Origin of the sequence: uncultured Serinicoccus sp., assembly GCF_947500995.1 — a bacterium.
In the GTDB taxonomy this organism is placed as follows: Bacteria; Actinomycetota; Actinomycetes; order Actinomycetales; family Dermatophilaceae; genus Ornithinicoccus.
This window is the reverse complement of record NZ_CANMUA010000004.1, coordinates 1-324,280: the sequence shown is the minus strand read 5'-3', so window position 1 is coordinate 324,280 and position 324,280 is coordinate 1. Positions and strand designations below refer to the sequence as shown.

The 324,280-nt window shown below is 73.1% G+C and carries 308 protein-coding genes, 3 tRNA genes, 2 rRNA genes, 1 pseudogene and 1 riboswitch; of the genes and pseudogenes, 124 read left to right on the top strand and 190 right to left on the bottom strand.

Annotated elements, in window-relative coordinates:
* Positions 1-163 precede the first annotated feature (163 nt).
* Positions 164-601, top strand: a complete 438-nt coding sequence (locus Q0967_RS17405; RefSeq protein WP_363322008.1) for a PH domain-containing protein — start codon at positions 164-166, stop codon at positions 599-601.
* Between the two features lie 53 nt (positions 602-654).
* Here Q0967_RS17405 and Q0967_RS08630 read toward each other — a convergent pair whose 3' ends face one another.
* The 3 genes from Q0967_RS08630 to Q0967_RS08620 all read right to left on the bottom strand — a co-directional run bounded on the left by Q0967_RS08630 (position 655) and on the right by Q0967_RS08620 (position 2,393).
* Positions 655-1,161, bottom strand: coding sequence for a DinB family protein (locus Q0967_RS08630; RefSeq protein ID WP_298753183.1), 507 nt, complete (start codon positions 1,159-1,161; stop codon positions 655-657).
* Between the two features lie 101 nt (positions 1,162-1,262).
* Positions 1,263-1,436, bottom strand: coding sequence for a hypothetical protein (locus Q0967_RS08625; RefSeq protein ID WP_298753181.1), 174 nt, complete (start codon positions 1,434-1,436; stop codon positions 1,263-1,265).
* A 186-nt stretch (positions 1,437-1,622) separates the two neighbouring features.
* Positions 1,623-2,393, bottom strand: a complete 771-nt coding sequence (locus Q0967_RS08620; RefSeq protein WP_298753179.1) for a hypothetical protein — start codon at positions 2,391-2,393, stop codon at positions 1,623-1,625.
* 879 nt (positions 2,394-3,272) lie between these two features.
* On the opposite strand from Q0967_RS08620, the gene Q0967_RS08615 reads away from it, so the two are divergent.
* The 5 genes from Q0967_RS08615 (at position 3,273) to Q0967_RS08595 (ending at position 7,799) form a co-directional block, all read left to right on the top strand.
* The gene (locus Q0967_RS08615) at positions 3,273-4,523 is read left to right on the top strand and encodes an ATP-dependent endonuclease (RefSeq protein WP_298749114.1); all 1,251 of its coding nucleotides are present in this window, start codon (positions 3,273-3,275) and stop codon (positions 4,521-4,523) included.
* A 637-nt stretch (positions 4,524-5,160) separates the two neighbouring features.
* A complete protein-coding gene (locus tag Q0967_RS08610; RefSeq protein ID WP_298749115.1) occupies positions 5,161-6,378 on the top strand; it encodes a peptidase C39 family protein in 1,218 nt (405 codons plus the stop codon).
* Between the two features lie 94 nt (positions 6,379-6,472).
* On the top strand, positions 6,473-6,712 hold the full coding sequence (locus tag Q0967_RS08605) for a hypothetical protein (RefSeq protein ID WP_298749116.1): 240 nt from the start codon (positions 6,473-6,475) through the stop codon (positions 6,710-6,712).
* Complete coding sequence (locus tag Q0967_RS08600; protein WP_298749117.1) at positions 6,709-7,221, top strand: metallophosphoesterase; 513 nt, start codon at positions 6,709-6,711, stop codon at positions 7,219-7,221. The genes Q0967_RS08605 and Q0967_RS08600 overlap by 4 nt, the downstream gene beginning before the upstream one ends.
* A gap of 38 nt (positions 7,222-7,259) precedes the next feature.
* Complete coding sequence (locus tag Q0967_RS08595; protein WP_298749118.1) at positions 7,260-7,799, top strand: DUF1697 domain-containing protein; 540 nt, start codon at positions 7,260-7,262, stop codon at positions 7,797-7,799.
* Positions 7,800-7,853: 54 nt separating this feature from the next.
* On the opposite strand, the gene Q0967_RS08590 is transcribed toward Q0967_RS08595, so the two are convergent.
* The 9 genes from Q0967_RS08590 to Q0967_RS08550 all read right to left on the bottom strand — a co-directional run bounded on the left by Q0967_RS08590 (position 7,854) and on the right by Q0967_RS08550 (position 14,324).
* A complete protein-coding gene (locus Q0967_RS08590) occupies positions 7,854-8,444 on the bottom strand; it encodes a vitamin K epoxide reductase family protein (protein WP_298749120.1) in 591 nt (196 codons plus the stop codon).
* Positions 8,441-9,121, bottom strand: coding sequence for a thioredoxin domain-containing protein (locus Q0967_RS08585; RefSeq protein ID WP_298749121.1), 681 nt, complete (start codon positions 9,119-9,121; stop codon positions 8,441-8,443). Before Q0967_RS08585 ends, Q0967_RS08590 begins: the two co-directional genes overlap by 4 nt.
* A 41-nt stretch (positions 9,122-9,162) precedes the next feature.
* Positions 9,163-10,467, bottom strand: a complete 1,305-nt coding sequence (locus Q0967_RS08580; protein WP_298749122.1) for a Dyp-type peroxidase — start codon at positions 10,465-10,467, stop codon at positions 9,163-9,165.
* On the bottom strand, positions 10,464-11,042 hold the full coding sequence (locus Q0967_RS08575; protein ID WP_298749123.1) for a copper chaperone PCu(A)C: 579 nt from the start codon (positions 11,040-11,042) through the stop codon (positions 10,464-10,466). The genes Q0967_RS08580 and Q0967_RS08575 overlap by 4 nt, the downstream gene beginning before the upstream one ends.
* A gap of 46 nt (positions 11,043-11,088) precedes the next feature.
* On the bottom strand, positions 11,089-11,691 hold the full coding sequence (locus Q0967_RS08570) for a copper resistance CopC family protein (RefSeq protein WP_298749124.1): 603 nt from the start codon (positions 11,689-11,691) through the stop codon (positions 11,089-11,091).
* Between the two features lie 106 nt (positions 11,692-11,797).
* Positions 11,798-12,385, bottom strand: a complete 588-nt coding sequence (locus tag Q0967_RS08565) for a hypothetical protein (protein ID WP_298749125.1) — start codon at positions 12,383-12,385, stop codon at positions 11,798-11,800.
* A 120-nt stretch (positions 12,386-12,505) separates the two neighbouring features.
* A complete protein-coding gene (locus Q0967_RS08560) occupies positions 12,506-13,048 on the bottom strand; it encodes a hypothetical protein (RefSeq protein WP_298749126.1) in 543 nt (180 codons plus the stop codon).
* 47 nt (positions 13,049-13,095) lie between these two features.
* The gene (locus Q0967_RS08555) at positions 13,096-13,596 is read right to left on the bottom strand and encodes an NUDIX hydrolase (protein WP_298749127.1); all 501 of its coding nucleotides are present in this window, start codon (positions 13,594-13,596) and stop codon (positions 13,096-13,098) included.
* 53 nt (positions 13,597-13,649) lie between these two features.
* Positions 13,650-14,324, bottom strand: coding sequence for a GntR family transcriptional regulator (locus Q0967_RS08550; RefSeq protein ID WP_298749128.1), 675 nt, complete (start codon positions 14,322-14,324; stop codon positions 13,650-13,652).
* Positions 14,325-14,412: 88 nt separating this feature from the next.
* Between Q0967_RS08550 and Q0967_RS08545 the strand changes: the two genes are divergently transcribed.
* The 6 genes from Q0967_RS08545 (at position 14,413) to Q0967_RS08520 (ending at position 21,624) form a co-directional block, all read left to right on the top strand.
* The gene (locus Q0967_RS08545; protein ID WP_299449590.1) at positions 14,413-15,174 is read left to right on the top strand and encodes an HpcH/HpaI aldolase/citrate lyase family protein; all 762 of its coding nucleotides are present in this window, start codon (positions 14,413-14,415) and stop codon (positions 15,172-15,174) included.
* Complete coding sequence (locus tag Q0967_RS08540; RefSeq protein WP_298749131.1) at positions 15,171-15,974, top strand: carbon-nitrogen hydrolase family protein; 804 nt, start codon at positions 15,171-15,173, stop codon at positions 15,972-15,974. Before Q0967_RS08545 ends, Q0967_RS08540 begins: the two co-directional genes overlap by 4 nt.
* The gene (gene dctP, locus Q0967_RS08535; protein ID WP_299449589.1) at positions 15,971-17,542 is read left to right on the top strand and encodes a TRAP transporter substrate-binding protein DctP; all 1,572 of its coding nucleotides are present in this window, start codon (positions 15,971-15,973) and stop codon (positions 17,540-17,542) included. The genes Q0967_RS08540 and dctP overlap by 4 nt, the downstream gene beginning before the upstream one ends.
* 69 nt (positions 17,543-17,611) lie before the next feature.
* Positions 17,612-18,913, top strand: coding sequence for a TRAP transporter large permease (locus tag Q0967_RS08530; RefSeq protein ID WP_367181612.1), 1,302 nt, complete (start codon positions 17,612-17,614; stop codon positions 18,911-18,913).
* Between the two features lie 125 nt (positions 18,914-19,038).
* Positions 19,039-21,024: a threonine--tRNA ligase gene (gene thrS, locus Q0967_RS08525; RefSeq protein WP_298749134.1), complete on the top strand. Its 1,986-nt coding sequence runs from the start codon at positions 19,039-19,041 to the stop codon at positions 21,022-21,024.
* Between the two features lie 111 nt (positions 21,025-21,135).
* On the top strand, positions 21,136-21,624 hold the full coding sequence (locus Q0967_RS08520; RefSeq protein ID WP_298749135.1) for a hypothetical protein: 489 nt from the start codon (positions 21,136-21,138) through the stop codon (positions 21,622-21,624).
* On the opposite strand, the gene Q0967_RS08515 is transcribed toward Q0967_RS08520, so the two are convergent.
* Together Q0967_RS08515 and Q0967_RS08510 are read right to left on the bottom strand one after the other, a co-directional pair.
* A complete protein-coding gene (locus tag Q0967_RS08515; protein WP_298749137.1) occupies positions 21,621-22,103 on the bottom strand; it encodes a nitroreductase family deazaflavin-dependent oxidoreductase in 483 nt (160 codons plus the stop codon). The two genes, Q0967_RS08520 and Q0967_RS08515, sit on opposite strands and share 4 nt — an antisense overlap.
* A 20-nt stretch (positions 22,104-22,123) precedes the next feature.
* Positions 22,124-22,273: a hypothetical protein gene (locus Q0967_RS08510; protein WP_298749138.1), complete on the bottom strand. Its 150-nt coding sequence runs from the start codon at positions 22,271-22,273 to the stop codon at positions 22,124-22,126.
* 187 nt (positions 22,274-22,460) lie between these two features.
* Between Q0967_RS08510 and Q0967_RS08505 the strand changes: the two genes are divergently transcribed.
* From Q0967_RS08505 to pdxT, 4 genes are all read left to right on the top strand, one after another.
* Positions 22,461-22,796 (top strand): hypothetical protein, encoded by a 336-nt coding sequence (locus Q0967_RS08505; RefSeq protein ID WP_299449588.1) that lies wholly within the window; start codon positions 22,461-22,463, stop codon positions 22,794-22,796.
* Positions 22,797-22,829: 33 nt separating this feature from the next.
* Positions 22,830-23,378: an HIT domain-containing protein gene (locus Q0967_RS08500; protein ID WP_298749139.1), complete on the top strand. Its 549-nt coding sequence runs from the start codon at positions 22,830-22,832 to the stop codon at positions 23,376-23,378.
* 118 nt (positions 23,379-23,496) lie between these two features.
* Entirely contained in the window at positions 23,497-24,396 is a 900-nt protein-coding gene (gene pdxS / locus Q0967_RS08495) for a pyridoxal 5'-phosphate synthase lyase subunit PdxS (RefSeq protein ID WP_298749140.1), read from the top strand.
* A gap of 107 nt (positions 24,397-24,503) precedes the next feature.
* On the top strand, positions 24,504-25,052 hold the full coding sequence (gene pdxT / locus Q0967_RS08490) for a pyridoxal 5'-phosphate synthase glutaminase subunit PdxT (RefSeq protein WP_298749700.1): 549 nt from the start codon (positions 24,504-24,506) through the stop codon (positions 25,050-25,052).
* On the opposite strand, the gene Q0967_RS08485 is transcribed toward pdxT, so the two are convergent.
* Both Q0967_RS08485 and Q0967_RS08480 read right to left on the bottom strand, forming a co-directional pair.
* Complete coding sequence (locus tag Q0967_RS08485) at positions 25,044-25,577, bottom strand: GNAT family N-acetyltransferase (protein ID WP_298749141.1); 534 nt, start codon at positions 25,575-25,577, stop codon at positions 25,044-25,046. The two genes, pdxT and Q0967_RS08485, sit on opposite strands and share 9 nt — an antisense overlap.
* Positions 25,578-25,630: 53 nt before the next feature.
* Positions 25,631-27,961 (bottom strand): cell wall-binding repeat-containing protein, encoded by a 2,331-nt coding sequence (locus Q0967_RS08480; protein WP_298749142.1) that lies wholly within the window; start codon positions 27,959-27,961, stop codon positions 25,631-25,633.
* Between the two features lie 262 nt (positions 27,962-28,223).
* On the opposite strand from Q0967_RS08480, the gene Q0967_RS08475 reads away from it, so the two are divergent.
* The 9 genes from Q0967_RS08475 to Q0967_RS08435 all read left to right on the top strand — a co-directional run bounded on the left by Q0967_RS08475 (position 28,224) and on the right by Q0967_RS08435 (position 38,298).
* Positions 28,224-28,994 (top strand): YebC/PmpR family DNA-binding transcriptional regulator, encoded by a 771-nt coding sequence (locus Q0967_RS08475; RefSeq protein ID WP_298749143.1) that lies wholly within the window; start codon positions 28,224-28,226, stop codon positions 28,992-28,994.
* A 97-nt stretch (positions 28,995-29,091) separates the two neighbouring features.
* On the top strand, positions 29,092-29,760 hold the full coding sequence (gene ruvC / locus Q0967_RS08470; protein WP_298749145.1) for a crossover junction endodeoxyribonuclease RuvC: 669 nt from the start codon (positions 29,092-29,094) through the stop codon (positions 29,758-29,760).
* Positions 29,757-30,374, top strand: a complete 618-nt coding sequence (gene ruvA, locus Q0967_RS08465; RefSeq protein ID WP_298749146.1) for a Holliday junction branch migration protein RuvA — start codon at positions 29,757-29,759, stop codon at positions 30,372-30,374. The genes ruvC and ruvA overlap by 4 nt, the downstream gene beginning before the upstream one ends.
* Before the next feature lie 44 nt (positions 30,375-30,418).
* Positions 30,419-31,522 carry a Holliday junction branch migration DNA helicase RuvB gene (gene ruvB, locus Q0967_RS08460; RefSeq protein ID WP_298749702.1) on the top strand — a complete coding sequence of 368 codons (1,104 nt, stop codon included), beginning with the start codon at positions 30,419-30,421 and terminating at the stop codon, positions 31,520-31,522.
* Between the two features lie 210 nt (positions 31,523-31,732).
* Positions 31,733-32,110, top strand: coding sequence for a preprotein translocase subunit YajC (gene yajC / locus Q0967_RS08455; protein ID WP_298749147.1), 378 nt, complete (start codon positions 31,733-31,735; stop codon positions 32,108-32,110).
* Positions 32,107-34,155: a protein translocase subunit SecD gene (gene secD / locus Q0967_RS08450; RefSeq protein ID WP_298749148.1), complete on the top strand. Its 2,049-nt coding sequence runs from the start codon at positions 32,107-32,109 to the stop codon at positions 34,153-34,155. Before yajC ends, secD begins: the two co-directional genes overlap by 4 nt.
* Positions 34,155-35,363, top strand: a complete 1,209-nt coding sequence (secF, locus tag Q0967_RS08445; protein WP_298749149.1) for a protein translocase subunit SecF — start codon at positions 34,155-34,157, stop codon at positions 35,361-35,363. The genes secD and secF overlap by 1 nt, the downstream gene beginning before the upstream one ends.
* Positions 35,353-35,916: an adenine phosphoribosyltransferase gene (locus Q0967_RS08440; protein WP_298749150.1), complete on the top strand. Its 564-nt coding sequence runs from the start codon at positions 35,353-35,355 to the stop codon at positions 35,914-35,916. Before secF ends, Q0967_RS08440 begins: the two co-directional genes overlap by 11 nt.
* 63 nt (positions 35,917-35,979) lie before the next feature.
* A complete protein-coding gene (locus tag Q0967_RS08435; RefSeq protein WP_298749151.1) occupies positions 35,980-38,298 on the top strand; it encodes a bifunctional (p)ppGpp synthetase/guanosine-3',5'-bis(diphosphate) 3'-pyrophosphohydrolase in 2,319 nt (772 codons plus the stop codon).
* Positions 38,299-38,438: 140 nt separating this feature from the next.
* Here the strand turns inward: Q0967_RS08435 and Q0967_RS08430 are convergent, their stop codons facing one another.
* Both Q0967_RS08430 and Q0967_RS08425 read right to left on the bottom strand, forming a co-directional pair.
* Complete coding sequence (locus tag Q0967_RS08430; RefSeq protein ID WP_298749152.1) at positions 38,439-39,779, bottom strand: M18 family aminopeptidase; 1,341 nt, start codon at positions 39,777-39,779, stop codon at positions 38,439-38,441.
* Positions 39,776-41,488, bottom strand: coding sequence for a DUF349 domain-containing protein (locus tag Q0967_RS08425; protein WP_298749156.1), 1,713 nt, complete (start codon positions 41,486-41,488; stop codon positions 39,776-39,778). Before Q0967_RS08425 ends, Q0967_RS08430 begins: the two co-directional genes overlap by 4 nt.
* Before the next feature lie 139 nt (positions 41,489-41,627).
* On the opposite strand from Q0967_RS08425, the gene Q0967_RS08420 reads away from it, so the two are divergent.
* Entirely contained in the window at positions 41,628-42,344 is a 717-nt protein-coding gene (locus tag Q0967_RS08420; RefSeq protein WP_298749158.1) for an MBL fold metallo-hydrolase, read from the top strand.
* Here Q0967_RS08420 and Q0967_RS08415 read toward each other — a convergent pair.
* Positions 42,341-43,039, bottom strand: coding sequence for a GTP pyrophosphokinase family protein (locus tag Q0967_RS08415; protein ID WP_298749160.1), 699 nt, complete (start codon positions 43,037-43,039; stop codon positions 42,341-42,343). The two genes, Q0967_RS08420 and Q0967_RS08415, sit on opposite strands and share 4 nt — an antisense overlap.
* A 94-nt stretch (positions 43,040-43,133) precedes the next feature.
* On the opposite strand from Q0967_RS08415, the gene hisS reads away from it, so the two are divergent.
* On the top strand, positions 43,134-44,531 hold the full coding sequence (gene hisS / locus Q0967_RS08410; protein WP_298749162.1) for a histidine--tRNA ligase: 1,398 nt from the start codon (positions 43,134-43,136) through the stop codon (positions 44,529-44,531).
* Positions 44,532-44,664: 133 nt separating this feature from the next.
* On the opposite strand, the gene Q0967_RS08405 is transcribed toward hisS, so the two are convergent.
* The gene (locus tag Q0967_RS08405) at positions 44,665-45,252 is read right to left on the bottom strand and encodes a peptidylprolyl isomerase (RefSeq protein WP_298749164.1); all 588 of its coding nucleotides are present in this window, start codon (positions 45,250-45,252) and stop codon (positions 44,665-44,667) included.
* Between the two features lie 79 nt (positions 45,253-45,331).
* On the opposite strand from Q0967_RS08405, the gene Q0967_RS08400 reads away from it, so the two are divergent.
* From Q0967_RS08400 to hisIE, 9 genes are all read left to right on the top strand, one after another.
* Positions 45,332-45,667 carry a YerC/YecD family TrpR-related protein gene (locus Q0967_RS08400; RefSeq protein ID WP_298749166.1) on the top strand — a complete coding sequence of 112 codons (336 nt, stop codon included), beginning with the start codon at positions 45,332-45,334 and terminating at the stop codon, positions 45,665-45,667.
* A gap of 89 nt (positions 45,668-45,756) precedes the next feature.
* Positions 45,757-46,665 carry an ATP phosphoribosyltransferase gene (gene hisG / locus Q0967_RS08395; protein ID WP_139721303.1) on the top strand — a complete coding sequence of 303 codons (909 nt, stop codon included), beginning with the start codon at positions 45,757-45,759 and terminating at the stop codon, positions 46,663-46,665.
* Complete coding sequence (hisD, locus tag Q0967_RS08390; protein ID WP_298749178.1) at positions 46,662-47,975, top strand: histidinol dehydrogenase; 1,314 nt, start codon at positions 46,662-46,664, stop codon at positions 47,973-47,975. The genes hisG and hisD overlap by 4 nt, the downstream gene beginning before the upstream one ends.
* Positions 47,972-49,117 carry a histidinol-phosphate transaminase gene (gene hisC / locus Q0967_RS08385; RefSeq protein WP_298749180.1) on the top strand — a complete coding sequence of 382 codons (1,146 nt, stop codon included), beginning with the start codon at positions 47,972-47,974 and terminating at the stop codon, positions 49,115-49,117. The genes hisD and hisC overlap by 4 nt, the downstream gene beginning before the upstream one ends.
* Entirely contained in the window at positions 49,114-50,184 is a 1,071-nt protein-coding gene (gene hisB, locus Q0967_RS08380; RefSeq protein ID WP_298749182.1) for a bifunctional histidinol-phosphatase/imidazoleglycerol-phosphate dehydratase HisB, read from the top strand. Before hisC ends, hisB begins: the two co-directional genes overlap by 4 nt.
* The gene (hisH, locus tag Q0967_RS08375) at positions 50,181-50,783 is read left to right on the top strand and encodes an imidazole glycerol phosphate synthase subunit HisH (protein ID WP_298749184.1); all 603 of its coding nucleotides are present in this window, start codon (positions 50,181-50,183) and stop codon (positions 50,781-50,783) included. Before hisB ends, hisH begins: the two co-directional genes overlap by 4 nt.
* 8 nt (positions 50,784-50,791) lie before the next feature.
* Positions 50,792-51,580, top strand: a complete 789-nt coding sequence (gene hisA, locus Q0967_RS08370; protein ID WP_298749186.1) for a 1-(5-phosphoribosyl)-5-[(5-phosphoribosylamino)methylideneamino]imidazole-4-carboxamide isomerase — start codon at positions 50,792-50,794, stop codon at positions 51,578-51,580.
* A complete protein-coding gene (hisF, locus tag Q0967_RS08365) occupies positions 51,577-52,386 on the top strand; it encodes an imidazole glycerol phosphate synthase subunit HisF (protein WP_298749188.1) in 810 nt (269 codons plus the stop codon). Before hisA ends, hisF begins: the two co-directional genes overlap by 4 nt.
* The gene (hisIE, locus tag Q0967_RS08360; RefSeq protein ID WP_298749190.1) at positions 52,383-53,054 is read left to right on the top strand and encodes a bifunctional phosphoribosyl-AMP cyclohydrolase/phosphoribosyl-ATP diphosphatase HisIE; all 672 of its coding nucleotides are present in this window, start codon (positions 52,383-52,385) and stop codon (positions 53,052-53,054) included. Before hisF ends, hisIE begins: the two co-directional genes overlap by 4 nt.
* A 65-nt stretch (positions 53,055-53,119) precedes the next feature.
* On the opposite strand, the gene Q0967_RS08355 is transcribed toward hisIE, so the two are convergent.
* A complete protein-coding gene (locus Q0967_RS08355) occupies positions 53,120-53,734 on the bottom strand; it encodes a hypothetical protein (RefSeq protein ID WP_299449587.1) in 615 nt (204 codons plus the stop codon).
* A gap of 164 nt (positions 53,735-53,898) precedes the next feature.
* Between Q0967_RS08355 and xerD the strand changes: the two genes are divergently transcribed.
* The 12 genes from xerD (at position 53,899) to Q0967_RS08295 (ending at position 65,953) form a co-directional block, all read left to right on the top strand.
* On the top strand, positions 53,899-54,882 hold the full coding sequence (gene xerD, locus Q0967_RS08350) for a site-specific tyrosine recombinase XerD (RefSeq protein WP_298749194.1): 984 nt from the start codon (positions 53,899-53,901) through the stop codon (positions 54,880-54,882).
* A 134-nt stretch (positions 54,883-55,016) separates the two neighbouring features.
* Complete coding sequence (locus tag Q0967_RS08345) at positions 55,017-55,901, top strand: ParA family protein (protein ID WP_298749196.1); 885 nt, start codon at positions 55,017-55,019, stop codon at positions 55,899-55,901.
* Positions 55,902-55,957: 56 nt separating this feature from the next.
* Positions 55,958-56,779 carry a ScpA family protein gene (locus Q0967_RS08340; protein ID WP_298749704.1) on the top strand — a complete coding sequence of 274 codons (822 nt, stop codon included), beginning with the start codon at positions 55,958-55,960 and terminating at the stop codon, positions 56,777-56,779.
* Positions 56,763-57,365, top strand: a complete 603-nt coding sequence (scpB, locus tag Q0967_RS08335) for an SMC-Scp complex subunit ScpB (protein WP_298749198.1) — start codon at positions 56,763-56,765, stop codon at positions 57,363-57,365. Before Q0967_RS08340 ends, scpB begins: the two co-directional genes overlap by 17 nt.
* 125 nt (positions 57,366-57,490) lie before the next feature.
* Positions 57,491-58,327 (top strand): pseudouridine synthase, encoded by an 837-nt coding sequence (locus Q0967_RS08330; protein ID WP_363321984.1) that lies wholly within the window; start codon positions 57,491-57,493, stop codon positions 58,325-58,327.
* Between the two features lie 105 nt (positions 58,328-58,432).
* A complete protein-coding gene (cmk, locus tag Q0967_RS08325) occupies positions 58,433-59,167 on the top strand; it encodes a (d)CMP kinase (RefSeq protein WP_298749202.1) in 735 nt (244 codons plus the stop codon).
* A gap of 9 nt (positions 59,168-59,176) precedes the next feature.
* Positions 59,177-60,040, top strand: a complete 864-nt coding sequence (locus tag Q0967_RS08320; protein WP_298749204.1) for a sulfurtransferase — start codon at positions 59,177-59,179, stop codon at positions 60,038-60,040.
* 3 nt (positions 60,041-60,043) lie between these two features.
* Positions 60,044-60,532, top strand: coding sequence for a SufE family protein (locus Q0967_RS08315; protein WP_298749207.1), 489 nt, complete (start codon positions 60,044-60,046; stop codon positions 60,530-60,532).
* Positions 60,529-62,058: a ribosome biogenesis GTPase Der gene (gene der / locus Q0967_RS08310; RefSeq protein ID WP_298749209.1), complete on the top strand. Its 1,530-nt coding sequence runs from the start codon at positions 60,529-60,531 to the stop codon at positions 62,056-62,058. Before Q0967_RS08315 ends, der begins: the two co-directional genes overlap by 4 nt.
* A 76-nt stretch (positions 62,059-62,134) precedes the next feature.
* A tRNA-Pro gene (locus tag Q0967_RS08305) sits at positions 62,135-62,208 on the top strand.
* Between the two features lie 184 nt (positions 62,209-62,392).
* Positions 62,393-63,808, top strand: coding sequence for a glutamate decarboxylase (locus Q0967_RS08300; RefSeq protein WP_298749210.1), 1,416 nt, complete (start codon positions 62,393-62,395; stop codon positions 63,806-63,808).
* A 132-nt stretch (positions 63,809-63,940) separates the two neighbouring features.
* A complete protein-coding gene (locus Q0967_RS08295; protein ID WP_298749213.1) occupies positions 63,941-65,953 on the top strand; it encodes a BCCT family transporter in 2,013 nt (670 codons plus the stop codon).
* Between the two features lie 38 nt (positions 65,954-65,991).
* Here Q0967_RS08295 and Q0967_RS08290 read toward each other — a convergent pair.
* Positions 65,992-66,678: pseudogene (locus Q0967_RS08290) on the bottom strand (SUMF1/EgtB/PvdO family nonheme iron enzyme); the annotation flags it as partial.
* Between the two features lie 206 nt (positions 66,679-66,884).
* On the opposite strand from Q0967_RS08290, the gene betC reads away from it, so the two are divergent.
* Entirely contained in the window at positions 66,885-68,435 is a 1,551-nt protein-coding gene (betC, locus tag Q0967_RS08285) for a choline-sulfatase (RefSeq protein WP_298749215.1), read from the top strand.
* A gap of 154 nt (positions 68,436-68,589) precedes the next feature.
* Positions 68,590-70,311, top strand: coding sequence for a BCCT family transporter (locus tag Q0967_RS08280; protein WP_299449586.1), 1,722 nt, complete (start codon positions 68,590-68,592; stop codon positions 70,309-70,311).
* Positions 70,312-70,477: 166 nt separating this feature from the next.
* On the opposite strand, the gene Q0967_RS08275 is transcribed toward Q0967_RS08280, so the two are convergent.
* Positions 70,478-71,728: an aspartate aminotransferase family protein gene (locus tag Q0967_RS08275; RefSeq protein WP_298749219.1), complete on the bottom strand. Its 1,251-nt coding sequence runs from the start codon at positions 71,726-71,728 to the stop codon at positions 70,478-70,480.
* A gap of 65 nt (positions 71,729-71,793) precedes the next feature.
* Between Q0967_RS08275 and Q0967_RS08270 the strand changes: the two genes are divergently transcribed.
* Positions 71,794-73,314: an NAD-dependent succinate-semialdehyde dehydrogenase gene (locus Q0967_RS08270; RefSeq protein ID WP_298749222.1), complete on the top strand. Its 1,521-nt coding sequence runs from the start codon at positions 71,794-71,796 to the stop codon at positions 73,312-73,314.
* On the opposite strand, the gene Q0967_RS08265 is transcribed toward Q0967_RS08270, so the two are convergent.
* Positions 73,302-74,024, bottom strand: coding sequence for a GntR family transcriptional regulator (locus tag Q0967_RS08265; protein ID WP_298749224.1), 723 nt, complete (start codon positions 74,022-74,024; stop codon positions 73,302-73,304). The two genes, Q0967_RS08270 and Q0967_RS08265, sit on opposite strands and share 13 nt — an antisense overlap.
* Positions 74,021-74,782, bottom strand: a complete 762-nt coding sequence (locus tag Q0967_RS08260) for a maleate cis-trans isomerase (protein WP_298749226.1) — start codon at positions 74,780-74,782, stop codon at positions 74,021-74,023. Before Q0967_RS08260 ends, Q0967_RS08265 begins: the two co-directional genes overlap by 4 nt.
* A 77-nt stretch (positions 74,783-74,859) precedes the next feature.
* Here Q0967_RS08260 and Q0967_RS08255 point away from each other — a divergent pair, with 77 nt between their 5' ends.
* A complete protein-coding gene (locus tag Q0967_RS08255; protein ID WP_298749228.1) occupies positions 74,860-77,772 on the top strand; it encodes an FAD-binding and (Fe-S)-binding domain-containing protein in 2,913 nt (970 codons plus the stop codon).
* Positions 77,773-77,980: 208 nt separating this feature from the next.
* Here Q0967_RS08255 and Q0967_RS08250 read toward each other — a convergent pair whose 3' ends face one another.
* The 4 genes from Q0967_RS08250 to Q0967_RS08235 are packed head-to-tail and all read right to left on the bottom strand — an operon-like array spanning position 77,981 to position 82,387.
* Positions 77,981-79,192, bottom strand: a complete 1,212-nt coding sequence (locus tag Q0967_RS08250; RefSeq protein ID WP_298749230.1) for a M20 family metallopeptidase — start codon at positions 79,190-79,192, stop codon at positions 77,981-77,983.
* A complete protein-coding gene (locus Q0967_RS08245; protein WP_298749232.1) occupies positions 79,189-80,400 on the bottom strand; it encodes a PLP-dependent aminotransferase family protein in 1,212 nt (403 codons plus the stop codon). The genes Q0967_RS08250 and Q0967_RS08245 overlap by 4 nt, the downstream gene beginning before the upstream one ends.
* The gene (locus tag Q0967_RS08240) at positions 80,397-81,617 is read right to left on the bottom strand and encodes a M24 family metallopeptidase (RefSeq protein WP_298749234.1); all 1,221 of its coding nucleotides are present in this window, start codon (positions 81,615-81,617) and stop codon (positions 80,397-80,399) included. The genes Q0967_RS08245 and Q0967_RS08240 overlap by 4 nt, the downstream gene beginning before the upstream one ends.
* The gene (locus Q0967_RS08235) at positions 81,614-82,387 is read right to left on the bottom strand and encodes an Asp/Glu racemase (protein WP_298749236.1); all 774 of its coding nucleotides are present in this window, start codon (positions 82,385-82,387) and stop codon (positions 81,614-81,616) included. The genes Q0967_RS08240 and Q0967_RS08235 overlap by 4 nt, the downstream gene beginning before the upstream one ends.
* 65 nt (positions 82,388-82,452) lie before the next feature.
* Here Q0967_RS08235 and Q0967_RS08230 point away from each other — a divergent pair, with 65 nt between their 5' ends.
* The 3 genes from Q0967_RS08230 to Q0967_RS08220 are packed head-to-tail and all read left to right on the top strand — an operon-like array spanning position 82,453 to position 85,423.
* A complete protein-coding gene (locus Q0967_RS08230) occupies positions 82,453-83,451 on the top strand; it encodes a D-2-hydroxyacid dehydrogenase (protein ID WP_298749239.1) in 999 nt (332 codons plus the stop codon).
* On the top strand, positions 83,448-84,920 hold the full coding sequence (locus Q0967_RS08225) for an amidase (protein WP_298749241.1): 1,473 nt from the start codon (positions 83,448-83,450) through the stop codon (positions 84,918-84,920). Before Q0967_RS08230 ends, Q0967_RS08225 begins: the two co-directional genes overlap by 4 nt.
* Positions 84,917-85,423, top strand: coding sequence for a DUF3830 family protein (locus tag Q0967_RS08220; protein WP_298749243.1), 507 nt, complete (start codon positions 84,917-84,919; stop codon positions 85,421-85,423). The genes Q0967_RS08225 and Q0967_RS08220 overlap by 4 nt, the downstream gene beginning before the upstream one ends.
* Positions 85,424-85,469: 46 nt before the next feature.
* Here Q0967_RS08220 and Q0967_RS08215 read toward each other — a convergent pair whose 3' ends face one another.
* Positions 85,470-85,952, bottom strand: a complete 483-nt coding sequence (locus Q0967_RS08215) for a VOC family protein (protein ID WP_298749245.1) — start codon at positions 85,950-85,952, stop codon at positions 85,470-85,472.
* Between the two features lie 130 nt (positions 85,953-86,082).
* Between Q0967_RS08215 and Q0967_RS08210 the strand changes: the two genes are divergently transcribed.
* The 12 genes from Q0967_RS08210 to Q0967_RS08155 all read left to right on the top strand — a co-directional run bounded on the left by Q0967_RS08210 (position 86,083) and on the right by Q0967_RS08155 (position 97,092).
* Positions 86,083-86,532 carry a hypothetical protein gene (locus Q0967_RS08210; protein WP_298749247.1) on the top strand — a complete coding sequence of 150 codons (450 nt, stop codon included), beginning with the start codon at positions 86,083-86,085 and terminating at the stop codon, positions 86,530-86,532.
* Between the two features lie 52 nt (positions 86,533-86,584).
* Positions 86,585-87,217: a CDP-alcohol phosphatidyltransferase family protein gene (locus Q0967_RS08205; protein WP_298749249.1), complete on the top strand. Its 633-nt coding sequence runs from the start codon at positions 86,585-86,587 to the stop codon at positions 87,215-87,217.
* Positions 87,217-88,146, top strand: a complete 930-nt coding sequence (locus tag Q0967_RS08200; RefSeq protein WP_298749251.1) for a DUF881 domain-containing protein — start codon at positions 87,217-87,219, stop codon at positions 88,144-88,146. The genes Q0967_RS08205 and Q0967_RS08200 overlap by 1 nt, the downstream gene beginning before the upstream one ends.
* Positions 88,143-88,475, top strand: coding sequence for a small basic family protein (locus Q0967_RS08195; protein WP_298749253.1), 333 nt, complete (start codon positions 88,143-88,145; stop codon positions 88,473-88,475). Before Q0967_RS08200 ends, Q0967_RS08195 begins: the two co-directional genes overlap by 4 nt.
* A complete protein-coding gene (locus Q0967_RS08190; protein WP_298749255.1) occupies positions 88,476-89,303 on the top strand; it encodes a DUF881 domain-containing protein in 828 nt (275 codons plus the stop codon). It abuts the gene before it with no gap.
* Positions 89,304-89,367: 64 nt separating this feature from the next.
* The gene (gene gcvH, locus Q0967_RS08185) at positions 89,368-89,757 is read left to right on the top strand and encodes a glycine cleavage system protein GcvH (protein ID WP_298749257.1); all 390 of its coding nucleotides are present in this window, start codon (positions 89,368-89,370) and stop codon (positions 89,755-89,757) included.
* A gap of 92 nt (positions 89,758-89,849) precedes the next feature.
* The gene (locus Q0967_RS08180) at positions 89,850-90,311 is read left to right on the top strand and encodes an FHA domain-containing protein (protein WP_298749259.1); all 462 of its coding nucleotides are present in this window, start codon (positions 89,850-89,852) and stop codon (positions 90,309-90,311) included.
* The gene (locus Q0967_RS08175; RefSeq protein WP_298749262.1) at positions 90,308-91,087 is read left to right on the top strand and encodes a MerR family transcriptional regulator; all 780 of its coding nucleotides are present in this window, start codon (positions 90,308-90,310) and stop codon (positions 91,085-91,087) included. Before Q0967_RS08180 ends, Q0967_RS08175 begins: the two co-directional genes overlap by 4 nt.
* A 64-nt stretch (positions 91,088-91,151) precedes the next feature.
* On the top strand, positions 91,152-91,649 hold the full coding sequence (locus Q0967_RS08170; RefSeq protein ID WP_298749266.1) for a bifunctional nuclease family protein: 498 nt from the start codon (positions 91,152-91,154) through the stop codon (positions 91,647-91,649).
* A 148-nt stretch (positions 91,650-91,797) separates the two neighbouring features.
* Entirely contained in the window at positions 91,798-92,346 is a 549-nt protein-coding gene (locus tag Q0967_RS08165; protein WP_298749706.1) for a MerR family transcriptional regulator, read from the top strand.
* 57 nt (positions 92,347-92,403) lie between these two features.
* Positions 92,404-92,500: riboswitch (glycine riboswitch) on the top strand.
* Between the two features lie 82 nt (positions 92,501-92,582).
* Positions 92,583-95,489: an aminomethyl-transferring glycine dehydrogenase gene (gcvP, locus tag Q0967_RS08160; RefSeq protein ID WP_299449585.1), complete on the top strand. Its 2,907-nt coding sequence runs from the start codon at positions 92,583-92,585 to the stop codon at positions 95,487-95,489.
* Positions 95,490-95,547: 58 nt separating this feature from the next.
* Positions 95,548-97,092 (top strand): glutamate--cysteine ligase, encoded by a 1,545-nt coding sequence (locus Q0967_RS08155; RefSeq protein WP_298749270.1) that lies wholly within the window; start codon positions 95,548-95,550, stop codon positions 97,090-97,092.
* Here the strand turns inward: Q0967_RS08155 and Q0967_RS08150 are convergent.
* Positions 97,089-97,712 (bottom strand): histidine phosphatase family protein, encoded by a 624-nt coding sequence (locus Q0967_RS08150; protein ID WP_298749272.1) that lies wholly within the window; start codon positions 97,710-97,712, stop codon positions 97,089-97,091. The genes Q0967_RS08155 and Q0967_RS08150 overlap by 4 nt on opposite strands.
* A gap of 18 nt (positions 97,713-97,730) precedes the next feature.
* On the opposite strand from Q0967_RS08150, the gene Q0967_RS08145 reads away from it, so the two are divergent.
* Entirely contained in the window at positions 97,731-98,162 is a 432-nt protein-coding gene (locus tag Q0967_RS08145) for an OsmC family protein (protein ID WP_298749274.1), read from the top strand.
* A 17-nt stretch (positions 98,163-98,179) separates the two neighbouring features.
* Positions 98,180-99,460, top strand: a complete 1,281-nt coding sequence (locus Q0967_RS08140; RefSeq protein WP_298749277.1) for an APC family permease — start codon at positions 98,180-98,182, stop codon at positions 99,458-99,460.
* Here the strand turns inward: Q0967_RS08140 and Q0967_RS08135 are convergent.
* Positions 99,368-100,087 (bottom strand): DUF421 domain-containing protein, encoded by a 720-nt coding sequence (locus tag Q0967_RS08135; protein WP_298749279.1) that lies wholly within the window; start codon positions 100,085-100,087, stop codon positions 99,368-99,370. The genes Q0967_RS08140 and Q0967_RS08135 overlap by 93 nt on opposite strands.
* Positions 100,088-100,158: 71 nt before the next feature.
* Here Q0967_RS08135 and Q0967_RS08130 point away from each other — a divergent pair, with 71 nt between their 5' ends.
* From Q0967_RS08130 to Q0967_RS08120, 3 genes are all read left to right on the top strand, one after another.
* A complete protein-coding gene (locus Q0967_RS08130; protein WP_298749281.1) occupies positions 100,159-101,148 on the top strand; it encodes a GNAT family N-acetyltransferase in 990 nt (329 codons plus the stop codon).
* A 9-nt stretch (positions 101,149-101,157) separates the two neighbouring features.
* Entirely contained in the window at positions 101,158-101,970 is an 813-nt protein-coding gene (locus tag Q0967_RS08125) for an alpha/beta fold hydrolase (RefSeq protein WP_298749283.1), read from the top strand.
* Between the two features lie 65 nt (positions 101,971-102,035).
* Positions 102,036-102,656: an L-threonylcarbamoyladenylate synthase gene (locus Q0967_RS08120; RefSeq protein WP_298749285.1), complete on the top strand. Its 621-nt coding sequence runs from the start codon at positions 102,036-102,038 to the stop codon at positions 102,654-102,656.
* 52 nt (positions 102,657-102,708) lie between these two features.
* On the opposite strand, the gene Q0967_RS08115 is transcribed toward Q0967_RS08120, so the two are convergent.
* Positions 102,709-102,966, bottom strand: coding sequence for a metal-sensitive transcriptional regulator (locus tag Q0967_RS08115; protein WP_298749287.1), 258 nt, complete (start codon positions 102,964-102,966; stop codon positions 102,709-102,711).
* 104 nt (positions 102,967-103,070) lie between these two features.
* Between Q0967_RS08115 and Q0967_RS08110 the strand changes: the two genes are divergently transcribed.
* The 3 genes from Q0967_RS08110 to Q0967_RS08100 all read left to right on the top strand — a co-directional run bounded on the left by Q0967_RS08110 (position 103,071) and on the right by Q0967_RS08100 (position 105,301).
* Positions 103,071-104,432: an MBL fold metallo-hydrolase gene (locus Q0967_RS08110; protein WP_298749289.1), complete on the top strand. Its 1,362-nt coding sequence runs from the start codon at positions 103,071-103,073 to the stop codon at positions 104,430-104,432.
* Between the two features lie 135 nt (positions 104,433-104,567).
* On the top strand, positions 104,568-105,170 hold the full coding sequence (locus Q0967_RS08105) for a rhodanese-like domain-containing protein (RefSeq protein WP_298749291.1): 603 nt from the start codon (positions 104,568-104,570) through the stop codon (positions 105,168-105,170).
* Entirely contained in the window at positions 105,167-105,301 is a 135-nt protein-coding gene (locus tag Q0967_RS08100) for a hypothetical protein (protein ID WP_298749294.1), read from the top strand. Before Q0967_RS08105 ends, Q0967_RS08100 begins: the two co-directional genes overlap by 4 nt.
* Before the next feature lie 105 nt (positions 105,302-105,406).
* Here Q0967_RS08100 and Q0967_RS08095 read toward each other — a convergent pair whose 3' ends face one another.
* The 4 genes from Q0967_RS08095 to Q0967_RS08080 all read right to left on the bottom strand — a co-directional run bounded on the left by Q0967_RS08095 (position 105,407) and on the right by Q0967_RS08080 (position 107,926).
* Entirely contained in the window at positions 105,407-105,733 is a 327-nt protein-coding gene (locus Q0967_RS08095; RefSeq protein WP_298749296.1) for a hypothetical protein, read from the bottom strand.
* An 85-nt stretch (positions 105,734-105,818) separates the two neighbouring features.
* Complete coding sequence (locus tag Q0967_RS08090; RefSeq protein ID WP_298749298.1) at positions 105,819-106,979, bottom strand: methyltransferase domain-containing protein; 1,161 nt, start codon at positions 106,977-106,979, stop codon at positions 105,819-105,821.
* Positions 106,980-107,021: 42 nt separating this feature from the next.
* Positions 107,022-107,531 carry a DoxX family protein gene (locus Q0967_RS08085; protein WP_298749299.1) on the bottom strand — a complete coding sequence of 170 codons (510 nt, stop codon included), beginning with the start codon at positions 107,529-107,531 and terminating at the stop codon, positions 107,022-107,024.
* On the bottom strand, positions 107,528-107,926 hold the full coding sequence (locus Q0967_RS08080; protein ID WP_298749301.1) for an HIT family protein: 399 nt from the start codon (positions 107,924-107,926) through the stop codon (positions 107,528-107,530). The genes Q0967_RS08085 and Q0967_RS08080 overlap by 4 nt, the downstream gene beginning before the upstream one ends.
* Before the next feature lie 58 nt (positions 107,927-107,984).
* Here Q0967_RS08080 and Q0967_RS08075 point away from each other — a divergent pair, with 58 nt between their 5' ends.
* Both Q0967_RS08075 and Q0967_RS08070 read left to right on the top strand, forming a co-directional pair.
* The gene (locus Q0967_RS08075; RefSeq protein ID WP_298749304.1) at positions 107,985-108,695 is read left to right on the top strand and encodes an alpha/beta fold hydrolase; all 711 of its coding nucleotides are present in this window, start codon (positions 107,985-107,987) and stop codon (positions 108,693-108,695) included.
* Positions 108,692-109,615 (top strand): hypothetical protein, encoded by a 924-nt coding sequence (locus tag Q0967_RS08070; protein WP_298749306.1) that lies wholly within the window; start codon positions 108,692-108,694, stop codon positions 109,613-109,615. Before Q0967_RS08075 ends, Q0967_RS08070 begins: the two co-directional genes overlap by 4 nt.
* A gap of 89 nt (positions 109,616-109,704) precedes the next feature.
* Here the strand turns inward: Q0967_RS08070 and Q0967_RS08065 are convergent, their stop codons facing one another.
* Together Q0967_RS08065 and Q0967_RS08060 are read right to left on the bottom strand one after the other, a co-directional pair.
* Positions 109,705-110,160: a hypothetical protein gene (locus tag Q0967_RS08065; protein ID WP_298749308.1), complete on the bottom strand. Its 456-nt coding sequence runs from the start codon at positions 110,158-110,160 to the stop codon at positions 109,705-109,707.
* A gap of 101 nt (positions 110,161-110,261) precedes the next feature.
* Entirely contained in the window at positions 110,262-110,672 is a 411-nt protein-coding gene (locus Q0967_RS08060; RefSeq protein WP_298749310.1) for a cupin domain-containing protein, read from the bottom strand.
* A 147-nt stretch (positions 110,673-110,819) separates the two neighbouring features.
* Here Q0967_RS08060 and Q0967_RS08055 point away from each other — a divergent pair, with 147 nt between their 5' ends.
* The 4 genes from Q0967_RS08055 (at position 110,820) to Q0967_RS08040 (ending at position 114,741) form a co-directional block, all read left to right on the top strand.
* Complete coding sequence (locus tag Q0967_RS08055) at positions 110,820-111,911, top strand: YihY/virulence factor BrkB family protein (RefSeq protein ID WP_298749311.1); 1,092 nt, start codon at positions 110,820-110,822, stop codon at positions 111,909-111,911.
* A 9-nt stretch (positions 111,912-111,920) separates the two neighbouring features.
* A complete protein-coding gene (locus tag Q0967_RS08050; protein WP_298749313.1) occupies positions 111,921-113,390 on the top strand; it encodes a phospholipase D-like domain-containing protein in 1,470 nt (489 codons plus the stop codon).
* 62 nt (positions 113,391-113,452) lie between these two features.
* Positions 113,453-114,277: an aldo/keto reductase gene (locus Q0967_RS08045; protein WP_298749315.1), complete on the top strand. Its 825-nt coding sequence runs from the start codon at positions 113,453-113,455 to the stop codon at positions 114,275-114,277.
* Between the two features lie 107 nt (positions 114,278-114,384).
* On the top strand, positions 114,385-114,741 hold the full coding sequence (locus tag Q0967_RS08040) for a single-stranded DNA-binding protein (protein WP_298749317.1): 357 nt from the start codon (positions 114,385-114,387) through the stop codon (positions 114,739-114,741).
* Position 114,742: 1 nt separating this feature from the next.
* Here Q0967_RS08040 and Q0967_RS08035 read toward each other — a convergent pair whose 3' ends face one another.
* Positions 114,743-115,801 (bottom strand): acyltransferase, encoded by a 1,059-nt coding sequence (locus tag Q0967_RS08035; protein ID WP_298749319.1) that lies wholly within the window; start codon positions 115,799-115,801, stop codon positions 114,743-114,745.
* 79 nt (positions 115,802-115,880) lie between these two features.
* Here Q0967_RS08035 and Q0967_RS08030 point away from each other — a divergent pair, with 79 nt between their 5' ends.
* Positions 115,881-116,756, top strand: a complete 876-nt coding sequence (locus Q0967_RS08030) for a D-hexose-6-phosphate mutarotase (RefSeq protein ID WP_298749320.1) — start codon at positions 115,881-115,883, stop codon at positions 116,754-116,756.
* A complete protein-coding gene (locus tag Q0967_RS08025) occupies positions 116,753-118,237 on the top strand; it encodes an AI-2E family transporter (protein ID WP_298749321.1) in 1,485 nt (494 codons plus the stop codon). Before Q0967_RS08030 ends, Q0967_RS08025 begins: the two co-directional genes overlap by 4 nt.
* A gap of 65 nt (positions 118,238-118,302) precedes the next feature.
* Here Q0967_RS08025 and Q0967_RS08020 read toward each other — a convergent pair whose 3' ends face one another.
* Positions 118,303-118,485 carry a CsbD family protein gene (locus Q0967_RS08020; protein WP_298749323.1) on the bottom strand — a complete coding sequence of 61 codons (183 nt, stop codon included), beginning with the start codon at positions 118,483-118,485 and terminating at the stop codon, positions 118,303-118,305.
* A gap of 117 nt (positions 118,486-118,602) precedes the next feature.
* Here Q0967_RS08020 and Q0967_RS08015 point away from each other — a divergent pair, with 117 nt between their 5' ends.
* Complete coding sequence (locus tag Q0967_RS08015) at positions 118,603-119,991, top strand: MFS transporter (RefSeq protein ID WP_298749324.1); 1,389 nt, start codon at positions 118,603-118,605, stop codon at positions 119,989-119,991.
* 71 nt (positions 119,992-120,062) lie between these two features.
* Here Q0967_RS08015 and Q0967_RS08010 read toward each other — a convergent pair whose 3' ends face one another.
* The 4 genes from Q0967_RS08010 to lnt form a co-directional block, all read right to left on the bottom strand.
* Positions 120,063-120,422 carry an RNA polymerase-binding protein RbpA gene (locus tag Q0967_RS08010; RefSeq protein WP_058891117.1) on the bottom strand — a complete coding sequence of 120 codons (360 nt, stop codon included), beginning with the start codon at positions 120,420-120,422 and terminating at the stop codon, positions 120,063-120,065.
* A 231-nt stretch (positions 120,423-120,653) separates the two neighbouring features.
* The gene (locus Q0967_RS08005) at positions 120,654-121,202 is read right to left on the bottom strand and encodes an FxsA family protein (protein ID WP_298749331.1); all 549 of its coding nucleotides are present in this window, start codon (positions 121,200-121,202) and stop codon (positions 120,654-120,656) included.
* Positions 121,199-121,999, bottom strand: a complete 801-nt coding sequence (locus tag Q0967_RS08000) for a polyprenol monophosphomannose synthase (protein WP_298749333.1) — start codon at positions 121,997-121,999, stop codon at positions 121,199-121,201. Before Q0967_RS08000 ends, Q0967_RS08005 begins: the two co-directional genes overlap by 4 nt.
* Before the next feature lie 9 nt (positions 122,000-122,008).
* A complete protein-coding gene (lnt, locus tag Q0967_RS07995) occupies positions 122,009-123,529 on the bottom strand; it encodes an apolipoprotein N-acyltransferase (RefSeq protein WP_298749336.1) in 1,521 nt (506 codons plus the stop codon).
* 442 nt (positions 123,530-123,971) lie between these two features.
* Between lnt and Q0967_RS07990 the strand changes: the two genes are divergently transcribed.
* Both Q0967_RS07990 and ybaK read left to right on the top strand, forming a co-directional pair.
* Positions 123,972-125,444 carry a KamA family radical SAM protein gene (locus Q0967_RS07990; protein ID WP_298749338.1) on the top strand — a complete coding sequence of 491 codons (1,473 nt, stop codon included), beginning with the start codon at positions 123,972-123,974 and terminating at the stop codon, positions 125,442-125,444.
* Between the two features lie 90 nt (positions 125,445-125,534).
* On the top strand, positions 125,535-126,032 hold the full coding sequence (ybaK, locus tag Q0967_RS07985; RefSeq protein WP_298749340.1) for a Cys-tRNA(Pro) deacylase: 498 nt from the start codon (positions 125,535-125,537) through the stop codon (positions 126,030-126,032).
* Between the two features lie 45 nt (positions 126,033-126,077).
* On the opposite strand, the gene Q0967_RS07980 is transcribed toward ybaK, so the two are convergent.
* Together Q0967_RS07980 and Q0967_RS07975 are read right to left on the bottom strand one after the other, a co-directional pair.
* Positions 126,078-126,542 (bottom strand): Lrp/AsnC family transcriptional regulator, encoded by a 465-nt coding sequence (locus Q0967_RS07980; RefSeq protein ID WP_058891111.1) that lies wholly within the window; start codon positions 126,540-126,542, stop codon positions 126,078-126,080.
* A 10-nt stretch (positions 126,543-126,552) separates the two neighbouring features.
* Entirely contained in the window at positions 126,553-126,798 is a 246-nt protein-coding gene (locus Q0967_RS07975) for a hypothetical protein (protein ID WP_298749343.1), read from the bottom strand.
* Between the two features lie 35 nt (positions 126,799-126,833).
* Here Q0967_RS07975 and Q0967_RS07970 point away from each other — a divergent pair, with 35 nt between their 5' ends.
* Positions 126,834-127,802: a 5'-3' exonuclease gene (locus tag Q0967_RS07970; protein ID WP_298749345.1), complete on the top strand. Its 969-nt coding sequence runs from the start codon at positions 126,834-126,836 to the stop codon at positions 127,800-127,802.
* A 75-nt stretch (positions 127,803-127,877) separates the two neighbouring features.
* Positions 127,878-128,516, top strand: coding sequence for a phosphatase PAP2 family protein (locus tag Q0967_RS07965; protein ID WP_298749347.1), 639 nt, complete (start codon positions 127,878-127,880; stop codon positions 128,514-128,516).
* A 35-nt stretch (positions 128,517-128,551) separates the two neighbouring features.
* Here Q0967_RS07965 and Q0967_RS07960 read toward each other — a convergent pair whose 3' ends face one another.
* The 7 genes from Q0967_RS07960 to Q0967_RS07930 all read right to left on the bottom strand — a co-directional run bounded on the left by Q0967_RS07960 (position 128,552) and on the right by Q0967_RS07930 (position 136,903).
* Positions 128,552-129,757: an acetyl-CoA C-acetyltransferase gene (locus tag Q0967_RS07960; RefSeq protein ID WP_298749349.1), complete on the bottom strand. Its 1,206-nt coding sequence runs from the start codon at positions 129,755-129,757 to the stop codon at positions 128,552-128,554.
* 106 nt (positions 129,758-129,863) lie between these two features.
* Positions 129,864-132,800 (bottom strand): RNA helicase, encoded by a 2,937-nt coding sequence (locus Q0967_RS07955; protein ID WP_298749351.1) that lies wholly within the window; start codon positions 132,798-132,800, stop codon positions 129,864-129,866.
* 15 nt (positions 132,801-132,815) lie between these two features.
* Positions 132,816-133,703 carry a diacylglycerol kinase family protein gene (locus tag Q0967_RS07950; RefSeq protein WP_298749352.1) on the bottom strand — a complete coding sequence of 296 codons (888 nt, stop codon included), beginning with the start codon at positions 133,701-133,703 and terminating at the stop codon, positions 132,816-132,818.
* A complete protein-coding gene (tatC, locus tag Q0967_RS07945; protein ID WP_298749354.1) occupies positions 133,700-134,524 on the bottom strand; it encodes a twin-arginine translocase subunit TatC in 825 nt (274 codons plus the stop codon). Before tatC ends, Q0967_RS07950 begins: the two co-directional genes overlap by 4 nt.
* A gap of 30 nt (positions 134,525-134,554) precedes the next feature.
* The gene (gene tatA, locus Q0967_RS07940) at positions 134,555-134,842 is read right to left on the bottom strand and encodes a Sec-independent protein translocase subunit TatA (protein WP_298749355.1); all 288 of its coding nucleotides are present in this window, start codon (positions 134,840-134,842) and stop codon (positions 134,555-134,557) included.
* 61 nt (positions 134,843-134,903) lie between these two features.
* A complete protein-coding gene (locus Q0967_RS07935; protein WP_298749356.1) occupies positions 134,904-135,887 on the bottom strand; it encodes a YafY family protein in 984 nt (327 codons plus the stop codon).
* The gene (locus tag Q0967_RS07930) at positions 135,887-136,903 is read right to left on the bottom strand and encodes a YafY family protein (RefSeq protein WP_298749357.1); all 1,017 of its coding nucleotides are present in this window, start codon (positions 136,901-136,903) and stop codon (positions 135,887-135,889) included. Before Q0967_RS07930 ends, Q0967_RS07935 begins: the two co-directional genes overlap by 1 nt.
* A 57-nt stretch (positions 136,904-136,960) precedes the next feature.
* Here Q0967_RS07930 and Q0967_RS07925 point away from each other — a divergent pair, with 57 nt between their 5' ends.
* A complete protein-coding gene (locus Q0967_RS07925) occupies positions 136,961-138,199 on the top strand; it encodes a DUF3866 family protein (RefSeq protein WP_298749358.1) in 1,239 nt (412 codons plus the stop codon).
* 306 nt (positions 138,200-138,505) lie between these two features.
* The gene (locus Q0967_RS07920) at positions 138,506-139,858 is read left to right on the top strand and encodes a sodium:proton antiporter (RefSeq protein ID WP_298749359.1); all 1,353 of its coding nucleotides are present in this window, start codon (positions 138,506-138,508) and stop codon (positions 139,856-139,858) included.
* 187 nt (positions 139,859-140,045) lie between these two features.
* On the opposite strand, the gene Q0967_RS07915 is transcribed toward Q0967_RS07920, so the two are convergent.
* The 10 genes from Q0967_RS07915 to Q0967_RS07870 form a co-directional block, all read right to left on the bottom strand.
* Complete coding sequence (locus Q0967_RS07915) at positions 140,046-140,444, bottom strand: FKBP-type peptidyl-prolyl cis-trans isomerase (protein WP_298749361.1); 399 nt, start codon at positions 140,442-140,444, stop codon at positions 140,046-140,048.
* 233 nt (positions 140,445-140,677) lie between these two features.
* Positions 140,678-141,721 carry an FKBP-type peptidyl-prolyl cis-trans isomerase gene (locus Q0967_RS07910; protein WP_298749363.1) on the bottom strand — a complete coding sequence of 348 codons (1,044 nt, stop codon included), beginning with the start codon at positions 141,719-141,721 and terminating at the stop codon, positions 140,678-140,680.
* 40 nt (positions 141,722-141,761) lie between these two features.
* Positions 141,762-143,168, bottom strand: a complete 1,407-nt coding sequence (gene pafA / locus Q0967_RS07905) for a Pup--protein ligase (RefSeq protein ID WP_298749365.1) — start codon at positions 143,166-143,168, stop codon at positions 141,762-141,764.
* 10 nt (positions 143,169-143,178) lie between these two features.
* On the bottom strand, positions 143,179-143,385 hold the full coding sequence (locus Q0967_RS07900; protein ID WP_139721453.1) for a ubiquitin-like protein Pup: 207 nt from the start codon (positions 143,383-143,385) through the stop codon (positions 143,179-143,181).
* Between the two features lie 145 nt (positions 143,386-143,530).
* Positions 143,531-145,084 carry a depupylase/deamidase Dop gene (dop, locus tag Q0967_RS07895; RefSeq protein WP_298749370.1) on the bottom strand — a complete coding sequence of 518 codons (1,554 nt, stop codon included), beginning with the start codon at positions 145,082-145,084 and terminating at the stop codon, positions 143,531-143,533.
* A gap of 11 nt (positions 145,085-145,095) precedes the next feature.
* Positions 145,096-147,123 (bottom strand): MFS transporter, encoded by a 2,028-nt coding sequence (locus tag Q0967_RS07890; RefSeq protein WP_298749372.1) that lies wholly within the window; start codon positions 147,121-147,123, stop codon positions 145,096-145,098.
* A gap of 3 nt (positions 147,124-147,126) precedes the next feature.
* On the bottom strand, positions 147,127-147,468 hold the full coding sequence (locus Q0967_RS07885; RefSeq protein WP_298749374.1) for a DUF3054 domain-containing protein: 342 nt from the start codon (positions 147,466-147,468) through the stop codon (positions 147,127-147,129).
* A gap of 5 nt (positions 147,469-147,473) precedes the next feature.
* Positions 147,474-149,114, bottom strand: coding sequence for a proteasome ATPase (arc, locus tag Q0967_RS07880; RefSeq protein ID WP_298749376.1), 1,641 nt, complete (start codon positions 149,112-149,114; stop codon positions 147,474-147,476).
* Positions 149,111-150,133 carry a tRNA (adenine-N1)-methyltransferase gene (locus tag Q0967_RS07875; RefSeq protein ID WP_298749378.1) on the bottom strand — a complete coding sequence of 341 codons (1,023 nt, stop codon included), beginning with the start codon at positions 150,131-150,133 and terminating at the stop codon, positions 149,111-149,113. The genes arc and Q0967_RS07875 overlap by 4 nt, the downstream gene beginning before the upstream one ends.
* Positions 150,134-150,142: 9 nt before the next feature.
* A complete protein-coding gene (locus Q0967_RS07870) occupies positions 150,143-151,243 on the bottom strand; it encodes a site-2 protease family protein (protein WP_298749380.1) in 1,101 nt (366 codons plus the stop codon).
* Positions 151,244-151,266: 23 nt separating this feature from the next.
* Between Q0967_RS07870 and Q0967_RS07865 the strand changes: the two genes are divergently transcribed.
* Positions 151,267-152,091: a PD-(D/E)XK nuclease family protein gene (locus Q0967_RS07865; RefSeq protein WP_298749382.1), complete on the top strand. Its 825-nt coding sequence runs from the start codon at positions 151,267-151,269 to the stop codon at positions 152,089-152,091.
* Here Q0967_RS07865 and Q0967_RS07860 read toward each other — a convergent pair.
* A complete protein-coding gene (locus Q0967_RS07860; RefSeq protein ID WP_298749384.1) occupies positions 152,077-152,934 on the bottom strand; it encodes a PAC2 family protein in 858 nt (285 codons plus the stop codon). The two genes, Q0967_RS07865 and Q0967_RS07860, sit on opposite strands and share 15 nt — an antisense overlap.
* A gap of 88 nt (positions 152,935-153,022) precedes the next feature.
* On the opposite strand from Q0967_RS07860, the gene Q0967_RS07855 reads away from it, so the two are divergent.
* Positions 153,023-153,763 (top strand): HAD family phosphatase, encoded by a 741-nt coding sequence (locus Q0967_RS07855; RefSeq protein ID WP_298749386.1) that lies wholly within the window; start codon positions 153,023-153,025, stop codon positions 153,761-153,763.
* Here Q0967_RS07855 and mshC read toward each other — a convergent pair.
* The 6 genes from mshC to Q0967_RS07825 form a co-directional block, all read right to left on the bottom strand.
* The gene (mshC, locus tag Q0967_RS07850) at positions 153,713-154,990 is read right to left on the bottom strand and encodes a cysteine--1-D-myo-inosityl 2-amino-2-deoxy-alpha-D-glucopyranoside ligase (protein WP_298749388.1); all 1,278 of its coding nucleotides are present in this window, start codon (positions 154,988-154,990) and stop codon (positions 153,713-153,715) included. The genes Q0967_RS07855 and mshC overlap by 51 nt on opposite strands.
* 62 nt (positions 154,991-155,052) lie before the next feature.
* On the bottom strand, positions 155,053-155,877 hold the full coding sequence (locus Q0967_RS07845) for an SCO1664 family protein (RefSeq protein ID WP_298749390.1): 825 nt from the start codon (positions 155,875-155,877) through the stop codon (positions 155,053-155,055).
* A 1-nt stretch (position 155,878) separates the two neighbouring features.
* Positions 155,879-156,439: a DUF3090 family protein gene (locus tag Q0967_RS07840; protein WP_298749391.1), complete on the bottom strand. Its 561-nt coding sequence runs from the start codon at positions 156,437-156,439 to the stop codon at positions 155,879-155,881.
* 5 nt (positions 156,440-156,444) lie between these two features.
* Complete coding sequence (locus Q0967_RS07835) at positions 156,445-157,182, bottom strand: MSMEG_4193 family putative phosphomutase (protein ID WP_298749392.1); 738 nt, start codon at positions 157,180-157,182, stop codon at positions 156,445-156,447.
* Positions 157,182-158,231, bottom strand: a complete 1,050-nt coding sequence (locus tag Q0967_RS07830; RefSeq protein ID WP_298749393.1) for an LLM class F420-dependent oxidoreductase — start codon at positions 158,229-158,231, stop codon at positions 157,182-157,184. The genes Q0967_RS07835 and Q0967_RS07830 overlap by 1 nt, the downstream gene beginning before the upstream one ends.
* Positions 158,232-158,234: 3 nt before the next feature.
* Positions 158,235-158,633 (bottom strand): hypothetical protein, encoded by a 399-nt coding sequence (locus Q0967_RS07825; protein WP_298749394.1) that lies wholly within the window; start codon positions 158,631-158,633, stop codon positions 158,235-158,237.
* A gap of 78 nt (positions 158,634-158,711) precedes the next feature.
* On the opposite strand from Q0967_RS07825, the gene Q0967_RS07820 reads away from it, so the two are divergent.
* Positions 158,712-158,897, top strand: a complete 186-nt coding sequence (locus Q0967_RS07820) for a DUF5703 family protein (protein WP_298749396.1) — start codon at positions 158,712-158,714, stop codon at positions 158,895-158,897.
* A 26-nt stretch (positions 158,898-158,923) separates the two neighbouring features.
* Here the strand turns inward: Q0967_RS07820 and Q0967_RS07815 are convergent, their stop codons facing one another.
* From Q0967_RS07815 to Q0967_RS07775, 9 genes are all read right to left on the bottom strand, one after another.
* On the bottom strand, positions 158,924-160,276 hold the full coding sequence (locus tag Q0967_RS07815) for a M20/M25/M40 family metallo-hydrolase (protein ID WP_298749397.1): 1,353 nt from the start codon (positions 160,274-160,276) through the stop codon (positions 158,924-158,926).
* A 69-nt stretch (positions 160,277-160,345) separates the two neighbouring features.
* Complete coding sequence (locus Q0967_RS07810; RefSeq protein WP_298749400.1) at positions 160,346-160,663, bottom strand: hypothetical protein; 318 nt, start codon at positions 160,661-160,663, stop codon at positions 160,346-160,348.
* 7 nt (positions 160,664-160,670) lie between these two features.
* The gene (locus Q0967_RS07805; protein WP_298749402.1) at positions 160,671-161,120 is read right to left on the bottom strand and encodes an SRPBCC family protein; all 450 of its coding nucleotides are present in this window, start codon (positions 161,118-161,120) and stop codon (positions 160,671-160,673) included.
* A gap of 4 nt (positions 161,121-161,124) precedes the next feature.
* Entirely contained in the window at positions 161,125-161,979 is an 855-nt protein-coding gene (locus Q0967_RS07800; protein WP_298749404.1) for a xanthine dehydrogenase family protein subunit M, read from the bottom strand.
* Entirely contained in the window at positions 161,976-164,492 is a 2,517-nt protein-coding gene (locus Q0967_RS07795; RefSeq protein ID WP_298749406.1) for a xanthine dehydrogenase family protein molybdopterin-binding subunit, read from the bottom strand. The genes Q0967_RS07800 and Q0967_RS07795 overlap by 4 nt, the downstream gene beginning before the upstream one ends.
* Entirely contained in the window at positions 164,489-164,971 is a 483-nt protein-coding gene (locus tag Q0967_RS07790; RefSeq protein ID WP_298749408.1) for a (2Fe-2S)-binding protein, read from the bottom strand. The genes Q0967_RS07795 and Q0967_RS07790 overlap by 4 nt, the downstream gene beginning before the upstream one ends.
* A gap of 113 nt (positions 164,972-165,084) precedes the next feature.
* Complete coding sequence (locus Q0967_RS07785; RefSeq protein ID WP_298749410.1) at positions 165,085-166,221, bottom strand: XdhC/CoxI family protein; 1,137 nt, start codon at positions 166,219-166,221, stop codon at positions 165,085-165,087.
* 135 nt (positions 166,222-166,356) lie between these two features.
* Positions 166,357-167,502, bottom strand: coding sequence for a VWA domain-containing protein (locus Q0967_RS07780; RefSeq protein WP_298749412.1), 1,146 nt, complete (start codon positions 167,500-167,502; stop codon positions 166,357-166,359).
* Between the two features lie 10 nt (positions 167,503-167,512).
* Positions 167,513-168,409 (bottom strand): MoxR family ATPase, encoded by an 897-nt coding sequence (locus Q0967_RS07775; RefSeq protein WP_298749415.1) that lies wholly within the window; start codon positions 168,407-168,409, stop codon positions 167,513-167,515.
* A gap of 69 nt (positions 168,410-168,478) precedes the next feature.
* On the opposite strand from Q0967_RS07775, the gene Q0967_RS07770 reads away from it, so the two are divergent.
* The gene (locus tag Q0967_RS07770; protein WP_298749417.1) at positions 168,479-168,832 is read left to right on the top strand and encodes a GntR family transcriptional regulator; all 354 of its coding nucleotides are present in this window, start codon (positions 168,479-168,481) and stop codon (positions 168,830-168,832) included.
* A 64-nt stretch (positions 168,833-168,896) separates the two neighbouring features.
* On the opposite strand, the gene Q0967_RS07765 is transcribed toward Q0967_RS07770, so the two are convergent.
* On the bottom strand, positions 168,897-169,505 hold the full coding sequence (locus Q0967_RS07765) for a nucleotidyltransferase family protein (protein WP_298749419.1): 609 nt from the start codon (positions 169,503-169,505) through the stop codon (positions 168,897-168,899).
* Between the two features lie 39 nt (positions 169,506-169,544).
* Between Q0967_RS07765 and Q0967_RS07760 the strand changes: the two genes are divergently transcribed.
* The 3 genes from Q0967_RS07760 (at position 169,545) to Q0967_RS07750 (ending at position 171,366) form a co-directional block, all read left to right on the top strand.
* The gene (locus tag Q0967_RS07760) at positions 169,545-169,913 is read left to right on the top strand and encodes a hypothetical protein (protein ID WP_298749421.1); all 369 of its coding nucleotides are present in this window, start codon (positions 169,545-169,547) and stop codon (positions 169,911-169,913) included.
* Positions 169,910-170,515, top strand: a complete 606-nt coding sequence (locus Q0967_RS07755) for a pentapeptide repeat-containing protein (RefSeq protein WP_298749423.1) — start codon at positions 169,910-169,912, stop codon at positions 170,513-170,515. The genes Q0967_RS07760 and Q0967_RS07755 overlap by 4 nt, the downstream gene beginning before the upstream one ends.
* A gap of 68 nt (positions 170,516-170,583) precedes the next feature.
* Complete coding sequence (locus Q0967_RS07750) at positions 170,584-171,366, top strand: alpha/beta hydrolase family protein (protein WP_298749425.1); 783 nt, start codon at positions 170,584-170,586, stop codon at positions 171,364-171,366.
* 76 nt (positions 171,367-171,442) lie between these two features.
* On the opposite strand, the gene Q0967_RS07745 is transcribed toward Q0967_RS07750, so the two are convergent.
* From Q0967_RS07745 to Q0967_RS07735, 3 genes are all read right to left on the bottom strand, one after another.
* Positions 171,443-173,146: an AarF/ABC1/UbiB kinase family protein gene (locus Q0967_RS07745; RefSeq protein ID WP_298749427.1), complete on the bottom strand. Its 1,704-nt coding sequence runs from the start codon at positions 173,144-173,146 to the stop codon at positions 171,443-171,445.
* A gap of 176 nt (positions 173,147-173,322) precedes the next feature.
* Positions 173,323-173,409: transfer RNA gene (locus tag Q0967_RS07740), tRNA-Leu, on the bottom strand.
* 139 nt (positions 173,410-173,548) lie between these two features.
* A complete protein-coding gene (locus Q0967_RS07735; protein ID WP_298749429.1) occupies positions 173,549-175,003 on the bottom strand; it encodes a DNA polymerase IV in 1,455 nt (484 codons plus the stop codon).
* Positions 175,004-175,091: 88 nt separating this feature from the next.
* Here Q0967_RS07735 and Q0967_RS07730 point away from each other — a divergent pair, with 88 nt between their 5' ends.
* The 3 genes from Q0967_RS07730 (at position 175,092) to Q0967_RS07720 (ending at position 177,292) form a co-directional block, all read left to right on the top strand.
* Entirely contained in the window at positions 175,092-175,622 is a 531-nt protein-coding gene (locus tag Q0967_RS07730) for a YbhB/YbcL family Raf kinase inhibitor-like protein (RefSeq protein ID WP_298749431.1), read from the top strand.
* Positions 175,619-176,167, top strand: coding sequence for a YbaK/EbsC family protein (locus Q0967_RS07725; RefSeq protein WP_298749434.1), 549 nt, complete (start codon positions 175,619-175,621; stop codon positions 176,165-176,167). Before Q0967_RS07730 ends, Q0967_RS07725 begins: the two co-directional genes overlap by 4 nt.
* Positions 176,168-176,323: 156 nt before the next feature.
* Positions 176,324-177,292 (top strand): bile acid:sodium symporter family protein, encoded by a 969-nt coding sequence (locus tag Q0967_RS07720; RefSeq protein WP_298749435.1) that lies wholly within the window; start codon positions 176,324-176,326, stop codon positions 177,290-177,292.
* Between the two features lie 280 nt (positions 177,293-177,572).
* Here the strand turns inward: Q0967_RS07720 and Q0967_RS07715 are convergent, their stop codons facing one another.
* The 3 genes from Q0967_RS07715 to Q0967_RS07705 are packed head-to-tail and all read right to left on the bottom strand — an operon-like array spanning position 177,573 to position 180,021.
* Positions 177,573-178,412 (bottom strand): RNA methyltransferase, encoded by an 840-nt coding sequence (locus tag Q0967_RS07715; protein ID WP_298749437.1) that lies wholly within the window; start codon positions 178,410-178,412, stop codon positions 177,573-177,575.
* Positions 178,409-179,173, bottom strand: a complete 765-nt coding sequence (locus Q0967_RS07710) for a sulfite exporter TauE/SafE family protein (protein ID WP_298749438.1) — start codon at positions 179,171-179,173, stop codon at positions 178,409-178,411. The genes Q0967_RS07715 and Q0967_RS07710 overlap by 4 nt, the downstream gene beginning before the upstream one ends.
* Positions 179,170-180,021: an ABC transporter ATP-binding protein gene (locus Q0967_RS07705; RefSeq protein WP_298749439.1), complete on the bottom strand. Its 852-nt coding sequence runs from the start codon at positions 180,019-180,021 to the stop codon at positions 179,170-179,172. Before Q0967_RS07705 ends, Q0967_RS07710 begins: the two co-directional genes overlap by 4 nt.
* Positions 180,022-180,065: 44 nt before the next feature.
* Between Q0967_RS07705 and Q0967_RS07700 the strand changes: the two genes are divergently transcribed.
* Positions 180,066-180,830, top strand: coding sequence for a hypothetical protein (locus Q0967_RS07700; RefSeq protein WP_298749440.1), 765 nt, complete (start codon positions 180,066-180,068; stop codon positions 180,828-180,830).
* 6 nt (positions 180,831-180,836) lie between these two features.
* On the opposite strand, the gene glgA is transcribed toward Q0967_RS07700, so the two are convergent.
* Complete coding sequence (gene glgA, locus Q0967_RS07695; protein WP_298749442.1) at positions 180,837-182,084, bottom strand: glycogen synthase; 1,248 nt, start codon at positions 182,082-182,084, stop codon at positions 180,837-180,839.
* 64 nt (positions 182,085-182,148) lie between these two features.
* Here glgA and glgC point away from each other — a divergent pair, with 64 nt between their 5' ends.
* Positions 182,149-183,405 (top strand): glucose-1-phosphate adenylyltransferase, encoded by a 1,257-nt coding sequence (gene glgC, locus Q0967_RS07690; protein ID WP_298749444.1) that lies wholly within the window; start codon positions 182,149-182,151, stop codon positions 183,403-183,405.
* Positions 183,406-183,449: 44 nt separating this feature from the next.
* Here the strand turns inward: glgC and fabI are convergent, their stop codons facing one another.
* The gene (fabI, locus tag Q0967_RS07685; protein ID WP_298749447.1) at positions 183,450-184,205 is read right to left on the bottom strand and encodes an enoyl-ACP reductase FabI; all 756 of its coding nucleotides are present in this window, start codon (positions 184,203-184,205) and stop codon (positions 183,450-183,452) included.
* 65 nt (positions 184,206-184,270) lie between these two features.
* Positions 184,271-185,002 carry a beta-ketoacyl-ACP reductase gene (gene fabG / locus Q0967_RS07680; protein WP_298749450.1) on the bottom strand — a complete coding sequence of 244 codons (732 nt, stop codon included), beginning with the start codon at positions 185,000-185,002 and terminating at the stop codon, positions 184,271-184,273.
* Positions 185,003-185,030: 28 nt separating this feature from the next.
* On the opposite strand from fabG, the gene Q0967_RS07675 reads away from it, so the two are divergent.
* The 3 genes from Q0967_RS07675 to Q0967_RS07665 are packed head-to-tail and all read left to right on the top strand — an operon-like array spanning position 185,031 to position 186,509.
* On the top strand, positions 185,031-185,444 hold the full coding sequence (locus tag Q0967_RS07675) for a DUF3099 domain-containing protein (RefSeq protein WP_298749452.1): 414 nt from the start codon (positions 185,031-185,033) through the stop codon (positions 185,442-185,444).
* Positions 185,441-185,662: a hypothetical protein gene (locus Q0967_RS07670; protein ID WP_298749454.1), complete on the top strand. Its 222-nt coding sequence runs from the start codon at positions 185,441-185,443 to the stop codon at positions 185,660-185,662. The genes Q0967_RS07675 and Q0967_RS07670 overlap by 4 nt, the downstream gene beginning before the upstream one ends.
* 1 nt (position 185,663) lies before the next feature.
* Positions 185,664-186,509, top strand: coding sequence for an SURF1 family protein (locus tag Q0967_RS07665; RefSeq protein ID WP_298749456.1), 846 nt, complete (start codon positions 185,664-185,666; stop codon positions 186,507-186,509).
* 16 nt (positions 186,510-186,525) lie between these two features.
* On the opposite strand, the gene Q0967_RS07660 is transcribed toward Q0967_RS07665, so the two are convergent.
* Complete coding sequence (locus Q0967_RS07660) at positions 186,526-188,373, bottom strand: ABC transporter ATP-binding protein (protein ID WP_298749460.1); 1,848 nt, start codon at positions 188,371-188,373, stop codon at positions 186,526-186,528.
* A gap of 33 nt (positions 188,374-188,406) precedes the next feature.
* Positions 188,407-190,005 (bottom strand): ABC-F family ATP-binding cassette domain-containing protein, encoded by a 1,599-nt coding sequence (locus tag Q0967_RS07655; RefSeq protein WP_298749462.1) that lies wholly within the window; start codon positions 190,003-190,005, stop codon positions 188,407-188,409.
* 171 nt (positions 190,006-190,176) lie between these two features.
* Here Q0967_RS07655 and Q0967_RS07650 point away from each other — a divergent pair, with 171 nt between their 5' ends.
* Both Q0967_RS07650 and Q0967_RS07645 read left to right on the top strand, forming a co-directional pair.
* The gene (locus Q0967_RS07650) at positions 190,177-191,055 is read left to right on the top strand and encodes a neutral zinc metallopeptidase (RefSeq protein WP_298749464.1); all 879 of its coding nucleotides are present in this window, start codon (positions 190,177-190,179) and stop codon (positions 191,053-191,055) included.
* Positions 191,056-191,149: 94 nt separating this feature from the next.
* Positions 191,150-192,505 (top strand): dicarboxylate/amino acid:cation symporter, encoded by a 1,356-nt coding sequence (locus Q0967_RS07645; RefSeq protein WP_298749466.1) that lies wholly within the window; start codon positions 191,150-191,152, stop codon positions 192,503-192,505.
* A 107-nt stretch (positions 192,506-192,612) separates the two neighbouring features.
* Here the strand turns inward: Q0967_RS07645 and Q0967_RS07640 are convergent, their stop codons facing one another.
* The 13 genes from Q0967_RS07640 to Q0967_RS07580 all read right to left on the bottom strand — a co-directional run bounded on the left by Q0967_RS07640 (position 192,613) and on the right by Q0967_RS07580 (position 203,709).
* Complete coding sequence (locus Q0967_RS07640) at positions 192,613-193,269, bottom strand: acVLRF1 family peptidyl-tRNA hydrolase (RefSeq protein WP_298749468.1); 657 nt, start codon at positions 193,267-193,269, stop codon at positions 192,613-192,615.
* A gap of 16 nt (positions 193,270-193,285) precedes the next feature.
* Positions 193,286-193,609, bottom strand: a complete 324-nt coding sequence (locus tag Q0967_RS07635) for a metal-sulfur cluster assembly factor (protein ID WP_010148516.1) — start codon at positions 193,607-193,609, stop codon at positions 193,286-193,288.
* Positions 193,610-193,647: 38 nt separating this feature from the next.
* Entirely contained in the window at positions 193,648-194,136 is a 489-nt protein-coding gene (gene sufU / locus Q0967_RS07630) for a Fe-S cluster assembly sulfur transfer protein SufU (protein WP_298749473.1), read from the bottom strand.
* Positions 194,137-194,152: 16 nt separating this feature from the next.
* Positions 194,153-195,490: a SufS family cysteine desulfurase gene (locus Q0967_RS07625; RefSeq protein WP_298749474.1), complete on the bottom strand. Its 1,338-nt coding sequence runs from the start codon at positions 195,488-195,490 to the stop codon at positions 194,153-194,155.
* Positions 195,491-195,509: 19 nt separating this feature from the next.
* Complete coding sequence (sufC, locus tag Q0967_RS07620) at positions 195,510-196,268, bottom strand: Fe-S cluster assembly ATPase SufC (RefSeq protein WP_298749477.1); 759 nt, start codon at positions 196,266-196,268, stop codon at positions 195,510-195,512.
* A 49-nt stretch (positions 196,269-196,317) separates the two neighbouring features.
* Positions 196,318-196,656 (bottom strand): non-heme iron oxygenase ferredoxin subunit, encoded by a 339-nt coding sequence (locus Q0967_RS07615; protein WP_058891048.1) that lies wholly within the window; start codon positions 196,654-196,656, stop codon positions 196,318-196,320.
* Positions 196,653-197,873 (bottom strand): Fe-S cluster assembly protein SufD, encoded by a 1,221-nt coding sequence (gene sufD, locus Q0967_RS07610; protein WP_298749483.1) that lies wholly within the window; start codon positions 197,871-197,873, stop codon positions 196,653-196,655. The genes Q0967_RS07615 and sufD overlap by 4 nt, the downstream gene beginning before the upstream one ends.
* A complete protein-coding gene (sufB, locus tag Q0967_RS07605) occupies positions 197,873-199,294 on the bottom strand; it encodes a Fe-S cluster assembly protein SufB (RefSeq protein WP_298749486.1) in 1,422 nt (473 codons plus the stop codon). Before sufB ends, sufD begins: the two co-directional genes overlap by 1 nt.
* A 1-nt stretch (position 199,295) precedes the next feature.
* On the bottom strand, positions 199,296-200,117 hold the full coding sequence (locus tag Q0967_RS07600) for a metalloregulator ArsR/SmtB family transcription factor (RefSeq protein WP_298749489.1): 822 nt from the start codon (positions 200,115-200,117) through the stop codon (positions 199,296-199,298).
* A 67-nt stretch (positions 200,118-200,184) separates the two neighbouring features.
* Positions 200,185-200,964, bottom strand: a complete 780-nt coding sequence (locus Q0967_RS07595; RefSeq protein ID WP_298749491.1) for an ABC transporter permease — start codon at positions 200,962-200,964, stop codon at positions 200,185-200,187.
* On the bottom strand, positions 200,961-201,698 hold the full coding sequence (locus tag Q0967_RS07590) for an ABC transporter ATP-binding protein (protein ID WP_298749493.1): 738 nt from the start codon (positions 201,696-201,698) through the stop codon (positions 200,961-200,963). The genes Q0967_RS07595 and Q0967_RS07590 overlap by 4 nt, the downstream gene beginning before the upstream one ends.
* Positions 201,695-202,738 (bottom strand): heme A synthase, encoded by a 1,044-nt coding sequence (locus Q0967_RS07585; RefSeq protein WP_298749495.1) that lies wholly within the window; start codon positions 202,736-202,738, stop codon positions 201,695-201,697. The genes Q0967_RS07590 and Q0967_RS07585 overlap by 4 nt, the downstream gene beginning before the upstream one ends.
* Positions 202,735-203,709 (bottom strand): heme o synthase, encoded by a 975-nt coding sequence (locus tag Q0967_RS07580; RefSeq protein ID WP_298749497.1) that lies wholly within the window; start codon positions 203,707-203,709, stop codon positions 202,735-202,737. Before Q0967_RS07580 ends, Q0967_RS07585 begins: the two co-directional genes overlap by 4 nt.
* Positions 203,710-203,929: 220 nt before the next feature.
* On the opposite strand from Q0967_RS07580, the gene tkt reads away from it, so the two are divergent.
* The 5 genes from tkt to Q0967_RS07555 are packed head-to-tail and all read left to right on the top strand — an operon-like array spanning position 203,930 to position 211,635.
* Positions 203,930-206,131, top strand: coding sequence for a transketolase (gene tkt / locus Q0967_RS07575; RefSeq protein WP_298749500.1), 2,202 nt, complete (start codon positions 203,930-203,932; stop codon positions 206,129-206,131).
* Positions 206,132-206,172: 41 nt separating this feature from the next.
* Positions 206,173-207,324, top strand: a complete 1,152-nt coding sequence (gene tal, locus Q0967_RS07570) for a transaldolase (protein WP_298749502.1) — start codon at positions 206,173-206,175, stop codon at positions 207,322-207,324.
* Positions 207,321-208,955 carry a glucose-6-phosphate isomerase gene (locus Q0967_RS07565; RefSeq protein ID WP_298749503.1) on the top strand — a complete coding sequence of 545 codons (1,635 nt, stop codon included), beginning with the start codon at positions 207,321-207,323 and terminating at the stop codon, positions 208,953-208,955. Before tal ends, Q0967_RS07565 begins: the two co-directional genes overlap by 4 nt.
* A complete protein-coding gene (gene zwf / locus Q0967_RS07560) occupies positions 208,952-210,508 on the top strand; it encodes a glucose-6-phosphate dehydrogenase (RefSeq protein ID WP_298749505.1) in 1,557 nt (518 codons plus the stop codon). The genes Q0967_RS07565 and zwf overlap by 4 nt, the downstream gene beginning before the upstream one ends.
* Positions 210,505-211,635: a glucose-6-phosphate dehydrogenase assembly protein OpcA gene (locus tag Q0967_RS07555; protein ID WP_298749508.1), complete on the top strand. Its 1,131-nt coding sequence runs from the start codon at positions 210,505-210,507 to the stop codon at positions 211,633-211,635. The genes zwf and Q0967_RS07555 overlap by 4 nt, the downstream gene beginning before the upstream one ends.
* Positions 211,636-211,643: 8 nt before the next feature.
* On the opposite strand, the gene Q0967_RS07550 is transcribed toward Q0967_RS07555, so the two are convergent.
* The 11 genes from Q0967_RS07550 to uvrA all read right to left on the bottom strand — a co-directional run bounded on the left by Q0967_RS07550 (position 211,644) and on the right by uvrA (position 224,000).
* A complete protein-coding gene (locus Q0967_RS07550) occupies positions 211,644-212,006 on the bottom strand; it encodes an RNA polymerase-binding protein RbpA (RefSeq protein WP_298749510.1) in 363 nt (120 codons plus the stop codon).
* A 124-nt stretch (positions 212,007-212,130) separates the two neighbouring features.
* Positions 212,131-212,373 carry a preprotein translocase subunit SecG gene (secG, locus tag Q0967_RS07545; RefSeq protein WP_066635270.1) on the bottom strand — a complete coding sequence of 81 codons (243 nt, stop codon included), beginning with the start codon at positions 212,371-212,373 and terminating at the stop codon, positions 212,131-212,133.
* A gap of 114 nt (positions 212,374-212,487) precedes the next feature.
* Positions 212,488-213,300 (bottom strand): triose-phosphate isomerase, encoded by an 813-nt coding sequence (tpiA, locus tag Q0967_RS07540; protein WP_298749521.1) that lies wholly within the window; start codon positions 213,298-213,300, stop codon positions 212,488-212,490.
* Complete coding sequence (pgk, locus tag Q0967_RS07535) at positions 213,300-214,523, bottom strand: phosphoglycerate kinase (protein WP_298749523.1); 1,224 nt, start codon at positions 214,521-214,523, stop codon at positions 213,300-213,302. The genes tpiA and pgk overlap by 1 nt, the downstream gene beginning before the upstream one ends.
* Positions 214,523-215,527 carry a type I glyceraldehyde-3-phosphate dehydrogenase gene (gene gap, locus Q0967_RS07530; protein ID WP_298749525.1) on the bottom strand — a complete coding sequence of 335 codons (1,005 nt, stop codon included), beginning with the start codon at positions 215,525-215,527 and terminating at the stop codon, positions 214,523-214,525. The genes pgk and gap overlap by 1 nt, the downstream gene beginning before the upstream one ends.
* 128 nt (positions 215,528-215,655) lie before the next feature.
* A complete protein-coding gene (whiA, locus tag Q0967_RS07525) occupies positions 215,656-216,636 on the bottom strand; it encodes a DNA-binding protein WhiA (protein ID WP_058891032.1) in 981 nt (326 codons plus the stop codon).
* 92 nt (positions 216,637-216,728) lie between these two features.
* Positions 216,729-217,691 (bottom strand): uridine diphosphate-N-acetylglucosamine-binding protein YvcK, encoded by a 963-nt coding sequence (gene yvcK, locus Q0967_RS07520; RefSeq protein WP_298749528.1) that lies wholly within the window; start codon positions 217,689-217,691, stop codon positions 216,729-216,731.
* Positions 217,688-218,611, bottom strand: a complete 924-nt coding sequence (gene rapZ / locus Q0967_RS07515; protein ID WP_298749530.1) for an RNase adapter RapZ — start codon at positions 218,609-218,611, stop codon at positions 217,688-217,690. The genes yvcK and rapZ overlap by 4 nt, the downstream gene beginning before the upstream one ends.
* Positions 218,612-218,663: 52 nt before the next feature.
* Positions 218,664-220,577, bottom strand: coding sequence for an excinuclease ABC subunit UvrC (uvrC, locus tag Q0967_RS07510; RefSeq protein WP_298749532.1), 1,914 nt, complete (start codon positions 220,575-220,577; stop codon positions 218,664-218,666).
* On the bottom strand, positions 220,570-221,052 hold the full coding sequence (locus tag Q0967_RS07505) for a Rieske (2Fe-2S) protein (RefSeq protein ID WP_298749534.1): 483 nt from the start codon (positions 221,050-221,052) through the stop codon (positions 220,570-220,572). Before Q0967_RS07505 ends, uvrC begins: the two co-directional genes overlap by 8 nt.
* The gene (gene uvrA, locus Q0967_RS07500; protein WP_298749536.1) at positions 221,049-224,000 is read right to left on the bottom strand and encodes an excinuclease ABC subunit UvrA; all 2,952 of its coding nucleotides are present in this window, start codon (positions 223,998-224,000) and stop codon (positions 221,049-221,051) included. Before uvrA ends, Q0967_RS07505 begins: the two co-directional genes overlap by 4 nt.
* Before the next feature lie 205 nt (positions 224,001-224,205).
* Between uvrA and gltB the strand changes: the two genes are divergently transcribed.
* From gltB to Q0967_RS07480, 4 genes are read left to right on the top strand one after another with little or no spacing between them, the layout of a single operon-like run.
* Positions 224,206-228,792 carry a glutamate synthase large subunit gene (gltB, locus tag Q0967_RS07495; protein WP_298749538.1) on the top strand — a complete coding sequence of 1,529 codons (4,587 nt, stop codon included), beginning with the start codon at positions 224,206-224,208 and terminating at the stop codon, positions 228,790-228,792.
* On the top strand, positions 228,785-230,245 hold the full coding sequence (locus tag Q0967_RS07490) for a glutamate synthase subunit beta (protein WP_298749540.1): 1,461 nt from the start codon (positions 228,785-228,787) through the stop codon (positions 230,243-230,245). Before gltB ends, Q0967_RS07490 begins: the two co-directional genes overlap by 8 nt.
* 23 nt (positions 230,246-230,268) lie before the next feature.
* Entirely contained in the window at positions 230,269-230,955 is a 687-nt protein-coding gene (locus Q0967_RS07485; protein ID WP_298749542.1) for an MBL fold metallo-hydrolase, read from the top strand.
* Positions 230,949-231,848, top strand: coding sequence for a DMT family transporter (locus tag Q0967_RS07480; RefSeq protein WP_298749545.1), 900 nt, complete (start codon positions 230,949-230,951; stop codon positions 231,846-231,848). Before Q0967_RS07485 ends, Q0967_RS07480 begins: the two co-directional genes overlap by 7 nt.
* Here Q0967_RS07480 and Q0967_RS07475 read toward each other — a convergent pair.
* The 4 genes from Q0967_RS07475 to rpsA all read right to left on the bottom strand — a co-directional run bounded on the left by Q0967_RS07475 (position 231,812) and on the right by rpsA (position 238,565).
* Positions 231,812-232,858, bottom strand: a complete 1,047-nt coding sequence (locus tag Q0967_RS07475; RefSeq protein WP_298749546.1) for a TerC family protein — start codon at positions 232,856-232,858, stop codon at positions 231,812-231,814. The two genes, Q0967_RS07480 and Q0967_RS07475, sit on opposite strands and share 37 nt — an antisense overlap.
* 85 nt (positions 232,859-232,943) lie before the next feature.
* Entirely contained in the window at positions 232,944-235,055 is a 2,112-nt protein-coding gene (gene uvrB, locus Q0967_RS07470; protein ID WP_298749548.1) for an excinuclease ABC subunit UvrB, read from the bottom strand.
* A 102-nt stretch (positions 235,056-235,157) separates the two neighbouring features.
* Complete coding sequence (locus Q0967_RS07465; RefSeq protein ID WP_299449559.1) at positions 235,158-236,948, bottom strand: BCCT family transporter; 1,791 nt, start codon at positions 236,946-236,948, stop codon at positions 235,158-235,160.
* A 153-nt stretch (positions 236,949-237,101) separates the two neighbouring features.
* Positions 237,102-238,565 (bottom strand): 30S ribosomal protein S1, encoded by a 1,464-nt coding sequence (rpsA, locus tag Q0967_RS07460; protein ID WP_298749553.1) that lies wholly within the window; start codon positions 238,563-238,565, stop codon positions 237,102-237,104.
* Positions 238,566-238,736: 171 nt separating this feature from the next.
* Between rpsA and Q0967_RS07455 the strand changes: the two genes are divergently transcribed.
* Both Q0967_RS07455 and Q0967_RS07450 read left to right on the top strand, forming a co-directional pair.
* On the top strand, positions 238,737-239,606 hold the full coding sequence (locus Q0967_RS07455; RefSeq protein ID WP_298749555.1) for a class I SAM-dependent methyltransferase: 870 nt from the start codon (positions 238,737-238,739) through the stop codon (positions 239,604-239,606).
* A gap of 106 nt (positions 239,607-239,712) precedes the next feature.
* On the top strand, positions 239,713-241,065 hold the full coding sequence (locus tag Q0967_RS07450) for an ABC transporter substrate-binding protein (RefSeq protein WP_298749557.1): 1,353 nt from the start codon (positions 239,713-239,715) through the stop codon (positions 241,063-241,065).
* Positions 241,066-241,146: 81 nt separating this feature from the next.
* On the opposite strand, the gene Q0967_RS07445 is transcribed toward Q0967_RS07450, so the two are convergent.
* From Q0967_RS07445 to polA, 5 genes are all read right to left on the bottom strand, one after another.
* Positions 241,147-241,863, bottom strand: coding sequence for an ABC transporter ATP-binding protein (locus Q0967_RS07445; protein WP_298749708.1), 717 nt, complete (start codon positions 241,861-241,863; stop codon positions 241,147-241,149).
* Between the two features lie 92 nt (positions 241,864-241,955).
* Complete coding sequence (locus Q0967_RS07440; protein ID WP_298749559.1) at positions 241,956-242,885, bottom strand: ABC transporter ATP-binding protein; 930 nt, start codon at positions 242,883-242,885, stop codon at positions 241,956-241,958.
* Positions 242,875-243,864, bottom strand: a complete 990-nt coding sequence (locus Q0967_RS07435; protein WP_298749561.1) for a branched-chain amino acid ABC transporter permease — start codon at positions 243,862-243,864, stop codon at positions 242,875-242,877. Before Q0967_RS07435 ends, Q0967_RS07440 begins: the two co-directional genes overlap by 11 nt.
* Positions 243,865-243,875: 11 nt before the next feature.
* On the bottom strand, positions 243,876-245,195 hold the full coding sequence (locus tag Q0967_RS07430; RefSeq protein WP_298749563.1) for a branched-chain amino acid ABC transporter permease: 1,320 nt from the start codon (positions 245,193-245,195) through the stop codon (positions 243,876-243,878).
* Positions 245,196-245,305: 110 nt separating this feature from the next.
* The gene (gene polA / locus Q0967_RS07425; protein WP_298749565.1) at positions 245,306-248,026 is read right to left on the bottom strand and encodes a DNA polymerase I; all 2,721 of its coding nucleotides are present in this window, start codon (positions 248,024-248,026) and stop codon (positions 245,306-245,308) included.
* Positions 248,027-248,044: 18 nt separating this feature from the next.
* On the opposite strand from polA, the gene Q0967_RS07420 reads away from it, so the two are divergent.
* Complete coding sequence (locus tag Q0967_RS07420) at positions 248,045-248,479, top strand: hotdog fold thioesterase (RefSeq protein WP_298749567.1); 435 nt, start codon at positions 248,045-248,047, stop codon at positions 248,477-248,479.
* Positions 248,480-248,488: 9 nt separating this feature from the next.
* Here the strand turns inward: Q0967_RS07420 and Q0967_RS07415 are convergent, their stop codons facing one another.
* From Q0967_RS07415 to Q0967_RS07360, 12 genes are all read right to left on the bottom strand, one after another.
* Entirely contained in the window at positions 248,489-249,214 is a 726-nt protein-coding gene (locus Q0967_RS07415; protein ID WP_299449556.1) for an ANTAR domain-containing response regulator, read from the bottom strand.
* A 53-nt stretch (positions 249,215-249,267) separates the two neighbouring features.
* Positions 249,268-249,353 (bottom strand) — tRNA-Leu (locus Q0967_RS07410).
* Between the two features lie 67 nt (positions 249,354-249,420).
* A complete protein-coding gene (pyk, locus tag Q0967_RS07405; RefSeq protein WP_298749569.1) occupies positions 249,421-250,881 on the bottom strand; it encodes a pyruvate kinase in 1,461 nt (486 codons plus the stop codon).
* Between the two features lie 53 nt (positions 250,882-250,934).
* Positions 250,935-251,663, bottom strand: a complete 729-nt coding sequence (locus tag Q0967_RS07400) for a thioredoxin domain-containing protein (protein ID WP_298749571.1) — start codon at positions 251,661-251,663, stop codon at positions 250,935-250,937.
* Between the two features lies 1 nt (position 251,664).
* Positions 251,665-252,171 carry a MauE/DoxX family redox-associated membrane protein gene (locus Q0967_RS07395; RefSeq protein WP_298749573.1) on the bottom strand — a complete coding sequence of 169 codons (507 nt, stop codon included), beginning with the start codon at positions 252,169-252,171 and terminating at the stop codon, positions 251,665-251,667.
* The gene (gene trpA, locus Q0967_RS07390; RefSeq protein WP_298749575.1) at positions 252,168-252,953 is read right to left on the bottom strand and encodes a tryptophan synthase subunit alpha; all 786 of its coding nucleotides are present in this window, start codon (positions 252,951-252,953) and stop codon (positions 252,168-252,170) included. Before trpA ends, Q0967_RS07395 begins: the two co-directional genes overlap by 4 nt.
* Entirely contained in the window at positions 252,950-254,206 is a 1,257-nt protein-coding gene (gene trpB, locus Q0967_RS07385) for a tryptophan synthase subunit beta (RefSeq protein WP_298749577.1), read from the bottom strand. The genes trpA and trpB overlap by 4 nt, the downstream gene beginning before the upstream one ends.
* Complete coding sequence (gene trpC, locus Q0967_RS07380; protein ID WP_298749579.1) at positions 254,203-255,036, bottom strand: indole-3-glycerol phosphate synthase TrpC; 834 nt, start codon at positions 255,034-255,036, stop codon at positions 254,203-254,205. Before trpC ends, trpB begins: the two co-directional genes overlap by 4 nt.
* A gap of 73 nt (positions 255,037-255,109) precedes the next feature.
* Positions 255,110-255,322, bottom strand: a complete 213-nt coding sequence (locus Q0967_RS07375) for an HGxxPAAW family protein (RefSeq protein WP_298749582.1) — start codon at positions 255,320-255,322, stop codon at positions 255,110-255,112.
* A gap of 18 nt (positions 255,323-255,340) precedes the next feature.
* Positions 255,341-255,997 carry a hypothetical protein gene (locus tag Q0967_RS07370; RefSeq protein WP_298749584.1) on the bottom strand — a complete coding sequence of 219 codons (657 nt, stop codon included), beginning with the start codon at positions 255,995-255,997 and terminating at the stop codon, positions 255,341-255,343.
* Positions 255,994-257,799 (bottom strand): ABC transporter ATP-binding protein, encoded by a 1,806-nt coding sequence (locus Q0967_RS07365; RefSeq protein ID WP_298749586.1) that lies wholly within the window; start codon positions 257,797-257,799, stop codon positions 255,994-255,996. The genes Q0967_RS07370 and Q0967_RS07365 overlap by 4 nt, the downstream gene beginning before the upstream one ends.
* The gene (locus tag Q0967_RS07360) at positions 257,796-259,631 is read right to left on the bottom strand and encodes an ABC transporter ATP-binding protein (RefSeq protein ID WP_298749587.1); all 1,836 of its coding nucleotides are present in this window, start codon (positions 259,629-259,631) and stop codon (positions 257,796-257,798) included. The genes Q0967_RS07365 and Q0967_RS07360 overlap by 4 nt, the downstream gene beginning before the upstream one ends.
* A gap of 95 nt (positions 259,632-259,726) precedes the next feature.
* Here Q0967_RS07360 and Q0967_RS07355 point away from each other — a divergent pair, with 95 nt between their 5' ends.
* Both Q0967_RS07355 and Q0967_RS07350 read left to right on the top strand, forming a co-directional pair.
* The gene (locus Q0967_RS07355; protein ID WP_298749589.1) at positions 259,727-260,374 is read left to right on the top strand and encodes a TIGR03085 family metal-binding protein; all 648 of its coding nucleotides are present in this window, start codon (positions 259,727-259,729) and stop codon (positions 260,372-260,374) included.
* Positions 260,375-260,423: 49 nt separating this feature from the next.
* Positions 260,424-261,581 carry an aromatic acid exporter family protein gene (locus tag Q0967_RS07350; RefSeq protein ID WP_298749592.1) on the top strand — a complete coding sequence of 386 codons (1,158 nt, stop codon included), beginning with the start codon at positions 260,424-260,426 and terminating at the stop codon, positions 261,579-261,581.
* Between the two features lie 30 nt (positions 261,582-261,611).
* On the opposite strand, the gene Q0967_RS07345 is transcribed toward Q0967_RS07350, so the two are convergent.
* From Q0967_RS07345 to Q0967_RS07170, 36 genes are all read right to left on the bottom strand, one after another.
* On the bottom strand, positions 261,612-262,061 hold the full coding sequence (locus Q0967_RS07345) for a PH domain-containing protein (protein ID WP_298749594.1): 450 nt from the start codon (positions 262,059-262,061) through the stop codon (positions 261,612-261,614).
* Positions 262,058-262,810 carry a nicotinamide riboside transporter PnuC gene (pnuC, locus tag Q0967_RS07340; RefSeq protein ID WP_298749596.1) on the bottom strand — a complete coding sequence of 251 codons (753 nt, stop codon included), beginning with the start codon at positions 262,808-262,810 and terminating at the stop codon, positions 262,058-262,060. Before pnuC ends, Q0967_RS07345 begins: the two co-directional genes overlap by 4 nt.
* 18 nt (positions 262,811-262,828) lie before the next feature.
* Positions 262,829-263,518 (bottom strand): ribulose-phosphate 3-epimerase, encoded by a 690-nt coding sequence (gene rpe / locus Q0967_RS07335; RefSeq protein ID WP_298749597.1) that lies wholly within the window; start codon positions 263,516-263,518, stop codon positions 262,829-262,831.
* A gap of 4 nt (positions 263,519-263,522) precedes the next feature.
* Entirely contained in the window at positions 263,523-265,049 is a 1,527-nt protein-coding gene (locus Q0967_RS07330; RefSeq protein WP_298749599.1) for an RsmB/NOP family class I SAM-dependent RNA methyltransferase, read from the bottom strand.
* Complete coding sequence (fmt, locus tag Q0967_RS07325) at positions 265,042-265,983, bottom strand: methionyl-tRNA formyltransferase (protein ID WP_298749601.1); 942 nt, start codon at positions 265,981-265,983, stop codon at positions 265,042-265,044. The genes Q0967_RS07330 and fmt overlap by 8 nt, the downstream gene beginning before the upstream one ends.
* A gap of 6 nt (positions 265,984-265,989) precedes the next feature.
* Positions 265,990-267,855, bottom strand: coding sequence for an ABC transporter ATP-binding protein (locus Q0967_RS07320; protein WP_298749603.1), 1,866 nt, complete (start codon positions 267,853-267,855; stop codon positions 265,990-265,992).
* The gene (locus tag Q0967_RS07315) at positions 267,855-268,847 is read right to left on the bottom strand and encodes an ABC transporter permease (RefSeq protein WP_298749605.1); all 993 of its coding nucleotides are present in this window, start codon (positions 268,845-268,847) and stop codon (positions 267,855-267,857) included. The genes Q0967_RS07320 and Q0967_RS07315 overlap by 1 nt, the downstream gene beginning before the upstream one ends.
* 64 nt (positions 268,848-268,911) lie before the next feature.
* Positions 268,912-270,444, bottom strand: coding sequence for an ABC transporter permease (locus tag Q0967_RS07310; protein WP_298749607.1), 1,533 nt, complete (start codon positions 270,442-270,444; stop codon positions 268,912-268,914).
* 245 nt (positions 270,445-270,689) lie between these two features.
* On the bottom strand, positions 270,690-272,546 hold the full coding sequence (locus Q0967_RS07305; protein WP_298749609.1) for an ABC transporter substrate-binding protein: 1,857 nt from the start codon (positions 272,544-272,546) through the stop codon (positions 270,690-270,692).
* Between the two features lie 241 nt (positions 272,547-272,787).
* Complete coding sequence (locus Q0967_RS07300; protein WP_298749611.1) at positions 272,788-274,887, bottom strand: primosome assembly protein PriA; 2,100 nt, start codon at positions 274,885-274,887, stop codon at positions 272,788-272,790.
* Positions 274,888-274,902: 15 nt separating this feature from the next.
* Positions 274,903-276,117 (bottom strand): methionine adenosyltransferase, encoded by a 1,215-nt coding sequence (gene metK / locus Q0967_RS07295; RefSeq protein WP_298749613.1) that lies wholly within the window; start codon positions 276,115-276,117, stop codon positions 274,903-274,905.
* 45 nt (positions 276,118-276,162) lie between these two features.
* Positions 276,163-277,026 carry a cytochrome c oxidase assembly protein gene (locus tag Q0967_RS07290; RefSeq protein WP_298749615.1) on the bottom strand — a complete coding sequence of 288 codons (864 nt, stop codon included), beginning with the start codon at positions 277,024-277,026 and terminating at the stop codon, positions 276,163-276,165.
* A 9-nt stretch (positions 277,027-277,035) separates the two neighbouring features.
* On the bottom strand, positions 277,036-277,506 hold the full coding sequence (locus tag Q0967_RS07285; protein WP_298749617.1) for a DUF2243 domain-containing protein: 471 nt from the start codon (positions 277,504-277,506) through the stop codon (positions 277,036-277,038).
* Positions 277,507-277,603: 97 nt separating this feature from the next.
* The gene (coaBC, locus tag Q0967_RS07280; protein ID WP_298749619.1) at positions 277,604-278,842 is read right to left on the bottom strand and encodes a bifunctional phosphopantothenoylcysteine decarboxylase/phosphopantothenate--cysteine ligase CoaBC; all 1,239 of its coding nucleotides are present in this window, start codon (positions 278,840-278,842) and stop codon (positions 277,604-277,606) included.
* Between the two features lie 35 nt (positions 278,843-278,877).
* Positions 278,878-279,147, bottom strand: a complete 270-nt coding sequence (rpoZ, locus tag Q0967_RS07275; RefSeq protein ID WP_058890998.1) for a DNA-directed RNA polymerase subunit omega — start codon at positions 279,145-279,147, stop codon at positions 278,878-278,880.
* Between the two features lie 7 nt (positions 279,148-279,154).
* Positions 279,155-279,706, bottom strand: coding sequence for a guanylate kinase (gene gmk, locus Q0967_RS07270; RefSeq protein ID WP_299449550.1), 552 nt, complete (start codon positions 279,704-279,706; stop codon positions 279,155-279,157).
* 47 nt (positions 279,707-279,753) lie between these two features.
* Complete coding sequence (mihF, locus tag Q0967_RS07265) at positions 279,754-280,071, bottom strand: integration host factor, actinobacterial type (RefSeq protein ID WP_058890996.1); 318 nt, start codon at positions 280,069-280,071, stop codon at positions 279,754-279,756.
* 138 nt (positions 280,072-280,209) lie between these two features.
* Positions 280,210-281,079 (bottom strand): orotidine-5'-phosphate decarboxylase, encoded by an 870-nt coding sequence (gene pyrF / locus Q0967_RS07260; protein WP_298749624.1) that lies wholly within the window; start codon positions 281,077-281,079, stop codon positions 280,210-280,212.
* Positions 281,076-281,927: a hypothetical protein gene (locus tag Q0967_RS07255; RefSeq protein ID WP_298749626.1), complete on the bottom strand. Its 852-nt coding sequence runs from the start codon at positions 281,925-281,927 to the stop codon at positions 281,076-281,078. The genes pyrF and Q0967_RS07255 overlap by 4 nt, the downstream gene beginning before the upstream one ends.
* Positions 281,914-282,708, bottom strand: a complete 795-nt coding sequence (locus Q0967_RS07250) for a hypothetical protein (protein WP_298749628.1) — start codon at positions 282,706-282,708, stop codon at positions 281,914-281,916. The genes Q0967_RS07255 and Q0967_RS07250 overlap by 14 nt, the downstream gene beginning before the upstream one ends.
* A 10-nt stretch (positions 282,709-282,718) precedes the next feature.
* On the bottom strand, positions 282,719-286,060 hold the full coding sequence (gene carB / locus Q0967_RS07245) for a carbamoyl-phosphate synthase large subunit (protein ID WP_298749630.1): 3,342 nt from the start codon (positions 286,058-286,060) through the stop codon (positions 282,719-282,721).
* Positions 286,061-286,062: 2 nt separating this feature from the next.
* Positions 286,063-287,277 (bottom strand): glutamine-hydrolyzing carbamoyl-phosphate synthase small subunit, encoded by a 1,215-nt coding sequence (gene carA, locus Q0967_RS07240; protein ID WP_298749631.1) that lies wholly within the window; start codon positions 287,275-287,277, stop codon positions 286,063-286,065.
* Entirely contained in the window at positions 287,274-288,593 is a 1,320-nt protein-coding gene (locus Q0967_RS07235; RefSeq protein WP_298749633.1) for a dihydroorotase, read from the bottom strand. Before Q0967_RS07235 ends, carA begins: the two co-directional genes overlap by 4 nt.
* The gene (locus tag Q0967_RS07230; RefSeq protein ID WP_298749635.1) at positions 288,590-289,522 is read right to left on the bottom strand and encodes an aspartate carbamoyltransferase catalytic subunit; all 933 of its coding nucleotides are present in this window, start codon (positions 289,520-289,522) and stop codon (positions 288,590-288,592) included. Before Q0967_RS07230 ends, Q0967_RS07235 begins: the two co-directional genes overlap by 4 nt.
* Positions 289,519-290,100 carry a bifunctional pyr operon transcriptional regulator/uracil phosphoribosyltransferase PyrR gene (gene pyrR / locus Q0967_RS07225; protein ID WP_298749637.1) on the bottom strand — a complete coding sequence of 194 codons (582 nt, stop codon included), beginning with the start codon at positions 290,098-290,100 and terminating at the stop codon, positions 289,519-289,521. The genes Q0967_RS07230 and pyrR overlap by 4 nt, the downstream gene beginning before the upstream one ends.
* Before the next feature lie 87 nt (positions 290,101-290,187).
* Positions 290,188-290,601, bottom strand: a complete 414-nt coding sequence (gene nusB / locus Q0967_RS07220; protein WP_298749639.1) for a transcription antitermination factor NusB — start codon at positions 290,599-290,601, stop codon at positions 290,188-290,190.
* A 3-nt stretch (positions 290,602-290,604) separates the two neighbouring features.
* Positions 290,605-291,165, bottom strand: coding sequence for an elongation factor P (gene efp, locus Q0967_RS07215; RefSeq protein WP_298749641.1), 561 nt, complete (start codon positions 291,163-291,165; stop codon positions 290,605-290,607).
* Between the two features lie 57 nt (positions 291,166-291,222).
* Positions 291,223-292,302 (bottom strand): 3-dehydroquinate synthase, encoded by a 1,080-nt coding sequence (aroB, locus tag Q0967_RS07210; RefSeq protein ID WP_298749643.1) that lies wholly within the window; start codon positions 292,300-292,302, stop codon positions 291,223-291,225.
* Positions 292,299-292,808: a shikimate kinase gene (locus Q0967_RS07205; RefSeq protein WP_298749645.1), complete on the bottom strand. Its 510-nt coding sequence runs from the start codon at positions 292,806-292,808 to the stop codon at positions 292,299-292,301. Before Q0967_RS07205 ends, aroB begins: the two co-directional genes overlap by 4 nt.
* Positions 292,805-294,067 (bottom strand): chorismate synthase, encoded by a 1,263-nt coding sequence (gene aroC, locus Q0967_RS07200; RefSeq protein WP_298749647.1) that lies wholly within the window; start codon positions 294,065-294,067, stop codon positions 292,805-292,807. The genes Q0967_RS07205 and aroC overlap by 4 nt, the downstream gene beginning before the upstream one ends.
* A 58-nt stretch (positions 294,068-294,125) precedes the next feature.
* Positions 294,126-294,845 carry an A24 family peptidase gene (locus Q0967_RS07195; protein ID WP_298749649.1) on the bottom strand — a complete coding sequence of 240 codons (720 nt, stop codon included), beginning with the start codon at positions 294,843-294,845 and terminating at the stop codon, positions 294,126-294,128.
* Complete coding sequence (locus Q0967_RS07190) at positions 294,842-295,690, bottom strand: shikimate dehydrogenase (protein WP_298749651.1); 849 nt, start codon at positions 295,688-295,690, stop codon at positions 294,842-294,844. Before Q0967_RS07190 ends, Q0967_RS07195 begins: the two co-directional genes overlap by 4 nt.
* Positions 295,684-296,973 (bottom strand): endolytic transglycosylase MltG, encoded by a 1,290-nt coding sequence (gene mltG / locus Q0967_RS07185; protein ID WP_298749653.1) that lies wholly within the window; start codon positions 296,971-296,973, stop codon positions 295,684-295,686. The genes Q0967_RS07190 and mltG overlap by 7 nt, the downstream gene beginning before the upstream one ends.
* Positions 296,970-297,506, bottom strand: coding sequence for a Holliday junction resolvase RuvX (gene ruvX, locus Q0967_RS07180; protein WP_298749655.1), 537 nt, complete (start codon positions 297,504-297,506; stop codon positions 296,970-296,972). Before ruvX ends, mltG begins: the two co-directional genes overlap by 4 nt.
* On the bottom strand, positions 297,503-300,196 hold the full coding sequence (gene alaS, locus Q0967_RS07175; RefSeq protein WP_298749657.1) for an alanine--tRNA ligase: 2,694 nt from the start codon (positions 300,194-300,196) through the stop codon (positions 297,503-297,505). Before alaS ends, ruvX begins: the two co-directional genes overlap by 4 nt.
* Before the next feature lie 110 nt (positions 300,197-300,306).
* Positions 300,307-301,671 (bottom strand): replication-associated recombination protein A, encoded by a 1,365-nt coding sequence (locus Q0967_RS07170; RefSeq protein WP_298749715.1) that lies wholly within the window; start codon positions 301,669-301,671, stop codon positions 300,307-300,309.
* A 42-nt stretch (positions 301,672-301,713) separates the two neighbouring features.
* Here Q0967_RS07170 and Q0967_RS07165 point away from each other — a divergent pair, with 42 nt between their 5' ends.
* Together Q0967_RS07165 and Q0967_RS07160 are read left to right on the top strand one after the other, a co-directional pair.
* Complete coding sequence (locus tag Q0967_RS07165; RefSeq protein ID WP_298749659.1) at positions 301,714-302,478, top strand: GNAT family N-acetyltransferase; 765 nt, start codon at positions 301,714-301,716, stop codon at positions 302,476-302,478.
* 176 nt (positions 302,479-302,654) lie between these two features.
* Positions 302,655-304,205, top strand: a complete 1,551-nt coding sequence (locus tag Q0967_RS07160; protein ID WP_298749662.1) for an HNH endonuclease signature motif containing protein — start codon at positions 302,655-302,657, stop codon at positions 304,203-304,205.
* A gap of 111 nt (positions 304,206-304,316) precedes the next feature.
* Here Q0967_RS07160 and aspS read toward each other — a convergent pair whose 3' ends face one another.
* The gene (aspS, locus tag Q0967_RS07155; protein WP_298749664.1) at positions 304,317-306,110 is read right to left on the bottom strand and encodes an aspartate--tRNA ligase; all 1,794 of its coding nucleotides are present in this window, start codon (positions 306,108-306,110) and stop codon (positions 304,317-304,319) included.
* A 411-nt stretch (positions 306,111-306,521) separates the two neighbouring features.
* Here aspS and Q0967_RS07150 point away from each other — a divergent pair, with 411 nt between their 5' ends.
* Positions 306,522-307,298: a hypothetical protein gene (locus Q0967_RS07150; protein WP_298749666.1), complete on the top strand. Its 777-nt coding sequence runs from the start codon at positions 306,522-306,524 to the stop codon at positions 307,296-307,298.
* 71 nt (positions 307,299-307,369) lie between these two features.
* Here the strand turns inward: Q0967_RS07150 and Q0967_RS07145 are convergent, their stop codons facing one another.
* The 16 genes from Q0967_RS07145 to Q0967_RS07070 form a co-directional block, all read right to left on the bottom strand.
* A complete protein-coding gene (locus Q0967_RS07145; RefSeq protein WP_298749668.1) occupies positions 307,370-308,749 on the bottom strand; it encodes a sugar porter family MFS transporter in 1,380 nt (459 codons plus the stop codon).
* 101 nt (positions 308,750-308,850) lie between these two features.
* Positions 308,851-309,462, bottom strand: a complete 612-nt coding sequence (locus tag Q0967_RS07140) for an NUDIX hydrolase (protein ID WP_298749671.1) — start codon at positions 309,460-309,462, stop codon at positions 308,851-308,853.
* Complete coding sequence (locus tag Q0967_RS07135) at positions 309,462-311,156, bottom strand: CTP synthase (RefSeq protein ID WP_298749673.1); 1,695 nt, start codon at positions 311,154-311,156, stop codon at positions 309,462-309,464. Before Q0967_RS07135 ends, Q0967_RS07140 begins: the two co-directional genes overlap by 1 nt.
* A gap of 92 nt (positions 311,157-311,248) precedes the next feature.
* Positions 311,249-313,282: an alpha/beta hydrolase fold domain-containing protein gene (locus Q0967_RS07130; protein WP_298749675.1), complete on the bottom strand. Its 2,034-nt coding sequence runs from the start codon at positions 313,280-313,282 to the stop codon at positions 311,249-311,251.
* Positions 313,279-314,976, bottom strand: coding sequence for a lipid II flippase MurJ (locus tag Q0967_RS07125; RefSeq protein WP_298749678.1), 1,698 nt, complete (start codon positions 314,974-314,976; stop codon positions 313,279-313,281). Before Q0967_RS07125 ends, Q0967_RS07130 begins: the two co-directional genes overlap by 4 nt.
* The gene (locus Q0967_RS07120) at positions 314,973-315,830 is read right to left on the bottom strand and encodes a hypothetical protein (RefSeq protein WP_298749680.1); all 858 of its coding nucleotides are present in this window, start codon (positions 315,828-315,830) and stop codon (positions 314,973-314,975) included. The genes Q0967_RS07125 and Q0967_RS07120 overlap by 4 nt, the downstream gene beginning before the upstream one ends.
* Before the next feature lie 26 nt (positions 315,831-315,856).
* Entirely contained in the window at positions 315,857-316,921 is a 1,065-nt protein-coding gene (locus tag Q0967_RS07115) for a copper transporter (RefSeq protein WP_298749682.1), read from the bottom strand.
* Positions 316,918-318,096 carry a putative cytokinetic ring protein SteA gene (gene steA / locus Q0967_RS07110; RefSeq protein ID WP_298749684.1) on the bottom strand — a complete coding sequence of 393 codons (1,179 nt, stop codon included), beginning with the start codon at positions 318,094-318,096 and terminating at the stop codon, positions 316,918-316,920. The genes Q0967_RS07115 and steA overlap by 4 nt, the downstream gene beginning before the upstream one ends.
* A complete protein-coding gene (gene recN / locus Q0967_RS07105; RefSeq protein ID WP_298749686.1) occupies positions 318,093-319,880 on the bottom strand; it encodes a DNA repair protein RecN in 1,788 nt (595 codons plus the stop codon). Before recN ends, steA begins: the two co-directional genes overlap by 4 nt.
* On the bottom strand, positions 319,877-320,806 hold the full coding sequence (locus tag Q0967_RS07100) for an NAD kinase (RefSeq protein WP_298749688.1): 930 nt from the start codon (positions 320,804-320,806) through the stop codon (positions 319,877-319,879). Before Q0967_RS07100 ends, recN begins: the two co-directional genes overlap by 4 nt.
* Positions 320,803-321,672 carry a TlyA family RNA methyltransferase gene (locus tag Q0967_RS07095; protein ID WP_298749690.1) on the bottom strand — a complete coding sequence of 290 codons (870 nt, stop codon included), beginning with the start codon at positions 321,670-321,672 and terminating at the stop codon, positions 320,803-320,805. The genes Q0967_RS07100 and Q0967_RS07095 overlap by 4 nt, the downstream gene beginning before the upstream one ends.
* A complete protein-coding gene (locus Q0967_RS07090) occupies positions 321,669-321,956 on the bottom strand; it encodes a hypothetical protein (RefSeq protein WP_298749692.1) in 288 nt (95 codons plus the stop codon). The genes Q0967_RS07095 and Q0967_RS07090 overlap by 4 nt, the downstream gene beginning before the upstream one ends.
* Positions 321,953-322,783, bottom strand: coding sequence for an HAD-IIA family hydrolase (locus Q0967_RS07085; RefSeq protein WP_298749694.1), 831 nt, complete (start codon positions 322,781-322,783; stop codon positions 321,953-321,955). Before Q0967_RS07085 ends, Q0967_RS07090 begins: the two co-directional genes overlap by 4 nt.
* On the bottom strand, positions 322,780-323,769 hold the full coding sequence (locus tag Q0967_RS07080) for a lipopolysaccharide assembly protein LapB (RefSeq protein ID WP_298749696.1): 990 nt from the start codon (positions 323,767-323,769) through the stop codon (positions 322,780-322,782). Before Q0967_RS07080 ends, Q0967_RS07085 begins: the two co-directional genes overlap by 4 nt.
* Positions 323,770-323,884: 115 nt before the next feature.
* Positions 323,885-324,001: ribosomal RNA gene (gene rrf / locus Q0967_RS07075) — 5S ribosomal RNA — on the bottom strand.
* Between the two features lie 96 nt (positions 324,002-324,097).
* A 23S ribosomal RNA gene (locus Q0967_RS07070) occupies positions 324,098-324,280 on the bottom strand; the annotation flags it as partial.

Here is a 324,280-nt window from a genome sequence, read left to right as displayed (position 1 = left end):
CAAGCCACTTCCCGGACCCGCCACCACAAAGCCTAGAACGACCCTGCCAGCGGCGTCTTGACACAGAGGGGTGCCAGTAGCGTGCGGCCACGCTCAGTGCGGCAGAAGCGTGCGCCGAAGAATCCGCGTAGGGTGGCGCCCACCGTCTCTCTGGGAGTGCTCAATGACCCAAGATCCGCGTGAGCGAAGCGTCTGGCGCCAACAGGGCCGGTGGTGGCGCGTCTTCGCTCGCATTTGGCTACCGTTCACCACCCTTTTCCTGATCGGAACTCTCTTCCGCGACGACGTCCACTGGGGCACGCAAGTATCTGCTGTGTGCAACTTCGTTGCGGGTCTCGGCTTCATGGGCATGGCGCGAATTGGGTCCTCAGCGGACTATCAGGGCATCCAGGTCACACAGCTCAGAACGAGGCGTCTGCCTTGGTCCACTGTTGAGGGGTTGGAAGTAGGTCCTGTCAACGGGAGGGCGACAGCCGTGCGAGCCAAACTCAAGGATGGGACAACAGTACCTCTGCCGGGCGTTCCCGCGGCTGACGCGCCTCTATTGCAGGAGCTTCGTGCCGGACAGCCAGGTCCCCCTCGTGTGATCGGACGAGCGTAGTTATTCACAGCGCGGCATGAGAGTGAAGTCGATGCGGGGCGTTTGGCCCTGTGCTACGAGTCGAGGTTGGCTCGCCGCATCTTCACCTGGTTGATCTCGGTGAGGTTCTTCGTCAGTTCGATATTGACCCAGGAGGCGATGAACCACAGGGGCTGAGGATCCGGCATCAGCCAATCGACTGGGGTGTCCAGGTCGGCGGTGGCCAGGAGTTCGTCCCACTGCTGCTTGGCCGCTGCAATCCCGGTCGTGCCTCCGGTCCAGCGGTGATCCGCAGGCGCGATGGGAGGCCCGCTCTTTACGCGCGAGACGGTGTCGCTCCACCACCACTCGATGTGCCACAGGAGCCAAGCGATGGTCGCCTCCGGCAAAGGCAGGTTGTCCCCGTCCGGCCAGTCCGCCACCCACCCGCCCTCCCGTGGGTGGACGGTACAAACGTTCACCGATGGCTTCCATAGCGCGAGACCCTCGTCGATCTCGCCCAAGACGAACTCCTCGGCGAAGCGCCACATGATGCTGAGCTGGCGCTGGAGAAGGACTCTGCGATCTGCATCGTCTTGCATGCACCCATCCAACCCGATGGCATGCCGCAGGTCGCGCCACCTGCGGCAGATCCGGATGCTGTTCCGGGGCGCGGAGGGAGCCCTCCTGCGACGATGGAGACCTACTTGCTGGGAGGGTCAGAGTCACCCGCCGCAGGGCGGGAGTGCGTGGACTGTGGCTCTCCGTAGAACTCACGCAGGGCGCTGAGGACGGCCTTGCGCACCGCGTAGTAGATGACGTATGCGGTCACTCCGAACATGAGGATCGAGAGCACCGCAGCACTGAGCGGATCCACGTTGTCCTCCTCCTCATTGGCGACTGTCCCGTACTTGGTTGTCAGCGCGAACAGGTTACGCAATGGTGAGTTGCGGCCCGTTGAGGCCGACCCTGCACGATCACCTGCACCTCCGCTAGTGCGGTGCGCTCACCAGCATGATTGAACGCCTTCTCCGCGGCATGAGCGTGCACTGGTTCCGAACAGCTAGCGGTCGTTTGCAGGGAAGTTCAACCAATTCCAGGTGGCGCCCCGCCAAGCTAAGACCTGATGCCAGAAGTTCGACCATATCCAAAGACCATCGAGGCCTTCGAAGCCGTTGGGCGAGCGGCCGGGCGCTGGGAAGTCATTGGTGAAGAATCGAGCGGGCAGCACCTCATCGACAGGCACGAGGAACAAGTGCCTCTCGTCGACCTCGGGTGCAGACCTTGTCTTCTCGACGTGCGCGGGCATGTGTGACAGCGCCAGCCACTGTTCCAAGAGGAGCACGAAATCCGGGGACGCCGCCTCGACGAACTCGCTGCGCACTGCTGGGAGTATTGCCACTCCTGGTGACAAGCGGGTTCTACGAAGGTCACCGACCTCGTTGAGTGTCGCCACGTCGGGCTGTTCCTCAAGAACATGGCCCGGGAGATCCGCAGGAGTTTCCACGCCCCATTCGTCGCAGGTAGCGACAGCTTGGAGCACGGCGGCTCTGGTGCGGCGGTACGGCATGTCGGCCTCGGCCAAGCGAAATTGCCAGCTTGACGACGCTGGCCAGCGCCAGGACTCCTTGCCGGCCAGCCCTTGCCATCGGGCCGTGCCGGGCTCCGTAATGAGAGTGACCTCAAGAGCTCCCCGTCTCCCGTTGGGCCACTCGAGCATGAAGTCGACCGCGGCCTGACGGCCATCCACGTCGTACTCGCGTGTCGTCGCGCCCAGGGCGTGCCCGACAAGGTGGGCAGCGATCGCTTCGGCGCGACGCGCAAGTTGGCTCACGCGTACATCCTGCCCCGACTAGGCTGCCGATCCATCGCAGCACACGCGCAGAACTTCCAGCAAGGCTCGGCCAGCGATCTGCGGCAGGAGCCGGCGCTACCGCGTCCGCAGTGCGGCTACTACGACCGTCAGCCCTGCTGATACGTGCGAGTGTGTGCAGCACTTCCCCCTCCGCCGCGCGCAGCTTTGACGTGAGTACCCTCGTCGCCAGAAGGTCTCTTGAACGTCCTCTCAGCTCTCCGGCGCGAGAAGACCCTGGGGCCAACCGTCCTCGCTCGGCGTCACAATTGGGGGAACCTGGTGGCCGAACTTCGCTGCTCGCTGCAAGGTGTGCGGGTTGAGAGACTCAGGGGTTTCAGGAACGTCAGCCTGAACCTCGCTCAGCCGCACCGATTCCTCGTCGGTCCCAACAACGCCGGAAAATCTTCGCTTTTGCGCATGATTGATTGGGCGATGAACAGGGCAGACGAAGCCTTACTAAGTGGCTCGCGCAGTCTTGGTGAAGCGGAGCGAGAACTCTTAGTTCCAGCGGCCGACACGAGTGGCCGAGCGAGGAGGATAACGCTCTACGTAGCCATTCCTGATGGGCGCCGACACAAGAGGTTTTCGGCGAGCGGAGGCGTTGTGCAACTGCGGCTCAAGGTGCGATGGGACCGCGTTTCCGTGCACCTGGGACCGCCAAGGCGCGGCGAATCAGATGCCTCAGACCCTAAGGCTTTGGAGCTCTTACGAGCGTTGCGCAGCCAGTACAGGTTTGTGTATGTTCCCAACTCGCGGGACGCGGCGTCCTCACGGTTTCGCGACGCATTCGCTGGCCAGGCACGGTCTCTCTTGGTCGAGGCTTTGACTAAACCTGCAAACGGTCGTCCGGGTAACCTCGTGACCTCGACGCAATCGTCAATATCTAAGCTATCTTCAAATGCCGAAAAGGCGGTACATACCTTGCTGGAGGAGTTGACCGCGCAAGCAAGGGGACTCTTCGATGATGCAATGATCAACGTTGACCTCGACGCAGAAGCAGTCGTGGGATTGTTGGCTGAAGGAACGCAACTCCGGCTTACCACGGGTGAACACGATATCAACATGGTACCAGCGCACGAGGTTGGTTCTGGTCTACAATCGCTGCTCTTTGTGGGCCTCATGCGTTCGGCGGCCCAGATCGCCGAAGCCGAGGTAGTTCTCCTCTTAGAGGAGCCTGAAACCTTCCTGCATCCGGCCGCGCAGCGGGAACTCGCACAGGCGCTCCTTGACTCACCAGACCTTCGCTTCGTTGCCTCGACGCACAGCGCGGCCATGCTGGACGAAGCACGAGCTACTGATGTCGCCCTATTGCGAGATCATCGTGTCTTTGAGCCGTCAGCCTTGGACCCTGAGCGCGGCGACATCGATTCGGCGTTCATGTCAGGGCAGGGCGCCGAGGCACTATTCGCACGATCGGTGCTTCTCGTGGAAGGACCGGGAGACCTAGCCGTCTTCGAGCAACTACGCCGGCGACTTGCTCGTCTGTCCAACATGAGTCGGATCGCCAGCAGGCTAGCGGTGGTTCAGGTTGGGGGTTGTGAACGGTTCGCGCCGTGGATTCGACTCCTCCGCGGATATGTCGACCAGACGGGAAGCGAGGCAATCTCCTGGTTTGCGTTGGCTGACGGCGACGCAGGTCCTAGGCTGAGGGCAGGACTCAGGGAAGCACGTGTAACCGTTCCGGAAGTCGTCAGCCAAGCCATTGACGAGAGTCGGGAAGCTTTTGGCAACCATGACGTCGAACGCCATGTGGCAGCGGCGTCCTCAGTCAATTCTTTAGCCAGATCATCGGGGCTCCGCGCCGGGCTTCTGCCGTTCGACCTCGAGTACGCCCTTCTTGCACGCGCCCCAATCGCTGGCGTGACGAACTATGCAACGCGATTCGGTGAGCCCGCTGAATCGGGGCTAGAATTGGCTCATAAGCTCGGTTCTACTTATCTCGAGACGCGTCGGAAGAACCCACCGAAGGCGGATTGGATGAGAGGCTTCATTGCCGAAAGGGCGGCCTTCGGTGACCTTGATCCACAGGTGCTTCACACTCTCCGTGAGTGGATACGGCCGGCCTTGGGCGGCGCCGAGTTTCCCGCTGAGCTTGGCAGCGCGGTGTGACGTAGCTGCGGGTTGGGGCGAGAATCCCGACGACGGATCCCGTCCTGTCTTCGGCATGAGGGTGATGTCACGACTGCGCAGGTCGACATCGACTCAACGGCCACCTTTTCGGCAGGGGCATCCGGCGACCGCTCACGGCGGCTGCGGGCGGGGGAGCCACCCATACGGTGCCTCGAGCACGGCATCCGGCAAGCCTGCGTCGTGGCCGCTGGCGGTCAACCTCGGCGGTGGGGGGGGGGCACATCACAGGGCCTGATCAGCGTCGTCCCGTGTCACCAGCGAGAGTCGATCGTGTGGAGACCTGCGACGACGTGCGGGCCGGCGGTCGAATGCTTCGGGGGAAGTCACGAGGCCTGCATGCACGGCCGACGGCGTACCCGGTGACCGATGCAGAATCGACGGTCCAGAATCCAAGGTCTGCCAACGGTGAAACGATCCTCCGAAGGACGCACGGGGGATCTTGTGAGCTCAAGAAGGGTGAGACGCCCCGCCTTCACGACGCGCCAGGCGACGGGCATCTGAAAGGGCGCTCTGCTCAGCGAGAAAGCCACGATCTGTCGTACGATCTCCCACGATCCGCTGGCCGGCATATCGGTCAGCGGTGGTGCCGGCCGTCCCGGCAAAGGGGAGAAATCTCATGGTCGCTACCCGCCGGGCTTTTCTGCAGGCCGCGTCACTCGTCCCGCCGGTCATGGCGATCTCGGCGGCACCTGCCCTCGCTGCCACCGTGCAGCCCTACGTCAGCCTCCGCCGCCACTACACCGCCGCTCACTTCGAGAGCGCCTCTCGCGCCGCGGTCGTGGTGGAGAGCCGATCTGGCCGAGCCCACATACGGCTCGCGTCCAGCGGCCTGCAGTCGGGGCGGAACGCCGCGCTCTACGGCACGTCCGTCACCTATTACTACGGGCGCCTGACCTCACCCACGATCACCCCGACCCAGCGGTTCGACAGGCTCATCGCGTCCTGGAACGCCTCCACCCCGACCGGGACATGGGTGCAGGTCGAGGTGCGCGCCTACCGGGCCGCCGCCTCGCGATGGACGAAGTACTACACCATGGGCATCTGGGCGCGGGACAACTCGACGATCAAGCGACGCAGCGTGGCAGGTCAGGGGAATGCGGATGGCACCGTGGACACGGACCTGCTCAAGCTTGCGGGGGGAGCGGCCTACAGCCGCTTCCAGTACCGGCTGACGCTGTTCACCACGGACCGGACCCGGACCCCGGCAGTGAGCTCCGTGGCGGTCATGGCGTCGAACTCGGCCAAGGAGGCGGCCGGGCTCCCCGTCTACTCGGACAGGCAGGCGTGGGGGCGTGACCTGGACGTCCCCCGGCGCTCCCAGATGATCTACCCGGACGGCGGCGAGGTGTGGTGCTCGCCGACGTCGACGTCCATGGTGCTCGCCTACTGGGGCGCGAGCGTGACGGTCCCCCGTGCGGCGGCACGGACCTACGACTACACCTACCGGGGTCACGGCAACTGGCCCTTCAACACCGCCTGGGCCTCCACGCACGGCCTGGACGCCTACGTCACCCGGATGGGCTCGCTCGCGCAGCTCGAGGAGTGGATCAGCGCCGGGGTGCCCGTCGTCATCAGCATCGCCTGGAAGCGGGGAGAGCTGAGGGGCGCGCCCATACCCTCCAGCAACGGGCACGTCATCGTCGTCCGTGGGTTCGACCGCAACGGCGACGTCATCGTCAACGACCCCGCGGCCTCGACCGATGCCCGGGTGCGCCTCGTCTACCGGCGCGCCGAGCTCTTCACGGTGTGGCTCAAGTACTCCGGGGGCACGGCATACCTCATCCACCCTCGCACCCACCCGGTGCCGACCGACAAGCGTCACGGGAGCTGGTAGTCGGGTCCTCCGCGAGGAGTGATGCGGCGTCGGCGATCGCGAGACGGGACCCGTCGGAGGGGCGGCCCGGCTCGCCAGTGGCTACGGTGGCGGCATGACTGAGCAGCAGAGCAGCAACGCCGGGTCCGAGGAGTCCGAGGCGCGGCAGGAGGCCGCGGAGCACGTCGTCGAGCGCGTGGAGAGCTGGGACGAGGGTGCCCAGCCCGAGACGATCCGGGAGGACCTCGAGGAGGGGATGGGGCAGGCCCAGGTGGAGGTCGACGACGGCGACCTGGAGCAGATGGCCCACGAGATCCACGACGAGGGCAGCACCGACACCCCCGAGGTCGGGTGAGTCAGGGCCTGCGCCTCCTTCTCCTCGCCGACACCCACCTGCCGAAGCGCGCGAAGGCTCTGCCGGCCCAGGTGTGGGAGCAGGTGGCCGCCGCCGACGTCGTGGTCCACGCCGGGGACTGGGTCACCCCGGACCTGCTGGACGAGCTGGAGCAGCGCGCTGCCCGGCTCGTCGCCGTGTGGGGCAACAACGACGGCCCGGAGCTGCGCCGCCGCCTGCCCGAGGTGGCCCGGGTGGAGCTGGAGGGTATGCGGTGGGGCGTTGTGCACGAGACCGGCGCCAAGCAGCGGCGCGAGGAACGGATGCGCGCCTCATACCCCGACCTGGACGTCCTCGTCTTCGGCCACAGTCACATCCCCTGGGACACCGAGCACGAGGGGCTGCGCCTGCTCAACCCGGGATCGCCCACCGACCGGAGGCGTCAGCCGTACTGCACCTACCTGACCTGCACCGTCGCCGAGGGTGCGCTGAGCGAGGTGGAGCTCCACCGCGTCGAGGCACGCGGCTGAGGCGGCACCGACACCGGCCGGGGAGGTACGTTCAGGGCGTGGAGCGACGGGTGGTCCTGGTGCGTGCGGTCAACGTCGGCGGCACCGCGAAGCTGCCGATGGCGGTGTGGCGCGAGCTGGCCGCCTCGCTCGGGGCGTCCGACGTCGTCACCTACATCGCCTCGGGCAACATGGCGTGCACCGTCCCGGGGGAGGCCCACGCCTTCGACCGCGGCCTCGAGCAGGCGGTCGAGCAGCGCTGCGGGTTCTTCCGCGAGGTCATCAGCCGGACCCCGCAGGAGGTCGCCGCCGCCCTCGAGCAGCACCCCTTCGAGGTCGTCGACCCCGCCTTCTCCTACGTCTGCTTCCTCGGTGCAGAACCCACCGAGGACGCGGTCGCCGCGGCTCGGGAGCTCCCGACGGGCGAGGACCGGTGGGAGGTCATCGGCCGCGAGATGCACCTGAGGTATGCCCGTGGCGCCGGCCGGCCCCAGATGAGCGACGCGGCCATCGGGCGGGCGCTCGGGGTGTCCGGCACCGCGCGCAACCTCCGGACGGTGCGCAGGCTCATCGAGCTCGCGGGACCGGACCCCCGCTGAGGGCCAGTCTGTCCTCGGCGTCCGGACCGCCGCGTCCCCGCCGCCCTGCCCGGCTCAGCCGGCCAGCTGGGCGGCGACCACGGCCACCAGCAGGGTGAGCACGGCCAGCCAGACCCCGAGCACCCACGGCCACCAGCGGTCCAGGGTGGCCCGTGTCCGCCCCAGCGGTCCGCCGCCCGGGTCGGACAGCGCGCGTGGGGCGTGGACGAGCAGCACGCTGACGCACACCCAGACCACGACGCAGTAGGGGCAGACGGCCTGGATGACGAACAGGCTCTGGGACATGAGCCACAGCACGAAGCCGAATCCGGCCAGCGTCCCGAGGCTGAGGCCGGCCCAGCACCAGTGCGGCAGCGCGGTGCCACCGACGACGAGGACGCCGAGCGTGACCACCACCGGGAAGGCCAGCAACCCCAGGTAGGGGTTGGGGAAGCCGAGCACCGCCCCCTGCCACGAGCTCATCACGTCGCGGCAGCTCACCGCTGCCCCGAGGTCGCAGCTGGGCGCGTAGAACGGGTTCGTCAGCAGCAGGTACCTCTCGACGGCCAGGACGAGGGAGGCCAGCGTCCCGCCCAGGCCGGTGACGAGCACGACCCAGCCGAGGTATGCCGGTGGCCGGGCGTCGGTGGGGGTGGCGGTCGTCACGACCCCACGGCCTCGCGCAGCGCCTCGCTGAGGTCGGCGTAGGACTCGGGGTCGAGGACCTCGCCGTCGAGCACGAAGGACGGGGTCGAGGTCAGCCCCAGGTCCAGGGCGGCCTGACGGTCGGCCTCGATCCGGTCGAGGGTGGCCTGGTCCTCGTAGTCCTCGTCGAACTGCGCGAGGTCGAGGCCGAGCGTCTCGGCATACCCCTGGAAGACCGGCCGGGGGTCCTGCAGCGAGGCCCACTCCGTCTGCCCGGCGAAGAGCAGGTCGTACATCCCCTCGAACTCGCCCTGGGCGTCCGCGGCCAGCGCCGCCTGCGCCGAGGGCACCGCGTTGGGGTGGACGTCCAACGGGAACATCCGCACGACGAAGGTCGCGTCGCCCTCGAACTCGGCCCGGGCCTCGTCGATGGCCGGCTTGACGGCCGCGCAGGCGGGGCACTGGAAGTCGAGGAACTCGACGAAGGTGGCGTCGGGGGAACCGTCAGGACCCAGCTGCAGGGGTGTCTCGCCGACGGCCTGGTCCTGGCTGACCGACGCCGGGGAGGTGTCGTCGGACCACGGCCGCCACAGCGCGAGGACGACGAGCACGGCGACGACCGCGACGCCGGCGACGACCAGCGGGCGGAGGGCGCGGTGGCGTGGGGTGGGCGCGACGGGGACGGGTGGGCGAGGCATCGGGGCTCCTTGCTGAGAGGTGGGAGGGGAGGTGCCGGCGCTCAGGCCAGCAGGGACGCACCGAGGTAGGACCGGGGGGTGCAGCCCGGGAGGACCGCGAAGACCGCCGACCCGATCGGGGTGGTCCACTGGTTGAGCAGGTCCAGCTCGTCGAGGCGTCGTTGGATGGGCAGGAACTGCGCGTCCACGTCGGTCTGGAAGGTGATGAAGACCAGCCCGGAGTTCGACGTCCGGCCCGGCTCGGGCGCCTCGTCGAAGTTGTAGGGGCGACGCAGGAAGCGCTGCCTCCCGTCGTCGGACCGGGCACGCCGGATGTGCGCGAAGGTCTCGATGACCGGGAAGCCGAGCTCGGTGACGGCGGTCAGGTCCGGTTCGTCGTGCTCCTGCTCCCCGGTGAGCGGGGCGCCGTTGTCCAGGCGCCGCCCGATCGTGGACTCGCGGGCCGGCCGGTCGACCTCGTCCCAGGTGTCCAGCTCCATCCGGATCCGGCGGACCACCATGGCGCTGCCGTCGACGGCCCAGGCGGGCGCCGGGCCGAACCACTCCTGCGACTGCGCGCCGATCCAGACCAGCGCGTCGTCGCCCGGCATCACCAGGTTGCGGGTGCCGTCGACCTGACCCATGAGGTTGCGCACCGATCCACCACCGACCTCGGCGGCCTGCTCCGGTGCCTGCTCGCGCCGGCGGAAACCGCGCTGCGTCCAGCGGACCGAGGCGAAGGTGCGCACCTCGCGGGACAGGATGCGGGCGGCGTGGGCCGTGGTGATCGGGTCGTCGGCGCAGATCTGCAGCACCACGTCGCCGCCGCTCCACCTGTCCTCGAGCTCGTCCACCGTGAAGGCCGGCAGGGGCCGCAGCCAGGCGGGGCGACGGTCGGCGAGGTCGGCCGCGTCGAAGAAGCCCGGCCCCACACCGACCGTGACGGTGAGGTGGGCGGGGGAGAGGGCGAGCTCGGGCTCGGTGTCGGTGAGCGCGGGCTCGCCCGCCGTGAGCCGGGAGATGTCGTCGGTGAGGATGCGCATCATCCGGACCAGGGCGCCGCGGTCGACGCCCTCGGACAGGTCCAGCGCCACGAGGGTCAGGTGGTCCTGGGGCACCGTGGTGATCCCGGCCTGCCGGGCTCCGTGGAACGGCACGACCGCCGACTCCTGCTCCGGGGCCGGGGCCGGGGCCGGGCCGGGCTCCGTCGCCGACGCGCGTCCGGCGACCACCCCGACGGTGACGCCCGAGAGCCCGACGGCGGAGGCACCGAGCAGGTCCCGTCGCGAGACCCCGCCCCGCCGGGCCGGAGCGTGCTGCTCCGGCCCGGCGGTCCGGTCGTCCGACCGAGGGTGCTCGGCCGTCATGGAGCGTCGGTCTCCGTGCCGGAGTCGTCCATCTCCATGTCGTCCATGTCCTCCATGTCGCCCATGTACTCCTCCTCGGCGCCGTCGAAGCTGCGGACGGGCGCGTCGAAGGAGAAGCGTGACCCGTCCTCCATGGTGAGCGTGATGCTGATGTCCTGCCCGGGCTCCAGCGGCTCGGTGAGGTCCATGAGCATGAGGTGGTCACCTCCGGGATTGAGCTCCGCCTGACCCCCTGCGGGGACGACGATGCCACCCTCCTTCTCGGTCATGACCATCTCGCCGGAGTCACCGGTGGCCATCTCGTGCAGCTCCATCATCGTGGAGACGCCGGTGTCGGCCGCCGTCACGACGACGTCCTCCTCACCCGGGTTGGTGATGGTCCCGAAGGCCGCCGTCATGCCCTCGTCGGCGGCCTTGACCCAGGGGTCGGTGATGCTCACCTGCGCCTCGCCGTCGGTGGAGACGCTCCCGGCGGGGGAGTCCTCCTCCGTCGTGCCGCAGGCGGCGAGCGCCAGCAGGCCCGTGAGGGCGGCGGCCAGGGCAGGGGTCGTCGAACGTGCGTGTGTCGTCCTCATGTGTGGTTCCTTCTGCGGCCTCCGGGCCGCGGCAGTGTGGTGAGCGTCAGCCCCGGCGGCGTCGCAGGACGACCCCGCCGACGCCGAGCAGCGCCAGCGCGACCGCGCCGGCGCCCATCGCGATGTGTTCCCCGTGCCCACCCAGCACGCCGTGGTCCTCCGACCCGTGCGAGGTGGTCTCCGCGCCCTGGTCGGGCCCCGACTCCGGCTCGACGGCGTCGGTCTCCGCCGGTGCGGCGTCACCGATGCTGAAGGAGAGGCGTCCGGCGATCGGGTGCCCGTCGGAGGAGACCACGCGCCAGGTGACGTCGTAGGCCCCCTCCGTCAGGTCGGCCTCCACGGGTGCCGTCACGACGGTCCCGTCCACGACGGGCTCGATGCTCGCGACCTGCACACCCTCGGCGTCGCTGATGATCAGCTGGGGGGAGATGTCCTGGATCTCACCGGTGAAGGTGAGCTCGATCTCGTCCGGCGCCGACGGCAGCGCGTCGCCGTCCCCGGGTGTCGAGGACACCAGGGCGTCGTGCGCGGAGGCCGGAGCGGCACCCAGTGCCGCCAGGACGATCGCGACGACGAGGGCCACGAGCGGGGCCTGCGTCCGGGTGGTCCCGGACCGCGAGGGCCCGGCGGCGTGGATGAGGGAGGACATGGCTGACTCGACTCCGTGCGCGAGGAGAGGCGGACCCGACCGGGTCCAGGGGGGAAGATGCCGCCACCGGGGTGGACGGCGCTGACCGACCCCCGGTGCGCGGTGATCAGGGCACGGGTGTCGGGGACGGGAGCAGCTGAGGCGTGAAGGGCGGCCCGCGGTCCGGGTGTCGTCGCTGGCGGTGTCCCGTCAGGACGGGCGCGACGGTGGCGCCGATCGCCGGTCGAGGGTATGTCGTGGGCACCCGTGGGGTGCCCAGCGTCGGCAGCAGGACGTCGAGGAGGGTCCGGAGCAGGTCGGCGATCGCGTGCACCGCGGCGTCGGCCTGCCGCACGAGGACCACGGTGACGAGCGTGGCCAGCCCGTGCGCGAGGGCCATGGAGGCCCCGGTGTGGTGGGCGGCGTGCATCGAGCCGGCGGCGGCCCCGCCGGTGGCCAGCAGCACGTGCAGCAGCCCCTGGGCGAGGCCGAGGACCACCAGCAGCTCCAGCGTCCCCCAGCGCCGGTCGCTCCACCACCAGCTCAACGGGGTGACGGCAGCGGCGACGACCAGCAGCGGCCACCAGGAGCCCGTGGCTCCGCCGGCCAGCACGTGCGCGACGACCGCGACGAGGACGGTGAGGAGGGAGACGAGGACGGCGCGGGCCCAGCGCATACCGCGCCCCGAGACCGTGGCTCCCCGCGTGCCCTCCATGGCGTGCACGCTACACATCGAGTCTGGACGGGCGCCGACGCCCCGGTGGACGGACCGGACCCGACCACGCGCGACAGCCCCGGTGGGGGACCGGGGCTGTCGGGATGGCTGCGGCGCTGGTCAGCGCAGAGCCGGGGGAGCGGTCCGCGCCCACCAGTCGCCGAGACCCAGGGTGCTCCACGCGGCCGGGATGGCGGCGACGGTGAGCAGCACCAGGGCGCCGGTGAGGTGGTCGTCGAGGAACGGGTTGTTGACGGTCGGGATGGCCGCGCCGTACATGAAGAGGTACATCAGCGCTCCTGCCAGGGCTCCCACGCGGGCTCCGGCGCCGGTGATGAGCGTGACGCCGATGCCCAGCAGACCGAGCATGAAGAGCCAGTCGATGACGACCATGCCGGCCATGCTGTTGTAGAAGCCGGCCAGCGGACCCTCGACACCGCTGAGGTAGCCGGTGGTGGGGCTGCCGCCGTTGACCCAGGCGCGCTCGCCGGGGGTCGCGTACCCCAGGCCGAAGGTCTTGTCCAGGAACGCCCACAGGAAGTAGAAGCCGAAGGCGATGCGGGTGATGGCCAGCATCCAGGCACCGGCCACGGGCAGGACCGCGTGGTCCTGTGCCGTGAGGCGGGTGGCCGTGGTGCTGGCCGAAGCTGTGGCGGAGCTCATGATGCCTACTTTCGACGTGTCCGACTTGGTACTACAAAGTGTAGCAGTCACACTATGACGGCGTGTAGTGCCTTGGCTGCCCACGCCGACACCTCGGCGGTCAGGGGTGTGCCGGCCATCCCCGGGGCGTCCAGCCACGTCATCCCGTAGGTGTCGGACACCCGCGGCAGGCCGCCCGCGCCAGGCTCCCAGCCGGGCCGCGGGACGGCGAAGTAGATGAGGTCGATGTGCTGGTGCGGCGGGTCCTGCGAGATGTCCTCCACCTGGATGCCCTCCGGACGCACCAGCTGCCGGGGCGAGCCCGGCGCGTCGTGAGGTATGCCGGGGGAGCCGACGAGGTCCACGGTCAGGCCCGTCTCCTCGAGGGTCTCGCGCCGCGCCGCGTCGTCCGGCAGCTCGTGCGGCTCGATGTGCCCGCCCGGCGGCAGCCACAGACCGACCTTGGGGTGCGGGTGCAGCAGGACGTGCCCGGCGTGGACGACGAAGACGGCCACGGTGAAGTGCTTGGTGATGCCGTCCGGTGGCTCCCGGTCCTCGACTGCGCCCACGACCAGCACCCTAGGTGCTCCGGCCCGGGACCCCGGGGAGGGGCCGGCACGCCTCAGTGCGAGAAGGCGCGGACCAGCTCCGGCACGGCGCGCAGGTGGGCGCGCAACGTGGTGATGGCCGTCTCGGCGTCGTGCTCGTCGAGCGCGCGCACGATGTTGCGGTGCTCGGACTGGATCAGCGGGAAGCGCTCCGGTGCCGTCGAGATCGTCCGGGCACCGACGTGGACCTGCCGGGAGCGCAGGGCGTCGTACATGTGCGTCAGCACGGTGTTGCCGTGCTGACGCACGAGGGCGAGGTGGAAGGCCTGGTCGAGCTGCGCCGACCGGTTCCAGGCCCGCTCCCGGCCGGCCTGCTCCATCTGGTCCAGCAGCTCCAAGGCCTCCGGCGGGGCGCCCGCCCGCCGGTCGCAGATGCCCTGCACCGCATGGGTCTCGATGAGCAGGCGGGCCTCGTAGACCTCCCGCATCTCGTCCGCGGTGATGGTCCGCACCTGCGCGCCCCGGCGGGGGGCGATGTCGATGAAGCGCTCGGCGTGCAGCCGGCGCAGCGCCTCCCGGACGGGGGTGCGGGACGTGCCCACGGCCGCAGAGAGGGCCACCTCGTCGAGGAAGTCCCCCTCGGCGAAGGACCCCTCGAGGATGGCCGACCGGATCCAGGCATACGCGCGGTCGCTGGCCGAGGCAGCACCACCTGCTGCGGGAGGGACGGTCTCCGTCGGCTCGGCCATGACCTCAGCCTAGCCCTTGCCAGGACTGCACACCTCTTGTATACAAGACGTACACAAGCCCGTGCACCGCCGCACCATCGGAGGAACAGTGACCCCGGACCACCCCACCCGCCACGCGGTCTGGCTGACCGAGCCGTCCAGCGCCGCCATCGAGATGGCCTCCCTGGCCGGCTACGACACCGTGGTGCTGGACGTCGAGCACGGCCTGTTCGACCTCGCAGCACTCGACTGGGTCGTCCCCCTCATCCGCGCCAACGGCATGCAGGCGGTCGTCAAGGTCCTCGGCCCCGAGCGCGGCCCGATCCAGCAGGCCCTCGACTTCGGCGCGGACGCGGTCGCCGTGCCGCACATCGAGTCCGCCGAGCACGCCCGCGTGGTCTGCGGCTTCGCCAAGTTCCCGCCGCTCGGCGACCGGTCCTTCGCCGGCGGGCGCACCTCGTCCTACCGCGGCTTCAGCGACGCGTGGGTCGCCGAGCAGGACGCCCGCACCCGCTGCTACCCGATGATCGAGGACGCCTCGGCCTTTGCCGACATCGAGCGCATCCTGGCGCTGCCCGTCGTCGACGGGATCTTCGTCGGCCCCTCCGACCTCTCGCTGCGCCGCGAGCGGGGTGCCTACAGCGCCGGGGAGGAGGACCTCGCGGACATCCGCCTCCTCGCCCGTGCGGCCCGTGCGGCGGGCAAGGAGTGGGTCCTCCCCGCCTGGAGCCCGGCCGAGCAGCGGCTGGCCCTGGAGGAGGATGCCGACGTCATCGTCACGACCATGCAGTACGGCGCCCTGCTGGGCGGCTTCACCGCCGCCCTGAGCGCTCTCACCGACATCCGCGACGACCTGAGGAGGTCCGCATGAGCATCACCGTGGCCGCCCTGCAGCTGGCCCCCACCGAGGACACGGAGGCCAACCTCGACCTCATCGAGCAGATGGTCCGTGGCGCCGTCGACCAGGGAGCGCGCCTGGTCGTGCTCCCCGAGTACGCCGTCTTCACGGCCCCGGCGATGGACGACCGCTTCGTCGACTCCGCCCAGCCCCTGGACGGCCCCACGGTCACCCGCCTGGTCGCGCTGTCCGAACGCCTGGGTGTCGCCATGGTCGTCGGCGTCAACGAGAGCGCGGGGGAGGGACGCATCCACAACACCCTTCTGGCCCTCGACGGCGGGCAGGTGCGGGCCACCTACCGCAAGGTCCACCTCTACGACGCCTTCGGCTACACCGAGTCCGACCGGGTGGAGGCCGCGGAGCCGGACCTGCCCGAGACCTTCGAGGTCGACGGCCTGCGGATCGGGATGCAGACCTGCTACGACCTGCGCTTCCCGGAGACCACGCGCATGCTCATGGACGCCGGCGTCGACGTCGTGGCGCTCCCGGCCGAGTGGGTCCCGGGCCCGCTCAAGGAGGACCACTGGCGCACCCTGGTGCGCGCCCGGGCCATCGAGAACACCGTGCACGTCGTCGCCGCCGGCCAGTGCGCCCCGACCGGTGCCGGCAACACCATGGTGGTCGACCCCATGGGCGTCGTGCTCGCGAGCCTCGGCGAGGCGCCGGGCACCGCCCTCGCGCAGGTCGACCCGCAGCGCACCGCGCAGGTGCGCCTGACCAACCCGGCGCTGTCGCTGCGCCGCTACCACGTCCTCCCGGGAGCACCCCGGTGAGCGTCACCGGTCGACGGGTCCTGCTGGCCGCGGGCCTGGGGGCGACGTGCCTGGGCGCGGCCGCGTGCTCGGGTCCGGGGCAGGAGTCCTACGTGCTGGAGTACTCGACCTACTCGACGGCCACGTCCGACCAGTCCCGCACCGTGCAGGCCTGGGCGCAGGAGGTCGAGCAGCTCACCGACGGAGGCGTCACCGTGCGCTTCCACTACTCCCAGAGCCTCGTCGGCGCCGACGAGGCCATCCAGGCCTCGCTGGACGGACGCACCGACCTGGCCCAGGTGGGCTCGCTCTACGCCGCCTCCGACCTCGCGATGTACACCGTCATCGAGCTGCCCTTCGAGACGACCAACCCCGAGGTCCAGATGAGGGCGATCGAGCGGCTCTACGAGGAGAACGACACCTACCGCGAGGACTTCGACCGTCAGGGGATCCGGCTGCTCTACCCGCTGCCCCTGGGCAGCGCGCTGGTCGGTCTCAACGACCCGGTCGAGCGCCCGGACGACCTCGCGGGGCTGAGCATCCGCTCCGGCGGTCTCACCTCCGAGGCCCTGCTCACCGTCGGTGCCAACCCGGTCGCCATGACCGCGACGGACGTCTACGAGTCCATGGAGCGCGGGGTCATCGACGGCTACACCTCGCTCGCCCTGGCGAACCTGCCCACCTTCGGGCTCTCCGACTCCACCCCCTACCTGCTGGAGCCGGGCATCGGCGTCTACGCCTCCTCGATCGTCGTCATCAACGAGGACCTCTTCGACTCCATGCCCCCGGACTACCAGGACGCTCTGCTGGAGGCCTCCGGATCGGCCATCGAGACCGGCCTGGAGGAGATGGACGCCCTCGGGCGCGAGGCCTGCCAGGAGGTCACCGCCGCCGGCACCGAGTTCTCCAGCTTCACCCGACGAGCAGGTGCAGGACTGGAAGCAGCGCAGCGGTCTCGCCGAGGCCTGGGTGGCCCGCAACGGCGAGCGCGGCTACGACGCCCAGGGCGTGCTCGACGACTACCGCCGCATCATCACCGAGGAGAGCCCCGTGTCGACCTACGCCGACCCGCTGGTGGCCTGCATGGAGCAGGCGTCGTGAGCGTCCCCGGGGTGCCCCGCCCCCTGCGGGTGCTCGCCGGCGGTATGCACGTCGTCGCCGGAGTGCTGCTGCTCGTCATCGCCGTGCTCACCGTCGCCGACGTCCTCAGCCGCACGCTGCGGGACACCTCGATCCTCGGCACCGCCGAGATCTCGGCGCAGCTGCTCGTGGCCGTCGCCTTCCTCGGGCTCGCCTCGGCCGAGCTGCACGGCCGCCACGTCACGGTCGGACTGCTGACCGACCGCCTCGGGCCGAAGGGGTCGGCCGTCGCCGCCGGCATCCGCACCGTCGTGCTGGTGCTCGTCGGGGCCGTCCTCCTGTGGGGCCTGGTGCAGGTCCTGATCAGCAGCGTCGACCGTGGCGAGACCACGAACGGCATCCTGCGGCTCGCGACCTGGCCCGCCAAGACGACCCTGCTGCTGTCCTTCGCCCTGTTCTTCGTCGTGGCGATCGGCCGGTCGGTCGCCGAGTGGAAGGTGACCCGATGAGCACCACCGCCCTCCTGGCCCTGCTCGTCGTCCTGCTGGTCTTCGGCGCGCTGCTGGCGCTGCGCCTGCATCGGGCTGGCGCTCGTGGCCGCGGGCTTCACCGGCGTGGTCCTGCTCCGCAGCACCGACGCCGCCGTGAGCACCGTCTCCAACCAGCCGTACTCGTCGGCCGCCGACTACTCCCTGACGATCGTGCCCCTGTTCATCCTCATGGGGGTGCTCGCGGTCCGGGCCGGACTGGCGCAGGCCGGCTTCGACCTCGCCTCCCGGGTGCTGCGCCGCCTTCCCGGAGGCCCGGCGCTCGCCTCGCTCGCCGGCTCCGGCATGTTCGCCGCGGTCACCGGCTCCTCGGTCGCGACCGTGGCGACGATGGCCCGGGTCTCCACCCAGGCGATCGTGCGCGCCGGCCTCAGCATCCGCCTCGCTGCGGGCGTGGTGTGCGCCGGCGGCACGCTCGGGGTGCTCATCCCACCCTCGATCGTGCTGGTGCTCTACGGCGTCGTCACCGAGGAGAGCATCGGGCACCTGCTGCTCGCCGGCATCGGGCCCGGCCTGCTCACGATCCTGGCCTACGCGGTGACCGTGGTGCTCCTCGTCGTGTGGAGCCGGCGGTCAGGGCGTCCGGCGGAGACCGACGAGACCGCCCTGCTCGGCGACGACGACCAGGACGGCGCGTCGGCCGACGGGCTGCGCGTCCGACCCGGGCAGCTCGACCCGGTCGGCTTCGCCTACCTCGTCGTCATCTTCGCCGTCTCCATCGGCACCATCTACCTGGGCATCGCCACGCCCACGGAGGCCGCGTCGTTCGGCGCGCTCACGGCGCTCGTCGTGCTGCGGCTGCGCGTGCGACCCCCGCGCTGGCTGCGGGCCCTCCGCGACGCGCTGGGCGAGGCCGTCGGCCTCACGGCGATGACGTTCCTGCTCATCACCGGGGCCGGCGTGTTCACCTACTTCCTCGCCCTCTCGGGAGCCAGCTCGGCCCTCGTCGGTGCGGTCGTCGGCGCGGAGCTGTCCCCCTACCTGGTGCTCGTCCTGTGCCTGCTCCTGCTGCTGCCGCTCGGGATGTTCCTCGACGGCATCTCGATGATCCTCATCGCGGCGCCGTTGCTGCACCCCATCCTCACGGAGTACGGCTTCGACGGGATCTGGATCGGCGTCCTCGTCGTCAAGGTCGCCGAGATGGCGCTCATCACCCCGCCGGTCGGCATGAACGCCTTCGTCTACAGCGGGGCGGTGCCCCAGGCCGGGCTCGGCCGGGTGTTCCGCGGGATCGTGCCGTTCATCGTCGCGGACCTCGTCGTCGTCGCGGTGCTCATCGCGGTCCCCGAGATCGTCACCTGGCTGCCCTACCTGTCCAGCGCCCAGGGCTGAGCCCGTCGGCGCGCCGTGCGCGACCCGATATCCGGTGCCTGCACCCCCGGCCCGGCGGGTAGGGTTGGGCGACCGACGGGCGCGCGCGGCGCACGTCATACCCCCCACCTCCGAGGAGCACCAGCGTGTCCACCCAGATCACCGTCAGTGTCGCAGGCAGCGAGCGAGCGGTCGACCAGGGCACGACCGCGGGCGACCTCTTCGCTGACGACCGGCAGGTGGTGGTCGCGCGCATCGGCGGCGAGCTGCGCGACCTGCGCCACGAGCTGGCCGACGGCGACGTCGTCGAGCCGGTGCTCGTCACCGAGCCGGACGGGCTGGACGTGCTGCGCCACTCCTGCGCGCACGTGCTCGCGCAGGCCGTCCAGCAGACCTGGCCCGAGGCCCGTCTCGGCATCGGGCCGCCGGTGCGCGACGGCTTCTACTACGACTTCGACGTCGCCGAGCCGTTCACCCCCGACGACCTCAAGCGCCTCGAGAAGACGATGCAGCGCATCATCAACACCGGGCAGACCTTCGCCCGCCGCGAGGTCGACGACGAGGCCGCCCGCGAGGAGCTGGCGGCCGAGCCCTACAAGCTCGAGCTCATCGGGCTCAAGGGCGGCGCCTCCGAGGACGCCGCGGAGGGCGCGAGTGTCGAGGTCGGCGGCTCCCAGCTCACCATCTACGACAACCTCGACCGCACCGGCGAGAAGGTCTGGGGCGACCTGTGCCGCGGCCCGCACCTGCCGAGCACGAAGATCATCGGCAACGCCTTCAAGCTCATGCGCAGCGCCGCGGCCTACTGGCGGGGCAGCGAGAAGAACCCGCAGCTGCAGCGGATCTACGGCACCGCCTGGCCGTCCAAGGACGAGCTCAAGGCCTACCTCGACCGTCTCGCCGAGGCCGAGAAGCGCGACCACCGCCGCCTGGGCGCCGAGATGGACCTCTACTCCTTCCCCGAGGAGCTGGGCGCAGGGCTTCCGGTGTTCCACCCCAAGGGCGGCGTGCTCAAGCGGGTCATGGAGGACTACCTGCGCCAGCGGCACATCGAGGAGGGCTTCGAGTACGTCGGGACCCCGCACGTGGCCAAGGAGGGGCTGTTCCACACCTCCGGCCACCTACCGTACTACGAGGACACCATGTTCCCGCCGATGGAGGAGGACGGGCAGCGCTACTTCCTCAAGGCGATGAACTGCCCCATGCACAACCTCATCTACCGGAGCCAGCAGCGGTCCTACCGCGACCTGCCGCTGCGGCTGTTCGAGTTCGGGCACGTCTACCGCTACGAGAAGTCCGGCGTCGTCCACGGCCTGACCCGGGTGCGCGGCCTGGAGATGGACGACTCGCACTCCTACGTCACCCGTGAGCAGGCGCCGGGCGAGATCCGGCACCTGCTGACCTTCGTCCTGGGGGTCCTGCGCGACTTCGGCCTGGACGACTTCTACCTCGAGCTGTCCACCCGTGACGAGGTGGGGGAGAAGAGGGACAAGTTCATCGGGACCGACGAGCAGTGGGCCGAGGCGACGGCCGTGCTGGAGGAGGTCGCCCGCGACTCCGGCCTCGAGCTCGTGCCCGACCCCGGTGGTGCCGCCTTCTACGGTCCGAAGATCTCGGTACAAGCCCGGGACGCCATCGGCCGGACCTGGCAGATGTCGACCGTGCAGTACGACTTCAACCAGCCGGAGCGCTTCGGGCTGGAGTACTCCGCCCCGGACGGGACCCGGCAGCAGCCGGTGATGATCCACTCGGCCAAGCTCGGCTCGGTCGAGCGCTTCATGGGGGTGCTCATCGAGCACTACGCCGGACAGCTGCCCCCGTGGCTGGCGCCGGTCCAGGTCGTCGGCGTGCCGGTGGCCGAGGAGTTCGAGGGCTACCTCGACGAGGTGGCCGGGCGGCTGCGCGAGCACGGCATCCGGGTCGAGGTGGACCGCGGCGACGACCGCTTCCCCAAGAAGATCCGCAACGCCAGCCGGTCCAAGGCACCGTTCATCCTCATCGCCGGCGGCGAGGACCGCGACGCCGGCGCGGTGAGCTTCCGCTTCCGCGACGGCTCGCAGGAGAACGCCGTCCCGGTGGACCAGGCGGTGGAGCGGATCGCCGCCGCCGTCCGGGACCGCGTCCAGGTCTGACCCCCCGGCGCCCCTTCTCCTGACCCCACCCCGCCTGACCTGGGGCGGACGCCGACCTGCGCCGTCAGGGATGGCTAGGATCACGCATACCCGAGGGATCAGGAGAGCGGTATGCCGACGCTGGGCGAGCTGGCCGACGCCGTCCGGGTGCGCGTCGTCAACGACGACGAGGCACTGCTCCTGGGCGCGCTGCACAAGCAGGTCCTGCTGCGCGCCGGGACCGACCCCGACCCCGACCGGCCGCAGCACGTGCGCGCCTTCGCCACCGCCTGGCACCCGCGTGCGGCGGACCTGCCGGCCTGGGTCGCCGAGCACGACGGCCAGCACGTGGGGATGGCGCTCGTGCGCCGCACCATGCTGCCGCACCTGCCCAGCGCCGCCCCGCGGCTGCTGGTGCTCTCCGCCCTGGGTCCGGCCACCGGCGCGAGCGAGGAGGCGGTGTGCCTCGCGCTCGTCCGCCAGGTCGTCGGCTGGGCCCGGCAGCGGGACGCGGACCGGGTCGAGGTCGCCGACGACGTCACGCTGCCCGCCCCGGTCCTGGACGCGGCGCGGGCGAGCGTGCGGCAGCTGCGCTCGGTCTCGCTGCCGACGCAGCCCTAGGAGAGCTGCTCGAGGACGAAGACCGGGATGAGCCGGTCCGCCTTCTCCTGGTAGTCGGCGTAGCTCGGGAACGCCGCCACGGCCCGCTCCCACCACGCGTCCCGCTCGGGGCCGTCCGCCAGCTCGCGCGCCCGCAGCGCCCGCTGGCTCGTGCCGTCCTGGACCAGGACGTCCGGGTTCTTGGCGAGGTTGTGGTACCACGCCGGGTGCTCCGGCGCCCCGCCCTTGCTGGCCACCGCGAGGTAGGCCCCGTCGTGCTCCACGCGCATCAGCGGCACGCGGCGCAGCAGGCCGCTGCGGGCGCCGCGCATGGTGATGACCATGACCGGCCGGCCCTGGATGGTGGCGGCCGCGGTGTCGCCCGCCGCGTCGATGTCGCGCAGCTGGCTGGCCACCCACTCGCTCTTCTCCGGCAGGTATGCCGTGGGGTCACCGATCGCGGCGTCGCGCAGGTCGTGCTGGGGCTGGGTGTCGTCCATGCTGGGGCAACTCGCAGTGGTCACCGGCTTGTTCCCACCCGGTCAGCGACGAGGTCGGCCAGGGCCTGCGGAGCCCCGGGCACCCCGCGGTAGCCGGGGAAGGCGTTGACGTCGACGAGCACCGGCCCGTCCGGCCCGAGCACCACGTCGAAGGGCCGGCCGGTCCCCACGTGCCCGTTCGTCAGCGGGGACGGCTTGAGGAGGCCGGGAACGCGGTCCGCGACGACGGGAAGCTTGCGGTCCAGGCCGTCGTTCGGGACGAACGACTGGGTGACGTAGGACCTCGGCCCAGGTCGGCAGGGGGCGCGAGGGTGGCACCGGGAGCCCGGCGCGGGCCAGTCGCTCCTCCAGCCGCTGGTGCCGCCGCAGCAGCCGGACGGCGGGCACCGGGTCGACGGCGGGCACGCCGGCGGCCACCAGGTCCTCGACGACCCCCAGGGCGGCCGGCCGCAGACCCCGGTGGACCACGAGGGACACCTGCTCGGGAGGTGGGGGTGCCTGCGCGTCGTGCGGCAGGCATACCTCCACCCGCACCCCGCGGTGCTCCAGCAGGGCGAACACCTCCGGGAACATGCTCGAGGACGACGGCGGCTTGCCCAGCACGAAGAGGACGAGCGGCCCGTGGTCGGTGCGGGCGTGGGCCATACGTCCTCCTCGGGCGACGGTCGGGTCCAGCCTCGCGGACGCACGTGAGGGCGCGATGAGAGCGGCCCTAGACTGCGTGCCATGACGGGCCAGCCGCAGCCGGAGGACGCGACCTCTTTCGCCGGGTCGCAGGACGGGTTCGAGCGGCTCTGGACGCCGCACCGGATGGCCTACGTCCGCGGCGAGCGCCCGAGCGCCGACGCGGGGGACGGGTGCCCGTTCTGCGCGGCGACCTCGGGTGCGGGCGGGGACGACCTCGTCGTGCACCGCGGGGAGCACTGCTACGTCATCCTCAACCTCTTCCCCTACAACCCCGGCCACCTGCTGATCTGCCCCTACCGGCACGTCCCGCTCTACCTCGACCTCACCGACGAGGAGACGGCCGAGTTCACCGCGCTGACCAAGGCGGCCCTGCGCGCGATCCAGGCGGCGAGCAACCCGGCGGGCTTCAACCTGGGGATGAACCAGGGAGAGGTCGCCGGGGCCGGCGTCGCGGCCCACCTGCACCAGCACGTCGTCCCGCGCTGGATGGGCGACGCCAACTTCCTGCCGATCGTCGGGCAGACCAAGGCGCTGCCGCAGCTCCTCGCCGACGTCCGGGAGCAGCTCGCCGCCGCCTGGCCGGCCTGAGCGCCCGCCGGCGGTCCGTAGACTAGGCGGGTGCGGCGCCCCACCGCACCGCACGCCGACGCCACTGCACCGCACTCCGCATCCACCCACCCGACCGAGCACGAGAGGCCCCCCAGGCATGTCCGAGCCCACCCAGCCCACCACCGGCACCACCCGCGTCAAGCGCGGCATGGCCGACATGCTCAAGGGCGGCGTCATCATGGACGTCGTTACCCCCGAGCAGGCCAAGATCGCCGAGGACGCGGGAGCCGTCGCCGTCATGGCGCTGGAGCGGGTGCCGGCCGACATCCGGGCGCAGGGCGGGGTCTCCCGGATGAGCGACCCCGACATGATCGACGGCATCATCGAGGCCGTCTCGATCCCGGTCATGGCCAAGGCCCGGATCGGCCACTTCGTCGAGGCGCAGGTGCTGCAGAGCCTCGGGGTCGACTACGTCGACGAGTCCGAGGTGCTCACCCCGGCGGACTACGCCCACCACATCGACAAGTGGGCCTTCACCGTGCCCTTCGTCTGCGGCGCGACCAACCTCGGAGAGGCCCTCCGCCGGATCACCGAGGGTGCGGCGATGATCCGCTCCAAGGGCGAGGCCGGCACCGGCGACGTCTCCAACGCCACGACCCACATGCGCTCGATCCGCGGCGAGATCAACCGGTTGTCCTCGCTGGCCGACGACGAGCTCTACGTCGCGGCCAAGGAGCTCCAGGCGCCCTACGAGCTCGTCAAGGAGGTCGCGCGGGCCGGGAAGCTGCCGGTGGTGCTCTTCACCGCGGGCGGCATCGCCACCCCGGCCGACGCCGCGATGATGATGCAGCTGGGGGCCGAGGGCGTCTTCGTCGGCTCGGGCATCTTCAAGGCGGGCAACCCCGCGCAGCGGGCCGCGGCCATCGTCAAGGCCACCACCTTCCACGACGACCCCGACACCCTCGCCGAGGTCTCCCGCGGCCTCGGTGAGGCCATGGTCGGCATCAACGTCGACGACATCCCGCAGCCGCACCGGCTCGCCGAGCGCGGCTGGTGAGCGAGGCCGGCCAGGAGCAGGCGGGCGGAGCGCCCGGCCAGCGGACCAGCGGCGAGCAGACCAGCACCCGGCGCCCCGTCGTCGGCGTCCTCGCGGTCCAGGGGGACGTGCGCGAGCACGTCGCCGCGCTGGACGCCTGCGGGGCCGACCCCCGGCTGGTCCGCCGCCCGCGCGAGCTGGCGGGCCTGGACGGCCTCGTCATCCCTGGCGGGGAGTCCACGACCATCGACCGGCTGTGCCGCATCTTCGGGCTGCACGAGCCCATCCGGCGCCTCGTCGCCAAGGGGCTGCCGGTCTACGGCTCGTGCGCCGGGATGATCCAGCTCGCCGACGAGATCCTCGACGGGCACCCCGAGCAGCAGACCTTCGGCGGCATCGACATGACCGTGCGGCGCAACGCCTTCGGGCGCCAGGTCGACAGCTTCGAGACCGACCTACAGATTGCCGGGCTGCCCGACCCCGACCGGCCGTTCCCCGCCGTGTTCATCCGCGCGCCGTGGGTGGAGCGGCTCGGCGAGACGGTCGAGGTCCTCGCCGCGGTGGAGGGCCACCCCGTCGCCGTCCGGCAGGGCCACCTGCTGGCCACGAGCTTCCACCCCGAGGTCACCGGCGACCACCGGGTGCACGCGCTCTTCGTGCAGCTCTGCTCAGGCTGAGTCCGGGAGGACCATGAGGACCAGGTCGTCCGCGTGGTCGGGCACCCAGCCCGGCCGCAGCGTGGCGACGTCCCGCCAGCCCCGGCGCAGGTAGAGCGCCCGCGCGGCCGCGTGGCCGGGGAAGACGTCGAGCACCGGCAGCAACCCGTGCAGCCGGGCCCAGCCCACGGCGGTCCCGAGCAGCCGGCCGCCCAGGCCGAGCCCCGCCCGACCCGGCCCGACGAAGAGCGTGGAGACCGACCCGAGGCGGGCGAGCGGCATACCCGTGGCGGCGGCGAAGGCCCGGCCGATCTCACCGTCCTCGACCCGGTCGACCGCGACGTGCCCGGCGAGCACCCCGTCGACCTCCACCACCCAGGCCGCCAGGTCGCGGGGACGGGCGACGAACTGCTCGCCCGGCACCGGCAGCGGGTTGCGCATGGGGTAGCCGGTCGTCGGCTGCTGGGCGAGGAGCAGCCGGGCGAGCTCGGGGACGTCCTCGTCCGCTCGCGGGCGGAGCAGGACGCCGTCGGGGGAGGAGGGCACCACCCGAGCCTAGGCGTGGTGCCGAGGGTATGCCGTGGCGCCGGCCGGCGACGTCAGCGCAGGTAGCGCCCCAGGGCGGTCATCGTGGTGTCGGTGATCCCCGAGTCGCCGCCGAGGACGGCCATCGAGCCCGGCCGCAGGTGGGTGAGCGCCAGGTCGGCGCCGCGCACCACCCGGTCGCCGCGGGTCAGCACGAGCGGGGCGTCGTGCCGCCCTGCCAGAGCGGCCGCGACGAGGGCGTCCGGGAAGTCGGTGCCGAGCGCGACGAAGGAGGGGTCGGTGCTCCGGGGGAAGGTCGCCGCGATCTTGGCAGCCGTGCGGTAGCGGTCCGTCCCGGCCCAGCGCTGGGCACCGGCCGAGGCGTACCGGCCAGCCTCGCGCATGACCGACGCCGAGACCGCGCCGTCGCCGCCCAGGACGACCACCTCGCGGGGGCGCAGCCGTTCCAGGGCGCGGCGGGTGCTGGGGTGCAGCTCGTCCGCCCGGGTCAGGAGCAGCGGGACCTGCTGGCCGTTCGCGACCGCGGCCCCGGCCAGCGCGTCGGGGAAGGCCTGCCCGCTGGCGAGCAGCACCCGGTCGACGCGGGAGGGGTAGTAGTCCGAGAGCGCGGCCGCGGTGGCGTAGCGGTCGGTGCCGGCCACGCGGTCCACCCGGCCGGTGCGGGCGTAGGAGCGCAGCTGGGTGAGGACCGTGCCGCTCACCGCCTCGGTGCCCCCGAGCACGACGAGCCGGTCCGGGCGCAGCCGGGTGAGGGCGCGCCGCGTGGCGCCGGGCAGGTCGTCCGCCCGGCTCAGCAGGATCGGGGCGTCGTAGACCCCGGCCCGGGCCGAGGCGGCCAGGGCGTCGGGGTAGTCCTGGCCGGACACGACGTAGACGACCTCGAGGCCCGGCGACCACTGCTCGGCCACGGTCGCGGCGGTGCCGTAGCGGTCGGTGCCCCCGAGCCGGACCGGCCCGGTCGGTGCCGGGGCGGGCGAGGCGAAGGTGAAGTAGTCCGAGGACAGGCCGTCGGACCACGTCGGCCAGTAGCGGGCGAGCATGAGGCCGGTGCCCGTGGCGTGCGCCCAGGTGTACTGCCCGCCGGACGTGAAGCCCTCGACCCGGGCGGTGAGGACCCGGCCGCCCCACGCGCCCACCCCGTCGCGGGTGAGCACCTGGATGCGCTCCACCCGGTGGATGCCGTAGCGCTGCTGCAGCGCGGTGCGGGGCAGCGAAGCGCTCCAGCGGTGCCGCGGGTTGGCCGCCACCGCGTCGTAGGGGTCGCGCTGGGCGGTGAGGTAGTCGTGGCCGTTGCCCGAGGCGATCGTCTGACCGCCCGTGGAGGCGGAGTACATCGTCGTCGCCAGCCGCCGCCCGTTGGGGAAGGCGAAGGTGAGCACCTGCCCGGCCGTGGCGTCCACGGCGCTGGTGTTGGCGGAGTACTCGTAGGAGCTGATGCTGCCGTCGCCGCGGCGCACCCCCCGGCCCCGGTATGCCTGGCACGCGGTGGTGTCGCAGATGTCGTAGTAGCTGGTGCTGGCGCTGCGCTCGGCGTAGGTCCGGGCGGCGACCGACTGGGCCTGCAGCGCCTCGGGGTGGAAGGACGGGCCCATCTCGGCGGCGACCACCGAGCGCAGGTAGTGCTCCAGGGGCAGGTGGTTGACGGTGGCCAGGGCGGTGCTGCCCCGGTGGGTGGCCGTGACGGCGCCGCGGTAGATGCGCCGGGAGCCGTCCGGCAGGACGAGGTCGACCGTCTTCTCGGAGGGGGAGCTGAAGGTCACCGGGCAGCGGCGGGACATGCCCGAGGGCCACCAGGCCGACCAGGAGGAACCGTCATACCCCTGCAGGACGCAGGACGTCGCCGAGCCGCCGGTGGCGCGGACCCGCCACTGGCTGCGCCCGGAGGGCAGGGCGTAGGTCGTGCCGCCCGCCGCCGCGCCGACCCGCAGCCCGCTGCGGTGCGCCACCTGGGTCACCCCGTCGTGGTCGATGGTGATGCCCACGGAGATGTCCGAGGGCGCCCAGGTCTCCAGGCGGGTGCCGGGGTAGTAGAAGGAGAGGATCCGCTCGTGCGACAGGCCCTGCAGGCCGGCGCCGTGCGCCCCCCACTGGGACATGCCGATCCGGTGCCCGAAGCCGCCGCCGGTGATGTCGTAGCTGCCGTCGGCCGGCACCGGGTAGACCTCCGAGCCGGGCACGGGGGCCGGAAGCACCGAGCTGTCCGTGACCACCGTGGTCTCCCCGAGCTCCTCGGGGGTCTGCACGGGCTCGGCCGACTCGGCCTGCTGGGCGTAGGGGAGGGCGTCCCGCGCCGCGTCCTGCTCCTCCGGGGCGGCCGTGGCCGGCGCACCGGTGAGGGAGAGGACGAGAGCGAGGGTGAGGCCGACGAGGGACGGTCGTCGCACGATGACTCCAGGAGGGATGGGAGGGGTGCCTGAGCAGGGACGTTGCTCCGGCGTTCATTACTATGCGGTACGCGATGTGCCTGGGGCAAGAGTGGCGGGTGATCCCGTCACCGGCCTCCCGCCGGCTGCCGGGCGCTCCCGCCGGGTCGGTCGGGTCCGTCGGCCCGGCCCCGCCCGGCAGGTAACCTGAGGAGCTGGTGCCGCGCCCACCGGGGCGGGCACGGCATACCCGACCCGCACGTCGACAGATCGAGGAGCAACGATGAGTGGCCACTCCAAGTGGGCGACGACCAAGCACAAGAAGGCCGCGATCGACGCCAAGCGGGCCAACCTCTTCGCCAAGCTCATCAAGAACATCGAGGTCGCGGCCCGGATGGGCGGGGGAGACCCGACCGGCAACCCGACCCTCTACGACGCCATCCAGAAGGCCAAGAAGAGCTCGGTGCCCAACGACAACATCGACCGCGCCGTCAAGCGCGGCTCGGGCGCGGAGGCTGGCGGCGCGAGCTACGAGGCCCTGGTCTACGAGGGGTATGCCCCGGGGGGCGTCGCGCTCTACATCGAGTGCCTCACCGACAACAAGAACCGCGCGGTGATGGAGGTGCGCACCGCCCTCACCCGCAACGGCGGGTCGATGGCCGACAGCGGCTCGGTGGCCTACCTCTTCGAGCGCAAGGGCCAGGTCGTCGTGCCCAAGGAGCAGGAGAGCGGGGAGGCCAGCGAGGACTCGCTGCTCGAGATCGTGCTCGAGTCGGGAGCCGAGGAGGTCGAGGACGTGGGCGAGTCCTTCGAGGTCATCTCCGAGGCCGGCGACGTCGTGGCCGTGCGGACGGCGCTGCAGGAGGCCGGCATGGACTACGACTCGGCCGAGGTGACCTTCGTCCCCAGCATGCAGGTGCCCCTGGACGCCGACGGCGCCAAGAAGGTCATCCGGGTCATCGACGCCCTGGAGGACTGCGACGACGTCCAGAACGTCTACTCCAACGCCGACATCCCCGACGAGGTCCTCGCCGAGCTCGACGCCGAGGACTGACCCCTCCCTCCGGTGGGTGTGTCGTGCGCGGGCTCGGTCGCCCCGGACTTGTAGCGTGGTGTCCGAACATCTGTCCACACCAGCGAACGGGAGCGGTATGCGCGTGCTCGGCGTCGACCCCGGCCTCACCCGCTGCGGTCTCGGGGTCGTCGAGGGGCTCCCGGGACGCTCGCTGCGGCTCGTGGAGGTGGGCGTGGTCCGGACCCCGCCGGGGGACGAGCCGGCCGAGCGCCTGCTCACCCTGCAGACCGAGATCGACGAGTGGCTGGCGCGCACGCGTCCCGACGCGGTGGCGGTGGAGCGGGTCTTCGCCAGCACCCGCAACAGCAGCATCATGGGCGTGGCGCAGGCGTCGGCCGTGCCGATGCTGGCCGCGGCCCGGCTCGGTCTGCCCCTGGTGCTGCACACGCCCTCGGAGGTCAAGGCCGCCGTCACCGGCAACGGTCGCGCGGACAAGGCCCAGGTCACCCACATGGTGACGCGCATCCTCACCCTCGAGCAGGCCCCCCGGCCCGCCGACGCCGCCGACGCGCTGGCGCTGGCGATCTGCCACCTGTGGCGGGGGGCGGCACATGCCCGGGCCGAGGGCGCCGCCGGGGACCGCAACCGCCTCCAGGACGCCGAGGAGCAGGCCTCCCGGGCGGCTCCCAACCGGCTCGCCCAGCTGCACGTCGAGCACCGCACCGCCGCCCGCTCGGCCAGCGCCCGCGCCTCGGCGCGCGCGGGCGGTCGTGCCACCACCGTCAGCAGGAGGAACCCCCGGTGATCGCCTCGGTCCGCGGACCCGTCCGCCACGTCGGCCTCGACCACCTCGTCGTCGAGGTCGGGGGGGTCGGCCTGCTCGTGCACACGACCCCGGAGACCGCCGCGGGCTGCCGGACCGGGCAGGAGCTGACCCTGGAGACCACCCTCGTGGTCCGGGAAGAGTCGCTCACGCTCTACGGCTTCGCCGGTGCCGACGCCAAGGCCCTCTTCGAGCAGGTGCAGACGGTGAGCGGCGTCGGTCCCCGGCTGGCGCTGGCCATGCTCTCCGTGCACTCGCCCGGGGACGTCCGGGCCGCGCTGGCCCAGGGGGACCTCGTGGCCCTCACCAAGGTGCCGGGCATCGGCCGCAAGTCGGCCGAGCGGCTGGTCCTGGAGCTCAAGGACAAGATCCTGGCGACGGGCGTCGAGCCCGGGCTGGCCGCCGGGGCGGGCGCGGCACCGGGCGGTGGGGCCGGCGAGGACGCGGTGCACGCCCAGGTGCGGGAGGCCCTGCAGGGGCTGGGGTGGACCGCCCGGCAGGCGGACGGTGCCCTCACCGCCGTGACGAAGGGTGACGACGCGCCCACCGACGTGGCCGCCCTGCTGCGCGCGACCCTGCGGGAGCTCGGCCGGTGACCGCCGCCGAGGAGGGCACGACCGACGGGTCCTACGAGGTCGACGTGCCGGAGGCATACCCCGACGGCGGTCGTGTCGTCGACCCCTCCGGCACCGACGAGGAACGCCGCATCGAGGCGGCCCTGCGCCCGCGACGACTCGCCGAGTTCCCCGGCCAGCGGCGGGTGCGCGACCAGCTCGGTCTCGTCCTCGAGGCGGCCCGGCGGCGGGGCAGCCCGCCCGACCACGTCCTGCTCTCCGGCCCGCCCGGGCTGGGCAAGACCACGCTGGCGATGATCATCGCCGGTGAGCTGGAGCAGCCCATCCGCATCACCAGCGGTCCCGCCATCCAGCACGCCGGCGACCTGGCCGCCGTGCTGTCCTCGCTGGTGGAGGGCGAGGTGCTCTTCCTCGACGAGATCCACCGCATGTCCCGGCCGGCCGAGGAGATGCTCTACCTCGCGATGGAGGACTTCCGGGTCGACGTCATCGTCGGGAAGGGCCCGGGCGCCACCGCCATCCCGCTGGAGCTGCCGCCGTTCACCGTCGTCGGGGCCACGACCCGCGCGGGGCTGCTGCCCGCACCGCTGCGCGACCGCTTCGGCTTCACCGGGCACCTCGACTACTACGCCACCGAGGACCTCGTGACGATCCTGCACCGCAACGCCGCGCTGCTGGAGATCGAGGCCGACGAGCCGGGCATCACCCAGATCGCCTCCCGGTCGCGGGGCACCCCCCGCATCGCCAACCGGCTGCTGCGCCGGGTGCGTGACTGGGCGCAGGTCCACGGGCAGCACGTCGTGGACGAGGCGGCCGCCCACGAGGCGCTGGCGCTCTTCGACGTCGACGAGCTGGGGCTGGACCGGCTCGACCGGGCGGTGCTGGAGGCGCTGTGCACCCGCTTCCGCGGCGGCCCGGTGGGGTTGTCGACGCTCGCGGTGGCCGTGGGGGAGGAGCCCGACACCGTGGAGACCGTCGCCGAGCCCTACCTCGTCCGCGAGGGCTTCATGGTCCGCACCCCCCGCGGCCGCGCCGCCAGCCCCGCCGCGTGGCAGCACCTCGGCCTCACCGCGCCGCCGGAGGCGGGAGGGCCGGTGCCGGGGCACGGCGCGCCGGGCCGCTTCGGCGGTGAGGACCCCGACGCCGGCACGCTCCCGTTCGGGGGGTGACCGTGGTTCTGCTGCCGGGGCGATGCTCTCCCGGTCGGGCGGACGGCGGCGCGAGGCACCGGGAGGCGGACACGGCATACCGGCCTCTTTGGCCGCCCCAGAAGACTCACCTAGACTGCCCCGGGTGCCTGCCGCGCGCGTCAGCGTGCGCAGCGGGACGACGGCGTCGCACCGGCGCCCCACGAGACACGCTTTCTGAAGGGTCACTCCATGACACTGGCGACCGGCGCCGCTGCGGGCACGGGAGGCTCCGGCCTCACGCTGCTCATCCTGGCACTGCCGATCCTCTTCCTGCTGTTCCTCATGTTCAGCCAGCGTCGGCGGGCCAGGGCCGTCACCGACGCGCAGGGGCAGCTGCAGCCGGGCCAGGAGGTCATGACGACCTCCGGGATGTATGGCGTCGTGCGCGCCATCGAGGATGACGTGGTCCACCTCGAGGCCGGCGGCACGGTGTTCCGCTTCCAGCGCCGGGCGATCCTGCCGATCTCCATGGTGGGTGGCGGTGGCCCGGCCCGGGGTGCCGCGCCCGAGTCGGCTCCCGAGCCGGCGCCCCGCGACGGCGACGGCGACGAGGAGCCGCGCCGATGACGACGTCCACCCCGGCCCCGCGCCGGGACGAGGACCTCGCCGGCGACGCGGACGGCCGCGGACGTCGGCAGCGGGGCGGCTCGGGCGGCTCCGGTCGCGGGCGCACCCCCCGCCGCCGCAACGCCCGGTTGCGCGGTCCGTTCCGGACCCTCATGAGCCTGCTGCTCATCACGCTGCTGCTCTTCGCCAGCATCGGCGGCGCCCGCCTGTGGGCCGAACCGGCCGCCTCGCTCACCCCGCAGCTGGGTCTGGACCTCGCCGGTGGCCGCCAGATCGTCATGGAGCCGCTGACCGAGGAGGGCGCGTCGGTCTCGGCCGACCAGCTCGAGCAGGCCATCGACATCATCCGCCGCCGCATCGACGGTGGAGGCGTGGCGGAGGCGGAGGTGACCCGCAGCGGTCAGAACGTCTCCGTGGCCATCCCCGGCAACCCCTCGGCCGACCAGGTCGAGGCGCTCAGCCGGTCCTCCCAGCTGCAGTTCCGCCCGGTGCTGGTCGCGCAGCCGACCGGCCCGCAGGCCGAGGTGCCCCCGCAGCGCACCCTCCCGCTCCCGCCGAGCCTGCTCCAGGAGCAGCTCGAGGAGGCCGAGCAGGAGGCCGAGCAGCTCGAGGGCGGCGAGGACAGCGTCGACGAGGGGTCCGAGGGCGGCTCGGGCGACGAGGCCGAGCAGACCGAGGGCAACCGTGGCGGCACCCGGCTCGACGGTGCGAACCGTGACAGCGCGGCGGACGACCCCCTCGCGGGCCAGCCGGTCGCCGCCGGGGACTTCGAGGGCGCGGCCACGCAGGCGCCCGGGGTGCCGGCCGGTGACGACGCCGACAGCACGGCGCCGCCCGCGGACGAGACCGCCCCGCCCGCCGACCCCTCCAGCCTGGAGCAGATCACGCCTGAGCTGTCCGAGGAGTTCACCGCGCTCGACTGCTCCGCCCCCGGCGTCGCCGGCGAGGTCGCGGCGGCCCCGGCCGACGAGCCGACGGTCGCCTGCTCCGCCGAGGGGGACGAGAAGTTCATCCTCGGCCCGGTCGAGCTCACCGGCAGCAGCGTCACCGACGCCAACGCCGGCCCCGAGACCGTCCAGGGCGGGGCGGTGACCGGCCGCTGGCAGGTCAACCTCACCTTCGACGGGGAGGGCGGCCAGACCTTCGCCGAGATCACCTCCCGGCTCTACGGCTACCCGCAGGGCCAGGCGCAGAACCGCTTCGCGACGATCCTCGACGGCGAGGTCATCACCGCCCCGACGGTCAACGGCGTCATCTCCGGCGGCACCGCGACGATCTCGGGGGACTTCACCCCCGAGGAGTCGCAGGCGCTGGCCAACCAGCTCGAGTTCGGCGCCCTGCCGCTGAGCTTCGAGGTCCAGACCTCCGAGCAGATCAGCCCCACCCTGGGTGGCGAGCAGCTGCGCTGGGGCGTGGTCGCCGGGATCATCGGCCTGCTGCTGGTCTTCGCCTACATGCTGGTGCAGTACCACGCGCTGGGCCTGGTGGCCATCGGCTCGCTGATCATCGCGGCGCTGCTCGCCTACGGCTCGGTCACCCTGCTCGGGTGGGCCAACAACTTCCGGCTGACCATGGCTGGGGTCACCGGCCTCATCGTCGCCATCGGCATCACGGCGGACAGCTTCATCGTCTACTTCGAACGCATCCGCGACGAGGTCCGGGCCGGCCGTCCGCTGCGGTATGCCGTGGACACCGGGTGGGAGCGCGCCCGCCGGACGCTCATCATCTCCGACGTCGTCAACCTGCTGGCCGCGGCGGTGCTCTACCTGCTGTCCGAGTCCGGCGTGCGGGCGTTCGCCTTCGCGCTGGGGCTGACCACCGTCATCGACCTGCTGGTCGTGTTCATGTTCACCCACCCGCTCGTGAGCATCCTGGCCAACACCCGCTTCTTCGGAGAGGGCCGCAAGTGGTCCGGCATGGAGCCCGAGCGCCTCGGCGCCAAGCGCTCGGCCTACCTCGGCCGCGGCCGGGTGCGTGAGCCGGACGTCATCGCCCCCGGGCGCAGACGGCATACCCGCGAAGAGCTGGAAGGTGGTGTGGTCTGATGTCGCGCTTCTCCCGGATGGGCAACGACCTCTACTCGGGCGCCCGGTCCTTCGACATCGTCGGTCGTCGCCGCTTCTGGTACTCCCTGTCGGCCGTGCTCATGATCATCTCGCTCGTCGGCCTGGTCGGCCGCGGGCTGAACTTCGGCATCGAGTTCAGCGGCGGCTCCGAGCTGCGGGTGAGCGGGGTCAGCAGCACCCAGATGGAGGACTACGAGCAGACCGCCGACGACGCCCTCGAGGCCGTCGACCCCGGCGGCACCACCACGATCACCCGCATCGGCGACGACACCGTCCGGGTGCAGACCGGCGAGCTGGACAACACCGAGGCCGAGACGGCCCGGGCCGACCTCGCCGAGGCCTTCGGCGTCGACACGTCCGCCGTGACGAGCTCGTTCGTCGGCCCGTCGTGGGGGGAGACGGTCACCCAGCGGGCGGCCATCGCCCTGGCGGTCTTCCTCGCCCTCGTCACGCTGGTCCTGACGTTCTACTTCCACACCTGGAAGATGGCCGTCGCCGCCCTCGTCGCGCTGGTCCACGACGTGCTCTTCACGGTGGGGATCTACGCCCTCGTGGGCATCGAGGTCTCCCCGGCCTCGGTCATCGGGTTCCTCACCATCCTCGGTTACTCGATCTACGACACCATCGTCGTCTTCGACAAGGTCCGGGAGAACACCGACCACGCCTTCGACACCAAGCGGCAGACGTATGCCGAGGCCGCCAACCAGGCGGTGAACCAGACGCTCGTCCGCTCCATCAACACCTCGGTCGTCGCGCTGCTGCCGGTGGCCGTCATCCTCGTCGTCGGCGTCACCCTCATCGGGCCCGGAACGCTGGTGGACCTGTCGTGGGCGCTGTTCATCGGCATCGCGGTCGGCACCTTCTCCTCGATCTTCATCGCCACCCCGCTGCTCGTGCAGCTGCGTGAGGGCGAGCTGGTCGTGCGCCGGCACGACGCGCAGGTGACCCGCCGGCGCGAGCGTCGCGAGGAGCGCGCGTCGGCGCACGCCGACGACGAGCTGCTGGACGGCGAGGACGCGGAGGGTGCCCTGGTCGGCGCCCCCGCGGGTGCGCAGGAGGACGCGACGCCCTCCGGCGCAACCACGCCGACGGCCGCGCGAGGGGAGCAGGCGCAGGGGCGCCAGCTGCACCCCTACGCCCAGCGCGGGCCGCGCAACCAGCCGAAGCGCAAGCGCCGTGGACGCTGAGACCGTGGCCGGTCAGGTGGTGCCCCCGGACACGCAGCTGGCGAGGGACGTCCTCGCCGGGATGCGGGACATCCCCGACTTCCCGGAGGAAGGCGTGGTCTTCAAGGACTTCACGCCGGTGCTGCTCGACCGCGCGCTGCGCGACCGCATCGTCACCGACACGGTGGACCGGCGACGGGGCCAGGTCGACGTCGTCGCCGGCATCGAGGCCCGCGGGTTCATCCTCGGCTCGATGGTGGCCCACGCCCTCGGCGTGGGCTTCGTGCCGGTGCGCAAGGGCGGCAAGCTCCCGGCGGCGGTGCACAGCCAGTCCTACACGCTGGAGTACGGCACGGCTACCCTCGAGATCCACCAGGACGCCGTGTCCCACCACGAGCGCGTGCTGGTCGTCGACGACGTGCTCGCCACGGGCGGCACCCTGGCCGCGACCTGCGAGCTCATCGAGCGGTGCGGGGCCAGCGTGGCGGCCATCGAGCTGGTGCTGGAGATCGAGGCGCTGGGCGGCCGGGGTCGCCTGGGTGGTTACGACCTGCACTGCCTCACCAGCGTCTGAGCACGCGACGCACGCGCCTCACCGGGATGCTGGTGCGCTCCGGCCAGCGCCTATGATCTGTGCATGAGCGAGCCCGCCGCGACCACACCTCCCGCCAGGGTGGGTGGTGGCCTGCGGCCCCGGTGGGCCAGGCTGGGCGGGACCCGCACCACGGCCAACCCCGCGCTGGAGCCGCTGCTGCGCTCGGTGCGGGCCACCCACCCCAAGGCCGACCTCGCCCTCATCGAGCGGGCCTACGCGGTCGCCGAGGAGATGCACAAGGGCCAGCTGCGCAAGAGCGGCGACGCCTACATCACCCACCCCCTGGCGGTGGCGACGATCCTCGCCGAGCTGGGGATGACGCCCTCGACCATCGCTGCGGCGCTGCTCCACGACACGGTGGAGGACACGCCATACTCCCTGCCGCAGTTGCGCCGCGACTTCGGTGACGAGATCGCCATGATGGTGGACGGGGTCACCAAGCTAGACAAGGTGACCTACGGCGACGCGGCGCAGGCGGAGACCGTCCGCAAGATGGTCGTCGCGATGGCGCGCGACATCCGGGTCCTCGTCATCAAGCTCGCCGACCGGCTGCACAACGCCCGCACCTGGCGCTACGTCTCGGCCGAGAGCGCGGCCCGCAAGGCCTCCGAGACGCTGGAGATCTACGCACCGCTGGCGCACCGGCTGGGGATGAACACCATCAAGTGGGAGCTGGAGGACCTGTCCTTCGCCCAGCTCTACCCCAAGGTCTACGACGAGATCGTGCGGATGGTCGCGGACCGGGCCCCCGCCCGCGAGGAGATGCTCTCGCGGATCCGCGGGGAGATCTCCGAGGAGCTGCGCACCGCCAAGATCCGGGCCACGGTCACCGGCCGGCCCAAGCACTACTACTCCGTCTACCAGAAGATGATCGTCCGGGGTCACGACTTCGAGAAGATCTACGACCTCGTCGGTGTGCGCGTGCTCGTCGAGTCGATCCAGGACTGCTACGCGGTGCTCGGCGCGCTGCACAACCGCTGGAACCCGGTGGCGGGGCGGTTCAAGGACTACATCGCGATGCCGAAGTTCAACATGTACCAGTCGCTGCACACGACGGTCATCGGCCCCGGCGGCAAGCCGGTCGAGATCCAGATCCGCACCTTCCAGATGCACCGGCGCGCGGAGTACGGCGTGGCGGCGCACTGGAAGTACAAGGAGCAGGGTCCGGACGGCTCCCGCGCGACCGCCGGCGCGGACGGCGGACCGGGCGCCCTGGAGGGTATGCAGTGGCTGCGCCAGCTCATCGACTGGCAGCAGGAGACCTCCGACCCCGGCGAGTTCCTGGACTCGCTGCGCTTCGAGATGGGTGCGGCCGAGGTCTACGTCTTCACCCCGGACGGGGACGTCATGGCGCTGCCGGCGGGCGCGACCCCGGTCGACTTCGCCTACGCCGTCCACACCGAGGTGGGGCACCGCTGCGTGGGCGGCCGGGTCAACGGCAAGCTGGTGTCGCTGGACTCCGAGCTCAACAACGGTGATGTCTGCGAGATCATCACCAGCAAGGCGCAGGACGCGGGGCCGAGCCGGGACTGGCTCAGCTTCGTCAAGAGCGCCCGCGCCCGCAACAAGATCCGGCAGTGGTTCACCCGCGAGCGGCGCGAGGAGATGGTCGACTCCGGCAGGGACGAGATCGCCAAGGTGCTGCGCAAGCAGAACGCCCCGCTGCAGCGGCTCATGAGCCACGACACGCTCACCGCGGTGGCGCAGGGGCTCAACTACAAGGACATCGACGGGCTCTTCGCGGCGGTGGGCGAGGGCCACGTGTCGGCCCAGCACGTCGTCAAGCAGCTGACCTCCACCCTGGGCGGCGAGGACGGCACCGAGGAGGACCTCGCCGAGGCGACCCGCCCGCGGCGCGGTCGGGTGGCCCACGCCGACCCCGGGGTCACCGTCGTGGGGGCGGACGACGTCTGGGTCAAGATCGCCAAGTGCTGCACGCCGGTGCCGGGCGACCCGATCCTCGGCTTCGTCACCCACGGCAAGGGGGTCTCGGTCCACCGGACCGACTGCACCAACGCCGCCGACCTGCAGGAGAAGTCGGCCGAGCGCATCATCCGCGTCGCCTGGGCCCCGACCGCCAGCAGCCTGTTCCTCGTCAACATGCAGGTGGAGGCCCTGGACCGCTCGGCGCTGCTCTCGGACATCACCCGGGTGCTCTCCGAGCAGCACGTCAACATCCTGTCCGCCTCGGTGCAGACGAGCCGGGACCGGGTCGCCCTGTCGAAGTTCACCTTCGAGATGGCCGACCCGTCCCACCTCGAGTCCGTCCTGCGGGCGGTGCGCCGCATCCCCGCCGTGCTCGACGCCTACCGGGTCACGGGCACCACCAGCACCGACCCGCACCGCCGCAGCCACGCCTGAGCCCCGCCCGCACCACTTCTGGACCTACGTTCCTGAGCCTCGCACCCGCCCGTTCTGGACATACGTTCCTGGGGGACGGGTCCCAGTTTCCTATGTCCAGAACGGGCGCCCCCCACGGCCTCACGGCCTGCCGACTGCGCTCAGGCGGGGGTGAGGAAGGCGGCCAGGCCCGCGGCGTACCCGGCCTGGTCGAGGGTGCCGCAGATCTCGCGGGTGGAGTGCATCGATAGGACCGGGGCCCCGAAGTCGACCGTGGTGGCGCCGGTCAGCGCCGACGTCGTCGGCCCGACCGTGGAGCCGCACGGCAGGTCCGAGCGGGTGACGAAGGTCTGCATCGGCACCCCCGCCCGCTCGCAGGCGAGGGCGAAGGCGGCGGCGCCGGGGGAGTCGGTGGCGTAGCGCAGGTTGGTGTTGACCTTGAGCACCGGCCCGCCGTTCATGAGGATCGGGTGCTCGGGCTCGTGCCGCTCGGGGTAGTTGGGGTGCGTGGCGTGCGCCATGTCGCCGGAGGCCACGACCGTGCCCGCGAGCGCGCGCCAGTAGTCCTCCCGGGTGCCGCCGGCGGCCAGGACGATCCGCTCGAGCCAGGAGGGCAGGAAGGTGGACTGGGCGCCCCGCTCGGAGGTGCTGCCGACCTCCTCGTGATCGAAGAGCACGACGACCGGCACGGTGGGCGTCGCCGCCTCGGCCGGCTCGGCGACCGCCTGCAGCAGCGCCCGGACGGCCGCGTAGGACGTGGCCAGGTTGTCCAGGCGCGCCGAGGCGATGAGCTCCCCGTCGCCGCCGATGCGCCGTGCCGCGGTGAGGTCGTGGGTCATCGCGTCGAAGCCCAGCAGGTCCTCGGGGCCGACCCCGACCTGCGCGGCCAGCCAGTCGCGGAACGCTCCCGTGCTGTCGCCCCCGGGGCTCCAGTGCGGCGCCAGGTGCTGCTGGTCGTTGAGCCTCAGCCCCTCGGTGCGCACCGTCCGGTCCAGGTGGATGGCCAGCTGGGAGACGCGCAGCAGCGGGTCGTCGCAGCGCCAGAGGTGCTGGCGGACGCCACCGGGGGCGGCGGCGTCCCGCACGGCGACCCGCCCGGAGAGCCCGAGGTCGCGGTCCAGCCAGGAGTTGGTCAGCGCCCCGCCGTAGACCTCGACGCCCAGCATCCGCCACCCGGCCCGGGTCCAGTCCGGGTGCGGCTTGACGCGCAGGTTCGGGGAGTCGGTGTGGGCGCCCACGACCCGGTATGCCGTGTGCGCCGGCCGGTCGGCCGGCAGGTGGGCCGTCGACCAGGCGATGAGCGACCCGCCGCGGCGGACCACGTAGTGCCCCGGCGCCGTGGGGGTCTGGTCGACCTCGTCGACCTCGGTGAACCCGGCGGCGGTCAGCAGCCCGGCTGCGGTCTGCACGGCGTGGAACGGTGAGGGCGAGGCGTCGAGGTAGGCGCACAGGCCGTCGGCGACCTCGGCGACCTCTGTCGCCAGGCGGGTGAGGGAGCTCACCGGCTCAGACCCCCACGGGCCGAGTCCAGCCAGAGCTGCTTGGTCGCCAGCTCGGACTCCAGGGCCGTGACCCTGCGGTCGTCCCCGGCCGCCCGGGCGGCCTCGAGGTCGGACTCCAGACCCTGCACGGCCCGCTCGAGCTGGTCCACCATCGACCTGGCCCGGGCGTCGAGCTCGGGGTCGCTGCGCCGCCACTGCGAGTCCTCGATGTCACGGACCTTCTGCTCGACCGCGCGCAGCCTGTTCTCCACCCGCTTGATGTCGCCGCGCGGCACCTTGCCTGCCGCGTCCCAGCGGTCCTGGACCCGGCGCAGCTCGGCCTTGGCCTGGTCGAGGTGGGCCTCGTCGACGGTGATGGCCTCGGCCTCGACCAGCAGGGCCTCCTTGACCTTGAGGTTCTCTGAGAACTCCGCCTCCTCGGCGGCCACCACCTCGTCCTTGGCGTCGAAGAAGGCGTCCTGGGCGGCCTTGAACCGCACCCACAGCGCGTCGTCGTCGGCGCGGGAGGCCCGGCCGGCCCGCTTCCAGTCCTGCATGAGCCGCTTGAAGGCTCCGGCGGTCGCCCCCCAGTCCTTGCTGGTCGACAGCGCCTCGGCCTCGCGGACCAGCCGCTCCTTGGTGGCCTTGGCCTGACCGTGCTCCTCGTCCAGCTGGGCGAACCAGGTCTTGCGCATCTTGTCGAAGGCCGACCGGGCGTGGCTGAACCGCTGCCAGAGGGCGTTCTCGGCCTCCTTGTCCAGGCGGGGGCCGGAGCGCTGGTGGGCCTTCCACTCGTCCAGCAGCTCCCGGATGCGGGCACTGCTCTGCTTCCACTGGATGCGGCCGGGGTCGGTCGCCGCGAGCTGCTCGGCCTCGGCCACGAGCTCCTCCCGCTCCTGCGCGGCCTGGGCCTTGGCCTTCAGCCGCTCCTCCTGCTCGGTGCGCGAGCGGGTCTTCACCTCCGCCTCGAGCTCCTTGACGACGGCCTCGAGGGCGGCGAGGTCCCCGACGACGTGCGCCTCGCCGATCTGCTCCTTGAGGTGGGCCAGGGACTGGCGCGCGTCGTGCGCCGACACCTCGGTGCCCGCGAGCCGGGCCTTGAGCAGGTCCGCGGAGGCGAGCATCTCGTCGTACTTCCGGGCGAAGTAGGCCAACGCCTCCTGCGCGCTGGCACCGGGGTAGGAGCCGACCTCGCGCTCCGTGCCGTCGGCGAGGGTGACGAAGACCGTGCCGTCCTCGGCCACCCGGCCGTGCTTCATGGACTCGGTGGGGTCCGGGTGGGGCTCCGGCGACGCGGCTGCAGCGCTGCCGGCCGGGCGCGGGGCGGCCGGCCTCCGCGCGGCGAACATGGCGGGCGAGGGCGCCGCCGGCCGCGGCGGCGCAGCAGCGGGCTCGGCGGGTGCCTCGGGTACCTCGGGCTCGGCCGGCTCGGCGGGCTCGGCGGGTGCCTCGGGCTCGGCGGGCTCGGCCGGCTCGGCGGGTGCCTCGGGCTCTGCGGGCTCGGCGGGTGCCTCGGGCTCGGCGGGTGCCTCGGGCTCGGCGGGCTCGGCGGCTGCCTCAGGCTCGGGCTCGGCCGGGGTGACCGGCTCGGCGGGTACCTCGGGCTCGACCGCCGTCTCAGGCTGCTCGGTGTCCGGCGCGCCGGTCGGCTCGACGTCCTGGGTCGCCGCCACCTCGGGCTCGGCGCCCTGGTCGTCGGGCTCGGTGGGGGAGGGCGTCTGCTCGGACACGGTGGTGGCCTCTCGGATAGGGACCGCGAGCACGGCCATCGGGGCCGCCTCGACATGGCGTTGACCCCTCGACCCTACCCAACGCCTCGGTCGGCGACCGGGACGAGGTCGGGTGGTGACGGTGCGTAGGGTCGGTCCCATGTTCGTCCGCAGCATCGTCGCCGACGCCTTCGGCACCAACTGCTACGTCGTGGCCCCCGCCGAGGGGGAGGAGTGCGTCGTCGTCGACCCCGGGATCGGGGTCGAGCGACGGGTGCAGGACCTCCTCGCCGAGCACCGGCTGCGTCCGGCCGCCGTCCTGCTCACGCACGGGCACCTCGACCACGTGTATGCCGTGACCCCGGTCTGCGCGGGCACCACCGCCGTCAGCCCCTACATCCACGCGGACGACCGCTACCGCCTCCGGGACCCGCTGTCCTCCCTTGGTCCGGAGCTGGTCCTGGCCATGGAGCAGCAGTTCGGGCGCCGCGCGACGTGGACCGAGCCCGAGGAGGTGGTCGAGCTGGCCGACGCGCAGGACCTCGAGATCGCCGGTCTGCGCATCGGGGTGGTCCACGCGCCGGGGCACACCGAGGGCTCGGTGCTGTTCACCACCGCGGGGGTGCCCGACGGCATACCGGCGCAGGAGCTGGACCGGACGGTGATCTCGGGGGACGTCCTCTTCGCCGGCTCGATCGGTCGGACCGACCTGCCGGGCGGGGACGGGGCGGCGATGCGGCGCAGCCTGCGCGACGTCGTGCTGCCGCTGGCCGACTCCTCGCTCGTCCTCCCCGGCCACGGGCCGGCGACGACGATCGCGCGGGAGCGGGCCACCAACCCCTACCTCAGCGGGCTCTCGCCCACGGCTGGCGCCTAGGCGCGCGTGTGCGGGCTGCCCCCGTGCAGCTCGCGGTGCAGCCGTTGCATCCGGGCGTCCAGCTCGGCGGCGCTGGTCGCGGCGTCCTTGAGCTCGGTCAGCAGCCCCTCCGGCACATTGCCGTCGTACTTGTAGTGGATCTTGTGCTCGGTGCTGGCCCAGAAGTCCATGGCGATCGTGCGCAGCTGCACCTCCACGGGCACGTCGACCCGGCCGGTGGACAGGAAGACCGGGATCTCGACGATCGCGTGCAGGCTCGCGTAGCCGTTCTCCTTCGGCTCGGCGATGTAGTCCGACACCCGCCGGATCGTCAGGTCGTCCTGCTGGGTCAGCAGGTCGAAGATGCGGTAGGCGTCGGTGACGAAGCTGCACGACACCCGGATGCCCGCGATGTCGGTGATCTCGCGCCGGATGGTCTCGAGGTCGAGGTTCAACCCGCGCCGCAGCACCTTCTCGCGCAGGCTGTCCGGTGACTTCACCCGGCTGGAGACGTGCTCGATGGGGTTGTAGTCGTGCATGTGCGCGAACTCGTCGCGCAGGATCTCGATCTTGGTCTCGACCTCGCGCAGCCCGAACTCGTACTCCAGCAGGAAGCGCTGGAGCTGGCCGCCCACCTCCCGCAGCTGGGCGGGGGTGATGCCACCCTCCGTGGCCAGGGCGAGGGAGGGTGGCTCGGCGGCGGCAGCGGTGCTCATGTCCTCCACTATGCCTCGGGTCGGCCCGATGCGCCCGTGCCCGTGCCGTGCCCGGGGCGGCGGGGCACGGCATACCGCTCGATAGACTCCTGCGGTGATCTCCCCGCGCACGCCCTCCGGTGTCCTCGAGCTGCTGCCACCCGAGCAGGTCGCCTTCCAGAGGATGCTGGACGCGATCCGCTCCGGCTACGAGCGGTTCGGCTTCCTGCCCATCGAGACACCGGTCTTCGAACGCTCCGACGTGCTGCTCACCAAGACCGGCGGGGAGACCGAGCGGCAGGTCTACTTCGTGCAGTCCACCGGGGCGCTGGAGAAGGCGCGGGCCGAGGACGGCGAGGAGGGGCTGCCGGACCTGGCGCTGCGCTTCGACCTCACCGTGCCGCTCGCGCGTTACGTCGCCGAGCACGAGCACCAGCTGACCTTCCCGTTCCGGCGCTACCAGATGCAGCGCGTCTACCGTGGTGAGCGGCCGCAGCGGGGGCGGTTCCGCGAGTTCTACCAGTGCGACGTCGACATCATCGGCTCCGGCGAGCTGTCGGTCCGCCACGACGCCGAGGCACCCGCGATCATCAACGCGATCTTCACCGACCTGGCGATCGGCACCTTCACCATCCAGGTCAACAACCGCCGCCTGCTGCGCGGGTTCTACGAGGACCTCGGCATCACCGACGGCGACGTCCAGGCGGCGGTCCTGCGCGAGGTCGACAAGCTCGACAAGCGCGGCGCCGACTACCTGAGGACCACCCTCACGGGCGAGGGCTTCGGGCTCGCCGAGCCGGTCGTGGAGCGGATCCTGTCCTTCGTGCAGACCCGCTCGACGGGGCACGAGGACGCCCTGGCCCGGCTGGCGGAGGTCGAGGCGGGGTCCGCCGGCAGCAGCGCGCTGGCCGAGGGGGTCGCCGAGCTGCGTGAGGTGCTCGCGCTGGTCCGCGCGCTCGGCGTGCCGGAGAGCAACTACTGCCTCAACTTCTCCATCGCGCGCGGGCTCGACTACTACACCGGGACCGTCTACGAGACGACGCTCGACGAGCACCCCGAGCTGGGGTCGATCTGCTCCGGCGGGCGCTACGACGACCTGGCCGGGCAGTACACCAGGTCCCGGCTGCCCGGGGTCGGCATCTCCATCGGGCTGTCCCGGCTGTTCTGGCAGCTGCGCGAGGCGGGCCTCATCGACGCCTCGGCGGGGGAGTCGACCGTGCAGGTCCTCGTGCCGCAGGTCGACCCCGAGCTCCTCGACGACCAGCTCGCGCTCGCCTCCCAGCTGCGGCACGGCGGCATCAACACCGAGGCGGTCCTCGACGGCGGCAAGCTCGGCAAGCAGCTGCGGTATGCCGACCGCGCCGGGATCCGCTTCGTCGCCCTGCTGGGGGCGCAGGAGGTCGCCGACGGCACGGTGACCCTCAAGGACCTGCGCCGCCAGGACCAGTTCACCGTGCCCCGGGACGAGGTGGTCAGCGCGCTGCGGGTCGAGCTGGCCCAACCGCTGGTCTGAGGCGCGCTGGGCGCGCGTCCGGTGCGTACGGACGACGCGTCCTGTGCGCGCGGACTAAGTGTTCTGTGTGTGCGGACCACGCGTCCTGTGCGGGGGAGGGGGCGGTCAGCCGTCGGGGGTCAGCCGTGGGCGGTCAGCCGTTGACGGTGACGGACAGGATGCTGATCGGCTGGGCGGGGGCACCGTCGCCGCCACCGGTGTCGGTGCCCTCGGCGGCGATCGCCTCGACGATGTCCAGTCCCTCGGTGACCTGCCCGAAGATGCTGTAGCCGCCGCCCTCGACCGGCAGCTGTGTCTCCTCGTAGACGACGAAGAACTGGCCGCCGTTGCTGTTCGGGTCCTGGGTGCGGGCCATCGCCCGGGTGCCGGGCGGGTACATCCCGGTCTCCGGGGCGTTCTCGATGCCGTAGCCGTAGCCGGGGTTGCCCTGGCCGCTGCCCGTCGGGTCGCCGCACTGCAGCACGTAGATGCCCTCCGTCGTGAGCCGGTGGCACGGGCTGTCCTGCCAGTAGCCCTCCTCCGCGAGGAAGGCGAAGGACGCGACCGTCTGCGGCGCCTGCTCGGCGTACAGCTCCAGCTGCACGTCACCGCACGTGGTCTCCACGGTCGCGGTGACCGGCTCCGTCCCGCTCAGCGGGGCGGGGAGGTCCTGCGGGCCGTAGGTCGTGACGTCCGAAGGAGGCTCCGGAGCCTCCTCGCACGACGCTTTGGGACAGCCCATCGGTGCGTGCTAGCGTGATAACACGTTGATACACCAGAGGCGGGTCGGACCCGTCAGGTCGAACTCGGAAAGGACGTGCATGAAGCAGCGGGACACCCACGGCTCCGCCGTCGCCACCCGCGCCCGGGTGCGGGCGGACCTCGCCGACGTCCTCGCCGCTCTGCGCGACCCCGCGTCCGTGGACGCCTTCCTGGACGACCTGTGCACCCCGGCCGAGATCGAGGCCCTGGCCGACCGCTGGTCGGTCGTCCCCCTGCTCGCCGAGGGTATGTCGTACCGCCAGATCCACGAGGTCACCGGCGTGAGCGTGACGACGGTCGGGCGCATCGCCCGCTGCGTGGAGGGCGGCGCCGGGGGCTACCGTGCCGCCCTGGAGCATCGTCGCGCGCAGCCGGCGTCCGCCCCTCCCGCCTGAGGCGCCCGACGGCGTGCGCCGCCCCACCCCCAGCCCCACCCCCGAGCACCGTGACGGTGCGAGAACCCTGATCCTCCGGAAAGGCCCCGATGACCCCGCCTGCCCAGCCCCGCGAGCGCCTGCGCGTGGCGATCCAGAAGTCCGGCCGCCTGGGCGACCCGGCCCGCGAGCTGCTCGCCTCCTGCGGGCTGACCTGGCGGGAGAGCCGGGACCGGCTGTTCTGCTACGGCGAGAGCCTGCCGGTCGACCTGCTGCTGGTCCGTGACGACGACATCCCCGGGCTCATCGCCGACGGCGTGTGCGACCTCGGGATCGTCGGGCGCAACGTGCTCGTCGAGCACGGCCTGGCCCGGGAGGCCCAGGGGCGCGGGGTGGAGCTCACCGAGTGGCGCCAGCTGGGGTGGGGCACCTGCCGCCTCGACATCGCCATCGACGAGGAGCAGGAGTGGACCGGGCCCGAGCAGCTGGCCGGCCTGCGGATCGCCACGTCCTACCCGCACACCCTCGGCCGCTGGCTGGCCGAGCAGGGCGTGCAGGCCGACCCGGTCGTGCTCAACGGCTCGGTCGAGATCGCCCCGCGGCTGGGCCAGGCCGACGTCGTGTGCGACCTCGTCTCCACCGGCGGCACCCTCCGGGCCAACCAGCTCACCCCGGTGACGACGATCCTGCACAGCGAGGCCGTCATCGCCGGGCCGGGGCGGACCCTGGACGACGGGCGCCAGGAGATCGCCGACCTGCTGCTGCGCCGGCTCGACGGGGCCGTGCAGCTCAAGGAGTCCCGGCTGCTCATGCTGCGCACCGCGCGCAGCGGTCTCGACACCGTCCTCGGGCTGCTGCCCGAGGGCCACGAGCCGACGGTCATGGCCGTCGAGGGGCGCGACGAGGTGGCGCTGCAGATGCTCGTGCACGGCCCGGTCTCGTGGGCGCGGCTGGAGGACCTCAAGCGCTCCGGTGCGCACAACCTCATGGTGCTGCCGGTGGAGGGGATGCTGGCATGAACATCCTCACCTGGACCGAGCTCGACGAGACCGAGCGGCGCGAGGCGCTGCGGCGCGGGACCGCGGCCGCCGGGCCGGAGGTCACCGCCGGCGTCGCGCAGATCCTGCAGCAGGTGCGCGAGGGCGGCGACGAGGCGCTGGTGGAGCTCACGGCGCGGTTCGACGGCGCCCGGCCGTCCGCCATCCGGGTCCCGGTGGCCGACCGGGACGCCGCGGTCGCCTCCCTGGAGCCGGAGCTGCGCGCCGCGATCGCCGAGGCCGCCGGACGCATCCGCGCCTTCCACGAGGCCGGCGTGCAGCAGGGGTATGCCGTGGAGACGGCTCCCGGCGTCGTCTGCCGGCGGGTGGTCCGCCCGATCCGGCGGGTCGGCCTCTACGTCCCGGCGGGGTCGGCCCCGCTGCCCAGCACCGCGCTCATGCTGGGCGTGCCGGCCCAGCTCGCCGGCTGCCCCGAGGTCGTGCTCTGCACGCCGCCGCGGCCGGACGGCACCGCCGACCCGGCCGTGCTGGCGGCCGCGGCCGAGTGCGGCATCGAGGACGTCTTCGTCGTCGGGGGAGCCCAGGCGGTCGCCGCGATGGCCTACGGCACCGAGTCGGTCCCGGCCTGCGACAAGCTTTTCGGGCCGGGCAACGCCTGGGTGACCGAGGCCAAGCGGCAGGTGAGCACCGCCGAGGGGGGCCCCGGCATCGACATGCCGGCCGGTCCCTCGGAGGTCCTGGTCATCGCCGACGCGGGGGCCGACCCCGAGTTCGTCGCGGCCGACCTGCTCTCGCAGGCCGAGCACGGCCCGGACAGCCAGGTCGTCCTCCTCACCGACAGCCCGCAGCTCGCGTCCGCCGTCGCCGCCCAGGTCGCCGAGCAGGTCGAGTCGCTGCCGCGGGCCGAGATCGCCCGCAAGGCGCTGGCGTCCTCCCGGCTCGTCGTCACCGCCGACCTCGACCAGGCGGTGGAGGTCTCCAACGACTACGCCCCCGAGCACCTCATCCTGGCCCTGCGCGACGCCGAGGACTGGGTGGACCGCATCGACCGGGCCGGGTCGGTCTTCCTCGGGGACCACACGCCGGAGACGCTGGGCGACTACTGCTCGGGCACCAACCACGTGCTCCCGACGGCCGGCGCCGCGCGCTTCACCGGTGGGGTCAACGTCTCGGCCTTCCAGATCGCCATGACCGTCCAGCAGGCCACGCCGCAGGGGCTGGCGGCCGTGGGACCGTGCGCGGTGACCCTCTCCGAGGCCGAGGCGCTGCACGCCCACCAGCGCGCGGTGACCCGTCGTCTCGACCGCCTGCGCGCGGGAGCGGCGACGTGAGCCCGGCGCGCGAGGAGCTCGCCTTCCCCGTCGACCTCCTGCGGCCCGACCTGCGGGGCTTCGCCGGCTACTCCTCGGCCCGCACCAGCACGCCCACCGGCACGACGGACCGCATCTGGCTCAACGCCAACGAGTCCGGGGTGGCCAACCCCGCCGACGCCTCGGGCGCCTCCCGTCGCTACCCGGACCCGCAGCCCGCCGAGCTCGTCGAGGCGTTCGCCGACCTGTGGGCGACGACGCCCGACCGGGTCGTCGTCGGCCGCGGCAGCGACGAGGCCATCGAGCTGCTCGTGCGCAGCCTGTGCCGCCCGGGCGGGGACGGTGTCGTGGTCACCTCCCCGACCTTCGGGATGTATGCCGTGTCCGCCCGCCTGCACGGCGTGCCCGTGGTCGACGTGCCGCAGGTGGACGACGGGCTGCGCTGGCACGTCGACATCGCCGCCGTCGCCCGGGCCGCCCGGGAGCACGGCGCCCGCGTGGTCTTCCTCGCCTCGCCGGGCAACCCCACCGGGTCGGTCGTCCCGCTGCGCGACGTGGCCCGGCTCGCCGAGGAGCTCGCCGACCAGGCCGTCGTCGTCGTCGACGAGGCCTACGGCGAGTTCGCGGCCCAGCGCTCGGCCGTGACGCTCCTGGAGGAGCACCCCACCCTGGTCGTGCTGCGCACCCTCTCCAAGGCGCACGCCCTGGCCGGCGCCCGGGTCGGCATCGCGCTGGCCCACCCCGACCTCACGGCCGTGCTGCGCCGGGTGCAGGCGCCCTACCCGCTGCCGGAGCCGGTGACCGCGCTCGCCCTGCGGGCCCTGGCCCCCGAGGCCCGGCAGGCGACCGGGGAGCACGTCGGTGACGTCCTGCGCCTGCGGGACGAGGTCGGGCGGTGGCTGCGCGACCTGGACGAGGTCCGCACCGTCTACGCCAGCGAGGCCAACTTCTTCCTGGTGCGGTGCGACGACCCGGACGCGCTGCTGCATACCCTGGAGGCCGCCGGCATCGTCGTCCGCGACATGCGCCACCTCCCCGGCCTGGACGACGCGCTGCGCATCACCATCGGCACCGGCCCGGAGATGACCGCCCTGCGCAGCGCCCTGGCCCACCCCACCACCCCTACCCCGACCCCGACCCCGACCGAGGAGACCCCCGCATGAGCCCCCGCCCGATCTGCTTCGTCGACCGCGACGGCACGATCATCACCGAGCCGCACGACCAGCAGGTGGACGCGCTCGAGAAGGTGGCCTTCGTCGACGGGGTCATCCCCGCGCTGCTGCGGATCCAGGCTGCCGGCTTCGACCTCGTCATGGTGAGCAACCAGGACGGCCTGGGCACCGAGTCCTTCCCGCAGGCCGACTTCGACCCCGCGCACGGCCTGGTCATGCAGGTCCTCACCAGCCAGGGCGTGACCTTCAGGGACGTCCACATCGACCCCCACCACGCGGGGCCGGACGCGCCGTGGACCCGCAAGCCCGGCATCGGCATGGTCGTGCACCTGCTCAAGGACCGCGGTGTCGACTGGGACCGCTCGGTCATGGTGGGCGACCGGACGACCGACCGCGAGTTCGGCGACCACCTCGGCATCCGCACCTACCTGCTGCCCGAGGTCGACTGGGCGCAGATCGCGCACGAGCTCGCCGACGCCCCGCGCACCGCCCGGGTCGAGCGGGCCACCTCCGAGACCAGCATCACGGTCGAGGTCGACCTCGACGCCACCGGTGGCAGCGAGATCTCCACCGGGATCGGCTTCTACGACCACATGCTCGACCAGCTGGCCAAGCACGGCGGCTTCCGGATGCGGGTCGCCTGCGCGGGTGACCTGCACATCGACGACCACCACACGGTGGAGGACGTCGCGCTCGCGGTCGGCGAGGCGATCCGGACGGCCCTCGGGGACAAGCGGGGCATCGGCCGCTACGGCTTCACCCTGCCGATGGACGAGGCGCAGGCCACCGCGGCGATCGACCTGTCCGGGCGGCCCTACTTCGCCTACGAGGGCAGCTTCGACCGCGAGAGCGTCGGCGACTTCTCCACCGAGATGGTCGAGCACTTCTGGCGCTCCTTCGCCGACGCCATGCGCTGCACCCTGCACCTGTCGGTCACCGGCGGCAACACCCACCACAAGATCGAGGTCGGCTTCAAGGCGGTCGCCCGCGCGCTGCGGATGGGCATCGCCCGGCAGGGGGACTCGGCCGAGCTGCCCTCGACCAAGGGCGTCCTGTGAGGGTCGCGCTCGTCGACGGCGGCGGCACCAACATCGGCTCGGTGAGCTACGCCCTCGAACGGCTCGGTGCCACGAGCCGGCTCACCGCCGACCCCGGCGACATCCTGGCCGCGGACCGGGTCATCCTCCCTGGCGTGGGCGCCGCCGGGGCGGGCATGCGCCGGCTGCGCGAGCTCGGGCTCGTCGACGTGCTCCACCAGGTGCAGGCGCCGCTGCTCGGCGTGTGCCTGGGGATGCAGCTGCTCTTCGAGCGCTCCGCCGAGGACGGCGGGGTCGAGACCCTCGGCCTCGTCCCGGGCGAGGTGCGCGGCATACCACCGCGTCCTGGCGTCCGCGTGCCGCACATGGGCTGGAACTCCCTCGTCGACCTCGTCGAGGACCCGCTGCTGACCGGCATCGAGGAGGGGGACCGGGCCTACTTCGTCCACTCCTACGCCGCCCCGTCGGGGGCGCACACGCTGGCCGCGACCGAGCACGGGGGCCGCTGGAGCGCGGTCGTGCGCTCGGGCCTGAGGTGGGGCGCGCAGTTCCACCCGGAGCGTTCCTCCGCGCTCGGGGCGAGGTTTCTGCGAAACTTCCTCCACGAGGTCGAACGATGACACCACGCATGGCCCCCGAAGCCGACACCGGAGAGATCCACGTGACCCACACCGGACCGTTCACCGTCTACCCCGCGATCGACGTGCGCGGCGGGGCCGTGGTCCGCCTCCTGCGGGGCGACTACGACCAGGAGACCCGCTACACCGACAACCCGGTGGCGGTCGCCGAGAACTACGCCCGCTCCGGCGCCGCCTGGCTGCACCTCGTCGACCTCGACGCCGCGCGGGCCGGGGGCTACACCCTCGGCGAGACGCTGACCACCATCGTGGAGACCACCGGGCTGCGGGTGCAGACCGGGGGAGGGGTGCGCAGCCTGGACGACGTGCAGCAGCTCCTGGACGCCGGCGCCGAGCGGGTCGTCGTCGGCTCGCTGGCCGTCCGCGAGCCGGAGACGGTCGCGGGCTGGCTGGACCGCGTCGGCCCGGACCGCATCACCGTCGCCCTCGACACGAGGATCGGCGAGGACGGGCGCTGGGTGCTGCCCACCTCCGGCTGGACCTCGGTCGGCGAGCAGGACCTCACGACCACCCTGCACCACTACCAGGGGTCGGGTCTGCGGCACGTGCTGTGCACCGACATCGGCCGCGACGGCACCCTCTCGGGGCCCAACTTCCACCTCTACACGATGCTCACGCGGTCCAACCCGGCGCTGGAGGTCCAGGCCTCGGGCGGGGCGCGGTCCGTGGACGACGTCCGCGCGGCCAAGAAGCACGGGTGCTCGGGCATCATCCTCGGCAAGGCGCTGCTCGAGGGCCGGCTCACCGTCGGCGACGCGGTCCAGGAGGAGCAGGTATGACGCTGGCCCGCCGCATCATCCCCTGCCTGGACGTCCGCGAGGGCCGGGTGGTCAAGGGCACCCGCTTCCGCGACCACCGGGACATGGGCGACATCGTCGAGCTCGCGCAGCGGTACGCCGCCTCGGGCGCCGACGAGCTCGTGTTCTACGACATCACCGCCAGCCCCGAGGGGCGGGGCGTGGACGTCGCCTGGGTGGAGCGGGTCGCCCGCAGCATCGACATCCCCTTCTGCGTCGCGGGCGGGATCCGCTCGGTGGGCACGGCCCGGGCCGTCCTGCACGCCGGGGCCGACAAGGTGTCCGTCAACACCCCCGCCACGCAGCGCCCCGAGCTGGTCGGTGAGCTCGCCGAGGCCTTCGGGGTGCAGTGCGTCGTCGTCGGCGTCGACAGCCTGCGGGACGAGGACGGGCACTGGCGGATCCGCCAGCTCACCGGCAGCCCGGACGCCACGCGGGCGCTGGAGGTGACGACCCTGGACTGGGTGCGCCGCGTCGTGGACCTGGGGGCGGGCGAGGTGGTCCTCAACTGCATGGGCTCCGACGGCGTCCGGGACGGCTACGACCTCGAGCAGCTGGCGGCCGTGCGCGAGGTGTGCCCGGTGCCCCTCGTCGCCAGCGGCGGTGCGGGGGCGCCCCAGCACTTCGTCGACGTCTTCCGCGAGGCCGACGTGGACGGCGCCCTGGCGGCTACCGTCTTCCACGACGGGTCCATCCCCATCCCCGCCCTCAAGCAGACCCTGGCGCAGGCGGGCGTCGAGGTGCGCCTGGAGGCGTCCCCCACCACCCCCACACGGGAGGCCTCATGACCGACTCCCCACGCACCCCCGGGGATGCCGGGGCCTCCGAGACCGACCGGGCGCCGCACATGGTGGGCTTCCAGGTCACGGACGTGGACTTCGCCAAGGCCGACGGCCTGGTGCCCGGCGTGGTCCAGCACGCCCGCACCGGTCAGGTGCTCATGGTCGGCTTCCTCGACGAGGAGGCGCTCAGGGTGACCCTCGACACCGGCCTCGCGACCTTCCACAGCCGTAGCCGGGGGGCGCTCTGGACGAAGGGGGAGTCCAGCGGCAACGTGCTGCACGTCGAGGCGGTCGAGCTCGACTGCGACCGGGACACCCTGCTGCTGCACGCCATACCCTCCGGTCCGACGTGTCACACGGGGGAGCGGACGTGCTTCGACCCGGGCGCGCGCCCGGGGTCGTTCGTGCACGAGCTCGACGAGGTCGTGCGGGGGCGGCAGCTGGAGCTGCCCGAGGGGTCCTACACCACCACGCTGTTCACCGGCGGCGTGCGCCGGATCGCGCAGAAGGTGGGTGAGGAGGGGGTCGAGACGGCGCTCGCCGCGGTCGCCCAGGACGACGAGGCGCTGCTCGGTGAGTCGGCCGACCTCGTCTACCACCTGCTGGTGCTGCTGCGCTCGCGGGACCTGGGGCTGGCCGACGTCGAGCGGGTGCTGCGGCGCCGGCACGGCTGAGGCTGCGGCGTCCCGTCGCTCCCGGGCCGGCTCGTCGGCACGCCCGGTGCGCGTCGTCCGGGCCGCTACTCCGGGCGGGGGTCGCCCCGCAGCCCGACCTCGGCGAGCTCGAGGTCGGCCAGGGTGCGCAGTGCCACGGGGTCGCCCGATCGCCACGCGGCGACCGGGTCGTCCAGGACCTCCTGCAGGCGGCGCGGGCGCTGGTGCACGAGGGCCCGCAGGGCGAGCAGCTCCTGGGACCGCGGGTCGAGGAGGTCCCGGCCGAGGGACCTGGCGCGGCGCACCCAGGAGAGGCGGAGCACCAGCCAGAGCAGCAGCACGATGAGGACGGGCGTCACGGTCGAGAGCACGCTGACCAGCCACGCGACCGTGCGCACTCCCGACTCCAGCCGCTCGGCGGCGCTGACCAGGTCGGTCCCCACCCCGGCGGCTCCGATGAAGGGCGTGTCCAGCTCGTCGCCGACCAGGGGGATCTCGGTCACCCGACCCGCCACCTCCTCCATCCGGGTCTCGAGCCCGGTCCCCGCCGCGCGCAGCGGGACCGCCGGCGCGGCCAGGGTCATGACGAGGTCGAAGACGAGGCGGCCGACGAGCACCCAGGCGACCACCCAGCCGAGGACGAGCAGGTCGGCGACGACCTGACGGGAGCGGCGGGCGGGAGCATCGGCATACCAGCGCATGAGGGCAGTCTCCACCCACCCGCGCCGGACGTGCGGCAGATCCGCACCGGACGCGCGGTCGTGACCCACCGGACGCGCGGTCGCGACCCACCGGACGCGCGGTCGCGACCCACCGGACGCGCGCCCGGGGGCCTCGGTATGCCGCACCTGAGAGGATCGCGTCCATGACCACGTCCGCGGCCGAGAGCACCCAGCGCACCCCGCTGACGCGTGCGGCCGGGGACTGGCTGGACCACCTCAGGGTGGAGCGCGGCCGGTCCGAGCACACGCTGCGCGCCTACCGGCGTGACCTGGACCGCTACCTGCACTACCTGGACGGGCTGGGCGTGCGGACGCCGAGCGAGGTGAGCGAGCAGCACGTGACCGGCTTCCTGGCCCACCTGCGTGCCGGTGACGACGAGCACCAGCCCCTCGCGGCGACGTCTGCGGCGCGGGCCGTCGTGGCGGTGCGCGGCCTGCACACCTTCCTCGCCGTGGAGGGGGAGGCCATCGCCGACCCCGCCCGCGAGGTCACCCCGCCGACGCCACCACGCCGGCTGCCCACGGCACTGACCGTGGACGACGTCGAGCGGCTGCTGCACGCGGCCGCTGTGGGGGACACCCCCGCCGCGCTGCGGGACCGGGCGCTGCTGGAGGTGCTCTACGGGTGCGGCGCACGGGTGAGCGAGGCGATCGCCCTCGACGTGGACGACCTGGAGCTCGGCCGGGGGGACGAGGGCAGCGGCGGGGTGGTGCGGCTGTTCGGCAAGGGCCGCAAGGAGCGGGTCGTGCCGATGGGCCGCTACGCGCGGGACGCCCTCGACGCCTGGCTGGTCCGGGGCAGGCCCGCGCTGGCCGGGCGGGGCGGGGGCACGCCGGCGGTCTTCGTCAACGCCCGTGGCGGGCGGCTCTCCCGGCAGTCGGCGTGGACCGCGATCAAGGCCGCCGCCGAGCGGGCGGACCTGCGCGCCGAGATCTCGCCGCACACCCTGCGTCACTCCTTCGCCACCCACCTGCTGGACGGTGGCGCGGACGTGCGCGTCGTGCAGGAGCTCCTCGGCCACGCCTCGGTCGCGACGACCCAGATCTACACGCACGTCTCGACGCAGCACCTGCGCGAGGTGTATGCCCAGTCCCACCCCCGCGCCCGGGGTGCCGGTCCGGGCTGAGCGACGCCTCTGCTCCGGTAAAGTCTCAACCTCAGGTCGAGGTGTAGGCAGATGGCCCTCACCTGGAGCCGTGGATTAGGGTCGGAGCGATCGGCGGGACGCCGACCACGACCACCACGCACTGGAGACACCACGTGACCCACGACCGGCTGCCCGGTACCGAGACCTCGGGCGTGGGGCAGGAAGGCCCCACCGGCCGCCCGTTGCCCGACTTCGCCGCACCCCCGCCGCTGGCCAGCCACGGCCCGGCCCGCGTCATCGCGATGTGCAACCAGAAGGGCGGCGTCGGCAAGACGACCACGACCATCAACCTGGGGGCCGCGCTGGCGGAGTACGGCCGCAAGGTGCTCATGGTCGACTTCGACCCTCAGGGCGCGCTCTCGGTCGGCTTCGGGGTCCGCGCCCACGACCTCGACGTCACCATCTACAACCTGCTCGTCGAGCGTGGCCACGACGTCCGGGACGTCATCCAGCCCACCCGTTTCCCCGGCATCGACATCCTGCCGACCAACATCGACCTGTCGGCCGCCGAGGTCCAGCTCGTCGGCGAGGTGGCCCGCGAGCAGGTCCTGGCCCGCGTCCTGCGCCCGGTGCTCGACGACTACGACGTCGTGTTCATCGACTGCCAGCCCTCGTTGGGGCTGCTGACCGTCAACGCCCTCACCGCCGCGCACGGTGTCGTCATCCCGCTGGAGACCGAGTTCTTCGCCATGCGCGGCGTGGCCCTGCTCATCGAGACGATCGAGAAGATCACCGACCGGCTCAACCCGCGCCTGGAGATCGACGGCATCCTCGCGACGATGTACGACGGGCGCACCCTCCACTCGCGCGAGGTCGTCCGCAGCGTGGTCGACCACTTCGGCGACACCGTCTTCCACACCGTCATCAGCCGCACGGTGAAGTTCCCGGACGCCACGCTCGCCGCGGAGCCGATCACGACCTACGCCAGCACGCACGCGGGCGCGGAGGCCTACCGCCAGCTCGCGCGCGAGCTCGTCTCCCGCGGCGGCGCACCCTGAGCGAGGTGGGTACGCCCTCCGCCGCCAGCACGAGGCCCGAGACGCCGGGCGGGGTCCTGGTGTCGGGGAGGGCCGGGTTCGAGGTGCACCTCGACGTCTTCTCCGGGCCGTTCGAGCTGCTCCTGGGCCTCATCGCCAAGCACAAGCTGGACGTCACCGAGATCGCCCTGGCCCGGGTCACCGACGAGTTCGTCGCCTACCTCCGGGCGGCGCAGGAGGGGGAGGGGGAGTGGGACCTGTCGCAGGCGAGCGAGTTCGTGCTCATCGCCGCGACCCTGCTCGACCTCAAGGCGTCCCGGCTGCTGCCCAGCGCCCGCGAGGACGACGAGGAGGACCTCGCCCTCATCGAGGCCCGCGACCTGCTCTTCGCCCGGCTGCTGCAGTACCGCGCCTTCAAACAGGTCGCTGACGAGCTGCGGCTCCAGATGGAGGGCAAGGGCCGCATCTTCGCCCGGGACGTCGGGGTCGAGGAGCGCTTCGCCTCGCTGCTGCCCGAGCTCGTGCTGACGATCACCCCGGAGCAGCTGGCGATGATCGCGGGCCGCGCCATGATCCCGAAGCCACCGCCCACCGTCGGTGTGGAGCACCTGCACGCCGCCCAGGTCTCGGTGCGCGAGCAGGCCTCCATCGTCGTGTCCCGGCTGCGCGCACGCGGCAGCGCGAGCTTCCGCGAGCTGGTCGCCGACGCCGACTCGACGCTGGTGATCGTGGCCCGCTTCCTCTCCCTCCTGGAGCTCTTCCGCGACACCGTGGTGGCGCTGGAGCAGGACGAGGCGCTGGGGGAGCTGACCGTGCGCTGGACCGGTCCGGAGGGCGGCGACGTCGCCCCGGTGGGGGCGGAGTTCGACGAGGAGGTGGCCGATGAGCCGACCCGATGAGCAGGAGCAGCCCGGCATCGACGTGCGTAGCCTCCCCGGCGGCGCCCGGTCGGCCATCGAGGCCGTCCTCATGGTCGTCGACGAGCCGGTCACCGAGGAGGCCCTGGCCGGCGCCCTCGAGCTGCCGCTGGAGGAGGTCGGTGCGGCGCTCGACGCGCTCGCCCAGGAGTATGCCGAGGGTCAGCGTGGGTTCATGCTGCGCCGGCTCGGTAGGGGCTGGCGGATCTACAGCCGCCCGGAATACGCACCGGTGGTGGAGCAGTTCCTCCTGGGAGGCCAGCAGGCGCGGCTGACCCAGGCCGCCCTGGAGACCCTGGCGGTCATCGCCTACCGGCAACCCATCAGCCGGGCCCGGATCGGTGCCATCCGCGGGGTCAACGTGGACGGCGTCGTGCGGACCCTGCTGGCCCGGGGCATGGTGACCGAGGCCGGGCAGGACCCGACCGCTGGCGCGGTGCTCTACGGCACGACGGACCTGTTCCTGCAGCGGATGGGCCTGGACAGCCTGGACGACCTGCCGGCCCTGGCCCCCTATCTCCCCTCGGCCGAGGTGCTCGAGGAGCTCGCATCGGAAGGACTCGCATGAGCAACGGCAAGCAGCAGCGACCCGGATCCCGCGGTGGTGGCAAGAGCCACGGCGCGGGCGGATCCCGAGGGGGTGGCCGCTCCGGCGGTGGGCGCTCCGGAGGCGGCCGCGGCGGTGGCCCCGGCGTGCCCGCCCAGGGGGGCGGCGCCGGCCCCCGCCGTGCCGGGGGCAGCCGCCCTCCGCGCCGCCGCCGGCCCAGCACCCCGCCGGACCCGGCGTCCCGCGACGTCCACAGCCCGGAGGGCGTGCGCCTGCAGAAGCTGCTGGCAGGCGCCGGCTTCGGCAGCCGACGGGCCTGCGAGAAGCTCATCGAGGAGGGCCGCGTCGAGGTCGACGGGCAGGTCGTGGTCGAGCTGGGGGTGCGCGTCGACCCGTCCAGGCAGACCGTGCACGTCGACGGCGACCGCGTCGTCGTGGACACCGACAAGGTCTATCTCGCCTTCAACAAGCCGGCCGGGGTCGTCTCCACCATGGAGGACGACGAGGGCCGCCCCTGCCTGACCGACTACGTCGGCCACCTGTCCCAGCGGCTCTTCCACGTCGGCCGCCTGGACGTCGACACCGAGGGACTCCTGCTGCTCACCAACGACGGGGACCTCGCGCACAAGCTGCAGCACCCGGCCTACGGTGTCCCCAAGACCTACGTCGCGCAGGTGCACGGCGTCGTCGGACCCGGCGTCGGCAAGCAGCTGCGGGACGGTGTCCAGCTCGAGGACGGGCTGGCGAAGGCCGACAGCTTCCGCCTCGTCGACGACATCCCGGGCCACTCCATCATCGAGGTCGTGCTGCACGAGGGCCGCAAGCACATCGTGCGGCGGATGATGGAAGAGGTCGGCTACCCCGTCGAGGCGCTCTCCCGGGTCCAGATCGGGCCGATCCGGCTCGCGGAGCTGCGTCCGGGCAAGTACCGCGCGCTCTCCGCCGAGGAGGTCGCCCAGCTCTACCGCTCGGCGGGGGAGTAAGGCGCGAGGGTCCCGTGGGACTCGGTCATACCCCCGATCTCCACGGGACCGTCGTCGGCGGGGGAGCAGGCGGGCCGGGGGTCCCCCGGCGGGTAGGGTGGCGGCGTGTCCGCACCGCCTCTCACCGTCGCCATCGACGGGCCCTCCGGGTCCGGCAAGTCCTCCGTCTCCCGGGCGGTCGCCCGCGAGCTGGGCCTGGCCTACCTGGACACCGGGGCGATGTACCGCGCGTTGGCGTGGCACTGCCTCGAGCAGGGCCTGGACCTGGAGGATCGTGAGGCCGTGGCCCAGGCCGCGCGCGACCTGCCGCTCGAGGTGCCGACCGACCCCGACCGCCAGAGCGTCACCGTGGCCGGCACCGACGTCACCGGCGCCATCCGCGAGCAGCGGGTCACCGAGCAGGTGTCCGCCGTCGCGACCAACCTCGACGTGCGCGCCGAGCTGCGCCGCCGGCAGCGGGAGGTCATCGGAGCCCAGCGCGAGGCGCGCGGCGGCATCGTCGCCGAGGGTCGGGACATCACCACCGTCGTCGCCCCGGACGCCGAGCACCGCGTGCTGCTGACGGCCTCGGAGGAGGCCCGGCTGGCGCGGCGGTCCACCGAGCTGCACGGCGGCGCGGACGCCGACCAGGTGGCGGCCACCCGTGACCAGATCGTCCGTCGCGACGAGCAGGACTCCACCGTGAGCGCCTTCATGGAAGCCGCGGACGGGGTCGTGACGTTGGACACCTCAGACCTGACCTTCGACGAGGTCGTCGCGGCGGTGCTCGCCCTGGTCCGGGGCGAGGTCACGCCGCAGACCGAGCCGCAGGCACCGCACACCACCGACCCCGACGCCTGAGGAGCACCCATGAGCACGAGCACGAGCGAGAAGATCCAGGCCTACGCCCACCCCGAGCGCCTGGTCACCACCGCGTGGCTGGCCGAGCACCTCGACGACGAGGGCGTGGTCGTCCTCGAGTCCGACGAGGACGTCCTGCTCTACGACACCGGGCACGTCCCCGGCGCGCGCAAGCTGGACTGGCACACCGACCTCAACGACCCCCTCACCCGGGACTACGTCGACGGCGAGCGCTTCGCCCAGGTGATGTCCGAGCGTGGCGTCGCCCGCGACACCACGGTCGTCATCTACGGCGACAAGTCCAACTGGTGGGCCGCGTACGCGCTCTGGGTGATGACCCTCTTCGGCCACGACGACGTGCGGCTGCTGGACGGCGGCCGGGCGAAGTGGGTCGAGGAGGGCCGCGAGCTCACCACCGACGTGCCCGAGGTGACCCCCGCCGACTACCCGGTCGTGGACCGCGACGACAGCGCCGTGCGGGCGTTCAAGGCCGACGTGCTCGACCACCTCGGCCGGCCGCTGGTCGACGTGCGCTCACCGGGTGAGTACTCCGGCGAGCTGCTGCACATGCCGGACTACCCGCAGGAGGGCGCCATGCGGGGTGGGCACATCCCGGGCGCGAAGTCCGTGCCGTGGGCCCGCGCGGCCAACGAGGACGGCACCTTCCGCTCCCGCGAGGAGCTCGAGGCCCTCTACCTCGAGGAGCAGGGTCTGTCCACGTCCGACGACGTGGTCGCCTACTGCCGGATCGGCGAGCGCTCCAGCCACACGTGGTTCGTCCTCACCCACCTGCTGGGCTTCGAGAAGGTGCGCAACTACGACGGCAGCTGGACCGAGTGGGGCAACTCCGTCGGCGTGCCCGTGGAGCGGTGAGGTATGCCTGAGGACAGCGAGCGGACCGATCTGCCCGAGGCGATGGCCGAGCTCGCCGAGGACTTCCACGCGGTGAGCCAGCCCGAGCGGCTGCAGCTGCTGCTGGAGCTCTCGCGCGAGCTGCCGGCCCTGCCCGCGCGCTTCGACGGCAGCCTGGACACGATGGAGCGGGTCGACGAGTGCCAGTCTCCCCTCTTCCTCGCGGTCGAGGTCGAGGACGATCCGGAGCACACCGTCCGGCTGTTCTTCGACGCCCCGCCCGAGGCGCCCACCACCCGCGGCTTCGCGGGGATCCTCCACGAGAGCCTGGACGGGCTGCCGGCCCGGACGGTGCTGGACGTCCCCGACGACGCCCCCTACCGGTTCGGCCTGGCCGAGGCGGTCTCCCCGCTGCGGATGCGGGGCATGGTCGGCATGCTGAGCCGGATCAAGCGACAGGTGCGGCTGCGCGACGACGCCCGCACCGCCGAGGCCGGGCAGGAGAGCGCATGAGCGGGCCCCAGGACGACGGGGACGTCGAGGTCGAGTGGACCGGCGGTGACCCCGACGCGCTCCCCGACCTCGAGCCCAGCGAGCAGGACGAGGCGCTGGAGCAGGCCCTGCGGGCGGGGCTCGTCGACTTCGAGCTCTCCGAGGAGGACCAGGCGCTGGTCGAGCGCGGCGAGCTCCCGGAGGACGAGGAGGGCGCCGCGGGCGGCCGCCCGGTCGTCGCGATCGTCGGCCGCCCCAACGTCGGCAAGTCCAGCCTGGTCAACCGGATCCTGGGACGCCGCGAGGCGGTCGTCGAGGACGTGCCCGGCGTCACCCGTGACCGGGTCGCCTACGACGCCGAGTGGTCCGGTCGCCGGTTCACCGTCGTGGACACCGGCGGCTGGGAGGTCGACGCCCGGGGCATCCACCTGCGGGTCGCCGAGCAGGCCGAGGTGGCCGTGGAGCTGGCCGACGCGGTGATGTTCGTCGTCGACGCGACGGTCGGGGCCACCGACACCGACGAGCAGGTGGTCCGGCTGCTGCGGCGCTCGGGCAAGCCGGTCGTCCTGGTCGCCAACAAGGTCGACGACCAGCGCTTCGAGGCCGACGCGGCGATGCTGTGGAGCCTGGGCCTGGGTCAGCCGTGGCCGGTGTCCGCCCTGCACGGACGCGGCTCGGGCGACGTCCTCGACGCGCTGCTCGACGTGCTGCCGGACACCTCGGCGGTCGCCGGGGTCGGCGAGCGCGGGGGACCGCGGCGGGTCGCCCTCGTCGGGCGCCCCAACGTCGGCAAGTCCTCCCTGCTCAACAAGCTCGCCGGGACCGACCGGGTCGTCGTCGACGACGTGGCCGGGACCACCCGCGACCCGGTCGACGAGCTCATCGAGCTCGGCGACGACGGGAGGGTATGGCGGTTCGTCGACACCGCGGGCATCCGCCGGCGGGTGCACCAGACGCGGGGAGCCGACTTCTACGCCTCGCTGCGCACGCAGGCCGCGCTGGAGAAGGCCGAGGTCGCCGTCGTCCTGGTGGACGTCTCCGAGCCCATCGCCGAGCAGGACATCCGGGTGATCCAGCAGGTCGTGGATGCCGGGCGGGCGCTGGTCGTGGCCTACAACAAGTGGGACACCCTCGACGAGGAGCGGCGCTACTACCTCGAGCGCGAGATCGAGCGCGAGCTGGTCCAGATCACCTGGGCCCCGCGGGTCAACATCTCCGCGGCCACCGGGCGCAACGTCGCCAAGCTGGTGCCCGCTCTGGACACCGCGCTGGCCTCCTGGGACCGCCGGATCCCCACGGCCCGGCTCAACGCCTTCCTCGGGGAGGTCGTGGCCGGCCACCCGCACCCGGTGCGCAGCGGCAAGCAGCCGAGGGTGCTCTTCGCGACGCAGGCCGACACCCGCCCGCCGAAGTTCGTCATCTTCGCCTCGGGCTTCGTCGAGGCGGGCTACCGACGGTTCCTGGAGCGTCGGCTGCGCGAGCAGTTCGGCTTCGCCGGCACCCCGATCGAGATCTCGGTGCGGGTGCGGGAGAAGCGCCGCCGCTGACCCACCCGGGGATTGGGTCAGCCGGGCACCGATGGGCTAACCTGATCCTCGCCCAGCCGGGCGGACAACAGAACAACGGGATGTGGCGCAGCTTGGTAGCGCACTTGACTGGGGGTCAAGGGGTCGCAGGTTCAAATCCTGTCATCCCGACGAAAAGCCCTGGTGAGAGGTTTCCTCTCGCCAGGGCTTCGTCGTGTCCGGGGGCCGTGCGACGCGCGCGCCACGGCTGACCGGGCTGCCGGCCGACGTCGGGTGGTCGACGTCGGGGACTCGGGGTAGGAAGAGGCCTGGAGGCGTCCTCCCGCCGACGCCCGACCTCGAGACCAGGAGCGCCATGGACGCGAAGCACACCAACAGGACCCACGCCCGCCAGTCGACCAACGTCGACGACACGCTCTCCCTGAACCCGGTGTTCGTCCGCCCGGGCGAGGCGACCGAGCTGCCGAAGTTCCGCCTCCCGGACGGTCCGTCCCTGCCGGAGACGGCCTACCAGATCGTGCACGACGAGGCGATGCTCGACGGGAACTCCCGGCTCAACCTCGCGACCTTCGTCACGACCTGGATGGACGACGAGGCGAGGACGCTCTACGCCGAGGCCGCCGACAAGAACATGGTCGACAAGGACGAGTACCCGGCGACGGCCGCGATCGAGGACCGGTGCTGGCGCATCCTCGCGGACCTGTGGAACGCGCCCGACCCGTCCGACACGATCGGCACCTCGGCGATCGGTTCCTCGGAGGCGTGCATGCTCGGCGGGCTCGCCCTCAAGCGGCTCTGGCAGCAGCGCCGCCGGGCCGAGGGGACGTCGACCGAGTCGCCCAACCTGGTGATGTCCTCGGCGGTGCAGGTCGTCTGGGAGAAGTTCTGCAACTACTGGGACGTCGAGGCGCGCTACATCCCCGTCAACGAGGACCACCTCGTCCTGGACGGGCACGACCTGGCGCAGTACGTCGACGAGAACACGATCGGGGTGGTCGCGATCCTCGGCCAGACCTTCACCGGTCTGTACGACCCCGTCGAGGACATCGCCCGGGCGCTCGACGAGATCCAGGCGTCGACGGGCCTGGACGTGCGGATCCACGTCGACGGTGCGTCCGGTGCCATGGTGGCGCCGTTCTGCCAGCCGGACCTCGTCTGGGACTTCCAGGTCGAGCGGGTGAACTCCATCAGCACCTCGGGGCACAAGTACGGTCTGGTCTACCCCGGGGTGGGATGGGTCGTCTGGCGCAGCACCTCGGTGCTGCCGGAGAGCCTGGTCTTCCACGTCAGCTACCTCGGTGGCGACATGCCGACGCTCGCGCTGAACTTCTCCCGTCCCGGCGCCCAGGTGCTGCTGCAGTACTACCAGTTCCTCCGCCTGGGGCGTGAGGGGTACCGCCAGGTGCAGCAGAACTCGCTGGACGTCGCGCAGTACCTGTCAGACGGCATCGCGGAGATGGGCCCCTTCGACCTGGTCAGCCGCGGCGACACCATCCCGGTGTTCGCCTGGGTCCTCAAGGACGCCGAGACCCGGATGTGGAGCCTCTACGACCTCGCCGACCGGCTGCGGATGAAGGGGTGGCTGGTGCCGGCCTACCCGATGGCGGACGACCTGTCCGACGTCGTCCTGCAGCGCATCGTGGTCAAGGTGGGCCTGAGCCGGGACCTGGCCTCCTCCCTGCTCGCCGACATCCGTGGCGAGGTGCAGTTCCTCGAGTCGCTGACGACGCCGCTGCCGCGCGAGGCCGGGGGATCGCACTTCCACCACTGACCGACCGCGTCCGTCGACGGGTGACAGCCCCGTGGACCGCTGTTATGGTTCGCCACACCTCGCGCGACCCGGCCCCGCCTGCTCCTCGGCGTGACCGCCACAGCACCCGAGCCCAGAGAAGGTCAGGCCACCATGTCCGAGGACCGCCGCCCGCCCCGCACGAAGCTCGCCGACGACGCCCGCCGCGCGGGACGCCGCGCCGGTGCCTCCCTCGGCAAGCTGGACTACCAGCGCCCGACGTACCCGCACGACATCCACCCCGCCCTCGTGCCGGGGATCTCGGTGGACGAGCAGCGTCGCCGCTACAGCCTGAGCAAGACCGTCTTCGCGTTGGCCGGCGTGCTCACCGTCGCCTTCGTCATCTGGGGCGTGGCGGACTCCGAGGGGGTCGCGCGGGTCTCCGCGGCGGCCTTCGCCTGGGCGACGACCAACCTGGGGTGGCTCTTCAACAGCGTGGCCATCGTCATCCTCGTGGCGCTGCTCATCATCGCCTTCTCGCCCTACGGCAGGATCCCGCTGGGCAAGGACGGCGAGACACCGGAGTTCAGCACCTTCGCGTGGGTGGCGATGCTCTTCGCCGCCGGCATCGGCATCGGCGTGCTGTTCTTCGGGCCCTCCGAGCCGCTCACCTACTTCGTCACGCCGCCGCCGCTGACCAACCAGGCGGAGTCGACCGAGGCACTGCACCGGGCGATGGCGCAGACCTACTTCCACTGGGGCTTCCACGCCTGGGCGATGTACGCCCTGGTCGGCGGAGCGGTGGCGTACGCGGCATACCGGCGCGGGCGCAGCCTGCTCATGTCCTCGATCTTCCGCAGCCTGTTCGGCGCCCGGCACACCGACGGCTTCGCCGGCAAGCTGGTCGACATCTTCGCGATCATCGCCACCCTCTTCGGCACCGCCGCCGCGCTCGGCATCGCGGCCATGCAGATCGGGGCCGGGGTGAGCATCGTCTCCGGCGTGGACGAGCTGACCAACACGGTGCTCGTCGTCATCATCCTCGTGCTCACGGTCGGGTTCATCTTCTCCGCGGTGTCCGGCGTCGCCCGAGGCATCCGCTACCTGTCCAGCATCAACATCGTGCTGACCGTGGGCATCGTGGGGATCGTGCTCTTCCTGGGCCCGACCCTCTTCCTCATGAACCTGCTGCCCTCGGCGATGATGGAGTACCTCGGCTCCATGTTCGACATGATGGGTCGGTCGTTGTCGTGGGGCGAGGAGACCGCGGCCTACCAGTCCGCCTGGACCGTCTACTACTGGGCCTGGTGGATCTCGTGGTCGCCCTTCGTCGGGATCTTCATCGCCCGGATCTCGCGGGGGCGGACCATCCGCCAGTTCCTCCTCGGGACCATCCTCATCCCGTCCTCCCTGCTCTTCGTCGCCTACGGCGTCATGGGCGGGACCTCGATCTGGATGTACCGCGAAGGGCTGCCCGGCATGAGCGCCGACCTCGCGCCCGCCGAGGTGTTCTTCGCGGTGCTGGACAACCTGCCCTACGTCGGGTGGCTGCCCTTCGTCGTCATCGTGGTGCTCTCGATCTTCTTCATCACCTCGGCCGACTCCGCCTCGGTGGTCATGGGGATGCTCGCCAGCAACGGCGACCAGAACCCGCGGCGGTGGGTGGTGGTGTTCTGGGGCCTGGTCATGTCCGGGATCGCCGTGGTGATGCTCTCGCTCGGTGACGCGACCGCGCTCGAGGGCCTGCAGCAGCTGGTGATCGTCACCGCGGTGCCGTTCGCCCTGGTGATGCTGCTCATCATCGTCGCCTGGTTCGGGGACCTGCGCACCGACCCGCTGACGCTGCGCCACCTGTATGCCGAGAACGCCGTGCGCAATGCCGTGGTCGAGGGCGTGGACCAGTACGGCGACGACTTCGCGCTCGAGGTGGTGCACGCCCGGCCCGGCGGTGGTGCCGGCGCGGAGGTCGACTCCCAGCACGAGAACTACACCGAGTGGTACCGCCGGACCGACGAGAACGGCGACCCGGTCGACTACGACTACGAGACCGGCGAGTGGGGCGACGGGTGGACCGCCGAGGGCACGGGGGAGGGGGCCCCCGGGCCGGAGGAGGCAGCCGAGCCGGAGGAAGGCCCGGCTGCCGAGGGCTCCAGCCGCGACGACGCCGCCAACCGGAACCCGGTGTGAGCCAGCGAGCTGTCCGCGGTCGCGCCGGTGCGGGCGGAGGTGCGGTAGCGGCGGCAGTAGGACACGTGGCAGAGGTAGGAGCCACCCCGCAGGACGGGGTCGGAGCTGCCCGCGCCGAAGGCGCTGGAGGTCCACTCCCACACGTTCCCGGTCATCTGGTGCAGGCCGTACCCGTTCGCCGGGTAGGCGTCCACGGCCACCGTGCCCACCGGTGCATCGGGGCTGTCCGGGAAGGTGCCGGAGAAGGTGTTCATCAGGGGCCGGCCGCCCGGCTCACGGACCGCGCCCCAGGGGTAGGGCTGCTGGTCCAGGCCGCCACGCGCCGCGAGCTCCCACTCCGCCTCGGTCGGCAGCCGGGCGCCCACCCACCGGGCGTAGGCCAGCGCATCCGTCTGCGAGACGTGGGTGACGGGATGGTCGGGACGGTCCTCGGCACTGGACCCGGGCCCCTCGGGGGCCCACCACGTCGCTCCGGCCACCTGGCGCCACCACGGGGCGGCACGTACGGCGGGGGCGGACTCCCGGTGCTCCGGGGCAAGCAGACCGACGAACACGAAGGAGCTGCCGTGCCGCTCGGCGTCCGTGCGGTGCCCCGTCTCCTGCACGAAGGCCGCGAACGCCGCCACGGTGACGGTGGTGGGGGAGAGGGCGAACGGGTCGACGTGCACCGTCCGCACCGGACCCTCGCCGTCCTCGGGATAGGCCAGGGCGTCCTCGCTGCCCATCCGGAAGGTCCCGCCGCGCAGCCCGACGAGGGTGAGCCGGGACGGGGCCCGGTGGGCCAGCCGGGCGACCACGGTCGGGTCCGCCCTCGCGGGCGACGACGTCGCCGGCCGGGGGGACGGCATACCCGGGTCCGGGCGGGCGGGACCGCAGCAGGCGCCCACCGAACCACCTCCCAGGACGGACGACCGACAGGAACGACGCACCGATGACCGCACCGAACATCGTCGTCATCCAGGCCGACCAGCTCGCGCCGCAGGCGCTGGGCGCCTACGGTGACGAGGCCGCGCTGACCCCGCACATGGACTCCCTGGCCAAGCAGGGCGCGGTCTTCGACCGGGCCTACTGTACGACCCCGCTCTGCGCGCCCTCCCGGGCCTCGATGATGACCGGGCTCCTGCCCTCCGAGCTGGGCTGCTTCGACAACGGGGACGACTTCCCGGCCTCGGTGCCGACCTTCGCCCACCTGCTGAGGTCGGCCGGCTACCACACGGCGCTCGTGGGGCGCATGCACTTCATCGGGCCGGACCAGCACCACGGGTTCGAGCAGCGACTGACCACGGACGTCTACCCGGCGGACCTCGACATGGTCCCCGACTGGGAGCGGCCGCTGGACCAGCGGCTGCAGTGGTACCACGCCGCCGACCCGGTCTTCACCGCCGGCGCCGCGACGGCCACCGTGCAGCAGGACTTCGACGACGAGGTGCTGTTCCGCAGCCTGCGGCACCTGGACGACCGGGCGCGGGCCGACCAGGCGCAGCGACGGGCCGGGCGCCGGCCCCAACCGTTCCTCATGGTCACCTCCTTCATCCACCCGCACGACCCCTACGAGCCGCCGCGGGAGCACTGGGAGCGCTTCGCGGGGGTGTCCCTCCCCGACCCGGCCCACCCGCAGGTGCCGGACGTCGCCCAGGACCCGCACACGCACCGGCTGCGGACGATGAGCGGCTTCGACCGTCAGGACCCCGACCGCGGGTCGGTGGCGCGGGCCCGTCGCGCCTACTACGCCGCCGTCAGCTACGTCGACGACATGGTCGGGCGTCTCCTCCAGCGGCTGGACGTCCTGGGGCTGAGCGAGAGCACCGTGGTCGTGCTCACCAGCGACCACGGTGACATGCTGGGCGAGCGCGGCCTCTGGTACAAGATGTCGCCCTACGAGCGCTCGAGCCGGGTGCCCCTCGTCCTGCGCGGTCCGGCCGACCTCATTCGACCGGGGCGCTACGCCAACCCGGTGAGCCTGCTCGACCTGCTGCCCACGCTGGTCGAGCTCTCGTGCGCGGACGGCCCGCAGGCCGGCGGCGCCGGGGCCGGCGTCTCCCTGCTGGAGAGCGTCCGGCGGGAGGTGGCCGGCGCCTCACCGCGGGACCGGGGCGTCGTCGTCGAGTACCTCGCGGAGGGGACGCACCACCCCCAGGTCACCCTGGTCCGCGGACCGCTCAAGCTGGTGCGCTGCCCCGGCGACCCGGACCAGCTCTACGACCTCGAGGCCGACCCGCACGAGCTGCACAACGTCGTCGCCGAGCAGGGGTATGCCGACGACGCGGAGGCGATGCGGACCGAGCTGGAGAGCCGCTACGACCTCGCAGCCCTGGAGGCCGAGGTCCTGGCCAGCCAGCGGCGGCGGACCCTCGTCGCCCACGCCCTGCTCCAGGGCCGCACCCGCCCCTGGGACCTGGTCGTCCAGGAGGAGGAGCGCTACGTGCGCGGTGACTTCTGGGCGACGTTCCGCTACGCCAAGCTGGCCGACGACGACGCCTGACCCGGTGGCCGCGGGCGCACATCGTTGCGCATTCGTTGCCGTGACGCCCGGCGAGCAGGTAGCCAGGGCGTGACCTTCTCGCTAAGGTCGCATTGTCGACAACTAGACAATCAGCATACTGCGCTGTCCCGTGCGCGACCCCAAGGAGACGACCGTGGACGACCTCGCACGCCGGTTGGGCCTGAAGACCAACCCTCAGATCTTCTTCACCTCAGCCGGGTTGATGGTCCTCATCCTGGCCCTGCTGCTCATCTTCCCCGCCAGTATCGGTGACGGCTTCGCCGCGGCCCGGACGTGGGTGACGACCAACCTCGGATGGTTCTTCATCTTCGGGGTCACCGTCTGGCTCATCTTCCTCATCTGGATCGCCAGCAGCAAGTACGGCGACCTGAAGCTCGGCAAGGGCGACGAGGTCCCGGCCTACACCCGGGTCTCCTGGTTCACCATGCTCTTCGCCGGCGGCATCGGCACCATCCTCATGTTCTGGGGAGTGGCCGAGCCCATCTCCCACTTCACCACCCCGCCCTTCCCGGGGGTGGAGCCCTACAGCGCGCAGGCCGCGGAGGACGCGATGAACGTCGCGCTCTACCACCTCGGTCTGCACACGTGGGCCATCTTCACCCTGCCCGGTCTGGCCTTCGGCTTCTTCATCTACCGCTACGACCTCCCGATGCGGGTGAGCTCGGTCTTCTACCCCTTCCTCAAGGAGCGGATCCACGGCCCGATCGGCAAGACCATCGACGTCTTCGCCGTGCTCGGCACCCTCTTCGGGCTCGCGGTCAGCCTGGGCCTGGGCACCTCGCAGATCAGCGCCGGACTGTCCGAGCTGACCGGGGTCGGGGACAGCGTCCTCGTCCGGGTCCTCGTCATCACGGTGCTCACCGCCGTCGCGACCGCGTCGGTGGCCGTCGGGCTCGACAAGGGCATCAAGCGGCTGTCCAACCTCAACATCGGTATGGCGGTGGGCATGATGCTCTTCGTCCTCTTCACCGGTGGCGCGACCGTCTTCCTGCTGCGCTCGCTCATCGAGAGCACGGGCAACTACCTCGCCGCGCTGCCCTCGCTGGCCTTCTGGAACGACGCGCTGGCCAACGCCACCCAGGCCGACGGCTGGGGTTGGCAGGCCGGGTGGACGGTGTTCTACTGGGCCTGGACGGTCACCTGGGCGCCCTTCATGGGCGTGTTCCTGGCCCGCATCTCCCGCGGGCGCACGGTCCGGGAGTTCGTGGCCGGGGTGCTCGTGGCCCCCACCCTGTTCACCATCGTGTGGTTCGTCATCTTCGGGTGGTCGGCCATGGACATCGACGGCATCGGCGGGGACGGCGGGCCGATCTCGGCCGCGGTCGCCGAGAGCGTGCCGCTCGCGATGTTCACCTTCTTCGAGAACTTCCCGCTGACCACGCTCCTGCAGGGTCTGGTCATCGTCATCGTCGCACTCTTCTTCGCCACGTCCGCCGACTCCGCCGCCCTGGTCATCGACATGCTGTGCAGCGGGGAGAACGACGAGGGGCCGGTCGGGCAGCGGGTCTTCTGGGCGGTCTGCCTCGGAGCCCTGGCGGCGCTGCTCATCGTCCTGGGCGGGGACGAGGCGATCCCGGCGCTGCAGGAGGTCATCACCGTCGTCGGGCTGCCGATCTTCATCCTCGTCTTCGCGATGATCCCGGCCCTCTTCGCCGGCCTGCGGGCCGAGAAGAAGCGGGTCGAGCGCGGCGACCCGACGGTCACCCCGCAGGAACAGATCGAGATTGTCGAGGAGGAGGACGAGCGCCAGCGGGCGGAGGCCGCCCGGCAGCGCGAGGAGGCCGAGAACGGCGTCCCGGCGGCGCAGGAGGACGACGCCGAGGACCAGAGCAAGCAGCTCACGGCCGGGTCCTGACCACGAGCGGAGCCCGTGACCACCCTGAGGTGGTCACGGGCTCCGGTCGTCCCGACCCGACCTGTCGGTGCGCGACTGCACCGGTTAGGTCGCCCGGCGGGGCGGGTGAACGACATACCCGGTGCAGTCGCGTGCTTCCGCTCTCCCCGGCCGGGGACGGAGGGGGTCAGAGGGCCGTGGCCAGCGCCTTCTGCCACAGGTCGCCGGCCTCGTCGACCTGCTCCTGCGTGACCACGAGGGCGGGGATGAAGCGCACCACCTGGCCCCAGGCGCCGCAGGTGAGCAGCAGCAGGCCGTGCTCGGCGGCGGCCTGCTGGGCCCGGGTCGCCGTGGCGCCGTCGGGCTGGCCGTCCGCGGTGCGGAACTCGGAGCCGAGCATGAGGCCGAGCCCGCGCACGTCGGTGATCGCGGCGTGCTCCTGCGCGGCGGCGGTGAGCCGCCCGCGCAGCTGCTCACCGCGCGCGGCGGCGTTGCCCACGAGGTCCTCGCGCTGCATGACGTCCAGGGTCGCCAGCGCCGCGGCGCAGGCCACCGCGTTGGCGCCGTAGGTGCCGCCCTGGGAGCCGGGCCAGGCCCGGCTCATGAGCTCCTGCGACGCGGCGATCCCGGAGAGCGGGAAGCCCGAGGCGATCCCCTTGGCGGTGACGAGCACGTCGGGCGTGACGCCGAAGTGGTCGTGCCCCCAGAAGCGGCCGGTGCGGCCCCAACCGGTCTGCACCTCGTCGACGACCAGCAGGATGCCGTGCCGGTCGGCCCGCTCGCGCAGCCCGGCGAGGAACTCCGCCGAGGCGGGGACGTAGCCGCCCTCGCCGAGGACCGGCTCGACGAGGAAGGCCGCGGTGTCCTGCGGCGCGGTGACCGTCTGCAGCAGGTGGTCCAGCTCGCGCAGCGCGAAGTCGGTGGCCTGCTCCTGGCTCCAGCCGTAGTGCGTCGGGTTGGGGAACGGGGAGATGACGACGCCCGGCATGAGCGGGGCGAAGCCGGAGCGGAACTTCGTGCCCGACGTCGTCAGCGAGGCGGCGGCCACGGTGCGCCCGTGGAAGCCGCCGTGGAAGGCCACGACGTTCGGCCGGCCGGTGGCCTGCCGGGCCAGGCGCAGCGCCGCCTCCACCGCCTCGGAGCCGCTGTTGGCGAAGAACATGGAGTCCAGACCCTCGGGGAGGACCTCGGACATGCGCTCGACCAGGTCGAGCAGCGGGCGGTGCATGACCGTGGTGTACTGCGCGTGGATGATCTTGGCGACCTGCTCCTGCGCGGCAGCCACCACGTCGGGGTGGGCGTGACCGGTGCTGGTCACGCCGATGCCGGCGGTGAAGTCCAGGTACCGGCGGTCCTGCTCGTCGAAGATCACGGCCCCCTCGCCGCGGTCGGCGATGACGGGAGTGGCTTGCTTGAGCATCGGGCTGAGGTGCGCCACGGTCGACTCCTGCGGATTGGTAGATTGTTGACAATCTGAACGTACCGCATCACCAGGAGGTCGTCGTGAGCGCCGAAGGATCACCCGCCGAGCAGACGTCGCAGGACAGGCAGGATCGCGACCCCGCCCTGGACCGCGTGCCGACCGACCTCTTCATCGGGGGGCGGTGGGAGCCGGCGGCGTCGGGGGAGCGTTTCGACGTGGTCGACCCGGCGACCGGTCGCACCCTCACCAGCGTGGCCGACGCCGGCCCGCAGGACGGTATGCGCGCGCTCGAGGCCGCCGCGCAGGCCCAGGCCGAGCTCGCCGCCAGCTCGCCGCGGCAGCGGGCGGACTGGCTGACCGCGGCATACCAGGCCGTCATGGACCGTGCCGACGAGCTGGCCCTCGTCATGACGCTGGAGATGGGCAAGCCGTTGGCCGAGGCGAAGGGCGAGGTGACCTACGCCGCGGAGTTCCTGCGTCACTTCGCCGGGGAGGCGCTGCGCATCGAGGGGGGCTACCAGAGGTCGCCCGCGGGGGACGGGAGGTTCCTGCTGCTGCGTCAGCCGGTCGGGCCCTCGCTGCTCATCACGCCGTGGAACTTCCCCATGGCGATGGGCACCCGCAAGATCGCGCCGGCCATCGCCGCCGGGTGCACCAGCGTCATCAAGCCGGCCCAGCAGACCCCGCTGTCGATGCTCGCCCTCGTCGACATCCTGGCCGAGGTCAGGGTGCCCTCCGGGGCCGTCAACGCCGTCGCCACCACGCACGCCGGTGAGGTCATGGAGCCGATGATCCGCTCCGGCCTCGCCCGCAAGCTCTCCTTCACCGGGTCGACGAAGGTCGGCAAGGTCCTGCTCGAGCAGTCCGCCGAGCGGGTCCTGCGCACCTCGATGGAGCTGGGCGGCAACGCCCCGTTCATCGTGTTCGAGGACGCCGACCTCGACGACGCCGTCGCCGGCGCGATGGCGGCCAAGATGCGAAACATGGGCGAGGCCTGCACGGCCGCCAACCGCATCTACGTCCAGGAGTCGGTGGCCGAGGCCTTCGGCGAGCGGCTCGCCGAGGAGATGTCGCGGCGCACGATGGGCCCGGGCACCCAGGAGGGCGTGACCGTGGGGCCGCTCATCGACCAGGCGGCCCTGGACAAGGTGCGCGAGCTGGTGCAGGACGCGGTCGAGCGCGGCGCGCAGGTGCTCACCGGCGGCGAGGCCCCGGACGGGGACGGCTGGTTCTACCCGCCGACCGTGCTGACCGGGGTCTCCCCGGAGGCCCGGATGGGCAGCGAGGAGATCTTCGGCCCGGTCGCACCGCTCACCCCGTTCACGACCGAGGACGAGGTCGTCCGGCTGGCCAACGACACCCCCTTCGGGCTGGTGTCCTACGTCTACACCCGCGACCTGGACCGGGCGCTGCGCATGGCCGAGTCCCTCGAGTCCGGCATGGTGGGACTCAACCAGGGCGTCGTGTCCAACCCGGCTGCGCCCTTCGGGGGCATCAAGGAGTCCGGGCTGGGCCGCGAGGGCGGTGCGGTCGGCATCGAGGAGTTCCTCGAGCTCAAGTACGTCGGCATCGCCGGTCCGCGGTCGGCTCAGGAGGGCTGAGCCCCCGCCACCGGGGGACCCAGGCTGCCGCGGGGCGAGCCGGTGAGCCGGTGCATGGCGTCGCGCATGTGCCGCACGAGCAGCGCGTCGGTGCGCCGCCCGCCTCCCCGGGCGAAGGCCCGGGCGATCTCGCGGTGCTCGCCGACCCGCTCCTCGTCCACCGCGTAGGTCGGCTCGAGGAGGTGGATGCACATCCGCGTCTCGGTGAGGAGGGTGGCGTGGAAGCGGGACAGCTGCGGGCTGTGCGCCTGGTCGACGAGCACCTGGTGGAAGCGGATGTCGGCCGTGCTCACGTCCCGCACGTCGCCGGAGGCCGCGGCGTCGGCCATGTCCTCCACGACCTCGAGCAGGGCCTGGCTCGCCTGGTCGGGGTCGGTCTGATGGATGCGGTCGCCCGCGGCCCGTTCGACCGCGGCCCGGGCGAGGTAGAGGTCGCGGACCCGCTCGTCGGTCATCTCGACGACGAACAGGCCGCGGTTGCGGTGCGCCACCAGCAGCCCCTCCTGGGTGAGCCGCTGCAGGCCCTCGCGCAGGGGGCCCCGGCTCACGCCGAGCTGGGCGGCGTACTCCACCTCGCCCAGCTGGCTGCCCGGGGGGATGTCCCCGCTCGCGATGGCCTCGCGGATCCGTGCCGCGACGATGCTGGGGGTCGACTCCCGGGGGACCGGCCGCAGGGGCGGCACGGCGACCGGGCGCCAAGGACCGGTCATCGGGGCGTCCCGGCCGTGCGGGCGCCCTCGTGGGCGGTCGCGAAGAGCCGTCCCAGGCCCGCCACCGGCGGCACCTCGCCCAGCAGGGCCAGCCCGTCGTGCAGGCTCACCTGGTTGGCGGTGAGCACCACCGTCCCCAGCCCGGCCTCCAGGTCCTCCAGCCAGGGCAGGGTGTGCAGGGCGGTGTCGGGGACGAGCACCGCCTGCGCCCCGGTGCGGTCGACCCCACCGGCGAGGGCGAGCACCTCCTCGCGGCCCAGGGTGCCGACCTCGGCGGCCGTGAGGATGTCGTGGCTGCCCAGGGCGGTCACCTCGATGCCGGCCCGCCCGAGGAAGGTCACGAAGGCCGCGGCGACGTCGTGCGGGTAGGACGCCGCCACCGCCACCCGCCTCAGGCCCAGCCGCTGCGCGGCCCGGACGAACGCCAGCGACGTCGAGGTGGTCGGCAGGCCCGTGCGCTCCGCCAGCCCCGCCACCTGCTCGTGCGCCCCCTCCCACCCGAAGACGAAGCTGCCCGACGTGCACGCCCACACCAGCGCGTCGCAGGGAGCGCCGGCCGTCACCCGGTCGGCCCCCTCCGCCAGGCGTGCCGCGCCGCCCAGGTCGAGGAGCGCGTCGACGCGGTGCGCGTCCTCGCCCACGCTGGTGTGCACCACCGGCAGGCGCACGGCATACCCCGCCTCGTGCAGGACCCCCTCCACCCACGGGTAGTCGTCCTCGGCGCTGTGCCCCGGGTAGAGGATCCCGATCGTGCTCACGCTGACCCCTTCGACGGCGGCCGTCGTCCTCGGCCGGCTGGTGCGTAGATTGTAGACAATCATCCCCAGGAGGACAGATGGAGTATGACGTCGCCCGGCTCACCCGGGTCCTCGACGCCCAGGTGCGGGGGTCGGTCGGCGCGGACGCGCTCTCCCGGGCGCTCTACGCCACCGACGCCTCCAACTACCGCGTCGTGCCCGACGTCGTGGTCGTGCCGCGGGACGAGGAGGACCTCGTGACGGCGCTGGCCCTGGCCCGGGAGGCGGGGGCGCCGTGCGCGCTGCGCGGGGGCGGCACGTCGATGGCCGGCAACGCGCTCGGAGGTGTGGTCGTCGACGTCTCGCGCCACCTGAACCGCGTGCTCGACATCGACCCCGGAGCCCGGACGGCCACCGTCCAGCCCGGGGTCGTGCTCGGCCACCTCACCGCGGCGACGAGGCGCCACGGCCTGACCTTCGGCGCCGACCCGTCGTCGGCGAGCCGGTGCACGCTCGGCGGGATGATCGCCAACAACGCCTGCGGTGCCCACTCGGTCGCCTGGGGCACGACGGCCGACAACGTGCGGAGCCTGCGGGTGCTCACCGCGGCGGGGGAGCAGGCCCGCGTGGACTCCCTCGGCCCGGGCGGTGCCGGGTCCGGCAGCCCGCCCGACCCGGCCCTCGCCGGTGCCCACGCCGAGCTCGTCCGCCTCGGGCAGGACCACGCGACGCTCATCGGGCGCCGCTTCGGGACCTTCTCCCGGCAGATCTCGGGGTACGCCCTCCAGCACCTGCACCCCGACCACGGCGTCGACCTGGCGCGGCTCCTGTGCGGCAGCGAGGGCACCCTGGCCACCACGCTGGAGGCGACGGTCGCACTCGCCGAGCCACCCCCGGCGGTGGTCCTGCTCACGCTGGGCTTCCCGGACGCGGTCTCGGCCGCGCGCAGCGTGCCCACCGTCCTGCCGCACGACCCGCTGACGATGGAGTCGATCAACGCCACCCTCGTCGAGCGGCTGCCCGACGACACCCGCCGGGCCGCCCGGCGCGCCGGCCTGCCGGAGGGGCGCATGTGGCTGCTCGTCGAGATCGGCGGCGCGGACCAGGCCGAGGCGCGTGCCCGGGCGGGTGACGTGGCCGAGGCGGTGCGCGACGGCATACCGGGGAGCACCGCGGCGGTCGTGACCGACCCCGGCGCGCAGGCGGTGCTGTGGCGCTGCCGGCGCGACGGCACCGGGCTGGCGACGCGGCGCGCCGACGGCGCCGAGGCGTGGGCGGGGTGGGAGGACGCGGCCGTCCCGCCGCAGCGGCTCGGTGACTACCTCACCGCGCTGGACGACCTCATGGCGCGCTACGGCTACTCGGGGGCGTCCTACGGCCACTTCGGCGAGGGCTGCATGCACATGCGCATCGACTTCGACCTCGTGACGGATGCCGGGGTGCGCGACTACCGCGCCTTCGTGGAGCAGGCCACCGACCTGGTGGTCTCCCTGGGCGGGTCGGTGTCGGGGGAGCACGGCGACGGGCGGGCGCGCGGCGGCCTGCTGGAGCGGATGTACGGCTCGGACGCGACCGCGCTGTTCGCGCAGGTCAAGCGCGCGTGGGACCCGCTGGGCCGGCTCAACCCCGGCGTCATCGTGGACCCGCCACCGGTCGACGCGGCGCTGCGCCAGCACGGCCACGCCCAGGGCTTCCCGCAGCGCACCACCCTGGCCTTCGCGGACGACGGCGGGAGCTTCGCCCAGGCGCAGCGACGCTGCGTCGGGGTGGGCAAGTGCGTGCAGACCTCCGGCGGGGTGATGTGCCCGAGCTACCAGGTGACGCGGGAGGAGAAGGACTCCACGCGGGGCCGGGCGCGCGTGCTCTTCGAGATGATGGAGGGCGACGTCATCACCGACGGGTGGCGGGCCCAGGAGGTCCACGACGCGCTCGACCTGTGCCTGTCGTGCAAGGGGTGCGTGGGCGACTGCCCGGTCAACGTCGACATGGCGACCTACAAGGCCGAGTTCACCCACCAGTTCTACCGGGGACGGCCCTGGGCACGGCCGCGCTCGCACTGGTCGATGGGGTGGCTGCCGGCGCTCGCGCGAGGTGCGGCGCTGGCCCCTGCGGCGACGAACGCGCTGACCGGCTCCCGCCTGGCCGGTCTGGTGCGGCGCGCCGGTGGCGTCGCCGCCGACCGGGAGCTGCCGACCTTCGCCGCCCGCAGCTTCACGTCCTGGTTCGCCAGGGAGCACACGCCGGCGCGGGGGGAGGGTCGCACCCCGGTCCTGCTCTGGCCGGACACCTTCACCACCTACCTCGCCCCGGAGGTGGGCCGGGCCGCGGTGGCCGTCCTCGAGGACGCCGGGATGGAGGTGCACCTGCCGCGCGGGCCGGTGTGCTGCGGCCTCACCTGGGTCTCGACCGGCCAGCTCGGGGTGGCCCAGCGGGTCCTGCGGCGGTCCCTGGCGACCATCGGCCCGGCCCTGCGGGCGGGGGCCGTGGTCGTCGGGCTCGAGCCCAGCTGCACGGCGCTCTTCCGGCACGAGGCGGTCGACCTGCTGCCCGACGACGAGCTGGCGCGGCTCGCGAGGGGCCAGGTGCGCACGCTGGCCGAGACGCTCGCCGAGGTGGCCCCCGCGTGGGAACCGCCCCGGGTCGACCGGGAGGCGCTCGTCCAGGTCCACTGCCACCAGCACGCCGTGCTGGGCTTCGACGCCGACCGGGCGCTCATGGAGCGTGCCGGGATCCGGGCGCGGGTGCCCGACTCGGGGTGCTGCGGGCTCGCCGGGAACTTCGGCTTCGAGGACGGGCACGCGGACCTCTCCCGGCAGATCGGGGAGCGGGTGCTGGCGCCCGAGGTCCGGGCGGCGGACGCCTCCACCGAGGTCCTCGCCGACGGCTTCTCCTGCCGCACCCAGATCGCCGACCTCACGCCACGCCGTGGCCGTCACCTGGCCGAGCTGCTGGCCGACGGCATACCCCGCACCCAGGCGGCGGGCGCCGGGTCCGCGCCGGGCCCGCGGTAGGCATACACAGGACGCGCCGTAGGCGCGCTCCGGACGGGCGCTCGCGATACACAGGACGCATGTTCGCGATTCAAAGGACGCGTCTTCCGACAGACGAGTCGTGTCTGTGCCCGGCGCACGTCCTGAGGGTGCCGACGACGTGTTCGGTGTGCGCTGGTGACGTGTTCTGTGTGCGCTGGTGACGTGTTCTGTGGGTGGCTCACGCGCGTCAGGTGCGAGCAGGTGAGAGCAGGTGCAGGATGATGCGGGCGTAGCCGCGGGCGGCGACGAGGAGCTCCTCGACCGCGACCGACTCGTCGGGCCGGTGGGCCTGCTCGTTGACCGAGCCGGGACCCTGCACCACGACGGGGATGCCCCACTCGCGCGCCACGAAGCCGCCGTCGCAGGCAGCCGTCCACCCCTGCAGCGGCACCGGGCCGCGCCCGGCACCCTCCATCGCGGCGTCGACCACCCGCACGACCTCCTCCGACGGTGCCGTCTCGAAACCGGGCATGTCCATGGGCGAGCTCAGCGACCAGGTCAGCCCGCGCGCCTCCAGGTCGAGGGCGCGGAGCCGTCCGCGGACGGTCTCGACCACCGCCTCCATCGACTCCCCGGGCAGCAGGCGGCGGTCCACCTCGACCCGGCACAGGTCGGGCACCGCCGACCCCGACGTGCCCCCCTGGATGACGCCGACGTTGACGGTGGCCGGACCGACCAGGGCGTGCGCGGTCGCCGCCAGCTCCTCGTGCCACCGGTCCAGGTCCGCGACGACCAGCGCCGCGCCGCTGATGGCGTTGCGCCCGTCCGCGGGCCGCCCCGCGTGGGCGGCGACCCCGCGCACCTCGATGTGCAGGTATGACGCACCGCGCGCGGCCACGACCGTCGCCAGGTCCGTGGGCTCGGCCACGACGCACCCCAGCAGCGGCGGCGCCGGCTGCTGCACGTAGCGGTGGATGCCGATGCCGTTCTGCTCCTCGTCGCACACCGCGTCCAGCCGGACCGGGCCGGTCAGCTCAACCCCGCTCTCGCGGACGGCCGCCATCGCGACCAGGACCGCCGCCAGCCCGCCCTTCATGTCCGCGCTGCCGCGGCCGACGATCCGGCCGTCGGCGAGGGTCGCGGCGTAGGGGTCGACGCCCCAGTCCTCCACGGGCCCGGGCGGGACCACGTCGGTGTGCCCGAGGAAGAGCAGCCCGGGACCGTCGGCGCCGTCGAGGCGCACGCCGACGTTCGGCCGGCCCGGCTCGACCTCCTCCAGCACGGCCTCCAGCCCCAGCCCGTCGGCGAGCCGGGCCAGCGTCTGCGCCGTCGCGGCCTCCTCACCCGGAGGGTTGGCGCCGGGGGCCATGACGAGCTGCTGCGCCAGCGGCACCAGGCGGTCGGCGGTGATGCGGTCGAGCACCTCCTGCTCGCGGCCGGCGGGCGGGGCGCCCGTCATCGGCCGGCGGCGACGTCCACCGCCCGCGCCAGCCTCGCCACCCCCTCGTGGATGCGGTCCGTCGGGGTCGAGGCGAAGCACAGCCGCAGGTCGTGCGGGAAGCGGCGGGCGGGCGAGAAGGCGTTGCCCGGGATGTAGGCGACCCCCTCCGCCAAGGCGGTCTCGAAGAGCGCCTCGGTGTCCACCTCCCCGTCGAAGGACACCCAGAGGAAGAAGCCGCCCTCGGGGTCGGTCCACGTCGCCCGACCGGAGAAGTGCTCGGTGAGCGCCTTCTGCATGGCGTCCTTGCGCCGTCGGTACTCCTCCCGCTGCACGGCCAGGTGCTCCTCCAGCCGCCCCGAGCGCAGGAACGCGGCGACCAGCCGCTGCGCGGGCAGGTTGGTGCAGGTGTCCATGGACTGCTTGGCGTGGATGAGGAGCTGGGACAGCGAGGGATCGGCGTCCACCCAGCCCACCCGCAGCCCCGGGGCGATGATCTTGGAGAAGGTGCGCACCGAGAAGACCAGGGGGTCGCCGTCGGCGAGCTCGTGCAGGCTCGGCACCGGGTCCCCGGCGAAGCGCAGCATGCCGTAGGGGTCGTCGTCGAGGACGACGCTGCCCCAGGACCGGGCCAGCTCCAGCAGCTCGCGGCGACGGTCCAGCGACATCGAGGTGCCGGACGGGTTCTGGAAGGTCGGCACGGTGTAGATGACCTTGGGCGACCGGCCGGCGCGGTCCACGGCGGCGCGCAGGGCGTCGATGGACATCCCGTCCTCGTCGACCTCGATCTCGGCGAGCTCGGCCTGGTAGGCCAGGGCCGTCGCGCTGCCGTTGGTGTAGGTCGGCGACTCCACGGTGACGAGGTCGCCCGGGTCGATGAAGAGCTTGGCGGCCAGGTCGAGCCCCTGCATGCCGCCGGCGGTGATGGTGAGGCGGTCGTCCGTGGTGGCGTCGGTGGTGCCCGCCAGCATCTCCAGGAGGGCCGCGCGCAGCCCCGGGTCGCCCTCGGTGGCGGCGTAGTCGAAGGACGCCGGCGTGCCGAGCTCGGTCCGGGCCGCCTCGGCGAGCGCCTCGGTGGGGATCGCCTCGGCGGCCGGGCTGCCCATGGCGAAGCGGACGATGTCGTGGGTCTGCCGGGCCAGCAGCGAGGTGCTGGAGTCGATGACCGAGCCGACCAGCAGGTCGGTCCGGGCAGCCAGCGGGAGGCGGGTCGTGGCGGCGGAGGTCATGGGTGGGTCACCAGTCCTTGGTCGAGGGGGGCGAGCAGTTCGGGCGGGCCGTCGGTGACGAGCACCGACTCGGAGGTCTCATATCCCCAGCTGTCCATCCACATCCCGAGGATGACGTGGAAGCACATGCCGGGGGTCAGCACGGTGTGGTCCTCGGCGCGCAGGCTGACCGTGCGCTCGCCCCAGTCGGGCGGGTAGCCGATCCCGATGGAGTAGCCGATGCGCGACTCCTTGGACAGGCCGTACCGGGAGATCGTGCGGGTGAACGCGGCGTGCACGTCGGCGGTGGTGCTCCCGGGCCGCATCGCCGCGAGCGCCTGCTCCAGCCCGAGGCCGGTGGCCTCCGCGGTCTCCGCCAGCCGGGCCGGGGGAGGCCCCAGGCTCACCGTGCGTGCCAGCGGCACGTGGTAGCGGCGGTGCACGCCGGCCAGCTCGACCGTCGTGGCTTCGCCGTGGCGCAGCGGTTCCTCCACCCAGGTCAGGTGCGGGGTGCCGGCGGTCTCGCCGCTGGGCAGCATCGGGACGATGGCGGGGTAGTCGCCGCCGAGCGCCTCGGTGCCGTGGGCCTGCGCCTGCTGGATCTGCGCGACCACGTCGCACTGGCGGGCGCCCGCGCGCAGGCTGTCGACGGCGACGGTCATGGCCCGCACCGTCACCTCCCCGGCCGCCCGCATCAGCGCGATCTCGGTGTCCGACTTGACCACCCGGAGCCAGTTGACGAGCTCGAGGCTGTCGACCAGCTGCGCCTGCGGCAGGCACGCACCGAGGGCGAGGTAGGCGCGCGGGCTGAAGAAGTGGGCGTCCAGCTCCAGGGCCACGACGGCCGGTCCGCTGGGCAGCGCGCCGACCTCGCGCCCACATCGGGCGATCCACTCCCAGGGGTGGATGTCGTGCCGGTGGACGTAGTGCTCGGGGTAGCCGTGGATCCGCTCGGGCGGCAGGGTGGCGGTGTGGTGCCCGCCCTTGGCGTCCATGGCCCGGAGCACGAGGTGGGCCTCGCCGCGCACCGGGACCAGCAGGGCCTGGGGCATGTAGAACGACCAGGCGTTGTAGCCGGTGAGGTAGTAGAGGTTCGCCGGGTCGGTCACGACGAGCGCGTCCTGGCCGCGGCCGGCCAGCACCTCCTGCACCCGGGCCAGCCGCTGCCCGTGCTCGGCCCGCAACGTGTGCGGGTGGGCCGTCTGCTCGGCCGTCGTGATCTCGGTCAGCTCGCTCACGATGCTCCCTGCCAGGTCTCGGTGGTGCTGAGGATGCTGCCGTCCCCGAGGTCGGGGCGGTGGTCGAGCAGCGCCTGCCCGGGGCCGACGGCCGCGCGGCCCAGCACCGCGAGGGCGAGCCACAGGGTGACCTGGTTGGCGCTGAGGACGGGTATGCCGAGCTCGGCCTCGAGGTCGGCGAGCAGGTCGTAGGTCCGCAGGTTGGTGCAGGAGACGAAGACGGCCCCGGCGTCCGGGGTCACCGTGCGCCGCACGAGGTCGGCGGTGACCTCCTCGGGGACCGTCCAGATCTCCCCGGACAGCCCCAGGTGCCCGGTGGAGACCACCTCGGTGCCGGCGGCGGTGAGGAAGCGTCCCAGGCTGTCGGTGACCGCCTCGTCGTAGGGAGTGACGACGCTGACCCGGTCGACGCCGAGCGCGCGCAGGGCCCCGACCGCGGCGCCGCTGGTCGTCACGGCCGCGGGGACACCGGCCTCGAGGACGGTCTCGCGCAGCGCCCGCTCGCCCTGGGCCCCGGCGACGAAGCTGCCCGACGTGCAGGCATACGCCACGACGCCCGGCAGCACGGCCGACAGGTCGTGCGTCGCCTGGTGGACCGCCCCGGGCGCCCGGACCGCCCGCGCCTGGGCCATGCTCACCGGCAGCGGCAGGTGGGGCGTGCGGGTCAGGTGGAGGGTGGCGCCCACCGGGCACCACCGCCACAGCTCACGGTCCAGGGCGAAGTCGTAGGGCACGATCACGCCGATCCCGTCCTCGCGGATCTCACGCACCTGCCCCACCCTGCCTGACGACGAGGATTGTTGACAATCCGACACGGCCTTCCTACGGTCACGGTGTGACGGGATCTCGCGCACGAGCCGTGGTGCTGACGGCGCCGGGTCTGGACCCGCCGCCCCAGCTCGCCGACCTGGAGGACGACCTCGAGCTCGACGTCGTGGACGCTGAGGGCCTCGCGCCGGCGCTCGGCGGGGCGAGGGTCCTCTTCCTCTGGGACTTCTTCTCGCCGGCCGTCGCGCAGGCCTGGGACGCCGCCGACGCCCTGGAGTGGATCCACGTCGCGGCGGCCGGCGTCGACAGCCTGCTCTTCCCCGCGCTCGTGCGCTCGCCGGTCACGGTCACCAACGCGCAGGGAGTCTTCGACCGGCCCATCGCCGAGTTCGTCCTGGCCAGCGTGCTCGCGCACGCCAAGCGGCTCCACGAGAGCCGGGACCTGCAGCGCCAGCACCGGTGGCAGCACCGGGAGACGACGCTGCTCCAGGGCCAGCGGGTGATGGTCATCGGCACCGGCGGCATCGGTCGGGCGACCGTCCACCTGCTGCGCGCGGTGGGGTGCGAGGTCCGGGCGGTGGGCCGACGGGCCGTCGCGGACGACCCCGAGCTGGGGGAGGTCGTGGCGAGCAGCGAGCTGGCCGAGCACGTCGGCTGGGCCGACCACGTCGTCAACGCCGCACCCCTCACCCCCGCCACGACCGGTCTCCTCGACGCCGCGGTGTTCGCGGCGATGCGCCCGGGCGCGCACGTCGTCAACATCGGCCGCGGGGCGAGCGTCGTGCAGGAGGACCTCCTCGCCGCGCTGCGTGAGGGGCACCTGGGTGGCGCCTCCCTGGACGTGCTGGAGGAGGAGCCCCCGCCGCCCGGGTCCCCGGTCTGGGACACGCCCGGTCTGGTGCTGTCGGCCCACCTGTCCGGGGACGTCGTCGGCTGGCGGGACACCCTCGCCGAGCAGTTCGTCGCCAACGCGCGGCGCTTCCTGGCCGGCGAGCCGCTGACCGGGGTCGTCGACAAGGAGCTGGGCTACGTGCCCCGCCCCCGGGCCGGGCGGGGGACGGGATGACGTCCACCTCCTGGGACGCGTCCGGTCCCCGCCACCCGTCCCGCCCGACCGCCCTGGAGCTGTCGGCCGGCTACGCGGCCGGCACCACCACGCCGGAGCGGGCCACCGAGGCGGCGCTGGCGGCGATCGAGGCCCTCGACCCGCTCGTGCGGGCGATGGTGCTGGTCGACGCCGAGGGGGCGAGGCGCGCCGCGAGGGAGTCGACCCGCCGCTGGGAGAGCGGCCGCCCCCTCGGTCCGGCGGACGGCATACCCACGACCATCAAGGACATCCTGCTCACCCGGGGGTGGCCGACGCTGCGGGGGAGCCGGCTCATCCACCCCGGGTCCGCCGCGGACTGGCCCGAGGACGCCCCCGCGGTCGCCCGGCTGCGCGCGGCCGGCTGCGTGCTGCTCGGCAAGAACGCCACGCCCGAGTTCGCCTGGAAGGGCACCACCGACTCGCTGCGCCACGGCGCGACGGGCAACCCGTGGGACCCGGCGCTGACCGCCGGCGGGTCCAGCGGGGGAGCCGCCGCGGCGGTCGGCCTGGGGATGGGCGCCTGGTCGGTCGGCACGGACGGTGGGGGGTCGGTGCGGATCCCGGCCGCCTTCACCGGGACCGTGGCGATCAAGCCCACCTACGGCCGCGTGCCGCTGCACCCGGCCAGCCCCTACGGCACCCTCGCCCACGCCGGTCCGATGACCACCTCGGTGGCCGACGCCGCCCTCATGCTCGATCTCATCGGCGTGCCGGACCCCCGGGACTGGTCCGCGCTACCGGAGCCGCCGCGCTCCTTCCTCGACGGTCTCGAGGACGGGGTCGAGGGGCTGCGGGTCGCGGTGTCGCCGCAGCTGGGGCTCGGGGGGGACGTCGTCAACCACCCGGCGGTCGACCAGGCCGTGCGCGAGGCCGCGGAGGTGCTGGCGGCAGCCGGGGCCAGGGTCGAGGAGGTCGACCCGGAGCTGGCGGGCACCGGGTGCCTGGAGGCCTTCCACACACTGTGGTTCGCCGGCGCCGACAAGGTCGTGCAGGCCTACGGCGAGGGCGCTCTCGAGCAGGTCGACCCGGGCCTCCGGCGGGCGATCCGCCGCTACGGCCAGGGGGTGAGCGCCGCGGAGTACCTCGACGCCACCGCCGTGCGGATGGAGCTGGGGCGACGGATGGGCCGGTTCCACGAGCAGCACGACGTGCTCCTCACGCCGACCGTGCCCGGCCCCGCCTTCGACCTCACCCGCCAGGGGCCCGACGCCCCTGACCAGCTGTGGACGTCGTGGACGCCCTACACCTACCCCTTCAACATGACCCAGCAGCCGGCGCTGTCGGTGCCCGCCGGGCTGACCGACGACGGCCGGCCCGTCGGGGTGCAGCTGGTGACCGCCCGGCACGCCGACGCCCTCGCCCTCCGGGTGGGGCGCACGCTGGAGGAGCGCATCCGCTGGCGCGACGTCATACCCCCGCTGCTGGACCGGACCGAGGAGCACCCATGAGCCGCTTCATCACCATCACGCTGGACACCCGCGGCGTCACCTGCCGGGCGCGGCTGCTGGAGGACGAGGCGCCCCGGACCTGCGCCGCGGTCTGGGACGCCCTGCCCCTCACCGCCCCGGTGTTCCACGGCAAGTACGCCCGCAACGAGATCTACACCCTCGTGCCGCGCCTCGGAGACGACCCCGGCAAGGAGAACACCACGATCACCCCCATCCCCGGTGACGTGTGCTGGTTCACCTTCGACGGCGCCGACCTCGGCAACCCCGCCTACGGCTACGAGACCGAGCGCGAGCACCGCGCGGCGGGGGAGGGCGGCATCGTCGACCTCGCCGTGTTCTACGGGCGCAACAACCTGCTCATCAACGGCGACCAGGGGTGGGTGCCCGGCAACGTGTTCGGCGAGATCGTCGAGGGCCTGCCGGAGATGGCGCGCGCCTGCCAGGACGTCTGGATGGGCGGCGCCCGGGGCGAGACCTTGACGCTGGCCCGCGCCGAGGGCTGAGCCGCGCCGGTCAGGCGCCGGGCATCGACGCGGCGCCGGCCGGTCCTCACCCGCCGAGCGCGGCATCCCGGATCGGGCCCATCTCGATCTTGCGCTGGGTGAGCATGACCTCGGTCGCCCGGCGGGCGACCTCGGGGTCCTCGTGGGTGGTGAGCTCGTCCAGCTCGGTCGGGTAGACCTGCCAGGAGACGCCGTAGCGGTCCCTGAGCCAGCCGCACTGGCTCTCCTGCCCGCCGCCCTCCAGCAGGGCCGCCCAGTAGTGGTCGGTCTCCTCCTGGGTGTCCGTCCGGAGCACGATGGAGAAGGCCTCGTCAGGGGTGAAGTGCGGCCCGCCGTTGAGGCCGGTGTAGCGCACGCCGGCGAGCTCGAACTCGACCGTCAGCACCGAGCCGACCGGCTTGTCCGAGGGTGTCTCCGCGGTGTATCGGCTCACCTCCAGGACGCGCGAGCCCGGCACGACGGAGCAGTAGAACTCGGCCGCCTCCTGCGCCTGGTCGTCGAACCACAGGCAGTGCCCGAGGTGGATCATGGGGGTCTCCCTCCGCTCTGGCGCGCCGGTGCGACACGCTGGTGGTGGTAGGACCGTGGCCGTCGCGCGGACTCATCGCCGCGCGTGGGGGCCGGGGGAGTCCTAGGGTGGGGTGATGCGAAGGGTATGGGTGTGGGTCGGCGTTATCCTGGTGCTGGGGTTCCTGCTGAGCCTGCCCTCGGTGGCTCTCTGGCGGCCCACGCCGTCCACCCCGCTGCGGCAGGGCGCGTTCGCCGTGGCCGGGTTCACCTTCCTGCTCTCCTCGCTGCTGCTGGGGCTGGGCGCCGTCCTGGCGGCTCTGGCTCTCGCCGTGCGCTGGGACCTGCTCCGGCTGCCGACGGGTCCACCGGCGGGCCGCGCGGCGGGCATCGGCGCCGTGCTGCTCGTGGCGGCCATCGCCCTGCAGGTGCTCCAGGGGTACGTCGGCCAGCTCGGCCTGCCGATGATGGTCGTGGTCAGCGTCGCCGGCGTGCTCCACGGTGTCGGTGTCGCGCTGATCGGGGTCTGGCTCCTCGGCACTCTGGCGCCGCCGTCACGGGACGCGCCGCCGCTGGTGTCAGACCAGTCACACCCCCGCTGACGGGCGGGTCGCGCCTCGGGTGGGCGGTCCCCCAGCGCCTACACTCGACGCCATGACCGACGTCCAGGGGGACAGCTCCGGAGGGGCCGACCGGCAGCGCGTGCTGCCGGTCACCGACCGGCTGTGGACGGTGCCCAACCTCCTCTCCATGGTCCGGCTGGCGCTGGTCCCCGTCTTCATCTGGGCGCTGGCCGAGCGCGAGCTGGGGTGGGCGGCGCTGGTGCTCGTGGTGGCCGGCGTGTCCGACTTCGCCGACGGCAAGATCGCCCGGCACTACGGGCTGACGAGCCGGCTGGGGCAGGTCCTCGACCCGATCGCCGACCGGCTCTACATCGCGGCGACGCTGCTCGGGCTCGCCGCCGTCGCGGTCATCCCCTGGTGGCTCGTCGCGGTGCTCTTCGCCCGCGAGCTGTTCATCGTGCTCATGTATCCCGTGGTCCGTCACCACCAGCTCCCGATCCCCGAGGTGACCTTCATCGGCAAGGCCGCCACCTTCAACCTCCTCGGGGGCTTCCCCCTCGTGCTGCTGGGTCACGTGCCGGGCTGGTGGAGCGTGCTGAGCCTGGCCTCCGGGTGGGCCCTCGTGTGGTGGGGCACCGTGCTCTACTGGGTGACCGGGCTGGTCTACGGCTGGCAGGTCGCGGTGATGGTGCGCGAGCGCCGCCGGGCCCGGGTGGCCGGCTGATGCGCCGGCCCGAGCCCGGAGCCCCGGGAGACCCGCCGACCGAGCGCGACCCCGCGGCCTCGATGGCGCTCCTGGAGCAGGTCCTCGACCCGCCGGTCGGCCCTGGCTACTCCTCGGCGGCGCAGGACCGGCTCGCCCAGGGGCTGACCCCCTCCTCGGGCACGCGGACGTGGCTGATGTTCGGGACGGCCGTGGCGCTGGGTCTGCTCTTCACCGTGACGGCTGCCACCCTCCGCACGCCGGACCCGGCCGAGGCGGCCGGCCGCGACCAGCTCATCGAGCGGATCGACGCGGCGCAGGCCCTGGGCGACGAGCGCAGCGAGCAGGTCGCGGACCTGCGGGCCGACATACGGGGCATCGAGCAGGCGCAGCTGCAGACCACCGGCAGCGGTGCCCGGCTGGCCGCCGCGGAGCTGCGCGCCGGAGGAGTCGCCCTCCAGGGGCCGGGGGTCGAGGTCACCCTGCGGGACGCCGAGCGGGCGACCGACGCCGCACCGGGGGACGAGGGCGAGCTGGAGCGGGTCACCTCGCGCGACCTGCAGCTCGTGGTCAACGGTCTGTGGGGCGCGGGCGCCGAGGCCATCGCCATCAACGAGCACCGGCTGACCAGCACGTCCGCGATCCGCTTCGCCGGGCAGGCCATCATCGTCGACTTCCGTGGCCTCACGCCTCCCTACGTCGTCCGGGCGATCGGCGACCCGGCGGCCCTGCAGGAGGAGCTGACGTCCGGGATGACCGGTGCCTACCTCACCGAGCTGGACCGGCAGTTCGGGCTCCGCTCCGAGGTCGTGCCCCAGGAGCAGTTCGTCGTCGGGGCCGGAGCGCGGCTCAGCACCCGCGAGGGCCGCATCCCGACCGAGCTGGCGCCCCAGACCCCGGAGCAGGACGACCTGCCGAGCTCGACCCCGACCCGTGAGGAGCCCCGGTGATCCCCGTCCTCGGCCTGATGGTCGGCATCGTCCTGGGGCTGGTCGTCAGCCCTGAGGTCCCGGGCTGGCTGCAGCCCTACCTCCCCATCGCCGTCATCGCCGCGCTCGACGCGGTCTTCGGCGCGGCCCGGGCCTCGCTGGAGGGCATCTTCAACGACCGCATCTTCGTCATCTCCTTCCTCTCCAACGTCGTCGTGGCGGCGCTCATCGTCTTCCTCGGCAACCAGCTGGGGGTGGGGGCACAGCTGTCCACCGGTGTGGTGGTGGTGCTGGGCCTGCGGATCTTCTCCAACGTCGCCGCCATCCGTCGGCACCTCCTGGGGGCCTGAGTGGCCGACGGAACCGACCCCCCGCCCCCGGACCAGAGCCCTCCGGCGGACCGGCCGGGGCGCCGGACCCCCCGGCTGCGCCGACGACCGCTGCCCAGCCGCGAGGAGGCGCGACGACGGCTGCGCGCCTTCAGCCGGTTCCACCCCACGCGCGGCCAGCTCGTCGCGGCCCTGCTCACCGCCTCGCTCGGCGTCGCGCTCGTCGCCCAGGCCCGGGTCACCGAGGAGGCGGGCCTGCAGCAGCTGCGGGAGACCGAGCTGGTGGCGCTGCTCGACGACGTCACCACGCGGGCGCAGGAGCTGGGCGTGGAGGTGGCCCAGCTGGAGGACGACCGATCCCGGCTGCTGGGCTCGGAGGGCGACGAGGCGGCCCGCGAGGCGGCCCGGCAGCGGTTGCAGTCCTACCAGATCCTGGCCGGCACCGTCCCGGTCGAGGGACCGGGGATCACCGTGCTCGTCGAGGACGAGGGCGGCGTCATCACGCAGACGATGCTGCTGGACGGCATCCAGGAGCTGCGCGACGCGGGCGCCGAGGCCATCCAGGTCGGCACGGTGCGGGTGGTCGCCTCCTCCTACGTCGGGACCGGCGACCAGGGCGAGGTGCTGCTGGACGGCCAGGCGCTCAGCACCCCCTACACCATCACCGCGGTGGGGGACGCGCATACCCTCGCCGGAGCCATGGCCATCCCCGGAGGCTTCTCCGACTCCCTGCGCGGGGCCGGCGCGGGCGTGACCGTGGTGGAGGCGGACACGGTGCTCATCGATGCGTTGCACGAGCCGAGCGAGCCTCGTTACGCTCAGCCTGTGCCGCCGACCCAGGCCCCCTAGGTCGCGGCAGGCCACTGCCGTCCGAGACACGCACGGCGACCGGTACGTCCGTCCGAGGAGAGCGATGAGCACCTTGCAGTACCCCGATGACCTGCGTTACACGACCGACCACGAGTGGGTCCGCGACGTGGGGGACGGGGTGGTGCGGGTCGGCATCACCGCCTACGCCCAGGACGCGCTCGGCGACGTCGTCTACGTCTCGCTGCCCTCCGTGGGTGACGACGTGGCTCCCGGGGACTCCTGCGGGGAGGTGGAGTCGACCAAGTCGGTCAGCGACATCTACGCCCCCCTCGCGGGCGAGATCACGGCGGTCAACGACCTCCTGGACGCCACCCCCGAGCTGGTCAACACCGACAGCTACGGCGAGGGCTGGATGTACGAGCTCAAGCTCGCCGACCCCTCCGTCCTGGACGGGCTCATGGACGCCGAGGCCTACGAGAGCCAGCTCGACTGAGGTGTCCGGGGCCTGACGTAGAGTTGGGTCACCACCGTCGACCGCCGGTCGACGGTCAGCACGCCCACCCCACCGACGAGGAGGTCCGCACCATGAGTGGCGACGATCGTGACCGCGAGCACCACGACCTGGGTGCCGACCCGACGACGGCCCGCCTGCCCGGCGGCGTGGACCTCCCCGCGGCCGAGTACTCCTTCGACGACGAGGCCCCCCGGCTCTCCGCCGACGACCAGCGCACGGTGGACGCGCTGCGGCCGGGCACGGCCCTGCTCATCGTGCTGCGCGGGCCCAACTCCGGGGCCCGGTTCCTGCTCGACGCCGACGAGGTGAGCTCCGGGCGCCACCCGCACAGCGACATCTTCCTCGACGACGTCACCGTCTCCCGCCGGCACGCCCTGTTCGTCAAGGAGCAGGACGGGTATGCCGTGCGCGACGTCGGGTCGCTCAACGGCACCTACGTCAACCGGCAGCGGATCGAGGAGATGCCGCTCAGCCAGGGCGACGAGGTGCAGATCGGCAAGTTCCGGCTGGTCTACTACCTCGGTCGGTCGTGAGCTCGGCGGCCCACGACGACGTTCCCGCCGGACCGGCGAGGGGGGTCTCGATCGGTGCTGTGCTCAAGCAGCTGCACGGCGACTTCCCGGATCTCACCGACTCCAAGATCCGCTACCTCGAGCAGGAGGGGCTCATCAGCCCCGAGCGCCGCGCCTCCGGCTACCGCCACTTCACCGAGGCCGACATCGCCCGGCTCCGCTTCGTCCTCACCGCCCAGCGCGACCGGTTCTGGCCGCTCAAGGTCATCAAGGACGCGCTCGACCGGCTGGACCGCGGACTGGACGTGCCGGGCCTGACCACCCCCGCACCCGCCGCGACCCCGGCCACCCCGGCGCCGGCCCCGCCCGCCGAGGTCTCGACCGGCGTGCCGGTGGCCGACCTGAGCCCCGGCGCGCTGCGGCGACGCCGGGCGGTCCGCCTGTCCCCGCCGGAGCTGCGCGAGCGCACCGGCCTCGACTCCGCGGCCTACGCCCAGCTCAAGGCCTTCGGTCTGCTGCGCACCGACGCGGGGGGCAAGCACCAGGCCGACGACGTCGATGTGGCCGAGGCCGCGGTGGCGCTGTCCCGTTACGGGCTGGAGGCCCGGCACCTGCGGCTCTTCCGGGTGGCGGCGGACCGCGAGATCGGGCTGACCCAGCAGCTGCTCGAGCCGCTGCGTCGCCGGCGCGCCCGGGGCGCCTCCGGCCCGGACCCGGCCGACCGCGAAGCCGAGCTGCTGGCGCACACGCTGTCCCTGCACGTCGCCCTCGTGCGCTCCGGGCTCGCCCAGCGCTGAGCGCTCGGACCCGCCGGTCACCTCCGGCCCCGCGCTCGGCGGCCGGGAGCGGTACCGTGGCAGGGTGAGAGAGCTCGACGTGCTCGGTGTCCGGGTCGAGATGCCGAACAACAGCCCGATCGTCCTGCTGCGCGAACGCGACGGGCAGCGGTACGTCCCCATCTGGATCGGCGCCCCGGAGGCCACCGCGATCGCCTACGCCCAGCAGGGCGTCGAGCCACCGCGGCCCCTCACCCACGACCTCATGGTCACGATGATCGGGGCGCTCGGGCGGACGCTGGAGGAGGTGCGCATCACCGGTCTCCAGGACGGCATCTTCCACGCCGAGCTGCACTTCGACGGCGAGACCGTCCTGTCGGCCCGGCCCTCCGACGCCATCGCGCTCGCGCTGCGCTCGGCCACCCCGATCCGCACCACGGAGGAGCTGCTCGACGACGTCGGCGTGACGATGGCGGTCGAGGAGGAGGACGAGGTCGAGCGCTTCCGGGAGTTCCTCGACGAGGTGTCGGCGGAGGACTTCGAGTCGCCCGGGGAGCCCGGCACCGACGAGGACCGGGGCTGATGTCCCGGCGTGGCGTCGTTGACCAGGGGTGCCGCTGCGCATACCGTCGACCCGTGCCCATGCGGCACCTCAGCCACACGAGTCACAACTGCGAGGAGGACCGGTGAACGCTGGAGCAGACGCGCCGGGCGGGTCGAGCGAACGCCCGGTGGACCAGCCGGCCGCCTCGCAGGGGCTGCTGTTCACCGAGGACACCGCTGCGCTGGACGACGGGATCGGCTACCGCGGCCCCACGGTCTGCGGCGCCGCCGGCGTCACCTACCGCCAGCTCGACTACTGGGCCCGCACCGGCCTGCTGGAGCCCTCGGTGCGCAACCCCTCCGGCTCGGGCACGCAGCGGCTCTACAGCTTCCGCGACATCCTCGTGCTCAAGATCATCAAGCGGCTGCTCGACACCGGGGTCTCGCTGCAGCAGATCCGGGTGGCGGTGACGGCCCTGCGCGAGCGCGGCGTCCAGGACCTGGCGCACATCACCCTCATGAGCGACGGGGCGAGCGTCTACGAGTGCACCAGCGACGACGAGGTCATCGACCTGGTGCGCGGGGGCCAGGGCGTCTTCGGCATCGCGGTCGGCAGCGTCTGGCGCGAGGTCGAGGGCCAGCTCGCCCAGCTGCCCAGCGAGCGCGCCGACGCCCCGGTCGGCGAGCACCCGGGCGACGAGCTGTCCGCTCGCCGACGGGCCCGCAAGACCTCCTGACCGGCAGGCCCGCCGGGGTCGACCTGGGCCAGACCGGTGCTAGATTGGTCACGCCGACGACGTCGCGTGGGAGAGTCCTCACCCTGCAGCGGTGAGGCGCCGAAGGGGCATACTCCCCACCAAGCTCTCAGGCGCCCGGGACCACGCGAAGCAGGCAACTCTGGAACGTCCCGTGCGCGGGACCGGCAGAGGGGGAGGTGCCAGCGCAGGCCCGAGCCCGAAGGAGCCCTCCGTCCATGAGCCACCACGCACCCGACTTCGTCGCGCGTCACGTCGGTCCCCGCCCCGAGGACGTCGAGCGCATGCTCGAGGTCGTCGGCTACGACAGCCTCGAGGCCCTGGTCGAGGCGGCCACCCCCGAGGGGATCCGCGGCGCGGCGCCGCTGGCGATCGAGGCCGCGCCCAGCGAGCAGGCGGTCATCGCCGAGCTGCGCGAGCTCGCCGGCCGCAACACCGTCGTCACCCCCATGATCGGCCTGGGCTACTACGGCACCCAGACGCCGCCGGTGGTCCTGCGCAACATCCTCGAGAACCCGGCCTGGTACACCGCCTACACCCCCTACCAGCCGGAGATCTCCCAGGGCCGCCTCGAGGCGTTGCTCAACTTCCAGACGGTCGTCACCGACCTCAACGGCCTGGCCGTCGCCGGCGCGTCCATGCTGGACGAGGGCACGGCGGCCGCCGAGGCCATGGCGCTGATGCGCCGCTCCAGCAAGGTCACCCAGGACGCGGTGCTGCTGCTCGACGAGCACGTCTTCCCGCAGACCGAGGCGGTCGTGCGGGCGCGGGCGGAGGCCATCGGCTGGCAGGTCGTGACGGCGGACGTCAGCGGGGTGGCCGACACGGAGGGCCTGCGGGCCGCGGCGGGGGACCGTGAGGTCTTCGGCGTCCTGGTGCAGTACCCCGGCGCCGACGGCCAGGTCCGCGACTTCGCCGACCTGAGCAGCGCCGCGCACGAGGCCGGCGCCCTCGTCACGGCCGCCGCGGACCTGCTGGCGCTCACCCTGCTCGCCCCGCCCTCCCGCTGGGGCGCCGACGTCGCCGTCGGCAGCACCCAGCGCCTCGGGGTGCCGCTCGGCTTCGGCGGCCCGCACGCGGGCTACCTCGCGGTGCGCGACGGCCTGGAGCGCACCCTGCCGGGCCGCCTCGTCGGGGTCTCCAAGGACGTCGACGGCAAGCAGGCCTACCGCCTGGCGCTGCAGACCCGCGAGCAGCACATCCGGCGGGAGAAGGCCACGTCCAACATCTGCACGGCGCAGGTCCTGCTCGCCGTCATGGCCTCGATGTATGCCGTGTGGCACGGCCCGGAGGGGCTGCGCCGGATCGCGCGGCGGGTGCACGACCAGGCGTCCGCCCTCGCCGAGGTGCTCACCGCCGCCGGGCTCGAGCTCGCCGGCGACCGCTTCTTCGACACCCTGCAGGTGCGGGTCCCCGGTCGGGCCGACGAGGTGCTCGCCGCGGCGCTCGAGCGCGGGATCAACCTGTGGCGGGTCGACGAGGACACCGTGCTGCTGTCGGTCGACGAGCTGACGACGACGGCCGACCTGCGCGCCGTCGCGGAGGCGTTCGGGGCCGACCCCGACGGGCTGCCCGCCGGCGACGGGCCGGGGGAGCCGGCCCCCGGGGAGGACCTCCCGGCCGTGTTCGGCGACCTCTCCCGCGCCGGGGACGAGGCATACCTCACCCACCCGGTGTTCTCCAGCCACCGCAGCGAGACCGCGATGCTGCGCTACCTGCGTGCACTCTCGGACAAGGACTACGCCCTGGACCGGGGCATGATCCCGCTGGGGTCGTGCACCATGAAGCTCAACCCGACCACGGCGATGGAGTCGGTGACCTGGCCGGAGTTCGGGTCGATCCACCCGTTCGCGCCGGCCGACCAGAGCGCCGGCTACCGCGAGCTCATCGACCAGCTGTGCGGCTGGCTGGAGGAGATCACCGGCTACGACCGGGTGTCGCTGCAGCCCAACGCCGGCGCCCAGGGGGAGTTCGCCGGGCTGCTCGCCATCCGGAAGTACCACCTGGCCCACGGCGACGACCAGCGGACCGTCTGCCTCATCCCCGCCAGCGCGCACGGCACCAACGCCGCGAGCGCGGTGATGGCCGGTCTCAAGGTCGTCGTGGTCAAGAGCACCGGCACCGGGGAGGTCGACCTCGAGGACCTGCGCGCCAAGATCGACACCCACCGCGAGCAGCTCGCGGCGATCATGGTGACCTACCCGTCGACGCACGGCGTCTACGAGGACACCATCACCGAGCTCTGCGAGCTGGTGCACGACGCCGGCGGCCAGGTCTACGTCGACGGCGCCAACCTCAACGCCCTGCTCGGGATCGCCAAGCCCGGGGAGTTCGGCGGCGACGTCAGCCACCTCAACCTGCACAAGACCTTCACCATCCCGCACGGCGGCGGCGGCCCCGGCGTCGGTCCGGTCGCGGTGCGCGAGCACCTCGCGCCCTACCTGCCGAACCACCCCTTCGACGAGCAGGCCGGCCCGAGCAGCGGCCCCGGACCGATCTCGGCAGCCCCCTTCGGCTCGGCCGGCATCCTGCAGATCCCGTGGGCCTACATCCGGCTCATGGGCGGGGAGGGGCTCACCCGCTCCGGGCAGGTCGCCGTCCTGTCGGCCAACTACGTCGCCCGCCGTCTGCACGAGCACTTCCCGGTGCTCTACACCGGGGACCACGGGCTGGTGGCGCACGAGTGCATCCTCGACCTGCGCGGCCTGACCAAGGCCACCGGGGTGAGCGTCGACGACGTGGCCAAGCGGCTCATCGACTACGGCTTCCACGCCCCGACCATGTCCTTCCCGGTGGCGGGGACCCTCATGGTCGAGCCCACCGAGTCCGAGGACCTCGCCGAGATCGACCGCTTCATCGACGCCATGATCGCCATCCGCGGCGAGATGGACGAGGCCGCGCAGGCCGAGGGCGGCGTCGAGGCGAGCGCGCTGCGCGGGGCGCCGCACACCGCGCTGTCGCTGGCGGGGGAGTGGGACGCGTCCTACGACCGGATGAGCGCGGCATACCCCCAGGGTGTCGACCCCGACCGCAAGTACTGGCCGCCGGTGCGCCGGATCGACGGCGTCTACGGCGACCGGAACCTCGTCTGCTCCTGCCCCCCGCCGGAGGACTTCGAGTCCTGAGCGCGCCGCTCGTCGGTGGTGGTGGTCATGCAGCCCCCAGTGTGTGAGGATTCAGCGCATGGGCCAAGAGGTGAGTCACAGCGAGTTCACGCGGGAGCAGCGGATGGCGTTCCGCGCCAAGGTCCGCGACGACCTCGACTGCTTCGAGCAGATGCTCGAGGGGAGCCGGTTCGACTTCACCCGACCGCAGATGGGCCTGGAGATCGAGCTCAACCTCGTGGACGAGGAGACGCTGGACCCGGCGCTGCGCAACCGCGAGGTGCTGGCCGACATCGGCGACGGCGACTTCCAGACCGAGGTCGGGCGCTACAACATCGAGCTCAACGTGCCCCCGCGGCCGATGGCCGGCGACCAGGCCGTACGGCTGGAGCGCTGGCTGTCCCAGTCGCTGCGGCGCGCCGGTGACGCGGCCCGCGGCCACGACTGCCGGGTCGCCTCGGTGGGGGTCGTCCCCACCCTGCAGGCCGAGCTCTTCGACCAGCCGTGGCTGTCCGACGGGGTGCGCTACACCGCGCTCAACGACTCCCTCATCCGGGAGCGCGGCGAGGGGCTGGAGCTGGAGATCGAGGGGCCGACGGGGGAGCGGGTCGAGAGCTACCACGACACCATCGGGCCGCTGTCGGGGTGCACCTCGGTCCAGCTGCACCAGCAGGTCACGCCGCTGGACTTCCCGGTCTACTGGAACGCCGCGACGGTCATCTCCAGCCTGCAGATCGCCGTCGGCGCCAACTCGCCCTACCTCTTCGGCAAGCGGCTGTGGGCCGAGACCCGCATCCCGCTGTTCACGCAGATGACGGACACCCGCTCGATCGAGCTCAAGCACCAGGGCGTCCGCCCCCGCGCCTACTTCGGGCGCACGTGGATCACCTCGATCTTCGACCTCTTCGAGGAGAACGTCCGGTCCTTCCCGGCGCTGCTGCCGGAGAGCTCGGACGAGGACGCCAAGGCGGTGCTCGCGGCCGGCGGGGTGCCCCACCTGCTCGACCTCAAGCTGCACAACGGCACGGTATGGCGCTGGAACCGTCCGATCTACGACACGACCCAGGGCGTCCCGCACCTGCGGGTGGAGAACCGCGTGCTGCCCGCGGGTCCCACCGCCGTCGACACGGTCGCCAACGCCTGCTTCTACTACGGGCTGCTGGAGTCCTTCACGACCAGCGGTCGCCCCATCTGGACCAAGATGTCCTTCGCGGACGCCGACCGCAACTTCCGGGAGGCGGCCAAGCACGGCATCGCGGCGACCCAGGTCTGGCCCGGTGTCGGCACCCTGCCGGCCGTCGACCTGGTGGCCGACCACCTGCTGTCGGTCGCCGACGACGGCCTGGCTGCCCTGGGGCTGCGGCGTGAGGTCCGCAGCCACTACCTGTCCGTCATCGAGGGCCGCTGCCGGGCGCGGACCAACGGGGCGAGCTGGCAGGTGGCGGTCACCGAGGCCTACGAGGCCGCCGGCTGGTCCCGACCGGAGGCGCTGCGCGCCATGTTCGGGCACTACCTCGACCACTCCGAGGAGAACACCCCGGTGCACCTGTGGGACGTGCCGGACGTCCAGGCCGAGCACCCTGTGACCGGGGACCGGCAGGACGTCGCGGAGCGCTCGGCCTAGCGGTGGTTCCAGGCCTCCACCGTGGGCTGCTCGCGGTGGTGGCCCAGGATGGCCACGGAGCCGACCTCGAAGGTCAGGTGCTGGCCGAACCGCGGGGCCTGCCTCAGGTAGACGCTGGTGAGGATGCGCAGCGCGTGCCCGTGGCCGACGAGGGCCACGTCCCCCTCGAAGAGATGGGGCCACACCCGCTCGAGCACGACGCTGGCGCGCCCGGAGACCTGCTCCACGGTCTCGCCCGGGGTGTCGCCGGGGACGACCCCGTGGTGGAAGACGTTCCACCGGTAGCCCAGCTCCCGGCGGATGTCCGGGGTGCTGCGCCCCTCGTAGCCGCCGTAGTCCCACTCCTTGAGGTCCTCGTCGATCTCGTCGACCCGCAGGCCCGCGAGCTGCGCGGTGTGCCGGGCGCGCTGCAGCGGCGAGCAGCGGACGTGGGCGAAGGTCCGCCCCTCGAGCACCTTCTGCAGCCCGCTGGCCGCCTCCTCGCCCTCGGGCAGCAGCGGCAGGTCGGTGAGGCCGGTGTGCTGGCCGGAGCGCGACCACTCGGTCTCGCCGTGCCGGATCAGCACGAGGCGGTGCGGGGGGATGGCAGGGCCGGGGATCTCGCTGGTGGGGTCGTCCATTCCTGGCACACTACCCACATGCCTGATGACAGCTACCGCTCCGTGTCCCTGACCCGCACCGGGCCCGGCCAGTTCGAGGCGGTCAACGCGCGTGGCGGGTCGATCCCGGTGGGTATGGGCGCCGGGGAGGACGGGACGGCGTTCTCGCCGGTCGAGCTCCTGCTCGTGGCGGTGGCCGGCTGCTCCGGCATCGACATCGACCTGCTCACCTCGCGCAAGGCCGAGCCGTCGTCCTTCGAGATCTCGGCCGGGGCCGAGAAGCTGCGGGACGCCGACGGCAACCACCTCGGGCCGGTCACGGTCACCGTGCAGGTGAACTTCCCGGAGGGACCGGGCGGTCAGAAGGCGCGCGACCGGCTGCCCGACGCCGTCGCCAAGTCCCGCGACCGGCTGTGCACCGTCTCCCGGACGGTCGCCCTGCCGACGCCGGTCGACTTCGAGATCCGCTGAGCCGAGCCGGTCGCGGTATGCCGTCGCCCGGTCCCTCCCCGGGTGGCGCGGGTGGCGTGGGGGAGGGTCTGCTGCGCACCCTCACCCTGCGCGACGCCGTGGGGGTCGGGCTGGGGGCCATGCTGGGGGCCGGGGTGTTCGCGGTCTGGGGACCGGCCACGCAGGCCGCCGGCGTGTCGGTCCTCGTCGCGGTGCTCCTCGCCGGGGCGGTCGCCACGTGCAACGCGCTGTCCTCCGCGGCGCTCGCGGCACGCCACCCCGCCGCCGGCGGTGCCTACGTCTACGGCCGCGAGCGGCTCGGCCCGCTCTGGGGATACCTCGCCGGGTGGACCTTCGTCGTCGGCAAGACGGCCTCGTGCGCCGCCATGGCCATGACGGCCGCCGCCTACCTGGCACCGGGCCGGGAGAGGACCGCGGCCGTCGTCACCGTGGTCGCGGTGACGGCGCTCAACCTCGCGGGGGTGCAGCGCTCCGCCGGCGTCACCCGGGTGGTCGTCGGGGTCGTCCTCGCCACCCTCCTGGGGGTCCTCGTCGCGGCCGGCCTGCCTGGCACCCCGGCGCCCGGGACCGTCCCGGTGACGCTCGGCGACGACGTCCTCGGCCTGCTGCAGGGTGCGGGCCTGTTCTTCTTCGCCTTCGCCGGCTACGCCCGCATCGCCACCCTCGGCGAGGAGGTCCGGGACCCGCGGCGGACGATCCCCCGCGCGGTGGGCATCTCGCTGACGGTGGTCCTCGTGGTCTACCTGCTCCTCGCGGTGGGCCTGCTGCGCGGTCTGGGGGTGGAGGCCCTCGCGGGCTCCTCGGCCCCCGTGGCCGCCCTGGCGGCGGTGGCCCTCCCCGGACCGGGGGAGGGGGTGGTCCGGGTGGTGGCCGGGCTCGCGGCCCTCGGTGCCCTGCTCAACCTGCTGCTCGGCATCTCGCGGACGACCGTCGCCATGGCCCGGGACGGGCACCTGCCGCGGGCGTGGGCCACCCTCTCCGGGCCGCGCCGGGTGCCCCGGACGGCCGAGCTGGTGGTCGGCGCGGTGCTGCTCGTGGTGGTCCTCCTCGCGGACCTGCGCGGGGCCATCGCCTTCTCCAGCTTCGGGGTGCTGCTCTACTACGCGGTCGCCAACGCCAGCGCCCTCACGCTGCGGGGGCAGTGGCGCGGGGCTCCCTGGGTGCCCGGGCTCGGCCTGGCCGGGTGCCTGACGCTGGCCCTCGCCCTACCGGGGTCCGCCGTCGCCGGAGGTCTGGCCGTCCTCGCCCTGGGGCTGGTCGGCTACGCCCTGACCCGGGGCCGGGACGCTGCGCGGTGAGGAGCCGGACGTCGGCTCCGAGGGGTGGGCGGCCCGGGGCTGCTCGGCGTGGCCGGTGTGCAGGTGGCCCGCGCCGCGCAGGTGCTCCTGCACCCGGTGCGCCCCCTTGACCCCGAGCAGGGCCCGTGGGTGGATCGGCTGCCCCGCCCGGACCACCGAGATCTGGCCGTTCGGCTCCAGGACCACCAGGGCCACCTGGGCGAGGTGGCTGACGCCCGCCTGACGCAGGGCGCTCCACAGCATGGGCGTCGTCAGCCCGTAGGTCCGCATGGTGTCGGTCTGCACCTTGCCCGCCACCACGAGCACGGCGGCGCGGGCGCGCGACTGCTCGTCCAGCTGGGGCAGCGGCAGCCGGCGCAGGTTGCGGAAGAGCACCTCCAGGGTGGCCAGGGTGCCCAGCGCGATGAGCCCCCCGGTCAGGGTCGGCACGTGGCCCATCGTGGACCGGCCGACGATGGCGCCCAGCACGGTGACGATGGCGAGGTCGAGGCTGCGCGGGCTGGAGTAGAGGCGCTGGCCCCACAGCCGCAGCACCGCGCCGAAGACGAAGTAGATGGTGACCGTGCTGAGCACCACGGCGATCGCCCCGGCCGGGGTGATCCCGATGTAGTGCCACAGGTCACGCATGGCCCCATGGTGGCAGACGGCCCCCGACAAACCGGTGGAGGTCCGTCGGTGCCGTCGGGCAGGCTAGGAGCATGGACGAGGACATGGCGCCGGGCACGGCATACCGTTGGAGCAGGCTGGGGGACGAGCACGTCTCGGCGTGGGCCGAGCTGGTCAACCACCTGGCGGTCGTCGACGGGACGGAGGAGTTCCTGTCCGCCGAGGACCTCGCGGAGGAGCTGCGCACCCCCGGGCACGACCCGAGCCAGGACTCCTGGGCGGTCTGGGCGGGCGACGCCATGGTCGGCTACGGCCTCGCCTTCGCCCCGCCGTCGACGGACCACGAGGGTCAGGCCCGGGGTTACCTCGGCGGCGGCGTGCACGCCGACCACCGGGGGCGCGGCCTGGGCACCGAGCTGCTGGACCGGCTCGAGCCGCGGGCCACCCAGCTCGTGGCGCAGCGCCACCCCGGGGTCCCGGGCTACCTGTCCGCCGGTGGCGGGAGGCAGGACTCCTCGGCGCAGCAGCTGCTCACCGAGCGCGGGTATGCCGTGGCGCGCTGGTTCAACCTGCTGACCCGTCCGGTGACCGACGCCCCGGTGGTCGGGCCGGTCGAGGGTGTGGAGCTGCGCGCGCCCCGGGAGGAGGACGAGGAGGCCGTGCGTCTGGCCCACAACGCCGCCTTCCGCGACCACTGGGGATCCGGGCAGCAGTCACCCGAGCACTGGCACGAGCACTGGGCCTCGCGCAGCTCCCGGCCCGGGCTGTCCACCCTGGCCTGCGGGCTCGACGGGGAGCTGGCCGGACAGGTCCTGGCCTACGTCATGGTCGGCCAGTGGGTCGACCGGGAGGCCTACGTCACCATCCTCGGCACGATCCCGGAGGCGCGGGGGCGCGGGATCGCGGCGGCCGCCCTGGCCCGGACCATCGAGGAGGCCGGGCGCAGCGGCGACGTCGACGTCATCGAGCTGGACGTGGACTCCGCCAGCCTCACCGGGGCGACCCGGCTCTACGAGCGCCTCGGGTTCGCGCACAAGCACGCCACGTCGGCCATGCGTCGGCCGCTCCCTCCGTCGTCCTAGGCTGGTCGGGTGACCTCCGCACCCGACGCCCCGACCGGCCCGCTCGCCCAGACCGTCATCGGTGACGACGGACCCACGGTGGTCTTCTGCCACGGCCTGCTGGGCCGGGGCCGCAACTTCACCGGCATCGCCAAGGCCCTGCAGCCGGACCTGCGGTGCGTCCTGCTCGACATGCCCGACCACGGCGGGTCCCCGTGGACCGAGCGCATCGACTACTCGACCGCCGCAGGGCTGCTCGTCGAGCAGCTGCGGGTCCTCGCGGCCGACGGACCCGTGCACCTCGTCGGACACTCGATGGGCGGCAAGACCGCCATGACCGCCGCCCTCACGGCACCGGAGCTCGTCGACCGGCTGGTCGTGGTCGACGTCAGCCCCACGGGGGCTGGGCAGGTGGGGGAGTTCGAGCACCTCATCTCCGCGATGCTCGCGATCGACCTCGAGGCGATCAGCTCGCACGGCCAGGCCGACGCCGAGCTGGCCGCTGCCGTGGACTCGCGCATGCTGCGCGGCTTCCTGCTGCAGAACCTGCGTCGCGACCCCGAGACGCACACCTTCGGCTGGCAGCCGAACCTCGAGGTGCTGCTGCGCGACCTCGGCACCATCACCGGGGACGTCCCGCACGGCGGCCGGACCTTCGAGGGGCCGGTCCTGTGGGTCGGTGGGAGCGAGTCGGACTACATCACGCCCGAGCAGGAGGGCCCGATGCGGGCGCTCTTCCCCCGCACCGTCCAGGTCACCATCAAGGGTGCCGGGCACTGGGTGCACTCCGAGCAGCCGGAGGCGTTCACGGCGACGCTGCGCCACTTCCTGCCGGCCGGCTGACCGCAGCCCGGCGGCCGACCGTCCTGCCCCTGTTCCGGGCCTCGCCGGATGGCTAGAGTCGGACGATGGCACGCTTCCTCGACATCCACCCGGTCGACCCCCAGCCCCGGCTCGTCCGGCAGGTGGCGCAGGTCCTCGGCGAGGGCGGGCTGGTGGCCTTCCCCACCGACGCCTGCTACAGCCTGGGTGCGCGGCTGGACGACCCGGACGCCAAGGCGCGGATCCTTTCCATCCGCCAGCTCGACGAACGGCACCACTTCACCCTCATGTGCGCCGACTTCTCCCAGCTCGGCCAGTTCGTGCAGCTCGACACCGCGGTCTTCCGGACGGTCAAGGCGGCCACCCCCGGCTGCTACACCTTCATCCTCCCGGCGACCAAGGAGGTGCCCCGGCGCCTCCTGCACCCGAAGAAGAAGACGGTGGGGGTCCGCATCCCCCAGGCACCGATCTGCCGCCAGCTGCTCTCGGAGATGGGCGAGCCGCTGCTGACCAGCACGCTGCTCATGCCCGGCGAGGACGAGCCGCTGGGCTACGGCTGGGAGGTCAAGGAGCGCCTGGACCACCTCGTGGACGTCGTCGTCGACGGGGACCAGACGGGCTGCGAGCCCACGACCGTGGTCGACCTCTCGCAGGGGTACGCCGAGGTGCTGCGGGTGGGCTCGGGCGATCCCTCGCCCTTCCAGTGACGGGTCCGGTGCCGTGGCGCCGGGCCAGGGGAGCGGCCGGGGGCGACGGGCCTCAGGCGAGGGAGAGGAAGAGCTTCTCCATCTTCTGGGTGTCGACCTCGCCGTCCTCCTCCATGAGGCACTGGCGCAGACCGCTGGCGATGATGGTGTAGCCGGCGCGGTCCAGGGCCTTGCTCACCGCGGCGAGCTGGGTGACCACGTCCTCGCAGTCCCGACCCTCCTCCAGCATGCGGATGACGGCCGCCAGCTGCCCGTGGGCGCGGCGCAGTCGGGTGATCGAGGGCTTGACGGTCTCCGGCGCGAGTTCCACCCCACCAGGGTACCCCGGGGGGCATGCAGCCGTCACGTGATATACCCTAGGGGGTATCCGGCGAGGCCGGAGGAGAGACCGCGACCCCCCAGCAAGGAGCACCGATGACCACCCCCACGGTTCTGCCGATCGAGACCGCCTCCCTCGGTGACCGCAGTTACCTCGTGCACGACGGCGAGGTGGCCTTCGTGGTGGACCCGCAGCGCGACATCGACCGCGTCCTGACCCTCGCCGAGCGGGAAGGGGTCCGGATCACCCACGTCTTCGAGACCCACATCCACAACGACTACGTCACCGGCGGCTACCAGCTGGCCCGGCGGACGGGCGCCGACTACCACGTCAACGCGGACGACCCGGTCGGCTTCGAGCGCGCGGCGATCAGCGACGGCGACCTGGTCGAGGTCTCCCCGTCCCTGCGGGTCCGGGCCATCCACACCCCTGGGCACACCTTCACCCACCTGTCCTACGCCCTGGAGGGTGAGGACCCCTACGTCTTCACCGGCGGGTCGCTGCTGTTCGGCTCCACCGGGCGACCGGACCTGCTGGGGGAGGACCACGCCGAGACCCTGGCGCGGCACCAGCACGCCTCCGCCCACCGCCTGGCCCAGGAGCTGCCCGAGCAGGCCCAGGTCATGCCCACGCACGGCTTCGGGTCCTTCTGCTCGGCCACCCAGACCGAGGGCGATGCGTCCACGATCGGCCAGGAGCTGACCCAGAACCCCGTGCTGCGCCAGGACGTGGAGGACTACGTGCGCGAGGTCCTCGACGGCCTCGACCTCTTCCCCGCCTACTACGCGCACATGGGCCCGGCCAACGCCAAGGGCCCCGAGGAGGTCAGCCTCGAGCTGCCCGAGCGGGCCGACAAGGACGTGCTCCGTCAGCGCCTCGAGGCGGGGGAGTGGGTCGTCGACCTGCGCCACCGCCGGGCCTTCTCCGCCGGCCACGTCCCCGGGACGCTCAACATCGGCCTCGACGGGCAGTTCTCCACCTGGCTCGGGTGGATGATCCCCTGGGGCACCCCGCTCACCCTGCTCGGCGAGGACCCGGAGCAGGTGAGCCAGGCCCAGCGTGAGCTGGTCCGGATCGGCATCGACGAGCTGGCCGGGCAGAGCACCGGGGCACCCGGCGACTGGACCGACGCCCCGCTCGCCACCCTGCGGCAGGCGACTTTCGCCGACCTCGCCCAGGTGCGCCACCACCGCCCGGTCTGCGTCCTCGACGTCCGCAACCCCCACGAGTACGCCGCCGGGCACGTCGAGGGAGCCCTCAACATCCCCCTCGGCCAGCTCGCCCGGAGGGTCGCGGAGGTGCCGGAGGGCGAGGTCTGGGTGCACTGCGCCGGTGGGTACCGTGCTTCCGTGGGCGCCTCCGTGGTCTCCGCCTCGGGCCGGACCGCGGTGGCGGTCGACGACAGCTTCGACCAGGCCCGGTCCTGCGGGCTGCCGGTCGTCGCGGACGACGTCTGAGCCCTCCACCGGCCCCACATCCCTGATCCCTCCCCACCCGTCCGGGTCCCGTCCCCACCTGTCCCCGTCCGTCCCTGCCGTCGCACCGTGCGCCGGTCCGGAACCCGCCCCACCCTCACGAGGAGTCCCTCCAGCATGAGCACTGCCCCCACGCGTACCACCGCCCACCCCGTCGAGGTCAGCGCCGGCGAGCTGCGCACGTGGCTGGCCGGCGATGCCGCCCCCCGCGTCCTCGACGTGCGCACGCCCGGCGAGTTCGCCGCCGGGCACGTGCCCGGGTCCTACAACATCCCCCTGGCCACGCTGACCGAGCACGCGCGCTCGGTCGCCGACCACCTCGATCAGGACGTCGTGCTCGTGTGCCGGTCCGGGGCCCGGGCCGCCGCTGCCGCCCAGGCATTGGCGGGCACCGGCGGCACCGGGATGCACGTGCTCTCCGGGGGGATCCAGGCCTGGTCCGGCACCGGCGGCGAGGTCCGCGAGACCGCGGGGCCCTGGGAGCTGGAACGACAGGTCCGCCTGGTCGCCGGAGGCATCGTCCTCACGTCGGTCCTGGCGAGCACCGTGGTGCCGGGCGCCAAGTGGGTGGCCGCCGGGATCGGCGGCGGGCTGACCTTCGCGGCGCTCAGCAACACCTGCGCCATGGGGCAGGCCCTCATGCGGATGCCCTGGAACCGCGGTGGCCGACGTCAGCTGCAGGACGCGCTCAGCGGACTGGCGGGTCGTCCCCAGCGGTGAGCGGGCCGGGGCCGGCGGACGGGGAAGCCCCGCCGTGGCCCGGCAGGGTGCCGGGCCGGGTCGACCACGGGGACCTCACCGCCGCGCTCTACCTGCAGGGGCACGCCGAGGACGGGTTCGACCGCCCCTGAGGCTTCTGGACATCGCCTTCTGGGGCCCGCTCCCCAGAAACGTCTGTCCAGAAGCTCAGGGTCGGTCCTGGTAACGCGCCACGCCGTCGAGGTGGCGCCTGAGGCTCAGTCGCGTTCCCAGGTGAGGCTGTCGGCCCCGTCGCCGAGCTCGTTCTCGACCTCGCCCTCGATGTAGGTCCGCCGCTCCTCGGTGGGGGCGTCGACCTCGAACAGCAGCCCGGCCGACTCCGCCTCCTCCTCGCGCACCGTGATGCGGACCTGCCCGCCGTCACGGAAGGGGACGGTGTAGCCGTCCTGCTCCCGCAGCGAGCCGCGGTGCATCTGCGAGCGCTCCATGTAGTCCTCGAGCCGCTGCTCGGGCTGCTCCACCGCCAGGAAGGCCGTGCTGCGCTCGTGGCCGGCGGAGGGGACGGCCTCAAAGGTGTTCGGCATCGGTCTGGCACTTCCTCGTCGTCGGGGATGTCGCGGGGCCTCCATCATGGCAGAGCCCGGCGCGGCGACCGCGACCGCGGCGCCCTCAGGCGCGCCGGTCGAGCAGCAGCGCGACCTCGTGATGACCCGTCTGCGGGAACATGTCGAACAGTCGCGCGTGCCGGACCGCATAGGACGGCATCCGGGCGAGGTCGCGTGCCAGGCTGCTCGCGGCGCAGCTGGAGTACACCACGTGCGGCACGCCGGAGGTCTCCACCCAGTCGGCCAGCTCGGCGCCGACGCCCCGCCGCGGCGGGTTGACCACGAGCACGTCGGGCCGGTCGGCCGGGCGGGCGCTGCGGGCGTAGGCGGTCGCGTCACCGGCCACGAAGGTGGTGCCGGCGGTGCGACCCCGCAGGGCAGGGTCCTCCCGGCTGCGGAGCGCGCTGCGGACGGCCTCCGCGGAGCGCTCGACCCCGACGACCTCGCGGCCCGGCGCCGAGGTGTGCAGCGCGAACCCGCCGACGCCGCAGTAGAGGTCCCACAGACGCCCTGGGTCGAGCTCGTCGACCCAGGCGGCTACCTGCCGGTAGAGCTCGGCGGCGACGCTCGTGTTGGTCTGGAAGAAGCTGCGGGTGCCGAGGTGCAGGGTGAGACCGGCGACCTGCACCGGGAGCGTCCGCTGGGGTGTCAGCACCTCCTCCGCCTCGCCCTCGAGCACGGCCTTGTGCTCCGGCTGCAGGTTGAGGCTCGCCACCCGGACCTGCGGACCCGCCCCGCCGGCGCCGGCGCGCAGGTCGTCGACGAGCTCGACGACCCGGCGGCGCTGACCGGGGGAGCGCAGCACGAAGCGGGCCATGAGCTCGCCGGCGGGGGAGTGGGTCAGCAGGACGTGCTTGAGCTCGCCCTGGCGGGTGGGCACGTCGTAGGGGGTCAGGCCGGAGGCCGGCAGCCGCTCGGCCAGGTCCAGGACGGCGGTGCGCAGGCCCGGCTCGTAGAGGCCGCACCCGCGCAGGTCCACGCCCCGACCCGCCCGGTCCAGGATGCCGACGGTGGGGGTGCCCCTGCGGCCCGCGACGACCAGCTTGGCCTTGTTGCGGAACCCGGACTCGGGGCTCGGGGCCGGCGCGGACCACGCGCCGGGGGAGACCCAGGGCACCAGGGTGGTGGCCACCGAGGACTGCTTCGCGGCCAGCTGGGCCGGGTAGGGCTCGCCCATGAGCGTGCAGGAGCGGCAGACCCCCGCGTCGAAGTAGTCGCACTGCACGGGCGTCAGCCTACGGGCGGCCGCTGGACGGGGGAGGCCCGCTCAGGGACGTCCCGCGGTGCGCAGGCTGTCCACCGACAGCCGACCTGCCCCCGTGAAGGCCAGCGGAAGGGTGATCCCCAGCAGCAGCAGGGCGCTCTGGGTGGTGAGCCCGCCGGCGCCGACGAGCAGCGTGTCGCCCTCACCGAGGAAGACGGCCACCGACCAGACGGAGGCCATGAGCGCCGCCAGCAGGAAGCCGGCCGGGCGGGTGAACAGGCCGACCGCGACGAGGACCGGCAGCGCGACGAGGCCGACCATGACCCCCCAGGCGACGACGTCGGGTGCCGCCGAGCCGAGCGTCGTCCCCGACACCTGGGCGGTGAAGGCCGACATGTCGGTCGCCGCTCGGGCACCCTGGACGACGAGGGGCAGGACCGCCAGCCGCAGCAGCAGCAGACCGAAGTCCAGTCCCCGCCCGTGCGCCTCCACCGGACCGGTGAAGGCATACTCCTCGTCCCAGGGGTCGTCCACCTCACGGTGGAAGTCCCCGCCGTCCTCGGGCTGTGTCACCGGCGGGCCAGCGCCTCGCGGAGCGCCGCCGCGTCGGCGGCCAGGTCGTCCTGGTCCCGTGGGCCCTTGCGGCCCAGGTCGAAGTCGGCGGGGTCGGAGGTGGGGAAGACGTGCACGTGGGCGTGCGGGACCTCGAAACCCTGGACGATGACCCCCACCCGGGCGGCCCGGAAGACCGTGAGCTGGGCGCGGCCGACCCGGGCCGCGACCTGCATGAGGTGGGCGGTGGTGTCCTCCGGCAGGTCGACCCAGTGGTCGACCTCCGCCCGGGGCACGACGAGCGCGTGCCCGGGCGTGAGCGGCTCGATGTCGAGGAAGACGGCGCAGACCTCGTCGGTCCACACGACGTGCCCGGGGATCTCGCCCTCGATGATCCTGGTGAAGATCGTGCTCATGGCACCACCCTAGGGTCGCGGACGGCCGATGTCCGGGGGGCGCGGCATACTCGGTGCCATGAGGACACAGATCGTGCTGGTGCCGGGGTTCTGGTTGGGGGAGTGGGCGTGGGAGGAGGTCGCCCGCTCGCTCGCGCCGCGGGGGTATGCCGTGGACGCGCTCACCCTGCCCGGGCAGGGACCCGACGACCCGAACCGCGCGGTGGTGACCCCGCAGGACCAGGCCGACGCCGTCGTCGCGGCGCTCGACCCGTCGGCGGACCGGCGGGTGCTCGCCGTGCACAGCGGCGCGGCCATCCCCGGCACGCTGGTCCTGGACCAGCGGCCCGACCTCGTCGACCACATGGTCTGGGTGGACACGGCACCGTCTGCGGACGGCACGGCCATGGACGCCGACTTCTCCGCCGACGTGCTCCTCCTGGACGACCGCTGGGAGGACGAGCTCGCCGGCGGGTCGATGCGAGACCTCACCGACGAGCAGCTCGCGACCTTCCGGGAGCGGGCCGTGCCCGAGCCCGGCCTCGTGGTGAGCACGCCGGTGCGGCTGACCGACGACGCCCGCCACGACGTCCCCGGGACGGTCGTCTGCACGTCCTTCCCGGCCAGCGACTTCCGGTCCTACGCCGAGCAGGGCGTGAGCTTCCTCAAGGCGCTGCCGGACTACCGTGCGCTGACCTACGTCGACCTGCCCACCGGCCACTGGCCCATGTGGTCACGGCCGGCCGAGCTCGCGGACCTGCTGGACGAGGCCGCTCGCGCCGACCGGTGACCCGGCGCGGGGGCCACGCCGGGCGCCGGGGTCGGGGGAGCGGCCGGGTCCGCCCGGCGGCTCTGCTGCGGGCCCTCGCCGCGTGGTTCCTGCTCGTCCTGCTCCTGGGCACGGCCGGGCTGGCGGTCGGTGCGGCGCTTCCGTGCGAGGGCGGGCTGGAGTGCCTGGGCCCCCCTCTGGGCGGGGCCCTGCTGGGCGGGCTCGTCGGGGCCCTGGCGGCGGCCGTGCTGTGCCGGCGCACCATGCGCTGGTGGTGGCTGCCCACGACGCTGGTCCTCGTCGGGGTCGCGGCGCTGGCCGGGACGCTCGCGCAGCCGCTCGGCCTCGCGCTGGCCGTCCTGGCGCCGGTCCTGGCCGGTCTGACGGCGGTCCGTCCCGGGCCGCCGGCGGCCGCGGCCCTCACCGCCGGGGGTTGGTCCTGGGTGCGGGGCGTGGTGGTCCTGGGGCTGGCGCTCGCCCTGCTGGCCGGCTCCTGGTGGTCGCTCGAGGGACGCGAGCGCGCCCAGGAGATCGCCGGGCTGGAGGCGGTGGGCGTGACCCTCGTCGCGCCACCGGACACCGAGGACGTGCGCCTGGCCACGCTGACGGCCTCCGGCGGGACGGTGCGCTACACGCTGGCCCGGGTCGAGCCGGACGGGGCCGGGTGCCTCGACGTCGGCATCCGTCCCGGGGGCGGCGCGTGCGCAGCCCTCGACCTGCGGCCGTGCGTCGACCTCGGGGACGGCATCGGCGTCTACCGGCAGCCGGACGGCGACCACTGGGTCGTGGTGCGTGACCTGGGTGACAGTCACCTGCGGGTCAGCGACCAGACCCGGCCGGTCCACGAGCCCTGGACCGAGGACGCGGCGCTGCGCGTCGTCCGGGGGATGGGCGAGGTCGACGCCGCCGAGCTCGTCGACCGGCACCGCCGGGAGGGGTGAGGGCCCTGTCGGGCGACGGGCCGTGACTGTTACTTGACATAATGTGCCTTATCGGCGTGATCCGATCCCGTCAGCGCCCCGCTCGCGATTCAACGTCGGGTGCCGGCCGTCGTCCCTGGCAGGTAGGGCGGCTCCGCTCGTGGACGTTGCCGGGCGATCTGCCTGTCCGGGTCCGGCACACCGATCTCTCGGGCCTCCGGCGAGCTCGCGAACCCTCGGAATCCGGGTGACGCCGAGATCAGACCCGCGACCACATCGGCCACCGCTGCCGTGGCGGAGCGCCCCAGCGCCTTCCGCGCCTCGTCCCGACCCGTGACCATCTCCACCAGGGCCTCCGCGGTCAGCGGCTCGACGGCCAGCCCCTGCTCGTACAGACCGGCACGCCACTCCTCGCGGACCTCGGGCCTGAGGGTGCCGAGTACATCCACGACGACTTGGCTGAGCAAGGGTTCCTTGGCCGTCCGCAGCAGGTACTGGGTGCGGGCCAGCTCCAGCTCCGCCGGTGTCGGCCCGGACTCCTCGTTCGAACGTCGTCCAAAGATCATCAGCTCACGCTCGCTCTCTGCGCTGTGCTCGCTCGCGCCTTCACCTGATCCTAACGAGACCGTCCTCGGGTCGCAGGTCCAGTCGGATCGGGTTCTCGGTCTCAGTCCGCGGCGGTGGCCGGGCCGTCCACGTTGACCGTGGGCGCACCGCTGCCGCAGCGCACGATCACCGCCCGGGAGCTCTCGTCCCCGGGGTTGGACTCCCGGTGCACGGCGCCGGCCGGCACCCGCACGAAGTCTCCGGGACCGGCCTCGACGACGTCGCCGCCACCAGGCCCGGACTCCAGCCGGAACCTGCCGGAGACGATGTAGAGGGTCGTCTCGTGCTCGCCGTGGTGGTGCCAGCCGGTCACCGCCCCCGGCTCGGTGTCGACGGTCCCGGTCCACATGCCGCCCGCGTGCTCGGCCACCCGCCGGCTCATCCCGGGCGTGGGGTCGGCCGCCTGCAGCGAGCCGTCCTCGATGCGCCGGCACGGCTCGGCCGCCCGCTGGTCAGGTGCCGCTGCGTCCATGCCCCCATTCGACCCCCGGCGTCACGCGCTGTCCACCACGACGCGCCCGCGGTGCCCGACGCGGACCGGAACGGGCGCGGCGCCGCCCGCGGTGCGGTATACCGTGTGGTGCCGCAGGTGCGGTCGCTCAGCGAAGGAGGACGACGGGTGGCGGAGGTCCAGGAGGACGGGGTCGAGCGCAACCTCTTCTGGCGCGCCATCCACCGGGTGGACACCTCGCGACCGGTGCGGGCCTTCGTGCGCTACCTGCTGGTGCGCGGCAACCTGTCGGCCGGGGGTGTCACCATCTCGGCCCTGGTCTCCCTCGTCGCGCTCATGACGATCGGGGTCAACGGGTTCCGCGCGGTCCTGGGCCGCCAACCCGAGCTCTTCGACCGGGTGGTCCGCGCGATCAACACCGCCTTCCCGGGGCTGGTGGACGACGGCAGCAACGGCGGCATCGTCGACCCCGACCTACTCGTCCTCGAGCGCTCGCTCACCCTGGCCACGCTCGTGTCGATCCCGGTCCTGCTGTGGACGGCCACGAACGTCATGACCGGGCTGCGCAACAGCATCCGGTCGATGTTCGGGCTCACCGGGGCGCCGATGCGCCCCTTCCGGGGCAAGGGCTGGGACGCCGTCGGCATCCTGCTGCTCAGCCTCGCGGTGCTGCTCTCCTCGGCGCTGCTCAGCGGGTCCAACGTGCTGGCCCGGGCGGTGCTCGGCGAGCTCGAGGTGAGCCGGGGCACCAGCGGCCTGCTCATCCGGCTGGCGGCCGTCGTCGCCGCCTTCATCGTGGACGCGGTCGTCTTCTACCTGCTCTTCCGGGTCACGGCCAAGGTGCGGATGCCCTCCCCCGACTGGTGGAAGGGCGCGCTGCTCGGGGCCGCCGGGTGGGGGCTGCTGCGGCTGGCCGGCACGCAGGTCATCGGTGCCTGGGACAACCCGGTCTTCGCCTCCTTCGCGGTCCTGGTCACGCTCATCGTGTGGATCAACCTGGGCCTGCGGTGGGTGATGTTCACCGCGGCCTGGACCGCCAACCCCCCGCACACCAACCTGCCGGTCGTCCCCACCGAGGTGCATGCGCGGGAGACCCCGAACTACGTGACCCAGACGGTGCCGTACACCCTGGACTGGCCGCACCACGAGGTCACCGGCACGCTCATCCCCCACAACGGCGTCGCCGGCGACGCGGCCGAGGTGGGAGCCCCCGCGGACCCGCCGAGCACGCAGCAGCGCGAGGACCCCGCCGCACCCTAGACTCCGGCCATGGACGGGCGGACCGCGACGATCTACGCCCTGCTGCTCGTCGTCGAGTACGGGCTGAAGATCTGGGCCATCGGCACGGTGCCGGAGAACCGGCGACCCGGTTCGTCCTCGGCGTGGCTGCTGCTCATCCTCTTCATCCCGGTGCTGGGCTTCCCGCTCTACTTCCTCATCGGCAGCAAGTTCGTCTCCGGGCGCCGGCACGAGATCCAGAGCCGGGCCAACGAGCTGCTCGCCGCGCACGCCGACACCCTGCCCGACCTGCCGCAGATCCAGCCCGATGACGACCTCGCCTCCGTCCTGCGGATGAACCGGCGGCTCACCGGCCTCTCCTGCGTGAGCGGTTCGTGCGAGGGCGTCTACCCGGACACCGCCGACTTCTTCGCGGCGATGGCGGCCGCGGTCGACGAGGCCGAGGACTTCGTCGTCGTCGAGTTCTACATCGTCGCGTGGGACGAGAGCACCGACATCTTCTTCTCCGCCCTGGAGCGCGCTGCGGGTCGCGGGGTCGAGGTCCGGTTGCTGCTGGACCACCTGGGCTCGCGCAAGTACCCCGGCCGCAAGGAGCTGGGTCCGCGGATGAGCGCCGCCGGCATCGTCTGGCACCTCATGATGCCCCTGCGGCCGCTGCAGGGGCAGTGGCAGCGACCGGACCTGCGCAACCACCGCAAGCTGCTGGTGGTCGACGGCCGGGTCGCGTTCGTCGGCTCGCACAACCTCATCGACCCGGCGTACGGCAGCGAGAAGAACGCCCGGATGGGCCGCGCCTGGAGCGACGTGTCGGTCCAGGTCAGCGGGGACATCGTGGCGCAGGTGATGGCGGTCTTCGCGACCGACTGGTTCACCGAGACCTCGGAGAACCTCACCCTCGACCGGGAGCGCTACCTGCCGGGCCAGCCGGACGTCGTGCCGGGCGGCGCGGCCCACGCCATGCAGCTGGTGCCCTCCGGGCCGGGCTTCCCCACCGAGCCCAACTGGCGGCAGTTCGTGGCCCTGGTCCACCTGGCCCGTGAGCGCATCGCCATCACCAGCCCGTACTTCGTGCCGGACGAGGCCCTGCTGGCGGCGATCACCAGTGCGGTCTACCGCGGGGTGCGGGTGGAGCTCTTCGTGGGCGAGCAGGCCGACCAGTTCCTCGTGGGCCACGCCCAGCGCTCCTACTACCAGGTGCTGCTCGAGGCCGGTGTCGTCATCCACCTCTACCCGGCCCCCACGGTCCTGCACGGCAAGTACCTCACGATCGACGACCGGGTCGCGCTCATCGGCTCCAGCAACATGGACTCCCGCTCCTTCGCGCTGACCTACGAGATCATGCTGCTCGCCTTCGGTGGCGACCTGGTCGCCCGGCTGCAGGAGAACGACGAGGCCTACCGGCAGGCGTCCCGGGTGCTGACGCTGCAGGAGTGGCAGGGCCGGCCCTGGCGCCAGCGCTACGTCGACAACGTCTGCCGGCTCACCGCTGCCCTCATGTGACCTGCCGGCCCGAGGTGGGCCCAGCGGCTGCGGTCCGGCGGCCCGCGTCCTAGCGTGAGGACATGCATACCCTTCCTGACGGCACCACGCTCCCCCACGTCGGCTTCGGCACCTACCCCCTGCGCGGCGAGGAGGGGGTGCAGGCGATCGTGTCCGCCCTCGAGGCTGGTTACCGCTACCTCGACACGGCGGTCAACTACGAGAACGAGCGCGAGGTCGGTGAGGCGCTGCGCCGCAGCGGGGTGCCCCGCGCCGAGGTGCTGGTGGCCACCAAGATCCCCGGGCGCGCGCACGCGCGCGGGGCCGCCATCGAGACCCTGGAGCAGTCGGTGGAGCGGCTCGGGCTGGAGCAGGTGGACGTCGCCCTGGTGCACTGGCCCAACCCTTCGCAGGGCCGCTACGTCGAGGCCGTCCAGGCCCTGCTGGAGTGCCGGGACCGGGGGCTGGTGCGCTGGGTCGGCACGAGCAACTACACCCGCACCCACCTGCAGGAGGTCGTCGACGCGACCGGTGAGGCGCCGGTCCTCAACCAGGTGGAGTGCCACCCCCTCTTCCCGCAGGCGGACCTGCTGGAGGCGCACCAGGGGCTCGGCGTCCTCACCCAGGCGTGGAGCCCGCTGGGCAAGCGGCAGGCGCAGTACGACGCCGAGGCGGTGGCCGGCCCCGCCGAGCGCCTCGGCGTCTCCCCCGCCCAGGTCATCCTGCGCTGGCACCTCCAGCGCGGGGTGATGCCGCTGCCGAAGTCGGCGACGCCGGAACGCCAGCGCGCCAACCTCGACGTGCTCGACCTGGAGCTCACCGACCAGGAGGTCGCGGCCATCACCGCCCTCGGCCGGCCGGACGGTCGGCTCTTCGGCGGGGACCCGGAGACCCACGAGGAGATGTGAGCCGCGGGCCCCGTGGCCCATCCACACCCTCACCACCAGGTGGCCGTCCGTCCACAGATCGGCCGCAGCCCTCCCCCACGGCCCCGCCCACCGGCCATCGTGGACCCATGACGACCACAGCGGCGGCACCGGCCAACGAGGTGCACCTGCGCGGCCGGGTCAGCGGCGCCCCGACGCAGCGGGAGCTGCCCAGCGGCGACGTCCTCGTCCAGCTGCGGGTCGTCGTGCCCCGGCCGCAGCGCCGGGGCCGCGCGGCGTCCGGGTCGGCCCAGCGCGTGGACACCATCGACGTGTCGTGCTGGACCGCCCGGGCGAGGGCGGCCGCGCTGCGGCTGGAGGACGGCGGCGGCGTGGAGGTGACCGGCGCCCTGCGTCGACGCTTCTTCCGGACCGGCGCCGGGGCTGCCTCGCGCTACGACGTCGAGGCGACCTCGCTGCGCGCGGTGCCGCTGCCGGTGCCGTGACTCACAGCACCCGCCGCACCCCCGGGACCCGCCGTCCCAGGAGGACCAGGCCCGTCGTCACCGCCGCGACCAGGACGAAGCGGGCCAGCAGGACGGGCCACGGCGCCACCGGGGCGCCGAGCACACCGGTGTCCGTCCCGACCAGCAGGACGAGGAAGTGCATGGCGAAGATGCCCAGGGTGGCCCGCCCCACCGGGTCCACCACGGCCATCACCCGGTCCGACGTCATGACCGACTGGGCGCCTCCGGGCTCGAGCAGGGCCTGGGCCAGCAGGTAGACCGCGACGGACAGCACCGCGACCGTGGGCGAGTAGTAGTGGGCACCTGCCCAGTCCTGCAGCCAGGTGGGCGCGGCCGGGTTGGACCACTGCCAGGTCAGCAGGACCGACAGCGCGACGACGACGAGCACCAGGACGGGGAGCAGGCGGTCGGGCACCCGCACCCCGCGCAGCGCCCAGCCGGTCAGGTACGCGCCGAGGTAGGGCAGCCACCACGTCCATGCGGCGTGCGTCACGCCGACGGGCTCCCCGCCCGGCCCCAGCGGCCACAGGGACAGGACCGGGACGGCATACGCCCCCGCGGCGGCCACCAGCCAGGCGCGGCGTCCGGTCCGGGCCAGCCACGGCAGGAGCAGCGGGGTCAGCAGGGACAGCCCCAGGACGATCCACAGGAAGTACAGGTGCGGGGCGACCTCACCGACCAGGACGCGCTGCACGGCCTCGGCCGGTCCTGCCCACCACCCGGGACGGGTCAGCGAGAGGTAGACCACGTAGACGAGGTTCCAGACCACCACGGCGGGCACCAGCCGCCAGACGCGTCGCCGCAGGAACTCCCCCGCCCCGGGGTAGCGCGCCGGGTCGAGGGCCAACGCGCCCGAGACCATGACGAAGACCGGGACGACCCACAGCAGCGGGAGGTCCAGCGCCCGGGCCACCCACCCGTCCACTGGGTCCGTCTCCCCCTGCGCCCCCGCGGTCGCGGTCGCCCCGACCGTGTGGATGAGGACCACGCCGTAGACAGCGAGGCAGCGCAGCCAGCTGATCCACGCGGTGCCTCGCATGGGGTCAGCCTCTCACCGGTCCGGCGGCCCCGACGGATCCTCGGGCAGGGCTGCGCCGACGCGCCGTAGCCTGTGCCGTATGCCTTCCGCCACGCCGCCGACCCCGCGCACCGCCGTGCGCGGCTCCTCACGTCTCGTCGCCTACGACTTCGGGGCCCACCTGAGCACCTGGGAGCTGGACGGCCGTCCCGTGGTCTGGTGCAGCGAGGCGGCCGTCCTGGACGGCAGCAAGGCCATCCGGGGCGGGGTGCCCGTCTGCTTCCCCTGGTTCGCGGCCGGCCCCGACGGCGACCTCTCCCCCAGCCACGGCGTGGCCCGCACGGCGAGCTGGCACCGTGCCGAGGCCCGGGACCCGGAGCTATGGGCCTGGACGCTCACCGACGAGGACGTCGCCGGCTCGGCCGGCGTGGAGCATCTGCCCGGCCCGTTCCGGCTGCGGTACGCCGTCTCGGTGCCGACCCCGGCCGAGCACCCGTCCCTGCGACTGGACCTGGAGGTCACGAACCCGGGTGCCGCGGTGCTGCCGGTCGAGGCCGCGCTGCACACCTACCTGGCGGTGCACGACGTGCGGCGGACCGAGGTCCTCGGCCTGAGGGGAGCCGGCTACCTCGACAAGACCACCGGCCGGCGCGGCCACCTGTCGGGACCGCTGCGCATCGAGGGCCCGACCGACGCCGTGGTCGACTCCCCCGGCCTCCCCCACGTCGAGGTGGTCGACCGGGACCGTCGGCTCGTCCTGGAGACCCACGGCAGCACGCAGACGGTCGTGTGGAACCCCGGGGCCGAGCAGGCCGCCGAGATGAGCGACCTGCAGGACGACGCCTGGCGCGGGTTCCTCTGCGTGGAGACCGCGGCCACCGGTGACCACGGCCTGCTGGTCCCGCCCGGCGGGACGCACACCCTGGGGTGCACGATCACCGTCCACGACCGGAGCGCGGACCGGAGGAGACGATGAGCGCCCAGGACCAGCCCGGGCCGGACCAGGACGAGGACGCGCCCTCCCTCGACCCGGACCCCGACCCCGACCTGCAGCCGCACCAGGCCGAGCCCGGCGCACCGTCCCCGCAGGACCAGCCGGCCGAGGGGCCCGCCGAGGACGCGCGCGCGGTGCCGCCGACCGTCGACCGCGGCGACCTCATCCTGCAGGGGCTGCGCAGCGCGGCCGCCTGGTCGTGGCGCTTCCTGCTCGTCGTCGCCGCGGTCGCCGTCGTGCTCTACCTGCTCGGGCGGGTCTGGGTCGGGGTGCTGCCGATCATCCTCGCCCTCATCGTCAGCTCCGTGCTGTGGCCCGTCGTGCGCTGGCTCCGTCGGCACCGCTGGCCGGCCGGGCTCGCCGCCGCCACCGTGATGGTGACGGCGCTCGCCATCTTCGGCGGCATCGTCGCCGCCATCGCCCCGGGGGTGGGCAGCCAGCTGCGCCAGGTCGCCGACAACGTCACCGAGGGGGCCGACATCGTCCTGGAGTGGCTCTCCGGTCCCCCGGTGAACCTCCAGAGCGAGCAGCTCGACGACTACGTCGACCGGGCCACCGAGTGGCTGGAGTCGCGGGCCAGCGTCCTGGCCGAGGGGGCACTGTCGACGCTGTCCACCGTCGGCTCCATCCTGGTGACCACCGTCCTCGTGCTCGTGCTGACCTTCTTCTTCCTCAAGGACGGGCACCGCTTCCTGCCCTGGCTGCGCACGTCCGTCGGGCGTACCGCCGGTCTGTACCTCACCGAGGCGCTGGCGCGGGTGTGGGTGACGCTCGGCGGCTTCCTGCGGGCGCAGGCCGTCGTCGCCGCCGTCGACTCGGTCTTCATCGGCCTCGGGCTGGTCCTGCTGCAGGTGCCGCTGGCCTTCGCCCTCGCCGTCATCACCTTCTTCCTGGCCTTCATCCCCATCGTCGGTGCCTTCGTCGCCGGTGGCCTCGCGGTGCTCGTCGCGCTGGTGTCGCAGGGCTGGGTCACCGCGCTGTGGGTGCTCGTCATCGTCGTGGTGGTCCAGCAGGCGGAGAGCACCTTCGTGGCTCCCCTCATGCACAGCCGCGTCATGTCGATGCACCCGGTCGTGGTGATCCTGGGGGTCGCGGCCGGCGGCACCCTGTGGGGCGTGCTCGGCGCCTTCCTCGCCGTCCCTGTGCTCGCCTCGGCGCTCACCCTCATCAGGTTCGGCAGCGAGCACCTGGACCTGCGCACCGGCGAGCTGCACACCGACGACCTGCGCAACATCACCGACGAGGGGCGCCGGGCCGCGCAGCGGGCCGAGAGCGCCGCCCCCATCTTCCAGCTGCGGGCTCGCCGGGCCTACCTCCAGGCGCAGGGGGAGCAGGGGGCGGCCCGCGTCGCCCTGCTGGACCGGACCAGCGAGATCGCCGCCTCCCTGCGCGACCGGCTGCTGCCGCCGATCCTGCGTCGGGACCGGGATGACGGGGACCAGGACCACCCGCCCCGGGCATGACGGACGCCCCCGGCCATCGGGCCGGGGGCGTCGTCAGGTCGGCGCTGCGCGCCGGACACGGATGACTACCGGGTGGCGTCCTTCCAGGCGTCCTTGGCGTTCTCGCCGGCCTGCTTGACGTTGGCGCCGGTCTGGTCGGCCTGGCCCTCCGCCTGCATCTGCTCGTTGTCGGTGGCGTCGCCGACGCCCTCCTTGGCCTTGCCCTTCAGCTCTTCGGCCTTGTTCGAGATCTTGTCTCCGAGACCCATGGTCTGCTCCTTTCCTCGGCAACCCCCTCAGCCTCACCCCGTGACGGGGGCGGCGCAAGCCGAACCGCCCCCTCGAGCCTCCTCGCTCCGGGCCGTGGTGTCCCTACGATGGGCGCCATGACAGCTCCCCCCGTGCCCCGGGCCGATCCCGCGTCCGAGCGCACCCGCGCCCACCAGCGGGCCTTCGGGTGGTACGACTGGGCCAACTCGGCCTATGTCACGACCACCGGCACGGTCCTCATCGCGCCCTACCTCACCGCCCTGGCCCGGGCCGACGCCTGCCCGGACCTGGCCGAGGGCCAGACCTGTGAGCAGATGCTGTCCGTGCTCGGGGTCCCGGTGGCCGTCGGGTCGGTCGCGCCCTACACCATCACCGTGGCGACGCTGGTGTCGGCGGTGGTGCTGCTCTTCGTCGGTGCCGTCGCGGACCGCCACCCCCGCCCGACGTGGCTCCTCGGCGGCCTGGCCTGGGTCGGCGCCGCCGCGGCCGCCTCGATGTTCTTCCTCGACGGCAGCAACTGGGAGCTGGGGGTGCTGCTGATCGTCGTGGCCAACCTGTGCCTGGGGGCCTCGACCGTCGTCTACGACGCCCTGCTCGTGCGGGTGGCCTCCCCCGACGACCGCGACCGGGTGTCGTCGAGAGCCTGGGCGTTGGGCTACCTGGGCGGCGGCATCCTGCTGGCCCTCAACCTCGGCCTCATGACCGTCCACGAGTCCCTCGGCATCTCCTACACGATGGCCGTGCGCCTCAACCTGCTGTCGGCCGGCCTGTGGTGGGCGGTCTTCACGCTCATCCCGGTCATCGGGCTGCGCCGCATCCGGGGCACCACGGCCACCCCCGTGGAGCGCTCGGCCGGGGTGCTCGGCGGCACGGTCACCCAGCTGCGCGACACCTTCGGCGACCTGCGCGGCTACCCGCACACCCTGCTCTTCCTGCTGGCCTATCTCTTCTTCAACGACGGCATCCAGACGGTCATCTCCTCGGCCAGCCTCTACGGCAGCGAGGCCCTCGGCTTCGACACCAGCCAGCTCATCATCACGATCCTGCTCGTCCAGTTCGTCGCCTTCGGCGGGGCCCTGGTCTTCGGGGTGATCGCCGGCCGGGTCGGAGCCAAGCGCACGGTGCTGGCCGGCCTGGTCATGTGGACGCTGGTGGTGGCCTTCGCCTACTTCGTCCCCACCGGCGCGTTCACGATCTGGCTCGTCTGCGCGGTCTTCATCGGCACCGTCATGGGAGGGACCCAGGCGTTGTCCCGATCGCTCTACTCCCAGCTCGTCCCCGCGGGCAAGGAGTCGGAGTACTTCAGCTTCTACCAGGCCATGGAGCGGGGGACGAGCTGGTTCGGGACCCTCGCCTTCGGCCTGACCTACCAGCTCACCGGGTCCTACCGCCCGGCGATCCTGGTCACCATCGCCTTCTTCGTCGTGGGGGGTCTCATCCTCACCCGTGTCGACATGCGCAAGGGCATCGCCATGGCCGGCAACGAGCAGCCGCGCAAGGTCTGAGGCCGGGAGACGCGACGAGGGCGTGACCCGCGACCGCGGGCCACGCCCTCACCGGACGGGTATGTCGTGCCTCAGGCGCTGCGCTTGCGCCGGGGCTTCTCGCCGCGCATCTCGCGCAGCAGGGCCAGCCGCTCCTCCAGGAGCTCCTCGAGCTCAGGGACCGAGCGCCGCTCGAGCAGCATGTCCCAGTGGGTGCGCTGCGGCTTGGTCGCCTTCAGCTCGGGCTCGGGGCCGTTCTCCAGCTTGGCGTCGAGACCGCAACGGCACTCCCAGATCGGCGGGATCTCCGCCTCCACCGAGAACGGCAGCTCGCTGACGTGCCCGTCCGGGCAGACGTAGCGGCTGATCTCTCGGTCGCTGAAGGTGACGCCCTCGTCGCTCTCGAAGGAGAGCCAGCTGAGGTTGGTGCCGCGCAGGGACCTCTCTGCCATGTGTTCCACTCCCATCGTGTCATCGGACACGCGTGATCGTTCGCTGTCGCGTTCGGTGGACGGCCGCCAGACCTGGACCTGTGACCGCCCTGCTGACTGGTGTCAACGTCGACCGACCGCCCCGTGTTCCCCTTCCGTCCGCCGTCCCGGACGCAGCGTGGTGCGGCGGTCGGTGTGCGGGGGGAACATCTCATGATAGCGCTCCCGGTGCGGCGCTGACCAGTCAGCGGGTCACCGACCGAGGGGCGGACGCGTGTCGTCCTCCCACGGTGGCGGGTGCTCGTCCACGATCTCGCCGTCGATGACCGTGCCGGCCCCGGGTGGGCGGCCGGGGCGGCGACCTCCGGGTCCGACAGGACCCCCGACCACCGTCAGGGCCCGGCTGGCCACCAGGGCCTGCAGCAGGCGTCGTGCCGCGGGTCGGGTGAAGGGCAGCACGAGGATGAGCGCCAGGACGTCGCTGACGAACCCCGGCAGGAGCAGCAGGAGCCCGCCGACCGTGAGCAGGATCGCGTCGGTCACCTCGTCGGCCGGCATCCGGCCCGAGCTCAGCGCCTGCTGCAGCGCACGGTAGGTGCGGCTGCTCTCGCGCCGGGCCAGCCAGGTCCCGAGGACGGCCACCGCCACGACGAGGAAGAGGGTCCACCACAGGCCGATGCTGCGTCCGACCGCCACGAGGACGGCGATCTCCACGAGCGGCAGCAGGACCAGGGCGAGCAGGACCCACCTCAGCACCGGACGGCGCCGGGCGCTGCTGCCGGATGGTGCGGTCGTGCTCACGTGACCTCCTCGAGGTGGTGCCAACGAGAACGGTCGCGCCCGGCGAGGTGTTCCCTGAGCTGACGCGTCCGGCGCTGCCACGCCCACACGCCCACCAGGACCACGGCCTCCCGGACGATGTCGCCGGTCATCTTGGAGGACCCCTCGACGCGCTCGACGAAGGCGATCGGCACCTCCACGACCCGCAGACCCGCCTCCACGGCGCGTCGGGTGAGGTCCACCTGGAAGCAGTAGCCCTGGGAGGCCACGGGTCCGGCGACCAGCTCGGTCAGCTGCGGCAACCGGTAGACCCGGAAGCCGGCCGTGGCGTCGTGGACGTGCAGACCCAGCGCGAGACGGGTGTAGGTGTTGGCGCCGACCGAGAGCAGCCGGCGGTGCCAGGGCCAGCGGTGCACCGAGCCTCCCTCGACCCATCGCGAGCCGATGACCACGTCGGCGCCCGGTCCGTGCTCGGCCGCGGCGAGCAGGGCGGGGAGCTCCTCCGGCTGGTGCGAGCCGTCCGCGTCCATCTCCACCACGGCGTCGACGCCTCGCCGTGCGGCCCAGTCGAAGGCGGCCAGGTAGGCCGGCCCCAGGCCCTCCTTGCCGGGTCGGTGCAGGACGTGGACCCGGGGGTCGGCGGCGGCGATCCGGTCGGCCAGCTCCCCGGTGCCGTCCGGGCTCGCGTCGTCCACGACCAGGACCTCGGCGTCGGGGACGGCCTGACGGACCCGGCGCAGCACCTCGGGGAGAGACGCGCGCTCCTGGTAGGTCGGGATGCACACGCAGACGCGGTGCAGCGGGCCACGGGAGGTCATCCGACCAGCCTAATCGGCGCGGTGACGGCGCCCGACCAGCAGTCCGAGCGCCACGATGACGGCGGCGGCGGGCACCACCCAGGGGCCGGTGGTGAACGCCGGGGTGCGTGCGGAGCGCAGCGGGAGCTCGTCGCGGAGCACCGCCTGGGTGAAGAGCTCGGTCGGCTCGTGGACCACCCCGTCCGGGCTGATGAGCCCGGATATCCCGACGTTGCTGATGTGGACCACGGAGCGGCCGTACTCGACCGCGCGGACGCGGGAGGTCGCGATGTGCTGGGCGGACTGGTCACCCTCCCCGAACCACGCGTTGCTCGTGGGGACCACGAGCAGCTCGGCCCCCCCGGCGACCACGTCGCGCACCGCGGGGTCCACGACCACCTCGAAGCAGATGCCCAGCCCCAGCCGGACGGTCCGGCCGTCGGCGAGCTCGACGTCCATGAGCCCCGGCTCGGTGCCCGCCTCCCAGTCCGGGATGCGGTCGACCCACTCGGAGAGGTACCGCACGAGCGGGCGCAGCGGCATCCGCTCGCCGAACGGCGCGAGGTAGACCTTCTGGTAGGTGTCATCCACGCCCTCGCCCGGCTGCAGCTCGAGGACCATGTTCCGCGGCGCCTCCCCCGTGCCGTAGGACACCGCCCCGAGCACCACCGGGGCTCCCAGGGCGTCGACGCCGGTCATCATCCGCTCCACCGCGACGTCCCCCTCGCTCGGGGAGAAGGGGTCGAGGTCGCTCGCGCCCTCGGGCCACAGCACGAGGTCGGGTGGGCCACCCGCCCCGGTGGAGACCTCGGCGGCCAGGTCCTCGGTCATCGACGTGTAGCGCTCGAGCATCGTGCCGCGCTCGGCGCTCAACGTCCGGGTGAAGTCGGGCGGCAGGTCCCCTTGCACGGCCGCCACGTCCAGCGGCTCCCCGGCGGTGGGCCGCGGCAGCGCGGCCGGGGCCACGGCCAGCGCCACCGCGGCGACCGCGAGCAGCCCCGCGCGTGCCAGGCGCCGGGGTGCTCCCGAGCCGACCGCCAGCTGGACCGCGCGGGCCAGCAGGGCGCCGACGAGGGCCACGAGGAAGCCGAGGCCGGTGACGGCGACCAGGCTCGCGGCCCCCAGCAGGGGGCTGTCCGCCTGGCTGAACCCGAGCCGTGCCCAGGGGAACCCGCCGAACGGCGTGACCGAGCGGGCATACTCCATGAGCACCCAGGCCGCCGCCCCCACGACCGGCCGGACGCCTCCGGAGCGCTGCAGCAGCGCGAGCAGACCGCCCAGCGCGGCCGGGTAGAGCGCGGAGGCGACGCTCATGGCCACCCAGGGCATGATGCCCGCGTAGGTGCTGGCCCAGACGAACATCGGGGTGTACCACGTCATGCCGAGCAGGAACCCCGCCACCAGACCGGTCCGCACCCGGGCTCCGGCCGTGGCGGCCGCCAGGGCCCCGACGCCCACCATGGCCAGCGGCCAGAGGTCGTGGTCGGGGAAGGCGAGCCACAGGGCGACGCCGCCCAGGAGCGCGAGCAGGAGTCGGAGCGGCCAGGGCACGCCTCCAGCGTACGGACCCCTCCGGACATAGCCGGACCCCGGCACCTTTGGGGCCGGTCCGTACGCGGCTGGCGGCCGGCACGGTCCCGTTGTCTACTCGGTGCTCGGGGCCCTGGCTCCCCCGACGGGCGCGTCGACGCCCGAGGGACAGCACTAGAACGTAGGTGGCCGCGCGACAAGTGTCAACATCGCTGTGACCTGCGACGATACGAGAGTTCGCAGGTCAGTCGGCCGGGGTCCGAGGACGGGTTTGGGGAGATCTTTACCCCATCGCGGCGTGTCGCCGACGACACGCCGCCGCGAACGTGTTCTCGACGGCGCGGTCGACCCCGGTCGGCGCGTCCGGGTGAAGACCATCACATCATCCGGTCGATCGGCGATTTGGCAAGAAATCCTCCTGTGGGTCCTCGCATATGCCGGACATCATCCGTAGCATGGCGTCATGAGCGCACAGATCGAGCAGCCGTACGTCTACCGTCGCCGCGAGCTGGTGGAGCCGGACTGGACCCGCTTCCCCGGATGGTCGGACGTCACGCCGCAGCAGTGGGCCGACGTGCAGTGGCAACGGGTCAACTGCGTCAAGAACATCGGGCAGCTGCGCACGGTCATGGGACCGCTGCTCTCCGAGGAGTTCTACGCCGACCTTCAGCGCGACCAGGAGCAGCGCGCGACGATGTCCATGCTGCTGCCCCCGCAGATGCTCAACACCATGGTGAGCGAGCAGACCTGGGCCGACGGGCGCATGCCGGCCGCGGGGGCCGACTTCACCGCCGCGTTCCTGGCCGACCCGGTGCGCCGCTACATGATGCCGGTCTTCTCCGACCGCCGCACCGAGTGGTCCAGCCACCCCTACGCCACCCGGGACAGCCTGCACGAGCACGACATGTGGGTCGCCGAGGGCCTGACCCACCGCTACCCCACCAAGGTGCTCGCGGAGATGCTCCCCACCTGCCCGCAGTACTGCGGGCACTGCACCCGGATGGACCTGGTGGGCAACTCGACCCCGACGGTCACCAAGCTCAAGCTGGCCGGGAAGCCGGTGGACCGGCATACCGCGATCCTGGACTACCTGCGCGCCACCCCGGGGGTGCGCGACGTGGTCGTCTCCGGCGGTGACGTCGCGAACATGCCGTGGAAGAACCTCGAGTCCTGGCTCGACCAGCTGCTCGACATCGACTCCATCCGCGACGTCCGGCTCGCGACCAAGGCGCTCATGGGTATGCCGCAGCACTGGCTGGCCCCGGACACCGTCGAGGGCGTCGGCCGGGTCGCCCGCAAGGCCCGCGAGCGGGGCGTGGGACTCGCGATCCACACCCACATCAACTCCGCCCAGTCGGTGACGCCCCTGGTGGCCGAGGCGAGCAAGGCGATGCTGGAGGCGGGGATCCGCGACGTCCGCAACCAGGGCGTGCTCATGCGCGGGGTCAACGACACGTCCGCGCAGCTGCTGGACCTGTGCTTCGCCATGTCCGACGAGGCGATGATCACGCCGTACTACTTCTACATGTGCGACATGATCCCGTTCAGCGAGCACTGGCGGGTCTCCCTCGCACACGCCCAGCACCTGCAGCACTCGATGCTGGGCTACCTCCCCGGCTTCGCCACCCCGCGCATCGTCTGCGACGTGCCGTTCGTCGGGAAGCGCTGGGTCCACCAGGTCGACACCTACGACACCGAGCGCGGCATCTCCTACTGGCGCAAGAACTACCGCACCTCCATCGAGGGCGAGGACGTCGACGTCACCAGCGCCGAGTACGTCTACTACGACCCCATCGACACCCTGCCCGCCAGCGGCCAGGACTGGTGGCGGCGTGAGGCCGCCGAGGTGCACGGCACCGACGAGGCCGGCCAGCAGGAGAAGGCGCAGGAGGCCGCCGCGGCCTCCCGCCGGGCCTCGGTGGACCAGCTCGCCTGATCCGACCGGGCACCGCGGACGGGTGTCCCCTGGGCGACCGGACGTCGCGCTGGTCGTCCCCCGGCCGGCGCGACGGCATACCCTCGACCCGTGGCCAGGAAGAAGGCGGGTGGCGGCACCCCCGCGACCCTCGTGCTCGACCGGTCCGGGGTGGCCTACGCGGTGCGGACCTACGAGCACGACCCCGCGGCGGAGTCGTACGGGTTGGAGGCGGCCCAGGCGCTGGGCGTGGAGCCGGAGCGCGTGCTCAAGACGCTGCTGGTCGAGGGCGAGTCCGGGCTGGGCGTCGGCATCGTCCCCGTGGTGGCCCAGCTCGACCTCAAGGCCGTGGCCGCCGCGCTCGCGATGAAGAAGGTGTCGATGGCCGACCCCCGGGTCGCCGAGCGCACGACCGGCTACGTCGTCGGCGGGATCAGCCCGCTGGGTCAGAAGAAGCGGCTGCCGACGGTCCTCGACGTGTCGGCGCTGGGGTATGCCGCGGTGCTGGTGAGCGGCGGCAAGCGCGGCCTGGACCTGGAGCTCTCGCCGGAGGACCTCGTCGCGGCGACCGACGCCCGGGTCGCGGCGATCGCGCGGGCGCAGCGCTGACGCGGGCGCACCGCTGGACGGGAGCGGAGCCCGGCCCGACCGGTGTCAGGGGGTCGTGGGCAGCTCGTGCGGGAGGGCGCCGAGGCGGTCCTCCCACGGGGTGGAGAGCACGATCGTGGTGTTGGTCGAGCAGGAGCCCTCCTGACGGATCCGGCCGAGCAGCTCCTCGAGGTCCTGGGGGCGGGGCACCCGGATGAGCAGGACGTAGTTCTCGTCGCCGGCGACCGACCAGCACGCCACGATCTCCTCGATGTGGGCCAGCCGCTCGGGGATGTCGTCGTCGTCGGAGGGGTCGAAGGGGGTGACCGACATGAGGGCCGTGAGGGGCAGCCCGACCGAGGCGTAGTCGACGACGGCGCGGTAGCCGGTGATGATGCCGCGCTCCTCGAGCCGCTTGACGCGCTGGTGCACGGCCGACGTGGACAGACCCACCTGCCGACCGAGGTCGGCGAAGCTGATACGACCGTCCTGGGCCAGGACGGTGACGATGTGGCGATCCAGCGGCTCCATGGGGGCAACCCTAGTGCCGGGCGCCCCGCCCCCGGCTGTCGCCGCCCTCGCCGCGCGAGGTCACGAGCAGGGCCAGCACCGCCGCGGCGAGCACCAGGGTGGGCAGGCTGAGCCGTAGGACCACCGCGTAGTCAGGCCCGGGCGGGCGCGTGAGCGGGTTGTCGCCGGACGCCGTCTCCCACCACGGCCCGAAGAGCAGGAGCGCCGAGGCCAGCAGCATCCCGGCGAGGAGCAGCAGCGGGCGGCGGCGAGGCATACCTCACGCTAACCCACCCCACTAGGGTGAGGCCCATGACGACCTCCTCCGAGGCGACCGCGGACGTCGATGTCGCACCGCCGCAGCTGCTGCTCCTCGACACCGCCTCGCTCTACTTCCGGGCGTTCTACGGGATGAAGGACCTGCGCGAGGCGCCCGACGGGACCCCGACCAACGCGGTGCGCGGGCTGCTCGACATGGTCGCCACCCTGGTGGGTCGCTTCTCCCCCACCCACCTGGCCTGCTGCTGGGACGACGACTGGCGTCCGGACTTCCGCGTCCAGGCCATCCCCTCCTACAAGTCTCATCGTCTGGTCGAGGGTTCGGGTGACAAGGAGGAGGCTCCACCTGAGCTCGAGGTACAGGTGCCCGTCCTGCGACGGGTCCTCGAGGCGGTCGGCATCCCGGTCCTCGGGGCGCCGGGCTACGAGGCGGACGACGTCATCGGCACGCTCACCGCCCGGCACCACGGCCGCCTACCGGTGGGCGTCGTCACCGGGGACCGCGACCTCTTCCAGCTCGTCGACGACGGGGCCGGCGTCACGGTGGTCTACACCGCCAAGCAGGGCGTGCGGGACGCCGAGGAGATCCACCAGGCCGACCTGCAGCGCCGGTATGCCGTGCCGACCGGGCGCGCGTACGCCGAGATGTCGATGCTGCGCGGGGACACCTCCGACGGGCTCCCCGGCGTCAAGGGGATCGGCGAGAAGACCGCGGCTGCGCTCATCGAGCAGTACGGCACCCTCGCCGCGCTGCGCGAGGCGGTCGACTCCGGCGACCCGGCCATCAAGGGGGCGCGACGGACCAACCTCGAGGCGGGCGCGGCCTACCTCGACGCCGCTCCCCGGGTGGTCCTCGTCGCCCACGACGCCCCCGTGGCCGACGTGCCGCTCACCCTGCCGCGGGAGCTGGCCGACCCCGGGACGTTGCACCAGCTCGTCGAGACCTACGACCTGGGCAACCCGGTGGCGCGCCTGCTGGCCGCGCTGAGCATCGCCCCCTGAGCATCGCCCCCTGAACCCCGCCGGACCCCGCCCGGACCCCAGGAGCCGCCCAGGGACGCGCCCTACCGTGGTCGGGTGACGACCAGCACGAGGCCCGACCCGGCGCCCCTGCCCCGCCTGGCCGACGACCCCAGCCCGGTCGGGTGGCCGGCAGGGCTCATGCTGCTCGGCGGTCTCGGCTTCGTGTCCGTCTACGTCCTGGCGGTGCTCAGCACCCGGGGTCAGAGCATCGACACCGGGGTCATGGACGCCGTGACGGTGACCGGCTCGCGGCACGACCTGCTCAGCGGCCTCCTGCCCAACCCCTACCTGCTGCTCGGCCTCGCGCTCGGGCTCGGTGCGCTCGCACTGCTGCGCCACCTGCGGACCGGTCTCGCCGTGCTCGTGACGGTGCCGCTGCTGGTGGCCTCCACCCAGGTGCTCAAGGACGTGCTGCCGCGGCCGCAGCTCGCCGACCCGTGGGTCATGGCCAACTCCCTGCCCAGCGGCCACACCGGTGCGGCCCTCGCGCTGGCGCTCGCGCTGCTGCTCCTCAGCCCGCGCCGCCTGCTGCCCGCGGCGGCGCTGGTCGGCGCGGGACTCAGCCTCTGGATGGGTGCGCTGGTCGTGCTCCTGGGCTACCACCGGCCCAGCGACGTGCTGGCCTCGGCGCTCCTCGCGGTGGGCGCGGGCGGGCTGGGCCTGCTGGTCCGGGGCGTGCGCCCGGTGCGCTGACCGGGCGCGACCGGGTCAGCGGACGACGCGTCCGCTCAGCCGACCCGCTCGACGACGGCGGCCAGACCCTGGCCACCGCCGATGCACATCGTCTCCAGGGCGTAGCGGCCCTCACGGCGCCCCAGCTCGTGCGCCAGGGTGGCGAGGATCCGCGCGCCGGTCGCGCCGACCGGGTGGCCCAGCGAGATGCCCGACCCGTTGACATTGAGCCGGTCCCAGCCGGTCGGGTTCTCCATGCCCCAGGCCTTCAGCACGGCGAGCGCCTGCGCGGCGAACGCCTCATTGAGCTCGATGAGGTCCAGGTCGGCCAGGGTGAGGCCGGCCCGCTCGAGCGCCGCGGCGCTGGCCGGGACCGGACCGATGCCCATCGTCTCGGGCGCGACACCGGCGACGGCCCACGACCTCAGGGCCAGCATGGGGGCCAGCCCCAGCTCGTCGGCCCGCTCGCGGGTGGTGACGACGCACAGCGCGGCGGCGTCGTTCTGCCCGCTGGCGTTCCCGGCGGTCACCGTGGCCTCCGGGTCCTGGCGGCCCATGATCGGGCGCAGTCCGGCGAGGGCGTCGAGCGTGGTGTCGGGGCGGATGTGCTCGTCGGTGTCGACGATCGTGCTGCCCCTGCGGCCGGGGACCTCCACCGGCACGAGCTCGTCGGCGAACCGGCCCTCGCGCTGCGCCGTGGCGGCCACCTGGTGGGAGCGCTGCGCCAGCTCGTCCTGGGCCTCCCGGGAGATGCCGTGCTCGAGCCGCAGGTTCTCGGCCGTCTCGATCATCCCGCCAGGGATGGGGTGGCGCTCCCCGCCGGCCGTAGCCCGGGCCCGGGCCAGCCGGTCGGCGAGCTGGACGTCCGCGCGCACCCCCTGCCGCAGCAGCGCGTAGTGCTCCACCTGGCTCATCGACTCCGCTCCCCCGGCGATGACGAGCCGGCTCCCGCCGCTGGCCACCTGCGCCGCTGCGGTGAGGACCGCCTGCAGGCCGGAACCGCAGCGCCGGTCGAGCTGCATACCCGGTGCGGAGTCGAGCCCGGTGTTGAGCGCGAGGATGCGCCCGAGCGCGGGGATCTCCCCGGAGGGGTTGGCGTTGCCGACGATCACGTCGTCGACCTGGCCGTCCTGCAGACCGGTCCGCTCGAGCAGGGCGGTCAGGAGCTGGGTGCCGAGGTCGGCGGCGGACAGCGGGGCGAGGCTGCCGAGGAAGCCCCCGACGGGGGTGCGCAGGGGTGAGCAGATGACGATCTCGGGCATGGCCGCACTCTAACCGCGCGTCCGGTGCGGTCGGACGGGGCGTCCGATGCGGTCGGACGGCGCGTCCGGTGCGGTCGGGGAGGGGGCGGTGGTGTCGGCTCGCGCTTCAGTCGAGGCGGTCGGCGGCCACGACGCCGCGCAGCATCGCGGCGGAGGCACGGCGGGCGGTGCTGGCGACGTCCTCGTCGGCCGCGTGGGTGATCTGGCCGAGCAGGTCGACGACCTGCTTGGCCCGGCGGACGAAGTCACCGGCCGACAGGTCGCCCGAGCGCAGCACCTCCTCCAGGCCGCGGCCGGAGGCCCACCGGTGGACCATCCAGGTGATCCCGGGATCGAGCTCGCGGTCGCCGGTGAGGTTGTGCGCCAGCTTGCCGGCCTGCACCTCGGTCCAGATCGAGCCCATCTCGCCCAGCGCCTCGGCCACCTCCACGCTCGGCGTCGGCGGGTCACCAGGCTCGTCGCCGCGCGACTCGTGCACGAGCGCGGAGACGACCGAGGCGAGGTCGGCCGGGGTGAGCCGTCGCCACGTCCCGCGCCGCAGCGCCTCGGCGGCGACGAGGTCGAGCTCGGTGTAGATCCGGCGCAGCCGCTGGCCCTCCGCGGTCACCTCCTGCCCGTCCTCGCTGAGGTACCCCATGGCGGACAGCAGGTCGCAGATCCGCTCGAAGGTCGCCGCCAGGGTGTTCGTGCGGTGCGTCACCCGCCGCTGCAGGTCGTCGGTCTCCTTGCGCAGCGTCCACCACCGCGCCGCCCACCGCGCGTGGTCCTCGCGCTCGGGGCAGCTGTGGCAGGGGTGCGCGGCGAGCGCGGCGCGCAGCTCGTCGACCTGTGCCGCCGCCCCCTCCGGTATGCCGTCCCGCCCGCGCCCTGACGACGTCCGTCCGGGCATCGGCTCGTGGACGGTGGAGCGCAGCGCCGCGGCGAGGTCCTTGCGCGCCTTGGGGCTGCGCTCGTTGAAGTGCTTGGGCACCGTGAGGGTGCCGATGACCTCGGGGACGTCCCGGAAGCCCGGGATGGTCAGCCGCTGCACCCGACCGCTGGACGTGACGACCGTCGGCTCCGGGCCGGCGCCGCGGGCGCCCCGGACGACCACCGCCATCGTGCCGTGCCGCCCGCCGTCGAGCTGGATGACCTGGCCCCGCTCGAGCTCTTCCAGCGCCTGGCCGATGTCGCTGCGTCGCTGGGCCTGGCGCGTCCGGGCGGCCTTCCTCTCGACCTCGGAGAGCTGGTGGCGCAGCCGGCCGTACTCCCGGAAGTCGCCACGGTCGCAGGCCATGGACTCGGCATACCCCTCCAGCGCCTCGGTGTTGTAGCGGATCTGGGTGGTGAGCCCGACGACGGACCGGTCGGCCTGGAACTGCGCGAAGCTCGCCTGGAGCAGCTCGTGGGCGCGGTCGCGGCCGTACTGCGCGACGAGGTTGACGGCCATGTTGGAGCTGGGCCGGAAGGAGCTGCGCAGCGGGTAGGTCCGGGTCGAGGCGAGCCCGGCGACGTCCATCGGGTCGGTGCCGCGCCGCCACAGCACCACGGCGTGGCCCTCGACGTCGATGCCCCGGCGGCCGGCCCGGCCGGTGAGCTGGGTGTACTCCGCCGGGGTGACCGGCGCGTGCTCCTCGCCGTTGAACTTCACCAGCTTCTCCAGCACCACGGTGCGGGCCGGCATGTTGATGCCGAGCGCGAGCGTCTCGGTCGCGAAGACCGAGCGCACCTGCCCGGCGGTGAAGAGCTCCTCGACGATCTCGCGGAAGAGCGGCAGCATCCCGGCGTGGTGCGCGGCGTAGCCGCGGGAGAGCCCCTCCACGAAGTCGTGGTACCCCAGCACCCCGAGGTCGGCCGGGTCGACCTCGGCGACCCGCTCGGCGACCAGGGCCCGGATCGTCTGGCCCTGCTCCTCGGGGATGAGCCGGGTGCCGCGGCCCAGCAGCTGCTGGACGGCGCCGTCGCACCCGGCCCGGCTGAAGATGAAGGTGATGGCCGGCAGCAGCCCGTCGCGGTCGAGCCGGTCGATGACCTGCGCCCGGCTCGCCACGCCCCCGGGCAGCGACCCGCGGGAGAAGCCCGCCTCTCCCCCGGCGCCGGTGCCCCCGCCGCCGACGCCCCGGGCGTCGTCGTAGCGACGGGACCGCCCGGTATGCCGTGACCCCCGCTGGTCCCGACGGTCGCCACCGCGCCCGCCGCCCGAGCGACCCCGGCCCCGTGGCTCGCCCCGTCGACCCCGCGGGCCGCCGGCGTCGTCGCGCCGCCAGCCGCCCTCGGCCCGCGCCGAGCGCTCGGCCGCCGAGATGCCCTGCAGCAGCTCGGGGTTGACCCGGGTGGTCCCGTCGACCCCGGGCGCCGCCCGCAGCCCGTCGGTGACGAAGAGGTCGTAGAGCCGCTGGCCGACCATCATGTGCTGCCACAGCGGCACCGGGCGGTGCTCGGAGACGATGACCCGCAGCGAGTCGGCGTCACCCCGCCCCCGCACCTGGCGCAGCCAGTCGCCGAACTCCTCGGCGTTGCTGACCGTCGCCGACAGCGAGATGACCTGCACCGACTCGGGCAGGTGGATGATGACCTCCTCCCAGACCGCGCCGCGCCACCGGTCGGCGAGGTAGTGCACCTCGTCCATGATGACGAACCCGAGGCCGGTCAGGGTCGGGGACGCGGCATACATCATGTTGCGCAGCACCTCGGTGGTCATGACGACCACCGGTGCCTCGCCGTTGATCGAGGCGTCCCCGGTGAGCAGCCCGACGTTGGCGGACCCGTGCCGCGCGACGAGGTCGTGGTACTTCTGGTTCGACAGCGCCTTGATCGGGGTCGTGTAGAACGCCTTGCGGCCGGTCTCCAGGGCGAGGGCGACCGCGAACTCCCCGACGACGGTCTTGCCGGCGCCGGTCGGGGCCGCGACGAGGACCCCGGCGCCGTCCTGGACGGCGTCGATGGCCTCGCGCTGGAAGTCGTCGAGCTCCAGGCCGAGGGTCTGCGTGAACCGCCCCGCGGGGGTGGCGGCACGCGCGGCCCGGGCGCGCGAGGCGGCGTAGCGTTCGGCGGGGCTGGGCATGCCACCCAGGCTACGTCAGCCCGGGACGACCACCCGCAGGCTGGCGGCGTCGACCCGCACGGTGAGCGGCAGGCTCCCGAGCGGCTCGCCGTCACCGTGGGCGACGACGTCGTCCGGTCCCTCGACCGTCACCTCGCGCGCCCGGTGCACCTCCACCGCCGGGTGCCCGGTATGCCGTCCCGCCCGCAGCGCCCGCAGCACCCCCAGGGCGGCACCCGGGATGACGGGGTGGACGAGCACGAGGTCCAGCGCGCCGTCGGCGGGGTCCGCCTCCGGGGCGATGGGCAGGCCCCCGCCGAAGAACGGCATCGACGCGGCCACCACGACCAGCGCCTCCAGCTCACGGGGCCGGCCGTCGACCGTCAGCCGGTAGCGCAGCGGCGGCTGGCGGCGCAGCAGCGCGATCTCCACCAGCGCCGAGAGGGTGTAGGAGGCAGCCCCCAGCCGGCGCGGCAGCCGGTTGGCGCGGGCGTTGATCCGGGCCTCCAGGGCTGTGCACACCGAGCCCAGCACCCGCCGCTCCAGGTCCGGCAGGAGCAGCGTGTCCACGGTGCGGGTCCGCCCCTCGAGGAGCACCTCGACGCACCGGGCCGGGTCCGTCGGCAGCCCCAGGCTGCGGGCGTTGTCGTTGCCGGTCCCGGCCGGCAGGATGCCGAGCGTCGTCCCCGTCCCCGCGCAGACGTCGGCACCCAGGCTGACCAGCCCGTCCCCTCCGGCGACGACCAGCACGTCGACCCCGTCGGCCACCAGAGCGGCGCTCGCGGCGCGGGCCTGCTCCATTGTGCCCGCGGTCACCTGGACGACGTCGTGCCCGGCCGCGCGCAGCGCGCCGGTCGCGGCCTCCCCCACCGCGGCCGCCCCGCCACGGCCGGAGCGGCGGCCGTGCACGAGGGCGTACCTCATGTCAGCGGGGTCGCCTCGTCCGGCGACAGGCCGGCATACCGGCCGGGGTTCTTCTTCCCCCGGCGCCGCTCCATGAGGAAGGCGACACCGACCGCGCACCAGTAGAGCGCGAAGACCGGGCTAGCCATCGCCAGCATCGTCCAGGCGCTGGGGTCCGGCGTCATGAAGGCGGAGAAGACGAGGATGCCGAAGAGGACGACCCGCCAGCTGCGCAGCATGAGCCGCGCGGAGAGGATGCCGATCTGGTTGAGCGCCACGAGCACCACCGGCAGCAGGAACGCCAGGCCGAAGGCGAGCATGAAGTAGAGCCACAGGGTGAGGAACTCACTCGCCCCGGGCAGGTTGGCGATGCCGTCCGGGGTGAAGCCCAGCAAGATCGCGACGAGGCGCGGGAAGGTGAAGGCGGCGAGCGCCGCGCCGGCGAAGAACAGCGGGATGGAGATGAAGAAGTAGGACAGCGCGATCTTCTTCTCCGACCGGGTGAGCCCGGGGAGCAGGAAGCCCCAGATGTTCCACAGCCAGATCGGGCTGGCGAGCAGGATGCCGCTGAAGATGGCCACCCGCAGCTGCATCGCGAACGGCTCGGTGATGTTCTGGAACCGCAGCGAGACGGCCTCGTCCCCGCGCTCGGCGGCGACGGCGTCGATGGGGGCGGTGACGACCGCGATGATCTCGTCGTACCAGTACCACCCGACGACCGAGAGCACCCCGATCGCGAGGACACTGATCGTCAGCCGGTTGCGCAGCTCACGGAAGTGGTCCCCGAGGGACATCCGTCCCTCGGGGTCCTTCGCGCGCCGGGCGCGGGCCGCTCGGGTCACCGTCGGGTATGCCGTGTCGCGCGTTGTCGGTCAGGCGCCGGTGGTGCCGGTGCCGGCCCCGCCCTCGCGCCGCTTCATCGCGTCGTACTCCTCGCGGGCGGTGTCGACGTCGTGGCCCTTGCGGTCGTCCAGCGCGGGGCGCTCGGCGTCCTTCTCGGTCTTGCGCGCCTCGCCCTCGTCCTTCATCTGGTCGACCTCGGACTTGAAGACCCGCATGGACTCGCCCATGGACCGAGCCATGTTGGGCAGGTTCTTCCACCCGAAGAGCAGGAGGAAGGCGACGACGAGGACGACGATGTGCCAGGCCTGGAGACGCATGGTGGGCTCACTCGCTCTCGGTAGAGGTGTCGCCGCCGTGGCGGCGCACCGGGGTGCGTGGTCAGTCTAACGCCGGGCCCGACGACAGGTTCCCCGACAGGGCCGTCCGCGCGGCCTCCTGCACGGCGTCCACGAGCGCGGCCGGCTCGACGACCCGCACTCCCCCGCCCTCGCGCAGCACGAGCCGGATGAGCCAGCGGGGGTCGGCGACCCGCAGCACCATGCGGACCGAGCCGTCAGCACGCGGCTCGACCTCCTCGGCCGGGACCTGCTCGGCGACCCACGCCGAGCCGGGGGCCAGGTCGAGGGTGACGACGCGGTCCTCGGGGTCCGGGCGGTAGACCCCGCTGCCGACGGCCCGCTCGGGCAGGTCCTCCGGCGGCGTGGCCGGAACGTCCAGCACCTCGGCCGTCTCGATCCGGTCGAGCCGGAAGAGGCGCACACCCCCGGCGCGGTGGCACCAGCCCTCGAGGTACCACCGGCCGTCCACCGACAGCGCGCGCAACGGGTCGACGTCGCGCTCGGTGGTCTCGTCCCGGCTGCCGGAGGTGTAGCGCAGGTGCAGTCGGCGCCGCTCGGTCAGCCCGGCGCGGACGGCGGCGGCGATGTCGTCGTCGGCCGGCTGCTCGAGGTCGACACGCACGGCGGCCGCCGCCCGCGCGGTCTCCCCGGCAGCCGACTCCAGCTTGGCCAGCGCCCGGTCGATGGCGTCCCGCTCGGCCAGGCCGGGGGTGTCGGCGAGCGCCCGCAGGGCCACGATGAGCGCCAGGGCCTCGTCCCGGCCGAGGCGCAGGGGGCGGGCGATGGTGTCGGCGTTGCCGACGAAGACGCGCCCACCCTCCCAGGAGGCCTCGATGAGGTCGTCGGGGTAGTGACCGGGCAGCCCGCACAGGAAGAGGATCTGCAGGTCCTCGACCACCTGGTTCTCGCTCACCCCGAGCTCGGCCGCCGCCGTCGCGAGGTCGATGCCCTGCCGGTGCAGCAGCCACGGCACCATCGTCAGCATCCGGGCCACCCGCGAGGTGGCGCTCTCGTAGGTCGCCATCAGGCCGCTCCTCCCCCGTGCGCGGCGAGGACCGCGCGCAGCCGTCCGGCGACCTGCTCGGCCAGCTCGGCCGGTGCCTCCACGTGCACGTGCGGCCCGGCCGCGGTGACCTCGCGCGCCAGCGGCGTCAGGGACCTCACGTCCAGCTCCAGCCGCGACCACCCCTCGGGCACGTCACCGCCTGCCGTGCTCTCCCGCCCCCGGCGCCGCAGCGAGGCGGCCGCCCCGTCGCGCACCAGCAGGCGGACCGTCGTCGACCGCTCTCCGTCCTCGCCCGCGCTGCGCCGGATCATGGCGAGCGCGTCGAGGTCGTCGGGCACGGCATACCCCCCGGGCCGGCCGGAGCGCTCGGGGATGCCGACGACGCGGTCCAGGCGGAACACCCGGGGCGCGTCGCGGTCGAGGTCGTGGGCGGTGAGGTACCAGCGGCCGTGCCAGCTCGTCAGCCCCCACGGCTGCACCCGGCGGCGCGCGAGGTCGCCGGTGCCGCCGCGGTAGTCGAAGCTGATCGCGCACCGCTCCAGCACGGCGTCGCGGACCGGCTCGAAGGCGGGGTCGGGGGTGTGCAGCAGCGGCTCGATCCCGGCGACCGAGGACTCGTCGCGGACCACCCCGGCGGCGTCCAGCTTGCGCAGCGCCTGCGCCGCCGGGCCGGCGAGGCTCGCCTGGCCCCAGGCGCGCGCCGCGAGCCCGAGCACCGCGAGCTCGTCGGGGGCGAAGTCGATCTCGGGCAGGGCGTACTCGCGCTGGTCGATGCGGTAGCCCGGCTCGTCGTCGAAGAACGCGTCGATCGGCTCGGTCCGCAGCGGGATGCCCAGGGCGCGCAGCTCGTCCTTGTCCCTCTCGAACATCCGCTCGAACGCCTCGGGGGTGCTCCGCGCGTAGTCCGGCACCGCCTGGCGCAGCTTGGCCCGGGACAGCGGCTGCCGGGTGTGCAGCAGGGCGATGACGAGGTTGAGCAGCCGCTCGGTCTTGGCCGCGGCCGGGCTGGGGCCGGTGCTCGTGCTCTTCGCCATGCCTCGCAGGCTACCGTCCGACCTCACGCGACCCGGTCATCGATAGGCTCGGCTGTCGTGATCACGTGGCGCGAGGGCGAGGTGCGCGAGCTGCTGCCGGGGTGGGCCGGCGTGCAGGTGCTCGGCGTCGACGTCGGGGACGAGCGGGTGCGGGCGCTGGGCTACCCCGACCTCGTCGGCAGCGCCGTGGTGGGCGACCGGGTCCTGCTCAACGTCACCGCTCTGGAGCGCGGGCTCGGCACGGGAGGGTATGCCCTCGTCGTCGCCCTCCCCGACCGCCCGGACGCCTGGCCGGGCCGCGCGGCCGGTGAGCCCGGTCACCTGGTCAAGGGCCGCTACGCCCCGCTGCAGCCGATGGTGCTGGGGGTGGACGACCCCGAGGGCGAGCACCACGCCACGCTCGCGCACGCGGACGACCTCGAGGGTATGCCGGTGCTCGCCACCGACCTGCACTCGGCGCTCCCCGCGGTGCTCGCCGGGGTCCGGGCGCAGCGGCCCCGGGCCCGGGTCGCCTACGTCATGACCGACGGGGCGGCGTTGCCCCTGGCCTGGTCGCGGACCGTCGCCGGCCTGCGCGAGGCGGGGTGGCTGCAGAGCACCATCACCGCCGGGCAGGCGTTCGGCGGCGACCTGGAGGCGGTGACGGTGCACACCGCGCTGCTGGCGGCCCGGCACGTGGTCGGGGCCGACCTGGCCGTGGTGATCCAGGGCCCGGGCAACCTCGGCACCGACACCCGGTGGGGATTCTCCGGGGTGGCCGCGGGCGAGGCGCTCAACGCGGCGGCCGTGCTCGGCGGACGCCCGGTGGCGTGCCTGCGGGTGTCCCAGGCCGACGCCCGCGAGCGGCACCGGGGCCTGTCCCACCACAGCGCCACCTCCTTCGGCCGGGTCCTCGCCCACCCCGCCGACCTCCCCGTCCCCGTGCTCGGGTCCGACACCCCACCTGCTGACGGGGCCGACCTGCCCTCGTCCCGCAGCGGGCGCACGCCACACACCCCCTCCCCCCGCACTGGACATGCACCGGACGCGCCCTCCGGGCACACCGGACGCGTGGGAGACAGCGTCGCGCTGCGCGAGTGCCTGGCACTCGTCTACCGGCAGGCGCGGGACCTCGTCCAGGCCGCGCCGCACCTCGAGCTGGTCAAGGTGGCCACCGAGGGCCTCCCGGAGGCTCTGGCACAGGTACCGGTCCCCCTGTCCACGATGGGCCGCGGCCTCGGGGACGACCCCGCCGCGTTCCTCACCGCCGCGGCCGCCGGCCGCCACGCCGCCCGGCTCGTGGTCGACCCGTCGTAGGCCCGCCCGCCACATCAGCACCACGGCTCCCACACTGCGGGGAAAGACCCGGCAGACACGGAGATATCCCCGGCCCGGGTGCACGTCCCCGCAGGCGGTGACTCATGGGGCCAGAGGGAGCGCCGCTCGCGCGCCGGTCACCTAGGCTGAGCGCATGACCCCGCCCGCGCCCACGGCATACCTCGACGCCACGGCGCATCCTCCCCGCGACACCCGCTGCGGCCCGCGCGACGCACCCCGGCGACCGAGCGCCCCCACCCCGTGCCGGCCCGCGGCACCGCGCCCCGGGCCGGCTGAGACACCGGCATGACCTCCGACCTGGTCTTCCTCCTGGGCGGCGGGGTGCTGCTCCTCGCGGTCGCGCTGCCCAGCCTGCTCACCCGCGCCTGGTTGTCCGCGCCGGTCATCCTCATCCTGGTGGGCATGCTCGTCGGGCTGCTCCCGTTCGGCTCCACCTTCGCCTTCGACCCCACCGACCAGCGGGACACCATCGAGCACGTCACCGAGATCACCGTCCTGGTGGCCCTCATGGGGGTCGGGCTGGCCCTGGACCGGCCGCTGTCCTGGCGCAACCGCAACTCGTGGCGCACCTGGTCGGCGACCTGGCGGCTGCTCGCCATCGCCATGCCGCTCACCATCGCCGGTGTCTTCCTGCTCGGGTGGTGGGGTCTCGGACTCGGCGCCGCACCGGCCCTGCTGCTCGGCGCCGTGCTCGCCCCGACCGACCCGGTCCTGGCCGGGGACGTCCAGGTCGGCGGCCCGGTCATCACGAAGCGCGAGGCGGACGGCGATGAGTCGATGGCCGAGCAGCTGCACGACGACGAGATCAGTGACGACGACGAGGTCCGGTTCGCACTGACCTCCGAGGCCGGGCTCAACGACGCCCTGGCCTTCCCGTTCGTCTACGCGGCGATCTTCCTCATGACCATGGGGTCGGCTGCGGACTGGGGGCTGCGCTGGCTGGCGTGGGAGCTGGTCGGCAAGATCATCATCGGCGTGCTCGTCGGGGTCGCCGTGGGCTGGGTGCTGGCCTACCTCGCGTTCCGCACCCGGCAGCAGGCGCTGCGGCTGGCCGAGCAGGGTGAGTCGCTGCTGGCCCTGGCCGCGATGCTGCTGGCCTACGGCGTGGCCGAGGTCGCCCAGGGTTACGGCTTCCTCGCCGTCTTCGTCTGCGCCATGACGATGCGGACCCGGGCGCGCCGGCACGAGTTCCACGAGCACATGCACGGCGTCGTGGAGCGGCTGGAGCGGCTGCTCACGCTCCTCGTGCTGCTCTTCGTCGGGATCGCGCTCACCGACGGCGCGCTGGAGTCCCTCGACTGGCGCGGCGTCCTCGTGGGGGTCGCCCTGGTGCTGGTCATCCGGCCGCTGGCCGGGTGGGTCGCGCTGCGCCCCGGCCGCTGGCGCATGTGCGACGAGAGGCTGCGCCCCCTGGCCCGACGTGAACAGCTCATCACGGCGTTCTTCGGCATCCGCGGCGTGGGCACGTTGTTCTACATCGCCTACGCCCTGTCCGAGACCACGTGGACCGGGGAGCGCTGGCTGTGGGCCACCTGCGTCTTCACGATCGTCTTCTCGGTCGTCCTGCACGGGGTGCTGGTGACCCCGGTCATGACGAAGCTGGAACGGGACCGGGAGCGCCTCCTCCGCTCGACGTGAGGTGTGGGGCGCCGGCGCCCGTCCCCGGGCGCCACGTGAGGTGTGGCCGACGACACGCCCGTCCCGATCGGCTCAGCCGCGCACATGAACGCCTGGGCCGACGACACGCCGACGCACCTCGCCCCAGGCGTTCACCAGAACGCCTGGGCCGAGGTCGAGGCGCCGGAGCGGCGCGTGCGGGCTCGGGTCAGCGCACGTCCATGAGGTCGACGACGAAGATGAGCGTCTCGCCACCCTTGATGGCGCCGCCGGCGCCGCGGTCGCCATACCCCAGGTGCGGCGGGATGACGATCCTGCGGCGACCGCCGACCTTCATCCCGAGCAGGCCCTGGTCCCAGCCCTGGATGACCTGACCGACGCCGGCCGTGAAGGTGAGCGGCTCGCCGCGGTTCCACGAGGCGTCGAACTCGTCGCCGGTCGACCAGGACACGCCCACGTAGTGCGCGGAGATGGTCGAGCCGGCCGTGGCCTCGGCGCCCCTGCCGACCTCGAGGTCCTCGACCTGCAGGTCGGCGGGCGGCTCGTCGCCGGGGAAGTCGATCTCGGGCTTGGCCTTCTGGACGCGGCCGAAAGCGGACTCGGTCATGATGTGCTCCTTCTCGTTCGAGGTCAGGTATGCCGTGCGCCGGCCACCATGCGCGGCGCCCGGTGGGTCGTCAGCCCACCATGTGCGGCGCCCGGTGGGTCGTCAGCCCACCATGTGCGGCGCCCGGTGGGCCCTCAGCCCACCACTCGCGGCGCCCGGTGGGTGAGGGGGTCGCGGTGGGTGAGGGGGTCGCGGTGGGTGAGGGGTGAGGCGGTGCGGGGGTAGCGGTCGGGTCAGGAGGCGCCGAGGATGTCGACGACGAAGACGAGGTCCTCGCCGGCCAGCTCGTTGCCGGGGGCCGCGGTCTGGCCCTCCGTCTCCTCCGGAGCCTCGCCGTAGGCCTCCTCGGCCGGGATCACGAGCAGCACCCGGGAGCCGACGGTCTGGCCGACGAGCCCCTCGTCCCAGCCGACGATGACCTGGCCCACCCCGATGGGGAACTCGGTGGGCTCGCCGCGCTCCCACGAGCTGTCGAAGACCTCGCCGTCGGAGAGCTTGACCCCGGTGTAGTGGACCCGGATGGTCTGCCCGGCCACGACCTCGGGGCCCTCACCGCGGATGAGCGGCTGGGTGATGAGCTGGTCGGGTGCCTCGACGCCCTCGACGTCGATCTCCGGCCCGGCGTCACCCATGGTGACGGTGGGCAGGCCCTCCTCGGGCTCGACCTCCTCGCCCTGCGCCTCGGTGAGCGGCTCGCCGGTGTCCTCGACGACCATGTAGAAGAGCATCGTGTCGGTCGGGCCCACGCCGAGCTGCTCGTTGCCGGCCTCGCCGAAGGCGTCGGCCGCCGGGATCGCCAGGAGCAGCTCGTCGCCGACCATGGTGCCGGGCAGCTGGTCGCGGAAGGCCGGGAAGAGGGTCTCGTCGGTGAGGTCGAGGGTGACCGCCTCGTCGTTCTCGAAGGTCGACACCAGCTGCTCGCCGGTGGTGCCGTTGACGGTGAGGTACCGCACCCGCACCTCGTGGGTGTCGGCGACCTCCTCGCCGTCGCCCTCGGTGAGGGTGCGGGACTCGGTCGAGGCGGCCACGAAGGGCAGGTCACCCTCGGCGAAGGGCTCGCCGTCCCAGGTCAGCGCGGGGGCCTCGCCCTCGGTGTCGACGTCGACGTCGGCGAGGTCGCCGTTGGGTGCGGCCGAGGTCGCGGCGGCGTCGTCGCCGGGTGCGCTGCTCGTCGCGGCGTCGTCCGCCCCCTCGTCGGTCGACTCGGGGCTGCAGCCGGCCAGGAAGATCAGGGGTGCGGCGGCGGCCGCGAGGTAGCGCAGGCGGGAAGAGCGCACAGGTGCGTCCTTTGCAGATCGGGGAAGCGTCCGGACCAGCCTAACCCGGTGACCCTGAACCTTTCGTGGGAGCACCGCTGGTGGCGCGGATGTGCTCGAGCAGGGCGTCGACCCGCTCGTCCTGCGCGGCGAACGGGTCCTTGCAGATCACCGTCCGCTGCGCGGCGTCGTTGAGCTTGAGGTGCACCCAGTCCACGGTGAAGTCCCGGCGGTGCTCGGCGGCGGTCCGGACGAAGTCCCCCCGCAGCCGCGCCCGGGTGTCCGGGGGCACGGTCGTGGCGGCCCGGATCCGCTCCTCGTCGACCACGGTCCGCGCGGCGCCCGAGCGCTCGAGGATGCGGGCCAGCCCGCGTCTCGGGTGGATGTCGTGCCAGGCCAGGTCGAGCTGCTGCAGCCGCGGGTCCCACGGCTCGAGGTCGTGGCGCTGCGCGTAGGAGTCGAGCAGCTTCTTCTTCATGACCCACTCGATCTCGGTGTCGACGAGGTCCAGCCGGTCGGTCTCGATCGCCTCGAGCCCGCGCTCCCACAGCTGCAGGACGTCGCGGTGCACCGGGTGCTCATGCAGGCCGGCACCCCGGGCATACCCGGTCGTGAGGTCGAGCAGCTCGCGCTGCAGCTCCAGCGCGGTGATCGTGCCGCCGCGGCGCAGCGCCAGCGGGGTCCGCCCGGTCCGGTCGCGGCTGACCTCGCGGATCGCCTGCATGGGGTTGGCGAGGACGAGGTCGGGCACGACGGTGCCGGCCTCCAGCATCTTGAGCACGAGGTCGGTCGTGCCCAGCCGCAGCATCGTCGTGGTCTGGCTCATCGTGGAGTCGCCGACGATGACGTGCAGGCGCCGGTGCTTCTCCGGGTCGGCGTGCGGCTCGTCGCGGGTGTTGATGATGGGCCGGGAGCGGGTCGTCGCCGAGGACAGGTCCTCCCACATGTGGTCGGCGCGCTGGGAGACGAGGTAGGTCGCCCGCTGCTCCACGACGTGCAGCCGCCCGGCACCGGTGACGAGCTGGCGGGTCACGAGGAACGGGACGAGGGTGTCGGTGAGGCGCTCCATGCGGGTGCGCCGCTCGATGAGGTAGTTCTCGTGCGAGCCGTAGGAGTTGCCGCGGGAGTCCACGTTGTTCTTGAGCACGTAGACGGTCGCGTCCAGGCCCTCGGCCGCGATCCGCTGCTCGGCGTCCTCCGCGAGGTCCTGGACCACGAGCTCGCCCGCCCGGTCGTGGGCGACGAGGTCGAGCAGGTCGGTGCACTCCGCGGTGGCGTACTCCGGGTGGGAGCCGACGTCGAGGTAGAGCCGGGAGCCGTTGCCGAGGAAGACGTTCGACGACCGCCCCCAGGCGACGACCTTGCGGAAGAGGTAGCGGGAGACCTCCTCCGGGGAGAGCCGGGAGGGGCCGGTGAAGGTCGCGTTGACGCCGAACTCGGTCTCGACGCCCATGATGCGGCTCAGCACGGCGGCACCGTCACTGGCCGCCCTTCTGCACGAAGCCGTGCACGAACTCGGTCGCGTTGGTCTCCAGCACCCCGTCGATCTCGTCGAGCAGGGAGTCCAGGGCCGCGTCCCGCTCGGCGCTCTGCGCCGCCGGTGCGGCAGGGGGCGGGGTGGCGTCCGGCTCGGGGCCGTCCCCGGCGCCGCTGTCCCGTCGGCGGTCGAACTGCTGCTGCGACATACCCCGATCCTAGGGCAGAGCACCACCCCCTGCTCCTGGCCGCGCCGCGTCCCGGCGACACGCCCGGAGCCGTCGGCTCAGCCGCGCAGGTGCGTGGCTGAGCCGATCCGGACCGGCGTGTCGCCGGCCCGGGGGCGGTCGCGGCTCAGACGTCCTCGCTGACGAGCTCGGAGAGCAGCCCGGCGGCGTCGGTATGCCGGTCCAGCAGGTCGGCGACCCGGTCCCGGCGCCCGCCGGTGGGCTCCTCGATCCGCACCCGGCGCAGCCGGCCCCGCTCGTCGGCGAGCACGACCGAGTCCCAGGAGGCGGCCCGCACTCCCCCGCCCGCGCCGTAGCGCCGGACCACCTCGCCGCGGAACCACGCCCGGGTGTCCTCGGGCGGGTGGGTGACGGCGTGCGCGACCTCCTCGTCGCCGACGAGGCGCTCCAGCCGGCCGGCCGCCCGCAGCTTGCGGGCCAGGCCGCGCTCGGGGTCGAGGTCGTGCCACTGGATGTCCATGGCCGCGAGCCGGGGGTCCTCCCAGCCCATTCCGGCGCGCTCGGCGAACCGCTCGAGCAGCTGCTGCTTGGCGACCCACTCGACCTGCCCCGCCGCCCCGGCCGGGTCGCGCCGCAGGGTCTCCAGGACCTCCCGCCACCGGCGCAGCAGCGGCCCGGTGTGCGCCTCCCCCGACTCCGCCCAGGCCTCGTGACCGGACGCCGCGGCCTCCTCGGCGGCTCCGAGGTGCGCCTCGAGCAGGTCCAGCCCGGTGAGGTGTCGGCCGTCGGCCAGCTCGACCGTCGTCCGCAGCGTCGGGTCGTGGCTGACCTGCTGGGCCGCGGCCACGGGGTGCGCCAGGGCCAGCCCGTCGAGCAGGTGCGGGTGGGTCTCGATCACCCGCAGGACCGCCGAGAGGGACCCGAGCGCGAGGTAGGTGGTGACGTCGGCCATCGTCGCGTCGCCGACGATGACGTGCAGCCGCCGGTGCAGGTGCGGGGTGGCGTGCGGCTCGTCGCGGGTGTTGACGATGGGCCGGCGCAACGTCGTCTCCAGGCCGATCTCCGCCTCGAGGTAGTCGGCGCGCTGGGAGAGCTGGAAGCCCGGCCGCTCGCTGGCCTGCCCGAGCCCCACGCGGCCCGCCCCGGCGATCACCGGCCGGGCCACGAGGAAGGGGATGAGCCGGGCGGCCAGCCGGTCGAAGGGCACCGCCCGGGGCACGAGGTAGTTCTCGTGGGTGCCGTAGGACGCGCCCTTGCCGTCCACGTTGTTCTTGTAGAGCCGCACGTCCAGGCCCTCCTGCGCGAGGGTGCGGACCGCCGCGAGGGCCACCTCCTCCCCCGCCCGGTCCCAGCGGACGGCCGCGAGCGGGCCGGTGACCTCCGGGCTGGAGTACTCCGGGTGGGCGTGGTCGACGTAGAACCGGGCCCCGTTGGACAGCACCGAGGTGGCGATGGTCGGGTCCTCGACATCGGTCAGCTGCGAGCGGTGCGCCAGCGCGCGTGCCATCTCGAAGCCGCGCGCGTCGCGCAGCGGCGTCTCGTCGGCGTAGTCCCACCCCGCCGCCGAGGGCAGTGCCGCGCCGGCGGGTGCGCCCGCGGCATACGCGCGCACCACCTGGCCCGAGAGGACCATCGGGGTCACCGGCTGCCCGGCGGCGTCCCGCTGCGTGCTGGTGATGCCGAGCTCGGTCTCGATGCCCATGACCCTGCCGACGCCCATGCCGCAGCCTCTCAGGCGTCGATCCGCGGACGCGGGACGCCGGTGACGATGTCGAGGTCGAGGGTCGTGGAGGTGGCCAGGACCGTGAGCGCCCGGGACCGGGTGCGGCCGGCGTCGTGGTCGACGGCGGTGAGGACGTAGCGGCCGGGGGGCGGCAGCCCGATCTCGTAGGAGCCGTCGGCGTCGGTGTGGGCGGTGGCGACGTACTCCCCGGAGTGCTTGATGAGCGAGACGAGCACCCCGCCCAGCGGGCGCCCGTCGTCGAGCACGTGCCCGGAGAGCAGCAGCCGCCGCGTCATCGTCACGTCCTCCTCGTGCCCGACGGCGAGGTCCACCAGGCACGACTGCGGGGCCCAGCCGTCCGCGGACACGACGAGCAGGTAGGCCCCCGGCTCGGGCAGCGCCAGGGTGTAGCGCCCGTCGTTGTCGGTGCGGCCCCAGTCGATGTGGGTGCCGTCGGGGCGCAGCACCGTGGTGACCGCCTGGCGCAGCGGGCCGCCCCGTGGGCCCACGACCCGCCCCCGCACGAGCAGCTCGGGCAGGTCGCCCATCCCGGCGTGCTTGACCTCGGTGCGCTCCCCCGTCGGGGCCGCCACCGCGCCCGGCTCCTCGACGCTCACCCGTTGCGGGCGCCGGATGAAGGCCGCGATGAGCCCGCCGCCGAGGGAGGCGGCGGCGCCGGCCCAGAAGATGAGCTGGTATGCCGCGAACGAGGGCGCCGGCACGCCGCTGGCGGTGGCGGTCATGGTGGCGGCGAAGACGGCGGCCACGAGCGCGGAGGCCGAGGACGTGCCGATGGAGCGCAGCAGGGTGTTGAGCCCGTTGGCCGAGGCGGTCTCGGTGATGGGGACGGCGCGCATGATGAGCGTGGGCATGGCCGCGAAGGCCAGGGCGGTGCCGAGCGAGGCGATGCTGGAGGTGATGACCACCTCGAGCACGCTGCGGTGCAGCAGCGAGCGGCCGATGAAGCCCACGGCGATGGTCACCGCCCCGGCGATGAGGACCGCCCGGGCGCCGTGGCGGCGGATGAGCCCGGCGGACACCGGCGACATCGCCACCATGAGCAGCCCGCTGGGCAGCAGCACCAGGCCCGTGGACACCGCGGACAGCCCGAAGCCGTAGCCGGTGTCGGCCGGCATCTGCACCTGCTGGGCCGAGGTGAGGAAGTTGGCGAACATCGCGAAGCCGATGAGGACCGAGGCGGCGTTGGTGAGCAGCACCGTGCGGCGCATCGAGGTGCGGATGTCCACCAGCGGCTGGCCGGTCCGCAGCTCCCACGGCACCCACGCCGCCAGCACCAGCCCGGCGGCGGCGAGGAGGCTGAGGGTCAGCGGCGAGGCCCAGCCCCAGGTGCCGGCCTTGCTCACCGCCAGCAGGAAGCAGGTCAGCGCCACCGACAGCAGCACCGCACCCACGTAGTCGAACCGGCCCCGGGTCTTGACCGTCGACTCCGGCACGACGAGGTAGACCGCGACGAGCATGACGACGGCGAACCCGCCGGAGACGTAGAACAGCGCGTGCCAGTCGAGGTTGTCGTAGATGACGCCGGCCAGCGGCATCCCGATCGCGCCACCGATGCCCAGCGTCGCCGACATGAGCGCCACGCCCGAGCCGACCCGGTCGGCCGGCAGGTGGTCGCGCATGATGCTGATGCCCACGGGCACCAGGCAGGCACCGAGCCCGCTGAGCCCGCGGCCGAGCACGACGAGCGCGAGCTCGGAGCTGAGGGCCGAGACGACCGACCCGGCGATGACCGCCCACATGCAGACGATGAGCAGCAGCCGCTTGCCGAACATGTCGGCCAGCCGCGAGACGATCGGGGTGCCGACCGCCGCAGTGAGCAGCGTGACGGTGACCAGCCAGGACGCGTTGTCGCTGGTCGTGCCCAGGATCTCCGGGAACACCGGCAGCAGCGGCAGGACCAGCGTCTGCTGCAGCGAGACGAGGGTGCCGCACAGCGACAGGACGACGATGATCGCCGTGGTGGGGGTGGTGGGTGCGGAGGCCGTCGTGGTCGTCTCGTCCGCACCCGCCGTCATGCCTCAGACCCTACGCCTGCGCACCGACAGCGCTTGCACGACGGCCCGCCAGCCCAGCGCACCCCCCACGAGCACCACGGCGGCGACGATCACGAAGGCCGGCGCGGTCCCCGCCCCGGTGACGACCCGCAGCAGCATCCCGACGGCCAGCGCCATCCCGCCGACCGCCAGACCCTCCACCCACCAGCGTCGCGCGCGCCAGGTCAGCATCCACCCGACGGCCGTGCCGACCGCGAAGGGCCACGCGGTCGCGAGCACCCCGAGCGCGGTCAGGCCGAGCTCGTGGCTGGACCGCCCGGCGACGGCGAAGACGAGGAGCAGCAGCAGGTCCCCGAGGCGGTGCACGGTGCTCAGCGCTCGCCGAGGTCGACCGAGCGGCCGGGCTGGGTGCCGGAGGCGTCCCCGACGAGGGTGCGGATGTAGGTGATCCGCTCGCCCTTCTTGCCCGACACGCGCGCCCAGTCGTCCGGGTTGGTGGTGTTGGGCAGGTCCTCGTTCTCCTTGAACTCGTCGAGGTAGGCCTGCTCCAGGTGCCGCTCGCGCAGCCCCCGCTCCCCGAGCGTGAGGGAGTCCTTGATCGCGAGCTTCTTGGCCCGGTCGACGATGTTGTGCACCATCGCACCGGAGGCGAAGTCGCGGAAGTAGAGCACCTCCCGGTCACCCCCGGCGTAGGTGACCTCGAGGAAGGCGTTGGCCGGGGACACGGCATACATCCGGTCGACGACGCCGTCGATGAGCGCGGCGACCGTCGCCTCCCGGTCCCCGCCGTGCGCCTGCAGCGCCGTGTCGTGCAGCGGTATGCCGGGGGTGAGGTACTTGGAGAAGATGTCGCGGGCGCCCTGGGCGTCCGGGCGCTCGATCTTGATCTTCACGTCGAGGCGGCCGGGCCGCAGGATGGCCGGGTCGATCATGTCCTCGCGGTTGGAGGCGCCGATGACGATGACGTTGTCCAGCCGCTCCACCCCGTCGATCTCGGCGAGCAACTGCGGCACGATCGTCGTCTCCACGTCGGAGGACACCCCGGAGCCGCGGGTGCGGAACAGCGACTCCATCTCGTCGAAGAACACCACCACCGGGTCGCCCTCGGCCGACTTCTCCCTGGCTCGCTGGAAGATGAGCCGGATGTGCCGCTCGGTCTCCCCGACGTACTTGTTGAGGAGCTCGGGGCCCTTGATGTTGAGGAAGTAGCTGCGGGCGCTCCCGGGCGCCAGGCCCCGCTGCTCGGCCGCCTGCCGGGCGAGCGAGGCCGCCACCGCCTTGGCGATGAGCGTCTTGCCGCACCCGGGCGGGCCGTAGAGCAGCACCCCCTTCGGCGGCCGCAGGTCGTGGGCGGCGTAGAGGTCGGCGTGCAGGAACGGCAGCTCGACGGCGTCGCGGATCTGCTCGATCTGCCCCGCGAGACCGCCGATGTCGGCGTAGGAGATGTCCGGCACCTCCTCGAGCATGAGCTCGGTGACCTCGGGCCGCTCGATCCGCTCGGTGACGAAGCCGCTGCGCGGGTCCAGCAGCAGCGCGTCCCCCACCCGGACCGTCGCCTCGGCGAGCGAGCCGGCGCGCCGGGCGATCCGCTCGTCCTCGCCGCGGACGAGCACGCTGAGGCGCCCGTCCTCGAGCACCTCCTTGCAGGTGACGACGTCGCCGGCCCGCTCGTAGTCGGCCACCCCGACGATGGCCTGCGCCTCGTTGAGCAGCACCTCCCGGCCGGGCCGCAGGTCACCGGTGTCGACCTCGGAGGAGATCTGGGTGCGGATGCGCCGCCCGGACAGCGAGACGTCCGCGGTGCCGTCGCCGACGAGCCGCAGCACCTGGCCCATCGCGAGCGGCGGGGAGGCGAGGGCGTCGAGGTCCTCGCGCAGCCCGACGATCTGCTGCTTGGCGCTCTTCAACGTGGTCGTGAGCGCGTCGTTCTGCCCCTTGAGCTCGCTGACCCGGCTGCTGAGGGAGTGCACCTGCTGCTCGAGGTGACGCTCCCGCGAGGATGCCTCGGTCATCCCTCCTCCTCCCCCTCGGTCGCCCCGCCGGTCACCCGGTCGGCGGTGCTCTGCGCGTCGCGGCGGGTGCGCCGCAGCTTCTTGTCCGAGACCGGGCGCTCGCCGAGGTCGGCGGCGCTCCACTCGCCGGCGGCGGGCACGTAGTCCTCCCCGTAGGCGCCGGGGGCGGGGCGGCTGCGACGCGCGTGGGCGTCGGTGTCCGGCGCGAGCCGGCGCAACGTCACGAGGAAGCCGGTATGCCCGTGCATCCGGTGCTCGGGGCGCACGGCCAGCCCCTCCAGGTGCCAGCCGCGGTTCATCGACTCCCAGGCCTGCGGCGGCGTCCAGCCGCCGGCCGCCTTGGCCGCCTCGGCCACCCGCGACAGCTGCGTGGTGGTGGCGACGTAGCAGATGAGGACGCCGCCGGGGGCGAGCGCGTCGGCGACCACCCCGAGGCAGTCCCAGGGGGCCAGCATGTCGAGCACGACCCGGTCCACGGTGCCGGGGTCCACCGCCCGCGGCAGCTCGTCCACGAGGTCGCCGACGGTGACCGTCCAGGCGGGGTGGTCCAGGCCGAAGAACGCCCGGGCGTTGGCACGGGCGATGTCGGCGAAGTCCTCGCGCCGCTCGAAGCTCAGCAGCCGGCCCGCCTCCCCCACCGCCCGCAGCAGGGAGAGCGACAGCGCGCCGGACCCGACGCCCGCCTCGACGACGGTGGCGCCGGGGAAGATGTCGGCATACGTGACGATCTGGCCGGCGTCCTTGGGGTAGACGACCTGCGCGCCCCGGGGCATGGACAGGACGAAGTCGGACAGCAGCGGCCGCAGCGCGAGGTAGTCGGCGCCCGAGGTGTGCCGGACCACCGTGCCGTCCGGAGCGCCGATGACGTCGTCGTGGCGCAGGTGGCCGCGGTGGGTGTGGAACTCCTTGCCGGGCTCCAGGGTGATGGTGTGCAGGCGGCCCTTGGGGTCGGTCAGCTGCACGCGGTCGCCCGCCCGGAAGGGTCCGCGCCGCATGTCGGCGCCCGTCGGCCTGCTCATCGGGTCAGTCTACGAGCGGCTGCCGGTGACGTCGTGCGTGCTCACCACGCCCCACGGCCGCCCCTGGTCGTCGAGCAGGGCGACCACCCCGGAGCCGGAGCGGCGCATCACCTCGATGACGGCGTCCAGCCGGGCCTCCGGAGGCAGGGGCACCGCCCAGCCGGCGGGGAGGCGGACGGCGACGGCGGCGGCGGGCGTGCTCGGCCACGCCTCCCGGGGCACCTGCTGCAGCGCCGGCGGGTCGACGAGGCCGTCCGGGCGGCCCTCGCCGTCGACGACCACCCAGAGCGGGTGCTCGGCCCACGGCACCGTGTGCAGCGGCGCGTCGGCCGCCACGACGCCCGGCCGGTGCGCGGTGTCGGCGAGGGTGCGCCGCGAGGCGCGCATCCCCTGCCGGCCGAGCCGGATCGCCTGGCTCGCGCCCTGCCACAGGAACACCCCGATGAGCGCCACCCAGGCGACCCGGGTCCAGGGCAGCCGGTCGCCGGCCAGCAGCGGCGGCACCAGCAGCACGACCGCCACCAGGACGACGACGAGCCGGCCGGACCACCCGGCCACCACGGTGCCGAGATGACGGTTGCCGGTGACGCCCCAGACCAGCGCCTCCAGCAGGAAGCCGCCGTCCAGGGGCAGACCCGGGACGAGGTTGAAGACGGCCACGAACGAGTTGGCCCAGGTGAAGGCATACGCCAGCAGCAACGGGACACCCGTGGTGTCGAGGACCCCCATGGCCCACCAGCCGAGCAGCGCCAGCAGCCCGTTGGCCACGGGCCCGACGACCGCCACCGCCGCGCTCCGGGCGGGGGTGCCACCGGCCCCGTCGTGGGCGGTGTGCCCGCCCCAGAAGTCCGCCACGATGCGGGAGACGCCGAAACCGACGCCCTGGGCGACGAGCGCGTGCGCGGCCTCGTGCACCAGCACCGACACCAGCAGCAGCACGACGAAGGCGAACGCCACCGCGTAGCTCCAGACGCCCAGACCGGGCAGCGTGCGCTCCACCGTGGGGCCGAAGAGCGCGACCATGAGCACCGCCACCAGCACCCAGCTGCGGCCGAGGTAGATCGGGATGCCGGACAGGGTTCCGACACGCCAGCCGGGTGCTCGCTCCATCCCCCGAGCGTAGAGTGCCGACCATGGAGGCGGTCACCGAGCACCACGCCCGGGCCCTGTCCCCCTCGCGCGCCGCCGACTTCATGCAGTGCCCGCTGCTCTACCGTTTCCGGGTCGTCGACCGGCTCCCGGAACCGCCGAGCGCCGCCGCCGCACGCGGCAGCCTGGTGCACGCCGTGCTGGACCGCCTCTTCGACCTGCCGCCCGGGCACCGCACCCTCGAGGCGGCCACCGACCTGGTGCCCGGTGAGTGGGAGCGGCTGCTGCTGGCCGACCCGGTGCTGGCCGAGCTGGCCGAGGACGCCCGCGGCGGGACGGAGGAGCTGCTGCGCAGCTGGTTCGTCCTCGAGGACCCCACGCGCCTGCAGCCGGCCGAGCGCGAGCTCTACGTCGAGGCCGACCTCGACGGCCTCGTCATCCGTGGCTACGTCGACCGGCTCGACGAGGCGCCGGACGGGCGGCTGCGGGTGGTGGACTACAAGACCGGGCGCTCCCCCTCCGAGACCTTCGAGGGCCGGGCGCTGTTCCAGCTCAAGTTCTACGCGCTGGCGCTGTGGCGCAGCCGCGGGGTCCTGCCGAGCCGCCTCCAGCTCGTCTACCTGCGCGACCGCACGGTGCTGTGGATCGACCCCAGCGAGGCGGACCTGCTCGCCACCGAGCGCAAGGTCCGGGCGCTCTGGGCCGCGATCGAGCAGGTGGCGAGGACGGGTGACTGGCGGGCCCGACCGGGACGGCCCTGCTCCTGGTGCGCGCACCGCGCGATCTGCCCCGCGTGGGGTGGCACGCCCCCGCCGCTGCCGGCGGACGCGACGGCCCTGGCGCTGGACCCGCGGTCAGCCGCGGGGTGAGCCGTCGTCGCGTCGCCGCAGGTAGCGCTCGAACTCCTTGGCGATCGCGTCGCCGGACGCCTCCGGGAGCTCGGCGGTGTCCTGGGCCTCCTCCAGCTGGCGCACGTAGTCGGCCACCTCGTCGTCGGTCGAGGCCAGGTCGTCCACCCCTCGCTCCCAGGCCCGGGCGGCCTCGGCGAGCGCGGTGTCGTCGATGACGCAGTCGAGCAGCTCCTCCAGCTGGCCCAGCAGCGCCAGCGACGCCTTGGGAGAGGGCGGACCACCGGCGTAGTGCGGCACGGCCGCCCAGCAGGACAGCGCCGGCAGGTCCTGCTGGCGCCCCTCGTCGACCAGGACCCCCACGATGCCCGTCGGGCCCTCGTAGGTGCTGCGCTCGATCTCCTCGCTGCCCTCGAGCAGCTCGTCGTCCTCGGAGCTGAGGCTCACCGGGATGGGGCGGGTGTGGGGCACGTCGGCGAGCAGCCCGCCCAGGACGACGAGCAGCTGGACGTCCCGGGCCAGGAGGTAGTCGAGCAGGTCTGCGGCGAAGGTGCGCCACCGCACGGACGGCTCGATGCCGAGGACCAGCAGGACGTCGCGACCCAACGGGGTGTTGCGCGCCAGCAGGACCCGGGTGGTCGGCCAGCGGATCATCCGCCGCCCGTCGACGGTGAGGACCTGAGGCCGGTTGACCTGGAAGTCGTAGTAGTCCTCCGGGTCGACGGCGGCCACCACCTCGGCCTCCCAGACCTGCGCGAGGTGCTCCACCACGCTGGAGGCGCTCTCGCCGGCGTCGTTCCACCCCTCGAAGGCGGCGATGACGATCGGGTCACGCAGCTCACCGGTGTCGTGCAGCTCGATCACGGGCCTCACCCTCTCGCTCGGAAGCATCGCGCCCTCGCTCGGAAGCGCCGTTGGTCCACCCTAGTCCGCCTCGACTAGCGTGGTGGGGGTGACGCGCCACCCCACCCGCCCGAGCCGATCCGAGGACCTGCCCGCCGCCGTGCTGTGGGACATGGACGGCACCATCGTCGACACCGAGCCGTCCTGGATCGCCGAGGAGTACGTCCTCGTCGAGGAAGCCGGCGGTACGTGGACCGACGCCGACGCCCACGACCTCGTGGGCCAGGACCTGCTCACCTCGGCAGCCATCATCCTCGACCGGACGCCGGTCCGCGGCGAGCCCGAGCAGGTGGTGCGCCGCCTGCTCGACGGCGTGGTGCAGCGCACCCGTGCCCACGTGCCCTGGCGGCCCGGCGCCCGGGAGCTGCTGGCCTCCCTGCGGGAGAGGGGGGTGCCCTGCGCCCTCGTCACCATGTCCTGGACCGAGCTGGCGGACGTGCTCGTGGAGCAGCTGCCGGCCGGGACCTTCGACGCCGTGGTCACCGGGGACCAGGTGAGCCGGGGCAAGCCGCACCCGGAGGCCTACCTCGAGGCGCTGGCCCGCCTGGGGGTGGCCCCGGAGCTCGCCCTCGCGGTCGAGGACTCCCCCACCGGCGCCACGGCCTCGACGGCCGCAGGCGTGCCCACCCTCGTGGTCCCGCACACCGTCGCCGTGCCGCCCCTGCCGGGAGCCGTGCAGAGGGGCAGCCTGGAGGGCCTCAGCCCCGCCGACCTCGGCGGGCTGGCGCGCTCGCTGCGCTCAGAGCTGCACCCCGATCAGCGCGTCGACCGCGTCCACGACCAGGCGTGAGACGGGCTCGCCCGCGACCACGGTCGTGGCCCAGTCGTCGACGGCGTCCAGGGCTCCCGGTGTGTCGAGGTCGTCGGCCAGCCGCTCGCGCAGGCGGCGCACGGTCGTGACCCCGAGCTCGGTGACCGACTCGTGGGCGGCCATGTCGCCGGCCCGGCGCCACAGGTCGAGGCGCTCGCCCGCCTCCCGGAGGATCTGGTCGGTCCACCCCCACTCGGTCCGGTAGTGCTGGCCGAGCAGCGCCAGCCGGATCGCCATCGGGTCGACGCCGGAGGCGCGCAGCGCGGAGACCAGGACGAGGTTGCCTCGGCTCTTGCTCATCTTCTCGCCGTCGAGGCCGACCATGGCCTGGTGCACGTAGGCGCGGGCGAAGCAGTCGTCGCCGCACAGGGCGGCCGCCTGGACCGCGCTCATCTCGTGGTGCGGGAAGACGAGGTCGGTGCCGCCGCCCTGCACGTCGAAGCCGGGACCCAGGTAGCGCTGGGCGATGGTGGAGCACTCGATGTGCCAGCCCGGGCGACCCCGGCCGAGCGAGGCGCCGTCCCAGTGCGGCTCGCCCTGCCGGCCCGAGCGCCACAGCAGGGGGTCGAGCGGGTCGCGCTTGCCGGCGCGGTCCGGGTCGCCCCCGCGGTCGGCGAAGACCTCCATCATCTGCTCGCGGGACCATCCGGAGACGGCGCCGAAGCTGGGCTGGGTGGACAGGTCGAGGTAGACGTCGGACCCGGCGGCCCCCTCGGCCAGCGCCTGGTCCTGCGGCACCGGCACCGCGTAGGCGGTGCCGTCACCCAGCAGCCGCTCGACGGCCCGCACGTCGTCCGGGATCCCCTCCACGGCCCCGACGTAGTGGTCCGGCGGCAGCACCCGCAGCGCCTCCATGTCGGCGAAGAAGAGGTCGATCTCCCGACGCGCCAGCTCCTGCCACTCCACCCCGTCGCGCTCGGCCCGCTCCAGCAGCGGCTCGTCGACGTCGGTGACGTTCTGGACGTAGGTGACCTCCAGCCCGGCGTCCCGCCAGGCCCGCTGCAGGACGTCGAAGGTCACGTAGGTCGCGGCGTGCCCGAGGTGGGTGGCGTCGTAGGGGGTGATGCCGCACACGTAGAGCCGCGCCCGCCCGTCGGTGCCTGCGACCTCGACGCGTCGGTCACCCGCGGTGTCGTGCACGCGCACGGGGGTCCCGTCGTGCTCGATCGGCAGCCGGGGCAGGGCGGTGGTCGACCAGGTCTTCACCTGCGGGAGCCTAACCGTCCGCGTCACCGTCGCCGTCACCGGTCGGCGTGTGCGCAGCGGGCCTACCAGAGGGGCCAGGGCAGCGGGTAGCGGTCCGTGGGTGCCGGGGGGAAGATGGCCTCCTCGCGCACCCGTCGGACCCGGGCGGCCAGCGCCTCCCGCTCGACGTCGGACAGCAGAGGGGTGAGCCGGGCGGCGAGGGTCCCGTCGGCGGCGGCCAGGGCGTGCGTCAGGGCCTCCAGCCGCGCGAGGTCCGGCGCCGGGAGCGGCTCGTCGGCGAAGCCCCAGAGGACGGTGCGCAGCTTGTCCTCCTCGTGCAGGCTGACCCCGTGGTCGAAGCCGCGCAGCCGGCCCTGGGTGTCCCGGGTGAGGTGGGCGGCCTTGCGGTCGGCGTTGTTGAGCACGAGGTCCAGCACCGCCATCGACCGCAGTCCCGGGTCGTCGGCGTGCGCGACGACGAGGGCGCGTCCGTGCTCGTCCTCGGCCTGGACGACCGGGCACCATCCCTCCGGCAGGTCCTCGGGGGCGACGACGTCGACGAGCCCGGCCGCCGGGTCGGCCAGCCGCTGCGGGTCCTGCTCGACCCACCACTGCACCGAGCCCGGCCCGAGCGGGCCGCCGCGCAGTACGGTCGGCGGGACCAGGTCGAAGCCCGCGGCCCGGGAGATGAGGTAGGCCGCCACCTCGCGCCGGCCCAGGGACTCGGGCGGGAAGTCGTGCAGCGGTCGTTCCCCCTTGACCGGCTTGTAGACGGCACGGTGACCGCTCGGCTCACCCCGGGCGTCGGTGAGGTCGACCAGCAGGGTGAGGTTCGACGCCTGGGTGAGCACCCCGACCGGCTCGACGGTCAGGGTATGCAGCAGCTCCAGGGCCGCGTCGTCGTCCACGTCAGCGGCGGTAGCCGTTGGCGCGGGGGCAGATGTGTCCAGTCGGGTCCAACGGCTGTCCGCAGAACGGGCAGGAGGGTCGGCCACCCTCGATGGAGGCCGTGCAGCGCATCGCGAAGGCCCGGGCGCGGCCGGGCTCGAGGACGACCTTGATGGACTGCGGCGGCAGCCCGGCCCAGGGCAGGTCCGCGCCCTCGTCCTCCCCCTCGAGCTCGGCGACGTCCTCGGCACTCGGCCGGTCGTAGGCCTCGAGGACCACCCGGCGCTGGCCGGCCTCCCAGGCGACCGAGAGCCGTTGGACGCGGAAGTCGTCCTCGATGGGGGTGTCCAGGGGGGCGTTGTCGACGAAGGCCCGCCCGGCCTCCTCGGTGCCCTCCGGCCCGGCGACGTCGTCGAGCATCTCCGCCAGCGACTCCCCCAGCAGCCGGACCTGCTCCTTCTCGAGGGAGACGGTCATGACCCGCTGGGAGTCGCTGGCCTGCAGGAAGAAGGTGCGCCCTCCGGGCGGTCCGACGCTGCCGGCGACGCAGCGCTCAGGCGGGTCGAAGACGTGCTCAGCCATGAGGGTCAGCCTACGTCCTTGCTCCCGGCGCCCCCACCCACCTCGGCGTCGCCGGTCGCTCCGTCCGTGGCGAGGCGCGCCACCAGACCGGACAGGTCCACCGGGTCGCTGCCGGTGTCGTTGGTGCGCAGGACGAACGGCCGGCCGGGCGTGCGGTGCACGAGGCTCAGCGAGGCCGGGTCGACGACGATGCGCTGGAAGTCGTCCAGCGCGGTCGCGAGCGCGTCGGCGAGGATCGCCTTGATGACGTCGCCGTGGCTCACCGCCACCCACACGGCGCCGGGGCCGTGCTCGGCCTCGACCCGGGCGTCCCACTCGGCGACCGCCTCGACAGCACGCGCCGCCATCTGCGCCATCGACTCGTGGGCGAACGCCTCGTCCGCGGGGAAGGTCACCGCGGAGGGACGGTCCTGCACCTCACGCCACAGCGGCTCCTCGGCCAGCTCCTTGAGCGGCCGGCCGGTCCACGCGCCGTACCTCGCCTCGCCCAGCCGTTCCTCGGTATGCCGCTGCACCGCCCGGTCCGCCGGTTGCGCGGCCAGCACCGCGGCGGCCGTCTCCTGGCACCGCTGCAGCGGGCTCGCGACGACCGCCGCCAGGGGGGTGGCGGCCAGTCGTGACCCGGCGTCCCGGGCCTGGCCGGCCCCGGTCTCGTCCAGCCCGAGGCCCGGCGTCCAGCCGGCGAGGATGCCGTCGGCGTTGGCCTGGGTGCGACCGTGCCGGAGCAGGATGCAGATGGCCATCAGAGCTCGGCCTCCAGCCGCGCATGGGCCTCGACAGCGGCCTCGAGGGCGTCCATCCGGGCCCGCAGGTCGGCGCCCCAGGGGGCGACGGTGAGCGTCGTGATCCCGGCGCGCTGGTAGCGGCGCATGCGCTCGGTGATCCGGTCGACGTCCCCCAGCAGGCTGGTGTCGTCCACGAACGGGGCCGGCAGGGCCCGGGCGGCCTCGCCGTAGCGGCGCGCGAGGTAGAGCTCCTGCACCCGGTCGGCCTCGGCCTCGTAGCCCATGCGGCAGGCGAGCTGGTGGTAGAAGTTCTGCTCCCGGCTGCCCATCCCCCCGACGTAGAGCGCCGGGTAGGGGCTGACGGTGCGGGCGCAGGCCTCCAGGTCGTCGCCCACGGCCAGCGCGACGGTGGCGTCGGTCTGGAAGGGGTGCTCGGGCGGGGTGTCACGCCGGTCCAGACCGGCCTGCAGCTGGGCCCGCTGCTCGGGGAAGAAGTCCGGGGCGACGAACACGCCGAGCCACCCGTCGGCGATCTCGCCCGCCAGCTCGAGGTTCTTCGGCCCGACCGCGGCGAGGTAGAGGGGGATGCTCGGCCGGTGCACATGCGTCAGGCGCAGCGCCTTGCCCGGGCCGTCGGGCAGCGGCAGGGTGAAGAACTCCCCGTCGTGGGTCACCGTCCGGTGCGCGAGCGCGGTCCGGACGACCTCGACATACTCCCTGGTCCGGGCGAGCGGCTTGGCGAAACGGACTCCGTGCCAGCCTTCGGACACCTGCGGGCCGCTCACCCCCAGGCCGAGGCGGAAGCGGCCCCCGGACAGGCTGTCCAGGCTCACCGCCGCCATGGCGGTGGCCGCGGGTGTGCGGGCGGGGATCTGCATGACCCCGGCGCCCAGCCCGATCCGCGAGGTGCGGGCGGCCAGGAAGGACAGGATGCTGACGGCGTCCGGTCCGTAGACCTCCGCCACCCACGCGACGTCCACCCCGAGCTCGTCGGCCCGCTGCACCAGGGCGAGGTGGTCCTCGTCGCGGCCCTGCCCCCAGAACCCGCAGCTCAGCCCGAGACGCACCCGTCAGCCCCGGGGCGTCTCGTCGACGTCGTAGGCCTCGTCGTCGAGCCCGGAGTACTCGTCGTCGTCCTCGTCGTCCCCGGGCCCCTCGAGCTCGTCGTCGTCGTCGTCGTCGTCGTCATCGTCGTCGTCATCATCGTCGTCGTCGAAGTCGCCCTCATCATCGTCATCGTCGTCCTCGTCATCGTCGCTCGCGAGGTCGTCGTCGTAGACCTCCAGCGGCGTCACCTCGCCGTAGGCGTCCATGAGGGCGTCGTCATAGGCGGTGAACGCCTCGGCCACCCGCTCGTAGGCCTCGACCACCGCCGGGTCGTCGTCACCGCGGCTGACGGCCGCGGTCTCCAGGTGCGTCTCGAGGGCGGCGACCAGTGCGGTCAGGGCGGCGCGCGGGTCTGCGGTCATGAGGTGACGGTAGCGCGAAATCACCGCTGACGGGCGCGGATGCCGTCCGCCCCGGCCGGGGTGCCTATGCTGGGGGCGATGGTCGAGTACGAGTACCGAGAGCTCACCTTCCACCGCGACCAGGGCCGCGGCGAGGTGCGGCAGGCGCTGACCGAGCACGCGGAGTACGGCGCGTGGGAGCTGGCGCGGGTGCGCGTCTACCTCGGGGGTGCCCGGCGCGTCGTGCTGCGCCGCAAGATCATCCGCGTCCGCCGCACCGCGTAGGACCGGGCGGGGCCGCCCGGTGCTGCTCAGCAGTCGGCGATGAGCTGGCCCAGCACCCGGGTGCCGAAGCGGAGGGCGTCGACCGGGACCCGCTCGTCGACCCCGTGGAACATCCCGACGAAGTCCAGCTCCTCCGGGAGCCGCAGCGGGGCGAACCCGTAGCCGGTGATCCCCAGCCGGGACAGGTGCTTGTTGTCGGTGCCGCCGGACAGGCAGTAGGGCAGGACGTGGGCACCAGGGTCCTCCTTGAGCAGGGCCCGCTTCATCGAGTCCACGAGCTCGCCGCTGCTCGGCGCCTCGAGGGCGACGTCCTTGTGCTCGATCTCGACCTCGACGTGCTCGCCGGCCAGCTCCCGGATGGTGTCGAGCAGCTCGTCCTCGTGCCCGGGCAGGAAGCGGCAGTCCAGCGAGGCCGAGGCGCTCTGGGGGATGACGTTCATCTTGTAGCCCGAGGCGAGCATCGAGAAGTTCGAGGTGTCCTGCAGCGTGCCCTCGACGAACCGGCTCGCCCCGCCGAGCCGCGCCAGCATGTCCTCGACGTGCTTCTCGTCCCAGGACTCCCCCGTGACCTGCGAGACGCCGTCGAAGAGCTCACGGACCGAGGCGATGTAGGTCCTCGGCCACGGGTGGGCGTCGATCCGGGCGATGGCCTCGGCGAGCCGGACGATGGCGTTCTCCTCGTTGGGCACCGAGCCGTGGCCGGCCCGGCCGCGGGCGTGCAGGCGCAGCCAGGCGATGCCCTTCTCCGCGGTCTGCAGCAGGTAGGCGCGGGTCGGCGCCCCGGTCGCCTTGTCGGGGAGGGTGATGGAGAAGCCGCCGACCTCGCTGATGGCCTCGGTGCACCCCTCGAACCACTCGGGGTGCTCGGCCACGACGTGGCCCGCACCCTGGGTGCCCCCGGCCTCCTCGTCGGCGAAGAACGCCCAGACGATGTCGCGCGGAGGCTTCTCGCCCGAGCGGGCCAGCTGGCGCAGGGTGGCCAGGAGCATGGCGTCCATGTCCTTCATGTCGACCGCGCCGCGACCCCAGATCATGCCGTCCTTCTCCTCGGCGCCGAAGGGGTCGACCGACCAGTCGGCGGCCTCGGCGGGCACGACGTCGAGGTGGCCGTGGAGCACCAGGCCGGGGCGCGAGCTGTCCCGGCCCGGGGTGCGGACCACCACGCTCGTGCGCTCCGGCTGGTCCTTCGGCGCCGTGACCTGCGGCTCGAGCCCGACCTCGCGGAGCAGCTCCACGACATACTCCGCGGCGGCCCGCTCCCCCGGCCCGCTGCCGTCGCCGTAGTTGCTCGTGTCGATCCGGATGAGCTCCTTGCAGATCCGGACCGCCTCCTCCTCGGCGGTGCTGGACGGGCTCAGGTCGTCAGGGGTGGACGTCATACCGCCACCCTAGCCACGGCCCGTGCGACCGTCGCGGACAGGATCCCCCGGCAGCGGAGCCCGGCTCGCCTACTCGTGCTCCTCCGCGAAGAGCTCGAGGTGTCGGCACTCACGGCACCGGAAGGCACGGACGGGGTGTCGCGTGACGCCGTCCAGGGCCGCGAAGCCGAAGATGTCGGTCGAGGGAGGCTCCTCGACCCACTCCACGTGGCCGGTCGTTCCGTTCCCTCGACTGGTGAGGAACCCCTCATCCATGAGGTCGCCGCTGCCGCAGGCTGTGCACGTGGTGCGCGCCCGGTGCCAGGCGTCGTCCTCGCCGACGCCACCGGTCACGAGCCGGTGCATGCCGTCGGCACGCACCGGCTCGGAGCCTGGTGGCTCGTTCACCCGCGCCTCACGGGGTGAGCTTGCCCTCGATGCACTCGACGAACTGACCGAGCAGCTTGTCCGACACCGTCTGCATGACGCCCCGGCCGAACTGCGCCGGCTTGCCCGTGATGTTGAGCGACGTCGCCACGTCGGCCTTGGTGCCGCTGCCTTCCGGCTCCAGCTGGAGGACGACCTTGGCCGAGGCGTTGCCGAGCCCGCGCAGGCCCTTGCCGAGGCCTTCGATGACGGCGCGGTGGGCCTCGTCGTCGCGCTCGACGAACCTGCCCTCGCCCTGGTAGGTCACCCCGATCGGGCCGAGCTTGACCTTGACGTTGCCGGTGAACTCCGTCTCGGTGGCCGAGGTGACGGTGGCGCCCGGGAAGCACCCGCCGACCTGCTCGAGGTCGGTGAGCAGGGCCCAGGTGGCCTCCGGCGGGGCGTCGACGGTGAAGGTGTGGTGCAGCTCCATCGCCATCGGGTCAGGCTCCTGCCGCCGCGAGCACGGCCCGCCGGGTCAGCACCCCGGCGACGTGCTTGCGGTAGTCCGCCTGCCCGTTGAGGTCCGAGGGCGGGTCGGTGCCCTCGGCGACCTGCGCGCACGCCTGGGCGACGGCCTCCTCGGTGGCCTCCTGACCCACCAGCGCCTCCTCGACGGCACGGGCCCGCAACGGGGTCGAGCCCATGTTGGTCAGGCCGACCCGGGCCTCGGCGATGGTGCCGCCGTCGGTGCGCACCGCGGCGGCGACGCCGATGATCGCCCACTGGTGGGAGACCCGCACGAACTTCTCGTAGTGGGCGCCCCAGCCGGTGTGCTTGGGGATCTCCACGGCGGTGAGCAGCTCGCCCTCGCCGACGGCGGTCTCGAAGAGGTCGACGAAGAAGTCCGCGCCGTCCACCGTCCGCTCGCCGTCCGGGCCCTGGATGACCATGCGGCCCTCCAGCGCCAGCACCGGGGCGCCCACGTCGCCGGCGGGATCGGCGTGCGCCAGGGCACCGCAGACCGTGCCCCGGTGGCGGATCTGCTCGTCGGCGACCTCCTTGAGCGTGGTGTGCAGCAGGGCCAGGTGCTCCCGGACGAGCGCGGAGTCGAGGACGTCCTGGTAGGTCGCGCCCGCACCGATGCGGATCGCGTCACCGACCTCGGTGACTCCCTTGAGCTCCTCGATGCGGGAGATGTCGACGATGATCCCGGGCGCGTTGAGCCGCATTCGCAGGACCGGGAGCAGCGACTGCCCACCGGAGAGGACCTTCGCCTCGTCGCCGTGCTCGGCGAGCAGCTCGAGCGCTTCGGCCACCGTGGTCGGGGCGGCGTAGTCGAACTCCGGGGGGATCATGCCTGACCGCCTTCCTGCGTCGTGCCGGCGGCGGGTGCCGCCCCGGTTCCGGGTGGGTCCTGGTTGGGCTCACCCTCGGCGAAGTGGCCCGCGGCCGCCCCCGCCGTCTCGCTCATGGCACCGGCCGTGCCGTCCTGGATCGCCCGCCACACCCGCTCCGGGGTGCAGGGCATGACGATGTCCTTGACGCCGAACTGCCGGATCGCGTCGAGGACCGCGTTGACGACGGCCGGGGTGGAGGCGATGCAGCCGGCCTCGCCGACCCCCTTGACGCCGAGGTCGTTGGAGGTGGCGGGCGAGGTGGTCCGGTCGGTGACGAAGGTGATGGTGTCCGCCGTGGTCGGGAGGGTGTAGTCCACGAACGAACCGGACACCAGGGTGCCCTGGTCGTCGTAGACCGCCTCCTCCCACAGCGCCTGGGCGATGCCCTGGACGAGCCCGCCGTGCACCTGCCCCTCGACGATGAGCGGGTTGACGACGTTGCCGATGTCGTCGACGCAGACGTAGGACCGCATCGTCGTGGCCCCCGTCTCGGTGTCGACCTCCATCGCGCAGAGGTGGGTGCCGTGCGGGAAGGAGAAGTTCACCGGGTCGAAGGTCGCGTCGGCGTCCAGGCTCGGTTCCATCCCGTCCGGCAGGTCGTGCGCGGCGAAGACGGCGAGCGCCAGGCCGGCGAGCCCCACGCCCTCCTGGTCGGCCCCGGCGCCCTTGACGGTGAACTTCCCGTCGCTGAACTCCAGGTCGTCCACGTTGGCCTCGAGCTGGTAGGCCGCGAGCGGCTTGGCCTTCTCGATGACCTTCTTGGCGGCGTTGATGACCGCCTGCCCGCCGACGACCAGCGAGCGCGAGCCGTAGGTGTCCAGGCCCTTGTGGCTGATCTGGGTGTCACCGTGCAGCACCTCGACGTCCTCGAAGGGCACGCCCAGCTGGTCGGCCACGATCTGGCTCCAGGCCGTCTCGTGGCCCTGGCCGTGCGCCGAGGACCCGGTGATGACCTCGACCTTGCCGGTGGGCAGCATCCGGACCGAGGCATGCTCCCAGCCACCGGCCCCGTAGTTGAGCGAGCCGAGGACCCGCGAGGGCGCGAGCCCGCACATCTCGGTGAAGGTGGAGATGCCCAGGCCCAGCTGCACCCGGTCGCCGCTCTCCCGGCGCCGCTGCTGCTCGGCCCGCAGCTCGTCATATCCGAAGAGCTCCTTGGCCCGCTCGGTGGCGGCCTCGTAGTTGCCCGAGTCGTACTCCAGCCCGCAGACGGTGGTGAACGGGAACTCCTCGTGGGTGATCCAGTTCTGCTCGCGCACCTCCATCGGGTCACGCCCGAGCTCGAGGGCGAGCTCGTCCATGATCCGCTCGATGGCGAAGGTCGCCTCCGGGCGGCCGGCGCCGCGGTAGGCGTCGGTCCACGTCTTGTTGGTGAAGACGTTGGTGCAGGAGAAGTGGTAGGCGGGGAACTTGTAGATGGAGTTGTACATGAACGCCCCGAGGATCGGCACGCCCGGCGTCACCAGCCCCAGGTAGGCGCCCATGTCGGCGAGCAGCTCGACCTTCAGCCCGGTGACGGTGCCGTCGGCCTTGGCCGCCAGGGTGAGCTTCTGCCACTGGTCGCGGCCGTGGTGCGCCGAGAGCAGCGACTCGCTGCGGGTCTCGGTCCACTTGCACGGCTTGCCGGTATGCCGTGCCACCAGGAAGGTGATGATCTCCTCCGGGGTGACCTGCAGCTTGCCGCCGAAGCCGCCGCCGACGTCGGGGGCGATGACGCGGATCTTGCCCTCGTCGACGCCCAGGGTCATGGCCAGCATGAGGCGCAGGATGTGCGGCACCTGGGTGGCCGACCACATGACGAACTGCTCGCCGGTCGGGTCCACCACCGTGGAGCGGGGCTCCATGAAGGCGGGGATGAGTCGCTGCTGGCGGAACTCGCGCTCGACCACGACGTCGGCCTCGGCGATGGCGTCCTCGACGTCGGACCCGGTGCCCGCCTCGGCGGAGTCGAAGACCCAGGTGGCCGAGCGGTTGGTGCCGAGGTCGGGGTGGGCCAGGGTCTCGTCCTGCGCGGAGGCCCGCAGCTCGAGGGCGGCGGGCAGGTCCTCGTAGTCGACGTCGACGAGCTCGGCGGCGTCCCTTGCCGCGGCGGAGGAGCGTGCGGCGACGACGGCGACGACCTCACCGGAGAAGGCCACGCGGTCGACGGCGATGGCCGGGTGCGGCGGCGCCTTCTGGTCCTCGGTGATGGGCCAGGCGCAGGGCAGCGAGCCCTGCAGGTCCTTGACGTCCTCGCCGGTGAGGACGGCGATGACGCCCGGGGCCTCGCGAGCGGCCGTGGCGTCGATGCCCGTGATCCGGGCGTGCGCCAGCGGGCTGCGCACCATCGCCAGGTGCAGCATGCCCGGGAGGACGAGGTTGTCGGTCCACTTCGTGCGGCCCGTGATAAGGCGCTGGTCCTCCTTGCGCCGGCGGTCGCGGCCGACCTCGTGCGTGGACGCTGCCTGCGGCCGGTCGTCGACGGCGGTCACGACTGCTCACCTCCGCTCGTGGCGGACTGGCCCGAGGCCTGCAGGACCGCCTTGACGATGTTGTGGTAGCCCGTGCACCGGCAGAGGTTGCCCTCCATGCCGTGCCGGACCTCGTCCTCGGTGGGACTCGGGTTGCTGCTGAGCAGGTCGGTGGCCTGCATGATCATGCCCGGGGTGCAGAAGCCGCACTGCAGGGCGTGGCAGTCGCGGAAGGCCTCCTGCACCGGGGTGAGGGTCTCGCCGTCGGCGAGGCCCTCGATGGTGGTCACCTCGTGACCGTCGGCCTGGACGGCGAGCACGTTGCAGGACTTCACGCTGCGCCCGTCCATGAGAACCGTGCAGGCGCCGCAGTTGCTGGTGTCGCAGCCCACGACGGTGCCGGTCTTCCCGAGCGTCTCGCGCAGGTGGTGGACCAGCAGGGTGCGGGGCTCGACCTCGTCGGTGTATGTGGTGCCGTCCACGGTCACGGTGATCTTCATACGGCTCTCCCGTCCGGAGGATGAGGGGACATCGTTGTCCCTGCTGATCCTGCCCCTCCGGGGGGTGCTGCGCAACCGATACGGCGAGGTCAGACGGGATGTTCTGGCGTCGCTCAGCCGTGGTGCCGGTGGATCGCGCCCTCGGTCTCGCGCAACGGCTCGCCGCGACCGCCCCAGCGCAGCGCGATGATCTCGCTGGCGATGCTCACCGCCGTCTCCTCCGGGGTGCGGGCGCCCAGGTCCAGGCCGATCGGGCTGCGGAGCCGGGCGAGCTGGTGCTCGCCCAGCCCGGCCTCCCGGAGCCGGGCCAGCCGGTCCTCGTGGGTGCGGCGCGACCCCATGGCGCCGATGTAGGCGAGGTCCGGCGCGTCCTCCCCCAGCAGCACCTCCAGCAGGGGCACGTCGAACTTCGGGTCGTGGGTGAGGACGCAGGCGACCGTGCGCGCGTCGAGCGCGTCCTGGGCGACCTGCGCCTCGACATACCGGTGCGGCCAGGAGACGACGACCTCGTCGGCGTCCGGGAAGCGGCTGCGGGTGGCGAACACGGGGCGGGCGTCGCAGACCGTGACGCGGTAGCCGAGGAAGCTGCCCATCCGGGCGACCGCGGACGCGAAGTCGATGGCCCCGAAGACGAGCATCCGGGGGCGCGGTGCGTAGGAGGCGACGAAGACCCGCATCCCCTCGCCGCGGCGCTCGCCGTCGGGGCCGTACTCCAGGGTCGCCGTCCGGCCCTGCGCCAGCATGCCGCGGGCGTCGTCGACGACGGCGGCGTCGGCGCGCGGGCTGCCCAGGCTACCCACCACGGGCTCCGGCTCGGGCCGCACCACGAGCCGTCGGCCCAGGTGCGTGACGTCGGGGTGGGCGACGACGGTGGCCACGGCGACGGGGCGGCCGGCCGTGATGTCGGCCGCGATGTCGCCCAGCTCGGGGAAGTCCGCGCGGGAGACCCGCTCGACGTAGATGTCGAGGATCCCGCCGCAGGTGAGCCCGACCCCCATCGCCTCGTCGTCGGAGACGCCGTAGCGCTGCAGCACGGGCGACCCGGTGGCGATGACCTCCTGACCCAGCTCGTAGACCGCGCCCTCGACGCACCCGCCGGACACGGAGCCGACGGCCTCGCCGTCCACCCCGACGAGCATGGCAGCACCCGGCTGGCGGGGCGCCGACTTCCAGGTGCCCACCACGGTCGCGAGCGCGACCTGGTGGTCGCCCTCCCACCACGGGAGCAGCCGGTCCAGGACGTCACGCATGTGCTGATCGTGCCACGAAACCGGGCGGACCACGCGTCGTGGACGGCGGCCCTGCGCACGGGTCACGGTCCCGTGGGAGTCGGCGCCCTGGGCGACTCCCACGGGACGTCGTCGCGGGCGCCGGCTCGGTGGCCGTCAGGCCCTCGCCAGCAGGTCCAGCAGCTCCTGGAAGGTCGCGAGCGAGTGGCCGGCGACCAGGTCGTCGACGTGCGGCAGGGCGGCGACGATGCCCGCCTGCACCGGGGCATACCCCTCCTTGCCGCGGTGCGGGTTGACCCAGACCACCCGGTGCGCCAGCGAGCGCAGCCGGCGCAGCTGCTCACCGAGGAGCTCGGGCGACTGCCGCTCCCACCCGTCGCTCAGGACGACGACGACGGCACCCCGGGCCATGCCCCGACGGCCCCACCGGCGCAGGAAGACGTCGACCGCCTCCCCCAGGCGGGTGCCGCCCGACCAGTCCGGCACCGCCTCCCCGGCCGCGAGCAGGGCCCGGTCGGGGTCGCGCTCGCGCAGCGCCCGGGTGACGTGGGTGAGGCGGGTCCCGACGGTGAAGACCTCGGTGGTGTGCGGGGCCGCCTGCACCACCCGGTGGGCGAGGCGCAGCAGGCTGTCGGCGTAGGAGGTCATCGACCCGGACACGTCGACGAGCAGGACCACCCGACGTCGACGGATCGTCCTGTCGCGCAGGCGGATGCGGGTCGGCTCCCCGAGGTTGCGCAGGTGCGCCCGGACGGTGGCCCGGCCGTCCACCTCCCCCCGCCTGGACCGGGTATGCCGCCGCGCCGGCCGGGTGGGCGGGCGCACCGTGAGCGTCGCGAACTGCCGGCGCAGGGCGGACCGGTCCGCCGGTGACAGCCCGGCGACGTCGCGGTGGCGCAGGACCTCCTGCGCCGACGCGGTGACCCGCACGACGTCGTCCTGCGTCTCCCCGTCCCCCTCGGCCGTCGGCTCCTCCAGCGAGGCCTGCACCGTGGTGGGCGCCGGGGGCTCGTCGCGGCTGACCGCGTGCATGGGGCGGCCGCCGAACCAGCCGGTGAAGACGCGGTCGTAGGGCTCGAGGTCGGCCGGGGACGCGGTGAGCGTCGCCCGCCCGGCCCAGTAGACGCCCGCGCGGTCCCGCAGACCCGTGGCGGCGCAGGCGCGCAGGAAGGTGCGCTCCCGGTCGGCGGTGATTGGGAGCCCCGCCGCCCGGCAGGCCCGGGCGAACCCGCCCAGCGTCTGTCCCGCGCCCCACCCCTCGACGTGCGTGGGCCCGGCGCCTCGCCCCTCGGCCCGCGTCACGGCATACCTCTCAGCGGGTGAGCATGCGGTCCAGGGCGACGCGGACCCGCTCGGCGTCCTCGCGGTACTTCACCGCGGCACCCATCGTCGTGGCGGCCACCTCGGGGTCCAGCCGGCTCTGGCCGAGCGCGGTGAGCGCCCGCGCCCAGTCCAGCGTCTCGGCCACCCCGGGCGGCTTGACCATGGTGTCGTCGGCGCGCAGCTGCTGGACCAGGGTCACCACCTCGCGGGCGAGCGTCTGCTCCACCTCCGGCAGCCGGGCCCGGACGATCTCCAGCTCACGGTCGAGCCCCGGGTGCTCGATCCAGTGGTAGAGGCAGCGTCGCTTGAGGGCGTCGTGCAGCTCGCGGGTCCGGTTGGACGTGAGCACGACGAAGGGCGGGGTGTCCGCGGCCACGACCCCCAGCTCGGGGATGCTCACCGACCAGGTGGAGAGCACCTCCAGGAGGAACGCCTCGAACTCGTCGTCCGCCCGGTCGATCTCGTCGACGAGCAGCACGCACGGCGACTCGCGCAGCGCCTGCAGGACGGGTCGGGCCTGCAGGAAGCGTTCGTCGAACAGCTCGGCCTCCAACTCGCCCACCCCGGCCCCGTCCGAGGTGTCCCGCGCCAGGGCCTCGACCGCGCGCAGGTGCAGGATCTGCCGCGGGAAGTCCCAGTCGTAGAGCGCCTGGCTGGCCTCGATCCCCTCGTAGCACTGCAGCCGGATGAGCGGCACCCCCTGCAGCTGCGCCATGGCCTCCGCCAGCGCCGTCTTGCCGGTGCCCGGCTCCCCCTCGAGCAGCAGCGGCCGCTGCAGGGTGTGCGCGAGCCAGGTCACCGTCGCCAGCCCGTCGTCGGCGAGGTATGCCGTCTCCGCCAGGGCGGCGCGCAGGGTGTCCGGGCTGGCCAGGGCGGGGTTCGGCATACCGGCAGCATCGCCGACCGGCCGCAGGTTGTCCACGGCGGGGCTCCGTCGCGGGCGTACCCTGCAGGCGTGAGCCTGAGCATCGCGGTCGACCCCGGCTCCCCCACCCCGGTCTTCGAGCAGGTCGTGGACGGGGTGGTGGGTGCGATCCGGGACGGTGCGCTGGTGGCCGGCGACCGGCTGCCCCCGGTGCGGCGGCTGGCCGCCGACCTGGGCATCGCGACCAACACGGTGGCCAAGGCCTACCGGCAGCTCGAGGAGGAGGGGCACGTGGAGACCCGCGGTCGCGGCGGCACCCTCGTCCGGGAGGAGCTCGCGCCCTCCCAGCCCGCCCGGGTCGCCGCCGAGGAGCTCGTGCACGCCGCCCGCGCGTCGGGCCTCGACCTGTCGCAGACGGTCGGCCTGCTGCGCCGCAGCTGGTAGCGCCCTCAGCGGTCGGGCAGGTCCACCTTCGCCCGGTGCAGGGAGACCGGGGGCAGCCACGCTTTTACGCCCGCTCCTCCTGACGGTCGACGTCGCTGCCCCGGGCGAGGTCGCCGCACTCGACCAGCTCGGGCCGGGCGCGGCGCAGGTAGGCCCGGGCCCCTTGGTCGCCGCGCGCCCCCGAGAGCACACCCTGCCAGTGGTCCTGCCCGAGCAGCACCGGGTGACCGGCCACGCCGTGGTATGCCGCCCGTGCCAGGCCGGCGGGCCCCGCGCCCGACCGGTCCAGGAGGCGGGCGACGACGTCCGCGCCGACGTCCGGGAGGTCGACGAGGTGCGCGACCGCGAGCAGCGGCACCGTGCGGCCGCGGGCGACCAGCGACATGAGCCCGGCGCGCAGCGACTCGCCCATGCCCTGCTCCCAGGTGCCGCAGAAGGTCGTCCCCACCCTCGGGTCCCCCGGGAACGACTCGGCGAGCCGGCCCTCGACCTGCTGCGCCTGGGCGCCCGTCACCACGAGGACGTCTCCGCACCCGCCGTCGAGCAGCACCTGCGCGGAGCTCACCACCCAGGGCACCCCCTCGGTGGTCGCCAGCGCCTTGGGGCCGCCGAACCTGCGCCCGGCGCCCGCCGCGAGCAGCAGACCGGTGGTGCGTGCCGACGTCGTGCCCATGCTCCCCAGTGTGTCAGGGGAGGCGGGCATGATGGGCCCATGAGCATCGTGGTCGACCTGGCCGAGCTGGAGCAGGCCCTGACGCGGCACCCGACGGCATACCTGCTGCTGCCCGGCGACGAGCGCCCCCACGTCGGCGAGGTGGAGGTGTCGATGCGCGGAGACGTGCTGGTCGTCGCGGCCCCGGGTCGCACGGCGCGCCGCGTGGTCCCCGGGCGACCCGCCGTCACTCTGCTGCTGCCACCCGCCGAGCCGGGAGGCTACGCGCTGGTGGTGGACGGCGAGGCCACGCTCGTCGGCGAGGAGCTCCACGTCGAGCCCGGCCACGCGGTGCTGCACCGGCGCCCGCGCGCCGGCTCCCCGCCCCCGCCGACGGGGTGCGACAACGACTGCCGGCCGTTGTCGTGAGCACCGGGACCCCCGAGGTCGTGGGCGAGACCGTCCTCGACGAGGACTGGTACGCCGTCGAGCTCACTGGCCGGGCGTGGACGGACTGCCTCCTGCGCGAGGTCGACCTGACCGAGGCGGTGACCTCCGGCTGCCGCTTCGTCGGCTGCACCTTCGACCGCTGCCGGCTCAACGCCTCGGTCCATCGACAGACGGCGTTCACCGCCTGCACCTTCATCGACACCTCCTTCTTCGACGCCACGCTGGAGGGCTGCCGGTTCGACGGCAGCAGCTTCTCCGGCTGCGACCTGCGCCCGATCACCGTCACCGGCGGGTCGTGGTGGGGCGTGTCCCTGCGAGGGGCCGACCTGCGTGACCAGGACCTCTCGGGACTGCGCCTGACCGAGGCCGACCTGGCCGGCGCCGACCTGCGCAAGGCCTCGCTGGAGGGTGCCGACCTGTCCGGCGCGGCCCTGCGGGGCGTGCGCGCCGAGGGTGCCGACCTGCGGGGCGCGAGCCTGGTCGGCGCCGACCTGGGCGACGCGGCCCTGCGCGGCACCCGCCTCGACCTGGCCGGCGCGCTCGCCGTGGCCGAGTCCCTCGGTGCCCTCGTCGAGAGCTGACCCGCGCCTCCCCTCGGACCCATCCCCTCGGCATACCCCAGACCCCGACCCCGACCCAGGAGAGACCCATGGCCCTCATCCGCTGCGACTTCTTCTCCGACGCCCTCGAGCTGTCGACCTCCATGACGGTGGTCCTGCCGCAGCGCGTGGAGACCCGGATCGGCACCGACGAGCCGCCACCCTCGGACGAGCCGCCACCGGTGCTCTACCTCCTGCACGGGTTGAGCGACGACGACACCATCTGGTCGCGTCGGACCTCGATCGAGCGGTATGCCGAGGCGCTGGGGCTGGCGGTCGTCATGCCGGCGGTGCACCGCAGCTTCTACACCGACATGCGGCACGGCGGGCGCTACTGGACCTTCGTCTCCGAGGAGCTGCCGCAGGTCGTCTCCCAGCTGTTCCGGGTGTCGACCGAGCGGGAGCGGACCTTCGTCGCCGGGCTGTCCATGGGCGGCTACGGCGCGCTGCAGCTGGCGCTGCGCCAGCCCGGGCGCTTCGCCGCGGCGGCCTCGCTGTCGGGCGCGCTCGACCTGGCCGGGCTGCGCGCCCGGGGCGACCGGGACGAGACCCTGCGGCTGGTCCTCGGTGACGACCCGGTCCAGGGCACGCCGGGCGACCTCTTCCACCTGCTCGACCAGGCCGACCCGCGGGCGCTGCCCGGACTGTTCGTGGCCTGCGGCACCCAGGACATCCTGCTGGGGCACTCCGAGCGGTTCGTCGCGCAGGCCCGTGACCGCGGCGTCGACGTCACGGACAGCTACGCGCCCGCCGACCACACCTGGGACTACTGGGATTCGGTCATCCAAGAGGTGCTCGCCTGGCTGCCTCTCGACAGCCGCACCTCGGGCTGAGCCACGTCTGGATCAGGGCCGGGGAACCGGTTTTGGACGTCGCTGATCGGTGCATCGGGCCCGGGGGAACGCTGGATCACGACCGCCCGCGACGGATGCCACTGGCGAGCGACCAGCCGAGGGGCAGCAGCGACGCCGCCATGAGGAGGCGACCGAGCACCTCGCCCGAGGAGTGCAGGATGGCCCCGGCGAGCAGCAGCGCGGTGAAGACCAGCACCATCGTGAGCCGCGTCACCGACCGTTCGACCCGGGCCACCAGCGCGGTCAGGGCCGGGGTCCGGACCGCCAGCTCGCCACGCTCCGCCTGGGTCAGGACCCGGTCCGCCCGGCCCGGCAGCACCAGCGCGAGCCGGCTGAGGGCCAGGGCCTGCTCGACCACGGTGCGGGGCAGTCCCTGCCGTTCCTCCTCCAGCAGCCGACGTGCGTAGGGGGTGATGGTGCCCCAGGCGTCGAACTCGGGGTCCAGGCCGGTGCAGATGCCGGACAGGATGCCCATCGACCTGCCCAGCAGCAGCAGGTTCTCCGGGACCTGGAACGGCAGCTCGCGCAGCAGCTCCCGGAACTGCAGGCCGAAGCGCACCAGGTCCTCCGGGGGGATCTGCTGGAGCTCGTCGATCCGGAGGCCGCCGAAGCGCTCGAACACCTGCTCGGCGGCGGACTCGATGAGGGAGAGGTCGGCCCCGGGGAGCAGCAGGTCCAGCCGGGACAGCCCTGCGACGAAGCGGGTCGCGTCCCGCAGGCCCACCGCGACCAGGATCTCGCGCAGCCCGGCGCGCAGCTCGTCAGGGATGTGACCGACCATGCCGAAGTCGATGAACGTCAGGGTCCAGTCAGGGGTGTCCGGGGTGTCGGGGGCGCCGGGCGCGGTGCCGCGACGCGGGGTGACGAAGAGGTTGCCGGGGTGCGGGTCGGCATGGAAGAACGCGTCGGTGAAGATCTGCTGCAGGAAGGTCTGCGCCAGCACCTGGGCCACCTCGCCACCGTCGATCCCCGCGGCAGAGATCGCGGCGGTGTCCGCCAGCTTGATGGCCGAGACGTCCTCCAGGGTGAGCACCCGGCGGCTGCTGAGCTCCCACACCACGACGGGCACGCCCACCCTCGGGTCGGAGGCGAAGTTGTCCGCGAAGGTCTCCGCGTTGAGCGCCTCGGCGACGTAGTCGACCTCCTGCAGGGTGGTGGTGGCGAACTCCTCGACCAACGCCCGCACGTCGGCCCGCTGCCGGATGGGCCGGTAACGCTCCATCCAGCCACCGACCCGCCGCAGCGCCGCCAGGTCCACCTCGATGACCTGCCGGATGTGCGGGCGCTGCACCTTCACCACGACGTCCTCGAATCCGAGCTCCTCGGCCTCGGCCGGACGCAGCCGAGCGCGGTGCACCTGCCCCAGCGACGCCGCCGCCAGCGGTGTCTCCTGGAACCAGGCGAAGCGCTCGTCCACCGGACGGTTCAGCTCGGACCGGGCCACGGCACGGATGGCGGCCACGTCCTCGGCGGGGACCTCGTCCTGGAGCCCGGCCAGCTCCTGGGTCACCTCGGGAGGAAGCACGTCCAGCCGCGCTGACAGGAACTGACCGACCTTGATCATCAGGCCACCCATGGACACGGCCAACGCCCGGAACCGCACGGCCGTGCGTCGGACCCGCTCGGTCCGGGTGCGGTCGGTGAGCCGGCCCAGGCCCACGCGACGCAGCACGATCTCCCACCAGATGAAGCCCAGCGTCACCCGCCCGAAGAAGAGGACGATGCGCCAGTAGCGGGCACGTAGGTCTGCTGTCCTCATGGGGCCTCCGGGCGGATCGGGGCGAAGGTGCGCCGGCGGCGACCGTCTCAGCCTGCCCCACCGCTGCGGCCCGCGCGCGTCGGGGTCCGTCCGGCGACCAGGTGGTCACCCCCCTCCGACGCAGCCAGCCCCGAGCCGAGGGCTCGGGGCTGACTGCGTGTCCTGGTCCAGGACCATGGTGTCCGGAGGGGGACTTGAACCCCCACGCCCGTTAAGGGCACTAGCACCTCAAGCTAGCGCGTCTGCCATTCCGCCACCCGGACACGGGTGTTGTCGCGGCACCTGTGGGAAGTGCGCAACGACCGTCAAGGCTAGCACGCTCCGCGGGCGCATCACGCCACTCCGGCGCGGCCTCAAGGGCCCGGCCCCCGTAGCGCCTCGCGCCGCTCCGGCGGGTCGGCGTCAGCCCTCCCCTGGCGGGTCGTCACGCCACTCCGGCGGGTCGGCCGGGTGCAGTGCCGGGTCGTCGTCGGCGAAGGTCCGGACCGGTCCCGGGGCGGTGCGTGGGCCCTCGAAGCGCACCGTCACCACACCCCGCCCGCTCCCCCACACCCAGCCGGCGCCGTGCTCGTCGTGGCGCACGTCCTGCCCGGTGCGCCACCCCGGCGGAGGACGACCGGCGAGCGGCCGGTGCTCCTGCTCCGTCGTCGGTTCGGTCTCCTCCCCCGGGGCGTCGGGCCGTGGGGCCTCGCCGTCCGCACCAGCCGCCTCGTCGAGGCCCGCACCCCCGACGGCATCGGGCAGCTCCACCCGTCCCGCGGCGGGATAGGCGGTCTCGAGCAGCAGCTCCTCCTGCGCGTGCGCGGTGAGGCCGGCCACGCCGAGCCCGAGCAGCCGCAGCCCGCTCGTGACGTCGACCGACCCGAGGAGCCGGCGCCCCTCGCGCAGGATGATCCCCGCGTCGCCCGTCGCGAAGGGCAACGTCCCCGAGCGCGTCTGCGTGGTGAAGTCGTGCTGACGCGCCTTGACGGTGATCGTCCGCGCGAAGACGCCGGCGCTCTCCAGCCTGCGGGCGAGCCCCTGCGCCATGCGCCCCAGCTCGGACTCCAGGTGGCCCCGGTCCACCACGTCGGTCTCGAAGGTCTCCTCGTGAGAGATCGACTTCGCCTCCCGCTCGACGACGACCGGGCGGTCGTCCTCGGCCCGGGAGAGCCGGTGCAGGGCCCCGCCCTGGGCAGTGCCGAAGATCGAGACGAGGTCGGGCTCGGACATGCGAGCGAGGTCGGCGACGGTGTCGACGCCGAAGCCGTGCAACCGTGCCCCGGTCGCGGGGCCGATACCCGGGATCGCGCGCACCGACAAGCCGTGCAGCACCTCGAGCTCCTCCCCCGGCCGCACCACGGTCACCCCTGCCGGCTTGTCCATCTCGCTGGCCAGCTTGGCCATCATCTTGCTCGGCGCCAGCCCGACCGACGCGGTCAGCCCGCCCGTCGCCTCGGTGATCTCGGCGAGCAGGTCCCGGCACCACCGCTCGAGGTCGGCGTCGTCCCAGCCGAGCGGGCCCTCGGGCGGCGTGAGATCGACATACGCCTCGTCCACCGACACCTGCTCGACGAGGGTCGAGCGCCCCCGCAGGATGCCCATGACGACCGCCGACGACGCGCGGTATGCCTCGAAGCGGCCGGAGAGGAAGGCCGTCCCGGGCGGGCAGCGGCGCCGGGCCTCGATGGTGGGCATCGCGGAGCGCGCACCGAACCGGCGTGCCTCGTAGGACGCCGTGGACACCACGCTTCGGCCGCCGAGACCGCCGACGATGACCGGGCGGCCCCGCAGCGAGGGCTTGTCGCGCTGCTCGACGGCGGCGAAGAAGGCGTCGAGGTCGAGGTGCATGATGCACCGACGTCCCTCGCTCGCCATGGCGCCCACTGTGCCACGCACCCCCGACCATCCTGACCACCCCGACCACCACGTGCGACCCCGCGGCGGTCGCGTTAGGTTCGGGGACATGAGTCTGGAGCGCACCCTTGCCCCCCACCCCGTCGACACCCTCCCGGCCGCGCCGGCCGAGCTGCAGGTGACCAGCACGGACTTCACCGACGGGTCCCCGCTGCCGGAGTCCGCTGGTTACGGCCAGGGCAACACCTCGCCGCAGCTGTCCTGGTCGGGGGCGCCGGAGGGCACCAGGTCCTACCTGCTCGTCTGCCACGACCCGGACGCCCCGGTCGTCGGCGGCTTCTCGCACTGGGCGGTCCTGGGCCTGCCCGCCGACGTCACCTCCCTGGCCACCGGTGCCGGGGAGGAGGGGCACGAGCTCGGCGAGGGGGCCATGACCCTCGCCAACGACTTCGGCACCCACGACTGGGCCGGCTGCGCCCCGCCGGAGGGCGACGTGCCGCACCGCTACGTCTTCACCGTCTGGGCGCTGGACACCGACGACACCGGGCTCGACGCCTCCAGCTCGCTCGCCAAGGCCCAGTTCATGACGCTCGGCAACGTGCTGGCCCGCGGGTCGATCACCGGCACCTACCAGCTGTGAGCCTCACCTGGACCCCCGCCCTGGACCGTCCCGACCTGCTCGCTGAGCCGGTCCGGCAGGCCCTGGAGGCGATGGCGGCGGACGGTCAGGACGTGTCCGTCGTCGAGGTGGCCGAGATCGACCCCGACCACGCCGACACGGCCGTGCTGGTGGAGGCCACGGGGTGGGACATGCGCGACATGGCCAACTGCATCGTCATCGTCGGGGCGCGTGCCGGTGAGGAGCGCGTGTGCGCGGTCCTGGTGCTCGGGCATACCCGGGCCGACGTCAACACGACGGTCCGCAAGCGTCTCGACGTGCGCAAGTGCTCGTTCATGTCCATGGACGACGCCGTCGGGAGGACCGGGATGGAGTACGGCGGCATCACCCCGGTCGGCGTGCCGGGCGACTGGCCGGTGCTGGTCGACGCCCGGGTCGTGCAGCGCGGACAGATCGTCGTGGGCTCGGGCCTGAGGCGCAGCAAGCTGCGGCTGCCCGGCGCGATGGCTGCCGGGCTGCCGGGCGCCGAGGTCGTCGAGGGCCTGGCCGTGGAGGTCCCCGCCTGACGGCTGGCGTCCCGTGCGACCAGGGCAGGGTCCCGGCCTGAAGGCTGGCGTCCCGTGCGAGTCGGGCAGGGTCCCGACTCGCACGGGACCACGTCGCCGCGCATGTCCACCCGCGCGCCTCGCACGGCATACCGGGAAGTGCGCCACCCTGACCCGGTGAGCATCCTCGACGGTGCGACGCCGACCTCCCGGGCCGAGGACCGCAGCGCCTACCGCGCGGTCACCATCTTCCCGCTGCTCGTCCTCCTCGCCGGAGGGATCGGGTATGCCTTCGCCGACCCGGTCTCCGGCGGCGCCGGGCTCATCACGCCGCTGCTCGGGGTCATCATGTTCGGGATGGGGCTGACCCTGACGCTGCCCGACTTCGCCCTCGTCCTGCGCCGGCCGCTGCCGGTGCTGCTCGGGGTCGCCGCGCAGTACGCCGTCATGCCCCTCGTGGGGCTGCTCGTCGTCACGCTGCTGCGGCTCCCGGACGAGATCGCCGCCGGTGTCATCCTCGTGGGCTGCGTGCCCGGCGGCACCGCCAGCAACGTCGTGGCCTACCTCGCCCGCGCCGACACGGCCCTGTCGGTCACCATGACCTCGGTGTCCACCCTGCTGTCGCCGCTGCTCACGCCCCTGCTGACGCTCTGGCTGGTCGGCGAGCGGCTGCCCGTGGACGGCTGGGGCATGGCCCGCACCATCGTCGTCATCGTCCTGGTGCCGGTGGTCCTGGGCCTCCTCGTCCGCCTCCTCCTGCCGTCCCTCGTGCGGCGGGTGCTCCCGCTGATGCCGTGGTTCTCCGTCCTCGTCATCTGCGTCGTCGTGGCTCTCGTGGTGTCGCTCTCGGCCGACCAGCTCCTCGAGGCCGGCCTGCTCGTCGCCGCGGCCGTGGTCCTGCACAACCTGCTCGGCCTGTCGATCGGGTATGCCGTCGGCCGCGTCACCGGGGTCGGCGAGCGGTCGGCCCGCACGATGGCGATCGAGGTGGGCATGCAGAACTCCGGGCTGGCCTCGGGCCTCGCCGCCACCTTCTTCACGCCGGTGGCTGCCCTGCCGGGGGCGGTGTTCTCGGTCTGCCACAACCTCTCCGGCGCCGTCCTGGCCGGGCTGTTCCGTCGCCGCGACGCACGGCAGGGCGGCTGACCGGTCCCGGCTCTGCCACAGCCCTCCGCGGCTGTACGCGATCGTGGCCCGCTGTGCTGTAGCTGTGCGCGGTCGTGGCCCTTGGAGGGCCACAGCTGCACACGCCCCCACAGGTGGTGGCGCCGCTGGGGCCTGGACGGGCGTAGTCCACCCGCGGCTGTGGCCGCCATGGGTAGTTGTGCGCGGTCGTGGCCCCTGGAGGGCCACAGCTGCACACGGCACAGCTACGGGCGTGGCGCAGGGTGGCGCCCCCACCGCGGCCGGACCACCAGGGCCGGCCTCAGCGCGGCCGGACGGCCCAGAACGCCACGGCCGAGGCGGCGGCGACGTTGAGGCTGTCGACGCCCCCGCCCATGGGGATGCGCACGACGAGGTCCGCCGCCTCGACGGTCCGGCGCGAGAGCCCGTCGCCCTCGGTGCCGAGCACCAGCGCCAGGCGCTCCGGCGGCCGGGCCTCCAGCTCGTCGAGGTCGACGGCGTCCTGCGCGAGGGCCAGCGCCGCCACGGTGAAGCCGGCCTCCCGCAGCACGTCCACGCCCCCGGGCCACGGGTCGATACGCGTCCACGGCACCTGGAAGACGGTGCCCATCGAGACCCGGACGGCCCTGCGGTAGAGCGGGTCCGCGCAGCGCGGCGTCACCAGCACGGCGTCCACCCCGAGGGCAGCGGCCGACCGGAAGGCGGCCCCCACGTTGGTGTGGTCCACCACGTCCTCCAGGACGGCGACCCTGCGCGCCCCGGCCACCACCTCGCCCACGTCGGGCAGCGTGGGCCGGTGCATGGCCGCGATGGCCCCCCGGTGGAGGTGGAAGCCGGTCATCTCATCGATGACGCCCGGGCTCCCGGCATACACCGGTATGCCGTCCGCGAGGGCCGGGAGGACGAGCTCGGTCAGCTCGGTGGCCCAGCGCGGCGTGAGCAGCAGCGAGCGCATCCGGTGGCCGGAGGCCAGCGCACGCCGGATGACCTTGTCGGACTCGGCGAGGTAGAGGCCCTCCTGCGGCTCCAGGACGCGGCGCAGCGCCACGTCGGTGAGCTGGAAGTAGTCGCGGACCCGCGGGTCACGGGGGTCTTCGACCCACACGACCCCCGGTGGCAGTCCGGCGGGAGCCTCGCTCATGTCAGCAGCAGGTTGACGATCGCCACCGTGCCGATGACGACGATGACCCCCCGCAGGACGGCCGGCGGCAGCCGGCGCCCGACGCGAGCCCCGATCAACCCGCCGAGGATGGACCCGATGCCGATGAGCAGGACCACCGTCCAGTCCACGAGGTCCGGCGCGACCACGAGGAAGACGAGCGCCGCCACGAGGTTGGCGATGGTGGCCAGCACGTTCTTGATGCCGTTGATCTGCTGGAGGCCCAGCGGCAGCAGGATGCTCATGATGCCCAGCAGCAGCACCCCCTGCGCCGCGCCGAAGTAGCCGCCGTAGACCCCGGACAGCAGGATGCCCACGACGAGGGCGACCCAGCGCCCCGGGGTGATGTGGTCGGCGTGCCGCCGGGCCGCCCACCGCTGCAGCCGCGGCCCGAGGACGACGAGCAGCAGCGCCACGAGGATGAGGACGGGGACGATGGTCTCGAACGCCGCGGGCGGCAGCACGAGCAGGAGCAGCGCACCGATGACGGACCCCACCAGGCTGGCCGGCCCCAGCCGCCACAGCATCGGCCCCAGCGTGCGCAGCTCGTGCCGGTAGCCCCACGTCCCCGCCACCCCGCCGGGCACCAGGCCCAGGGAGTTGGAGATGTTGGCCGACACCGGGGCGTACCCGAAGAGCAGCAGGACCGGGAAGGTCACCAGCGTGCCGGAGCCGACGATCGTGTTGATGGTGCCCGCCGCCAGCCCGGCCAGGACGATGGCCAGGACCTCGAGGACGCTCACGCGGTGGTGCGGGGCGCGGCGCCGGCCGGGGCCGCGCCGGATCCAGGCCTGTCCGCGGACGCCGTCGTCGCGGCGCGGGCCGACCAGCGGTCCCCGTGCCGGTCGACCATCAGCGGTATGCCGAAGGTCGCCGAGAGGTTCTCCGCCGTCAGCGTGAGGTCGATGGGACCGGCGGCGACCACCGAGCCCTCCCGCAGCATGAGGATGTCGGTGAAGCCGGGCGGGATCTCCTCGACGTGGTGCGTCACCAGCACCAGGGCCGGGGCGTCGAGGTCCTCGGCGAGCACGCTGAGCCGGCCCACGAGGTCTTCCCGGCCGCGCAGGTCCAGGCCGGCGGCCGGCTCGTCCAGCAGCATGAGCTCGGGGTCGGTCATGAGCGCCCGGGCGATCTGGACCCGCTTGCGCTCCCCCTCGGACAGGGTGCCGAACCGTCGGGTCGCCAGGTGCGCCACCCCGAGGGCCTCGAGCAGCTCGGCGGCGCGCTGGTCGTCGGTCTCGTCGTACTGCTCGCGCCAGCGGCCGACCACGCCGTAGGCCGCGGTGACGACGACATCGCTGACCCGCTCCTCGTCGGGGATCCGGTCGGCGACGGCGGCGCTGGAGACCCCGATGCGGGGGCGCAGCTCGAAGACGTCGACGGCACCCAGCACCTCGCCCAGGACCCCGGCGACGCCGGTGGTGGGGTGCATGCGGCCGGAGGCGAGCTGCAGCAGCGTGGTCTTGCCGGCCCCGTTGGGCCCGATGACCACCCAGCGCTCCCCCTCCTCGACCGACCAGTCCACCCCCGTGAGCAGGTCGGTCGTGCCACGCCGGACGCCGACACCGGCGAATTCGAGGACATCGCTCATGGCGGGCCACTCTAGTCGGGGGCCGGGTGTCTACCATCGCCCCCATGCCTGATCACGAGCTGCCGGCGAGCGTGCGGGTGGCCCTGTGGGCCACCGCGGCCTTCGCCGGGCGCGCCGACGTGTCCACGGTCGCCGACCGCGCCCTGCCGGACATCGACCACGTGGAGGGCCTGACCGAGCCGCTGGGCATGTGGCAGGGCCTGGGTGAGCGGGCCGTGCTCGTGGCCCTCCCCCGCCCCGGTGACCTGACGGGTATGCCGCGCGGCTCGGCCGACCTGCTCGCGGCGGCCAGCGAGGCGGCCGAGTGCGTCTTCATCCCGGGCCTCGGTGGGGCGCTGGTGCCGGAGCTGGCGCAGTTCGGGCCGGTGGGCGACCAGGGCTGGTCGGCGCGCTGGACCCTGCACGACGCCGAGCCCTACCCCACCCACCGCGTGGAGGCGCTCGACCTCGGCCAGGTCGAGCTGGGCCTGCGGACCGAGCTCGCCACCCACACCGAGGCCCTGGTCGCCGTCGGGGGCGTGCCCTTCGGTGCCGCGGCCCAGGAACGTCTCGCGGGGCTGCGCCGCGCCTCGCAGGCCCAGCCCTGGGGGCTGCCGGCCGGGCTGCCGGGGCGGGCCGAGCGGCTCATCGCGCTGGCCGCGGGTGTCCTGACGCTCACCGACGCCGGGCTGGACCCGGCCCTGGACTCGGTCGACCTGTCGACCACGAGCTCGCGGGGGCACACGCTGCGGCGCCTGCAGGCGGTGGCCGCCACCGCCCTGACCGACGCGACCAACACCGCCGTCCTGCACCTGGCCGGCTGGCGCTGAGGGGCCTCAGCCGAGCTCGGGCAGGTCGGGGGCCCGACCCTCCAGGACCGCGCGGTAGACCTCGACCGTGCGCTCGGCGACCGTGGTCCAGCTGAACTGCTCCACGGCCCGCGCCCGCCCGGCCTCGCCACGGCGGCGCGCCTCCTCGGCGTCCGAGCAGGCCTCGACGAGGGCCCGGCCCAGGTCGTCGACGAAGGCGTCCTCGTCGACCGGCGTGCCGGTGCCGTCCTGGACCTGCTCGATGGGCACCAGCCAGCCGGTCTCGCCGTCGACGACGACCTCGGGGATGCCGCCCGTGGCGGTCGCGACCACGGCGGCGCCGCAGGCCATCGCCTCGAGGTTGACGATGCCCAGCGGCTCGTAGACGGAGGGGCAGACGAAGGCGGTGGCGTGCGAGAGCACGGCGATGACCTGGTGGCGCGGGAGCATGTCGTCGATCCACACCACCGGCGCCGCCTGCTCGCCGCGCTCGGTCCGCAGCTGGTCCACCAGGGCGATGACCTCGGCCTTGATCTCCTCGGTGTCCGGCGCGCCCGCCAGCAGCACGACCTGCACGTCGTCGTCGAGGGCGCGCAGGGCCTTGAGCAGGAACGGCAGGCCCTTCTGCCGGGTGATGCGCCCGAGGAAGACCACGCTGCGCGCGTGCGGGTCGATCCCCTTCGACCGCACGAACTCGGCCGCGGCGTCGGAGGTGTCCCGCTGCCACAGGTCGGCGTCGATGCCGTTGTGCACGACGTGGACCCGGTCCGGGTCCACGTCGGGGTAGGCCGCCAGGATGTCCCGGCGCATGCCCGCGGAGACGGCGATGACCCCGGCCGCGCCCTCGTAGGCGACCTTCTCGACCATGGAGGAGACGGCATACCCACCGGCCAGCTGCTCGGCCTTCCACGGACGCAGCGGCTCCAGGCTGTGCGCGCTCACGACGTGCGGGATCTGCGCCAGCGCGCCCCCGAGGTGCCCGCCCATGTTGGCGTACCACGTGTGGCTGTGCACGAGGTCCGCGCCGCCGGTGGCGACGTCGCGCGCCATGAGCAGGTCGACGCCGAGGGTGCGCAGCGCACCGTTGGCGTCCGCGAGGTCCTCGGGGACGGCATACCCGGTCGTGCCGGGCTCGTCCGCGGGCTCGTCGAACGCTCTGACCTGCACCTGGGTGCCGTCGACGGCGCGCAGGGCGCGGGTCAGCTCGGCGACGTGGACGCCGGCTCCGCCGTAGACGTTGGGGGGGTACTCGCGGGTGAGGATGTCGATGCGCACGCCCTCAACGTAGCCGCTGCCCCTCCCCCTGGCCAGGGGTTGACGACACGTCTAGGTTGGTCCCATGGCAGCGCAACGAGGCAGTCGGCTCAAGGTCCTGGCGATCGTCCTGGCGGGTGGGGAGGGCAAGCGGCTGATGCCGCTGACCGCCGACCGGGCCAAGCCGGCCGTCCCGTTCGGGGGGATCTACCGGCTCATCGACTTCGCCCTGTCCAACATCGTCAACTCCGGCTACCTCAAGATCGTCGTGCTGACCCAGTACAAGTCGCACAGCCTGGACGCCCACATCACCAAGACGTGGCGGATGTCGACCCTGCTCGGCAACTACGTCGCGCCGGTCCCCGCCCAGCAGCGGCTCGGCAAGAGCTGGTTCTCCGGCTCGGCGGACGCGATCTACCAGAGCCTCAACCTCGTGCACGACGAGCGGCCGGACATCGTCGTCGTCGTGGGGGCCGACCACGTCTACCGCATGGACTTCGCCCAGATGGTCGAGCAGCACGTCGAGACCGGCGCCGGCTGCACGGTGGCGGCCATCCGCCAGCCGATCAGCCTGGCCGACCAGTTCGGGGTCATCGACGTCCGGCGCGAGGACCCCCGCCAGATCCGGGAGTTCCTGGAGAAGCCCAGCGACCCGCGCGGCCTGCCGGACGCCCCCGACGAGGTGCTGGCCTCCATGGGCAACTACGTCTTCACCACCGAGGCGCTGGAGGCGGCGGTGCGCATGGACGCCCTCAACGAGGGGTCCAAGCACGACATGGGCGGCGACATCGTGCCCGCCTTCGTCGACAAGGGCGACGCCTGGGTCTACGACTTCAAGGACAACGAGATCGCCGGGGCGACCGACCGGGACCGCGGCTACTGGCGCGACGTCGGGACCATCGACTCCTACTACGACTCCCACCTCGACCTCGTGTCGGTGCACCCGGTGTTCAACCTCTACAACGAGGCCTGGCCGATCTTCACCAACTACGGCCCTCAGCCGCCGGCGAAGTTCGTCCACGGCTCCGGCGACCGCATCGGTCACGCCGTCAACTCGGCAGTCTCCCCCGGGTGCGTCATCTCCGGGGCCACCGTGAGCGACTCGGTCCTCTCACCGCGCGTGACGGTGCACAGCTTCAGTCACGTGACGGGTTCGGTGCTCATGGACGGGGTCGAGATCGGTCGCTCGTGCCAGATCCACCGCGCGATCATCGACAAGGGCGTCTTCGTGCCGGCCGGTGTTCACGTCGGCGTCGACCACGAGCACGACCGGCGCCGGGGGTTCACCGTCACCGACTCGGGCATCGTCGTCGTCGGCAAGGGCACCGTGATCTCGGAGTAGGACCTAGGGCCGCGCAGGACGGCCTCGGGAGGGACGACCCCGGCTCAGAAGCCGGTGGCGTGGAAGCCGCCGTCGACGTGGACGATCTCGCCGGTCGTCGCCGGGAACCAGTCCGAGAGCAGGGCCACGCAGGCCTGGGCCGCGGGCACCGGGTCCTTGACGTCCCACCCGAGCGGTGAGTGCTCCCCCCACCGGGCGAACTGGTCGAACTCGGGGATGGACTTGGCCGCCGTGGTCGAGATCGGCCCCGCCGAGACGAGGTTGGAGCGGATCCCCTTCGGCCCCAGGTCCCGGGCCAGGTAGCGGTTGGTCGCCTCGAAGGCCGCCTTGGAGACCCCCATCCAGTCGTAGACCGGCCAGGCGTACTGCGCGTCGAAGGTGAGGCCGACGACCGCCCCGCCCTCGCGCATGCGCGGCAGCGCTGCCACCGCGAGCGACTTCAACGAGTAGGCGCTGACCTGCATCGCCGTCGCGACGTCCTCCCAGGACGCGCCGAGGAAGTCGAAGGCCCCCCGGGGGGCGAAGCCGATGGAGTGCAGCACCCCGTCGAGGTGGTCGGTGTGCTCACCCACGCGGTCGGCGAGGGTGTCCAGGTGCTCGTCGTTCTGCACGTCCAGCTCGATGACCGGCGCGGCCCGCGGCAGGCGGCGGCTGATCGCCTGGGTGATCTTCAGGGTCCGGCCGAACGAGGTGAGCACCACCTCGGCTCCCTGCTCCTGGGCGAGCCGGGCCACGTGGAAGGCGATGGAGGTGTCCATGAGGACACCGGTGATCAGGAGCTTCTTTCCCTCGAGGAGCATGGGGGAACTCTAGTGCGTCCCCCGCCGTGATCCGGCGCCCTGCGGTCCGTGTCGCCCGGTCGGGTTCAGTGGCCCATCCCCAGCCCGCCGTCGACGGGGATCACCGCGCCGGTGACGTAGGCCGCGTCCGGGCCGGCCAGGAAGCGCACGACCCCGGCCACCTCCTCGGGCCGGGCGAACCTGCCGGCCGGGATCCCGGACAGGTAGGTCGCGCGCCGGTCCTCGGTCAGCTGCTCGGTCATCTCGGTCTCGATGAAGCCGGGGGCGACGACGTTGGCGGTGATCCCGCGGCCCCCCAGCTCACGGGTGATCGAGCGGGCGAGCCCGACCAGCCCGGCCTTGGACGCGGCGTAGTTGGTCTGCCCCGGGGAGCCGTAGAGCCCCACCACGGAGGAGATGAGGATGATCCGGCCCGCGCGGGCCTTGATCATGCCCTTGGAGGCCCGACGCGCGCACCGGAAGGCGCCGGCGAGGTTGGTGTCGAGGACCGCGTCGAAGTCCTCGTCGCTCATCCGCATGAGGAGGGTGTCCTTGGTGATCCCGGCGTTGGCGACGAGCACCTCCACCGGGCGTCCGAGGAGCTGCTCGGCCTCGGTGAAGGCGGCGTCCACGCTGGCCGCGTCGGTCACGTCGCAGCGCACGCCACGCAGCCCCTCGGGGGGCTGGCCGCTGCGGTGGGTGATGACGACGTCGTCGCCGGCCTCGGCGAAGGCGCGGGCGATGGCCAGGCCGATGCCGCGGTTGCCACCGGTCACGAGGACGGCCGAGGGGGCGGAGGGGGCGCTGGGATTCGTCACGGGGCCACCGTAGTCGTATCGTGGAGATGTGCCCACCTCCTCCGCCCCGCGCGCCGGAGCACGACGTCCCGCACAGGGGGTGACGAGCGCGCGGCGCTCCGTCGAGGAGGACCGCAAGCGCCGGATGTGGCAGTACCTCACCGCCATGGGCATCCGGACGGTCTCCTTCCCCGTGGCGGTCTGGGCGTTCACCACCCAGCGGTATGCCCTCGCCTGGGTGGCCGTCTTCCTCGCCGTGGTCATCCCCGCCTTCGCGGTCATGGTCGCCAACGCGGTGGACCAGAGACGCGGGCCGGCCTCGGCGCCGCAGGCGCCGACCCGCGGCCTGGGCACCGGTCCTGCGCCCGACCCGGGCGCCGCCGACCGTGCCCGCAGCGGAGCCGTCATCACCGGCACGGTCGTGAGCGACCGGCATACCCCACGCGGCCCCGACGCGTCGTGACGCCGGCGGGACCCGGGCTCGTCTGCAGCGCCAAGGCCTGCCGTCAGCAGGCCGAGCGTGCCGTCGTGTGGCGCAACCCCCGGCTGCACACCGCCGGGCGTCGCAAGGTCTGGCTGGTCTGCCCGGCGCACGAGGAGCACCTGCGCGACTTCCTGCAGCTGCGCGGCTTCCTCCTCGAGGTCGTCGGCGTGGACGAGCTGACCGAGGCGGACGGCTGAGGTGTGGCAGGTCCTGCGCCGGCCCCGCTGGCTCGGCTACCTCGCGCTCGCCGTCCTCTTCGCCGTCGTCACCGCCGGCCTGGGGACCTGGCAGTGGAACCGGCACGAGGGCAGGGTCGAGGACCGGGCGGTGGTCGAGGCCAACTACGGCCAGACCCCGGTGCCCCTCGACGAGGCCCTGGGGCGGGAGGACGAGCTCGCGGACGCCCAGCGCTGGACCCGGGTCGAGGCGACCGGGCGGTACCTCACCGACCAGCAGCACCTCGTGCGCAACCGCCCCTACGAGGGCGTCTTCGGCTACGAGGTGCTGGTGCCCCTGGCCCTCCCGGACGGGACCTCGATCGCGGTCGACCGTGGGTGGGTCCCCAACGCGCCCACCGCGCAGCAGCTGCCGGACGTGCCGGACGCCCCCACCGGGCAGGTCACGGTGACGGGATGGCTGCTGCCCTCCGAGCGTGACCTGGGCCGGGCCCCGGTCCAGGGACAGCTCGCCTCGATCGACCTGGGGGCCCTGGAGGCGGCGACCTCCCTCGACCTGCGCTCGGCCTATCTCGTCCTGGACGAGGAGGAGCCTGCCCCGGCGACCCGGCCCCAGCCGTTGGCGGCGCCGGACACCGGCCTGGGGTCCCACCTGGCCTACGCCCTGCAGTGGTGGCTCACGGTGCCGGTGGGGGTGCTGCTCGTGCTCGTCATGGCCCGCCGCGAGGCGCAGGACGAGGCCGCGCCCGAGCCGGGGCCGGGCGACCCGCCGGTGCCGGTGGGGTCACGACCCGGGCCGCCCTCCGCGGCGGGGCGCCGCCCGCCGCGGAGGCGCAAGGTGCGGATCTGGGACGAGGAGGACGCCTGACCGGCCCGGTCCGGGGTCAGTCGCGGAACTGGGTCCGGTAGAGCGCGGCGTAGAGGCCGCCCTCGGCGAGCAGCTGCTCGTGGGTGCCGCGCTGGACGATCTGGCCGTGCTCGAGCACGAGGATCTGATCCGCGTCGCGCACTGTGGAGAGGCGGTGGGCGATGACGAGCGAGGTGCGCCCGTGCAGCGCCTCGTCCAGGGCCCGCTGCACGGCCGCCTCGGACTCGCTGTCCAGGTGCGCGGTCGCCTCGTCCAGCACGACCACGGCGGGTGACTTCAGGAGCAGGCGGGCGATGGCCAGGCGCTGCTTCTCCCCGCCCGAGAGCCGGTGCCCGCGGTCGCCGACCACGGTGTCTAGGCCGTCCGGGAGCCGCCGCACGAGGTCGCCGATCCTGGCCCCCTCCAGGGCGTGCCAGATCTCCGTCTCCTGGGCCTCGGGGCGGGCGTAGAGCAGGTTGGCGCGGACCGTGTCGTTGAACATGTGCGCCTCCTGGGTCACCACGCCCACGGTCTGGCGCAGCGACTCGAAGGACGCCTCCCTGAGGTCCACGCCCCCGATCCGGACCCGGCCGGCCGTGGGGTCGTAGAGGCGGGCCACGAGCGTGGTGAGCGTGGTCTTGCCGGCGCCGGAGGGTCCGACGAGGGCCACCATGGACCCGGCCGGCACGGTCGCGGTGACGTCCTGGAGCACCCGGTGGCCGTCCTGGGTCTCGGCCTCGGGCCGCTGCTCGAGCGAGGCGATGGACACCTCGTCGGCGGAGGGGTAGGCGAAGCTGACCCCGTCGAGGTCCACCGACACCGGACCGGAGGGTATGGCGCGGGGCCGGTCGGCCTCCGCCACCAGCGGGCGCAGGTCGAGCACCTCGAAGATCCGCTCGAAGCTCACCAGGGCGGTCATGATGTCGACCCGCACGTTGGACAGCGAGGTCAGCGGGCCGTACATCCGGGTGAGCAGCGTCGACATGGCCACCAGGGTCCCCGTCGTCAGGGACCCCGCGACGACCATGAGGCCGCCCATGCCGTAGACGAGGGCGGTGGCCAGCGCCGCCACCAGGCCGAGGGCCGCCATGAAGAACACCCGGTTCACCGAGATCGAGACGCCGGCGTCGCGCACCCCGGCCGCGCGCTCGGCATACTCCTCGTCCTCGGTCGCGGGTCGCCCGAAGAGCCGCACGAGCAAGGCGCCGCCCACGTTGAAGCGCTCGGTCATCCGCGCCTGCATGTCGGCGTTGAGCCCCATCTGGCGCCGGGTGAGCGCGGAGAGCCGCGCCCCCATGAAGCGGGCCGGGATGATGAAGATCGGCACGAGGAGCAGGGCCAGCAGGGTGATCTGCCAGCTCATGGAGAACAGCGCGACGAGGATGAGCACGAGCTGGACGAGGCTGCTGACGAAGCCGGACAGGATCGAGGTGAACGCGGTCTGCGCCCCGATGACGTCGGTGTTGAGCCGCGAGACGAGGGCGCCGGTCTGGGCGCGGGTGAAGAAGGCGATCGGCTGCCGCAGGACGTGCGCGAAGACCTGGCGCCGCAGGTGGTAGATGAGACCCTCACCGATCCGCGAGCCGAACCAGCGCGTCACGATGGTCACCACCGCCTCGAGCACCGCGAGGCCGGCCACCAGGAGGGAGAGCCGGATGACGACGTCGCGGTCCCCCACCTCGACACCGTCGTCGATGATCCGCCCCAGCAGCAGGGGGACCGCCGTCACCAGGGCACCGGCGAGGATCGTCAGCGCGAGGTAGGCGCCGATCTTGCCGAGGAACGGGCGGCCGTAGGACGCGACCCGGCGCGCGGTGTCCCGCCCGATGCGGCGGTCCTGGACGCTGCGGTCCTTGGCGAAGCTGCGGAACGTGCCGCCGCGCATACCGACCGTCACCGGGCCACCTTTCCGACGCCCTCAGGCCAGGGCGATGAGCTCTTCGTAGTCACGTCCCCACAGGTCCTCGACCCCGTCCGGGAGCAGCAGGACCCGCTCGGGCTCGAGCGCCTGCACGGCGCCCTCGTCGTGGCTGACCAGGACGACGGCACCCTCGTAGGAACGCAGCGCGGAGAGCACCTCTTCCCGGGAGGCCGGGTCGAGGTTGTTGGTCGGCTCGTCCAGGAGCAGCACGTTGGCGGCGGACACGACGAGGGTCGCCAGGGCCAGCCTCGTCTTCTCCCCACCCGAGAGCACGCCGGCCGGCTTGTCGACGTCGTCACCGGAGAAGAGGAAGGAGCCCAGCACCTTGCGGGTCTCGGTCTCGTCGAGGTCCGGGGCGGCCGACTTCATGTTGTCCAGCACGCTGCGGTGCACGTCCAGCGTCTCGTGCTCCTGGGCGTAGTAGCCGAGCTTGAGCCCGTGCCCGGGCTGGACCTCCCCGGTGTCCGGGTCGTCGATGCCGGCGAGCAGGCGCAGCAGCGTCGTCTTGCCGGCGCCGTTGAGCCCCAGCACGACCACCTTGGACCCCCGGTCGATCGCCAGGTCGACGTCGGTGAAGATCTCCAGGCTGCCGTAGGACCTCGACAGCCCCTCCGCGGTGAGCGGGGTGCGCCCGCACGACGCGGGCGTCGGGAAGCGCAGCTTGGCCACCTTGTCGCTCCGCCGCTCCCCCTCGAGCCCGGCCATCATCCGCTCGGCCCGGCGAGCCATGTTCTGGGCAGCGACCGCCTTGGTCGCCTTGGCGCGCATCTTGTCGGCCTGCGCCAGCAGCGCGGTCGCCTTCTTCTCGGTGTTGGCCCGCTCCCGGTGGCGCCGCCGCTCGTCGGCCTCGCGCTGCGCGAGGTAGGCCTTCCACCCCATGTTGTAGACGTCCAGCACCTGCCGGTTGGCGTCGAGGTAGAACACCTTGGTCACGACGGTCTCGATGAGGTCGACGTCGTGCGAGATCACCATGAGGCCGCCGGTGTGGCTCTTGAGGTGCTCGCGCAGCCAGGCGACGGAGTCGGCGTCCAGGTGGTTCGTCGGCTCGTCGAGCAGGAGGGTGTCCGCGCCGGAGAAGAGGATGCGGGCCAGCTCGATGCGGCGCCGCTGCCCGCCGGAGAGGGTGCGCAGGGGCTGCTCCAGCACCCGGTCCGGCAGGCCCAGGCTGCTCGCGATGGAGGCGGCCTCGGACTCGGCGGCGTACCCGCCCCGGCTGCTGAACTCCGCGTCCAGCCGGGTGTAGCGGGCCATCGCCCGCTCGCGCTCCTCGCCGTCGCCGCTGGCCATGGTCTCCTCGGCCCGGCGCAGCCCCCGGATGATCTCGTCGAGTCCGCGCGCGGACAGGATCCGGTCGCGCCCCAGCACCTCCAGGTCGCCGGTGCGCGGGTCCTGGGGGAGATAGCCGATCTGACCCGTGCGGGTGATGGTGCCGCCCGCCGGCTGCCCCTCGCCGGAGAGCATCCGGGTGAGGGTCGTCTTGCCCGCCCCGTTGCGACCCACGAGCCCGACCCGGTCACCCGGGCCGACGCGGAAGGTGACGTCCTCCATGAGCAGGCGAGAGCCCACGCGGACCTCGACACCGGCGGCGCTGATCACGGACGGGCTCCTTCACGGGTGGCGGGCAGCACGGGAACGGCGCTGCAGGGAGGGGTGTGGTGGCTCCCGGACGGCCTCGGGTGCGGTCGCGTCCTGGGGGGGCTCGTGACTAGTCTACGCGCTGTGGCCCCGGTCCCCCGACCGGCGCGGACGCACCGGGACGGAGCATCGATGACCTTCAGGGAGAACGCCAACATCGGCGGCGGGCGCGCGCGTCGCGCCGGCGGTGGCGGCAAGGTGGCGGTCGGCGGAGGTCTCGGCGCCCTGGTGATCGCGCTGGTGGTCATGCTGCTGGGCGGGGACCCGGGCCAGGTGCTCGGGTCGCCGGAGGAGCCGGCCCCCCAGGCGGAGAACGTCGACCTGGCGCAGTGCCGGACCGGAGCCGACGCCAACGCCGACGTCGACTGCCGGATGAAGGCGACGATGGTCTCGCTCGAGGACTACTGGACGGCCGTGCTGCCGGACGCCGACCCCACCACCGCGATCCTCTTCTCCGGGTCGGTGCAGACCCAGTGCGGGTCCGCCTCGAGCGCCGTGGGGCCGTTCTACTGCCCGCTGGACCGGCGGATCTACCTCGACACCGGCTTCTTCGACCAGCTCGAGGGCCAGCTGGGAGCCGACGGAGGCAGCTTCAGCCAGATGTACGTCCTGGCCCACGAGTACGGCCACCACGTCCAGAACTGGACCGGGGCGCTCCAGTACTCCCAGCAGGACCCGCGCGGCCCGGAGTCCGGGGCGGTACGGGTCGAGCTGCAGGCGGACTGCTTCGCCGGCGCCTGGGCGGGCAACGCCACCCGGACCGAGGACGACGAGGGCAACGCCCTGCTCGAGGAGCTGACCCGCGAGGACGTCGAGTCCGCGCTGTCGGCCGCCTCGGCCGTCGGCGACGACTCCATCCAGGAGCGGGTGCAGGGCCAGGTCACCCCGCACACCTGGAGCCACGGCAGCTCCGAGCAGCGCATGGGCTGGTTCATGCGGGGCTACGAGTCGGGCGACGCCAACCGGTGCGACACCTTCGCCGCGGCCAGCGTCGACGACTACGAGGGGTGAGCGAGGTCACAGCCGGAGGGCCGGAATAGCCGGGCCATAACGCCCTGTTGGGACGAGGGTTGCACCACCTCATCCCCCACCGGAAGGTTCCGCCGTGCTGTCCCGTCTTCGTCGGGTGTCCTTCGGCACCCAGGTGCTCATCGGCCTCGTGCTGGGTGTCGTGCTGGGCCTGGTGGCCCGGTCCACCGGCGCCAGCGCCGACAACCCCACCTGGCTGTCCGAGACGTTGTCCATCATCGGCTCCTCGTTCGTCACCCTGCTGCGCACCATCGTCCCGCCGCTGGTCTTCCTCGCGATCGTGTCCTCGATCGCCAACCTGCGACAGGTGACCAACGCGGCCCGTCTGGCGTGGCAGACGCTGCTGTGGTTCGCCATCACCGCCCTGATCTCGGTGTCCATCGGTATGGTCGTCGGCTGGGTCGTCGACCCCGCCCGGGGTGCGGGGGTCACCACGGCGGACGCCGCCGCGCCCTCCAGCACGGGTGGATGGTTGGACTTCCTCACCGGTCTCATCCCGGCCAACAGCCTCGGGATCTACGCCCGGGAGGGCGAGGACGGCGTCAGCCTGTCCTTCAACGTCCTGCAGATCCTCATCCTGGCCATCGCCGTCGGGGTCGCGGTGGTCAAGGTCGGCAAGGACGCGGACCCGTTCCTGGCCTTCACCCGCTCCGCCCTCAGCGTCGTGCAGAAGGTCCTGTGGTGGGTCATCCTGCTCGCCCCGCTCGCGACCGTCGGCCTGCTGGGCAACGCCATCGTGTCCTACGGCTGGGAGACCATCGGCTCCCTGGGCCGGTTCACCCTCGCGATCTACGCCGGTCTGCTGCTCGTCGTCGGCGTCCTCTACCCCGTCCTGCTGCGTCTGCACGGCCTCTCGGTCAAGCAGTTCTTCACCGGCGTGTGGCCCGCCATGCAGCTGGGCTTCGTGTCGCGCTCCTCGATCGGCACCCTGCCGGTCACCCAGTCCGTCACCGAGCGCAACCTCGGGGTGCCCCGGGCCTACGCCGCCTTCGCCGTGCCGCTGGGGGCGACGACCAAGATGGACGGCTGCGCCGCGGTCTACCCGGCCGTCGCCGCGATCTTCGTGGCCCAGTTCTTCGGCGTCGACCTCGGCGTGACGGAGTACCTCCTCATCGCCTTCGTCTCGGTGCTGGGCTCGGCCGCCACCGCGGGCGTCACCGGTGCGACCGTCATGCTCACGCTGACGCTGTCCACGCTGGGGCTGCCGCTGGAGGGCGTGGGTCTGCTCCTCGCGGTCGACCCGATCCTGGACATGGGGCGCACCGCCACCAACGTCACCGGCCAGGCGCTCGTCCCCACGATCGTGGCCAAGCGCGAGGGCATCCTCGACCAGGACGTCTACGACGGCGACCGCCGCGGCCTGCCCTGGGCGCAGGAGCAGCCGAAGGAGCCGGCCCCCGCGGGGCCGGCACCCAGCGGCTCCCCCGCCTGACCTTCGGCGGCGGCACCCCCGACACCGACCGGGCGCCGTCCGTGGTGGTCCGCCACCACGGGCGGCGCTCGGTGGCGTGTGGGGCAACCATCCGCGACGCTCGGTGCTCAGGCGTTGTGAACCTGCACGCGCACCGCGCGGCCGCGCCGGACCGCGTCGTCGAGGACCGCGCGGCGCGGGTCCGGGAGGTCCCACAGCGTCCGCCGCGGCAGCCCGGTCACGGCGCCCGTCGACGCCGGCAGCTCCTCCAGGACGGCCTCGGCCAGGCCGCGGTCACCGCCCAGGACCAGGCCCCCGGGCACGCTCCCCCGGTCCGTCGACCCCTCCCCCAGCAGCCGCACGGTATGCCCCGCCACCGCCTCGACGAGCACGTCCGCCTGGTTCGCCCGGCGACGGGCGAAGCGTTGCTGGCTCCACCCTCCGGCCGCCGTGCGCGACTGCACGTGCCGGGTACCGACCTTGTGCCGCGCCAGGGACCCGTCCGGGCCGACCAGGGCGACGGCATACCCCCCACGTCGGACCAGGACCACCAGCAGCGCAGGCGACTGCTCCCAGCCCGGCGCCGGCCCCTCGGTGTCGTCCGCGCCCGGGGTGCGCCAGGACCGCATCCGGGCCCACGACCCGTCCTGGGCCCGCGCCTCCCAGGCCCCGGCCGTGTCGTCGGTCACGACCGACCAGGACAGCGGCCCGTGGGAGGCCGTGAACCGGTCGACCCACCCCGCGAGCCGCTCGGGAGCGACGTCGACGAGGTGGGTCGAGGTCATCGGGGAGGCTCGCGCCTCAGACGTTGAAGCCGAGCGCGCGCAGCTGCTCGCGCCCGTCCTCGGTGATCTTGTCCGGGCCCCACGGCGGCATCCAGACCCAGTTGATCCGGTGGCTGGTGACCAGACCCTCCAGGCTCTGCGCGACCTGGTCCTCGATGACGTCGGTCAGCGGGCAGGCGGCCGAGGTGAGGGTCATGTCGATGACGGCGTGGCTGGCCGCGTCCACGGTGACGCCGTAGACGAGGCCGAGGTCGACGACGTTGATCCCGAGCTCGGGGTCCACGACGTCGCGCAGGGCCTCCTCGACGTCGGCGACGTTGGGCGGGGTGGTGGTGGTCATGCGTTCCTCCAGAGGTGGGGCGTCGGGTCGGTGGTCGGTCAGGCGCCCTCGGGTCGCTCGCTGGCGGCGGAGATGTCCGCGCCGGCGCGCGCGAGGGCGTCGAGGTAGGCGGTCCAGGGCAACAGGGCGCACTTCACGCGCGCAGGGTACTTCGCGACACCGGCGAAGGCGACGGCGTCGCCGATCTGCTCGGCGTCGCCGGGGTCCGTCCCGCGGCTGGTGAGCATGGCGTGCAGGTGCCGGTAGGTCTCCAGGGTCTCGGCGACCGGCCGGCCCAGTGACTCCTCCGCGAGCACGGAGGCGGAGGCCACCGAGATCGAGCAGCCGAGCGCGTCGTAGGACACGTCGCGCAGCACCGGGGCGCCGTCCTGGGCGCCGCCGGCCACGGTCTCCAGGTGCACCCGCAGGCTGATCTCGTCGCCGCAGGTGGGGTTGACGTGGTTGACCTCGACGTCGTAGGGCTCGCGCAGGCCGGCGTGCTGCGGCCGCTTCGCGTGGTCGAGGATGAGCTCGCCGTACAGGTCCATCAGCGTCGCGCTCCTCTCAGCCCGCCAGTCCGAAGATGCCGGGCACCCGGTCGAGCGCCTCGGCGAGGGTGTCGACCTCCTCCAGGCTGGTGTAGATCCCGAAGCTCGCGCGGGTCGAGGCGGGCACCCGCAACCGTCGGTGCAGCGGCCACGCGCAGTGGTGACCCGTGCGGACCGCGACGCCGGAGTCGTCGAGCACCTGGCCCACGTCGTGCGGGTGCACCCCGTCGGCGACGAAGGAGACCGCACCGATCCGGCGCTGCGGGTCCGGCGGGCCCAGCACCCGGAGCCAGGGCCGGTCGGCCAGCAGGTCGAGGGTATGCCGCATGAGCTGCTGGTCGTGCGCGTGCACCCGGTCCAGCCCCACCTCGGTGAGGTAGTCGAGCCCGGCGGCGAGACCGACGGCCTGCGCGGCCATGGGGACCCCCGCCTCGAACTTCGCCGGCGGCGGGGCATAGGTGGACCTTTCCATCCGGACGACCTCGATCATCGAGCCCCCGGTGAGGAAGGGAGGCATGGCCTCCAGCAGCCCACGCCGCGCCCAGAGCACCCCGACCCCGCTGGGCCCGAGGGTCTTGTGCCCGGTGAAGACCAGGGCGTCCACCCCGGAGTCCGCGGCGGTGAGCGGACGGATGTCGAGGTGCGGCGCGGACTGGCAGGCGTCCACCACGACGAGCGCGCCCACGGCGCGGGCCGCCGCGACCACCGGCGACCCGGGGCCGAGGTCGTTGACGGTGCCGAGCACGTTGGAGACGTGGGTGAGGGCGACCACGCGGGTCCGCTCCCCCACGACCTCGTCGAGACGGGCGACGTCGAGCTCGCCGTCGTCGTCCACCCCGATCCAGCGCAGCGTGGCCCCGGTGCGCCGGCACAGCTCCTGCCACGGCACGAGGTTGGCGTGGTGCTCCATCTCGGTCACCACGACCTCGTCACCGGTGCCCAGCCGCAGCCGCCGCGCCCAGGAGTCGTCCGCACCGTCGAGGGCGCCGGGCGCCCCCGCGTTGGAGAAGGCGTAGGCCAGCAGGTTGAGGCCCTCGGTGCCGTTCTTAGTGAAGACGACCTCGCCGGTGCCGGCCCCCAGGAAGCGCGCGACGGTCTCCCGCGCGCCCTCGAAGGCGTCCGTGGCCTCCTCGGCCAGCTGGTGCGCACCGCGGTGCACGGCGGCGTTGTGCCGCTCGTAGAACTCCCGCTCGGCGTCCAGCACGACCCGGGGCTTCTGCGAGGTGGCGCCGCTGTCGAGGTAGACGAGGGGACGCCCGCCGCGCACAGTGCGGCGCAGCAGGGGGAAGTCGGCGCGGATCCGGCCGATCTCCACCCGGCTCAGCGGCTGGGCCGCCAGCTGTCCCGTCGTCATACCTCGGTGTCCTCCGTCCTCAGACGCCGGCGGTGAGGAAGCGGTCGTAGCCCTCCTCCTCGAGCCGGTCGGCCAGGTCGCGACCACCGGACTCGGCCACCCGGCCGTTGACGAAGACGTGCACGTAGTCGGGCTGGATGTAGCGCAGGATGCGCGTGTAGTGGGTGATGAGCATGACGCCCAGCCCGGTCTTGTCCTTGACCCGGTTGACGCCCTCGGACACGACCTTGAGCGCGTCGACGTCCAGGCCGGAGTCGGTCTCGTCGAGGATGGCGATCTTGGGCTCGATGAGCTCCATCTGGAGGATCTCGTGGCGCTTCTTCTCGCCGCCGGAGAAGCCCTCGTTGACGTTGCGCTCGGCGAAGGCCGGGTCCATGCGCAGCGCCTCCATGGCGCCCTTGACGTCCTTGACCCAGTGGCGCAGCTTGGGGGCCTCGCCGTCGATCGAGGTCTTGGCGGTGCGCAGGAAGTTGGACACGGTGACGCCCGGCACCTCGACGGGGTACTGCATCGCGAGGAAGAGCCCCGCCTGCGCCCGCTCGTCGACGCCCATGGCCAGGACGTCCTCGCCGTCCAGCAGGACCTGGCCGCCGGTCACGGTGTACTTCGGGTGGCCGGCGACGGCGTAGGCCAGGGTCGACTTGCCCGAGCCGTTCGGGCCCATGATGGCGTGGGTCTCGTCGGAGTTGATGGTGAGGTCGACGCCCTTGAGGATCTCCTTGGCGGAGTCCTCGGTCTCAACGCTGACCTGCAGGTTCTTGATCTCCAGGGTGGTCATGCTTCTCCTTGGTGCAACAGGTGGGTATGTCGTGGTGCCGGGGCCGGGCTCAGACGCCGGCCGTGGTCGTGCGCAGGGTGACGAGGACGCTGCCGTCCTCGTCCACCCGCAGCTCGTGCACGGCGATCGGGATGGTCGCGGGCAGCTGCTCCGGCGCCCCGGTGGTCATGTTGAACTGCGAGCCGTGCAGCCAGCACTCGATGTGCTGGCCCTCGATCTCGCCCTCGGCCAGGCTGACGTTGGCGTGGCTGCAGGTGTCGTCGAAGGCGTGGAGCTCGCCCGCGCTGTCGCGGGCGATGGCCACGCGGCGACCCTCGATCTCGGCGACGACCGCCCCCACCTCGGAGGGCAGCTCGTCGACCGAGCAGACACGGACGGGCTCGCTCATGCGGCGGGGGTCCTCCCCATGGTGAGCGAGAGCTCCTCGTCGATCGCCGTCATGAGGGTCTCCACGACCTCCGGGACCCCGATCTTGGCAATGATGTCGGCGAAGAAGCCCCGCACGACCAGGCGCCGGGCCTCGTCCTCGGTGATGCCGCGCGACATGAGGTAGAAGAGCTGCTCGTCGTCGAACCGTCCGGTCGAGCTCGCGTGACCCGCACCGGCGATGTCACCGGTCTCGATCTCCAGGTTGGGGACCGAGTCGGCGCGCGCGCCGTCGGTGAGCACGAGGTTGCGGTTGAGCTCGTAGGTGTCGATGCCCTCGGCCTCGGCCCGGATGAGCACGTCGCCCACCCAGACCGTGCGGGCGGTGTCGCCCTGCAGGGCGCCCTTGTAGGTCACCAGCGAGGTGCACCGGGGGGCGTTGTGGTCGACGAAGGAGCGGTGCTCCAGGTGCTGACCGGCGTCGGCGAAGTAGACGCCGAGCAGCGTCGCGTCCCCGCCGGGCCCGGCATACCGGACGTTGGAGTTCATCCGCACGATGCCGCCGCCGATGGAGACCGCGATGTGCTTGTAGGTCGCATCCCGGCCCACGAGCGCCTCGTGCTGCGCCAGGTGCAGGGCCTCGTCGTCCCAGCGCTGCAGGGACACGACGGTGACCTCCGCGCCGTCCCCGACAAGGACCTCGAGGTTGCCGGTGTGGTCCGCGGCCCCGGTGTGGTCGAGGATGACCAGCGCCTTGCTGTGCGCGCCGGCCTCCAGCACGACGTGCCCGTTGGAGCGGCGGCCCGCGCCGCGGCCGGTGACGTCGACCCGCACCGGCTGGGACAGCTCGGCCTCGGCGGCGATCGCGACGTGCAGGGCCTGCCCGGTGTTGGCCGAGGCGACGGCCGCGCCGCGGTCCTCGGGCACCAGCACGGTGCCGCGGGGCGCCTGGCCCGGGGCCAGCGTCCCCACAGTCACGCCGTCGAGGGCCTGGACGGCGACGTCGGCGGCGGCGTCACCCTCCCGGTCGTCGGTGGCGGCGTCGGAGAAGAGACCGGCCAGCCGGTCGACCGGCGTGAACCGCCACTCCTCCTCGCGCCCGGTCGGGACGCCGAAGGCGTCCACGTCGAAGGACCGGGTGCGCGCTGCGCGGGACTGGTCGGGGATGCGGTGGTCCCCGCCGATCTGGGCCTGGGGGTCCTGGTGGTCCTGGGTCGTCTCGTCGACAAGAAGCGACATCAGCCGACGGCTCCTTCCATCTGCAGCTCGATGAGGCGGTTGAGCTCGAGGGCGTACTCCATGGGCAGCTCGCGGGCGATCGGCTCCACGAAGCCGCGCACGATCATCGCCATGGCCTCGGTCTCGGACATGCCTCGGGACATGAGGTAGAACATCTGGTCCTCGGACACCTTGGAGACGGTCGCCTCGTGGCCCATCTGCACGTCGTCCTCGCGGACGTCGACGTAGGGGTAGGTGTCGGACCGGGAGATCTGGTCGACCAGCAGCGCGTCGCAGACGACCGAGGACCGGCTGTGGTGCGCGCCCTCGTTGATCTGGACCAGGCCGCGGTAGGACGACCGGCCGCCACCACGGGCCACCGACTTGCTCACGATGGTCGAGGAGGTGTGCGGCGCGGCGTGCACCATCTTGGAGCCCGCGTCCTGGTGCTGGCCCTCGCCCGCGAAGGCGACGGACAGGGTCTCGCCCTTGGAGTGCTCGCCGAGCAGGAAGACGGCCGGGTACTTCATCGTGACCTTCGACCCGATGTTGCCGTCGATCCACTCCATGGTCGCGCCCTCGTCGCAGGTGGCCCGCTTGGTGACGAGGTTGTAGACGTTGTTCGACCAGTTCTGGATGGTGGTGTAGCGCACCTTGGCGTTCTTCTTCACCACGATCTCGACGACCGCGCTGTGCAGGCTGTCGGTCTTGTAGATCGGGGCGGTGCAGCCCTCGACGTAGTGCACCGACGAGCCCTCGTCGGCGATGATGAGGGTGCGCTCGAACTGGCCCATGTTCTCGGTGTTGATCCGGAAGTAGGCCTGCAGCGGGATGTCGACGTGGACACCCTTGGGCACGTAGATGAACGAGCCCCCGGACCAGACGGCGGTGTTGAGCGCGGAGAACTTGTTGTCGCCCGAGGGGATGACCGACCCGAAGTACTCACGGAACAGGTCGCCGTGCTCGCGCAGGGCGGTGTCGGTGTCCAGGAACAGGACGCCCTTCTCCTCCAGGTCCTCGCGGATCTGGTGGTAGACGACCTCGGACTCGTACTGCGCGGCGACGCCGGCGACGAGCCGCTGCTTCTCGGCCTCGGGGATGCCGAGACGGTCGTAGGTGTTGCGGATGTCCTCGGGCAGGTCCTCCCAGCTGGTGGCCTGCTTCTCGGTGGACTTCACGAAGTACTTGATGTTGTCGAAGTCGATGTCCGACAGGTCCGCGCCCCAATGGGGCATCGGCTTCTTGCCGAAGAGGCGCAGCGCCTTGAGGCGCTGGTCCAGCATCCACTGCGGCTCGTTCTTCCGGTCCGAGATGTCGCGCACGACGGCCTCGGAGAGCCCGCGCCGCGCCGAGGCTCCGGCCTCGTCCCGGTCGGCCCAGCCGTACTCGTACTTGCCCAGGTCCTTCAGGCCCGGGTTGAGCTCCTCGATGTTGGTGCTCATGTCACGTCCTCTCGTCGGCGGTGCGGTCGGTGTGGTCTGTGCGGTCAGGTGTCCTCGGTATGACGAACGGCGGCGCACTCGCTCTTTCTTCCGCACTCGGCGGTGCGGTCCCGAGGGCGCCGATCGGCACGAAGGTCGTGCAGACGTGCTCGCCCCCGGCCAGCGTCGCCAGCCGCTGGACGTGCACGTCGAGGATGCGGGCGATGGCCTTGGTCTCGGCCTCGCAGAACTGCGGGAACTCGGTGGCCACCTCGCGGACGGGGCAGTGGCCCTGGCACAGCTGCAGGCCGGCGAGCCCGGTCCCCTCCCCCACGGGGCGGGCGGAGGCGGCATACCCCTCGTGCGAGAGCGCCTTGGCCAGGGCGGCCGTGCGCGTCTGCAGGTCGTCGCTCCCGGCGTCGGCGACGGCACGGTCCACGGACGCGCGCAGGCGCTGCTCGAGCTGCTCGATCTGGGCCTCGGCGAAGGACTCGACCGCGGCGACCCCCACCCGGTCGGCGAGGTAGTGCAGCGCGGAGTTGGCCACCCCGTCGTAGCTGGTGCGGAACTGCTCCTGCCCCAGGGAGGTGAGGACGTAGGCCCGCGCGGGGCGACCACGTCCCCGGCGGCCGGGCAGCGGCCCGTCGTGCTCGGCGATGAGCCCGGCCTCGTCCAGGGCGTCCAGGTGGCGACGCACGGCCGCAGGGGTCAGCCCCAGCTCCTTGGCCAGCGCGCTCGCCGTCACCGGCGCCCGTTCCCCCACGGCGCGACGCACGCGGTCCCGGGTCCGGGACTCGTCGTGCACCTCCGCCATGGCGTCGGGCACCTGCGTGATATTCACCATGACAGTGTGACGTATTCGCGAGGCGGGTGCCAAGGTAGGGCACCCTCACCCTGGACGGCGGTGCCGGTCAGTCCGACCAGCGCAGCAGCCGGCGCGCGAGCAGCCCGGCGAGCAGCCCCCAGACCGCCAGGAGCAGGAGCGCGCGGCCGTTCCAGGCGCCGAGCACGAAGGCGTCGCGCAGGGCGTCCCCGAGGGCCGCGGTCGGCAGCAGGGAGAGCAGCGACCCACCGGGGAGAGCCGCCGCCGGCAGCAGGGTCCCGCCGAACCCGGCCAGGAGCACCCAGACGAGGTTGGCCAGCGCGAGGACGGCCTCGGCGCGCAGCGCGCCCCCCAGGCACGCGGCGAGCGACACCAGGGCCAGGGCTCCCAGCACGACGGCGACGACCGCCGGGAGCAGGCCGGCCACGTCCGGGCGCCACCCGAGGACGCCCGCGACGACACCGAGGAGCAGCAGCTGGAGGGTGAGCACGACGAGGACGGCCGTCGCCTTCGCGAGGAGCAGGCCCCCGCGGCCGAGCGGTGTGGTGCCCAGCAGGCGGAGCACGCCCCAGCGACGCTCGAACCCGAGCAGGATGGCCTGCCCGGTGAAGGCGGTGGACAGCACGGTGAGCGCGAGGACGCCCGGCGCGAGGACGTCGATGCGGGCGGCGTCGGACCACCGTCCGACCGCGAGCTGGGGAGAGCTCACGAGGCTGAGCCCCACGAGGGCGAGGACCGGGAGCGCCACCGAGACCAGCAGCTGCTCGCCGTGGCGCAGGAGCCCCAGCGCCTCGAACCGCGCCTGGGCCAGGACCCGCCGGGTGGCCGGCACCCCGCGTCGCGGGGCGGTCGTCCCGACGGCGGTCACAGGGACACCCCGTCGGTCAGCGCGAAGTACGCCTCCTCGAGGCCCGCGGCCCCGGCACCGGCGCAGACCTCGTCCACGCTGCCCGCGGCCGCCACCCGGCCGTCCACCACGACGGCCACCCGGTCGGCCAGCCGCTCGGCCTCTTCGAAGGAGTGCGTGGTCACCACCGTGGCGGTCCCGCCGGCGGCCACCTCGCGCAGCAGCACGTGCACCTCGCGGCGCGCGTGCGGGTCCAGGCCGGCCGTGGGCTCGTCGAGGAAGACGACCTCCGGCGACCCCACGAGCGCGGCGGCCAGCGCGACCCGCTGCCGCTGGCCGCCGGAGAGCCGGCGGACGGTGGTGCGCTCGAAGGCGGGGATGCCGAGGCGTCCGGCCAGCTCGGCGACGTCGACCGGGGTGGAGTACAACCGGGCCAGGTGCGGCAGCAGGGCACGCGGGGTGACCGCCTGCGGCAGCCCGCCGTCCTGCAGCATGACGCCCACGCGGTCACGGTGGTCGGCCCCCGCGCCGTAGGGACGGCGCCCCAGCACCCGCACCTGCCCAGCGTCCGGGCGCTGCAGGCCCACGGCGATCTCGACGGCGGTCGTCTTGCCCGCGCCGTTGGGCCCCAGGACGCAGGTGACCTCACCGTGGCGGGCCGCCAGCGTCAGGCCCCGCAGCGCGGTGGTCGCGCCGAAGCTGCGGGTCAGGTCGCGCAGCTCGACGGCGTCCGGCCGGGGGGCGCCCTCGCTCACCGCTGCCGCTCGCGTTCCCTCGCCGCAGCCGCGTCCGGTCCCGGGACGTCCGTGCCCGCAGCCGGTGCGGGGGCGCTGACGGCATACATGACGTGGACCGTCATCGCGGTGACCGCGATGAGGGTCGCCGCCCCGACGAGGTGCAGGGCCACGGCGGCCACCGGCAGCCCGGTGAAGAACTGGTAGTAGCCGACCGCCGCCTGGGCCAGCAGGACCGCCGACAGCACGAGGAGCATCCGGCGCACGACGCGCGGCCAGCCGAGGGCGAACGCCCCCAGCACGGCCGCCCCGGTGGTCAGCACCAGGACGTAGACGGGGACGACGTGGGCCCGGGTGACGAGGTAGGCGTCGAAGGTGTGCCGCGCCACCTCCCCGGAGTCCCCCGAGTGGGGGCCGGTGCCGGTGACGAGGGTGCCGAGGTAGACCGCGAGGGCCGCGCTCAGCGCGATCACGGCGGCGAGCGCACGGATCACCCGACGCCCGGCGCGCACCTGGCCGGGGCGCTGCGCGTGCGCGGCCTGCGGCAGGCTCGCCCGGCGTGCCCGCACGACCAGCAAGGAGGCCAGGGCGATGAGCACCCCCGAGACGACGAAGTGGACCCCGACCACCCACGGGTTGAGGCCGGTGTGGACGGTGATGCCGCCGAGGACCGCCTGCAGGGGGATACCCAGCCCCATGACGAGGGCGATGACGAACAGGTCGCGGTGCTCGCGGCGCAGCCGCCAGACGGCCAGGAAGGTGAGGATCGCGATGGCGGCCAGCAGGAAGGTGAGCAGGCGGTTGCCGAACTCGATGACGCCGTGCAGCCCCATCTCCGGCGTGCTGGTCCACGACGCGTCGGTGCAGCGGGGCCACGTCGGGCAGCCCAGCCCGCTACCGGTCAGGCGCACCAGGCCGCCGGTGAGGACCAGCAGCGAGTTGGCCAGCAGCGAGGCCAGCGCCATGACGCGCAGCCATCGGCCGGGCGTGCGCGGCAGCAGGCGCCCGAGCAGCGAGGCGGGAGGGGCCGTCCCGTGCGTGTGGTCGAGCGAGGTCGTCATGACAGCGGGAGGTGCAGCAGCGGGTCGACCGCCACCGCGAGGAAGAGGAGGGTGAGGTAGCTGATGGAGAAGTGGAACAGCCGCATCGCGCCGAGCGGGGCCCCGGTGACGCCGGCCCGGGCGCGGCCGAGGAGCCGGTGGGACTCGATGACGAAGACGGCGCCGGCCACCACCGCCACCACGGTGTAGATCCACCCCATCGGGGCGACGGGGACGAGGACCAGCGAGGTGAGGACGGTGACCCACGCGTAGAGGACGACCTGCCGGCCCACGGCGATGTCCTCGGCGACCACCGGCAGCATCGGCACCCCGGCGGCGGCGTAGTCCTCCTTGAAGCGCATGGACAGCGGCCAGTAGTGCGGCGGGGTCCAGAAGAAGACCACGAGGAAGAGCACGAGGGCCGCCCAGGAGAGGCTGCCGGTCACCGCGGACCACCCGATGAGCACCGGCATGCAGCCGGCGACGCCGCCCCAGACGATGTTCTGGCTGGTGCGCCTCTTGAGCACGATCGTGTAGAACACGACGTAGAGCAGGATCGCCCCGAGGGCGAGCGCCGCCGACAGGAGGTTGACCACGAGCCCCAGCCACAGGACCGAGGCCACGCCGAGCACGCCGCCGAAGACCAGCGCCGCACGCGGCGAGACGGCCCCGGTGACCAGCGGGCGCGTGGACGTCCGGTGCATCCGGGCGTCGATGTCGCGGTCGAGGAAGCAGTTGAGGACGTTGGCGGAGGCGGCCGCGAGGGTTCCTCCGACGAGGGTCGCCACGATGAGCCACACGGGGGGGACCCCGCGCTCGGCCAGGAACATGACGGGGAAGGTCGTGACCAGCAGGAGCTCGATGATCCGCGGCTTGGTCAGCGCGACGTAGTCACCGACCACCTGCCGCCAGCCCCGTCCCTCGTGGCCCTGGCCCGTGCTCCCGGGCCGCGACCGTCCGGGACGGCCAGGACGGGGGTCGAGCGTGGTCACGGCATCCTTCGTGGGGTCGCGGTGCAGGTCGGGCGCCGGACCGGTGGGGGCTCTCGGCGCGTCCTCCATCGTAGCCGCCCGCCCGAGTGCCCGGCGCCCGGGATCGGTGGTGGGCCACCCGGCTCGCGTGACGCAGCACAGGGACTAAGGTCGGGGTGTACCGGGGCGTCCTCGCGCCGCCCTGACGACACGTGCCCACGCACCATCAGGAGATGAACCAGTGACCACCTCCACCCAGAACCTCACCGCCGGTCGGGACAGCTCCCTGGCCCGCCCCGTCCACACCCAGGTCGGCTGGACGGATGCGGACGTGCGCGCGGTGGACACCGCTCGCCTGCTCGCCGCCGACGCCGTGGAGAAGTGCGGCAGCGGCCACCCCGGCACCGCGATGAGCCTCGCGCCGTTGGCCTACCTGCTCTACCAGAACGTCATGGTCCACGACCCCTCCGACCCGCACTGGCTGGGCCGGGACCGGTTCGTGCTGTCGGCCGGGCACTCCTGCCTGACCCAGTACGTCCAGCTCTACCTCTCCGGGTACGGCCTGGAGCTCGAGGACCTGCAGCAGCTGCGCACCTGGGGGTCGGCGACCCCCGGCCACCCGGAGGTCCACCACACCACCGGCGTCGAGATGACCACCGGACCCCTCGGATCCGGGCTCGCCTCGGCCGTCGGCCTGGCCATGGCGCAGCGGCGCCAGCGCGGCATGCTCGACCCGGACGCGGCTCCCGGCGAGTCTCCCTTCGACCACCAGATCTGGGTCATCGCCTCCGACGGCGACATCATGGAGGGCGTCACGTCGGAGGCGAGTTCGCTGGCCGGCCACCAGGAGCTGTCCAACCTCACCGTCATCTACGACCAGAACTTCATCTCCATCGAGGACGACACCGACATCTCGTTCAGCGAGGACGTCGCGCGTCGTTACGAGGCGTACGGATGGGCGACCGAGGTCGTGGACTGGCGCGACCAGGCCCCCTACACCGAGAACATCGACGAGCTGTACGCCGCCCTCCAGGCCGCGCGCGCCCGGACCGACCGCCCGACGCTGGTCCTGCTCCGCACCATCATCGCCTGGCCGGCGCCAGAGGCCCGCGACACCGGCGCCGCCCACGGCTCCGCGCTCGGGGCCGAGGAGGTCTCGGCGACCAAGCAGCTGCTCGGTTTCGACGCCCGCCGCACCTTCGCCGTCGAGGACGAGGTCCTGAGCCACGCACGCCGGGTGGGCGAGCGCGGCGCCGAGGCGCGCGCGGAGTGGGAGACGCGCTTCCAGGCCTGGCGCCAGGCCCACCCGGAGCGCGCGCAGCTGCTCGACCGGCTCCGGAGCCACGAGCTGCCCGAGGGCCTGGACGCAGCCATCCCGACCTTCCCCGCCGACGAGAAGGGGATGGCGACGAGGAAGGCATCCGGAGAGGTCCTCAACGCCCTCGCCGACGTGATGCCCGAGCTCTGGGGCGGCTCCGCCGACCTGGCCGGCTCCAACAACACGACCATGTCGAACGTCCCCTCGTTCGTGCCGAGCGGCAAGTCCACCGAGATGTTCCCGGGCGATGAGTACGGCCGCACGCTGCACTTCGGCATCCGCGAGAACGCCATGGGGATGATCCTCAACGGCATCTGCCTCGAGGGCCTCACCCGGCCCTACGGCGGCACCTTCCTCACCTTCTCCGACTACATGCGCCCGTCGCTGCGCCTGGCCGCCATCCAGCAGGCCAACCCGGTCTACGTCTGGACCCACGACAGCATCGGCCTGGGTGAGGACGGCCCGACCCACCAGCCGATCGAGCACCTGGCGGCACTGCGCGCCATCCCGGGCCTGGACGTCATCCGCCCGGCGGACGCCAACGAGACCGCGGTGGCCTGGCGCACCGTGCTGGGGATCACCGATCACCCGGCGGCCCTGGTGCTGAGCCGGCAGAACCTGCCGGTCTTCGACCGCGCCCGGATGGGCCCCGCCGCGGGCACGGCCCGTGGCGCCTACGTGCTGCTCGAGGCCGAGGGCGGGAGCCCCGACGTCATCCTCGTCGGGACCGGGTCCGAGGTGCAGCTCGCCGTCGAGGCGCGCGAGCAGCTCGAGGCCGAGGGCATCCACGCCCGGGTCGTCTCGATGCCCTGCCGTGAGTGGTTCAGCACCCAGGACCGCGCCTACCGCGAGGAGGTGCTGCCGCCCACCGTGCGGGCCCGCGTCAGCGTCGAGGCGGCGGTCGGTCAGGGCTGGCGGGAGGTCGTCGGCGACGCCGGTCGCCTCATCAGCCTCGAGCACTACGGTGCCTCCGCCGACTACCAGACCCTCTACCGCGAGTTCGGCATCACCGCCGAGGCCGTGGCCGCCGCGGCCCGCGACTCGATCGAGGACGCTTCCGGCGCACCCGTCCCCGGTGGCGTCGAGGTGCCCGACGACGGCGGCTCCGAGACCGTCGGCGCCTGACCCGCAGCGACCACCCTGCCCACCACCATCTGAGGAGTGTCATGACTGACCACGCCCGCACCACCCTCCACGACCTGGCCGACGCCGGGGTCTCCGTCTGGCTGGACGACCTGAACCGTCCGATGATCTCTTCCGGGGAGCTGCAGTCCTACGTCGACCGCGGTGTCCTCGGGATCACCACCAACCCCACCATCTTCGCGGCCGCGCTGGCCGAGGGTGAGGCCTACTCCGACCAGGTCCGCGACCTGGCCGCCGACGGAGCCGACGTGGACAGCACGGTGTTCGCGCTCACCACCGAGGACGTCCGCAACGCCTGCGACGTGATGCTGCCGGTCTACGAGAGGACCGGCGGTGTCGACGGCCGGGTGTCCATCGAGGTGGACCCGGGCGCCGCCAAGGACGACGAGCGCACCGTGCAGATCGCGCAGCAGCTGTGGTCCACCGTGGACCGCCCCAACCTGTTCATCAAGATCCCCGCCACGGTGGAGGGTCTTCCGGCGATCACCCAGACGCTGGCCAGCGGCATCAGCGTCAACGTGACCCTCATCTTCTCGCTGGACCGCTACCGCGGGGTCATGAACGCCTACCTCACCGGTCTCGAGCAGGCCCGGGAGCAGGGGCGCGACCTGTCCTCCATCCACTCGGTGGCGAGCTTCTTCGTGTCCCGCGTGGACGGCGAGATCGACTCCCAGCTCGAGGAGATCGGCACCGAGGAGGCCCTCGCCCTGCGCGGACGCGCCGGGCTGGCCAACGCCCGGCTGGCCTACCAGGCCTTCGAGGAGGTCTTCGCCACCCCGCGCTGGCAGAACCTCGCCGACGACGGCGCCCACCTGCAGCGTCCGCTGTGGGCCTCCACCGGGGTGAAGAACCCGGACTACGAGGACACGATGTACGTCACCGGGCTCGTCGCCCCGCACACCGTCAACACCATGCCGGGCAAGACCCTGGAGGCCACCGTCGACCACGCCGAGCTCCACGGGGACACGATCACCGGGACCTACGACGAGGCTCAGCAGGTGCTCGACGACCTCGAGAGGGTCGGCGTGTCCTACGCCGAGGTCGTCGAACAGCTCGAGGTCGAGGGCGTGGACAAGTTCGAGAAGTCCTGGTCCGAGCTGCTCGGCACCGTGCAGGACGAGCTGGACAAGGCCGGGCAGGGCGGGAGCGGGTCGGACGCCGAGGCGGCCCGATGAGCGCCCTGGCCGTCCAGGCCGTGGGAGCCGCCGCCGAGGCGGTCGAGCGCCACCTGCCCGACCTGGTCCAGGACGCGGTGGCGTCGCGTCTATTCGCCCGCGACGCCACGCTCTGGGGCTCCGACGCCGAGTCAGAGGCGGCCATCAGGCTGTCCTGGGTCGGGCTGCACCGCAGCTCGCGTCCGCTCGTGGGCGAGATCGAGGCGCTGCGCGAGGAGCTGCGCGAGCGCGGGGTCCGACGCGTCGTGCTCTGCGGCATGGGTGGGTCCTCCCTCGCGCCCGAGGTCATCACGGGCACCGCCGGCGTCGAGCTGGTCGTCCTGGACAGCTCGGACCCCGACATGGTGCGGTCGGCCCTGGAGGAGGACCTCGCCGCCAGCGCCGTGGTGGTCTCCTCCAAGTCCGGGTCGACCCTGGAGACCGACAGCCAGCGGCGCGCCTTCGTGCACGCCTTCACCGAGGCCGGCATCGACCCGACCGAGCGGGTCGTCATCGTGACCGACCCCGGCAGCCCGCTCGACGAGCAGTCGCGGGCCGACGGGTACCGCGTGGTGAACGCCGACCCCGAGGTCGGTGGCCGGTACTCCGCGCTGACCGCCTTCGGGCTCGTCCCCTCCGGGCTGGCCGGTGCCGACATCGGCGCTCTCCTCGACGAGGCGGAGGTCGTGGCCGACCTCCTCGCCGAGGACGACGAGGCCAACCCCGGTCTGCGGCTGGGAGCCGCGCTGGCCGGGACCCGTCCGCTGCGCGACAAGCTGCTCTTCACCGACGCCGGCTCAGGCATCGCCGGGCTCGCCGACTGGGCCGAGCAGCTCATCGCCGAGTCGACCGGCAAGCAGGGCACGGGAGTCCTCCCGGTCGTCGCGCCCGCCGGTGGCTCCCCCACGGACGGCCTCGCCTCGACCGACGACTGCACCGTCGTGGTCCTGGCCCCCGAGGACGGGGACGACGAGGTGGCTGCCGACGCCGGGGGCGCCGGGTCGCTCGTCGCGGTGTCCGGGTCGCTCGGTGCCCAGCTGCTGCTGTGGGAGGTCGCCACCGCCGTGGCCGGGCGTCTGCTGGGGATCAACCCCTTCGACCAGCCCGACGTCGAGAGCGCCAAGCAGGCGGCCCGGGAGATCATGGAGGACGGCAGCGACGGCGCGGGCCGACCCGATCTCGTCGACGACGCCGTGGAGATCCGCGCGGGTGGCGGATGGTGGCCCGAGGGCGTCAGCTCGCTCGAGGGAGCGGTCGACGCGCTCCTGGGTGAGCTCGACCCCGGCACCGGCTACCTCTCCCTCATGGTCTACCTCGACCGCGTGGAGCACGCCGACCTCGCCGAGGTGCAGGGCGACCTGGTCCGCCGGACCGGACGGCCCGTCACCTTCGGCTGGGGCCCCCGTTTCCTGCACTCCACCGGGCAGTACCACAAGGGCGGCCCCGCCCAGGGCGTCTACCTCCAGGTGACCGGCGCGCCCGGGCAGGACCTGCCGGTGCCGGGCAAGGACTTCACCTTCGGCGAGTTCATCGCGGCCCAGGCCGCGGGTGACGCGGGCGTCCTGGCCGACCACGGGCGACCCGTCCTGCGGCTGCACCTCACCGACCAGGACCGGGGGCTGGCCCAGCTGCGTGCCGTGCTGGCCCGGTGAGCGGCTCCTCCGGACCCGCCCCCGTCACCGCCGACTCCAACCCGCTGCGCGACCCCGACGACAAGCGTCTGCCGCGCATCGCCGGGCCGTGCAGCATGGTGATGTTCGGCGTGACGGGTGACCTCGCCCGCAAGAAGCTCATGCCGGCCATCTACGACCTGGCCAACCGAGGTCTGCTGCCGCCCGGTTTCTCCCTCGTGGGTTTCGCCCGCCGGGACTGGGCGGACCAGGACTTCGCCAAGGTGGTGCACGACTCGGTGCGTCAGCACGCCCGCACCGAGTTCCGGGAGGAGGTGTGGCGCTCCCTCGCCGAGGGGTTCCGGTTCGTCCCCGGCGCCTTCGACGACCCCGACGCCTTCGAGCTGCTCGCTCGCACGGTGCGCTCGCTCGACGAGGAGCGTGGCACCGGCGGCAACCACGCGTTCTACCTCTCGATCCCTCCCTCGTGGTTCGCCGCCGTGTGCACCCGGCTGCAGGAGTCGGGCCTGTCGGACGCGCGTCCCGGCACCTGGCGCCGGGTGGTCATCGAGAAGCCGTTCGGGCACGACCTGGAGAGCGCGCAGGAGCTCAACGAGATCGTCGAGGGGGTCTTCCCCCCGGACTCGGTCTTCCGCATCGACCACTACCTCGGCAAGGAGACCGTCCAGAACATCCTGGCGCTGCGCTTCGCCAACCAGCTGTTCGAGCCGGTCTGGAACGCCAACTACGTCGACCACGTGCAGATCACCATGGCCGAGGACATCGGCATCGGGGGGCGCGCCGGCTACTACGACGAGGTGGGTGCGGCACGGGACGTCATCCAGAACCACCTCCTCCAGCTGCTGGCCCTGACCGCGATGGAGGAGCCGGTGTCGTTCACCGCCGACGCCGTACGGGCGGAGAAGGAGAAGGTGCTCGCTGCGGTCCGTCTCCCGGACGACCTCGACGCGGCGACCGCACGGGGACGGTATGCCGAGGGCTGGCAGGGCACCGAGAAGGTGTCCGGCTACCTGGACGAGGACGGGGTCGACGAGGCACACCACACCGAGACCTACGCCGCCCTCCAGGTCGACGTGCGGACCCGCCGGTGGGCGGGTGTGCCGTTCTACCTGCGCACGGGGAAGCGCCTGGGCAAGCGGGTGACCGAGATCGCGGTGGTCTTCCGGAAGGCCCCGCACCTGCCCTTCAGCTCGACCGCGACGGAGGAGCTGGGCGCCAACGCGATCGTCATCCGGGTGCAGCCCGACGAGGGCATGACCATGCGCTTCGGGTCAAAGGTGCCCGGCAGCCAGATGGAGGTGCGCGACGTGTCGATGGACTTCGGCTACGGCTCCTCGTTCACCGAGTCCAGCCCGGAGGCCTACGAGCGACTCATCCTCGACGTGCTGCTGGGGGAGCCGCCGCTGTTCCCCCGCCACGCCGAGGTCGAGCAGTCCTGGCGGATCCTCGATCCCGTCATCGAGCACTGGCACCGGCAGGACTCCCCGCCCCAGGACTACGCCGCGGGCACGTGGGGTCCTGCCGACGCCGACGACCTCATGCGGCGTGACGGACGCGAATGGAGGCTGCCATGATCGTCGACCTTCCCAGCTGCAGCGCCGCCGACGTCGCCAAGAACCTCGTGCGGCTGCGCAACGACGTCGGGGCGATGGCCATGGGCCGGGTGCTGACGCTCATCGTCGTCGTCGACGAGGACCAGGCCGACGAGGCGGTGGACGTCGCCACGCGGGCGACCCGCCAGCACCCGGCGCGCATCCTCGTGGTCGTGTCCGCCAACGCGCGTGGACGCGGCCGGCTGGACGCCCAGATCCGGGTGGGTGGCGATGCCGGCGCCTCGGAGATCGTCGTGCTGCGTCTTTACGGCGAGCTCACCCGCCACGGCAGCTCCGTGGTGACCCCGCTCCTGCTGCCGGATTCCCCCGTCGTCGCCTGGTGGCCCGGCCGGGTGGAGGCGGACGTCGCCGGATCACCCCTGGGGCAGATGGCGCACCGACGCATCACCGACGCGGCAGCCTCCCCCGACGTGGAGGCCGGCACCCAGCTGCGCCGTCGGGGCAAGCACTACCGGCCCGGCGACAGCGACCTGGCCTGGACCCGCGTGACGCGGTGGCGTGCGCTCCTCGCCGCCGCGCTGGAGAGCGAGCCGTTCGAGCCGGTGCGGTCCGTCACGGTGGCCGCCGAGGCGCACCACCCGAGCTGCGACCTGCTGGCCGGATGGTTGGCGGCCTCCCTGCGCTGTCCCGTGGAGGTGGTGCGGACCCCGGCGGGCTCGGGGCTGCAGAGCGTGCGACTCAGCCGGGCCTCCGGCCCGATCGACCTGGTCCGCACCGACGACGGCAAGGACACCGCGACGTTGTCGGTCCCGGGGAGCCAGCCGCGGCTGGTCGCCCTGCACTCGCCGTCGACCTTCGAGGCGCTCACCGCCGAGCTGCGGCGGCTGGACGCGGACGAGGTCTACTCGCGGGCCCTCTGCACGGGTCTGCCGGCGGTCCGCCGGGGAGGTACGCGTTCCGCGGCCGCGCGGGCCGGGACCACTCCTGCCGGTCCCGCCGCGGTGGAGGGGTCGGGGCGGGCAGCGGTGGCCAGCCGTGCCCTCGAGCGGGCCGACGAGCCGGAGGCGTCGCCCGGCACGGACGCGGTCGAGGACGCGGTGCAGGAGGGCCTGGCGCAGACGGAGGACGTCGCCTCCCACGACGGCTGAGGAGGCTGCTAGGTCCTGCTGCCGCCGCCGACCCCGCGCTCGCGCATCCTGGTGAGGGCCTCGTCCAGCAGGGCCGCTCCGTCGGAGTCGCTGCGACGTTCCTTGACGTACGCCAGATGGGTCTTGTAGGGCTCGGTCCTCGGGGCGTCGGGCGGGGTGCCACGGTCACGGCCCGCGGGCAGGCCGCACCTCGGGCAGTCCCAGGTGTCCGGGATGTCGACCTCGCCGTTGTCGGCGAAGCTCGGGCGCGTCTCGTGCCCGTGCGCGCACCAGTAGCTGATGCGCACGCGGGGCGCGGTGTCGCCCCGCTCGCTCTCCCCCATCGGACCCGAACCCACCCGCGAGCCGCGGATGGCGTTGGTGTTGACCATGGTGCCTCGTTTCGCCGGACGCTACGTCAGGTCCTCACCCTACGCCCTCCACGGGCGTCCGAGGCGGACGCGGCCCCCGGTCGTCGACGCGTCCCGCCGCAGACAGGGCGCCGACGACGCCGCCTCAGCTGAAGCGCACCAGGACGCCGAGACCCACGATGACCGAGACCCAGACGAGAGCCATGGCAACGGTGATCCGGTTGAGGTTGCGCTCGGCGACCGAGCTCCCCCCGAGGCTGCTGCTCATGCCTCCACCGAACATGTCCGACATGCCCCCGCCGCGGCCCTTGTGCATGAGGATGAGCAGCACCAGGAAGCAGCTGGTGATCACCAGCAGGGCGTCCAGGAACCAACGGACGAACTCCACGTGGGCACAACCTTGTCGTCGAGGGAGGGGCAGGGTCTGGCGCTCCGGGCCGCGAAGGCCCAGAGCACCAGACAGCCTAACCGACGGTGTGTCGGCAGGACGAACCGCCGCGCGTCAGCCGGCGGAGCCCGCGTGGGCGCGGTAGCGACAGATCGACGCGAAGTCCTCCACCGAGAGCGAGGCACCACCCACCAGGGCTCCGTCGACGTCCGGGCGCTGCATGAGCTCGGCGACGTTGCCGGGCTTGACCGACCCGCCGTAGAGCACCCGCACGGCGGCCGCGGTCGCGTCGTCGGCCAGCTCGCCGACGGCGGACCGGATCGCCGCGCACACCTCCTGGGCGTCGTCGGGCGTGGCCACCTCACCCGTGCCGATCGCCCAGACCGGCTCGTAGGCGACGACGACGCGCGAGACCTGCCCGGCGTCCAGGCCGTCGAGGGCTGCTCTCAGCTGGGAGACCACGTGGTCGACGTGGTCACCCGACCGGCGGACCTCCAACGGCTCGCCCACGCACAGGATCGGGACCAGGTCGTGCCGCAGCGCGGCCCGCACCTTGGCGGCGACGAGCTCGTCCGTCTCCTGGTGGCCGTCCCGCCGCTCGCTGTGCCCGACGGCCACGTAGGTGCAGCCGAGCTTGGCCAGGAAGGCACCGGAGATGTCGCCGGTGTAGGCGCCCTCGTCGTGCGGGCTCAGGTCCTGCCCGCCGTACCGGAGGAAGAGCTGGTCCCCCTGGACGAGGGTCTGCACCGAACGCAGGTCGGTGAACGGTGGGAGCACCACGACCTCGACGTCGGCGGGGTCGTGCCGGGCGTCGCGCAGGGTCCAGTCGAGCTTCTGGACGAGATGTGTCGCCTGCAGGTGGTCGAGGTTCATCTTCCAGTTGCCCGCCATCAACGGCGTGCGGGCGGCGGGTCGCGCGTCGCTCATCAGTCCTCCAGCACCGATAGTCCGGGCAGGTCCTTGCCCTCGAGATACTCCAGGCTGGCCCCGCCCCCGGTGGAGATGTGGGTGAAGTCGTCGTCGGCGTAGCCGAGCTCGCGGACGGCGGCGGCGGAGTCACCCCCGCCCACGACGGTCATGGCTCCGGCACGGGTGCGCTCCACCAGGGCCGCTGCCACGGCCTGGGTGCCGGCGGCGAAGGGCTCCATCTCGAAGGCGCCCATGGGGCCGTTCCAGAAGATGGTGCGGGCGTCCGCGAGGCGCTCGGCGAAGTGGCGCTGCGCCTCCGGGCCGATGTCGAGGCCCATCCGGTCGGCGGGCATGGAGTCCGCCGGCACGACGTCGTGGGCGGCGTCGGCGGAGAAGGCGTCGGCCACCACGACGTCGGTGGGCAGGACGATCTCCACGCCCCGCTCAGCGGCGGTGTCGAGGTAACCCTTCACGGTGTCCACCTGGTCCTGCTCGAGCAGGCTGCTGCCCACCTCGTGACCCTGGGCCTTGAGGAAGGTGAAGACCATCCCACCACCGATGAGCAACCGGTCGGCGACCGAGATCAGCGACTCGATGACGCCCAGCTTGTCGCTCACCTTGGCCCCGCCGAGGACGACGGCGTACGGACGCTGCGGGTCCTCCCGCAGCGCGCGCATGACCTCGACCTCGGACCGCACCAGACCTCCGGCGGCGTGCGGGAGCAGGCGCGCGACGTCGTAGACCGACGCCTGGGCACGGTGGACGACACCGAAGCCGTCGGAGACGAAGGCGTCCGCCAGGTCGGCGAGCTGTCGGGCGAAGCCAGCCCGCTCCTCGTCGCTCTTCGCGGTCTCGCCCGGGTGGAAGCGCAGGTTCTCGAGGACGAGGACGTCGCCGTCCTGGAGCTCGGCCACCGCGGCCGCGGCGCGCTCGCCCACCGTCTCCTCGACGAACGACACGCGTCCCTCGCCCTCGCCGTCCAGCAGCTCGCGCAGCCGCGTCGCCACCGGGGCGAGGGAGTACGTCGGGTCGGGCGAGCCCTTCGGCCGACCCAGGTGGGCGCACACCACGACCCGGGCACCCTGCTCACGCAGCCGGCTGATCGTCGGCACCGAGGCCCGCACCCGGCCGTCGTCGGTGATGGTCGACCCGTCCAGCGGGACGTTGAGGTCGCTGCGGACCAGGACCGTCCTGCCGGCCAGGCCTCCCAGCTCCTCGCTGAGCTGCTCGATGGTCCGCATCAGAGCGAGCTGCCCACCAGCGCGACGAGGTCGACGAGGCGGTTGGAGTAGCCCCACTCGTTGTCGTACCAGCCGACCACCTTCACCTGGTCACCGATGACCTTGGTGAGACCGGAGTCGAAGATGCAGGAGGCCGGGTCGGTCTCGATGTCCTTGGAGACGATCGGGTCCTCGGTGTAGGTGAGGATGCCCTTGAGCTCGCCCTCCGCGGCCTTCTTCACGGCGGCGTTGACCTCCTCGACCGTGACCTCCCGGGAGGCCTGGAAGGTGAGGTCCGTCGCCGACCCGGTCGGCGTGGGGACGCGCAGGGCGTAGCCGTCGAACTTGCCCTTGAGCTCGGGGAGCACCAGGGCGACGGCCTGGGCGGCCCCCGTCTTGGTGGGCACGATGTTGAGGGCCGCCGCGCGGGCCCGCCGCAGGTCGCTGTGCGGACCGTCCTGGAGGTTCTGGTCGGCGGTGTAGGCGTGGATGGTCGTCATGAGGCCCTTGACGATGCCGAACTCGTCGTTGAGGACCTTGGCCATCGGGGCCAGGCAGTTGGTCGTGCAGGACGCGTTCGAGATGATCGTGTGGGCGGCCGGGTCGTAGTCCTTCTCGTTGACGCCCATGACGACCGTGATGTCCTCGTTCTTGGCCGGCGCGGAGATGATGACCTTCTTCGCCCCACCGTCCAGGTGCGCCTTCGCCTTGGTGGCGTCGGTGAAGATCCCCGTGGACTCCACGACCACGTCCACGGCCAGGTCCCCCCAGGGCAGCGCCGCGGGGTCCTTCTCGGCGAACGCCTTGACGGCCTTGCCGTCGACGCTGATCTCGTCCTCGGTGCTGGTCACCTCGCCGTCCAACCGACCCAGGATGGAGTCGTACTTCAGCAGGTGGGCCAGGGTCGCGTTGTCGGTGAGGTCGTTGACAGCGATGATCTCGATGTCGGCTCCCGAGGCCAGCACGGCCCGCATGAAGTTGCGGCCGATGCGCCCGAAGCCGTTGATCCCTACGCGGACGGTCATGGAGGACACCCTTCTTCGTTGGTTGGTCGGCGGCAGGTGGGTGCCTGCCGCTCGTCGGTCAGACGCCGTCGTCCTGCTCCCAACCTATCGGCCTCGCCCGCGCCGCACCACACCGGCCGGACCCGACGTCAGTCCTCCAGCATGTCCGGGGTGATGTTGGCCTCGGTGCCGTCGACGCCGAGCTCCTCCGCCCGTTTGTCGGCCAGCGCGAGCAGCCGGCGTATCCGGCCCGCGACGGCGTCCTTGGTCATCGGCGGGTCCGCCAGCTGACCGAGCTCCTCCAGGCTGGCCTGCTTGTGCTCCAGGCGGAGCTCACCGGCCACCCGGAGGTGGTCGGGGACGCCGTCCCCCAGGATCTCCATGGCCCGCTCGACCCGGGCCCCGGCCGCGACGGCCGCCCGTGCCGACCGGCGCAGGTTGGCGTCGTCGAAGTTGGCGAGCCGGTTGGCGGTCGCCCGGACCTCGCGCCGCATCCGGCGCTCCTCCCAGGCGAGGACCGCGTCGTGGGCTCCCAACCGGGTCAGCATGGCGCCGATGGCGTCCCCGTCGCGGATGACGACGCGGTCCACACCCCGCACCTCGCGCGCCTTGGCCTGGACCCTCAGGCGGCGGGCCGCCCCGACCAGCGCGAGCGCGGCCTCGGGTCCCGGGCAGGTGACCTCCAGCGCCGAGGAGCGCCCGGGCTCGGTGATCGAGCCGTGCGCGATGAAGGCTCCGCGCCACGCAGCCTCCGCGTCGCAGGCGGCCGCCCCCACCACCCGGGGGGGCAGCCCGCGCACCGGGCGTCCGCGATGGTCGATGAGCCCGGTCTGCCGGGCCAGCGCCTCGCCGTCGGAGGTGGCGCGCACGACATACCTCGTCTGCTTGCGCAGACCGCCGGGGCTCATGACGACGAGCTCGCTGCTGGAGCCGTAGACCTCGGCCATGAACGTGCGCAACCGGCGGGCGCTCTGCGCGGTGTCCAGCTCCGCCTCGATGACGATGCGTCCCCCGACGATGTGCAGCCCCCCGGCGAAGCGCAGCATGGTCGAGACCTCCGCCTTGCGGCAGCAGGTCTTGGTGACGGGCAGCCGGCTGAGCTCGTCCTTGACCTTCGCAGTCATCGCCACAGCACTCATCCTCCTCGCTCGTCCGGTCGCGGGCGCCGGGTCGGTGCCCCCGGACAACCCCGGCAGGCTATCTGCTGGGGGCGGTACGGCGCTCACAGACCCTGCTCCGAGATCACGTCGCGGTAGGCCGCGGCCAGCCGCAGGGTGTCGTGGACCCCCGGGCGGCCCGGGCTGCCCACGGAGGTCAGCACGAGGCTGGCACCGACCCGCTCGACCGCCGTGTCCAGGGCCGTCCGCTCCGCGGCCGACCGCACCACCTGGGGGTCGGCGATGACGTGGTCGAAGGTCAGCTCCGGCGCGTGCGCCGCGATGGCCACGACGTGCTCGGCGAGGCTGTAGCCGTTCGCCTCGTCGTCGCTGAGGCTCACGTTGAGGGTGAGGATCCGTCGTGCCGGGGTGTCGCACAGGGCCTGGCGCAGCTCGGGCACGAGCAGGTGCGGCATCACCGAGGTGAACCACGACCCCGGCCCGAGCACCACCAGGTCGGCGAGCTTGATGGACTCGAGGGCCTGCGGGCAGGCCTGCGGCGCCTCCGGGATGAGGCGCACCGAGCGCACCACCCCCGGCTGGCGGGCCACCGTCGACTGCCCCCGGACCGTGCTGCGGGCCACGGTGCCCGCGGGCGTCTCGGCCTCGATCACCGCCTCGATGTCCAGCGGCTCCAGCGCCATCGGCAGGACCCGCCCCCGGGTGTTGAGCAACCGCCCGACGAGGTCCAGCCCCCGGACCTGCTCCTGCGGCCGGAGCTCCCACAGCGCCATGATGAGCAGGTTGCCGAGCGCGTGCCCGGACAGCTCGCCGTCGCCTCCGAAGCGGTGCTGCAGGACCGCCGACCACTGGTGCCCCCACGTCGTGTCCTCGCACAGGGCCGCCAGCGCCATCCGCAGGTCCCCCGGGGGGAGGATGTCGAACTCCTGCCGCAGGCGCCCGCTCGACCCGCCGTCGTCGGCGACCGTCACCACGGCCGTGATGGCCTCGGTGAGGTGGCGCAGCGCGCGCAGCGACGCGGCCAGGCCGTGGCCGCCCCCCAGGGCCACGACGCGCGGGCCGCTCACTCGCGCCCCAGGTCCCGGTGGAAGGTCGACAGCTGGACGCCGGACTCCTCCAGGTCGGCCAGCCGCCTCGTCAGCTCCTCCGCCGTCGCCACGGACCGGTGCTTGCCACCCGTGCAGCCGACCGCCACGGTGACGTAGCGACGACCCTCGGCGAGGTAGCCCTGCATCGCCGTCCGGAGCATCTGGGCGGCGTGCTCGACGAAGCTCTGGGCCAGGTCGCTCCCGAGCACGAAGTCGCGCACGGCCGCCTCCTTGCCGGTGTGCGGCCGCAGCTCGGGGACCCAGTAGGGGTTGGGCAGGAAGCGCAGGTCGAGGACCACGTCGGCGTCCAGGGGTATGCCGTACTTGAAGCCGAAGGCCATGACCGCCAGACGGAGCCGCACGTCGGCGTCGACGTTGAGCAGCGCGTCGATCTTGGCGGACAGCTCGTGCACGTTGTAGCTCGAGGTGTCGAGGACGAGGTCGGCGTCCGAGCGCAGGTCGCCGAGCATCCGCCGCTCGCGGCGGATGCCGTCCAGGAGCAGCCCCTCCCCCTGCAGGGGGTGAGGTCGACGGACCGCCTCGAAGCGGCGGACGAGGGTCTCGTCGGAGGAGTCGACGAAGACGACCCGGGGGCGCCACCCACGCTCGGCCAGGATCTCCAGCGCCACCGAGAGCTCGCTGGTGAAGTCGCGGCTGCGCACGTCGACGACCACCGCGACCCGCTGGCGCTGCGGGTCGTCGGCGGTGGCGTCCATGAGGTGGACCATCATCGAGGGCGGCAGGTTGTCCACGACGTACCAGCCGCGGTCCTCCAGGACGTCGCCCGCCGTGGTGCGGCCGGCGCCGGACATCCCGGTGAGGATGACGACGTCGGAGCGGCCGGTCGCCTCCGGGGGGGTCGGCGGCTGCTCCCCCAGGTCGGATCGGCGTGAGGTCACGATCTCTCCTCCCGTCGGTCGTGCGGGGAGAGCTGTCCGGCACGGCGCCGGGTCACTCGAGCACCTCTCCCGTGCTCAGGTTAACCGCAGGCGCGGGCTGCTCGCCGGACAGCCGCTCGTGCACCACGGCGGCCAGGGCCGGCCCGACCCCCGGCACCTCCTGGAGCTGCTCCACCGTGGCGGTCCGCACCGCCTTGACCGAGCCGAGGTGACGGAGCAGGGCCTGCTGGCGCGCGGGGCCGAGACCGGGGATGCCGTCCAGGGCGCTCGTGGTCATGCTGCGGGAGCGTCGCTGCCGGTGGAAGGTGTTGGCGAAGCGGTGCGCCTCGTCCCGCACGCGCTGCAGGAGGTAGAGCGCCTCGCTGGTGCGGGGCAGCACCACCGGGTAGTCCTGGTCGGCGTTCCACACCTCCTCGAGCCGCTTGGCGAGCCCGATGACGGCCACGTCGGCGACGCCCACCTCGGCCAGGGCGCTCTGCGCGGCCCGGACCTGCGGACGTCCGCCGTCCACGACGACGAGGTTGGGGGGGTAGGCGAACCTCGCCGGCTTCCCCTCCTCGTCCGCTCCCGGGGTGGGGGCGTCGGCGAGGTGCCGGAAACGTCGGGTGAGCACCTCGTGCATGGCGGCCGTGTCGTCCCCCGTGCCCGACCGCACGATGAACCGGCGGTACTCCCCCTTGCGGGCGAGCCCGTCCTCGAAGACGACCATGGACCCCACCACGTCGCTGCCCTGGACGTGGCTGATGTCGAAGGACTCGATCCGCAGGGGCGCATCGTCCAGCTCGAGGACCTCCTGCAGCTCCTGCAGCGCCTGCGAGCGCAGCGTGAGGTCGCCGGACCGGGCCACCTTGTGCCGCGCCAGGGCCTGCTCGGCGTTGCGCGCGACCGTCTGCATGAGGGTGCGCTTGTCACCCCGCTGGGGCACCCGGACGCCCACCCGGGCGCCGCGCAGCCCGGTGAGCCACTGCTGCACCTCCTCGTGCCCTTCCGGCAGCATCGGGACCAGGACCTCCCGCGGCACGTCCTCGCCGCGCTCGGCGCCGTAGACCTGCTGCAGCAGGTGCTCGACCACCTCGGGGGTGGACTCGGCGCCCTTCTCGCTCACCCAGCCCCGCTGACCCCGGATCCGGCCGCCGCGGACGTGGAAGACCTGCACCGCCACCTCCAGCTCGTCCTCGGCGAGGGCGTAGACGTCCGCGTCGGTCGCGTCCGACAGCACGACCGCCGAGCGTTCGAGGGCCTTGCGCAGGGCCCCGAGGTCGTCCCGCAGCCGGGCCGCGGTCTCGAAGTCCAGGTCCGCCGACGCCTGGCGCATGCGGTCCTCGAGGTCCCGCACGAAGCGGGCGCTGTCGCCGGCCATGAAGGCGCAGAAGTCCTCGGCGATGGCGCGGTGCTCCTCCGGGTCGACGCGGCCGACGCAGGGGGCGGAGCACTTGTCGATGTAGCCCAGGAGGCAGGGGCGCCCGACCTGCTCCGCCCGGCGGAAGACCCCTGCCGAGCAGGTGCGGACCGGGAAGACGCGCAGGAGGGTGTCCATCGTCTCCCGGATCGCCCAGGCGTGGGTGTAGGGACCGAAGTAGCGGGTGCCCGGACGCTTCTTGCCGCGCATGACCTGGGCGCGAGGGATCTCCTCGCCCATGGTGACGGCGAGGTAGGGGTAGGACTTGTCGTCGCGGTACTTGACGTTGAACCGGGGGTCGAACTCCTTGATCCAGGAGTACTCCAGCTGCAGGGCCTCGACCTCGTTGCGGACGACCGTCCACTCCACGCTCGCGCCGGTGGTGACCATCTGCGCGGTCCGCGGGTGCAGGGCCCGGAGGTCCTGGAAGTAGGACGAGAGCCGGGGACGCAGCGACCGCGCCTTGCCGACGTAGATGACCCGGCCGTGCTGGTCCCGGAACCGGTAGACCCCGGGGTCCGTGGGGATCTCGCCGGGTCGGGGCCGGTAGCTGCGGGGGTCAGCCACTGATGACGACGTCGGCGCCGTCCACCGTGGCCGTCAGGGTGGCCAGCCCTTCCGTCGCGGGTCCCTGCACCACGGCACCGTCGGCCAGGGCGAAGGCGCTCCCGTGGCACGGGCACACGAGGGTGCCGTCCTCACCCGTGGTGGAGACCATGCACCCCTGGTGCGGGCACGTGGCGTCGTACGCCACGACCTCGCCCTCGGTGGGCTGCGCGACCACGACGTCGGCGTCCTCGAGGTAACGGCTGCCGCCGACCGGGACGTCCGCCAGCGGCACCCTGGTCCCGGCACCGGCCGTGTCCGAGCCGCCGGTGCCGGACCCGGCCGGCGCGTCCTCCTGGCCGCCCCCGCAGGCGGCCAGCGACCCGACGACCGCCAGCCCGCCCCCGGCGGCGAGCAACCGACGCCGGGCGGGTCCGGTCGCGCAGGCCGACGAGCAGCCGGCGCCCGGGTGGTGCTCCTGAGATGGCCGGGTCATGCGGTGGACCTCCGTTCCAGGCCGAGGACGGGTGCGAGGAAGCGTCCAGTATGGCTCGCGGCCACCCTGGCGACCTGCTCGGGTGTCCCCTCGGCCACCACCTTCCCGCCGCCCCGGCCACCCTCCGGCCCGAGGTCGACGACCCAGTCGGCCGACTTGATGACGTCGAGGTTGTGCTCGATGACGAGGACGGTGTTGCCCTTGTCGACCAGACCCTGCAGCACCCCGAGCAGGCGGCGGATGTCCTCGAAGTGCAGACCGGTGGTCGGCTCGTCCAGGACGTAGATGGTGCGACCCGTCGACCGCTTCTGCAGCTCGGCGGCCAGCTTGACCCGTTGCGCCTCTCCCCCGGACAGCGTCGTGGCGGGCTGTCCCAGGCGCACGTAGCCCAGACCCACCTCGACCAGGGTCGTGAGGTGGCGGGCCAGCACCGGCACCGCCGAGAAGAAGTCGGCGGCCTCCTCGATGGGCATCTCCAGCACGTCGGAGATCGTGCGCCCCTTGAAGTGCACCTCCAGGGTCTCGCGGTTGTAGCGCTTGCCCTGGCAGACCTCGCACGGCACGTAGACGTCGGGCAGGAAGTTCATCTCGATCTTCAGCGTGCCGTCGCCCGAGCACGCCTCGCAGCGGCCCCCCTTGACGTTGAACGAGAAGCGCCCCGGCTGGTAGCCGCGCACCTTGGCCTCGGTGGTCGTGGCGAAGAGCTTGCGGATGTGGTCGAACAGACCGGTGTAGGTGGCCGGGTTGCTGCGGGGGGTCCGCCCGATCGGGCTCTGGTCGACGTGGACGACCTTGTCGAGGTGGTCCAGGCCCTCCACCTTGCGGTGCCGGCCGGGCACGTGCCGTGCACCGTTGAGCTGGTTGGCGAGCACGCGGTAGAGGATGTCGTTGACGAGGGTCGACTTGCCCGACCCGCTGACCCCGGTTACGGCGACCATGTTGCCCAGCGGGAAGCCCACGTCGACCTGCTGGAGGTTGTGCTCGCGGGCACCGCGCACCACCACGCGTCGCCCGTCCTGCGGACGGCGGTCCGAGGGTGTCTCGATGGACTTGCGACCGGAGAGGTACTGGCCGGTCAAGGAGGTCGGGTGGTGGAGCAGCCCGTCCACGGACCCGCTGTGCACGACGTGACCGCCGTGCTCGCCGGCCCCCGGACCGATGTCGACCACCCAGTCCGCGACGGCGATGGTGTCCTCGTCGTGCTCGACCACGATGAGCGTGTTGCCGAGGTCGCGCAGACGCGTCAACGTCTCGATCAGCCGGTGGTTGTCCCGCTGGTGCAGCCCGATGCTCGGCTCGTCCAGGACGTAGAGCACCCCGACCAGGCCGGAGCCGATCTGGGTCGCCAGCCGGATGCGCTGGGCCTCGCCGCCCGAGAGGGTCCCGGCCGGGCGGTCGAGGGAGAGGTAGTCCAGACCCACGTCGAGCAGGAAGCCGAGCCGGGCGTCGATCTCCCGGCTGACCTGGCCCGCGATGGCCGCCTCGCGGGCGGTGTAGTCCACCGTGGAGAGGAAGTCCGCGCACTGGTCCAGCGGCATGGCGCAGACCTCGGCGATGCTGCGACCCCCGACGTGGATGGCCAGGATCTCCGGCTTGAGGCGGGCGCCCCGGCAGGTGGGGCAGGGGACCTCGCGCATGTAGCCCTCGTAGCGCTCCCGGCTGCTCTCCGACTCGGTCTCGGCGTGCTTGCGCTTGACGTAGGGCAGCACCCCCTCGAACCCGGTGGAGTAGCTCCGCTCCCGACCGAACCGGTTGCGGTAGCGCACGTGCACCTTGTGCTGGTAGCCCTCGAGGATGGCGTCGCGGGCCCGCCCCGGCAGCTCCTTCCAGGGCACGTCCATGCGGAAGCCCAGGTCGTCGGAGAGCCCGCCGAGGACGCGCAGGAAGTAGTCGCTCAGCCCGGAGGCCGTCGACCACGGCACCAGCGCACCGCCGAGGATGCTGAGGTCCTCGCGCACGACCAGCTCGGGGTCGACCTCCAGCTCGACCCCGATGCCGGTGCAGTCCGGACAGGCGCCGAAGGGGCTGTTGAAGGAGAAGGAGCGCGGCTCCACCTCGTCGATCGACAGCGGGTGGTCGTTGGGGCAGGCCATCCGCTCGGAGAACCGCCGCTCACGGGGCAGGGCCTCGCCGTCCTGGTCCAGCGGCGTCGGGCGGCTCCCGGCGTCGACGCCGTCCGCCGGGACGTCGACGAACTCGGCCACCATGATGCCGCCGGCCAGCGACAGCGCCGTCTCCACCGAGTCGGTGAGCCGGCGCGCGTAGGCCCGGTCGGGAGCGCCGGGCTCCGCACCGTCACCGGTCTTGCTGACCAGACGGTCGACGACGACGTCGATGCTGTGCTTCTTCTGCTTCTCCAGGGTCGGCGGATCGGTGAGGGTCACGAGCTCGCCGTCGACCCGGGCGCGGGCGAAGCCCTTGGACTGCAGCTCGGCGAACAGGTCGACGAACTCGCCCTTGCGCCCCCGGACCACCGGGGCCAGGAGCTGGTAGCGGACCCCCGTCGGCAGCTGCAGGAGGCGGTCCACCACCTGCTGGGGGGTCTGCCGCTCGACCGGCTCCCCGCATACCGGGCAGTGCGGCCGACCCACCCGCGCGAAGAGGAGCCGGAGGTAGTCGTAGACCTCGGTGATGGTGCCGACCGTGGACCGTGGGTTGCGGTTGGTCGACTTCTGGTCGATGGAGACCGCTGGTGAGAGCCCCTCGATGAAGTCCACGTCCGGCTTGTCCATCTGGCCGAGGAACATCCGGGCGTAGGCGGACAGGGACTCGACGTAGCGGCGCTGTCCCTCGGCGAAGATGGTGTCGAAGGCGAGCGAGGACTTGCCCGAGCCCGACAGCCCGGTGAACACCACGAGGGAGTCGCGCGGGATCTCGACCGAGACGTCGCGCAGGTTGTGCTCGCGCGCGCCCTGGACGACGAGGCGGTCGTGACGGGCGCGTGACACGGCGGGAGCGGGAGAGGAAGATGGCACCCCACCACTGTAGGTCCCGCTACCGACACACCTCTCCCTCGACGGCTTTTCCCCCAGGGCAATTGCATAGGTATGCTGAACCCTGCATGAAACCATCGCCGGGTCGTCGACGCCCCGCTCGTGTTCTCCTGGCCCGCCACTCCCGTGGCTGCGCCCCGTCCTGAAATCCGGTGATCCCATGACAGAGTCGATCGACCAGACCTCCTCTGCCCTGCGTCCCGTCCCGGGGGCTGCCCCCCAGGGTCTCTACGACGGCGCCCACGAGCACGACAGCTGCGGCGTCGCCTTCGTGGCCACCCTCGACGGGGTCCCCCGCCACGACATCGTCACCCAGGCGCTCACCGCCCTCCACAACCTGGACCACCGCGGTGCCGTCGGCAGCGAGGAGAACACCGGTGACGGCGCCGGCATCCTCACCCAGCTGCCGGACGCCTTCCTGCGCGAGGTGCTGCCCTTCGAGCTCCCCGAGCCCGGCCGGTACGCCGCGGGCATCGTGTTCCTGCCGGGGCAGGGGCAGACCGACGAGGTCGTGGCGCAGGTGGAGGAGATCGTCGAGACCTCCGGGCTGCGGGTGCTCGGCTGGCGCGAGGTCCCGGTCGACCCCGGCCTCATCGGTCCGACCGCGCTGTCGGTCATGCCGGTCATGCGCCAGCTCGTCGTCGCCGCCGGCGACGACGCCCCGCAGGAGTCCGGTCTGGAGCTGGAGCGCCGCGTCTGGCTGGCCCGCAAGCGCGTCGAGCGGCGCACGCCCGCCTACCCCGTGTCCCTCTCCACGCGGACCATGACCTACAAGGGCATGCTCACCACCGACCAGCTGCCGGCCTACTTCCCGGACCTCACCGACGAGCGCTTCACGAGCGCCCTGGCGGTCGTCCACTCGCGCTTCTCGACCAACACCTTCCCCTCCTGGCCGCTGGCCCACCCCTACCGGGTCATCGCCCACAACGGGGAGATCAACACCGTCAAGGGCAACCGCAACTGGATGAGGGCCCGCCAGTCCGAGCTGCGCAGCGAGCTCTTCCCCGGCGACCTGGCGGACGCGCTGCCGATCTGCACCCCGGACGCCAGCGACTCCGCGACCTTCGACGAGGTGCTGGAGCTGCTCAGCCTCGGCGGACGGTCCCTCCCCCACGCGGTCCTCATGATGATCCCGGAGTCCTGGGAGAACGACGAGACGATGGACCCCGACGTCCGCGCCTTCTACGAGTTCCACTCCATGCTCATGGAGCCGTGGGACGGTCCAGCCAACCTGGTGTTCACCGACGGTACCCAGGTCGGGGCCGTGCTCGACCGCAACGGGCTGCGCCCCTCCCGGTACTGGGTCACCGACGACGGCCTCGTCGTGCTCGGGTCCGAGTCGGGCCTGCTGCCGCTCCCGCCCGAGCGGGTGGTGCGCAAGGGCCGGGTCGCCCCCGGCCGGATGTTCCTCGTCGACCTCGAGCGCGGGGAGATCCTGGACGACACCGAGGTGAAGCGTGACCTGGCCGCCAGCCAGCCCTACCGCGAGTGGCTCGACGCGGAGCTGGTGCACATGGACTCCCTGCCCACGCAGGTCCACGTGCGCCACACCCACGCGTCCGTGACCCGGCGCCAGCAGATCTTCGGCTACACCGAGGAGGAGCTGCGCATCATCCTGGCCCCGATGGCGCAGGCCGGGGCCGAGCCGCTGGGCGCCATGGGGACCGACACCCCGATCGCGGTGCTGTCCGACCGGCCGCGGCTGCTCTTCGACTACTTCGTCGAGGCCTTCGCACAGGTGACCAACCCGCCGCTGGACGCGATCCGCGAGGAGATCGTCACCTCGCTCGAGGCGTCGAGCGGTCCCGAGCCCAACCTGCTCGACGAGACGCCGGCGCACGCGCGGCAGGTCGTCCTGCCGTTCCCGGTCATCGACAACGACCAGCTCGCCAAGCTGCGCCGCATCAACGCCGACGGAGAGCACCCCGGGCTCGCCGCCGTGGTCGTCCGCGGGCTCTACCGCGTCGACGGCGGTGCCGCGGCTCTCGAGCAGCGGCTGGAGGAGATCTGCGCCGAGGTCGACGAGGCCATCGCCGGCGGAGCCTTCTTCGTGGTGCTCTCGGATCGGCACGCCGACCGGGAGCGGGCGCCGATCCCCTCGCTGCTGCTCACCAGCGCGGTGCACCACCACCTCGTGCGCAACAACACCCGCACCCGGGTCGGGCTCCTCGTCGAGGCCGGGGACGTGCGCGAGACCCACCACGTGGCGCTGCTCGTGGCCTACGGCGCGGCGGCCGTCAACCCGTACCTGGCCATGGAGACGGTGGAGAACCTGTGCTCGGCCGGTCAGCTGCTGGACGGCCTCGACCCGGACGTCGCCATCCGGAACCTCATCAAGGCGCTGGGCAAGGGTGTCCTCAAGGTCATGTCCAAGATGGGGATCTCCACGATCGCCTCCTACCGCGGCGCCCAGACCTTCGAGGCCGTCGGCCTGTCGCAGGACGTCGTCACCCGGTGGTTCACCGGCACGACCAGCCAGATCGACGGGGTGGGTCTGGGGGTCATCGCCGAGGAGGTGGCGCGCCGCCACGCCGTGGCCTACCCCCTCTCCGGCATCCCGCCCTACCACCGGGCGCTCGACATCGGCGGTGAGTACCAGTGGCGCCGTGAGGGGCCCCCTCACCTCTTCAGCCCGGAGGCGGTCTTCCGGCTGCAGCACGCCACCCGCGAGGGTCGGTACGACGTCTTCACCCGCTACACCGACCTCGTCGACGAGCAGTCCGCGAGCCTCATGACCCTGCGGGGGCTGTTCCGGCTGCAGCCGGACCGGGACCCGATCGACATCGAGGAGGTCGAGCCGGTCAGCGCCATCGTCCGGCGCTTCGCCACGGGCGCCATGAGCTACGGCTCGATCTCCCAGGAGGCGCACGAGACGCTGGCCGTCGCCATGAACCGGCTGGGCGGCAAGTCCAACACCGGTGAGGGCGGCGAGGACGTGGAGCGGCTGCTGGACCCGGAGCGTCGATCGGCGATCAAGCAGGTGGCCTCGGGCCGCTTCGGCGTCACCTCGCCGTACCTCGTGCACGCCGACGACATCCAGATCAAGATGGCGCAGGGCGCAAAGCCGGGAGAGGGCGGCCAGCTGCCCCCGGGCAAGGTCTACCCCTGGGTGGCGAGCACCCGGCACTCCACCCCTGGGGTGGGCCTCATCTCACCGCCCCCGCACCACGACATCTACTCCATCGAGGACATCAAGCAGCTCATCCACGACCTCAAGAACGCCAACCCCCGTGCGCGCATCCACGTCAAGCTGGTGAGCCAGATCGGCGTCGGGACCGTCGCCGCCGGCGTGTCCAAGGCCAAGTCCGACGTCGTGCTCATCTCTGGGCACGACGGGGGCACCGGTGCCAGCCCGCTCACCTCGCTCAAGCACGCCGGGACGCCCTGGGAGCTCGGGCTCGCGGAGACCCAGCAGACGCTGCTGCTCAACGGGCTGCGCGACCGGATCGTCGTGCAGTGCGACGGCCAGCTCAAGACGGGTCGCGACGTCCTCGTCGCCGCCCTCCTGGGTGCGGAGGAGTACGGCTTCGCCACCGCTCCCCTCGTGGTCTCCGGCTGCATCATGATGCGGGTCTGCCACCTCGACACCTGCCCCGTGGGCATCGCCACGCAGAACCCCGAGCTGCGCGAGCGCTACACCGGCAAGGCCGAGTTCGTGGTCACCTTCTTCGAGTTCATCGCCCAGCAGGTGCGTGAGCTGCTCGCGAGCCTGGGGTACCGCTCGATGGACGAGGTGATCGGACGCTCCGACCTCCTGGACACCTCCCGAGCCGTCGAGCACTGGAAGGCCGACGGGCTGGACCTCTCCCCCGTCCTGCACCTGACCGACCTGCCCGAGGGCGCCTCCCGGCACTGCACCACGACGCAGGAGCACGGTCTGGAGGCGGCGCTGGACAACCGGCTCGTGGAGCTGGCTGCCCCCGCCCTCGAGGACGGCACCCCCGTGGTGGGCTCGTTCCCGATCACGAACGTCAACCGCACGGTGGGCACCCTCCTGGGCCACCACGTCACGGTCGCCGCCGGCCCGGACGGGCTGCCGGACGGCACCATCGACCTCACGCTCACCGGGTCGGCCGGGCAGTCCCTCGGGGCCTTCCTGCCCCGCGGGATCACCCTGCGCCTCGTCGGTGACGCCAACGACTTCGTCGGCAAGGGGCTCTCCGGAGGTCGGATCGTGGTCCGGCCCGAGGAGGGGTCGGCCTTCGTCGCCACCGACCAGGTCGTCGCGGGCAACGTCATCTGCTACGGAGCGACGTCCGGGCAGGTCAACCTGCGCGGTGTCGTGGGCGAACGGTTCTGCGTCCGCAACTCCGGGGCCACCGCGGTCGTCGAGGGGGTGGGCGACCACGCCCTGGAGTACATGACCGGTGGGCTGGCGCTCGTCCTGGGCCGGACCGGCCGCAACCTCGGTGCGGGGATGTCGGGCGGCACCGGCGTGGTCCTGGACCTGGACCGCGGCACGCTCAACCCGCTGGCCGTCGCGAACGGCGACCTGCTCCTCGCCCCCCTGGCCGAGACCGAGCACGTCGACCACGTGCGTGCGCTGCTCGAGGAGCACACCGAGCTCACCGGCAGCACGGTCGCCCGTGCGTTGCTCGACGACCCCGACTGGGCTCTCCGGCTCACCGTCGTCACCCCGCGCCAGTACGCCAGCGTGCTGCGCATCCGTCGGGAGGCGGAGGAACGCGGCGACGACCCCAACGGCCCCCACGCTTGGCAGCTCATCCTGGAGGACTCCCATGGCTGACCCCAAAGGCTTCCTGACCCACCGAGAGCGGGAGAACCGGCCCTCGCGCCCGGTCCCCGTGCGGATCATGGACTGGGAGGAGGTGCACGGCGAGCAGGAGACCTCCGTCCTGCAACGGCAGGCCAGCCGGTGCATGGACTGCGGCATCCCCTTCTGCCACACGGGGTGCCCGCTCGGCAACCTCATCCCGGAGTGGAACGACCAGACCCGCCGGGCCAACTTCGCCGAGGCCATCGAGCGCCTGCACGCCACCAACAACTTCCCGGAGTTCACCGGCCGGCTGTGCCCCGCACCGTGCGAGACCGCCTGCGTGCTGGGCATCAACCAACCGCCGGTGACCATCAAGCAGATCGAGGTCTCGATCATCGACCGGGCGTTCTCCAACGGCCGCGTCACGCCCCAGGAGCCGGAGTGGCTCAGCGGCAAGACCGTCGCCGTCGTCGGGTCCGGTCCGGCCGGGCTGGCGGCCGCGCAGCAGCTCGGTCGGGCCGGGCACACGGTCGTCGTCTACGAGCGCTCCGACGCGGTCGGCGGACTGCTGCGCTACGGCATACCGGAGTTCAAGATGGAGAAGTCCGTCCTGGACCGTCGCCTCGTCCAGCTGCGCGCCGAGGGCATCCGGTTCGTCACCGGCGTCACGATCGGTGGCGAGGGGCCGGACGACGAGTCGCTGGACCAGCTCCGTGAGCGCTTCGACGCCGTGGTCCTCGCGACCGGGTCGACGGTGCCCCGGATGCTGCAGGTGCCGGGAGCCGAGCTGGACGGCGTCCACCCGGCCATGGACTTCCTCGTGCCCGCCAACAAGGAGGCGCTGGGCGGCCCGCGCGGGATCGACGCCAGCGGCAAGCACGTCGTCATCATCGGTGGGGGCGACACCGGCGCCGACTGCCTCGGGACCGCGCACCGGCACGGGGCGGCGTCGGTCCTGCAGCTGGAGATCATGCCGACACCCCCGCAGGAGCGGCCCGAGAACCAGCCCTGGCCCACCTACCCCATGCTCTACAAGGTGAGCGAGGCGCACGAGGAGGGCGGCGACCGCACGTACGGCGCGTCCACCGTCGAGGTCCTCGGTGACGACGAGGGCCGGGTGCGCGGTCTGGTCATGGTCGACGGCGCGTTCGCCGACGGGCGGTTCGTGCCGACCGAGGGCAGCGAGCGGGAGATCCCGGCCGAGCTCGTGCTGCTCGCGATGGGCTTCGTCGGCCCGGACGACCAGGCGGCACCCGAGGAGGTGCTGCCCCGGTCCGCGCGCAACACCTACGAGCGTGACGACGCCTTCGCGACCCCGCTGCCGGGGGTCTTCGCGGCCGGTGACTGCGGTCGTGGGCAGTCGCTCATCGTGTGGGCCATCGCCGAGGGCCGCGCCTGTGCGGCCACGGTCGACCGCTACCTCTCCGGGACCACCACGCTGCCGTCCCCGATCAAGGCCACGGACCGGCCGATGGCCGTGTGAGCCGTCCCGCCTAGACTCGCCGCGTGAAGCCCGAAGACCTGCACGGACACGTCACCCCCGGCGGCGCGAGCTGGATCTACGACCTCGGCTCGGTCGTGGTGCGCAAGTGCAGCGTGAGCGAGATGGACAACAACGTCTACCTCATCACCTGCACCGCCACCGGCGAGCGTCTGCTGGTGGATGCCGCCGACGACGCCGACCGGATCGGGCGCCTGCTCGAGGAGGACGGCAGACGAGAGGGCCACGAGCTGGGGCAGGTCCTGACCACGCACCGGCACTGGGACCACCACCGGGCGCTCCAGGAGGTCGTCCGGCGCACCGGAGCGGCGACCCTGGCCGGAGCGGTCGACGCCGACGACCTGCCGGTGCCGGTCGACCACCGTCTCCGGGACGGGGACACCCTGCGCGTCGGCCACCTGGTCCTGGACGTCGTGCACCTGCGCGGGCACACCCCCGGCTCGGTGGCGCTCGCGCTGAGCACCGCGGCGGACCGCACCACGACCCTGCTCTTCACCGGGGACAGCCTCTTCCCCGGAGGGCCGGGCAGGACCACCTCGACGCACGACTTCGCCGTCCTCATGGACGACCTCGAGGCCCGCATCTTCGCGGTCTTCGACGACGACGCCCTCGTCCTGCCGGGCCACGGGGACAACACGACGCTGGGCGCCGAGCGCGGCTCGTTGCCGCAGTGGCGCGAACGCGGGTGGTGACCCTCCCCGGTCGTCCTCTGGCCGGGCACCCGGTCGCCCTCGTCCTCCTCGCGGTCGTCTCCGTCCAGTTCGGCGGCGCGCTGGCCGCCACGCTGCTGCCGGTCGTGGGGGTCGTCGGCTCGGTGGCGCTGCGCCTCGTCCTGGCGACCGCCATCCTGTGGCTGTTCGTGCGGCCCCGGGTCCGCGGACGCAGCGCCGCCGACTGGTCGGTCGTCGGGCTCTTCGCCGTGGCGCTCACCACCATGAACCTCGCGTTCTACGGCTCGCTGGCCAGGCTCCCGATCGGGGTGGCGGTGACCATCGAGTTCCTGGGGCCGCTGGCTCTGGCGGCCGTGCTCTCGCGCCGGGCGCGCGACGGCGCAGCCGTGGTGGCGGCCCTCGTCGGCGTGACCCTCATCTCAGGGGCCCTGACCACCCCCTGGGCCGAGCTGGACGTCGTGGGCATCCTGCTGGCCGCGTCGGCCGGCGCCTGCTGGGCCGCCTACATCGTCCTGAGCCGTCGCACCGGCGCGCGGTTCGAGGGGCTCGACGGGATCGCCATCTGCATGGCGCTCGGCGCGGTGGTCATGCTGCCCGTCGGCCTGTTCACGGCAGGGACGCAGCTGTGGTCCGCAGACGTCCTCCTCCGCGGGCTCGGGATCGCCCTGCTCTCCTCCGCCGTGCCCTACAGCCTGGAGCTGCTGGCGCTGCGCCGACTGCGCTCGGGCACCTTCGGCGTCCTGCTCAGCCTGGAGCCGGCCGCAGCCGCCCTGGCGGGTCTGCTCGTGCTCGGCCAGGTGCTGTCCCCGTCCCAGCTGGTCGGCATGGTCCTCGTGGTGGCGGCGAGCGTCTTCGTGCTCGGTCGGCCGGTCCGGGGTCACCGGTCGTCGCGGGCCTCCGGCGAGCTCACCTGAGGCTGGTCCTCGGGCTCGGTGGCACCCCGGGCGGCGTCCCGACGTGACTTCGTCAGGCTGGCCAGGGCGGTGACGCCGAGGATGACGACGATGGCGGTGAGCGAGAGCCAGATCGGCACCTCCGGCACCCCGAAGTGCTCACCGCCGTTGAGGAACGGCAGCTCGTTCTCGTGCATCGCGTGCAGGATGAGCTTCACCCCGATGAACGCCAGCAGCACCGACAGCCCCAGGCCGAGGTAGACCAGCCGCGTGAGCAGGTCCCCGAGCAGGAAGTAGAGCTGACGCAGACCCATCAGGGCGAAGACGTTGGCCATGAGCACGAGGTACGGCTCCTGGGTCAGCCCGAAGATCGCCGGGATGGAGTCCAGGGCGAAGAGGAGGTCGGTGGTCCCCAGGGCGAGGACGACGACGGCCATGGGCGTGAGGACCCGCTTGCCGCTCTCGACCACCCGCAGCCTGGTCCCGCCGTCCCAGGACTGGGTGACCGGGAAGCGCCTCTCCACCCAGCGCAGCAGGGCGTTCTCCTGGAAGTCGTCCTCCTGCTCGTCGTGGCCGAGGTTCTCCGTGGCGAGCCGGAACGCGGTGTAGATGAGGAACGCACCGAAGACGTAGAACACCCAGGACCAGCGTTCGATGGCAGCGGCGCCGACGAGGATGAAGACCGCCCGCATGGCGAGTGCCATGACGATCCCGACCATGAGGGCGAACTGCTGGTACTTCCGCGGGACACCGAACTTGGCCATGATGATGAGGAAGATGAACAGGTTGTCGATGGACAACGAGTACTCCATCAGCCACCCTGCGTAGAACTCCGCCGCGAGCTGACCCCCCGACACCACGAGGACCCCCAGGCCGAAGAGCACGGCCAGGCCGACGTAGATCGACAGGGCGACGCCGACCTCCCGGCGCGAGGGCTCGTGGGGGCGCCTTCCCAGGACCAGGAGGTCGAAGGCGAAGACGACCCCGATGACGAGCAACGTGGTCAGCCACACCCAGGCGGGCACGTTCATGGGTTTACGACCTTCTCAGAGGGAGCGGACGGGTGGCAGCTCGACGGGCTGCCCGGGAGTCCAGGGACGGGGTGATGATCGCACGTCAGCCGGTGGCCTCGCGCATCTGACGCAGCTCCTTCTTGAGGTCGCCGATCTCGTCCCGCAGCCGGGCCGCCAGCTCGAAGTGCAGATCGGTAGCGGCCTGGTGCATCTGCTCGGTGAGCTCGTGGATGAGGTCGGCCAGCTCGGTCGCCGGCAGCTGCTCCCCGGCCCGGCGCTCCACCGCGCCGGTGCCGACGACGGACGCGGCCGCCCGTCCCCGACCGCCGCTCTTGCCGCGGGACTGGCTGCGCCCGCTGCCCATGAGCGTCTCGGTGTCGGCGTCCTCGCGCTCGAGCATGTCGGTGATGTCGGCGATCCGCTTGCGCAGCGGGGTCGGGTCGATGCCCTGCGCGGCGTTGTAGGCGAGCTGCTTGTCCCGGCGCCGGTTGGTCTCCTCGATGGCCTGCTCCATCGAGGGGGTGATGGTGTCGGCATACATGTGCACCTGGCCGGAGACGTTGCGGGCCGCGCGGCCGATCGTCTGGATGAGCGACCGGGCGGAGCGCAGGAAGCCCTCCTTGTCGGCGTCCAGGATGCTCACCAGGGACACCTCGGGCAGGTCGAGTCCCTCCCGGAGCAGGTTGATGCCCACCAGCACGTCGTACTCGCCGAGCCGCAGCTCGCGCAGCAGCTCGACCCGGCGCAGGGTGTCCACCTCGGAGTGCAGGTAGCGCACCCGGACACCCTTGTCGAGCAGGTAGTCGGTGAGGTCCTCGGCCATCTTCTTGGTCAGGGTGGTGACCAGCACCCGCTCGTCCCGTGCCGTGCGCTCCCCGACCTCGTGCAGCAGGTCGTCGATCTGGCCCTTGGTGGGCTTGAGGACGACCTGCGGGTCGACGAGCCCGGTCGGGCGGATGATCTGCTCGACGTAGCCCTCGCTCTTGGCCATCTCGTAGTCGCCTGGGGTGGCCGACAGGTAGACGGTCTGGCCGATCCGCTCCAGGAACTCCTCCCACTTCAGCGGGCGGTTGTCCATGGCGCTGGGCAGCCGGAACCCGTGGTCGACCAGGGTGCGCTTGCGGGACATGTCGCCCTCGTACATCGCACCGATCTGCGGGACGGTGACGTGGGACTCGTCCAGGACGAGGAGGAAGTCCTCGGGGAAGTAGTCGAGCAGGCAGTTCGGGGCCGACCCCGAGGACCGTCCGTCGATGTGCCGGGAGTAGTTCTCGATGCCGGAGCACGACCCCACCTGGCGCATCATCTCGATGTCGTAGGTGGTCCGCATCCGCAGCCGCTGCGCCTCCAGCAGCTTGCCCTGCTTCTCGAAGGTCTCCAGCTGGGCGGCGAGCTCGGCCTCGATGCTGCCGATCGCCCGCTCCATCCGCTCGGGCCCGGCGACGTAGTGGGAGGCCGGGAAGACGTACATCTCCTGCTCCTCCCGCACCACCTCCCCGGTCAGCGGGTTGAGGGTGTAGAGGCGGTCGATCTCGTCCCCGAAGAACTCGATCCGCACCGCCAGCTCCTCGTACTGGGGGATGATCTCGACGGTGTCCCCGCGCACCCGGAACGTCCCCCGGGAGAAGGCCATGTCGTTGCGGGTGTACTGCATGGTGACGAACCGGCGCAGCAGCTCGTCGCGTTCGACCGTCTCCCCCACCCGGAGACGCTCCATGCGGTCGACGTACTCCTGCGGCGTGCCGAGGCCGTAGATGCAGGACACCGACGCGACGACGACGACGTCCCGGCGGGTGAGCAGGGAGTTGGTGGCCGAGTGGCGCAGCCGCTCCACCTCGTCGTTGATGGAGGAGTCCTTCTCGATGTAGGTGTCCGTCTGCGGGACGTAGGCCTCGGGCTGGTAGTAGTCGTAGTAGCTGACGAAGTACTCCACCGCGTTGTGCGGCAGCAGCTCCTTGAACTCGTTGGCCAGCTGCGCGGCGAGCGTCTTGTTCGGCGCCATGACCAGCGTCGGGCGTTGCACCTGCTCGATCATCCACGCGGTCGTCGCCGACTTCCCGGTGCCGGTGGCGCCCAGCAGGACGATGTCCTCCTCCCCCGCCTGCACCCTGCCCGCCAGCTCCGCGATCGCCTTGGGCTGGTCCCCGCTGGGGCTGAACTCGGAGACGACGCGGAACGGGTTGACCGTGCGCTGGAGGTCGGTGGTCGGACGCATGGCTCTACGGTATCCCTCCCCACCGACAAGGGTGGCCCGGTCGGTCGACCGGGCCACCCAGGTGCAGGTCGAGGCCCCGGAGGGTCCTCGCCGAGGTCGGACCTAGCCGTTGTCGGCGTCCGTGTGCGCATCCTTCCTGCGCCGCCCGGACCTCTTGGTCATGGTCTGGTTGCGGGACAGGGCGTAGTCGATGCGGTCGTCGACCTTGGGACCGAAGACGTCGTCGAAGTTCTCGTGGATCTCCCCGGTCAGCTCCCGGGTACGCAGCCGCAGCTCCGCCCGGGTGATCTTGCGGTGCTCCGTGGCCAGCGCCTTGTAGAGGGAGATGGAGATGAGCACCATGACGACGGCGAACGGGAAGCCGGTCGCCACCGAGCCCGCCTGGAGGGCGCTCAGCCCCGCCGAACCACCGGCGAGCAGCAGCCCGATGGCCACCAGCCCCTCCAGCCCGGCCCACAGGACGCGGCTCCACGTGGGCGGGTCCGGGTGACCGCCGGAGGCCAGCATGTCCACGACGAGCGAGCCGGAGTCGGAGGAGGTGACGAAGAAGATGACGACCAGGATGATCGCGATCCCGGAGAGCACCGTGCCGAAGGGCAGCGTGGCGAGGGTGTCGAAGAGCGCCACCTCGGCCGTGACGCCGTCCTCGCCCACGAGATCCCCGACCTCGATCTGCCGCATGATGGCGGTACCGCCCATGACGGTGAACCAGACGAAGCTGGCCATCGTCGGCACGAGCAGGGCCCCGGCGACGAACTCGCGGACCGTCCGGCCGCGGGAGATGCGGGCGATGAAGACCCCGACGAAGGGTGCCCAGGAGATCCACCAGCCCCAGTAGAAGATGGTCCACCCGCTGGCCCAGCTGATCCCCTCCTCACCGCTGAAGGCGAAGCCCTCGAAGGTGATCGGGACGATGCTGGCGGCGTAGGCACCCAGGGACTGCACGAAGTCGCGCGCCAGGAACAGGGTGGGGCCCAGCAGGAGGACGGCCAGCAGGAAGATCCCGGCCAGCACGAGGTTGGCGTTGGACAGGTACCTGATGCCCTTGCCGACCCCGCTCACCACGGAGATGATGGCGACCAGCGTGATCGCGACGATGAGGACGACCAGCAGGGTGTTGTTGCTCTCCTCGACGATGCCGAGCTCGCTCAGCCCGGTGGCGACCTGCGTGACGCCGAGGCCCAACGAGGTCGCGACCCCGAAGACGGTGCCGACGATCGCCAGGACGTCCACGACGTCGCCCAGGGTCCCCTTCACCCGGTCCCCGAACAGGGGCTCGAGCGCCCAGCGGATCGAGACCGGGCGTCCCCTGCGGTGGATCGCGTAGGCCAGGGCCAGACCGATGATGACGTAGACCGACCAGGGGTGGAACCCCCAGTGCATGAAGGTCTGGGCCATGGCGCGCTCGGCCAGGTCGGCGTTCGAGGCGTCGGGGGACACCCCCGGCGGAGGTGAGGTGAAGAACGTGAGGGGCTCGGCGACCCCGTAGAAGACCAGCCCGATGCCCATCCCGGCGGCGAAGAGCATGGCGAACCACGACATGAGCCCGAACTCGGCCTCCTCCCCGTCCCGGCCCAGCGTGATGTCGCCGAACCGGCTGAAGGCCAGGAACAGGGCGAACACCACGAAGCAGGCGATCGCGAGGGTGTAGAACCAGCCGAAGTTGCTGACGATCCCGCTCTGGATGCTGTTCCAGAGGGTGCCGGCGGTGTCGGTGAAGACCGCGGAGAACACCGCGACGAGCGCCACCAGCGCCAACGCCGGCCAGAAGACCCTCGGGGCCACCCCCCCGGGGCCCAGCTTCACCCCGTGGCGCAGCAGCTGCTGCTCCACGGACGAGGTCTCAGGACCGGCCGGTGAGGCCTGGTCCGTGCGTGCTGCATTGTCGTCCATGATCTCCGGTTTCGTTGACGTCGGACTGGTGTCGTGTCAGTGCGCGATCTCGGCCGTGGCACCGTATCATCCGCCTCCCGACGGCCGGGGGCAGACAGCGACGGTCCGCCCTGCCGTTCGGCAGGGCGGACCGTCGACCTGGGGACCGAGGGGTCAGTTCCCGGTGAGCTTCTCCCGCAGCGCGGCCAGCGCCTCGTCGGAGGCGAGGGTGCCCGCACCGTCGTCGGAGCCGGCGGTGTTGTCCGAGGAGTACGACGTGGACGCCGGGGCGACCTCGACCCCGGCCGAGGAGTCGGCCTCGGACGCGGCCTCGACCTGCGCCTTGTGGGCCTCCCAGCGGGCGTGGGCGTCGGCGTACTCCTTCTCCCACTTCTCCCGCTGCTCCTCGTGCCCCTCGAGCCACTCGTTGGTCTCGGGGTCGAAGCCCTCGGGGTACTTGTAGTTGCCCTGGTCGTCGTACTCGGCAGCCATGCCGTACAGCGTCGGGTCGAACTCGTTGGCGACCGCGTCGTTGGCCTGCTTGAGCGACAGCGAGATGCGGCGGCGCTCCAGGTCGATGTCGATGACCTTGACGAACACCTCGGCGCCGACGGTGACGATCTGCTCGGGCAGCTCGACGTGGCGCTCGGCCAGCTCGGAGATGTGGACCAGGCCCTCGATGCCGTCCTCGACGCGCACGAAGGCGCCGAAGGGCACCAGCTTGGTGACCTTGCCGGGCACGACCTGACCGATGGCGTGCGTGCGGGCGAAGGTCTGCCACGGGTCCTCGAGGGTCGCCTTCAGCGAGAGGGAGACCCGCTCGCGGTCCATGTCGACGTCCAGCACCTCGACGGTGACCTCGTCACCGACCTCGACGACCTCGCCCGGGTGGTCGATGTGCTTCCAGGACAGCTCGGAGACGTGCACGAGGCCGTCCACACCGCCACCGAGGTCGACGAAGGCACCGAAGTTGACGATGCTGCTGACGACCCCGGAGCGGACCTGGCCCTTGGCCAGCTCCTTGAGGAAGGTGGTGCGGACCTCGGACTGGGTCTGCTCCAGCCAGGCGCGGCGGGACAGGACCACGTTGTTGCGGTTCTTGTCCAGCTCGATGATCTTGGCCTCGATCTCCTTGCCGACGTAGGGCTGGAGGTCGCGGACACGGCGCATCTCGACGAGAGAGGCGGGCAGGAAGCCGCGCAGACCGATGTCGAGGATGAGGCCGCCCTTGACGACCTCGATGACGGTGCCGGTGACGACGCCGTCCTCCTCCTTGATCTGCTCGATCGAGCCCCAGGCGCGCTCGTACTGCGCACGCTTCTTGGACAGGATCAGGCGACCTTCCTTGTCCTCCTTCTGGAGGACCAGGGCCTCGACCTCGTCACCGACGGTGACGACCTCGGAGGGGTCGACGTCGTGCTTGATGGCGAGCTCACGGGAGGGGATGACACCCTCCGTCTTGTAGCCGATGTCGAGCAGGACCTCGTCGCGGTCGACCTTGACGATCACTCCTTCGACGATGTCGCCGTCGTTGAAGTTCTTGATCGTGGCGTCGATGGCCGCGAGCAGTTCCTCCGTAGAGCCGATGTCGTTGACGGCGATCTGGGAGGTGGCCTTCTCGGCCGTGGTGGCAGTCATGTAGTAGGGGCTCCGATTGTGGACACGATGTATGGATGGGTGTGCAGGCCCGCCGCGCCTCCGCCGCGGGGCCGGGGGCTGCTGGAGCTCCGGGGCACCACGAGGACGCATGACGAACCCTGACAGCCTATCGGCGCACCTCAGGCAGGTCAAAGCGCGCATCATGGGGTCATGGACCACCCCGGCCCCCCGACCTCACCCGACCGCGCCCTGCGACGGCGGGCCACCCACGAGGAGTCCGCCCGGGCGGGTCGCGCCTGGTGGGACTCCGAGGCCGGACGCTACTACGAGGAGCACGGGGCCGACCTGGGGGACGCCGAGCTCACCTGGGGCCCCGAGGGCTGGACGGAACGCCAGCTGGGCCTCCTGGGCGACCTGCAGGGGCAGGACGTCCTGGAGGTCGGGGCGGGTGCGGCCCAGGGCGGGCGCTGGTGCGCCGCCCAGGGGGCCAGGGTGGTGAGCACCGACCTCAGCGCCGGCATGCTGCAGGTCGGGCGAGGGATCGACGGCAGGTCAGCGGGTCCGGCACCCCGGGCGTACGCCCAGTGCGACGGCGCCCACCTGCCCTTCGCCGACGCGTGCGTGGACCTCGTGGTCACCGCCCACGGGGTGCTCGCCTTCGTGCCGGCCGCGGACGCGGTCCTGCGGGAGTGGGCGCGGGTCGTCCGGCCCGGGGGGCGGGTGGTCTTCTCGCTCCCCCACCCCTTCCGGTGGGTCTTCCCCGACCTCCCGGGCGCCGAGGGTCTCGTGGCCCGGTACCCCTACGTCACCGACGAGGCCTACGTCGAGGAGACCGAGGACGGGACGGCGACCTACACCGAGCACCACCGCACCGTGGGCGACCTGGTCCGTGCGGTGCACGGCGCCGGCCTCGTCCTCGCGGACCTCGTCGAACCCGGATGGCCCCCGGGGCTGACGCGCGAGTGGGGCGGGTGGGGACCGGTCCGCGGGCGGATCCTGCCCGGGACCGCCATCCTCGTGGCCCACCGACCAGGTGCCGACGTCCCCGGCGTGCCCTCCATCGGCCCGGACCGTGCCTGACCAGGTCACGTTTTGGTGACGATGGGCACGTCGGTGGGTGGCGCGTCCTAGGGTGAGATCCCGTGGACGGGGCAACGATGCCCCCCGAACACCAGAGAGGTGACACATGCGTGTGAAGACGCACCTGAGGAGCGTGGCCGCCCTGTCGGCGCTGGCCCTGCTCGCAGCCTGCGGTGGCGACACCGCCGACGAGACCGCCACCGACGAGAGCGCTGCGGAGGACACCGCCGCCGAGGAGGACGAGGGAGACGGATCCTCCGACGACTCGATGGAGACCGAGGAGGAGGTCGCCGGGGGCGACGGGAACACCTCGGACACCTTCACCTTCGGCTACGTGCTCCCCGAGACCGGCCAGCTGGCCTTCCTCGGCCCGCCCCAGATCGAGGCCCTGGGTCTCGCGATCGAGGACATCAACGCAGCGGGTGGCGTGCTCGGCCAGGAGGTGCCGGCTCCTGTGGCCGGTGACGAGGCGGGGCAGGAGGCTGCCGCGCAGCAGGCGGCGGACCGCATCCTCGCCGAGCAGCCCAGCGCCATCGTCGGCGCCGCCGCGTCCGGCATGTCCCTCGCCATCATCGACCGGGTCACCGGGGCCAACGTCATGCAGTGCTCCGGCTCCAACACCGCCCCGACGTTCACCGACTACGAGGACGACGGGCTCTACATCCGCACCGCTCCCTCGGACGCGCTGCAGGGACCGGTGCTCGCCAACACCATCGTCAACGACGGCTACAGCAACGTCGCGATCGTCGCCCGGGCGGACGACTACGGCTCTGGCCTGGCCGAGGCCACCGCGACCGCGCTGGAGAACGCCGGCGCGACCGTGGCGCTCAACGAGACCTACGACCCGTTGGCCCGTGAGTTCAACGCGGTGGTGTCCTCGGTGGAGGCGGCGCAGCCGGATGCCGTGGTGGTCATCGCGTTCGAGGAGGGCGGTCAGATCCTCCAGGGGATGTTCGAGGCCGGCCTCACGCCGGACGCCGTCGGCGTCTACGGTGCCGACGGTCTGCGCTCCGCCGACCTCGGCAGCATCGTCAACGAGTCCGACCCGAGCGTCATCGCCGGGATGAAGGGCACGGCACCGGCCTCGGCCGACAACCCCGACTTCATCTCACGGCTGCAGGAGTTCGCCCCCGACCTGGAGGAGACCCAGTTCGCGCCGCAGGTCTACGACTGCGCCGTCACCATGGCGCTGGCTGCCGTGGCGGCCGACTCCGTCAACGCCGCCGACTTCAAGGCCGAGGTCAACGGGGTGACGAGCGAGGGCACCGAGTGCACCTCCTACGAGGAGTGCCTGGGCCTGCTGGAGGACGGCGAGGACATCGACTACAACGGTGCCAGCGGTCCGCTGGACTTCACCGACGCCGGTGAGCCTGGGACGGCCACCATCGAGGTCTACGAGTTCGACGACGCGGGTGAGCTGCAGTCGGTCGAGACGGTCGAGGCCAACCCGGCCGAGTGAGCACCGTGGTGGCCGGGTGCGCGCACCCGGCCACCACCGGCCCGCGTGGACGCCCCGCACCCGGGGCGTGCGTCGTCGGGGTCAGCCGTCCACGCGCGCCAGGGTGCCGAGGTAGAGCTCGATGACCTTCGGGTCGCGGGCCAGCTCGGCACCGGTCCCCGTGTAGGCGTCCTGGCCCTGGTCGAGCACGTAGGCGCGGTCGGAGATGTCCAGGCACTGCCGGGCGTTCTGCTCCACCATGAGGACCGACACCCCTGCCTCGTTGATGCGTGCGACGGCCTCGAACACCGAGTCCTGCATCAGCGGGGACAACCCGGCGGACGGCTCGTCGAGGAACAGGACGTGCGGGCCGGTCATGAGGGCCCGGCCCATCGCCACCACCTGTCGCTCACCGCCGGAGAGCGACCCGGCCCGCTGGGCCCGGCGGTCGGCGAGCAGCGGGTACAGGTCGCTCACCTCCCGGAAGCGCTCGGCATACTCCTTGGGCCGCAGGTAGAGACCCATCTGCAGGTTCTCCTCCACGGTGAGGGAGGGGAAGACGTTGTTGTTCTGCGGCACGTAGCCCAGGCCGTCGGCGACCAGCTTGTGAGTCGACCGACCGGTGATGTCCGTGCCCTGCAGCATGACCTGGCCGGAGCGGATCGGGACGAGCCCGAACATCGCCTTGATGAGGGTGGACTTGCCGGCCCCGTTGGGGCCGATGATGCCCACGAGCTCCCCGGTCCGGACCTCGACGGTGCACCCGCGCAGGATGTCGACGTCGGGGATGTACCCGGCGACGAGCTGCTCGGTCCACAGGACCCGCTCCGGACGCGGTGCGTCCGCGTCGGCGTCCGCACGACGCTCCTCACCCGCGTCCCCCGGAGGGAGCTCCGGTCGCACGTCCTCGCTCACGTCTGGTCCTCCTGGAGGGAGCGGTGGGTGCCGAGGTAGGCGTCGATGACCGCGGTGTCTCTGCGGATGTCGTCCGGCCGACCCTCGGCGATGACCTTGCCCTGGGCGAAGCAGACCACCCAGTCGCTGATGGACATGATGACGTCCATGTCGTGCTCGACGAGGACGATGGTCATCCCCTCGTCCCGCAAGGCCTCGATGTGACCCAGCAGCGACTGGGTGAGGGCGGGGTTGACCCCGGCCATGGGCTCGTCGAGCAGGATCATGTCCGGCTGCACCATGAGGGCCCGCGCCATCTCGAGGAGCTTGCGCTGCCCCCCGGACATGGTCCCGGCGAACTCGTCCCGCATGTGGGCGAGGTTGAACCGTGCCAGCAGCTCCTCGGCCCGGTGCCGGATCCCTGCCTCCTGCGCGGCCCAGGTCGGGCGCAGCAGCGAGGTCAGCAGACGCTCGCCGCGCTGCCCCGTGGCTCCCAGCATGAGGTTCTCCAGGCTGGTCAGGCGGGTCAGGGCCTTCGTCAGCTGGAAGGTCCGCACCATCCCCTGCCGCGCGATGCGGAACGACGGGGCACCGCTGATGTCCTTGCCGTCGAAGGACCACCGGCCCGAGTTCGGCCGGTCGAAGCCGGTGGTGAGGTTGAAGAAGGTGGACTTGCCGGCACCGTTGGGACCGATGAGCGCGGTGATGGTGCCGCGCTGGATCTCCAGGTGCTCCACCTCGACCGCCCGGACACCGCCGAAGTGCCGGGACATGTCGTCCGCCACGAGGATCGCGTCCGGCTTCGCGACGCCCGGGACGTTGGCGACCCCCGCCAGCGCCGCGGCCGCGCGCCGGGCCCCCACGGAGGGGGTGTCCTCGCGCTCCTGCTCCTGCTCGTGGACGGACTCGCGCTGGGCGAGGAGGTCCTCGTGGCGGTCATCGGACATCGAGACGCAGCTCCTTCTGGTTGCCGATGAGCCCCGCGGGCCGGAACACCATGAGGAGCATGAGCCCTAGACCGACCGCGGCGAAGCGCACCGCGCCGATGTCGCTGGGGGCGAGCAGGAAGCCGGGGATCCAGCCGGCCGACATGGCGCCCCGGAGGAAGGCGTCGAGGAAGGTGAGCAGGAACCAGAAGACGATGGAGCCCAGGATCGGTCCCAGGACCCGGCTCGCCCCTCCCAGGATCATGATGGTCCACAGGTAGAACGTGATGATCGGGATGAAGGCGTCGGGTGTGATGGCCTGGCTGTTGATCGCCAGCAGCGACCCCGCCAGCGCCCCGAGGACGCCGCCGAGGACGAGGGCCTGCATCTTGTAGGCGAAGACGTTCTTGCCCAGGCTGCGGGCGGCGTCCTCGTCCTCCCGGACCGCGCGCAGCACGCGGCCCCACGGGCTGTGGACGAGCAGCCAGACCAGGCCGGCCGCGAGGAAGGTGATGCCCCAGGCCACGGTCATCAACCACAGGGCCCGCTCGTTGAAGCGCAGCGGCCCCAGCTCCAGCGGAGCCGTGTAGGGGTTGACGGCGTAGAACTCGCCGGCGAACTGCACGAGCCCGAAGACGCCGCCGGTGACGGGCTCGGCGAAGGAGGAGCGGTAGAGGTAGCGCAGCACCTCGGCGGCGGCGATCGTGGCGATCGCCAGGTAGTCGCCCCGCAGCCGCAGCGTGGGGATCCCGAGGATGAGCGCCAGGACGACCGCGCAGGCCATACCGACGAGCACCCCAGCCCACAGCGGCGCATCGAAGGACAGCACCGAGATGGCCGTGCCGTAGGCGCCGACGAGCATGAAGCCCACCTGGCCGAAGTTCAGCAGTCCGGTGTAGCCGAAGTGGATGTTGAGCCCGATCGCGGCCAGGGCGTAGATCGCGGCCTCGGGGCCGAGCGCGCCGCGGACCGCGACGGAGAGCACTGCCAGGACGTCCATCGTTCCTCTCCTCAGCCGACCCGCTCGCGCCGGCCCAGGATGCCCTGCGGCCGGACGAGGAGAACGATGATCATGACGAGCAGCGCCCACATGTAGGCCAGCGAGGCCGGGAACCACAGGGTGGACAGCTGCGAGACCAGGCCGATGACGAGCGAGCCCAGCATGGCGCCGTAGGCGCTGCCCAGCCCGCCCAGGATGACCCCGGCGAACATCAGCAGCAGCAGCTCGAAGCCCATCTCGCTGTAGATGGCCTGGGTGAGCCCGAAGAAGACGCCCCCGATCGCGGCCAGGGCGCCCCCGAGCACCCAGACCACGAGGATGACCCGCTGCACGTCGATACCCGACGCCTCGGCCAGGTCCTTGTTGTCGTTCACGGCGCGCATCGCCGTCCCGATCCGGGTGCGCTGCAGCATGACGGCCACCCCGATCATGATGGCGAACGCCAGCACGGTGATGACGAGGTCGCGAGGGGTGATGCGCACCGGCCCGAGGGTCCACGCGGTCTGCAGCGAGTACTCGTCGTACTGCTGGCGCCGGGACCCGAAGACGATGAGGATGAGGTGGCGCAGCAGCAGCGAGAGACCGATGGCCACGATGAACATCTGGATGAGCCCGGCCCCGCGCCGGCGCAGTGGCCGCCACAGTCCTACCTCCACGCCGCCGGCGACCGCTCCCCCGACCGCCATCGCCAGCACCGCCGCCAGGACGATGGGCAGGTTGCCCGGCGCGGTGCTGAGGAAGTATGCCGTGACCGCGCCGATGGTGACGAACTCGCCGTGCGCGAAGTTGATGAGCTTGGTGGTGCCGAAGACCAGGGACAGCCCCACCGCGGTGATGGCGATGATGGCCCCGAACTTGATGCCGTCCACGACGAGCTGCAGCACGCGGGCCACCGGGATCGCCGCGCCGCCCTCCTCGACCTCGCCGGTCCCCAGCTGGAAGATGACGCCCTGGGAGGCCCCGGGGCGGACGGTGACGCCGTCGAGGACCTCGCCGCCCTCGGCGCGCGGGGCCACGCCCTCGGGCAGCCCGGACACGTCGAGCGTCACGGTGTAGGAGCCGGGGCCGGGCAGCGGGACGGCCCAGGAGCCCTCGGCGTCGGTGACCGCCGAACCGATCTCCTCACCGTCCTGGGTGACCGTGATGGTGATGCCCTCGAGCGGCTCGCGGTCGGGGTCCCGCACGGTGCCCTGGACCGTCTCGGCGGCCTCCTCCGAGGCCCCCGCGGAGACCGGGGAGGACGCGGCGGGCGTGGTGGCGCCGGCCGGGGCCACCAGCAGCAGCATCCCCAGCAGAACGGCAGCGATCGCTGCCCACAGGCGGGCGGTCACGGGATCTCCTTCGATGCGGACACCGGGAGTAAAGCACACGTCAGCCCCCCTGCCTAGCAGGGCCCGGCGCGGCTCGGCGGGGGTGGCGGCGGACCCCCTCGCAGGTCACCTCAGTGGGCGGCCTCGTGCCAGCTGTGCCCGAGCCCCACGCTGACGTCCAGGGGCACCGACAGCTCGGCGGCGGCGCCCATCTGCTCCCGCACGAGCGTCTCGACCTGCGTCTCCTCGCCGGCCGCGACCTCGAGGACCAGCTCGTCGTGGACCTGCAGCAGCATCCGCGAGTCCAGCCCGGCCTCGCGCAGCGCAGCCTCGGTCCGCAGCATCGCGACCTTGATGATGTCGGCGGCCGACCCCTGGATGGGGGCGTTGAGGGCCATCCGCTCGGCCATCTCGCGCCGCTGCCGGTTGTCGCTGGTGAGGTCGTGCAGGTGCCGACGGCGGCCCAGGATGGTCTCGGTGAAACCGGTCCGCCGCGCCTCGGAGACGACGTCGCGCAGGTAGTCGCGCACGCCCCCGAACCGCTCGAAGTACTCCTCCATGAGCTCCTTCGCCTCGGCGGTGGAGATGCCCAGCTGCTTGGACAGGCCGAAGGCGGACAACCCGTAGGCGAGGCCGTAGCTCATCGCCTTGACCTTGGAGCGCATCTCGGGCGTCACGTCGGCCTGGTCCACCCCGAAGACCCGGGAGCCGACGAAGCGGTGGAGGTCCTCCCCGGCGCGGAAAGCCTCGATGAGACCGTCGTCGCCGGACAGGTGCGCCATGATGCGCATCTCGATCTGGCTGTAGTCGGCGGACATGAGCGTGGCGTAGCCGGTCCCGGAGGAGCGGTCGGAGCCGACCACGAAGATCTCCCGGATCCGCCGGCCGGCCGCCGTCCGGATGGGGATGTTCTGGAGGTTCGGCTCCGTCGAGCTCAGGCGTCCGGTGGCGGCGATGGTCTGCTGGAAGGTCGTGTGGATCCGCCCGTCGTCGGCCACCGCCTTGATGAGTCCCTCGGTCGTGACCCGGAGCCGGGTGACGTCCCGGTGCCGGAGCAGGGCCTCCAGGAAGGGGTGCTCGGTCTGGGCGTAGAGCCCCGCGAGGGCGTCGGCGTCCGTCGTGTAGCCGGTCTTCGTCCGCCGCGTCTTGGGCAGCGCGAGCCGGTCGAAGAGCACCGTCTGCAGCTGCTTGGGCGAGCCCAGGTTGACGGTGTCGTCCTCGATCGCCGTCCAGGCGTCCTGCTGGGCCTGCGCCACGCCGTCGGCGAACTCCCTCTCCAGGGCCTCCAGGGCGTCGAGGTCGACGGCGATGCCGGCACGCTCCATCCGCCGCAGCACGCCCACCAGCGGCAGCTCCACCTCGCGGAGCAGGTGCTGCTCCTCCTCGTCCGCGAGCTCGGCGTCGAGGGCGTCGGCGAGGTCGTGCACGGCTCGGGCGTGCACCATGGCCGAGCGCGCGGCGGCCGAGCGGGCGTCCTGCTCCCCCTCCTCGAACCCGAGGTCCAGCTCGCCCTGCGAGGCGGCGTCCGCGGCGGCGCCCCCGTCGAGCCGCAGCTCGCGACGCAGGTAGCGCAGGGCGAGGTCGGCCAGGTCGTAGGAGCGCTGGTCCGGGCGGGCGAGGTAGGCCGCGAGGGCGGTGTCGCTGACGATCCCCTCGACCTGCAGCCCGACGGCCTCCAGCGAGGCCACCTGCTCCTTGGCCCCGTGCAGGGCCTTGGGTCGGGACCCGTCCGCCAGCCATGCCACCAGTGCGCCCTCGTCCTCCGGCTCCATCTCGGCGAGGGGGAGGTATGCCGCGTCCTCGGAGCCGGCGAGGGCCAGCCCGGTGGCCTCCCCGGGGCCGGCGGCGGTCCGTGGCTCGGCGTCGACGACCAGGGCCACCCGACCTCGGGTCGCGTGCTCCTCGAGCCAGGCGGCGACGGCACCGGGCTCCAGGAGCGTCCCGGCGACCTCGATGCCGTCCTCGGCCTCCGTCTCGGCCGACTCCAGGGTGCTGAAGAGCCGGTCGCGCAGGACGCGGAACTCGAGCCCGTCGAAGACGCGGTGCACCTCCTCGCGGTCCCACCCCCTCGCCTGGAGGTCGTCGATGCCGACCTCCAGCGGCACGTCGCCCACGAGCTGGTTGAGCCGGCGGTTGCGCAGCACCTGGTCCAGGTGGTCGCGCAGCGCCTGACCGGCCTTGCCCGTGAGCTGGTCTGCGGCGTCGACGATCCCGGACAGGTCCCCGTGCGCGGCGAGCCACTTCGCCGCCGTCTTGGGCCCCACCCCCGGGACGCCGGGCAGGTTGTCCGAGCTCTCCCCCACCATGGCGGCGAGGTCGCTGTAGCGCTCGGGGCGCACGCCGTACTTCTCCTCGACCTTCTCCGGGGTCATCCGCCAGGTCTCGGAGACCCCCCGGACCGGGTAGAGGAGCAGCGTCCTGTCGTCGACGAGCTGGAAGGCGTCGCGGTCCCCCGAGAGGATGAGCACCTCCATGCCTTGGGAGCGGGCCTGCCCGGTGAGGGTGGCGATGACGTCGTCGGCCTCGTAGCCGTCGACCTCGACGTGGGTGATGCGCAGGGCGTCCAGCACCTGCTTGATGAGGTCGACCTGCCCGACGAACTCGCTCGGGGTCGTCGCCCTCCCGGCCTTGTACTCCGCGTACTCCTGCGTCCGGAAGGTCTGCCGGGACACGTCGAAGGCGACCGCCAGGTGGGTCGGTGCCTCGTCGCGCAGCACGTTGATGAGCATCGAGGTGAAGCCGTAGACCGCGTTGGTGCTCTGGCCCGTGGTGGTGGAGAAGTTCTCCACGGGCAGGGCGAAGAAGGCGCGGTAGGCCAGGGAATGTCCATCCAGCAGCAGCAAACGACTCACGGTGGCAGCCTATGTCCCATGACCGACAACACCACCCCGAGCCCCCCGACCCCGACGACGACCGACGACCGCGCGCGGGGCGCCCTGGCCAGCCGCATGGGGATCCACCTGCAGGAGCTCTCCGCCGAGCGGACCGTCGCGACGATGCCGGTGGAGGGGAACACCCAGCCCTACGGCCTGCTGCACGGCGGCGCCTCGGCCGCGCTGGCCGAGACCGTCGGGTCGGTGGCTGCGGCGCTGCACGCGGGCGAGGGGCGCATCGCCGTCGGTGTCGACCTCAGCGCCACGCACCACCGGCCCGTCCGCGAGGGCGTGGTGACCGCCGTCGCGACGCCGCTCTCGCTGGGTCGCACGGTCGCCAGCTACGACATCTCCATCACCGACGACCGCGGTCGTCGGGTCTGCACCGCCCGGCTGACCTGCGCGCTGCGCGACCGGCCGGACACCGCGTGAGGAGGTGGGTCAGGCCTTCTTGGCGGGCATGCCGGAGATGACCGCCTCGGCGACCTCGCGCATCGACAGCCGACGGTCCATCGCGGCCTTCTGGATCCACCGGAACGCGTCCGCCTCGCTCAGCTTGAGCTGGGCCATGAGCAGGCCCTTGGCCCGGTCGACCTGCTTGCGGGTCTCGAAGCGCTCCCCGAGGTCCGCGACCTCGGCCTCGAGCGCCTTGCGCTCGGCCCAGCGGGCCCGCGCGATGTCGATGGCCGGCAGGACGTCGGCGGCGCTGAAGGGCTTGACGACGTAGGACATCACCCCGGCGTCGCGGGCGCGCTCGACGAGGTTCTTGTCGCTGAAGGCGGTGAGCATGACCACCGGGGCCAGACCCTCCCGGCCGATCTGCTCGGCCGCGGTGATGCCGTCCATGCCGGGCATCTTGATGTCCATGACGACGAGGTCCGGCGTGGTCTCCTGGGCCTGCGCCACCGCCTGCTCCCCGTCGGCCGCCTGACCGACGATGGTGTGCCCGGCGTCGGTGAGCATCTCGGCGAGGTCCATCCTGATGAGGGCCTCGTCCTCGGCCAGCAGGATGCGCAGGCCGCTCTCCGGACCGGGGTCGGTCGGGATCCCCTCAGGCTCCGGACCCGCGGCGGTCGAGGTCGCACCGCCACCGTCCGGGGTCTCGGGGGCCGGTCCGGGGGTCGCGGAGGGGGTGGCCCCCGGCTCCTGCGGTGTCGTCTCGCTCACGCTCACTGCCTCTCGTCGCATCCACCCGCATCGGCACCTCACCGGCGCGGGACTGGTGCCGGGAGCGGGACTCGAACCCGCACGCCCTTGCGGGCAGAGCATTTTGAGTGCTCCGTGTCTGCCGTTCCACCACCCCGGCGGGCGTGCCGGTGCTGGGGATGGCCACACCGGGGACGTCGGTGGGAGTCTACCGGCTCCCGTTCACCTCACACCTCGGGGTCGTGGGTGTACGCCGGCGCCTGCCCCAGGATGGCGTCACCGACCCGGTGCATCCGCAGCGCGTTGGTGGTGCCGGACACGCCGGGGGGCGACCCCGCCACGATGACCACCACGTCGCCCTCCTGGCACCGCTGCTCGCGCAGCAGCGTCTCCTCCACCTGCTTGACCATCTGGTCGGTGTGCCAGACGAAGGGCACGAGGAAGGTCTCGACGCCCCAGGTCAGCGCGAGGCGGGACCGGGTCGCCTGCTCGGTCGTGAAAGCGAGCATCGGGGTGCCCGGGCGCACCCGGGCCATCCGCGTCGTGGTGTCCCCGCTCTGGGTGAAGGTCACGAGGAACTTGACCTGGTCGCCCAGGGCGTCCGCCAGGGAGATCGCGGCCCGCGTGACGGCACCGCCCGGGGTCTTGGGCTTGCGCACGATCGGGGGGATGCGGTGCAGCCCGTGCTCCTCGGTGCTGGAGATGATGCTGGCCATCGTCTCCACGGCGCGGACCGGCCAGGCACCCACGGAGGTCTCGCCGGAGAGCATGATGGCGTCCGCCCCGTCAAGCACGGCGTTGGCGCAGTCGCTCGCCTCCGCGCGGGTGGGTCGCGGGGTGTCGATCATCGACTCCAGGACCTGGGTCGCCACGATCACCGGCTTGGCCTTCTCCCGGCACAGCTGGATGGCGTCCTTCTGCACCAGCGGCACCTGCTCGAGGGGCAGCTCGACGCCCAGGTCACCGCGGGCGACCATGATGCCGTCGAAGGCGTCGACGATGCCGGCCAGGTTGTCGACCGCCTGCGGCTTCTCGATCTTGGCGATGACCGGCAGCCGCCGGCCCTCCTCGTCCATGATCCGGTGCACGCCCTCGATGTCGCTGCCGGAGCGGACGAAGGACAGGGCGATGAAGTCCACCCCGCTGCGCAGGGCCCAGCGCAGGTCCTCCTCGTCCTTGTCCGACATCGCGGGGACGCTCACCGCGGTGCCGGGCAGGTTGATGCCCTTGTTGTTGGAGACAACCCCACCCACGAGCACCTCGCAGACGACGTCGGTGTCGGTCACCTCGGTGGCCTGCAGCAGCACCTTCCCGTCGTCGACGAGCAGGTCGTCGCCGGGGCGCACGTCACCGGCCAGGCCCGGGTAGGTCGTGCCGACGACGTCCCCGTCCCCCGCCACGCTCCTCGTGGTGATGGTGAAGGTGTCGCCGGTCGCCAGGGTCACCGGGCCGTCGGCGAAGGTGCCGGTGCGGATCTTGGGGCCCTGCAGGTCGGCGAGCACGGCCACGGCGTGACCGGTGGCGTCACTGGCCTCCCGGACGCGCAGGTAGCGCTCGTGGTGCTCCTCGTAGGAGCCGTGCGAGAGGTTGAGCCGGGCCACGTCCATACCGGCGGTGACGAGCGCTTCGATCTGCTCGTAGGAGTCGGTGGCGGGGCCGAGGGTGCAGACGATCTTGGCGCGACGCATGACCTCCACCCTAGTCCTCCGGGACGGTGAACCCCGCATCGCCTGCCCCCGCGTCAAGGCGCCGAGCCCAGGACGTCCTCGAGGGTCTCCGGCCCGGACATGAGGGCCCGCATCTGGTCGTCGTCGACCGGCTCGCCGTCGACCAGGAGCCGGGGCGTCCCGGTGACCCCGTCACGGTTGGCACGCTCCTGCATGGCCTCGACGTAGTCGCCGTAGGCGTCCCCCTGCGTGCAGGCCGTGAAGGACTCCAGGGCGCTCCCGGCCAGCCCGGCCTCGGAGGCGAACCCGAGCAGCTGCTCGTCGGTCCAGCCGGCACCCTCCTGCTCGGGCTGCCCCGCGAAGACGGCGGCGTGGTAGTCCAGGAACGCTCCCTCGTCGTCGGCGCAGAGCGCGGCGTTGGCCGCGCGGTGCGAGGAGTCGTTGCCCAGCGAGCCGTCGAGGAAGGACATCATGGTCACGGTGAGGCCGATCTCGCCGGCCTCCGCGCGCTGCGCCAGCTCGGCCCCCACCGACTCCTCCAGGACGCCGCAGAACGGGCACTGGAAGTCCTCGTAGACGTGGACCTGCGGGGCGTCCTGCGACGACGCGCCGAGACGGACGCCGCCCCCCTCGGGCAGCGCGTTGGCGCTGCCCTCGGCCTCCAGCCCGCCGCCGCGGGACACGGCCCACAGCACCAGGCCCCCGACGAGCGCGACCACCAGCAGGACGACCCCGCTGACGAGGGGCACCGAGGGACCCCTGGCGGTGACGGGCTTCACGGCGGGTGCGGGCGGGCGGGGCATGTCAGGTCCTTCTCAGCAGGTGGTGGTCGAGGGAGAGCGGCGTGCGCGGCCGGTGCACGAGCCACCCCGCCATCGCGAGGAAGCCCACGTCGCGCAGCATCTCCGCGAGGTACCTCGTCTCCTCGGGCGCGACGCGCCCTCCGGTGCCGAAGCAGCCGCAGTCGATGGACAGTCCGCGGGCCCAGGCGGAGGCGATCCCGGCCACGAAGACCACCATGAGGACCGCGGTGGCCGCGGCGGCGCCGCGGGTCAGCAGCCCCAGGAGCAGGAGAGCGGCCAGCGCCAGCTCCAGCACGGGCAGCAGCACCCCGACGGCCCGGGCGACCTCGTAGCCGAACAGCTCGTAGGCCAGCACGTTCTGGACCGACCCGGTGAGGTCGACGATCTTGGTCCACCCGGCGTAGCCGAGGACGCCCGCGAGCCCGAGACGGAGCACGAGACCGACGACGTCCACCGGACGCGACCCGGACCGCAGCCTGGGCGTCGCCTGCCGCCGCAGCGTGGTCATGCCCGGCGGACCCCGGCGGCCAGCTCCTCCGTGAGGCGCCGCAGCGCACCTAGGCCGTCGGGCCCGCCCAGCGCACGGACGAGGGCCGACCCGACGATGACCCCGTCGGCGAAACCGGCGACCTCGGCGGCCTGGTCGCCCGTGCTCACCCCGAGGCCCACGCACAACGGGAGGTCGGTCACGGCCCGGGTGCGCCCGACCAGGCGCTCGGCGTCCGAGCCGACCGCGTCGCGCACCCCGGTGACCCCCATGGTGGAGGCGACGTAGACGAAGCCTCGGCAGGCCTGGGTCGTGGACCGCAGGCGGGCGTCGGTGGAGCTCGGGGCGACGAGGAAGACCGGCGCGAGATCCTGCTCCTCGGCGGCCGCCCGCCAGGCACCCGCCTCGTCCGGGATGAGGTCGGGCGTGATGAGACCGGCGCCACCCGCGTCGGCGAGGTCCTGGGCGAACCGGTCCACGCCATACCTCAGCACGGGGTTCCAGTAGGTCATGACGACCGGCACCGCACCGGCGTCGCGGGCGGCCGCCACCACCGTGAAGACGTCCGTGAGCCGGAAGCCGGACCGCAGCGCCGTGCTGGCCGCGCGCTCGACGACGGGGCCGTCCATGAGCGGGTCGGTGTAGGGCACCCCCACCTCGATGATGTCCGCACCGGCGTCCGCGAGGGTGCGGATCGCCTCCAGCGACGTCGGCAGGTCGGGGTACCCGGCAGGGAGGTAGCCGACGAGGGCCGACCGCCCCTCCTCCCGGCACCCGGCGAAGAGGTCGTCCAGGACGCTCATGCGTCCCCGCCCTCGTCGACGTCCGGTCCGGCCTCGCCGTCCACGTGGGCCTGACCCTCGTCGTCGACGAGCCCGAACCAGCGGGCGGCGGTGTCGACGTCCTTGTCGCCGCGTCCCGAGAGGTTGATGAGCACGACCGCGCCCTCGCCCAGCTCGGGCCCGATCCGCAACGCCCCCGCCAGCGCGTGGGCGCTCTCGATGGCCGGGATGATGCCCTCGGTGCGGCAGAGCAGCGAGAAGGCGTCCATCGCCTCACGGTCCGTCACCGGGGCGTAGCGGGCGAGCCCGCTGTCGTGGAGGAAGGCGTGCTCGGGGCCGATCGAGGGGTAGTCGAGGCCGGCCGAGACGGAGTGCGTCTCCAGGGTCTGCCCGTCGGCGTCCTGCAGGACGTAGGTCGACGCCCCGTGCAGGACCCCCGGCTCGCCTGCGGAGAACCGGGCGGCGTGCCGACCGGTCTCGATGCCGTCCCCGCCCGCCTCGAAGCCCCAGAGGGCCACCGAGGGCTCGTCACGGAAGGCGTGGAAGATGCCGATGGCGTTGGAGCCCCCGCCCACGCAGGCGCAGACGGCGTCCGGCAAGCCCCCCACCACGTCGTCCAGCTGCTTGCGGGCCTCCTGGCCGATGACCGCGTGGAAGTCGCGCACCATGGTCGGGAAGGGGTGCGGCCCGGTCACCGTGCCGAGCAGGTAGTGGGTGTGGCCGACGTGGGTGACCCAGTCGCGCATGGCCTCGTTGATGGCGTCCTTGAGCGTGCCGCTGCCCGTCGGGACGGCGACCACCTCCGCCCCCAGGAGCCGCATCCGGGCGACGTTGAGCGCCTGCCGCTCGGTGTCGACCTGGCCCATGTAGACCGTGCACTCCAGGCCCATGAGAGCGGCCGCGGTGGCCGTCGCCACGCCGTGCTGACCGGCACCGGTCTCGGCGATGACCCGGCGCTTGCCCATGCGCACCGCCAGGAGCGCCTGGCCGAGCACGTTGTTGATCTTGTGCGAGCCCGTGTGGTTGAGGTCCTCGCGCTTGAGGAAGATGCGCGGGCCGCCGGCGTGCGCGGCGAAGCGGGGCACCTCCGTCAGCGGGCTGGGGCGCCCGGTGTAGTCGCGCTGCAGCCGGTCCAGCTCGGCGAGGAAGTCGGGGTCGGCCATGGCCTCGGTCCGGGCGGCGTCGAGCTCGTCGAGCGCGGCCACCAGCGCCTCGGGCACGTAGCGCCCGCCGAAGTCGCCGAAGCGATCGCCGACCTGCTGGGTCGTGGTCATCGCCGTCCTCCTGCCCGGGCCTCGGCGCCGGCATGGACCGCCGGGTGGGAGCCGGCGGCCACCATGCGCGCGACGGCCTCGCGCGGCATCCCGTGGGTCACCAGCGCCTCCCCCACGAGCACGGCCTGGGCGCCGGCCTCGGCGAGCTCGACGAGGTCGAGAGGCCCCCGGACCCCTGACTCCGCGACCGCCACCCGGTCACCCGGTATGCCGGGCGCCAACCGGGCGAAGGTGCCGCGGTCGACCTCGAGGGTCTTGAGGTTGCGGTTGTTGACGCCGATGACCCGGGCGCCCGCGGAGAGGGCACGCTCCAGCTCGGCCGCGTCGTGCACCTCGACGAGCGCCTGCATCCCCAGGGCCTCGGTCCGCTCGAGGAGGCCGACGAGGACCTCCTGCGGCAGCGCCGCGACGATGAGCAGGACCATGTCGGCGCCGTGCGCGCGGGCCTCCCAGACCTGGTATGGGTCGACGACGAAGTCCTTGCGCAGCACCGGGATGTCGACGGCGGCGCGGACGGCGTCGAGGTCGGCGAGCGAGCCCCCGAAGCGGCGGCCCTCGGTGAGGACGCTCACCACGGTCGCCCCGCCGGCCTCGTAGTCGGCGGCGAGCGAGGCGGGCTCCGCGATGGCCGCCAGCGCGCCCTTGGACGGGCTGCTGCGCTTGACCTCCGCGATGACGTGGGTACCCGGTGCGCTCAGGGCCGCCCAGGCGTCTTGGCAGGAGGGGGCGCGCCGGGCGCGCTCCTGGACCTCGTCCAGGGGCGTCGAGCGCCGGCGTTGGTCGAGGTCCTCGCGGACCCCGCTGACGATCTGCTCGAGCACGGTGGACACTCCCCCAGCGTAGTCGCCGCTCCTGGGGTCCTGGTCCGGGCCCCCGGTCGCGGGGCGGGCGACCGTGCCGGGGTCAGTGCTCGGCGGCCTGCTGGTGGGGGTCGCCCATCCCGGCCTTGTCCAGGAGGTACCAGGCGAGCGCCCCGACCACCCCGAGGGCGAGACCGACGTAGAGCAGCCAGTCCGGGGAGAACACGACACCCCAGCTCCCGATGACGCTGGCGACGAGCATGATGCCGACGCCCACCCAGGCGGCGACGCTGTGACCGTGGCTGTCCTCGTGCATGTGGCTGTGCTCCTCGACTCAGCGGCTGGACGGGTCGACCCGACTCGCGTCGGCACCCTCGTCGGACATTGTGCCAGCCGCCCCCTCCTCGGACCGAGCAGGTGCGAGCGTCGGGTCCTCCCCCCTCGAGAGCGCCGCCCAGGACGCCTCGTCGGACCGGCGGGCCTGCTCGTGGGCCTCGCCGCCCGGGCCGGACGCCGCCCGGGCGCCCGCGGTCGGGGCTGTGCCCCCTGCGCGCCCTGCGCGCGGGACCGGCCGGAGCGCCAGCAGGGTCCCGAGGACCGCCACCGCCGCGCCGCCCAGGCCGACCCACCACCACGCGGTCGGGTCCGCCGGTCGGGCACCCGCGACGAGGCCCAGCGCCGCTGCGGCCGCGACCAGGGCCAGCACCCGGGCGCCGAGACCGGGGCGGCCACGCCACGCGACCCCGGCGAGCGCGGCCACGGCCACGACCAGGAGCACCGCCACCACGGGGGCCGCCACCTCCCGCCCCGTCCAGGACTCCCGGGTGATCACCCCCGCCGCGTCGACACCCTGCCGGACGACCCACGGCTGGGTGGCGGACACGAGTCCGGTGCTCGCGGCCAGGAGGGCGAGCCCGCTCGCCCGCGCCCGGGAGCGCGGGTGCCGGGCCGGGCGCCCTCGTCCGTCCGTGGTCACGGCGGTCCCGCTCACCCGCTGCTCTGCTGCGCCGCCCAGGAGCGGTGCATGCGGGCGTACACCCCGCCCTGCCCCACCAGCTCCCGGTGGGGGCCGAGCTCGACGATCCGCCCGGCATCCACGACGACCACCAGGTCGGCCGCCTCCGCGGTCGACAGACGGTGGGCGATGGCCACCGACGTGCGGCCCGTGGTCAGCCCCTCGAGGGCGCGCTGAACGCGGACCTCGGTGGCGGGGTCGACGGCGCTGGTCGCCTCGTCGAGCACCAGGAGGTCGGGGTCGGCGAGGTAGGCCCGCGCGATGGCGACCAGCTGACGCTCGCCCGCCGACAGCGACTCGCCGCGCTGGCCGACCTGCGTGGCCAGGCCGTGCGGGAGGCCGTCGACCCACGAGTCCAGCCCGAGCTCGGTGATGGCCAGGGCCAGCTCCTCGTCGGTGGCCTCCGGCCGGGCGAACCGGATGTTGCCGGCGAGGTCGTCGTCGAAGAGGAAGCCCTCCTGCGGCACGAGCACGACCCGCTGGCGCAGGCTCGCGAAGCTCACCTCGCGCAGGTCGGTGCCGTCGAGCCGGACCGCGCCGTCGCTGGGGTCCATGAGCCGGGTCAGCAGCTTGGCCAGGGTGGTCTTGCCGGACCCGGTCTGACCGACCACGGCCACCCGGGTGTGCGGCTCGATCCGCAGGTCGACGTCGCGCAGGACGGGCTCCCCGCCGGGGTAGGCGAACCAGACGCCTTCGAAGTCGATGGTGATCGGCCCCCGGTCGAGGACGACGCCGTCCGCACCGGGGTCCGCGACGTCGGCCGGGGTGTCGATGACCCCGATGACCCGCCTCCATCCGGCCACGGCGTTCTGCATCTCGGTGAAGATCTCGGTGGCCATGAGCACCGGCTGGGTGAAGAGGTTGACGAGGAAGAGGAAGGCGAGCAGCTCCCCGAGGGTGAGGTCGCCGCGGGACGCCAGCACCGTGCCCACCACGAGCACCACGGCGGTGGTGACCCCGGCGAACGTCTGCCCGGAGGCGAAGGCCATGACCGAGCGCACCTGCGCACCGATCGCGGACCGGCGGTGCGCCTCGATCGCCCCGTCGATGCGGGTCGCGGTGCGGTCCTCCACCCCGTAGGCCCGGATGGTGGTGGCCCCGACGATCGCCTCGCTGATGGCGCCCAGCAGGTCACCGACACGCTCGCGCACCGCGCCGTAGGAGCGCCCCAGCACCGGCTGCAGGCGCCGGACCAGCAGCACCAGCGGGAACAGGCACAGGTAGACGACGGCGGCGAGGACCGGGCTGTAGACGACCATGAGGATCGTGGCCAGCACGATCTGCGCCGAGCTGACGAGCAGCATGAGCCCGCCGAACTGCACGAACATCGAGATGGTGTCGACGTCGCTGGTGACGCGGGAGACGAGCGCGCCCCGGCGCTCGGTGCTCTGCGTCAGCACCGACAGGTCGTGGATGTGGCGGAACGCCTTGAGCCGCAGGGTGGCCAGTCCCGACTCGGCGGCCCGGAAGAGCCGCACGTTGACGGCGTACTGCGCCAGCGAGGTGACCAGGACCACGCCGGCGGCGATGCCGATGGCGGTGAGGACGAAGCCGACGTCGGGCCCGCCCTCGGCCTGGATGCCGTTGTCGGTGGCCTGCTGCACGACGAAGGGGATGACCACCCGCCCCACGGTCGCGACCAGGGCGAGTCCGACGGTGAGCCACAGGCCGACCTTGAGCTCCGGCGACAGCTGGAACCCGCGGCGCAGCGTCGCGCCGACGCCGAGCTGGCTCTGACCGTCGATCCGGCTGGACTCGCTCGTCCCGGCCGTGCTCATGACCCTTCCTCCTGCCGCGTCACGGCGGCCCGCTCGGCCGCCTCCCTCGAGTAGGCCTGGACCAGGTCGGCGTAGCCCCGGCACCGGCCCAGCAGCTCGCCGTGCGTCCCCTGGTCCACGACGGCTCCGTGCTCCAGGTAGACCACCTCGTCGGCGAGGAGGATCGTCGCCAGTCGGTAGGCGACGACGAGGACGGTCATGCCACCCCGGGCCTCGCGCAGGCCGGTGAGGATGGCCTGCTCCACGGAAGGGTCGACGGCGCTCGTGGCGTCGTCCAGCACCAGCAGCCGCGGGCGGCGCCAGACGGACCGCGCGAGCGCGATGCGCTGGCGCTGCCCGCCGGAGAGCGTCCCCCCGCGCTCCCCGATGACGGTGTCCAGGCCGGCCGGGAGGGAGCGGACGAACTCGTCGGCCTGGGCGATGCGCAGGGACTCCCACACCGCCTCGTCGTCGGAGTCCTCGCCGAGGGTGATGTTGCCCCGCACGGTGTCGTCGAACATGAAGGTCTGCTGGGCCACCAGGGCCGCGCTCGCCGGCAGCTGGCCGCGGGCGAGGTCGCGGGCCTCGACGCCGTCGAGGCGGACCGAGCCGGTGTCGGCGTCGACGAGCCGCAGGGTGAGGTTGGCCAGGGTGCTCTTGCCCGACCCGGTCGGGCCGACCAGGGCGACGGTGCCGCCGGACGGGATGTCGAGGCTGACGCCGCGGATCGTCGGGCGCTCCTCCCCCGCGTGGGCGTAGGTGACCCCGGCGAGGCGGGAGGAGGCGGGGCTGACCCGCGTCAGCGCCGCGCTGCCGTAGGCCATGCCCCCCTGGGCCTGCAGGACGTGCTGCACCCGGTCGTGCCCCACCACGGAGCGGGGGATCTCCGCGAGGACCCAGCCCAGCGCACGGACCGGGAAGGCGAGGATGGAGAAGAGGTAGGCCATCTGCACGACGTCGGCCGCCTCGAGGTCGCCCCTCGAGACCTGCCACGTCCCCACGCCGAGCACCGCGAGCGTTCCGAGCGTGGGGATCGCCTCGATGACCGGCTCGAACACGCCCCGGGTGCGGCCGACGAGGATGAGGGCGTCCCGCAGCTCGTAGGTCTTGGCCCGGAAGCGCTCCGTCTCCTGGTCCTCCCGACCCATCGCCTTGACCACGAGGCCGGCCTCGAAGGACTCGTGCGCGACCTCGGCGACCTCGGCGCGCAGCTGCTGGGCGCGGGTGATCCGGGGTGACATGACGCGCTGGAAGACCAGGTTGGCGGCGAACAGGCCCGGGAAGACCAGCAGACCCAGCACCGCCAGCAGCGGGTCGACGAGCACCATCATGGTGCCCGCGATGACGAGCATGAAGATGACGCCGATCGCCATCGGCAGCGGGTTGAACACCTGCCAGGTGGCCTCCACGTCGGCGTGGGCGTTGGACAGCAGCTGCCCCGAGGGGTGGGCGTGGTGCCACGACAGCGGCAGCCGGAGGTACTGGCGGGTCACCCGCTGGCGGTAGTCGGCCTGCAGGTTGAAGCCGGCGATCGTGGCGTAGACCCGACGCAGGATCACCCCGGTCACGTTGACGACCAGGACGGCCACGAGCACCCCGAAGATGGTCCACAGCCCGGCCGCCTCGATGCGCCGCGCGCCGACGGCGGGCTCGACCACCTCGGCGGTCAGCCAGCCGATCGCGCCGGCGGTGCCCACCGTCGCCGCGGCCCACAGGACCGAGCCCGCCACCGCGACCGAGACGGGCCGTCGCTGGGCGCGCATGCCGCCCCAGATGACCCGCAGCCCCCGGCGCAGCACGGCTCGGTCGGCGACGGGACGCGGAACCGGCGCGCTGGAGGCAGGGGCGGACATGGAGAAGGGGCCTCCTGGAAGAGGTAGGTGGGTGAGAGCCGGTGACCTATCCAACCACGCGTGCCTGACAGACCTTCCCGTGGTTCGATGACGGTATGCCGCACACCCCTGACCTCCTGCGCGAGCTCATCGCGACGACCGCCCTCGAGCTCGGCCCGGACGCCCCCACGCTGTGCGACCCGTGGACGGTCCGGGACCTGCTCGCCCACCTCGTCGTCCGCGAGTCCCGGGTCGACGCGCTCCCCGGCGTCGGCCTGCCCGTCCCGGCGCTGCAGCAGCACACCGCGAAGGTGCAGGACCGGGCCGCGGGCCGGCCGTTCGAGGAGCTGGTGGACGCCGTGCGCGGGGGGCCGGCACCGTGGTGGCCGACCCGCCTGCCCGTCCTGGACCGCGCGGTCAACGTGGCCGAGCTGTGCATCCACCTCGAGGACATGGCCCGGGCGCAGCCCGGCCGGGAGCCCACGGAGCTGCCCGAGGGGGTGGCCGAGCAGCTCTGGGCCACCCTGCGGACGACCGGCCGGATGCTCTACCGCTCCGCGCCGTGCGGCGTGGTCGCCGTGGCGCCCGGGCACGGGCGCGTGGCCCTGCGCCGTCCCCCCGACGGCACCGGCACCGTCGTCCTCACCGGTGCCCCGCTGGAGCTGCTCCTGCACGCCTTCGGCCGTGAGCGGGTCGCCCGGGTCGGGACCGAGGGCGAGGACCGCGACGTGGAGGCGTTGGCCGCGCACCGCCGCAGCGCCTGACCTCCCTCCGCCCCGGGCACGAGGGCGCAGGTTCGGTCACACTGGACCCATGACCAGCGCCCGTGAGCACGCCCGTGCGGCCGGCCACGTCGTGTGGGACCCGCTGCGGGAGGAGATCAGCACCAACGCCACGCGCACCAGGCTGCGCCGGCTGCGCGCCCGTGCCTGGCTCATCCTGCAGGCGGCGACCGGCGCCGTCCTGGCGTGGTTCATCGCCCACGACCTCCTGGGCCACGCCCTGCCCTTCTTCGCCCCCATCACCGCGATGGTCTGCCTGGGCCTGACCTACGGCGACCGGGTGCGGCGCATCGCCGAGCTCACCGTGGGGGTCGCCATCGGGGTGGCCATCGGCGACGTCTTCGTGCACGCCTTCGGCACCGGGCTGTGGCAGATCTTCGCGGTCTGCGTGGTGGCCATGGCCCTGGCGGTCCTGGCCGGCGCGGGGCAGCTGCTCATGATGCAGGCCGGCATCCAGGGCGTCATCATCACCACCCTGGTGGCCGGCGACGGCGAGGCGTTCAGCCGGTGGCTGGACGCTGCGGTGGGCGGGTCGGTGGCGCTGGTCATCGCGATGCTGGCGCCCATGCGCTCGACGACCAAGCGGCCGCGGGAGCGCATCATCGCGCTCGTGGGGCACCTCGCCGAGGTGCTCACCGACACCACCCAGGCGCTGCGCAACCGGGACGAGGCGCGGGCCACCCAGGCCCTGGCCACCGCCCGCGGGCTGTCCGCGGAGCTGGCGGCCCTGCAGGACACGACGGCGGAGGCGGCCGCGGCGGCCCGGCTGGCGCCGCTGCTGTCGGGGGTGCACCGCGCCGAGGTGCTGGAGATCAAGGCCCTGCTGCAGCCGCTGGACCTCGCCATCCGCAACGTCCGGGTGCTCGCCCGACGCGCGGAGTCCGCCGTCGGCAACCACGAGTACGTCCCGGACTCCTACACCGACATGGTCGAGGGGCTCGCCGAGGCCGCCGCCGTGATCCAGGAGCAGCTCACCCGCCGCGCCCCGCTGGGGGCGGCCCAGGAGGACCTGGTGCACCTGGCCCGCCAGTCCACCTGGGGGCACTCGCGGGCGGGTCTGTCCGCGGAGGTCCTGCGGGCGCAGGTGCGCTCGACCGTCGTGGACCTGCTCGTCCTCTCCGGGATGACCCTGCAGGAGGCACGCCGCCGGGTGCCGCCGACCCGCGACGAGATGGACCCGGCCGGCTGAGCCGCCCCCGGTGCCCCGTGCCCCGGGTGCTCAGCGGTGGTGGTGCTCCACGAGGGCGGCGAGGCGGGCTGCCTCCCGCTGCGCCCGACGGCCGTCCGCGCGCTGGATGGCCATGACGGCGACCTCCTCGGTGTCGTCCAGCTCGAGCACGACCCAGGGCGAGCCGCCGGAGAACCCGACGTGCACGACCTGCGCCCACTCCAGCTCGCGCCGTTGCACGAGGTTGACCACGAGCAGACCCGTGCGGCTCGGGACCGCCCGGATCCGGGCATACCTCCAGAGGACGACTGCCATGGCCAGCCCGAAGCCGGCGATGGCGACCCGGTTGAGCACCGACATGGCCGTGCCGGAGCCCGTGTAGGACGGCCCGAGCAGGGCGATGAGACCGAAGACGAGGAGCGAGGCCAGCGCGGCCACCCCGGCCACCCGCGCACCGGTGACCGGACGGAAGGGGGCGTAGGGATCCCCCTGCCCGCTCACGGCCGCACCTCGTGCGCACCACGGGGGCCGCTCGCGTCGTCCGCGTCCTGCGGGGGTGCCCCACCGGTCACGGCCCCCTGCGGCGCCTCGTCCCGGGCCGCCGCCCGCCAGACCACGAACCCCCAGAGGACGAGGCCTCCGTAGACGGCGTACATGACCGCGGAGGGGTAGTAGCCCGAGTGCCACAGGAGGGGCACACCGACGAGGTCGACCGCGATCCAGACCAGCCAGAAGTCGACCCAGCCGCGGGCCATGGCGTAGGTCGCCAGCATCGAGCCGACGAAGATCCAGGCATCGGTCCAGTAGTACCAGCGCGGGGCCGGCCAGCCCGCCCCCACCTCCGCGAACACCCACTGGGCCAGGACGACGAGCAGCGCCGCCCCCACGAGGTATGCCGTCCGCTCGGGCCGCGTGGCCCAGCGCGGGGTGATCGCCGGGGCACCCTTGGCGCGCCCGCGGCGGGAGCGCTGCCACCGCCACCACCCGTAGACGCTGGTCGCGATGAAGAAGACCTGCCGGGCCGCCTGGCCGAAGAGGCTGTGCTCCTGGGGGTTGGCGAACCAGACGCCCATGAAGACGGTGAAGAGCAGCAGGTTGCCGACGATGCCGACCGGCCAGGCCCAGACCGTGCGGCGCATCCCGAGGATGGCCGAGGCGAAGCCGAATCCGTTGCCGACCACCTCGCGCCAGGCGATGCTCTGGCCGAGCACGGTGAGCTCGGCGTAGAAGAGGTCGTTCCAGGTGTCCACGGTCAGCGGCCCCCGTCGTCAGCCACAGAGGTGGCGCCGGGCGCGGTCCCGCAGGTCGGCGATCGCCGCGGGCACGTCGTCGGCGCCGTAGACGGCCGACCCGGCGACGAAGACGTCGGCGCCGGCCTCCGCGCAGCGCCCGATGGTCTCGGCGGAGACACCCCCGTCGACCTGCACCCAGATCTCGCTCCCCCGGCGCCGGACGGCCTCCCGCACGGCGCTCACCTTGGCGAGCTGGTCGTCCATGAAGGACTGCCCGCCGAAGCCGGGCTCCACGGTCATGACGAGCACCATGTCGACCTCGTCCAGGAGCTCCTCGTAGGGCTGGAACGGGGTGTCGGGCTTGATCGCGACAGCGGCCCGGGCGCCGGCGGCGCGGATGGACCGCGCCGTCGCCACGGGGTCCGTCGCGGCCTCCACGTGGAAGGTGACCGACCCCGCGCCGGCCTCGGCGTAGTCCGCCGCCCAGCGGTCGGGGTCCTCGATCATGAGGTGGCAGTCCAGCGGGACCGGGCTCACCCGCGCCAGCGACTCCACCACCGGCAGGCCCAGGGTGAGGTTGGGCACGAAGTGGTTGTCCATGACGTCGACGTGCGCCCAGTCGGCGCTCTCGATCCGCTCCAGCTCGCTGGCGAGGTGGGCGAAGTCGGAGGCGAGGATCGAGGGGCTGATCCGGGGCGTGAGGGGCGAGGAGGAGGTCGAGGACACAGGGTCAGCCTAACGAGCGCCCGGGCACCCGCAGCAGGGCCACGAACATCCCGTCGGTGCCGTGCAGGTGCGGCCACAGCTGGGCCCACGGGCCCGGGCCCAGGTCGGCGAGCGGCGTGCCGGACCGGTCGCGCATCAGGGGTCGCACGTCGAGCGGTTCCACCCCCGGGTGCCGCTTGAGGACGTCGCGCACGACGAGCTCGGTCTCGGCCAGGTGCGGCGAGCAGGTGGCGTAGGCGACCAGGCCACCGGGGCGGGTGGCCCGCAGCGCGGAGTCGAGGAGCGCGCGCTGCAGCGGCCCCAGGGTGGTGAGGTCCTGCGGGCTGCGACGCCAGCGCGCCTCGGGGCGTCGGCGCAGTGCCCCCAGCCCGGTGCACGGGGCGTCGACGAGCACGCGGTCGTAGGTCTGCGGCTGCGCCGTCCCGACCTCCCGGCCGTCGCCGACGGTGACGTCCACCCGGGCCCCGCCGTGGACCGGCCCGACGAGGGTGTGCCGCACCAGCTCGGCCCGGTGCTCGCTGACCTCGTTGGCCCGCAGCCGGGCCCCGGCACCGGCCGCGATCGAGGCGAGCAGGCCCGCCTTGCCCCCTGGCCCGGCGCACAGGTCCAGCCACTGCTCGTCCGGGCCGTCCAGCGGGGCCTGCGCGAGGGCGAGGGTGAGCAGCTGGGAGCCGGCGTCCTGCACCGCCGCACGGCCCTCCCGGACGGACCCCAGGGCGCCCGGGTCGCCCTGCGGCAGCACCCAGGCCGTGGGAGCCACCGGGGACGGCGTGGCACCGGCGTCCTCGAGCTCCTGCTCGGCACCCAGACCGGGGCGGGCCACCAGCGTGAGCGGACCGGGCGTGTTGTGCGAGGCCAGCAGCGGCGCCAGCTCCTCCTCCGCCGCCTCCGGTCCCCGGGTCGAGACCAGTCCGGCCCGCAGGGCTCGGACCACCCACTCGGGGTGGGAGTGCTCGAGGGCCAGCCGCTCCACCGGGTCGCCGACCGGGGCGACGAGCTGGTCGACCCAGGCCTCGCGGTCCTGCTCGCTCACCCGGCGCAGCACCGCGTTGACGAACCCCGCCGCGCCCTGACCGACCTCCTGACGCGCGAGGGCGACGGTCGCGCTGACGGCCGCGTGATCGGGCACCCGCATGCCGAGCAGCTGGTGCGCGCCGAGCCGGAGGACCGTGAGCACCGGTCCGTCGATCTCCGCGGCCGGCCGGCTCGCCGCGGCCCCGACGACCACGTCGTAGAGCCCCTGCAGGCGCAGGGTGCCATAGGTCAGCTCGGTGGCGAAGGCCGCGTCCCGGCCCCGCAGGCCGGCCGAGCGCAACGCCCCGGGCAGGACGAGGTTGGCGAACGCCTCCTCGGTCCCGACCCGGCGCAGCACGCGGTACGCGACGGCGCGCGCCGGGTCCGCCTGCCGCGCCCGCTGTGCGGGGGTCTGCGCGGACCGGCGGCGTGGCCCGCGGCGCTGCCCCTGGCCACGGTCAGCCCCGCCGCCGCGGCCGGGCCGCTCCCCGTCCGGACGTCTGCGCGGTTCAGGCATCGAAGGTCACCCCCGGCTGCAGCCGGGCGCCGCGCGCCCAGTCGGTGGCCGGCATGGCCCGCTTGCCCGGTGCCTGCACGTCGCCGAGGCGCACCGGCGAGCTGCCGGTGCCGACGAGCACCTCGCGACGCCGCACGTCGACCTGCCCCGGCTCCAGCGTCGGCGAGGCCGGGTCGGCGTTGTCGACGGGGAGCACCGGGCCGAGCTTGACCCGGTCCGCACCCAGGACGGTCCACGCCCCGGGCTCGGGGGTGCAGGAGCGGACGAGGCGGTCGACCGCGAACGCCGGCAGCCGCCAGGGCACCCGGGCGTCGTCCACCTCGATCTTGGGGGCGAGGCTCACGCCCTGGGCGGGTTGCGGCACCGGCTGGACGGCACCCTCCTCCAGGGCGTCCAGGGTCGACACGAGCAGGCGTGCGCCGGCCTCGGAGAGCCGGTCGAGCAGCTCACCGGCGGTGTCCCTCGGGCGGATGGTCTCGGTGAGCCGGCCGAGCACCGGCCCGGTGTCCAGGCCCTCCTCGAGCCGGAAGGTCACCGCGCCGCTGACGTCGTCACCGGCCCGTAGCGCGTGCTGGACCGGCGCCGCGCCCCGCCACGCGGGCAGCAGCGAGAAGTGCAGGTTGACCCAGCCGTGCTCGGGCAGCGCCAGCAGCTCGGGCGGCACGAGCAGGCCGTAGGCCACGACCGGGCACGCCTCGGGGGCCCAGTGCCGCAGCCGCTCCTCCACCTCGGGTCCGCGCAGCGAGCGGGGGGTCGCGACGGGTATGCCGGCCTCGTCGGCCACCTCACGCACCGGGGAGGGCCGCAGCCCCCGCCCACGCCCGGCCGGGGCGTCCGGCCGGGTGAGGACGCCGACGACGTCGTGGCGGGAGCCCAGGACCGCACGCAGGCTCGGGACCGCGGCCGCCGGTGTCCCGGCGAAGACGACGCGCACCGCGGGTCAGCGGCTCGCCCGGCCGTCGGTGCCGTCGACGTCCTCGGTGTCCTTGGTGTCCTTGGTGTCCCCGGTGTCCACGACCGCCGCCTGGGACGACTGGTGGAACTCCTCGCCGTCGACCTTGAGCTCGACGATCTCCTCGCCCTGCTCGAGCAGCAGCTCGTGGCGCTCGCGGCGGCGCCGGCCCTGCTCGAGGGGGTCCGGCACCGGGGCGGCGGCGATGAGCCGCTGGGTGTAGTCCTCCTGCGGGTTCTCCATGATCTGCTGCCGCGGCCCGGCCTCCACGACCCGGCCGTTCTGGAGCACGACCACCTTGTGCGCCAGCAGGTCGATGACCGCCAGGTCGTGGCTGATGAAGAGGCAGGCGAAGCCGAACTGCTCCTGCAGGTCCGAGAAGATCTTGAGCACCCGGGCCTGGACGGACACGTCCAGCGCGGAGGTGGGCTCGTCGGCCACCAGCAGCTCCGGGTCCAGGGTCAGGGCACGCGCCACCGAGATGCGCTGCCGCTGGCCGCCGGACACCTCGTGCGGGTAGCGGTTGTAGACCTCCCGAGGCAGCTGCACGGCGTCGAGCAGCTCATAGACCTTCTGCTGGCGGGACTTGCGGTCCCCGACCTTGTGCACGACCAACGGCTCGGCGATGCACTCCCCGATCGGCAGCCGAGGGTTCAGCGAGGCCGCAGGGTCCTGGAAGATGACCCCGATCCTCTTGCGCAGGGGCTTGAGGTCGCCCCGTTTCATCCCGGTGATGTTCTGGCCCAGCAGCTGGAACTCGCCCGAGGCCGCCGGGATGAGCCCCAGGGCGCAGCGCCCGATGGTGCTCTTGCCGGAGCCGGACTCGCCGACGAGCCCGACGATCTCCCCCTGTCGCACGTCGAAGCTCACGTCGTCGACGGCACGGAAAGGTGTCTTGCCGAGCCGTTGGTACTCGATGACGAGGTTCTTCAGCTCGATCGCCAGGGGTGCGTCGGCGTCCACCTCCTCCTTGACGCTGATGCCCATCTGGCCCCGGCCGTGGCCCATCCGGGGCACCGAGCCGAGCAGCATCTTGGTGTAGTCGTGGTTCGGGTGCAGCAGCACCTCCTCCACCGTGCCGCGCTCGACGATCTCGCCCTTGAACATCACCGCCACCCGGTCGGCCATGTCGGCGACCACGCCCATGTTGTGGGTGATGAGCAGGATGCCGGTGTTGAGCTTGTCCTTGAGCGAGCGGAGCAGGTCCAGGATGTCGGCCTGCACGGTGACGTCCAGGGCCGTGGTCGGCTCGTCGGCGATGATGACCTTGGGGTCGCAGCTGATGGCGATGGCGATGACCACCCGCTGGCGCTGCCCGCCGGAGAGCTCGTGCGGATACTTCTTCATCTGCCGCTCGGGCTCGGGGATGCCGACCATGCCGAGCAGCTCGATGGCGCGCTTCCAGGCGGAGGCGCCACGGGCCACGCCGTGCAGCTCCATGGACTCCACCATCTGGGTGCCGACCGTCAGGACCGGGTTCAGGGCCGTCATCGGCTCCTGGAAGACCATGGCCACGTCGTTGCCACGCAGGCGGCGCATGCTCGACTCCTTGAGCCGGCCCACCTCCTTGCCGGCGACGTCCACCTGGCCACCGATGGTGGCGTTGCGCGGCAGCAGCCGCATCGCGGTCATCGAGGTGACCGACTTGCCCGAGCCGGACTCGCCGACCAGGGCCACGACCTCGCCGGGACGCACTTTGAGGTCGACGCCCTTGACCGCGTGCACGCTGCCGAACTCGGTCTTGAAGCGCACGTCGACGTCGCTGAAGCCGAGCACCACCTCCTCGTCGCCGGTGGGGGTGCCGGATCCGGTGTAGACCGGCTGTCCGGAGTCGCTCTGGGTCGTCGTGGTCATCAGTCGGCCGTCCTGTTCTGGCGGGGGTCGAAGGCGTCGCGCAGCCCGTCACCGAGGAAGTTCACCGACAGCGCGATCGCGAGGATCATGAGGCCGGGCCACCAGAACAGCCATGGTCGGGTGAGGAAGGCGTTCTGGTAGGTCGAGATGAGCAGCCCCAGGGAGGTGTCCGGCGCCTGCACCCCGTAGCCGAGGAAGGACAGCGCGGACTCCAGGAGGATGGTCGCCGCGATGGCCAGCGTGGCGCTGACGATGATCGTGCCGATGGTGTTGGGCAGGATGTGCTTGAAGATGATGCGCCCCGGGCCGGTGCCGATGGCCTCGGCCGCGGTGACGAACTCGCGCTCGCGCAACGAGAGCACCTCACCGCGCACGAGGCGGGCCAGGCCGGTCCAGGTGAGCAGGCTGAGCATGAGCGCGAGCCACCAGATGCCCTCGGCCATCTTGCCCACGACCGCGGCCAGCACGAGCAGCGGGATGATGATGAACAGGTCGGTGACCCGCATGAGGATGGCTTCGACCCAGCCGCGGTAGAAGCCGGCCACCGCGCCGATGACGGTGCCGATGACGGTCGACAGGAGCCCGACCGTGAAGGCCACGATGAGCGAGCGCTGGGTGCCGCGCATGGTGAGCGCGAAGTAGTCCTTGCCGATGGTGTCCTGGCCGAAGGGGTGCTCGCCGATCTGGAAGGGCCACAGCTGGAGGGTGGGCCGACCGCCGTCGACGGTGGCGCCGGCGTCGTAGAACGTCTTTCCCCACCAGTTCGGGATGATGCCGTAGCCGATGGAGGTGAAGGCCATCACCGTGATGAAGACCAGCACGAAGAGGGACACCATGGCGCCCTTGTGCCGGAAGAACCGGCGGACGACCAGCTGGCCCTGGGAGTAGGACTTCTGGCTGAGGTCGATCTGCTTCTCGACCGAGTAGGCCTCTTCGACCGTGCTCGCGGCCGGGGTGGGGTCCGGCTCGTCCGGGCGCTGGCTGTCGGTCATCGCGATGTCCTCAGGTCGGTCGGTCGGGACGGAAGGTCGGGGGACACGGTCGGGGCCACGGGGCTCACCGCCGGATCCGCGGGTCGAGGGAGGCGTAGGCGATGTCGGCGAGCATGTTCATGAGCACCGCAGCACCACCGGCGACGAGGTAGTAGGCCATGACCGGGTTCGGGTCGACCGTGTCGAGCCCCAGACGGAACATCGCGCCCAGCCCGCGCCATCCGAAGATCGTCTCGGTGATGACGGCGCCCCCCAGCAGCGAGGCGAAGTCGAAGGCCACGATCGTCGTGATGGGGATGAGCGCGTTGCGCAGCGCGTGCTTGGTGAAGACCACCCGGTCGGACAGGCCCTTGGACCGCGCGGTGCGGATGTAGTCCTGGTTGATCGTCTCCAGCATGGACCCACGTGTGTAGCGGCTGTAGGAGGCGATGGAGATCAGGGTGAGGACGATGGTCGGGAGCACCAGCTGCACCCCCCAGTTGAAGATGCCCTCCCAGAAGTCTCCGGTGAAGCGCTCCGGGATGATGCGGTTCTCGCCGATGGTGCTGACCGGACGGTTGCCCGCCAGCGCCAGGAAGCCGGCCCACCCCCGCAGCAGCTGGTCCATGAAGACGAGGAAGGCCATCCCGATCGCGGTGCCGACGCTGACGACCATGGCGGTCCGTCGCTCGTAGCCTCCCATGACCCACCCGACGGCCAGCCCCACCAGCACCGTGACACCGAGCAGGGCGAAGATGACCCACCAGTTGGCCGGGTCCTCGAGGATGGGGGCGGTGACGAAGTAGGACACCAGTCCCAGGCCGATGGTGACCAGCCCGGCATACAGGATCTTGCGGTTGGCCAGGCCGACGGTCATGACGAGCATGAAGCCGAGGGCCCCCAGCGCGCCCACGAGGATCAGGGGCAGTCCGAGGGCCGGCTGGACCCACCAGGTGACCTGGTCGAAGGCGAAGACGAGCCCGAACACGACGGCGAAGGTGACCAGCCCCGTCACCAGCTGCCGTCGCAGGCTCCCCCCGAGCACGGACGCCAGCGCGAGAGCGAACACCAGGGCGACGACGGCGGTCGCGGTCGTCGACACGGTCGGGTCGGCGATCCAGTTGTTGAACCGGATGGCGCCGAAGTCCTTGAGCAGCACCGCGGCCCAGAACACCGGGAGGGAGTAGAAGAGGAAGGCGCCGAAGGTGATGGCGTAGTCGAACCCGGAGTACTGCCGGATCGCGGACAGCACGCCCAGCGTCACCCCGATGAAGATGGCGAGGAAGGTCGCGACCGTCACCAGCCGCAGGCTGGCGCCCGCCGAGGAGAGCAGCAGGGCGTTGACGTCGGAGCCGTCACGGGTCGTGCCCAGGTCGCACTGCAGCACGAAGCACTTGCTCACCCCGGTGAGCCACCCGAGGTAGCGCTGCCACCACGGCAGGTCCAGACCCATGTTGTCGATCCGGGCCTGCATGAGCTGCTCGCGGTTCTCGGCCCGGGACTCACGCAGGTCCGAGAGCGGGTCCGCCGAGTTGATGGTGAGGACGTACATCAGCACGGAGCCCAGGAACAGGATCAGCGTCGAGATCGCGATCCTGCGGAGGATGAATTGGAGCACGGGTTCAACCTTTGCGGTGAGGGTCCACGGCGGTGTGACGGACTGCCCGCAGACTCTAACCCCTGTCGCCGAGTCGGGGCTACGGCAACCCGCGGAGCGTCCCGCGTGTCGTCTGCCGGGGCCACGAGCCGGAGGGCTCGGGGCAGGGTGCGGACATGCGAGGGGCGGGAGGGCACGTGACCCTCCCGCCCCATCAGCGTGGCGGTCGCCGGTGGGCGGGGATGCTCACCAGGACCACGGGTGCGTCAGCTGGCGCGGACCCACTGGTCGGCGTTCCAGGAGACACCGGTCTGCACCGAGGTCGGCCGGACGTTCTCCAGGGTGCTGTCGTAACCGACGATGCCCGGGTGGGTGAACAGCGGGATGCCGTACAGGTTGTCCCACAGGGCCTTCTCGATGACCTTCAGCTGCTCCATGTGGACCTCGGGGTCAACCGAGCTCGCCAGGGTGTCCCAGGCGGCGTCGACCTCGTCGTTGGAGAAGCCACCGAAGTTCTGCGAGCCACCGGTCGAGTAGATCGGCTCGCCCGAGGCGATCTGGCCGGAGCCGGCCCAGGCGAACAGCGCGACCTCCCAGTCGCCCGACTCCAGCGTTCCGCCGGCCTCGAAGAAGTCCGGGTTGCCGGCGTCGACGATGTTGAAGCCGGCCTCGTCGCACGAGGACTTGATCTGGGCGACCTCCTCGGTGCGGCGCTGGTTGGGCGCCGAGTAGCCGATGCGGACCTCGGGGTTGTCCAGACCGGCCTCCTCGAGCTTGGCGGAGGCACCCTCGATGTCGACCTCGTCGTAACGGCCGTCGTAGGACGCGTCGACGAGCTCCTGGTAGTCCTCCATGAAGGGGAAGCGCTCGCGGGCGTTGAGCACCTGCGCGTCCTCGGCGATCGGCGCGATGAGGTTGTCGATGATGTTCTGCCGCGGGACGCACATGGCGAACGCCTCACGGGCGGCCAGGCCACCGTTCTCGTCGCTGAAGACCGAGCTCTCGGCGAAGTTGTAGTCCAGGTGCTCCCAGGTCATCTGCTGGTTGTCCTCGACCGACACCATGTCGCCCATGCCCTCGAGCTGCTGGCGGGTGTCCACCGTGGCCTGCGGCTCGATGACGTTGATGTCACCGTTCTGCAGGGCCTGGACGTGCGTCTCCGGGGCGGCGAACTTGAAGACCAGGTTGCCGGTCGCCGGCATCGGGCCGAAGAAGCTCTCGTTCGGCACGAGCGCGAGCTGGTTGCCGCTCTCCCAGGCCGCGCCCTCGAGGGTGTAGGGACCGGAGGAGGGCACCAGCGCCTCGTCCTCGACCTGGTAGTTCGGGAACAGCCAGCCGGTGTTCCAGAACTCGGACACCTGCGAGACCGTCTCGGCGTCACCGTCGAGGATCGCCTGCGCGAGCTCGTCCGGCTCGAGGCCGGCCTGCTCGGCCGCGACGTGCGCGGGCAGCGGACCGGAGACCGCGATCTCCCAGTCCGGGTAGGGCTCGGGGTAGACGACGGTGAACTCCTTGGAGCTCGGCTCGGTCTCCAGGCCCTCGGTGGCGTAGGTCGACCAGGTCGAGACCGGGTCGAAGCCGAGCTCCTCGGCGCCGCCCATGGACTCGGGGTTGGTCGACGCCCAGTCGAGCAGGAAGTCGTTGGAGGTGATCGGGGTCCCGTCGGACCACACCGCGTCGTCGGAGATCGTGTACTCGACGGTCAGCGGGTCGTCGGAGGTCTTCTCGTAGGAGCCGAACCACTCGTTCGGGTAGATCGTGCCGTCGGTGCCCCAGTACCAGAAGCCGGACTGCAGCTGGTTGTTGACGACCGCGTTGTAGGTGGAGTTCGTCGCCGCGGTGTTGCCGTTGTAGGCGTTGTACTCCTCGGCACCGCTGGAGAAGGACACCGAGTCGTCGTTGGGGGTGACGTCACCCAGGTCGGCGCGGGCGGTGTCGCCCTCCTCGCCGCCCATGTCCTCGGAGCCCCCTTCGGAGTCACCGGTCTCCTCCGACATGTCCTCGTCGGTGCCGCCGCCCTCGGCCGCGGTGTCGGTGTCCTCCGACCCGGAGTCGGACGTGCAGCCGGCCAGCGCCAGGGCACCGGCGGCCACGACGGCCATGGTCGCGCGCCTGATCTTCAATGTTCCTCCTAGTGAATGGGCGTCTCGCGGCCCGGACCGTGGTGGTCCAGCGCATGCTCTGATGACGCACCGGGGGTTGCAGATGAAACTTAGGCACGCGACGACCTTCGACGCCACTACCGTGCCCACACGGTGACGCGATCGTTACCCTTTCGAGACTTCCGTAGGAGTGACGTTACGTCAAGCGCTGAAGCCCTGCCGCTGGCTTCCGTCAGGCACCTCCGCGCCGCTCGCGAGGAGTTCAGGCGCCGGGGTCCGGGTCGATCCGGAGGCGCACGACGTCCTGGGCCTTGCGGGCGCTGCGGTCGGCGCGCACCGTCCGCACCGCCTCCGGCGCCCTCCCCCGGCCCTGGGCCAGGGTGGCCCTGACCTGCTGCCCCGGCCCGGCCCCGGACGAGGGGCCGTCACCCGCGGGCAGCGTCCCGAGCAGATGCATCCCCGCCGCGACCAGCGCCCGGCCCGCCTGGTCGACAGCACCGGCAGGTCCGGTGACCTCCACGTGCCGGACCAGCGGTGGCAGCCCCAGCTCGGCCCGGTCGGACAGCTCTCGGGCGGCCAGCCAGGCCGGGTCCCAGCGCACCAGCGCCTCCACGGCCGGGACCGAGCCGTGCGGTGGGACGCCGCACAGGACGACGCCCACCTCTCGCCGTTGCCCCGGCGCGCGGGTCACCGGCCTGGCCAGGGCCGACGCCCCGCACCAGCGGCGCAGCGCCTCCTGGGCGGCGTCCAGGGAGGCCCGCTCCAGCAGCCGCCACCCGTCCAGCAGCGCCACGGCGGCATAGCCGGCGGCGCACCACGGCTCGGCCCCGGGGGTGGCCACGACGAGGGCCGAGCTGTCGTCGACCTCGTCCACGACGTGGTCGCCCCCCGAGGAGACCACGCGGATGCCGGGGAAGGCTCGTCCCAGCTCCTCGGCGGTGCGCCGCTCCCCCACCCCGGTGGTGCGCCGGCGCAGCGAACCGCACTCCTCGCAGGGGTGCTGCGCATCGAGCTCGGTCCCGCACCACCGGCAGGACGCGGGCTCGCGGCGGTCCCCGGCCCCCACCGGCCCGTGGCAGACGCCGCACCGCAGCCGCGTCCGGCAGTCCTGGCAGGCCAGCCCGAGGACATACCCCTGACGGGGGACCTGGACGAGGACGGGTCCACGCTCGAGCCCGGCCCGGAGCGCGCTCACCGCGACACCGGGCAGCCGGGCCGTGCGCGCGGCGGCGTCCCGCTCCTCCTGATGCCCCTCGCCGGCCACCACCACCCGCGGTGCCCGCTCCCGCAGCCGGGCGTGCCCGGCGGTCACCGGCGCGATCGCCTCCTCCTGGACCCACCGCTGCACGACGATGCTGCGGGTGAACCCGCCCAGCAGGAGACCCGCCCCCTCGGAACGGGCGCGCAGCCGCAGGACCTCGCGGGTGTGCGGATAGGGGGCACGGGGCTCCTGGTGCAGGTCGTCGGCCTCGTCCCAGCACACGACCAGCCCCAGCCGCCGCACCGGGGCGAAGGCAGAGGCACGGGTGCCGACGACCACGCCCGCGTGCCCGCGCAGCACCCGGAGGAACGCGGCGTACCTCGCCTCGGGACCGAGGTCCGCCGTGAGCCGCACCACCTCGTCCGGGCCCACGGCCTCCTGGACCGGGCCCAGCACGCGGTCGACGTCGCGGCGGTCGGGGACGACGACCAGGGCACCCCGCCCCCCCAGGACGGTCTCGCGCACCGCGGCGGCGACCGCCCGGGGCCAGTCGCGCTCGGGCGCCTCTCCGGGCAGCGCCAGCCAGGACGCCGCCGGCGCCTGCCCCGACCGCAGGCGGCGCAGCAGCGCCGGGCCGGCGGGGTAGGCGTCCCACACCTGCTCCGGCGAGCGGTCCACCGCCGCGGGGTCGGGCGCCCCCCCGCCGGACTCCCCCTCCGGGGGGACGGACCGCTCGGCCCGCGCGTGCCGGGGCGGGACCGCGAGGCGCACCGTGTCGGCCAGGGTGCCGCCGTAGTGGTCGGCCACCGCGCGGGCCGCGGCGAGCACCTCCGGGGTGAGGACCGGCTCCGGGCTGACGACCGTGCGGAGGGGGGCCAGCCGGCCGGAGTGCTCCGCCGTCGCGGTCCGGGTGAGGAGGTAGCCGTCGTGGTCCCGCCCGGCGAAGCGCACGCGGACCCGGACCCCCGGGCGGGCGCTCTGCGCCAGCTCGGCGGGGACGGCGTACTCGAACGGCCGGTCGAGGTGGGCCAAGGGGGTGTCCACGAGCACGGTGGCGACCGGGTCCTCCTCGGCCAGGGGCACGTCGGACGCCGGTGTGCGCGCCCGTCGGCGTGGGGTGGCCGCAGACGGCGCGGGGACCAGCTCGAGCTGCTCGCTCATCGCGCCCCCGACGGCTCAGACCGCGGAGCGCAACGCGTCCACCCGGTCCAGGCGCTCCCAGGTGAAGCCGTCGGTGAGCCCCGGGGCCTGCGTCCGGCCGAAGTGGCCGTAGGCCGCGGTGGGACGGTAGATGGGGCGCAGCAGGTCGAGCTGGTCCACGAGCGCGGCGGGGCGCAGGTCGAAGACCTGCGTGACCGCCTGCTGGATCGCCTCCACCGGCACGGTCTCCGTGCCGAAGGTCTCGACGTAGAGGCCGACCGGGTGCGGGTAGCCGATGGCGTAGGCCACCTGGATCTCGCAGCGGCGGGCCAGGCCGGCGGCCACGACGTTCTTGGCCACCCAGCGCATGGCGTAGGCGGCGCTGCGGTCCACCTTGGACGGGTCCTTGCCGGAGAAGGCCCCACCCCCGTGCCGGGCCATCCCGCCGTAGGTGTCGACGATGACCTTGCGCCCGGTCAGCCCGGCGTCGCCCATGGGGCCACCGATGGTGAAGACACCCGTGGGGTTGACGAGCATGCGGTAGCCGTCGGTCTTGAGCTCCACCCCCGCCTCGTGGGCCTGCTCCAGGACCGGGGTGATGACGCGCTCGCGGATGTCCGGGGTGAGCTGGTCGGCGAGGTCGATGCCGGCGGCGTGCTGGGTGGAGAGCACCACGGTATCCAGGCGCACGGCGGTGTCGCCGTCGTAGGCGATGGTGACCTGGGTCTTGCCGTCCGGGCGCAGGTAGTCGAGCTCGCCGCTCTTGCGCACCGCGGCCAGCTGCTCCGCCAGCCGGTGGGCGAGGAAGGCGGGCAGGGGCATGAGCTCCGGGGTGTCGTCGCAGGCGTAGCCGAACATCAGGCCCTGGTCCCCCGCGCCCTGCTGGTCGAACGGGTCGGCGTCGGCCGACCCCCGGCTGAGCACCGCGTCGTCCACGCCCGTGGCGATGTCGATGGACTGGTCGCCGATGGAGATCTCCACCCCGCAGGTCCGACCGTCGAAGCCCTTGTGGGAGTTGTCGTAGCCGATGTCGAGGATGGTCTGGCGCACGAGCTGGGCGATGTTGGCGTAGCCCTGGGTCCGCACCTCACCCGCCACGTGCACCAGTCCCGTCGTGACCATCGTCTCCACCGCGACGCGGGACTGCGGGTCCTGGGCGAGCAGGTCGTCCAGGATGGCGTCGCTGATCTGGTCGCAGATCTTGTCGGGGTGGCCCTCGGTGACGGACTCCGAGGTGAACAGGCGGATCATGCACGACTCCTTCGGGGCAGCGGCTGCTGACTGACGCCGGTGAGTCTACGGGTCGCCCCGGACAGTCCCGGGACGGTCCGCTGCGGCGGTGACCCGACGAGGTGCAGCGGCCTCCCGGTGCCGACCGGAGGCATACCAGCGGTGGAGCAGGAGCACCATGAGGAGGACGTCCACCACGTCGCCGCCGTAGTACATCAGCTGGGCGCCCGACCGGCCGTCGGCGGCGCCGACCCCGGCCGGCGGGTGGGCGTAGAGCCACCTGGACAGGATCGAGTGCGCCGCGACGACGACGATGAGCACGCCCGAGCGGACGAGGACCGAGGACCGGTGCGGGTCCGGGTCCACCCCGACGAGGGACGCGGTGAGGACGTAGCCCCACACCAGGACGTGGGCGTGCACCGCCGCGTGCACCAGGACGGAGCCGTGCATGAGCGGATAGAGGCTGGTGGTGTAGAGCACCCACAGGCCTCCCGCGTTCAGCAGGCCGGCCACCACGGGGTGCGTGGCGGCGCGCACGGGCGCGGTGCGCAGCAGGCGCGTCAGGCGCCTCCCCCACGTGACCGGGAGGGCACGCAGCGCCAGGGTCACCGGCGCACCGAGCACGAGCAGCAGCGGCGCCAGCATCCCGAGCAGCAGGTGTGCCGCCATGTGCGCGGTGAAGCTGGTGTGGGCTGCCGTGGCGACCGGGCCGACGAGCCCGGCACCGGCACAGACGACCCCGGCGGACCAGCACACGGTCCGCCGCGCCGGCCAGGCACGACCGGACCCCGCCACCCGTCGCGCCACCGCGTAGCCGACCAGCGCGGTCCCGAGGACGAGGAGCACGAGCACCTCGAAGACCTCCCAGCCGGCGACCGGGACCTGGGACGCCGGACCGTGGCCGTCGCCGTGGTGGTGGCCGCGGTGCACCACGGATCCTCAGGAGGAGGCGCGCGCGGGTGCGGCCCGGCGACGGACCAGCAGGCCGACGACGAGCAGCAGCACCGCGGACCCGATCCACGTCATGTCGTAGGGCAGGAGGTCCACGCCGTACCGGATCTGGTGGATGCCCAGCAGCTTGTGGCTGACCACCCCGTCGACGAGCTGGAAGAAGCCCACCCCGGCCACCACCGCCCCCGCCCACCGGGTCCACACCACCTGCGTGCGTCGGCGCACGTCGGCGAGCAGGAACAGGCCCCAGACGGTGATGAACCACCCGAAGGCGTGGAAGAACCCGTCGGCGGTCAGTGCCACCCGCGTGGTGGACAGGTCGTAGAAGTGGTGCCACTGCAGCGCCAGGTGGAAGACGAACAGGTCGATCACCGACGCTGCGACCCCGCAGCCGAAGAGGAAGCCGGACAGGTCCGTGCGACGCCCGAGGGGCGCTCCGCTGTCCTCGACGTCGCTCATGTCCCTATCGTCACCCGGCACCACGGTGACGGCGCGTTCGACGGCCAGGGGCCCGGCCCTCCCGCGTGCGGCGGGTCCGTGAGGGTGCTGGGCCCGGTCAGCCCAGTACCGGTGCGACGTGGTCCCAGATGACCCGGGCGACCTGCGCCTTGGTGGCCGGGCCGACGGTCGTGACCTCGTCCTCGCCGGGCTTCAGCAGGTGGACCGTGGTGTCGTCGTGGCCGAACGTCCTGTCGGTGCCCACCTCGTTGGCGACGAGCAGGTCGCAGCCCTTGCGCTGCAGCTTGGCCCGGGCCAGGGACAGGACGTCGCCGCTGGCGTCACCGGTCTCGGCGGCGAACCCCACGAGGTAGGGGCGGTGGTCGTCCCCGCGCGCGCTCACCAGGTCGGCGAGGACGTCGGGGTTGCGGACCAGCTCGATGGTCGGCGCCTCCTCGTCGTCCGGGCCGTGCCCCTTCTTGATCTTGGCCTCGGCGTAGGCGGCGGGCCGGAAGTCCGCGACGGCGGCCGCCATGACGACGGCGTCCACGTCCCCGGCCTCGAGGACGGACCCGACCCGTTCCTGCAGCTCCAGGGCGGTGCCCACCTCGAGGAGGTCGCAGCCGGCGGGGACGGCGAGCGAGACGTTGGCGCTGACCAGGCTGACGCGTGCTCCCCTGGCCGCGGCCTCGGCCGCGACCGCGTAGCCCTGCTTGCCCGAGGACCTGTTGCCGAGGAAGCGCACGGGGTCCAGGGGCTCCCGGGTCCCCCCGGCGGTGACCACGACGTGTCGGCCCGCGAGGTCATCAGGGTGCCCGCCGTCGGGCCCCGACTCCCGCACCGCGGCGAGCGCGGCGGCGACGATGTCTTCCGGCTCCGGGAGCCGTCCAGGCCCGGTGTCCGCGCCCGTCAGCCGGCCGGACGCGGGCTCGACGACGCGCACCCCGCGGGACCGCAGGGTCTCGACGTTGGCCGCCGTGGCGGGGTGCAGCCACATCTCGGTGTGCATGGCCGGGGCCAGCACGACGGGGCAGCGGGCCGTGAGCAGGGTCGAGGTGAGCAGGTCGTCGGCCAGCCCGTGGGCGGCCCGCGCCAGCAGGTCGGCGGTGGCGGGCGCCACGAGCACCAGGTCGGCCCGCTGACCGAGTCGCACGTGCGGCACCTGCGGCACGTCGTCCCAGACCTCGCTGGAGACGGGCCGTCCGCTGAGCGCCTCCCAGGTGGGGGCACCGACGAAGCGCAGCGCCGAGGCCGTCGGCACGACGGTGACCTCGTGCCCGGCCTCGGTCAGCAACCGCAGGACGGAGCACGCCTTGTAGGCGGCGATGCCCCCCGCGACGCCCAGGACCACACGCATACCGGTGCCGTCGCTCGTCGCCCGCCGGGTCCTGCTCAGCTCTCCGGGGAGCTCGTGTGCAGCTTGCCCTGGTCGATCTCGTGCAGCGCGATCGACAACGGCTTGTCGGTGGCCTCGGCCTCGACGAGGGGGCCGACGTACTCCAGCAGGCCCTCGCTCAGCTGGGAGTAGTAGGCGTTGATCTGCCGGGCGCGCTTCGCGGCGTAGATGACGAGGGCGTACTTGCTGTCGGCGCGCTGCAGCAAGCTGTCGATGGGCGGGTTGGTGATGCCGTCCGGGTGGGCGATGGTGCCGGTTCCACTCACGTTCGTCTCAGTCCTTAGCTCGGGGGTCAACCATCAATGATACGAGTTCCTCGGCGGCCCGGGCGACATCGTCGTTGACGATGGTCACGTCGAACTCCTGGGCCGCCGCCAGCTCGGTCCGCGCGGTGCTCAGCCGAGCCGTGCGTTCCGCCTCCGTCTCGGTCCCCCGGCCCACGAGCCGCTGGACCAGCTCCTCCCAGCTCGGCGGGGCCAGGAAGACGAACAGCGCCTCCGGCATGGCCTCCCGCACCTGCCGCGCGCCCTGCAGGTCGATCTCCAGCAGGGCCGGGCGCCCCTGCGAGAGCGCCTGGTCCACCGGCCCCCGCGGAGTGCCGTAGCGGGCCCGTCCGTGCACCGTGGCCGACTCCAGCAGCTGCCCGGAGGCCTCCAGCCGGTCGAACTCGCCGTCGTCGACGAAGAAGTAGTGCCGGCCCTCGACCTCGCCGGGACGAGGCGGGCGGGTGGTCGCGGACACCGAGAGCCACACCGCCGGGTGGTGCTCCCGGACGTAGCTGGCCACCGTGCCCTTGCCGACCGCCGTGGGACCGGCCAGCACCACCAGCCGTCGCTGCTCGCCCGGGTTCGCACCGGGCTCGGCCGCGGCGCTCAGCGGCCGCTGAAGTGGTCGAGCAGGTGGTGCACCTGGTTGGCGCCCAGCCCTCGGACGCGCCGACTCTCGGAGATGCCGATCTCCTCCATGAGCTGCCGCGCGCGCACGCGGCCGACGCCGGGCATGGACTCCAGCAGGGCCGAGACCTTCATCTTGCCGATGACGTCGTTCTCCTTACCCTCGGCGATGACGTCCTTGAGGGAGCCCTGGGAGTTCTTCAGGCGGTTCTTGACGGCTGCACGCTCACGACGGGCGGCAGCAGCCTTGGCCAGCGCGTCGGCGCGTTGCTCCGGCGTCAGCTCGGGAAGGGCCACGGTCCTACTCCTTGTCATCCAGTGCCAGGGAACCCTGGTGCCGACGAACATAGCGACCCTCCGCCCGCCGTGCCAACCCGCAGCACCCGGCACGGCGCCGGAGCGGGTCACCGGGGCGGATGCGGTCGGCCCGTCCCGTCAGCAGCGACCCAGGGCCGTGGCCAACCGGTCGGCCCAGCGCTCGACCTCCTGGCCCACCCCTGCCGGGCCTGCGCCCAGCACCGCTCGTGACACGGGGACCAGCACCCGCCCGCGGACGTCGGCGAAGGACCGGGCGACGTCGTGCTCGTCCGCCCCCTGGGCCCCCACACCCGGGGCCAGGACGGGCGCGAAGGTCTCGGCCAGCCCCAGCTGCTCGTCCGCGAGGTCGACCGTCGCACCGACGACGACGCCGATGTCACCGCAGGGCGCCTGGCCGAGGGTGTCGCGGCCCACGCCGGCGAGGACCCGGGAGGCGACCGTGGGCCGCCCCACGGACTGGACGTCCGCCGCCTCCGGGTTGGACGTCCGCACCAGCACGAAGGCGCCGCGGCCGGACTCGCGGGCCAGGTCCAGCGCCGGCCGGAGGGCCTCGTAGCCGAGGTAGGGGCTCAGGGTCAGCGCGTCCGCGGCGAGCGGGGCCCCAGGTCCCAGGTAGGCCTCCGCGTAGCCCTGCATGGTGCTGCCGATGTCCCCCCGCTTGACGTCGAGGACGGTCAGCAGACCTCGCTGACGGGCCTGGGCGAGCACCTCCTCCAGGACGGCGACACCGGCCGACCCGTGCCGCTCGAAGAAGGCGGACTGGGGCTTGACCGCGGCGCACCGGCCGGCTGCCGCGTCCAGGACGACCGTGCAGAACTCGCGCAGGCCGTCCGGGGTGTCGGGCAGACCCCAGGTCTCGAGCAGCTCGCGGTGGGGGTCGATCCCCACGCACAGCGGGCCGTGCTCGACCAGGGCCCGGTGCAGGCGCAGGCCGAACCGCTCCGGGGTCGGCGTCGGGGGGTGTCCGCCCTCGTCGACGTGGCTCATCGGCTCTCCTCGGGGTGGGTGTCGGGGTGGGTGGGGCCGGGGGTACGGGTGCCGGCGACGGCGGCGGGGTCCAGGCCGTCGAGCACGGCCCACAGGACGGTCGGATCCGCCCACAACGCCGATCCCAGCTGCACGGCCTGCGCCCCCTCGCGGAGGACCGCACGCGCGGAGGGGACGTCGTGGACCCCGCCCGCGGCGACGACCGGGACCGCCGGCCAGCGCTGCTCGACGGCGGCCTGGGCCAGGGCCCGGACCCCCGAGCGGCAGACCGCCGCCGTCGACGGGCCGGACCACCACCGCCCCGGCCCCAGGGGGACCGCTCCGCAGACCACCACGGCCCCCGCTCCCCCGGCGACCGCCGCGCGGGCGCAGCCCACGAGGTCCGGCTGGAGCGCGGACAGCCGGGCCAGCAGCAGCAGGTCGCGCGGGGTCTCCTCGCGCACGCGGGCCAGGACCCGGAGACAGTGCTGGTCGTCGGCACCGCGGAGGTCGACCTCGACGGCGGCGACCGAGTCGCCCTCCAGCCCTCGGCACAGGCGTCCGGCCAGCGTGGCGGGTTCCCCCGGGGTGGTGCCGCGCACCGCCACCAGCGCGCGCAGGTCCCGGGTGGCGCACCACCGGAGCCGGTCGACGGCCTCCACCAGGTCGAGTCCGGGCGCCTCGTCGTGCTCGACGCCACCGGGGCCGGTGCCGTGGACGGCAGCGGCGCCTCGTCCACCGCGACCCCCGACGACGGGGCCGACGGGCACGGCCACCCTGCCGAGGGGCCCGAAGCGCAGCAGCCCCCGCGGGTCGTCCACCGCCCCCGGCGCGATCCACACGCCGGGCAGGCGGTCACCGCGGCGCATCGAGCACCTGCTCCCCCGGCACCACGGGTCCCTCCAGGCACGGTCGCAGCGACCGTCCCCCGGCGCTGTTGGAGACGTCGAGGTCGCACTGGCCGCACAGCCCCGTGCCGCACAGCACGGGCTCGGCGAGGTCGAGCGCGCTCACCCGCACGGGCCGGCCGGCCGCCACCGCGGCCCGCGCGACCTGCGCGACCGTGGCGCGCGGCCCGGCGGCGTAGACCACGCCGGTCCGCGGCTCCTGCTCCAGGACCTGCGTCGCCACCCGGCCGAGGTCCGGCTCGGCGGTCAGCCGGACGCTGGCGGCCAGCCGCCGCAGGGACGCCACCTCGAAGTGCTCGTCCGGGTCGTCCGCGGACAGCACCACGTGCACCGGGCACCCCCGGGCGCGCAACCGCGCCACCAGCCAGCGCAACGGCACCGTCGACCCCCCGTGCCCCACGACCAGCGCCGGGACGGGGTCGGTCGGGACACCGAACCCCCGGCCGAGCGGGCCGATGAGGCGCAGGCGGTGGCCGACGTCCCAGCCGCCACCCGCCCGCACGGCGACCTCGACCGCGGTCCCGTGGACGGGGTCCACCGAGACGTCGGCCAGCCAGTGCAGGCCGGGCAGCGCGTCGCCGCGACCGGGGTTGCCGGGCACCACGAGGAACTGCCCGGGCCGGGCCGTGGCCCAGTCCGGCCCCGCGGGGACCGCCAGGCTCAGGACGTCGAAGGCCCCCGCCGGCCGGGCCAGGGTGACCACGCCCGTGCGGACCGGGCCGGCGGGCCCGTCGCCGGTCATCGCCGCCCGCTCACCGCTCCGCCGGGAGACCGAAGAGGTTCAGCCGCGCCGCGTGCTCCTGCAGGGGCGCCACCGACAGCGGCCCGGCCCGCATGGCCTCGATGCCGAGCACGGCGACCGCGAGCTGCTGGACGGTCGTGATGATCGGCTTGTCCAGCGAGGTGGTGGCGGCGCGGATGGCATACCCGTCCGCTCGCGCGTCCCGGCCCGACGGCGTGTTGATGACCATGTCCACCTCGCCGGCGCTGATCCGGTCCACGACCGTGCGCACCGAGCCGTCCTCGCGCGCCTCGCTGTGCTTGTGCACGACCTCCGCCGGTATGCCGTTGCGCCGCAGGACGTCGGCCGTCCCCTCCGTGGCCAGCACCGAGAAGCCGAGGTCGACCAGCCGCTTGACCGGGAAGATCATCGAGCGCTTGTCCCGGTTGGCCACCGAGACGAAGACCGTCCCGCCGGTCGGCAGGCTCGAGCCGGCCCGCAGCTGGCTCTTGGCGAAGGCCGAGCCGAAGGACGCGTCGATGCCCATCACCTCGCCGGTGGAGCGCATCTCCGGGCCGAGGATGGAGTCGATGGCCTCCCCCGTCTGGGTGCGGAAGCGGCGGAAGGGAAGGATCGCCTCCTTGACCGAGAACGGCGCGTGCCCCGGCAGCGACCCGCCGTCGACGCCGGTCGGCAGCACCCCCTCGGTCCGCAGCTCCTCGATGGTCGTCCCCAGCATGACCCGGGCCGCGGCCTGGGCGAGCGGCACCCCCGTGGCCTTGGCGACGAAGGGCACCGTGCGGCTGGCCCGGGGGTTGGCCTCCAGCACGTAGAGGACGTCCTGGCTGAGCGCGAACTGCACGTTGATGAGACCGCGCACGCCGATCGCCTCGGCCAGCGCCCGGGTGGCGACCCGGACGGCCTCCAGCTCGGAGCGGCCGAGCGTGAACGGCGGCAGGACGCACGCGGAGTCGCCGGAGTGGATGCCGGCCTCCTCGATGTGCTCCATGATCCCGCCGACGTAGAGGTCGGTCCCGTCGTAGAGCGCGTCCACGTCGATCTCGACGGCGGTGTCGAGGAAGCGGTCGATGAGGACGGGGTGGGCCACCTCCTCGCCGGTGACCGCCGTGGCCCGGGCGACGTAGCCGGCGAGCGACTCCTCGTCGTAGACGATCTGCATACCCCGGCCGCCGAGGACGTAGGAGGGGCGCACGAGCACCGGGAACCCGATCTCCCGGGCGACCTCCAGCGCGTCGTCGACGGAGTATGCCGTGCCGTGGCGCGGCGCGCTCAGCCCGGTCTGCGCGAGCACCCGGCCGAAGGCACCGCGGTCCTCGGCGAGGTGGATGGCCTCCGGCGAGGTGCCGACGACGGGCACCCCCTCGGCCTTGAGCGCGGCGGCCAGACCCAGGGGGGTCTGTCCGCCCAGCTGGACCACGACGCCGGCCACGGGGCCCGCCTGCCGCTCCGCGTGGACGACCTCGAGGACGTCCTCGAGGGTGAGCGGCTCGAAGTACAGCCGGCTGGAGGTGTCGTAGTCCGTCGACACCGTCTCGGGGTTGCAGTTGACCATGACGGTGTCGAAGCCGTGCTCCTGCAGGGTGAGCGAGGCGTGCACGCAGGAGTAGTCGAACTCGATGCCCTGCCCGATGCGGTTCGGTCCCGAGCCGAGGATGATGACGGCCGGCCGCTCCCGTGGCGCGACCTCGGTCTCCTCGTCGTAGGAGGAGTAGTGGTAGGGCGTGGTCGCCTCGAACTCCCCGGCGCAGGTGTCCACGGTCTTGTAGACCGGCCGCACCCCCAGCGCCTGGCGCACCCCGCGCACGACGTCCTCCCGCAGCCCGGCGAGCTGGGCGATCTGGGCGTCGGAGAACCCGTGCCGCTTGGCCAGCCGCAGCAGCTCCGGGGTCAGCTGAGCCGCGGACACCGACCGCGCCTGGGCCCGCACGCGCTCGGCGACGTCGTTGATGGCCGAGATCTGGTCGAGGAACCAGGGGTCGATGCCGGTGGCCCCGTGCGCCTCCTCCACGGTCGCCCCGCCCCGCAGCGCCTGCTGCACCAGCACCAGCCGGCCGTCCGTCGGGGTGGCCGCCTGCCGCAGCAGCGCCAGCGCCATCTCCCGGGTGGGCGTCTCGTCCTCGCGCCAGTGGAAGCTGGTGTGCCGGGCCTCGGTCGAGCGCAGCGCCTTCTGCAGCGCCTCGGTGAAGCTGCGCCCCAGGGCCATCGCCTCGCCGACCGACTTCATCGTCGTCGTGAGCGTGGGGTCGGCCAGCGGGAACTTCTCGAACGCGAACCGCGGCACCTTGACGACCACGTAGTCGAGGCTGGGCTCGAAGCTCGCCGGGGTCTTGCGGGTGATGTCGTTGGGGACCTCGTCCAGGGTGTAGCCCAGCGCCATCTTCGCCGCGATCTTGGCGATGGGGAAGCCGGTCGCCTTGGACGCGAGCGCCGAGGAGCGGGACACGCGCGGGTTCATCTCGATGACGATGATGCGCCCGTCCTGCGGGTTGACGGCGAACTGGATGTTGCACCCGCCGGTGTCCACCCCGACCTCCCGGATCACCGCGATGCCGATGTCGCGCAGCCGCTGGTACTCCCGGTCGGTCAGGGTCATCGCCGGGGCCACCGTGATCGAGTCGCCGGTGTGCACACCCATGGGGTCGAGGTTCTCGATGGAGCACACGACGACGACGTTGTCGGCGCGGTCGCGCATGACCTCGAGCTCGTACTCCTTCCACCCCAGGATGGACTCCTCGAGCAGCACCTCGGTGGTGGGGCTGTCCTGCAGGCCCGCGCCGGCGATGCGCCGCAGGCTCGCCTCGTCGAAGGCGAAGCCCGAGCCGAGTCCGCCCATGGTGAAGGAGGGTCGCACCACGACGGGGTAGCCGAGGTCCTCCGCGGCGGCGACCACCTCGTCCATCGTGTGGCAGATCGCCGACCGGGCCGACTCCGCGCCGCAGCGCTCGACGACCCCCTTGAACGCCTGGCGGTCCTCCCCCAGCTGGATCGCCTCGACGTTGGCCCCGATGAGCGGGGCGCCGAGGCGCTCCAGCGCACCGGACTCGTGCAGGGCGATGGCGGTGTTGAGCGCCGTCTGCCCGCCGAGGGTGGCCAGCACGGCGTCCGGGCGCTCCCGCTCGATGATGGACTCCACGATCTCCGGCGTGATGGGCTCGACGTAGGTCGCGTCGGCCACGCCCGGGTCGGTCATGATGGTCGCCGGGTTGGAGTTGACGAGGATGACCCGCACCCCCTCCTCGCGCAGCACCCGGCAGGCCTGGGTGCCGGAGTAGTCGAACTCGGCCGCCTGGCCGATGACGATCGGGCCGGACCCGATCACCAGCACGCTGCTGATGTCGTCACGCTTGGGCACGCTCAGGACTCCTGGGAGGTCGGGGAGGTGGTGGAGGTGGTGGACGTGCGCCGCTCGAGCAGGTCCACGAAACGGTCGAAGAGGTACTCCGCGTCGTGCGGCCCGGCCGCGGCCTCGGGGTGGTACTGCACGCTGAAGGCCGGCACGTCCACGCAGGAGAGCCCCTCCACGACGTCGTCGTTGAGGGCGACGTGGTCGCAGCGGACCGGGCCGTAGGGCGTGTCCGCCGGCTGGTCGGTCGGTATGCCGTCCGGCCAGGCGATCGCGAAGCCGTGGTTGTGGCTGGTCACCTCCACCTTGCCGGTGGTGCGGTCGAGCACGGGCTGGTTGATCCCGCGGTGGCCGAAGGCCAGCTTGTAGGTGCCCAGCCCGAGGGCCCGACCGAGCAGCTGGTTGCCGAAGCAGATCCCGAAGAACGGGATGCGCCGGTCGAGGACCTCCTGCAGCAGGGCGACCTCGTGCTCCGCGGTCGCCGGGTCACCCGGCCCGTTGGAGAAGAAGACGCCGTCGGGGTCCAGCTCGAGGAGCTCCTCCGCGGTGGTCCGGCTGGGCAGGACGTGGACCTCGATCCCCCGCCGCGCCAGCTGCGCCGGGGTCATGCCCTTGATGCCGAGGTCGAGGGCCGCGACGCGGAAGCGGGTCGGCACCCCCTCCGGCGGGGACACGACGTAGGGCTCGGGGGTCGAGACCTCCGCGGCCAGCGCGGACCCGGCCATGAGGGGTGCCTCGGTGACCTGGCGCAGCAGCTCCTCCGGGCCCGCAGCGGCGGCCTCGCCGGAGAAGACCCCGACCCGCATGGCGCCCCGGTCCCGCAGGTGCCGGGTCAGCGCCCGGGTGTCGATGCCGCTGATGCCGACGACGCCGGCCTGCTCCAGCGCCTGGCCCAGGTCGCCCTGCGAGCGCCAGCTCGAGGGCCGGATCGCGGGGTCGCGCACCACGAAGCCGGCGACCCAGATGCGCCTGCTCTCCATGTCCGTCGTGTTCACGCCGGTGTTGCCGATGTGCGGCGCCGTCATGACCACCACCTGGCGGTGGTAGGACGGGTCGGTGAGCGTCTCCTGGTAGCCGGTCATCCCGGTGCAGAAGACCGCCTCGCCGACGGTCCGCCCGCGCGCACCGTAGGCCTCTCCACGGAAGGTGCGGCCGTCCTCGAGCACGAGGAGGGCCGGCTCGGGCTGGGCTGGGGTCACCGCTGCCTCTTTCGTCACGTCGGTCATGAGGTGGCTCCCCACACCAGGCCCTCGCGGGCGGTGACCTGGCCTCGGAGCATCGTCAGGTGCACGGCGCCGGTGAGCCGGCGGCCGTGCCAGGGGTTGTTGCGGGACAGGGAGCGCGACAGCGCCCGGTCCACGGTGTGGCTGCGGGTGGGGTCGACCAGGGTGAGGTTGGCCGGGGCACCCGGGGTGAGCCCGCGGCCCTGGTCGGTCAGCCCGGCGATCCGCGCGGGGGTCGCCGACATGGTGCGGGCCACGTCGGCCCACGTCATGCGGCCCTCGGCCACCATGACCGTCGAGACGACGGGGAGGGCGGTCTCCAGCCCGAGCATGCCGAAGGCCGCGTCGGCGAAGGCGTGCTCCTTGTCCTGACGCACGTGCGGGGCGTGGTCGGTGGCGACCGCGTCGATGGTGCCGTCGGCGAGCGCCTCGCGCAGGGCCCGGGTGTCCTCGGCCGGCCGCAGCGGTGGGTTGACCTTGAAGGTCGGGTCGTAGCCGGCGAGCTCGTCCTCGGTGAGCATGAGGTGGTGCGGGGTGACCTCGGCGGTCACCGCGATCCCCTGCGCCTTGGCCCACCGGAGGACCTCGACGCTCCCGGCCGTCGACACGTGGGCGACGTGGACGCGCGACCCGGTGTGCCGGGCCAGCATGACGTCCCGCGCCACGACCGTCTCCTCGGCGACGGCCGGCCACCCGGGCAGCCCGAGCCGCCCGGAGAGCTCTCCCTCGTGGCAGCACGCCGTGCCGTCGGCCAGGCGCGGGTCCTGCGCGTGCTGCGAGACGACGCCGCCGAAGCCCTTGACGTACTCCAGCGCCCGGCGCATGAGGCGGGCGTCGTCGACGCACCGGCCGTCGTCGGAGAAGACCCGGACCCGGGCCCGCGAGCGGGCCATCAGCCCGAGCTCGGCCAGCTCCTGCCCGGCCAGCCCCTTGGTGACCGCGCCCACCGGGTGGACGTCGACGTAGCCCGCTCGGCGCCCCAGGTCGAGCACGGTCTCGGCGACCTCGGCGGAGTCCGTGACCGGGGTGGTGTTGGCCATGGCCAGGACGGCGGTGAAACCGCCGACCGCGGCTGCCTGCGAACCGGTCTCGATGGTCTCGGCGTCCTCCCGCCCGGGCTCGCGCAGGTGGGTGTGCAGGTCGACGAGGCCCGGGAGCAGCACGAGCCCGTCGGCGTCCAGGCGCTGCACCCCCTCGGGCGCGTCGGCGGCGGCGTCGGTCCCGACCGCGCGGATGGTGCCGTCCACGACGAGCACGTCTCCGGCGCCACCCCCCGCGAGGTCGGCACCCCGGACGAGCAGGGCGGGCGTGCGGCTCACTGTGCGTCTCCTTCCCCGGCGAGGAGGTGGTAGAGGATGGACATCCGGACCGCGACACCGGCGCTCACCTGGTCCAGCACCAGCGACCGGGCCGCGTCCGCGGCGTCCGCGGAGATCTCCAGGCCCCGGTTCATCGGCCCGGGGTGGGCGATGACGGCGTGGTCCTGCAGCAGCCCGAGGCGACGGGCGGTGAGGCCGTAGGTCACGGCATACTCCCGGGCGGTCGGGAAGTAGCCCCCGCTCATCCGCTCGCGCTGCACCCGCAGCATCATCACGGCGTCGACGGTCGGCAGGACGGCGTCGAGGTCGTAGGACGTCTCGAAGCCGTCGGCGGCGGCCCACGCCGCCACCCCGCTCGGCATGAGCGTCGGGGGCGCCACCAGGGTCACCTGCGCCCCCAGCGCCCGCAGGCACAGCAGGTTCGAGCGCAGCACCCGCGAGTGGGTGAGGTCGCCGACGATGGCCACGTGGCGTCCGCGCAGGTCGCCGAGTGCGCGGCGCAGGGTGTAGGCGTCGAGGAGCGCCTGGCTGGGGTGCTCGTGGGTGCCGTCCCCGGCGTTGACGATGGAGCAGTCGGTCCAGTCCGCGATCTGCGCCGGGGCGCCGCTGGCCGGGTGCCGGATGATCATCATGTCCACGCCCATGGCGTCGATCGTCAGGACCGTGTCGCGCAGCGACTCGCCCTTGGAGACCGAGGTGCCCTTGCCGGTGAGGTTGATGGTGTCGGCGCTCATCCACTTGCCGGCGATCTCGAAGGACGCGCGCGTGCGGGTGGAGTCCTCGAAGAAGAAGTTGATGATGGTCCGGCCGCGCAGGGTGGGCAGCTTCTTGACCTGGCGGTCCTGCACCTCGTGCATGGACACGGCGGTGTCGAGGACCTGGGTGATCTCCTCGGCGCTGAGGTCGGCGATCGAGAGCAGGTGCTTCACGCGATCCACACCCCCTCGGCGCCGTCCGCCTCGTGCAGCCGCACCATGACCCGCTCGCTGCGGGAGGTGGGGAGGTTCTTGCCGACGTAGTCGGCGCGGATCGGCAGCTCGCGGTGGCCCCGGTCGACGAGCACCGCCAGCCGGACGCTGGCCGGCCGCCCCAGGTCGGCGAGGCTGTCGAGTGCGGCCCGCACGGTGCGCCCGGAGTAGAGCACGTCGTCGACGAGGACGACGACCTTGCCGTCGACGCCGCCGGCGGGCACCTTCATGGGCTCGGGGGCCCGGGTCGGCTGGCTGCGAAGGTCGTCGCGGTACATCGTGATGTCCAGCGAGCCGGTCGGCACGTCGGCGCCCTCGACACCGGCGACGGCGACGGCGAGCCGGTGCGCGAGCGGCACGCCACGGGTCGGGATCCCCAGCAGCACGAGGTCGTCGGGCCCCTTGTTGCCCTCGAGGATCTCGTGCGCGATGCGCTTGAGCGCCCGCTGGATGTCGTCACCGGTGAGGACCTCACGTCCTCCGGGGGGTCGAGCAGCGCCCCTCGGGGGGGCGACCTCTCGCTCACGGGCAGGGCTCATGGGCCCACTCTCCTTCCCCGCCTCACTGGACGGTGGTTAAAGGACGTGACGGTGCTGCGCCGATCCTACCCGCTCGGAGGGGCGGGCTCAGACGAGGGTGTGCTTGACCTCGGCGATGCGGGCCAGCAGCCCGTTGACGAAGCCCGGGGACTCGTCGGTGCTCATGCGGCCGACCAGCTCGACCGCCTCGGCGACGGCGACCATGTCCGGCACCTCGTCGTTCCAGAGGATCTCCCAGCACCCCACGCGCAGCGCCGCCCGGTCGACGGCCGCCATACGCTCCAGGCTCCACCCCTGCGACCAGGTCGCGAGGATCTCCTCGATCTGCCCCCAGTGCGAGATGACCCCGCGGACGATCTCGACGGCGTAGTCCGGCAGCGCGTGCTGCGTCGTCGGGGTCTCGATGCGCGACTCCAGCAGCTCACCGACGTTGATCCCCCGCTGCTCGGCCTCGAAGAGCAGCTCCAGGGCCCGCTTGCGGGCCCGGGTGCGTGCGGCCACGGGTCAGTTCACGCGGCCGAGGTAGGACCCGTCGCGGGTGTCCACCTTGACCTTGGTGCCGGTCTCGAGGAACAGCGGCACCTGGATCTCCGCGCCGGTCTCGAGGGTGGCCGGCTTGGTGCCGCCGGTGGAGCGGTCACCCTGCAGGCCCGGGTCGGTGTGGGTGATCTCCAGCACGACCGAGGGGGGCAGCTCGACGTAGAGGACCCGGCCCTCGTGCTGGGCGATCATCGCCCGGTTGTTCTCCAGGAGGTACTTCGCGGTCTCCCCCATGGCCTCGGCGGTGACCGGCACCTGCTCGTAGGTCTTCTCGTCCATGAAGATGTAGTCGGTACCGTCGTTGTAGAGGTACTGGTAGTCCGAGCGGTCGACCGTGGCCGTCTCCACCTTGGTGCCGGCGTTGAAGGTCTTGTCCACGATCTTGTTGGTCAGGACGTTCTTGAGCTTGGTGCGGACGAAGGCCGGTCCCTTGCCGGGCTTGACGTGCTGGAACTCCAGCACCTGCCACAGCCCGTTGTCCATGTCGAGGACCATGCCGTTCTTCAGGTCGTTCGTGCTTGCCACGTCGTGTGTCTTCCTTCGGTGTGCCGGTCGGCGGGTTCAGGGGATCGACGGACGAGTCTACCCGGCTGCCACGGCGGCGTAGGCCGCCCGCAGGTCCTCCTCCGAGGGGCCCTCCAGCCGGGCCGGGCGGGCCAGGCCCTCCAGCACGACGAAGCGCAGCGTCGACCCCCGGGTCTTCTTGTCGCGGCCCATCGCGGTGCGCAGCTCCTCCCAGCGTCCCGGCCGGTATGCCGTGGGGAGCCCCACCGCGTCCAGCACCTGCCGGTGCCGGTCCCGCAGGGCGCCGTCCAGCAGGCCGGCCCGGTGGGCGAGCTCGGCGACGTAGACCAGGCCCACCGCCACCGCGTCACCGTGGCGCCAGGTGTAGCCCTCGACCTGCTCGACCGCGTGCGCGAAGGTGTGCCCGTAGTTGAGGATCTCCCGCAGCGAGGACTCGGTGAGGTCGGCCGCGACGACGTCGGCCTTGACCTGCACGGCACGGGCGACGAGGTCGAGGGCGAGCTCGGGGTCGCGTCGGGGGTCGGTCGCGGCCGCGGGGTCGTGCTCGACGAGCTCGAGGATGGTCGGGTCGGCCACGAACCCGCACTTGATGACCTCCGCCAGGCCGGACACGTAGTCCGCGCGCGGCTGCGTGGCCGTCCAGCCGGGGTCGCAGAGGACCTCGACCGGGGGGTGGAACGCCCCGACGAGGTTCTTGCCCTCAGCGGTGTTGATGCCGGTCTTGCCGCCGACCGCGGCGTCCACCACGCCCAGGAGGGAGGTGGGCAGCTGGACGGCCTCGACCCCGCGCAGCCAGCTCGCCGCGGCGAACCCGGCGAGGTCGGTCGTGGCACCACCGCCGATGCCGACCACGAGGTCGGAGCGGGTGAAGCCCTGCTGCCCCAGGAGGGTCCACAGCCCGGCCAGGACGGGCACCGTCTTCGCGGACTCGGCGTCCGGGACGGGTGCGAGCACGGGGGCGGCCCCTGCGCGGGCCAGGACGTCCGCGGCGTCCCGGGCGAGGCCCTCGCGCCCGGTCTGGTGCACGACGAGCACCCGCCGACCCGGCCTCGCGTGCCGACCGAGCCGCGCCAGCGCGTCCGGCCCCAGGTGCACGGCATACGGCGCCGCTCCCCCGACCTGGATGGTGCGGCTCATGCCGTCAGCCACGAGACCACCTCGTCGGCGACCTGCTCGGGCGTGCGGCCGGCGGTGTCCACGCGCGTCCCGCTCACGGCCTCGTAGGTCGGCCGCCGGGCGTTCATGAGCCGTGTCCACGAGGCACGGGGGTTGACCAGCAGCAGCGGTCGCGAGGCGTCGAAGCCGACCCGGGTGGCGGCGGCGGCGATGGTGACGTCCAGGAAGACGACCCGGTGCCCGTCGGCGAGCGCCTGCGCCACCGGCTCCTGCATGACGGCGCCGCCGCCGAGCGCGACCACCCCCGTCTCCTCGCGCAGGGCGCGGAGCACCTCCTCGCGCTCCAGGGCACGGAAGGCTGCCTCGCCCTCCTCCACGAAGATGTCGCTGATCGAGCGCCCCTGCGCGGCCTCGACCGCGGCGTCCGTGTCGTGCAGCGGGACCCCGAGCCGGTCGGCCAGGACCGCCCCGACGGTCGACTTGCCGGACCCGGGGGGACCGACGAGGACCACGCGCGGGCCGCTCACCGGCCGCGCTCCGTGGCCGGGGTGCGCTGGTGCTCGGCCACGGCAGCCAGGTAGGCCGCGTGGTTGCGGGCGACCTCCGGCACCGAGTCGCCACCGAACTTCTCCAGCACCGCGTCGGCGAGGACGAGCGCGACCATGGCCTCGGCCACCACGCCCGCGGCGGGCACCGCGCACACGTCCGAGCGCTGGTGGATGGCGGTCCCGGCCTCCCCCGTGGCGGTGTCCACCGTCCGCAGCGCACGGGGGACGGTGGAGATCGGCTTCATCGCGGCGCGCACCCGCAGCACCTCGCCGGTGCTCATGCCGCCCTCGGTGCCCCCGCTGCGCAGGGTGGCCCGACGGATGAGGCCCGCGTCGTCCCGGTCGATCTCGTCGTGGGCCTCGCTCCCGCGGCGGGCCGCGGTGCGGAAGCCCTCCCCCACCTCGATCCCCTTGATCGCCTGGATGCCCATGAGCGCCGCGGCCAGGCGGGCGTCGAGCCGGCGGTCCCAGTGCACGTGCGAGCCGAGGCCGGGAGGCAGTCCGTAGGCCAGCACCTCGACGACCCCACCCAGCGTGTCACCGGCCTTCTTCGCGGCGTCCACCTCGGCGACCATCGCGGCGGACCGCTGGGCGTCGAGGGTGCGCACCGGGTCGGCGTCGACGCGCTCCACGTCCTCCGGGCGGGGCAGCGACCCGGGCTCGGGCGCGTCGTCGTCGATGCCGGGCACCCCGGCCCGACCGATGCTGACGGTGTGCGAGACCAGGCGGACGCCCACGGCCTGGTCGAGGAAGGCGGCCGCCACGGCCCCGAGCGCCACGCGGGACGCCGTCTCCCGGGCCGAGGCCCGCTCCAGGACCGGCCGGGCCTCCTCGAAGCCGTACTTCGTCATCCCGACGAGGTCGGCGTGCCCCGGCCGGGGCCGGGTGAGCGGGCGGTTGCGGGCGAGCTCCTGCGGCGCCCCCACGTCGTCGGCGCCCTGCAGGTCCGTGTCCTCCACGGGCTCGGGGCCCATGACGGCCTGCCACTTGTGCCACTCCGAGTTCTCGATCTGCAGCGCGAGCGGCGAGCCGAGCGAGACGCCGTGCCGCAGCCCGCCGAGGAAGTGCAGCCGGTCGGCCTCGAAGCTCATGCGCGCCCCCCGTCCGTAGCCCAGGCGGCGGCGGGCCAGGGCCCCCTCGACGTCCCCGCGGACGACCCGCACGCCGGCGGGCAGGCCCTCCAGGACGGCGGTCAGGGCAGGGCCGTGCGACTCACCGGCGGTCAACCAACGCAGCATGGCCGTCATCTTCCCACGCGGGCCGGGAGGACCCGGCACGCCCCGGACGGGGCCCGGCTCAGGCCAGCCCCGCCAGCGCCGGGCCCCCCAGCAGCATCCCGACCAGGGCCCCGACCATCATCGCCGGGCCGTAGGCGAAGTCGCCCTTCCAGCTCACCCGCCGGGTGAGCAGCAGGCCGACGGCGAACAGGCCGCCGACGATGAACCCGGCGTAGATCCCGAGCATCATCTCGGCCCAGCCGAACCACCCGAGCCCGGTGCCCAGGACGGCGGCCAGCTTCACGTCGCCGAGGCCGAGCGCGAGCGAGCCGCGGGCCAGCGAGAGCAGCGCGACGAGCAGGTAGAAGCCCCCGGCGGCCAGGCCGGCCAGGAGCGCCCGCAGGAGCGGCTCGAGACCCCCGCCGACCAGCGCCGCCAGCGGCAGGCCCACCAGCAGGGTGCCCATCGTCGGCCACATGATCCGGTCCGGCAGCCGGTGCACGTCCAGGTCCATGGCCGCGAGGCAGACGCACGCCAGCGTGACGAGGAGCAGGGTCGGGGTGAGGACGGCCGCGACCGGCCACCCGGGCACCGCGTCGTCGGGGACCTGCCACACGCGGTGCATCACGGCCGCCGCCGAGAGCGCCAGGGCCACCGGCACCCACCACCGGCGCCCCGGGTAGGGCTCGTCGACCTCGTCCGGCTTGCGGTAGGTCGTCTGCTCCAGCCACCGGGCGACCGGGATGCCGAGGAGCGCCACGACGACCGCGACCACCGCGGGCAGGACGAGGTCGTTCACCGCTGCGCCCGCCCCTCGAGCGCGCGCCGCAGGGCCAGGTCCATCGCCGGTGTGGGGGCCTCCCGCCCGGTCATCAGCTCCACCTGCCGGGCCGCCTGGTGCAACAGCATCCGCGTTCCCCTCACGACCCGGACCCTACCCTGCGTGGTCTCGGCCACCGCGTCGGCGAAGGGGCTCGGCCAGGGGGCGTACCCCACGTCCATGACGACCGGCCCGGGCCCGCCGGCGTCGCCGTCGCCGTATCCGTCGCGGACGGGTGGTGCCGGCGTGCCGCCGGGCAGCGTGCTGAGGACCACCTCGGCCGCCTCGAGGGGTATGCCGTCGGCCAGGCGCCGCACGTGGGTGTCCAGCCCGAGGGACTCCAGCAGCTGCGCGGTCTGCGGCCGCAGCCGGTCGCGGACGAGCACCTCCACGGCGCGCACGCCGAGCCCCTGCAGCGCCACGAACGCCGAGCGGGCGGTGGCTCCCCCACCGAGCACGACGGCTCGACGCGCGCCCTGCAGGCCTGCCTCGACCAGGGCGGCGCGCAGGCCGTCGACGTCGGTGTTGTCGGCATACCATCCCCCGGGCCGGCGGACGAGGGTGTTGGCGGCGCCGACCGCGACGGCTGCGGTGCTCGCCTCCGACGCCAGCGCCAGGGCCTCCTCCTTGCCCGGCATGGTCACCGACAGGCCGACCCATTCCGGGCCGAGGTCCTCGACGAACCTGCGCAGCGTCCCGGCGGGCACCTCCGCCCGCTCGTAGGACCAGTCGTCGAGACCGAGCGCCGCGTAGGCCGCGTGGTGCAGGACGGGTGACAGCGAGTGGGCCACGGGCGAGCCGACGACGCCCGCGCGGGTCAGCACTGGTCCGGGTTGTCCTCGCACCACTGGAGGAACTCCTCCTGGTTGACCAGGTGCTCCTCGTAGGTCTCGGCGAACTTCGTCTCACCCGTGGAGGGGTCGACGGTGACGAAGTAGACCCAGTCGCCCGGCTCGGGCTCCGCCGCGGCCCGCAGGGCGTCCTCGCCGGGGCTGTTGATGGGCCCCGGGGGCAGCCCGGGGTGGACGTAGGTGTTGTAGGGGCTGTCGTTGGAGCGCTGCTCCTCGGTGGTCCCGGCGCGACCCCGCTCCTGGTAGATGAAGTGGACGGTGGAGTCCATCTGCATGAAGCCGTTGGTCTCCGAGTTGCCCTCGATGCGGTTCTCCATGACGCGCGCGATCCGGGGCAGGTCCTCGGCGAACTGTCCCTCGCCCTGGACGATGCTGGCCTTGATGACCACCTCGCGGAGGTCCTCGTCGGGGATGCCGAGCTCGTCGTAGACCCGGACGCCCTGGTCCACCATGGCCTGCAGCTGCTCGGCGGGGGTGCTGTCCGGGGCGAAGTCGTAGGTGCTGGGGTAGAGGAAGCCCTCGAGCTCGCCCTCGGCCGCGGCCGGGAGCTCCAGGTCGGCGGGGTCCACCGCCTCGTAGTCGGCGACCTCGTGACCGGTGCCCTCGGCCAGCGCGCTGAAGGTCTCGTCGACCCAGAGCCCCTCCCGCACGGTGACCCCGCTGAACTCCCGGAACTCCGGGTCCAGCAGACGCCCCAGGGCGGCCTCCGAGCTCATCTGGTTGGCCATGCGGTAGGTCCCGGGCTGGATCGCCGCCGAGTCCGGGTCGGCCTGCAGGGCCGCGGAGAAGGCCGAGACCGACCCGACGACGTCCTCCTCGACGAGGATCTGGGCGATGTCGGCACCGGCCGCGCCCCGCGGGATCTCCACCATCACCTCACCGCTGCCCTCGCCCTCGTAGTCGGCGGTGGAGACGGTGTCGCCGCCCGCGAGGTCGGGCACCAGCGAGCGCACGGAGCCGAAGGAGTAGACCGCGGCCACGAGGACCACCACCCCGGCCAGGCCCAGGGCGAGCATCACGAGCCAGGGGTTGCGCCGGTGCCGGCGACGCGGGTGGTGGTCGTCGTGGTGAGGGCCGCCGTGGTGAGGGTCGTCGTGGTGGTCGAGGTGCTCGGGCTCACCCGGGTCGAGCACGTGGTCGGCCAACGACTCGTCGTGGTGCCGGTCACCGCGCAACCGGAGCACGTCGTCGTCGAAGCGGGCACCGACGCCTCGGGCGTCGTGCTCGTCCCAGTCGTCCTCGGGCGGCTGGCTCATGTGGCGTCCTTCGCGTCAGGGTCGCGAGACCGTCGTGCCCGGGGCTTGCGCGCCGTCAGGGGGGCGCCGGCGGGTCGGCCGGCTCGGCGTGAGTCCAGGGCGGCCTGGAGGATGAGCACGGCAGCGACCTGGTCCACGACGCCACGCTGCTCGCGCCCCGGGACGCCGCTGCCGTGCAGCGCCCGGTGGGCGTCGACCGTGGACATCCGCTCGTCCCAGAGCCGTACCGGCACCTCCAGGCACCGTTGCAGCCGCTCAGCGTACCGGCGGGCACGCTGTGCCGCCACCCGCTCGGTCCCGTCGAGCGAGCGCGGCATGCCGACGACCACCAGGACGGCGCCACGACGCCGCGCCTCGTCGGCGATCTCCTGAAGGTCTTCCGACCCCTCGTGGTCCCGGCGCAGGGTGGCGACCGGGTGGGCGAGCATGCCGAGGGCGTCGGAGGCGGCGAGGCCGACGCGGACCTCACCGACGTCGACGCCGAGCAGCACGCCGGGGGCGACGTCCGGTCGGTCCTCCGGCACCGAGCTCATGCCCGCAGGGCCTCCTCGACCGCGGAGAGAGCGGCGCCCGTGGCTGCCGGGTCCTGCCCGCCGCCCTGGGCCAGGTCGTCCTTGCCGCCGCCTCCCCCACCGAGGGCCTGGGCCGCGACCCGCACCAGCGCACCGGCCCGGGTGCCGCGCTCCCGGGCGGCCTCGTTGGTGGCGACGACGACGGACGGGCGCCCACCGGCGTTCCCGGTCAGCGCCACGACGACCGGCCGCTCGTTGCCCAGCCGGGCACGCAGGTCGGTGACGAGCCGGCGCAGGTCGTCCCCTCCCGCGCCCTCGCCCAGGTCGTGCCCGAGGTAGGTCGTGCCGGCGACGTCGCGCGCCTGGTCCACGAGCCCGGAGGCCGCGGACAGCACCTGGGTCGCCTTGGCCTGGGCGATCTCCTTCTCGGCGTCCCGCAGTCGGGCCACGAGCTGGGCCACCCGGTCGGACAGCTCGTCCGGCCGGACCCGGAGGGTGTCGGTGAGCTGGTTGACGATGACGTTCTCGCGCGCCAGGTGGGCGTAGGCGTCCGCCCCCACCAGGGCCTCGACCCGACGCACGCCCGACCCGATCGAGGACTCGCCCATGATCTTGACGAGCGAGAGCTGGGCGCTGTTGAGCACGTGGGTGCCACCGCACAGCTCCAGGCTCCACGGGCCACCCACCGAGACGACCCGGACGACGTCCGGGTAGCGCTCGCCGAAGAGGGCCATGGCCCCCATCTCCCGGGCCTGCTCGAAGGTCATCTCCGCCGCGCTGACCTGCAGGTCGGCCATGAGGCGCTCGTTGATGCGGGTCTCGACCGCGGCGAGCTCGGCGGCGTCGAGACCGCGGGTCGCGCGGAAGTCGAAGCGCAGCCGCCCGGGTGCGTTCTCGGAGCCGGCCTGCGTGGCGCTCTCCCCCAACGTCTCCCGGAGGACCTTGTGCACGATGTGGGTCGCGGTGTGGGCGCGGGACACCGAGGCGCGACGGGCGACGTCGACCTCGCTGTGGGCGTCCTCGCCGACCGCCACCTCGCCCTCGACCAGTCGGCCGCGGTGGACCACGAGCCCGGGCACCGGGCGCTGCACGTCGGTCACCTCGAAGAGGCCGCCGCTGCCGAGGCGGATGCTGCCGTGGTCGGCGAGCTGACCGCCGGCCTCGGCGTAGAACGGGGTGCTGGCGAGGACGAGCTCGAGCTCGCCCCCAGTGCCCTCGCCGGCTCCGCCGTCCCGACGGAAGCGGTCCACCTCGCGCCCCTCGGACAGCAGGCCGACGACGCGGTCCTGCCCGCTCATCTGCTCGTAGCCGGTGAAGGCCGTCTGGGTCCCCAGGCGGTCCGCCAGCCCGCGGTACACCCCGGCGCCGCCGCGCCCGGTCTTCTTGGCCTTGGCGTCGGCCTTGGCCCGTTCGCGCTGCTCGCTCATGAGCGCGCGGAAGCCGTCCTCGTCGACGGACAGCCCCTGCTCGGAGGCCATCTCGAGGGTCAGGTCGATGGGGAAGCCGTAGGTGTCGTGCAGCGCGAAGGCCTCGGCGCCGCCGAGCCGGGTCACCCCGGCCGACCGGGCCCGGGCGACGGCGTCGTCGAGGATGCTGGTCCCGCTGGCCAGCGTGCGCCGGAACGCCTCCTCCTCGGCCGCCGCGATCTCGCTGATCCGCTCCCACTGCTCCTGCAGCTCGGGGTAGGAGGTCTTCATGACGTCCTTGCTCACGGTGAGCAGCTCGGTGAGCGAGGGCTGCTCCACCCCCAGGAGCCGCATCGAGCGCACCGCGCGCCGCAGCAGACGCCGCAGGACGTAGCCACGCCCCTCGTTGCCGGGTACCACGCCGTCGCCGAGCAGCATGAGGCCGGACCGGACGTGGTCGGCGACGACCCGGAAGCGGACGTCGGCCTCGTCGTCGGCGCCGTAGGCGCGCCCGCTGAGCTCCTCGGCCCGCTCGATGACGGGGTAGACCTCGTCGATCTCGTAGAGGTTGTCCACGCCCTGGAGGAGGTAGGCCACCCGCTCCAGCCCCATGCCGGTGTCGATGTTCTTGCTGGGCAGCTCCCCGGCCACGTCGAAGTCGGTCTTGGACCGGACCTCGGTGAGCTCCTCCTGCATGAAGACGAGGTTCCAGATCTCCAGGAAGCGGTCCTCGTCGACGACGGGCCCGCCGTCCGGGCCGAACTCCGGGCCGCGGTCGACGTAGATCTCGCTGCAGGGGCCGCCCGGTCCGGGCACGCCGGTGTGCCAGTAGTTGTCCTCCAGGCCGCGTTCCTGGATGCGCTCCGGAGGGAGGCCGGCGACCCGACCCCAGATCTCGGTGGCCTCCTCGTCCCCCTTGAGGACGGTCACCCAGATGCTGTCCGGGTCGAAGCCCAGGCAGCCCCGGTCCTGCGAACCGGTGACGAACTCCCAGGCGTAGGCGATGGCCTCCTCCTTGAAGTAGTCGCCGAAGGAGAAGTTGCCGTTCATCTGGAAGAACGTGCCGTGCCGGGTGGTCTTGCCCACCTCCTCGATGTCGAGGGTGCGCACGCACTTCTGCACGCTCGTGGCCCGCTTCCACGGAGGGGTCTGCTGGCCGGTGAGGTAGGGGATGAAGGGCACCATGCCGGCGACGGTGAACAGCAGCGTCGGGTCCTGGCTGACCAGGGAGGCGCTCGGCACCACGGCGTGGCCCTTGTCCTGGAAGAAGGACAGCCAGCGGCGGCGGATCTCGGCGGTTTCCATGATCTCCTCGTAGGCCCGGCGACAGGGGGCGCCGGCGGTGCGATGGGCTCATCCACTCTAGACGACCCCCCGGGCACGGGCCGAACTCCGGCCCCACCGGCCATGCGGTCTCAACCGCCGCGGATGATCCGCCGCAGCTCGCGCCAGCGCGGGCCGAGGCGCTCCTCCCAGCCGCGCGTCGTGGGCTGGTAGTAGTCGGCGTCGGCGAGGTCCTCCGGGAGGAACTGCTGCTCGCCCACCCCGGCGGGCTCGTCGTGGGTGTAGCGGTAACCCTCCCCGTGACCGAGGCGGGTGGCACCGGCATACCCGGTCCCCCTCAGGTGCGGCGGGACCGGGCCGCCCCTGCCGGCCCGCACGTCGGCGATGGCCGCGTTGACGGCCGCGTAGGCGGCGTTGGACTTGGGCGCCAACGCGTTGTGCACCACGGCCTGGGCCAGGATGATGCGGGCCTCGGGCATCCCGATCTGCGCCACGGCGTGCATCGCCGCCACCGCGGTCTGCAGCGCCGTCGGGTCGCCCAGGCCGACGTCCTCGCTGGCCGCGATGACGATGCGGCGCGCGATGAAGCGCGGGTCCTCCCCCGCCTCGAGCTGGCGCGCGAGGTAGTGCAGGGCCGCGTCGACGTCGGACCCACGCATGGACTTGATGAAGGCGCTGGCGACGTCGTAGTGCTGGTCGCCCGCGCGGTCGTAGCGCACGGCCGCCTGGGCCATCGCCTGCTCGACCTGCGCGAGGGTGATCTCGACGACGTCGTCCTCGCGACCCGCCGGCCGGTCGTCGGCCGCCACCCCCGCAGCCGCCTCCAGGGTCGTGAGCGCCCGGCGGGCGTCTCCCCCGGCCATCCGGACGACGTGCTCGGTGGCCTCGTCCCCCAGGGTGAACCCGCCGCCCAGCCCGCGCTCGTCGACGAGCGCGCGGGCGAGGACCCCGCGCACGTCCTCGTCGTCGAGGGAGGTCAGCGTGACGAGGACCGAGCGGGAGAGGAGCGGGGCGATGATGGAGAAGGACGGGTTCTCGGTCGTCGCCGCCACGAGGATGACGGTGCGGTTCTCCACGCCCGGGAGGAGGGCGTCCTGCTGCGCCTTGGTGAAGCGGTGGATCTCGTCGAGGAAGAGCACCGTCTGCCGCCCGTGCAGGGAACGCTCCTGCACGGCGCGGTCCATCACCGCGCGGACGTCCTTGACGCCGGCGGTGACGGCGGAGAGCTCCACGAAGGTGCGCCCGGCCGCCTGGGCGACCAGGTGCGCCAGCGTCGTCTTGCCGGTGCCCGGCGGGCCCCAGAGGATCGCCGACAGCGGTCCGGCAGCACCGCCCGACCCCTCGATGAGCCGCCGCAGCGGCGAACCGGGGCGCAGCGCCGCGCGCTGGCCGACGACCTCGTCCAGCGAGCGCGGGCGCATGCGCACCGCGAGCGGAGCCAGCAGCGCACCGCTGGCGTCGCCCACGTCGCCGGCCCCACCGGCGGCGGGGTCCACGGCGGAGGTGAAGAGGTCGGACACGCATGTCAGGCTAACGCCGTGGACCGACTCACCTCGCACGCCGAGCTGCTGTCGCTCTCCGGCGACGATCCTTGGGTGCGGTGGGCGCTCCCCGACCCGTTGCAGGGCGAGGTATGGCTGCACGACGCGGTCGCGCTCGTGCAGCGGCTCGGTCCCCGACCGGGGTTCTGGGTGGCTCCGCTGCGGGGGCGGGACGCCACGACGGAGGCAGACCGGGTGCGGAGGGCGCTGACCCAGCTGCAGCAGGGCGGACACCTGCGACGGCTCGGGGCCCGGGCGGTGTCCGTCCCCCAGGAGCACGCCGAGGTCGCCCACGACGTCCTGGACCTGGGCGACGGAGGTGACTGGGACTGGATGTGGACCACCTCGCAGCCCCCCGTCGACGCGCGCGAGCGTGACGTCATACCCCTGGACGACCGGCGGGACGCCACCGAGCTCGAGCGCTTCACCCGGGAGCACAACCCGCGGGTGTGGACGGAGATCGGGACCGGCCGCGTGCACCACTGGGTCGGCGTCCGGGGTCTCGACGGAGCCCTGGTCGCGGTCGGCGGGGCCGAGCGGGAGGCGACCGGGGTGCCGCACCTGGCCGGCATCGTCACCGCGACCCAGCACCGTGGCTGCGGGCTCGCCACGGTCGTCAGCGCGGCGCTGACCCGGTGGGCGCTGGCCGGGCACGGGGCGTGCACCCTCGGGATGTTCAGCGACAACGCCGCGGCTCGGACGGTGTATGCGCGCCTCGGCTTCCGCACCGCCCGCGCCTGGCACTCCCGGATGCTGGCCTGAGCCCTGCCGTCCGACACCCCGACAGCCGCGATGCGTCAGCATGTCGGTGACGGCCCTGCCGGCCGGGGACGTGCTGTTCCCCAGCCGTTGGCCCGGCCTCACCGGTTCCTTCTCGGGGTTGACGGTCGAACGTATGTTCGATATGCTGGGACGACAACCATCGAGGGGGTGGGGACGTGAGGGGTCGACCAGACGTCGAGCAGGCGGCACAGGTGCCGGCACCAGGCGGTGCCCCGGTGCGAGGGGTGCCGGCGCAGAGGGCCGAGATCCGTGCACTGGCCGGTCGCCTCGCGCTCCCGCGCCCGGACGCGTCCGACGCCGAGCGCCTCGAGCTCATCCGCGCGCTGGAGGACCTCAACCGCGCGTCCGCCGCCGCGCACGCGGTGCTCTCGGACGAGTTCGACCGGTCCCAGCGGCAGCAGCAGGAGGCCGACGGGGTCGCTGCCGCGGACGTCGGATCGGGAGTCGCGGACGACCTCGCTCTCGCGGGCAAGGTCTCCCCCGCCCGGTCCTCGAACCGCCTGGCCTGCTCCCGGGCGTTGGCCCGGGAGATGCCCCGCACCCTGACCGCCCTGACGGACGGCGTGATCGACGCCCATCAGGCCGAGGTCGTCACCCGGGCCACGACCTGCCTGTCGACCCAGGACCGTCGGCTCATCGACGAGCAGCTCGTCGGTCGGCTCGCCGGCCTGTCCACGAGACAGCTGCGGGCCACGGTGACCGCCCTCGTCTACGAGCTGGACCCGCAGGCGCACGTGCGGCGGGCAGCCAGGGCGGCCGAGGACGCCTACGTCTCGGTTCGCCCCGCACCGGACGCCATGTGCGTCATCTCCGCGATGCTGCCGGCGGCCCAGGGGGTCGCGGTCTACGCCGCGCTCAAGCGGCACGCCGAGCTGCTCCGCGCCTCGGGGGACGAGCGCAGCCAGGGCAGGATCATGGCCGACACCCTCTATGCGAACGTCACCGGGCGTGACCCCTCGACCCTGCCGGACATCGACCTCAGCCTCGTCCTGACCGACGCCTCGCTCATGGCCGGAGACACGGTGGCGGCCCATCTCGACGGCTACGGCCCGCTCCCTGCGCAGACGGCACGCGACCTGCTGACACCACCCGGTCAGGTCGGTGTAGAGGGGGCCCCGGCATGCTCGAGAGGCGATGGTGACTCCGGGCAGTTCTGTCCCGGTGGCCCACGCTGCACCGGCTGGTCGTGCTTGCTCCACCACGGCGCGGCGGAGGTCATTCCTTCACCACCCCACGCCGCACAGCCGCGCCCTGAGGACGTGGCCGCCGCCCGGGTCTTCGTCCGACGGCTCTACGCCGACCCGTTGACCGGCGAGGTCTTCGCCCGCGACACCCGGCGTCGCTTCTTCAGCGAGGCCCACCGGGCGCTGATCGTCAGCCGGGACCGCTACTGCCGGACCCCCTGGTGCGGGGCGCCGATCCGGCACATCGACCACCGCGTGCGTCACCGCGACGGCGGCACCACCGACGTCCACAACGGCCAAGGGCTGTGCCAGCGGTGCAACCAGGGACGGGAGCGACCGCGTCAGACCGCCGTGCCCCCGACGCTCTACCTCCGCCCGAGCGCGGTCCTGCCGAGGATCTCGCCGTCCACCGCCGAGGCCGGCCTGCCGATGGCAGCCGCCGAGGGCCCACTCCCGACAGCATCCGACCAGGGTCGGTCACCGATGCTGCCGTCCGGGACCGGAGGTCAGGCGCCTCCCTGACCTTCTGCCCGCGCGACCCCACCCGCCCGGGCCCCGCCCGGCCGCGACACGACCGGACGGGCGTCCCAGGCAGTTTTCCGGCAACCCTCGAAAAGCCCGGAGAAGCAGCCCTCAGGCCGTGGCGCCCTCCTCCTCGGGCTCGGCGTCCACGCCCGCCTCCTTGCGCTGCTCGGGTGTGATGGGAGCCGGAGCAGCGGTCAGCGGGTCGAAGCCGCCACCGGACTTCGGGAAGGCGATGACGTCGCGGATCGAGTCGGTCCCGGCCAGGAGGGCGACGATGCGGTCCCACCCGAAGGCGATCCCGCCGTGCGGCGGTGCGCCGAACTTGAACGCCTCGAGCAGGAAGCCGAACTTCTCCTGCGCCTGCTCCGGGGACAGGCCCATGATCGCGAAGACCCGCTCCTGCACGTCGCGCCGGTGGATACGGATGGAACCGCCGCCGATCTCGTTGCCGTTGCACACCAGGTCGTAGGCGTAGGCCAGGGCAGCTCCCGGGTCCTCCTCCAGGGAGTCCAGGAACTCCGCCTTGGGCGAGGTGAAGGCGTGGTGCACGGCGGTCCAGGCCCCGGCACCCACCGCCACGTCCCCCGCCGCGACGGCGTCACCGGCCGGCTCGAACAGCGGCGCGTCGACGACCCATACGAAGCTCCAGGCGTCCTCGTCCACCAGACCCACGCGCTCGGCGATCTGCTGGCGGGCCGCGCCCAGCAGGGCCCGCGAGGGCTTGGTCGCACCGGCCGCGAAGAAGACGCAGTCACCCGGCTCGGCGCCCACGTGCGCCGCGAGCCCCTCGCGCTCGGCGTCCGAGAGGTTCTTGGCCACCGGCCCACCCAGCGTCCCGTCGTCACCGACGGTGACGTAGGCCAGTCCCTTGGCCCCGCGCTGCTTGGCCCACTCCTGCCAGGCGTCGAACTGACGACGCGGCTGGCTGCCGCCGCCGGGCATGACGACCGCCCCGACGTACTCCGCCTGGAACACCCGGAAGGGAGTGTCGGCGAAGTAGTCCGTGCACTCGACCAGCTCCACGCCGAAGCGCAGGTCGGGCTTGTCCGAGCCGTACCGGCGCATCGCCTCGGCATACGTCATCCGCGGGAAGGGCGTGGTGAGCTCGACCCCGACGGTCCGCCACACCTCCGCCGCGACGGCCTCACCGAGCTCGATGACGTCGTCCTGCTCCACGAAGCTCATCTCGATGTCGAGCTGGGTGAACTCCGGCTGCCGGTCGGCACGGAAGTCCTCGTCGCGGTAGCACCGGGCGATCTGGTAGTAGCGCTCCATCCCCGCCACCATGAGCAGCTGCTTGAAGAGCTGCGGGCTCTGCGGCAGGGCGTACCAGCTGCCCGGCTGCAGGCGAGCCGGCACGAGGAAGTCGCGGGCGCCCTCCGGCGTCGACCGCGTGAGGGTCGGGGTCTCGACCTCGACGAAGTCACGCTGGGCGAGCACGGTGCGGGCGGCCGCGTTGACCCGCGAGCGCAGCCGCAGGTTCTGCCCGGCCGCGCCGGCGCCGGGACGCCGCAGGTCCAGGTAGCGATGGCGCAGGCGCGCCTCCTCGCCGACGCTGACCCGCTCGTCGATCTGGAACGGCAGCGGGGCCGAGGCGCTGAGCACCTCGATCTCGCTGGCCACGACGTCGACGCCGCCGGTCGGCAGCTCGGGGTTGACGTCCTTCTCGGCGCGCGTGGTGACCTCACCGACGACCTTGACGCAGTACTCGCTGCGCAGGTCGTGCGCGGTCCCGGTCAGGACCTCGTCCCGGGCGACGACCTGGACGACACCGCTGGCGTCCCGCAGGTCGATGAAGGCGACGCCGCCGTGGTCGCGGCGTCGGGCCACCCAGCCGGTGAGGGTGACGGTCTGTCCGACGTGGTCGGGCCGAAGGGTGCCCGACTCGTGGGTGCGAAGCATGATCTCTCCTCTCGGTGCGGCGCGCCGGAGGTCTGAGGATGCGACGACCCGGCCCGCCTGAGCAGCCCGGGAGGTGTGGGCGGGGGCCAGGTCGCGGTGCCACCACACCTTCGCCGAGGGGACCTCGGCCTCTCGTCGGTTCCGCCGGACGCGCGGCTCCCGGGAGGGGCGAGCGGGCGAGGTATGCCGTGCGCCTCACCGTCCACCCCGGCGGGTCGTCACGCCGCCCCGGGAACCGGACCAGTCTACGGGTCCGCGAGCGGAGCCCGAGACCAGCGCCGGGCCGCGTCGACCTGCTGGTGGCGTGACGACGTGCCATCCTCAGGTATGGGGTGGGAGCGAGACGTGCGACGTGCGGCGGACGAGCATGGGCAGGAACCGGGTCGTGCCCCGCTGGTCGACTCCGCGTCGGTGCCAGTGCCTGGGACCGACCCCGCCGGCCGTGACGTACGGCTCACGCGGTGGGGGCGCCGGCTCGCCGGAGTCGTGGTCATCCTGCTCTGGGCGACCTGGGCCGGGCTCTCGCTCGTGGGTGGCTTCCAGATGGTCGACCACAGCCAGGCCGTGGAGGACCTGTCGTCCGGCAGGATGACGAGCTACGCCCTGGTGGAGGACCGACCCGGCGGCAGCTCCTCCAGCACCGGGTGGTGGACGCAGCAGCAGCTCGCGCCGGGCTCCGTGGAGGACCTGCAGACCGGCACGACCTCCGTGGTCTACACCGTGGCCGGCGCGCGCCCACGCCTGGTGGTGCCGGGCCACGTCATCCCCGGCGTGAACAGCTGGGGGTCCTGGACGGAGGCCGAGGTCACGTGGATCGAGGAGGACCTCGTGACCAGCGGGCTGCCGTCCACGGTCGCCTCGGTGGCCCCTGGACGCATCCTGCAGGCACACGGTCTGCTCGGCCTGGTGCTGGCCGTCAGCATGCTGGTGCGGGTGGTCTTCGGAGCCGCCCCGGTCCACGGCACCCGGTGGTTCTGGTTCTGGCTCATCGGCCTGCCTGCGGGCCTGGGGGTGCTGGCCTACGCGATCTGGGAGGAGGGCGGGTGGCGAGACCGCCGCGCGCCGAGGCCGCAGCAGCGGTCCTCAGGCGGCTACGGCTTCGCCATCCTGCTGCTCGGCTCGTTCGTCCTGACGGCCGGCAGCCAGCTGCTCACCTGGCTGCTCGGGGTCACCGTCATCCCCCTCTGAGCGGGTGACCACCGCGGCGTCGTCCGGGCCGGCAGCAGCCCCCCGCGCCGACGCCCCGGCGGTCTGACCTTCTACCCCGCCTTCATCGCGGCGCTGCCGGCGAGGTCGAGGGTCTCCTCCATCTCCTCCAGCGGGATGCCCTTGGTCTCCGGCATGACCTTGATCGTCCAGAACGTCATGGCCACCCCACCGAGGAGGAAGATGAGGAAGGCGACACCGCCGCCCAGGTTCCCGGCGATCGCGGGGAACGACCAGGAGATCGCCGCCGCGAACGTCCAGTGGGTGAGCGCCCCGAAGGACTGGCCCCGGGCGCGGATGGCGTTGGGGAAGATCTCGGCGATGAACACCCAGATGACCGCTCCCTGCCCGAAGGCGTGCACCCCGACGAAGAGCATGATGCTGGCGACCACCAGACCGCTGGTGACCCCGGTGAAGTTCCCCTCGTAGGCGAAGAACAGCACCGTCAGCAGGCCGAGGGTGAGCACGTACCCGGCCGAGCAGACGAGCATGAGGAAGCGCCGGCCCACCCGGTCGATGAGCGTCAGCGCCAGGATCGTCGCGAGCAGGTTGACGAGCCCCACGCCGGCGCTGTTGAGGAAGGCCGCGCTCTCGCCCAGACCGGCGCTCTCGAAGATGGTCGGGGCGTAGTAGAGCACCGCGTTGATGCCGCCCAGCTGGTTGAAGGCGGCGATGGCGAAGGCGAGCAGGATGACCTTGCGGTGCCCCGAGGTGAAGAAGGGCACCTTGGCACTGTCCCCCTCGGTCTCCAGCGCCTCCTTGATCTCCTCGCGCTGCACCCGCGCCTCCTCCTCGTCCGCGGTCAGCTGGTCGATGACCTCCCGGGCCTCCTCGTCCCGGCCCACCGCCATCAGCCACCGGGGGCTCTCGGGCACGAGGAACACCAGGAGCGCGAAGACCAGCGCCGGGAGCGCCTCGGCCCCGAACATCCAGCGCCAGGCGGTGTCCTCCGGGAAGAGGCTCAGGATGGCGAAGTTGGAGAGGTAGGCAAGCAGGATGCCGACGGTGATGTTGAACTGGAACAGCCCGACGAGTCGCCCACGGTGCCGTGGAGGTGCGACCTCCGCGTTGTAGATCGGTGCGACCGAGGTCGCCGCACCGACCCCGAGACCGCCGATGAAGCGGAAGACCATGAAGACGACCCAGTCGGTCGCCAGGGCGCTCCCGAGCGCGGAGACGACGTAGAGGACGCCGATGACGATGAGCACCGGTTTGCGACCGAACCGGTCGGCGGGCTTGCCGAGCCCGGCGTAGGCGGCACCGACGACGGTGCCGATGAGGGCCGTCGCGACGGTGAAGCCGAGCGCGAACCCGGACAACCCGAAGACCTCGGTCAGGTCCGAGGTGGTGCCCGAGATCACCGCCGTGTCGAACCCGAAGAGCAGGCCCCCCAGGGCCGCGATGATGGCACTCCGAAGCACCAGTGGCTGCATGTCCGCTCCTTTGCCGACGGCGAGGATCACCCGGTATGACGCCACGTCACCCTGGCACACTCGACGGCCACCAGCATCCCGGGCACGCCGGGGGCGGGCGTTCAGCCCGGCGAACCCCGCCTGCTGTGCAGCGCCAGCACGGACAGCATGAGCGGCCCGTTGTGCACCTGCCCACCCAGCACGGCGGCCACCGCGTCGCTCAGGCTGACCCAGCCGGACGGCATACCGGCCTCCTCGCCCTCCCGGGCGTGCCGCTGCGCCTCGGGGACGTCGGCGAGACCGGTGGCGACGAAGACGTGGATGGTCTCGTCGAGCCCGCCCGGCGAGGGCGTGAACGACACCAGGGGCTCCCAGTGGTCGGCCCGCAGGTCGGCCTCCTCGGCCAGCTCCCGGCGCGCCGCCTCCACCGGCGGCTCCCCCTCGACGTCGAGCAGCCCCGCCGGGATCTCCCAGTCCTCGACGCCGATGGGGTGACGGTACTGCCGGATGACGAAGACCTCGGGCTCACCCCGGTCCTCGCGCACCGCGAGGACGGCGACCGCGCCGGTGTGGTGGACGTACTCCCGGCTCGCCGGACCGTCGTCGAGCTCGACCTCGTCGCGGTGCACGTCCCAGACGGCACCCCGCATCGCCACCTCGGTGCTACGCACCGGGCGGGACCCGGGAAGGTCGACGAGCTCGGGCAGGCCCAGCCGGGGCGCGGAGAGGGTCATCAGTCGGGCATCTCGTGGTGGCGCTGCCGCTCGACCTCGACGAGCCGCTGGCTGCGCTGCGCGTCCAGCGCCGCCGCGACGAGGCCGGCGAACAGGGGGTGCGCGTGGTCGGGCCGCGACTTGAACTCGGGGTGCGCCTGGGTGGCGACGTAGTAGGGGTGCACCTCGCGGGGCAGCTCGACGAACTCCACCAGGCCGCCGTCCGGCGACTGGCCGCTGACGACGAGCCCGGCGGCCCCGAGCCGGTCGCGGAAGCCGTTGTTGACCTCGTAGCGGTGCCGGTGCCGCTCGGTCACGTCGGTGGTCCCGTAGGCCTCCGCCACGACCGACCCCTCGGTCAGGACGGCCGGGTAGGACCCCAGCCGCATGGTGCCGCCCAGGTCCCCCGCGCCCTCGACGAAGGACTTCTGCTCCTCCATCGTCGCGATGACCGGCGCCGGGGTGTCCGGGTCGAACTCGGTGGAGCTCGCGCCCTCGATGCCCGCGACGTGCCGTGCGTGCTCGATGACCATGGCCTGCAGTCCCAGGCAGATGCCGAGCGTCGGGACATGCCGCTCCCGCGCCCAGCGCAGCGCCCCGATCTTGCCCTCGATGCCGCGCACGCCGAACCCGCCGGGCACGAGGATCGCGTCGACGCCGCCGAGCGCCCGGGCCGCCCCCGCCTCGGTGCGGCACTCGTCGGAGGCCACCCAGCGGATGTCGACCTTGGCGTCGTGCTTGAACCCACCGGCGCGCATGGCCTCGGTCACCGACAGGTAGGCGTCCGGCAGGTCGACGTACTTGCCGACCAGGGCGATCTCGACGCGGTGCTCGGGCTCGTGCACCCGCTCGAGCAGCGCGTCCCAGGCCGACCAGTCGACATCCCGGAACGGCATCCCGAGGTGCCGGACGACATACGCGTCCAGCATCTCGGTGTGCAGGACCTTGGGGATGTCGTAGATCGAGGGGGCGTCCACGGCCGCGGCCACCGCGTCGGAGTCGACGTCGCACATCATCGAGATCTTGCGCTTGATGCCCTCGGGGATCTCCCGGTCGGCGCGCAGCACCAGGGCGTCGGGGGTGATGCCGACCTGCCGCAGCGCCGCCACCGAGTGCTGCGTCGGCTTGGTCTTGAGCTCGCCGCTGGGCGCGAGGTAGGGCACCAGCGAGACGTGCAGGAAGAAGGAGTGGGCACGGCCGATGTCGTGGCGCACCTGCCGGGCGGCCTCGAGGAAGGGCAGCGACTCGATGTCGCCGACGGTCCCCCCGACCTCGGTGATGATGATGTCGGGTCGCTCCCCCGGCGGCCGGTCCGCGGCCGCCCGCATGCGCGCCTTGATCTCGTTGGTGATGTGCGGGATGACCTGGACGGTGTCGCCGAGGTAGTCGCCGCGCCGCTCCTTGGCGATGACGTCGTTGTAGATCTGCCCGGTGGTGACGTTGGACCGGCCCCACAGGTCGGTGTTGAGGAAGCGTTCGTAGTGCCCGATGTCCAGGTCGCACTCCGCGCCGTCCTCGGTGACGAACACCTCGCCGTGCTGGAAGGGGTTCATCGTGCCCGGGTCGACGTTGATATAGGGGTCGAGCTTCTGCATCGTCACCCGCAGCCCCCTGCTCCGGAGCAGGAACCCGAGGCTCGAGGCCGTCAGTCCCTTCCCGAGCGAGGAGGCGACGCCTCCGGTCACAAAGATGTGCTTCGTCGTCGTCTCGGCCACGGGCTTGCATCCTACGTGACGTCCGCGCGGTCCGGGACAGGGGTCGTCACCGGGCGCGTCACCGGGGGTGGCGCGCCGGGGTGCCGTGCAGGTCACGCAGGCCCGGGCGCGAGGCGGTCCGCCAGCCAGGACCGGGCGGTGGCCAGGAGCTCGAGCGCCAGCGGGTGGCGGGGCGCCCACGCCTCGAAGCCGTGCGGCGCGCCCGCCACGACCTCGAGGGTGACGTCGGTGCCCGCGGCGCGCAGCCGGCGGGCGTAGTCGGTGTCCTCGTCGAAGAACAGCTCGATGTCGGAGGTCGAGATCCAGGTCGGGGGCAGGCCGCTCAGGTCCTCCCGACGGGCCGGTGCGGCGTACGGCGGGAGGGACGGGGCTCCCACGGCCGCCCCCAGGTAGGCCGACCAGCCGACGCGGTTGGACCGGTTGTCCCAGACGAGGTGGCCGACGGCGTCCCGGTCGCGGTCCACGGCGGTGCGGTCGTCGAGCATCGGGCAGAAGAGCCACTGCGCCGCCACGGGGTCTCCCCCGTCGACGACCCGCTGGACGAGGCTCGCGGCGAGCCCGCCGCCGGCGCTCTGCCCGCCGATCGCCAGGCGCCCGTGGTCGAGGCCGAGCTCCGCGGCGTGGGCGCGCAGCCACCGCCACCCCGTGAGGCAGTCGTCCAGCGCCGCAGGGAAGGGGTGCCGCGGCGCCAGGCGGTAGTCCACCGAGACCACGGTGACCCCGGTGTCGCGCGCCGTCTGGCCGCAGTGCCGGTCGTCCATCGCGGCCGACCCCAGCACCAGTCCACCCCCGTGGATCCACAGCAGCCCGGCGCCGGACGGACGCGACGGCGTGTAGACCCGCAGCCGGACGCCGTGGTGCCGCACCACGCGCCGGCTGACCGACGCGACCCGCCGGCCGGGCACGAGGGCGGTCACCGACCGTGCCAGGAGCAGCGCGGTCCTGCTCTCGAGGTCGACGCGGGGTGCCCTCAGCGCGGCGGCGCGCAAGGTCGGGTCGACAGGGGTGTCCGGTCCGGGCAGGACTCCTCGGTATGCCGTGAGCACCGCCTCCAGCGCGTCCAGCCTGGTCGGCAGCCGGCCCGCCCTGTCGCGGGCCCGTCGGGCGAGGTCCGCCCGGGCCCCGGGGTCGAGGAGGAGACCGGCGACGGCCCCGGCCAGCTCGGCGGACGAGCCCGGGCGCACCAGCACCCCCGCCCCGCCGAGGAGGTCCGCTGTGCCCCCCACGTCGGTGGCGACGACCGGGGCGCCGGCGGCGAGCGCCTCCTGCAGGACCAACGGCTGCCCCTCCCAGTCCGCGGACGACACGACGACGTCCGCACCGGCGAGCAGCCGCGGGACGTCCTGCCGGTGGCCCAGGAAGTGCACGTCGCCCCCGCCGCTCGCCGCCTGCTCGCGGAGGGCGGCGGCGAGGGGTCCCTCGCCGACCACCACCAGGACCGGGGAAGACCCGAGTCGGGGATCCTCGCGCAGGCGGCGGTAGGCGTCCAGGAGCAGGTCCACCCGCTTCTGGCGGGCCAGCCGGCCCGCCGCGAGGACCACCCCCGCTCCGTCCGGGACCCCGAGCTCGGCGCGCAGCTCCCGCGCGGCCAGCTCACGCTGCGCGTCGGTGGCCGGAGCGGCCGCCGAGGAGGGGACCACCGCGAGGCCCGTGGCCCGCGCACCGCGCCGCCGGGCCCGCTCCACCAGGTCCGACGAGACCCCCAGCACGAGGTCCGCCCGGGAGCAGACCAGGGCCTCGAGGGCGGCATACGTCCACGATGCCGCAGGCCCGTCCGGAGGACCGTTGTGGCTCGTGACCACCAGGGGGACCCGACGGGACCGCCCTCGGCCGACGGACAGGGCCGCAGCGGCTCCGGCGCGGACGCCGTGGGCGTGCACCACCTGCGCGCCCCGGGCCAGGCGTCGCAACCGGGCGTGAGAGCGGGCGAGGTCGCCCGGCGAGCCGACGCCGACCTCCACCGCCTGGACCCGGGCCCCGGTAGCGACCAGGTCGAACCGGTCCGCCACGCTCTGCGGGCAGGCCACCACCACGGCCTGACCGGCGCCCACGAGCTCCACGGCGAGCTGGCGCACGTGTCGACCGACGCCGCCTCCGACGACCCCGACGACCAGCAGCACCCTCACCGGTCCCCCTCCGGCGGTCGTCTCCGCATCCGCACCCGCTCACGCAGGGGCGCCGCCGCCTCCCGGTCCAGCAGCAGGACGACGCCGAGCACCCCCGCGGCGGCGACCGCCCCCCGCAGCACGCCCAGGGCCACCGCCACCGCCAGCGTCGTCCGTGCCTCCGACGCGTCGGACGCCCCTGGCAGCTGGACGGCGACCAGCACCCCGACCAGCGCGCCGGCCAGGGACACCAGCACGGCGCGGGGCAGTCCGGAGAGCGACCCCGGCCCCCACGCCACCCGGGTGGACCAGGCGAGGACGCCGGCCGAGACGAGCATCCCCACCGACGACGCGCCGGCCAGCAGCACCAGGACCCCGGCCACACCGTCGGCGGCGGCCACCTCCGCCCCGAGGAGACCCACGAGGGCCGCGAGGAGCCAGCCGCAGGCGGCTCCGACCGCCGCCGCGCGGGGCCGGCCGGCGACGTAGAGCGCCCGGGTGAGCAGCGCGACGAGGCCGAACCCGACGAGACCGGGCGCGAGGACGGCCAGGGCGGCGGGCAGGGCTCCCAACGCCTCCCGCCCGGCTCCCCCGGCACCGGCGTCGAGGGCGAGGAAGGCCGCCCCCACCTCGCCGCTGGCGGCGACCAGGGCGGCGGCGCCGGCGACCGCGGCCGCGACCACCGCGGTGGCGGTCCGGCGCAGGACCGCGCGGGTCCGCGCCGCCTCCCCCACGAGACGCGGGAAGGCTGCCGTGGCCAGCGGGACCACCAGCACGGCATAGGGCAGCAGGTAGACGGTCTGGGCGTACGTCCAGACCGTGATCCCGCCGACACCGGTGCTGTTGGCCACGAGGATGACCACCACGGTGAAGACCTGCTGGGTCCCCACGGTCACCAGCCCGGCGAGCGCCAGCCCGCCCGCGAGGCGCCCCGAGCCGGCCGGGAAGCGCAGGGTGGGACGCCACCGCACCCCGGCGCGGGCGGCCGGGAGCAGGAGCGGCAGGCTGAGCGCGACCACCCCGACGGTGGTGCCGCCGGCCAGCAGGAGCAGCGCCCGGTCCGGCACCTCGTCCAGCGGGACGTCGGCGTCGACGGTGGCGCCGACGAGCAGGTACACGGCGATGACCACGAGGCTGGACAGCAGCGGGGCGAGCGCGGCGGCGAGGAAGCGCCGGTGGGCCTGCAGCACCCCGGTGACCACGATGCCGATGCCGTAGAGGACCACCTGGGGCGCGAAGAGCAGCAGCATGAGGCGGCCGGCCCGCTGGGCCGCGTCCGGGTCGCAGCCACCGGGGTCGCCGGCACCGAGCAGCGCGGAGGTGATCGGCCCCGCGAGCACCGCCGCCAGGAGCCCGAGCGGCACGAGGACGACCAGCGCCCACCCCAGCAGCGCCGAGGCGGTCCGGTCCGCGCGGTCCTCGTCGCCGTCCTGCAGGTGCCGCGCCACCAGCGGGACTGCCACCGCGGCGAGCGCCCCGCCCGCCGCGATCTCGAACACGACGTTGGGGATGAGGTTGACGGTGGTGTAGACCTGCCCCAGGCAGGTCGTCCCCACCGCCTCCGAGAAGACCACCCAGCGGGCGACCCCGGCCACGCGGGCGAGCAGGGTGGTGGCCGCGACGACGCCCGCCGCGGCGAGCAGCCCCTGCCCGATGATCCGGCTGCTCGGCCCCGTTCCCGGCCCAGGTCGTGGTCCGGGTCCGGACGAGCTCATCGGCGCCCCCAGCGGTCCAGCTGACGCAGGCCGGGGGTCGCGTCGATGACCCGGGAGAAGCTGACCCGCTCGCTGAGCAGGGTCAGGCCGGCCAGGACGGTGAGCCAGGTCCAGCGGGCCCGGGGCGGCAGGTGGCGGACCGCGGCCACCCCCAGGGCCGCGCCCACGGCGTTGGCCCCGGTGTCACCGAGCATGCTCCGGCCGCCCAGGTCGTCGGGCAGGGCGGCGAGGGCGGCGCCCGAGCAGGCCGCCGCCGCCGGCTGCGTGCGCGCCAGGGGCAGGCCGACGAGGAGCGCGACCTTGAGCGTCCGGCCGGGGCGCAGGTCCAGCAGGTTGGCGAGGTTCGCGGCACCGGCGACGACCCCGGCGGCAGCGAGGGTGGACGACCCCCGTCCCCGGCCGCGGTCGGCCTCCCAGGCGGCCAGGGCGCCGGCCGTCACGAGCACCCCGATCTTGAGGGCGCCGGTGGTCACCCGCCCCCGCCGCAGGGCGCCGAGATGCCCCCGCAGCCCCTTGACGCCGCTGTCTCCCGCCAGGTCGTCGACGGCACCTCCGCCCGCGGCGAGCAGCACCGCCACGGCCGAGGCGGGCTCGGCCAGGGCCAGCGGCGCCGCCGTGCCGATCGCCAGGGCCACCCCCTCCACCAGCGTCACCTCGTCGCCGCGGTGGTTCACCCGGACCCAGCGCCGGCCACCACCGGGCAGGAGGCCGCCGCGGTCCAGCCGGCGCACCCCCCAGGTGAGCGCTGCGGCCGCGCCGCCGACGGCGCCGGCGGGCGGGCCTGCTGGACCCCCGGCACCGACGGTGGGGCGGGCCGAGGTCACGGCACCGACAGGGGGGCCGGCCGAGGTCATGGGACCGACGGTGGGGCCGGCCGACGTCACGGGGCCGACGTGGTCTCGGCGTCGTCGGGCACCGGCTCGCCCGCGGGAGCCTGCCCGTCGGTGCCCGGGATGACGCCGAGCCGCAGCGGCGGCGGCGCCGGCACCGGTGCCTCCGCCTGGCGGCCGAGCCCGTAGTGCCCGGCCTCCCCCTGCAGCTCCCAGGCCAGCCCGAGCACCGCCGCCGCCCGGCCGCTGGCGCTCTCCAGGTCGTCGACGGTCGAGACCTCGTCCCGGAGGTCCCCCTCGTCACGGATGGCCTGGACGAGGGCGTCCTCGCCGCCGCCGTCGGCCAGCGCGTTAGTCTCGGTGCCGGCCGCCCCGACCACCAGCGGCTGCTCCAGGGCGGCCAGCGTGCGGACGAGGTCCAGCCGGGTGCTCAGCCGGGTCTCGGCCTCCGGTGCCGCGTCGTCGTCCCCCTCGGGCAGCCCGCCCCCGACGACGACCATGGCGTCCGGGGGGCGACGGTCGGTGACCTGCGCCGCCTGCCCCTGCCAACGCAGGTCGAGCAGGCCCTCCTCCTCCAGCTGCTCGGCGGACGCCAGCCAGGCTCCCACGTCGCCGTCCGGGTCCGACCCTGCCAGGGTGGCCCCGAGGAGCGCACCCAGCCCGGTCTGGTCCAGACCCCGGACCTCCGGGACCTCCACGGTGCTCGCGAGCCGGTCGACCACCGCCTCGTCGACCTCCCCGGCGTCCAGCGAGTCGTCGACCTCGACCTCCAGCACCAGTGCTCCGCCGGCCTCGGCGACACGGTCCTCCAGCAGGGCCACGTGGTTGCGGTCGGCCCCGGGCAGCACCACGAGGGCCACGCGGGTGCCGTTGAGGGTGCCGGCCACCCCGCGCGGGCTGAGCAGGTCGACGGCCTCGTCCTTCGCCTCGGCCTGCCGCGCCCGCACGTCCAGCTCGGTCCGCAGCTCGGTCCGCTCGGTGCGCAGCTGGCCGACCTCCTCGTCGATGGTGTCCGAGATGCCCTCGCGCAGCGGGCCGGCGCCCAGCACGATCCCGACCGCCAGGGCGATGAAGACCGCGACCAGCGACACGAGGTGGTAGCGGAAGTCGATCACGGTGAGAACAGCCCCTCCATCCAGGCCCAGACGTCGTCCCATCGTACGGCCAGCACGCCCAGCAGGGCCCTGCCGCCAGGGGTGACCGCCAGGGCGACGAGCAGGGCCAGCAACCCGGCCAGCACCAGCCAGACCAGTGACACCGTGGGGATCCGCGACCGGTACAGCAGGCTCACCCCCTTGGCGTCCACCAGCTTGCTCCCGACCCGCAGCCGGGTGAGGAAGGTGCTGGCCATCCCCTGCCTGCCCTTGTCGAGAAACTCCACCAGGGTCGCGTGCGTGCCGACCGCCACGATGAGCTCGGCCCCGAGCTCGTCCGCCAGCAGCATGGCGATGTCCTCGCTCGTCCCCGGCGCCGGCAGCACGACCGCGTCGGTGACCCCCAGGGCCTGCACCCGTTCCAACCCCGGGGCGCGGCCGTCGCGGTAGGCGTGCACGACCAGCTCGGCGCCGCTGGTCAGCGCGGCGTCGGACACCGAGTCCATGTCGCCGACGACGAGGTCCGGGGTGTGACCCATCTCCAGCAGCGCGTCGGCCCCGCCGTCGACGCCGATGAGGACGGGTCTGGCCTCGCGCAGGAACGGACGCAGGGTCTGCAGGTCCTCCTTGTAGTGGTAGCCGCGCACGACCACCAGGGCGTACCGCCCGGCGAAGCTGGTGCGCAGCTCGGGGACCCCGATGCCGTCCAGCAGCAGCTCGCGCTCCGCGCGGACATACTCCATGGTGTTGTGCGAGAACGCCTCGATCTGCTCGGAGAGGTTGCCTCGGGCGTCCTCCTGCTGCTCGCGGACCAGCTCCGGCGTCATCCGGACCCCCTCCGCGACGACGGCTCCGTCGGCCCGGACCTGCTCGCCGGTGACGGTGACGGTCGTCCCCTCGGGCAGGCTCATCACCTCGCTGCCGGCGGCGTCGATGAGCGGTATGCCCGCCTCCAGGAGGATCTGGGGGCCCATGTTGGGGTAGGCGCCGGTCGTGGACGAGGCGGCGTTGACGACCGCGACCGGCGCGCAGGCGACGAGGGCGGCGGCGCTGACCTGGTCGAGGTCGGCGTGGTCGATGACCGCGACGTCCCCGGGCTGCAGCCGCGCCGTCAGCCGCTTGGTGCGCGCGTCGACCCGCGCCGGGCCCACCACGGGACCGGCGTGGCGGGTGCTCGCTCGGCGCCTCGTGCTCATCCGGCGTCAATGGTCGCACGACGGGAGAGCAGCTCCCGAGCGTGCTCCAGCGCCGCGTCGGAGTCGGCGACCCCGCCCAGCATGCGCGCCAGCTCCGCCTCGCGCTCGGGCCCCTCCACGACGCTCACGTCGCTGCTCGTGACCTGCCCGTCGGTGCTCTTGCGCACGACGAGATGGCGGTCGGCGTGCGCGGCGACCTGCCCCAGGTGGGTGACGACGACGACCTGCGCGGTGCTCGCCAACCGTGCCAGGCGCGCCCCCAGGTCCAGCGCGGCCGCGCCGCCGACGCCGGCGTCGACCTCGTCGAAGACGTAGGTGGGGACCGACCCGTCGCCGCAGACCAGCTCGAGCGCGAGCATGACGCGGGACAGCTCTCCTCCCGAGGCCGCTCTGGTGACGGATCGTGCGGGGGCTCCGGGGTTGGCGGCCAGCCGGATCTCGACGGTGTCGAGGCCGGAGCGGCCGGCCCGCACCAGGGACCCGTCGGCCAGCTCGACCACCGGCTCCCCGGGGCCGTCCTGCGGGCCCTCCGCCCCCGCCGGCCGCTCGGGCCGGCGGTGGCCCACCTCGATGCTGACCGTCGCCGAACCCATGGCCAGGTGGGCGAGCTCCTCGGTCACCGTCGCCGCGACCCGCTCGGCGGTCGCCCGTCGGAGGGCGCCGAGCTCGACGCCGCGGCGCCCCGTCTCGTCCCGCAACCGGGCCACCTCCGAGGCCAGGGTGGCGAGGTCGTCGTCGGAGACGTCGATGTCGTGCAGCTCCTGCGCCGCCCGTCGGGCGAAGGCCAGCACCTCCTCGGTGCTCGAGCCATACCGCCGCAGGAGCGCGCCGATCTCGGAGCGCCGCGCGTGCACGGACTCCAGTCGCTCCGGGTCGACGTCGACCCCGGCGGCGTAGCCCGCCAGCTCCGGCCCGAGGTCGCTCGCGAGGTAGAGCAGGTCCTGCACCCGGCGCTGCAGCCCTGCCAGCTCCTCGTCGTGCTCGGCCGCCGGACCGAGGGCCGCGACCGCGGTCCCCAGCAGGCCGGAGACCGACGGTCCGTCCGCCGCACCGGTGGCGGGGTCGCCCCCGACGAGCGCGTCGTGGGCGGTGTGCGCCGCCTGGCGCAGCTCCTCGGCATACGTCAGGCGGTCCGCCTCCGCACGGAGGTCGGACTCCTCCCCCGTCGCCGGGTCGACCCGCTCGATCTCCTCCACGGCGGTGCGCAGGGCGGACACGCGGAGCGAGCGCTCGGCGGTCGTCCTCGTCAGCTCGGCCCACCGCGCCCGGGCCTGCTGCCACTCCTGCCAGGCCGCGGCATACGTCTCGGCGGCCGCGGCGAGGTCGGAACCGCCGGCGGCGTCCAGCAGGACGCGGTGCTGCTCGGTGTCCCGGAGCCGCCACTGGTCCGCCTGGCCGTGGACCGCCACGAGGTGCTCGCCGACCTCCCCCAGGACCGAGACGGGTGCGCTGCGTCCCCCGACGCTGGCGCGGGACCGGCCCTCGGCGGCCACCGTGCGCACCAGGATGAGCCCGTCCGTGGCGTCACCCCCGGCCTCCTCCACCCGCCGGGCGGCGGGGTGCTCCCGGGGCACGTCGACCTCACCCTCCACCACGGCGCGGGAGGCCCCGGCGCGCACCAGGCCGGCGTCGGCGCGCTCGCCCAGGAGCAACCCCAGGCCGCTGACCACCATCGTCTTGCCGGCGCCCGTCTCGCCGGTGATGACGTTGAGGCCGGGGGCCAGGTCGAGCTCGGCCTCCTCGATGACCCCGAGCTGCTGGAGCCGGATGCGCCGCAGGGTCACGCCGTGACCTCGGGCGGACCACCGGCGGGACCGCGCCACCCGGAGACCGGGAGGGCGAACTTGGCGACGAGACGGTCGGTGAAGGCGCCGGTCCCGAGCCGCGCCAGCAGGACCGGCGTCGTGGACCGTCGCACCTCGATGCGCGCACCCGGCGGGAGCTCGACGGTGCGCCGCCCGTCGCACCACATCACGCCGGTGACGTGGCTGTGGGGGACCACCTCGACGGCCAGGTGGGCGTCCGGACCGAGGACCACGGGACGTGCGAAGAGGGCGTGCGCGGAGATGGGGACGACGAGCAGCGCCTCCACGTCGGGCCAGATGATCGGCCCGCCACCGGAGAACGCGTAGGCGGTCGACCCCGTGGGGGTGGACATGACGACGCCGTCGCAGCCCCAGGTGGACAGCGGTCGTCCGTCGACCTCGACCGCCAGCTCCAGCATCCGCTCCCGGGCGGACTTCTCGACGCTCGCCTCGTTGAGGGCCCAGTTGTGGCAGACCACCCGGCCGTCGTGCACGACGTCGACCTCCAGCGTCATCCGCCGCTCGACGTGGTAGTCCCGGTCGACGATGCGGGCCACGATGACCTCGATGTCGTCCTTCTCCGCCTCGGCCAGGAAACCGACCCGCCCGAGGTTCACCCCCAGCAGCGGCGTCCCGGCCGGTCGGGCGATCTCCGCCCCCCGCAGGATGGTGCCGTCGCCGCCGAAGACGACCACCAGCTCGCAGCCCGAGGCGTCGACGTGCCCCGGCACCGGGCTCTTCAGGGCGACCACCTCGCTGTCGCCGACCACCTGGTGGGTGGGGTCCGCCTCGGGGACGACCTCGACCTCGATGCCGTGCCGGCCCAGCCGCTCGGCGAACTCGCTCGCCAGGTGCGGGACGTCGGACCGCGTCGGGTGGGTCACGAGCATGATCCGCCGGCTCATCCGTCCTCCTGTGCTCGGGCGCTGATCAGGGCGGCCATACCGGTCCGCCCTGGTGCACAGCCCATCATGCCTCCCCCGTCCCCGCAGGGGCCCGGGTGGGCGCACCGGCGCAGCCACCAGAGGTACTCCACGTTGCCGCTGGCCCCGCGCAACGGGGAGAGGAGCAGGTCCTGCGGGGACAGGCCGTGCTCGCGGGCCTGCGCGTCGAGCTCCTGGAGCACGCGCTCGCGCTGCGCCGAGGACCGCACGACCCCGCCGCGACCGAGAGCGTCCGCGCCGACCTCGAACTGCGGCTTGACGAGGAGCACGAGGTCGGCACCGGGAGCGGCGAGCCCGGCGAGGTGCGCCAGCACCACCGACAGCGAGATGAAGGACAGGTCGGCGACCACCACCTCGAAGGGACCCCCGAGGGGCCCGGGGGTCGCGTCCCTCACCGAGAGCCCCGGTCGGTCCTCCACCCGCGGGTCCTCGAGCAGCACCGGGGAGAGCTGTCCGTGGCCCACGTCCAGGGCCACCACGCGGGCCGCCCCGCGCTCGAGCAGCACCTGGGTGAAGCCGCCGGTGGATGCACCGACGTCCAGAGCCGCGCGTCCGCCGACCCGCTCGGCCACCTCCGGCCACGCCTCCAGCGCGTGCGCGAGCTTGACCGCCCCACGCCCGACCCAGCCGCGGCGCACCCAGGCGGACTCGGTGCCGGCTCCCGACCCCTCGACCCGCACGTCGTCGTCCGCGGAGACCGGGTGCGCGGGCCGACGGACGGTCTGTCCACCCACCCGGACGAGGCCGTCCCGGACCAGCAGCTGTGCCTGGGTGCGGCTCGAGGCCAGACCCCTGGCGACGAGCGCACGGTCCAGCCGGACGCTCACCGGGGCCGCGGCCTGGCCCCTGCCGAGCCGGGCTGGTCGGGATCCGGGCTCGTCAGCCGGGCCTGCAGCGACCGGTGGGCCGTGGCGAGGGCGTCGGCCACCGACGCCGGGTCCCCCTCGTCGAGTCCACGCCGCAGGGTCCGCAGGGTCGCGTCGACCTCGTCGTCCCCCGTGGCGGGCGGAGCCCCAGTCGCCTGGAGGTCGGTCGGGGCGAGGTCGGTCGGGGCGGTAGGCCCGTCAGACCCCTCCTGCGGCCGGGCACCTGGGCCTGCTCCGCCGCTCACGTGGCACCCCACAGACCGGCCAGGTCCAGGAGCGTGCTCGCGACGTGGTCGGGACGCTGGTCGTCGGGCGCCGCCTCCGCCTCGGCCCGGTCGGAGACCCCGGTTAGGACCAGGGCGCTCGGCAGCCCGGCCGCCCGGGCACCGGCGATGTCGGTCTCCAGCCGGTCCCCCACCATGAGGGTCTGCTCGCGCGGGTGGCCGAGCCGGCGTAGGCCGACGACGTAGGCGGGGCGGTGCGGCTTGCCCACGACCCTCGGGCGACGCTGGGTGGCGTGGGCCACGGCCGCCACGAGCGAGCCGTTGCCCGGCGCCAGGCCGCGCGCGGTGGGCAGGGTCGCGTCGTCGTTGGTGGCGATCCACGGGACACCGGAGCGGACCGCGTAGGCGGCCTCGGTGAGGTCGGTGACCCCTAGCCGGGGTCCGTAGCCCTGGACCACCGCGCCCACCTCCGGCGCCCCGTCCTGCTCAGCGGCCGCCGCCATCTCCTCGGGGGAGATCACCGCGAAGCCGGCGTCGCGCAGCGCGCGCGCCACGCCCTCCCCGCCCACGGCGAGGACCGGGGCGGAGCCCAGCAGCTGCGGGTGCTCCTCCCCGAGCACCTCCGCCGCCACCTGCGAGGCGGTGAGGATCTCGTGCTCCTCGGCGCGGACCCCCAGGTCGGTCAGATGGCGCGCGACCGTCTCGGGCGTCCGCGAGGCGTTGTTCGTCATGAAGAGCACGTCCACGCCCGCGTCGCGGGCGCTCCTCAACCCTTCCACGGCCCCCGCGCAAGCCTGGTCGCCCCGGTAGACCACGCCGTCCAGGTCGCAGAGGAGGCCGGAGATCACGACCGGTTCTCCGGGCGTCCGCGGCCCTCACCTGCGTGGCGGGACGCCGTGCCCGCGCCGGACCGGTCCGTGCCCTCGACCGGGTCGTCGTCGCCCAGGTCCACCACCCAGGCCTCGTCACTGGTCCCGAGCCGCTCCGCGGCGTCGGTCTCGCCGTTGACGTCGACCTCGGCCGCCGAGGCGTACCACTCCTGTGCCTCGTCGACCCGGCCCGCACCCTCCAGCGCCGACGCGTAGGCGTAGCGGACGCGGGCCGCCCACGGCTGCCGCGCCGTGCTCGCCCGGGCCAGCCGCTCGATGTGCTGGACGGCGGCGGCGTGCTGCCCGAGATCGGCGCGTGCGCCGGTCACGACGATCGCCAGCTCCACCTGCTCCGCCGCCGCGAGACGGGCCGCCTCGGGCGAGGCCGCCAGCTCGACAGCACGCTCCGGGCGCCCGAGACCGCGCTCGACGTCGGCCATGAGGGGCAGGAGGTGCTGGGACCCGCTGAGCCGGCGAGCCGTGCGGAACTCGGCCAGGGCCTTGGCCCACTCACCCCGGCGGTAGTAGACGACGCCCAGGGTCTCCCGGACCCCGGCGACGCGCCCGGCGCGACGGGCGGCCGCCTCCGCGTGGGCCAGGGCCAGCTCGTAGTCCTCGGCGTCCAGCAGCCGCCCGACCATCACCAGGTGGCCCCCCACGCCCTCGGCGTTCTCCTTGCTCAGCGTCCGCAGCTCGCTGCGCAGCGAGCGGTCCAGCCCACCGGCGTCGGCGTCCTCGGGCAGCGGGGGCTCGGGGATCCTGGTCGGCCGGCGCACGTCCGACCGGTCCGCGGAGTCCGCGCGCGACGGGCGTCCGGCCCCGGGCCCGCCCCGTGGACCGCCCCGGCCCTGCTGCTCGCGGGCGCCGTCGTCGCGACCCCGCCGCTCTCCCCGGCGTCCGCGACCGTCGTCCCGTCGCTCGCGCCCCTCGGGGCGCGGGCCGGAGACCGGGCGTTCCTGGTTCACGGGTGTCCTCTCGTCTGCAGCCTGGGGCATCATTCTTGCAGGTCCGCGCGGGCGGCCCCGCCCTGGACATGCGGAAAGGGCCCGCCCTGGTGGGCGGGCCCTTCCGTGAATGGTGGTCCGGCGGTGTCCTACTCTCCCACACCGTTCCCAGTGCAGTACCATCGGCGCTGTCAGGCTTAGCTTCCGGGTTCGGAATGTGACCGGGCGTTTCCCTGACGCTATGACCGCCGTAACATGTTTGACCATGTCACAACCTTGCCTGTTGGGTGGTTGTGGGTCAGGAACCGTGCAGTGGACGCGAGCATATGTAGAGCGATGAAACTTGGGTTTTGTTAAGTTGTCGGCTTATTAGTACCGGTCAGCTACGCACATTGCTGTGCTTCCACGTCCGGCCTATCAACCCAGTAGTCTAGCTGGGAGCCTCTCCACCCGTCAGGGTGATGGAAACCTCATCTCGAAGTGTGCTTCCCGCTTAGATGCTTTCAGCGGTTATCACGTCCGAACGTAGCTA

Bases quoted from the DNA above. Each gene is read 5' to 3' on its own strand.
- glgC (WP_298749444.1), top strand. From the start codon at position 182,149: ATGGCAGCGCAACGAGGCAGTCGGCTCAAGGTCCTGGCGATCGTCCTG.
- Q0967_RS08585 (WP_298749121.1), bottom strand. From the start codon at position 9,121: ATGCCTCGCCCACCCGTCCCCGTCGCGCCCACCCCACGCCACCGCGCC.
- Q0967_RS07360 (WP_298749587.1), bottom strand. From the start codon at position 259,631: ATGTCCGCCCCTGCCTCCAGCGCGCCGGTTCCGCGTCCCGTCGCCGAC.
- Q0967_RS08120 (WP_298749285.1), top strand. From the start codon at position 102,036: ATGGCACGCTTCCTCGACATCCACCCGGTCGACCCCCAGCCCCGGCTC.
- sufC (WP_298749477.1), bottom strand. From the start codon at position 196,268: ATGACCACCCTGGAGATCAAGAACCTGCAGGTCAGCGTTGAGACCGAG.
- Q0967_RS07550 (WP_298749510.1), bottom strand. From the start codon at position 212,006: ATGGTCAACACCAACGCCATCCGCGGCTCGCGGGTGGGTTCGGGTCCG.
- Q0967_RS07505 (WP_298749534.1), bottom strand. From the start codon at position 221,052: ATGACCCGGCCATCTCAGGAGCACCACCCGGGCGCCGGCTGCTCGTCG.
- pgk (WP_298749523.1), bottom strand. From the start codon at position 214,523: ATGCGGACCATCGAGCAGCTCAGCGAGGAGCTGGGAGGCCTGGCCGGC.
- Q0967_RS07935 (WP_298749356.1), bottom strand. From the start codon at position 135,887: ATGGCGACCTACGAGAGCGCCACCTCGCGGGTGGCCCGGATGCTGACG.
- Q0967_RS07730 (WP_298749431.1), top strand. From the start codon at position 175,092: ATGAGTCTGGAGCGCACCCTTGCCCCCCACCCCGTCGACACCCTCCCG.
- Q0967_RS07805 (WP_298749402.1), bottom strand. From the start codon at position 161,120: ATGGCGATGGAGCTGCACCACACCTTCACCGTCGACGCCCCGCCGGAG.
- Q0967_RS08140 (WP_298749277.1), top strand. From the start codon at position 98,180: ATGCCGTCGCCCGGTCCCTCCCCGGGTGGCGCGGGTGGCGTGGGGGAG.
- Q0967_RS07615 (WP_058891048.1), bottom strand. From the start codon at position 196,656: ATGAGCGAGCCCGTCCGTGTCTGCTCGGTCGACGAGCTGCCCTCCGAG.
- Q0967_RS07775 (WP_298749415.1), bottom strand. From the start codon at position 168,409: ATGCCGAACCCCGCCCTGGCCAGCCCGGACACCCTGCGCGCCGCCCTG.
- Q0967_RS07870 (WP_298749380.1), bottom strand. From the start codon at position 151,243: ATGGAGCGAGCACCCGGCTGGCGTGTCGGAACCCTGTCCGGCATCCCG.
- Q0967_RS08105 (WP_298749291.1), top strand. From the start codon at position 104,568: ATGAGCACTGCCCCCACGCGTACCACCGCCCACCCCGTCGAGGTCAGC.
- secF (WP_298749149.1), top strand. From the start codon at position 34,155: ATGTCGCGCTTCTCCCGGATGGGCAACGACCTCTACTCGGGCGCCCGG.
- Q0967_RS07890 (WP_298749372.1), bottom strand. From the start codon at position 147,123: ATGACGGCGGGTGCGGACGAGACGACCACGACGGCCTCCGCACCCACC.
- Q0967_RS07365 (WP_298749586.1), bottom strand. From the start codon at position 257,799: ATGAGCACGGCCGGGACGAGCGAGTCCAGCCGGATCGACGGTCAGAGC.
- aroC (WP_298749647.1), bottom strand. From the start codon at position 294,067: ATGCTGCGTTGGTTGACCGCCGGTGAGTCGCACGGCCCTGCCCTGACC.
- Q0967_RS08295 (WP_298749213.1), top strand. From the start codon at position 63,941: ATGTCCGAGGACCGCCGCCCGCCCCGCACGAAGCTCGCCGACGACGCC.
- Q0967_RS08355 (WP_299449587.1), bottom strand. From the start codon at position 53,734: ATGCGCTGGTATGCCGATGCTCCCGCCCGCCGCTCCCGTCAGGTCGTC.
- Q0967_RS07705 (WP_298749439.1), bottom strand. From the start codon at position 180,021: ATGAGCGATGTCCTCGAATTCGCCGGTGTCGGCGTCCGGCGTGGCACG.
- Q0967_RS08405 (WP_298749164.1), bottom strand. From the start codon at position 45,252: ATGGGCTGTCCCAAAGCGTCGTGCGAGGAGGCTCCGGAGCCTCCTTCG.
- carA (WP_298749631.1), bottom strand. From the start codon at position 287,277: ATGACCGACGTGACGAAAGAGGCAGCGGTGACCCCAGCCCAGCCCGAG.
- Q0967_RS07660 (WP_298749460.1), bottom strand. From the start codon at position 188,373: ATGCGCGGCGGCACGTTCCGCAGCTTCGCCAAGGACCGCAGCGTCCAG.
- Q0967_RS08035 (WP_298749319.1), bottom strand. From the start codon at position 115,801: ATGCGAGGCACCGCGTGGATCAGCTGGCTGCGCTGCCTCGCTGTCTAC.
- arc (WP_298749376.1), bottom strand. From the start codon at position 149,114: ATGACCGAGGCATCCTCGCGGGAGCGTCACCTCGAGCAGCAGGTGCAC.
- Q0967_RS08135 (WP_298749279.1), bottom strand. From the start codon at position 100,087: ATGCGTGACCTGTGGCACTACATCGGGATCACCCCGGCCGGGGCGATC.
- sufU (WP_298749473.1), bottom strand. From the start codon at position 194,136: ATGGACCTGTACGGCGAGCTCATCCTCGACCACGCGAAGCGGCCGCAG.
- Q0967_RS08400 (WP_298749166.1), top strand. From the start codon at position 45,332: ATGAAGCAGCGGGACACCCACGGCTCCGCCGTCGCCACCCGCGCCCGG.
- Q0967_RS08540 (WP_298749131.1), top strand. From the start codon at position 15,171: ATGAGCATCACCGTGGCCGCCCTGCAGCTGGCCCCCACCGAGGACACG.
- Q0967_RS07440 (WP_298749559.1), bottom strand. From the start codon at position 242,885: ATGTCCGATGACCGCCACGAGGACCTCCTCGCCCAGCGCGAGTCCGTC.
- Q0967_RS07700 (WP_298749440.1), top strand. From the start codon at position 180,066: ATGCCTGATCACGAGCTGCCGGCGAGCGTGCGGGTGGCCCTGTGGGCC.
- xerD (WP_298749194.1), top strand. From the start codon at position 53,899: ATGACCACGTCCGCGGCCGAGAGCACCCAGCGCACCCCGCTGACGCGT.
- secD (WP_298749148.1), top strand. From the start codon at position 32,107: ATGACGACGTCCACCCCGGCCCCGCGCCGGGACGAGGACCTCGCCGGC.
- Q0967_RS07145 (WP_298749668.1), bottom strand. From the start codon at position 308,749: ATGCAGCCACTGGTGCTTCGGAGTGCCATCATCGCGGCCCTGGGGGGC.
- yajC (WP_298749147.1), top strand. From the start codon at position 31,733: ATGACACTGGCGACCGGCGCCGCTGCGGGCACGGGAGGCTCCGGCCTC.
- Q0967_RS08520 (WP_298749135.1), top strand. From the start codon at position 21,136: ATGCCGACGCTGGGCGAGCTGGCCGACGCCGTCCGGGTGCGCGTCGTC.
- Q0967_RS07865 (WP_298749382.1), top strand. From the start codon at position 151,267: ATGGAGGCGGTCACCGAGCACCACGCCCGGGCCCTGTCCCCCTCGCGC.
- Q0967_RS07975 (WP_298749343.1), bottom strand. From the start codon at position 126,798: ATGCCTCGCCGCCGCCCGCTGCTGCTCCTCGCCGGGATGCTGCTGGCC.
- Q0967_RS07930 (WP_298749357.1), bottom strand. From the start codon at position 136,903: ATGGCGAAGAGCACGAGCACCGGCCCCAGCCCGGCCGCGGCCAAGACC.
- Q0967_RS07760 (WP_298749421.1), top strand. From the start codon at position 169,545: ATGAGCATCGTGGTCGACCTGGCCGAGCTGGAGCAGGCCCTGACGCGG.
- Q0967_RS07475 (WP_298749546.1), bottom strand. From the start codon at position 232,858: ATGAACGTGCCCGCCTGGGTGTGGCTGACCACGTTGCTCGTCATCGGG.
- aroB (WP_298749643.1), bottom strand. From the start codon at position 292,302: ATGAGCCGCACCATCCAGGTCGGGGGAGCGGCGCCGTATGCCGTGCAC.
- Q0967_RS08610 (WP_298749115.1), top strand. From the start codon at position 5,161: ATGGTCGCTACCCGCCGGGCTTTTCTGCAGGCCGCGTCACTCGTCCCG.
- Q0967_RS08130 (WP_298749281.1), top strand. From the start codon at position 100,159: ATGGACGAGGACATGGCGCCGGGCACGGCATACCGTTGGAGCAGGCTG.
- Q0967_RS07330 (WP_298749599.1), bottom strand. From the start codon at position 265,049: ATGCCTGAACCGCGCAGACGTCCGGACGGGGAGCGGCCCGGCCGCGGC.
- fabI (WP_298749447.1), bottom strand. From the start codon at position 184,205: ATGCTCCTCGAGGGAAAGAAGCTCCTGATCACCGGTGTCCTCATGGAC.
- Q0967_RS07900 (WP_139721453.1), bottom strand. From the start codon at position 143,385: ATGTCGCAGCAGCAGTTCGACCGCCGACGGGACAGCGGCGCCGGGGAC.
- hisA (WP_298749186.1), top strand. From the start codon at position 50,792: ATGGCCCCCGAAGCCGACACCGGAGAGATCCACGTGACCCACACCGGA.
- Q0967_RS07375 (WP_298749582.1), bottom strand. From the start codon at position 255,322: ATGCACGAGGACAGCCACGGTCACAGCGTCGCCGCCTGGGTGGGCGTC.
- Q0967_RS08000 (WP_298749333.1), bottom strand. From the start codon at position 121,999: ATGACCTCCCGTGGCCCGCTGCACCGCGTCTGCGTGTGCATCCCGACC.
- Q0967_RS08320 (WP_298749204.1), top strand. From the start codon at position 59,177: ATGAGCACGAGCACGAGCGAGAAGATCCAGGCCTACGCCCACCCCGAG.
- dop (WP_298749370.1), bottom strand. From the start codon at position 145,084: ATGGGCGTCGGCAGGGTCATGGGCATCGAGACCGAGCTCGGCATCACC.
- Q0967_RS07920 (WP_298749359.1), top strand. From the start codon at position 138,506: ATGACCTCCGACCTGGTCTTCCTCCTGGGCGGCGGGGTGCTGCTCCTC.
- Q0967_RS07640 (WP_298749468.1), bottom strand. From the start codon at position 193,269: ATGACCTCGACCCACCTCGTCGACGTCGCTCCCGAGCGGCTCGCGGGG.
- Q0967_RS07625 (WP_298749474.1), bottom strand. From the start codon at position 195,490: ATGACGACGGGACAGCTGGCGGCCCAGCCGCTGAGCCGGGTGGAGATC.
- Q0967_RS07455 (WP_298749555.1), top strand. From the start codon at position 238,737: ATGGACCACCCCGGCCCCCCGACCTCACCCGACCGCGCCCTGCGACGG.
- Q0967_RS08300 (WP_298749210.1), top strand. From the start codon at position 62,393: ATGGACGCGAAGCACACCAACAGGACCCACGCCCGCCAGTCGACCAAC.
- Q0967_RS07120 (WP_298749680.1), bottom strand. From the start codon at position 315,830: ATGACCTCGGCCGGCCCCCCTGTCGGTGCCGTGACCTCGGCCCGCCCC.
- Q0967_RS07840 (WP_298749391.1), bottom strand. From the start codon at position 156,439: ATGGCTGAGCACGTCTTCGACCCGCCTGAGCGCTGCGTCGCCGGCAGC.
- ruvX (WP_298749655.1), bottom strand. From the start codon at position 297,506: ATGAGCTCGGTGCCGGAGGACCGACCGGACGTCGCCCCCGGCGTGCTG.
- Q0967_RS07125 (WP_298749678.1), bottom strand. From the start codon at position 314,976: ATGAGCTCGTCCGGACCCGGACCACGACCTGGGCCGGGAACGGGGCCG.
- sufB (WP_298749486.1), bottom strand. From the start codon at position 199,294: ATGAGCACCAACATCGAGGAGCTCAACCCGGGCCTGAAGGACCTGGGC.
- Q0967_RS08080 (WP_298749301.1), bottom strand. From the start codon at position 107,926: ATGAGCACGATCTTCACCAGGATCATCGAGGGCGAGATCCCCGGGCAC.
- Q0967_RS07555 (WP_298749508.1), top strand. From the start codon at position 210,505: ATGATCGTCGACCTTCCCAGCTGCAGCGCCGCCGACGTCGCCAAGAAC.
- Q0967_RS07450 (WP_298749557.1), top strand. From the start codon at position 239,713: ATGCGTGTGAAGACGCACCTGAGGAGCGTGGCCGCCCTGTCGGCGCTG.
- metK (WP_298749613.1), bottom strand. From the start codon at position 276,117: ATGATCCGCCTGTTCACCTCGGAGTCCGTCACCGAGGGCCACCCCGAC.
- Q0967_RS07750 (WP_298749425.1), top strand. From the start codon at position 170,584: ATGGCCCTCATCCGCTGCGACTTCTTCTCCGACGCCCTCGAGCTGTCG.
- scpB (WP_298749198.1), top strand. From the start codon at position 56,763: ATGAGCCGACCCGATGAGCAGGAGCAGCCCGGCATCGACGTGCGTAGC.
- Q0967_RS08205 (WP_298749249.1), top strand. From the start codon at position 86,585: ATGACCGACGTCCAGGGGGACAGCTCCGGAGGGGCCGACCGGCAGCGC.
- Q0967_RS07350 (WP_298749592.1), top strand. From the start codon at position 260,424: ATGACCAGCGCCCGTGAGCACGCCCGTGCGGCCGGCCACGTCGTGTGG.
- Q0967_RS08560 (WP_298749126.1), bottom strand. From the start codon at position 13,048: ATGAGCTCCGCCACAGCTTCGGCCAGCACCACGGCCACCCGCCTCACG.
- Q0967_RS07490 (WP_298749540.1), top strand. From the start codon at position 228,785: ATGGCTGACCCCAAAGGCTTCCTGACCCACCGAGAGCGGGAGAACCGG.
- Q0967_RS08010 (WP_058891117.1), bottom strand. From the start codon at position 120,422: ATGGCAGAGAGGTCCCTGCGCGGCACCAACCTCAGCTGGCTCTCCTTC.
- Q0967_RS07800 (WP_298749404.1), bottom strand. From the start codon at position 161,979: ATGATCCCCCCGGAGTTCGACTACGCCGCCCCGACCACGGTGGCCGAA.
- Q0967_RS07950 (WP_298749352.1), bottom strand. From the start codon at position 133,703: ATGAGGTACGCCCTCGTGCACGGCCGCCGCTCCGGCCGTGGCGGGGCG.
- Q0967_RS08015 (WP_298749324.1), top strand. From the start codon at position 118,603: ATGACAGCTCCCCCCGTGCCCCGGGCCGATCCCGCGTCCGAGCGCACC.
- Q0967_RS08150 (WP_298749272.1), bottom strand. From the start codon at position 97,712: ATGGACGACCCCACCAGCGAGATCCCCGGCCCTGCCATCCCCCCGCAC.
- Q0967_RS08025 (WP_298749321.1), top strand. From the start codon at position 116,753: ATGAGCGCCCAGGACCAGCCCGGGCCGGACCAGGACGAGGACGCGCCC.
- Q0967_RS08065 (WP_298749308.1), bottom strand. From the start codon at position 110,160: ATGATCTTTGGACGACGTTCGAACGAGGAGTCCGGGCCGACACCGGCG.
- betC (WP_298749215.1), top strand. From the start codon at position 66,885: ATGACCGCACCGAACATCGTCGTCATCCAGGCCGACCAGCTCGCGCCG.
- Q0967_RS07915 (WP_298749361.1), bottom strand. From the start codon at position 140,444: ATGACCGAGTCCGCTTTCGGCCGCGTCCAGAAGGCCAAGCCCGAGATC.
- Q0967_RS07465 (WP_299449559.1), bottom strand. From the start codon at position 236,948: ATGGACGACAATGCAGCACGCACGGACCAGGCCTCACCGGCCGGTCCT.
- gltB (WP_298749538.1), top strand. From the start codon at position 224,206: ATGACAGAGTCGATCGACCAGACCTCCTCTGCCCTGCGTCCCGTCCCG.
- Q0967_RS08420 (WP_298749158.1), top strand. From the start codon at position 41,628: ATGTTCGTCCGCAGCATCGTCGCCGACGCCTTCGGCACCAACTGCTAC.
- Q0967_RS07785 (WP_298749410.1), bottom strand. From the start codon at position 166,221: ATGCGTGACGTCCTGGACCGGCTGCTCCCGTGGTGGGAGGGCGACCAC.
- Q0967_RS07585 (WP_298749495.1), bottom strand. From the start codon at position 202,738: ATGACGACCTCGCTCGACCACACGCACGGGACGGCCCCTCCCGCCTCG.
- Q0967_RS08415 (WP_298749160.1), bottom strand. From the start codon at position 43,039: ATGAGCACCGCTGCCGCCGCCGAGCCACCCTCCCTCGCCCTGGCCACG.
- Q0967_RS07635 (WP_010148516.1), bottom strand. From the start codon at position 193,609: ATGACCACCACCACCCCGCCCAACGTCGCCGACGTCGAGGAGGCCCTG.
- Q0967_RS08075 (WP_298749304.1), top strand. From the start codon at position 107,985: ATGAGGACACAGATCGTGCTGGTGCCGGGGTTCTGGTTGGGGGAGTGG.
- Q0967_RS08580 (WP_298749122.1), bottom strand. From the start codon at position 10,467: ATGACGGCCGAGCACCCTCGGTCGGACGACCGGACCGCCGGGCCGGAG.
- Q0967_RS08500 (WP_298749139.1), top strand. From the start codon at position 22,830: ATGACGGGCCAGCCGCAGCCGGAGGACGCGACCTCTTTCGCCGGGTCG.
- Q0967_RS07835 (WP_298749392.1), bottom strand. From the start codon at position 157,182: ATGGCCATCTGCATCCTGCTCCGGCACGGTCGCACCCAGGCCAACGCC.
- Q0967_RS08110 (WP_298749289.1), top strand. From the start codon at position 103,071: ATGACCACCCCCACGGTTCTGCCGATCGAGACCGCCTCCCTCGGTGAC.
- sufD (WP_298749483.1), bottom strand. From the start codon at position 197,873: ATGTCGCTTCTTGTCGACGAGACGACCCAGGACCACCAGGACCCCCAG.
- trpA (WP_298749575.1), bottom strand. From the start codon at position 252,953: ATGAGCGTCCTGGACGACCTCTTCGCCGGGTGCCGGGAGGAGGGGCGG.
- Q0967_RS07320 (WP_298749603.1), bottom strand. From the start codon at position 267,855: ATGACCACGACGACCCAGAGCGACTCCGGACAGCCGGTCTACACCGGA.
- Q0967_RS07650 (WP_298749464.1), top strand. From the start codon at position 190,177: ATGACCTTCAGGGAGAACGCCAACATCGGCGGCGGGCGCGCGCGTCGC.
- Q0967_RS07600 (WP_298749489.1), bottom strand. From the start codon at position 200,117: ATGGTGAATATCACGCAGGTGCCCGACGCCATGGCGGAGGTGCACGAC.
- hisF (WP_298749188.1), top strand. From the start codon at position 51,577: ATGACGCTGGCCCGCCGCATCATCCCCTGCCTGGACGTCCGCGAGGGC.
- Q0967_RS07745 (WP_298749427.1), bottom strand. From the start codon at position 173,146: ATGAGGACAGCAGACCTACGTGCCCGCTACTGGCGCATCGTCCTCTTC.
- Q0967_RS08435 (WP_298749151.1), top strand. From the start codon at position 35,980: ATGAGCGAGCCCGCCGCGACCACACCTCCCGCCAGGGTGGGTGGTGGC.
- Q0967_RS07300 (WP_298749611.1), bottom strand. From the start codon at position 274,887: ATGAGCGAGCAGCTCGAGCTGGTCCCCGCGCCGTCTGCGGCCACCCCA.
- Q0967_RS07790 (WP_298749408.1), bottom strand. From the start codon at position 164,971: ATGAAGATCACCGTGACCGTGGACGGCACCACATACACCGACGAGGTC.
- trpB (WP_298749577.1), bottom strand. From the start codon at position 254,206: ATGACCACGACCCAGCAGGTCGGCGATCGCTTCGGCGACTTCGGCGGG.
- Q0967_RS08220 (WP_298749243.1), top strand. From the start codon at position 84,917: ATGAGCCGCTTCATCACCATCACGCTGGACACCCGCGGCGTCACCTGC.
- Q0967_RS08265 (WP_298749224.1), bottom strand. From the start codon at position 74,024: ATGACCGGTCCTTGGCGCCCGGTCGCCGTGCCGCCCCTGCGGCCGGTC.
- Q0967_RS07355 (WP_298749589.1), top strand. From the start codon at position 259,727: ATGCCGCACACCCCTGACCTCCTGCGCGAGCTCATCGCGACGACCGCC.
- coaBC (WP_298749619.1), bottom strand. From the start codon at position 278,842: ATGCGTGTGGTCCTGGGCGTCGCGGGGGGCATCGCCGCCTACAAGGCG.
- hisG (WP_139721303.1), top strand. From the start codon at position 45,757: ATGACCCCGCCTGCCCAGCCCCGCGAGCGCCTGCGCGTGGCGATCCAG.
- pyrF (WP_298749624.1), bottom strand. From the start codon at position 281,079: ATGAGCCACGTCGACGAGGGCGGACACCCCCCGACGCCGACCCCGGAG.
- Q0967_RS08245 (WP_298749232.1), bottom strand. From the start codon at position 80,400: ATGACCTCCGCCGCCACGACCCGCCTCCCGCTGGCTGCCCGGACCGAC.
- gap (WP_298749525.1), bottom strand. From the start codon at position 215,527: ATGACCGTCCGCGTAGGGATCAACGGCTTCGGGCGCATCGGCCGCAAC.
- Q0967_RS08050 (WP_298749313.1), top strand. From the start codon at position 111,921: ATGGACGGGCGGACCGCGACGATCTACGCCCTGCTGCTCGTCGTCGAG.
- tpiA (WP_298749521.1), bottom strand. From the start codon at position 213,300: ATGAGCGACGCGCGACCCGCCGCCCGCACGCCGTTGATGGCGGGCAAC.
- Q0967_RS07875 (WP_298749378.1), bottom strand. From the start codon at position 150,133: ATGAGCAGGCCGACGGGCGCCGACATGCGGCGCGGACCCTTCCGGGCG.
- Q0967_RS07315 (WP_298749605.1), bottom strand. From the start codon at position 268,847: ATGACCGACAGCCAGCGCCCGGACGAGCCGGACCCCACCCCGGCCGCG.
- Q0967_RS08045 (WP_298749315.1), top strand. From the start codon at position 113,453: ATGCATACCCTTCCTGACGGCACCACGCTCCCCCACGTCGGCTTCGGC.
- Q0967_RS07435 (WP_298749561.1), bottom strand. From the start codon at position 243,864: ATGGACGTCCTGGCAGTGCTCTCCGTCGCGGTCCGCGGCGCGCTCGGC.
- Q0967_RS08200 (WP_298749251.1), top strand. From the start codon at position 87,217: ATGCGCCGGCCCGAGCCCGGAGCCCCGGGAGACCCGCCGACCGAGCGC.
- Q0967_RS08605 (WP_298749116.1), top strand. From the start codon at position 6,473: ATGACTGAGCAGCAGAGCAGCAACGCCGGGTCCGAGGAGTCCGAGGCG.
- Q0967_RS08215 (WP_298749245.1), bottom strand. From the start codon at position 85,952: ATGATCCACCTCGGGCACTGCCTGTGGTTCGACGACCAGGCGCAGGAG.
- uvrB (WP_298749548.1), bottom strand. From the start codon at position 235,055: ATGCGTCCGACCACCGACCTCCAGCGCACGGTCAACCCGTTCCGCGTC.
- Q0967_RS07100 (WP_298749688.1), bottom strand. From the start codon at position 320,806: ATGAGCCGGCGGATCATGCTCGTGACCCACCCGACGCGGTCCGACGTC.
- Q0967_RS07255 (WP_298749626.1), bottom strand. From the start codon at position 281,927: ATGCGCCGCGGTGACCGCCTGCCCGGCGTGTGGATCGCGCCGGGGGCG.
- Q0967_RS07980 (WP_058891111.1), bottom strand. From the start codon at position 126,542: ATGGAGCCGCTGGATCGCCACATCGTCACCGTCCTGGCCCAGGACGGT.
- aspS (WP_298749664.1), bottom strand. From the start codon at position 306,110: ATGCTTCGCACCCACGAGTCGGGCACCCTTCGGCCCGACCACGTCGGA.
- Q0967_RS08180 (WP_298749259.1), top strand. From the start codon at position 89,850: ATGAGTGGCGACGATCGTGACCGCGAGCACCACGACCTGGGTGCCGAC.
- hisIE (WP_298749190.1), top strand. From the start codon at position 52,383: ATGACCGACTCCCCACGCACCCCCGGGGATGCCGGGGCCTCCGAGACC.
- tatA (WP_298749355.1), bottom strand. From the start codon at position 134,842: ATGCGTCTCCAGGCCTGGCACATCGTCGTCCTCGTCGTCGCCTTCCTC.
- Q0967_RS08155 (WP_298749270.1), top strand. From the start codon at position 95,548: ATGGGCCAAGAGGTGAGTCACAGCGAGTTCACGCGGGAGCAGCGGATG.
- Q0967_RS08095 (WP_298749296.1), bottom strand. From the start codon at position 105,733: ATGCCGAACACCTTTGAGGCCGTCCCCTCCGCCGGCCACGAGCGCAGC.
- Q0967_RS08225 (WP_298749241.1), top strand. From the start codon at position 83,448: ATGACGTCCACCTCCTGGGACGCGTCCGGTCCCCGCCACCCGTCCCGC.
- Q0967_RS08030 (WP_298749320.1), top strand. From the start codon at position 115,881: ATGCCTTCCGCCACGCCGCCGACCCCGCGCACCGCCGTGCGCGGCTCC.
- Q0967_RS07400 (WP_298749571.1), bottom strand. From the start codon at position 251,663: ATGCCCCGCCCGCCCGCACCCGCCGTGAAGCCCGTCACCGCCAGGGGT.
- Q0967_RS07765 (WP_298749419.1), bottom strand. From the start codon at position 169,505: ATGGGCACGACGTCGGCACGCACCACCGGTCTGCTGCTCGCGGCGGGC.
- Q0967_RS08475 (WP_298749143.1), top strand. From the start codon at position 28,224: ATGAGTGGCCACTCCAAGTGGGCGACGACCAAGCACAAGAAGGCCGCG.
- Q0967_RS07285 (WP_298749617.1), bottom strand. From the start codon at position 277,506: ATGAGCGACGTCGAGGACAGCGGAGCGCCCCTCGGGCGTCGCACGGAC.
- Q0967_RS07565 (WP_298749503.1), top strand. From the start codon at position 207,321: ATGAGCGCCCTGGCCGTCCAGGCCGTGGGAGCCGCCGCCGAGGCGGTC.
- Q0967_RS07715 (WP_298749437.1), bottom strand. From the start codon at position 178,412: ATGAGCGAGGCTCCCGCCGGACTGCCACCGGGGGTCGTGTGGGTCGAA.
- Q0967_RS08550 (WP_298749128.1), bottom strand. From the start codon at position 14,324: ATGGCCGAGCCGACGGAGACCGTCCCTCCCGCAGCAGGTGGTGCTGCC.
- Q0967_RS07735 (WP_298749429.1), bottom strand. From the start codon at position 175,003: ATGGCGAGCGAGGGACGTCGGTGCATCATGCACCTCGACCTCGACGCC.
- Q0967_RS08630 (WP_298753183.1), bottom strand. From the start codon at position 1,161: ATGCAAGACGATGCAGATCGCAGAGTCCTTCTCCAGCGCCAGCTCAGC.
- pyrR (WP_298749637.1), bottom strand. From the start codon at position 290,100: ATGAGCCCTGCCCGTGAGCGAGAGGTCGCCCCCCCGAGGGGCGCTGCT.
- gcvP (WP_299449585.1), top strand. From the start codon at position 92,583: ATGAGCCACCACGCACCCGACTTCGTCGCGCGTCACGTCGGTCCCCGC.
- rpsA (WP_298749553.1), bottom strand. From the start codon at position 238,565: ATGACTGCCACCACGGCCGAGAAGGCCACCTCCCAGATCGCCGTCAAC.
- pyk (WP_298749569.1), bottom strand. From the start codon at position 250,881: ATGCGTCGCGCCAAGATCGTCTGCACCCTCGGCCCCGCCACCGACTCC.
- steA (WP_298749684.1), bottom strand. From the start codon at position 318,096: ATGAGCACGAGGCGCCGAGCGAGCACCCGCCACGCCGGTCCCGTGGTG.
- Q0967_RS08020 (WP_298749323.1), bottom strand. From the start codon at position 118,485: ATGGGTCTCGGAGACAAGATCTCGAACAAGGCCGAAGAGCTGAAGGGC.
- Q0967_RS08040 (WP_298749317.1), top strand. From the start codon at position 114,385: ATGACGACCACAGCGGCGGCACCGGCCAACGAGGTGCACCTGCGCGGC.
- Q0967_RS08250 (WP_298749230.1), bottom strand. From the start codon at position 79,192: ATGACGGGCGCCCCGCCCGCCGGCCGCGAGCAGGAGGTGCTCGACCGC.
- Q0967_RS08565 (WP_298749125.1), bottom strand. From the start codon at position 12,385: ATGGAGGGCACGCGGGGAGCCACGGTCTCGGGGCGCGGTATGCGCTGG.
- Q0967_RS08060 (WP_298749310.1), bottom strand. From the start codon at position 110,672: ATGGACGCAGCGGCACCTGACCAGCGGGCGGCCGAGCCGTGCCGGCGC.
- Q0967_RS07990 (WP_298749338.1), top strand. From the start codon at position 123,972: ATGAGCGCACAGATCGAGCAGCCGTACGTCTACCGTCGCCGCGAGCTG.
- Q0967_RS08575 (WP_298749123.1), bottom strand. From the start codon at position 11,042: ATGAGGACGACACACGCACGTTCGACGACCCCTGCCCTGGCCGCCGCC.
- Q0967_RS07140 (WP_298749671.1), bottom strand. From the start codon at position 309,462: ATGACCCTCTCCGCGCCCCGGCTGGGCCTGCCCGAGCTCGTCGACCTT.
- Q0967_RS17405 (WP_363322008.1), top strand. From the start codon at position 164: ATGACCCAAGATCCGCGTGAGCGAAGCGTCTGGCGCCAACAGGGCCGG.
- mltG (WP_298749653.1), bottom strand. From the start codon at position 296,973: ATGAGCCAGCCGCCCGAGGACGACTGGGACGAGCACGACGCCCGAGGC.
- Q0967_RS08315 (WP_298749207.1), top strand. From the start codon at position 60,044: ATGCCTGAGGACAGCGAGCGGACCGATCTGCCCGAGGCGATGGCCGAG.
- hisD (WP_298749178.1), top strand. From the start codon at position 46,662: ATGAACATCCTCACCTGGACCGAGCTCGACGAGACCGAGCGGCGCGAG.
- Q0967_RS07820 (WP_298749396.1), top strand. From the start codon at position 158,712: ATGGTCGAGTACGAGTACCGAGAGCTCACCTTCCACCGCGACCAGGGC.
- der (WP_298749209.1), top strand. From the start codon at position 60,529: ATGAGCGGGCCCCAGGACGACGGGGACGTCGAGGTCGAGTGGACCGGC.
- Q0967_RS07395 (WP_298749573.1), bottom strand. From the start codon at position 252,171: ATGACCACGCTGCGGCGGCAGGCGACGCCCAGGCTGCGGTCCGGGTCG.
- ruvC (WP_298749145.1), top strand. From the start codon at position 29,092: ATGCGCGTGCTCGGCGTCGACCCCGGCCTCACCCGCTGCGGTCTCGGG.
- Q0967_RS07955 (WP_298749351.1), bottom strand. From the start codon at position 132,800: ATGCCCAGCCCCGCCGAACGCTACGCCGCCTCGCGCGCCCGGGCCGCG.
- tal (WP_298749502.1), top strand. From the start codon at position 206,173: ATGACTGACCACGCCCGCACCACCCTCCACGACCTGGCCGACGCCGGG.
- Q0967_RS08570 (WP_298749124.1), bottom strand. From the start codon at position 11,691: ATGTCCTCCCTCATCCACGCCGCCGGGCCCTCGCGGTCCGGGACCACC.
- alaS (WP_298749657.1), bottom strand. From the start codon at position 300,196: ATGGAAACCGCCGAGATCCGCCGCCGCTGGCTGTCCTTCTTCCAGGAC.
- Q0967_RS07815 (WP_298749397.1), bottom strand. From the start codon at position 160,276: ATGACGTCCACCCCTGACGACCTGAGCCCGTCCAGCACCGCCGAGGAG.
- Q0967_RS08515 (WP_298749137.1), bottom strand. From the start codon at position 22,103: ATGGACGACACCCAGCCCCAGCACGACCTGCGCGACGCCGCGATCGGT.
- pdxS (WP_298749140.1), top strand. From the start codon at position 23,497: ATGTCCGAGCCCACCCAGCCCACCACCGGCACCACCCGCGTCAAGCGC.
- hisB (WP_298749182.1), top strand. From the start codon at position 49,114: ATGAGCCCCCGCCCGATCTGCTTCGTCGACCGCGACGGCACGATCATC.
- Q0967_RS08255 (WP_298749228.1), top strand. From the start codon at position 74,860: ATGGAGTATGACGTCGCCCGGCTCACCCGGGTCCTCGACGCCCAGGTG.
- Q0967_RS07970 (WP_298749345.1), top strand. From the start codon at position 126,834: ATGACGACCTCCTCCGAGGCGACCGCGGACGTCGATGTCGCACCGCCG.
- Q0967_RS07825 (WP_298749394.1), bottom strand. From the start codon at position 158,633: ATGACCGCAGACCCGCGCGCCGCCCTGACCGCACTGGTCGCCGCCCTC.
- Q0967_RS08145 (WP_298749274.1), top strand. From the start codon at position 97,731: ATGCCTGATGACAGCTACCGCTCCGTGTCCCTGACCCGCACCGGGCCC.
- gcvH (WP_298749257.1), top strand. From the start codon at position 89,368: ATGAGCACCTTGCAGTACCCCGATGACCTGCGTTACACGACCGACCAC.
- Q0967_RS07250 (WP_298749628.1), bottom strand. From the start codon at position 282,708: ATGACCGGCGACGGGCCCGCCGGCCCGGTCCGCACGGGCGTGGTCACC.
- Q0967_RS07420 (WP_298749567.1), top strand. From the start codon at position 248,045: ATGACCGACAACACCACCCCGAGCCCCCCGACCCCGACGACGACCGAC.
- Q0967_RS07960 (WP_298749349.1), bottom strand. From the start codon at position 129,757: ATGCCCGAGATCGTCATCTGCTCACCCCTGCGCACCCCCGTCGGGGGC.